This window comes from Aureimonas mangrovi (assembly GCF_014058705.1).
Taxonomy (GTDB): Bacteria; Pseudomonadota; Alphaproteobacteria; order Rhizobiales; family Rhizobiaceae; genus Aureimonas; species Aureimonas mangrovi.
The window spans coordinates 545,687-994,467 of the sequence record NZ_CP059692.1; the positions used below are offsets into that span (position 1 = coordinate 545,687).

The window sequence follows — 448,781 nt, forward strand, 5'->3', positions numbered from 1 at the left end:
CGCACGCCTGGCAGAAGCTGTTCTTCTTCGGGGTCTATTTCATTGTCATCGCGACGCCGATCGCGCTCGCGATAATCCTCGCCGCCGAGCGCTTCACGGCCCTGCTGCGCCGGAAGCCGAAGATCATGCGCGCGATCGACTGGATCTTCGCCTCGGTCTTCTCGGGCTTTGCGCTCCACATTCTGCTGGCGCGCGCCTGATGGCGCTCTCCTGGCAGTTCTGGGCTCTGCTGGCGGCCGCTTTCGCGGCCCTGACAGCAATCTTCGGCAAGATCGGTGTGGCCGGGCTCCAGTCCGACTACGCGACCTTCCTGCGGACCATCGTCATCCTCGTCATGACGGCGGCGATCGTCACCTTCGGCGGACACTGGCGCTCTCCGGCCGAGGTGCCGGGCCGCGCGCTCGTCTTCCTCATCTTGTCTGGGCTGGCGACCGGCGCCTCGTGGCTGTGTTACTTCCGCGCGCTGCAGATCGGGCAGGCGTCGCAGGTCGCGCCGGTCGACAAGCTGTCGGTCGTTCTGGTCGCGCTCTTCGGCGGCGCCTTCCTGGGCGAGCGGCTGTCATTCCAGAACTGGACCGGTGTCGCCCTCATCGCGGCGGGAACGATCCTTGTTGCCTGGCGCTGAACGGCTCAGGCGTAGGCGTAGGGGCCGCCTTTCGCGAGCGCAGCCTTGTATGCCGGGCGCGCATGGATACGCGCCAGAAAATCCTTGAGCGCGGGGCGGTGGGAGTAGTCGAGCCGTGAAGCGCCGGCCTCCACCGGGAAGCTCATCATCACGTCGGCGGCGGTAAACTCCCCGCCGGCAAACCAGCCGCCCTTCGAAAGCGCGGCCTCCCAATGGTCCATGTGGCGCTGGGTTTCCGGCTCGATCAGCACGGAATCGACCTTGGCCATGGCGGCCGAGAGGATCGGTCTCGCAAAGAAGGGCGCGCGCTTGGGAATCTGCGACAGAACGAGCCGCAGGAAGAGCGGCGGCATCGCCGAGCCTTCCGCGTAGTGCAGGAAGTGCTGATAGTCCCAGTAGGCCGGGCTGCCGGGCTCCGGCAACAGGCGCCCGCGCGCATGCGTCTCCAGAACATAGGCGACGATCGCGCCGGTCTCGGCAATGGTGAGATCGCCCTCGGTCAGGATGGGGGATTTGCCGAGCGGGTGGACGGCCTTCAGCTCGGGCGGCGCCTGCAGGCTCTTCAGGCGCTCGTAGCGCTTGACCTCGTAGGGCAGGCCGAGCTCCTCGAGGAGCCAGAGCACGCGCTGCGAGCGCGAATTGTTGAGGTGATGAACGGTGATCATCAGCCTGATCTGGCTCCTCGCCCGATCAAGGCAAGGCTACCGGACCGAGGCTACTTCCCGGCAGCCGCGCGCAACGCTTCGACCATGCGGTCCTGCCAGCCCGGCCCCTCGGTCTGGAACCACTCGACGATGTCGCTGTCGACGCGCAGGGTCACGCTTTCCTTCACGCCCGGGACGGCCGTGGCCTCGCGCATGCGCTCGGCGGGCTTGGCGGTCGCGGACCGGAAGGCGGCCTCGGCCGCGTCCCGCGGGTTGCTCGGGCGTCTTGCCATCATCGTCGCTCCTTCTTCTGCCGTCAGCGCTCGACCGGCTGCCAGTCGAAGGCGAGTTCCTCGCGGAACGCGAAGCGCTTCAAATGATCGGCGACCACATCCTGCATCTGCCTGAGCGAGGTCTCGTCCGGCGTTGCCACCTCGGCGGTCAGGGCGTTCTCGTCGGCGAAGAACTCCGCCGCCCGACCTTCGCCGAAGGGTACCGCGCCGTGCTGCGGATCGAAAGTGACGTCGAACCTGTGCGACCAGTGCTTGCAGAGCTGCTGAAGGTAGCGGCTGGCGCTGGCCGTGGGAACGACGGCGCGGGAAGTGGGCATTCCGGTATGTCCTCGATGCGGCGCGAAGTTCTCGCGTCGACGCTCGATATAGTTCGCCGCGGCGACGCTGTCAGTACGGGCCCGCGATCTGCCTGTAGAAGCGCGGCCGCACGGCTGCCGTCGAATTGTGGCTGACCTGCGGGACGCCTGCGACATCGATGAGCGCCTGCTGGGTGATGGTCGTTTCGGTCAGGAGAACGGAGTCGCCGTTCGCGATCCTCGGCAGGATGTCCATCGGCAGCGCCCGTCCGGCAAACCCAGGCCCCGCGGTTCGCGGATAGGTCCAGTCCACACGATAGCTGCCGCCGTCCATGGTCAGGCTGGAGACCCGCATCTCCAGAGGTTGGATGCCCTCGCCGACGAGACGGCTGAGATTGGTCTTGATGCGCCGGTCGAGATAGCTGCTCGACAGCGTCTCCTGGCGGGACATCAGGTCGCTGACCGTCGCCGTCGCGCGGTCGAGCGCGAGTCCGGTGCGGTAGAACTGGAAGAAGGAGATGCAGCCGAAGAGGATCAGGATCAACAGCGGCGCGATGAACGCGAACTCGATCGCGGCAACACCGCGCGTGTCGCTTGTAAAGCGCGCTTTCCGAACTGGCTTCTTGCGGTTGGACATTACTCCGGCTCGTTCACGAAGGCGGCTTTGGAGACGATGCCGTAGGCGCCGGTGGAATCGTCCGGCAGGGCGGCGGCGAGGCCGATCCACGGCGTGATCGGTTTGACGGAGGTGCAGACGCGCACGAACATGAAGTCGGCACGTGCGCCGGAATTGAAGGCGGGGGCGCTGCCGCGGTGCCGGCAGGGAGCGCGATCGTTCGGGACGAGGGCGCTGTCGTCCTTCATGACGATGAGTTCCACCACGGTCGAGGCGCGGCAATCGCCTAGGACCATCGCCTCCTCGCAGATGCGCGCTTTCACGGCATCGGCCGTGATGAGGTCCCTGTTTCCGATCCGCAGCTCGCGAACCACCTTGTTGACGGCCGCGTCCTGCAGGATCGCGCGCGTCATCAGCCATCCGCCCTCGAAGGCGGAGAAGACCAGCGCGAAGAAGATCGGCGCGACGATGGCGAATTCGAGCGCGGCTGCGCCGGATGCGTTTCTACGGAAGCGGGCTATCGGGGTGAGGAAGGTTCGCATCGCTCAGCCGATCAGCTTGATCTGCTGGATCGCGGAGGCAATCGACTTGAATGCATCGCTGATGTTGAGGGAATTGACGCGGAAGAAGTGCGACGGGCTCGTGGCGCACTTGGTCATCTGGCTGGCGGCGTTGTTGTTGACCTCGAACCCGATCGTGAAGATCGTCACACCCTTGTTTTTGGCTGCGTCGCAGAGCTGTTGCGTCAGCGCTACCGCCCGGCCCGCGTTGAAGACGTCCCTATTGCGATTGCCGTCGCTGTAATACTGAATCGCACCCTCTTCCTTCGGCTTGCGCTGGCTGCTGATCTCGCCGTCGGTCATCAGCACGATGAATTTTCTCGTATCCCGATCCTCGAAGCGGGCCGGGCGGTTGGCAAATTTCGGGTCGAGACCCAGCGCGTTGGCCATGGGCGGGTACCGGGAGGCCTGTGCGATCATCGGCTGGATGGCCGGGTCGAGGAGCAGCAGGCCGTATTTCATCGCGATCGGCGTGCCCGTGCCGTCGTAGAGCTTGTAGTTGTCGATGCGGGTCTTCAGCGCGTCGCGCCGGTTCGACATCAGCGAGATCGACGTCACATCCGTATCGCGCCCCTCGTTGGGAACGTAATCGGGCTGATTGCTGGCCATCGCCTCGTGCGGGTCGTCCGGGCACCACCAGGGTTGCGTGATCGTGCGCTCCTGCGTGTTCAGCTTCGTATGATGGTTGGCCTGGGTGAAGTGCTGGGTCTGATGCCGCTGCGAGAAGTCCGGGACGCTGAGTGTGAAGTCGCTTTCCAGGAACTCGAAGCAGGAGGACCGGCTATGCGTTCGGCGGCCGCCCATGAGGGCATCGAAGATCACCGGGCCGACACTGACCTGTCCTGCATAAGGGATCACATTGACGGTCGTATATTCCCGGGACTCGTCGTTCAGGACGACGTCCAGAAAGCCGTTCGCCGCCGGGCGCAGGGCGTCGATGCGCATCCTGCCGATGCCGGCGAACGAGTTCGACGAGCCCCAGCGCATCGAGCCGGAGACGTCGAGAAGCAAAGAGATTTCGATATTGGACCGCTCTTCTTGCGCCTTCGACCGGGCATTCGCTGCAATCGAGTCGATGCCGATCAGCGAGAGGAAGACGGTGTCGATCGAGCTTTCCAGCGTCGCCTCGACAGTGCGCGAATTGGTGTAGCGTTCTTCAGTGAACTGCAACTGATAGCTGCCCTCGGGCGCGACCGTCCGCAGGTAGCTTTCGATCGTTTCGCGCGTCGGTTGAGTTTGAGCGAGCGAAGCGGCGGCGAGGACACCGCGATCGAGACCGTCCTGCAATTTGGAGCGCATACGCTCATGCGCGATGAGGTCGATCGCGCCGCCCGAGATAACGATCATTGGCATCAAGAGCACTGCGGTCATCACGGGAATGCTCGCCTTGCGATTTTCGATGAAGCGCCTGATCAGACCAGCGGCCATTATCTCAACCCCGTAAACCCCGAGGCCGACTAAACCATGCAGAGTCTAAACAAACTGCACGCTATGGTTGATTAACGCTGCGTTATCTTCGCTTATCAATTTTACTCGTCGCGGGGACGAGGTTCCGCGTTCCTGCGCCAGCCGCCCGCGCTGCGCCCTGCGATCGTCCAGTAGACGAGGAAGAAGGCGAGCCCGCCGACGGTCATTGCGGTCTCGATGGAGCCGGGCGCGCCGTCGCCATACCAGTGACGCGTGAGGGCAAGGCCCGCGACGATACCGGTGATGATATGGACGATGACGGAGGAGATGGCGAAGATTTCCGTCACCACCATGAAGATCGCCCAGGGAACGAGCGCGACCGTGCCGATCTGGGCGGCCTGCGCCATGAAGCCGATGAAGAGCTGGATGATTGCCACGGGATCGTCGCGCATGACCGGTGCCAGATCGAGGAACGGCCACAGAAGCGCGATCGACGCCGCAAAGCACCCCGCCACGAAGGCGAGCGGGATGACGAACAGGAAGCGCAGGACGGCGATCACGCGGCGTGTGCGCTCACAGCGCGACGGCCGCTTCGAGCGCCAGCCGGTCGCCCTTCTTCATACGCTCTGATTCCGACTTCAGCTGTCCGCAGGCCGCGAAGATGTCGCGCCCGCGCGGCGTGCGGATCGGCGAGGCGTAGCCCGCCTCGTTCACGAGGTCGGCGAAGCGCTCGATCTGGTCCCAGTCCGAGCACTCGTACTCGGTGCCCGGCCACGGGTTGAACGGGATCAGATTGATCTTGGCCGGGATGCCCTTGAGCAGCCGGACCAGTTCGCGCGCGTCGGCGAGACTGTCGTTGACGCCCTTCAGCATCACGTATTCGAAGGTGATGCGGCGCGCGTTCGACAGGCCCGGATAGGCCCGGCAGGCGGCCATCAGCTCCTCGATCGGGTACTTCTTGTTGATCGGCACTAGGACGTCGCGCAATTCGTCGCGCACGGCGTGGAGCGAGATGGCAAGCATGACGCCCATCTCCTCGCCGGTCTTGCCGATCATCGGAACGACGCCGGAGGTGGAGAGGGTGATGCGGCGCTTGGAGAGCGAGATGCCGTCGCCGTCGCTCGCCACGGCAAGCGCACGCTTGACGTTGTCGTAATTGTAGAGCGGCTCGCCCATGCCCATCATCACGACGTTGGAGACGAGGCGCCCCTCGGAAGGGACGATGGCACCGGCCGGCGTGTCGGCGGCCGGGAGATCGCCGAGGCGCTCGCGTGCCGTCAGGATCTGACCGACGATTTCGGATGGCTCGAGATTGCGCACAAGGCGCTGTGTGCCGGTGTGGCAGAAGGTGCAGGTCAGCGTGCAGCCGACCTGGGAGGAGACGCAGAGCGTGCCGCGTCCTTCCTCGGGGATGTAGACCGTCTCGATCTCGACGGGGCGGCCGGCGCCTCGCGCTGGGAAGCGGAAGAGCCACTTTCGCGTGCCGTCGACGGAAATCTGCTCCTCGACGATCTCCGGCCGCGCGATCTCGAAATTCTCCGCCAGCGCGCCGCGCAGATCGCGCGAGACATTGGCCATCTGCGAGAAGTCGGAAACACCGCGCACATAGAGCCAGTGCCAGAGCTGGGCCGCGCGCATGCGCTGCTGCTTGAGGGGCACCCCGATCGAGCCGAGGGCCTCGCCCAGTTCCTCGCGAGACAGGCCGAGGAGCGAGCGCGGCGCGGCGGGCGCGGACGGGCGTGCGTCGGCGGCAAGGCGCGAGGCGGCGTTGGCGAGATCGAGGGTGGCGCTCATCGGTTCATCCGCCGGCGCGGGCACGCCGGTCCTTCACAGCGGATCGTTCTGAAGATCGTCGAAGGCGATGAAATGCGCCTTTCGGCGCGAAATCGCAAGGCATGCGCCGAAAATCCGCGCCGGCGGGCCGCCGGCGCGGTCACGTCAAGGGTCAGCTCAGCTGCAACTGCCGATCGAGTTGACGGCCGCCGTGATGCCGGCGAGCGAGTAGGTATAGCTCGTGTTGGTGCCGCGCGCCGAAACGGCGCTGACGGTCATCGTGCGCCCGGCACGCATGGCCGATACGAGAGCGGGTTCCTGAGAAGCGTCCTCGACCCAGGCCGATTCACCGCGCGTAAACATAGTGAAGGCGCGCCCGTCGACATTGACGGTCACCTGGCTTCCCTCGCGCAAGGGGTAGCCCATGACCACCTGCGGCTCGAAAGCGCTGGTACCGGGCTTCTGGGAGACGAGGAAGAAGATGTCGCCGTGGTTGACGCTGGAGGGCTGCATGGCGGTGGGCGTGGAGAGGGCGTAGCACACGCGGTTGCCGTCCGCCTGATAGGAGTAGGTGCCCCAATCGTTGAACTGGTTGATACGGTTGGGCGTCTGCGCCAGGCTCGCTGCGGTCGACAGGACGAGTGCGACGCCCGCGGCGGTCAGGGCTTTCATTAAGGACATGGGGCTCCCCGCTTCTCAATCTGGTGAAGAGTCGCGTTCGCTCGCCCATAGTGGGGCAAGTGCAACTGCGCCGAAGATAATTCGAAAGCCCTTTATGCGGCGTAAACACGAAGGGCGCGCCGGGCGTCTGCCGTCGAGGCAAGGCGGTGGCGGGGTCGAGGAACGCGTCGAAAAAGGCGAGAATTTGTCGTCGTCATGAAAGAGGGGAGGCGAAGCGTCAGTCTTCCTTAGCGTCTTCGTTAAGGGCGTGTCGCGCCTTCTCGTAGTGCTCCGGGCGGATGTCGCGCTGGACGGCGGTGAAGGCGGCGAGAAGCACGGCCGCGTCATCCGTGAAGCCGAGCCCCATCACGAAATCGGGAATGACGTCGAACGGCAGCACGAAGTAGGCGAGGGCCGCCAGAAGGACGCCCCGCGTGGCGGCCGGCGTCTTCCTGTCGATCGCACAATAGTAGGAGGCGACGACGTCCTGCGAGAAGGGGATGAAACGCGCGGCGCGCTTCATCGTCTTGAAGAAGGAGCGCCTGACCCGTTTCTCCTGTCCGTCGCGCTCCGCCTCGCTCGCCGGGCGCAGAATCTCGCCGATATGCTCGCGCTGCAGTTCCAAGGTCTGACGGCCTCCGCCCGATTTCATTGTCATCGCGGAGAGATAGGCATCGGGCGGGGCGAGGGGAAGCCCGCGCCGCCCGAGCGTCGGGTGAGCCGGCTAACGGTGGAACGGGGCGTGGGCCGCCATCACCTCGTGCCGGGCCGCCCCTGTGCGGGGCGCCTCCACGAGTTCGAAGGCTTCCTCCATCAGGTACGGACCGCCGCCGACGGAATCGCGCGAGGAGAAGAGGCAGAAGCGGGTGACGGTGAAGGGCTGCGTGGCGAAGCCGCCGCGGGAGGAGAGGTAATGCGCCACCTCCTCGGCCTTGGCGCTGCGCAGACGGGCCAGCGTGACGTGCGGCACGAACTTGCGGGCATCCGGCGCCAGGCCGACGCGGCGCAGCGCCCGATCGACATCGCCCTGAAGCGCGTCGAGTTCGGGCGAGGGTGTGACCCCGGCATAGATCGAATGCGGCTTCTTGGAGCCGAAGGCGCCGAGACCGCGAAGGGCGATGCGAAAGGCGGGCCGCTGGATCCGGTCGAGCGCGGCGACGGCCTCGTCGGCCGTGCGGGCGTCGATATCGCCGAGAAAGCGGAGCGTGAGGTGGAAATTCTCCGGGTCGATCCAGCGCGCGCCCGGCAGGCCGCCGCGCAGGAGTGAGAGGGACAATGCGGAGTCGCGGGCGATCTCGATGGCGGTGAACAGGCGTGGCATGGCAGGCCCTTTCGCGGCATATGGAACTTCGCGCGAATCAGAGAATCCCACCGCATCGGCCCGACTGCAAGGCTGCATGGCTGCAATGCACAAGCGGCGATGGTGCGCCGCCGTGTGGAGGCTTATCTGACAGGAGGCGAGGGAGGCGCCGGTCGACACCAGACGAGCCCTCTTCATGACTCGCTTCGCCCAACCCGCAGAATTCCAGATCGCCGAGCCGGTGGCCCTGCCGTCCGGCCGCTGCGAAGGAATGCGGCGCCTGCGCACTTCGGACACCGCAGCTTTTCGCGATCATCTCCTGCGCCTGGACGCGCGAGGGCGCAGGCTGCGCTTCGGCTCGCCGGTCAACGACGCCTTCATCGAACGTTATGCCGCCGACGCGCTGACGGACGAGGGCTGCATCATCGGCCTTTTCAGCGACGGCATCCTGCGTGGGGCGGCCGAGCTCTGCGGGCTGGGACGCGACGGTGCAAAGGCCGAAGCGGCCTTCTCGCTCGAGGCCGATCTGCGCGGGCGGGGGCTCGGCAGCAGGCTCTTCGAGGAAATCCTCGCCGAGGCGCGCCGGGCTGGCATCCGTTCGCTCGCGGTGCACTTCCTTCGCGAGAACGTCGCGATGCGCAAGATCGTCGCCCGCCATTCGCCGAAGCTCGAGATCGAGGGCGCGGAAGTGACGGCGACGATCAGGCTCGACATGGCCGACCGCCTGGCACCGCTGCGCCCCCTCGGTTCTCCCGCGCCCGTCAGCCTTCCCGAGCCTGCCTGAGCGCCTCCAGGCGCTCGATCAGGAACGGGGCGAAGCGCTCCACGATCACGTCGATACCGTCCGCATTCGGATGCATGCCGTCTTCGAGGTTGAGCGAGGCGTCCGCCGCGACGCCGTCGAGGAAGAACGGGTAGAGCGCCACTCCGTGCCGTTCGGCGACCGCCTCGTAGACAGGGTTGAAGTCGCGCGCGTAGTCGCCGCCCATGTTCGGCGGCGCGATCATCCCTGCCAGCACAACTTCCGTATCGCCGCGCGCGGAGAGCCGCGTCAGGATCTCGTCGAGATTGCGCTCGGTCACCTGCGCCGATACGCCGCGTAGCGCATCGTTGGCGCCGAGTTCCACGATCACGAGGTCGGCGCTTTCGGGTACCGACCAGTCGAGCCGGGCGAGCCCGGCCGAGGTCGTGTCGCCGGACACGCCCGCGTTCACCACATCGACGTCGTAGCCGCGCTCGCTCAAGGCGACCTGCAGCTTCTCGGGAAAGCTCTCGCCCGGCGCGAGACCGTAGCCGGCGACGAGGCTGTCGCCGAAGGCGACGACCTGCAGCCGCTCCTGCGCATGGGCCTGCACGGCGAGTGTGCCCGTCACGAAGGCGAGAACGAGGGCGGAGGGCAGTTGGAAGCGCGGCATCACGGGTCCATATGTCGGCGTGCTGCGGCGCGAAATGCGCCGCGCTCTTTGGATCACGGCGGGCGAGAGCGCCCTTCGTGCATGAACATAGGAAGGCCAGCCGCTTGGAAGAACCTGCGATCCGGTTACGAAAGGTTCATCTGACGCTTGGCGAGGGGCGCAGCGCCGTCCATGTCCTGAAAGGGATCGACCTCACCGTGGCGCGGGGCGAATCCGTCGGCATCGTCGGGCCGTCCGGTTCGGGCAAGTCGACGCTGCTGATGGTTCTCGCCGGGCTCGAGCGGGCCGACGAAGGGCTCGTCGAGATCGCGGGGCAGTCCCTCGGGGGACTGAGCGAGGATCGGCTCGCCGCCTTCCGGGGCCGCCATGTCGGCATCGTCTTCCAGTCCTTCCACCTCATTCCGAACATGACGGCGCTCGAGAACGTCGCGGTGCCGCTGGAACTCGCCGGCCACTCCGACGCCTTCGGCCGGGCGCGCGAGGAACTCGCCGCTGTCGGTCTTGCGCAGCGCGTCGAGCATTATCCCGGCTCGCTCTCGGGCGGCGAGCAGCAACGCGTGGCGCTCGCCCGCGCGCTGGCGCCCGAACCGGCGATCCTCATCGCCGACGAGCCGACCGGCAATCTCGACGCCGAGACCGGCCGGGTCATCGCGGACCTTCTCTTCTCCGAGAGCGAGCGGCGGGCGATGACGCTCGTGCTCGTCACGCACGATTCCGGGCTCGCCGCCCGCTGCTCGCGCGAGGTCGCGGTGCGCTCCGGCGAGATCCGTTCGGAACCGCAGGCCGCGCCCGCTCCGCACCTCGTCGCGGGAGCGGCGCAGTGACGGCGGACGATGGGCGCCCGGCGGGCAACCTGACGCTCGCCTGGCGCTTTGCGCTGCGCGAGATGCGCGGCGGCCTGAAGGGCTTCTACATCTTCCTCGCCTGCATCACGCTGGGCGTCGCCTCGATCGCCGCCGTCAACTCGGTGTCGCAAATGATGACGGAGGGCATCGCGCAGGAAGGTCGGGCGATCCTGGGCGGCGATCTACGCTTCGGCCTGACGCAACGGCTCGCGAGCGAGGAGGAGCGCGCCTGGCTGGCGGAGCAGGGCGCGGTCTCGCAAAGCGCCGCGCTCCGCTCGATGGCGCGCCTGCCCGATGCCAGCGACCAGGCGCTGACCGAGGTGAAGGCCGTCGATGGCGCCTATCCGCTGGTCGGCAGCGTCGAGACCGAGCCGTCCCTGCCGCTGGCGGAACTCCTGGCCGAGCGGGACGGGCGCTACGGCGCGGTGGCGGCGGCAGAGCTCTTCGCGCGGCTGAATCTCGACGTCGGCGATATCGTGCGCGTCGGGGACGCCGACATCGAGCTGCGCGCCGTCCTGACGCGCGAGCCGGACCTTCTGTCCGATGGCTTCGTCTTCGCGCCGCGCCTGATGATGTCGCTGGACGGGCTGACGGCGACCGATCTCGTGCAGCCCGGAAGCCTCGTCGGCCACATCTACAAGGTGGCGCTCTCCGACGCCGACGCCGACCCTGCGCAGGTGATCGAAGCCGCTACCGAGCGCTTTCCCGATGCCGGCTGGTCGACGCGCACGGCCGACCGAGCAGCCCCCGCCCTTCAGCGCAATATCGAGCGCTTTTCGCAGTTCCTGACGCTCGTCGGCCTCACCGCGCTGATCGTCGGCGGCGTCGGCGTCGCCAATGCCGTCAACGCCTATCTCGATGCCAAGCGGCCCGTGATCGCGACCTTCAAGTCGCTCGGTGCCGGCGGCAATTTCGTCGTGGCGATCTACCTCATCCAGATCCTGATCCTGGCGGGCGTCGGCATCGCGGCCGGGCTTGTCCTCGGCGCGGTCGCGCCGTTCCTCACGGCCGGCTTCCTCGAAAGCGTCATCCCGGTCGCGGCGAATGCCTCGATCTACCCGATGGCGCTCCTCGTCGCTGCGCTGTTCGGGCTCCTGACCGCGCTCGCCTTTGCACTTCTGCCGCTCGGGCGCACGCGCGACGTGGCCGCGACGGCGCTCTTCCGGCAGGGCGGCAGCGCCGCGCGCCAGCGCATTCGCTGGACCTATGCCGGCATGGCGGCCGTTCTCGCGCTCCTCGTCGCCGGGCTGGCGCTGTTCATCGCGAGCGACCGCTTCGTCGCCTGGGTCTTCCTCGCGGCCACAGCCTGCGCCTTCGTGATCCTGCGCGCTGTCGCCTTCGCCGTCCAGAAGATCGCCGCGCGGGCTCCGCGCGTGCGCTCGACGCCGCTGCGCCTCGCCATCGGCAACATCCATCGCCCCGGCGCGCTCACGGCCTCCGTGGTCCTCTCGCTCGGGCTGGGGCTCACGCTTCTCGTCACCCTAGCCACGATCGACAACGACCTTCGGCGGGAGATCGGCACGTCGATCGCGGCGCGCGCACCGAACTTCTTCTTCGTCGACATCCAGAATGCCGAGATCGAACCCTTCGCTGAGCGCATCGCGGAGCTTTCGCCCGGCAGCGAGTTGCAGTCCGTGCCGATGCTGCGCGGGCGCATCACGGCACTGAACGGCACGGACGTGCGCGAACTCGAGGTGCCGCCGGAAGGCGCCTGGGTGCTGCGCGGCGATCGCGGCATCACCTACGATGCGTCGGTGCCGGCCAACTCCACCGTGACCGAGGGAGAATGGTGGCCGGCCGACTATGCCGGCGAGCCGCTCGTTTCCTTCGCCGCGCAGGAGGCGGGCGAACTCGGCCTTTCGGTCGGCGACACGGTCACGGTCAACGTCCTTGGACGATCAATCACCGCGCGGATCGCCAATCTGCGCTCGGTCGAGTGGGAGTCCATGTCGATCAACTTCGTGATGGTGTTCTCGCCGAACACCTTTGCCGGCGCGCCGCATGCCTGGCTCGCGACCCTGCAGATGGGCACGGACGACTTCGAGGCGGAACGCGCCGTCCTGACCGGCATCACGCAGGACTTTCCGTCCGTGACGAGCGTGCGCGTTCGCGAGGCGCTGGACGCGGTGAACGATCTCGTCGCCCAGCTCGCGCTCGCCATCCGCGCGGCGGCGGCGGTGGCTGTCGTGGCCTCGGTGCTCGTCCTGTCGGGGGCGCTTGCGGCCGGCAACCGGGGACGCATCCACGACGCGGTCGTCCTGAAGACGCTTGGGGCCACGCGTTCGACGCTGATCCGGGCCTACGCGACGGAATATGCGCTTCTCGGCGCGGCGACGGCGGTCTTCGCCATCGCCGCCGGAGCGCTCGCGGCCTGGTTCGTCGTCTCGCGCATCATGCAGCTGCCCTACCATTTCGATCCGATGGTGGCGCTGACGACGCTCGTCGTCTCGCTCGTGCTGACGATCGGCTTCGGGCTCGCCGGCACCTGGCGCATCCTCGGGCAGAAGGCTGCTCCCGTGCTGCGGGAGTTGTAGTTCTGCAGCCGCGCACCAGATTAACCGGTGCGGACGCAGAATAACGGAAATTTAATTGCGGGCTCCGTGAATCCTCGCATGTGCTCGCCTTCGCCTCTTGTGTCGGAAGCCAAGCTTTCGCATATTTCACCTCAGGCATGCTGGGCGTCCCGCCAGCGGCGCCTCGGCGCGCTCGTCAGTGAATGCGGTGCCGACACCGGACGGGACACGCAGAAAGGGAACCATAACTATGGCTGACTATCGCAATTACGGGGCTGGTGTCCCGAGTGCCGGTAGCCGCGCGGATGCGAGCATCGACCAGGGGCTGCGCAGCTACATGCTGTCGGTCTACAACTACATGGCCGCCGGCCTCGCCATCACCGGCGTCGCGGCCTACGGCCTGTTCATGCTGGCGACCTCGACCACGCCGGTCGACGGTGGCGCTCAGGTCCGTCCGGACCTGTGGCTGACGCCGCTCGGCATCACGGTCTTCACCTCGCCGCTTCGCTGGGTACTGATGCTGGCACCGCTGGCTCTGGTGTTCTTCCTCTCATTCCGCGTCCATAAGATGAGCCTTGGGGCGGCGCAGGCGACCTTCTGGAGCTATGCGGCCCTCGTCGGTCTCTCGCTCTCGACGATCTTCCTTGTCTTCACGCAGGAATCCATCGTTCAGGTCTTCTTCGTGACGGCCGCGTCCTTCGGCGCCCTGTCGCTCTTCGGTTACACGACCAAGCGCGACATCTCCGGCTGGGGCTCGTTCCTGTTCATGGGCCTGATCGGCATCATCCTCGCGATGATCGTCAACATCTTCCTGCAATCGTCCGCGCTCGGCTTTGCCGTCTCGGCGATCGGCGTCCTCGTCTTCGCAGGCCTCACGGCCTACGACACGCAGCGCATCAAGGAGATGTACTACGAGGGCGACGGTGCTCTGGTGATGGGCCGCAAGGCGCTGATGGGCGCGTTGTCGCTCTACCTGAACTTCATCAACATGTTCATGTTCCTGCTGCAGCTCTTCGGCAATCGCGAGTAGTTTGCAGCGTAGCGACCTCGGACTGGGCGGCTTTCGGGCCGCCCTTTTTGTATCCGCGCGGCCGCGAACGCCTCGCAAATGCATTGTGAGCGGGCGGAGCGACCGTTAAGGACGGGGGGCATTCCGACAGGACATCCCGATGAGCGCCATCGCCCTTCGCCCCGCCGCCGCCAGCGACATTCCCGCCATCCAGACGATCTATTCGCACGCTGTCCTCAACGGCACCGCGACCTTCGAGCTGACGCCGCCGGACGAAGCGGAGATGATCGCCCGGTTCGAAACGCTGACGCGGCAATCCTATCCCTACGTCGTCGCCTGCGATGGGGATGGTTCAATCCTCGGCTATGCCTATGCCGGCCCGTTCCGGGCGCGCCCGGCCTATCGCTGGGCGGTGGAGGACTCGATCTACATCGCCCCTCAAGCGCAGGGGCGCGGTGTCGGCGGGCTCCTCGTCGCGCGACTCCTCGAGCTGTGCGAAGCAGCGGGCTTCCGCCAGATGATCGCGGTGATTGGCGGCTCGGACCACATGCCATCCATCCGTCTCCACGAGCGCTTCGGCTTCCGCGAGATCGGCATCTTTCAGGCTTCCGGCTTCAAGTTCGGCCGCTGGATCGACACCCTTCTGATGCAGAAGCCTCTCGGCGAGGGCAACACCACGCTCCCCGACGAGAAAACCTACCCCGGAACGCTCCTCTGAACCGCGGCCCTCGCGCGCAAGCGGCGGGCGCCTATTCCACGATCTCGACGAAAAGCCCGAGCCCAAAGCCCCATGGACTTCGCAACCTTCATCTCGATCGCCGGCATCATCGTGCTGCTCGTCCTCTCCGCGCTCTTTTCGGGCAGCGAGACGGCCTTCACGGCCGCCAGCAACGCCTTCATTTCGCGCCGCGCCAAGGAGGGCAGCACCAACGCCAAACGCCTCGCGCGGCTGCGGGACGATAAGGATCGCTTCATCGCGGCAATCCTCGTCGGCAACAATTTCGTCAACACCACCGCGACGGCGCTGGCCTCGGGCCTTCTGATCGGCTGGTTCGGTGAGCAGGGCGTCGTCTACGCCTCGCTCGTGATGACCGTCGTCCTCGTTATTTTCGCCGAGGTCCTGCCCAAGACCTACGCGATCCAGCGCGCCGACGAGACCGCGCTGCGCGCCGCCCCGATCCTGACGCTGACGATGCGCCTCGTCGGGCCGATCGGCGCGGCGGTGAACTGGCTCCTGCGCATCATCTTCCGCCTCTTCGGTATCCAGCCCGCGACCGCGAGGGCCGGCCAGACGGAGGAGGAGCTGCAGGGCCTCATCGATATCTACGGCACCGACGAGATCGCCGAGGCGCGCGCCGTCGCCATCGAGGAGCGCCAGATGCTGCGCGGCGTCCTCGCCCTCGACGACATGACGCTCGACGAAGTGATGACACAGCGCAGCCGCATTATCGGCCTGCCCGAGAACGGGAGCCCGCGCGAGCTTCTGTCGATCCTGTCGAAGTCCCGTCATTCGCGCATGCCGATCTGGGCGGGTGGCGACGAGGTGGCGGGCATCGTCGACGCGCGTGCGGCGCTTCGCGCGCTGGAGGCCGCAGACTGGGACAGCGAGCGCATCGACCTCAAGGCGAGCGCGATGGAGGTCGTCTATGTGCCCGAGACGCGTTCGCTCCGCGAACAGCTCCATTCCTTCCGTTTGACGCCGAACAAGATGGCGCTCGTCGTTGATGAATACGGCGCGTTGACAGGCCTCGTGACGCTCGACGACATCCTCGAGGTCGTCGTGGGGCAGATCGCGGAGCGCGGCGAGCAGATCATCGGCGATCCGGACGACAGCGGCGTCGTCGTGGTGCGTGGCGATACGCGCCTGCGCGAGATCAACCGTGCGCTCGGATGGGACCTTCCGCAGGAGGAAACCTCCACGATCGGCGGCCTCGCTGTGCGACGCGAAAAGGGGCTGCCGGCGGTCGGCGGCCGGATCGAGATCGGCGATTACGTCCTGACGATCCTCGAGCGCCACGGACTGCGCATCGACAGCATCGAAATTCGTCGAACCCGCCCGCGCGAAGACGCCGAGGCCTGACATCGCGCAAGCAGGGTCCTTCGCATCCGGCCTCCCTGGCCGGAACGGATCGATTCCGATCCGTCAGTCGCTGACGAGTTTCAGGCTCTTGTCGAAGACGCGCAGCACCTGCGCGAGTTCATGCCCGCGCTTGAGGATCATGCCGCCGGCCGCGACGACAGAATAGGCGCCCTGCCGGCGAGCGAGGCGCGGCTCCTTCTCGATGCGGAAGAGCGGCATCTCGGAAGATCGGCGGAAGATCGAGAACACCGCACGGTCCTTCAAGGTGTCGATCGCGTAGTCCCGCCATTCGCCGGCGGCGACCATGCGGCCATAGACCTTCAGGATTTCGGAGAGTTCACGCCGGTCGAAGGAGACGATCGGCTGAGCGGTGGAGCGGCGGATCTCAGCCAGATCGATGGGCTGCGAGGCTGCGGGATTGGTGTCGAAGCTCAAGGTGATCCGTGACCTTCCTCTCGGGGGCGCCCCAGCGTGCGCGCAAGCGCTTATGGTGTCACCCTTCGAGCAACTTTGCAAAGCGCGCTCGCATGCCTATGGGGCAAGATCCAGCATGGCGGCGGCGCGGATCGGGCCGGGCACGCCCTTGGCCGTCATCTCCTGCAGGAACACGGCGCAGCCCGTCGGCGCTCCGTCCGGGTCGGCCAACATGGAGACGGGCATGTCGATCTCCATCGACTTGCCCGTCACCTTGCCGACGACGCGCCAGTCGCGCACCGAATGGTGGTTCACGAGCGTGCGCCCCTCGTTCTCCCCTCGCGAAACCTGCGTCTGCGTCTCGCGGCGATAGGTGACGAGGACAAGCACCGTCTCCCGGTCCGCGCTCGGGCGCGCGGCCGGCGCAAGGGCGCTGATGCGCACCGTGGGGCCGTCCTGGGAAAGCGTGATCTCGCCGGCGCCGGGCTCGCTGCGAAGGTCTTCGGCGTCGATCGCGGCGGCGACGTCGCCGGACTTGGCACCCTCCACCTCGCTGCTGCCGTTCACGACGAGTTGCGGCGTGTAGACCGTTCGATGGCCGAAGGTCTTGCCGTAGGCCTTCTGCCGGTCGGTGTTCTGGCGGCTCGCGAGCGCGTCCTTCCAGCCGATATAGTCCCAGTAGTCCACATGGTAGGAGAGGGCCAGAACGTCGCCGCTCGCGGCGTAGCGCGACAGGATCTCGTCGGCCGGGGGGCAGGACGAGCAGCCCTGGCTGGTGAAGAGCTCGAGGACTCCGCGCACGGGGCGGCCGTCCGCCTCCTGCGCCATGACCGGTCGCGGCGAGGGGCCGAACGAAAGAAGTGCGACCGTGGCGAACGCGGTCGCAAGAGCGTTTGCCGCGCGCCGCGAAGACGGGGCGGTTGTGGAAAGCCTCGATGTCATGGGTTCAGCGTAGAGACGCGCCCCCTGCACGACCAGTCAAATGAGGGTGACAGGCCGGGCGATTTCGCGCCCGGCCCGGAGCATCCACTCGAAGACCGCTTCCGGTCCCGGAACGTCAGATGCGGGTGTTCGACGTGCCTGTGAGGCTCGTCAGGCGGCGAGCTTGCGCAGCACGTAGTGCAGGATGCCGCCGTTCTTGTAGTATTCGAGCTCGTCCAGCGTATCGATGCGGCACAGGAGCTCGACGCTCTGCTTGGAGCCGTCGGCGCTCTCGATCACCGCGGTCATCGTCTGGCGCGGCTTGACCTCGGTCAGGCCCTCGATCGTCACCTTCTCGTCGCCCTTCAGGCCGAGCGACTTCCAGCTCGTCCCTTCCTTGGCGAAGACGAAGGGCACCACGCCCATGCCGACGAGGTTGGAGCGGTGGATGCGCTCGAAGCTCTCCGCGATCACGGCGCGAACGCCGAGGAGCACGGTGCCCTTGGCCGCCCAGTCGCGCGAGGACCCGGTGCCGTACTCCTTGCCCGCGAAGATGACCAGCGGGACCTCTTCCTGCTGGTACTTCATCGCCGCGTCGTAGATCGGCATCTGCTCGCCCGACGGGTAGTGCTTCGTCATCCCGCCTTCGACGCCGTCCAGCATCTGGTTCTTGATGCGGATGTTGGCGAAGGTGCCGCGCATCATGACCTGGTGGTTGCCGCGACGCGCACCGTAGGAGTTGAAGTCCACCGGGCGCACCTGATGCGAGACGAGGTACTCGCCCGCCGGGCCGTTCGCCTTGATCGAGCCGGCCGGGGAGATGTGGTCGGTTGTGATGGAATCGAGGAAGAGGCCGAGGATACGGGCTTCCTTGATGTCCTCGACGGGCTCCGGCTCCATGCCCATGCCCTCGAAATAGGGCGGGTTCTGCACATAGGTCGAGCGGTCGTCCCAGTCGTAGGTGAGGCCGCCGGAGACGTCGATCTTGCGCCAGTGCTCGTCACCGCGGAAGACGTCGGCGTAGCGGCTCTCGAACAGGTCGCGCGTGACCGTCTTGCGGACAATCTCGGAGACTTCCTGCGTCGTCGGCCAGATGTCCTTCAGGAAGACGTCGTTGCCGTTCTGGTCCTTGCCGAGCGCATCCTTCGTGATGTCCACGAAGAGCGAGCCGGCGATGGCGTAGGCGACGACGAGCGGCGGCGAGGCGAGGTAGTTCGCCCGCACGTCGGGGTTCACGCGACCCTCGAAGTTGCGGTTGCCCGACAGCACCGAGCAGGCGACGAGGTCGTTCTCGTTGATCGCCTCGGAGATCGGCTCGGCGAGCGGGCCGGAATTGCCGATGCAGGTCGTGCAGCCGTAGCCGACGAGGTTGAAGCCCATTGCATCCAGATCCTTCTGGAGGTCGGCCTTCTCGAGATATTCCGTCACCACCTGCGATCCCGGCGCGAGCGAGGTCTTCACCCAGGGCTTGGGCTTCAGGCCGAGCGCGGCAGCCTTGCGGGCGACGAGGCCGGCGGCGACGAGGACGTTCGGGTTCGACGTGTTGGTGCAGGAGGTGATCGCGGCGATCACGACGTCGCCGTCGGCAAGGCCGTGCTCGGCGCCCTGCACATCATAGCGGGCCGGGGCCTCGCCCTGCTCCTGGCCTGCGCCTTCGCCCATGTAGCGCGCGTCGTCCTCGGACTTGGCGACGGCGCCCTGCTTGCGGCCGCCCGCGATCTCGGCCAGCGCCCGTTTGAACTCGGAAGCAGCGTCGGTCAGCGCGACGCGGTCCTGCGGGCGCTTGGGCCCGGCGAGCGAGGGAACGACCGTCGAGATGTCGAGGAAGAGCGTGTCGGTGAAGACCGGGTCCTCGGACGTGTCGTCGCGGTACATGCCCTGCGCCCTGGCGTAGGCCTCGACCAGCGCGATGCGGTGCTTGTCGCGGCCGGTCGCTTCCAGATAGGCGATCGTGTCCTTATCGATCGGGAAGAAGCCGCAGGTCGCGCCGTATTCGGGTGCCATGTTGGCGATGGTCGCCTGATCCTCGAGGGTCAGGTTCGACAGGCCGGGGCCGTAGAACTCGACGAACTTGCCGACGACGCCCTTCTTGCGCAGCATCTGCGTGACGGTGAGGACGAGGTCCGTCGCGGTCGTGCCCTCGGGCAGCTTACCCTCCATGCGGAAGCCGATGACCTCGGGGATGAGCATGGAGATCGGCTGGCCGAGCATGACCGCCTCGGCCTCGATGCCGCCGACACCCCAGCCCAGCACCGACAGGCCGTTGACCATCGTCGTGTGCGAATCGGTGCCGACCAGCGTGTCCGGATAGGCGACGGTCTCGCCGTTCTCCTCGCGCGTCCAGACGGTCTGGGCGAGGTATTCCAGGTTCACCTGGTGGCAGATGCCGGTGCCGGGAGGCACGACGCGGAAGTTCTGGAAGGCTTCCTGGCCCCAGCGCAGGAAGGTGTAGCGCTCGCCGTTGCGGTCGTACTCGACCTTCACGTTCTTGTCGAAGGCGTCGGGCTGGCCGAAATAGTCCACCATCACAGAGTGGTCGATGACGAGGTCGACGGGCACCAGCGGGTTGACCTTCTTCGGGTCGGCGCCGAGGGCCTCCGAAGCGTCGCGCATGGCGGCGAGGTCGACGACGGCGGGAACGCCGGTGAAGTCCTGCATCAGGACGCGCGCGGGGCGGTAGGCGATCTCGTGGCCGGCCTTGCCCTTGTCGTCGAGCCACTTCACGGCGGCGCGGATGTCATCGCGCAGGACAGTGCGGCCGTCCTCGTTGCGCAGCAGGTTCTCCAGGAGGACCTTCATCGAGAAGGGCAGGCGCGAGGCGCCGGCGAGGCCGTTCTTCTCGGCTTCCTTCAGGTCGTAATAGACGTAGCTCTTGCCGTCGACCTCGAGGGTGCGGCGGCTGTTGAAGCTGTCCGGATGATTGTTGGGGGTCTGGGACACGGGGCTCTCGTTCCTTCTCGAACCAAAGTGATGTCCGAAAGGCGAACGCCCCCCGCGCCGGGCGTGGCGCGAAGAAAAAATGCGGGTACGACCATTTCCGCCCGTCCGCCTCGAAGCCGGCTGACGCTGGCTACATGAGATCGGCGCTATGACTCCACGCCGGTCGCTGGAGTGGTTGGCCGCCTTATAGGCAAGTTTGTAATCCCTATAAAGGGGCCTTCGCGCACAATCGCGATCTTCTCTTCCCGTCCGTTCCAGCGCCGCGCAAGCACGGCTTGCGTTTCCCCCTTCGGCCCGACAAGAGAGACGCCATGCGCGCGATCACTCTCACCCTGTCCGGGCTGGTGGCGGGCCGGGGCGGGGAGGCGACCTCGGCCCCGGTCGACCTCGTCCTGCACGAGGGCGCGGCGCTGATCGTGACGGGCGCGAACGGAGCCGGCAAGTCGACGCTCCTTCGCACCATCGCCGGGCTCATCCCGCCGCTCGCCGGCCGCACGAGCGTCGAAGGGGCGCTTGCGCCGGACGGCGAGCCGGCGCGGCATCCTCGCGAGATCGCCCATCTCCTCGGCCACCGAAACGCGCTGCGCGCCGACTCGCGGCTCGGCGCCGAACTTGCCTTCTGGCACGGCTTCCTCGGCGGTGCCCGTGAGGAGCGGATAGACGCCGTCGAGGCGGCGCTTCGAGCCGTCGGGCTCGGCGGGCTGTCTTCGCTCGACGTCGGGCATCTGTCGGCCGGCCAGCAGCGCCGCGCCGCGCTGGCACGTCTCCTCGTCTTGCATCGGCCGCTCTGGCTGCTCGACGAGCCGACCGCCGCGCTGGACACGGCGGGGCAGGCGCTCTTCGCCCGGCTCGCGAGCGCGCACCTGTCGGCGGGCGGTCTCGTCGTCGCGGCCACGCACCAGCCGCTCGGGCTGGACGGCCTCAGCCTGCATCTCGGCGCACCGGCGCGCCAAGCCGCATGATCGCGCTGATCCGGCGCGATGTGGCGGCGCATCTGTCCGGGGCCGGCGGCGCGGCGACGGGCCTCGTCTTCTTCCTGGCGGTGGTCGCGACCATGCCCTTCGCGCTCGGGCCGGATCTCGCTCTCCTCTCGCGCCTCGGCCCCGCGATCCTGTGGATCGGCGCGCTCCTGTCGACGCTCCTCGCCCTCGACCGGCTGTTCCAGGCCGATCGCGAGGACGGCTCGCTCGATATTCTCGTCTGCGGTCCCGTGCCGCTCGTCCTCGTCGTCGCGGCCAAATGCGCCGCGCTGTGGCTCGCCTGCGTCCTGCCGCTCGTTGTGGCTAGCCCGCTCTTCGGTCTGTTCCTCGGGCTCGGCCCGGAGGCGATGGCTCGCGTCTTGGTCACGCTCCTCGCCGGCACGCCCGCGCTCGTCTTCATCGGCGCTGTGGGCGCAGCTGTGAGCGTGTCGCTGCCGCGCGGCGGCCTCCTCGTCTCGGTGCTCGTCCTGCCGCTCGCGATCCCGGTCCTCATCTTCGGCATCAGCGCGGTGGAGGCGGCCGGGCGCGGCCTGCCCTTCGCGCCGCCCTTCCTGATCCTCGCCGCGCTCAGCCTCCTCTTCGCCGTGGTCGGCCCGCTTGCCGCGGCCGCCGCGCTTCGCCACACCGACTGACGAGAGCCATCATGACCTTGCCCGAGGGCTACACGATCAACGACGAGACGCCCGCCATCGACGACTTCCGGCGCCTGCGCAAGGAGACGGGACTCAGCGAGAAGACGCAGGAAGCCGCCGAGCGCGGCCTGCCGAACACCTGGGCCGGCGTGGTGGTGCGCCACGAGGGCCACGCGATCGGCATGGGCCGCGTCATCGGTGACGGCGGCTGCCATTTCCAGGTCGTCGATATGGCGGTGGACCGCGCGCATCAGGGCAGGGGGCTCGGCAAGGCGATCTTCGCGCGGCTCGTCGCGGCGCTGGAGGAGCGAGCGCCCGACAGCGCCTATGTCAGCCTCATCGCCGACGGGGACGCGAAGCATCTCTACGCGCAGTTCGGCTTCGACCCGGTGATGCCCGCCTCGATCGGCATGGCGCGGTGGATCGGCGGGCGGCCGCCCAAATCGGCGTGATTTGCCGCGCCCTTCGGAAGGTTCTAAGGAACGCTTCATGAGCGACATCGCCGCCAGCCGCTGGAGCGTCTCCGCGCTCGCCAACCCGACCCGCTTCATGGGCCTGTCGGCGCGCGTGCAGCCCTTTGTCTATGCGGCCGCTGCCTTGCTCCTCGGCGCCGGTCTCTGGCTCGGCCTCACAGCGCCGGACGACTACCAGCAGGGCGCGACGGTCAAGATCATGTTCGTCCACGTGCCCTTCGCGTGGCTCTCGATGATGGTCTGGACGATCATGAGCATCTCGGCGCTCGGCGTCCTCGTCTGGCGTCATCCGCTGGCCGAAGTCGCGATCAAGGCCGCAGCGCCGCTCGGCGCGACCTTCACCGCGCTCGCCCTTCTCACCGGCTCCATCTGGGGCCGGCCGATGTGGGGCACGTGGTGGGTGTGGGATGCGCGGCTGACGAGCGTCTTCGTCCTCTTCCTCATGTATCTCGGGCTGATCGCGCTGACTCGCGCCTTCGACGAACCGGGCCGCGCCGGGCGCCCGTCGGCGATCCTCGTCCTCGTCGGCTTCATCAACATCCCGATCATCCGCTTCTCGGTCGATTGGTGGAACACGCTGCACCAGCCGGCGAGCGTCATCCGCGCCGACGGCCCGGCGATGGCAGCCGTCTATCTCTGGCCGCTGCTCCTGTGCGCCCTCGGCTTCTCGCTCCTGTTCTTCGCCCTGCACCTGACGGCGATGCGCACCGAGATCGTGCGCCGGCGCATTCACGCGCTGTCGCGCCGCACGGCGCGCACCAGCGAGGCCGGCTGATGGGCGGCGCCTATTTCGGCTTCGTCGCCTCGGCCTACGCGATCCCGGCCCTCGCGCTCATGGCGCTCGGCGCCTGGACCTTCCTCGACGCGCGCGCCGCGCGCCGCGACCTGAAGCGGCTGGAGGAAAGCGGCGCGGCGCGGCGGCGGGGCGGCGAGCGATGAGCGCGCAGGAAGCGATTCCGCGCCGCAGGCGGGGTTGGCTCGTGGCGCTGCCGCTCCTCGTCTTCGGGGCGCTCGCCGCGATCTTCCTGACGCAGCTTCTCTCAGGGCGCGACCCGCAGACGCTGCCCTCCGTGCTCGTCGGGCGGGCGGCGCCCGCCACCAGCTTGCCGGCGCTCGAAGGCCTCGCAGATGACGCCGGCGCCGTTCCCGGCCTCGATCTGCCGGCTGGCGGCACGGGCGAGCCGACGCTCGTCAACGTCTTCGCCTCCTGGTGTGGGCCGTGCCGCGTCGAGCATCCGATGCTGATGGCGCTGGCGGACCACGAAGGGCTGGCACTGACCGGGATCAACTACAAGGACCGGCCGGCGCAGGCGCTTTCCTTTCTCGACGAACTCGGCAACCCGTTCGACGCGGTCGGCGTCGACCCATCCGGCACGTCCACGATCGACTGGGGCGTCTACGGCGTGCCGGAGACCTTCCTCGTCTCGGGTGACGGCACGATCCTGTGGAAGCAGACAGGGCCGCTCACGCCGCAGGCGATCGAGACCGGCCTCCTGCCGGCACTGCGCGCCGCGGGGCAGTAGTCACAGACAGAAGGTGAAGATCGCGTCGCCCCAGATGGCGGCGCCTTGCGCGTCCCAGGCCCATAGGCCGAGGGCGATCGCGAGGATCGCGCCAGCGTGCATGAGGATCGAGGTTCTGCGTGTGACGCTCATCGCCCGCCCTCCATCGCGATCCGGGCGACGGGCGCATCGCGGATCGGCCAGTTGAGGATGCCCGCCGCCACCGCGAAGACGATCGAGGCCGTCCAGGCCCAATCGTAGGAGCCGGTGATCTCGTAGGCAAGGCCCGCGGCCCAGGCCCCGAAGAAGGCGCCGACTTGGTGGAACAGAAAGACGATCCCGAACAGCATCGACAGATAACGCACGCCGAAGATCTGGCCGACGAGCCCGCTCGTCAAAGGCACGGTGCCGAGCCAGAGGAAGCCCATCGCGCAGGCGAAGAGCGTTGCCGAAAGCGGCGTGAACGGCATCGACAGGAACAGCCCCATCACCACGGCGCGGCCGAGATAGATGCCGGCGAGGACGTATTTCTTGCGCAGCTTGTCCGCCGAAAGTCCGAAGACGTATGAGCCGAAGATGTTGAAGAGGCCGACGAGCGCGAGCGCGCGCGCACCGATCGCCGGATCCAGACCCTTGTCCGTCAGGAAGGCGGGGAAGTGCGTGGCGATGAAGGCGATGTGGAAGCCGCAGACGAAGAAGCCGGCGTTGAGAAGCCAGAATCCCGAATGGCCGCCCGCCTCGCGCAGCGCCTCGCCGAAGCGCTGTTCGGAGGCTGCGCCGGACGCCGCCTTGGGGCGCCCGGATATCCCGATCGCGAGCGCGGCCATCGTGGCCGCGAGAACGGCGAAGATCATGAACGTGCCGCGCCAGCCGAATCCGTCGATCAGCCATTGCGCGACGGGCACCAGCAGGAACTGGCCGAAGGAGCCGCCGGCCGTGACGATGCCGGTGGCAAGGCCGCGCTTTTCCGCCGGCACCGCACGCGCCGCCGCGCCGATGACGACGACGAAGGTGACGCCCGTCATCGCAAGGCCGATGAGGAAGCCGAGCGTGACGTTGAGCCCGAGCGCCGAGGCACTGTTCGCTGCCAGCACGAGGCCCCCCGCATAGAGGAGCGCGCCGACCGCGCCGACGCGGCCCGCGCCATGCTTGTCGGCCAGGGCGCCAATGAAGGGCTGGGCGAGACCGAGAACGAGGTTCTGCACCGCGATGGCGAGGCCGAAGGCCTCGCGCCCGACGCCGATCTCGAGTTCGATCGGGCGCATGAACAGGCCGAAGGACTGGCGCATCCCCATCGCGATCGTCACGATCGTCGCCGCGCAGACGAGGACGATCCACGGGTTGCGGGCCGCAAGGCTCGAAGAACGGGTCATGCGCGCAGATCCTCCATCCGCTCGAGCAGCGCGACGAGGCGCTGCCCTTCCTCGCCCAACAGATCGTCGATCCGGCCCTGCGCCTCGCGCCAGAACGGCATTGCGTCCGCGATGGCGTTGCGGCCCGCGTCGGTCAGCGCCACGCGCCGCTCGCGCTGGTCGCGGCCCGGCTCGTGCGCCACGAGGCCACGCGCCTCCAGCGGGCGCAGCGTGCGGCTGAGCGAGGAGCGCTCATGCGCCGTCACCTCCGCCAGCGCGCTGATCGAGGACGGCCCGAGCCGCGAGAGCGTGCGCAGGAGCGAGAACTGCGCGGTCGTCAGGCCACTCGGCGCGAGCGCGCTGTCATAGACGCCGGTCAGGATGCGCAGGGAGCGCCGGACGCGGGAGCAGGTGCAGGGACGGTCCATGTTTGGTGCATATACACGCACCTCCGTCGCCGTCAATGTGCGGGGCGGCGGCGAGGCCGCCCCGGCGCTTCGGTCAGGCGGTGGCCTGGGCCTCCTCGGCCGTGCGGCGGATTTCGGCGACGAGGTCCGGCTCGAGGCCGAGGCGCGAGGCGAGGAAGTCGAGATAGGCGCGCTCGGCCGGATGGTCGGCGTCCACCGCCAGGATCGAGGCGAGATAGATCTCGACGGCGACCTCGGGGCTCGTCGCAGCCGCGACCAACTCGTCGATCGACTTCGGCCGGCGCATCTCGTCCATAAGGAGGCCCTTCTCCTCGGAATCGAGCTGGAGGTCGTCGACCTTGCCGAAGATCGCCTCCTCCTCCTCGCGATCGATATAGCCGTCGGCCTTGGCCGCGGCGATCATCGCCGAGAGAAGCAGGCGCGCGCGCGCATCGGCCTCGCTTTCGGCCGGCAGGAAGCGCGTGCCCTCGGCCGAGGGCACCTCTTCGGAGACCGGGCGCGGGAGCTGGCCCTGCGCGTTGACGCCCTGCGGCGAGTGTCCGCCGACGGGTCCGCCCTGTCCCTGCTGCGCCTGATAGTTCTGCCAGGCCTTGTAGCCGAGGCCGGCCACCAGTGCGAGGCCGCCGACCTTCAGCGCCGTGCCCCCGAGCTTCTTGGCGCCCTTGCCCTTCAGGAGATAGCCGGCGAGGCCGCCGGCCAGAGCGCTCGCGCCCGCCGTGCCCACGCCGCCGCGCCCCAGGGAGCCCGCGATGTCGGAGAGACCGCCCGAGAAGCTTCCGCCGCCCTGGCTGCCGCGCGCGCCCGAGCCGCCGAGCGCGCCGCCGATGATCTTGTCGAGCCCGCCGGGCAGCGAGCCGCCGCTGGCCCCTGTGCTGCCGGGTCGGCCCTTCCCGGAGCCGAGGAACTGGTCGAGAAGTCGCTGCGCGTCGATCATGAGGGCCTCACGGTTGTTTCGTCGTGGAAGGCCAAGTGGGAAGGCAATTGCGGCGCGGCAAGGCGTGGGATCGCTATTCCGGCAGGGCGTGCCGCTTCAGGAGCGGGATCTGGAACATCATGAAGCCGATGGTCAGCGGCATCGTCGCCCAGACCTTGAAGGCTACCCAGAAGTCGGTCGAGGTCGTGCGCCAGACCACCTCGTTGAGGACAGCGAGGAGGATGAAGAACAGGCCCCAGCGCAGGGTCAGCTTCGACCAGCCTTCCCGGTCGAGCTTGAAGGCCTGATCGAAGACGTAGCCGAGAAGCGGCTTGCCCATGGCGAGGCCGCCGAGAAGGATCGCCGCGAAGAGCGCGTTGACGATCGTGGGCTTCATCTTGATGAAGAGCTCGTCCTGCAGCCAGAGCGTCAGCGCGCCCATCGCCAGAACGAAGACGCCCGAGACGATCGGCATCACCGGCAGGGTGCGGGTCAGCGCATAGGAGACGGCGAGTGCGGCCACCGTCGCGACCATGAACAGGCCCGTCGCCACGAAGAGCGGACCGCCAAGGGTCCCGAGCGCCGGAAAGCTTTCAACGATCCACTCGGCGCGTGAATTGGCGAAGAAGAAGACCGCCAGCGGCCCGAGCTCCAGCGCGAGCTTCAGGAGCGGGTTCATCTCCGGCTTGCCCGGGGCGTTCGGCGCCTGTTCGACGATGCGCTCGCTCATGGGGGTGTTCCTTGGGGTCTGGCGATTCCGCTCGCGGGCATATGGGAGGCGATGGCGCCGATTTTCAGGCCGCGCCGATCCTCAGACGGTTCCGGGCGCAGCCGCCCCGCGCAGGAAGAGGGCGGGGTCGACGCCCGGATAGGTGCCCGGCACGAGCACGTCCTTGCCGACATTCAGGATGTCGCGGTGGCCGCACAGCGCCATCGTGACGTCGAGTTCCTTGCGGATGATCTCGATCGCCTTCTCGACGCCCGCCTGCCCGCCGGCGCCGAGGCCGTAGAGGAAGGCGCGGCCGATGAAGACGCCCTTCGCGCCGAGGGCGACGGCCTTCAGGACGTCCTGCCCGGAGCGCACGCCGCCATCCATCAGCACCTCGATGCGATCGCCCACCGCCTCGACGATAGCCGGCAGCGCGGCGATCGAGGAGAGGGCGCCGTCGAGCTGCCGGCCGCCGTGGTTGGAGACGATGAGCGCATCGGCGCCGCTGTCGGCTGCCCTCACGGCGTCTTCCGCGTCCATGACGCCCTTGAGGATCAGCTTGCCGCCCCAGTAGTCCTTGATCTCCTTCACGTCGTCCCACGACAGAGCGGGGTCGAACTGCTCGGCCGTCCAGGCCGAGAGGGAGGACATGTCCGATACGCCCTTGGCGTGGCCGGCGATGTTGCGGAACGTGCGCCGCTCGGTCTTCGACATCGCGAGGCACCAATGCGGCTTGGTGGCGAGGTTCAGGATGTTGGCGAGCGTCGGCTTGGGGGGCGTCGTCAGGCCGTTGACGATGTCCTTGTGGCGCTGGCCGAGGATCTGGAGGTCGAGCGTCAGCACGAGCGCCGAGCAGCCGGCGGCGCGCGCGCGGTCCATCAGCGAGCGGGCGAACTCCCGGTCCTTCATGACGTAGAGCTGAAACCAGAACGGCTTCGTGGTGTTCTCGGCGACGTCCTCGATGGAGCAAACGCTCATCGTGGAGAGCGTGAAAGGGATGCCGGCCTTCTCGGCAGCCTTCGCGGCGAGGATCTCGCCATCGGCGTGCTGCATGCCGGTGAGGCCGGTCGGGGCGAGCGCCACCGGCATCGCGACCTGTTCGCCGATCATGGTCGAGGCGAGCGAGCGGTTGCGCATGTCCACCGCGACGCGCTGGCGCAGGCGGATCGCGGCGAAGTCGGTCTCGTTGGCGCGATAGGTGGTTTCGGTCCACGAACCCGAGTCGGCGTAGTCGTAGAACATGCGCGGCACGCGGCGCTTGGCCTTGATGCGCAGATCCTCGATCGTCGTCACCGGTCTCGGCATGGCGTTCTCCCTCTTACGTGTTTCGCGCACTTGCGAGCCGCGAGGCCCTCGCGTCAAGCCGCGCGGCCGGCGATGGCGTCGGCGAAGTCCTTCGCCCTGAAGGGCTCAAGATCGTCGATGCCTTCGCCGACGCCCACGAAGAACACCGGCAGCTTGTGCCGGGCGGCGATGGCGACGAGGATGCCGCCGCGCGCCGTGCCGTCGAGCTTGGTCATCACGAGGCCGTTGACGCCCGCCACGTTGCGGAAGATCTCGACCTGTTGGAGCGCGTTCTGGCCGGTGGTGGCGTCGAGCGTCTGCAGGACGGTGTGCGGCGCGTCCGGAGTGCGCTTCTGCAGAACCCGCACGATCTTCTCCAGCTCGGCCATCAGCTCGGCCTTGTTCTGAAGCCGCCCGGCGGTGTCGATGATCAGGACGTCCGAGCCGTTGGCGACCGCTTCGTCATAGGCCTCGAAGGCGAGGCCCGCCGCATCCGCGCCGATCTGCTTGGCGACGACCGCCGAGTTCGTGCGCTCGCCCCAGATCTTCAGCTGCTCGACGGCGGCGGCGCGGAAGGTGTCGCCGGCGGCCAGCGTCACCTTCATGCCGCCGCGCGTCAGCTTGGCGGCGAGCTTGCCGATGGTCGTCGTCTTACCGGTGCCGTTGACCCCGACGACGAGGATGACGTGCGGCTTCACCGACAGGTCGAGCTCCAGCGGCATGGCGACGGGGGCGAGCGCCTTCTCCACCTCTTCGGCGAGGATCGTGCGCACCTCCGCGCCGGTGATCTCCCTGCCGAAACGGCCCTCGGACAGGCGGTCGGTGATCTTCGTCGCGGTCTCGACGCCGAGATCGGACTGGATCAGCACGTCCTCGAAATCCTGCAGCGTCTCCTCGTCGAGGCGGCGCTTGGTGAAGAGCGATGTGATCTGGCCGGACAACTGGCCCGAGGAGCGCGACAGGCCCTCGCGCAGGCGCTGGAACCAGGGCGTCTGAACGGCCGGGGCTGCAGGCGCGGCCGGCGCCGCCTCGCGCAGGCGCCAGCCCTCGGCCGGCGGCGGCGCGGGCACGGGCGCAATGCCGGGCGCGGCGGCAAGTGGCGTTTCCTCCATGTCGAGGCGATCGGGCGAACCGGCCTGTGGGTCCGCTTCCGGCTCGCCCTCCTCTTCGGGCTCCAGCGGTGCATCGAGCCAGGCGAACTCGTCGCGCCCGCTCTCCTCGTCGTCGGCATGCGTATGGGGCTCGCCAGCGGCGGCCGCCGGGGCGATCGCGCCGCCGTCTTCCTCGATCAGCGCCTCCTGCGCCTCGTCCAGGGCGAGGGGCTGCTCTTCCCCCACGGTCTCGGTCGCGGCTGCGTCCTCGTCGAGGAAGGAAAAATCAGCCTTCGGTTCCTCCGCGGGATCGGCCGGCTCGTCGAGCCAGTCGAATCCGGGCGAGGCGCCGGTCGGCAAGGCCTCGGACGCGACCTCGTCGTCCGTCTCGGGTGGCAGCGGCTCGTCGAGGAAGCTCGTTCCGGAGACAGTTTCCGGCTCTGGATCGCTCAGGATTTCAGAGTTTTTTTTTCCGTCGTCGCTCCGAGGGGAGCGGAAGCGGGCAGCGGCTCGATGCCACCTTCGTCCGGCGCATTCGGGTCCGCGCCGGCTTCGGTGTCCGTGTCGGTCGAGGCCGCCGCCGGGTGGTGAGCGTCGTTGTCCGGCGAGGCCGGCGTCTTCGCGCCGATGTCGGGCGCCGCGACGAGGTTCTCCTTCTCGGCGCGCCGATCGGCCTCCGGCGCCTGCCCGAAGGAGAAGATGCGACGGAAGAAGCCTTGTTGCTCGGCCATGGGGCGTTTCGTCCTCTCGGGTCTTCCGTTGTCGGTCAGGCGGCAGCGGCCTGGATCGGCGCGCCGACGAGGCGCGTCTCGTCCACGCCGGTGATGATAGCGTCCACAACCTCGCCGGGGAGGCCGAAGTTGAGTTTCACGAAGGTGAAATCTTCCGCGCGGCCGAGGCCCTCGCGCTCGACGAGCACACGCTGGCGCGTGCCGAGGCGGCTCTTCAGATGCGCCCGGACGGCATGATCCCCGGCAGTGCGCAGACGCGCGGCGCGCGCCTTTGCCACAGCCCGGTCCACCTGCGGCATGCGGGCGGCGGGCGTGCCCTCGCGTGGGCTGAAGGGAAAGACGTGGAGATGCGTTAGCCCGCATTCTGCAACGAGCTTCAACGTGTTGTCGAACATCGCCTCCGTTTCGGTCGGGAAGCCGGCGATGAGATCGGCGCCGTAGACGATGTCGGGCCGGGCGCGCCGCATATCCTCGCAGAAGCGGATGGAATCGTCCCGGCTGTGCCGGCGCTTCATGCGCTTCAGGATCATGTCGTCGCCGGCCTGCAAGGACAGGTGCAGATGCGGCATCACGCGGCGCTCGGACGCGACCGCCTCGACCAGTGCCTCGTCCGCTTCCACGGAGTCGATCGAGGAGAGGCGCAGGCGTTCGAGGTCGGGCACGTGGCGCAGGATCGACTGCACGAGGATGCCGAGCTTCGGCGCGCCCGGCAGGTCGGCGCCCCAGCTCGTCATGTCGACGCCCGACAGCACCACCTCGCGGTAGCCGTTGGAGACGAGGCGCCTGATCTGGTCCACCGCCGCGCCCATCGGCACGGAGCGCGAATTGCCCCGCCCGTAGGGGATGATGCAGAAGGTGCAGCGATGGTCGCAGCCGTTCTGGATCTGCACGATCGCCCGCGCGCGTCCTTCGATGGCGTCGACCATGTGGCCGGCCGTCTCGGTCACGCTCATAATGTCGTTGACGAGAATTTTTTCCTGCGCCGAAACGCCGAAATCAGGCAGGGCGCGATAGCTCGCGGCCTTCAGCTTGTCCTCGTTGCCGAGAACGGCGTCGACCTCGGCCATGTCGGCGAAGCTCGCCCCGTCGGTCTGCGCGGCGCAGCCGGTGACGACGATGCGCGCGTCTGGGTTCTCGCGCCGCGCGCGGCGCACGGCCTGGCGCGCCTGTCGCACGGCCTCGGCGGTGACGGCGCAGGAGTTGATGAGGATCGCCTTGCGGCCGTCCTCTCCGAGCCCCGCCGCGCCGGCCTCGCGCTTCATCACCTCGGCCTCGTAGGTGTTGAGGCGGCAACCGAAGGAGACGACTTCGACGCCGCTCATGCCGCGACCTCGTCGCGCGCGAAATCGCCGGTGACGGCGTCGAGCGTGCCGGACCATTCCCATTCGGCCGGGCCGGTCATCACGACATGGTCGTCGTCGCGCCATTCGATCAGGAGATCGCCGCCCGGCACCGTGACGGTCACGATGCGGCTTGTGCGTCCGGTACGCGCCCCGGAAACGGCGGCGGCGCAGGCGGCCGAGCCGCAGGCGCGTGTCAGCCCGACGCCGCGCTCCCAGGTGCGGATCGTCATCGTCTCGGGGCTCGTCACCTCGGCGATCGTGATGTTGGCGCGCTCGGGAAACAGCGGATGGTTCTCGAGCACCGGGCCGAAGCGGTCGAGCGCGTAGGACCAGACGTCCGCTTCCACCCAGAAGATCGCGTGCGGATTGCCCATCGACGCGACGGAGGGCGAATGCAGCACCGGCGCATCGATCGGACCGATCTGCAGTTCGATGGCGCGCGTGTCCGCGAATTCCTCTGACAGAGGAATTTTGTCCCACGTGAAACACGGTACACCCATGTCGACAGCGATCAGCCCGTCTTCGCGTTCGCGCGCGTCAAGGATGCCGGCGCGCGTCTGGAAGACGAACTCGCGGCGCCCCGTCTCGGCGGACAGCGTCTGCACCACGCAGCGCGTGCCGTTGCCACAGGCGCCGGCTTCCGATCCGTCGGCATTGATGATGCGCACATAGGCATCGGTGCCGCTGGTGACCGGATCGTGGATCGCCATGATCTGGTCGAAATGCGTCTCGGCGCGGGCGGCGAGCGCCCGTGCAGCTTCAGGCGTGATGCGGTCGGCGCGCGCGCGCATGTCGGCGACGAGAATCTCGTTGCCGAGCCCGTTCATCCTCGCGAAGGGAACCGGTGCGCTCATGGGCGCCTATATGGCAAACCCTTGGCCAAGACGCCAGCCGAGCGGCTATCCGGCGTCAAACAGCTTCTTGAGGCCGTGCGGCTGTGAGCGGTGGAACTGCGGAGGCGCCGTGATCGAGGCGCGGAGCTCGGCCGCCGCGTGCCAGGGCCAGCGCGGATCGTAGAGCATGGCGCGCGCGAGCGCGATCGCGTCCGCCTGGCCGTTTACGAGGATGCCTTCGGCCTGCGATGGCTCCGTGATGAGCCCGACCGCGATGACCGGGATCGAGACGGCGTCTTTCACTTTCCTTGCGAAATCGACCTGATAGCCGGGGCCGAGCGCGATCTGCTGGCCCGTGGAAACGCCACCCGAGGAGACGTGGATCGCCGCGCAACCGCGCTTTTCCAGCTCGCGCGAAAGCGCGACGGTCCCCTCGACGTCCCAGCCGCCGTCCACCCAGTCAGAAGCCGAAAGGCGGATCCAGACGGGCTTGTCGGCCGGAAAGGCCTCGCGCACCGCCTCGAACACCTCCAGCGGGAAGCGCATGCGGTTTTCGAGGCTTCCGCCGTACCTGTCGGTCCGCTTGTTGGCGAGCGGCGAGAGGAACTGGTGCAGGAGATAGCCGTGGGCGCCATGCACCTCGATGCCGGCAAGGCCGAGCCTGTCGGCGCGCCGGGCGGCCTCGGCGAAGTCGCGCCTGATCTTGTCGAGCCCGGCCTCATCGAGTTCGAGCGGCGCATTGTCGGCGTTGTTGTGGGGCACAGGCGAAGGCGCCACGGTCTGCCAGCCCTTCGGATCGCCCGGGGCGATCTGCGCCCCACCGTCCCAGGGGCGCGCGGTGGAGGCCTTGCGCCCGGCATGGGCGAGCTGGATCGCGACCGGCATGTCCGAATGCAGGCGGATCGAGGCGAGGGTGCGGGCGAAGGCCGCCTCCGTCTCGTCGTTCCACAGGCCGGCATCGGCATAGGTGATCCGCGCTTCGGGCGAGACGCCCGTCGCTTCGACGATGAGGAGCCCCGCGCCGGACTGCGAGAGCGTGCCCAGATGCATCAGGTGCCACTCGGTCAGCGCTCCGTCTCGCGCCGAATACTGGCACATCGGCGCGATGACGATACGGTTCTTCAGCGTCAGCTCGCCGATCGAGAGCGGCTGGAACAGATGGCTCATGAATGCCTCGGAAACTTGTGTCGTTGAGCTTCAATGTCGGCGCGGGGCGTGGCGGTTCAAGGTCTTGGCGGCGCGCTCAACTCTCCCAGTCGGTGCCGATCGGATCGCGCTGAAGTTTGCGGCCGCCTTCCTCGATCTCGCGAGCCTCCTGCCGGTCGTCCCGGTCGGCCTCGTCCGGCATCTCGACCTCGCCCTCCTCGTATTTTCCGAGCGCGAGCTTGAAATACATCGGGAAGTGATCCGACCCGGCGAAGTGCAGGCGCGCCATCTCCACGAGCTGGAAGCGGCGGTCGTGGAAGAGATGGTCGAGCGGCCAGCGCATGAAGGGATAGCGCGCATCGAACGTGTTGTAGAAGCCGCGCCCGACGCGCGGATCGAGAAGTCGCGAGAGGCGCTGGAACATGCGCGTCGTCGCCGACCAGGCGACGTCGTTGAGGTCGCCGATGACGAGGCAGGGCATCCTGTCCTTCTCGACGAGACGGGCCACCACCACGAGTTCGGCGTCGCGCCCCAGGGAATCGACGGCCGGCACGGGCGGCTCGGGATGCACGCAATAGAGCCGGAATGGCCGCCCGTCCTTCAGCTTCACCGTGGCGATGATGGACGGAATCTCGTCCATGACGAGGTATTTGACTTCCGGGTCGACAAGCTCGAGCCGCGAGAACAGGATCATGCCGTAGGCGTTGGCGAGCGGGTGGGAGACAACGTGCGGATAGTTCTCCCGCAAAGGCTCCAGCGCCTCGACCCAGCGCTGGTCCGTCTCCATGAAGAGGGCGATGTCGGGGTCGCAGTCGCGGGTCGTCGCCAGCGCCTTGGCGAAGTCACGGTTCGATTCCTTGACGTTGAAGGAAAGGATCGAGACGGTTTCCGGTCCATTCGGATCGCCCTCCCAGTTTGCCGACTGCTTGCGCCGCAGCGGCGTGAACTGCACGATCGCGAAGCCCTGTGCGACGATCGAGGAGATCAGCACCACGACCAGTATCGAATCGAGCGGCCCGTCCGGGAAGGCGAAGAGCACGGCCACGAGCAGGACGACTGCCAGGACGCAGATCTGCAGGCGCGGAAACGAAAAGACCCGCACGGCGCCGTGCGGGACATGGATGAAGGACACAACGGTCGCGAGCCCGACGAGTGCTGTCAGGACAAGAATGACGATCGAGCTGACGGCCAAGATATGCGTTTCCTATTCCCCGAGCGGACGGGGAAGAGGCGCCCTGTCCCGCTGAACACAATGCGTCTCACGCTATCGCGATCCGTCGCTGCCATGAAAACGCCGCGATGTGAAACGCGCAAGACTGTCCTGGGCGGCCATTCGCGGCCTTCTTGACTTTTTCGGCCCCGTGCGGTTGAAGTCCCGCACACATCCGCGACCCATGTCCGCGATCCGCCGACCGTGCCCCTCGACGAGAGCCGCACGGAGGCCACCCTCCGCCAGCGAGTTTCGCCCGCGGAGGCGTTCGGCTTTTGGCGGTGAGCGGCTCGCATCGGACGCGGTTCGTCACCATTCTGACGGGTTCTGGCCCGAACCCGCCGAGTGGAAAGGTATCGCCGATGTTCGCATCTCTCCAGGACCGCCTCGGGTCCATCCTGAACGGCCTCACCGGCCGCGGCGCGCTGTCGGAGGCTGACGTCTCGGCCGCGCTGCGAGAGGTGCGCCGCGCGCTTCTGGAAGCCGACGTCGCGCTGGAGGTCGTGCGCTCCTTCACCGACCGGGTGCGCCAGAAGGCGGTCGGCGCGGAGATCCTGAAGTCGATCAAGCCGGGCCAGCAGGTCGTCAAGATCGTCCATGACGAGCTGGTCGAGACGCTCGGCTCCGAGGGCGTGGCGATCGACCTCAACGCGCCGGCGCCGGTCACCATCATGATGGTCGGCCTTCAGGGCTCCGGTAAGACCACCACGACCGGCAAGATTGCCAAGCGCTTCACCGAGAAGCAGAAGAAGCGGGTCCTGATGGCCTCGCTCGACACTCGCCGCCCGGCCGCGCAGGAGCAGCTTCGCGTCCTTGGCGAGCAGACGGGCGTTTCGACGCTGCCGATCATCGCCGGGCAGGGCCCGGTCGAGATCGCGCAGCGCGCTTCGCAGGCCGCCAGGCTCGGCGGCTACGACATCCTCATCCTCGACACGGCCGGCCGAACGCATATCGACGAGCCGCTGATGGTCGAGATGGCCGAGATCAAGGCCCGCTCCACCCCGCACGAAATCCTGCTCGTCGCCGATGCGCTGACCGGTCAGGACGCGGTGAATCTGGCCCGCTCCTTCGATGAGCGCGTCGGCATCACCGGCATCGTCCTCACCCGCGTCGACGGTGACGGTCGCGGCGGCGCCGCGCTGTCCATGCGCGCCGTCACCGGCAAACCGATCAAGCTGATCGGCGTCGGGGAGAAGATGGACGCGCTCGAGGATTTCCATCCCTCGCGCATCGCCGACCGCATCCTCGGCATGGGCGACATCGTCTCGCTCGTGGAGCGCGCCGCTGAGAACATCGACGCCGAGCGCGCGGCGGCGATGGCCAAGAAGATGCAGTCGGGGAAGTTCGACCTGAACGACCTCGCCGACCAGATCGGCCAGATGCAGAAGATGGGCGGGCTCGGCGGCCTGATGGGCATGATGCCGGGCGTCGCCAAGATGAAGGACCAGCTCGCCGGAGCCGGTCTCGACGACAAGCTGCTCAAGCGCCAGCTCGCCATCATCTCCTCGATGACGGCCTACGAGCGCGCCAACCCCGACGCGCTGAAGCATTCGCGCAAGAAGCGCATCGCGAGCGGTTCGGGCACTTCCTCGGCCGACATCAACAAGCTTCTGAAGATGCACCGCCAGATGGCGGACATGATGAAGTCGATGGGCGGCAAGGGCGGCAAAGGCGCCGGCATCATGGGCAAGCTCATGGGCGGGCTCGGCGCCAAGATGGGGATGCCCGGCGGCGGTCTGCCCGGCGGCATGCCCGACCTGTCCAAAATGGATCCCAAGCAGCTCGAGGCGATGGCCAAGGCCATGCAGGGCGGCGCGGGCGGGGGCGGGCTGCCGCCGCTGCCCCCCGGCTTCGGAGCCGGCGGCGGTCTGCCGGGGCTCCCGGGCGGAGGCTTCCCGGGCCTTCCCGGCAAGAAGAGATAAGGCGCCGCGAGGCGCTTTCGAACCACAGACAGAACCCGAACAGCGAAGACCCGCCGCAAGGCGGCCGAACAACCAAGGAAGAACGACAATGTCCCTGAAGATCCGCCTGGCGCGCGCCGGCTCCAAGAAGCGCCCCTACTACCACATCGTCATCGCCGACGCCCGCTCGCCGCGTGACGGCCGCTTCATCGAGCAGGTCGGCTCGTGGAACCCGATGCTGCCGAAGGACGCCGAGCGCGTGACGCTCAAGGACGAGCGCATCAAGCATTGGCTCGGCGAGGGCGCCCAGCCGACCGACCGCGTGCTGCGTTTCCTCGACAAGGCCGGCATCGCCAACCGCGCGGAGCGCTCCAACCCGACGAAGGCGCTTCCCGGTAAGAAGGCGCAGGAGCGCGAGGCCGAGCGCAAGCAGCGCGAGGAGGACGCCAAGGAGGCGGCTGCTGCCGCCGCTGCCCAGGCGGAAGCTCCGGCCGCCGCCGAGGGCGAGGAAGCTTCGGCCTGACGCTGCGGCAGATCGCATAATCGACTTCGAGAGCGGCGCCTTCAGGCGCCGTTCGTCTTTTACAGACTATAGTCTCGATGATTCGAATCGAGGGGCGAGACGGCCGTATGTCGAAACCGCATGCCGCAACCCAGGTCCTTGCGAAGGCGGAGACGGACCTGTTCGAACTCGCACCGATCGCGCTGTGGCTGGAGGACTATTCCGACATCCGTGCGCTCTTCGACGAATGGCGCGCGGCGGGCGTCACCGACCTTCGCGCCCATCTGGCCGCCGACGCCTCGCGCGTTCACGCCTGTTCGAGGGCGATCCGCATCCTAGCGGTCAATTCCCGCACGCTCGAACTCTACGAGGCCGAGGACGAGGCGCAGCTGAGGGCCAATCTCGACCGCGTCTTCGCTGGCGAGATGCAGCAGACGCATGTCGAGGAACTGGTCCAGCTCTGGAGCGGGGCGACGGGCTTCACCAGCCACGCCGTCAACCACACGCTGACCGGCCGGCGGCTCGACATCCAGCTCAAGGCGCGAATCCTGCCGGGCCATGAGGGCGACTGGGCCCGCGTCCTTCTTTCCACCGAGGACGTCAGCGAGCGCGAGGAGGCCCGCCGGCGCCTCGCGCGCTCTGACGCCTATGCGCGCGGCCTGTTCGAGCATTCGCCGATCTCGCTCTGGGTCGAGGATTTCTCGGCGATCAAGCGGCTGATCGAGGAGGTGCGCTCGCGCGGCGTCGAGGACTTCCGCACCTTCACCGACGTCCATCCCGACTTCGTTGCCCGCTGCATGAGCGAAATCCGCGTCATCGACGTCAACCGCCATACGCTGGACCTGTTCGCGGCACCGTCCAAGGCCGTGCTCCTGTCGCGGCTCGGCGAGGTTTTCCGCGACGGGATGGAGACCCATTTCCGCGAGCAACTCATCGACTTGTGGAATGGCAAGCTCTTCCAGAGCCGCGAGGTGATGAACTACACGCTGAACGGCGACGAGCTGCATGTCCACATGCAGTTCTCCGTGCTGCCGGGCAACGAGCACGACTGGTCCCTCGTGCAGGTGGCCCTCACCGACATCACGGCCCGCAAGAAGGCCGAGGCCTATCTTGAATATCTCGGCAAGCATGACGTCCTGACCAAGATCTACAACCGCTCCTTCCATGCCGACGAGCTGAACCGGCTGGAGCGCAAGGGGCCGTGGCCGGTGACGGTGATCATCGCCGACCTCAACGGGCTGAAGGAGGTGAACGACGGCCTCGGCCACGCGGCGGGCGACGCGCTCTTGCGCCGGGCCGGCGAGGTCCTCAGCGAAGCGGTATCCAAGCCTTCCCACGCGGCGCGCATCGGTGGCGACGAATTCGCCATCCTGATGCCGGCCAGCACGGAGGCCGACGGCGCGCTGCTCATCGAGGAGATCGAGAAGCTCGTCGCGGTCAACAATTCCTTCTATCCCGGCACGCCGCTCGTCTTCTCGCTGGGCGCGGCGACGGCCGAGCGCGGCGAGCGGCTGGAGGACACGGTGAAGGTTGCGGATGCGCGCATGTACGAGGCCAAGCGGCGCTACTATGCCGAGGAAGCACCCGAGCGGCGGCGCAGCTTCGGCGTGCCGCAGGCTTGACCGCACGCCCGGCCTGCGGCCAGAAGCAGCGGTTCCGATTTCTGCGACCCGAGATCCGCCTTGGCTGACAGCGCCCCGACCAACCCCGTCCTCCTCGCCACGATCGGCGGCGCCCACGGCATCCGCGGCGAGGTGCGCGTGCGCTCCTTCACCGAGGACCCGGAGGAGATCGGGGCCTACGGGCCTCTCTTCGACGGCAAGGGCCGGCGCTTCACCGTCAAGAGCGCCCGCGCCCAGAAGAACGTCGTCGTGGTGCGGTTCGCCGAAGTGGGCGACCGCAACGCCGCCGAGGCGCTGAACGGCACCGAACTCTTCGTCGACCGCTCCGTGCTGCCGGCCGAGGGCGAGGACGAGTTCTATCTTTCCGACCTCGTCGGGCTCGTGGCCCGCACCACCGGCGGCGCGGTGATCGGCGAGATCGTCGCCTTCCACGATTTCGGCGCCGGTGACATCCTCGAGATCGCGCCCGAGGGCGGCGCGAGCACGATGATTCCGTTCACCAAGGAAGCGGTGCCGGAGATCGACCTCGACCTCGGCTTCATCCTGGTCGAGCCGGTCGCGGCTGGGCTGGAGGGCGCGGTCGAAGTCCGGGAAGGCGACGGAGAGGGAGAAGACGCATGATCGTCGTCGCGGGCTATCTGAGGTTTTCGCCCGAGACGCTGGATTCCCTGCGTCCGCTTGCCCGCGAGACGGTGGAGATGACGCGCGCCGAAGCGGGCTGCATCGTCTACGCCTTCAGCGAGGACATGGCCGAGCCGGGGCTCCTGCGCATCTACGAGGAATGGCAAAGCGCCGCGCATCTCGACGCGCACGGGCAGACGCCGCACATCGCGGCCTGGCGCGCCGCGCTCGCCGAGGTCGAGATCATCGATCGCGAGCTGAAGCGCGTTGCCGTCGACGGCTTCTCGCCCTTCGCCTGATGCCGTTCCGCGCTTCCCTCGTGACGCTCTACCCGGAGATGTTTCCCGGACCTCTCGGCGTCTCGCTCGCCGGCAAGGCGCTGGCGCGGGGCGACTGGTCTCTCGACACGACCCACATCCGCGAGTTCGGCGAGGGCAGGCATCGCATGGTGGACGACACGCCGTCCGGCGGTTCGGCCGGCATGGTGCTGCGCGCCGACGTCCTGGCGCGCGCCATCGACGCGGCGTCCCCCGAGGGCGACACGCGACCGCGGCTCCTGATGAGCCCGCGCGGGCGCCCGCTCGATCAGCGCCTCGTGCGCGAACTGGCGGCCGGCGAGGGCGCCGTGATCGTCTGCGGGCGCTTCGAGGGCGTCGACGAGCGGGTGATCGAGGGGCGCGGGCTGACCGAGGTCTCGATCGGCGACTATGTGCTCTCCGGCGGCGAGATGGCGGCGCTGGTGCTTCTCGACGCGGTGGTGCGGCTCCTGCCTGGCGTGATGGGCAACGCCGCCTCCGGCGAGACGGAGAGCTTCGAGGGCGGGCTCCTGGAACACCCGCACTACACGCGGCCCGCCGTTTGGGAGGGACGCGAGATCCCGGCGGTTCTCTCCTCCGGCGATCATGGCGCGGTGGAGCGCTGGCGCCGCGATCAGGCCGAGCGGCTCACCGCCGAGCGCCGTCCCGATCTTCTGCGCCGCCGCTGACGGATTTTCTGCGCGGCGTCCAGATCGAGACGAGGCGCCTTTCGCGCGGCATGCGCACCTTCTCGCGCAGCCATGTGAGGAGGCCGGCGAAAATGATGATCGCGATGCCCACGAAGGACAGGGCGTCCACCGGCTGGTCGAAGACGAAATAGGTGAAGGCGACGGCCCACAGCATCTGCGAGTATTGCGGCGGGGCGACCTGGCTCGCTTTGGCGCGGCCGGCGGCGATCATCAGCGTGGCCTGCGCGACGGCAGCCAGAAGGCCGTAGGACAGGAGCCACATGACCTGCCGCCCGTCCGGCATGGTGAAGGTCGGCGCCATCAGCGCGCCGTTGATGAGAAACGGGCCGACGAGCCCGGCGCCGAAGAGCGAGATGCGCTTCTCGCGCGTGCCGAGATACCGGTAGATCACCACGGAGACGGCGGCGGCGAGCCCGGCGAAGATCGCCGCGACATGGCCGATGTCGAGGACGCGGAAGCCGGGCCGCAGGACGACGAGGACGCCGACGAAGCCGAGGACGACGGCCGCCCAGCGCCAGGGACCGACCTCCTCCTTCAGGAACACCACCGACAGGATGGTGACGAAGAGCGGCATCAGGAAGATCAGCGCGAAGGCTTCGGGCATGGGCAGGCGCGTGAAGGCGACGACGCTTGTCAGCATGCCGACCGTCATCATGACGCCGCGGGTGATCCAGAGCGGCCAGCTCACGGTGGAAAAGATGTCGGAAAGCTTCTCGCCGCGCGCGGCGACGACCGGCAGGAGCAGGAAGCCGAGGAGCGAGCCGGTGAAGGCGACCTGCGCGGAGGGGATCGTGCCGTAGAGCAGCTTGATCGAGGCGTCCGACATCGCGAACAGGCCGTAGGCGACGAAGGCGAGGAAGACGCCGTTGGTCATGGTTGGAGCCTTTCGGGCTGATCCGGAACCGCTCTGCGTCCCGTCCATCCGGTTTGCGGCCGTCGGTTGCCCGCGAGCGTCGGCTTGCTCGGCCGTAGTCCCGCTGCAATCATCGCAACCCTCATCGCGGATCGGCCTGAACGGCTCCCGTCGCCGCTGGATGTTTCGGACGATGACTGCCCGAAGCCCCCGCCGCCCGCAAGCTGCCGGATCGCATGGCGGCCCTGCGCCCGCCGCCAGGCTGCAGCCGGGATCGGCGGACGGGTCTACATACTGATAAAATAGTAGGCCGAGAGCAGAAGCCCGATGACGACGACGAGGGCGCGCACATAGGCCTGTGGCACGCGCTTGGCGATCCACACGCCGCCGTAGCCGCCGAGCGCGACGCCAGGCATCGCCGAAAGGGCGTAGGTCCAGGCCACGATGCCGCCGGAGACGAAGACGAGGATGGCCACGAGCGAGATGACGTTGGAGAGGAGGTTCTTGATCGAGTTCAGCCTGTGGTACTCGCCGCGGACGGTCAGCCCGAGGGTGGCGAGCATGATGATGCCCATGCCCGCCTGGAAGAAGCCGCCGTAGATCGCGGTGAAGAACTGGACGACCGGGCTCTTCCAGTCCGCCCCGGAGGAGGGCGTGGCGTCCTGCGGTCGGGGGGCGGGCTTCAGATAGGGGCCCGCGGCAAAGACCGCCGTGGCCGCCAGCAGGAGCCACGGGACGAGAACTCTGAACTGCGCGTTGTCGAGCGACACGAGAATGAAGGCGCCGGCAGCGGCGCCGAACATCGAGACGAGCGCGAGGACGAGGGCGCTGCGCCAGATCTTCTTCAGATCGCTCCAGTAGGCGAGCGTCGAGGTGACGTAGCCGGGGAACTGCGATACCGCCGAACTCGCCGAGGCCGAGATCGGCGGCAGGCCGGCCAGCGTGTAGGCCCCGAAGGTGAGGAAAGTGCCTCCGCCCGCGATGGCGTTGATCGCACCCGCCAAAAGGCCGGCAACGAACAGAAATGCGATCGTCAATACATCCATCGACAGGCTCGGCTCCCTCGGGCGAAGCGTGCGAGCCGCCCTCTCCACCGCGGGATTATCGCGCGCCCGCCATGCGGGCAACCTCGGGCGGCGGCGATTTCGACCGAGAGGCGGCCGCTCTCGACAAATGCCGACGGCGCGTGTAAGAGCGCGCGTCCCTCCTCGACAAAAACTTGACCGTCCCCGAACGGCCATGACCGGCAGAGCCGGCATGAAACCAAGATTGAGGCCAGTGCCATGAACATCATCGCAGAGCTCGAAGCCGCCGAAGCGCAGCGCATCGAATCCATCCGCACCATCCCGACCTTTTCGCCCGGCGACACGCTGCGCGTGAACGTGCGCGTCACCGAAGGCACGCGCACCCGCGTCCAGGCCTATGAGGGCGTATGCATCGCGCGCTCGGGCGGTGGGCTCCAGGAGAACTTCACGGTCCGCAAAATCTCCTACGGCGAGGGTGTGGAGCGCGTCTTCCCGATGTACTCGCCGATGGTCGAGAGCGTCGAGATCGTGCGTCGCGGCCGGGTGCGCCGCGCCAAGCTCTATTACCTGCGCGATCGTCGCGGCAAGTCGGCCCGTATCGTCGAGGCCACCAACGCCCGCGCCCGCAAGCTGAACGACGATGCGCGCGTCGTCGCCGCCGAGGAGCGCGCCAAGGCGCAGGCCGAGAAGCAGGCCGCCAAGGAAGCCAAGGACGCCGCCGAGTAAGCTCGGCCGGACGTTCGGCGCTGGGTCTTTCGCCCGCGCCTGCGAAGTTCCTGATGGCGGCCCGGCGGGCCGCCATTTTCGTTTGCCGGGTTCATGCGGCGGCCATGCGATGACAGGGAACGACACGACGATCCGCGCCCTGTGCGCTAACGACCTCGCGGCCTGTCGCCGGCTGCGCGTCGACATCTGCCCGTTGAGGCCGGGCGAGCAGGGTGCTAGTTTGGAACGATGATGATCTGCGCGCGCTCTTCCATGCGGCTGCCGACGACGCTGGGCTTCTCCCCGCTCGACGATCGCTTCCGCATGCCGGGCCGGTTCTTCTACCGGCGCCTGACGGCCCCCGGCCTCTGAAGCGCATTGCCGGCCGCGAGCCGGCCTTCTCGCCTTCTGCAGACAATCAATGAGGCTATGCCGCAGCGCCGGATGCGCGCGCAACGCCTCGGGAGAAACGACAGATGACCGCTGCACCCCGCACCCTCTATGACAAGATCTGGGACGACCACCTCATCGGCACCGTCGACGGCGGCGCCGGTCTTCTCTACGTGGACCGCCATCTCGTCCACGAGGTGACGAGCCCGCAGGCGTTCGAGGGCCTGCGCATGGCCGGGCGGCGTGTGCGCAGCCCCGAGCGTACGCTCGCCGTCGTCGATCACAACGTAACGACCGCCGACCGCAGCCAGGGCATCAAGGACGAGGAAAGCCGCATTCAGGTCGAGGCGCTGGCCAGGAACGCGGCCGAGTTCGGCGTCGAGTACTATAACGAGCTCGACCGCCGGCAGGGAATCGTCCACATCATCGGGCCCGAGCAGGGCTTCACGCTGCCGGGCATGACGATCGTGTGCGGGGATTCGCACACCTCGACACACGGCGCCTTCGGCGCGCTCGCCCACGGCATCGGCACATCGGAAGTCGAGCATGTGCTGGCCACGCAGACGCTGATCCAGCAGAAGGCGAAGAACATGCTGGTGCGCGTCGACGGGCAGTTGCCCGAGGGCGTAACGTCGAAGGACATCATCCTTGCCATTATCGGCAAGATCGGCACGGCCGGCGGCACGGGCCACGTCATCGAATATGCCGGCGAGGCGATCCGCGCCCTTTCCATGGAAGGGCGGATGACGATCTGCAACATGTCGATCGAGGGCGGGGCCCGCGCGGGCCTCATCGCGCCGGACGAAACGACCTTCCGCTATATCGAGGGCCGCCCGCGCGCGCCGAAGGGTGCGGCCTTCGAGGCGGCGGTCTCCTACTGGAAGACGCTGCACTCGGACGAGGGCGCCCATTACGACAAGGTCGTCGTGCTGGACGCCGCCAATCTGCCGCCGATCGTCTCGTGGGGCTCGTCGCCCGAGGATGTCGTCTCGATCGAGGGCGTCGTTCCAGATCCGGCCGAGATCGCCGATGAGGCCAAGCGCGCCTCCAAGAAGCGCGCGCTCGAATATATGGGCCTGACGCCCGGGACGAAGATGACCGACATCCCGGTCGACCGTATCTTCATCGGCTCCTGCACCAACGGGCGCATCGAGGATCTGCGTGAAGTCGCCAAGGTGGTCGAGGGTCGCAAGGTGGCGGACGGCGTCTCGGCAATGATCGTGCCGGGGTCGGGGCTCGTGAAGGCTCAGGCCGAGGAAGAGGGACTGGACGCGATCTTCCGGGCCGCCGGCTTCGACTGGCGCGAGCCAGGCTGCTCCATGTGCCTTGGCATGAACGAGGATCGCCTGAAGCCGCACGAGCGATGCGCCTCGACCTCGAACCGCAATTTCGAGGGCCGGCAGGGCTTCAAGGGCCGCACGCATCTCGTCTCGCCGGCGATGGCGGCGGCCGCGGCCATCGCGGGCCGTTTCGTCGACATTCGCGACTGGCGGTAACGCCGGCGCGCGAAAGCCGCTCAGGCGACGGCGAGCTTGGGAGCCGGACGACGAAGCCCGCCCGGATGGCCGATGCCGACGAGGTCCGGCAACACGATCTCCGAATCGGACGAGCACCAGCAGACCTGATCGCGGCCGCTGCTTTTGGCGAGGTAGAGAAGGCGGTCCGCCCTGAGGCTCGCCATCTCGAAGGTCTCGATGGGGCCGATGTCGGTCAGGCCGAAGCTGGCCGTGATGCGCGCGTCGGCCATCGTGCCGGGCCAGGCCATCGCGGCAAAGGAAGTGCGCAGCGCCTCGGCCGTCTGACGCGCCTCGCGCAGGCTCGTGCCGGCGAGGAAGACGGTGAATTCCTCGCCGCCGATGCGCCCGACGCAGCCGCGCTGCCGTGTGACGCTGAGAAGAAGCGTCGCCATCGCGCAGATCACGGCGTCACCGGCGGCATGGCCATAGTCGTCGTTCACCGTCTTGAAATGGTCGAGATCGACGGCCAGCACACAGCTCGGGATACCTTTCGGGCTGGCGGACTGCAGCCTCGCCACCTCCTCCTCGAAGCCGCGCCGGTTCAGCGCGCCGCTCAGTGCGTCGGTGGAGGCGGCGTGGCGCAACGCCTCTATCATGTCGCGACCGATCGCCATCAGTAGGACGATGGCGAAAAGGACGCCAGCCGTCGCGCCGCTCGCCTGAAGGGCGAAGCCCCAGACGGAATAGGCCCAACCCTCGATCGTGAGCGTCGGATCTGGGTAGAGAATGAGCGCGGCGGACTGCGCGACCAGAATGAGGGCGAACAGGATCGTCAGCCAGAAGAGTGTCTGGTCGGGCAGGTGCCGCAAGCGGCGCTTCATCGAGCGGGCGGCCGCAAGGAGAAGAAGCGCAACGCCGGTCTGCACCGCGACGAGTTCGGCTTCGATATGGCCGAAGCCTGCGACGGCGATCGTCGCGATCGTCAGGCTGCCCGCAATGACGCACAGGATGAAACCGCGATGGGCGGGCGTGCCCGAGCGATGGCCGGAGCCCATGCAGAAGGCAGCGAAGGCGCCGAGGAACAGCGCGTCCTCGAAGAGCGGCTTGAGAGCCGCCTGGGGTCCGGTGGGCAGGATCGTGATGCCGAAGGCTACCGCCGCGAGACCGAAGGCCGCGGCCCACCAGTAGGAGCCGACCCCTTGTGTGCGAAGCAGCGCGAAGGCGCCCGAGAATGTCGCCAGCGCGAGAGGCACCACCCAGGCGAACGTCTCGGCGCTCATAATCTCCGTCCTCGTCGGCGGCTTCGGCCGCCCGTTGCACCTAAGGAGCTTGTGCGGTTTTCCGCGGCGCTCTGCCCATACGTAATAATTCTTGCATTCGATATCTCTTTTCCCGGTTAATTCAACCAGGAGGAGTGTCGAGGCTGGTGTTTCTGGAGCTTCCAACCGCTTGACCGGCGCCGCCCTTGCAGGTCATCTGCCCCGCATGGAACCGATCGTGCCGGAAATCGACATCTCGCAGCTGCGCCTTAAGGACGCGCGCGAACTGGCGCCGCTCATCGCTGCCTACAATCAGGCCCTCTTTCGCGGGGCTCCCGGCGCGCCGGACACCTTCTACGCCGAGCAACTCCTCCAGGACCGCACCGGCGAGATCCTCGGTGCGCGGCTCGACGGGCGCCTCGTCGGCTTCCTCGTCTTCTACGATCTGCCGGACCCGTTCACGGGAATGCGTTCGGGGCTGGCCGACCACATCTACGTGGACCATCCGCAGCGCCGGAAGGGCATCGCCAAGGCAATGGTGGACGTCCTCGCCGATCAGGCCGACGCACGCGGCTGGTCGCGCCTCGTCCTGCAAGCTCCGCGATCGGCCGATTCGGGCCGCCATCTGTACGAGCGCGTGGCCGAGCCCGCCGAATGGCTGAGCTACGTGATCCCCTTCGTGGAGCGCCGGCGCTAATCGATTTTTGCCGCGTGCGGGCGCCACAAACGATGCCAGCCTCGATTGCGTGGCCGCGAACGGTGTTTTAGAAGCGCTCCAGCCGTCCCGGCCGCTCGACCGACGCGCGGCCCGCCGTCTCGCGTGGACAGGAGACCGAAGTGTCCGACATCAAATCCGCCCGCCCGCTATCGCCGCACCTGTCGATCTATCGATGGGCTCCGACGATGATGATGTCGGTGGCTCATCGTCTGACCGGCATGGCGCTCTACGGCGGCACTGTGCTCTTCGTGTGGTGGCTGGTCGCGCTTGCGAGCGGACCGGAGGCCTTCTCCTGGGCCTCGGGCTTCTTCGGCTCGATCTTCGGGCGGGTGATCCTGTTCGTTTATTCCTTCGTGCTGCTGCACCACATGACCGGTGGCGTGCGCCATCTCATCTGGGACACCGGTACCGGCCTGCAGAAGACGACGGCGACGCGGATCGCGACTGTCACGCCGTTGATTTCGCTGGGGCTGACCGCCCTTCTCTGGATCGCGGTCTGGATCGTTTGAGGAGTTTCACATGAGCACCAGTCGGTCCAAGATGATCACACCGCTCGCACGCGTGCGCGGCTACGGTTCGGCCAAGAGCGGCACCGAGCATTTCTGGGTGAAGCGCGTCACCGCGATCTCCAACCTGTTCCTCGTCCTGTTCTTCCTCGGCTTTGTCGTGTCGATGCACGCCGAGAGCTACGAGACGGTTCGTGAGGCGTTCCGCAACCCTTTGATCGCGCTCGTGATCGGGCTGCTTCCGGTCTCCTTCTCGATCCACATGCGGCTGGGAATGCAGACGGCGATCGAGGACTATTTCCAGGGCGGAACGCGCATCGTCCTGCTTCTTCTCAACACCTTTTTCGCGGTCTTGATCGCCGGCGCAAGCCTGTTCGCGGTCGTCCGCCTCACTCTCGGAGCCTGATCCCATGGCCACCAACGGCGCCACCAACGGAACGGCCCAGCCGCATCGCACAGCCCCGGGCCAGAACGGCAAGGCCTACGAGTTCATCGACCACACCTTCGACGTGGTGGTCGTGGGGGCCGGCGGCGCGGGGCTTCGAGCGACCCTCGGTGCTGCGCAGGCCGGCCTTCGAACCGCCTGCATCACCAAGGTCTTCCCGACGCGCTCGCACACCGTCGCGGCGCAGGGCGGTGTCGCCGCTTCGCTCGGCAACATGGGCGAGGACAACTGGCGCTGGCACATGTACGACACCGTGAAGGGGTCGGACTGGCTGGGCGATCAGGACGCCATCGAGTATCTGGTGCGCGAGGCCCCGGCCGCCGTCTACGAGCTCGAACATTTCGGTGTGCCCTTCTCGCGCACCACCGAGGGCAAGATCTACCAGCGCCCCTTCGGCGGCATGACCACCGATTTCGGCAACGGACCGCCGGCCCAGCGCACCTGCGCGGCCGCCGACCGCACCGGCCATGCGATCCTGCACACTCTCTACGGCCAGTCGCTGCGCTATTCGTCGGAATTCTTCATCGAGTATTTCGCGATCGACCTCATCATGGATGAGGAGGGCGCATGCCGCGGCGTCGTCGCCCTGTGCATGGACGACGGCTCGATCCACCGCTTCCGCGCCAAGAAGACGATCCTGGCCACCGGCGGCTACGGCCGTGCCTACTTCTCCGCTACCTCGGCGCACACCTGCACGGGCGATGGCAACGCCATGGTGCTGCGCGCCGGCCTGCCGTTGCAGGACATGGAGTTCGTGCAGTTCCACCCGACCGGAATCTACGGCTCGGGCTGCCTGATCACCGAGGGCGCGCGCGGCGAGGGCGGCTATCTCACGAACTCGGAAGGCGAGCGCTTCATGGAGCGCTACGCGCCTTCGGCCAAGGACCTCGCCTCGCGCGACGTCGTCTCTCGCTCGATGACGATGGAAATCCGCGACGGGCGCGGCGTCGGCAAGGACGGCGACCACATCTTCCTGCATCTCGACCATCTCGACCCTAAGATTCTGCACGAGCGCCTGCCGGGCATCTCCGAGAGCGCGAAGATCTTCGCGGGCGTGGACGTGACCAAGGAGCCGATCCCGGTCATTCCGACCGTCCACTACAACATGGGCGGTATCCCGACGAACTATCACGGCGAGGTTCTGACCAAGAAGGCCGGCGACCCTGACGCGATCGTGCCGGGCCTGATGGCTGTCGGCGAGGCGGCCTGCGTCTCGGTCCACGGTGCCAACCGCCTCGGCTCGAACTCGCTGATCGATCTTGTCGTCTTCGGCCGCGCCGCCGCTCTGCGCTGCGCCGAAACGGTCTCGGCCTCCGAGGACCAGGCACCGCTGCCGGCGGGCGCGGGCGACAATTCGCTGTCGCGTCTCGACCGCTTCCGCAACGCCAAGGGCGGCACGCCGACGGCGCAGCTTCGCGACCGGATGCAGCGCACGATGCAGTCGAACTGCGCCGTGTTCCGCACGGGCGAGGTGCTGGAAGAGGGCCACACCAAGATCCACGAAGTCTGGAACGCCTCGGACGACGTGTCGGTCACGGACCGCTCGCTGATCTGGAACACGGACCTCATCGAGACGATGGAGTACGACAACCTCATCAGCCAGGCGGTTGTCACGATGGACTCGGCGCTCGCCCGTCAGGAATCGCGCGGCGCGCATGCCCGCGAGGACTTCCCCGACCGCGACGACAAGACCTGGATGAAGCACACGCTTTCGTTCTGCGACACGCACGCCAAGACCGTGCGCCTCGACGACCGGCCGGTGCACACCTACACGCTGTCGAACCAGATCGAGTATATCGAGCCGAAGAAACGGGTGTATTGATCGGAGAGCCTTCCGGCCGCATGCTTGCCGGCAGACGCGGAGAGCCGGAATGGCAACCATTTGCCACAACAGCAGAACGAGGGGGTCGATGTTCGCGATCGTCTTCGATTTGGGCACCAATAGCGAGGTGTATGGCGGGCCGACGTGGAACAACGCCTGCACTCAGGATCGCGATTTCCTGCGCAAGCGCGGCTTCGACCGCCAGCAGGACGGCACCAGTGTCGGGGTCGAGACGGTCGACGCCGTCTCCCGCGTCCTGACGATTCAGGATCCGACGGCCGAGTTCGACCGGTTCGCGCCCTCCGCGCGCGACATCCGCATGCTCAGGATCGAGGACAACACCGACCTCATGCCTGCGGTCGAGCGGATAGCCAAACGTCGTTCGAACTGACTGGCGGTATGCGAAAACCTCGGGCGCTCAACCCTTGAGTGATACTGTGCCGAAGCGTCGTGGCCTCTTGCGTAGGCTGCGCGGTGCCCGCTTCGCGCTGAAGCGGCGGTTGCGCCTGACGGACCGGCCGACGCTCGTCGCCTATACAGGGTTCGTCGAGAACGGGCGCGTGCGCGTGAAGGGCCGTGTCCTCGAGGACGAGGGCGTGTTCGACGCACCGCACTCAAATTCGGCGCTGCGCAATCTCTGGCTGACGTTCAAGCGCTACGAGACTGACGAAATCGCCGGCGCACGGGTCTCTTGGCGCGCGGCCGGGCGCGAGGGCGCCGTCACGAGCGGTGAGGACGGCTACTTCCAGATCGAGATCGACAATCTCGCGCTCGACCCGAACGAGGCGCCCTGGCTGCCCGTGGAACTGACGCTCGAAACGGCGCGCCACTACGACTTCAAGCCGAAGCGTGCGCGCAGCCGCGTGCGCATCCTGTCGCCGCAGGCACGGTTCGGCGTCATTTCCGACATCGACGACACGATCATCCATACCGGCGCCTTCAAGATGCTGCGGCACTGGCGCATCGTCACCGCCAACTCGCCCGAGGCACGCGCCGCCTTTCCGGGCGTCTCGCATTTCTACCGCGCGCTCTGCGCCGGTGCGGCGGGGCCGGAGACGAACCCGGTCTTCTACGTCTCTTCCTCGCCCTGGAACCTCTTCGACATCTTCCAGCGCTTCATGGCGCAGAAGGAGATCCCAGACGGGCCGATGCTCCTGCGCAACCTGTCCGAGGATGCGATGGGATGGCTCATGCGGCGCCATCACGGGCACAAGGATCGGATGATCGACCGCCTGATGGCGGCCTATCCCGAGCTCTCCTTTGTGTTGATCGGCGATTCGGGGCAGAAGGACGCGAGCATCTATGCGGGCGCCGTGCGCCGGCATCCCGGCCGTATCCTCGCCGTCCATATCCACGACGTTCGCCCGAGCGAAGCGCGCGGCGAGGTCGAGGACGAGGTGGAGCGCATCCGTGCGCTCGGCGTGCCGGCGACGCTCTCGCGCACGCTGGCGCGCGCCGCCGAGCTGGCCGAGACGCTGGACCTTGCCGCCGCCGGAACGCGCGAGGCGGTGGTCGCCGAAATCGCCGCCGAGCGCGACAAGGCCGAGCGCTTCGGCCGCTTCCCCGTGATCGTGCAGCCGTGAGGCCCGGGCCGGCGTCAATACGAGCCAAATCGTTTGAAGCCGGCGTGTGGCGAAACGCGATGTTGCACCGCCCGCTCTTTCGTTTTAGGCCCATTCCAAAGAAGTCCGTCGGCGTCTGGCCGATCCCTGTCCCGGAACGAGAACCATGGTCGAACTTGCCCTGCCCAAGAACTCGCGTCTCACCGAGGGCAAGGTCTGGCCGAAGCCCGAGGGCGCCAAGAACGTCCGCGAGTTCGGCATCTACCGCTGGTCGCCGGACGACGGGCAGAACCCCCGCGTCGACACCTATTACGTCGATCTCGACGATTGCGGGCCGATGGTTCTCGACGCGCTGCTGTGGATCAAGAACAAGGTCGATCCGACGCTGACGCTGCGCCGTTCCTGCCGCGAAGGCATCTGCGGCTCCTGCGCGATGAACATCGACGGCGCCAACACGCTCGCCTGCACCAAGGGCATGGACGAGGTGTCGGGCGCGGTGAAGGTCTATCCGCTGCCGCACATGCCCGTCATCAAGGATCTCGTCCCCGATCTGACGGTGCCTTATGCGCAGCTGACCTCGATCCAGCCCTGGCTTAAGACGGAGACCCCCACGCCCCAGAAGGAGTGGAAGCAGAGCCACGACGACCGCGAAAAGCTGGACGGCCTCTACGAGTGCATCCTGTGCTTCTGCTGCCAGACCTCGTGCCCTTCCTACTGGTGGAACGGCGACCGCTATCTCGGCCCGGCCGTGCTCCTGCAGGCCTATCGCTGGCTGATCGATTCGCGCGACGAGGCGACGGGCGAGCGCCTCGACAATCTCGAGGACCCGTTCCGGCTCTATCGCTGCCACACGATCATGAACTGCACGCAGGCCTGCCCGAAGGGACTGAACCCGGCGAAGGCGATCGCCGAGATCAAGAAGATGATGGTCGAACGCCGCGTCTGACACGCGACGCCGGCGCAAGCGTTCATTTTTCGGCGAGCGGAGCTTCGCCCCTCCTGCCTGCCTTGTTCCGGGCCCAAACCGGGACCATCCTCGCAGCCTTCCATCCTTCGTTCGGGAGAACGGACATGCGGCAGGCCATTCTCGCAGCACTAACCGTGGCAGCGCTCGGCGCGCTCGCGGTCAGCCCCTCGCAGGCCGCTCAGAAGATGGCGGTCTTCGCCGGCGGCTGCTTCTGGTCGATGGAAAAGGCGTTCGACGAGGTGCCCGGCGTCACGCAGACCATTTCCGGCTTCTCCGGAGGCTCCGTTCCCGACCCGACCTATCGCGACGTCGTGCGCGGCGGCACCGGCCATGTCGAGGCGGTGCAGGTGACCTACGACGACCAGCGCGTGAGCTACGACCAGCTCCTCTCGGCCTACTGGCATGCGATCGACCCGACAGACCCGTCCGGCCAGTTCTGCGACAAGGGCCCGCAATACGAGACGGTGATCTTCGCGGGCGATGCCGCCGAGCAGGCGAGCGCGCAGAGCTCGAGGCAGGCGGTGGCCGCGGAGCTCGGCAAGCCTGTCGCGACGCGGATCGAGGCGAGCGCGCCCTTCTATGCGGCCGAGGCCGAACACCAGAACTTCCATGTGACGAATGCCGCCCATTACCAGCGCTACGTGACCGGCTGCGGGCGCGAAGGCGCGCTCGCCCGCGTCTGGGGCGCCCGCGCTGCGGCCAAGACGCCAGCGCTGGCCGGCTGATCATGCCAAGAAGCGGGCTGTTCTTCGTCGCGCTAATGGCGCTTGTCGCGGTGTTCGTGGCGTCTCCGCACTCTCATGCGGCCGACCAGTGGGTGGTGCGCCAGAGCGCGCAATCGGTCGAGGAGACCGTAGACCGGCTGGAAGACGCCATCCGGCGCTCGGGTTCTGAGGTCCTGGCCGTCTTCGACCAGCAGGCTGCCGCGCGCGACGTCGATTTCCCGATGGAGGCGACGACGGTCGTCCTCTTCGCCCAGCCCCGCACCGTTTCGCCGCTGATCGCGGCCGATCGCCGTGCCGCCATCGACATGCCGCAGCGCATCCTCGTGTGGGAGGAGGGCGGCGTGACCTATGCCGGCTATGTCGATCCGATGACGCTGACGACGCGATACGACATCGAGCGCAATCGCCCTGAAATCGCCTCGCTGCGCTCCGCGCTCGATTCGCTGCTGGAGGCGGCCATCAACCGGCAGGAACAGCGCTCGGCCGTCTCGCACTGACGCCGCTTCGGTTTCTCACGGAACCGCGAGCGCATTCCTTTGTTTTCTCGGTGCGAGAGACGCCGGCAAGAACCGGCGACTGAGCCGACACCAGCCGAAGGACTTCGAGACATGGCCAAGAAGGGCGCCGCCCCCGCGATCCATCCGACCAAGAACGAAATGAACGAGAACCTGCGCCGCTCGATGATCGAGCTCCTGCAGAAGCATCTCGCCTCCGCGATCGACCTCAGCTACGCGGCCAAGCAGGCGCACTGGAACGTCAAGGGCGCGAACTTCTATCAGGTTCACCTGCTCTTCGACCAACTCCACGATGAAGCCGAGGAGTATGTGGACACCATCGCGGAGCGGCTGACGGCGCTGGGCGGGCAGGCGCGCGGCACCGTGCAGGCGGCAAGCGAGGGTTCGATCCTGGAGCCGTACCCACTCGATATGGTCGATTCGATGGATCACCTGAAGCGGCTCGCGGACAATTACGCGACCTGGAGCGCCGCCCTGCGCGAAGCGATCAAGGAAAGTGACGAGAGCGGCGACGACCTGACGGCCGACCTCTTCACCGCTCTCGGGCGCGGCGTCGAAAAGTCGCTCTACTTCCTGGAGAGCCATTTCCAGCGGGCTTGAGACAGGCGAGAGCGTATAAAGAAAAAAGGCGCCTTCCGGCGCCTTTTTTGCTGTCCTGCGAAACGGCTCAGTCGATGGTCTGGCCGGTCTTCTTCCAGTCGGCCACGAAGCTTTCCAGACCCTTGTCCGTCAGCGGGTGCTTGATCAGCGTCTTCAGCGTGGCCGGCGGCACGGTCGAGACGTCGGCGCCGAGCAGGGCGGCCTCGCGCACGTGGTTGGCGGTGCGGATCGAGGCGGCGAGGATCTCGGTCTCGAAGTCGTAATTGTCGTAGATGCGCCGGATGTCGGCGATCAGCTCCATGCCGTTGATGTTGGTGTCATCCAGGCGGCCGATGAAGGGCGAGATGTAGGTGGCGCCGGCCTTGGCTGCGAGCAGTGCCTGGTTGGCCGAGAAGCAGAGCGTCACGTTGGTCTTGAAGCCTTCGCCCGTCAGATGCTTGCAGGCCTTCAGGCCGTCGAGCGTCAGCGGCAGCTTGATGACGACGTTCTGCGCGATAGCGGCGAGAATCTTGCCCTCGCGCAGCATGCCGTCGAAGTCGGTCGCGGCGACCTCGGCCGAGACCGGGCCTTCGGTGACGTCGCAGATGTCCTTGATGATCTCCTTGATCGGCCGGTTGGCCTTCAGGACAAGCGAGGGATTGGTGGTGACGCCGTCGATCAGGCCCGCGTCCTGCAGTTCCTTGATCTCGGCGATGTCGGCGGTGTCGACGAAGAATTTCATGGCACTCTCCTGAAACTGGTGCGGTTGCCGGCTCCCGTCGGCTCCACGAAGGGTGAAGGCGGGTGGATTTGCCCGCTTCGCTCGGGCAGGGCATAGCACCGCTTGGTGCGAGGCTCCACATCAAGCTTGCACCCAAGCGACATGGCCGTCGTCTCGTCATATAGGATTCGTTCTTCCACCTTGCCCGCCCGCAACCTCAGGAAATCCGACAAGACCACGCCGACGGAAGGGCTTTTCGAGCCCGAGGCGCAAGCGCGGGCGCGCGTCGTGCCCGTCATGGTGCCGCTGCCGGCGCCGCGCGCCTATTCCTATGCGGTGCCGGAGGGAATCGAGGTCCGCCCCGGTTCCATTGTCGCCGTGCCGCTCGGGCCGCGGCTCGTGCCGGGCGTTGTGTGGGACGGAGAGGGCGAGGCGGTCAATCCGGCGCGCCTGCGAGAAATCGCCCACGCGTTCGAGTGCCCGCCGCTCCCTGAAAGCTCCCGTCGCTTCGTCGACTGGGTCGCGGCCTACACGATCTCGCCACCCGGCCTCGTCGCGCGCATGACGCTTCGAACGCCCGTCGCCTTCGACCCGGAGCCGATGATCGACGCCCTGCGATTCTCCGGCGAGGCACCGCCGCGCATGACCGATGCGCGCTCGCGCGTCCTGGCGCTGGCGCAGGATGGGCAGGCCTGGACGAAGGCGGGCCTTGCGCATGCGGCCGGCGTCACGCCATCGGTGATCGACGGGCTGACCAAGGCGGGCGTCTTCGAGCCCGTGCGCCTGCCGCCGCCACCCGTCGTGCCCGAGCCCGACATCGGATACACCCGCGCCGAGCTTTCGGCCGGGCAACGCGAGGCGGCCGACCGGCTCGTCTGCGCGGTGGAGGCGGGCGGCTTCTCGACGACGCTTCTGGAGGGCGTGACGGGCTCGGGCAAGACGGAGGTCTATTTCGAGGCCGTGGCAAAGGCGCTCGAGAAGGGCCGGCAGGTGCTGATCCTCCTGCCCGAGATCGCGCTGACGCAGAGCTTCATCGACCGCTTCCATGCCCGTTTCGGCGCCGAGCCCGCACAATGGCATTCCGACGCGCCGCCGCGCTCGCGCGAGAAGGTCTGGCGCCAAGTGATCGAGGGCCGCGTGCGGGTCGTCGCGGGGGCGCGCTCGGCGCTGTTCCTCCCCTTCACGGATCTCGGCCTCATCGTCGTCGACGAGGAGCACGACCCCGCCTACAAGCAGGAGGAGCGCACCTTCTACCATGCGCGCGACATGGCTGTGGTGCGCGCGCATCTGGAGGGCTGCCCGGCGATCCTCGCCTCGGCGACGCCCTCGGTGGAAAGCCGCGTCAACGCGCAGCGCGGGCGCTACGCGCATGTGAAGCTCGGCGAGCGCTTCGAGGCGGCGGCGCTGCCGGACCTTCACCTCGTCGACATGCGCCGTCATCCGCCCGAACGAGGCCGCTTCGTCTCGCCCGTCCTTTCGACGGCGATCGCCGAGACGCTGGCGCGCGGCGAGCAGGCGCTTCTCTTCCTCAACCGGCGCGGCTACGCGCCGCTGACGCTCTGCCGGGCCTGCGGCCATCGCTTCCAGTGCCCGCAATGCTCGACATGGCTTGTGGACCACCGGCTGCGCGGCCAGCTCCAGTGCCATCACTGCGGCCATGCCGAGCGCCGGCCCGACGCCTGCCCGCACTGCGGCACGCTCGATCATCTCGTGCCGTGCGGGCCGGGCGTGGAACGCATCGCAGAGGAGATGCTGGCGACCTTCCCGCAGGCGCGCACGATCCTCCTCTCCTCCGACCTGCCGGGCGGGGCGCGGCGGTTGCGGCGCGAGCTCGATGCGGTTGCGGACGGCGAGGCCGACATCGTCATCGGCACGCAGCTCGTCGCCAAGGGGCATCACTTCCCGCTGATGACGCTCGTCGGCGCGGTGGATGCCGATCTCGGGCTCGCCAACGGCGATCCGCGCGCGGCCGAGCGCACCTTCCAGCTTCTTCATCAGGTGACGGGCCGGGCCGGGCGTTCCGGCCTGAAGAGCCGCGGCCTCATCCAGACCTTCCAGCCCGAGCATCCGGTGATGCAGGCGATCGCGAGCGGCGACGCCGCACTGTTCTACGAACGCGAGATCGCCGAGCGCGAGCGGGCGGGCCTGCCGCCCTTCGGACGCCTCGCGGCCGTGATCGTCTCGGCGAGCGACCGGCGCGCCGCCGAGGCGCATGGCCGCGAAATGCGCAACGCCGCGCCTTCCGGGTTCGACGTGGAGGTGCTGGGGCCGGCCGAGGCGCCGCTCTCGCTGCTGCGCGGACGCTACCGCTTCCGGCTGCTCTGCCAGGGGCCGCGCTCGGCCCGCCTGCAGGACTTCCTGCGAGCGTGGACAGAGGTCGCGCCGAAGATCCGCGGCTCGGTGCAGGTGCAGATCGACGTCGACCCGCAGAGTTTTCTCTAGAGCGACCTTGTCTCTACGCATCAGGCTCTCCGAAAACCGGAACTGGTTTTCGAGCCGATGCTGTCGGCACACGTCGCAGGCTTCGCGAAGGGAAGGGGGCGTAAGCCTCGACCTCAGACACACGGAGCGCCGCCGAGCGATGCAATTCTCCCTGCCATTGTATGCGGCCGACTGGCTGCCCTTCGTCGCGGCGGCGCTGACGACGCTTTTCGGCCTCGCCGCGCTTCTGGCGCCGCGCGTGGTGTTGATGGCGCTGCACCTCGACACCGCGCCGGCGCACCCCGAGGCGGTGGCCGAGATTCGTGGCACGCTCGCCGGCTTCTGGCTCGGAACGGGCATTGTCGCGCTTCTCTTCTACGATCAGCCCTTCCTGCAGATGACGCTCGGCGCCGCGTGGCTCTTCACGGGCTTCGGGCGCCTGATGTCGATTCTCTTCGATGCCGGCGCGACCGTCGCCAACTGGGCGCTTCTGGCGCTGAACGCCGTTCTGGCGGCCCTGTGCCTCGCGCCCGTCCTCGGATTCGTCCCCTTCGGCTGAACCGTCTCGCCGCCGCATGGGCGGGATGGGTGGAAATCAGCCCGCAAACCGCGTCATAGCGCGGTTGTCGGGCTCGGATCGCTATGCTAGACGACCCCCCATCGGCAGCGCGGGCGCCCGAATGCGGCGCGCCCATGCCATGTTTCAGGGATCGGTTTCGAAAGGCCGGCGTGCTCCGCAGGGGGGCTGCACCGGGTTCGAACGTCAAGCGAGAGAGAAGCGGTCGTCCGTGGCAAAGTCATCCTCTCCGGTATCCGGAGTCGCAGAACGCTACGCCCAGTCCCTGTTCGAACTTGCGCGCGACGAAGGCTCGCTCGACACGGTTGAATCGGAACTCCAGCGCTTCCGCGCCCTGATCGACGAGAGCGACGATTTCCGCCGGCTGGTGACGAGCCCCGTCTTCACCGCCGTCGAGCAGGAGCGTGCGGTCTCCGCCGTCGTCGATGCGGTGAAGCCCTCGCAGCTTACCGGCAATTTCCTGCGCGTCGTCGCCGGCAACCGCCGCCTCTTCGCGCTGCCGCAGATCATCTCCGAATTCGGCCGGCTGGCCGCCGCGCATCGCGGCGAGGTCGAGGCCGAGGTCGTCAGCGCCCATGCGCTGACCGACGAGCAGCGCGCCGAGCTCTCGGCCGCGCTCGGCACCTATTGCGGCAAGACAGTCACCATGCGCGAGAGCGTTGACCCCGCCCTTCTCGGCGGCCTCGTGGTCCGCATCGGATCGCGCCAGGTCGACACGTCGCTGCGCACCAAGCTCAATTCGCTCAAGCTCGCTCTGAAAGAGGTCGGCTGATGGACATCCGCGCCGCGGAAATCTCCGCAATCCTGAAAGACCAGATCAAGAACTTCGGCTCGGACGCGGAAGTCTCCGAAGTCGGCACGGTCCTCTCCGTCGGTGACGGTATCGCCCGCGTCTATGGGCTCGACCAGTGCCAGGCCGGCGAGATGGTCGAATTCCCGGGCGGCGTGCGCGGCATGGCGTTGAACCTCGAATCCGACAATGTCGGCGTCGTCATCTTCGGCTCTGACCGTGAGATCAAGGAAGGCGACACCGTGCGCCGCACCGGCGCCATCGTGGACGTTCCCGTCGGCAAGGGCCTGCTCGGCCGCGTCGTCGACGGTCTCGGCAATCCGATCGACGGCAAAGGCCCGATCGAGGGCGGCGAGCGCCGCCGCGTCGACGTCAAGGCGCCCGGCATCATCCCGCGCAAGTCGGTTCACGAGCCGATGTCAACGGGCCTCAAGGCCATCGACGCGCTGATCCCGATCGGCCGCGGCCAGCGCGAACTCGTCATCGGCGATCGCCAGACCGGCAAGACCGCGATCCTTCTCGACACCTTCCTGAACCAGAAGCCCGCGCATGACGCCGGCGCCTCCGAGAAGGACAAGCTCTACTGCATCTACGTCGCCGTCGGCCAGAAGCGCTCGACCGTCGCGCAGTTCGTCCGCACGCTCGAGGAGCGCGGCGCGCTGCAGTACTCGATCGTCATCGCGGCCACGGCCTCGGACCCGGCGCCGATGCAGTACATCGCGCCCTTCACCGGCTGCGCGATGGGCGAGTTCTTCCGCGACAACGGCATGCACGCCGTGATCGCCTATGACGACCTTTCCAAGCAGGCGGTCTCCTACCGCCAGATGTCGCTGCTGCTGCGCCGCCCGCCCGGCCGCGAGGCCTATCCGGGCGACGTCTTCTACCTGCACTCCCGCCTTCTGGAGCGCGCCGCCAAGCTCAACGACGAGATGGGCTCGGGCTCGCTGACGGCGCTGCCGGTCATCGAGACGCAGGCCAACGACGTGTCGGCCTACATCCCGACCAACGTGATCTCGATCACCGACGGTCAGATCTTCCTCGAGACCAACCTGTTCTACCAGGGCATCCGCCCGGCGGTGAACGTCGGTCTCTCGGTGTCGCGCGTCGGCTCGGCTGCGCAGGTCAAGGCGATGAAGCAGGTCGCCGGCTCGATCAAGGGCGAGCTCGCGCAGTATCGCGAGATGGCGGCCTTCGCGCAGTTCGGCTCGGATCTCGACGCCGCCACGCAGCGCCTCCTGAACCGCGGCGCGCGCCTGACCGAGCTTCTGAAGCAGCCGCAGTTCTCGCCGCTGAAGACCGAGGAGCAGGTGGCGGTGATCTTCGCGGGCACGCAGGGTTACCTCGACAAGCTGAAGGTCTCCGAGGTCGGTCCGTTCGAGCAGGGTCTCCTGACCTCGCTGCGTTCGGAGCACAAGGAGATCCTCGACACGATCGCCACGGAGAAGCAGCTCTCGGACGAGACCCGGAGCAAGCTGAAGGCGGCGATCGACAAGTTCGCCAAGTCCTTCTCCTGATCGACCGCGCCGGCCTCTAAGACGGAGACGAGACGACCGACATGGCTTCGCTCAAGGATCTGCGAAACCGCATCGCTTCGGTGAAGGCGACGCAGAAGATCACCAAGGCCATGCAGATGGTCGCGGCGGCCAAGCTGCGCCGCGCCCAGGATGCGGCCGAGGCTGCGCGCCCCTATTCGGAGCGCATGGCCTCGGTGATGGCCAACATCGCCAGCGCGATGGATGCCGGAGAGGCGCCCGCGCTGATGACCGGCACGGGCGAGGACAAGACGCATCTTCTGATCGTCTTCACGGCCGATCGCGGGCTGTGCGGCGGCTTCAACGCGCAGATCGCGCGCCTGGCCCGCGAGCACATCCGACGCCTCGAGGCCGACGGCAAGACGGTGAAGATCATCACCGTCGGCAAGAAGGGCTACGATCTCCTGCGCCGCGATCACGGTGGCAAGGTCATCGAGCGGATGGACTTCCGTGACACCAAGACGGTGGGCTTTGCGAATGCCGAGGACGTCGCCGACAAGGTGATGGACCTCTTCGCGGCGGGCGAGTTCGACGTGGCGACGATCTTCTACTCGGAGTTCGTCAACGTCATCACCCAGAAGCCGACGGCCCAGCAGGTGGTCCCGGCCGTCGTCGAGGCCGAGGGCGACGTACCCGAGGCGACCGTCGGCGGTGCGCTCTACGAGTACGAGCCGGAGCCCGAGGCGATCCTCGCGGATCTTCTGCCGCGTTCGATCAAGATCCAGATGTTCCGCGCGCTTCTCGAGAACGCGGCTTCCGAGCAGGGCGCCCGCATGAGCGCGATGGACAACGCCACGCGCAATGCCGGGGACATGATCAACCGCCTGTCGATCTCCTACAACCGGCAGCGCCAGGCGCAGATCACGACCGAGCTCGTCGAGATCATCTCGGGCGCCGAGGCGCTCTGACGAAAAGGGCGGCCGGCTCGCCGGTCGCAGGGCATGCTAGAGGGCGACGGAGGCTTGAGGCCGGACCGGCGCCGCGAAAGACGGTTCTAAAGGAGGCCTTCGATGGCTGACACCATGGTACCCACCGGCACTGGCCGCGTCGCACAGGTCATCGGCGCCGTCGTCGACGTCGAGTTCGACGGCGCGCTTCCGGCGATCCTGAACGCGCTGGAAACCGACAACAACGGTATCCGCCTCGTTCTCGAGGTCGCCCAGCACCTCGGCGAGAACACCGTGCGCACCATCGCGATGGACCTCACCGAAGGCCTCGTTCGCGGCCAGCCGGTGAAGGACACCGGCGCCCCGATCCAGGTGCCCGTCGGCGACGCCACGCTCGGCCGCATCATGAACGTCATCGGCGAGCCGATCGACGAGGTCGGCCCGATCGCCTCCGACACGGTGCGCGGCATCCACCAGCCGGCCCCGCCCTATATCGAGCAGAACCCCGAGAGCCAGATCCTCGTGACGGGCATCAAGGTCATCGACCTGCTCGCGCCCTATGCGCGCGGCGGCAAGGTCGGTCTGTTCGGCGGCGCGGGCGTCGGCAAGACGGTTCTGATCCAGGAGCTGATCAACAACGTCGCCAAGGCCCACGGCGGCTACTCGGTCTTCGCCGGCGTCGGCGAGCGCACCCGCGAAGGCAACGATCTCTACCACGAGATGATCGAATCGGGCGTGAACAAGGACCCGCACGAGAACGGCGGCTCGACCGCCGGCTCGAAGGCCGCGCTGGTCTACGGCCAGATGAACGAGCCCCCGGGTGCGCGCGCCCGCGTCGCGCTCACGGGCCTGACCATCGCCGAGAACTTCCGCGACCAGGGCCAGGACGTCCTGTTCTTCGTGGACAACATCTTCCGCTTCACGCAGGCGGGCGCCGAGGTGTCGGCGCTTCTCGGCCGCATCCCCTCGGCGGTGGGTTACCAGCCGACGCTGGCGACCGACATGGGCGCCATGCAGGAGCGCATCACCACCACGACCAAGGGCTCGATCACCTCTGTGCAGGCCATCTACGTGCCCGCCGACGATCTGACCGACCCGGCGCCGGCCACGTCCTTCGCCCACCTCGATGCGCGCACGGTTCTCAACCGCGCCATCTCCGAGAAGGGCATCTACCCGGCCGTCGATCCTCTGGACTCGACGTCGCGCATGCTTTCGCCGCTGATCGTCGGCGAGGAGCACTACAACGTCGCCAACGCGGTGCAGCAGATCCTCCAGCGCTACAAGTCGCTGCAGGACATCATCGCGATCCTAGGCATGGACGAGCTGTCTGAAGAGGACAAGCTGACGGTGGCGCGCGCCCGTAAGGTCGAGCGCTTCCTCTCGCAGCCCTTCTTCGTCGCCGAGGTGTTCACCGGCTCGCCGGGCCAGCTCGTGCCGCTTGAGGACACGATCCGCTCCTTCAAGGGCCTCGTCGAGGGCGAGTACGACCATCTGCCGGAAGCGGCGTTCTACATGGTGGGCTCGATCGACATGGCCGTCGAGAAGGCCCAGAAGATGGCCGCCGAGGCGGCCTGATCCGATGGAGCGCGGCGACCTTCGCATCGAGGACGCCGTCAACGAGGCCTGTCCGTGGTCGGGAAAACCGATCATGGCGGACGCTCTCACCACCTACAAGGGCGCGGTCGTCGGGTTCTGCAACCCCGGCTGCCGCGACAAGTTCGACACCGCGGCCCGCCATTTCGAGGCCGCTCTGACCAGGCAGGCGACCCGTGGCTGACAGCTTCAAGTTCGAACTCGTTTCCCCCGAGCGGCTGCTTCTGTCGGAGCAGGTGAGCGCCGTCATCGCGCCGGGCACCGAAGGCTACATGACCGTCATGGCGAATCACGCGCCGCTGATGGCGACGCTGAAGCCGGGCGTGGTGCAGGCGACGCTGGCAAGCGGGGGCGAGCGCCGCATCTTCATCCAGGGTGGCTTCGCCGACATCAATCCGGAAGGCTTCACGTTACTTGCCGAGCACGCGATCTTCGTCGAAGACCTCGACGCGGCCGATCTCGACCAGCAGATCCAGAACGCGCGCGAGGACGTCACGGACGCGGAAACAGACGCGGTGAAGATGCGCTCCGAGAAGCGCCTCGCCGATCTTCTCAACGCTCGCGAGGCGCTGAACGCCTGACCCGTTGGGCACAGGCGGAAACGACGAAGGCCGGCGATTGCCGGCCTTTTTATTTGGTGCAACGCGCGAGGATCGCCTGCCGGGCGTCAGGCGCGTTCCAGATACCGAAACCCCGCGATGACCTGCTCGTAGACCGCGCGTTTGAAAGGCACGACGAGGTCGAGCACCTCGTCCATCGTCTTCCAGCCCCATTCCTCGAACTCGGCCGTGTGGCCGCCGGGCGGCGGTGCGATGCGGATTTCGCTCTCCGGCCCGGTCAGGCGGAAAGCGAACCACTTCTGCGTCTGGCCCTTGAAGCGACCTTTCAGAGCGACCCCGACGAGTTCGGGCGGAAGATCGTAGTCGATCCAGCCGTCGCTCTCGGCCAAAAGCTCGACCGATTCGATGCCAGTTTCCTCGTAGAGCTCGCGCTTGGCGGCAGGCAGGGGCTCTTCACCCTCGTCTATCCCGCCCTGCGGCATCTGCCAGAGCTTCACCGCGCCATCCATCTCACCCTTCGGCTCGACGACGCGCTTGCCCACCCAGACCTTGCCAGACTCGTTCAGCACCATGATGCCGACGCAGGGGCGATAGGGGAGGTTGTTGAAATCGATCGGATCAGTCATCGGGCGCTCCAGCGGGGATGCCGTGACCTATGGCCTCGACGCCGTGAAGGCAATGTGTCAGCGCAGCTCGGGATCGTAAGCAAGGGCGGAGACCGGCACGATCTCGACGCCGCGGCCCTGCGCCTCGCTCACCCACTCGGCGATCGCCGAGACGGATGTGTCGAAGGCGCTCGCGACGCCGATCGCCGAGCCCTGCGCGCGCGCCGAGCGTTCGAGGATGTCGAGCTCCGTGCGGATCGCCTCGCGGTCGCGCACGGCGTCCAGCAGGCGTTCGGCGCGCGCGAAGGGCACGCTGCCGGCCATCGCGGCATCGCGCGCGGCCGAACGGGGCGAAGAGCCGTCGTCGAGATACAGAAGGCCGCGCCGGCCGACATCGGCCAGCACAGCGTCCATCGCTGCGGGCTCGGACGAAAGACGTGCGCCCATGAAGTTCATGACGCCGACATAGTTGGTCATGCGTGCCATTGCGCGGTGAAGGTCCGACAGGTCTCCTGCGGCGGCCGCCTCCGTCGTCAGCGTGTTCGCGCCGGGGGAGACGTTCGGGTAGCCGAAGGGCTCCATCGGCGCTTGGAGGACGAGCTCGTGGCCATGCTGGCGGGCCTCGCGCATCCAGCGGTCGAGGCTGTTGCCGGAGGCGGCGAAGCCGAGTGTCACAGCGGGTGGCAGCGCGCGCAAGGCCGCCTGCGTGCCGGTCTGCGAGATGCCGAGGCCGCCGACGACAAGCGCGATGCGCGTGCCGGAGCCGGAGCCCGGCGCACCGGCGTAAACGTCGAGCGGACGACGACCGTCCGCCGCGCGACGCGGAAGGTCTCCGAAGGACGAAGCCTCGATCAGGGCGGCGTCGGGAATATGGGCCATGCGCGCGGGCTGGCGCAACGAACCCGGCTCCACGACGCGGATCGAGCCGGTGTAGCTCTGATCGACCGCGAAGGGCGAGGCCTCCACGATGCTGACGCCCCCGTCGCCATTCATGCGGGTAATCGTCGGGCCGGAATCGCGTCGCGCTTCCATCGCCGTCGCCAGCGGGTCACTTTGTGGCAGCGCGGGGAGCGGCTGGCTGAAATGGGAGACGCGCTGAAAGTCGGGCTCGCGCAGCGCCGTCGCCAGCGAGCCGCCGAAAACAGCCAGCGCCAGCATCGCGACGACGGCCGGGCCTTTCCACGTGCGAGGGACTCGCGGCGTCTCGCGCCGTCCCATGCCAAGAGGCGCACCGAGATCATGCAACGGCGCGGTCTGCCGGCTGTCGCGCGAAAGGGCGTCGGTGGCGAGGGGAGAGGGCATGGACACTCCGCATGGCGCCGGATCGCCGCTCGGGCGGCCTTGATGTGCGGCTCGTGCGCATCCGGCCAGCGACCCTAGTCTTCGGGTCTGGTCCGAGCCTGACACGGCTGGGCTCGTGCCGGGCGGGTCGGACCGGAAACGAGAAAGGCCCGGAGGGGTGTCCGGGCCTTTCTCGATGTACTCTCAGATCAGTTGGCGACCGAGGCTTCCTGCTGCGGCGGGAAGGCGGCGTGCGTTTCCTGGCCGTTGAGGAGGCGGAAGGCGTACTGGAGCTGGAGATCGTCGGCCATCTCGGGCGGCACGTAATCGAGCGAGCCGGAGCCCTCCTCGTTCTCCTCGGCACCGGTGATGTGCCCACGCAGGGAAGACTCGCCGCGGCGCGCGTCGAGGTCTTCCTGCGTGATGCCCATCTGCTCCATGATCTCGGGCGGCAAGGGCTGCTCGACGACGATGTCCGGATTGATGCCGCGTCCCTGAATGGAGCTGCCGGACGGCGTGTAGTAGAGCGCCGTCGTCAGCCGCAGCGCGCCGTTCTGGCCGAGCGGAATGATCGTCTGAACGGAGCCCTTGCCGAAGGACCGCGAGCCGACGACCGTCGCGCGCTTCTGATCCTGCAGGGCGCCGGCGACGATCTCGGAAGCCGAGGCCGAGCCGCCGTTGACGAGGACGACCAGGGGTTTGCCGTCGATCTCGTCGCCCGAGCGGGCGTTGTAGCGACGCGTCTCTTCGGCGTTGCGGCCGCGGGTGGAGACGATCTCGCCGCTCTCGAGGAAGGCATCGGTGACGCTGACGGCTTCGTCCAGGAGGCCGCCGGGGTTGCGGCGCATGTCGAGGACGTAGCCCTTCAGGTTGTCGCCCGCCTGCTCCTTGATGTCTGCGATCGCGTCTTCCAGGCCGACGGTGGTCTGCTCGTTGAAGCGCAGGAGCTTGATGTAGCCGATGTCGGCTTCCAGCGAATGGCGCACGGACGGCACACGGATTTCCGCGCGCTCGATGGTCAGGCGCACCGGTTGGGCCGCGCCCTCGCGGATGATGGTGAGGTCGACGGAGGTGCCGATGTCGCCCTTCATCCGGTCCACCGCCTCGGAGAGCGTCAGGCCCCGCACCTGCTCGCCGTTGATCTCGCCGATGAGATCGTTGGCGAGGACGCCGGCCTTGTCGGCCGGAGTGCCCTCGAAGGGGGAGATGACCTTGACCAGCTCGTTCTCCATCGTGACCTCGATGCCGAGGCCGCCGAACTGGCCGCGCGTCTCGGTCCGCATGTCGGCCGTCTGCTCGGCGTTCATGTAGGAGGAGTGCGGGTCGAGTGAGGTCAGCATGCCGTTGATCGCGGTTTCGATCAGCTTCTGATCGTCCGGCTCGTCCACGTACTGCGAGCGGACGCGCTCGAAGACGTCACCGAAGATGGCGAGCTGGCGATAGGTGTCCGATCCTGCGGCGTTCGCGACGCCGGAATGCGGCCCGACAAAGGCGGTCATCGCCGTCGCGCCCAGAAGCGCGCCCGCGAAGAGTACCGAGAGCTTACGAATCATTCCCCGTCCTTCCCGAAGGTCCATCCGCCCACCAGGGGGCGGGATCGACCGGTTTGCCGTCCTTGCGGAATTCCACGTAGAGCGAAGGCTCCGTTCCCGGAAGGTCCTGCGCGCCAGCGCTTGCCAGTCTTCTGGAACCCATCACGGCGACGGGTTCCCCCGCCAGCACGAACTGTCCCACATCGACGTCGATCTCGCGCATGCCCGCCAATACGATATGATAGCCATCGCCCGCGTTCAGGATCAAGAGCTGCCCGTAGGAACGAAACGGACCCGAATAGAGAATCCGTCCGTCCGCCGGCGCCGTGACGATGTCGCCCGCGCGGGACTGGAAGGTGGTGCCCTCGGTCCTGCGGCCGAAACCGTCGTCGTCGCCGAAGGCGCGCCTGACCGCCCCGACCACGGGACGAGTGAGAGTCCCCTTCATTGTCGAAAATGGGGCCGAGACGTCGAGCTGGGCCATGTCACGGCGAAGTGACGCTATATCGTACTGGGGACGTTCCGGTTCGGGAGGCTCCAGAGCCGCCAGCCGGCTCGCCTCCGCCTCGGCCGCAGCCTGCGCTTCGGCTTCCAGCGCCGCCGCCGCGCGCTCGCGTGCTTCCTCGAGCGCGGCGAGCCGTCGGGCCTCGGCTTCCGCGGCCTGACGCGCCGCGAGTTCGCGCGCCTGCTCCTCGGCAGCCTGCGCCTGTGCAAGATCGGTCTCCAGCGCGCCGATGAGATCCTGCAGCGAGTTCGCCTCGCCCGCGAGTTCGGCCGCCCTTCGGTTCATCGCCGCCAGCGCCTCGCGGCTGTCGGCCTCCAGCCGCTCCTTCTCGGCAAACAGGCGCTGGAGACGCGCTTCCTCCTCACGCTGGCGCGCGAGACCATCCGCGAAGGCGAGCTTGCGTGTCTCGATGCCTTCGCGAAGCTGCGCGAGTTCGGCAAGGTCGAGCGCCAGCGCGTCCGCCTCCTCGCGGATGCGCGGCACGACGGAGCCGAGGAGGATCGCGCTGCGCACCGAGCCGAGCGCGTCGTCCGGATGGACGAGGATCGCGGGGGCGGGCTTGCGCCCCATGCGCTGGAGCGCCCCAAGAACCTGGGAGAGCGTGCCGCGCCGGCGGCGCAGCGATTCCTGCACCTCGCCCTCGCGGGTGGCGAGTTCGTCGAGTTCGCTCTCGACGGCGGCCAGCTCCGTGCTCGCGTTCTTCTGCGCCTCGGCCGCCTCGATCATCGCCTCGCGGATGGCGTCGCGGTCCTGCGCAATTGCGGCGATCTCGGCGTCGAGCCGCTCGGCCGTCTCCTGCGTGAGGGTGATCCTGGAGCCGAGCTCCAGAAGCTCGTCGCGGGTCTTCTCGCGCGCGGCGGCGATGCGCTCGGCCTCGCCGATGATGTCGGCGAGCGCGAGAGGCGCATCGCCGCTCGGCTCGCCGGTCTCGGCATGCGCGACGGGGAGCGGGGTGCAGAAAAGCGCGGCGGCGAAGGACAGGGCGCGCGCGATCGCGCAGCCAGAGCGTTGCGCGTCCCTCTGGACGCACGAGGGCCGCTCTCGCCCGTCGAACCTACGCATCAGGCTGTCCGAAAACCGAAAACGGCTTTCGGGCCGATGCTGTCGCACCGTTCCGTCCTATCCCGGTCCGTCTCACCCGCCCTCGTCCCATGCCGACCGCTTCATCCGCCATCCTGAATGCGCGGGGATTAAGTTTCGATCAACCAATTGCGCCCGACAATTGGTCGTGAAGCCTGCGCCGGCCTTGGCAGAGCATGCCGGACGGATGAGACGCCGATGAGGCGAGACGGTCAGGCCCGGTGGTAGGGGTGCCCGGAGAGGATCGTGGCCGCGCGGTAGAGCTGTTCGGCGACGAGGATGCGAGCGAGCTGGTGTGGCCAGGTCATGCGGCCGAGGGCGAGCACCATCGCCGCACCGGATTTCAGTTCGGAGGAGAGGCCATCCGGCCCGCCGATCACGAAAACCAGATCGCGCAGACCCTCGTCACGAAACGTGCCGAGCCTTTCGGCGAACGGTTCCGAGCCGAGCGTCTTGCCGTCCTCGTCGAGAAGGGCGAGTGCGGCCTTTTCCGGCAGAGCCGCCAGAAGGCGAGCGGCCTCGTCCCGCTTGCGCTCGTCGGCGCTCGCGGCGCGCGATTCGGGAAGCTCGACGACACCCGCGAAATCGAGGCCGATGGACGGCCCCGCGCGTGAAAGACGGTCGAGGTAACGGTCCACCAGTTCACGCTCCGGCCCGCTCTTCATGCGGCCGACGGCCGCAAGCGTCAGGCGCACGGGCTTTCGCCCGCGCCGCGTGTCATGTCGGAGCGGCGCATCCGTCTCAGTGGACGGTCGCGTCGCTCTTGGAGGCCACGGTCTCCGCCACGGTCCACATCTTCTCGATATTGTAGAAGGCGCGGACTTCCGGGCGGAAGATGTGGACGATGAGATCGCCGGTGTCGATCAGCACCCAGTCGCCGCTCTGCAGCCCCTCGACCTTGGCGGAGCCGAAGCCGGCTTCCTTGAGGTCTCGCAGGAGATGATCGGCGACGGCGCTGACATGACGGTGCGAGCGGCCACAGGCGATGACCATGTGGTCGGCCAGGGCGGACTTGCCGGCGAGGTCGATGGAGACGATGTCCTCAGCCTTCGAATCGTCGAGACTGGAGAGCACACGGTCGAGCGCGTCTTGCACGGCGCGGTCATCGCCGGCGGGCGCGTCTGAAGGCATGTCGAAGACGGCCTTCGGTTCTGGCGCAGGTCTCAGAGGTGGCGTTCCTTCTTCAGGGCTGGTGCCAAAGTGGCGAACACTTTCGCCACATCAGTAAATGTGACAGCGGCACATGGCGTTTTCAAGTCGCTGCACGCAGCGCGGTGGACGAGAGCGAGGAGCGCGGACCGTGCAGGTAGACCCAGGACGGGGCCGCGCGCGAGGGGAGGGAGGCGGCCAGAGCCTCGGGAAGGCGGGCGCGCCGAAAGCGCTGCGCCAACGGCGCGTAGAGCGGTGAGAGCGTCGCGTCGGGCCGGTCGACGACCGCGATCGGCACGGTGGTCGCGATGCGCTCCCAATAGCGCCAGTGATGGAAACCGGCCAGACTGTCAGCCCCCATCACCCAGACGAAGGCGACGTCAGGGTTGCGCGCGCGCAACAGGGCTAGGGTGTCGGCCGTGTAGGCGCTGCGCAGACGCGCCTCGAAGCCGGTTACGACGATCCGCCGGTCCTGCGACAGGGCGCGCGAGGCGGCGATGCGCTCGGCCAGAGGCCGAAGCTGGCCCCGATCCTTCAACGGATTGCCGGGCGTCACCATCCACCAGACACGGTCGAGCCCGAGGCGACGGAGCGCGGTCTCGGCGACGAGGAGGTGGCCCCCATGCGGCGGATTGAAGGAGCCACCGAAGAGGCCGATGCGCATGCCCGCCTCGCAGGGTGGAATGCGCAGATCGCTCGTGAGAAGGTCCAACGTCACGGGCGCGTCTGGCCGGTCCCGCGAACGCGGTAGTTGAAGCTCGTGAGTTGCTCGACGCCCACCGGACCACGCGCGTGCATCTTGCCGGTGGCAATGCCGATCTCGCCGCCGAAGCCGAACTCGCCGCCGTCGGCGAACTGCGTCGAGGCGTTGTGAAGGAGGATCGCCGAATCGATGCCTGACAGGAAACGCTCGGCCGTCGCCGCATCGTCGGTGACGATCGCCTCGGTGTGGGCGGAGGAGAAGCGCTCGATATGGGCGATCGCGCCCTCGACGCCGTCGACCAGCGCGACGGAGATGATCGCATCGAGATACTCGGTGGAGAAATCCTCCTCGCTCGCGGGCAACGCGGCGGGGAAGAGCGCGCGGACCTCCCCGGTGCCGCGGATCTCGCAGCCGGCAGCGGCCAATGCTTCCAGCACCGGGACGAGGTGGGTGCCGGCGTCGGCGCGGTCGACGAGCAGCGTCTCCGCCGAGCCGCAGATGCCGGTGCGGCGCATCTTGGCGTTGACGGCGATGTCCTTTGCCATCTCGAGATCGGCCGCGCGGTCGATATACAGGTGGCATAGCCCCTCGAGATGAGCGAAGACCGGCACGCGTGCTTCCGTCTGCACACGCGCGACGAGGCTCTTTCCGCCGCGCGGCACGATGACGTCCACCGTTCCGCCGAGCCCTTTGAGCATCTCGCCGACCGCCGCGCGGTCCGGCGTCGGCACGAGCTGGATCGCATCCTCGGGCAGGCCCGCCTCCCGCAGCCCCGCCTGCAGCGCGGCGTGGATGGCGCGCGAGGAAGCGAGCGAATCCGAACCGCCGCGCAGGATCACCGCGTTGCCGGCCTTGAGGCAGAGGGCACCGGCATCGGCCGTCACGTTGGGGCGGCTTTCATAGATGACGCCGATCACGCCAAGCGGCGTGCGCACGCGGGAAATCTCCAGCCCGTTCGGCCGCGTCCAGCGCTCTGTGACGGCGCCGACGGGATCGGCCAGGTCGGCCACGTCACGCAGCGCCTGCGCGATGGCGGCGATGCGGTCCTCGGTCAGCGTCAAACGGTCGACGAAGGCGGCGGCCATGCCGGCCTCATGCGCGCGGGCAAGATCCTGCGCATTCGCGGCGAGGATGTCGGCCTTCGCTGCTTCCACGGCCTTCGCCATCGCGGAGAGGGCTGCGTCCTTCGTCTGCGTCGGTGCCGTCGCCAGCACCCGAGCGGCCGCCTTGGCGCGGCGCCCGAGCTCCGCCATCAGAGCCTCGACGATCAGCGCCGCCCCGTTGCCGTCAGGCATGATGCAGATCCTCCTGCGATCCGACGGGCAGGGCGGTGACGAGATCGTCGCGGTGGATCATCGCCGCGCGGGGCGCATGGCCGAGCGCGGCCTCGATCGCATCGGTGCGCAGGCCCGCGATGCGACGAGCTTCGTCGCAATCATAGGCGACGAGCCCGCGAGCCACCTCGATGCCGGCCTCGTCCAGCACCAAGATGGTGTCGCCGCGCGAAAATTCGCCCTCGATCGCTTTCACCCCGGCGGGCAGGAGCGAGCGGCCCTCGTTCAGCGCGCGCACCGCGCCGGCATCGATGGTAAGGCGCCCGGCCGCGTTGAGATGGCCGGCGATCCAGCGCTTGCGCGCGGTCACCGGATTGGCGACAGGAGAGAAGAGGGTGGCGCGCTCGCCGCGCTCGACGGCGGCAAGCGGGTTCAGCCGGTCGCCGGCGGTGATGATCATCGCCGCGCCGGCGGCGGTGGCGATCCTGCCCGCGTCGATCTTGGTCTTCATGCCGCCTCGCGAGGTGAGCGAGGCCGCGCCACCCGCCATCGCCTCGATCTCCGGCGTGATCGCCGCGACGTGCGGGATGTGCGCGGCCGACGGATCGCTGGCCGGCGGCGCGGTGTAGAGTCCGTCGATGTCCGACAGGAGGACGAGGAGGTCGGCCGACATCATGGTCGCGACGCGCGCGGCGAGGCGATCGTTGTCGCCGTAGCGGATTTCCGACGTCGCGACCGTGTCGTTCTCGTTGATGACCGGGACGGCGCCGAGCGACAGAAGCGTGCCGACCGTGGCGCGGGCGTTGAGATAGCGCCGCCGCTCCTCGGTGTCGCCGAGCGTCAGCAGGATCTGCCCCGTCTCGATGCCGTGGCGTCCCAGCGTCTCGGAATAGGCGCGCGCGAGCGCGATCTGGCCGACGGCGGCCGCCGCCTGGCTTTCCTCCAACCGCAGTGGACGAGAGGGAAGGCCGAGGACCGTGCGGCCAAGCGCGATAGCCCCGGACGAGACCAGCATGATTTCGCGCCCCTCGGCGCGCAGCCGCGCAACGTCAGCCCCGAGCGAGGTCAGCCATTCGCGCCGCAGGCCGCTTTCACGGTCGACCAGCAGCGCGGAGCCGATCTTGACGACGATCCGCCGATGCCCGGCGAGAAGGTTCACCGGCGCCAGTCCTTTTCGCTCAGGCTGGCGCCGAAGCGCTTCTCGTCATCCTCAGCCTGCGCCTCGTTCTCGGCGGGGGTCGCCATGCGGTCGATCTCCCGCTTCAGGCGGCGCAGCGCCTCCGGGATGCCCTGGCGCGAAACGGCCGAGAGCGGGATCGGCGAATGGCCGACTTCCGCGGTGAGCGCGGTCATTTTCTCGGCCAGCGTGTCCGGGTCGAGGACGTCGGTCTGCGACAGGGCGACGACCTCGGGCTTGGCGGCAAGGCTCTCGTCATAGAGCGCAAGTTCGCGGCGCACGGTACGGTAGGCGTAGGCAACGTCCTCCTCCACCGCCGAGACGAGATGCAAGAGAACGCGTGTGCGCTCGACATGGCCGAGGAACCGGTCGCCGATGCCCACGCCCTCGTGCGCGCCCTCGATGAGACCGGGGATGTCGGCGATGATGAACTCCGAGCCGTCCACCGTCGCGACGCCGAGATTGGGGTGGAGCGTGGTGAAGGGATAGTCCGCGATCTTCGGCCGGGCGGCCGTGACGGAGGCGAGGAAGGTCGACTTACCGGCGTTCGGCAGGCCGACGAGGCCGGCGTCGGCGATCAGCTTGAGCTGAAGCCAGATCGTCAGTTCCTCTCCTTCGAGGCCGGGATTGGCGCGGCGCGGCGCCTGGTTCACGCTCGTCTTGAAATAGGCGTTGCCGAAGCCGCCATTGCCGCCGGCGGCCACACGCTCGACCTGGCCGACCTGCGTCAGGTCGAACAGAAGCGTCTCGCCGTCCTCGGCGAAGACCTGCGTGCCGACGGGCACCTTGAGCGTCACGTCCGCGCCTTTGCCGCCCGTGCGGTTGCGGCCCATGCCGTGCATGCCGGTCTTGGCGCGGTAATGCTGCTGGTAACGATAGTCGATCAGCGTGTTGAGGCCCGATACGGCCTCGACGAACACGTCGCCGCCCCGTCCGCCATCGCCGCCGTCCGGCCCGCCGAACTCGATGAACTTCTCGCGGCGGAACGACACCGAGCCGGCTCCGCCGTCGCCCGAGCGAACGTAGACCTTGGCCTTGTCGAGAAACTTCATTGTCCTGGCTCTTTTCGTCTCGCGGCGTTCTTAGCGGTCGCCGCGCGCAGTGGAAAGGGTGGCGGGGTCTTTGGCGAAGACGACCCGCGACGTGGCGAGCGGCAGGCCGAACTTCGACACCACCACATGGTTGCGTACGGTTCCGCCCGCCTGACCACGCAGATGGTGGCGGAAGCGGAAGGTGCGCGCGCCGCCGCCAGGCGCGTGCCCCTCATAATCAAGGACCACGCCCGAGGTGCTCGAGGCACCGGACACGGGCACGGCTGGGGCGAGCGCCCCATCCGACATCTCGGTCTCGACCGTTCCCGAGACCGCGCCCGACGGGGACACCGCAAGCTCCCAGACCTGCAGCCGCTCTCCGTCGGCGAAGGCGAAGCGCTCCTCCAGTCTCAGGCTGTCTCCCTCCACCGTGCCCTCAAAGCGCGCGGTGAACGGCTCCTCGAACATGGCGAGGGTGAGGATCGACCCTTCGATGACGCTCCGCCCGGCGAAGAAGGCGGCGAGGTCGAACGCCTCGCCGTCCTGCGAAGGCTGGCGCGCCTGCCAGAAGAGCGCCGCCGCGAACGCGAAGACAGCCGCGACGGCGAGGAGGGCGAGTTGTTTCACCGCCCGCCCCATTCCTTGAGCGACTGCCAGCAGCGCCGGTCCATCCGGTACGTCTCGCTCGCCACGCGACCGACCGTGCGCGACACGTCCATTCCAGTGCCGGCATAATGGAAGCCGCACTTCTGGATGATGCGTCGCGAGGCGGCGTTGACGACGCGGCACCGCACCTCGATGCATTGGGCGCTGAGCGCTCCGAAGGCTTTGTCGATGGCGGCCTGCGCCGCCTCCGTCGCGTAGCCCTCGCCCCAGAACGGGCGGCCGAGCCAGTAGCCGAGTTCGAAGCTTGTCACCGCCCTTTCACGCGGCTGGAGCCCGACGACGCCGATGAAGGTGCCCCGCTCGCGGAGCGTGACCGCGAAGGCCCGCTCCTCCCCGAGGCCGGCAATGAAGGCGTCGGCATCCTCCAGCCGGTAGGGATGGGGTATGCGGGCGGTCATCTCGGCGATGTGCCGGTCGTTCGCCAAGGTGGCGATGGCCTGCGCATCGGTCTGGCGCACCGGCCGCAGCAGCAGCCTGCGCGTGAGAAGACACTCTTCGTCCTCGATCGTCTCTTCGCTCATCGATTTTCCCTCCAGGAACGCGAAAAGGGGAGATGGCGGCCCATCTCCCCTTCTTTCCGCTTCCCTGGCCCGATGAGGGTCTCAGGTGAGCGCCGGGTCGGTGGGACGCCGGCGCTCGAACTGCACCTGCGTCATTCGGCGGCTTCGGCTTTCGGCATCACGGCGACGTAGGTTCGCCCCTGCGACTTGCGCTGGAACGCGACGGTGCCGTCGGTGAGGGCGAACAGCGTGTGATCACGGCCGATGCCGACACCCGCGCCCGGATGCCAGCGCGTGCCGCGCTGACGAACGAGGATGTTGCCGGCGATGACGTTCTCGCCACCGAACTTCTTCACGCCGAGGCGCTTGGACTCGGAATCGCGACCGTTGCGGGAAGAGCCGCCTGCTTTCTTGTGTGCCATCGTTCAGTCTCCTGATCGTCTCCGGCGGCCGGGCTCGAAGGCCTCGCGGCGCGCCGCTTTCGTTTCAAATCTCGTTGCGCAAGGGCCGCGTCGGCGGCCTCTCTACGTCTTACGCCTCGTCGGCGCCCTCTGCCTTCTTCTTGGTGGCGCGGGGCTTCTTCGCAGCCGCCTCGGTCGCGGTCTCGTTCGTCTCGGCGTCTGCCTTTTTGGTCGCACGCTTCGGCTTCTCGGCCTTGGGTGCCTCGTCCGTCGCGCTCTCGGTCACAGCCGGGGTTTCGGCGGCGGCGGCCTTCTGCTCCTTCTTCGAAGGCTTCTGGCCCTCGGTCAGGATCTCCGAGATGCGGATCAGGGTCAGGTCCTGGCGATGGCCGCGCGTGCGCTTGGAGTTCTGGCGGCGGCGCTTCTTGAACGAGATGACCTTCGGGCCACGGACCTGATCGACGATCTCGGCGACGACGGACGCGCCGGACACGAAGGGCGCACCGATGGAGGTGCCGACCATCAGGACTTCGGCGAAGGAGACAGTGTCCCCAGCCTCGCCCGCCACCCGTTCGATGGTGAATTCGTCGTTGGCGGCGACGCGGTACTGCTTGCCACCCGTCTTGATGACTGCGAACATGAGAATCTGCCTTTGCGATGCCGGCTCTGGCGGACGAGCCACCGGGCGGCCTTTTTGTGGTTCTTGGATGACGCCCTTCGGGCACCGCGCGTTGCATAGCCGCATCGGCCTGTGCGGTCAAGGCTGAGCGGTGGCGCGGCATCGGCGACGGGGCAAGCTTTCTCCCATGCCCCTTGCCTTGGTGCCTCGCTCGATCCGCCCCGAAAGCTTCGCTCGACGATCCGTTCCGAGGACCATGCGATGGCCTCGCGCGCCTTTCGTCGGGACGATGGGCGGGGCCTTCTCCACCGCCCTTATCCTCAGCCGATTTCCGGTGCTGCTTGCGGCAGCGGCGTCTGGCCTACCGAGCCGGTTCGCAGTTGTGCACCCCGGCCGGTGCGGCTTGGCAAGCGCATATCTCCTCTTGCGAAATGCCGTCCGGCTTTGATATGGGAGCGCTCGCGTCTCAGGGCGCCATGACCACGGGGGCTTCGGCCCCTTGCTTTTTCGGGCAGCGTGATGCTTCCCGCCTCGGACGGAGAGGTGGCAGAGTGGTTGAATGCACCGCACTCGAAATGCGGCATGCCTGCAAGGGCATCGGGGGTTCAAATCCCTCCCTCTCCGCCAGCACAAGCCATTGATTTCGAACGAGAATCTGAGCGATTCCGGCTCATTTTCTAAGCCCGCTGGTTGCCTATCCCTAACAGCTGCTACGTTCAAAGCCACAACCGAGGCACAGCGGCAGCGAAATTTGTCTGGCGAACACGCTGACGAAAGTCCGATTGAACCGCTAACGCCGGCTGTGGTGCAGCGCAGGCGCTCCGTAGCCGTGGTTGATACAGCTGGCGCTGGGGAGTTCACGTCCATCTTCGCGAACGTAAGGGGCGCGGCCAGTCCGGATGTGTTCGTTCAGAAAGGATAGGCTCGAGCACCCAGCGTATAAGAAAGACGGCGTGCTGCCACGTGCAGTTCGGTGACCGTCGCTGGCACGGATGCTGCTGTCAGAGCATGCTGGGGTGCCACGATCCCAAAAGCAGCTACCAGACATTCACGATAACCGAAGATTGGCACTGCACAAGCTGCCAGGCCCGGAACGGTTTCGCCTCGCGCTTCGGCCCACCCCCGCCCCCGGACCATTTCGAGTTCACCATGCCATTGGCAAGGATCGGTGATCGTCTTCGGTGTAAGCCGCCGGAGTTCCAATTGTGCTGCTGGAGTGGCGCTTTCGTTCGGAGAAAACGCGACCAGCGCTTTCCCGGACGCAGTCGCGTGCAGCGCTAATGGCACGCCCACACGCCATTGCGTGTCCTCGAAGTGACGTCCTTCGAACGCGAGAATATGGCGACAAACGCTCCCGTCTCTCACGCTTATGAATACTGAATGTCCTGTGGACTCCGAACATCCGCGCATGATGGGCAGGGCTGCTCTGGTGATGGGACTTTCTGCAACAAACCGGATGCCGATAGAGAAGCTCTCGATCCCCACGGAATACCGTCTCGTTCTCGGATCTTGCGCGAGATAGCCCGTGTCACGAAGCGCGGAGAGGATGCGGGATGCATGACTTTTCGTAAGCCCTGCCGCTTGCGCCACGTCCATCACACCGAGAGGGGTGCTTGCATCCTTGAAAAGGCTCAGGATCCGTAGGCCGGCTTGGATCGACTTCATAAGACATCCTGCGGAAATGCGTAATCAACTGGCAAGTCACGCATCAATTCCGACCATAATGAGTAAAGTATAAGCAACGTCAAGAAAACATCTCCAAAGCCGCTTGACGGCGGCGCACGCAGCCGCAACGCTCCATCAAAGCAACAGTGTTTCCTATTTCGCAACTCGTCAATGCCGAGACGATCGTCAGTTTCGCCTCTTCAGCAGATTGGTTCACCCGCGTTGTTCGCTCCAGTCGATAATCTGCTGGAGCTTTTCCATGGACATAAGGAACTCCCCAGATGCCAAAGAGCTTAGCCAGTTTCTCAGCGGCACTTCTCGTCTTCGGCGCAGGCGCGGCTGGAGCGCAAGATCTCGAGCCTGTGGCGTTCCAGACGGATTGGATCCCGTCCGGCGAGCATGCGGCCTATTACGGAGCCTGGGAGAAGGGAATCTTCGCTGAGCATGGCCTCGACGTGACGATCACGCGCGGCTACGGCTCAGGCGATACCGTTATCAAGCTGGCATCGGGAAGCTTCGACTTCGGCGTCGCCGACGTGGGCGCTGTTCTGACGGGCCGTGCGCGTCAGGACGTTCCCGTCAAGGTCGTCTCGACCCTCTACTCCCACTCGCCTCATTCCCTCTTTGTCCTCGAAAGTTCCGGGATCACCGGCTTCTCGGACCTGGACGGCAAGCGTATCGGCATCACCCCGGGTAACAGCCACCGCGTCTACTTCCCCCATATCGCAGAGCAGTCGGGGACCGACGCTTCTTCGATCAACTGGGTCAACATGGATGGTGGTGCGATGGCCACTCAGCTGATCGCGGGCAATATCGATGCGGCCCCGTTCTATTCCATCCATCATTACTACCAGAACAAGGCCGCCGAGAGCGCTGGCGAGTCGATCGTGGTCTTGCCCTTCGTCGAGGCTGGGTTCGAGATCTACGCGGCCTCTCTGATTACGTCCGATCGAACGATCGAGGAGCGTCCCGAACTCGTCTCTCGGTTCGTTGCCGCTGTTCACGAGGCGTTCGAATGGGCGCGGGACAATCCTGAGGAGGCCTGCGAACTTCACGTCCAGCGGGTGCCCGAAGTGGCGATGGACGATTGCATGGGGTCGCTGAGTGCGACGTTGGAATTCGTGTTCAACGACCATTCGCGCGAGGCCGGTCTGGGCACTGTCGACGCCGAGCGTCTCGCTACGACCTGGCAGGCCGTTGCAGAAGCGGAAGGTCTGGATCTCGATTGGGATCCCACCCAAGCCTTCGACACGTCTTTCCTGCCGTCAGAGTAGGATGAGCGGGATGATCTCGATCAATGGCGTCTCGAAGAGTTTCGAGACGCGAAATGGTTCATCCGTGATCGCGTTGGACAACATCCAGCTGGACGTGGATCTCAACAAGTTCGTCTGTCTGGTCGGGCCGTCCGGCTGCGGAAAGTCGACCCTTCTGAGGCTTGTCGCAGGGCTCGTGCCGCCGACGCGGGGAAGCGTGTCCATCGAGGGCTCCACGGTCGAGTCGCCGCGCGCCGAAACCGGGATCGTGTTTCAATCTCCTACTCTGCTGCCGTGGGCGACGATCCTCGAGAACGTTCTCTTTCCGTCGCGGATGATGAACATCTGCACGGAACAGTCGGTCGAGCGTGCGCGCGAGCTCCTTACTTTGGTCGGCCTTGCCGATTTCGTGGATCGCTATCCGCGTGAACTGTCCGGGGGCATGCAGCAACGCGCGGGCATCTGCAGGGCGCTTGTCCACGATCCTCAGATCCTGCTGATGGACGAGCCGTTCGGTGCACTCGACGCACTGACGCGCGAAGAGCTCACCATCGAACTGCTCAGGATCTGGTCCGAGGCGCCTAAGACCATCCTGTTCGTCACACATTCCATTTCCGAGGCGGTCCTTCTGGCCGACCAGGTCGTGGTGATGTCGCCGCGTCCTGGTCGTATCGCCGAGGTGATCGACGTCGACCTTCCGCGTCCCCGAACCTTCAGCATGGAGTCCCGCGATGAGTTCCAAAAGTGCACCCAGCGCATCCGGGCTCTCATATTCGGAGACCGAGCCCAGGCCGCGTAGGTTGAAGAAGCTTCCCAGTTGGGCACAGGAGGCGCTGACGCCCCTGATCGTCATGGTTGCTCTCGTTGCCGTATGGGAGGCGAGCGTTCACCTGTTCGCCATTCCGGGCTACCTTTTCCCCGCACCCAGTGCGATCTGGGAGGCCTTGCAGGCCAACGCAGCGAACGTGGCCGGCCATACCCTGGCGACGGGTCGAACCATAACGTTTGGCTTCATCGCCTCGATCGTGGTCAGCCTGCCGCTTGCCGTTGCCATAACCTCGTCGCGAACGATGGCAAACGCCATCTATCCCTTTCTGGTGCTGACGCAGTCGATTCCGAAGGTCGCATTGGCCCCGATCCTGGTCGTGCTGATGGGCGCGAACGAGATGCCGCGCGTCGTGATCACGTTCCTTGTCGCCTTCTTTCCGTTGGTTCTCGCGATCGCGGCGGGGCTTCAATCGGTGCCGGTCGAACTGATCGAACTAGGGCGGGCCTGCCGCGCCAACCGATGGAAGGAGCTGGTGCGTATCCGTCTTCCCTACGCGGTGCCGTTCATCTTCTCGGGCTTGAAGGCAGCCATCACGCTGTCCGTGGTGGGCGCGGTGGTGGCCGAGTTCGTCAACGCCGATCGCGGCCTTGGCTATCTGATCGTCACCTCCACGGCGTTCTTCCAGGTGTCGTTGGCTTGGGCCGCCCTGATCGTCCTCTCGGTTCTCGGCATTGCCCTGTTTCAGATCGTCGCTCTGGTCGAGCGGCTGGCATTTCCATGGGCGAGCGATGCGGCTCGCTGAGCATATCGATAAGGCACGAATGACATGACGACTTCGACGGTTATTCGCGGTGGACTGGTCCTCGACGTGGATCGCGGCACCGCCGACGCACGCGATATCCTTGTCCTGGGGGATTCGATCCTGGCCATTGGGGCGCCCGGAATGGACGCGCCGGACGATGCGCAGATCATCAACGCCTCGCGGCGCCTGCTGCATCCCGGTCTGGTCAACGCCCATACGCATGGTCATGGGGTTCTCGCCAAGGGGATGGGTGATCTCTGGACGCTTGAACTCCTGCTTAATGCCGGACCTTGGATCGGTGGCGGCCGGCTTCTGGAGGACAAATACCTTTCGACCTTTGTCGGGGCCGTCGAGATGCTGATGAAGGGCTGCACGGCGGCCTACGACCTGACCGCAGAGTTTCCACTACCGACAGTGGACGGTCTGCACGCCTGCGCTTCGGCCTATGCCGACGCCGGAATGCGTGCCGTGGTCGCCCCTATGGTGGCGGAGTATTCGTTCTACGAAGCCATTCCGGGCCTCATGGAGGCGATCCCGGAGAATCTACGCGGCGAGGTTGAGCGCTTCCGGCTGGCCCCTCGCGAAGCGTGCCTTTCGGTCATGCGTGATGCCGTCCAGCGATGGCCGTTGGATCACGAGATCGTTCGCCCGGCGATCGCTCCGACCATTCCGCATCATTGCTCCGACGAATTTATGCTCGGCTGCGCCCGGATAGCCCGCGAGCATGGGCTTGGGTTGCACAGCCATGTTCAGGAATCGAAGGTGCAGGTCATAACTGGGATGCGGCGCTACGGGCGCACGCAGACGGCGCATCTCGACTCCCTCGGTCTGCTTGGGCCCGACTTCACGGTGGCGCACGGCGTGTGGCTGGACGACGAAGACATGCGTATCCTCGCCGGACACGGAGCATCCGTTGCGCACAACCCGAGCAGCAACATGCGCCTGGGCAGCGGCCTTGCGGACGTGCGCACGATGATGGACCTCGGCGTGAACGTCGGCGTCGGCACAGATGGAGCGAATTGCTCGGACAACCTGAACATGTTTGAGGGGATGCGTCTTGCCTCGCTCGTTTCAAAGAGCCGCTCACCGGACACGTCCGTTTGGCTGACGACCCGTGAGGTCGCCAGAGCTGCGACGGCTGGAAGTGCGCGAGCCCTTGGTATGGAAAAGATCGGACGGATTGCCGACGGCTACAAGGCCGATATCGTCTTCCTCGATCTCGATCATCCGAACTGGATGCCCGTCAACGACCCCGTCAACCAGCTTGTCCATACCGAAGACGGAACGGCCGTTCATTCGGTGATGGTCGGCGGGACGATGCGCGTCGAGAACAGGCAGCCTGTCGGGATCGATCTGTGCCGGCTGGCGCAGAAGGTCGAGGCTGCGCGAGAGCGGCTCGAAGGCGCAACTGAAGATGCTAAGATGCTCAGCCTCAAACTGGCAGACGTCGTTAATCAGCACTGCCCCGGCCTGGCCAGGCAGCCCTACCACATCCACCGCTACGGCGCGTGTCCTGATCATGCACGCCTATGAACCATGAGCCGATTGGGGTGGTTTGACTTCAATCCAACTCGATCATCGTCGCTTCGAACACCTCGAGCGACTTTGCACCGCTGACCATGCCCTCCATGGATCGCGGCTGCTCAACCGTGCCCTTCAGCCAGCATTCGGACTTGCGCTTCACGAAAGTGAAGGCGACGCATCTGTCGTTGGCGACACAGGCGAGGCGACATTGCTGCGGCGTGGTCGCGCCACCGTAAGAGCGGTTTGACAGGTCGCCGCCGGGAATGTCGATGTCCTCGAAGATTCCGGCTTTCGGATCGATGATACCCATCGTGACCGAACGAGGGTCCGGATCGCTGGCGCGCAGCAGTTCGCCGGAGATCGCGACGAGATTGCCGTCCGCGGTGCCTCGCCGCGATTTCAGGAAGCAGTTCGGGCCGCGTGCCACGCGCTCGTCCGTGTTGAACGTGAAGGCCTTACACTGGTCGCCAGCCGTCAGGCACTCGACCGCGCAGGCCGGTGCGTTGGCGACGCGCCTTGACGCGATGTCCTCACCGAAGAAGTCCAGTCCGCTGTAGAGCGCCATCCGGTTCGGCCGGCGTGCGTAATCCTCGATCGCTGACAGTCGTGAGACCGACGCGTCGCCGAGGCTGGGGCTCGCGCGGTTGGGAGTGTCCGGCACGATCTCCGCAGCTTCAATCGCGCTCTTCACCTCCTCGCTATCGGCCGGCTCGACCGACGCGACGGGCGTCGACGGGGTTGTTTCGCCGCGCCTACGATTGATGCCGTAACGCTCGATCTCGGCCGCCGTGAAAACATACATGTCTTCGGGCGGGGTCCGGAACATGATCGTCAGAACCTCGATCGGCGTGTCGAAGTGGTTCAGGACATCGAGGATGTCGGAGATCGAAAGCTGGGCGCTGACAAGGTCGCCGGAGCCGGACGAGATCTGATGAACTCCGAGCTCTCCGTCAGCTTGGCGCTCGGCACCAGCGAGGAAGATCAGCGAGCACGCCGAGTAACAGCTGGAGCCGGTCGGGATCAAGGTCGAGAGGTTCCGCGAATGGATGTCGTCCGCGATCAGCAGTCCCATCGCGACCAAGCCGCCGTCGCTGTTCAACACGACTAGTTCGGCATCGGGTGCCGCCGTGAGCGCGCGGCGGAAGTTCAGCGCATCACCGCCACCGATGTAGCCATCCAGGCGAATGACGTTCGGCTGGCCATCGTCGATTCGAGAACGGGCCAAATGTTTGGGTTTCGGCGCTGACGGGGCGCTCGTGACCGCGACCAGCATGACGACAAAACAAAACAGGAGACGCACGCCGACGCACGCGAAACCCTCGGTGTTTACACATCGCCACTGATTATAGACAAGTCGAGGTTGCAATACGAGGGAGAGCCAGATCACACCGCATCTGGTTGATGCTCGCTGCAATGTCGATCGGCGTTGGCTACTCCAACGCTGCGGCGACAGCGTCGAAGAAGACCAGCGGATCGATCGGCTCTTTGCCGGTCGGCTTCGGCTGCGCGCCGAAGGTAACTATCACGACGTTCTTCGCCGGGTTGATGTAGATGTTCTGCCCTTGGATCCCGATTGCGGCATAGGCTCCATCGGCGATGGCTGGCTCGGTCCAGCCCGTCCACCACATGTAGCCGTATTCAAGCTCGGTGCCATCCTTCAGCGTCGTCGGCCCGGCGGCCTCCTGGGTCCAACCCTCGGGGAGAATCGATGCTCCGTCAATCTCGCCGTCTTTCAGAAAGAAGAGACCGAAGCGCCCATAGTCCCGCAACGTGGCACTGATGCCGCTTCCGCCGATCTCGACGCCATCGGGCGAATCCAGCCACCAGCTGGCGTCCGCTTCCATCCCATAGGGAACCCAGATCTTTTCGGAAAGATACTCCGCCAGCGGCTTGCCGACGGCGCCGCGCACGATCTCGCCGAGGACCTGTGTTTCGCCGGTGCTGTAGTTGTTGACCGTGCCCGGTTCGGCTGCACGAGGCAGTCCAGCCATGATCTCCATCGCCGATCCCGGACGCTGGGCGATCTGCGCATCGAGGAGCGCTCGTCGATCCGAAGACGGGTCGGTGTAGGTCTCGTTCCACTGGACGCCGGATGACATCATCAGCACATCTTTGACCGTCACGCCGTCGTATGCGCTGCCTTCCAACGCCTCGACGTAGTCGGTGACCGGAGCATCCAGCCCGTCGATAAGACCCTCTTTGATTGCGACCGCGGCAAGGGTCGACGTGATTGACTTCGCCACCGACATCGACATCCATCGGGTTTCCGGCGTGTTGCCGCGCTGGTAGGTCTCGTAGGCGATCTCGCCGTCCTTCAAGACGAGAAGGGCGGTGATGTTGTCGAGAGCCATGAAGTCGTAGAGGTCGTAGGTCTCACCATCGACGTCGAATTCGACACTGCCCAGCGATTGTTCTGCCATCGGCAGTTCACGCGGGTCATCGCCTGCCGCAATGGCGCGGGTCGGAAAGAGACGATCGATGTTCCGGAAGGTCGAGACCGCTTCGTCGGGAAGGAGCGTGCCGTTGTAGACCTGCTCGACCGTGCCGATCGTTTCCTCAGCGTGCAAGTAAGTGCTCTCTTGCGCCGAAGCTGCGATGGTCGGGGCGAAGAGCAGCATAGCGCCGATCTGGGCAATCTCGCGAACATGTAGAGACTGCGTTGCCTTGCGTTTGCAGTGCATTTGACCCTCATCCATCACATGATGCCCGTGGCCACTCTCCGCGAGAGATGGTGCAGGTGCAAGCGGTGTCGTCACTTGACTGGCGTAGCTCGAGAACGCCCGGATAAACCTTGGCGCTCCTCCCAGGGCGTCCTACGCGATCGTCAGGAACCACTGGAGATTGCAGTGGCGACGATCGGAAAGCTCAGGGGACGCTGGCAAGCGCAGGTGCGCCGCCGGGGGATGAACCCGAGAGCCAAGTCCTTCGACACGAAAACCGAAGCCGAACGCTGGGCGCGCGCCCGGGAAACGCAGGTTGATCGGTTCGGTGCTGCGCCAGACACGGCGATCCTCGAAAGTACTACGCTTCACGATCTCCTCGAGCGTTACCAGCGCGAGGTCACCCCAACGAAGCGTGGCAGAGAACAGGAGCATCAACGCATCGACGTGCTTCTCCGGCATGACGTCGGACACCGGACGCTGATCGGTCTGGCAGCGTAAGACTTTGCTGCCTACCGTGACGAGCGTCTCCAAACGGTCAGGCCCGCGACGGCACTTCGAGAGATCGCGATCCTATCGCACGTTCTCGAAGTTGCGATCCGGGATCGGAGCTTTCATCGATACTATGATGCACTCGGCACGCCGGTCGAGTACGAGGCTTAAAATCCACGACGGAGTAGTAAGGCGAGTACCGGCGCACCGATGAGCGCAGAGACGATTCCAGCCGGCAATTCGTAGGGAGCGAAAAGACTTCGCCCGGCGAGATCCGCGAGAATCCCGAGCACTGCGCCAGTTATGGCGGCCGCAGGCAAAAGCAGACCGTGCCGAGGGGCCCCCATCAGCCTTGCGGCGTGGGGCGCAAGAAGGCCGACGAAGCCGATCGCCCCGGCGGCGGCGACAGCGATCGCAGTCGCCAGGGCCGCAGCGGCCACTGCCGCAAGGCGCGCGCGCGAAACCGGCAGGCCTAGAGAGTGCGCGCTGTCTTCCCCGAAGAGGAGGAGGTCGAGCCTCGCGTGGAGTGCCGCCCCGGCGAACGCTGCGGCGAGGAGCCAGATCAGAAGCGCGACTGCCGCTGGCATGGTGCGGCCATGAGTGGAGCCTGCAAGCCAAGAGAGCGCCTGCGCCATCTGAAGGTCCGCCTTCAGCACCAGCACAGTGCCCAGCGCGCCGAAGCCGGCAGCCATCGCCAGACCACCGAGGACAAGCCGCTGTGCGTCGCGCTCCACCTTCAGGGTGAGCAGAAGCGCGACGACGAGAAGCGAGCCAAGCAGCGTCACGAGAAGAAAGAGGAGCGAGCCCGGCACGACGCCCGCCAGCAGCGCGAAAAGGCTAAAAAGCGCCGCTCCCTGCGTAAGGCCCAGCGTTTCGGGGCCGGCCAGCGGGTTGCGTGTCGCGGCTTGGAGAAGGGTTCCAGCAAGCGCTAGAAGCGCTCCGGCGCCTGCCGCCGCGAGGACGCGCGGAAGGCGCAGCCCGGCAAGAAGCCCGAATTCCGCCCATGAGCCTGCCACGCCGTCGCCAAAGGCGAGGCCCGCAAGCGCTACGAGAAGAAGAATGCCCACAAGTGCCGGAAGAAGGCGCCGGGCGGACCAGCGCCATGACGAAATCCCCGTGCGCTCCGGTGCAGCCTGATTGTTCGCGCGCATTCGCAACACCACGACGATCATGGCGGGCGCGCCAAGGCAGGCGACAACGGCTCCGGTTGCGACGCGGGGGCCGAGATTGAGCGCCAGTATATCCGCCAGCACCAGGAAAAGTGCTCCGCCCAGCGCCGAAAGAGGGATCACGTGGATATGGCGTGCGCCGGCGAGGGCTCGCGCGACATGCGGTGCGGCAAGACCCGCGAATCCGATCGGCCCGGCGAGCGAGACCGCCGCTCCCGACAGGAGGATAGCCGCAGCGAGGCTGGCAAAGGCGGCCGCGCGGGTGAGGCCAAGCGAACGCGCCGTTTCCTCGCCCAGCATCATCAGGTCGAGCTGGGGGATGAGAGCCAAGGCGATGAGTAGGCCCGCGGCGATGGCTGGCGCGGTGAGCAAAAGCTTCGTCCAGCCCGTCTGGTCGAGTAGCCCGGCGGTCCACAGGACGAGGCCCGACGCTCGATCGTCCGCGAACAGGATGATGGCCGAGGAGAGCGCGCCGAGCGCCAGGGAGACCGCGACGCCTGCGAGGGCGATGCGCATGGGGGAGGCGCGCGGCCCGCCCGCCGCCAGAAGGCACAGGAGGCAGCCGCACACACCCCCCGGCACCGTCAGGGCGAGGCTCGGCACCGCCAACGGGAAGAGAAGCGTCCCGGCGACCAGCGCGAGCTGCGCGCCGCTCGTGACCGCGACGATGTCGGGTGCGGCGAGCGGGTTGCGCAGGACGGTCTGCATCAGCGCCCCCGCTACGCCGAGCGCAGCGCCCACGAGGATCGCAGCGCAAAGGCGCGGCAGGCGCAACGTTTCCAGCACCGCCTGTTCGATGCCCGGCGGGCGCGCGAAGGCGGCGACGAGGTCGGAAGCGTCGAGGAGATCGGTGCCGGCGAGGAGGGCGATCGGAGCAAACCCCGCAAGCGCCAGAAGGCCGAGGAGAAATAGCGTCACCGGTCCGGGCGCGGTCGCGCGCCGCCCCTGCCTCGGCCCCGACGTCACGCGAGAGGCTCCGTCGCCTCGCCGCCCCGCCAGTCCACCACGCAGAAGGGCCTCCCGTGGACCGGGTGCGGCACGATGTCGAGTTTGCAGCCGAAGGCCTGGCCGAGCCTCTGCGCACTCAGCGTATCGCGGGGATCGCCGCTGGCGAGGATACGTCCGCGCTCCATAAGCACCACCGCGTCGGCGAAGTCCATCACCTGATTCAGGTCGTGCAGCACCGTGACGATGGTCAGCCCGTCTCTGCGGTTGAGGCGGCGAAGCAGCGCCAGAAGCTCGGCTTGATGGCGCAGATCCAGAAAACTCGTCGGCTCGTCGAGAAAGAGGATGCGTGGCTCCTGCGCCAGCGCCATGGCGATGAAGGCGCGCTGGCGCTCACCGCCCGAGAGCGCCTCCACGGGCCGCGCGGCCAGCGCCTCGAGGTCCATGGCCTGCATCGCCCGGGTTACGGCCGCGCGGTCGCCATCGCTGCGACGCGAAAGCCAGCGCCGGTGCGGGAAGCGCCCTTGCTCCACGAGCTCGTGCACCAGGAGGCCGGCCGGGGTCAGCGGGTTCTGCCCCACCACAGCGATCTGGCGGGCGAGATCGCGCGCGGAAATCTCGCCCAGCGCAAGTGTCCCGAGGCGCACTTCGCCTTCGAAGCCGCTTTCGAGCCCGCAAAGGCAGCGCAGCAGGGTCGATTTGCCCGAGCCGTTGGCGCCGCAGAAGGCGGTGATGCGGCCGGGCGCAATCTCGATCGAAACGCCGCTCAGCGCCTCCACCGGGCCGAAGCGCATGCGCAGGTCGCGCGCCAGAAGCGCCGGAGAACTCACGAGAACGCCTCGCGAAGCACAGCGCGCAGGGCGGAAACGCTCCGATAACCCACGCGGGCAGCGATCTCCTCCAACCGTCCGCCCTCGGCCTTCAGACGCAGGACATGGGCGACGCGCAGGCGTCGCCGCCATTCGGCGAAGCTCATGCCCGTCTCCGTGCGGAAATGGCGGGTCATGGTGCGGCGGCTCATGCCGATCCGGTTCGCCCAGCCGTCGATGTCGAGGTCGATGGCAGGATCGGCGGAGATTTCGCGGCACAGGAGCTGAAGTCGGCGGTCGGCCGGCTCAGGAAGCGCAAAGGCGCCTTCGCGAGCACGTGCGATCTCGCTGAGGATCAGAGCGGCGAGATGAGCGCCGCGTCCGCCCTCGTCGTATTCCACCGGCTCGTCCAGAAGCGCCGCTATCGCGGCCGAGAGCAGCGGGGAACAGTTGACCACGCGCGCCGGTTCCCAAGCGAGTTCGGGCCTGGTCTCGGGTTCGATGTAGACGGAACTGAAGCGTACCGGACCGTGAGCCTTGACCGCGTGCGGCCGGTCGGGTGCGATGAGAAGCCCGTATCCCGCCGGGATGATGAAGGACGCGCTCAGGATGCGCGCGGTCAGGAAGCCGTCCTCGCATTTCAGAAACTGGCCGCGACGGTGGCTGTGCCAGCCGAAATCCATGGTTTGCTCATAGTCCCGGGTCATGACCGCGACGGGACGAGGAACGGTTTGAAGATCGAGCGCTTGCAGCCGCACGGCGCCAGGCTGCGCGGTCGCGGCGGCCTCCGGTTTCGTCCAGCCGTTGTTTTGCGCTTCGGCGCCTGAGGAGTTGTGTTGCATCATCGCGTTTGCTCCGGCTCCTTGGGCACCCACTCCGACGATGTCAAAGCGCGCAACTGGCCCATTGTGCGGCTTTTCGCGGTCTTGTCGCCGAACGGGCCTGTTATCGGCCCGAACCCGCCCTTCTTTGACCTGACAAAGTTGACCTGAAAAGTCTAGTTATCGCGCGGATTTCGAGCCCGGCTTCAGGTTTGGGCTGATGCGGCAGAGGGGCTGGAACATGGCGGGACGCGCAAACTACGAATGCCGGCATCGTGCGCCGGTGCAAACCACCGCAACCGCGCGGGTCGCATACGCGGCTTCCGCTGCTTGCGGCGCGCTGCTCATCGGCGTTTCGGGTGCCTTTGCCCAGACGAGCCAGTCCGTCGTGGTTCTCGATCCGGTCGTGATCGCGGTGGGAGCCGAGAGTGGTGAAGGGGGTGTCGGCGCAGAAGGACCCCGCTCGAACCCTGATGGCTACCTAGCACGTACCAGCGCCTCGGCCACGAAGACCTCGACGCCGATTTCCGAGACGCCTCAGTCGATCTCGGTGATCACGCGCGACTCGATGGACGACCGGGCGGTGCAGAGCGTCGCCGACAGCATGCTCTACACTACCGGTGTCAATGCCCAGCGCTACGGCAACGATCCGCGCTCCGACTATTTCACCGTTCGCGGCTTTCCCGCCGATCTCTATCTCGACGGGCTTCGCGTGCCCCAGATCGCCAACCAGACGGGCGGCTATGCGGGCTTTCGCATCGAGCCGTTCTTCCTGAACCGGGTGGAAGTGCTGCGCGGGCCGAACTCGGCGCTTTTCGGCCAGACCAATGTCGGCGGCGTGGTCAATATGATCTCGAAGGACCCGCAGGCGACGGCGGGCGGCGAAGTCTACACACGCTTCGGCACCAACAGCCAGAAGGAGGTGGGCTTCGACGTCACCGGCCCGCTGAACGAAGACAAGACGCTGACCTATCGCCTGATGGGCGTATGGCGCGACGCTGACACCGACATCTATCTGGGTAAGAACGACCGCTTCGCGATCAGTCCATCCATATCCTACAAGCCGGACGCGGATACGAGCTTCACGCTCTACGGCGCCTTCATGCGCGACGACCTCGGCCAGGTGGGAGCGATCGTTCCGGCGCTCGGCAGCGTCTATCCCAACAGTCTGGGCCTCACCATTCCCCGGGACTTCTCGGACGGCGATCCGCACAATGCCACCTATGAGAAAGACACGGGCTATGTCGGCTATCGGTTCGAACACCGGTTCGAAAACGAGATAACGGTCCGCCAGAACTTCCGATACTCGCATCTCGACGTCGCCTATGACAACCTGTTCACGCGCGGCATCCTCCCCGACGAGCGCACGATCACGCGCATGAACTACAGGGCCCATCCCACCCTGGACGCGCTGGCGCTCGACACCAACGCCGAGTATCGCTTCCACACCGGCGCCGTAGCCCACACGCTGCTCGCCGGCGTCGACCTGCAGTGGCAAAAACTTGACAACAGCACCGGCTCGACGACGGGCTTCCGGCAGGACCTCTTCGATCCCCGGTACGACAGCCCGATCGCTCCCCAGCCGGCCACGAACCGGCTCCAGCAGGTGCAGCGCCAGACCGGCGTCTATCTTCAGGACCAGATCGAATGGGGCCGCCTGCGCGTGACGGCGGGCATCCGCCAGGATTTCGCGGAGATCGAGTCGGATTCGACCGCGCTGACCAGCGGTGTCACGACCTCCTACACACAGGACCCGAACGAGTTCACCGGCCGCATCGGCGCTGCCTACGTGTTCGACAACGGCATCACGCCCTATGCCCTTTACTCCACCTCCTTCCAGCCTGTGCTGACGCTGGCCGACGTGCCGCTCAAGCCGACCACCGGCGAACTGATCGAGGCCGGCTTGAAGTTCGCGCCACTTGAGCTGCCCTACTCGCTGACCGTTTCGGCTTTCGAGGCCACGCAGCAGAACGTCGTCAATCGCACGGCCGGCGTCTATTACCAGACCGATGAGGTGCGGGTGCGCGGCGTCGAAGTGGAGGCTACCGCGCGGCTCTTCGAACGGCTGGACGTGATCGCCGGACTGACGTTCCAGGAACCGGAGATCACCCGCAGCCGGACGGCGGGACGCGAGGGCAACATGCCCTATACCGTTCCCAAGCAGCAGCAGTCGATCTTCCTCTCCTACGACGTGCCCCTGCCCGAGGCCGTGCCCGGCGAGCTGAAGATCGGCGGCGGCGTTCGCAGGATCGGCGAGACGGCAGGCGACGACGCGAATACGTTCTTTGTTCCCTCCTACACGCTGGCCGACGCCTTCGCGCGCTACGAGATCAACAATCTCAGCCTTCAGGTGAACGCCACCAATCTCGGCGACGAGGACTATGTCGCCGGCTGCAACATCTCCACGCAGTGCTATTACGGTCCCGGCCGCTCGGTGATCGCGACAGCCAGCGTCAAGTGGTGATCAGCCTCACCCGACGAACGATGATCGCCGGGGCGCTGGGCGCCCTGGCTTCCCAGCGGCCCGCTTTGTCCCAAGACAGGCCCGCTCCCCGCGTTGCGGCACTGGAATGGTCTTCGGCCGAGATCGCGTTCCTTCTTGGCGTGCCGCCGCTCGGTCTTGCCGAGCGGCAGGGCTACGAACAATGGGTCGGCATCGGCGCGAGTGAACTCCGCGAGGCCGTCGATCTCGGGCGCCGGCAGCAGCCCAGCCTCGAAGCGCTCCTGCGCCTTCGTCCGGAAACGATCCTGGCCAGCACGCACCGCCACAGCGCGATCGAGGGACAATTATCAGCCATCGCGCCGACACATCTCGTGCCGGACCAGCCCGCCGATTTCGACTTCTTCGGTGCCGTTCTGGACGCCACCGGCTTCGTCGGCAGCGTGCTCGGCCGGGAGCGCGAGGCGGAGCACCTCCTCGGCAATTTCCACCTCCGTCTGGAGCAATTGCGTGAAAGGGCACAGGCAGGCGGCCTTGCGGGACTGCGGGTGGTGCTCGCCCAGCCGCTGTCCGGCGTTGCCCGTCTTCGCATCTTCACAGCCAATTCCGCGGTGATTCAGGCGCTGGCGCGCATCGGCCTTGAGCCGGCCATGGCCGGCACGACCGAGCCGTTCGGGTTCACGACGATGGGACTGGAAGACCTCGCAGGTCTCTCTCCGGAAACGCGCTTTCTTCTTATGGACGAGCGAGAACCCGCCGAACTTGCCGCCAGCGCGGTATGGCCTCTCCTGCCCGTGGTCGCTGCCGGAGGCGTCGTCCCCATCGGAGCGCGACTATGGCCCTTCGGCGCAACCGGTTCCCTGATCGAGATCGCAGAGGCGGTGCTGGTTAGCCTTTCTGAATGACATTCGGACTGGAGCTTCGAGTTCGTGAAGCGAACCTGCCCCGCCCTCTCATCCGCGGCCCGTGGACTTGCCCCGGGAAAGAGGAGCCTTTCAAGGGCAAGCCGCAGCGTCGGTTCGGCAAATTCGAGGCAGACCGTTCGCCAGTTCAGTTGCTTGGCGTACGAAGCGGGGGACCAGTCGAGGCCCTCAGTTCAAGAGTGCAGGGGAAGCGCTGACGTTCGAGACGCGGGTCGGCTTCTCCCCCGATCTGGTCGAGCAGCATGCGAGTCCCGCCCTGGCCGAGTTCGAAGCGCGGCTGGCGGCGACCGTTCCGGACAGGATGATCGCTCCTTCCACCCGGCCCGACAGCATGAGATCGACGAGGTTGCGGCGTCGATCGTCGTCAAGATCCAAATTGCCGAGGATCAACGTGTATCCGCGTTCCGCGAAGACGTCGTCGAGCCCACGCAAGACCTCCGAGACGAGTTCTGTCGGCCGGGGTCGTGAAGCCTTTCGTCCGTGCATTTATCGCTGATAGGACGGCCTTCGCGCGCGTAGGTCACATTCGGCGGCATCAAGGCGGGAGACCCTAATCGTACGATCTGCGGTGCGGCGGAAGCGTTGGTGAGATCTCCGCCTGGGGAAGGTACGTTTCGATCTCCCGCAAGATGGCCAAAAGGCGACGCTTGTCCTCGTCCGGGACGTTCACCAGCATCTCGCCGTAAGCTTCCCGAGCGGCGGCGCGAACCTCGGGCATGAACGCTTCTCCCCTCTCGGTCAACCTGACCAGCTTCTGCCGCCGATCGCTTGGGTTCTCCCGTCGCTGCAACAGCTCCATACGCACAAGGCGATCCACCAGCCGGCTGGTGGCGTTGTGACTGAGGTCCACCATCTCCGCGATCTCGGAGATCGTCCGCGCTCCTTCGTTTCCGACGACGAAGATCGCCACGAGCTGGCTGAACGTCATCTCCAGCCCGTGCAGCTTGCCGGCGAGGCGCGGGAACTGGCGTTCCAAGGCCGGACGATGAATGCGCTCTAGCGCGAGAGCCAATTCAGCCTGCAGGTCGCCGCCTCCCATGATGCCTCCTTGCGCAATGTGCGCACATGCACATAATGCAACCTAGTATGTTTTTGCCATCTATGCCTAAGGGCTGCGCATCTCTCAAGGCCTTGGGACGCCAACAAATGGGGTAATGGAGGCGTGTTTCGCCTCCAGAACTGCCGAACCGCCCCTTCACCACCAGCCGGAACGATCATGATCTCCAAGTTTCTGAACGCGACGACACTGGTCTTCCTGGCGATTGTCGCACTCGTCGTCTTCTGGATCGGGAGCGGCATGTTCGGGCGCGAACCGGAAACGCCGCCGCAGCGTGCCGAACGGGCGCTGCCGAGCGTCGCGGCGAGCGCCAGCCAGGCGAGCGAGGTCACCACCGAGCTGACACTCTACGGCGACGTTGAGCCGACGCAGATCGCGACGGTACGGGCTCGGGTCGAGGGTGTCGTCGAGGAGGTCGTCTCGCAAGGTACCGTCGTGGCCGCCGGAGACGTTCTGGCTCGGCTCTCCACCGACGACCGCCAGGCGCGTGCGGCGCGTGCCCAGGCGCAGCTCACTACCGCAGAGCAGGCAGCCGCGAACGCTCGACAGCTGTTCGAGCGCGGCGTCGGCCCGGAGACCAACGTGCAGACGACCATGGCCGAACTGGAGGCGGCGCGGGCGGAGTTGCGGGCGATCGAGCTCGAGATCGCCAACACGCAAGTGGTCGCGCCCATCGCAGGTGTGGTGAACAGGGTGATCGCCGACCTCGGTGCCTACGTCTCGCCCGGTGGCGAGGTTCTGGAGATCGTCGACAACGATCCGCTCCTGGCGGTCATCACCGTCCAGCAGGGCGACATCGCCCGCGTGCGCAGCGGCATGCCAGCGCGTGTCTCGTTTATCGGCGGTGACACGCGGGACGGGCGCGTGTCCTTCGTCTCGCCGATCGCCGAGGCGGCGACCCGAACGTTCCGGGTCGAGGTCGAGGTCGCCAACCCCGACGAGAGCCTTCCGTCGGGGATCAGCGCCGAGGTGGTAATCCCGATCGAGACGGTCTCGGCCCATTACATCTCGCCGGCGCTCGCGCGGCTCGACACCGAAGGACTAATGGGGGTCTACGTCGTCGACGACGCCGATCGCATCCAGTTCGCTCCGATGGAGATCGTCAACGCGGACGCGGGCGGCATCTGGATCACCGGCATCGAGGATGGCGCGCGTCTGGTGACGATCAGCCAGGGCGGGTTGCAGCCCGGCGAGGTCGTCGCGGTCCGCGAAACGCCCGCGGAGTACCTTCGGGGTGAAGCAGGCCTCGACGCGTCCGCGCCGGTGGACGCTGCCTCATCGGGCGGCAACGGCGACGAAGAGGCGCGCTAATGCTCGCGATCATCGCTGCCGCCTTCACCCGCGCGCGCACCGTCTGCCTGACGCTCGCGCTGATCATGATCGCCGGAACGCTCGCCTACGTCACGATCCCGAAAGAGGCGAACCCGGAAGTCGAGATCCCCTTCTTCATCGTCACCGTCACCTATTCGGGCGTTTCGGCGGAGGACTCGGCGCGCCTGATGGTCCAGCCGCTGGAGCGCCGTCTCCAGTCGATCCAGGGCCTTCGCGAGATGACCGCGCAGGCGAGCGACGGCTTTGCCTCGATCATCCTGGAGTTCGAACCCGGCATCGACAACCGGGGCGCGCTCCTCGACATCAACGACGAGGTCGATCAGGCGATCCCCGACCTGCCGGACGGTGCCGATCAGCCCGTGGTAACCGAAGTCGACCTGTCGGCCTTCCCGATCATCACTGTGGCTCTTTCGGGAGCGGTGCCCGAGCGCGACCTCATCTCGATCGGTCGCCAGCTGCGCGACGACATCGAGGCCGTCTCGGGCGTCCTCGAGGTCGATATCTCGGGCGAGCGCGCCGATCTGATGGAGATCATCATCGATCCGCTCGCGCTGCAGTCCTACGGGCTCTCCTACGCGCAGATCCAGCGAGCGGTGCAGAACAACAACCAGCTGATCGCTGCGGGCGCCTTCGACACAGGCCGCGGACGGATCGGCGTATCCGTGCCAGGGACCATCGAGGGGATCGCGGACGTTCTCGCCATCCCGGTCCAGACGGTGGAGGGCACGGTGATCCGTGTCCAGGACGTGGCGGAGGTTCGACAAACCTTCGAGGATCCGCTGTCCTTCGCGCGCATCGACGGCGAGGCGACCATCGGCCTCGACGTGCGCCGGGCGACCGGTGCCAACGTGATCCAGACGATCGCAGCGGTGCAGCAGGTGGTGGAGACCGCGAGAAGCGGCTGGCCGGAGGCGATCACCGTGGCCTATCTCCAGAACCAGGCGGACGACATCACGACGCTGCTCGGCGATCTGGAGAACAACGTCATCGCTGCCGTGCTCCTCGTTATGCTGACGACGCTGATCGGCCTCGGCATCCGCCCATCCCTGCTCGTCGCGCTCTCGATCCCCGGATCGTTCCTCGGCGGCATCCTCGTCATTTGGGCGATCGGCTTCACGCTCAACATCGTCGTCCTGTTCGGCCTGATCCTCGTGGTCGGGCTTCTGATCGACGGCACCATGGTGGTGGTGGAGCTCGCCGAGCGCTACCGCTCCGACGGCCTCGACCGGCGCGAGGCGTTCCTGCGCGCTGCCCAGCGCATGTGCTGGCCGGTCATTTCGGCGACGGCGACCACCATCCTCGTCTTCGTGCCCCTCCTGTTCTGGCCCGGCATCGCCGGCCAGTTCATGCTCTTCCTGCCGGCCACCGTGATCGTCACGCTGATCGTCTCGCTTGCTATGGCGCTGATCTTCGTGCCGGTGATCGGCTCTGTAACCGCCGGAGGCACGCCGACCCCCCCGGTCGAGGGGGGACAGCGCCCACGTGCCTACGACAAGGTCCTCGACACGACGATCGCCCGTCCCGGCCTTGCGCTCGGGATCAGCGTCCTCGCCCTTCTCCTCGCCTTCTTCTTTGCGCTGAGCAACAATCCCGGCGTGGAGTTCTTCCCCTCCACCGAGCCCGAGCGTGCCCAGATCCAGATCGGCGCCGAAGGAAACCTCTCGGTCGCGGAGGCGGACCGGCTGGTCTCGCTGGTCGAGAACGCGGTGATCGGCACTGCGGGCGTCGAGCGCGTCTATGCGCGGACGATCGGCTCGGTGGATGACCGGCTGCGCCAGAGCCTTCCACCGGATACGGTCGGAACGCTGCAGGTGGATTTTCTCGACTGGCGCCAGCGGGAACCGGCGTCCGAGATCGTCGCCGAGTTGCGCGAACGGGCGAATGCCGTTCCCGGCGTGAGCGTCCAGATCGAAGAGCAGTCCGGCGGCCCTGGCAGCGGGCGTCCGGTCGATATCCAAATATCGGCCGAGGATCGCGCGGCGTTGCCCGGGGCTGTCGCGCAACTGCGCCAGCTGATGACCGAGCAAGGGAGTTTCGTCGACGTCGCCAGCGACGTACCGCAGCCCCAGCCGGAGGCGCGGATCATCGTCGATCGCGAACAGGCTGCCCGTTACGGTGTCGACATGGCCTCGGTCGGCGCGGCGGTGCAGCTCCTGACCAACGGCGTCGTGCTCGGTAATTTCCTTCCGAGCTTCGCCGACGAGGAGGTCGACATCGTGCTGCGCTACCCGGTGGACGAGCGCAACTTCGCTCAGCTGGCGAACCTGCGTATTCAGGCCGACGGCGGACTGATCCCGATGACGAACTTCGTTCGTCTGGAGGCCGGCCCGGCCACCGCCGTGATCAACCGGGTGGATTCGCAGAACGTCCAGTCGGTAACCGCCAACGTCGCGCCCGGCACGACGGTCGCCGCCGAACTGGCAACGCTCGGCGCGACGATCGATGAGACGGATTTCGGTGACGGAGTCGCCGTGACGTTCGGCGGCGAGCTCGCCGATCAGGAGGAGGCCGGAACCTTCCTCGTGATCGCGTTCCTGCTCGCCGTGTTCCTGATGTTCCTGGTTTTCGTCACGCAGTTCGACTCCTTCTATCAGAGCCTCGTCGTCGTCTCAGCGATCCTGTTCTCGATCGGCGGGGTGCTCGTCTCCTTGACGCTGCGCGGGGATCCCTTCGCGATCGTGATGACCGGCATCGCTATGATCGCGGCCGCCGGCATCGTGATCAACAACAACATCGTCCTGATCGACGCCTTCAACGAGCATCGGGCCAGCGGCTTGTCGCCGAACGAGGCTGCGCGTCTTGCAGGCACGGAACGGTTCCGGCCGGTTCTCCTGACGGCCGCAACGACCGTGACCGGCCTCCTGCCGATGGTGCTCGGGCTGACCGTCGACTTCATCAACCGGGACGCCTTCTTCGGGGCGCCATCCGGGCAGTATTGGATACAGCTCTCCACAGGCATCGTCGGCGGCCTCGTATTCTCGACCGTCATCACGATGTTGCTGACCCCGACGCTGCTCGCCTGGGACGGGCGCCGCCGCGAGAGCAAGGGAAAGCGCGAAGCAGGAGAGCGGCCTTCGTTGAAGCTTGAGTATGGCTTGATGCAAGGATGCCTTTCACGAGCGAGGAATCGATGAGAAACCTCGGTCGCGTTCCCGAAACGCCCTGTTCGAACCCGTTCGGGCTGGCGTCGTCCACCTCGCCAGAGCGATGCAGGTAAGGGCAAGTCCTTGTGTGGGGTTCTGGCCATCAGAGGGACTTGCCAAGACGCCGCGAGCATCCCGGTGGAAGAGGCCAGGATAATGATCGGGTGCGGAGGTCGTGCGACCTCCGCACTTCGTTCAGGTGTCAGGCGTGGTCGTACCTGCGCACCGGACCGGCTCAGAATTGCTGGCTGGTCGGCCGCAGCACGACGGCGTTCACGTCAACATTCGCCGGTTGCTCGATCGCGAAAGCGATCGCGCGTGCGATCGACGACGCAGGAATTGCCTGCTTGTAGAAGTCGAGCACCGTCTCCGTGGCGGTGCCGGATGTGCCGAGCTTCAGATCGCTTTCGACGGCGCCGGGTTCGATTGAGGTCACGCGTACCTTGTCGCCGACTTCCTGACGCAGGCCTTCCGAGATCGCACTCACCGCGAACTTGGTGCCAGAGTAGACGGTGCCACCCGGGGCAAAGACCTTGATGCCGGCCACTGAGCTGAGGTTGATGATGTGCCCGCTCTCCTGCGCCAGGAAGCGCGGGAGCGCGGCGGCGATGCCGTAGAGAACACCTTTCAGGTTCACGTCGATCATCTGATCCCATTCCTCGGTGTTCACCTCGGACATGGGGCGGATCGGCATCAGACCGGCATTGTTGATCAGGACGTCGAGGCGGCCGAAATCGGCCACGACGCTGGCTACGACCGCTTCAACCTGGCGCTTGTCGGTGACGTCCAGCGCATAGGCCTTGGCCGTGCCACCAGCTGCGGCGATTTCCGCCACGACATCGTCCAGCCGGTCCTTGCGGCGGGCCGCGACCGCGACCTTGGCGCCACGCGCGGCGAGCAGCCGTGCGGTCTCTGCGCCGAGACCCGTGCTGCCGCCCGTTATCAGGATGACCTTGTTTTCGATGCCTTCGTTCATGTTCATCTCCATTCGTTGAAATGACTGAGCCGCGGGTTCCACAACCTCGGTCTGACAGGTCCGATCTTCGTGGGCGCCACCGCCGACCACGGGCGGCGGCAGCTCACGTTGAGGGATTGCTGTTCAGGCGAACTGCGGCCGCGTTTGCTTCAGAGCGGCCACGAGCGCTTCGGCGGCCTCAGCCGAGGACGCCGGGTTCTGGCCAGTGATGAGCTGGCCATCGACTACGGTGTGAACTCCCCAGTCCTTGACCTTCGAGAAGACCGCCCCGAGGCTGATCAGTTCGTCCTCGACCAGGAACGGCACGACCTTGGCCAGGCCAACGGCCTCTTCTTCCGTGTTGGTGAAGCCGGTGACGTAGCGACCCTGGACGAACGGTGTGCCGTCGGGATTGGTCACCCGATGCAGAACGCCCGGAGCGTGGCAGACGAGCGCGATCTTCTTGCCGGCTGCTATGAAGGACTCGATGAGTCGGATCGAATTCTGGTCTTCCGCCAGGTCCCACATCGGCCCGTGGCCGCCAGGATAAAAGACCGTGTCAAAATCCTTCTGATCGACGCTGTCGAGGCGCACGGTCGCGGCAAGCTGAGCATTGGCCTCGGCGTCGGCCTCGAAGCGACGGGTGGTGTCTGTCTGGAAATTAGGCTCGTTGCTCTTGGGGTCGAGCGGCGGCTTGCCGCCCTTTGGCGAAGCAAGCGTGATCTCGGCCCCGGCATCCTTGAACACATAATAGGGGGCCGCAAGCTCCTCCAGCCAGAAGCCGGTTTTCTTGCCGGTATCGCCGAGCTCGTCGTGGGAGGTCAGCACCATGAGAACTTTCATCGTCGTATCCTTTGTCATGTCGCGGTTCTTAACGGCCGCGGCTGAGTTGGGCCGATTGGGATCCGCCGCGTCAGCCTTTCGATGAGAGGAAGATGGGACCGACTGAGATATTTAAGAAATTTACTTTTTCGATTTTAGATATTCATGAGGGGCTAGCTCTCGAGGCGGATAGCCTGATGAAGGAATCCTCCAACCGCCATTCGTCATGCGCGTCCTGGCCATGGCGGGTTGCGTCGACACCTCAACCGCATCTCGATGTCGGGCAAGGGCAGCTCGAGCCTGTCCTCGGGGTTGCCAAAGGCAAGCCGGCGGCAACGACTACGGTCGAGACCTTCTCCACGACGCTGAAGGCCGGGTTCGTCTGGCGCACCGTCATCCAGTGCCGCGCCGACGCGACCACCTCGATCGGCCACTACATCGACGGATTCTCTAACCCGTCCGGCGACAGTCGGCGCACGATTTCAGAAGCCCCTTCAGTTCGAAAGCACGCCGGTAACCCGAAGACGCTCTCTACAAATACAAATGCGGGGCAGTCCGATCGCAAGGACGTCAGAATGATGGAATGTCCGGCGAGACCGTGCGCCGTCTCAAAGCGGTCTCGAAGATGACCTTCACAGTAGGAGCGAGCGAGAGCTACGTGTCTGCCGCATCATAGGTCCGTCGCGCAGACTTCACAGCGTCTCGCCGATACAAAGCCCATTGAGCTAGCGTTATGGACGCAGGCAGCAGCCTCGGATTTCGTACGGGATCCAAATCGTATCGGTGGATCGTGGTCCCAACCGCACGCCGATGAGTGAAGGGGGCGGGATGCCAGGATGGTTAAGGCTGCTCGTCCCTTTTGCTTGCAAGCACCCTTGAGTGGGCGCGCGATTGCTGAAAAGTGCCGCCGACGCAGCTACGGCCGTCGCACCGTTGAGGTACAGCGGGGCCGAAGGTGACGTCCGTACGGTTGCTAATGCCGAAGCGGGCCTTCCTTCAGGGCGAGCAGGACGGTCAGGGCGGCAAGGTAGGAGGTGATGCCGGTGCCGACGTCGAGCGTCGGATTAACCTCGACGAGATCCAGGCCCTTCACGTCGAGACGCGATCCAATCGCCCGGAGGAGTTCGCGCATCATCTGGAAGGTCAGCCCATCGGGCTCCGCCGATACGCAACCGGGCACCAGCGGCATGTCGTAGGCATCGATGTCGATGCTGAGATAGCACGGCGCACCGGCCGGAATATGGTCGAGCGCATCCGCGAGCGGGCGCGCGCGCAGCATGTCCATCGTAACGATGCGGCTGCCCGCATCGCGCGCCTGCCTCAGGTCCGCCGGGTTGGTGCGCAGGCTGCGGATGCCGATCTGGGTGAGGCTGGCGACCTGCGGCAGCTCGTGGATCTGCCGGAACCCCTGGCCGTTGCCGTAGCGAAATTCGTCGTCATACGTGCCGTAGTCGATATGCGCGTCGAGCTGGACGACGTGGATGGGCTCACTGAAGCCGCGCACCACCGGAAAGCTCGTCGCATGATCGCCGCCGAGCACGATCGGCATCGCGCCGCGCGCGCGAACAGTCTCGACGGTCCGGGTGAGATTGGCGAAAGTGCGCGCCGCGCTCGACGGCACGACGTCGGCATCGCCTAAATCCACCAGCGCCCCGGAGGGGACGAGGTCGCCGAGATGGGTGGCGCCGGTCTCGACGTCGACGATGCCGCGGTGGCCGAAGCGCAGCGAATGCTCTCGGATGGAGCGGGGCGCAAAGCGCGAGCCCGGCGCGAAGGGCGAGCCCTCGTCGAAGGGCACCCCGATCACGGCGAAGCGCGCATCGAGCGCTTCGGGGTCGCTGCAATAATCGGCGCGGCAGAAGGTCGGGATCCCGACGAAGCCCCGGTTCAGGCGGCCTTCCGCCCCTCGCATGGATGTACGCATCGCTTGTCTCCGCCTTTTGCGGCTTCAGTGCTGGATCGAGCCAATCAGCGCGGCGAGGCGCTGTGAACGCGGCGCGCTCAGGAGTTCGGCCGGGGGGCCTTCCTCTGCGATCTCCCCGTGGTCCATGAAGATCAGCCGCGTCCCGAAGGCTTTCACGAAACCGAGTTCGTGTGTGACGCAGACCATCGTCATGCCGGCAGCGACGAGCTTCTGCAGCGCGTTCAGCACCTCGCCGACGAGTTCGGGGTCGAGGGCGGAGGTCGGCTCGTCGAGCAACATCAGCTTCGGCTCCATTGCCAGGGCACGGGCGATCGAGACACGCTGCTGCTGGCCGCCGGAAAGCTGCGAGGGATAGGAGCCCTTCTTGTCGGCAAGGCCGAGGTCGTCGAGCAGCGAAGCCGCGCGCTCGTTCGCCTCGTTCCAGCTTCGCTTCAGGACGCGAACCTGGGGGAGGGCAACGTTCTCGATAGCCGTTTTGTTGGTCCAAAGGTGGAACTGCTGAAAGACGAAGCCGATCTCGGCCCGCAGCGGCGCGAGCTCGCGGCCCGATTGCTGGCGCCAGCGATCGCCGCTTACCGGCACGCGACCGATGAAATGGCCCGCGATCTCGACGCTGCCGCTGTCGAAAGCCTCCAGGCCGTTGATGCAGCGAAGCAGCGTGCTCTTGCCGCAGCCGCTGCGGCCGATGACGCCGAGCACCTCGCCCGCCTTCACCTCGAGATCGACGTTCTTGAGGATGTGGGCCTGCCCGTAGGACTTGTTCAGACCGCTGATCTTGAGTAGCGCGCTCATTTCAGCCTGTGATCCAGCGAGAGATACTGCCGCGCGACACCGCTGCGGCCGACAGCTGCGCTTTCGGCGACGCCCACGCGACGCTCGACGAGCACGAACAGCCGCGAGAGGATGGCGGTGAAGGCCCAGTAGAGGCCGGCGGCCATGAAGAAGACCTCGAACGGCGCAAAGGTCATGCCCTGCACGATGAGGCCCTGATAGGTCAGCTCGGCGACCGTGATGGTGCTGAGGATAGAGGATTCCTTGACCGTCATCGTCGTGGTGCCGGCCATCGGCGGCAGCGCGAACTTCCACATCTGCGGAATGATGACGTCGCGCAGGATCTGCGGATAGGTGAAGCCGACGGCGCGCGCCGCCTCTACCTGTCCGCGCGGGATCGACGCGATCGCGCCACGCAGGATCTCGGCGTAGTAGGCCGAGGCGAAGAGCGAGAGCGCGATCGTCCCGGCCACGCGCTCGGGCATGCGAATACCGGCGAAGGGAAGACCGTAGAAGAACAGGAAGACGAGGATGATGAAGGGGACGTTGCGCAGCACCTCGACATAGACGGTCGAGCCTGCGCGCAGGACCGCGTAGGGCGCGGTGCGCGCCAGCGCCATCGGAAAGGCGATGACGAAGCCGAGGACGGCGGCGCTGAGCGAGATCGTGATCGTCAGCCAGAGCCCTTGCAGGAAGTAGGGCCAGTAATTTGCAATGACGGCGAGGTCGAGCATGGGTCCAGCCTCCTCAGACGCCGCGCCGAAGGGCAAAACGGCGCTCCAGGGCCGCACCGCACTGGCTGATGACGAGGCTGAGGATCAGGAAGATCGAGCCGGCCGCGACGAGCGTCTCGAAGGGGCGGAAGCTGGTGGAGCCGATCTGCTGGGCCGTGCGCAGGAGTTCCACGACGGTGATCACGGACAGGAGCGCGGTGCCCTTCACCACGATCGTGCATTCGTTGATGATGGCGGGCAGCGAGCGCATGTAGAGCTGGGGCAGGATGATCTTCGTCCAGATGGCACGCGGCTTGAGGCCGACCGAGGCCGCGGCCTCGATCTGCCCGGCCGGAATGCTCGCGAGGGCCCCGCGAAAGATTTCCGTCATGAAGGCCGCGTTGTTCAGCGTGATGGCGAGGACGCCGGCGGTGACCGGGCCGAGACGGATGCCGAGCGCGGGAAGAGCGTAATAGGCGAGGAAGATCTGGATCAGCAGCGGCGTACCGCGGATGAAGCTGATGTAGATCGCGATCAGCCGGTTGACGATGCCGATCTTCAGCGCACGCACGATCGTCAGCACGGTGCCCAGCGTCAGCGACAGGACGATGGTGATCGCCGAGACCTGGAGGGTGACGAGGGCAGCACGAAAGAGCGCGGGATAGGTCCCGATGAGGAATTCGAAGCTGAAGGTCATCGTGTCCGATCCCGCGCTGTCGTGAGCCTAGAGGGCGCCTTCGGGCAGATAGTTCTCGTCCGGCGTCTCCATCGCGAAGCCGAACCATTTCTCCTGCAGTTCGGTCAGCTTGCCGCTCGACTTCAGATCGGCAAGGACGCCATTGACAAAGTCGCGCAGGTCGTCGTCGGCCGGGCGCACGACCCAGGCGAGATAGCTCGGCGTGTCGCTGACAGGACCCAGCAGCTCGAAGATGCCGGGCCGCTGCTTCATCAGGACGGACAGGGCCGGTCCGCTTTGGACGACGGCGTCGATCTGGCCGTTGGCCAGCGCGACGTAGGTTTCCGGGTAGGAGGTGAAGAGCTTGATGTCGGCCAGGCCGTCCTTGCCTTCACTCTTCAGCCGCTCGTCGAAGGCGCGCACGACCGGCTCGCTCGCCGAGGCGATCTGGGTGCCCACGATCTTCCCGTCGAGATCCTCGACCGACGTCACCTCCTCGGCGTCGCCGACGCGGATCATGGCGGTCTGGTAGGATGCCGCGATCGGGCGGGTATAGGCGTAACGCGCCGCGCGCTCGGCGTTGATGCCGACCGAGGTGGCGACGAGGTCGAACTGTTCGGCGAGAAGCCCCGGCAGGATGCCCTGGAACGGCAGGTCGAGCTGCTCCAGCGTCACCTCGCGGCCGACTTCCTGCGACAATGCCGACATGACCTCGGTCAGGATGTCCTTGCCGTAGCCGACGATCTGCCCGTTCTCGACGAATTCGAACGGAGGATAGGAGGCTTCCGTCGCCACCGTGAACCGGCCCGTCTCGCGGATCTTGTCCATCATGGGCCCGGCGGCGACCTGGCTGGTCCCAAGCGCGATCAGCGCGACGGCACCGATCGATCTCATGAAAGCGAACGTCATGCTGCAGTCTCCGTCTGGAGGGGAGGGATCAGTCGAAATAGCCGGCGCGCACCGATGCGCCGATGAGGTTGTAGATGAGGCGCCCGGCCGCGATCACGGTCTGGCGGTTGTGATCGCGATCCGGGGCGATCTCGACGACGTCCATGCCGACGACGCGGCCCTTCTTGACGAGGCCGTGGATCAGCTTGTGCATCTGCGGGTAGAGCAGGCCGCCGAAGGCCGGGCCGAGGACCGCCGGCATCACCGAGGGATCGAGCCCGTCCGCGTCCACCGTGACGTAGTAGTGGCCCCCGTCGGGAATGCGATCGAGCACGGCCTGCATGCCGATTTCGTGGACCTCCCAGGCGGTGATGAGGTTGGCGCCGTAGGCGCGGGCCGCCTCGTATTCCTCGGTGCGCGCGCTGCCCGATGCGCGTAGGCCGATCTGGTAGATGTCGCCGAAATGGGGCATCTCGGACGCCCGGCGGATGGGGCTGGAAAGGCCCTCGTGCTCGCCGTTGATCTCCTCGCGCCAGTCGAGATGCGCGTCGATCTGGATGAGGGTGATGTTTTCGCCCAGCTCCTCGAGCGCCTTAAAGATCGGGATCGGGGTGGAGTGGTCGCCGCCGAGCACGATCGGCATGGCGCCGGCGCGCACGATCTTGCGCACGGCCTCCTCGGCATTGCGCTGGTGGACGCGCGGATCGGCGGGGTTGCCGGCGACATTGCCGCAATCGACCATGCGGATCGGCTTCCCGTCCATCAGCGTCCCGCCAACGTCGAAGTCGAAGTGATCAAGGCCGCGGGTGATGCGGTCGCTCGCGCGGCGGATGGCGTCCGGGCCCTTCGACTGTTCGCTCGACACGGCGAACTGGTCGTAGGCCGCGCCGTACGGGATGCCAAGAACGGCGATGTCGGCCTTCAGAGCGTCGAGATCAGTGCACAGTTCCGAGAAGAGCAGGGTCTGGTGGGTGACGACGGCAGGGGTGGTCAGCACGTTATGCATCCTTGGAAATGATGGTCCGCACGCGACCGGTGTCGGCTCGGACATGACGCGAGGATGAAAGCGACCCAGGGAGATGACAAGAGCGCCGATCATGGGGGCCGGCGGCGCCGACGGCGGAAGGTGCGGGGCCTTTCCTCGCCTTTTGATCCGGAAAGTAAAGGGATATCAGCGGCCGAGGTGTGAATTGGACGCCCGGTCGGCTTGCGTGATCATGCTCTTGAGACGATTCATTGGCCTGTAAAACTTGAGTGCCTTTCATGTTGCGTGATGCCGCGATAGGCGCTCTCTGCTGCCGGGAAGGGCAATGGTATGCGCATCGAGGATGCCTTGGGCTTCGACCTGGCTTCGCTGGAGATTTTCGTGATCGTCTGCGAGACGCGGAGCATGGCGGAAGCCGCACGCAAACTCGGCGTGACCGAATCGGCTGTCTCGCACTCCATCCGCGCCATGGAACGCAAGCTCGGCGTCTCGCTGTTCGACAGGAGCTTCCGCCCCATCAAGCCGACCATCATGGGGTTGCAACTCTTCGAGCGGGGCCGGCGGCTGCTCGTGGAGGCGAGCGCCATCACACACGATCTGCGCTCCGTCGGTCATGTCGCGCATGCCGAGCTTCGCGTGGGTGTCATCGAGACGATGAGCACCTGGTTTTCGGCCAAGCTCATCCAGAATCTGGCCGCGAGCGCGACGAGCTGGCATCTGACGATCGCCAGCAATGACGAACTCTGGCGGCGCTTCGAGGAGCGCGAACTCGACATCATCGTCGTGATCGACGACGAGGGCCTGCGGGGCGACGTGGAGCAGAGCCTGCTGCTCACGGAAACCGCGGTCCTCGTGACGCCCGCCTCGATGGACGAGCGGTCCATCGAGGAGCTGGCCGCGAACGAACCGCTGATCGGCGCGCACGCCAATTCCGGCTTCGGACGGCTGACAGCTCGCTACCTGCACCGCCTGCGGGTCGGCCGCCAAGTGACGAGCAGCATGGATACGCTGGAAGGCGTGCTAATCATGGTCTCTCTCGGCTTCGGCTGGGCGATTCTGCCGTCGCTGCTGATGCTTCGCGACGCTCGTGAACGCCATCTCGTGCGCGTGCGCCCGCTCCCCGCACCCGGGCTCCGGCGCAGGATCAACCTCGTCATGCGGCATCGCGAGATCGGCCAGCTTTCCGATGTCATCCGCCGTCAGGCCTTGCGGATCATCGCCGCTCAGATCGAGGAGACGGCGCGGCTGATGCCTTCGCTGGCCGACGTTCTCGACATCACGCTCGACAGGCGGCATTGAGCGAGACCGCATCCGCTTCACGACGGTCCAAAAGCCTGATCTGGGCCGATACCGGAATGGCAGCCTTAAGATGAACGGAGCGAAAGGCGGCCCTCGGGTTCATCCGGCGGAGTGCTTTACCTGGAAGATCACGTGCGCAGCGCTCCCTGCACCCTTGCCTTCTCGGCCTTCCGTCATTTATAGGCCACGCATTCATCCTGGACCCGGTGCAATTCCGGGTGGCTCTTCCGGCCGCCGATCCGCCGGACAATCAAGAAAAGCCTCGACCGTCGCCCATCGGCTCGCCCTCGCGCGCCGGTCCTCGGCTCCATGTGTTCTTGATGCGCTTCATTCACACCATTCGACAGAACTGGTTCTCCAACCTTCCCTCCGACGTCCTCGCCGGCATCGTCGTCGCGCTCGCCCTCATCCCTGAGGCGATCGGCTTCTCGATCATCGCCGGCGTCGATCCACGTGTCGGGCTCTACGCCTCCGTGGTGATCGCGATGGTCATTTCCTTCGCCGGCGGGCGTCCGGCGATGATCTCGGCCGCCACGGCGGCCACAGCCGTCCTGTTCGGCACGCTCGTGCGCGAGCACGGGCTGCAGTATCTCCTGGCCGCCACCATCCTTGCCGGCATCATCCAGATCCTCGCAGGTTGGCTGCGGGTCGGGCTCCTGATGCGCTTCGTTTCGCGCTCTGTGATGACCGGCTTCGTCAACGCGCTCGCCATCCTCATCTTCATGGCGCAGCTTCCCGAACTCATCGGCGTGACGGCGCAGACCTATGTGATGGTCGCGGCGGGGCTGGCGATCATTTACCTCGTTCCGCGCCTGACGACGATGGTTCCTTCGCCGCTGATATGCATTCTGATCCTGACAGGCATCGCGCTCGCTTCCGGCATGGATGTACGAACGGTTTCTGACCTCGGGGAACTGCCGAACGCCCTGCCGATGCTGCTCCTGCCGGATGTGCCCTTCAATCTCGAGACGCTCTGGATCATCCTGCCGACCTCGATCGCCGTCGGGGCCGTGGGGCTCTTGGAGAGCCTTTTGACGGCCTCGATCGTCGACGACATGACCGACACGCGCAGCGACAAGAACCGCGAGAGCGTCGGGCAGGGCATCGCCAACATCGCCAGTGGCTTCTTCGGCGGTATGGCGGGCTGCGCGATGATCGGCCAGTCGGTCATAAACGTCAGGTCGGGCGGGCGAACGCGGCTGTCGACCTTCGTGGCCGGCGCATTCCTCCTGTTCCTGCTTCTGGCCTTGGGCGAGTGGGTCGGCCTGATCCCGATGCCGGCGCTCGTCGCCATCATGGTGATGGTCTCGATCAGCACGTTCAACTGGCGCTCGCTCGGCGAACTGCGCCACCACCCGCGCCGCTCCAGCGTGGTGATGCTGGCGACCGTCGCGACCGTCGTCGGCACGCACAATCTGGCCCTTGGCGTCGGCGTCGGCGTGCTCCTGTCCGGCATCTTCTTCGCCTGGAAGGTGTCGCAGATCCTGCGCGTGTCCTCGACGCTTTCAACGGACGCATCCGCGCGGCATTACCGGATCGAGGGACAGGTCTTCTTCGCTTCGGCAGAAGCGCTGCTCGATGCGTTCGATTTCGCCGAGCCTCTGGAGCGGGTGCGGATCGATCTTCGCGAGGCCCATATCTGGGACCTGACCGGCGTCGCGACGATCGACAAGATCGTCGTGAAGTTCCGCCAGGCGGGCGCCGCCGTCGAGGTCGAGGGGCTGAACGAGGCGAGCGCGACCATCATGGACAAGTTCGCCGTCCACGATCAGCCGGACGCCATGGACAAAGTGCTCGGCCATTGAGGGCCGGAAGCGGAGGACCAGCTTACTGCGCGATGGGATGGAAAGCTGCCATTCCGCGATCGGGCCGGTTCCAGACGCTGCGGATCGGGACCGAAGATGCTGAGAGTTGCCGTTCCGCCCGGCTTCGTACGGCTCGGGTCGTGCACACAATCGCGGGCAGCTTCGGTGCTCGTGTCGAGGGAAGACATTTTGCCAGCGCTTGAGAGCCGCTTAAACAGCAAGAGCGGCTCTGGTGCAGCGCCCGTACTCTTCATGTTACATGTGGTTCATGTCGAACGCATTGAGGCTCGCGAAGGGAACGTTCGGACGTGTCGCCCTACTCGACATGGATCGTCCCCTCGTGCGCCATGCGCATCCGCATTGCCATGTCCTCCTTAAGGTCGAGGGGGCCGACACGCAGTTCTCAGTCAAGGATCGCATAGTCCCGTTGACGGACGAGAGTGCGGTGCTGATCAATGCCTGGGAGCCGCACGCCTACGCGCATTTCAACGGCCAGCCGGCCACGATCATCCTCGCGCTCTATATCGAGCCGAAATGGCTGGGCGAGTTCCGTCCGAACTGGCGGGCCAGCGGCGCGCCGGACTTCTTCACGCAGACGGTGGGGGCGACGAGCCCAAGGACCCGTGCGCTGACGCGCGAGCTCGCCGAGGCGATGGTGCATGATCCGGGCGATGCCCGCGCGCACGAGCGTCTGCTGGCCGAACTGATGATCGCGGTGGTCGAGCGCTTTGCGGCATGGCGCGAGCAGCCTGCCTCGCTGCGCCTCGCTGCATCCACAGCCGTCGACCATCGCATCCGAAAGGCCGTCGCGACCATCCGCGCCGACCCCGGCGCCATCTCCGAGATGGATGGGCTCGCCGCGGCCGTCGGACTGTCGCGCGCGCATTTCTTCCGCCTGTTCGAGGCCTCGCTGAACGTCAGCCCGCGCGTCTACCTCAACGTCGTGCGGCTGGAACACGCCGTGCAGGCCGTGGCGGATGGTCGACAGTCCTTCGGCGCGCTCTCGCAAAGTCTCGGCTTCTCTGCCCCCTCGCACTTTTCGCGTTTTTTCCACGACCACGCCGGCTCCTCGCCGATGGCGTTCCGCACGGTCGCGGCGCTCGGAACATCCGATTATGAGACGCCTCGGTAAGTCGCGCGACGCCTGGGGATCGCGGCCGGCGGCCGTCTCCTCCTAAGCCTGTCGAAATGCCTGGAGGGGCATTCGGGAGGCTCAAGGATGATCAATCCGCCCGTCGATCGGTGGATCGGCCAGTCGGTGCCGCGCGTCGAGGACGCCGCGCTCCTAACGGGGCGCGCTTCGTTCATCGACGATCTGCCGACGCGCGCCGGAACGCTCGAGGCCGCGATCGTGCGCTCGCCGCATGGTCACGCCGCGATCCGTTCGATTGACATCGCCGAGGCGGCGAACGTCGAGGGCGTCGTGGCGATCCTGACCGGCGCGGTCATCCAACGCCTGACCCGCTCGATGACGGTGGGCGTGAAGGCCGACGTTGAATGCTGGCCGATCGCGACGGATCGTGTGCGCTATGTCGGCGAACCGGTGGCGATCATCGTCGCCGAGAACCGCTACGTTGCGGAGGACGCGGCCGAGCGCGTTGCGGTGGATTACGAGATCCTCCCCGCCGTTGTGGACCCGAAGGCAGCGCTCGACGTCGACGCGCCGGTGCTGCATCCCGCGCTCGGCTCCAACCTCATCAACGAGCGGCTCTTTTCCTACGGCGACCCTGACGCGGCCTTTCGCGAAGCACCGCACACGATCGCCATCGAAACGGCCTATCCGCGGAATTCCTGCACGCCGATCGAGACCTACGGCGTCGTCGCCGGCTACGATCCGGGCGAGGACGCCTACGACATCTGCGCCAACTTCCAGGGGCCGTTCTCGATCCACGCCGTCGTCGCGCTCGCCCTGAAGGTACCAGGAAATCGCGTGCGCCTGCGCACGCCGCCATCGTCCGGCGGCAGCTATGGCGTCAAGCAGGGGATCTTCCCCTACATGATCCTGATGGGCGTGGCCGCGCGCGTGTGCGGCCGGCCGGTAAAATGGATCGAAGATCGGCTGGAACATCTGTCGGCGTCTGTGTCGGCGACCAATCGCGTGACGCGGCTGGAGGCTGCGGTCGAGGCGGACGGCCGGATCACGGCGCTGTCCTGGGACCAGATCGAGGATTGCGGCGCGCATCTGCGGGCGCCCGAACCGGCGACGCTCTACCGAATGCACGGCAACATGACCGGCGCCTATGCGATCCGCAACGTCGCTATCCGCAACCGCGTGGTCCTGACGAACAAGACCCCGACCGGCCTTAATCGCGGCTTCGGTGGCCCGCAGGTCTACTATCCGCTCGAACGGCTGATGCAGCGCATCGCCCGGCAACTCGAGCTCGATCCGCTCGAGGTCGTGCGGCGCAATCTCGTGCCGGCGGACGCGTTCCCCTATCGCACCGCGATGGGTGCGCTACTCGATTCGGGAGACTACGAGGCGGCGCTCGATCGCGCGGTCGAGAAAGGCGGATTCGCGGAACTGCTTGCGCGCCGAGACGCGATGCGGGCCGAGGGGCGGCTCTACGGCATCGGTCTTGCGGCCGCCGTCGAGCCCAGCGTCTCGAACATGGGCTACATCACGACTGTTCTGACGCCGCAGCAGCGCGAGAAGGCCGGCCCGAAGAACGGCGCGCAGGCAACAGCCACGATCGCGATCGATCCGCTCGGCTCGGTCTCCGTGAAAGTCGCCTCCGTACCGCAGGGCCAGGGGCACCGCACTGTGCTGTCTCAGGTGGTGGCCGACGAACTGGGGCTGGCCCCGTCCGTGATTGCGGTTGTCGCCGACGTCGATACCAGCCGCGATGCGTGGTCGATCGCCTCCGGCAACTATTCCAGCCGCTTCGCGCCGGCGGTGGCGGGTGCGGCGAAGCTGGCGGCCGGCCGTATTCGCGCCAAGCTGGAGACGATCGCGGCCAGCCAGCTCAACACCACGCCGGACGACGTGGAACTCGCCTCGGGTCGAGCGCGCTCGAAGGCCAACCCGGACAATTCGCTCTCCTTCGCCCGCGTCGCGGCCGCCGCCCACTGGGCGCCTGGGACACTGCCCGACGCGGCCGACCAGACGATCCGCGAAACGGTGTTCTGGACGCCGGAGGAACTGACCGCACCGAACGCCGACGACGAGGTCAATTCCTCGCTCTGCCACGGTTTCATCTTCGACTTCTGCGGCGTCGAGATTGATCGTCAGACCGGCGAACCCCGGATCGACCGCTACGTCACCATGCATGATTGCGGCCGTATCCTCCACCCGGCGATGGTGGACGGACAGGTGCGTGGCGGCTTCGCCCATGCGCTCGGCGCGGCGTTCTTCGAGGAATACGCCTACGGCGCCGACGGCAGCTTCCAGTCCGGGACACTCGCCGACTACCTGATCCCGACGGTGATGGAGGTGCCGGATCTGACGATCCTGCATCACGAGACGCCGTCGCCCTTCACACCGCTTGGCGCCAAGGGAGTGGGCGAGGGCAATTGCATGTCGACGCCCGTCTGCATCGCCAACGCGGTTGCCGATGCCCTCGGCGTCGATGACGTGTCGCTTCCGCTCAGCCCGTCGAGGATCTCCGCGTTCCTGGCAGATGACGAGCCGCCGGCACGAAACCCGAAGCGCAGAGGGGAGGCGAGCGCGTCCGCCGGCCAGCGCAAGCTGACCGGCGAGGGGGCGGCGGACGTCGCGGCTCCGCGAGAGGACGTCTGGCGGATGCTTCTCGACCCCGCGACGCTAAACGCGATCATCCCCGGCTCGCACGGCGTGCGGAAGCTGTCCGAGACGCATTTTGCCGCCGACGTGACGCTGGGCGTCGGCCCGGTGAAGGGGCGCTACAAGGCCGATATCGAGCTTTTCGATCTCGATGAGCCCAACGCCGTGACGCTGCGCGGCAAGACCACCGGCGCGCTCGGCTTCGGCGGCGGTGAAGGGCGCATCACGCTCACCGAGACGGCACCCGGTCAAACGCGCATCGCCTACACCTACGAGGCCGGCATCGGCGGCAAGGTGGCCTCGGTAGGCGGTCGGCTGCTCGACGGCGCCGCGCGTGTCGTCATCGGCCAGTTCTTCAAGGCTCTCGCGAACCACGCCGGTGGCGGTAAGCCGGGCGTCGTGGCGCGCCTCAAGGCCCTCTTCGGGAGGCGCGCATGAAGCCCGCGCCGTTCGACTATGTGCGCGCTCATTCTCTCGCCGAGGCGCTCGATGCCCTGCACGAGGCCGGCGAGGAGGCGCGGATCATCGCGGGGGGGCAGTCCCTCGTGCCGATGCTGAACATGCGCCTCGCGCGGCCTTCGGTGCTGGTCGACGTCATGGGCATTGATGCGCTCGCTCGGATCGAGGAGAGCAAAGGCAAGATCGTGGTCGGTGCCGGCGTGCGCCAAATCGGCCTTGAGCGCTGGGCGCCGTTGGCGCAGACGCTGCCGCTCGTGGCCGCCATGCTGCCCTGGGTCGGGCATGCGCAGACCCGTTCACGCGGGACGATCTGCGGCTCGCTCGCTCATGCCGACCCGAGCGCTGAAATGCCGCTCGCCCTTCTGGCGCTTGAGGGCGAGGTGCGGCTGCGCACGAAGAGGAAGCAGCGTGTCGTTCCAGCCGCGGAGTTCTTCCTCGGGATGATGGCAACCGCCGTCGCGCAGGGCGAGATGATCGAGGCGATCGCCTTCCCGGCCCACTCCGGGAAGGGTGTGGCTTTCCGCGAAGTCGCGCGTCGACACGGCGATTTCGCGATCGTCGCCTGCGCCGCCATCGCGCGGCCGGACGGTGGGGTCCGGCTCGCCGTTGGCGGCGTCGCCGACACGCCCCAGGCGAAGGCGCTGCCGGCTCCTGCCGACCCCGCCTTCGACGATGAGCTCAACGAATTCGCCTGGTCGCTGAACGCCCGCGACGATCTACATGCCAGCGCCCGCTATCGGCGCGACCTTGTCCGCACGCTTGGCCGCAGCACAGCCGAGGAGGCCGTGTCATGCCCAAGCTGAGCCGTGATGCCAAGCATGAGATCGCCTTCACGCTCAACGGCCGCGTGGTTCGCGCGCGTGGCGAGGCGCGCACGCTGCTGACCGATCTCATCCGCCACGAACTTGGCGCGACCGGCACCCATGTCGGCTGCGAACACGGCGTGTGCGGCGCCTGCACCGTGGAGATCGACGGCGAGCCGGTGCGCGCCTGCCTGACGCTCGCCGCGCAGGTCGAGGGTGCCGAAATCCGGACCGTCGAGGGGCTGGAACCTTCGCCAGGCGAGCTTTCGCCGCTTCAGGCCGCGTTTCGCGAGCATTTCGCCCTGCAATGCGGCTTCTGCACCGCCGGCATCCTGATCAGTCTCGACAATCTTTTCCGGCGCAGGCCCAACGCCTCCGAGCAGGAGATCCGCGAGCAGTTGTCCGGCCATCTCTGCCGCTGCACGGGCTACGCGCCGATCATTCGGGCGGCGCTCGCCGCCCAGGCCACTATCAGGGAGGAGGAGCCCGCCGATGCTTGATCTCGGAACCAGTTTCATCGCCAGCGTAGAGCGCGACCCTAAAGCGCTCGCGATCTGCGAAGGCGATCTGGAGCTCAGCTACGAAGCGTGGTTTGCGAGGATCTCCGCGCTCGTGGCAGGCCTCGACCATCTTGGCCTCAAACCCGGCGACCACGTCCTCACGGTCCTTCAGAACAGTTGGGAGAACGCCTCCCTTCACTGGGCCTGCCAGTTGGCGGGACTGATCGTGACGCCGCTCAACTGGCGCGCCAAGGCCGACGAAATCGACTACTCCATCGAGGACGCGGAGGCGCGCGCGCTCGTCTACGAGGACGCGACCGCCGAAGCAGTCGGACAATCGGAGAAGGCCCGGCATCTCCTGCGCCTGAAGGTCGGCGAAGCTGACGGCGATGTCGCCTCGCTCGACACGATGATGGAGGCATCGGCCCCCGATGCCACCCCCCGCGCCCGGGCGGATGACTGGTCGCTGATGCTCTACACGTCCGGGACGACGTCGAGGCCGAAGGGTGTGCCGCGCCGACACCGTGCCGAGAGGGCGGCGGCCATCGCCCATGTTGCGCAGAACCTCTACCGCCGCGGCGAGTGCACACTCGGCGTCATGCCGCTCTATCACACGATGGGCGTCCGGTCGCTGCTGGCGAGTTCCGTGATCGGGGGTGCCTTCGTGTGCCTGCGGCGTTTCGATGTCGCGGACGCGCTCTCGGTGATCGAGCGGCGCGGTGTCACCAACCTCTATCTCGTGCCGACGCTCTATCACGACATCGTCCACCACCCGACCTTTTCAAAGGCGCGCGTCGCGTCCGTCACAAAGATCGGTTACGCCGGCGCACCCATGACGGACGGGCTGACCAAGAAGCTCGTCGCCGCCTTCGAGCCGGAACTGTTCGTGAACCACTACGGCTCGTCGGAGGTCTACACCTTCACGATCGACCAGAACGCGGCGGCCAAGCCGGGCTCTGCCGGGCGCGCCGGCATCAACCAGCGCGTCCGGGTCGTGCCGCTCGGCGCGGCGAGCGCGGGCGAGCGCGCCAAACCGGGCGAGGAGGGCGAGATCATCGCTTCCCTGGTCGGCGACGAGAGCTTCGAGGGCTACTGGAAGCGCCCCGGGGCCACCGCGAAGGCGCTGCGCGACGGCTGGTACTTCACCGGGGATACCGGCTTTGTCGATGAGGCGGGCGATCTCTTCGTCACCGGCCGGGCCGACGACATGATCATCACCGGCGGCGAGAACGTATCTCCGGTCGAGGTTGAGAGCTGCCTCTCACTCCACCCGAAGGTCGACGAGGTCGCCGTCGTCGGGCTTCCTGACGAGCGCTGGGGCAAGGTCGTGACCGCATTCGTCCGGCGCTCTGGCCAGGTGCAAGAGGCCGAGCTCGACGCTCACTGCAAGCGATCCGGCCTCGCCAATTTCCGCCGCCCACGCGCCTACGTCTTTGTCGAGGCGATCCCGAAATCCCCGGTCGGCAAGCTCCTGCGGCGCATGCTCGTCGCCGGTGAATACACGCCCGAGGTGAGCGCCGCAGAACGGCGCGATCCCGAACTCTTGTAATGACAAGCAAGGACGACATTCACGCCATGAGCGAAGCATACACTTTCTCCGACCCCCGCCTCACCGAACTCGACGGCTTCAAGGTCACGATCGCGCCAGAGAAGGAACGGTGCGACATCGTTCTCGACCGGGCGCCTCTCAACGTCATCTCCATGGCTCAGCGCGACCAGCTCCGCCTGGTCTTCGAGGCGCTGGACGAGGACGAGCGCGTGCGCATCATCGTCCTGTCTGGCACCGGCGAGCACTTCTCCTCGGGCGGCAACATCCGCGGCTTCATGGAGGCGAGCCCGGAGCACGTCTCCAAGCTTGCCTGGAACATCGCCGCGCCTGCGCGCTGCTCCAAGCCGGTCATCGCCGCCAATCGCGGGTACACCTTCGGCGTCGGCTTCGAGATCTCGCTGGCCTGCGACTTCCGCATCGTTTCGGAGACCTGCCGCTACGCCCTGCCGGAGCAGAAGCTCGGCCAGATCCCGGGCTCGGGCGGCTCGGCGCGGCTGCAGAAGATCGTCGGCGTCACGCGGACCAAGGACATCGTCATGCGCTCCAAGCGCATTCCCGGCCGCACGGCCTTCGAGTGGGGCATCGCCACCGAATGCGTCGCCGACGGCGAACTCGAAGCGACCGTGGACGCCCTCGTCGACGAATTGCGCGCCTTCTCGCCGCTCGCCCAGCGCACCGCCAAGAAGATGCTCAACGACACCGACGACGCCTTCCTGACCACCGCGATCGAGATCGAGGGCCTGAACTACAGCCGTCTGCGCCAATCCGAGGACTTCAAGGAGGGCGTCGAGGCCTTCCACGACAAGCGCAAGGCGAACTTCGTCGGCCGCTGACGGCCAATTCGTGCAACGGGCGCCGTTGGCCGGAGAGGAGGGCGGGCGGCCGTCCCACCAGGGAGGATTAAACGTGGAAACTGCGAGACGACAGATCATCGAGCCGGGTCCGGGCATTGCATCGGGCCTGCGGGACCTTCCCGGAAACCTAAACCTGAAGACTGGCAGTGCCGGCCTCGTCGCCGCGATCTTCGGCTGTTCGGGACCGGCGCTGATAGTGATCGGCGCCGCGGATGCCGGCAATCTCACAGACGGGCAGACTGTGGCGTGGCTGCTCGCCATCTACGGCCTTGGCGGACTGATCAGTTTCGTGCTGGCCCTTCACTACAAGATGCCGGTCACGGGAGCCTATTCGATACCCGGGGCGGCGCTCATCGCCGGATCGCTCGCCACGTTCCCGTTCAGCGAGGCCGTGGGCGCCTTCATCATGGCCGGCGTCATCGTGCTTTTCCTTGGCGTGACCGGCCTCATCGGCAAGGTCATGCGCTGGCTGCCGATGCCGATCGTCATGGCGATGATCGCCGGCGCGTTGATCCGCTTCGGCATCGGCGCCGTGACGGCGGTCTCCGCGCTGCCGATCGTGGTCGGCGCCTCGGTGGTCGCGTTCTTCGTGTCGATGCGCTTCGTGAAGGCCGTGCCGCCGGTGCTGAGCGCCCTGGTGGTCGGGCTGATCGCCGCCGCCCTCACCGGCTCCTTCGGCACCAGCGAGGCGGGGATCAGCTTCGTGCTGCCCGAGCTGACAGTGCCGACTTTCACGCTCGACGCCTTCTTCGCGATCGCCGTGCCGCTTGCGATACTGGTGGTCGGGGCCGAGAACGCCCAGGCGACCGGCGTGCTGCTGGCGGAGAAGTATGCTCCGCCTGTCAACGCGATGACGGTGATCTCGGGCGTCGGCGGTATCTTGGCGGGCTTCCTCGGCGGGCACAACGCCAACATCGCCGGCCCGATGACGGCAATCTGCTCGTCCGACCAGGCCGGTGAGAAGCGTGAGGGGCGCTATGCCGCCACGGTCGTCAACGGCGTGCTCTTCGCCGGCTTCGGTATCTTCGCCGGGGTGGTGGTGCCGCTGATCCTGATGCTGCCCGCGCCGCTGATCGGCGCCATTGCCGGGCTTGCCATGATCAACGTCCTGATCATGGCGTTCCAGGCGGCTTTCACGAAGGCCGACGGGTATCAGATCGGTGCTTTCGTGGCTCTCGTGGTCTCGATGTCCAACATCACGATCCTCGGCATCAGCGCGCCGTTCTGGGCACTCTTGTTCGGTGCCATCGTCTCGATGCTCGTCGAAAAGCCGGTGGAGATCGGTCGACGTTCACCAGCCGCAGGCTAGAAGCCTTGCTTCGGGCGAGATGTGCTCTTGGGCGAGGACTTCGTCGGGATGGCACCTTTCCGTGCATGATCTGCACGGAAGCTGCCTGATCGGTTCCACACCGAACTGACGACGTGTTGCAGCTGCAGAGGCCCTGGCCGAACGTCGTTTTTTCTGCCGTCCGGCCGGAACGACCGGTCGTCTTATTTGAGGACTTGCAGGAAGAAGGGCCCGTCGATCTGGAGATCGACGGGCCCTTCCTTGCTACGAAACGACGAAACCTGCGTCGACGGGATCGTTGCGGTTGATCGTCCAGCGCGCGGTGCCCAGGATGCCAGCGGTGCCCTTCACGGTCGGACGGATCGCCTTGAAGCTGCCGAGGGTCGTTTCGCCGACGATGCAGCCCTCGAAGGTGCCGCTGCCGAGAAGGCCCTCGGATCGGATCGGCTGGTTGACGCCGACCTTACCACGCGCTTCGAACATGGCGAGCATCGCGCTCGTGCCCGTACCGCCCGGCGAACGGTCGAGCTGGCCGGCGCTGAAGACGTGGACGTTCTTGTAGAACGCGCCCTCGATCGTCGGCTCGTGCCAGAAGGTCATGAAGTTCAGATTGTTGATGTGCTTCTCGGTCGGATGCTGGATCACCAGCTTCTCGCGAAGCTGCTCGCGCGCGATCAGGCCCATGCGGGAAAGCTCGCTGCCGTTCTCTGGCTTGACCACGAGGCCCGAGCCGCGCAGGTCTATGATGCCGAAATAATTGCCACCCCAGACGAGGTCCGCCTTTAGCTTTCCGTAGGTCGGCAGCTCGATCTCGACGTCCTGCGCGGCGACGTAGGCCGGCACGTTCTCGAAGCGCGTCCAGAGCACTGTGTCGCCCTCATTGGCCACTTCGGCCACGACCAGACCGGCCGTCGTCTCAAATCGGATGGTCGTGCGGCCGTTCTCGCCCCGCGGCACGAAGCCGTGGGCCACCATCGCCATGGCCACCGCGATCGTGCCGTGCCCGCACATGTGTGAATACTCGGCGCCGTCGATATAGATGAGCCCGGCGTCGTATTCACGGCTCGAAGGAGGCGTCAGGAACACCCCGAACATGTCGGGATGCCCTCGCGGCTCGCGCATCAGCGCCTTGCGAAGCCAGTCGTAGTTCGCCTCGAGGAAGGCGCGCTTTTCCAGGATCGAGGAGCCGGCGGGATAGGGGATGCCGCTGTGGATGATACACAGGGGCTCGCCCTCGGTATGGGTATAGATGACGTCGAACGCGTCCTGGATGCGCATCTTTCTCTCCTGGAGATGGGGCACTTGCTGGGGGGTCAGTCGTCGTCGGGCAGGAAATCGAGACCGACGGTCAGATCGATGACGACGATCGCGACGGCCGCAGCGAGGATGGTCGCAGCGGAAACGGCGGCGATCGACGGGTCGACCGAGTACTGGACGTAGTTGAAGAGCTGGACCGGGATCGTGTTAAGGGCCGCGGTCGTGTTGAAGATCGACAGCTCGACGTTGATGAAAGAGGTGATGAAGGCGAAGATCGCACCGGAGACGATGCCTGTGCGGATCTGCGGCAGCGTGACAAGGAAGAAGGTCTGGAACGGCCCGGCGCCAAGGTCGCGCGATGCCTCCTCCAGCGCCAACTGATCCTTGTCCAGCATGGGCAGCACCGTGCGCAGCACGAAGGGCGTCACGATCACGACGTGGCCGACGAGAAGCGCTGCGAAGTTGCGCGTCAATCCGATCGCTCCGCCGAACTGCAGGAGTGCTGCGCCGAGCACGAGATGCGGCAGCACGAGCGGGGAGAGAAGCAGCGACGCGAAGGCGGCCTTGCCGCGGAACTCGTTGCGCGCGATCGCAAGCGCCGCCGGAATGGCGAGGATCACGGCCAACGCCGTTGCGCAGAGTGCCAGCGCCGTGCTCGTCAGGAACGAGGCCACGTAGGTCGGGTCGGAGATCACGACCTCGTACCAGCGCAGGGTCAGGCCCTGCGGCGGGAAGGCCAGGAATTCGCTCGTCGTCAGCGACGCACCGACGATCACCACCAGCGGCAGCAGCAGATAGGCTAGGGCGAGAAACGCGTGGCAACGCAGGAGGGCTCGCACGATCATCTCAGCGGGCTCCCCGGTTGGACACGAGCGAGGAGAGCCCGATCATCGCCAGCGTGAAGGCGAGGAGCGTGATCGCGAGCGCGCCACCATAGTGGAAATCGAACACCGTCGAATATTGCTGGAAGACGAGGACCGCGAGCACCGTCACCCGACCGCCCGAAAGAAGGGCCGGTGTCACATAGGCGCTGACCGCGAGGGCGAAGACGATGATCGCACCCGAGACGACGCCCGGCACGCTGAGCGGAAAGGTGACGTGCCAGAAGGTGGAGGCCGGGCTCGCGCCGAGATCGGCAGACGCGTGCTCGACCGAGCGATCGACCTTGGCCAACGCGTTGCCGACGGTGAGAACGACGAAGGGCAGTAGGATGTAGACGAGGCCGATGAGGATGCCCGTCTCTGTCCCGAGGAAGCGCATCGGTCGTTCAATAAGCCCCACCGATTCAAGGGTCTCGTTGACGAGGCCGTTGCGGCCGAGAAGCACCATCCAGCCGAAGGAGCGCACGATATTGGAGGTGAAGAGCGGCAGGATCAAAAGGATAACGCAGATCCGGCGCCATGATCGCCAGCGCACAATGCGCACGAGGTACCAGGCGAGCGGATAGCCGATGACGACGCAGATCAGCGTCGTCAGGATACCCAGCCGGAAGGTCACCGCCATGACCGACCAGTGGTACTCGTCGAAGAGAATGCGCGCGTAGCTCGCGAAGGTCAGGCCCGCGCCGTCCGCGCTCGTCACGCTGGCGGCGAAGACGGTTGCGAGCGGCACGAGGAAGAAGGCGCAGGAGAAGGCGAGCGGGAGGGCGATGAGCCCGATCAGCGCCGTCCGCGAAGCGGTCATGATCGTTCGTCCCGAATGAGGTGGACATCCTTGCGCTCGAAGGAGACGGTCACGGGCTGGCCGGCCGAAAACTCCTCCACCAGCCCGATGCGGCGGGCGAGAAGGGTGTGGCCGTCCGCCACGATGTGGATGTCCGTGGCACCGCCTATGGTGGTCACCGCTTCGATCCGGCCCGGAAGGCGAACGAGGTCGGGCGTATCAGCGCCGTCCGTCCCGACCTCGACGCGAAGGTGCTCGGGGCGCAGCACTGCGAGCGTTCCGTGTTCAGCGTCCGACGGCAGAATCTGCAAGCCGGCGGCTTCACCCTCTTGCGCGCGAACGAGGTTGGCCTCGCCGATGAATTCGGCGACGAAGCGCGTGGCCGGGCGGCGGTAGATTTCCGAGCCCGTGCCGAGCTGCTCGACGCGCCCCTTGTTCATCACGGCGATGCGGTCCGACATCGCCATCGCCTCTTCCTGGTCGTGCGTGACGAAGACGAAGGCGACGCCGAGCTTCTCCTGCAACTGCTTCAGCTCGATCTGCATGCGCTTCCGCAATTGCAGGTCGAGCGCGCTCAGCGGCTCGTCGAGAAGCAGGAGCTTCGGCCGATTTACGATCGCGCGGGCAAGCGCTACGCGCTGCTGCTGGCCGCCCGACATCTGGCGCGGGTAGCGCCCACCGAATTCGGCGAGCCCGACCAATTCGAGCGCCTCGGCAGCACGTTTCGCGGCTTCCCCCTTCTCGACACCGGCGCGGCGCGGGCCGTAGGCGACGTTTTCGGCCACCGTCAAGTGCGGAAAGAGAGCGTAATTCTGGAAGACCGTGTTCAGCGGCCTGCGATGCGGGGGAAGCCCAGTGAGATCTTTTCCCTCGATCGAAATGGTGCCCTGGTCGACGCTCAAGAAGCCGGCGATCAGGCGGAGCAGCGTCGTTTTCCCACAGCCGCTCGGGCCGAGGAGGGAAACGAACTCGCCCGGCTGGATGTCGAGCGAGATGCCGCCCACCGCCTGGTGCTTTCCGAACGTCTTGGAGACGCGGTCGATCGAGAGAAGAGCCATCTGATTCCCGTCAGCGCGCGATTTCGCGGTTCCAGGTCTCGGTCAGTTCGGCTCGCCGTGCATTGACCTCGTTCCAGTCGAAGAACATCAGGTCCTCGACCGAGCCGTTCTGCCCCCAGGGCAGCTTGCGGCTTACTTCAGGATCGAGCTCGACCTCTGAAACGGCAGGTCCGAGATAGAGCGTCTCGGCAAGGCAAGCGGCCGCTTCCGCGCTCATCGCCATGTCAAGGAACTGTGCAGCACCTTCCGGGTTCGGTCCGCCCTCAACGATGTGCAGCCGCGCATCGGTCGCCCAGACACCCTCGCTCGGGACCGTGAAGCCAATCGGCAGGCCGCTGTCGATCAGTGCCCAGGCGCCGACGTTGAAGTGGGCGCCGATGACAACTTCGCCGCTCTGGAAAGCGTTGTTCGCTGCGCCCGAGGATTCGAAATACGACGCGACGTCGAGCTCTTTCAGCCGCTCGAAGGTCTGCGTGAAATCGTCTGGCGTGCCGCCCATCATCTGATTGAGGAAGAAGATGAAGGGGATGCCGGCCGAGTTGTTCGGCGAGGGAATCGTCACCGCACCCGCGTAATCTTCGTCCCAGAGCGCTTCCCAGGACGTCGGCGCCTCGCCGATCTCTTCGGTGTTGTAGGTCAGGCCGAGCGAGTAATAGCCGCCGCCGATGGCGAACACCTTGTTGCCGTTCCGGTAGGCTGCGTCATCGGTGAGGTTGGCTCCGTTCGGCAGCGCGTCGAGATCGATTGCGGCAAGGACACCGGCTTCCTCGGCCAGCTCGCTGATGCCGCCGTCCATATAGGCGACGTCGAGCGTCGGCGCCGAGGCCTGCTGCTGGAGCTTCGCGAGGGTCGTTGTAGAGGTGCCGATGTCGGCAACGACCTGGATGCCGGTCGCCTCGGTAAAGGGGGTCGCCACGCACGCCTGGAAGGCGTCGCCCCAGTTGCCACCGTACCACGCGACGGTGATCGACTGCGGCTGTGCGCTGGCCGTGGGCGCGGCCACGAGCAACGCGCTCGCCGACGCGCAGAGAAGAACTGTCAGATGTTTCATCGTAGTCTCCTTTTGCTCGCTCTTTAAGCAAGCCTCGCAAGCTGGCGCTTGCACGGCTTGAAGCCTGTTGTCAGGATGTTGAATAATTCCGACAAAGTTCGTGACACGTTCGAAGTCGCTGGAGGTGCCTTGGCTGTGCAGCAATCGACAACCGGAGTGCCACTCCGTGTTGGCTTTCTTCTTGGTGACAAGTTCACGTTGGCCGCTTTCGGAGGGTTGATCGACGCGCTGCGGCTGGCTGCGGACGACGGTGGCCATAGCCGGCAGATCCACGCATCGTGGCGCATCATGACGCCGGGAGCGCAGTCATGCACCGCCAGCTGCGGACTGAAAGTCGAGGGCGGCGATTTTCTCGATCCGAAGATGTTCGACTACATCGCAGTATGCGGCGGGAACGACTATCTCGGCGACCGCCCGGCGCCAGCGACCGACGCATATCTGCGCCACGCCCATGCGGGCGGCGTCCGGCTTCTCGGCATCTGCACCGGAAGTTTCGATATCGCCCGCGCGGGGCTCGCCGAGGGGCGCACGGTCTGCGTCCACTGGAATGTGCAGGACGCGTTCGAGAAGCGGTTTCCGGGGGTGCAGACGTCGGTCGACCGCCTCTTCATCGACGAGGGAGACCTCATCACCTGCGCGGGATCAACGGCTGCGATCGACCTCGGTCTCTATCTCGTCTCGCGACATTGCGGGCGCGATCGTGCGCAACAGGCCGTGCGGCACATGATGCTGACGGGCATCCGCGCGCCTTCTCTCCCGCAGGCGAACTTCCGCGAGGACCTGGGCGAGGTGAGCGATCCGCGCGTGCGCAAGGCCGTTCATTTCCTGGAACAGCAGCTCGACCACCCGCCGACGCTGCCGGCGCTGGCGCGCTATGTCGGTGTCAGCGCACGCCAGCTGGAACGCGCCTTCAAGACCGAGCTCGGCGTTTCGCCCATGCGCTTCCACCGCACTATGCGGCTGAACTACGGACGCTGGATGATCGACAACAAACTGGAGAGCATTACGCAGATCGCCCTCGATTGCGGCTTTGCCGACACGGCCCACTTCTCGCGCGAGTTCCGGGCGCATTTCGGCCTATCCCCAAGCCGCTACCGGCAAACCCTCTGAGCCCGTGCGGCCGGCGAACTCGAACTTCCGTGGCCATAGCGCAGCAGCCTGGACGGCGGGTCCACGGCGCCCGTGTTCGGCCGTTCGGCGGCCGCCCTTGGAGGCGTTCGCTGTGGTCAGCCGAAGACAGCTGCAGCGTGAAGCAGATCGGTATATTCTCTCACGCTCGCGATCTTCCGATCCCGCACCGTGAACAGCAGATGGTAGTCGTTCGCGTAGACCGCTCCTGCCTTTGTGATCGCATGGGAGCGCGCTTCGGCGGCGACCTGATTTCCTTCCGCGATCATCGCGGTCGGATCCATCGAGAGCGTGCCGTCCAACCGGCCATAGAGATCGAGCCAGACATCGGCCATTTCGGCCTTGGTCCAACTCCGGGCACCGGGATAGAGATCGGGCCGACCGTTAACCCACCATGTGGCATCATCGGTCATCATGTCGAGCACCGCGCCGATGTCGCCGGATCTGAAAAGCTCCAGGAAGTCGATGACGACGAGCTTGCCGGCATTGAGGTCCCCGATATCCCCTGACCTGAGCGGCGCTGAGCCTTCCGATCGGGCCGGTTCGCCCGAGCGGTCCAGACATGGGCGGGGTTCGACGTCCGGTACAGCGAAGACATCGCGGATGTTCATCAGGTCCGTATATTCGCGCACGGAGGCGATCTCTGCGCCGCGGACCGTGTAGAGCATGTGATATCTGTTGTCGTACGCCCGGCCGGCTATCGTGGTGGCTCGGGCGTGCAGTTCCGCAGCGACCTTGTCGCCTTCGGCCACCATGCCCACGACGTCCATCCTCATGCCGTCCTGCAACGACGCGTGAACGTCGCGCAGAATCTTGCCGAACTCCCGGTTCGACCTGGTGCCGGTAACAGGGAACAGATCGGGCTTGCCGAGCACCCACCAGGTGGCATCATCCGCAAGCAAGCTCAGCGCGGCATCGATGTCGGAACCCGTCAAATGGCTGTTGAAATGCGCAACCAGGCGCTTGTTGTCGCCGAGACCCATCATCTCACCCTTGCGTGGTTTCAAGCAGGCAGCCGGGAGTCGGGCCGCAGCGATCTCATTATCTCGCGACCTCGGTTGGGCGCCTCAGGCAAGCTTCACGATCAGCTTGCCGTCATGGCTGCCATCGAACAGCCGAAGGAAGGTTTCCGGTGTCTTTTCGAACCCTTCGACGAACTCTTCAGTATATTTGATCCTGCCCTCCGCCACCCAGGGCGCCGCTTCTTCGAGGAACTCGGGATAGCTTGCGAGATGGTCGAGAAGGTTGAAGCCCCTGATCTCGATGAGCCTGTAGAGGAACAGGTTGAGCAGGCGCGGCAGACGGTCACCCCGGTCCGAAAAGCCGGTATCGCTATACCCTGCGATCGTGCCGCCGATGAGAATGCGGGCCTGTTTGTTGAAGGACTCCATCAGAGCCTCGAACATATAGTCGCCGACGTTGTCATAGAGGCCGTCGATCCCGCCCGGCAGGGCCCGCTGGAGCTGTTCCTCGAAGTCGGAGGCCTTGTAATCGACGGCCTCGTCGAGCCCGAGATCGTCTTTCAGAAAGGCGACCTTCTTCGCGCCACCCGCAATGCCAACGACGCGGTATCCACGCATCTTCGCGATCTGCGCGGCCATCGACCCGACTGAGCCCGCCGCCGCAGTGACCACCACGGTCCCTCCCGGCCTGGTGTCGGCGATCAAGCGCATTCCGTTCCAGGCTGTCAGGCCGGTATGCCCCAGCACGCCGAGGGCGGTGGAAACAGGAGCCGCCGTTGGATCGAGCTTGCGCAGGTCCGACCCGTCAGACACGCCATACTCGCGCCAGCCCGACCACGTCTGGACATGATCGCCGATCGCGAAGTCGGCGTTGTTGCTGTGCTCGATCACGGCCACGGTCGGACCAGGCATCACGGCGCCGACGTCGATCGGGGGCAGTTCCGAAGAACCGTTGCCCATGAGATTGCGCTGGTATGGATCGACGGACAGGAGAGTGTTGCGGAACAACACTTCACCCTTCTGCAATGTCGGAAGAGACGCCTCCTCCAGCCTGAAATCACTTGCCCTCGCTTTGCCTTCAGGACGGCCCGCGAGCACGAATTGGCGGTTCATCGTTTTTGTCACGTCATTTCCTTTTCAAACTCCAGAGGGCATCGCACGCGCCAAACGACGCTTGCCGAACCACCGGCCTGAACCTACTTTTCTGTATCGATCGACAGATAAATAGCTACGGCGCCTGTCGGGCCAAGTCAATGGATTGTGTATCGATCAATGCAAAATAAATCCGAGGCGACTGGATTACAGGATCGGGCAGCGTCTCCTGACGCCGGAGCGCAAGGTCCGGCGACGGACGGCGCCAGGGCGGTCAGGGCTCGCGGCCGTCCCCGCGCTTTCGACCGGGAGGCAGCCCTGGACCGTGCGACCCGCCTCTTCTGGGAGAAGGGCTATGAGGCCACTTCCATCTCTGACCTGTGCAAGACGATGAGAATCGGCTCGCCTAGCCTCTATGCCGCATTCGGCTCCAAGGAAGCGCTCTATGCCGAGACGCTGAAACACTACTCGACCAGCTGGAGCCATCTAGTCTGGGAAAGGTTCATGTCGGCTCCCACCGCGCGCGACGCGGCGGCGGCGCTGCTCTTGGATTCGGCCGCTGCGCTGACCGGGGAAGCAGCCGAAATTCCACGCGGATGCATGATGACACTTTCGGCTGTCGGCAATGAGGGACATGAGGAACTGGGAACTCTCGTCCGCTCGGGACGCGCCGCGACAGTCCAGCGAATCCACGAGCGGATCGAGCGCGCAGTTGTGGAGGGAGAGGTGCCGGCATCGCTGGACATCCGTGCCCTCGCTCGCTTCGTTCAGACGGTTCAGAATGGCATGTCGATCCTGGCGCGGGATGGCGCAGGGCGCGAGGAGTTGGAGGCGGTCGCCGGTATCGCAATGCTGGGCTGGGACGCCCGCGTCGGGACAACCGACTGAGCGATCGTTGGCAAGGCTCGAGGCCGCCATGAGACCTATGACGAACGACCCGCACGCCCGTACGGGACGGGCCGGAGGTATCAGCCCTCGGCCTCGGTTGCATGGGCATGTCCGAGCTCTGTGGCCAGACTGATCACCAAGCGTCGATCGCCTCGACCGTTCTGCGCGAAGTCGAATGCCGGCGGCGGAACACGCTCCGCCGCCGGAACATACTGGCCACATTTGCAACCCATGTTTACAATATACACCCATAAGTAGCGAATCGGTCAGGATGACGGCGCGTTTATGGATCGGCGACTTTCGATCATCACCCCTTTCTTCAACGAGGGGAGGGGCGTCGAAATCTTTTCGCGCGAGATCGACCGCATCGTCGACGATCTGGCAGGATACGACGTCGAGATCGTGTGGATCGACGATGGGAGCACCGACGACACGCTCTCGCATCTTCTGGCGATATCGGCGGGAAAGCCTCGGCACACCGTAGTCGAACTCTCGACGAATTTCGGAAAGGAAGCCGCCCTGACGGCGGGGCTCGACGTGGCGAGCGGAGACGCCGTCATTCCGATCGACGCCGATCTGCAGGACCCGCCCGATCTCATTCCAGCGATGGTGGCCGCCTGGGAGGCGGGAGCCGAGGTCGTGCTCGCAAAGCGCTCGTCACGCGCGAGCGACAGCGCCGTGAAGCGCAAGACCGCCCAGTGGTTCTACCGCGTCCACAACCAGCTTTCCCGCACCAAAATTCCGGAGAATGTCGGAGACTTCCGGCTGATGGACCGCACCGTCGTGGACGCCGTGAAGCGGCTGCCCGAGCGCCAGCGTTTCATGAAGGGGCTGTTCGCCTGGGTGGGATACCGGACGGTGACGATCGAGTATGTCCGCCCGCCGCGCCACGCGGGCAAGACGAAATTCTCGGGCTGGAAGCTCTGGAACCTCGCGCTGGAAGGGCTGACGGGGTTCAGCACAGCACCGCTGCGCGTGTGGACCTATATCGGTCTTCTGGGCGCCGCCGTCGCCATGTGCTTTGCGCTGTACATCCTCGTACGCACGCTGCTCTTCGGGATCGACACGCCGGGCTACGCCTCGCTGCTTATCGCCATCGTGCTCTTCGGATCCCTGCAACTCGTCAGCATCGGGATCATCGGTGAGTATGTCGGCCGCATCTACACCGAGACCAAACAGCGACCGAACTATCTGGTCCGGCGCATCCATCGAGGGGCTGCATGAAGCCCGATGCCTATCGGGAGATCGGGGCTGCGGTGGTGTGGGGCCGGCGTCGCAGTTGTGCTGCGGATCGCGCTTCGCCTGCGGGATCGGAACCCGCCCGCTCGTCGCCCAGCGCCATGCATGAGCCCTCGCTTCCGAGTTTGCGGACGCGCGTCCTGCGGTTCCTGACTTCGGGCGTGTTGGCGACCCTCGTTCATATCGCCGTCGCGAGCGCGATGGCGGTGAGCGGTTTCAACGCAACGGCCAGCAATTCGGCAGCCTTCGTCTGCGCGAACGTCGTGTCCTATCTCGCCAACTGCCTGTGGACATTCGAAGCCACCGTCTCGGCGCGCAATGCAGTGCGGTTCGCGTGCATCTCGCTGGGCCTGTTCACGGTGATCCTCGGCGTGTCGCTCGCGGTCGACGCGTTCGGGCTGCATCCCTTCGTCGCGATCGCGCTCATCTCAGTGCTGGTCCCCGCGCTGTCTTTCGCCGCCCACAATCTCTGGACCTTTCGATGAGCCACGCCATGCCGGCAGTATCGAAGGGCGAGCGATCTCCCGTTGCTCGAGCATCGGTCATCCTGATGGGCTGGGCCGCCTTCATGATCGTCACGGGGGGATTGATCCTTCAGCCGAGCAATATCGGGTGGATGGAGACGGGCGATGGCCGGCAGCATCTTCTGGGCTGGCTGTTCTACAGCAGATCCGAGTGGGCGTTTCCGCTCGGGCTGAACCCGGCCTACGGGCTGGATGTATCGAGCGCCCTGATCTACTCGGACTCACTGCCGATCCTGGCGATCCCGCTTAAGGCGCTGGGCACGCTCTTCCCGGATGGCGGCCAGTATTTCGGCATCTGGGTTCTCGCGTGCTTCGTCCTCCAAGCCTGTTTCGCGTACAAAATCGCTGGCTTCATCACCGCTGATCCGATCCTTCGCGTTCTGATCGCCGGTTTCGCGGCTTTCGCTCCGCCAATGGTCTGGCGCCTTCACGGGCATATCAGCCTCGTCTCGCACTTCCTGATCCTTGCCGGATTCTATCTGTTCCTGTGTTCGCTGACGGCGCGCCGGCCGCTCGCCTTCGCGGTGCTCCTGGCGGCCGCGGCGGCGATCCACTCCTATCTATTCGTCATGGTCGCGGCGATCTGGGCGGCCAGCCTTCTGCAAAGCCTGTGGGACAAACGCGTATCGTTCGGTGCTGCGGCCATCGAAGTCGCCCTCGCGATCGGGCTGGTTGTGATCGTCTGCTGGCAAGTCGGCTATTTCAGCGTCGATGGGGGGCTGCAGGGCGGCGGTTACGGCTTGTACCGTGCGAACCTCCTGACGTTGATCGACCCTGACGGATGGAGCTACGTCCTCAAAGACATCCTGGGGCGGCCCGGAGACTATGAGGGCTTCAACTATCTCGGGCTCGGCATCCTCCTTCTCCTCGCCGTCTCCATTCCCTTTGCCGGCAGAGCCGCTCGGTCCATCGCACACGGCTTGCGGCGCTACCCGCTGCCTTCACTGATCCTGCTCGCGCTCGCGCTTTTCGCGGTGACGAACGACATCGGTCTCGCTTCGATGACGATCGCGTTTCCCATTCCGGCGCAGATCGACCATCTGGCGAACATCTTCCGGGCGTCGGGGCGGATGCTCTGGCCGGCCTTCTACGTCATCACGCTTGCGGTCCTCGCCCTCGCTGTCACCTCATTCCCGCGACGGACAGGCATCGCAGTGGTCGCGGCGGCCTTGCTCGTGCAGATCGTAGACACCAGCGCCGGATGGTCCTTCCGCACGCGACTGACGGCCGAGCCCAGGGGGACGTGGGAGACACCCATGACCGATCCGTTCTGGGCCGAGGCTGCGACGGTCTATCGAAACGCGCGCTATGTGATGCCTCGAAACCAGGCGCCGCAATGGGACGTGATTGCCGACTACGCGGCACGGAACGGTCTGGGGTCGGGAGCCTTCTACCTCGGCCGAGTCGATCCTCATGCGCAGGAAGCGGCTGAGCACCGCCTGCTCCACGCTTTGATGACCGGCCGATACGAAAGCGCCTCACTCTATTTTCTTGAAGACGGCTACGCGCCGCTCGCCGCGGCGACTCTGCGGGAGGGAGACCTCCTCAGCGAGGTCGACGGCTTCTTCGTTGTCGCGCCGGGCTGGGGCCATTGCGGAACCTGCGTGCAACGGCCGCTGCCCTGGGCGCCTGAATGGTTGCCGGTCCCCGTCGGGCTGTCGGCGAACATGCTCGAGAGCGCGAATGAGGGCTTCCTGCTTTACGGGTGGGGACCCATCGAGGGGCATGGTGCGTGGTCCCTCGGCGATCGCGCCTTGCTCCACTTCGCCGATCCGCTACCGCGCGAATTCCGGATCGAATTCACCGCGCGCGCTTTCGGTCCCAACGCGGGAGAGCCCTTCGAGATGGTCGTTGCGGGGGTCTCTCAGACCTTCCTGCTCGACACGGAACCCACTCACGTCGCGCTGCGCTTCGAAGTGCCCACCGACACGGCAACCATCGAGATCAGGATTCCACGACCGACCTCTCCACGCGATCTGGGGATCAACATCGACGGCCGTGAACTCGGACTCGGCATCATCGACTTCACGATCTCGCCCTGACGGCACTGCTTCAGCCTATGACCCGTCGCGTGGTCGTTGGCCGCTCTGCGCGTCCGAAGCGATCATGGTGACTGCGGCCGCCGACAGCCGCTCGGCCATCTCCTCCGGAGTGGTGCTCTCCGCTGTGCGCAGCCAGCGCACCATCAGCCACATCGCCCCGCCGGCCATCAGTGCCATGAGGTCGTCGCGCTCGGCCGTGCTGCTGCGCGCCGCCATCTCGAAGGCGTCCGGCAGGAAGCGGCTGGCAAGAAAGGCGACCACCTCCTCGAAGAAGACGGCATTTCCCGCGCCGTCGAGCACGCGCAGATAGAAGACACGTTCCTTCTGCAGGTGGCGAATGACCGGCAGGGCCTGCTTGCGCACATGCTCGAAGAGCGCGGCCTGCGTCATCTCGAAGTCGGCCGAAAAGGGCTCGGGCTTGGGGAAGGCGGTGTCGAGGCGTTTGAGGGCGAGGCGCCGCGCGGCGTCGGCGATATCCTGGAAATGCTGGTAGAAGGTCGGCCGCGTCACGCCCGCCGCCTGCACGAAGGCGGTGATGGTGATCTCGTCGAGCGGACGTGTCTGGAGAAGGTGCAGAAGCGCACTCTCCAGCGCCTGCAGGCTCCGCCTGTAGCGCGGGTCGTCGCTTCGCGAGACGGTGGCAACGGAACTCGTCAGAACCTTCTCCCTTGTCATTCTAATTTACGTTTGTAACTTAATGGCAATCATTGAACGCCGTCAAACGGCTCTGCCACGAGCGTCCCGTCATGTCCGAACACCATGTCGTTCCGCAACCCGCTGTAAAGCCGATCATCGGCAATCTGGCGGAAATCGATGCCGAAGCACCGGTCCAGAGCATTATGGAGCTGGCGAAGCGCTACGGCCCCTATTTCAAGCTGAAGATTTTCGACCGCACCATCTTCATCGCCAGCTCGCAGGAGCTGGTGGATGAGTTGTGCGACGAGACACGGTTTTCGAAGCGCTCGCATCCGCCGCTGGAGGAGCTGCGCGCGCTGGCCAAGGACGCGCTCTTCACCGCTTATGACGAGGAGCCCAACTGGGGCAAGGCCCATCGAATCCTGATGCCAGCCTTCGGGCCGATCGGCGTGCGCGCGATGTTCGACAAGATGCTCGACATCGCCGACCAGATGTTCGTGCGGTGGGAGCGGTTCGGTCCCGAGGCGGTGATCGACGTTCCCGACAACATGACGCGGCTGACGCTCGACACGATCGCGCTGTGCGCCTTCGACTACCGCTTCAACAGCTTTTACCAGGACGAGATGCACCCCTTCGTGGGGGCGATGGTGGGCGCGCTTCAGGAGGCGGGCGCTCGCGCGCGCCGGCCGAAGCTCGTCAACAGCCTGATGCTGCCGAGCGCCAGGCGTTTCGAGGCCGACAACCGGCTGATGCGCGAGGTCGCTGAAGACCTGATCGCCAGGCGGCGGGCCGATCCGTCAGGCGCCGCGAAGGACGATCTTCTGAGCCGCATGCTACACGGCGTCGACCCGCAGACGGGCGAGACGCTGAGCGACGAGAACATCGGCTTTCAGATGATCACCTTCCTGATCGCCGGGCACGAGACGACGAGCGGCCTTCTGTCCTTTGCGATCCATCTCCTGTTGCAGAACCCCGAAAAGCTCACCGAAACCCGTAGGGTCGTCGATGCGGTGCTGGGCGAGGAGATGCCGCGGGTCGAGCATCTGGCGGAGCTGCGCTATGTCGAGCAGGTGCTGATGGAGACCCTGAGGCTCTGGCCGACGGCCCCCGCTTTCGCCGTGAAGCCGCGCCAGAAGACGCTTCTGGGCGGGCGCTACCCGTTGACCCCGGACGACACGGTCCTCATCCTCCAGCCGATGCTGCACCGCGATCCGAGGGTGTGGGACGATCCGGAAGCCTTTCGGCCCGAGCGCTTCGCCCCAGAAAACGCCGAAAAGCTGCCGCCCAATGCGTGGAAGCCCTTCGGCAACGGCGCGCGGGCCTGCATCGGCCGGCCCTTCGCCATGCAGGAGGCGCAGCTCGTCCTGTCGATGATGCTTCAGCGCTTCGACTTCGTGCTCGACGATCCTTCCTATCGGCTGAAGGTCCACGAAACGCTGACGCTGAAGCCCGAGGGCCTGCGCATCCGTGTTCGCGCGCGCCACGCATCGGCCGTTCTGGTGCGCGGTGCGCCGGCAGATCGCCAGCCGCAGCCCCTGCGGCGGGCCGCCGTCCCCGAGACGAAGCTTTCCGAGGACGCGCCGCGCCTTCTCGTCCTCTACGGCTCGAACACCGGCTCCGCCGAAGCCTTCGCCCAGCGGATCGCGGCGGACGCGGCCGTCCACGGCTTCGCCGCCGGTGTCTCGACGATGGACGAGCATGCCGGCAGCCTGCCGACGAGTGGCGCTATCGTTGTCGTCACGGCGTCCTACGAGGGCCGGCCGCCGGACAATGCGCGCCAGTTCGTCGCTGAGATCGAGGCTTTGGAGGAGGGCGCGCTGCCGGACCTTCGCTTCGCCGTCTTCGGTTGCGGCAACCGGCAATGGGCGCGGACCTATCAGGCGATCCCCAAACGCGTCGACGCTGCCCTCGAAAAAGCAGGCGCGATGCGGATCGGCAAGCGGGGCGAAGCGGATTCGGGCGGCGACTTCTTCGGCGCTTTCGACGAATGGTACGCCGCCTTCTGGCCACAGATGGCGGAAGCCTTCGGGCTCGAGGCGGCCGAGCCGCAGCCCACCGCGTCGTTGAAGGTCTCCTTCGTGCGCGGCGGGCGCGAGAGCGCGCTGCGGCTCGGCGACCTGAAGCAGGGGGTCGTCGAGGAGAACCGCGAACTTTGCGAGACGAGCGCGCCGAACATCCGGTCCAAGCGCCATATCGAGTTCCGCTTGCCGGACGGAATGCGCTATCGCGCCGGCGATTATCTGGCGGTTCTGGCGCGTAACCCGGTGGAAAGTGTCGAGCGCGTCCTCCGACGCTTCGGCCTCGCCCCCGACACGCAGATCGTGATCGAGGCCACACCGGGCTCGACGGCGCTGCCGACCGGCCGTCCCGTCGCCTGCGGCGATCTTCTGGCAAGCTATGTCGAGCTGGCACAGCCGGCGACGAAGGCACAGGTCGCCATGCTGGCCTCCGCGACACGCTGCCCGCCGGACCGGGAGAAGCTCGATCGTCTGGCCGGAGCCGACCATGAGCGCGAGGTGCTGGAGAAGCGCGTCAGCCTGATCGACCTCCTCGACCGCTTCCATGCGTGCGAACTGGACTTCTCGGCCTATCTGTCGATGCTGCCGTTGATGAAGGCGCGGCAATATTCCATCTCCTCCTCGCCCCTGTGGAAGCCGGACCATGTGACGCTGACAGTGGCCGTGGTCGATGCGCCGGCGCTCGCCAGCTCGGGCCGCTTCCAGGGCGTCGCGTCGAGTTATCTCGCCGCGCTCGCGCCCGGAGATCGAGTGGCGATCGCGGTGCGCCCGTCCGACGCACGCTTTCATCCGCCGGGAGAGCCGTCGGTCCCGCTGATCCTGATCTGCGCGGGTTCTGGCATCGCGCCGTTTCGCGGGTTCCTGCAGGAGCGTGCCGCGCAGAAGGCGAGCGGGCGCAAGGTGGGGCCGGCGCTCCTGTTCTTCGGCACCAGCCACCCCGAGGTCGACTATCTTTATCGAGACGAACTGGCCGCATGGGCTCGCGACGGCGTCGTCACGGTATTTCCGGCCTTTTCCGAAGAGCCGGAGGGCGAGATCCGCTTCGTGCAGCACCGCGTCTGGGCCGAGCGCGAGAGTGTCGCGGCGCTCTTCCGGCAGGGGGCGACGGTGTTCGTGTGCGGCGACGGGCGCCATATGGCGCCGGCTGTCCGCCAGACGCTCGTCCACATCTTTCGGGAGGCAACGGGCGCCGGCGAGGCCGAAGCGGAGCTATGGGCCGATACGATCGAACGCGAACACGGCCGTTATGTCGCCGATGTCTTCGCATAGGCCGCCGGGAGTGACGACATCCATGACACCATCCCCCGCCAGGCGCGCCGCGATCGGCGCCGTGCTCGCCCTCTCCCTAGCCCTCGGGGGCTGCCTGGCGCGCCCGCAGCCGGGCGTCCTCCAGTCGATGGGCGAGACGGTGGAGGGCGCCGAGGTCGTGAAGATCCTGGCGATGACGACCCGCGGTCGCGCGGCGCCGGACGCCAACGTCTTCACGACCGAGCGGGTATCCAGCCCCAACCTGTCCGCGTTCACGATCTCCGTGCCGCCGACCCACGAGCCCGGCAGGATCGAGTGGCCCGAGCGGAGCATCGATCCGGCAACGACCTTCGCGACTCTAGATCAGGGCATCCTGACGACGCGCGGCTTCTACGAGGCTGCGGCCAACCCGGAAAACGGGGGCCGCGACGTGACCGTCTTCGTCCATGGCTACAACACGAGCTTCGTGGAGGCACTCTACCGCTTAGCGCAGATGCGCGCCGACACCGGAGAGGACGGATCCGCCGTTCTGTTCGCCTGGCCCTCCGAGGAGGCGATCGCCGGTTACATGGCTGACCGCGAGGCCGTGACCTACTCGCGAGATGCTCTCGCGCAGATGCTCGCCGAATTCGCGCGCGATCGGCGGATCGGCTCGATCAACCTCGTCGCGCATTCGATGGGCGGCTGGTTGACGATGGAGGCGCTGCGCCAGCTTCGCCTGACGGGGCAGGGCGATGTTCTGGATCGCCTGTCGGTCGTCCTCGCGGCGCCCGATATCGACGTCGACGTCTTCGAATCGCAGCTTCGCGTGCTCGGGCCGATGGACCCGCCGCTGACGGTCCTCGTCTCGACGGACGACCGCGCACTTCTCGTCTCCAACCGTCTCGGCGGCGCGCGTGATCGCGTCGGCGCGCTCGACATCAACGATGTGCGGGTTCAGGAGCTGGCGGCGCGCGACAATGTCGCGATCGTCGACATCTCTTCGGTGCAGTCGGCGGACGGGCTCAACCACAGCCGCTTCGCCCAACTCGCAGCGCTCTATCCTCAGGGAAGCGAGGGCGAGGACGAGGATGCCGGCTTCCAGATCAGGCAGGCGGGCGCCTTCGTCTTCAACGCGGCCGGCCGCACGATCGCAAGCCCCTTCGATCTGATCGGGCAGATTCTCGATCCGCAGCAGTAGCGCGCTGTTTCGTCAGCGCGCCGCCTTGGCCGCGTCGAAGGCCGCTACCGCGAGCCTGGCTTTTTCGCGAACCGCTTGCGCGCTGTCGCCGGGGCGGTAGAGGCTGGAGCCGAGACCGAAGGTCTCGATGCCGCTCGCCATATAGGCCGAGAAATCCTTTTCCGAGATGCCGCCCACCGCGCCGATCGTCGTGCCAGTGGGCAAGATGGCGCGGATTGCGGCGATGCCGCCGGCACCGAGAACGCTGGCCGGAAAGAACTTCAGCGCCGAGGCGCCCGCCGCGAGCGCCGCCAGAGCCTCGCTCGGCGTCAGGACGCCTGGCATCGCGATGAGGCCGCGCTCGGCGGCGCGCCTGATCACCGCCGCGTCCACATTCGGCGTCACCATGAGGCGCGCGCCGGTGTCGGCCAGCTTGTCCACCGCCTCGGGCGTCAACACGGTGCCTGCGCCGATCAGCGTCGCCTCGCCGTGCCGGCGCGCCATGCGCTCGATCGATACGAAAGGGTCCGGGGAGTTCAGCGGCACCTCGATCGCCTCGAAGCCCTCCTCGACGAGGGCATCGGCGACGGCTTCGGCATCTGCCGGGCCAAGGCCGCGCAGGATGGCGACGAGCGGCCGGCGAAGCTGCGGCCATGCAGGACAGGCGGTCATCGGGCGTTCTCCTCAGCGCTCGGCCAGAGCCGGCGCGCCATTGCATGAAGGGCGGTGCGTGTCGTCTCCTCGGCATCGACCGTATCGACGTCGAAGCCCGCTTCGGCAAGGGCGCTGCGATAAAGCGCCCCGAGGCGGCCGGATGAGACGAGGAGCAGCTTCCGGCTCTCTGCGGCAAGACGACGGCGCGCGGCGCCGATCTCGGCGCCGATGAGAAGACCGGAGAGGCGTGTGGCGCCGGCGGCGGGGTCGGCAAGCGACAGGAGCGGGCCGGCGCGCAGCGCAAAGAGCTTCGTCGTCAGCACATCCGGCTCGGCCAGCGCCTCGCGAACGGCGGCAAGAAAGGTCGTCTCGTCTCCCTCTTCGCCGGCGTCCATCACGTGCCGCAGGATCGAATGGCGGCTGAGGAGATCGAAGATCTCGCCCGTCATGAAGGTCGCGAAATCGGCGATCGCACCCTCTTCGATCCGCACCCATTTGCTGTGCGTGCCGGGCAGGCAGACCAGCGTGTCGCCTTGAACGCCGAGGCCCGCGATCTGTGTTTCCTCGCCGCGCATCACGTCGGGCGCATCCGCATCGATCTGTGCGACGCCGGGCAGGATGCGCACGTCGCCCAGAGAGGTCTCGACCCGCACCGCGTGCGCTGCGAGTTCATCGAGCGGCGCAGGGACGGGCCGATAGGGCGCTTCCATCCAGCCCTGCCGCGCGCCGGCCATGCCGCAGATGATGACCGGTGTGCCGGCCGGTGCGCCGATCTTGTCCAGATGTTCGGCCAGCGTCGTCTCGAAGCCGCGTTCGCGCACGCGCTCCATGCCCTCCGTGCCGCGGCTTTGCGCGATGACAGCGCCGCCGGCATCGAGGAGCCACAGGCGGAAGCTCGTCGTCCCCCAATCCACAGCGGCGCAGAACGCGTTCCGCCTCACGCTTTCGTCGGACGTCATTCGGCTTTCTCCCTGGCGAGCCGGGGTGGCCGCGCCTTGACGCGCGGCGTGATCTCGCTCACCAGCCGCCGCGGGACACATCCCTAACGACAGGAGACTGCAATGACCATCCAGCGCTTCAAGATCGGCAAGCGAATGAGCCAGGCCGTGCGCGCGGGCGACACGATCTATCTCGCCGGCCAGGTCGCCGACGACGCGAAAGGCTCGCTCGAGGCGCAGACGCGGGAGGTCCTTGCCAAGATCGATGCGTTGCTGGCCGAGGCCGGTGCCGACAAGTCCGCACTCGTCGCCGTCAACGTCTTCCTGCCCAACATCGCCGATTTCGACGCGATGAACGTGATCTATGACGCCTGGGTCGACACGGCGAACCCGCCGGCCCGCGCTTGCATCGAGGCTCGCCTCGCCGATCCGGACCTGCGCGTCGAGATGACGGCCGTCGCCGTTCTGTAAATATGCAGCCGACTGCCCACCATGTGGGCAGTCGGCTGCATTGCACGGCATTCCATCTACTTTTGACCGTATGATCAAAAATCGTCGTTGACGCCCGCCGGCGATCCTGCCCAGTCTTGTCTGGAATGGTTCGAAGGAGGCGCATGGCGCATGGACGAGCATTCCCCCGCCGCCCCCGATATCGCCGTCGGGCGTCTCGAGCCGACCGTTCTGGCGGACAATTTTTTCGACCTGCACCCGCCGCTCGATCGGCACGAGGCTCTGGTCGAGGCGGATCGCTGCTATTTCTGTTTCGACGCGCCCTGCATGCAGGCCTGCCCGACGTCGATCGACATCCCGCTCTTCATCCGGCAGATCCAGGCCGGCAATCGTGCCGGCGCCGGCCGCACCATCCTCGAGGACAACATTCTTGGCGGCATGTGCGCGCGCGTCTGCCCGGTCGAGACGCTGTGCGAGGAGGCGTGCGTTCGCGAAAAGGCCGAGGGCAAGCCGGTAAAGATCGGCCTCCTCCAGCGCCACGCGACCGATGCCGTCCTGGCGAGCAAAACGCATCCCTTCGTAAGGGCGACGTCCACCGGGCGGCGCGTGGCTGTGGTCGGCGCCGGCCCCGCCGGCCTTTCCTGCGCCCATCGCCTCGCCATGCTCGGGCACGAGGTTGTCCTGTTCGATGCACGGCCGAAGCCCGGCGGCCTCAACGAGTATGGGATCGCCGCCTACAAAGCGACGGACGGCTTCGCACAGGCCGAAGTCGATTTCGTTCTGTCCATCGGCGGCGTCACGCTGGAGACGGGGCGGCGGCTCGGCGAAAACCTCGATCTCGGCGAACTTCGTGGCTCGTTCGACGCGGTCTTCCTCGGCATCGGGCTTGCCGGCGTCAACGCGCTCGGCGCCGAAGGCGAGGAGGCCTCCGGCAGCCACGATGCCGTCGCGTGGATTTCCGATCTGCGTCAGGCGGACGACCTGTCGAGCCTTCCGGTCGGGCGGCGCGTCGTCGTCATCGGCGGGGGCATGACGGCGGTCGATGCGGCGGTGCAGGCGAAGGCGCTTGGCGCCGAGGAGGTGACGCTCGCCTATCGACGGGGGCGCGAGGCGATGAACGCCTCGCGCTACGAGCAGGAACTCGCGGCCTCGCGCGGGGTCCACATCCGTTGCCATCTGCGCCCGGTGCGGCTTTTGACGGCGGACGGACGCGTGCGCGGTGTCGAGATGGAGCGTACGCGCGAGGAGGGCGGGCGCCTCGTCGGCACCGGCGCGTTCGTGACGCTGGCGGCCGATCAGGTCTTCAAGGCGATCGGCCAGTCTTTCGATGGCGCCGGCCTCGACGAAGGGGCCACGCGCGTCGCCATCGAGGGCGGCCGCATCCGCGTCGACGCGGATCGCCGCACCAGCCTCGATGGCGTCTGGGCCGGCGGTGACTGCGCGCTTGGCGGCGAGGACCTCACCGTCGTCGCCGTGGAGGACGGCAAGCGCGCCGCGCTGAGCATCCATGCCGAGTTGACCGCCAGGCGGGACGAGGGCGCGAGCCTTTTCGAGCGCGTCGGGGAGGTGCTGTCCGACCTTTCCCATCTCGTGCGGCCTTAAGGGAGAACGCGATCATGGCCGACCTTGCGACGAACTTCATCGGCATCCGCTCCCCCAACCCGTTCTGGCTCGCCTCGGCGCCTCCGACGGACAAGGAATACAACGTCCAGAGGGCCTTCGAGGCCGGCTGGGGCGGGGTCGTTTGGAAGACGCTCGGGCAGGCGGGACCGCCCGTCGTCAACGTCAACGGGCCACGCTACGGCGCGATCCACGGGCCGGATCGCCGCCTCCTCGGCCTCAACAACATCGAGCTGATCACCGACCGCGATCTTGAGATCAATCTGGAAGAGATCGCGCGGGTCAAGCGCAACTGGCCGGATCGCGCCGTCGTCGTCTCGCTGATGGTGCCCTGCGAGGAGGAGGAATGGCGCTCCATCCTGTCGCGCGCCGCCGAGACCGGCTGCGACGGCGTGGAACTCAATTTCGGCTGTCCGCACGGGATGAGCGAGCGGGGCATGGGCTCGGCCGTCGGGCAGGTGCCCGAATACATCGAGATGGTCGCGCGCTGGTGCAAGCAGCATGCGAGCCTGCCCGTCATCGTCAAGCTGACGCCCAACATCACCGACATCCGCTATCCGGCGCGCGCCGCGAGGGCCGGCGGGGCGGACGCGGTGTCCCTCATCAACACCGTCTCCTCGATCGTGTCGGTCGATCTCGACAGCTTCGCACCAACGCCCACCATCGACGGCAAGGGCTCGCACGGCGGCTATTGCGGGCCGGCAGTGAAGCCCATCGCGCTCAACATGGTGGCCGAGATCGCGCGCGACGGGCAGACGCGCGGCATGCCGATCTCGGGCATCGGCGGCATCACCACATGGCGGGACGCGGCCGAGTTCATAGCGCTCGGCTGCGGCAACGTGCAGGTCTGCACCGCCGCCATGACCTACGGCTTCAAGGTCGTGCGCGAGATGACCTCCGGCCTGTCGCAGTGGATGGACGAGAAGGGCTACGCCTCGATCGAGGACTTTCGCGGCCGCGCGGTGCCCAACGTCACCGACTGGCAGTATCTGAACCTGTCCTACGTCACCAAGGCGCGGATCGACCAGGACAAGTGCATCGAGTGCGGGCGCTGCCACATCGCCTGCGAGGACACCTCGCATCAGGCGATCACGTCCGAGGTCGACGGCAAGCGCCGCTTCGAGGTGATCGACGCCGAATGCGTCGGCTGCAATCTTTGCGTCAACGTCTGCCCGGTGGAAGACTGCATCACGATGGAGCGGATCGAGGGCGTCGACCCGCGCACCGGTCAGGTGATCCCGGACGGCTACAGCAACTGGACGGCCCATGCGAACAACCCGATGCGCCGCGAGGCGATGCAGTTCGCGCCCGAGCCCGCCGAGTGAGCTCAGCGCGGGCGCACACCGCCGAGAACGATCGCGATGACAGCCTCCGCCGCTTCCTCGGCAAAGTCGCGCGCGTCGGCGCGGGGGCCGAGGATCGCGCGCACCTGAACCTCGAAGTCGGCGTAGTGCTGGGTCATCGCCCAGATCATGAAGACGAGATGGACCGGATCGACACGCGCGAGCTTGCCATTCTCCATCCACCGCGACAGGACGGCGGCCTTCTCCTCGACGAGCGTCTTCAGGCGCGTTTTCAGGAAGCCGCCGACGACGGGCGCGCCATGCAGGATCTCGTTGGCGAAGAGGCGCGAGGCCTCCGGCTTCCGTGCCGAAAGCCGCATCTTGGCGCGGATGTAGCGGGTGAGTTCTGCCACCGGATCGCCGGCGGGATCGAGCGCCTCCAGGGGCGCGAGCCAAGCCTCAAGCGTGCGCTCCAGAACGGCGGCGTAGATGTCCTGCTTGCGCCGGAAATAATAGAGAAGGTTCGGCTTCGACATGCTGGCGGCCCGCGCGATCTCGTCCAGCGTCGCGCCCTTGAAGCCATGGGCCGAGAAGACCGGCAGCGCCGCTTCCAGGATCAGCTCGCGGTTGGCCGCCTGGATGCGGGTGGGCGTGCGCGCCGCCGCCTCGTCCTCGTCCCTGCCCAAGAGCGACATTCCGGCCTGCCTTCGAAACTTGCACGGCAGCAGCCCTGCCTCACGATAGGGCAGTTGCGCTTGACCGGTTTCCGGCGACCTTCTAGCCTCCTTTGCGGCCGGGTCGTCAACAAGGCTTCGTCCAAGCTGCGTGACCCGGACGAACGCCATGATCCATCGAGCCTGCCTGCCCGCCTGTCGCTCATACGCGGCACGGGTGATCGCATGCGCCTGAACGACAGGATTTTCGTCCGATGAGCCTTGCCTCCAATCTCCAGACGAATGGCGAGCGGCTCTGGGACGCGCTGATGGCGATGGCCAAGGTCGGCCCCGGCATCGCCGGCGGCAACAATCGGCAGACGCTGACGGACGCGGACGGCGAGGGTCGCCGGCTCCTCCAGAGCTGGGCGGAGGGCGCCGGCATGACGATGTCGCTCGACACGATGGGCAACATGTTCTTCCGCCGGGAGGGTGCCGAGCCGGATCTGCCGCCCGTCTACATGGGCTCCCATCTCGACACCCAGCCGACAGGCGGCAAGTTCGACGGGGTCCTCGGGGTCCTCGGCGCACTGGAAGTAGCGCGCACCCTGAACGATCTCGACATCCGCACGCGCCACCCGATCGTCGTCGTCAACTGGACCAACGAGGAGGGCGCGCGCTTCGCCCCGGCCATGCTCGCCTCGGGCGTCTTCGCGGGGCTGCACGAGGAGGGCTGGGCCAAGGACCGCGTGGACGCCGCCGGCAAGCGCTTCGGAGACGAGTTGAAGCGCATCGGCTGGGAAGGCGAGGAGCCTGTCGGCCAGGATCGCCCGATCCACGCGATGTTCGAGCTGCATATCGAGCAGGGGCCGATCCTGGAGGACGAGGGGATCGACGTCGGCGTCGTCACCCACGGGCAGGGGCTCTACTGGCTGGAAATCACGCTCACCGGCCGCGACACCCACACCGGCTCCACGCCGATGGGCAAGCGCCGCAACGCAGGGCTCGGCATGGCGCGCGTCACCGAGCACGTCCATGTCGTGGCGATGAGCCACCAGCCGCACGCCGTCGGCGCCATCGGCCATGTCGAAGTGTTCCCGAACTCGCGCAACGTGGTGCCGGGGAAAGTTGTCTTCACGGTGGACATCCGCTCGCCCGACCAGGCCGTCCTGGATGACATGCGCCAGCGCATCGAGGCGGGCGTCTCCGAGATCGCCGAAGACCTCGGCCTCGAGGCCGCGATCGAGATCGTCGGCCATTTCGACCCCGTCGCTTTCGACGAGGCCTGCGTCGGCACGGTGCGCTCGGCCGCCGAGAGGCTCGGCTACAGTCACCGCGACATCGTCTCGGGCGCGGGTCACGACGCCTGCTGGATCAACCGCATTGCGCCGACCGCCATGATCTTCTGCCCCTGCGTCGAGGGCCTTTCGCACAACGAGGCGGAGGAGATCACGCGCGAATGGGCAAAGGCCGGGACCGACGTTCTTCTCAACGCCGTCGTCGAGACGGCGGGCGTCGTGGAGTGATGGCATGACCTTCGAAACCGCGGCGAGTTTCGCCGCCATCGCCGCGCTTCTGGTGATGTCGCCGGGCCCGAACGGCGTTCTCGTCGCGCGCACCGTGCCGGGTTCGGGAAAGGTGGCGGGTTTTGCCAACATCGCCGGCTTCGTCACGGCCTTCTACGTGCATTGCACGCTCGCCGTCTTCGGCCTGTCGATCATCCTCGTCCAGTCGGCCAACGCCTTCCTCGCAGTCAAGCTCGCCGGGGCGCTGTATCTGTGCTGGATCGGCGTGAAGGCCCTGCGAGAGGCAATGACCTCCCGACGGCTCGCGGCGCTCGACAAGGCGGCGCCCGCGCGCCCGCGCAATCTGCGCGTCGCCTATGTCGAAGGGCTTTTGACGAACGTCTTCAACCCGAAGGTCGCGCTGTTCTATCTGGCCGCTTTTCCGCAGTTCATCGGCGCCGAGACGAGCCCCATCGCGGCCGGCTACGCGCTGGCGACGCTGCACGCGTCCATCAACATCGCCTGGTTCACGCTGGTCATCGTTCTCGTCGACCGAGCCTCGACCTTCGCACGCGGCGAGCGCTTCACGCGGCTATTGAAAGCCGTCACCGGCATCGCCTTCCTCGGCTTCGGCTGGCGGCTGGCCACCTACAGGCCTTGATTCACATCCGCAGGAGAGACCGCATGACCATCGCCATCAAGGGCGGCACCGTCGTCACCGCCGACCGGACCTATCGCGCGGACGTCCTGATCGACGGCGAGATCATCGCCGCGGTCGGTGACGATCTGTCGGGTGACGAGACGATCGACGCCTCGGGGGCCTATGTCATGCCGGGCGGGATCGACCCGCACACGCATATGGAGATGCCCTTCATGGGCACCCACTCTGCCGAGGATTTCGACACCGGCACGGCGGCCGCGCTCTCCGGCGGCACGACGATGGCGGTCGACTTCTGCCTGCCGGCGCCGGGGCAGGGGCTGATCGAGGCCCTGCAGGAGTGGCACCAGAAGGCCGGCAAGGCGCGCACGGACTATTCCTTCCACATGGCGATCACCTGGTGGGGGCAGCAGGTCTTCGACGAGATGCCGAAGGTGGTGGCCGAGGGGGTCAACTCCTTCAAGCATTTCATGGCCTACAAGGGCGCCTTGATGGTGAACGACGACGAGATGTTCGCCTCGTTCTCGCGTTGCGCCGAGATCGGCGCGCTGCCGCTCGTCCATGCCGAGAACGGAGACGTCGTCGCCACGCTTCAGCAGAAGCTGATGGCCGCCGGCAACGACGGGCCGGAGGCGCACGCCTTCTCCCGCCCGCCCGAGGTGGAAGGCGAGGCGACCAACCGCGCCATCATGATCGCCGATCAGGCCGGCGTGCCGCTCTATGTCGTCCACGTTTCCTGCGAGGAGGCGCACGAGGCCATCCGCCGGGCGCGCCAGAAGGGCATGCGCGTCTTCGGCGAGCCGCTTGTGCAGCATCTGACGCTCGACGAGAGTGAGTACGCGCACCCGGACTGGGACCATGCGGCGCGCCGCGTGATGAGCCCGCCCTTCCGCAACCGCGTGCATCAGGATTCGCTTTGGGCGGGTCTCTCCTCCGGCTCGCTGCAGGTGGTGGCGACGGATCATTGCGCCTTCACAACGGAGCAGAAGCGCGCCGGCCTCGGCGACTTCACCAAGATCCCCAACGGAACCGGCGGGCTGGAGGATCGGCTGCCGGTCCTGTGGACGCGCGGCGTGCGCACCGGCCGCCTGACGATGAACGAGTTCGTCGCGGTTACCTCCACCAACATCGCCAAGATCCTGAACATCTACCCGAGGAAGGGAGCGATCCTGCCGGGGGCCGATGCCGATCTCGTCGTCTTCGACCCGGCCGCGACGAAGACGATCCGCGCCGCGAAGCAGAAGTCGATCATCGACTACAACGTCTTCGAGGGCGTCGAGGTCACAGGCCTTCCCGCCATCACCTTCTCACGCGGGCGCATCGCCTATCGCGACGGGGAGGTGCTGGCGGAGAAGGGCGATGGCCGCTTCGTCGAACGTCCGGCCAACGCGCCCGTGAACACCGCGCTTTCGACCTGGAAGGAACTCGTCGCCCCGCGCAAAGTCGAACGCACGGGCATCCCCGCAAGCGGTGTCTGAGCTGTCTTGGCGGACGCGCAAAAGGTCGCTCTGACCAATTCAATAGACGCGTCGGGCCCGGAAGCGAACACGGCTGTCGAGCCGATGCTGCGCCTTCTCGCCGCGTGACCTGTGGCATCCGGGCAACGCTGTCCGTCAGGGGAGGACGCGCCGGGGTTTTCACGACCGCGGTGCCATTGTCGTGATCGTATGCCTACCTTAGAACCCATCCAGAGTTCAGTTCGGGTGTCCGCGGGTCGTCTTGGTCGGCGGGTGCCCGCTTGGAGGCGTCTTCATGACCGATCTGCCGGGCCGCCCATCGCGGCGTTCCTTCCTCAAGGGCTCGGCGGTCACAGCGACCCTCGCCGGCCTGTCCCTCCCCACCAAGGCGCAGCCCGCGCCCGAGCCGGTGCCGCTCGACCAGGTCGAGCGCGAATATCTGGAACCGGCGGAATGGGCCTTCGTCATGGCCGCCTGCGCGCGGCTGATCCCATCGGAAGGTGAGGGGCCCGGCGCCATCGAATGCCGCGTACCCGTCTTCATCGACCGGCAGCTCGCGGGCGATTTCGGCGCGGCGGCGGACTGGTACATGGCGGGGCCGCACAATGCGGCGGCCGACCCGCTGCTCGGCTGGCAGACGCCACTGACGCCGGCCGAGATCTACCGGCAGGCGATCCCGGTGGTCGACGGCTGGTGCCGGGACAATCACGGGGCGGTCTTCGCCGAACTCGACGCGCAGACGCAGGACAGCGTCCTCACCGCGCTCGAAGGCGGCGATCTGCCGCTCGCGCCCGAAATCCGCGGCTTCTTCACGCTCATCTGGCAGAACACGCGCGAGGGCTATTTCGCGGACCCGATGTACGGCGGGAACCACGGCATGCAGGCCTGGGTCTATATCGGCTTTCCAGGTGCGCGCGGCTCGTATCTCGAGTGGGTCAACAAGCACAACGTGGAGTACCCGCTCGGACCCGTCTCGATCTCCGGCGAGAGGGCCTGAGCGATGGCGAGAACGGCCGAACGCAAGGACGTCGTCATCATCGGGCTCGGCTGGACCGGCTCGATCCTGGGTATGGAACTGGCGAACGAGGGTCTCGAGATCCTCGCGCTGGAGCGGGGCGAGGACCGCAACACGGTGCCGGACTTCAAGTATCCGGAGGTCATCGACGAGCTGAAATACGCGATCCGCATGGGTTTCATGCAGAAGCCACGCAATTCCACGCTGACCATCCGGCGTTCGCTTGAGGAAACCGCGCTGCCCTACCGCCAGCTCGGCTCCTTCCTGCCGGGCAATGGCGTCGGTGGAGCGGGCATCCATTGGAACGGCCTCAACTGGCGCCCGATGGAAAACGAGTTCCGGCTGCGTTCCTATGTCGAGGAGCGTTTTGGGGCGCAGATCATCCCCGAGGACATGACGATCCAGGACTGGGGCGTCACGTATGACGAACTCGAGACCCATATGGATCGGTTCGAGTATGTCGCGGGAATCTCGGGGCAGGCCGGCAACATCAACGGCCGCATCATCGAAGGTGGCAACCCGTTCGAGGCGCCGCGGGCGCGCGACTTTCCGATGCCGCCGCTGCCCAACACCTACGATTCGACGCTGTTCCGCGAGGCGGCGAGCGCGATGGGCTACCACCCGTTCACGCGGCCCGCGGCCAACGCCTCGCAGGCCTATACGAACGAATACGGGATGAGCCTCGGGCCGTGCAACTACTGCGGCTTCTGCGAGCGCTTCGGCTGTCTGAACTATTCCAAGTCCTCGCCGCAGGTGTGCATTCTCGACGCGCTGAAGCGCAAGCCGAACTTCCAGTACCGCACGCACTGCGACGTTCTGCGCATCGAGAAGGCGACGGACGGGCTGACCTCCACGGGCGTGACTTATTTCGACGAGATGGCGAACGAGGAGGTCTTCCAGCCGGCCGATCTCGTGATCGTGGCGGCCTATTCTCTCCACAACGTGCATCTCCTGCTGCTTTCGCAGATCGGCACGCCCTACGACCCGGTAACGGGCACCGGCGTCGTCGGCAAGAACTACTCATATCAGATGAACGGCGGCACGACGCTGTTCTTCCGCGACCGCTTCTTCAACCCCTTCATCGGCACCGGCTCGAACGGCGTGTCGATCGACGATTTCGCCATCAGCCAGATCGATTTCGCGCGAGAGGGCTTCATCGGCGGCAGCTACATCTCGTCGGGCACGGCCAACGGACGTCCGATCGCCGGCTTCGCCATGCCATCCGACACGCCGAAATGGGGCGCGGGCTGGAAGCAGGGCATCGGCGACTGGTACGGCCACTCGATGTCGATCGGCGCGCACGGGTCGAACATGTCCTATCGCGACGTCTATCTCGATCTCGACCCGACCTACACGGACCGATACGGGCGCGCATTGATGCGCATGACGTTCAACTGGAAGCCGAACGACATCCGCATGACGCAGTTCATGAAAAGCCGCATCGAGGAGATCGCCACCTCGATGTCACCGGACCTCATGCAGTCTTCCTACAAATCGGACGGCGCGCAGTACGACGTGCGGCCCTACCAGACGACGCACAATGTGGGCGGGGCGATCATGGGGGCGGACCGCAACACGTCCGTGCTGAACCGCTATCTGCAGAGCTGGGACATGCACAACGTCTTCGTGATGGGCGCGTCGGCCTTCCCCCAGAACACGCAGTACAATCCGACAGGGGCCGTCGGGGGGCTCGCCTACTGGGCCGCCGACGCCATCCGCCGGGACTATCTGCCCAACCCGCGTCCGCTGGTCTGAGGATCACGAGCCATGAAGACCGCTCTTCGCATCCTCGCCGCCCTCGTCGTGATCGGCGTCGTGGCGCTCGCCGCCATCATCCTCGTGCCGCCACAGCTCACCCCACCGCAGGAAGAGCTCGCCGCGGACTGGGCGCCCGAGCCCGGCCAGGGCCAGTACGCCTCGCGAATGGCAGATTGCGCGGCCTGCCATACCGCCGAGGGCGGTGCGCCCTATGCCGGCGGGCGCGAGATCCACAGCCCGATGGGCACGATCTACTCCTCCAACATCACGCCGAGCGAGACGGCGGGCATCGGCGGCTGGACGCTCGAGGATTTCCGGGCCTCGCTCGTCGACGGCATCGGCAAGGGTGGCGTCCACCTGTACCCGGCCATGCCCTACGAGAACTATCGCAAGCTGTCCGAAGAGGACATCCGCGCGATGTACGCCTACTTCATGGAGGAGGTGCAGGCGGTGGACGAGCCGGTCGAGGAAACCGCGCTGTCCTTCCCCTTCGACCAGCGCTGGGGCATCCGGCTGTGGAACTGGGTGGCACTCGATGAGCCGGGCTTCCAGCCCAACATGGCCGATCCCGTCCTGGCGCGCGGCGAGTATCTCGTCGAGGGCCCGGGCCACTGCGCGGCCTGCCACAGCCCCCGCAACCTCATCATGGCGCAGGACGGCACCGAGACGACCGATGCAAGCTATCTCACCGGTGGCGAGATCGACGGGTGGTCCGCTCCGGACCTTCGCGGGCCGGACAGCGCGCCGCAATCCTGGTCGGCGGAAGACCTGCGCCAGTACCTGATGACCGGTCGCAACAGCCGTTCGGCGGTGGCGGGCGAGATGAGCCTCGTGGTCGAGCACTCGCTCCAGTATCTGACAGCCGAGGACGCCGAGGCGATGGTCGCCTATCTGCGCGAGATCGGCACCGAGGGGCCGGCGCCCGCCGAACCGGCGGAGGTCGCCGACGATCAGGCCGGCGGGACCGTGGTTCGGCTCGACGCGGCAACGGAGGGGACCGCGGCGATGCTGACCGAGGCGAGCCCCGACATGGACCTCGGCGCCCGGCTTTATCTCGACAACTGCAACGCCTGCCATTTCACCGACGGGCGCGGCGCGCCGCAGGTGTTCCCGCAGCTCGACGGCAATTCGCTCGTCACCGCGCCGCAGACGGCGGGTCTGATCGACGTCATCCTGCATGGCGCCAAACTGCCGAGCACCGCCGAGCGCCCGCAGGAGCTCGAAATGCCGGGCTTCGGCCATCGCCTTTCGGACGACGAGGTCGCCGCGCTGGCAACCTTCCTGCGCAGCGCATGGTCGAACGAGGCCGGTGCCGTTTCGGCGGCAGACGTCGCGGCGGAACGCGGTGACCCGGCGCCGGCGCAATAGCGCCAACTAGCGGGCACGGGCGGGCGGTGCGGCTTCGCTTTTTGCGAAGTCCGCATCGCCATACGCCAACTTCCCGGCGGGTGCGCGCGTATCCTCGAAGAGCACGGCTGCCCTCGCCTGGGACGGCCTGTCCGCTATCCAACCGAGGAGAAATCGATGGCACACCGCATCCGCCTTGTCGGGCTCGTCGCCGCCCTTTCCGCGTCGACCGTAACCGCCTTCGCCGCCGAACCGGCATCGTGTCAGGCCCCGCGCTTCTCGGATGTCGGCTGGACGGACATCACCGCGACCACTGCCGCGGCCTCGCTCGTGCTGGAGGAACTTGGCTATCAGCCGGACACCTCCGTCCTGTCGGTTGCCGTCACCTTCCAGGCTCTGCAACAGGGCGACATCGACATCTTCCTCGGCAACTGGATGCCCCTCCAGGAGCCGATCCAGACACCGCTGGTCGAGAGCGGTGCAATCGACGTCGTGGCCACCAATCTGGAAGGCGCGCTGATCGGCTTTGCGGTGCCCGCCGCGACTTACGAAGCGGGTCTTCGCACCTATGCCGACATCGCGAATTTCCGTGACGAACTCGGCGGGCAGATCTACGGCATCGAGGCCGGCTCCAGCGCCAACGAGACGATCTCCGGCATGATCGAGAACGACACCTTCGGGCTCGGCGACTTCACGCTGGTGGAATCCAGCGAGCAGGCGATGCTCTCGCAGGTGGAAAGCTCCATCCGCCGCGACGAGCCGATCGTCTTCTTCGGCTGGCGCCCGCATCCGATGAACGTGCGTCTCGACATGCGCTATCTGGAAGAGGGCAACGACGCCTTCGGCCCAGACGACGGTGCCGCGACCGTGCTAACCAACACACGCGCCGGCTATGCCGAGGAGTGCCCCAACGTCGGCAGGCTCCTGGAGAACATGGCCTTCACCGTCGAGGATGAGGACCTTCTGATGAGCTATATCCTCGATGAGGACATGGAGCCGTCGGCGGCCGCCGAGCGCTGGCTGAAGGACAATCCCGAGACGGTGGACGCCTGGCTCGAGGGCGTGACCACCTTTGAGGGCGAGCCGGGCGCCGCCGCCGTGCGCACCGGCCTCGATCTCTAAGGGCTCTGCCGCCGGGCGGCGGTCGGCGCCATGCCGTACTGCCGCCTGAAGGCCCGTGACAGCGAAGCGATCGAGGTGAAGCCGGTGCGCACGGCCGTGTCCGCCATCGACATGCGCGTGTCGACGACGAGCCGGCGCGCCGCCTTCAGCCGCAGCGAGAGATAATAAGCTCCCGGCGAGGCCTGCACGCTCTGGCGGAACAGCGTTTCCAGCGTGCGCGTCGAGACGCCGACGCGCGAGGCGATCGCGCCGACGGGCAGGGGGCGGTCGATGTGCTGCTCCATCAGCCGGATCGCGTGCCCGACGCGCGGCTCGGTCCGCCCGATCCGGCCGACCGAGACGAAAGGCTGCTCGTCCGTCGCGTTCTTCACCTGCTCGTAGATGTAGACGCTCGCGACATCCATCGCCGTCGAATAGCCCTGCCGTGTGCGGATCAGCGCGAGCATCAGATCGAGCGCGGGCATCGCGCCGCCCGTCGTGAAGACCGGCCCGTCGATGACCCAGCGGTCGCGCTGCACCTCGACCTGCGGGAAGCGCGCGGCGAACTCCTCCAGATCCTCCCAGTGCGTCGTCGCGCGCCGCCCGTCGAGAAGGCCGGCGAGCGCCAGCACCCAGGCGCCCGCCTCGATGCCGCCGGTCATCCCGGCGTTCCGCGCGCCGGCGTGGATGGCATGGAGCACGCCCGGCGTGCAGTGGTGAAAGACATTGAAGGCGCTGATGACGATGAGGATGTCGCAGCGCTCCTTCGGCGCGAAGCGTCCCTCGACGGGGATCGGCAGGCCACAAGTCGTCTTCGGATGCGTGCCGTCGAGCGAGACGAGCTTCCAGCGATAGAGTTTGCGCGCCGCCGTGCGGTTCGCCGCGCGCATGGGGTCGAGCGTCGCGGCGAGCGACATCAAAGATGCGTCCGGCAGGAGCAGGATGGTGATGTCCAGCGTGTCGTCCGAGCTCTCGAACAGCATCGGTGTTTTCGCTCTCCGAAAGGTTGGCTTCGCAAAACGACAAATCTCGATCGGCCCTCCCCGTCAAGATGCTCCTCGAAACGCATCCCAGACGGAGCCGACAATGCCGCTTCAGCCGAGCCGAGACGTCTTCATCACCTGCGCCGTCACAGGCGCGGGCGACACCACGAGCCGCTCCGACAAGGTGCCCGTGACGCCGCAGGAGATCGCCGAGGCCTCCATCGCCGCCGCCAGGGCTGGCGCGGCCATTGCGCATATCCATGTGCGTGATCCCGAGACCGGCAAGGGCTCGCGCGACCTTGCGCTCTATCGCGAGACTGTGGACCGCATCCGGGATTCGGGCGTCGACATGGTGCTGAACCTCACCGCCGGCATGGGCGGGGACCTTGTCCTCGGCTCGGCCGAGGCGCCGTTCCCGGTCGACCCGGCCGGCACCGACATGGTGGGCGCGAGCGAGCGCCTCGAGCATGTCCGCGAGCTTCTGCCCGAGATCTGCACCCTCGACTGCGGTACGATGAACTTCGGCGAGGGCGACTATGTGATGACCAACACGCCGGCCATGCTCAAGGAGATGGCGCGGCAGATCCAGGGCTTGGGCGTGCGCCCCGAGATCGAGATCTTCGACACCGGCCATCTGCTTCTGGCCAAATGGCTGAAGGACCAGGGCGTCATCGACGATCCGGTGATGGTGCAGCTCTGCATGGGCATTCCCTGGGGGGCGCCGGACGACATCGGCACCTTGAAGGCCATCGTCGACAATCTGCCGGCGGACTGGACCTTCTCGGCCTTCTCGATCGGCCGCAACCAGCTTCCCTATGCGGCGCTGGCGATGCTGGCCGGCGGCAACATCCGCGTCGGGCTTGAGGACAATCTCTGGCTCGGAAAGGGTGTTCTCGCCACCAACGACGCGCTGGTCGAGCGCGCTGTCCAGATCACGCAAGGCACCGGCGCGCGGATTCTCGGCCCGGCCGAGGTGCGCGAGAAGCTGAAGCTGACGAAGCGGTGGTGAGCGCCATGACCTTTCCAATCAGCAAGGCGGCCTGCGTCGGTGTCGGCGTCATCGGCGCGGGCTGGGTCGCCCGGCTCGTCCTCAGCGGCGTCGATGTCGCGATCTTCGACCCTTCCCCTCAGGCAAAGCGCATCGTCGAGGAGGTGCTGGCGAACGCGGCCCGCGCCTATGAGGGGCTGTATCGCGCCAGGCTCCCCGAGCGCGGCACACTCCGGTTTGCGACCTCCATCGCGGATGCGGTCGAAGATGCGGACTTCGTGCAGGAGAGCGTGCCCGAGCGGCTGGACTTCAAGCGCCAGGTCCTCGCCGAGATCAACGCTTCGGCGAAGCCGGATGCGATCATCGGCTCGTCCACCTCCGGGCTTCTGCCGAGCGACCTGCAGGAGGGGATGAGCCATCCCGAACGCCTCGTCGTCGCGCACCCGTTCAACCCGGTCTACCTCCTGCCGCTGGTCGAGATCGTCGGCGGCAAGGCGACGAGCCCGGAGGCGGTGGACAGGGCCAGGGCGCTCTACGCGGCGCTCGGCATGAAGCCCGTCGTGATCTCCCGCGAGATCGAGGCCTTCGTCGGCGATCGTCTGCTCGAAGCCCTGTGGCGCGAGGCGCTGTGGCTGGTGAAGGACGACGTCGCGAGCGTCGAGGAGATCGACGACGTCATCCGCTACTCCTTCGGCCTTCGCTGGGCGCAGATGGGGCTCTTCCAGACCTACCGCATCGCCGGCGGCGAGGCCGGGATGCGCCATTTCCTCGGCCAGTTCGGCCCGGCGCTGAAATGGCCGTGGACGAAGCTGATGGACGTGCCCGATCTCGACGAAGCGCTTGTCGAAAAGATCGCCACCCAGTCCGACGAGCAGGCGGCCGGCCTGTCCGTGCGAGATCTGGAGCGCATCCGCGACGACAATCTCGTGGCGATGATCCGTGCGCTGTCCGAACAGCAGGGCGGCGAGGGCTGGGGTGCGGGCGCTCTCCGCAACGCGGCCGATGCCGATCTCGCCGCGCGTGCGGGCGGCGCTACGGCCGCACCACTGAGACTCCACTCCGGCACGGTGCCGGCGGAGTGGATCGACTATAACGGCCACATGACCGAGCACCGCTATCTTCAGGTGTTCGGCGAGACGACGGACGCGCTCCTCGCCCATATCGGCGTCGACGAGGCCTATCTTGCGGGCGGCCACAGCTTCTACACAGTCGAGACGCATCTCATGCATCTCGGCGAGATGAGAAAGGGCGCCGCCTTCGAGGCGACGACGCAGATTCTCAGCTGCGACGGCAAGCGCCTGCACGTCTTCCACATCCTGACGAATGCGGACGGGCGTGAGGTGGCGAGCGCCGAGCAGATGCTCCTGCATGTCGACACCAGGGCCGGCCGTGCCGTTCCCGCCGAGGGAACCGTCGCCGCAAGGGTGGCCGAGCTGGCCGAGGCGCATCGCCCGATGGCCTGGCCGGCTGCCGCGCGCCGCCATGTCGGCCAGCGCCGGAGCTGAGCTGCATCATCACCACCGAAGACTGGAGAGGAATCCTTCGATGAGACAAGCCCGTATCGCCATGCCCGCCCTGGCGGCTTCGCTGATCACGTTCGCGGCGACCGGAGCACTCGCCCAAGATGCGCTGGACCCGGCGACGATCGACCTGCAGGAGGAGTTCGATCCCATCGGCTCAGAGGTCCATTCGCTGGAGCGTGACGGGCGCACCTCCTACTACATCGACGAGGGCACGGGAGAGCGTGCCGTCGTCTTCATCGGCGGCATGGGCACCAGCCTCGAGGCCTTCCAGCTCACCGAGTTCGCCCGCACGTCGCGCGAGGCGCTGGGCCTGCGCTTCGTCTCGGTGGAGCGCAACGGCTTCGGCGAATCCGAGTTCGACCCCGAGCTCGGCTATTCCGACTACAACGCCGAAGTGCTGGCCGTCCTGGACGAGCTCGGCATCGAGGATTTCTCGATCCTCGCCATTTCGGGGGGCGGCGCCTATGCCGCGCAACTGGCGGCGGAGGTGCCGGAGCGCGTCACGGGGCTCCATGCCGCCGCTGCCGTCTCCTCGACGCTCGAGAGCCGCTCCGAGCCGGAATGCTCGATGTCGATGGAGGAGCGCAACGAGGACAATCTGCGCTGGACGCGAGCTCCGAAGGACTGGTGGGGCGTTCCGGGCTCGCCCGTCCTCGCCGTGCCGGGCTGGCAGACGCGCGCCTATGCGGACGCAACGCGCTCCTTCTATGTCGGCGGCCACATGGGCGACCCGGCCGCGCTCAGCCACGAGCAGGCGCTGCCCTGCGCCGACGACGCGGTCGTCGACCTGTCCGATGCGCCGTTCCCGACCTTCCTCTACTGGGGCGAGGAGGACAGTTCCGTTCCGGTTCCGGTGATGGAAGAGTGGCAGGCAGCCGTACCGAACGTCGAGAAGGCGACGGTGTATCCTGGGGAGGGCCACACCGTGCAGTACCGGCACTGGGACCAGATCCTCGTCGATCTGGCCGGCCTGTCCGACAACACGGTGATCTGCCGCGACGGCGAGACGGTGCTGGTGCCGAACGAGGAAGCGGGCGACGCGCCGCTCGGCCTCTGCGCCTGGCACTGAGAAGAAAAGGGCGGGCGCTGCAAGAGCGCCCGCTTTATTCGAAATCAGGCGGCCTTGAGGCCGGCGATCGCGGTGAGGGCCTCGTTCGTCGCCCTCTCACGCTGTTCGGGGCCAACTGCGATGCCCTCGGCGACGACGACCTCGGGCTCGGCGATGCCGATGAAGGCGAGGACCGAGCGCATGTAGGTTTCCGCATGTTCGAAAGAAGCGGAGGGCGTGCCTTCGCCGTAGAAGCCGCCGCGGGCGACCGTCAGGATCACGCGCTTGTCGCCGGCCAGCCCCTCGGGGCCGCTCTCGGTGTAGCGGAAGGTCTTGCCGGCTACGAGGATGCGGTCGATCCACGTCTTGAGCTGGCTCGGGATGGTGAAGTTGTAAAGCGCCACGCCGATGACGACGATGTCGGCGGCCAGAAATTCCTCAAGAACCCGTCCGCCGAGTGCCAGATCCTCCTGCATCGCCTGATCGTGCTGCGTCTGCGCGCTCTGGCCGGCGAGGTAGCTGCCGGTGAGATGGCCGATCGGGTCGGCCGCGAGATCGCGATAGGTGACTTCGAGGCCGGGGATCTCGGCGCGCAGGCGTTCGACGGTCGCCTTCGAGAGCGCGCGGCTGACCGAGTTGCCGCCGAGAATGCTGGAATCGATGTGCAGGAGCTTCATTGGGGGAGCCTTTGCGGAAGCGGTATGGATTTGTTACCGAGGCTCATTAGATGACTGCTTACGGCCATCGCAAGGAGGCACATTCATGGAACCCAGTCACACGGATGTGACCCCTGACAGCCTGCATTCGGCGAGCCATTGCCAGCTGGTCAGCGTTGTTCTCGCGCGCATCGGCGACAAATGGTCGGTGCTCGTGGTGATGTTTCTGGCCGACGGGCCGAAGCGCTTCAACGAACTGAAACGTGCCATCGGCAGCGTTTCACAGCGTATGCTGACGCTGACGCTGCGCGGACTGGAGCGCGACGGTCTCGTCTCGCGCACCGTCACCCCGACCATCCCCCCGCGCGTCGACTACGAACTTACCGAGCTTGGCCATTCGCTGCGCGGGCCGGTGCAGGCGCTTGGCGGCTGGGCGTTCGAGAACCACCAGCGCATCTGGGATGCACGCAGCGCCTTCGACGCCCGCAAGGAAGCGTCCTAGGAAAGGTTTCGTGCGGCGAAAACCTCCAGCGCCTCGGCGCCGAGGATTTCGCGTGGGCTCATGGCGATGTCGATACGCCGATGGTGCCCGAGCGCGTCGTGGAGCGTGCGCAGATGCGCCTCTTCTTCCACCACACGCGCGGACCAGAAGTCGCCTTCGCTCGTTGGCGCGCGCTTGTTGACGACGAGCCCGCCGAGCGCAACCTGTAGCGTCTCCAGCTTGCGTGCCAGGTCGATCGTTTCCAGCACCGGCAGCCGTTCGGCGGCCAGCACGACGACGAAGGCACAGGCCTCGCGGTCCATCAGGATCGCACGCAGGGCGGTGAAGCGCTGCTGCCGGCGGAGAAGGACGGCGCGCATCTCGTGGTCGCGATCGGGCTCGCCGCCCATCACCTTGGCGCCGGGGCCATCGGCAGGCGCGGCCCGGAACTGGCCGAGCGCGCTTTCGAAACGCTGTGCGCGCCGGCGGTGGTCGAGCAGCCCCTGCGTCCAGCCAGCCATCAGCTCCGGCAACTCCAGGAGCCTTGTCGTGTGGCCGGTGGGCGCGGTGTCGAAGATGACGACGTCGTGGGTCGAAAGGCCCTCTTCGACGGTGATCGCGATCTTCTCCAGCATCGCCGCCTCGACCATGCCCGGCGCCTCGCGCGCCGCCTCCAGATGCCGACGCACCTCGCCGTGCAGGCGCTCGGGCATCAGCTTGCGCAGCGAGCGCTCGACAGCTTTCAGGTGTTCATCGACGGTGGAGGCCGGGTCGAGTTCGACGCCGTCCACGCCAGCTGCGAGACGAACCGGGCTCGGGCCGACATCGCGCTGCCACAGGTGGCCGAGATTGTGGGCCGGATCGGTGGAGACGACGAGGACCCGCCGGCCTGCCGCGCCAAGACCCGCGGCAGTCGCCGAAGCGAGCGTCGTCTTGCCCACGCCGCCCTTGCCGCCAAAGAACAGGACACGGCGCCGGCCCAGTTCGCTCAGCAGCATCGAAATCCGTCGAGGGGCGAGCGCTCGATCCCCATGCGGCGGTGCCAGTCGTGGAAGTCCTCGTAGAGCGTCGGCAGGAGTTCCAGGGTGTAGAAGGTCGCGGGGTTCGGCACGCCGAGGCTTTCGGAGAAGATGAGCAGCATGAAGAGGTCCTCCTCCTCCTGCTTCGCCTTGGCGAAGGCCCGGCGATACGGCGCGGCGTAGAACTCGCCGAGCCTGTCCGACACGGCGGCGAACAGCGCCGCCGTGCGCCCGGCGAGAGGGGGCTTCTGCGCCAAGTCTATTCGGCGGCCTGTGTGGCGATCGCCTCGCGCTCGCGGCGCATGGCCATGAACGCCTCGAACGCGACGATAAGCGCAGCCGCCAGCACCACGAGGTTCAGCGTCACGAGCAGCCAGTCGCCGTTGCCGATGAAGCTCCCGAGCTGGATGAACAGCGCGATGATCGACATGACAAGCAGGAAGACCAGCGGCACGGCGACGTAGATCACCGGGCGGCGCAGGCGCATCAGCATCACGGTGATGACGCAGAGCGTCAGACCCGCGAGGAGCTGGTTGGTCGTGCCGAAGAGCGGCCAGATCAGCATGCCGCCGGCACCGCCGGTGCCCGCGCCGAAGGCGAGCGCGAGGCAGCAGGCGAGCGCGACGAAGGTGGCGATCGTGCCGTTCTTCAGCGCGCCGATGCCGGTGATCTCGCCGACCTCCTGCACCACGTAGCGCTGCAGGCGGAGGCCGGTGTCCATCGTGGTGCCCGCGAAGAGCGCAGCCATCACCGTCAGGATCGTTGCCGAGATGCCGACGCCGAGGCCGAGGCCGGCGGAGACGATGTTGGCGCCGCCTTCCACGAAGGCGTTCACGCCGCCCGCCGAGAACTGCGAGTAGATGCCCTGCCAGTCCTCCAGCGAGGCGAAGCCCGCCGTGGCGCAGATGATGGCGGCCACCGCCAGCATGCCTTCGCCGACCGCGCCGAAATAGCCCACGAAGCGCTCGTCGGTCTCCTTGTCCACCTGCTTCGAGGAAGTGCCGGACGCCACCAGCCCGTGGAAGCCGGAGACCGCGCCGCAGGCGATGGTGACGAAGAGGAGCGGGATGAAGCTGGGAGTGCCCGCCGGCACGTCGCTGTTGAACATCGGGGCGACGATGTTCGGCCCGGCGATGAAGGTCGCGCCGTAGAGGAGCAGCAGCCCGACGAAGAGCTGAAGGCCGTTGATGTAGTCACGCGGCTGGAGCAGCACCCAGACAGGCAGGATCGAGGCGATGCCGGCATAGATGAAGAGGTATAGGATCCACTGCGTCGTCGGCGCCATGCCGAGGAAGCTCTCCGGCAGGACGATCGGCACGGCCTGGCCGACGAAGACCAGCGCATAGAGAACAATCACGCCGATCACGGAAGGCCAGAGGAGGCCGACCTTGTGGCGGTAGATGAGCTGGCCGATCACCAGCGCGACGCCGATCGCGCCCCAGATCGGGATCACGGCCGTCGGGAAGTTGACGAGCAGGCCTGCGATGACCACCGCGAAGACCGCGTTGACCATCAGGAGGAGGAGGAAGATCACCATCATGAAGATGTTGCGAGCGCGAGGCCCGAGGACGTTGGCCGTCAGCGCGCCGATCGAAAGACCTCGGTTGCGCGCACTGGCCCACAGGGCGCCGAAATCGTGGACGCCTGCGAAGAAGATCGTGCCGAGGACGACCCAGACGAAAGCCGGGCCCCAGCCCCAGATCACCGCGATGGCCGGGCCGACGATGGGCGCGGCGCCCGCGACCGAGGTGAAATGGTGCCCCCACAGGACGAACTTGTCGGTCGGGACGTAGTCGACGCCGTCGCGCATCGTGTGCGCGGGTGTCTTGAAGTTCGGGTCCAGTGCGTAGATCCGCTCGGCAATGAAGCGCGAGTAGAAATAGTAGCCGGCCGCGAAAGCTGCCAGTGCGATGATGATCAGGATCGTCGCGTTCAAGATGAAGTCCTCCCAGACCCGCCGCCTCAGGGCGCCTAAACCGTCCTACGGTCGGAGAAAGCCGTCGTCAACACGCATGCGTTGCGTGCGCCGCAACCTTCCCGCGTTCGCCCGCCGTTTCACCACACGACCGCGTGTTGGTACTCATACGCCGCGGCGGTTGCCCCAGATCAGAACGTGAAGCTGCGGGAGAACGCGCGCGGCGAACCAGCGGTCGGCGACCACCTTGTCGACCAGCCAGCGCATGCGGTCCATCACGCCGTCGATGTCGATCGCGGCGTCGTCAACCTGCGGCGGTGGCGGGGTGTGGTTGCCGGGCTGGAGATAGAGCTGAACGTCGGGGTGGCGCTCGTGCGTCGCGCGCGCGAAGGCATAGTCCGCCTCGTCGAAGACGACGATCTTGAGGATGGTTCGCGGCCTCTCTCCGGCCGCGGCGCGGCATGCCGCAAGCGCATCCCAGTCGATACGCATCCCGGAGGAGGGCGGCTTGGGGCTGAGAACGAGCGTGTCGAGGGCCGAAAACCAGTCCTTCGCGAGCGACCCTTGCGTCTCCAGCGCGAAGCGGTATCCCGCCGCCTTGCCAAGCTCGATCAGGGGCCCGAGCGGTTGGATCGCCGGATTTCCGCCGGAGAGAGAGACGGTCAGCGGCCGGCTCCCGGAGAGCTCGACCACCCGCGCCCAGACGGCCTCGGCACTCATCGGCACCCATTGCACACGGTAAGCCGGATCGACCGCGTGCATCGTATCGCACCAGGCGCAACGATAGTCGCAGCCGCCCGAGCGCACGAAAACCGTCGGCTCGCCGATCAGGACGCCTTCGCCCTGGATCGTCGGCCCGAAGATTTCGCTGACCCGGATAACGCCCGCACTCAAGGCCGGTACTCGGCCCAGGTCTTCGGCGTTTCCGAAACACGCACGGCCTGTGTTTCCGGCAGGCGCTCGCGGCACCATTCGTAGAAGTGCCGCGCCAACGTCTCCGCCGTCGTCGCGTCGTGGCCGAGAACATCGTTGAGATGGCGATGGTCGAAGGTGTCGTCGATGTAGCTCTTCAGGACCGAAAGGTCGCGATAGTCGCGCACGAAGCCGTGGGCGTTCAGTTCGGCGGCCGCCAACTCGACCACCACGATGTAATTGTGTCCGTGCAGCCGTGCGCAGGGGTGGTCGTCCGGCAGCGACGGCAGCCGGTGCGAGGCCGAGAAGTGGAACTCCTTGGTGATGCGAAACATCAGGCGCCGCGCCCCGCCACCGCCTGCCGCCAGAACCCGGCGTCCTCGTAGCGCGTCGGGTCGGGCACGCCGGCAAGATCGAACGCCTCCTGGCGTTCCACGCAGGTGCCGCATCGCCCGCAATGCGTCTCGCCGCCCTTGTAGCAGGACCACGTCGCCTCGAAGGGCGTGCCGGCGCCTGCGCCCGCCGTCACGATGTCCGCCTTCGTCCGCTCCACGAAGGGCGCGAGGAGCTTCACGTCGGCATAGCCGTCGAGCGCCTGCGCCTGCATGGCGCGAAAGGCGTCGATGAAGCCCGGCCGGCAGTCCGGGTAGATGAAGTGATCGCCCCCATGCACGGCGAGCGCGACGGCGTCGAGCTTCTGCGCGGCGGCGAGTCCGAAGGCGATGGTGAGCATGATGGCATTGCGGTTCGGGACGACGGTGATCTTCATCGTCTCCTCGGCGTAATGCCCCTCGGGGACCTCGCCACCGTCCGTCAGCGCCGAGCCGGAGAGCCCCGCGCCGATCGCGGTGATGTCGAGAACATGGTGCGGCACGCCGAGCCGCTTCGCGCAGGCGGCCGCGAAGTCGATCTCCCTGCGGTGCCGCTGGCCATAGTCGAAGGTGACGAGCCCCGCGAGATTTCCCTCCCGCGCAACGACATGGGCGAGCGAAACGGAATCGAGGCCGCCCGAACAGACGACGAGGGTGCGCATGGCTATGTCCTTGTTTTGACCGGGTAGGCTGCGACCGGAGATTTCTCTGGCCCCGCCCTAACCCAAGCTGCGCGGTAGCGCAAACGACGTGCTTCGCCCGGCGTGCGGGATGTGGCAGAACGGGTTCCATGCGCATGCTTCTGGTGGAGGACAACGAGGATCTGGGCGATGCCGTGAACCGGCATCTGCGCAATGCCGGCCATTCCGTCGAATGGGTGCGGACAGGCGAACTCGCGCTCGAAAGCGCGGCGATGGAGCGCTTCGACGCCATCATCCTCGATCTGACGCTGCCCGGCCGGGACGGGCTGTCCGTCATCTCGCAGCTTCGGCGCGAGAAGTCGGCGATCCCAATCCTCGTCGTGACCGCGCGCTCGGAGATCGACGACAGGGTGAGCCTCCTCGACCAGGGCGCGGACGACTATCTCGTCAAGCCGTTCGATCTTCGCGAGATGGAGGCGCGGCTGCGCGCGCTTCTGCGCCGGCGCTCGGGCGAGACGACGAGCGTGGTGAAGGCCGGCGCGCTGACGCTGGACGTCGCCGGTCATTCGGTGCGCGTGCGCGGCGAGCCGGTCGATCTCGGCCGGCGCGAGTTCCGGCTGCTGGAGATATTCCTCGCCCGCCGCGAAACGGTCGTGCCGAAGGAGCGGTTGATGGGCCAGCTCTTCTCCTATGACGAGGCGGTCTCCACCAACGCGCTGGAGCTCTACGTCTCGCGCCTGCGCCGCAAGCTAGAGGGTTCTGGCGTCGAGATCGTCACGGTGCGGGGCATCGGCTACGTCGCGCGGGTGCACGGCGATGCGGCCTGACGGCGTCTCGATCCGCCGCAGGGTCCTGACGCTGGCCACCGCGCTCCTGCTTATGGCCGCGCTCGTCCTCGTCATCTTCATCCGCGACTATGCCGAACGCTCCTCCGACCGCGCCTTCGACAGGCTGCTGGCGGCCTCCGCCCTCACCATCGCCGGTGCCGTCCAGGTGCAGGGCGGCGACGTGACGGTGGAACTGCCGCTCGCCTCCTTCGACATGTTCACCGGCGGAGATCGCATCTTCTACGTCGTCGAGGCGCCGGACGGCGGCCTGGTGACGGGCTACGACGATCTTTCGGGAACGCTCGCGCCGGCGGACGACGACGACCCCGTCTTCGCCGATATCGATTATCGCGGCGAGGCGTTGCGCGTGGCGACCGTCGGCCGCCTCGTGGCCGCCGACGAGGGTGCGGGATGGGTGACGATCCGCGTGGCCGAGACGCAGAACGAGCGCTATGCGCTGTCGGCCGAGATCATGGAGAACGCGCTGGTGCCGGTCGCGCTTCTCACGGTCCTGTCTCTCGTCATCGTCTGGTTCGGCGTCGGACGCGCCTTCCGTCCGCTGAATGCGCTGGAGCGTCATCTGCGCGCCCGCGAGCCGGACAATCTCGCGCCCGTCGATATCGCAGTGCCGATCGAGGTCCGCCAGCTCGTCGCCGCGCTGAACGGCTTCATGGCCCGGCTCCTGTCCTCGCGCGCGCGGCTCGAAGCGCTGGTGGCCGAGGCTGCGCACGAGGTCCGCACCCCGCTCGCCTCGCTCCGCGCGCAGGCGGAAGTGGCGCGCGGGGAGCGCGACCCGGATGCGCTGCGTCGTCAGGTGGAACGCATCCACCAAGGGGCGGTGCAGGCCAGCCAGCTCGTCAGCCAGCTCCTGATGGACGCGACCATCTCCCACCGCCTTGAAACGCGGGAGCGTGCCGAGACGCGGCTGGGCGCGCTGATGCGGGAGGTCACGGGCCGGCTCGACCCCGATTTCGGCGACCGCGTGGACACCTGTATCACCGAAGAGGCGGCCGGTCTGGTGCTGGCGGGCGATCGCGTGGGCCTGCGGGAGATGCTGCGCAACCTCGTCGACAACGCCCTCCTTTATTCGCAGGGGCCCGTTCTGATCGAGGTCAAGAAAGACGGCGAAGGGCGCGTCGCCATCGCTGTGATGGATCGCGGGCCGGGCATCGCCGACGACGAGAAGCCGCTCGTCGTGCAGCGCTTCAAGCGCGGGGCGAGCGGCGCGGGCAAGAGCGGCTCCGGCCTCGGCCTGTCGATCGTCGCGCGCGTCGCGGAAGGGCAGGGCGGGCGGCTGGATCTGGAAGACCGGCCGGGCGGCGGCCTCGTTGCCCGCGTCGTCCTGCCCGTCGGCGGTGCCGTGAAAGCTCCACGCCCGCTCATCGGGCTGACGCTGGCGCTCCTCTGTCTCGCCTCCCTCGCGTTCGGGATGCCGGCACAGGCGGCATCGACCTTCTACCCGGCCCGCGGCGGCGCGGAGAGCGAACGCCTGAACATCGCCGGCACCACGGACACACCGCTCTTCACGCTGCTCGTCGAGGCGTTTCAGGAAAGCCGGCCGGGGCTTGCGGTGGATTATTTCGAGATCGAGACGCTGCCGCTTTACGAGAACTTTCTCGCCGGCACCCTGCCGCTGATGCCCGATATCCTGATGAGTTCGGCGTCGGACCTGCAGGTGAAGCTCGCCAATGACGGCCATGCCATCACGCATCATCCGCCGGAACAGGAGGCCCTCCCCGAATGGGCGCAGTGGCGCTCGGAGGTGTTCGGCTTCTCCTTCGAGCCGGCCGTCTTCGTCTACAACCGCGACGAAATCTCCGAGGATGAGGTGCCGCGCACGCATCTCGCCTTCGCCGAACTGCTAGAAGCGAACCCGGCGCGCTTCATCGGGCGTGTGGCGACCTATGACATCGAAACGAGCGGCGTCGGCTACCTCCTCGCCGCGCAGGACCAGACGATCTCCTCCTCCTTCTGGCGTCTCGCCAGCGCCTTCGGCCGGGCGCGTGTGCGCCTGTCGGGATCGAGTCCGGACATCCTGTCCCGCATCGAGAGCGGCAACTTGATCCTGGCCTACAACGTCCTCGGCTCCTACGCGCTCGCCCGTCAGGCGGCGGGGGCCGACATCGGCATCGTGGTGCCGGACGACTACGTCCTCGTCCTGACACGCTCCATGCTGATCCCGAAGGGCGCGGGTCGTCCCGACCTCGCAGGCGCCTTCCTCGACTTCACGGTCTCCCCGCAGGGGCAGGCGATCCTCGCGGGCCAGGCGGCGCTCGGCGCGGTGGTGCCTGGCTCGGTCGGCACGTTCACCGCCGAGGCGATCACGGCGCGCGGGCGCGGTGCGGTGCAGCCGATCGCGCTCGAGCCTTCGCTCCTCGTCGCGCTCGATCGCCTCCGACGCGCCCGCTTCCTCGACACCTGGCGCGGCATCGTTCAGCCGCGCTGAGCTCGTCCATGCGAAGATGACAGGTTTTCGACAGGTCGGGCGGGATAGGAATCGAGCATCGGCCGATCCGTGGGAGAGATGGAGCGGACGCCGAGCGGGAGAGAGAGCGGGGGCTGGGCCCTCGCGCCGTCGTGCGGCCTTTCCTCGGCCCTGTTGCATCTTCTCTCCCGAGCGCGGTCGCGATCGAACGCCACACATGAAGCGGACACCGCTTCCGGGAGGATTTTCATGACCAGAATGCTGCTCGCCGCCATAATCGCGGCCGGCCTCGCGTCCACGAGCGCCCTCGCGCAGACCGCAAGCTACGAGATCATGGCGCCGGCCTCGCCGGGCGGCGGCTGGGACCAGACGGCCCGCGCAATGCAGACCGTGATGCAGGACGCCGGAGTCGCGGGCGACGTGCAGGTCGTCAACGTGCCGGGCGCCGGCGGCACGATCGGCCTCGCCCAGTTCGTGCAGGGCAAGGCGGGTGATCCGTCGGCCCTCATCGTCGGCGGCTACGTCATGGTCGGCGCGATCCTTACCAACAATTCGCCGGTGTCCCTAGAAGACGTCACGCCCATCGCGCGCCTGACCGGCGAGGCCGAGGCTATCGTCGTGCCCGCTGCATCGCCCTACCAGACCATCGACGACCTCGCCGCCGCCATGCGCGAGAACCCGGGCGCGGTCGCGATCGCCGGCGGCTCGGCCGGCGGTGCCGACCACATCGCCGCCGGCCTCTTCGCCGAGGCGGTGGGCGCCGACCCGACGCAGATCAACTACATCGCCTTCTCCGGCGGCGGCGAGGCTCTCGCCGCGATCCTCGGCAACCAGGTCGCCGCCGGCATCTCCGGCTATGGCGAGTTCGAGAGCCAGATCGAGGCCGGCACGATGCGCCTTCTCGCCGTCACGACGGACGAGCGCATCGAGGGCGTCGATGCGCCGACCCTGCAGGAAGCGGGCTACGACGTGAGCCTGGAGAACTGGCGCATGGTCGCCGCCGCGCCCGGCATCACCGACGAGCAGGCTGCGCAGATCACTGCCGACATCGAGGCTATGGTGCAGTCGGACGAGTGGCAGGAGACGCTCGAGCGTAACAACTGGGTCGACACGTTCCTGGCCGGTGACGAGTTCCGCGCCGAACTTCAGCAGAACATCGAGGACACGCGCGAGATCCTGACGACGATCGGACTGGTCTCGCAGTGAGTGACCTGACGCCCCAAAGCGCCGGCAGGCGCCGCCCCGACAGGGCGGCGCTTGTCATCGGCGTCGCGCTCCTTGCCCTCGGCTGCCTCGTCGGCTGGGACGCCCATCGCCTGACCGGCGGCTCCTACGCGCGGATCGGGCCGACGGCCTTTCCCTATGCCATCGCCGTCGGTCTCCTGGCGCTCGGCGTCTGGACTATTGTCGAGGCGATGCGCGGCAAGTTTCCGGAGCGCGAGAAGGACGAGATCGCGCCGATCATCTGGATCATCGGCGGTCTGGCCGCCCAGCTTCTGCTGCTCAATGTCGCTGGCTTCTCCATCGGCACCGGCCTTCTGTTCGCGGCCACCGCGCGCGCTTTCGGCTATCGCGCTTTGTGGAAGTCGATCCCGATCGGCATCGTTCTCTCGCTCGCCATCTGGCTCGTCTTCTCGCAGCTCCTGCGACTGCGCCTTCCCGCCGGTCCGCTCGAGCGCCTGTTCCTTTAAGCGGGGGTCGCACGCGTGGACACACTCGCACTTCTCGGCCAGGGCCTCCTGACGGCCTCGCAGCCCATCTACCTCTTCTACGCCCTGCTCGGCGTCACGCTCGGCACGGCCGTCGGCGTCCTGCCGGGCATCGGCCCCGCGCTGACGGTCGCGCTGCTCCTGCCGGTCACCTACCAGCTCGACGCCACCGGCTCGCTCATCATGTTCGCTGGCATCTACTACGGCGGCATGTACGGCGGGTCGACGACCTCGATCCTCCTCAATACGCCCGGCGAGAGCGCCTCGATCATCACCGCGCTCGAGGGCAACGCCATGGCGCGCAAGGGCCGCGGCGGGCCGGCGCTCGCCACGGCCGCGATCGGCTCCTTCATCGCCGGCCTCATCGCGACGCTCGCGCTGGCGTTCCTCGCCCCGCTCATCGTCTCCTTCGCGCTGTCCTTCGGGCCGGCCGAATATTTCGCGCTGATGGTGCTCGCCTTCGTGACCGTCTCGGCGGCTTTCGGCGATTCGGCGCTGCGGGGCCTGACCGCCCTCGCGCTCGGCCTGACGCTCGGGCTCATCGGCATCGACCTTCAGACAGGTCAGGCACGCCTCGCCTTCGGCGTACCGAACCTTCTCGACGGCATCGAGGTGACGACGCTCGCGGTCGCACTCTTCGCCATCGGCGAGGCGCTCGTCGTCGCGGGTGCCGGCACCCGCGTTCCGGCCACGATCGAGGCCGTGAGGGGCTCCGTCTGGATGACGAGGGAAGACTGGAAGCGTTCGTGGAAGCCATGGCTTCGCGGCACGGCGATCGGCTTCCCGATCGGGGCGATGCCCGCGGGCGGCGCCGAGATCGGCACGTTCCTGTCCTACACCACCGAGAAGAGCCTGACGAAGCACCCCGAGGAGTTCGGCAAGGGCGCGATCGAGGGCGTCGCCGGGCCGGAGGCTGCCAACAACGCCTCGGCCGCCGGCACGCTCGTGCCGCTCCTGACGCTCGGCCTGCCGACGTCGGCCACGGCCGCGATCATGCTGGCGGCGTTCCAGCAGTTCGGCCTCCAGCCGGGGCCGCTGCTCTTCGTCACCTCGCCGCAGCTCGTCTGGGGCCTCGTCGCCTCGCTCCTGATCGCCAATCTGATGCTGGTGATCCTGAACCTGCCGCTCATCGGGCTCTGGGTGAAGCTCCTGACGATCCCGCGCCACTGGCTCTATGCGGGCATCCTGGTCTTCGCCACGCTCGGCTGCATCGGGGCGAACCCGTCCTCGGTCGAGCTCGGCATGCTGCTCGCCTTCGGCATCCTCGGCTACTTCCTGCGCCGCTTCGGCTATCCGATCGCGCCGGTGGTGGTGGGCCTGATCCTCGGGCCGATGGCCGAGCAGCAGCTTCGCCGCGCGCTCGCGATCAGCCAGGGCGACCCGGCCGTGCTCGTCACCTCGCCCTTGGCGCTGACGCTCTTCGGCCTCGCCATCCTGGCGCTGGTCGTGCCGATGATCCTGCGTGCGCGCGGTCGCGGCAAGGTGCTGGCCCAACTCGCAGCCGACGAGGACTGATCGCGGCGGATTGGCGATCGCGACGGGCCCGGACGGAGACGCCCGGGCCTTTTGCGTTCGGGCGGCGCATTCGCCGCAGTCTTCGCGCTTGCCGCTTGTTCCGCCGCCCATAGTTGCGCGCACTCGCGAGACAGGCACGGGATGACCATGACGATCGAGGCGCAGCGCATCCGGCTTCTGAACGACGCCGAGCCGAACGAAAAAGGGCGCTACGTCCTGTATCTGATGCAGCAGGCGAACCGCGCCCGCTTCAATCCCGCGCTGGAGCTGGCGGTGGAAGAGGGCAACCGCCTCGGCCTGCCGGTCGTCGCCTGCTTCGGCCTCCTCGACGGCTCGAACGGCTTTCCCGAAGCGAAGGCGCGGCACTACGCCTTCCTCCTGCAGGGCCTGTCGGATGCCGCGACGGGGCTGGAGAAGCGCGGCATCGGCTTCGTCATGCGCAAGTGCTCGCCGGCGGAGATCGCCATCGATCTGGCGCAGGACGCCGCGATCCTCGTCCTCGACCGTGGCTATCTCTCGATCCAGAAGCGCTGGTACGGCGAGATCTCGAAGGGCGTGAAGACCCGCATCGTGCAGGTGGAAGGCGACGTGGTGGTGCCGCTCGATGTGGCTTCGGACAAGCACGAATACGCCGCGCGAACGCTCCGCCCGAAAATCCGCAGGCATCTCGACGAGTTCCTGAACGGGCTCGGCGAGCGCGAGGTGAAGCATCCGGCGAGAGCGCTGAAGCTGAAGAGCGAGATCGACATCTCGGATCCTGACAAGGTGCTTGACGGCATGACGCTCGACCGTTCGGTGCCGCCGGTCTCGCGCTTCACAGGCGGGGAGAGCGAGGCGCGACGCCGTCTCAAGCGCTACCTCGCCGGCCCTTTCGCGCACTACGGAGAGGAACGCGGCAAGCCGGAGGCGGGCGCGGCCTCGCATATGAGCCCGTATCTGCATTTCGGTCAGATCTCGCCCGTCGAGATCGCGCTCGCCGTACGCCGGGCCGGGGAGGCCTCGGCCGAGGACAAGGACGCCTATATCGAGGAGCTCGTCGTGCGCCGCGAGCTCGCGATGAACCATGTCCACCACACCGAGCATTACGATCGGTTCGCCAGCGCCGTTCCGGACTGGGCGCAGAAGACGCTCGCCGAGCACAAGGCAGACAAGCGCGAGCATCGATATTCCGAGAAGCAGCTCGCGGATGGCGATACGCACGACCACTACTGGAACGTGGCGATGGCCGAGATGCGAGAGACGGGCTACATGCACAACCATCTGCGCATGTACTGGGCCAAGAAGATCCTGGAATGGTCGCCCAGCGCCGAGGAGGGCTTCAAGCGGACGCTCGCCCTCAACAACCGCTACTTCCTCGACGGTCGCGACGCCAATTCGTTCACCAACGTCGCCTGGGTCTACGGCTTGCATGACCGGCCCTGGCAGCGCAGGCCGATCTTCGGCACAGTGCGCTACCAGAGCGAGAATTCGCTGCGCAAGATCGACGCCGAGGCCTATGAGCGCGACGTCGACAAGCTCGTGAAGGCGGAAAGGCGCAGGAAGGGCTGAGCAGCGATCAGCGCGCGGCGGTGGGGATGGCTCCCCGCGGCACCGGCGCATCCCCGTCGTTCGTCTTGCGCGTCACGCTCGGCAACGCAAGGCGTGAGCTCGCCGGCTGCGGCCGTTGGGCGGCCTGCCTCCTTTCGGCGGTCGGAGCGGCTGCTGCAGCGGGGGCCGCCGAGGCGATCGCCTCCGCCTCTATCCAGCCGGTGAAGATTCCGGCTTCCACGCGCCGCCAGTTTCCCTTGCGTTCGCTGATGCGCAGCGGCACGCCGGCCTCCAGCGTCACCCAGACAGGTGCGTCCGCTTCCGGGGCCCGGCGCATCGGGGCGCGCCGCGCGGTGGTCGGGGCCCCGGTCCGATTCGTGGCCGCCTGTCGTGCCGGCCGTTGCTCGGGCCGCACCGGCGTCATCGCGGCGGTGCGTACGGGAGCCTCGCGCGTCGCGGTCGACGCCGGAGCAACGGGTGCCGGCGGCCGCGGCGCGGCGCGGCTCGCCTCCGTCTGGCGCGGAGCGGAGGGTGCCGGCCGCTCGGCGGCCGCCCGCTGTGGCTCGGGCTGGCGCGCGGCCTGCCGCGCCGGCTCGGGCGCGCTCCAGGGCAGTGCCGCCGTCAGCATCGGCGCATGCCTGTCCACGAAGTCGCGGTTGGCGTCGTAGGCGATCCAGCCGACCGCCGCCGCCCCGAGCACCCACCAGACGAAGGAAACCGGCTGGCGGGTCGCCTTGCGACGCGCAGGGGCTTTGCGGGCGGGCGCGTTGCGGCGCGGCTTTCGCTGGCTCATCAGGGTCCGACCTTCCGTGTCGCGGGCGCGTTCCTCGCCCCACGTCTAGCGGCAGAAGGTGGACATCCGCTGAACGCGTCAGCGCGAGCGCGTCGGCATCTTCAGGATGTGCGGGTAGAGCTCGCGACGGAACACGACTTCCAGCCGCTTCAGTTCGCCGATGACGTCGTCATGGTCGTCGACGCGAATGTCCCAGAGCGGATACTCCTCGCCGTCCACGATGTAGACCGTCGCGGACCGCTCCCCGTGCCGGTCTCCACCGGCCGCGACCCCGGCCGCGATCGCGGCGATCATGCGGTGGACGAGTTCGGCCTCGCGGTTCTCCTCGAAGGCACCTGCCATCGCCTCCAGCACCTGCCGCCCCGCCAGCCGGTTGCCCTGCACGGTGAAGCTCGGTCCCTGCACGGAGCCGGCGTAAGGCAGGCAGTTTTCCCCGGTGAAGGCTGCCGAGCGGCCCTCCTTGTCCACCGCCGCGATCTGGCGCTCCTGCCTCTGGTCATCGTCTTCGAGAACCGTGTCGACCGCGCCCTGCGCCGAGACGCTGAGCGAGAGGAGCTGGCAGCCGTAGATGCCGAGATAGGGGTTGATCAGCGCCTGCGTGGCGAAGGCGCCGTAGCGTGGAAAGGCGTGGGTGAGAAGCTTGCCGACGGCGGGCATCTCGGTTGCGGCGGCAACGCCGAACTGGCGTGTCCGCGCACAGCGCGCGACGATGGATAGGGTCATCGGGTTCCTTTCGACGGCCGGCGTTGGCGATCGGGGATGGGCGGCCGAAGATAGGCGGACCGCACCGCTCGGCAACGCGCTCTTGTGTCCGCCTCGCCTCGACCGCGACGCCTCATGCGCAATATCCTGCGGCACGACGCCGTTCGATTCGCCGCCGTCTTCCGGCGGCTCAAGCCAAGGATCACCGCACGTGCCCGCAAGCCGCATCGTCTACGTCCTGAACGGGCCGAACCTCAATCTCCTCGGCCAGCGCCAGCCGCAGATCTACGGTCACGAGACGCTGGCCGACGTCGAGGCGTCGTGCCGCAGGGTCGGCGTGGAACTGTCCCTGGAGATCGCCTTCCACCAGTCGAACGCCGAACACGAGATCATCGGCTGGATCCACGAGGCACGCACCCGCGCCGGCGGCATCGTCATCAACCCTGCGGCCTACAGCCACACATCGGTGGCGATCCTCGACGCATTGTCGGCCTGCGAGTTCCCGGTGATGGAGGTCCACATCTCCAACATCCACCGGCGCGAGGCCTTCCGCCACCACTCCTACGTCTCGGCGGTCGCAGCCGGGGTCATCGCCGGCTTCGGCACCGAGGGATACGGATACGCCCTGCGCAGGCTCGCGATGCTGATCGACGCGGCCTGACGGCTCGAAAGCCTCCGCGTCAAGGGTTCTCCACAACCCCACTGGACAAGTCCGTGTGAATGGCGCTCCATGAGCGTGGGGGAGGATGCCGGGAGGCGTCTTCCGTGGAGGAACTTTTGACAATGCAGATGCGTGCCCGGGTTCCGCTCGTGCGCCTGATCGCCGTTCCCTCGTGGGACGCGCGGCGGCCGCGCCTGTCCTTTTCACCTCGTTCGCGAGGCGCCCGCTGATGTCCGGCGCCGTGCAGCAGCGCTCGCGCCGCGACGTCATCGCCGGGGCGGTCTTCATCGCCATCGCCGCCGGCTTCGCCATCGAGGGCCTCAACTATCCGCTCGGCACGCCGTTGCGGATGGGGCCGGGCTTCATGCCCGTCTTTCTCGCAGGCATCCTCGCCGTCCTCGGAGCGGTGACGCTGGTGATCGGTCTGCGACGCTCCGAAATGGTCACGCCTTCTCCCGTTGCGTGGCGGGGCATGGCACTCATCGTCGCAACGCTGATCATCTTCGGCGCCTTCGCCCGCCAGCTCGGCCTGGTGCCGTCTGTGTTCGTCGCCGCCTTCCTGACGTCCCTGGCCTCGCGCAACAACACCATCGTCTCTGCGCTGCTGATCGCCGTGGCGATGTCGGCCCTGTGCTGGCTGATCTTCGAGGTCGGGCTCGGCGTCACGCTGCCGACCTTCGGCACGCTGTTCCGGTTCTGAGGGCGCAGCCATGGATCTTCTCGCCAATCTGGCGCTCGGCTTCGAGACCGCGCTCACCCCCATCAACATCTTCTGGTGCTTCATCGGCGTGCTTCTCGGCACGCTGGTGGGCGTTCTTCCGGGCATCGGGCCGACGGCGACCATCGCCATGCTCCTGCCGATCACCTTCACCTTCTCGCCCGTCACCGCGCTCATCATGCTGTCCGGCATCTACTACGGCGCGCAGTACGGCGGCTCGACGACGGCGATCCTGATCAACCTGCCGGGCGAGAGTTCGTCGGCGGTGACGGCAATCGACGGCTACCAGATGGCCAAGAAGGGCAGGGCGGGGCCGGCTCTCGCCACGGCCGCACTCGGCTCGTTCTTCGCCGGCTCGGTCGCGACGCTGCTTCTGGCCGTCGCCGCGCCGCCGCTCGCGGCCGTCGCCCTCAATTTCGGCGCGCCGGAATATTTCGCGCTCATCGTCCTCGGCCTTCTCGTCTCGATCTCGCTCGCCCACGGCTCGGTGATCAAGGCGCTGGGCATGATCGTTCTCGGGCTTCTGCTCGGCACGGTCGGGCAGGACATCTACACCGGCACGCCACGCTTCGCCTTCGGCCAGCTCGAGCTCTATCAGGGCATCAACTTCGTCTCGGTCGCGGTCGGCGTCTTCGGCGTCGCCGAAATCTTCCGCAACCTGGAGGATGAGCGCTCGCGAGACGTGATGGTCAAAAAGGTCGAAAACCTCTGGCTGACGAAGGACGACTTCAAGCGGATCGCCATGCCGGTCCTGCGCGGCACCGGGCTCGGCTCGATCCTCGGCGTCCTGCCGGGCGGCGGCCACGTCCTGTCCTCCTTCGCCTCCTATTCGATGGAAAAGAACCTGTCGAAGAACAAGGGCGAGTTCGGCCACGGCGCCATCGAGGGCGTGGCGGGGCCGGAGAGCGCCAACAACGCAGCGGCGCAGACCTCCTTCATCCCGCTTCTGACGCTCGGCATCCCGGCCCACCCGGTGATGGCGCTCATCGTGGGCGCCTTCATCCTGCAGGGCATCACGCCGGGGCCGAACGTCATCAACACGCAGCCGGCGCTGTTCTGGGGCATCATCGCCTCGATGTGGATCGGCAATATCCTGCTGGTGCTCCTGAACCTGCCGCTGATCGGGCTGTGGGTGAAGATGCTCTCGATCCCCTATCGCGTGCTCTTCCCGGCGATCGTCATCTTCGCCTCGATCGGCTGCTACTCGATCAACAACAACCCGTTCGACGTCTACGCGATCGCGGTCTTCGGCATCCTCGGCTACGTGCTTATCCGCATGGGCTGCGAGCCGGCACCGCTCCTTCTCGGCTTCGTCCTCGGCCCGCTTCTGGAGGAGCATCTGCGCCGCGCCATGATCATTTCGCGCGGCGATCCTCTGGTGTTCTTCCAGCGGCCGATCTCGGCGACGCTGCTGGCCATCGGCCTTGCCGCCGTGGTGGTCGCGCTCCTGCCCTCGATCCGCAAGAAGCGCGACGAGGTCTTCGTCGAGGAAGACTGATCGATCCGGCCTGCGGCGGCGACGTCCGCCGCAGGTCTTTTCGCGCGAAACCTCTGCGGCCCCTGCGGGTTGCAGCCTCATGGGCACGGAGATCGAACGCAAATATCTCGTCACCGCGGACGGCTGGCGCGCGAGCGCCGACGAGGGCGTCGCCATCCGGCAGTTCTATCTCGCGGCCCGGCCTGGCTTTTCCGCGCGTATCCGCATCCTCGAGGCGCGGGGGGCGACCCTCACCATCAAGACCGGCGGCGGCCTGTGCCGCGGCGAATACGAATACCCGATCCCGCTGGAGGACGCGCGCGAACTCGAAGCCGCGCGCATCGGTTCGGTCGTCGCCAAGCGCCGCCACCGCGTGCCTCTCGGCGCGCTGACGCTCGAGGTCGACGTCTTCGACGGCCCGCACGCCCCGCTCGTCCTCGGCGAAATCGAATTGCCGTCCGTCGAGGCGCGCCCGGCGCTTCCCATCTTTCTCGGCCGCGAGGTCACGGACGACACCCGCTACACCAACGCCGCGCTCGCCGTGGCGGGGCGCGCGCCGGAGCAGCCGTAAGGAGAACCGTTTTGCCCTATCGCCTCGATCCAGCCCGTCCTCTCCGCAAGGCGGTACGCAAAGCCGCGAACGACCAGATCGACAAGGCGATCGCCGAGCTGACGGCGCCGGACGCCGATCGAAACGAGGCTGTTCATGACGCGCGCAAGCGCCTGAAGAAGCTGCGCGGCCTTCTGCGGGTGGTGAAGCCGTCGGCGCCGGACATCTTCGAGCAAGAGAACGCCCACTATCGGGACCTTGCCCGTACCCTGTCCGACCTGCGCGACCGCACCGCACTGATCGAGGCGCTGGATGGTCTGCGTGCGCGATACGCCGACGAGGCCGAGGAGCGCAGCTTCACCCCCCTGCGCGACGCACTGGTTGCACGGCGCGGCGCGGTCGCCGCCCAAGAGGATTTGACTGAGGAGGCTCTCGCGCCGACCGTCAGGGTTCTTCGGGAGGGAAGGGCAGCGCTCGGCGACCTGTCGCTTCCGGGGCATGGGCGCAAGACGCTTCGCGCCGGGCTTGCAGCCAATATCGCAAAGGCGCGCTCGGCGATGGTGCGGGCGAAACGCTCCGGCGAAGCGGACGATTTCCACGAGTTGCGCAAGCGAATGAAGTATCTGGCGATGCACCTCAAGCTTCTGAACCGGGACTGGCCGGAGGGCATCGGTCCGCTGCGCCGCATGGCCGACCGCATCGCCGACGACCTCGGACGCGATCACGACTATGCCGTTCTTCGCGCGGAGATGGATGCGCCGGGCCCCGCAATGGCGAAGGTCGAAAATCTGAGCGGCATTGTCGGTCTTCTCGAGCGCCATAGTATCGAGCTCCGCAGGCGCTCGCTCCATCTCGCCGAGCGGCTCCTGTGCGAGCGCCCGGCCGATTTCGCTCGCAGGTTGACGCAGTTGCACGCTCTCGCTGCGACGCGGGACTGACCCACCCCTGACTTCGCGCCGCACGCTCCTATCTCGCACTGCCGAAAGCCCGGGAAGGGCGCGAGAATGAAAGAGACGACAAATGATGTTCGCCAATCACGTGGTCATCGTGACCGGCGCGGGTTCCGGGATGGGCGCGGCCACCGCCCGGCGGTTTCATGAGGAGGGCGCCGACGTCGTGTTTCTCGGCCGACGCAAGGAGAAGCTGCAGGAAGCCGCGGAGGGGCTCGACCCCGATCGCGTCCTCATCCAGGGCGCCGACGTCTCGGTGCCGTCGGAGGTCGAGGACGCCGTTACCGCCACGATCGAGCGGTTCGGCAAGCTCGACACACTCGTCAACAACGCCGGAACCGCCACGAGCGGGCCATTCCTCCAGACCAGCCTCGAGGACTGGCACAAGGTCATGGCGACCAATGTCGAAGGCCTACTGCATGCCACACGCGCGGCGCTCCCCCACTTGCTCAAGGTAGGGGGTTCGATCGTCAACGTCTCCTCGGTGTCGGGCATCGGCGGCGACTGGAACATGAGCGCCTACACCGCCTCGAAGGGCGCGGTGACGAACCTCACGCGCTCGCTGGCACTGGAGCTCGGCGGACAGGGCGTGCGCGTCAATGCGGTGAATCCTTCGCTGACCCGCTCCGAGATGACGGAGAGCATCCTCGACGACGCCGACAAGATGGCGAAATTCGCCGAGCGCATTCCCCTCGGCCGGCCGGCCGAACCCGAGGAGATCGCCGACGTCATCCTCTTTCTGGCGAGCCGTGCCGCGCGCTTCGTCAACGGCGTCAACCTGCCGGTCGATGGGGGCCTGTCGGCGTCCAACGGACAGCCGCCCCAGTAAGCACCGATCGTCCTGACCGTCCGCGCTCAGGCGAGGACGGTCAGGACGATGTTCATCGCCAGCGCCGCGAAGAAGCCGATGGGTGCCGCGCGGAACAGGAGGCGCGGGAAGAGTGAGCGCCGCATCTCCTCGTCGGGCGCCGAACCCAGGATCAGGCTTCCGCCCGACGAGAAGGGCGAGATCGACGTCGCCTGCGCGCCCACCACGATCGCGATGAACAGGATCGCCGGGTTGAGCGACAGCGTGTCGGCGAGCGAGGGCACCAGCGGGAACAGCGCCGGCGTCACCACGCCGAGCGTCGAGGAGAAGAGCGACATGATCGCCGCGATCACGCCGAGCACCACCGGCACGAGCGCGGCGGGAATGCTGGTTCCCATCCAGGCCGCGAGCGCGTCGATCGTGCCGGCCGCGACCGCCAGCGAGACGAGCATGCCAACGCCGCAGATCATGATGAGGGTCGACCAGGGCACGGCGGCGAAGGCCTTGCGCTCGTCGCCGAGCTTCATCAGCAGCGCGATCACCGAGAAGACGCTGGCGATGAGGCCGATGTCGATCTTGCCGTTGACGAAGGCGACCGTCTCGTTGCCGGGCAGCGCGAGCTGGGCAAGCGGCGGCGCGAGGACGACGGCCATCATCACGAGCGTCAGCCAGAGCGTCTTGCGCTGGATCGGCGAGAAGGGGCCCGGCCGCTCTGCCTCGATCGCGTTGAGCGCGTTGCCCGAGCGCCGGCCGATCAGCGTGAGGATCGTCAGGACGACGACCGGCACGACGAAGGTCGCCGCGAAGATGCCGAGCGCGTTCAGGAAGGCCTCGCCCTCCGGCACGCCCGCCGTGGTCATCAGGCCGCGGAAGATGATGCCGCTCTGGCTGGAGGCGAAGTTCGCGCCGGCCAGCGCGCCGTAATTGACGGCTAGGCCGCCGGTGATGAGCCCGAGACCCGTGCGCTGGCAAAGGATCAGCGTGATCGGCGCCATGAAGGCGAGGACGGTGTAGTAGCCCGCGCCCATCGCTGCGATCGCCGTCGCGGTGAGGAAGATCGCGAAGGGCAGGAGCGCGGGCACGCGCCGGCAGCGGTAGAGCAGGTGCTCCGCCAGCTTCTCCAGCGTGCCGTTGGTCATGGCGAAGCTGTAGAACAGGCAGACCGAGAAGATCACGAAGAACAGCCTGAGCGGCCACATCGCGATGACCGCGCTGGTGCTCAGATCCATCGCGAAACAACCGATGAGATAGGCGAAGGCGATCGCGAACAGACCGATATTGATCCGCGTGAAATAGCCGAGGGCGATCGCGAGCGCGATCGAGGAAACGACGATGATGCTCATGGAACGGCCCTTGCGGCCGGCCGGGCTGGCGTCAGGACGCTGCGAGGCCGAAAATATTGGAGGAGTTGATCGACAGAATTCGGGTGCGAAGCCCTTCGTCGGGGATGACGGCGTTCAGCCAGGCGAGCTGGCCCGGAAAGTCGTTCGCGGCTTCATGCTGCGTGTGCGGCCAGTCGCTGCCCCAGACCATGCGCTCGTCGCTGCCGGCGGCGATGCGCAGATTGTCGAAGGCGGCCTGCGCCTCGTTGACGTCGAGCCTGGCGCGGTAGGGCGCCGACAGCTTCACCCAGAGCCGCTCGTGGCCGAGAAGGGCGAGGAAGTCTCTGTGCGCCGGCTTGTCGGGGTCGATCGGCCCGCCCGGCAGGCCGAAATGATCGACCATCACCCGCGCGCCGCTGTCGAGAAGCACCGGCAGGACCTGTGCGAGATCGTCCATCGAGCGCTGGATCTCGATCTGCCAGTTCCGCTTCGCCGCGCGCTCGAAAAGCGCCCGCCAGCGCGTCTCGAAGCAGATGTCCGTCGGCCGGCCGACGAGGTTGAGGCGCAGCCCGACGACCCCGGCCTCCTGCAACGCGTCGAGGTCGCTGTCGCCGACCTCAGGCTCCACCACGGCGATCGCGCGCAGCCGGTCCGGGTGAAGGCGCAGCGCCGAGAGGATGAAGCTGTTGTCGGTGCCGAGAAAGCTCGGCTGCACGAGGACGCCGTGCGAGAAGCCGAAGCGGTCGAGCCGCTCGATGTAGTCCTCGATCGTCGCGTCGTAGTCGGGCGCGTACCGGCGCCCTGCCGCCATCGGCAGGTCGCGCCTGAAGACATGTGCGTGGCCGTCGATCGGTGCGTTCGGATACGGGCTTTCTGCCATGCGTCGTTCGTTTCCTGGTTGGGGGAGCCCGGTCACGGGATCGCGCGCATGCGCCGGCGGCGCGGCGGCGGCGAAGCCCTCGGGGGTTCGCCGGCTATCCGATCCGGCTTCGGTATCGAAAGCGGGTGGCGTCGCCATAGGCGACGCGCCATTCGACGACGGCGCCGTCGACGGCACGCGCCGTGCGCTCGATGACGGCGAGCGGCGCGCCCTCCTCGACGCCGAGGCGGCGCGCATTGTGCGCGTCGGCCGGCTCGAAGCTCACATCATCGGTCGCGCTGGAGACGAGGACGCCGAAACGGTCGAGGTAGAACGGGTAGAGGAGCGGGCCGATCTCGGCCTCCGCGATGGTCTCGATCCCGGGGAAGCGCGCCTGCGGCACCCAGATCTCTTCAGCGAGGACGACATCGGCGCCCACCGAGCGGATGCGCTCGATGCGCACGGCGTCGTCCGTTCCCAGAACCGCCGCGACGGCTGCGGGAGGGGCCGCACGCGACCGCAGCACGAGACGGCTCGTCGGAATGGTGCGCTCGCCGCGCGTCTCGACCGCGAAGAAGCGGAAAAGCGAGACGTCGAAGGCCGGCGAGCGCAGGAAGGTGCCCGAGCCCCGCCGCCGCTCCAGAAGCCCTTCGTCCACGAGTTGCTGCATGGCCCTGCGCACGGTGCCGACGGACAGGCCGGTTTCGCCGGCGAGCTGGTTTTCGGAAGGGAACGCCGCGCCGGGCCGGAATTCGCCGGCCGCGATGCGTGCGGCCAGCCGGTCACGAAGCTGGGCATAGGCCGGCAGCCGTTGGTCGATTTCATCTGCACGCGTCGAAGACATCATTCCTCCCCGAATGAGGCCTTCGATCTACCCGCTCGCAAAACATTGGTCAATTGGTTCTATATAGAACTGGCTTTGCAAGGGGCTCGTGTATTCGCTGTCGTTTGCGCCGGGGTCGTCCGCGGCGTCGTCGGTTAGGCGAGGGAAGCTGCTGCTTCTCCGCTCACGAGGGCGGCTGGCGCGGCGAACAGGCGGCGGCATCGGGAAAAGGATCGCGCCCGGTGCTTCCGTTCCGGCTCACTGCCCGTTCCCGTTCCCGTTCCCGCGCCAGCGCAACGCCTCGATCAGCGCGCGCAGCGCCGGCGGCGTCTGTCGCCGGCTCGAATGATAGAGATGGTAGCCGGGATAGGGCGCGCACCATTCGTCCAGCGCCTGCACCAGCCGCCCGCTCGCCAGATCGTCCGCGACGTCGTGCTCGAGAATATAACCGAGCCCGGCGCCCGCCCGGACGGCTGCGAGTGCGAGCGGCACGTCGTTGACGACCAGCGGCCCGCTGACTCGCACCTTGATCTCCCGCCCGTCCCGCTCGAACTCCCAGGACAGAGGCGGGCGGTCGGCCGCGCCCCGGTAGTTGATGCACACGTGGCGTTCCAGCTCGGCCGGCGTCTGCGGCGGCGGATGGCGGGAAAAATACTCCGGCGTCCCCACCACGACCGTCCGCAGGTCCGGCCCCACGCGCACGGCGATCATGTCCCTGGCGACGGACTCGACATGGCGGATGCCGGCGTCGAAACCGTCGGCGACGATGTCGCTCATCCGGTTCTCGATCTCCACCTCGACCCGAACGCCAGGGTTGGCCATGAGGAAGGCCGGGAGCCTCGGCTCCAGCACCATCTGCGCGGCATAGGCAAAGGTCGTCAGCCGCACCGTGCCGGAGGCCGAGGCGCGCCAGCTCGACAGCGCGCCCAGCCCGTCCTCGATCTGCGCCAGCGCCGGTGCGACGGATGCCAGAAGGGCCGCGCCGGCTTCCGTCGGTGCCACGCTTCGCGTCGTGCGCGCCAGAAGCCGCACGTCGAGCCGTGTCTCGAGCGCTCGCATGGCATGGCTCAGCGCCGACGGGGAGATGCCCAGGAGCCGCGATGCCCGCGTGAAGCTTCGCTCGCGCGCGATCGTCGCGAACATCATAAGTTCGTTGAGTTCACTGCGCTGCATTCATGTATCGTGCTCACAAGTCCATGCGGCGGGCAACGGCTAATCCGCGCGCGCCGCGGTCCCTAGCTTCGGCGTCCGGCCGGCACCTCGCCGGTCCGACAAGGGATCACGGACATGAACCTGACCAATTACCGTACACTCGGCCGTTCCGGCCTCGTCGTCAGCCCGCTGGCGCTCGGCGCAATGACCTTCGGCGCGGAGCGCTGGGGATCTGGAGAGGTCGGATCGCGTGCCGTATTCGACGCCTACACCGCAGCCGGCGGCAACTTCATCGATACGGCAGACGTCTATGGCGGGGGACGCAGCGAGGAGATGCTGGGTGCCTTCCTCGCCGAAAGCGGGCTTCGGGACAGGCTGGTCGTCGCCACCAAGTCCGGCTTCTCGCGCGTGCAGGGAACGCCGCTTGCCGGCGGCAACGGCGCCCGCAACATCCGCGCCGGGCTCGACGGTTCGCTGAAGCGCCTGCGCACGGACTATATCGACATGTACTGGATGCATGTCTGGGACCGCGTGACCCCGGCAGAGGAAGTGCTGGAAGCACTCGTCGGCGCGGTGCGGGCCGGCAAGATCCTGCATTACGGCTTCTCGAACACGCCTGCATGGTATGTCGCAAAGGTTGCAACGCTCGCGGGCGCCCACGGGCTGCCGGCGCCCATCGGTTTGCAATATCAGTATTCGCTGCTGGATCGCGGCGTCGAACTCGACCTCGTGCCGGCGGCTGCGGAGTTCGAACTCGGCATCGTCCCGTGGAGCCCGCTGGGCGGAGGCCTTCTCACCGGCAAGTACGGGCGCGAGATTATCGCGCAGGCGAACCGGCCGGGCGAGGTGCCCGACAAGGCGGGCGTGTCGGAAGAGGGCGCAGAGAGCGACGGCCGCCTGAACGGCGACAACCCCTTCGGCGGAATGCTCTTCACCGAACGCAATTTCGATGTTGTGGACGTCGTGCGCGCCATCTCCGAGGAGACCGGCGCGACGATGGCGCAGGTGGCGCTCGCCTGGGCCGTCTCGCGCCCCGGCGTCGCTTCCGTCCTGATCGGCGCGAGCCGCGCCGCGCAGATCGAGGCCAATGTCGCGGCGCTCGATCTCGTCCTTTCGCCGGACCAGCTCGAACGCCTGGAGGCGGTGAGCACGCCGCCCTCTCTCAACCCCTACTTCATCTTCCAGCTTCCACCGCAGATGATCTTCGGCGGGCAGTCGGTCTCGGGCTGGCGCGGCTGCGCCCGCTGACGTCGGGCAGGGGCGGGCGCGATCGGCGCCCGCCTCGTCTCCGACCCTCTTGCCAAGACGCCGCGGGCTCTGATCTTTCCCCCGACATGGTTCGCACGTCACCGTCCTCGCAGCATTCCCGCCCCGCCACGCACGGGCTCGCGCGCGTGATCTCCAAGCGCGGCCATGCCTCGCGCAGTCAGGCGGAGGCGATGGTGCGCGAAGGCCGCGTGGCGGTGGACGGCCGAATCGTGACGGACCCGGAGGCGCGCACCGCCGCGGGCGCTGCGATCACCGTCGATGGTTCACCGGTCGAGGCAGCGGCGAAGATCCATCTCATGCTCAACAAGCCGCGTGGCCTCGTCACCACGCGAAACGACCCGGAAGGCCGCAGGACCGTCTATTCCTGCCTCGAAGGCCTCGAGCTGCCGCATGTCGCCCCGGTCGGCCGGCTGGACATGGCCTCCGAAGGCCTTCTCCTCTTCACCAACGACACGGTCTGGGCGAATGCCGTCCTCGACGGTCCGGGCGCGCCTCTGAAGACCTATCACGTCAAGATCGATCGGCCGCCGGACGACGCCCTCGTCGCGGCCCTTCAGCGCGGCGTTAAGGACGCGGGCGAGCATCTGGCCGCGCGTTCCGTGCGCTCGCTGCGCGAGGGTGTGCGCAACGCCTGGCTGGAGATCGTTCTCGACGAGGGCCGCAACCGGCATATCCGGCGCCTTCTCGCCGCCTTCGGGATCGAGACGCTGCGCCTCGTGCGCGTGGCGATCGGCCCGCTCGAGCTCGGGACGCTCGCCAAAGGCGCTGTGCGCCCCCTGACCGCCGAGGAGATTGCGGCTCTGGCCGGGAACACTTTTCCGCCACAAGGCCGATAAGCGCAAATTCCGGCTTCGAACTTCTCTGTCGGAAGGCCTAGCTGAAGCTCGAGCGCGGGCTGCGATCGTTCCCCCGCGCGCAGCACCTTCGAAGGAGAAGCGGCATGAGCCGTTCGATCCCCGCGCCCGCCCCAATGGCGCCCATCATCCAGACGCCCGCGCTTCTGTCGGGTCTCGCGCTCGCGGCCGGCGCCGTCGCCCTCGGTCTCGCTTACGGCCCGCAACAGGCCGCGCTCCTCGTTCTCGGCGGGGCGCTCGGCCTCGTCCTCTATCACGCCGCCTTCGGCTTCACCTCCGCCTGGCGCGTCTTCATCCTGGAAGGGCGCGGACGGGGCCTGCGCGCGCAGATGGTGATGCTCGCCATCGCCGTCCTCCTTTTCTTTCCCGCCCTCTCTTCAGGCACGCTGTTCGGCGAGGAAGTGCGCGGCAATGTCTCGCCGCTCTCGGTCAGCGTCATCGTCGGCGCCTTCCTCTTCGGCATCGGCATGCAGACGGGCGGCGGCTGCGCTTCCGGCACGCTCTTCACCGCCGGCGGCGGCAATGCGCGCATGGTGGTGACGCTGTTCTTCTTCATTGTCGGCTCGGTGCTCGCCACCATCAACTTCGACTGGTGGACATCGCTGCCGGCCTTCCAGCCCGTCACGCTCGTCTCCCTCGGCGCGCCGGCCGGCATCGCCGTCTCGCTGGCGCTGTTTGCCGCCATCGCCGCGCTCACGATCGTCGTGGAGAAGCGCCGCAACGGCGCGCTGGAGCGCGAGGCGCCTTCGCCGAACCACGGCTTCCGGCGGTTCGCGCGCGGTCCCTGGCCGCTGATCGCCGGCGCCGTCGCGCTCGCCATCCTCAACTTCGTCACGCTCTGGCTCGCGGGCCGGCCCTGGGGCATCACCTCGGCGTTCGCGCTGTGGGGCGCCAAGGGCGCCGAGCTCATCGGCGTCGATCCCACCGCCTGGGCCTACTGGCAGACGCCCGGCAACGCCGCCGCACTCGCCGGCTCGGTCTTTACCGACGTCACCTCCGTGATGAACTTCGGCATCATTGGCGGCGCGATGCTGGCGGCCGCGCTCGCCGGCAAGTTCGCGCCCTCCCTGAAGATCCCGCCGCGCCAGCTCGCGGCCTCGATCATCGGCGGCCTGCTTCTGGGCTACGGCGCGCGCATCGCCTATGGCTGCAACATCGGCGCCTATTTCTCCGGCATCGCGTCGGGCTCGCTGCACGGCTGGCTCTGGCTCGTCGCGGCCTTTGCCGGCAACGCGGTGGGCGTGCGCCTGCGCCCGTTCTTCTTCGGCGAGGGCTTTCGCGGCTCGGCCGGCGCGGGAAGCGCCTGATCGCGCTTCCCGTTTGAAGCGCAAACGAATATAGGCGGGCGATGAGCACCTTGCCCGCCCAGACGCCGCTGTCCCGCATCCGCAACTTCTCGATCGTCGCCCATATCGACCACGGGAAGTCGACTCTCGCCGACCGCCTGATCCAGCTCACCGGCGGGCTGGACGCGCGCGAGATGGCGGGCAAGGAGCAGGTGCTCGACTCGATGGACATCGAGAAGGAGCGCGGCATCACCATCAAGGCGCAGACCGTGCGCCTGCACTACACGGCCAAGGACGGCGAGGCCTACGTCCTCAACCTGATCGACACGCCCGGCCACGTCGATTTCGCCTACGAGGTCTCGCGCTCGCTGTCGGCCTGCGAAGGCGCCCTGCTCGTCGTGGACGCCGCGCAAGGGGTCGAGGCGCAGACGCTCGCCAACGTCTATCTTGCGCTCGACAACGACCTCGAGATCGTGCCCGTCCTCAACAAGATCGACCTGCCCGCCGCCGAGCCGGACAAGGTGAAGGAGCAGATCGAGGAGGTCATCGGCCTCGACGCTTCCGACGCGGTGATGATCTCCGCCAAGTCCGGCCTCGGCATCGAGGACGTGCTGGAAGCCATCGTCACGCGCCTGCCCGCGCCGAAGGAGGGCGACCGTTCCGCCCCCCTGAAGGCGATGCTCGTCGATTCGTGGTACGACGCGTATCTCGGCGTCATCGTTCTCGTGCGCATCATCGACGGCGAGCTGAAGAAGGGCCAGACCATCCGCATGATGGGCGCCGATGCGCGCTATCCGGTGGATCGTGTCGGCGTCTTCACGCCCAAGATGGTGACGGTGGACGCCCTCGGCCCCGGCGAGCTCGGCTTCATCACCGCCTCGATCAAGGAAGTGGCCGATACGCGCGTCGGCGACACCATCACCGAGGAGAAGCGCCAGACGGCGACGATGCTGCCCGGCTTCAAGCCCGCGCAGCCGGTCGTGTTCTGCGGCCTCTTCCCGGTGGATGCGGCCGATTTCGACGACTTACGCGCCGCGATGGGCAAGCTGCGCCTCAACGACGCGAGCTTCTCGTTCGAGATGGAGAGCTCGGCCGCGCTCGGCTTCGGCTTCCGCTGCGGCTTCCTCGGCCTCCTGCATCTGGAGATCATCCAGGAGCGCCTGTCGCGCGAGTTCGACCTCGACCTCATCGCGACGGCCCCTTCCGTCGTCTACGATCTGAAGCTGCGCGACGGCACCACGATCCAGCTCCACAACCCGGCCGACATGCCGGACGTGATGAAGATCGAGGCGATCCACGAACCGTGGATCAAGGCGACGATCCTGACGCCGGACGATTATCTCGGCAACATCCTGACGCTCTGCCAGGAACGGCGCGGAATCCAGACCGACCTGTCCTATGTCGGCAAGCGCGCGATGGTCACCTACGAGCTGCCGCTGAACGAAGTGGTGTTCGACTTCTACGACCGGCTGAAGTCGATCTCGAAGGGCTACGCCTCCTTCGACTACCAGCTCATCGAGTATCGCGAGGGCGATCTCGTGAAGATGTCGATCCTCGTCAACGCCGAGCCGGTGGACGCTCTGTCGATGCTGGTCCACCGCAACCAGGCCGAGAAGCGCGGCCGGCAGATGTGCGAGAAGCTGAAGGAGCTGATCCCGAACCATCTGTTCAAGATCCCGATCCAGGCGGCGATCGGCGGCAAGGTCATCGCGCGCGAGACCATCTCGGCCCTGCGCAAGGACGTGACGGCCAAGTGCTACGGCGGCGACGCCTCGCGCAAGCGCAAGCTCCTCGACAAGCAGAAGGAGGGCAAGAAGCGCATGCGCCAGTTCGGCAAGGTGGAGATCCCGCAGGAAGCGTTCATCGCCGCGCTGAAGATGGATAGCTAGCGTTTCCGAGGCGTCCGAAAGACGCTCGGAACGCGAAGAACCGGCGAGTCTTCGCGAGCGCGGCTATGCCGGGGAGCTGCCGGAGGCAGCGGGCCGCCGGCAGGGCTCGTCGCAACGTCCAGGAAAAGTGGGAACCGGTTTTCCGTCCGGACTTGCTACACTGTAGACTCTACGGGCGCAACGACCGCAGCATCTAATTAAAATGCTGAAGTTAGTCTCCAATTGCCTAATTACGAATTTTAATGTTCATGCTTTGGACTAATTTCGAAACGTACGCCGACCCCGGCGGCAATACCGATATATTTCCGTCCGGAGAGATGTAGATAAACCTCTCATCTTCAGCCTTACGGAGGATTTTCTTAAAATATGTCCTATTTTTGTACATCGTCCACTCCCATAACATGTCAGTTTCCACTGGGCTTGGAGACGATGTTAGAAGGATCAAAACTTGGTCGTGGAGTGACAAGCCTGGGTCCAAAACACGCTTGACGTCGCCCATCTGCCAAACCAAAGGCACCTCGCGGTCTGCCAAGACGTCAACCAAAGCTTGAGCATCTTCGGTCCCGAGTGCGTGGAGCACCCGGACCAACTCAGCCATAATCCAGTTGCACATCCCAACAACGGCCGTGGCGTCCATATGATTGGGGTCGACATCTCCACCAACATGACCCACTCCGCGGTTATTTCGAACCTCATACAGCGCGGGCAACATTCGCGGGATCAGTATCTGGAAACTGCGAGGAACCTGCGTTTGGGTTTCCAATTGTCGACAAGCATTTAAAAAATTGCTGGGCTTCGATGGCGCATTTGGGTACACGCCCGAGGCATAACCTTGAAGAATCGTGTAGACGATCTCGCAGAACCGTCCACCGCTTAGCTCGGAAGGTCCCCAACGACGCTCTGCGTAGTTTTGAATAATGGACCGGTATTCATCTACAAGCGGCGTTCTCAAGCCTGGAGGAAGCGGCGCAAAAGCGGATGATGAGGGAATCATTAGTAACCAAGATCCGCCAAGCCATCTGGTGTTATAAAGAATCCATCTTCATTCTTCTCGCAAAATCCCCTTGCTACAAGCTTATTAAGGCAATCTGCCGGATTGCTTAATTTCTTTTGGTGGTTTGCTGAAAGAGCCTTCGTCACTGCGCCTGTATTTAACGGCGTAGCTCCCTTTTGACGTAGCCAGTCAGCAGTCGCTAGAAATCTTTTTACTTGGTTTGAGTCACCGCCCTTCGCGCGGATATGTGTTGCCAAGGAGGCCGTGAACTCAGCGCTTCCCGCTGGAGCACCTTGCTCTCGCGCTGGCTCGTCTTGAATGACCATGGGAGGACTGAGCTGCCCGAGCGCCGGCGCAGCATCAATAACCCTTTCAAGCTGTGCGGAGAGCCAAGTTTCGGTTCCCTCACCTGAAAAACTTAAACTCCCGAATGCAAATTCGATTCTTGCCATAGTCATTTCAGCGATTCCTCGAGCTTTACGACACCACCAGTCATTGCACTAATTCCAGAGCAGGGCCCGTGATACGTGCAGACAATATGATCTTATCCCCGCCCTTTAGCTCTTCTCCCATACTCCTGTGACCACCAGCCCTGACGGGCGCGAATGATCACCGGGATCGTTCGGGGCTGGCGGGCGGGTCCGGTCGTGGGGCGCCTTCCGGAGGCGGCGCACGGTCGGGCGGGACGAGTCGATGCCGGCGCCGAGAGAAAAGGCGGCGCCGGGAGCCACCCGAGGAACCCCCGTAGCCTGTTTGGGCCGGACCAATTTCGGGGCACGCCCTTGAGGCCGGACAAGCCATCCGGTCGAAGGCATCGGCAGCCGCCGCGTGGCAGCGGACGGTCAAGACCCGCAGCACCCGTGTGGAGCGCCGGAGGCGAGCCGCACTACTACACACCCCATCGGAGGCGAGCCTCCGGTGCTCCACCCGCCCGTCTGATCGGGCGTCCGCAATGTCTTCCAGCTTCGCCCGAGAGCGAAGCCGCTTCCGCGCGCCATCCTCTCCGCTCCGTCATCTTGACCCCGGCCCGAGGATCCATTCCGCGCCGTCGGCGCCGCCGCTTCCGCTACGGAAAGGGTGCGGCATGGATCCCCGCCTTGCGGCCGATGACGACGAGAAGGGAACGTCGGCGGACCTGGCCTTTCCAACCCGCAAGCGCCGAGCTATACGGGCCGCCCTTCCCGATAACGGACCGCATGCCGCGCCCGCGCCGGCGCCTTGCGTTCGATGAGAGGCGCGCCATGCCCGGAACGCTCCACGCCGGCCTCGACTTCGGCACCACCAATTCCACGATCGCGCTCTGCGCGCCGGGCGGCGCGCCGCGCCTCCTACCCGTGGAGGGCGAGCACCTGACGATCCCCTCCGCGCTGTTCTTTTCGCTCGAGGACGGCGGCACCTATGTGGGGCGCAAGGCCGTCTTCGAATATGTCGACGGCGCGGAAGGGCGCTTCATGCGGGCGCTGAAGAGCGTCCTCGGCTCCTCGCTGATGAAGGAAACGACGGCCGTCGGGCGCCAGCGCATGACCTTCCAGGAGCTCATCGGCCGCTTTCTGCAGCATCTGCGCGAGCGCCTGGAAGCGGCGGGGGAGGGGCCGGAGGCGGTCGTCCTCGGGCGGCCCGTGCGCTTCGTCGACGAGGACGACGCGGCCGATGCGCGCGCCGAGGGCGAGCTTGCCGAGGCCGCGCGCGCCACCGGCTTCCGCCACATCGAATTCCAGTACGAGCCGGTGGCCGCCGCGCTCTACTACGAGCGGCAGGTCACGGCGGAGAAGCTGGCGCTCGTCGTCGACATCGGCGGCGGCACCTCGGACTTCTCGGTTGTGCGGCTGTCGCCGGAGCGGGCCCGCACACTCGACCGGCGCTCGGACATCCTGAGCTTCACGGGCGTGCATGTCGGCGGCACGGATTTCGACCGGCTCCTCAACATCGCGTCCATGCAGCCGCTCTTCGGCCTCGGCTCGATGACGGCGGACGGCAAGCGCGCCATGCCCGTCTGGTATTTCAACGACATGGCGACGTGGCATCGCGTCAACACGCTCTATACGCCGAAGATCGCGCGGGACATCGCGGGGCTGAAGAAGGAAGCGGCCGAGCCGGAGAAGCTCGCGCGCTACGAGCATCTCCTCGCGCACCGCTCGGGCCACCGCCTCGCCGGCGCGGTCGAGACCGCCAAGATCGCGCTGACGGACGAGAGCGAAACCGAGATCCGCCTCGCCGAGCCGGGCCTCTCGCTCGCGGCACCCGTCACGCGGGCCGAGTTCGAGGCGGCCACAGTCGAACTCGTCGCTCGCATTGGCGGAGCGATCGAGGCAGCGCTCGCGCAGGCGGGCGTCCCGGCCGATGCGATCGAGACGGTGATCCTCACCGGCGGCGGCGCGCAGGTGCCCGCCGTGCGCCTCGCCGCCACCGCGCGTTTTCCGGGCGCCGAGATCGCGCAGTCCGATGCCTTCGGCTCGGTCGGGCTCGGCCTCGGCATCGATGCGGCACGCCGCTTTGCCTGATCGGCCGAGCGTCGCTACAAGGGCCTTCCAACAACACGGAGAGGAAGCCCGATGCCCCTGACGATCGAGACCGCCCGCACCATCGTTGCCGCCAGCCTGAAGAAGGGCGGCGAGCTCGGCCTCAAGCCGCTCACCGTCGCCGTCCTCGATGCCGGCGGCGCGCTTGTCGCGCTGGAGCGTCAGGACGGTGCCTCGCGCATGCGCCCCGAGATCGCCATCGGCAAGGCCAACGGCGCGGTCGCGCTCGGCATGGGATCGCGTGCGATCTTCGCGCGGGCCGAGCAGCAGCCCTTCTTCATCCAGTCGATGAACGCGCTGGCCGGCGGCTCGCTGGTGCCGGTGCCGGGCGGTGTCCTCATCCGCGAGGGCGGCACGATCGTCGGCGCCGTCGGCATCACCGGCGACACGTCCGACAACGACGAGGCGGCCGCCGTCGCGGGCATCGAGGCGGCGGGCTTCATGGCCGACGCGGGCTGAACTCCGAAGCCTGAAACCACAAAAAAGGGCGCCTCGCGGCGCCCTTTTTCACGTCTGGCGGTGTGCCTCAGACCGGATCGGGCGAGGTGGCGTAGAGCGCGGTGGACTTCGCGCTCGTCAGGATCTGGTAGCGCTCGAACTGGGCGAGCACGTCCGCGATGACGTCCTCCTTGGTGAAATCCATCACCTCGTAGCCGCGGCTGCCGTCCGAAAAGACGGTGCGCGCCGTCCAGACATGCGCGCGCCTCGCGTCCGGCCGCGTGGCCTCCGCCACCGAGAAGGTCAGCGAGAGATGGGAGACCGGCACGACGCCGTAGACGAAGTTGCGCGTGTCCTCGCTCGGCACGGTCAGCGTCGACCCACCGTCCTCCCCCGGCTCCACCTGTGCGGTGACGCCGCGCTTCTCCATCTCGCTCGCCACGTCGGTCAGCGCCGGGCGCACCGTGCGCTCGATGAAGGCGCGCACCTCCGCCTCGCTCGCCTCGTGAAGGATGGCGCTGAGGCGCGACTGCCACGTCATCGCGCGCCGCGCGATCGCCGGCTGCGCCTGGCGATGCTCCGTGAGGCGCGCAACGTCCGCACGCATGCCGCGCAGGAGGCCGAAGGCAAGAAGCAGGAGGATGACGGTGAAGGGCAGCGCCGAGATCAGCGTCATCGTCTGCAGGGCCGTGAGGCCGCCCGCCAGAAGCAGGAGAGCCGCCGTCGCGCCCTCCAGCCCGCACCAGTAGATGCGCTGCCAGATCGGCGTCTCGGAGGTGCCGCCCGAGGCGATGGTGTCCACGACCATGGAGCCCGAATCCGACGAGGTGATGAAGAAGACGGCGACAAGGATGATCGCCAGCGTCGAGGTGACCGCCGACCACGGCAGATATTCCAGGAACTGGAAGAGAGAGACGGAGATGTCGTTGCCGACGGCGGTCGCGATCGCGCCTTGCGCCACGCCCATGTCGAGCGAGATCGCCGTGTTGCCGAACACCGTCATCCAGAAGAACGTGAAGGCGGACGGCACGAAGAGAACGCCGACCACGAACTCGCGCACCGTACGGCCGCGCGAGATGCGCGCGATGAACATGCCGACGAAGGGCGACCAGGAAATCCACCAGGCCCAGTAGAACAGGGTCCAGTCGCTCACCCAGTCGCGCGGCTCGTAGGCGTAAAGGGTGAAGGTCCGCTCCAGGATCGAGTCGAGGTAGGTCCCGACATTCTGAACGAACGCGCGGAAGAGGAACTCCGTCGGCCCTACCACGAGCACGAACAGCATCAGGAGGATGGCGACGATGAGGTTGGCTTCCGACAGGCGGCGGATGCCGACGTCAAGGCCCGAGACCACCGAGATCGTGGCGAGCACGGTGATCACCGCGATGAGGCCGACCTGCACGATGGCCGTCTGCGGCAGGCCGGTGAGATAGTTCAGGCCGGCGTTGATCTGAAGAACGCCGAGCCCGAGCGAGGTCGCGATGCCGAACACCGTGCCGCAGATGGCGAAGATGTCGACGGCATGGCCGATGGGGCCGCGGATGCGATCCTGGATCAGCGGGTAGAGACCCGAACGGATCGTCAGCGGCAGGTTGTAGCGGAAGCAGAAATAGGCGAGCGACAGGCCGACGACGGCGTAGATTGCCCACGCGTGCACGCCCCAGTGGAAGAAGGTCAGCGACATCGCCTGACGTGCCGCCTCGTAGGTTCCGGGCTCGGCCTCTGGCGGCACCGAATAGTGCAGGATCGGTTCGGCGGCCGCATAGAACATCAGTCCGATGCCCATGCCGGCGGCGAAGAGCATCGCCAGCCAGGAGAGGTAGCTGAAGTCGGGCTCGGCATCGTCGGGCCCGAGCTTCAGCCGTCCGAAGCGGCTCATCGCGAGGAACAGGACGACGAAGAGGAAGATGCCGACGGACAGGAGGTAGAACCAGCCGAAGGCGTCCAGCACGAAAGTCTGTCCGGCCGAGAAGAGATTGCCGGCGGCCTCCGGGAGGGCAACGCCAATGAGGACGAAGAAGAGGATGATGATGCTGGCGCCGAGGAACACCGGCTTGTTGATGGTCGAGGTCATGAAGCTCTGCTGGTTCGAGGTTCGTGCGAAAACGCACGCCTGCGCGGCGCCGGGTATGCGCCACGAAAACGCCCTATTTTCTGAAAGCTAGAGCGCCTTTCTGAACGGCAACCCCTCCCGGTCGAGGAGCTGCTCTTCCTCAATCTTGTGGTGCGGGTGGCACAGTGTTCTCGCCCGCCGTCGGGAGACCGAGCTTGTTCTCGCGCCACCAGATGTAGAGCCCGCTGGCGATCAGGAGGACCGTGCCCGCGACCATCGCTGGATGAAGCGGGTCGCCGAGGACGGCGACGCTGAGGATGCCAGCGAAGAGGACCTGGCTGTAGAGGAAGGGCGACAGCAACGAGGCCGGAGCGATCGCGAAAGCCCGCACCAGGATCGAATGGCCGAAAGCGCCGAACGCACCCATCAGCGCCATCAGAAGAAACGCGTTCCAGGTCGGGGTCTGCCAGAAGGGGATGATGACGACCGAAAGGATCACCGCGCCCACGGCCGTCGTGTTGAACTGGGTGGAGGCCGCGTCATCGACGCCCGCCAGACGCCGCGTCAGAAGAAGGTACACAGCGTTGCTGAGGGCTGCGCAAAGCGCGAGGAGAAGCGCCGGATCAAGCGAGCCCGAACCTGGCCGCACGATCAGGAGAACGCCTGCGAAGCCGATGAGGATGGCGCTGATCCGGTGGATGCCGATCTTCTCCTTGAGGAAGATCACCGACAGGATCGTCACGAGGATCGGCGCGAAGAAGGCGACGGCGGTCGCATCCGCAAGCGGCACGCGCGAGATGGCCGAATACATGAAGCCCGTCGTGACGAGGAGGCTGAGCCCGCGGGCGACCTGGAGGAACGGCTGGCGCGTTTTCAGGAAGCGCGTACCAGTGGTGCGGGCGAGGACGGCGGTGACGATCAGCGTGTGAAAGACGTATCTCCCCCAGATGACGGTCAGCACCGGCACGAGGGTGGTCGTGTATTTTCCCGTCGCGTCCATGGAGGCGAACAGGAGGCCGGCAAAGACCGTGGTGGCGATGCCGGCGATCAGGTTGGTTTTCATGCGCTCCGCCGTTGGCGATCCCGCCTCCCGCCGGTGTCATAAGCCATCATGACGATCGGTGCCACCTATTGCGGCGCCGGCATTTTTTAAACGATGACGGCGAGCGCGCCGGGCGCGCCGAGCGCCAGCCCCTGTTTCCAGTTCGCCGGGTTTGATCCCTGCGGGGCGAAGCTCTGGAACGGCGCCCATCTTGCGCCTTCGTTGTCCTCAAGCGTGAGGACATCCGCCCCGGCGGAGCGCGCGAGAACGATGCCGCCGGCGACGTCCCAGATGTTCGGGCGGGCAAAGCGCGCACCGGCCAGAAGCCCTGCCGCGACGAAGGCGCACTCGATCGCCGAGGAGCCGGTCTGGCGCCCCTCGTGCGCGGCCGTGCCGGCCGGCACAATCTGCGGCAGGCCGACGAGGCGACGGCGCACCTGCGCGCGATCCACGGCATTGATCGCCTCTTCGTCGAAATAGAGCGGGCCACCATCACGCGAATGATAGACGCCGTGCCGAAGGGCGTGGCTCGTCGAGCACCAGACGGCACCGACCACCGGCACCCCATCCCGGATGACACCGATGGACGCCGCGAAAAGCGGAAAGCCGTTGACGAAATTCGCGGTGCCGTCGACTGGGTCGATCACCCAGGTGTAAGGGGACGTTCCGGTCGTCTCCTCCACCTCCTCGCCGATGATGCCGTGATCGGGGAAGCGATCGGCGAGGCGGGCACGCAGCAACACCTCGACCGCCTGATCGACCTCGGAGACCGGATCCTTGAAGACGGCCTCCTCGCCTTTTGCCAACGTCTTGTAGCGCACGGCAAGCGTGCGGCCGAGCGAGGAGACGATCTGCGCACCCGCAAGCTGCGCGAGTTCGAAGGCAAGCGCCTCGATCGAGGCAAGTTCGTCGGCGCTTCCACTCATAGCTTCACCTCGCGGATCTCGACGGAGGAGGCCAGCGCCTCGATGTCGCGCAGCTTGCCCGTCCCGCGTCCGTGCCGTGTGACGTTGAGCGCGCCGGCGGCGGTCGCGAGGCGCAGCGCTCCGCCATAGTCGAGCCCCTGCGAGAGCGCGACCGCGAGGGCCGCCGTCATGGAATCGCCGGCGCCCGTCGGGTCGTTGGCTGCCATCTGCGGCCCGATTGCTTCGACGAGCTTGCCATCCATCAGCGCGAGGCAGCCGGCGCCGGCGCGCGAAACGACGATGTTTTCGGCCTTGTCGCGGAGCGAGTGCAGCGCCCGGGAAAGGGACGCGATGTCGTCGCCCTCCGCAAGGCCAGCCTCGTGCAGTTCCTCGTGGCTGACCTTGAGGAGCGTCAAACCCTCGTCCACCGCGTCCAGAACCGTGCCCGCGATATCGGCGACGACGATGACATCGTTGGCGCGCAGATCCTTGACCAGACGCGGATACAGATCGGCCGGCAGCACCTCGTTGTCCGGCGTGCCGGTGATGACGGCCGTGCCGCAGCGTATGGCCTCGGTCAGCGTCGCATTATGCAGGTCGTCGATCTCGTGCCGGTCGAGCGTCGGCGGCGCGACATTGGCGATCTCGTGCCGCTCGCCGCCGCGCCGATCGTTGATGTAGCCGCCATTGGCGCCCTTCACGGGAACGGGCCGCAGGCCGAGCCCCTCGGCACGTGCCAAGGCCTCGATGACGTGATGCTGCTCACCGCCGAAGGGACCGACCAGCATCGACCGATGCCCCAGTCCGACGATCATGCGCGCGACCCAGACGCCCTGTCCGCCGGCATGGAAGTACACCTCGTCACCCTTGTCGGTAAGGGATTCGATGGTGATGGTGAAGAGCGGCCAGGGCGCGAAGACGCAGATTTCGTGCTCGTTCTGGAGGGTCGGCTCGTCGGATCGGGGCATGACTTCATTCGGCTGTGACAGGGAACGGTAAAGCGTCCCTGCGGCCAAAAGGTTGCCCGCGCTTTCGCCCTCAGTGCCGGCGCATGCGCTCCGCGGTCGCCTCGCAGGCCTCGACGTGCTTCTGGAGCGCGTCCGTCGACAGGATCGGCGCGATGGAGCGGATGTTGCGGCCCTTGAGTTCGGGCAGCGCCTGCAACTCCTGCAGGCGTTCGAGAAGTTCGGCTCTGCTCATGGAAACGGTCTCCCTGTTGCGAGCTGTCTGATGCGTGATGCGCCCGGCGATCGCCGGACGCCCGGGGCCGCGTTCGCGACCGGGCAGAAACCGCTGGCCGATCAGTGCGCCGGCGCGGCCTCCTTGGAGAGCGCGAGGCCGGGCAGTTCGATGTCGACCTCGAGCATCGAGATCTGATCGCGCTTGTCCATCGTCACCTTCACCTTCTCGCGGTCGATGGAAACGTGCTTTGCGATCACGGCGAGGATTTCCTCCCGCAGCGTGGCGACGAGGTCGGACTGGCCGATCGTCGCGCGCTCGTGGGCGAGGAGCACCTGAAGCCGCTCGCGCGCCGCCGGTGCGGAGGAGGGCGGGCGCCGCTGGAAGAAGCCGAGAAGGTTCATGCGGCCCTCCTTCCGAAGAGCTTGCCGAAGAGGCCGCCCTTGCGCTCGCTCGGCACACTCATCGGGATCGTCTCCCCCGACAGGCGGCGCGCTGCGTCGATATAGGCGCGGGCCGGCGCGCTGGTCGCATCGCTCAGCGTCACGGGCGCGCCGAGATTGGAGGCCTTCAGGACGTCCGCGCTCTCGGGGATGATGCCCAGAAGCGGGATCGAGAGAATCTCGAGAACGTCCTCGACCTTGAGCATGTCGCCGCGCTCGGCGCGCAGCGCGTCGTAGCGGGTCAGGAGAAGGTGCTTCTCGATGCGCTCGCCACGCTCGGCGAGTTCGGTCTTGGAATCCAGAAGGCCGATGATGCGATCGGAATCGCGCACCGAGGAGACTTCCGGATTGGTGACGACGACGGCCGTGTCGGCGTGGCGCATGGCGAGCGTCGCGCCGCGCTCGATGCCGGCGGGGCTGTCGCAGATCACCCAGTCGAAGCGCTCGCGCAGCTCGTCCATGACGCGCGCGACGCCCTCTGCGGTGAGGTTGTCCTTGTCGCGCGTCTGCGAGGCCGGCAGCAGCGAAAGCGTGTCGCAGCGCTTGTCGCGGATCAGCGCCTGGGCGAGCTTCGCGTCCCCCTGGACGACGTTGATCAGGTCGTAGACCACGCGCCGCTCGGCGCCCATGACGAGATCGAGATTGCGCAGGCCGACGTCAAAATCGACCACCACCACGTTCTGTCCGCTCTGCGCGAGTGCCGCGCCCAGCGCCGCCGTGGACGTGGTCTTGCCCACGCCTCCCTTGCCCGACGTCACCACCAGAACTCTAGCCATCGCGGCCACCCCTTTTCTCTTTCAGTATTCTCGAGCCGACGCGCGTCAGAGCGCGGCGGCCATCAGCGCATCGCCTTCGAGCCAGGCCTGGATCGGCTTGCCCACAAGATGCGCCTCCATGTCCTCGGCGGTCTTGTAGAGGCCGTCGATGGCGATGAGTTCGGCTTCCAGCTTGCGGCAGAAGATGCGCGCCTGCGGCTTGCCGGCGGAGCCAGCGAGAGCCCGGCCGCGCAAGGTGCCGTAGACGTGGATCGAGCCGCCGGCGATGATCTCGGCGCCAGAGGCGACCGAGCCGAGCACGGTGACGTCGCCCTCCGGAAAGACGATCGACTGGCCGGAGCGCACCGGCTCCTCGATGATCAGCGAATGAGCCTGCGAAACGCTCGCGGCCGAGGGCATCGCGGCTGCGACCTTGGCGCCCGCCTTTTCGACTGCCGGCTTTTCACCCGGCGCGGGATCCTCGGGCACCTCGATATCGGCAGCCGCGCGCCCGCCGCGCATCTCCGGCGGCATGTCGGGGCCGAGAATGGAGGGCACCGCGCCCTCGATGCCCATGATGCGCACGTTGCGCTTCTCGAGCTCGGCAACGAGGCCGGCGAGATCGTCGCGCGTCAGCTTGAGGCCCTGCACGTCGAGGACGATCGGCCGGTTGAGGAAGAAGCCGGTCGATCGGCGCGCCAGATCGTCGAGCTCCACCAGCCAGTCGGCGAAGGGCATCTCGGGCGACAGGACGAGGGCGAGGAAGGAGCGTCCGCGCAGGCGGACGGCTTTCTTGGACGGCAAGGTTTCGGTCATCTTCGTTAAGGTTTGGTTTCCGGGGCGATGGTGCCACCCCATCCTTAACGGGAGCTTAAGCCTTTTTGCTGGTCCGCATTCCCGGGGCCGAATGCCCCGGGATGTCGCGCTTTCGACCTCAGACGATGGTGACGGTCAGTCCGGGCAGCCCGGCGACGCTCGCCTCCAGCCTATCCCCGCGCTCGACCGGGCCGACGCCGTGCGGCGTGCCGGTGAGGATGACGTCACCGGCCTTCAGCTCGAACAGCGTGGAAAGATTCGCGATGATTTCCGGCAGACGCCAGATGAGAAGATCGACATCCGAGGACTGGCGCGTCTCACCGTTGACCTTCAGCTCGATCGCGCCCTTCTCCACATGGCCGACCTCCTCCGCCGTCGCGATCTCGCCGCAGGGGAAGGAATGGTCGAAGGCCTTGGCGATCTCCCACGGCTTGCCGGTGCGCGACTGCAGGTCCCGGCGCGTCATGTCGAGGCCGACGGCATAGCCGAAGACGTGGCCGAGTGCGTTCTCGGGCGCGATGTCCGTGCCGCCGGACTTCAACGCGACGACCAGTTCCACTTCGTGCTGGAAGTCCTTCGTCTGGCTCGGATAGGGCACCTCGCCGCCATCCAGCACCAGAGCGTCGGCCGGCTTCTGGAAGAAGATCGGCGGGTTGCGCTCGTCGTTGCCCATCTCCCGGATGTGCTCGACATAGTTGCGGCCGACGCAGTAGACGCGGCGCAGGGGAAAGGTCGCAGAGGTGCCGCGAACCGGGATGGCGGCGACGGGCGGCGGCGAAACGACGTACTGGCTCAAGGGATGCTCCTCCGGCTTTCGGGAGGTTCCTTCAACCATGTCGATGCTGGGGGTACAAAGGAAAAGCGCTCGCGCCTTCCTGTCGCTGCAACGCAAATTTTTGCCGCGCGAATCGTCGGCAAGTGCGGCTGGATCGGCTATGCCCCGAAAGTGAGCCAACCCTCCCCAAGCTGGAGCCCGCCGTGCCGCAAGAACAGTTCACGCTCGCCCTGTCCTGCGCCAACCGTCCCGGCATCGTCGCTGCCGTCTCTCGCCATCTCTACGACAACGGTGCCGACATCCGCGAGGCGCACCAGTTCGACGACGGCGAGACGGGCCGCTTCTTCATGCGCGTGCGCTTCGCCATCGTCGAGGCGGTGGTGACGATCGAGAGCCTCGAGGCAGGCTTCCGCACCATCGCCGAGCGCTTCCACATGGACTGGCGCATCCGCTCCACACAGGACACGCCGCGCGTTCTGATCTTCGTCTCCAAGTTCGATCATTGCCTCGCCGATCTCCTCTACCGCTGGCGCATCGGCGAGCTGCGCATGGAGATTGCGGCGGTGATCTCCAACCATCCCCGCGAGACCTTCGCGCATCACGATCTCGACGGCGTCGCCTTCCATCACCTGCCGATCACCAGGGACACGAAGGTCGAGCAGGAGGCCAGGATCCTCTCGATCGTGGAGGAGACGGACGCCGACCTCATCGTGCTGGCCCGCTACATGCAGATCCTGTCGGACGAACTGTCGGCCAGGCTGGAAGGGCGCTGCATCAACATCCACCACTCGTTCCTGCCCGGCTTCAAGGGCGCCAAGCCCTATCACCAGGCGCACAAGCGCGGCGTGAAGCTGATCGGCGCGACGGCACACTACGTCACCGCCGACCTCGACGAGGGACCGATCATCGAGCAGGACGTGGAGCGCATCTCCCACCACGACACCCCGGACGATCTCGTGCGAAAGGGTCGCGATATCGAACGCCGCGTGCTATCGCGCGCCATCGCCTGGCATCTCGACAACCGCGTGCTGCTCAACGGCGACAAGACGGTGGTCTTCCGGGACTGAGGAAGCCCGGCGGCCGATACACCCATGTCGCGGCGGGAGGAGCCGCGCGGCAAGGACGAGAACATGAGCGCTCGCATCATCGACGGCAAGGCGATCGCCGCGGACCTTCGCGGCAAGGTTGCCGAGGACGCGGCAGCCTTCCTCCAGCAGACCGGACGCAAGGCGGGCCTCGCGGTGGTCCTCGTTGGCAACGACCCCGCGAGCGAGGTCTATGTGGGCTCGAAGGTTCGCATGACGCGCGAAACCGGGATGGGGAGCTTCGAGCACCGTCTGCCGGCGGAGACGAGCGAAGCCGACCTTCTGGCGCTGGTGGCGCGCCTGAACGCCGACCCGGCCGTGGACGGCATCCTCGTGCAGCTTCCGCTGCCGCGTCATATCGATTCGGGCTTCGTCATCCTCGCCATTGATCCGGCCAAGGACGTCGACGGCCTGCATCCGGAGAACGCCGGTCGCCTGATGGCCGGTCTGCCGGGCCTCGTGCCCTGCACCCCGCTCGGCTCGATGCTGCTGGTCGAGAGCGTCATGCCGGACATCTCGGGCGCCAACGCCGTCGTCCTCGGACGCTCGGTCCTCGTCGGCAAGCCGGTGGCGCAGCTTCTGCTCGCGGCGAATGCCACGGTGACGATGGCGCATTCGAAGACCGCGGACCTTCCCGCCCTGTGCCGCACGGCCGACATTCTCGTGGCTGCCGTCGGGCGCCCGCAGATGGTGAAGGGCGACTGGATCAAGCCGGGCGCGACGGTGATCGACGTCGGCATCAATCGGCTTGCACCCGCCGAGGGCGCGGCGAAGGGGCGGCTCGTCGGGGATGTCGCCTATGACGAGGCGCTGGAGATCGCCGGCGCCATCACGCCGGTGCCTGGCGGCGTCGGTCCGATGACCATCGCCTGCCTGTTGAAGAACACGCTGACGGCGGCGCGCCGCCGCGCCGGCCTCTAAAGGTTCTCGTACAGCCGCGCGAGGGCGATCAGATCGGCCTCGCCGCGCGGCCTGCCGATGATCTGCACGCCACAGGAGAGGCCGTCGTGGAAGCCGGCGGGCATCGCCAGCACCGGGCAGGACGACAGCGTTCCGGGAACGACCACCTCCATCCAGCGATGGTAGCTGTCCATCGCGCGGCCCGCGATCTCGCGCGGCCAGTGCCACTCCACCGGGAACGGCATCAACTGCGCTGTCGGAAGCGCCAGGAAATCCGCCTCGTCGAACAGCCGCATCACCTCCGCGAACCAGGCGTTCCGCGTCGCTGTGGCCTCGCGCAGATCCTCGATGCCGAGCGCAAGGCCGTTTTCGATTTCCCAGCGCATCTCCGGCTTCATCGTTTCGGCACGCGGATCGTCGAGCAGCATCGCGAATCGCGAGGCGAGCGCGTGCTGGCGCAGCACGACGAAGGCGCGCCACGGCTTTTCGAAGTCGAAGCCGCTATCGATCGGGCGAACCTCGAGGCCGGCCCCGCCCAGCTTCTCGAGCGCGCCGAACGCCGTTTCGAGAACGCCACCCTCCATCGGCAAGTGGCCTGAAAGATCGCCGAGCCAGCCGATGCGGTTGCCTCCGGGCCGCTCCGCGAACTCGGCGAAGGGTCGGTCGGGTCTCGGCAGGGACAGAGGCGAGCGCGGATCGGGACCGGCCAGGACATCGAGAAGGAGAGCGAGGTCGGCCGCGCTTCGCGCCATCGGCCCGTCGGTCGACAGGGTCGAGGCGAAGATGTCGGCGTCCGACAGGCTCGGCACGCGTCCCGCGCTCGGGCGAAGGCCGAAGACATTGTTCCAGCCGGCCGGGTTGCGCAGCGAGCCGCCCATGTCGCTTCCGTCTGCGATGGGAAGCATGCGCAGCGCGAGCGCCACGGCCGCGCCGCCGCTGGAGCCGCCGGCCGAGCGGGACGGATCGAAGGCGTTGCCGGTCGCCCCGTGCACCGGGTTGAAGGTGTGGGAGCCGAGGCCGAACTCGGGCGTGTTGGTCTTGCCGATGATGATGGCGCCCGCCGCACGAATGCGCGCCGCCGCGATCCCGTCCGCATCGGGCACGAAATCGGAAAAGAGCGGCGAACCGAAGGTCGTGCGCAGGCCCGCCGTCGCCATCAGGTCCTTCACCGCGATCGGCAGGCCGTGAAGGGCGCCGAGCTGCTCTCCGCTGGCCACGCGCGCATCGGCGCGGTCGGCCTCCGCCAGAATCTCCTCGCGCGGGCGCAGAGAGACGATGGCGTTGTAGCGCGGGTTGAGCAGTTCAATGCGGTCGAGGAACGCCGACACGACGGCGCGAGAGGTGAGTTCGCCCGAAGCGATGCGCGCGGCAAGGACATGGGCATCGCTGGCGCAGATCGCGTCTGGCTCCGGAACATCCCTCGGCATGGCGAGGCGGCCGGGCGAAGCATAGGGCGCACCGGGCGCCATCGGGTCGTCGAGCGGCATTCCCCACCTCCTTTGCGCGCTTTCACCGTTACGTCGCACGCCGCGTGCAGCCTGTCGACCGCGCAAGGACCACGCTTCTCTTGAGCTTTGAAGCCCCGGTGTATAGCGAGGAAGCGATCCGGGCAGGGCGAGCGATGGAGAGCCGCACATGAAGATCACGGTTTTCGGCACCGGCTATGTCGGCCTCGTTCAGGGCGCTGTGCTGGCAGGTGCCGGCCACGAGGTCCTGTGCATCGACAACGATCCGAAGAAGATCGAAGGCCTCAAGCGCGGCGTGGTGCCCATCCACGAGCCCGGTCTCGAGGCACTCGTCACTCAGTGCGTCGCCGAGGGCCTTCTGCATTTCAGCACCGACGCGCAGGCAGGCGTCGCGTTCTCGCAGGTGCAGATGATCGCGGTCGGCACGCCGCCCGACGAGGACGGATCAGCCGATCTTCGTCACGTGCTGGCGGTGGCGCGCACGATCGCGACGCACATGGCAGAACCGAAGGTCTTCGTGGTCAAGAGCACGGTGCCCGTCGGCACGTCGGCGCGGGTGACCGAGGCGGCCGAGGCCGTTCTCTCCGAACGCGGCCGCTCGTCGCTGGCGGTCGCCGTGGTTTCCAACCCCGAATTTCTGAAGGAAGGCGCGGCGGTCGCCGACTGCACGCGGCCGGACCGCATCATCGTCGGCTGCGAGGACGACGCGGCTCTGGAAATCCTTCGAGAACTCTACGCGCCGTTCAACCGCAACCACGAGAAGATGATCGTGATGGACGTGCGCAGCGCCGAACTCACGAAATACGCCGCCAACTGCATGCTGGCGACGCGCATCTCCTTCATGAACGAGATCGCCAACCTCGCCGAGATCGTCGGCGCCGACATCGAGCAGGTGCGGCGGGGCATCGGCTCGGACCCGCGCATCGGCTACCATTTCATCTATCCCGGCATCGGTTATGGCGGCTCGTGCTTTCCAAAGGATATCGCCGCGCTGATCCGCACGGCGGAGGGCGTCGAGTACGAGCCCTTCGTCCTCAAGGCCGTCCACCAGCGCAACGAGGCGCAGAAGTCGGTGTTGTTCGACAAGGTCGCGGCCTATTTCGGCGGCGATCTCGCCGGTCGGCGCATCGCACTCTGGGGCCTCGCCTTCAAGCCGGACACCGAGGACATGCGCGAGGCGTCGTCGCGCGTCCTGATGGAAGCGCTCTGGGCAGCGGGCGCGAGCGTGCAGGCCTACGACCCGGTGGCGATGGAGGAGTGCCAGCGCATCTACGGCGAGCGCGCCGACCTCACCCTGTGCGGTACGAAGGAGGCGGCCCTGAAAGGGGCCGACGCGCTCCTTATCGCGACCGAGTGGAAGATGTTCCGCGCCCCCGCCTTCGAGACGATCGCCGCGGGCCTGACGAACCCGGTGATCTTCGACGGGCGCAATCTGTACGAACCGGCGATCGTCGCGCGGCACGGCCTGGAATATCACTCGATCGGTCGCCGTCCCGCGCACGCCGAGGCAGGGCGCCGGGAGAAGCTCAGCATCGTGCGTTGAGAGGGCGGGCCGGCGCCGTATGCGATCGCCGGGGGAAGGCTCAGGCCGGTGCGCGCAGGCTGGCGCGCAGGCCCGGCCCCTCATACGCGATCTCGGAGGAGAGGCTGGCGGCCATCGCCCGGATCAGCTTGGTGCCGAGGCCAGTGCCCTGCGGCTTGCCGTCCGCCGGGAGGCCCGGCCCGTCGTCCTCGACGCGCAGGAGGAAATGATCCTCCCCGTCGCGCGCGAGGCGCACCCGCACCTCGCCGCCCACTGCGCCGTAGGCGTATTTGCAGGCGTTGGAGACGAGCTCCGTGACGATGACCCCGACGGAGACGGCCTTGTCGGTCTTCAGGCGCAGAGGCTCGGCGTCCAGCTTCAGGCGGCAGGGCGCGGCTTCGCTTGACCAGGTCTCCTCCAACTCGCCCACGAGCGCCGTGAGATAGTCGACCATGTCGACGGTCTCGACGTCGTTGGAGGTGTAGAGCTCCCGGTGGACCCGCGCGATGGCCGCGATGCGGCGCTGCGTGTCCTTCAGCGCCTCGCGCGAGACCTCGTCCGACAGGGCGCTCGCCTGCATGTGGACGAAAGCGGAGACCATCTGCAGCGAGTTCGAGACGCGATGATTGACTTCCTTCAGGAGGGTCTCCAGCCGCTCGTTGCTGGCGCGCAGCCGGGTCTCGGCGTCCTCCTTGTCGCGCATGAGGCGCACGCGCTCGAGCGTCTGCATGAAGGCGGTGGCCAGAAGGTCGAAGAAGTCCTCTCCGACCGACTTCACCACGTAGTCCGCCGCGCCGGCCTTGAGCGCGGCGACGGCCACGCGGCTCTCCTCCGAGCCGGTGACGTAGACGACGGGAGGCGTATCGGGGAGAGCCTGCAGTTCGACAAGCGTCTCCAGGCCGTCCTTGCCGGGCATGTAATGGTCGATGGCGACGAGATCGAAGCGCTCGCGCCGGGCCAGCGCTATGCCCTCTGCGCCGCCCGCTGCGGAAACCACATCGAAGCCGCGCCTGCGCAGCGTGCGCTCGGCGAGAAGCCTCAACCCTTCGTCGTCGTCGATATAGAGGATGCGCGCTGAGGCGGTCGCCGAGGTCAGCTCTCGACCTCCGGAATCTGGATCACGGTCAGGAAGAGGCCGAGCTGGCGGATCGCCTGCGCGAAGCTCTCGTAGTTCACCGGCTTGGTGATGTAGACGTTGGCGCCCAGATCGTAGCAGCGCTCGATCTCGACCTTGTCGTCCGTCGTGGTGAGGACGACGACCGGCGTACGCCGCAGCGGGCTGCCCTCCGCCTTCATCTTCATCAGGATGTCCGTGCCGCTCATGTCCGGCAGGTTCAGGTCCAGAAGGACCAACGCCGGGCCGTTGCGCGCCGGGCCCGAGGGATCGTCGAACATGAAGGCGAGGGCCGAGGTGCCGTCGGTGAAATGACGGATCTCGTTGCTGACGCCGGCGCGGCGGATGTTCTTCTCGATGAGGCGCGCGTGGCCCTCATCGTCTTCGATCATCACGATATTGACGGGGTGTTGGGGAGTGGTCACGTCCGGTCGCTTTCCTGGCCCGCGTCGTAGGTCTGAGGGATTGAGAGACGGAAGGTCGCGCCTTCGTCAAGCGCCGAATCGCAACTGATCGTCCCGCCGAGACGGTAGGCGAGCGCGCGCACATGCGCCAGCCCGATCCCCTCGCCGGGTTGATCCTGGGTGCCAGAGCGGCGGAACAGGTCGAACACGCGCTCGTGATCCTTCGGATCGATACCACGGCCGTTGTCCTGGATTTCGAAGATCATGCGCGGGCCGGACCTGCGGGCGCGCACGCGGATCTGCCCCGGGCGGCCGGGCTTGAGATACTTTACCGCGTTCTCGACGAGGTTGGAGAAGATCTGCTCGATGGCCACGCGGTCGGAGACGATCTTCGGCAGGCTGCCCTCCACGGTGATCTCGGCCCCCACCTCGTTCAGCCGATGCTGGAGCGTGTCGGTGATGCCGGCCAGCATCGCGTCCATGTCGAGCGGCTCGGGCGTGATGACGCGCCGTCCCTCGCGCGAAAGCCGCAGGATGGCGTTGATCAGCCGGTCCATCTTCTGGGTGGAGGAGCGGATGAAGCCGATCGCCTCCGGCAGGTCCTCCTTCGCCGCGTAGCGTGCCTCGGGCGTCACGAGGTCCGGCGCTTCGGTCTCGGCCTTGTCGATCAGCGCCGACAGTTCGCCCGTCGCCGCCTCGAGTTCGGCGGTGAAGCCCATCACGTTGACAAGCGGCGAACGAAGGTCGTGGCTGACGATGTAGGCGAAGCGCTGGATTTCGTCGTTGGCGCGCTGAAGGTCGGCGGTGCGCACGGCGACGGCGCCCTCGAGCATCTCGTTGAGCCCCGCGAGCGTGGTGCGCGAGCGCTCGAGAGCGGCGAGGTTGCGGCGGATGACGTAGATCGTGCCGGCGGCCATGACCAGAAGCAGGATGCCCGCAACGCCGAGGATGATGTAGGCGAGCGCCAGCGTCCGCTCACGCTCGATCACACGCTCGGCCAGAAGCCCCTGCTCACGCTCGACCATCTCGGAGATCACGCTGCGGATTTCCATGATGATCGCGACGCTGTTGTCCCCGTTAAAGAGGGTGCGCGGATCGAGTTGTGGGTCGGCGCGCAGCCGCTCCAGCGTCGTGCGGGCATTTGCGTTGTGCGCCTCGTCGAGCGCGCGCAATCGATCCAGAGCTGCTCTTTGCGAGGGATTGTCGGCGGTCAGCGCACCCAGCGCCTCGAGGATGGTCGCCTTGCGCTGGATCAACCTGTCGATGATGCCGGCATAGCTCTCGTCACTCGACAGGAGAAAGCCGCGCCGCGCCGTCGCCACGCGCTCGGCGGCGGTCTCGAACTCGCCCAGCGCCTTCTCGACCTCGTAGGTGTGGGCAACCAGATTGCCGCGCTGCTGCGTCTCGAGAAGCGCGACCGCGCCGGCAATCCCCACAACGACGAGAGCGGCGAAGCCGAAGACGATAGCGCCGACGACGGATCGGCCGAACGGCTTTGCGGAAGGCTTGATCAAGGCTGCGATTGACCCGTTGAACGCGAAACCCTGCCATAGCGGCCGCGCGGTGTGCGCGCCAGCCCTCTCGTCACCTTCGCGCGAAGTGGAGCACGGGCGGGGCAGGTGACTTGACGGCACCCATGCTTTGCGGGTGAGTGGGCGCCGGGCGGAGCGCCAAGGGAGAGACGACGGAAGACGATGCTGCAGGGCCTCTACGACTGGACCTTGAAGATGTCCCAGCATCGAAATGCCGAGCGCTCGCTGGCGGCGATGTGCTTTGCGGAAAGCTCCTTCCTGCCGGCCATGCCGGAGGTGATGCTCCTGCCGATGATCCTGGCGGATCGCACGCGCGCCTGGCGCCTCGCATTCGTCTGCACGCTCTGGTCCGTGCTCGGTGGCATCCTCGGCTACTTCATCGGTGTCTTCCTGTTCGAGAGCGTCGGCGAGCCGCTGCTCGCCTTCTACCGGATGACCGGCAGCTTCGAACGCATCGCCGAGGACTACAACGATCTCGGCTGGCTCATGGTGCTGATCGGCGGCGGCATCACGCCGGTGCCCTACAAGGTCATCACCATCCTGTCGGGCGTCACGCGGCTCGACTTCGCGGTCTTCGTCGGCATGAGCGTCGTCGCGCGATCGATCCGCTTCTACATCCCTTGCGCGCTCCTGTATTATTTCGGCCCGCAGGCGAAGGTCTTCCTGGAGAAGCGCATGTCGCTCGTCTTCTGGAGCTCGCTGGCGCTGATCGTCGGCGGCACGCTCCTTGCCGGATACATTCTGTAGAGGCTCCCGTTGACATGGGCGCGCGCCGCGATCATCTTCCCGCCCATCCGAGGGGTGCGCCCTATACGCGCTGAGATGGCGACATCGCCGAACCCTTGAACCTGATCCGGGTCATGCCGGCGTAGGGACGGGACATTGGTCGAAGTCGCATCTTCAAGCCGGGGCGGCTTTGCGCGCCCCCCATCCGCGAGTTGCCGCAGGAGCGGGGCTGCTCGCGCCGGGCTGAACTTTCTCGCCGGCTTCGCCACGATCCTCGCCATCTGGCAGTTCAGTATCTGGCTGATCGCGCCGCCGCATTTCATCCTGCCAGCGCCTGCCGCAGTCATCGAGGTGTTCGCGCAGCGCTCCGACTTCCTCCTGCGGCACGGGCTCGTCACGCTCGCCGAGATCGGCCTCGGCCTCCTCTTCGGCTCGCTTGCGGGCATCCTCGTCGCGTTGTCGGTCGCCTCGATCCCCGGTGTGCGCCAACTCGTCTGGCCAGCGGTGCTGGTGATCCAGGCGCTGCCGGTCTTCGCAGTGGCGCCGATCCTCGTCCTGTGGTTCGGCTTCGGCATGGCCTCGAAGGTGGTGATGGCCGCGCTCATCATCTTCTTCCCGGTTGCCTCCGCTTTCGCGGACGGCCTGCGCCGCACCGAGAGCGATGTCCTGGAATCGGCCGCGCTGCTCGGCGCCGGTCGCTGGCAGACGCTCGCACTTATCCGCATTCCCCTGGCGCTGCCGGGCCTCGTCTCGGGCCTTCGCGTCGCTGCCCCTCTTGCCCCGCTCGGCGCCGTGATCGGCGAATGGGTGGGCGCCTCGGCCGGGCTCGGCTTCATCATGCTGCAGGCGAATGCCCGCATGCAGACCGACATCCTCTTCGCCGTTCTCGTCATTCTTGCCGCGCTGACGCTGGCGCTGCGCTTTGCCGTGGACGAACTCGCCGCGATCCTCGTGCCCTGGGCGCGCGAGGCCGAATGACCGCAAGGACCTCGATCATGTCGCTGAACCGCCTCCTCCTCGTCGCCGGCGCGCTCGCCGGCCTCGTCGCCGCGCCCGCGCGTGCGCAGGAGCCGGCCGCTCCCGAGCCGGCCTCGCTGACGGTGCTCCTGGAATGGTTCGTGAACCCCGACCACGCGCCGCTCGTGATCGCCGAGGAACTCGGCTATTTCGAAGAGGCTGGGCTCGACGTCTCGCTGATCGCGCCGTCCGACCCGTCTGCGCCGCCGCGCCTCCTGGCGGCGGGCCAGGCCGACATGGCGATCCATTACCAGACGACGCTCTATCTCGATCACGCTGCCGGGCTGCCGCTGAAGCGCTTCGGCACGCTGGTGGAGACGCCGCTCAACATGATCATGGTGCGCGCAGACGGGCCGGTCGAGACGCTGGCGGACCTGCGCGGCAAACGCATCGGCTATTCCGTCTCGGGCTTCGAGGAGGTGATGGTGAGCACCATGCTCGCCTCGCAGGGGCTGGAGCCCGACGACATCGAGTTCATCAACGTCAATTTCGCGCTCTCGACCTCGCTCCTGTCGGGACAGGTGGATGCGGTGGCCGGCGCCTACCGCAATTTCGAGATGACGCAGATCCGCCTCGCGGGAGGGGAGGGGCGCGGCTTCTTTCCTGAAGAGAACGGCGTGCCGCCCTATGACGAACTGATCTACGTGACGCGCGACGACCTCATCAACGATCCCCGCCTGCCGCGCTTCCTCGACGCGGTGGAGAAGGCGACGCTTTATCTGACCAACCATCCGCAGGAGGCGTGGGAAGCCTACGCTAGCGCCTATCCGGATCTCGACGACGAGCTGAACCGGCAGGCCTTCACCGACACGCTGCCGCGCCTCGCCAAGCGACCGGGCGCGCTGGACACGCGCCGCTACGAGCGCTTCGGCCAGTTCCTCGAGGACGCGGGGCTTCTCGACACGGCGCCGGCGGTCGGGGAGATCGCGGTGGAGCTGCGATGATCGATCTTCCGATCCGGGCCGGCGCGCTCCTGACGGCCTTGCGCGAGAGACGTCCGCGCGTCCACTGCCTGACGAACTCGGTTGTGCAGAAGTTCACGGCCGACGGGCTCTCCGCGCTCGGCGCGGTGCCCTCGATGACGCAGAGCCTCGACGAGGTGGCCGACTTCGCTGTGAGCGCCGATGCGCTTCTCGTCAATCTCGGCACGCTTGATCCCGCGCGCCGCGACGCGATCGACATCGCGCTCGACGCCTTCGAGGCGACGAGCCGGCCCTGGACGCTCGATCCGGTCCATTGCGACCTCTCGCCGCTTCGCCTCTCTTACGCGCAGGCCCTTCTGGCGCGCGGCCCGGCCGTGGTGCGCGGCAATGCCGCCGAGATGGCGGTGATCGGCACGGCGCCGGCCGGCACGGTGGCGGTGCGCACCGGCGCGATCGACGCGCTGCGCGTCGGCGGGCGCGGCGTCGATGTCGAGAACGGTCACGCGATGATGGCGCGCGTCACTGGAACGGGATGCCTCGCCGGCGCGCTCGTCGCGAGCTTTCTCGCCGTCGGACGGGACCGTCTGGAAGCGTCAGCTTCCGCGCTCCTGTTCCTCGGGGTCTGCGCCGAGGTCGCCGCCGAGGAGACGAAGGGGGCCGGCTCCTTCGCGGCAGCTCTCCTCGACGCCATCCATCTTGTCGGCCCCGCCGACCTCGAGGAACGGGGGAGGGCACGCGATGCCTGACGTCGACTATCGGCTGAACGCCATCGTGGATGCCGGCTCGCTGCCGGGCGCCGATCTCGCCGCGCTGGCGCGGGCGGCGGCCAGGGGCGGGGCAACGCTGATCCAGTATCGAGACAAGGAGGGCTCGACGCGCGCGATGGTGGAGACGGCGCGCTCGATCCGCGTGGCGCTCGCCGGCACCGGCGTGCCCTTCGTCGTCAACGACCGCGTGGACGTCGCGCTCGCGGCCGGTGCGGACGGGGTGCATCTCGGCCGCGACGACATGGAGGCGGCGAGCGCGCGCAGCCTCCTCGGGCGTGGCGGGATCATCGGCGCGACGGTGAAGAACGAAGAGGAGGCGCGCGTGGCTTGCGGCGCGCCGATCGACTACGCGTGCATCGGCGGGGTCTTCCAGACGCTGTCGAAGGACAACCCGGACCCGCCGGTCGGGCTCGACGGGCTCCGTGCGCTGCGCCGGCTGATCCGCGCGACGCGGCCGATGCTGCCCGTCGGTGCCATCGCGGGCGTCGATCTTTCACGCATCCGCCCCGTGATCGAAGCGGGCGCGGACGGCGTGGCGGCGATCTCGGCGATCTTCCGCTCCGGCAACCCGGAGGCGGCGGCCGCGGCCTTCCGCGACGCGGTGGACGGTGCCCTGAAATCGAGGTCGAACACATGACGACCCCCATCGCACTGACCATTGCCGGCTCGGACTCGGGCGGCGGCGCCGGCATCCAGGCCGACATCAAAACCTTCTCGGCCCTTGGCGTCTTCGGCGCGAGCGTCCTTACGGCCATCACCGCGCAGAACACGCATGGCGTCACCGATGTCGAGGTGCTCTCGCCGAAGATCGTTGGCGCGCAGATCGACGCCGTGATGAACGATCTTGCGGTCGGCGCTATCAAGATCGGCATGGCGGCGAGCGCGCCGGTGATCGAGACGATTGCTGGGCGTCTCACCTCCGTCCGCCAGCCGGTCGTCCTCGACCCGGTGATGGTGGCGACGGCCGGTGACCGCCTGCTCGCCGAGGACGCCGTCGCGGCCCTTCGGGAGGGCCTCGTGCCGCTCGCCGCGCTGGTGACGCCGAACCTGCCCGAGGCGGCGCTCCTCTCCGGCCTGCCGATGGCGCAGGACGAGACGGCGATGGCACGGCAGGCCGAGGCGATGATGAAGGCCGGAGCGCGTGCCGTCCTCGTCAAGGGCGGGCATCTGACGGGCGCGGAAAGCGTCGACCTCCTGTTCGACGGAGAGACGATGCACAGGCTTTCGGCACAGCGCGTCGCCACCCGCCATGACCATGGCACCGGCTGCACGCTTTCGGCCGCCATCGCGGCGCAACTCGCCAAGGGCGATACGCTGCAGGACGCCGTCTCGGCGGCGAAGGATTATCTCACGCGCGCGCTCGCCCATGCCGACGAACTGACGATCGGCTCCGGGCGCGGCCCGGTCCACCACTTTCACCGCTGGTGGCCGGTCGGGCAGGGATGAGCGAGGCGGTCGCGAAAAGACAGGGAGCGGCGCGGCATTGGGCCGATGCGCTTGAAGCGGCGTTCTCGGTGGCCGCGGGCGTCGTCCTTGCGCTGCTTCTCGCCGTCGTCGCGGCCGCGACCGGCGCGCGCTATCTCGGCGGCGCCTCGCTCTACGGCGCCGACGAACTGGCGCTCTGGCTGCATGTCGCGCTGGTCTTCGGCGCGTTGCCGCTCGTCTCGGCCGGCGCGTTGGCGATGCGCCTCGACCTTCTGCCGTCCGTCGTGGGCGAGAGCGGCCGGCGCCTTCTCGCGATCGTCTCGGAAGGCATCGTCGTCCAGGCCTGTCTCGTCCTCCTGTTCGGTGCGGTGGGCGTCATGGGGGCGATCGGCGGCGTGTCTCCCGTCCTCGGCGTGCCGGAAAGCTGGCGGTTCGCGCCCGTCGTCCTCGGGGCGAGCGGAGCGCTGGTCCTGATGCTCCTGCGTTCAGCCGGCGAGGGCCGGCTGGTGGACGGGCTCGCCGCGCTCGCCATCGGCATCGCGCTCCACGCCTTCGCGAGTTTCGGCGTGGCCGGGATGCTGGCGCATCCGAGCGTCGCGGCGGGCGGCTTCGCCTTCGCAGCCCTCCTCGCCGGCGCGCCGCTGCCGCATGCCGTCGTCGCCGGTGCCTCGCTTGCGATCCCCTTCGGCGCGATGCTGCCGGAGAGCGCGATCGTGCAGAACGCCGTCTCGGGCATCGGCCGCTTCCTTCTCCTCGCGATCCCGTTCTTCCTTCTCGCTGGCAGCCTGATGACGGCAGGTGGGCTCGCAGAACGACTGGTGGCACTGGCGCGCAGCTTCGTCGGCCACTGGCGCGGCGGCATGGCGCAGACCGTCCTCGGCACCAACCTCCTCTTCTCCGGACTGTCCGGATCGTCGATCGCCGACGCGGCCTTCGGCGCCAAGGTCCTGGCGCCGGGCCTCGTGAAGAGCGGCTATGCGCCGGAGCGCGCCGGGGCGATCGTGGCCGCGACCGCGATCCTGCCGAACATCGTGCCGCCCTCGATCGCCTTCCTGATCCTGGCCGTGGCGACCAACCTTTCGGTCGGCGCGCTGTTCGCCGGCGGGCTCGCGGCGGGCCTCTTCCTCGCGATCGTCCTGGGCGTGACGCTGCACCTCGTCTCGCGCGGGGTGCCGGGTCTCGATCGCGCAGGGCCCGGCGCCCGACGCGCCGCCTTCATGCGGGCGCTGCCGGTGCTGGGACTGGCGATCGTCATCGTCCTCGGCATCCGCTTCGGCTTCGTGACGACGACGGAGGCCGCTGCTCTCGCTGCCCTCTACGCGCTCGTCGTCGCCTTCGCGCTGAAGCACGGCGGCGTGCGGGACATTACTGCGACCTTCGCGCAGGCGGGACGGGAGGCGGCGTCCGTCGGGCTTCTGATCGGGGCGGCCGCGCCGCTGACCTTCCTCCTCGCGGTGGACGACCTGCCGGGGCTCGTCGCCTCCGCGCTCAGCGGGATCGGCGGACCGCTCACGGTCCTGCTCGGGGCGAACCTGATGCTCCTCGCCGCCGGGATGGTTCTGGACATCGGCGCCGCGATCCTCCTCATGGCCCCGCTCCTCATGCCCGTCGCGGTGGCGGCGGGCATCGATCCCGTCGCCTTCGGCGTGATCCTCGTCGTCAATCTGATGATCGGCGGGCTGACGCCGCCCGTCGGCATACTCGTCTACGTCTCGGCACGGCTTTCGGGCGTCTCGCCGGCGCGCGTCTTCGTCTCCGCACTGCCGCTCATCGCGGCGCTTATCATCGCGCTGGCCGCGCTCTCGCTGGCGGTGGCCATCGCCGCATCGTGACAACAAGGGAGAACTCGACATGACGATCACCCGCAGAACCTTCTCGGCGTTCGCCATCGGTGCGCTCGCCGCACCGGCGATCATCCGCCCGGCCCGCGCCGCGCCGCAGCCGGTCACCGTCGCCTCGCTTCTCGGCGAGGACAAGCCGGAGACGCTGATCTGGCGGCGCATCGGCGAGATCGTCGAGGAACGGCTGCCCGGCCGCTTCGCCTTCCGCGTCGCCGCCAACGCCGTCCTCGGCGGCGAGCGCGAGGTGGCCGAGGGTGTGCGCCTCGGCTCGGTCCAGGCGAGCCTTTCCACCGTGTCGGCGCTTTCCTCCTGGGTGCCGGAGGCGCAACTCCTCGATTTGCCCTTCCTGTTCGACGGCGCGGAGCACCTCGCCCGCGTGACGCAAGGCGAGACGGGCACCGAGCTTCGCGAACGCCTCGCCGCACAGGACTTCGTCGCGCCCGCCTTCATTAATTACGGCGCACGCCATCTCTTGACGAAGACCCCGGTGACGCGCCCGGAGGAGCTTCGCGGCCTGCGCATCCGCGTCATTCAGAGCCCGCTGCACACGCAGCTCTGGAGCGGCTACGGCGCGCAGCCGACCGCGATCCCGATCCCGGAGACCTACAACGCGCTCTCGACCGGCGTCGTCGACGCGATGGACCTGACGAAGAGCGCCTATGCCGGCTTCCGCCTCTACGAGGTGGTGCCCTGCCTGACCGAGACCGCCCACATCTGGGCGTCGGGCGTCGTCTACTATTCCGCGGCCTTCTGGAGCGGCCTGACGGCGGAGGAACAGGATGTTCTGGAAGAGGCCTCGGCGGAAGGCGCACGCTTCTTCGACGAGGCGATCGTCGCCGACGAGGCGCGCTCGATGGAACAGGCCGCCGGCGGCGGCGCACAGGTTTTCGAGCCCGAGGAACGGGACGCCTGGGTCGCGGGGGCGCGACCCGTCTGGGAGGCGCTCGCGGACACGGTCGGAGGCATGGAGAGCATCGAGGCGGTGAGGGCGCAGGCGTAAGGGCTTCTCTGCGCGAGGGACGCGGGCGCGCATCTTGTGATATGGAGGCGATCCAGCCGCCGCAGACCGGAGCCCGCACCGTCCCTTGCCGATGACCGAACGACATGAAACCACCCCATCCGGCGCGGCCCTCGTCGATGCGCAGAGCCACGCGGAAGGCTTCCAGAAGGCGCGCGACGCGCGCCGCACGGAGCTGGTGGAAGACTATCTGGAACTGATCGCCGACATCACCGACACGGACGGCGAGGCCCGGCAGGTCGATATCGCGCGCCGTCTCGGCGTCGCTCAGCCGACCGTCGCCAAGATGCTCAAGCGGCTGGCCGAAGAAGGGCTGATCACGCAACGGCCCTATCGCGGCGTGTTCCTCACCGACGAGGGGCGGGCGCTGGCGGAGGCCGCGCGCCGTCGCCACCAACTCGTGGAGGCCTTCCTGAAGGCGCTCGGCGTCGACGAGGCCGTGGCCCGTCACGATGCCGAGGGCATCGAGCATCATGTCAGCGACGAGACGCTGGCGGCCTTCGAGCGCTTCCTGACTGACAAGGGCTGAACCGTCCGGCGAGGTTTTCGCGCCTCGCCGAAGATCCAGGCTTGACAGCGAGGGCGTGCGCCGCAAAATATAGCAAAAGCTAATTTTATGAGATCAGCCTCCAACCTAACGGCTCTGCTATGTCTCGTCTTCGCGCCTGCCTCCTCGCGTCCCTCGTCTTCATCGCCCCATGGAGGGCTGAAGCACAGGAGGCGCCTCTGAACGCGGTGGCGACGGTCGGCATGGTCGGCGACGTCGTGTGGGCAGTCGGCGGCGATTGCGTCGAAGTCACGACGCTGATGGGGCCGGGCGTCGACCCGCATCTCTATCGCGCCAGCGCAAGGGATGTCGGCACGCTCGGTGACGCGGACATCGTCTTCTACTCGGGCTATTTCCTCGAAGGGCAGCTTGCCGACGTCCTGGAGCGGCTGGCGAGCGTGCGCCCGACGCATGCCGTCTCGGAGGAATCGATCCCTCGCGACGAACTGATCACCGAGGATGGGCCCTACGGCGTCGATCCGCACCTCTGGATGGATGCCGCGCTGTGGTCTCGCCTCGCGCCGACCATCGCCGAGGCGATCGCCGCCGAGCGTCCGGACTGCGCCGATGGCGCACGGGCGGCCGCAGAAGCCTATGTCGCCGAACTCGAAGCTCTCGACGGATGGGTGCGCGAGGCAATCGCCACCATTCCGGCAGAGCATCGCGTGCTCGTCACCGCGCATGACGCCTTCGGCTATTACAGCCGGGCCTACGGCATCGACATCGCCGGCATCCAGGGCATCAGCACGCAGGCCGAGGCGAGTGTCGCCGACATCCGCGCGACGGCCCGGCGCGTCGCCGAACTCGGGGTGCCCGCCATCTTCGTGGAATCGACCATCAACCCACGCACGGTGCAGGCGGTGGTGGACGCAGCGGCGCAGGCCGGCCAGAGCGTGCGGATCGGCGGCGAGCTCTTCTCCGATGCGATGGGGACGGCCGGCACGGCCGACGGCACCTATATCGGCATGATCCACGCCAATACGGTGACGATCGTGGACGCGCTCGGCGGCACCGTGCCGCCGTTGCCGGAGGGTCTTTCCGGCTGGGCGACGCAGTGGAGCATCGTGGACGGGGAGGCCGCGCGATGAGCGAGACGCCGCACCGCCCTGAACTCGCGCTCCACGTCGAGGACCTCACCGTCAGCTACCAGGCGCGCCCGGTTCTGTGGGACATCGACCTCGATGTTCCGCCGGGCGTGATGGCGGCGATTGTTGGCCCCAACGGGGCGGGCAAGTCGACGCTCATCAAGTCCGTCCTCGGTCTCGTGACGCCGACCGCCGGACATGTCCGCCTCTACGGGCGGCCCTACCGCATGCAGCGCAAGCGCGTCGGCTACGTGCCGCAGCGATCGAGCGTCGACTGGGACTTTCCGACCGACGCTCTCGACGTCGTCACGATGGGTCTTTACGGCCATCTCGGCTGGCTGCTCCGGCCGGGCCGGGCCGAGCGCGAGAAGGCGATGGAGGCGCTGGCTCTCGTCGGCATGCAGGATTTCGCGGGGCGGCAGATCAGCCAGCTTTCCGGCGGGCAGCAGCAGCGCGTCTTTCTCGCGCGCGCGCTGGTTCAGGATGCCGACGTCTATTTCCTCGACGAACCGATGGCCGGCGTCGATGCGACCACCGAGCGCGCCATCGTCGATATCCTCCACAAGCTGCGGGACGCGGGCAAGACGCTGATCGTGGTCCATCACGACCTGCAGACCGTGCGTTCCTATTTCGACTGGCTGGTGCTCCTGAACGTGCGGGTGATCGCGCAGGGGCCGGTGCGTGAGGTCTACACGGCGGACAATCTTCGCAGGGCGTATGGCGGGCAAATCGCTCTGCTGGAAGCGCCGACCGGTGAAGGCATCGCCCCCGATGCTTGAGCTCCTGAGCGACTACACGGTGCGCAACGTCGCGCTGGGCGCGGCGTTTCTCGGCACGATCAGCGGAGTGCTCGGAACCTTCGCGGTGCTGCGTCGCCAGAGCCTTCTGGGAGACGCACTTTCGCACGCGGCGCTTCCCGGCATCTGCATCGGCTTCATCCTGGCGGGCGGGCGCTCCTTTGGCGCGACGCTTCTCGGCGCGCTCGCGAGCGGCGCCTTGGCCGCGCTCGCGGTCCTCGTCCTGACGCGCGGTTCGCGCCTGAAGACCGACGCGGCGCTCGGCATCACGCTCAGCGTCTTCTTCGCGGCCGGCGTCGTGCTGCTCACCCATATCCAAGCCGGCGGAAATGCCTCGCAAGGGGGGCTGGAATCCTTCCTCTTCGGGCAGGCCGCCGCGATCCTGCGCTCGGACCTTTGGATCATGGGCGGCGTGACGCTCGGCGCGCTCGCGCTCGTCGCCGCGCTCTGGAAGGAATTCAAGCTCGTCACCTTCGATCCGGTCTTCGCGGCGACGCTCGGCCTGCCGGTGGTGGCGCTGGAGGTCGCGCTGACGGTGATGATCGCGCTCGCCGTCGTCGTCGGGCTCCAGATGGTGGGCGTCATCCTGATGGCGGCGATGGTGATCGCGCCGGCCGCCGCCGCCCGGCAATGGAGCCGCTCGCTCGGCGGGATGGTGATTTCGGCGGCGCTGGTCGGCATTGCGTCGGGCGTCTTCGGCGCCGTCCTCAGCGCCACCGGACGCGGCCTTGCGACGGGCCCGCTGATCGTTCTCGCGGCCTCGACCATCGTCCTCGCCGCCATCATGCTCGCGCCCGGTCGAGGCATCGTCTGGAGCTTCCTGCGCCAGCGCGCCCAGAGCCGGCAACTGCGCGGGCGGCAGGTCCTGACGACGCTGTATCGCCTTGCCGCCAGCCATGACGACCCCGCCTATCCGGCTGAGGAGGGGACGGTGAATTCCTATCACGGGCTGGCGACGCGGCGCGTTCTCTCCGGACTTGCGCGGCGCGGGCTCGTCAGGGCCGTCGTCCATGCCCCGGAGGTGACACCGCACTGGGAGCTGACGCCGGCGGGCCTTGCCGAGGCGCGGCGCGCCATCGCCGAATTCGAGGGGGATCGCGCGTGATGGGCACCGGCTTACTCGACGACCCGACCTTCGCCATCGTCGCCACGGGCGCGCTCGTCGGCATCGCCGCCTCCATGCTCGGGACGTTCCTCGTGCTGCGCGGCAATTCCATGCTCTCGGACGCGATCAGCCATTCGATCGTCTTCGGCATCGTCGTCGTCTGGCTGCTGACCGGCGCTCAGGCCGGTCCCGTGCAGATCGTCGGCGCGGCGGCGACGGGCCTCCTGACGGTGTTCCTGACCGAGGCCCTGGCCCGCACGCAGCGCGTGAAGGACGACGCGGCGATCGGCCTCGTGTTTCCGGTGCTGTTCTCGATCGGCGTCATCCTGATCGCGATCTACGCGCGCAACATTCACATCGACGAGCACACCGTGCTGCTCGGTGAGATCGGCTTCGTCTGGCTCGATACGGTGGAGCTTTTCGGGGCGCGGGTGCCGCAGGCTCTCCTGACCATCGGGGCGATGGCGGCGATCAACGTCCTCTTCGTGACGCTCCTCTACAAGGAGCTGAAGCTCTCGACCTTCGATCCCGCGCTTGCCAAGGCGCTCGGGCTGATGCCGGGGCTCCTGTCCTACGCGCTGCTCGGCCTGACGAGCGCGACGGCGGTTGCCGCCTTCGATGCGGTGGGTGCCGTCCTCTTCATCGCCTTCGTGATCGTGCCGCCGTCCGCCGCTTACCTGTTGACCGACCGGCTCTGGCTGATGCTCGTCATCGGCTCCGCCATCTCCGTCGCGTCGAGCGTTTCGGGCTACGTCCTCGCGCTATGGCTGGATGTCTCGATCGGCGGAATGATGGCGCTGATGACCGGCGCGTTCCTTGTCGCGGCCTTCCTGTTCGGGCCGCGCTACGGGGTCTTCGCACGGCGTGCCGCACGGCACGAGCGGCGGCTGGCGAACGAGGCGCAGGCGCTGGCCGTCCATCTCTTCAACCACGAAGGTGGCCCGCGGGAGCGGCAGGAGAACGCGGTCGGGGCGCTTGGCGCTCACCTGCACTGGGACGGCGCTAAGGCCGAGCGCGTGCTCCTGCGCGGGCTCGACCGGGGGCTCGTGGTCCGCGACGGCGAACTTCTCCGCCTGACCGAAAAGGGCCGGGCCGTCGCCCGCGAGGTCCTCGAGCCCTGGCATCGCCCGGCGCTCTAGCGGGCGGCGAGACGCTCGATGGTGCGCGCCTCGATCAGCGCGCGCTCCAGAAGGCTGTCCACTTCGATATACTCCTCGACCGTGTGGGCCTTGCCGCCGACCGGGCCGACGCCGCACACGACCGGCGCGCCTGCCGCCGAGATGAAGCCTGAATCGGCGCAGCCGCCGGTGAACTCGGCCTCGATCGACAGGCCGGTATCGCGTGCCGTCTCCAGATAGGCGGCGACGAGCGCCCGGCTTCCCGCCGAATCCTGCAGCGGCAGGAATTCGCTTTTGAGCTCGTAGGTCGCGCGCGTGCCGGGCAGATGGGGGCGGCGCATGATGTCCTCGATGGCGGCGAGGATCGTCCCGCGCTGCTCGACCGTGACGTAGCGCGTGTCGATGTCGCCGCTCGCGCGGGGCGCGACCGTGTTGGCCGACTGGCCGCCCGAGACGAGGCCGACATTGACGGTGATGCCTTCGTCCGGCCGGCTGAGCGCATGAAGGTCGAGGACGATGCGGGCCAGAGCCTCGATCGCGCTCGCGCCGTCCGTGATGTTCGCGCCCGAATGCGCGGCCTTGCCGAACGTGTCGAAGCGGAAGAACAGACCACCCTTGCGCTGGCCGACGATGTTGCCGCTGGCCCGGCCGGGCTCTGCGTTGAAGACGGCGCGTGCCTTGCGGGCGGCCGCCTCGATATGCGGGCGCGAGAATCGCGAGCCGACCTCCTCGTCGCCCGTGAACAGCGCGGCGACGGGCAGTTCGGGCCGCAGGCGCGCGAAGGCGGCGAGGACGAAGGCGTGCATGACGAGCCCCGCCTTCATGTCGGCGACGCCCGGCCCGTAGGCCCGCGTGCCGTCGATTCTGAAGGGGCGCCTTGCCGCTTCTCCCGCCGGGAACACCGTGTCGCGGTGGCCCGTGAGGAGGAAGACGCCGTCTCCCTGGCTGCCGATATGCTGGATGTCGCCGGCCTCCGGCGCGCGCGTATAGGAGACGGGGATGCCGTGCCCGGCGAAGAAGGCCGCGAAGCGGGCCCCCACCGCATCCACGCCGCTTTTGTCGTGCGAGCCGGAATCGATGTTCACGAGATCGGCGAGGAGGGTCTTCATCTCGCCCTGCCGGCTCTCCAGCCAGGACGTCACCGATCCGTTTTCCATCGCCGTCATCGTGTTTCCTTCCAGCTATCGTTTTCCCCTTGTCCCCCAAGGCTGGGCAAAAGGGCAACGGATTTCGCGGTCCGGGCTTTGAAACCGGCGCGCAGGGCTTATGGTGACGCGCGCCGCCTCGCGGCCGCTGGATTTTGATTTTCGCATCCGCCTTTGCGAAGACAGTCGCCTGTCTTCGGGCCGATGCCGTAGGGAGCCTCCACCGCCCATGCACGACTTCTTCCAGCCCGGCCGCGCGCCCGTCCTCGCTCCCGAGGCGATGGTGGCGACCTCGCATCCGCTGGCGAGCGCTGCGGGTCTTTCGATCCTGCGGGGCGGCGGCAACGCGGTGGACGCGGCGATCGGCGCCTGCGCCACGCTTTGCGTCGTCGAGGCGCATATGACGGGGATCGGCGGCGACTGCTTCGCCCTCTACGCGCCGGCGGGCGGTGAGATCATCGCGCTCAACGGCAGCGGGCGAGCGCCGGCGGCCGCGAGCATCGATGCGCTCTACGGCGCTGGGCTCGGCGAGACGATCCCGCGCGCCAGCCCTCACGCCGTCACCGTGCCGGGCGCGATCGCGGCCTGGGCGAAGCTCCACCGCGATCACGGCAAGCTGCCCTTCGAGCGCCTGTTCCGCGATGCGATCTCCTACGCCGAGAACGGCTATCCGGTGGCCGCGCGCGTCGCGCAGGACTGGGCAGCCGAGCGCGACGCGGTTTCGGCTTCGCCGGCGGCTGCAGCCGTGTTCCTCAAAAGCGACGGGACGATGCCGGCCTTCGGCGAGCGCCATCGCCAGCCGCTGCTGGGCGCGCGCCTGCGCGAGATCGCGCGCGAGGGAGCGGGCGCCTTCTATACCGGCCAGACGGCCGAGCGCATGGTCGCGTTCCTGCGCAGCCTCGGCGGCCTCCACACGCTCGACGATTTCGCCGATGCGGTGGACGGCGCGACCTACGAGACGCCGATCCGGCTCGCCTATCGCGGCTACGACGTCTACGAGTGTCCGCCGAACGGCCAGGGCGTCGCGGCACTGATGATCCTCAACACGCTCTCGGCTTTCGATCTCGGCCCTGACACCTGTCCAGCCGACCGCGCGCATCTGCACGCCGAGGCGACCAAGCTGGCCTACCATCACCGCGACGTCCTGATCGGCGATCCGCGCTTCACCGCGGACGAAGTGGAACGGCTTCTGTCCGATGAAGCGCGCCATACGCTCGCTGCGCGCGTCGACATGCTCCGCGCGGCGAAGCCGCGACTGTGGACCGAGCCCGAGCACAAGGACACGATCTATCTCTGTGTCGTGGACGGCGAGGGCAACGCCATCTCCTTCATCAACTCGATCTTCAACCCGTTCGGGTCGACGCTGATGGCGCCGGACACCGGCATCCTGCTGCACAATCGCGGCGCCTCGTTCCGGCTGGCCGAAGGGCACCCCAACGCCATCGCTGGCGGCAAGCGGCCGATGCACACGATCATTCCCGGCATGCTGGCCAAGGACGGGCAGACGATCTCGCCCTTCGGCGTGATGGGCGGCCACTATCAGGCGGCGGGCCATGCGGCGTTCCTCTCCGGCGTCATCGATCGCGGGCAGGACGTGCAAGGCGCGCTCGACGCGCCGCGCTCCTTCGCCTTCGGCGGCGTCCTCGAGGTGGAGCCGACGCTCGGCGAGGTGACGATCGCAGACCTTGCGGCGCGCGGTCACAAGATCGCACCCCGGCCCTCGCCGCTCGGCGGCGGCCAGGCCATCTGGATCGACCGCGAGAACGGCGTTCTGGCCGGCGGCTCTGACCAGCGCAAGGACGGCTGCGCGATCGGCTTCTAGGCGATTTGCCGCGCGGTGCGAATGTCGGGAGAGGGGCAGGCTCACGTGACGGACGATCCGGTTCTGGCCCGCAAGGTGCCAACTCTTCTCGATGTTGCGCGCCACGCCGGCGTCTCGCGGGCGACGGCGTCTCTCGTCCTGCGCGGCAGCGGCGCGATCTCGGCCGGCACGCGCGAGCGGGTCGAGGCCTCGATGGCCGCGCTCGGCTACGTCTACAACCGCGGGGCGGCGCGGCTTCGCGCCTCGCGCAGCCACACGATCGGCGTGCTTCTACCGAACCTCACCAACCCGTTCTTCGCCACGCTGCTGGCGGGGGTGGAGGACCGGGTGGAGTCGGCGCATCTGTCGGTCTTCCTCGCCAACTGCAACGAGGATGTGAGCCGTCAGGCGCTCTTCGTCACGCGGATGCGCGAACATGGCGTCGACGGGCTCATTGTGTGCCCGGCGGCCGGCACCGCGCCGGGGCTGGTCGAGGATCTGGAACGCCAGGGCATGCCGCTGGTGCAGCTCCTGCGCGAGGTGCCCGGCACGCGGAGCGACTATGCCGGTGTCGATTTCGCGGCTCTCGCGCGTGACGCGACGCGCCTGCTCGCCGCGCTCGGCCACCGTCGCATCGCCTTCGTGTCCGGCATTCTCGACCATTCCGCTCATGCGGACCGTCTGGCTGGATTTCGGGCAGCCATGGCAGAGGCCGACCTTGAAGACGATCTGATTCTGCATCTGCCGCTCTCGCATGCCGATGGGCGCTCGCTGGCCCCCGTTCTGATGCGCCGTGAGAACCCGCCGAGCGCCATCCTGTGCTTCAACGACGTCGTCGCGCTCGGCCTGCACCGCGGTCTCGTCGACCTTGGCGTGCGGATCGGGGTCGACGTCTCGCTGGTGGGTATCGACAACACCGCCGAATGCGATCTCGTCGTGCCGGGTCTTGCTTCGCACGCGACCCAGCCCTTCCGCGTCGGAGGGCACGCCGCGGAGCTTCTCCTGCGCCGCCTACACGATCCCCGCGCGGCGATCGAAAGGCGTATCGAGCCGAGCTACTTCGTCGCGCGCCCGTCCTGCGGACCGGCACCCGACGTGGCTTGACGTCAGGAAGAACATCGCGGTAGATCGATCTAACAGTCTCTTTCGGAGGTTGGCGGCCTGGAGGGGCGGCGTTCGACGGGGCATAGTGCCGGCCCGACGTCGGAGGAGGAGGAAGGCGTGTACCAGTTTAATTTCGCGCCGGTCTTCGCGAATTTCGACCACCTTCTTCAGGGCGCGTGGGTGACGGTGCAGCTCTCGTTCGGCGCGATGCTGCTCGGGCTCGTCGTCGCTGTCCTGTGCGCGGCTGGCAAGACGGCCGGTCCGGCGCCGCTGCGCTGGTTGATCGACGCCTATGTCGAGTTGATCCGAAACACGCCCTTTCTCATCCAGATCTTCTTCATCTACTTCGCGCTGCCCGTCTTTGGCCTGCGAATGACGCCGAACGTCGCCGCCCTCGTCGCGCTCGTCGTCAATGTCGGGGCCTATGCCACGGAGATCATCCGCGCGGGCATCGAATCCATCGCAAAGGGGCAGGTGGAGGCGGGTTTCGCGCTCGGCCTCAAGCGTCACCAGATCTTCCGCTACATCATCATGAAGCCGGCGCTGCGCACCGTCTATCCGGCGCTGACGAGCCAGTTCATCTTCCTGATGCTGACATCGAGCGTCGTCTCGGCGATCTCGGCCAACGATCTGGCGGCGGCGGGCAACGACATCCAGTCGCGCACCTTCGCGGCCTTCGAGGTCTATCTCGTCATTACCGCGATGTATCTCCTCTTGTCGCTCGGCTTCTCGGCGCTGTTCAGCCTGATCCAGCGCCTCGCTTTCAACTACCCGCTGAGCCGATAGGAGCGCTGCCATGATCCGCCCCTTCGGCCCCAACGAGGTCCTGTTCATCCTCACCGCCATCCAGTGGACACTGGCGCTCTCGGCGATCGCCTTCGCGGGCGGCGCGGTGGGCGGGCTCCTGACGGCGCTCGCGCGCGTTTCGGCGAACCGCATCCTGTCGGGTCTCGCGCTCGGCTTCATCCGGGTGTTCCAGGGCACGCCGCTCCTGATGCAGCTCTTCCTCGTGTTCTTCGGGCTGAACATCTTCGGCTATGGCGTGAACCCGTGGGTGGCGGCGTCGCTGGCGCTGACGCTGCATGCCTCGGCCTTCCTCGGCGAAATCTGGCGCGGCTGCATCCAGGCGGTGCCGCAAGGCCAGTCGGAAGCCGCGCACGCGCTCGGTCTGTCCTATTTCGACCGGATGAAGTCGATCGTCCTGCCGCAGGCGGCCCGCATCGCCGTCGCGCCCACCGTCGGCTTCCTGGTGCAGCTCATCAAGGGCACCTCGCTCGCGTCGATCATCGGCTTCGTGGAACTGACGCGCGCCGGGCAGATCGTGAACAACGCCACTTTCGATCCGTTCAAGGTGTTCGGGCTGGTGGCGCTTCTCTACTTCGTCCTGTGCTGGCCGCTCTCGATCCTGGCCGGCCGCATGGAACGACGCTTCGCCGCCGCCTCGCAACGCTGAACGCCCGGCCGCACCGGCCAACAACCCCCGGGAGGAATTGCATGACCGTTCTTTCGAAGACATTCGGCTTCGTCGCCGGCGCCGCGATGATCGTGGCCGCCATGACGCCGGCAAGCGCGCAGACGGTGGAGGAGATCCAGTCGCGCGGCACCATCAATGTCGGCATGCTCGTCGACTTCCCGCCCTTCGGCATCCTCGACCTCAACGGCCAGCCGGACGGCTACGACGCCGACGTCGCGAAGCTTCTCGCCGAAGACCTCGGCGTCGAGCTGAACATCGTTCCCGTGACCGGCCCGAACCGCATCCCCTATCTCCAGTCCGGCCAGGTCGACGTTCTCGTCGCCTCGCTCGGGATCACGCCCGAGCGCGCCGAGCAGGTCGATTTCTCGCAGCCTTATGCCGGCATCGAGATCTTCGTCTACGGCGACCAGAGCCTCGCGATCACCGACGCCGCCGGACTTGCGGGCCAGAGCATCGGCGTGGCGCGCGCGTCCACCCAGGACGGCGCGATCACCGCTGTGGCCCCTGCCGACGCCAACATCCAGCGCTTCGACGACGATGCGAGCGCGGTGCAGGCGCTGCTCTCCGGCCAAGTGCCGCTGATGGGCGCCTCCAACGTCGTCATCGCCCAGATCGAGGGAGCCGCGCCCGGCCGCTTCGACACCAAGTTCGCGCTCAGCCAGCAGAGCCAGGGCATCGCGGTGCGCAAGGGCTCCGACGCCTTCCTCGCCGAGATCAACGACTTCCTGAACCGCGTGAAGGAAGACGGACAGCTCAACGAGATCCACGAGAAGTGGCTGCAGTCGCCGCTGCCGGACTTCCTGGCCGAGACGCAGCAGTAAGACGACGAGAAGGGGGAGCCCGACCCATGAGCGATCCGAAGCAGGCCGCGATGTCGGACTCCCCGGCCGTCCTGATGGAAGGCGTCGACAAGTATTACGGCGACTTCCATGCCCTGAAATCCATCGACCTGACGGTGCGCCGGGGCGAGAAGATCGTCCTGTGCGGGCCGTCCGGTTCCGGTAAGTCGACGCTGATCCGCTGCATCAACCAGCTGGAGCCCGTGCAGAAGGGCAGGATCGTGGTCGACGGCATCGAGCTGACGGCGGGACCGAAAGAGGTCGACGCCGTGCGGCGCGACGTCGGCATGGTGTTCCAGCAGTTCAACCTCTTCCCGCACATGACAGTGCTGGAGAACTGCACGCTGGCGCCGATGAAGGTGCGCGGGGTCTCGAAGGCGCAGGCGCAGGAAACCGCGCGCAAATATCTTGCCCGCGTTCGCATTCCCGAGCAGGCCGACAAGTATCCCGCCCAGCTTTCCGGCGGTCAGCAGCAGCGCGTCGCGATCGCCCGCGCTCTGTGCATGAACCCCAAGATCATGCTCTTCGACGAGCCGACCTCGGCGCTCGACCCCGAGATGGTCAAGGAGGTTCTCGACACCATGATCGACCTCGCCAACGAGGGCATGACCATGATGTGCGTGACCCACGAGATGGGCTTCGCGCGCAAGGTCGCCGACCGTGTGATCTTCATGGACAAGGGTGAGATCGTCGAGGTGAACGATCCGGTGAACTTCTTCGACAATCCGCGCGAGGAGCGCACGCGCGCTTTCCTCGGGCAGATCACCCACTGACGCTGGGCTCGCCCGCAAGACATCGAGATACGACAATGATCGTTCGGCAGGCCTTTTTCCGGGGCCGCATCCATGCCGGCCGCGAGGCCGACTTCCGCCGCTTCGTCGAGGAGCGGCTGACGCCGCTCTGGTGCGAATTCCCCAATGTGCGCGACGTGCGCGTGCAGTTCGAGCTCGAGCGCGATGCGGGCGTCGACCCCGTGCCGCTCAGCCTCTCGATGGTGTTCGACGACCGTGCGGCGGTGGACGTCGCGCTCGCGGCACCGGTGCGTTTCGAGAGCCGAGCCGTGACGGGCGAGCTTCTGACGATGTTCGACGGGCGCGTGGAGCACCACGTCTTCGAACTTCTCTAGACCAGCTTCACGAGCGCCGGCAGGGCCAGCGACAGCCCGGAGAGCGCCAGCAGCAGGAAGACGAGACGGCGCATGGTGCGCGGCGACAGCGAAGGCGGCCACCGCCTCGCGAACCATGTCGCCCCCGCGACCGAGGGCAGGGCGAGCGCCGCCAGCCAGAGCACGCTCGAGGACAGATTGCCCGATGTCGTGACGACGCCGACGCGGAACACCGAGTTGACGGCGAAGATGGCGACCAGCGTCTCGCGGATGCGCTGGATGGGAAAGGGCTGGCGGTACATGTGATAGACGAGCGGCGGCCCGGACGTCGCGAAGAGGCCGCTCAGGATACCGCCGGCCACGCCCGCCAGCACGAAAGACCCGTCGCCGGAGCGCTGCGCCAGAGCCGCTCCGGGCAGGACGAGCTGAACGGCGGCGAAGAGGATGACCGCGCCGAGCGCGATGCGCAGGAGATCGAGGTTGTCCGCCGCGAGCCATTCGAGAAGGGCGTAGCTCGCGATCAGCGTCGGCAGCGAGGAGGCCAGAACCAGCCACAGCTCGCGATTGAAGGCGGAACGCCAGTTGCGCCACAGGATCTGCGCCGCGTTCACGAGGACGAGGAGCGAGACGACGACGGCCGCGTCCGGCAGCGGCACCGCGCCGCTGAGGCCGACGCCGCCCATCACAATCAGCCCGAAGGCGAAGCCCGTGACGGTCTGCACATAGGCGCCGAAGGCGATCAACCCTAGAAAAGCGAGGAGAAGGGGCAGGCTCATGAAGCGGGCTCGTCGGAGCGATCTGGCGGGGTGGCCCGCCTCCTACCGCGACGGTGACCTTCCGCCGCGAGTGCCACTGCGAAGGGTGAGGCGCAAGCGGCGTTGGGCATGATGCGATGCGAAAAAGCTTGGAATGCCCGCCGCGCGGCCTTGATGAGGGGTGGGCGAAGGATATTTCCTGCGCTGACGAGCATGTGGGCGATTGGAGCGGGGCGTATGCACGCACACGGTATGAGCAAGACGACGGCGGTCGTCGGGGTGATCTTCGCGATCCTCGGCCTTCTGATCGGTGGCGGCGGCATCTGGCTGACGAGCGTCGGTGGCTCCCCTTACTACATCGTGGCCGGCATCGCCTTCATCGGCACGGGCGCGCTGCTCATCCAGCGCCGCCCGGCAGCGCTCGCCCTTTACGCTCTCTTCGTCGTCGGGACGCTCATCTGGGCGCTGTGGGAAGTGGGCTTCGACTGGTGGCCCCTCGCCGCGCGTGGCGGTCTGATCATCGTTCTCGGCGCGCTTCTGCTTCTGCCATTCATCACCCGCCGGCTCGGCGTCGCCTCGGTCGCGGATGCGATGGACCATCGCCGCGTCCACCCGACCGCGACGAGCGGGACAGGCCTTGCTCTGACCGTCTCACTGCTTCTGGCCGTAGCCGTCGCGGCGGTGAGCTGGTTCACCGATCTTCACCGCATCGAGGGCGAGGTGCGTAGCGCCGGCGGCGCCGCGCCGAACGAGCGCGGCGTGCCGGAGGGCGAGTGGCACGCCTATGGCCGCACCTCGGACGCGCAGCGCTATGCGCCGCTGACGCAGATCACGCCCGACAACGTCTCCGGTCTCGAAGTCGCCTGGGAGTACAACACCGGCGACATCTCGCGCCCCGGCGACCCGGAGGAGACGACCTTCCAGGCGACGCCCCTCAAGATCGGCGACCGTCTGTATCTCTGCACGCCGCACCAGAGCGTCATCGCGCTCGATGCGGTGAGCGGCAAGGAGATCTGGCGCTATGATCCGCAGATCCGCGGCGAGCTGGCATTGCAGCACCTGACCTGCCGCGGCCTCTCCTACCAGGCGCCGGGCATCGAGCGCACGACGCAGCCCGTTGCGCTGGCGGATGCTGCGGCCGCCGCCGCCCCGGCTGAGGCTCCGGCCGCGCCGCCCGCACCGGCTGCCACGCCTGAAGGACAGCCTGCGGCTGCCCCAACTACGCCGGCTCCCGAAGCTGCGCCGGCACCGGCTGCCGAGGCCGAGCCCACCACCGTCCAGCCTGCCGGCTCGATGATGACGCAGGGTATGGCGGAAGCGAGCGGTGAGGGAGCCACACCCTCTACCTTCTCGGAGGAAGAGACGGCAGAGGGGACCCAGCCCCCACAAGAAGGCATCGTGCAGGCCGGCCGTGATCAGAGCGCTTCCTTCACCGCGCTCTCGGCTGCCGATCAGGCCACCGGCACGCCGGAGCAGCCGGTCGCGAACCTGCCGCAGGCCGCGCAGAGCGCCCAGCGCACGACGCCGAGCTGCACCAACGGCAAGCTCTTCATGCCGACGGCCGACGGCCGGCTGATCGCGCTCAACCCGGATGACGGTTCGGTCTGCGCCGATTTCGGCGGTGGCGACGGGCAGATCGACCTCTGGGCCAACATGCCCTACGTCAACGTGGGCTCCTACTACTCGACCTCGCCCGTGGTGGTAACGGCAAATCTCGTGATCGTCGGCGGTACGGTTCTCGACAATGTATCGACGACGGAGCCTTCGGGCGTTATCCGAGCCTTCGACGTCGACACCGGCGCGCTTGTATGGAACTGGGATTCGGGTAACCCGGACGATACGGCGCCGCTTGCTCCGGGGCAGACCTACACGCCGAACTCGCCCAACTCCTGGTCGATCTCTTCCGCGGACGAGGACCTCGGTCTTGTCTATGTGCCTCTCGGCAACCAGCCGCCGGACCAGTGGGGCGGCAATCGCTCGGAGAATGTGGAGCGTTTCTCCTCTTCGGTCGTGGCTCTGAACCTTGCCGACGGCACGGTCAACTGGAACTTCCAGACCGTTCATCATGACCTCTGGGACTACGACGTCCCTTCGCAGCCGACGCTGGTGGACCTTACGATTGGGGGCGAAAGTGTTCCAGCGCTGGTCCAGCCGACCAAGCAGGGCGAAATCTACGTCCTCGACCGTCGTACCGGGGAGCCGATCCTCCCGGTCACGGAAACACCAGCGCCGCAGGGCGCCGCACGCGGCGACTTTACCGCGCCGACGCAGCCGGTTTCGGCGCTCTCCTTCGACCCGCCCGCCCTTCGCGAGAAGGACATGTGGGGCGCGACGCTGATCGATCAGCTCGCCTGCCGCATCGCCTTCCATTCCTACTATTATGAGGGTCGCTTCACGCCGCCTTCCGAGATGGGCTCTCTCATCTATCCGGGCAATTTCGGCGTCTTCAACTGGGGCTCGGTGGCCGTCGATCCGGTGCGTCAGATCGCCTTCACGACGCCGGCGTATCTTGCCTTCACGTCGAAGCTCATCCCGCGCGACAACGAGACCGACCTCGTCGTCAACGACCAGCCGCCGCAGGGCGCGCTGCCGGCCCTGAACGAGAATTTCGGTGCGCCCTACGCTGCGGAGATGGGTCCCTTCACGTCCGTCCTGGGCCTGCCTTGCCAGTCGCCGCCCTGGGGCTATGTCGCGGCGGCCGACCTGACGACGGGCGAGATCGTGTGGATGCACAAGAACGGCACGGTGCGCGATGCCTCGCCTCTGCCTCTGCCCTTCCGAATGGGGGTGCCGAGCCTTGGCGGGCCGCTGATGACCGAGAGCGGCGTCGCCTTCCTCTCGGGCACGATCGACTACTACGTGCGCGCCTACGACGTGACGACCGGGGAGGAGATCTGGCGCGATCGCCTGCCGGCCGGCGGACAGGCGACGCCAATGAGCTACACCGGTGCTGACGGCCGCCAGTACGTGGTGGTGGTGGCCGGCGGCCATGGCTCGCTCGGCACCAAGCGTGGCGATTCGGTCATCGCCTACGCCCTGCCACAGTAACGGCGCCTTCGACGATCGAACGAAAGAGCCGGCGGGGCGACCCGCCGGCCTTTTTTGTGTGAGCCGAGAGGGTTCTGATCAGACCGTCAGGTGCCGACGCACGTCCTCGCGGTCGAGATCCGCGCCCACGCCCTCGAAGACGATACGCCCACGGTCCATCACATAGACCCGGTCCGCGAGCTCGCGGCAGAAGTCGAGATACTGCTCGACAAGGAGGATCGCGAGCCCGGCCTCGTCTCGAAGATAGCGTATGGCGCGGCCGATATCCTTGATGATCGAGGGCTGGATGCCCTCGGTCGGCTCGTCGAGGACGAGGAGTTGCGGGCGCGTGACGAGGGCGCGGCCGATGGCGAGCTGCTGCTGCTGGCCACCGGACAGATCGCCGCCACGCCGCCCGAGCATGGTCTTGAGCACCGGGAACAGCTCGAAGACATGGTCCGGCACGGTGCGTTCCGCGCGGCGTACGGGCGCGAACCCCGTCTGCAGGTTTTCCTTCACAGTCAGGAGCGGGAAGATTTCGCGGCCCTGCGGCACGAAACCGATGCCGGCGCGCGCGCGCCGGTAGGGCGCGGCGCCCTTGAGGTCGACGCCGTCTAGACTGATGGTGCCGCCGCGCACCGCCTGTTGTCCGACGATGGCGCGCATCAGCGAGGTCTTGCCGACGCCGTTGCGACCGAGGACACAGGTTATCTCCCCTTTCGCCGCGCCGATGGAGATGCCGCGCAGGGCCTGCGCGGCGCCGTAATAGAGATCGACGTCCTTGACGGTCAGCATGGTTCAGCGTCCCAGATAGACTTCGATGACGCGCGGGTTCGCGGAGACCTGATCGAGCGGGCCCTCGGCGAGGACATGGCCCTCGTGCAGGCACGTGACCTTCACGCCCAGTTCGCGCACGAAGTGCATATCGTGCTCGACGACGATGACCGAATGGTCGCGCGCGATGTCCTTCAGGAGCCGCGCTGTTTCCTCCGTCTCGGCGTCCGTCATACCCGCCACCGGCTCGTCCACGAGCAGGAGTTCGGGGTCCTGTGCCAGCAGCATGCCGATCTCCAGCCACTGCTTCTGGCCGTGCGAGAGCCCGGCGGCCGGCGCGTCGCGGCGATCGGCAAGGCGGGTCAGTTCGAGAATGTCGCCGATGCGGGCGCGTTCTTCGGCACGTCCCTTGTGGAAGAGCGCCGGGAAAACGCCGCGCGATCCGGCGAGCGCGAGCTTCAGATTGTCGCGCACGGTGTGGTTCTCGAAGACGGTCGGCTTCTGGAACTTGCGACCGATGCCCATCGTGGCGATCTCGGCCTCGTCGTGGCGCGTCAGGTCGATGTCTCCCCGGAAGAACACCTCGCCCGCGTCGGGCCGAGTCTTGCCGGTGACAATGTCCATCATCGTTGTCTTGCCGGCGCCGTTCGGGCCGATGATCGCGCGCATCTCACCCCTGGCGACGACGAGCGATAGATCGTTGATCGCCTTGAAACCGTCGAAGGCCTTCGAGACGCCGTTCAGATAGAGCAGCGTATCGCCGCGCCGGCCGCTGCTGCCGGCGGAGACTTCGCTCTCGCGCTTCTGCGCCATCTGCGCGGCGTAGGGGGCAGGCGAGACGGGCGGTTCGGTGCTGGTGGTATCCATGATGCTCACTCCGCCGGCTTCGATGCGAGGTCTTCGCCCGCACCCTTCTCGTCCCGCGCGGTCCTGCGCCGTTCGGTGAGGGCCGACCAGCCATGCTCGACGGTGCCGACGAGGCCGCGCGGCAGGAACAGCGTGACGGCGACGAAGAGGCCGCCGAGCGCGAAGAGCCAGAGGCCGGGCGCAAAGCCGGTGAGCCAGGATTTCGCGGCGTTGACGAGGACGGCGCCGACGGCCGCACCCCAGAGCGTGCCGCGCCCCCCAACGGCGACCCAGATCACCGCCTCGATGGAATTGGCGGGGGCGAACTCGCCGGGGTTGATGATACCGGTCTGCGGCACGTAGAGCGCGCCCGCGACCCCCGCCATCATGGCCGACAGCGTGAAGACGAAGAGCTTGAAGCGCTCGACCCTGTAGCCGAGGAAGCGTGCGCGGCTCTCGGCGTCTCGGATCGCGACGAGGACGAGGCCGAGCTTGGACGTGACGACCGCGCGGGCGACGAGATAGCCGGTCGCCAGCGCCAGCGCGGTGATCGAGAAGAGCGCGACGCGCGTCTCGCGGGCCCTGAGGTCGAAGCCGAGGACATCGCGGAAGTCGGTCAGGCCGTTGTTGCCGCCGAAGCCCATCTCGTTGCGGAAGAAGGCGAGCATCAGCGCGAAGGTCATCGCCTGCGTGATGATCGACAGGTACACGCCGGTCACGCGCGAGCGGAACGCGAACCAGCCGAAGACGAAGGCGAGCGCGCCGGGCACCAGCATGGTCATCAGCGCGGCGAACCAAAAGTTCCCGAAGCCCCACCAGTACCAGGGCAGTTCCGACCAGTTCAGGAAGACCATGAAGTCCGGCAGGTTCGGATTGCCGTAGACGCCGCGCGGCCCGATCTCGCGCATCATGTGCATGCCGATGGCGTAGCCGCCGAGCGCGAAGAACGCCCCGTGGCCGAGCGAGAGGATGCCGCAATATCCCCAGACGAGATCGAGCGCGAGCGCCAGCAGCGCGAAGGCGAGCCACCGGCCTAGAAGCACGACCCAGGTCGTGGGCACGTAGAGGGCGTCGCCGGGCGAGAGGAATGCGTTCGACAGCGGCATGAAGATCGCTGCCAGAACCAGGATCGCGACGAAGGCGCGGCCGCCCCAGTTGCCGAGAAGACGGGTCGTGATCATGCCTCCACCGCGCGTCCCTTCTGCGCGAACAGGCCGCGTGGCCGCTTCTGGATGAACAGGATAACAAGGACGAGGACGAGGATCTTCGCCAGCACCGCACCCGCATAGGGCTCGAGGAACTTGTTGACGACGCCAAGGCTCATCGCGGCCGTCAGCGTGCCCCAGAGCGAGCCGACGCCGCCGAAGACGACCACGAGGAAACTGTCGATGATGTAGCTCTGGCCGAGATTGGGCGAGACGTTGTCGATCTGTGAGAGCGCGACGCCGGCAAGGCCCGCGATGCCCGAACCGAGGCCGAAGGTCATGGCGTCCACCCACGGTGTGCGGATGCCCATCGCCGCGGCCATTCGGCGGTTCTGCGTCGCAGCGCGCATCTGCAGCCCGAAGGACGTCCAGCGCATCACGGCCATCAGGCCGAGGAGGACGGCGAGCGAGAAGAAGATGATGACGAGGCGGTTGAGCGTGAGTTGCGCGCCGAGGACGTCGATCGTGCCGGACATCCAGGACGGCGAGGAAACCTCGCGGTTGGAGGCGCCGAACCAGGAGCGCGTCGCCTGCTGCAGGATCAGCGAGACGCCCCAGGTGGCGAGCAGCGTCTCCAACGGGCGGCCGTAGAGCCAGCGGATGATGCCGCGCTCGATGGCGACGCCGATGGCGCCGGCGACGAGGAAGGCGGCGGGCAGGGCGAAGAGCAGCGAGTAGTCGAAGAGACCGGGGGCGTGGGCGCGCATGAGCCCCTGCACGACGAAGGTCGTGTAGGCGCCGATCATCACCATCTCGCCATGCGCCATGTTGATGACGCCCATGACGCCGAAGGTCACGGCGAGGCCGATGGCAGCCAGAAGCAACACCGAGCCGAGCGACAGGCCGTAGAAGACGTTCTGCGCCCAGTCGATCAGGGTGAGGCGGCTCTGGATGGCGCTGACGCCGGCGCTCGCCGCCTCGGCGAGTTCGCCTTCGCCCTCGGCATAGGGGGCGAGCAGGACCAGCGCATCGCGGTCGCCGCGCGCGGCCACGATCCGTGCCGCTTCGACCTTTTCCGCCTCTGGACGGTCGGAGTTCAGTACAGCGGCGGCTCGGGCCTGCCGCATCAGATTGGCCACGGAGAGCACGGTCTCGGCTTCGATCGCGGCGTCCAGCGCCTCGATGGCCTCGGCATCACGGGCCGAGAAGATGGCCTGTGCCGCGTTCATGCGCTGGCGGATGCTCGGGCTCTGGAGGGTGAGCGAGCCCATCGCGGCGGTGACGGCGCGGCGCAGGCGGTTGTTGACGCGGATGGCGTCGACGTCGCCGCGCGCAGCTTCGCCCGCGTCCTCGCCGGTGAGGGCGTCGGTCAGCGCGTAGGTCCGCCCGTCGCGTTCGCCGACGAAGACGCGGCCGTCGGATGTGCGCGTGACGAGATCGCCGTCGGCAAGCGCGCGCAGGACGGGCGCGGCGGCCGGGTCGCCCGTCGCCGCGAGTGCCTGCACGGCGCGCTCCGTCGCGTCGAAGCCGCTGCCCGCGCCGAGCGCGTCGATGAGCGGGCGCAGGTCGCTCTGCGCGGCGGCAGGCCCGGCCAGCATCAGGAGGAGGACCATGCCTCTAAGGAAAGCGATCATCGAAGGACCCCGGATCGGGCGGTGTGCGAGGTGGCGCGATGCGCCGTCTCGGTTTTCGTCTCGTTTGGCGCCGGCATCCCGGGCACGCTCGGGTGCCGCGAGCGCTCGACCTCTCCACGTCATCCCCGGCCTTGCGGCCGAGGATGACGCTGAGAGTTGACTGGAAGCGGGGGACTCGAGCGCCCGCTAACCCGCCTCAGTTGGCGGCTTCCTCGGCAGGAGCCTCTTCGGCCGCCTCGGCGCCCTGGCCGCCGCATTGGCCGGTGACGACGTTGAAGTTGCCGCAGGAGAGAGGTGCGCGCCAATCCGCGATCAGGTCACGCGAGCCTTCGAGGTAGGGCGACCACTCCTGAGCGACGACCGTGCCGGGCGTCTCCCAGACCGTCTCGAACTGGCCGTCGTCCTGGATCTCGCCGATCAGCACGGGCTTGGTGATGTGGTGGTTCGGCATCATCGCCGAGAAGCCACCGGTCAGGTTCGGCACGGAGACGCCGATCATCGCGTCGATCACCGCATCGGTGTCGGTGGTGCCGGCCTTCTCGACTGCCTTAACCCACATGTTGAAGCCGATGTAGTGGGCCTCCATCGGGTCGTTGGTCACGCGATCCTCGTCACCGATGAAGGCATGCCACTTGTCGATGAAGTCGAGGTTCTCGTCGGTGTCGACGCTCATGAAGTAGTTCCAGGCGGCGAGGTGCCCGACCAGAGGGCCCGTGTCGATGCCGGCCAGTTCCTCCTCGCCGACCGAGAAGGCGATGACCGGGATGTCCTCGGCGGAGACCCCCTGGTTGGCGAGTTCGCGGTAGAAGGGCACGTTGGCGTCGCCGTTGATCGTGGAGACCACGGCCGTGCGCTTGCCGGACGAGCCGAAGGTCTGGATCTCAGAGACGATCGACTGCCAGTCGGAATGGCCGAACGGCGTGTAGTTGATGAGGATGTCCTCTTCCGCGACGCCGAGCTCTTCCTTGAGGTAGGTCTCGAGGATGCGGTTGGTGGTGCGCGGGTAGACGTAGTCGGTGCCGGCCAGAACCCAGCGCTCGACGCCTTCTTCCTCGGCGAGATAGTCCACCGCCGGGATCGCCTGCTGGTTGGGAGCGGCGCCGGTGTAGAAGATGTTGCGCGAGGATTCCTCGCCCTCGTACTGCACGGGGTAGAAGAGGATGCCGTTCAGCTCCTCGAAGACCGGCAGAACGGACTTGCGCGACACGCTCGTCCAGGCGCCGAAGACGGCGTCCACCTGATCCTCGGCCAGAAGCTGGCGCGCCTGCTCGGCAAAGCGCGGCCAGTCGGAAGCCGGATCGACGACGACGGCCTCGAGAGGCCGGCCGAGGAGGCCGCCCTTCTCGTTCTGGTCGGCGATGAGCATCTCCATGACGTCCTTCAGCGTCGTCTCGGAGATCGCCATCGTGCCCGAGAGCGAATGGAGGATGCCGACCTTGATCGGCTCGCCGGAGGGCGCGTCCTGCGCGAGCGCCGCGCCCGACAGCATCGTGGCGGCGAAGAGCCCGCCGACGAGGCCCGCTGTGGTGAAGAGTTTCATGTGCCTGTTCCCCTGCGTTCGAAAAACCTCGCGCCGGCGTTCCCCGCGTCGCGTAAGGTCAATCTCGACGCTGCGGTGCGTAATGCACATACGTCGAATGACGTAGGCGAGGGTCCTTGCCCGCCGTCGCGCAACGCGCTGCAATCGCGGGACGACCATCGAAAGCCAAGGGAGACCATGTCCGGACGCCAGCGCATCCTGCCCGTGCGGCGCGACTACAACCGCTGGGTCGCCAACGAGACGCTGGAGGACTACGCACTGCGCTTCACCGCGCGGCGCGCCCGGCGCTGGTCTGCGCAATGGGTCTCGCAGACAGCGATCGGGGCGATCTCGTTCCTGGCGCTGGAGGCGGTGGGCGGCGCGATCACGCTGATGTTCGGCTTCACCAACGCGGTGGCGGCGATCCTCGTCGTTTCGGTGGTGCTCTTCCTCACCGGCCTGCCGATCAGCCGCTACGCCGCGCGTTACGGCGTCGACATCGACCTTCTGACGCGCGGCGCAAGCTTCGGCTATATCGGCTCGACGATCACCTCGCTGATTTATGCGAGCTTCACCTTCATCCTCTTCGCCATCGAGGCGGCGATCATGACGGCCGCGCTGAACCTTGCCTTCTCGGTGCCGCTCTGGCTCGGCTACGTGATCTCGGCCTTCGCCATCATCCCGCTTGTCACGCACGGGGTAACCTGGATCTCGCGGTTCCAGCTCGCCACGCAGCCGCTCTGGATCGGGCTCAACGTCCTGCCGCTCGGCTTCATCCTCTGGCACGACCCCGGCTCGGTCGCAGAGTGGACGAGCTTCGCGGGGCTGGAGAACCCGCAGGCGGCGGGCTTCGACCTCCTGAAGTTCGGCGCCGCCGCCTCCGTCATCCTCGCTTTGATGCCGCAGATCGGCGAGCAGGTGGACATCCTGCGCTTCCTGCCGGCGCAGGAGGGCAAGCCGAGCCGCAACTGGCGCCTCGCCATGCTCGCGGCCGGTCCCGGCTGGATCGTTCTCGGCGCGCCGAAGATCCTGCTCGGCTCGTTCCTCGCGGTGCTGGCGCTGCGGCACGGCGTGCCGGTGGAAAGCGCGGCGGACCCGGCGCATATGTACGACCTTGCCTTCGGCTTCGTCTTCTCCTCGCCCGCCGTCGCGACCTATCTGATGGCGCTGTTCGTCGTCGTCAGCCAGCTCAAGATCAACGTGATGAACGCCTATGCGGGGTCGCTCGCCTGGTCGAACTTCTTCTCGCGGCTGACGCACTCGCATCCCGGCCGCGTCGTCTGGCTGATCTTCAACGTGGCGATCGCGCTTCTCTTGATGGAGCTTGGCATCTACGGCGCGCTGGAGGCGACCTTCGGCCTCTTCGCCAATTTCGCGGTGGCGTGGCTCGGGGCCATCGTCGCCGATCTCGTCATCAACAAGCGGCTCGGCCTCTCGCCGCCCGGCATCGAGTTCAAGCGCGCCCATCTCTACGACGTGAACCCGGTCGGCGTCGGCGCGATGGGGCTCGCCAGCCTCCTGTCGCTGACCGCCTTCGCCGGCGCCTTCGGCCCGGTCGCGCAGGCGCTTTCGCCCTTCGTCGCGCTCGGCACGGCGCTTGTCGTCTCGCCGCTGATCGCCTGGAGAACGGGCGGGCGCTACTACCTCGCGCGCAAGCCCCGCGCGCACTGGCACAAGCTCGCCGAAATACGCTGCATCATCTGCGAACTGCCCTTCGAGCCGGAGGACATGGCGCACTGCCCGGCCTATTCGGGGCCGATCTGTTCGCTCTGCTGCTCTCTCGACGCGCGCTGCCACGATCTTTGCAAGCCGCATGCGCGATTTTCCGCGCAGGCAGCGGATGCGATGGAGGCTGTGCTGCCGGCGCGCGTCGCCCGTCACGCCCGCTCGGGCGTCGGCGCCTTTCTCGGCGTCTTCGCGTTGCTGACGGGCGTCGTCGCGCTGGTTCTCTCGCTGATCTACTACCGCACGGTGATCGTGAACCCGGAGGCGACGGGGACGGTCGCGACGGCGCTCTGGGCGGCGTTCTTCATCCTCGTGATCGTCACGGGCATCGCCTCCTGGTTCTTCATCCTCGCTCAGCAGAGCCGGCGCGTCGCGCAGGAGGAGACGCAGCGCCAGACGACGATGCTGTTGCGTGAGATCGCCTCGCATCGGCGCACCGACGCCGCGCTCCAGAAGGCCAAGGAGGCCGCGGAAGCCGCGAGCAACGCCAAGAGCCGTTATGTCGTCGGCATGAGCCACGAACTTCGCACGCCGCTGAACACCGTGCTCGGCTATGCGCAGCTTCTGGAGCGCGACGAGAGCGTGCCAGCCAACCGGCGCGGCGGGCTGAAAGTCATCCGCTCCTCCGCCGAACATCTCTCGGGTCTCATCGACGGGCTCCTCGACATCTCCAAGATCGAGACCGGCCGCCTGCAACTCCGCCGCGCGGTCCTTTCGCTGCCGGACTTCCTCGACAGCCTCGAAGCCATGTTCGCGGTGCAGGCGAGCGCCAAGGGGCTCGAGTTCATCGTCGCGCGCTCGCCGGCGCTGCCGGCGCTGGTGCGCACCGACGAGAACCGGCTGCGGCAGATCCTCATCAACATCCTGTCGAACGCCATCAAATATACCGAAGCCGGCTCGGTGCGGCTCGACATCGCCTATCGCAACCAGGTCGCGACCTTCACCGTGACGGACACCGGGCCAGGCATCGCGGAGGGCGAACTCGCGCGCATCTTCGATCCGTTCGAGCGCGGATCGGCCGCGCTCGGCAAGACGCCGGGGCTCGGCCTCGGCCTGACGATCACGCGGCTTCTGGCCAACCTGATGGGCGGCGATGTGCACGCGTCCTCCACGGCGGGCGAGGGATCACGGTTCGACGTGCGGCTGATGCTCTCGAGCGTTTCCCGGCATGAGGCGGCGAAGGAGACTGTGAAACCGGAAGCGCCGGTATCCGCTCCGAAGGGCTATCACGGGCCGCGCCGCACCGTCCTCATCGTCGACGACGAGGAGGCGCACCGCGACCTGATGCAGGAAATCCTGCGCCCTCTCGGCTTCATCGTCCTTACCGCGCCGGACGGGGCGACGGCGCTGGAGGTCGTCAGCGAGGTGCGCCCGGACCTCTTCCTCCTCGACGTGCAGATGCCGGGCATGGACGGCTGGTCGCTGGCAGCACGCCTGCGCGAACGCGGCCACGCCGGCGCGATTCTCATGCTTTCGGCGACGGTTGCCGAGACGGGCGGCGCAACCGGCGAGAATGGCGAAGAGATGGTGCAGGGGTCGATCGCCAAGCCCATCCAGATCGCCCAGCTCCTGTCGCGGATCGCGGACCATCTCGGCCTCGAATGGACCGAGGAGGCAGAGGCTCCGGTCGAGCCACAGGTGTCGAACGGCCCCATCCTGCCGCCGTCTCCCGGTCACGTCGCCGAGCTTCTGCAATTTGCGCGGATCGGCTATAGGAAGGGGATCGAGCGCAAGCTCGCCGAACTCGATGCGGAACCCGGCCTTTCGCCCTTCGTGGCGCGGGCGCGCGCCCTTGCCGAACGCTTCGACATGCAGGCCTTGAGCGAACTCCTGGAGGCGACCCGACTTGAATGACCGCGCGACGAGCACAGGCCCTCTCCCGGCGGGGGGCCAGGACATCGTGCTCGTTGTGGACGATTCGCCGGACGCCTTGCGGATGCTGACCGACGCCATCGAGATGACCGGCGCGACGGTTCTCGTCGCGCTCGGCGGCGCGCAAGCGCTGGAGATCGCCGGGCGCCTGACGCCCGATATCGTCCTGATGGACGCCGTGATGCCCGGGATGGACGGCTTCGAGGCGACGCGCCGCTTCAAGGCGGATCCGGCGCTACGCCACGTCCCCGTGATTTTCATGACGGGTCTCAGCGAGACGGGCCACGTCGTGCAGGGGCTGGAAACCGGCGCCGTCGACTATTTGATGAAGCCCATCGTGCCGGACGAGCTGATCGCGCGCATCCGCGTCCATCTGGCCAATGCCCGCGAAACCGCGAGCGCGCGCGAGGCGCTGGATACGGCCGGGCGTTTCCTGTTGGCCGCCGATGGCGACGGCCGCATCCTGTGGGCGACGCCGCAGGCCCGGCGCCTCCTCGCCGCCGTCTTGGGAGACGCCGGAGCCAGCCTTCCGGGCGACCTGTGCGCGGCGCTCCGCACCGACGCGGCCGGCGGCTTCCGCCCGCTCCCGCCTGCAACCGGCTATGCCGGCCCGCCCGCCCATCTCTCGTTCCTCGGCACGATGGGTGAGGCAGAGCATCTCTTCCGTGTCAGCCTCGACGAGGCAGTCGACCGGGAGGGGGCGTTGCAGAGGCGCTTCGGCCTCACCCAGCGCGAAGGCGAGGTCTCGCTGTGGCTGGCGCGCGGCAAGGCCAACCGCGACATCGCCGACATCCTCGATCTGAGCCCGCGCACGGTGAACAAGCATCTGCAGACGATCTTCGCCAAGCTGGGCGTCGAGAACCGCGCCTCGGCCGCCGTCCTCGTCCTCAAGACGCTGGCTGACGACTGACACTTAACGACGAAAGCATGCTCATGACCGATGCCCCCGAAGGCGGACAGCGCCTTTCCTTCGACGATCTCGCAGCACGGCTCGCCGCGATCCTGGAGCGCCACGGCTGCTCGCCGAAGGTCGCGCGGCTGATCGGCGGGAACTGCGCGGCGGCCGAGCGTGACGGCGCGCATTCGCACGGCCTCTTCCGCATGAAGGGCTATGTGGCAACGCTGAAGGCTGGTTCGTGGGTCGACGGGAAGGCCGAGCCTGTGGTCGAGGATGCCGGGCCCGCCTTCGTGCGGGTCGACGCGATGAACGGCTTCACCGTGCCGGCGCTGGCCGCAGCGCGTGAACTGGCGATGGAGAAGGTGCGCGAGAACGGCGTCGCGGTCCTCGCCATCCGCAACTCGCACCATCTGGGCGCGCTCTCGCTCGACGTCGAGCCCTTCGCGGAAGAGGGGCTGGTGGCGCTTTCCTTCATCAACTCGATGAAATCCGTCGCGCCCTTCGGCGGGCACAGCGCGGTGTTCGGCACCAACCCCATCGCCTTCGCGAGCCCGCGCGCCGGCGGCCTGCCGCTGGTCTTCGACATGGCGACCTCGGTGATGGCGCATGGCGACGTGCAACTCGCCGCACGCGAGGGCCGCACGCTGCCTGAGGGCGTCGGCGTCGACCGGGACGGGCGCGCGACCACGGATCCGGCCGCGATCGTCGACGGTGGCGCGCTCCTGCCCTTCGGCGGCCACAAGGGCGCGGCGCTGGCGCTGATGGTCGAGATCCTGTGCGCCGCGCTCGTCGGGGGCAAGCTCTCGGCGGAGGTCGATCTGTCGCAAAGCGGCGGAGCGACGACGCCCCATACCGGCCAGTCCTTCATCCTGATCGACCCCGATCGCGGACGCGGCACGCTGCCGGGCTTCGCGTCCCGCGTGGAGACCCTGCTCCAGCTCGTCGCAGAAGCAGGACAGGAGCGCTTGCCGGGAGACCGTCGCCACGCGGCGCGCGAGACAAGCCTGCGCGAGGGCATCTTCGTGCCCGCCGCGACGCTCAAGCTTCTTGGCGAACTCGCCGCCTGAGGTTCGTCAGGCGGCGGGGCGCTTCCTCATCATCGCGGCGCGCTTGCATACCGCCACCACCTCGTCGTGCTGGTTGAGACAGGTGTGCTCGAACTCGACGATGCCGACGTCAGGACGCGAACGGCTTTCGCGAAGGCCGAGAACGCGCGTCTCGGCCCGCAGCGTGTCACCGTGGAAGACGGGCTTGGGAAAGCGCACGTCGCTCATGCCGAGATTGCCGACGGTGGTGCCGAGCGTCGTATCCTGAACCGAGAGACCGACCATGATCGCCAGCGTCATCATCGAGTTGAAAAGGCGCTGGCCCCATTCCGTGCCCTGCGCGAAATGCGCGTCTATATGGAGCGGCTGCGGGTTCATCGTCATCAGGCTGAACAGGGTGTTGTCCGCCTCGCTGACCGTGCGCGTCAGCTCGTGCCGGAAATGCCGGCCTAGCGTGAAATCCTCGAAATACAGGCCTGCCATCTCGCTTCTCCTCCCACCGCCGAGGCGGCTTCCTGTGCAAACCGCAGGGTTCTAACTTTGACTTGCCGCACATGTGAACTAGTTGTTCGAACCGAAGGGCGAGCCTCACGTTCGCACTTCGGTTGAAAGGGTGGCCGGTCCGCAAGATCATCAGATTGCCGCCATTCCTGCGAGTAGAATCGCTCGCCCGAATGAAAGGATCGCGGCAATGAAGCGTCTGGATGTCTTGGACGGCATGCGAGGATATTTCCTCGTCTTCATGATGCTCAACCATCTGAGCTTCGCAGGCGGATATCTCCTCGTTAAAATCAACCATGGTGAACTTGGCTATGTCCAGGACGCGCAGGGCTTCGTGTTCCTGTCCGGCCTCCTGATCGGCATGGTCTATGCCGGCCACATGGCCAAGCGGGGCTACGAGGCGGGCTCGGTGAAGGTGCGCAAGCGCGCGCTCGAACTCTATCGCTGGGCGATGTTCTGTGTTCTGGCCATCATAGCGCTGGGTTTCGTCCTGCCGCGCTCGGGCGTGTTCTGGGAGCCGTGGCTCTGGCGCCTTGGCGACGACCCGGCCCTCCTGTTCGGCGCGGCGGCAACTCTCCTGTATCAGCCGACCTACATGGACATCCTGCCGCAGTACATCGTCTATCTCCTCGTTTCGCCGCCGCTCATCTGGCTCTGCGTCACCGGGCGCTGGCGCATGGTGGCACTGGGATCGGCGCTTCTGTGGATGGCCGTGCAGTTCGGTCTGCACCTGCCGCTGCGCGACGCCATCCATGCGGGCATGCAAGCGCTTCACCCCGACCTTGCCCTGCGCGCGCATTTCAATGTCCTCGCTTGGCAGGCCATCTTCATGAGCGGGCTCGTCATCGGCGCGCTGACGGCGACGAAGGAGATCGACTGGGACGAGGCGATGAGCCCGAAGCGACCGGAATTCGCGGTCGCCGCGCTCGCCATCGTCCTGTTCTTCATGGCTTGGCGCGTCGCCTTCACCTGGGGTCTCGTCCCAGAGATCATGGCGCAGCGTTTCGGCACGCTCGACATCCGCGGCGAATTCAGCCTCGTCTACCTCCTGAACTTCGCAGCGCTCGGCTATCTCGTCGCGTGGACGCTGATCGCCGGGCCGAGGAGCGAGAGCGCGGTTGTGCGGAAGATCGCGGCCGTCCCGCGCGCGATCTTCACGCTGCCCTTCCTGCGCCTCATCGGCCGGCATTCGCTGCAGGTCTATGTCTGGCACGTCATCGCCATCTACGTCCTGAAGGCGGTGGACTACCATCATGGGCCGTTCAGCGAGACGAACAAGACGCTCATCGCGCTCGCCGCGATCGCCAGTCTCGCCGTTCCAGCGCTCTGGAGGGAGTGGCGGGCTTCGGTCGCCAAGAAGGATACGGTCGGCGCAAAAGCGGCCTGAGCGGTCAAAGGCCGCGCATGATGTCGAGATAAGGGTTGGCGTGCTGGGTTTCGGCGTGGGCCTGCGGCTCGATCGTCGCCATGAGGAGCGCGGGCTCGGTTTCGCTGGCCCGCGCGAGTTCGCACCCGTTCGGCGCGGTGATCACCGACAGGCCCTGATAGGCGAACTGCCCGTCCCGCCCGCAATGGTCGGCGTAGGCCAGGAACACGCCGTTCTCGAAGGCGCGCGTCGGCACCAGCGAACGGGCGATGAATGCAGCGCCCGCGCTTTGCGGAAGGGCAGTCGGGACAAGGACGAGATCAGCGCCGGCCAACGCCAGTTCGCGCACGAGTTCGGGAAACTCAACGTCGAAGCAGACGAGCAGTCCGAGGGTGACGCCGCGCCACGCGACAGCCGGAGCGGGGGAGTCGCCGGCTGCGAACAGTCCGTGTTCGTATGCGCCATAGAGGCGCCGCTTGGCGTAGACGAGCGGTGCTTTACCCGGCCGGAAGAGAACCGCGGCGTTGGTCAAGGAGCCGTTCGCAGCGTGTACCGCCATACCGGCGACGATCGCGACGTCGTGCTTTTCCACAAGGCGCTGGAGGGGCGAGGCGGGAAGGTCCTCTTGTGCCGGCGCTGCGCACGCGATCGCTTCGGCGGCGCCATAGCCTTCGACGGCAAGCTCGGGGAAGAGCACGAGGTCGGCGCCAGCCTCAGCGGCTTCGGCGATGCGCCCGGCGATGTCAGCCGCGCGCGCCTCGCCACCGAGCGCGGCGTCCATCTGGACGATGGCGAGCCTCACTTGCGCTCGCCCGCGCCCCATGCGCCGAGCAGCTTCGGCAGGTCGCCGAGCCAGGCGACGAGCGAGAAGACGAGCGCGGCGACGGCGACGAAGAGGATTGTCACGCTCGCCATGGTCGGCGTGTAGCCGTAGCGCAGCGAGTTGAAGATCTTGATCGGGATCGTCTCCAGCGTGAAGCCGACCGTCATGTAGGCGACGATGTATTCGTTCAGGGACAGGACGAAGGCGAAGGCGAAACCCGAGACCATGTAGGGCAGGATCATCGGCAGCACGATCGTCGTGAAGACCCGTCCTTCGCTCGCGCCCATCGTGCGCGCGGCCTCCACCATCTCGCGCTCGATCGTGGCGAAACCCAGCACCAGCGTCACGAGCGGCAGCGAGGTGAAGAAGATCGCGTGGGAGATCACCACGGTAAAATGCTGGCCGTAGAAGCCGGCGGCCGCCCAGAAGGACAAGGCGCCGAGCGCCGTGATGACGGGCGGCAGCACGAAGGGCGAGACGCCGAGAAGCTGCACCAACCGTCCGAAGGCCGTCACCCGGCGCCACAGTGCGTAGGCGATGGGCAGCGCGATCATCAGCGAGAGGAGCGCGGCCAGCGCCGCGACGGTGACGGAAGCCGTCAGCGCCGCCCGCCACGATGCGTCGGTGAAGATCTGCGCGTACCAGTCGAGTGAGAAGCCCTGCGGTGGAAAGGTCAGCGAGCGCTGCTCGTTGATAGAGACACCTGCGATGACGACGAGAGGGCCGGCGAGGAAGATCGCGACCAGCGTAAAGAGCAGGCGGTCGAAGAGGCGGCCGGTCATTGCGGCACCCGGTTGCGACCGATGGCGGCCGTGAGCGTGACGAGGAGGACGCTGGCGATGACAAGGAAAACGGCCATCGCAGCCGCGAACGGCATGTTGGACTGGTAGATCGCCTGATCCGTGATCAGCACCGACAGCGTCCAGTGCTGTGGGCGGCCGAGGAGTTGCGGCAGGAGATAGGCGCCGAGCGCGAAGACGAAGACCACGATGAAGGTGGCGACGAGCGCCGGGCGCAGCGCCGGCAGCACCACGCTTAGGAAGGCCTTCCAGGGCGGGGCGCCGAGCGTGCGGCTGGCTTCGGCGAGAGAAGGATCGAGACGCGAGAAGGCCGGGTAGAGGACGAGCACTGCATAGGGCAAGGCCTGGTAGACCATGCCGAGGAGGACGGCGGCAAAGCTCGGCGTGAACGACATCGGCGCTTCGACGAGGCCGAGCGCGAACAGGATGTTGCCGATGCCGGCGGTGCGCGACAGGAGCGTCGACCACGCGAAGCCGATGATGACCTCCGACAGCGACAGGACGCACAGGAGCGCGATCAGCCAGGGCACCTGCGCTTTGCGGGACAGGCGCGTCAGCGCGCGCGTGAAGGGCACGCCGACGACGACGCAGATCGCGGAGACGAGCGCCGAGAGGCCGAGCGAGAAGAGGAGCACCCGGCCGAAGAACAGGCTCCAGAAGCGGGCGTAGTTATCGAGCGTGAACGCAGGCTGGTAGAAGCCGCCCTGCACCCGCTCGAAGAAGGACACGGCGATCATCGTGCCGAAGGGCACGACGAAGAACGCGAAGAGCATCGCCGCGGGAAACAGGATCGGCCACTGGCTCGCCCAGAAGCCACGCGAGGGGGCGGCCGCGCTCACGCCGCGCCGTCCGCGAAGACGGTGACGGAGGCAGGGTCGACGGCGAGCGAGACGGTGTCGCCGACGGCGGGGCGCGTGCCGGCCGGGGCGAGCGCGACGATGCGCGTTCCGTCGGCGTCGCAATGGATCTCGACGCTGGAGCCGACATCGCGCACGAAGGCGACCGTGGCTGCGATCGGCGTCTCTCCGGCCGGACGCACGGTCACGTCCTCCGGCCGCACGGAAGCGCGCGTTCCGGCAACGCCCGGCAGCGCCATGCCGAGAAGCGTGCCGTTCTCGACAGGGATGAGGTTCGTCTGGCCGATGAAGTCGGCGACGAAGGCGTTGGCGGGGCGGCGGTAGATTTCCACAGGCGCTGCGACCTGCTGGATGCGGCCGGCTTTCATGATGACGATGCGGTCTGCCATCGTCATCGCCTCGCGCTGGTCGTGCGTGACGACGACGGTGGTGATGCCGAGGCGCTGCTGGAGCTGGCGCAGTTCCACCTGCATCGCCTCGCGCAGCTTGGCGTCGAGCGCCGAGAGGGGCTCGTCGAGGAGGAAGAGCTTCGGCGAGACGGCGAGGGCGCGGGCGATCGCGACGCGCTGGCGCTGGCCGCCGGAAAGCTGGGTGATCGCGCGCGCGCCGACGCCCGGAAGCTGCACGAGGTCGAGGAGTTCCTCGACCCGGGCCGCGCGGGCCTTCCTCTCGATGCCGCGAATGGCGAGCGGATAGGCGATGTTGTCGCCGACCGACAGATGCGGGAAGAGCGCGAGCGACTGGAACACCATGCCGATCTCGCGCCGATGCACGGGCTGGCCCGTGATGTCCGCACCGTCGAAGAGGATGCGCCCCTCGCTTGGCTCGTCGAGCCCCGCGATCATGCGCAGGAGCGTGGTCTTGCCGCAGCCGGACGGGCCGAGAAGGCAGACGAAGGAGCCCGGCTCGACGTCGAGGTCGACCGCATCGACGGCCGCGACTTCGCCGAAGCGCTTGGTCAGGGAGGAGAGGGTCAGTCCGCTCATCGAGTCTCGTCGGCTTTGGAATGGGGACGGCCCCGCCCGGAGGCGAGGCCGACAGAGGATGGTGGGCCTGTCAGCCGACGATCAGTTCCGTCCACTTCTGGTTCAGGAAGTCCGCCTTGTCGACGTATAGATCGTAGCGCGGCACCACCGGATCGATGTCGGAGGAGACGGCGGCGAATTCCTCGTCGGTCAGGTCGAGCAGCGAGCGCTCGATCGTCGGTGCCGTGCCGATCTGGCGCGACATCAGCGCCTGGATCTCGGGCTGCGAGGTGAAGTTCATGAACTCGTGCGCCTCGTCGGACTTCTCGGAGGCCCGCGAGATCGCCCAGCAGCCCGAATCCGAGATGCCCCCCTCCGTCGGGAAGGTGGAGCGCACTGGGAAGCCGTCCGCCGCCGCAAGGCCCGTCACGTCGTGATAGTACTGGCCCATCGGGATCTCGCCCGACTTCAGCGCCTGCTCGAATTGCGCCTCGTCGCGGTACCAGAGCTGGACGTTCGGCTTCACCTCGGCGAGCTTGTCCATCACCTCGAGGATGCCCTCGTCGGTGTCGAGCTTGTCGGTGCCGCCGAAGAAGGTCTTGGCCGTGACCTCGAGGAGGAACGAGTTGGAGACGAGGGCGAGGAGCCCCAGTCGGTTGGCGTTCGCCGGGTCCCACAGCGCCTGCCAGGAGGTCGGCGCGTCGGCATAGGTGTCCGTGTTGGTGACGAGGGTGATGTACCAGGCGACGGCGCCGACGCCCGCCACTCGCTCGTCCGGATAGCGCACCACGAAGGGGGGCAGGAGGCTGTCGAAGCCCTCGATGCGTGAGGAATCGATCGGTGCCCAGAGCTCGGTGGTCAGGCCCTTGCGCATGGCGACCTGGCTCATCATCGACACGTCGGCCGGGGCGACGTTGGCGCGTGCAGCCTGCTCGAGCTGGACGAGCCAGGCCTCACCCGTGGGCTCGGCGATGGACTCGACTGAAATGCCCGTCGCTTCGGTAAAGGTAGGGAAGATGTGCTGGTCGAAGCTGTCCTTGAAGTAGCCGCCATAGACGCCGACCTTCAGCGAGCGATCCTGCGCGCGCAGGATGCCCGGCATGGAAAGCCCGGCCACCGTAGCCGCGGAACCGGCGAGGATCTGCCGGCGATTGAGACGAAACGATCCGGTCATGAAGTGTCTCCGTTGGTTCCCGGTCAGGAGTTTTGCCCGCGTGCGGGGGTGAAGGGAAGAAGGCTGAGGATTTCGAACAGCATCTGCGCGCCGGCCTGAGCTGTGTTGGTGGTCGCATCGTATTGCGGGGCGACCTCGACGACGTCGCCGCCGACGATGTCGAGGCCCTTCAGACCGCGCACCAGCGCCTGCGCCTCGCGCGTGGAAAGCCCGCCGATCTCCGGCGTGCCGGTGCCGGGCGCAAAGGCCGGATCGAGACTATCGACGTCGAAGGAGAGGTAGGTGGGCCCGTCGCCGACGATCTCGCGCGCCTTCGCGATCACCGCATCGAGCCCCATGCCCTCGATCTCCTCGGCGTGGATGACGGTCATGCCGCTCGCATAGGAGAACTCCCACAGGAATTCCGAGGCGCCGCGAATGCCGATCTGGATCGTGCGCCTGGGGTCGAGGACGCCTTCCAGAACCGCGTGCCGGAAGGGGCCGCCGTGGTGAAAGCGGCAATTGTCGAAGGGGCCGGACGTGTCGCAATGGGCATCGATATGGATCATGCCGACGGGGCGCTCGGCGCCCACGGCCCGCAGGATCGGCAGGGTGATCGAATGATCGCCGCCAACGGAAAGCGGCGTGACGCCCGCCTTCACGATCTTGGCGAGCGTTGCCTCGATATCGTCATGCGAGGTCTCGAGCTCGAAGCGCGAACGGAACGGCACGTCGCCGACGTCGGCGACCTTCAGCTCGCGCCCAGGCATGGTACGCAGGACGTGGTTGTAGGGACCGATGCGCTCGATGGCTCGCAGCGCGCGCGGCCCGAAGCGGCAGCCGTTGCGATTGGTGATGCCGAGATCCATAGGCACGCCGATCATCGCGACGTCGAGCCCTGAAAGGTCCGGCGCGGACCAGTCGACCGCGCGATAGGGGGCGTCCAGCAGCGTCGGCAGGCCCGCATAGGGCGCGACGCGCGTGCCCTTCTCGTCGATCGTCATCGCCGCCATCGAGGCGAAATGTGGATCGTGGATGCGGCCCTCGTTCTCGCCCGTGAAGCGGGCGCGCAGCGCGTCGAGGTCGGTTATGTCGGTCATGGTCTGTCCGTTGTTCAGAAGAAGTCGTGGCTGAGCGCGAGGCGCTCGGCGAAATAGGCGATGGCGGCCGCATCGACATTGGCGAACGCGATCCGCAGATGCGTCTCCTGGCCCGCGCCGAAGAAGGAGCCGGGAAGGATGAGGAGACCGAGCCGCGCCGCTAAGGCCTCGGCCACCTTGATCGAGGGGATGCCGGCGAAGGGATGGGCGACATAGGCGAAATACGCGCCGACGCTGTCGACGCGCCAGTTCGGCAGGGCAGCCATCGCCTCGCAGAAGGTCACGGCGCGGGCCACGATCTCGGCCCGTCGCTCGGCACGCCAGCCGGCCGTCTCGACGATGGAGGGCGCGAGCGCGGCCTGGCTGGGGCGCGAGGGACAAATCTGCATGCAGTCGAGAATCTTGCCTGCCGCCTCCATCACGGAGCGCCCGGCGGCCATGGCGCCGAGCCGGTGGCCCGGAATGGCGTAGGCCTTGGAGAAGGAATAGAGCGCGACGAGGTTCTCGCGCCAGTCGCCGCGCGAGAACAGCGCATGCGGAACGCTGCGCGCGGGCAGGAAGTCGCGATAGGTTTCGTCGAGGATGAGATGGATGCCGCGCCGCCGGCACAGCGCATGGAAGGCCCCGATCGTGTCCGGCGGATAGATCGCGCCTGTCGGGTTGTTCGGCGACACAAGGACGATGGCACGCGTGCGCCCGTCGATCAGCGCCTCAGCCGCCGATACGTCCGGGACGAACCCGTCCTCGGCGCGCGTGGGCAGCGGGCGGGGCTCGATGCCGAGCATCTCCAGCGTCATCTGATGGTTGAAGTACCAGGGCGTGGGAAGGAGCACCGAGGTGCCGGGAGCGGCGACGGCCATGGCGGCGACGAAGAAGGCCTGGTTGCAGCCGGCGGTGATGGCGGTGTCGCCAGGCGCGACATGCGCGCCGTAGAGCGCGGAGACATGCGTGGCGTAGGCCGCCCGCAGCGCCTCGTCGCCATAGATGTCGCCATAGCGACTGGCGGCGGGCATCACGCCTGCCTCGGCGAAGCGCTTCAGGAAGGTCTCCGGTGGCTGGTGGCCAGGCACGGCCTGACTCATGTCCACCGCCGGCCCGTGGCGTCCATCATAGGCGCGCAACCACCCTTGCGCCTGCGGGATGGGCGGCACGGAAACACGCCCGACGAGCGGATTGACGCCCGTTCCAGTGCCGGAAAAAGGAAGTGCCGTCTTGTTCACCATATGCCTCGGCTGCCGCTCCTGAGGGCAAAATGATGCGGGGTGGACCTGGCGTTGAATAGCGCGGTATCAATCTTCACCTTGAACTTGGTCCAGGTATGATGCGGTTCCATGCGTGTTTCGGGAAGTGACCTGCGGCTTTTGAAGGTGTTCGAGAGCGTCGTGCGCAATAACGGCTTCGCCGCCGCCGAACACGAGCTGAACATCGGCCAGTCGACCATCTCGAACCACATGACGGCACTGGAGGAGCGCCTCGGCTTCGTGCTGTGCCAGCGCGGTCGCGGCGGCTTCCGTCTGACGGAGAAGGGGCGCGCGGTCTATGAGGCTTCGCGCCAGCTCGGCAAGGCGCTGGACGACTTCTCCTCCGATGTCGCCTCCGTGCGCGGCGAGCTGAAGGGCGAACTGCGCATCGGCATGCTCGACGCAGTCGCCGACGATCCGAACAACCGCCTGTCGGACGCGATCGCCGCCTACGGCCGCATTGCGCCCGAGGTGAAAATCGCGCTGATCCAGGAGCGCCCGCTCGACCTGCAGCAGAAGGTGGCGGACGGGCAGTATCACTGCGCCATCGGCTCCTTTCAGAAGCGGATCGACGGCCTCGATCACGAATGGCTCTACGACGAATGGCACTGCTGCTATTGCGGGCAGGGCCATCCGCTCTTCGACGCGCCAGGGGGCGAGATCACGCTCGAGGCGCTTGAGGCGGCGGCTTTCGTGCATCGCGGCTACTGGCGTGACGAGGACGCGTTTCGCCATGTCGCCTGGCGTGTGGCCGCCACTGTCTTCCAGATCGAGCCGCAGCTCCTGCTGATCCGATCGGGCCGCTTTATCGGCTACCTGCCCCGTCATTACGCCGTGCGCGGCGAAGCGGCGGGAGAGTTGCGCGCGCTGATGCCCGAACTTCTTTCCCATTCCTGCCCGTTCGATCTCGTCATGCCCACTCGAGGCCGGCGATCCGACATCGCCGTGACCTTCGCGGACTGCGTTCGCGAGGCGTGGCGAACGCCGACTGGCGCTTCAGCGAGCACGATGACCGCGACCGGGCAGGCACCTGCGCGGGCTTTGGGCAAAGGCGTCGGCGAAGCCGCTTGACGCCCTCGTGGCCCTTACGTCACAATTGTTTTGTTTAGACATATACGGGTGACGAGCATGGGTTTCCTTCTGAAAGCAGGCTGCGTGACCGGCCTTCTCCTGGCGGGCGTGGCCTCCGCCGGGGCGCAGACCACCAGCGTTAATCTCGGCCTGTCGGGCTGGACAGGTTTTGCGCCCCTGACGCTCGCCAAGGAAGCGGGCATCTTCGAGCGGAACGGCCTCGATGTGACGCTGTCGAAGATCCCGCAGGCGAGCCGCCACCTCGCAATGGCGTCGGGCGACATCCAGTGCGCGGCGACCACCGTCGAGACCTGGATCGCCTGGAACGCCAACGGCGTGGCGTCCACGCAGATCTTCCAGATGGACAAGAGCTACGGTGCCGACGGCATCGCCGTGCGGGGCGATGTGAACAGCTTCGAGGATCTGCGCGGCAAGACGATCGCGGCCTCGGCGCCGGGCACGTCACCCTACTTCTTCCTCGCCTGGATGCTGCACGAGAACGGCATGACCATGCGCGACGTCTCGGTCGTGAACATGGAGCCCGGCCCCGCCGCGCAGGCCTTCGTTGCCGGGCAGAACGATGCCGCGATGACGTACGAGCCCTATCTCTCGACGGTGCGCGACGCGCCCGATTCCGGCAAGATCCTCGCCACGACGCTCGATTATCCGGCGGTGATGGACACGGTGGGCTGCACGCCGGCGTTCCTGGAAGAGAACCCGGACACTGCGCGCGCGCTGGCGACGAGCTATTTCGAAGCGCTGGAGATGATCGAGGCGGAGCCCGAGCGCTCCTACGAGATCATGGGCGCGGACGTGAACCAGACGGGCGAGCAGTTCGCCGCCTCCGCCTCGCACCTGCGCTGGCAGGACAGGGCCGCGAACGAGACCTTCTTTTCGGGCGAGTGGCGGGAGTTCTCTGATGCCGCGGCCGACCTCCTTCTCGAGATCGGCGTGATCCGCGAGAAGCCCGAGATCGAAGGCCTCGCCGATCCGAGCTTCATCCAGTAAGGACGCCGCGAGAGGCCTCCAACATGGCTCCGGCGTTTCGCCGGGGTCCGCCGACGAGACAAGCAGACGATGATCCGACCATTTCAGCCGGTGGGCGCGGGCACCCGCGTCCTTCTCGGCATTTCCTTCTTCGTCGCCTTCGTGGCGCTGTGGTCGATCGCCACCTTCGGCGGCTTCGTCTCGCGCACCTTCCTCGCCGACCCGCTGACGATGCTCGGCGACGGCTGGTATCTCCTGTCGCAGCGCGGCTTTCTGTACGATATCGGCATGACGGTGTGGCGTGTGGTCGGCGGCTTCGCGATCGCCGCGGTGTTCGCGGTGCCGATCGGCATCGCGATGGGCACCTACAAGCCGGTGGAGGCGCTTCTGGAGCCCTTCGTCTCGTTCGCCCGCTACCTGCCGGCTTCCGCCTTCGTACCGCTCCTCATCCTGTGGGCCGGCATCGGCGAGACGCAGAAGCTCCTCGTCATCTTCATCGGCGCCTTCTTCCAGATCGTGCTGATGGTGGCGGGGGCGGTGGGCTCGACGCGGCAGGATCTCGTGGAGGCCGCCTACACGCTCGGTGCCCGGGATCGGGGCATTGTCGCGCGCGTCCTGATGCCTGCCAACGCGCCGGACATCGCCGAAATCCTGCGTCTCGTCCTTGGATGGGCGTGGACCTACGTCATCGTCGCCGAACTCATCGGCGCCTCGTCCGGCATCGGCTACATGATCATTAATTCGCAGGCGCTGATGGCGACGGGACAGATCATCTTCGGCATCATCGTGATCGGTCTCATCGGCCTCGTCTCCGATTTCCTGTTCAAGTCTCTCAACCGCTGGCTCTTCGCCTGGAGGTTTGCATGAGCACGCTCCTCATCGAGGGCGTCGGGCGGATCTTTCCGGGCGTGAAGGGCGGAGCGCCGGTCACGGCCCTGCAGCCGACGGACCTGACCGTTCCCGAGAATGACTTCGTCACGATCCTCGGTCCCTCAGGCTGCGGAAAGTCGACGCTCTTGCGCATCATCGCCGGGCTCGACAAGCCGACGAGCGGGCGCGTGACGCTCGACGGGGCCGCAATCGAGGGGCCGGGCCCGGACCGCGGCATGGTCTTCCAGTCCTACACGCTGTTTCCGTGGCTGACGGTGGAGGACAACATCGCCTTCGGACTGCGCGAGAAGAAGATGGCGGAGGTCGAGAAGCGCGAGATCGTCGCCTTCTATGTGGATCAGGTCGGCCTCAAGGGTTTCGAGAAGCACTGGCCCAAGCAGCTTTCCGGGGGCATGCAGCAGCGCACCGCAATCGCCCGTGCGCTCGCCAACGACCCGAAGATACTGCTCCTCGACGAGCCCTTCGGCGCGCTCGACAACCAGACGCGCGGGCTGATGCAGGAGCTCCTCCTCGGCATCTGGGAGCGCGAGCACAAGATGGTGCTGTTCGTCACGCACGACATCGAGGAGGCGATCTTCGTTGGCTCGCGCGTCGTCACGATGTCGGCGCGGCCTGGGCGCATCAAGTCGATCCTGCCGGTCGACCTGCCGCATCCGCGAGACTACAAGATGAAGTCGAGCCCCGAGTTCAGCGAAATGCGTGCGCGCCTCACCGAGGAGATCCGAGCCGAGGCCATCCGCGCCGACCGCGGGCACTGAAGTCTCGCCGACCGGGGCTCGAAAGCGCCCGGCCGGCAGTTCGTCAGGCCGTTTCGCGCAGGCGGGCGACGACCTTGATCTCGAAGTCGAAGCCCGACAGCCATGTGGTGCCGATCGCCGTCCAGGCCGGATGCGGAGGTGTCGTGGCCATCACGCGGTCACGCACCTTCAGCACGGTCTCGAACTGGTTGGGCGCGTCGGTGTGGAAGGTCGTCACGTCGATGATGTCGTCGAAGGTAAGCCCGGCGGCGGCCAGCGTCGCCTTGAGATTGAGAAGGGCGAGTTCGACCTGCTTCTCGAAATCGGGCTCGGGCGATCCGTCCGGCAGACTGCCGACCTGGCCGGAGACGAAGAGGAAGCCGTTCGAGCGGATGGCGGCGGAATAGCCGTGCTCTTCGTAGAGAGCGTGGCGGCCTTCGGGAAAGACTGCATCACGTTGCGTCATGGTGATCACTCCTGTTGGAACGGGTGCGCTATGTTTATATACGCTCCGTATGTCACACCATATCGAAACATACGAGACGTATGTCAATAGGCATACGCCTCGTATTTGAACGACTGCGAGCGAGAACGATGGCCAGACGACGCACGGAGATGGTGGAGGAGACGCGCGCAAAGCTTATTGCGGCGGCGCGCCGCGCCTTCGCGGCGAAGGGCTATGCGGGTGCTTCGATGGACGATCTGACAGCCGAGGCCGGTCTGACGCGCGGCGCCCTCTACCACAATTTCGGAGACAAGAAGGGGCTGCTCTGGGCCGTGATCGAGGAGATCGACGGCGAGATGGTGGAACGCATGGCCAAGGCGCGCAGCGAGGCGAAGTCGCTTTGGGACGGGCTGATGGACGAGGTGTCGGCCTATGTCGAGATGTCGCTCGAACCCGAAATCCAACGGATCGTGCATCTCGACGGGCCCGCGGTCCTCGGCGACCCATCGCAATGGCCGACGCAGATGGCGTGCCTGCGCACCACGCAGGAGACGGTTGAGGCCCTGATCGCGGAAGGCACGGTCGCGCCCGTGGACGCGGAAGCCGTCGCAAGGCTCCTCAACGGCGCGGCGCTGAACGCTGCGCTCTGGATCGCCGCCTCCGACGATCCGCCGGCCGTGACCGCCCGCGCGAGCGAGGCCGTGCGACGACTGGCAAGCGGCCTTCTGGCGCGTCCCTAGAGCTCGGTGCGCAGGCGGCGCATCTGCGGATCCACCATGCGCACATAGGTGATCGGCCGGGCGTGCAGCCAGGCTGCCGATGCCGGCTACGAGATCGCGCTCGACTGTGCCCGCGAGAAGGGGCCGAACCTGCCCGCCATCCTCTAGCCTCGGCGACGCGGCGGGCGTAGAGCGGGGGCGAAGGAGACCATCGATGGACGCCATAGCCTCTCGCCCGTTGCCCGCCGGTTTCATCGACGGGCTGCTCGACATCGTCGGGCCGGAAGGCCTGCGCCAGGGCGAGGCGGTCGGGCTCCTGCATCCAGGCCAGCACGCGGGCAACCTCTCGGCAGGTCTCGTCGTCTCGCCAGCCTCCACGGACGAGACCGCGCGGATCGTGCGCCTCTGCCTGGAGCACGGCGTCGCGATCGTCTCGCATGGCGGGCGCACCGGGCTCGTCGGCGGTGGCATTTCGGCGGGCGGCCAGATCGTCCTGTCCACACAGCGTATGAACCGCATCCTGCGGCTCGACCCGGTCGAGCGCGTGGCGGTGGTGGAGGCGGGCATCACGCTTCAGGCTTTGCAGGACGCGGCGGCGGCGCACGGGCTGGAGCCCGGCATCGACATTCCCGCGCGCGGCTCGGCGACGATCGGCGGCATGATCTCGACCAATGCCGGTGGGCTCATGGCCTTCCGCTACGGGGTGATGCGCCATCAGGTCTTCGGCATGGAGGCGGTGATGGCGGACGGCACGGTGCTGTCGGACCTGACGCGCGTGGTGAAGACCTCGGCCGGCTACGACATCAAGCACCTCATGATCGGCGCCGAGGGCACGCTCGGCGTCGTCACGGCCGCGTCGATCAAGCTCTATCCGAAGCCCAAGGCGAGCGCGACGGCTCTCCTCTCGATGCCGGATGTCGCGACGCTTCTCGACACGATCCGCCTCGCGCTCACCCCACAGGCGGGCGAGTTGCGCGCCGCCGAGGCGATGTGGAACGCCTATATCCGTTTCACGGCAGCCGAGCATGACTGGTCGGACCCGTCGGTGCCGCTCGACGCGCCGCTCTACCTCCTCCTGCAACTCGGCGGGCGTGACGAAGGCGAGTTGACGGGCGCTCTGGAAGCCCTGTTCGAGGCCGTGGCCGAGCGCCATCCCGAGACGACCGGCCTCATCGCCAGCTCCGGTCGGCAGGAGGCCGAGTTGTGGCGGCTGCGCGAGGACACCGAGAGCGTCTTCCGCCATTTCCCGGGCTCGCCGGCCTTCGACGTGTCGCTGCCGCAGTCCGAGATCGCGGCCTATGTCGAGCGGGTCGAGGCCGAGCTGAAGGCGATCGACCCGGCGCTCGTCGCGCTGATCTTCGGGCATCTGGCGGACGGCAACATCCACCTTCTCCTCAATTGCGAGACCGCGCCGGAGCCAGCGCGCATCGCGCAGATCGAGGACGTCCTGTTCCGCACGCTGAAGGCGTCGGGCGGCTGCTTCTCGGCCGAACACGGCATCGGTTCGAAGCGCATCGATCCGCTCTACTCGACGGGTGATCCGGGCAAGCTTGCGGTGATGCGCACGATCAAGACGACGCTGGACCCGAAGAACCTCTTCAACCCCGGCAAGGTGCTTCGGCTTTCGTAGATCAATCGCGCCAGGGCAGGGTGCCCGCCGGCAGGCGCGGGCGCAGGGCGTCAACGAAGAGCGCGAGCACGAGGACGAAGAGGATCGACAGGACGGAGAGCGCCGCCGCGCCCGTCGAGTTGCCCTCGTATTGCAGCGAGAAGATCATCACGCCCACCGTCTCGACGCCGCTCGACCACAGGAGCGCCGAGACGGTCAGCTCGTTGAACGCTGTCATAAAGACGAGGAGCCCGCCCGCCACGGCCGCCGGTGCGGCTGCCGGCGCGACGATGAGGGTGAGGCGCCGCCACAGGCCCGCGCCGAGCATCCGCCCTGCCTCGTCGAGCGCGGGCTCCACCGCTTCCAGCGCCGCGCCCGTGGGGCGCAGAACGATCGGGAGGAAGCGCGCGGCGTAGGCGATGAGGAGGATCGTCGCCGTGCCGTAGATCGAGACGCCGACGAGCGGCAGTGGTCGCAGGAAGACGAGGATCATCGCCAGCGCGAAGACCGTGCCCGGCATTACGAAGGGCATGTCGGCGATGCCCGAAAGGACTCGGGCAGGCGTGCTCTTCCGCATCGCCGAGAGATAGGCGAAGGGCACGGCGACGAGCGTCGCGATCCCGGCGGCGGCCAGCGAGAGCCAGAAGGAGTTTCCGAAGGCGCGCCGCACGGTCGCGCTGCCGAAGACGGCGGATGCGTAATTGACAAGCGTCGCGGTCTCGGCCGAGAGCCGCACGCCGACGGCGGGCGTCAGCGAGGCGGTGACGAGCGCCGCCATCGGCGCGATCGCGATGAGGACGACGCAGATCCACACCAGTGCCGAGGCGCCGGCGTTCGCCCATCCGGCCTCGGCCATCGGATTCAGCCGCGCACCGGCCGCGACGGGCACGGAGAGCCTTCGCAGGAGCAGCGCGCGCACGAGAAGGGCGGCGCCCGCGAGCGCCATCAGGATCAGCGCCAGGGCCGCGACCTGGCCCATCATCGAGACGCCGAAACCATTGAGCCGCTGGTAGATCAGCGTCGTCAGCATCGGGAAGCGGCCGGGAATGCCGAGAAGCGCGGGCACGCCGAAATTGCCGACCGCCGCCGCGAAGGCGAGGATCGAGCCGGCGAGGATCGCGGGCGCGGCCAGCGGCAGGACGATGCGCGCAAGGATGCGTCCGCGCCGTGCGCCGGCGACGCGCGCCGCCTCGACGAGGTCCTGCGGCAGGAAGGCGAGGCTGGCGCGAACCGCAAGGAAGACGAAGGGCATGTGCTCTATGCCCATCAGGAGCGCGATGCCCCAGCCCGAATAGAGCGGATTGGGCCCTCGCGCGGGGGCGAGACCCAGCGACGACAGGAGCGGCGTCACCGCGCCGATCAGTTCGATCCAGGCGAGCGCCATGATCTGCGAGGGAATGAGGAGAGGCGACAGGACGAGGAAGGTCGCGGCGACGCGCCAGCGCACTCGCGCGAGCGTCAGACACAAGGCGAGCGCCGTGCCGAGCGCGGCCGAGATCGCGACCGAGCCGACCGATGCAGTGACGGTGTTGGAGAAGGCGCGGCGCACCGCGCGGCTCGACCAGCTCTCGCGCAGGACACCGAGGAAAGCACCGTCTCCGCCGGGCGCAAGGGCCTCCACGACGAGGCGCAGGAGCGGCAGTGCCGAGAGAAGACCGACATAGAGGACGAGCAGGACGAGAAGAAGCCGCTCCCCGCGCAGAAGCGGGAAGCGGCGCGTCGTCGCCGGCACGGCAGTTCGCCGCGCGGCCAGCGTGATGTCAGCCACCGAAGAGGTCGGAGAACTGCGTCTTGATCTCCTGATCGTCGGCCAGAAGCGCTTCGGCATCGGTCGGCAGGATGTTCAGGTCGGCGACCGCAGGATAGCCTTCCGGCGGCGAGACGCTGTCGAGCACCGGGAAGTAGCCCTGCTCGACCGACTGCTGCTGCGCGGCCTCGCCGAGCTGCCAGTCGACGAAGGCCTTGGCGGCCTCCTCGTTGGCCGAGCCCGCGAGGATCGCGACCGGCTGCGTGACGACCGAGACGCCCTCGGACGGGAACACGAAGTCGATCGGCGAGCCGGCCTTCCTGGCGTTCAGCGGCATGTACTCGACGATGATGCCGTAGGCCTTCTCGCCGCGCGCGACCGCTTCCAGCACCGTGCCGTTGCCCTGACCGGCGACGGCGCCGCCATCGGCCAGTTGCTCGTAATAATCCCAGCCGAATTCGGGCTGCTGCGTCATGGTGCCGACATGGATGACGGCCGCGCCCGAATAGAGCGGGCTCGGCATGATGGTGCCGGACGCGGCTTCGGGATCCGTGAGGTCCGCCCAGGAGGTCGGCGGCGTCTGGACGAGATCGGTGTTGTAGGCGATGCCCGTCGTGATCAGCTTGGTGCCGAAGAAGGTGCGGTCCGGATCGACCAGCGCCTCGGGAATGCCGTCGACCGGCGCGTCCTCGTAGGCGAGGAGGCGGTCCTCGTTCTTGAGCTGCGTCATGGCGACGGTGTCGGCGATGAGCAGCACGTCGGCCTGCGGCGCGCCAGCGGCGAACTCGGCCTGGAGCTTGGTCATCAACTCGGTCGTGCCCGAGCGGAACACCTCGACGGTGATGTCCGGGTGGTCGCGGTTGAAAGCCTCCACGACGGCGGTCATCTGGTCGGTCGGCTGCGAGGTGTAGACGGTGATCGTGCTCGCTTCCTGGGCGCCTGCGATGCCACTGACGGCGGTCGCGGCGAAAAGGGCGAGGGCAAGCGGGTTGAGGCTGCGCATGGAAGGGGCGTGCTCCGGTGGATGGCCTTTCGAGGCGTCGCGAACCTGGCGAGACGAGGGACCGCCACCGCTTCGGATACGTACGCATCGGGGTGTTCGAGAACCGTTCTCCGGCCTCGCCGCGATGCTCTAGGCCGCCTGCGCGACGTTTACATGACGCTGCGTATCCGCCAGAACCCAGCCGCTCGCAATGGAAATCCACACGCTTTCCCCGGGGCTCGCCGGCTTGGTGCTGCGAACCTTCACCTCGGCCGGCCCGCCGTCGCCGTCGATCGAGACGGTGAGGAGATGGTCGCCGTTCTCGAAGCGCGCATCGATGACGCGGGCGGGGATCGCCCCCGGTGCGTCGCCTGCGGATACGATCGCAAGATCACGGGTTCGCAGGCATAGAAGCGCTGGGCCCACGGGAGCTTCGCCCGGCAGGGTCAGACTGCGGCCGTTCAGATCCAGGCGGCACGAGCCGTCCGCCTCCCGGCCCGTGACGGTGACGGGAACGGTGCGCCCGCCGGCGATGAACCGGGCGACCATCGCAGAGGCGGGACGGTGGAATAGTGTGCTCGGCGAGGCGACCTGCTGTAGCCGGCCTGCGTCCATCACCGCGACGTGGTCGGCGAGCGCCATTGCCTCGCTCTGGTCATGCGTGACGAAGACGAAGGTGGTCTTCGCTTCGCGGTGGATGCGGCGGAACTCGGCCTGCATCTGTTCGCGCAGATGCGCGTCGAGATTGGCGAGCGGTTCGTCCAGCAGGATCACCGCCGGACCGACCGCGAGGCTGCGGGCGAGGGCGACGCGCTGGCGCTGGCCGCCGGAGAGCTCATGCGGACGGCGGGCGGCATGGGCGGCGAGGCCGACGAGTTCCAGCGCCTCCATCGCGCGGCGACGGCGCTCGGCGCTGGCCATGCGGCGCACCTTCAGGCCGAACTCCACGTTCGAGAGAACGCTCATGTGCGGCCACAGCGCGTAGGACTGGAAGACCATGCCGACGCCGCGATCCTCCGGCTCGACGAAGAGACCGGGCGCGGCGACACGCGCGCCGCCGATGAATATCTCGCCCGCATCCGGTCGCTCGAGCCCCGCGATCAGCCGCAGCGCCGTCGTCTTGCCGCAGCCGGACGGGCCGAGGAGCGCGAGGAACGCACCCGAGGGGATCTTGAGCGAAAGATCGTCGACCGCTACCGCGCCCGAGCGGAAGCTGCGCGTGACGCCGGAGAGCTCGATGTCGGCCATGACGTGGTCCGGGACGGTTTCGAGGAAGATCAACCGCCTAGAGCGTCATTGTTGCGTTTCGATGACATTTTCCGGGGCCTCACAGACCGTGGAGCGGGTGAGGAAACGGCGTTCGCGCCCATTGTCGAGCGAGAACATGCCGCCGCGCCCCGGCACGACGTCGAGAATGAGGTCGGTGTGCTTCCAGGCCTCGTATTGCGCACCGCCGATATAGACGGGCGTGCCGTCGGAAAGCGTCCCCAACAGCACGTCGCCCTCGCCGATGCGGAACTCGCCGCGCGGGTAGCACATCGGCGAAGAACCGTCGCAGCAGCCGCCCGACTGATGGAACAGGACCGGGCCGTGGTCGGCCACGATCTCGGCGAGGAACGCCATCGCCTCCGGCGTGGCCGTGACCTTATCCATGACGATGCTCCCAGACGAATGACCAGCGCGGCGGCGAACCGCCGCGCCAGCACTGGCTCAGAAGAAGCCGAGGGCGTTCGGCGAGTAGCTGACCAGCATGTTCTTGGTCTGCTGGTAATGGTCGAGCATCATCTTGTGCGTCTCGCGCCCGATGCCGCTCTGCTTGTAGCCGCCAAAGGCCGCATGCGCGGGATAGGCGTGGTAGCAGTTGGTCCAGACGCGCCCGGCCTGGATGGCGCGTCCGAAGCGGTAGGCGCGGGTGCCGTCCCGCGTCCAGATGCCCGAGCCGAGGCCGTAGAGCGTGTCGTTGGCGATCGACAGCGCATCGGCGTCGTCCTTGAACGTCGTCACCGAGACGACCGGCCCGAAGATCTCCTCCTGGAAGACGCGCATCTTGTTGTGGCCGGCGAAGATCGTCGGCTCGATGTAGAAGCCGTCGGCCAGCTCACCGTCGAGCCTGGCGCGCTGGCCGCCGGTCAGCACTTCTGCGCCCTCCTGCCGGCCGATGTCGAGATAGGAGAGGATCTTCTCCATCTGCTCGGTGGAGGCCTGCGCCCCGATCATCGTCGACGGGTCGAGCGGGTGGCCCTGCTTGATCGCCTTCACACGGGCGACCGCCTTTTCCATGAAGCGGTCGTAGATCGATTCATGGACCAGCGCCCGGCTCGGGCAGGTGCAGACCTCGCCCTGGTTGAGGGCGAACATCGCAAAGCCTTCGAGAGCCTTGTCGAAGAAGGCGTCGTCCTCGGCCATCACGTCGGCGAAGAAGATGTTCGGGCTCTTGCCGCCGAGCTCCAGCGTCACCGGGATGAGGTTCTCCGAGGCGTACTGCATGATCAGCCGCCCGGTCGTCGTCTCGCCGGTGAAGGCGATCTTGGCGATGCGTTTGGACTGGGCGAGCGGCTTGCCGGCCTCGAGGCCGAAGCCCTGCAAGATGTTCAGAACACCCGGCGGCAGGATGTCGGCGGCGAGCTCCGCGAAGACCATGATCGAGAGCGGCGTCTGTTCGGCGGGCTTGAGCACCACGCAGTTGCCGGCGGCGAGCGCCGGCGCGAGCTTCCACACCGCCATAAGAAGCGGGAAGTTCCACGGGATGATCTGACCGACGACGCCCAGCGGTTCGTGGAAGTGATAGGCGACCGTGTCTTCGTCGATCTGCGAGATCGAGCCTTCCTGCGCGCGCAGGCACCCGGCGAAATAGCGGAAGTGATCGACCGCGAGCGGCAGGTCGGCGTTGGTCGTCTCGCGGATCGGCTTGCCGTTGTCGAGCGTCTCCACCATCGCCAGGAGATCGAGGTTCTCCTCAATGCAGTCGGCGAGGCGGTTGAGCATCAGAGCGCGCTCGGCCGGCGCTGTCTTGCCCCACTTTTCACGCGCGGCATGCGCGGCGTCGAGGGCCTTCTCGACGTCCGCCGCCGAAGATCGGGCGACATGGCAAAGCGTCTTGCCCGTGACCGGGCTCGGATTGTCGAAATAGCGCCCGTCGACCGGGGCGACCCACTGGCCGCCGATGAAATTGTCGTAGCGCTCGCGGATCAGGACCTTCTCGGAAACCTGGTCGATCGCCTGCTGGTACATGATGTTCCTCCCAAACGCGGTTTCGAAAACATTTCCTCCAGCGCCCATCACCCGCGTTAATTGCGGCGATCGCGTGGCAAAATTCGGACCTTTTCGCACCTGTGCAGCGCTTGGGGCGTCCTCCTCCCGCTAGGGTCGATCCGGACCGGCGTCGACCGGGAACAGGAGCCAGGAGGCGTTGAGCTTTCAGCGGTGGATGACGAGATTGTTGATTCATTGCGCGAAGACGCAATGCTACGGGGCCGAGCGGTATGAAACCCGCAATCTGAACGAGGGGGTGGACGTGTACTCGAGCGACCATCTTCCGGGAACCTTGCTGCTGAGCAGCGAGCAGCAGGGATGGCGTTCCCTGTCGCTTCGACGATATCGCGAGCCGGCCTCGATCCCCGACCTCGAACTGCCACCGTCCGAAAATGCGGTCATCGTCCTCATCCGCAGTGGCTCCTGCCGGATCGAGAGCTTTTCAGCAGGGCGATGGCGCCGGGCGACTTATCGGCCGGGCGATATCGGGATGACGCCGCCGGGACAATCCTCCCGACTGCGATGGCAGGCCGATGAGGGCCACGAGACGCTGCAACTCCAGCTACCGGCGCGCATGATCCAGGCAGCTCTCCAGAGCCGCCATGACGGCCGCCCCGTGGCGTTTCCGAACCGGTTAATCGTGGAGGACGACGGTATCGGCGCCGTCATGACGGCTCTGGAGAGCGGGCTCGCGGAAGGCGCAGACGACCTTTACGCCGGATCGGCGGGGCATTGGCTTACGTCCCACATCCTTTTCCGGCATGGGGGTGCCTCGCCTCTTTCCGGATCGAGCCGCGAGGGTGAACGCGCCCTGCGCAGTGTCGACGAGTATATGCATGCTCATCTCGGCGAACCGGTCACGCTGGACGATCTCGCGGCCGTCGCGGGCTGCGGCACGTTCCAGCTCATCCGCATCGCCAAGCGCGTCTGGAACGAGACGCCGCTGCGCAGGATGACGCGCCTTCGATTGGAGCATGCTCGAGCCCTGCTCGAGCAGACAGCGTTCTCGATCATCTCCATTGCCCTGGAATGCGGTTATTCGAACCCCACGCATTTCACCGTGGCGTTCCGCCGGGCTTACGGAATTTCCCCGACACGCTATCGGCAAGAGCGCAGAGCCGAGCGTCGCGCAATCTCGCGATGATCGGCCGCAATCTCGCGAGCGACGCGCTTCTTTGGATCGCCTCTAATCGGATGAAGGCGTTCAACGCCGCCAGAGGCCGACCAAGGAAGCTCCCATGGATCGAACGAAGACCTGCGCAGCGCATCCGCCGCGCGCGCTAGAACTCAACCGTCGCGAACTGATGCTCGGCACGGCGTCGGCAGCGGCGGCCGGTAGCCTGCCGTCGACCGTCCATGCGCAGGGTTCATCGGCGCAGTCCGAGCTCGCCCATTTCACGGCGGACCTGACGACGCGGGTCAACGGGATCAGCCATACGGTCGAGATCGACACGCGCACCTCGGCCCTTGACCTTCTGCGAGAGGTTTTCGGCCTGACAGGCTCGAAGAAGGGGTGCGACCACGGGCAGTGTGGAGCCTGCACGATCCATCTCGACGGACGGCGTGTCGCCTCATGCCTCACACCCGCCGTCCAACTGCACCAGCGCTCTGTCACGACGATCGAGGGCATTGCCGAAGATGGCGGGCCTCTCCATCCGATGCAGCAGGCTTTCATCGATCATGATGCCCTGCAGTGCGGCTACTGCACACCAGGGCAGATCATGGCCGCGATCGCGTGCGTGAACGAAGGCAACGCGTCGTCAGCGGAGCGCATCCGCGAATACATGAGCGGCAATATCTGCCGCTGCGGCGCTTATGCCGGCATCGTTGCGGCTATTCAGCAGGCCGCTCCTGTGATGCAGGAGGGCTGAGGCATGCGGCCCTTCGCCTATTCCCGAGCCTCCTCCAGCGAGGATGCCGTTCGCCGCCTCGCGATGTCCGACGGCGCGAAGCTGATGGCCGGCGGCACCACGCTCTACGATCTGATGAAGATCGGGGCCGAGGCTCCGTCTTCCGTCATCGACATCAACGCCCTTCACGACCTCTCCTTCATCGAGGCGGACCGGGACAAAGGCCTGCGTCTCGGCGCACTCGCACGGATGAGTGACGTCGCCGCCGAGCCGGCGATCGTGGAGGGATATCCCGCCATTTCGCAGTCGCTCTGGCTCGCCGCCTCACAGCAGCTTCGCAACATGGCCAGTCTGGGCGGCAATCTTCTGCAGCGTACGCGCTGCGCCTATTTCCGCACCGGCGCACCCTATGCCTGCAACAAGCGCGAACCGGGAACCGGTTGCTCGGCGGTCGGAGGAATCGACCGAGGTCACGCCCTGTTCGGTGCAAGCCAGAACTGCAGTGCGGTCTATCCCGGCGACTTCGCGATCGCGCTCGTCGCCTTCGATGCTCAGCTCGACGTCCTGGGGCCGAATGGCAATCGCACGCTCCCCGTCGAGGGACTGTACCGCGACCCTGGCGGGACGCCGGAGCAGGATACAACCATCGCCGCGGACGAGATCATCACCGCTATCCGCGTTCCCGTGACGCCGTTCTCCCGGCGCTCGACCTACCTCAAGATCCGCGACCGTGCCTCCTACGCCTTCGCGCTCGTCTCGGCAGCAGTCGCCCTCGACCTGGAGGACGGGATCGTGCGTCAGGCGCGGATCGCCCTTGGAGGCGTCGCGACACGTCCCTGGCGCGCCCGCTCGGCGGAGGCCGCCCTGGTCGGCCGCCACCTCGATCGCCAGACCGCTCTCGATGCGGGTGGAATCGCGTTCGCCGATGCTCGCCCGGGCGAGCACAACGGTTTCAAGATCGAACTGGGGCGCCAGACGGTCGCCGACGCTCTAATGACTGCCGCCGAGAGGATCTGATCGATGGCCGATACCCGCTTCGCCTCCATCGCCCGCGTGGACTCCGACGAAAAGGTTCGCGGCCGCTCCATTTACGGCACCGATCGCGTACTGCCTCACATGGTTCATGCCGCGTTGGCGACGGCGCCGATCACCAGGGGAACGATCCGCTCGATCGCTTCCGAGCGAGCCCTCGCGATGCCCGGCGTGCGGCTCGTGATGACGCACGAGGATATCGACGTCGTCGAGCCGGCCGGCTTCCTCCTTTCTGGCCAGGGATACGCGTTCCAGAGCGTACAGCCGTTGACCTCGAACGAGGTCGTTCATCGCGGGCAACCGGTCGCGGTCGTCGTCGCCGATACGCTCGAAACGGCGTTGGAGGGCGCCAAGGCGCTGGAGATCGACTATGAAGAGGCGCCCTTCCAGCCGCTCCTCGGCGCAGCTTCCCCTGACGATATCGTCGCGCAGCAGGGGTCCCCTTTGCCCGAGGCGTTCGCCGACAAGATCGCCGGCGATGCGGACGCGGCGATCGAAGGTGCGCCGGTGCGCATCGATGCGACCTTCGAATTCCACGCACAGCACCAGAACCCGATGGAGCTGATCTCCACAGTGGCGCAGTGGCGCGGCGACCGGCTGATCGTCCACGAAGGCACGCAGAACGCGGGGGCCATCCGCTTCGGCCTGGCGCGGATGTTCGGCATCGACGCGGATCTGATCGAGATCATCTCGCCTCATGCCGGCGGCGGGTTCGGTCAGAAGAACTCGATGCAGGCTCAGACATTCCTCGCCGCCTTCGCGGCCCGGCGCCTCGGCCGCCCGGTGAAGCTCGCTCTAACGCGAGAGCAGACCTTCCACACCGCAAGTTTCAGGCCGGCGGCGCACCATCGCGTAGCGCTCGGCGCGACGCGCGAAGGGCAGATCGTCGGCGCCGTCCACGAGGTCGACCAGCAGACCTCCCGGCACGACTTCTTTCCCAGTTCCTCGACGGAGATCACGGCCAGGCTGCACGGCATCGCCAACTTCCGCGGCAGCGAACGCATGGTGCGGACCGACACGCAGACCCCGGGCTACATGCGCGCTCCCTTCGAGCATGGCGGCACCTTCGCCTTCGAAACCGCGATCGACGAACTGGCCTGCGAACTGGAGATCGACCCCGTCGCCCTGCGGCTCGCCAACGACGCCTCGCAGGATCCGTTGACCGGCCGCCCGTTCTCCTCGCGCTTCCTCGCCGAATGCCTGACCATCGGCGCAGAGCGTTTCGGCTGGGCCGGGCGTCCGATGAGGGCAGGATCGATGACGGCCGAGAATGGCGATCTGATCGGCTGGGGCGTCGCCTGCGGCGCCTACAAAGCCTCGACGGCACCGGCGGCCGCCACGATCGAGGCGCATGCCGACGGACGCGTTCGCGTCAACGTCACGGGCCACGAGATGGGTCAGGGCCTTCGCACCGTAATCGCGAACCTCGTCGCCCGGCGCCTGAGGGCCGACGCCTCGCGCGTCGAACTCGTGCTCGGAAACACGCGGGGCGTTCCTCAGCACCTGACTGCGGGATCATGGGGCACGGCGACGGCAGTTCCGGCGGTCGAGGCCGCCGCGGACGCCCTTCTGGAGCAGTTGATCGACGCGGTGCCGGATGCCGGGCAATTGCCGATCGACGAAGTGCTGCGGCAGGCGGGGCTTGCAGAACTCTCCTCGCAGGCAAGGCACAAGGCGCCCGGCCAGCCTGATGCGGTCTATGAGCGCCTCGCGACCGGCCTGCCGGCAGCGATGGGGCCGGCCTATCCGGAATTCGTCGGCATGAGCTACATCGCGCACTTCGTGGAGGTGCGGATCGAAGGCAGCACGCGAAGGGTGCGGGTCCCGCGCGTTGTCAGCGTTGCAGACTGCGGACGGGTGGTCAGCCCGGTGACGGCCGCGAGCCAGGTGCGCGGCGGTGTCGTCGGCGGCATCGGCGCAACGCTGATGGAGATCAGCGAGATCGACCCGCGCCACGGTGGCTTCCTGAACGCCGACCTCGCCGAATACGTCGTTCCAGTGAACGCCGACATCGGTGAGATCGAGGTCCATTTCGTCGACGAACCAGATCCGCTTCTGAACGCAACGGGAGCGAAGGGGCTCGGGGAGGTGGCCATGACAGGCGTCGGCGCCGCCCTTGCGAACGCCATCCACCACGCGACGGGCCGCCGGCACCGCAACCTGCCGATTCGCCTCGACCAGATGTGGTCTGCCCCTTGAACGGCTGGATCCTTCTTCAGGGTAGAACCATAGTTCGGGATGGACACGTTCAATGGGGGAGGGTCAGCACTCCCTGTCCGCCAAGGTAGGAGACGGGCAGGCGGTCGGTACGTACGCGTTTCCATATCTTCACGTCTTGACAGAGCTTCGGCCGCGGATGACTTATCCGCCCGATCCAGGTGCCGGGGGAGACCTCGGGTAAAAGGGAATCCGGTCAGGGCTCTTGCCTCACTCCGGAACTGCCCCCGCAACTGTAGGCGGAGAGCCTGCCCGAAACGCCACCGCCTCAGATGAGGTTGGGAAGGCCGGGTGAGGCGACGACCCGCAAGTCAGGAAACCTGCCTGGATCGATCACCTGTTCCGGCCGCGGGCGGCGTGTCGGGAGCGGCTCTTCCGCCAGGGTGACATCGCTGCTTCGCGGGTTGGCCCGTGAAGCGATGTTTTGTTGCACGGCCCCCGAAGGGCCGACCTGAAGGCATGTCACGATGACGACCGAACAGACGCCCCGCCGCCGCGCTCCGCACCGCGCCGACCATGTCGGCTCTCTTCTTCGGCCGAGCGAAGTGCGCGAACTGCGCGACGCCGGTATCTTCGACGAACGCCTGCGTCAGGCCGAGGATGAAGCGGTCGGCGAACTGGTTCGGTTACAGAAGGATGCGGGCCTGCGCGTCTTCACCGACGGCGAAGTGCGCCGGCAGTTCTGGCACTACGACTTCATGGGGATGCTCAACGGCCTCGACATGAAAGCCTCGACGCGGTCGCTGCCGTTCCAGACCGAACACAAGACGCCGCCGGTCGAGGCGCACCTGACCGGACCGCTCGACTTCCCCGCCGACCACCCGATGATCGAGCACTTCACCTTCCTGAAGGGTCTGGTCAAGCCGGAAGACGGCATCGCCAAGATTTCGATCCCCGGTCCGTCGGCCTGTCATTTTCGCATGGAAGCCGAGAACATCGAGTACGCTCCCTATCGCGACGACGAGGTCCTCTTCGCCGACATCGCCGAGACGTACAGGAAGGCGGTTCAGGCCTTCTACGACGCCGGCTGCCGCTACCTGCAGCTCGACGACATCTTCTTCGCCTATCTCGGCGACGAGAAGCAGCGCGAGCAGCGCCGCGCCCGCGGGCAGGATCCCGACAAGCTGATCGAGCGCTACGCCTGGATGCTCGAGGAGGCGATCAAGGACCGTCCCGCAGACCTCGTGGTCGGCATGCACATGTGCCGCGGCAACTTCCGCTCCTCGCACGTCGCCGAAGGCGGCTACGACGCGGCGGCCGATGCGATCTTCAACCACACGTCGGTCGACGTCTACTTCATGGAGTACGACACGGAGCGCGCCGGCGGGCTGGAGCCCCTCAGGCTCCTGCCGAAGGGCGACAAGCGGGTCATGGCGGGCTTCATCACCACCAAGACCGGCGAGCTGGAGAGCATGGACTGGCTGCGCTCCAAGTTCGAAGAGGCGTCGCGCTACGTCGACATGGACCAGCTCGGCATCGCGCCGCAGTGCGGCTTCGCATCCACCGAGCATGGCAATGCCATCACCGAGGATGAGGAACGCCGCAAGCTGGAACTCGTGGTGAAGACGGCGGAGGCGATCTAGGGCGAGAACTGATCCGCTTCGACCGCCTGTCCCTGTCTCTCATCCAAGGAACGTCCCGATGAAGAACCTCAAGCGCGTCGTCCTCGCCGCAGCGCTCCTGGTCGTCGCTCCCGCCTCGGCCGAAACGCTGAAGCTCGCTCATTTCGTCGCGCCGACTCACACGTTGACCGAAGCCATCGTCACGCCGTTGACCGAGGGCATCGCGCCGTCGGGCCTGGTGATCGAAACTTATCCGGCGGGAAAGCTCGGTGCCGGTCCTGCCGACCAGTATGTCCGGGTCGTGCAGGGCGTCGCCGATATCGTCTGGGGCCTGCCGGGCTACACCTCCTCGCAGTTTCCGCTCGCCATGCTGACCGAACTGCCGGGCGCGCAGCCCGACGGAATGACCGGCGCCGATTTCCTCTGGAACGGCTACGACGCGGGGCTTCTGGAGCGGGAGTTTCCGCGAACCGAGCCACTGGCGCTGTGGACCGCCGAGCCCGCGGTCCTTATTCTGCGCGACCACGAAGTTCGCGAGCCGCAGGATCTGCGCGGCCTGAAGATCCGGGTTTCCTCCTCAATCACAGGCGAGATCGTGCAGGCGCTCGGGGCGATCCCGGTTCAGATGGCGGCCACCGACGTCTACAACGCGATGCAGACCGGCCTCGTCGATGGCGTCATCACCGGCTCTTCGGCGATCTCGGATTTTCGCTTCGACGAGGTTCTGTCGCACGTCACGCTCGGTATCCCGCTCGGCAACCAGTCCTTTTACGTCGTCGCCAATGCGGCGCGTGTCGGGAGCCTGCCGGACAGCGAGCGTGAAGCTCTTCGTGCGGCGAGCGGACGCGAGCTCTCGCGTCATGCCGAAGCGGCCTGGAACGCCAAGGGTGAGAGCGCCATCGCGGCGCTTCGCGAACGCGATCAGGGGATCGTCACCGAACTGACCCCCGACGAGATGTCCGCCTTTGAGGCGATTCTCCTGCCTCTCACGCAGGAGAAGGTTGCCGAACTCGGGGCTGAAGAGGCCTTCGCCACCATGCGGGGCGGGCAGTGAACACAAGCCTCGTTGAGCGCGGCATCGACGCGCTCGCCCGGTTCTGCGCGCGCCTTGCCGGTGCGGTACTCCTCGGCGTCACTGCCATGCTGCTTGCCGACGTCGCCGGCCGGTTCTTCGGCCACCCGCTTTTCGGCGCGCAGGACGTGGCGGAGATGTCGATGGTGATCATCACCTTCGGTGTCGTCGCGCTCCTCGACAGGCGCGGCGATCAGATCCGCGTTGATCTCTTCGGTCCGGTCATGTCGGCGCGGTTCCGGCGCGTGGTGGATCGCCTGTCCTCGCTTCTCGCCGCTGTCATCTGGCTGACCCTCGCCTGGACGCAGGTGGATGCGGCGGAGCTTTCGAGTCTTCTGTCGCTCTCCACCAACATCCTCGGCATCCCGCGCGCGCCGTTCGAATATGCACTGGCCGCCTTTGCCGCCACCGCCGGCGTCAGCGCGCTGGCGAGCGCTTTCCTGCCGTGCAGGAGCCAGCCTCATGCCTGAGACGCTCGCCGGCCTCCTCGGCATCTTCGCGCTTCTCGCCCTGATTCTTCTTCGCGTGCCGGTGGCGTTCGCCATGTTCGCGATCGGGTTCGTCGGCATCACGGCGCTGTCGGGCGTGAATGCCGCCCTGGCGCTTCTAGCTTCGGAGTCGTTTGCGCTCGCCGCTCGCTACGAACTCATCGTCATCCCGCTCTTTATTCTGATGGGCAATCTGGCGACGCGCTCAGGAATGAGCCGCGAGCTCTATGCCGCCGCATACGTCCTCGTCGGGCGCCTGCGCGGCGGGCTCGCCATGGCGACGCTTCTCGGCTGCGGCGCCTTCGCCGCCCTCTGCGGTTCCTCGATCGCCTCCGCGCTGACGATGGGCAAGGTCTCGCTCGGCGAAATGGAACGATACCGCTATTCGCCGCGCCTCGCGACGGCGACCGTGGCGGCGGGCGGTACGCTCGGCATCCTGATCCCGCCCTCCACCGGCTTCGTGATCTACGCGATCCTGACCGAGCAATCGATCGGACGCCTTTTCCTTGCGGGGCTCCTGCCGGGTCTCCTGCTTCTAGCCCTCTTCATGCTGACTGTAGCGCTTCTCTGCCGGCTGAACCCGGACGCCGGGCCGGCGGGCGAGCGGCCCACGCGGGGGTTGGGCCGGCGTGCGATTGCCGGCGCCGTTCCGGGCCTCGGCGTGATCGTAGCCACGATCGGCGGGCTCTACGCCGGCCTCTTCTCCCCGGTCGAAGCGGCGGCCGTGGGCTCGGGGCTCCTCGCGATCCTTGGCCTCGTGCGCCGTGAAATCCGCTTGAAAGACCTGTGGGACGCGGGCCGGGACTCGGCGATGACATCGGCGACGGTCATGCTGATCCTGATCGCCGCCCATCTCGTCAATCCGTTCCTGGCGCTCAGCCACATTCCGCAATGGGTTGGCGAGGCGTTGACCGGCAGCGGTCTCTCGCCCTATGCGGTCCTGGCGCTGATCATCCTGGCTTATCTCCTGCTCGGCATGTTCATGGACGGCTTCGCCATGCTCGTGCTGACGCTGCCGATTTTCTTCCCGGTCGTGATGGCGCTCGGCTTCGATCCGATCTGGTTCGGCGTCATCGTCATGATCGTCCTGGAGATCGGTCTTCTGTCGCCGCCGGTCGGCATGAACGTCTTCATCGTCCATTCCATTGCGCGGCACGTTCCGCAGTCGCAGATCTACCGCGGCGTCCTGCCGTTCTGGGCGGCGATGATCGTGGCGCTCGCGATCCTCGTCGCGATCCCGCAGATCGCCACGACCTTGCCCGACTGGGTCATGGGCGTTTCCAGCCGCTGAGAAGGGGGGAAGCGAACCAGTTGCCCTTCTCGTAGTCGGCATCGATGAGGGGTACGGCGTGCTTTTCGGCAAAGCGCACATTCTCGTCCTTTCGCAGAAGTTACTCCCGCGCAGGATGGATGTTCGGCTTGTAGAAGAAGAACGTGTAGTCGATGCCGGAGGCCGACTAATCTAGGAACTGGACAATCGCGTTTGCTATTCCAGCTGTACCTACAGCGTTTGGATGCCTGTCAGGCTGGCGGAGGGAGCGGGATTCGAACCTGCGATACCTAAAAGCGCTGAACGATCAGATGTTTGGCCGACCATACAATTTCAACAGTGTTCTAGTCGGAACATTCGCTGGAACAAGTGGTCGCTGTCAACGGCGTCCAAGAACTATCCAAAGGACATGGTTGCGCTACCACGGCTTCGACCTTGGGCTCGGCGGCACGCAATTCGTGCGCGGCGTTTCGTTTTCCTTTGGCGACCGGATGACACGACGAACGAGCTGCGCTTCTCGCCGGCAATCGACCCGCGGTTCAGCTATCGCGGTGAAGACGTCGTTCAGGCGCTGGAACGCATCTGCGGCGAGGTCGGCTATCCGAAGGCCATCCGGGTCGACCAGGGATCGGAGTTCATCTCCCGCGACCTTGATCTCTGGGCCTATCAGAAAGACGTCGTTCTCGACTTCTCGCGCCCGGGGAAGCCGACGGATACGGATGTTGTTGGAAAGCGTTTTACGCCGGCGCTGGTCGATTCTTCGATGGCTTTCCCGCAGCGGGTCGGGTTCGCCATCTGGATGTGAAGTCGGCATAGGTCCTCTCGGCTGCTTCGACGGGCGCCCGCTCAGCGGCCCGCTTCTCCGGGATGTTGTAGTTGTAGGCTGCCCCGCGCTTGGCGTGCTCGGCTGGTCGCCCGGCCTTCAGCTCGATGCTTCGGAACTTGCGCGCCAGAAGGGCCGGTCGCACCCAGATGTAGTCTTCGTTCTTCGTCAGCATGTGCCAGATGATCATCGCCAGCTTGCGGGCCGTCGCAACGGCCGCGATCGGCTTGCCCCGTTTGGCTGCGATGCGCTGAAAGAAGGCGCGCAAGGGTCCGGGCGAGCGCGCTGCCGCCCATGCCGCTTCGACCAGCATGCCACGCGCCTGGCCTCGACCCTGCTTGGTGATCCGCCCGTGATAGGCCGGCCCTTCGCCGGACTGCCGGGTGCTCGGGTTCAGGCCGAAGTAGCCGACAAGCTTCGTGGATCGGCAAAGCGCCGGATATCGCCGATGGCCGCTGCAACGCCGGACGCAACCGTCATGTCGATCCGTGTCTGCAGATCGGCCTGATCGCCGCGCCGGGACTCATAGGTGTAGAGCGAGCGACCGACCTTTCCCGCGCCGATCGCGAGTGGCGTCGACCCTCTAGAGAAAGGTCGCCGGCGGGTTTTTTTAGTATGTGTGTAAATCCCCCGTAGCGCGAAATCGTCTGCTGTAATTCTAAGCGTTAAGGCCACCAACATGCCTAAACCGGCAGCGCTGCCTCATTCTGTTTCTGTGGGGTCTGGGCGTAAGATATTGAAAACAATAGTATAAAAATAAATTTTGACGGCCTAACTTGTTTTTATACGAACAAAATGGCTAGCATCCAGCTGCTACTGAGGACCGAGACTCTCAAGTAACTCCCGGTGGCCTCGCCTAGCGATAAGCGCCCAGCGCATCGGAGGAATTTGCGGATGTATGATAAGTTCGTCGCCCAGAAGCTGATTGATCTCTGGCTTACCGAAGATATCGGCTGCTTCGATCTAACAGCCCAGCTCATGGTCGACGCGAAGGCGCAGGCGACGTTCTACATGAATGCGCGCGAGGAGATGACACTCGCCGGCGTCGAGGTCGCTGCGCAGGTTTTCCGCAGTTACGATCCCAGCTGCAAGGTCGAGCTGCGCTGCAATGACGGTGACGTCGTTGAAAAGGGCACCGTCCTGATGGTCATCTCCGGGCCAGGGCAGTCGCTGCTGACGGCCGAACGCACCGCCCTCAACATCGCCCAGCGTCTGTCCGGCATCGCCACCGAGACAGCGAAGTACGTTAAGGCGATCGAGCACACCAAGGCTCGTCTTCTAGACACGCGCAAGACGACGCCGGGCCTGCGCATGCTGGAGAAGCACGCGGCCGTCTGCGGCGGGGCGTTGAACCACCGGCTTGGGCTCGACAGCGGCGTGATGCTCAAAGACAACCATATCGCCGTATGCGGCAGCATCGAGGCCGCCGTGAAGCGCGCCCGCAGGCATCTTCCTGCGCTGACCAAGATCGAGGTCGAGGCCGACCGGATCGAGCAGGTTCGCGAGGCGCTCGACGCCGGTGCTGACGTCATCATGCTCGACAACATGGAGAACGAGGCGATGGTCGAGGCTGTGCGTCTCGTCAATGGCAGAGCCCTCGTCGAGGCATCGGGGGGCATCCGCCTCGACACCATCGCCGGAAAGGCGGAAACGGGCGTCGATTTCGTTTCCACCAGCCGCCCGTTCCAGTCCGCTCCGGCCGTCGATATCGGCCTCGACGACGAGGCATGAGGTCCTGAGGCGGGGGTCGGACATGCAGGTGGGAACGCTCTTCTACATCGTTGGCCCGAGCGGCGTCGGCAAGGACACGCTGATCTCGGGCGCGATGGCGATGCTCGCCGGGACGGGGCGCTACGTTCAGACGAAGCGCGTCATCACACGCCCCGCGGCCATTGGCGAGGATCACGAGCCTGCCTCCACCGCGGCTTTCGACGCTATGTGCGCGGACGGAGCGTTCCTCCACCATTGGGGAGCCCACGAGCTGCGATACGGCTTGCGGCGTACGCTGCTTGAAGATCTGGCGGCAGGTCGCAACGTCCTTGCCAACGGATCGCGGCGCGCGCTCCCCGACCTTGCCGGAACGGTCGATCGTCTCGTTGTCGTGGAAATCACCGCCTCCCCGGCGCTCCTAGCCGAGCGGCTGGCCCGGCGCGGACGGGAGAGCGCGGACGAGATCGCCGCCCGCATCGCACGCGAGGTTCCGCCCTTGCCGAGGACCGGAGATCTCGTGCGCATCGTCAATGACGGCGGCGTAGACGAGGCGGTCGCGGCGCTGGTCGCAGCACTGGAACGCATGGCGTCACGGCTCGTCCTCAAGCGGATGCCCGTCACCTCCGCAAGGCGGCACACGGCATTCCTAGCCGAAGACTGCACCGCCGTGAACGCCTCCGCCTATGCCGGCTCCGGCCGGATCGAAATCCGCTCGACGGCACGGCCCGCGGTTCCGGCCGACCTCATGCTGATCGAGCCGGGGAATGGGCTGGACGGCGACGAGGTCGGGTTGAGCCGCGAAGCCTTCGAAAAGCTCGGGCTGCCGGAAGGCGCGCTGGTCTCGATTGATCGCACGCCTTCACCCTCCAGCCGCGCGTTGCTGCGCCGCAAGATCGGGGGCGGCGCGCTCGACACGGAGGAGTATGCGACGCTCTTTCGCGAGATCGTCGAGCAGCGCTACCCCGAAGGCGAAACAGCCGCCTTCCTCGTCAAGGCCATCCAGTCCCTCGATGATGAGGAGACGATCGCCGTCGCGAAGGCTCGCTGCGGGTTCTCGCCACGTATCGACTGGGGCGTGCCGATCGTCGTCGACAAGCACTCGCTCGGCGGCGTTCCAGGCAGCCGCATCACGCCCATCATCGTGCCGATCGTAGCCGCGGCAGGCCTGCTGATGCCCAAGACCTCCTCGCGCGCAATCACCTCCGCCTCCGGCACCGCAGACACGATGGAGGCTCTGTGTCGCATCGATCTGGATGGCGGGCAGATCCGCGAGGTCGTTCGAAAGACGGGTGGCTGCATCGCCTGGAACGGAAAGCTCAACCATTCCATCCTCGATGATGTGGTAAACGCCGTCACGCGGCCGCTCGGTCTCGACAGCAACCAGTGGTCGGTCGCGTCGATCCTCTCGAAGAAGTGGTCTGCCGGCGCCACTCATGTCGTCATCGACCTGCCGTTCGGACCGAGGGCCAAGCTGAAGAGCCAAACCGAGGCCGAGAAGCTCGGTCGCCTCTTCGAGGTTGTCGGCGCCGGGCTCGGCCTGATCGTGAAGGCGTTTGCGACCGATGGCTCGAAAGTCATCGGGCGGGGCCTCGGCCCCTCGCTCGAACTTCGCGACGTCCTCGCAGTGCTCGACAATGCGCCGCAGGCCTCGCGCGCGCTGCGCGATAAGGCGCTCTTCTACGCGGCGAACATCCTGCATTTCGCGGGCCATGCCCCGACGCTCGACGCCGCGCGCGAGGCTGCGGAGGACATTCTCCTCTCTGGTGAGGCGCGGCACAGGCTCGATGCGATCGCCGCCGCGCAGGGCAATGTATCACAGGTCGCGCCGGCACGCCTCTCACGCTCCGTTGGCGCGCATGCGGCCGGAACGATTGGCGGCATCGACGGCTGGCATCTGGGCGGCATCGCGCGACGGGCTGGCGCCCCACACGACAAGTCGGCCGGCGTCGATGTGCTCGTTGAGCCGGGCCGCCAGGTCGAGGCGGGCCAACCGCTTTACACGATCTACGCCTCGGACATCGCCTCTCTCGAGGAGGCCGCCGCCGAAGCTTCCCGCGAACCGGGCGTTGCGATCGCTATGGCGCAAGAAGACGCGCTGCAGTGGACGATCGCCGGCCAAGGGGCCCTCTAACCGCACTCAGCGAACCCTTCAACGAGCTTGCCCACCACGAGAGACTTTCCCCTCGAACGACCTCCCCACCAACCGAAAAGGAACGACGTCACATGAAGACATATGCCAGGAAGCCCGCTCTCCTCTTGTCGGCCGTCGTCGCGGCAGGCCTCGCGGGAACGGAGGCCAAGGCCGAGAACTACACGCTGTGCGGCGCGAGCCCTGGCGGCCTGTGGGGCCTTCTGGGCGTGGGCCTCGATGCAGCCGTCAAGCAGACGGACCCGTCCTCGTCCGTGACCTACCAGACTTCCAGCGGCGGCTTCGCCAACATCGTTCAGATGAGCCAGGGCGCTTGCGACATGGCCATCGTCCACATGGGCGAGGCGGTGATCGCCAACAACGGAGATGAGCCGTTCCCGGTGCCGATGGATGATTTCGCACTTGTCGCCGTCCTCTACAACTGGGCGCCGATGCAGTGGCTGATGAACGAGCAGTTCGCCGAACAGCACGGAATTGTCTCGATCGCGGACATGGTCGGCAAGCCCGTCGACCTCGTCGTCAACCGCCGCGGCATCCTGCCGAGCATCCTCGCCGAAGTCGCTCTCGAGCAGGCCGGTCTCACCTTCGACGATCTGTCGAGTGCTGGCGGCTCGGTTCAGTATCAGGGCTCGCAGACGGCCGAAGAGCTGATGAAGGACGGACGTGGCGACGTGTGGACCAACGCCATGTTCATTGGCACCGGTTCGATCGGCTCCATCGCCGAGAGCGTCGACCTGCGCCTCCTCTCCGTGCCCGAGGATGTGGTCGCCTACATGGCGGAGAACTATGGTTCGCTGCCTTCGGTGATCCCGGCGGGAAGCTACGAATGGCAAGACGCCGACGTGCCAACTTTCAGCGCTCAGGCCGCCTTGATCGTGCCTAAGTCGATGGACTCCGCCGAGGTCGAGGCGCTTACCCGTTCGCTGGTCGAAAACATCGACCAGCTCACCCAGGTCCACAGCTCGATGCAGGCGCTTACGCCGGAGATCATGCAGTCGGGCAAGAGCGTCGCCTATCACGAGGGCGCGCTCGCAGCTTACGCGAACTGAAGCTTCTGACGGCAAGCAGGGTCCGCTTCTAGGCTGGCCCTGCGAACTCCCGCATTCCCGCGAAAGGCGTTTGCCATGATGGCCTTCTTCAACAGCATGTTCGCGGTCGGCGGTCGCCGGGACCTTACCGATCCCGTGGCGACCATCGTCAAGGTCTACGCAGCTGCTGTCGCGCTGTGGGTGCTGTGGGAAACCACTTATGCGCGGGTCGACGCTCTTTCAGCAACGGCCGTCTTCCTGGCGGCGATGCTGCCGCCGTCCTTCCTCCTCATCCGAGGCAGCGAAGGCGCGCCGCGCTCGCGGGTCCCTTGGTACGACTGGGCGCTGGTGGCGATCGGGCTCGCGACCGCTGTCTACTTCGTGGCGAACATCGACGTCATCGCCACGCGGATCAGCCTTTTCCTTCCGCTGACGAGCGTCCAGACCATCGCGGCGGCGTCGATCATCTTCCTCACGCTCGAGATCACGCGGCGAACGGTTGGCCTGTTCCTGCTTCTGATCGTGCTGGCGTTCACGGCCTACAACCTGTTCGGCCATCTCATCCCCGGGCCGCTCGGCCATGGCTACATCAGCGTCAACCACTTCCTCGATATCAACGTCTTCACCGGTGACGGTGTCTTCGGCGTGCCGGTGCGTGTCGCAGCCACCTACGTGTTCCTCTTCGTGATGTTCGGGACCTTCCTCGAAGCGGCGGGTGGCGGCGAGTTCTTCTTCCGTGTCGCTGCCGCGCTTACCGGTCGTTCGCCGGGCGGCCCGGCCAAGGTCGCCGTCGTCTCATCAGCTTTGTTCGGCACGATGTCCGGAAGCCCGACCGCCGATGTCGTCGTCACGGGGTCCGTCACGATCCCGATGATGAAGCGCCTAAAATACAACCCGACGCTCGCTGCCGCCGTCGAAGTGGCCGCCTCCACCGGCGGAAGCATCCTGCCGCCCGTCATGGGCTCGGCTGCCTTCATCATGGCCGAGTACACTGGCATCAGTTATGTCACGATCGTCTTCGCAGCCATCATCCCCGCCATCCTCTATTACGCATGCATCATGCTGCAGGTGCATTTGCGCGCCGAGCGGCTGCAACTCGCTGGTCTCGGCCGAGATGAAGTGCCCGCCGTCGCACGCACCCTTCGCGAGGGCTGGATCTACGTCGTCCCGCTCACCGTGCTGGTCGTCGTTCTAATGCAGGGCTACTCGCCCACCTTCGCGGCCGTCCTCGCCATAGCCTCGATCATCGTCGCATCATGGCTTCGGCCGGGTTACAGGCTCGGCCCGCAACGCATATTCGAAGCGCTTTCGACGACGACCGTTCGCATGCTCGGCGTGACCGGCGCCTGCGCCGCGGCGGGCCTCGTGATCGGCGGCATCACGATGACTGGCCTCGCCATGAAGTTCAGCTACATCACGTTCCTCTTTGCGGGCGACAGCATGATGCTGGGGCTCCTCCTCGGCGCAATGGTGACGATCCTGCTTGGGCTGGGCATGCCGACGCCGAGCGCCTACGTGCTCGCTGCTGTGCTCATCGGCCCGACGCTGGTCAACACCTTTGGCATTCCGACGCTCAACGCGCATCTGTTCCTGATGTATTTCGCGGTCCTGTCCGCGATGACGCCGCCAGTCGCCGTGGCCGCCTATGCGGCGGCGGCGATCTCCGGCGGCAACCCGATCAAGATCGCGTTGAGCGCCTGCAAGCTTTCGATCGCCGCGTTCGTCATGCCCTTCGCGTTCGTCTACGCGCCCAGCATCCTGGAGCCCGCGTTCGAGCTGGAGACGCTTATCCAGATCGCCACCGTCTGCCTTGGAACGTTCTTCGTCGCAGTCGGAGCGGAGGGGTACCTGCGCAAGCCGCTGCTGGCGCCGGTTCGCGTGGCCGTCTTTGGCGGAGGTCTGCTGATGTTTACGCCGAGCTACGCATTCGCGACCGTTGGCTTTCTGTTCGCCGCTGTCCCTCTCGTGGTCGTGTCTCGCGGCGTGAAGGCGGGGCGGAGCGCACCTACCGCTTAGCGGCGGCAGGACGGAATTCTCTTTTTTACGAATGAAGGACAGGTCCTATGCACCCCATCCGGATTGGACAGATCGTTCCGAGTTCCAACGTGACGATGGAGACCGAAATTCCCGCTCTGCTGCGCCTGCGCGAGACCATCTCGCCGGAGCGCTTCACTTTCCATTCCTCGCGCATGCGCATGAAGAAGGTGACGGCCGAGGAACTGGCCGCGATGGACCGCGACAGCGACCGCTGCGCGCTGGAGCTCAGTGACGCCAGGGTCGACGTGATGGGCTACGCATGCCTCGTCGCGATCATGTCGATGGGGCACGGCTATCACGCGCGTTCGGCCGAGCGGCTGCACCAGGTGACGGTCGACAACGGCAATCCGGCGCCCGTCGTCTCCTCGGCCGGCGCGCTGTGCGAGGGCATCAAGGCGATCGGCGCCAGGCGCGTGGCGGTCGTCGCGCCCTACATGAAGCCGCTGACGCAGATGGTCGTCGACTATATCGGCAACGAGGGCATCGAGGTCGTCCACTGGCGCGCGCTCGAGATCCCAGACAATCTCGCCGTCGCCGCTCACGATCCAGCCAATCTGCCCGGCATCGTCGACGGGATCGAGACGGCTGACGTCGACGCGGTCGTGCTGTCGGCGTGCGTGCAGATGCCCTCGCTCGCTGCCGTTCCCCTTGTCGAGGCGCGCACCCGCAAGCCCGTCCTGACCGCCGCGATCGCGACGACGTGGTCGATGCTGCGCGCGCTGGATCTGCCGACCCGCGTTCCGGGCGGCGGCACGCTCCTTTCGGGCGCCTACTGATGGCGCGCGGCTACAACGTCCGCGCCAACGGCATCCGCCAGCACCTGATCCATTATCCGGGGCAGGGGCCGGCGATGCTTCTGGTGCCGGGGATCACCTCGCCTGCGGTGACCTGGGGCTTCATCGCCGAGCGTCTTGCCGAGCGCTTCGATGTACATGTGCTCGACGTGCGCGGCCGCGGTCTCACCCAAGCAGGCGATCTCGACTATTCGCTGGATGCGATGGCCGCCGACGCAGTGGCGGTCGCGCAGGCCGCCGGTCTCGGCAAGCCGATCGTTCTCGGCCATTCGATGGGCGCGCGCATCGCCATCCGTGCGGCGCGCGGCGCGCCGGACGCCTTTGCCGGGCTCGTGCTTGTCGATCCGCCGGTGAGCGGGCCGGGCCGGCGCCAATATCCCTCGAACTGGCCGTGGTACGAGGATTCGATCCTGCTCGCGCAGAAAGGTTGCTCGGCCGAGGACATGAAGGCCTTCTGCCCGACCTGGACCGAGGACCAGCGCGCCCTGCGCGCCGAGTGGCTCCACACCTGCCAGCTGGATGCCATCGACACCGCCTTTCGTGGCTTCCACACCGACGACGTTCATCAAGACCTGCCGCATCTCTCGCTGCCCATGCGCCTCGTGGTCGCCGGTGGCGCGCCGGTGATCGGCGAGGAGGACGTCGCCGAGATCCGCGAACGCGCGCCTGCGATCGAGGTGCGCGTGGTGGAGGGTGCCGGCCACATGATCCCTTGGGACGACCTCGAGGGCTTCCTCGCGGCCGTCCTCGATTTCAAAGCCACCTGAGCGCAGCACAAGAGAAGGACCGACTGTCATGGATCAAGCCAGCTTCACCGAGATCTGCCTGCATCAGCTCAAGATGTCGGGCGTCCACGAGGGCGAGAAGCTCGTGATTCTCACGCAGGGCAGCGACCGGATGGACTATGCGGATGCCTTCATGGCAGCGGGCCAGCGTCTCGGCGCCAGGATGTACCACATGCGTCTGCCCGCGCCGCCCATCGTCGGCGCCTGGGCCGTCGGCCAGACGGGCCTTGCCGCCATGCCCGAGGCCGTCGAGGCGCTGAAGAACTGCGACATGCTGATCGACTGCGTGTTCCTGCTGTTCAGCCCCGAGCAGTTCGCCATCCAGGCCGCCGGCACGCGCATCCTGACGGCCGTCGAGCCGCCAGAGCTTCTGGCGCGTATGCTGCCCTCCAAGGAACTGCGCGAGAAGGTCGAGATCGGCGCCGAATACCTTGCGAAGGCCAAGGTGATGCGCATCACCTCGCCGCACGGTACCGATGTGACCTACAAGCTCAACACCTACGAGACCGTAGCCGAATACGCCTGCACCGACCAGCCGGGCCGCTGGGATCACTGGCCCTCGGGCTTCGTCTTCACCGGCGGCGACGACGATGGCGTCGACGGTCAGATCGTCGTGGCGCAGGGCGACATCCTCCTGCCGCAGAACATGTATGTCCGCGATCCGATCACCTACACGATCGAGAAGGGCTGGGTGGTCGACATCCGCGGCGGGCTCGATGCCGAGCTGGTCAAATCCTACATGGCCGGCTTCAACGATCCTCGCGGCATGGGCATGAGCCATATCGGCTGGGGGATGAATCCGGCTGCCAAGTGGCACGGCATGGTGCCGGGCGAGTTCCCGGGCGGCATGGGGATGGAGCCGCGTTCCTTCTACGGCAATGTCATGTTCTCCACCGGCCCGAACAACGAGCTGGGCGGCCCGAACGACACCGCCTGCCATCTCGACATCCCGATGCGTGGCTGCTCGCTCTTCCTGGACGACGAGCCGATCGTGATCGACGGCGACCTCGTCGTGAAAGAGATGCAGATGGCGCGCGCTTGACGATGGCGAATCCGGCGGTCGGCTCGGCCGACCGCCTCTCAACGGAGCGGGGAAAGAAAGATGTCTCAGGCGGTCGTCTACGATCGGGCAGGTTTCGGCGCCAACGTGCCGCGCGGATCGCGCCCGGCCGTCCTGGTCGTCGATTTCAGCTACGGCTTCACGGACACGCAGTATCCAACGGCGGCCGAGATGGGTGCCGAGATCGAGGCGACGAGACGACTGACCGACTTTGCACGGCGGGCGGGGATGCCGGTCGTCTACACGACGATCGCCTACCGGCCCGCCGAGCGTGACAGCCTGCCCTGGCTGAAAAAGGCGAAGGGCATGGCGGCGCTGATGGTCGGAACCCGCCTCATCGAGATCGATGCGCGCGCCGGCATGCAGGACGAGGACGCGCTGATCGTCAAACACGGCGCATCCGCGTTCCACGGAACCAACCTTGCCGCGCTCCTGACGGGGGCCAAGGTCGATACGCTCGTCGTTACGGGTGCGACGACCTCTGGTTGCGTGCGCGCCAGCGTGGTGGACGCGGTTCAGTGCGGTTTCAACGTTTTGGTTCCTGCCGATTGCTGCGCCGACCGCGCGTCGGCGCCGCACGAGGCGAACCTCTACGACATGCAGCAGAAATACGCCGACGTGACCGACAGCGCCGATGTCCTCGCATGGCTTGGCCAGGTCGCGGGGGCGCGCGAGGCGGCGCGGGCCTGACGCCCGCCCAACCGACATCCGGGCCGGCCGCAAGACCGTCCGCAGCATGACGAAGACGCCGCCGGCGGCACATCCGCCGGCGACCGGAGACGTGCATTCCGAAATGACCCTCTCACCCCCGCGCGGAAGGACCCGCCATGTCTCGAAAAACCAGTCTCGTTCTAATGGCATTCCTAATCATCGCCTGTTACGCGGTGCCCTACCTCTTTCTGGGCGGCGTGACCGGCTTTGCGGGAGCGTTCCTGTTCTGGACGCTCGCGGGCCTCGCTGTCATCGCGCTCAATGCGGTCGCCACCGCCGGCTTCGTGCGGGGGAACGGTCGATGAACACGAACCTCATCATCATCGGCATCGTCGTCTATATCGCAATCTCGCTTCTCGTGGCCTTCCTGTCGCGGGCCGGCCAGTCCACCACCATGTCGGACTATTTCCTCGGCGACCGCACGATGGGCGGCGTCGTCTCGGCGCTCAGCTACTCGGCCACCACCTATTCGGCCTTCATGATGGTGGGCCTTGCCGGCCTCACCTATCGCGGGGGCGTCGGCGCCCTCGGCTTCGAGATCATCTATTTCGCCGGCGTCTCGCTGGTGGCGATCTTCGGCCCGCGCTTCTGGGCTGTGGGCAAGAAATACGGCTTCGTCACGCCCTCCGAAATGCTGGGCTTTCGCTACGGCAACAAGTGGGTGGCCGTCTCCGCGGCCGTGGCGAGCTGCGTGTTCCTCATTCCCTACTCGGCCGTGCAGCTGGCGGGCGTCGGCTATCTCCTGTCGGGCATGAGCGGCGGGGCGATCTCCTTCGCGCTCGGCATCGTCGTTGCGACGGTCCTCGCGATCGCCTTCTCCTACATCGCCGGCATCCGCTCGGTGATGTGGACGGACAGCGTCCAGGCGCTCCTGATGATTGTGGCGAGCGTGGCCGTCGTCGGGTTCGTCGTCTACGAACTCGGCGGCTTCTCGGGGCTCTTCGCCGCCGTGGAGGAAGCCGATGCGCGCATGCTGAGCGTGCCCGGTCCGGGGCTGTTCAGCTTCACCACTTTCCTCGGCCTGACGATCCCCTGGTTCTTCTTCGCCATCTCCAACCCGCAGGTGAGCCAGCGTCTCTTCATGCCCGCCTCGCTTGGCGCGCTGCGCAGCATGCTGATGATCTTCCTCGCCTTCGGTTTCGTCTACACGCTGGTGTCGGTGATCTGGGGCTTCTCGGCCTTCGTCGCCTTCCCCGACCTTGAGAACCCGGATCTCGCGACCTCGACGCTCCTGTCGTCCGAATATGTCCCGCCGCTCCTCGGCATCATCGTGATGATCGGCATCCTCGCGGCGGCCGTCTCGACGATCGACTCGATCCTCCTGACGCTCGCCTCGATGGTGGCGCGCGACGTCTACGGCAATCTGGCAAAGCGCGACGACGCCCGCGAGCTGAAGATCGGCAAGTTCGTCATCCCGGTGATTTCGTTGCTCGCGCTCGGCTTCGCCGCTCTCCAGCTCAACCTGATCGCCGTCCTCTCCGTTGCGGCATCGGCGGGGCTGGTCGTGATGGTGCCGGCCATCATCGGCGCGTTCTTCTGGGAGCGCGGAACGGCGGCCGGCGCGCTGGCGAGCATCGTCGGCGGCAGCATCTTCGTGATGGCCATGTACATGACGGGCAACTCGCTCTTCGGCCTGAACGCCGGCATCCTCGGCTTCCCGGTCTCGGCGCTACTGTTCGTCGCGGGCAGCCTCGTGACGAAGCCCTCCACCGACGCGGCGCGTGCCTTCATGGGCGAGGCGAACGCCGTCCTCGAGAAGGACGAGGGGCACACGGCGCCCGTTGCGCCGGCCGCAGGTTGAGCGAAGAGCTCGACGACGATCGCGACGGTCCGCATCCGGTGGGTGCGGACCGAGGCCCTATCTCCGGCTAGCCACCTGAATGAGAGCGACACGGTTATGCTCTTCGCCGCAAAACTCCACTCATGTCAGCTTGGCCAGAAGTTTGAGGAAGACTTGCCGCTCACGCGCGTTCAACGGTTCGAGGGTCGCCTCGGTGATCTCCTTGACGACGGGAATGGTCGCCTGCACCAGCGCGCGCCCCTTCTCGGTCGAGCGCAGGACGTAGCGCCGACGGTCGACCTTGTCGCGCTCGGTGGTCAGGAGGCCCTGGCTTTCAAGCCGCGACACCACGCCCTTCGTCGTTGCGGCATCCATCGCGACAAGGCGGCCGAGCGAGTTCTGCGAAATCGGGCCGGGCTCGCTGTAGAGACGGAAGAGCGTCGAGAACTGCGTGGCGGTCAGCGTTGCTCCCGCCGCGCGCGAGAACAGGGTCATGTGACGCTGATAGGCCTTGCGCAGGAGGAAGCCGACCTGCTCGTCGAGAACATAGTCGGATGGCTTCACCTGATCGCCCATCGAATGCTCCGATACCTATCCCGCGTCGTATCGGCCCCCGGGCGCAATCGCCCGCTACCGGGAAGCGCCGCCTGGGGCCGGGTCCAATCGCTTATAAGCCGAGCCCTGGGGAGACAAGCCGTTAGTATGCATCCGACTGAACGAGCGTGGTCGCGATGAGGCGGGAGACGCAAAGGTCTGTGAGGTTCTGCCTGAACGGCAAGGAGCGCACTGAAACCGTCGATGTCGAGCGTTCGCTTCTCGACGTCCTGCGCGCCGACTTCGCTATCAAGGGCCCGAAATACGGCTGCGGCCTCGCCCAGTGCGGAAGCTGCACGGTGCTGGTCGACGGCGCGCCGGCCAGAAGCTGTGTCCTGCGCGCGGCCAAGGCCGACGGCAGCGAGATCGTCACGCTCGAAGGGCTCGCGGATGACGAGCGAGGCGTGCTCCACCCGGTGCAGCAGGGCTTCATCGACGCGCAGGGCGCGCAGTGCGGTTATTGCCTCAACGGAATGATTATGACGACGGTGGCGCTTTTGCGCGCCAATCCCGCTCCGAGCGACACAGAAATCCGCAGCGCCCTGCGCCACAATCTCTGCCGCTGCGGCACGCATCAGGAAATCCTTGAATCAGTGCGGCGGGCCGCAAGCCTCACGGCGGCTCGTCAGGCAGGCGGAGTCGCCACATGACGACGACCCCGCGCTCCGGCTCCATTTCAGTCTATCGCGAGACGCCCGCGCGCCGCGATACGCTCCTTACATTCGAGGCGAGCGGCATCGTCACCGCCTTCAACGGCCACGTGGATCTGGGCACCGGCATCCAGACGGCGCTGGCGCAGATCGCCGCCGAGGAACTGGACCTTCCCGTCGACCGGGTCCGCTTGGTGCTGGGCGACACGGCTCGCACGCCGGATCAGGGACCGACCATCGCCTCCGAGACGATCCAGATCGCCGCCGTGCCGCTGAGGCTGGCGGCCGCGCAACTGCGGGCCGAACTGGCAACCCGCGCCTCGCTGCGGCTGAACGCGCCGGTGGAGGAGATCGCCCTGCGGGACGGGCGCGTCGGCCATGCCGGTACCGAACTGGACTATGCCGACCTTCTCGACGACGAGGCGGCTTTCCTCGCGCTCGACCTTCAGGCGGTGGTGAAGGACCCTCGCGCCTATTCGATCGTCGGGCGCAGCGTCCCGCGCGTCGACCTGCCCGCCAAGGTGACGGGCACCCATCGATATATCCACGACGTGGACGTGGCCGACATGGTGCACGGCCACGTCATCCGGCCGCCTTATGAGGGCCGCGACAGCGGCGAATTCATCGGCCGCAGTCTCATCGGCTACGATCTGGCGGCCGTCGAGGCGATGGACGGCTTCATCGCGGTGGTGCGCGAGGGCGATTTCCTCGGCGTCGTCGCGCAGCGCGCCGACCAGGCGCAACGCATTGCCGAGGCGCTGCCGGTCGACTGGCATCTGCCGCCCGACTTGCCGGACCTGACGAACCTTGCCGAGGCGATCCGCGCGCAGCCCTCGACGCCGCGCCGGCTCGATGAAACGGGCGATTTTTCGGCCGGCATCGCGCAGTGCGACAAGCGCTTCGTGCGCACTTATCTCTGGCCGTACCAGCTCCACGGCTCCATCGGTCCTTCCTGCGCGATCGCGCACTGGCAGGGCGAGAGCGCCATCGTCTGGTCGGGCAGCCAGAACCCGCACATGCTGCGCGGCGACCTCGCCACTCTCTGCGGCCTCAAGCCCGAGCGCATCGAAGTGCGCCGCTATCAGGCGGCGGGCTGCTACGGTCGCAACTGCGCCGACGACGTCTGTGGCGATGCCTTGATCCTGTCGCGCGCCGTTGGGCGCCCCGTGCGCGTGCAACTGACAAGGGCGCAGGAGCATCTGTGGGAGCCGCGCGGAGCGGCGCAGGTGATGGACGTCGAGGGCGGGCTGAAGGACGGCCGCTTCCACGCCTACAGCCTCGACACCTGGTATCCGTCCAATCGCGGACCGAACCTGTCGCTTCTTCTCACCGGGCGCATCACGCCCGAGCCGCGCCCGACCGACATGGGCGACCGCACGATCATCCCGCCCTATCGCATCGCCCACAAGGCGATCACCGTGCACGACATGGCGCCGATCGTGCGCGCCTCCTGGATGCGCGGCGTCTCGGCCCTGCCCAACACCTTCGCGCATGAGAGCTTCGTCGACGAGCTGGCAGCGGAGGCGGGCGAGGATCCCGTCATCTTCCGCCTGCGCCATATCGACGACGAGAACACAGCCGATCTCATCCGTCAGACGGCCGAGAAAGGCGGATGGGAGGAGCGCACCGGGCCGCGCCGTCGGCGCGACGGGCGCATGGCCTACGGGCAGGGTTTCGCCTTCGCCACCTATGTCCACGGCACGTTTCCGGGCACGGCCGCAGCCGCCGCTGCCTGGGTCTGCGACGTCACGGTCGATCTCGACAGCGGCGAAGTGAACCTGACGCGCGTCTTCGTCGGCCAGGACCAGGGCCTCGTCATCAATCCGGACGGCGTGCGGCACCAGATCCACGGCAACGTCAACCAGACGGCGAGCCGCGTTTTGACCGAGAAGGTCACGTTCGACGAGATCACCCGCACCGGCTCTCCGCAGAGCTGGGCGAGCTATCCGATCCAGACCTTCCCGGAGACGCCGCATATCGAGACCATGCTGGTGGAGCGGCCGGGAGACGCAGCGCTCGGCGTCGGCGAGAGCGCGGCCGTGCCGTCCGCCGCCGCAATCGCCAACGCCATCTTCGATGCCACCGGCATTCGCCTGCGCGAGGTGCCATTCACGCCCGAAAGCCTGCGCCGCGCGCTGCAGGAAGAGAAGGGGCCGACCGCCGTTTCCGGTGCGCATGCGGGCTCGGCTGCGGCGAAGACGAAAGGCTGGCGCGAGCGGATGGGCTCCAGGGGGCTGGCGGCCGCCGCCGCACTGTGCGGCACGCTCACCGTCGCGGCGGTCGGTCTGCCGATCCACCGTTCGATCCCGCCGACGCCGGCACCGGGCGCCTCGAGCTTCTCGCCCGAACTTCTTGAGCGCGGCCGGCAGGTCTTCGCCACGGGCAATTGCGCGGACTGCCACACCGCGCCGGGCGGGGCTGCCAATGCGGGCGGGCTGCCGGTCGAGACGCCCTTCGGCACGATCTACACGACCAACATCACCCCGGACCCCGAAACGGGCCTCGGCCGCTGGAGCTTCACCGCCTTCGAGCGCGCCATGCGCCAGGGTATCAGCCGCGACGGGACGAACCTCTATCCGGCCTTCCCCTACACCTCCTTCGCCCGGATGGAGGGCGAAGACCTCTTCGCGCTCTACGCCTATCTCCAGACGCTCGAGCCGGTTCGCCAGGAGGCGCAGCCGTCGCAACTCGTCTTCCCGGCCAATCTGCGGCCCGTGAACGCGCTGTGGAACATGATGTTTCATGACGCGACGCCGCTTGAGCCGGAGCCCGCGAAGGGCGAGGCGTGGAACCAGGGCCGTATCCTCGTCGAGACGACGGGCCATTGCAGCGCCTGCCACACGCCGCGCAACGCGCTGGGCGCTGAGAAGGGCGGCGAGGCGGCCCTGTCCGGCGCGACAGTGAAGGGATGGTACGCCCCGCCGATCGCCGGGGAGGGCGCGTCCACCTTCGGCTGGAGCGAGGAACGCTACTTCGAGTATCTGCGCACCGGTTTTGCGGACGGCCTCGGCGCGGCGTCCGGGCCGATGGCCGACGTCGTGGACAATCTCCAGGCTCTGCCCGACGCCGACATCGCGGCGATGGCGACCTATCTCGCCTCGCTGACTCCACAGGTGCCGGCGGGAGCCGACCCCGTCCCCGAGCCGGCTCGGGCATATAACGTCTCGGCGCCCGATGCGACGCACCGCTTGTTCGAGACCGCTTGCGCCGTCTGCCACGAGCCTGTCGTCACAGATCTCGCGACGGCCGCGCGCATCCCGCTGTCGCGTTCGCCCGCCATTCGCGCAGCATCGCCCGAGCCTGTGCGTACCGCGATCCGCGAAGGCATCCGCGCGCCGCTCTCGCTTTCGACGCGCGATATGCCGGCCTTCGCGTTGGAGCTGACGGAGCGCCAGATCGACGACCTCGCGGATTATGTGCGGGCTCGATATGGCGCCTCGCGGTGACATGAACCTCATGGCGACGCGCTTTACAGTGCGGACAAAATTGTTAGTATACACATGAAATTAGGAAAGGCTCAGGCTTTGGAAAACGTTGATCGGGTGGATATTGCGGTCATTGGCGCCGGGCTCGGCGGTGCGGCCGCCATGGCGCTTCTGGACGACGCCGGGTTCGAGGCGCATGTGTTCGAGCAGGCGCCCGAGTTCACGCGGCTGGGCGCGGGCATCCATGTCGGGCCGAACGTGATGAAGATCTTCCGCCAGATCGGGCTGGAGGATCGCCTAAGCGGCATCGGCTCGCATCCCGACTTCTGGTTCTCGCGCGACGGCACGACCGGCGACTACATGTCGAAGATCCGCCTCGGCGACTACGCGCTGAAGGAATACGGCGCACCCTACATCACCATCCATCGCGGCGACATGCATGCGATCCAGGTCGAGGCGCTGCCGTCCGAGCGCGTGCATTTCGGCCATCGGCTGCAGGAGATCGAGGAGCGCGAGGACCATGTGCTCTTGACCTTCGAGAACGGCCGCAAGGTCGCCGCAGGTCTCGTGGTTGGCGCAGACGGCATCAACTCGGTCATCCGCGAGAAGCTTCTCGGCGTCGAGCGGCCGACCTTCTCCGGCTGGGTCGGGCATCGCGCGCTCGTCAATGTCGATCGCCTGCGCGCCTCGGGCCTCGAATTCGAGGCCTGCGTTAAATGGTGGTGGGAAGCTTCACGCCACATTATGGCCTACGCCACTAAGGGCGACGGCTCGGAATACTACTACGTGACCGGCGTGCCGGTGGACGGCTGGGAGCACGAATCGGCCTTCGTAGACTCTTCGCGCGAGGAGATGGAAGCGATCTTCAATTCCTCGCACCCGATCGTGCAGGCTCTCATCGACGCGACGGATCACGTCACCAAATGGCCGTTCCTCAACCGCGACCCACTCAATCTGTGGAGCCAGGGGCGCCTTTGCCTTCTCGGTGATGCCTGCCACCCGATGCGCCCGCACATGGCGCAGGGCGCGTGCATGGCGATCGAGGATGCGGCGGTGCTGGCGCGCTGCCTATCCGAAACCGGGCTTTCGGACTACACGCCTGCCTTCAAGCTCTATGAGGCGACGCGGCGCGAGCGCGCCACAAAGGTACAGACGATCTCCAACGCTAACACGTGGCTGAAGGAGCCCGAGGACCCGGCTTGGGTCTACGCCTACGACCCGACGAGCGCCGCGCTTGGGTGATTAAATGCGCAATAAGTAACTGGGCTTGCTTCGGAGCCGACGACCCGCCGACACCACGTCCCGTAAGTTTTGAGTATGCGTCAAGCAGACCAAGCTATCTGATTGGCCGAAACAGGCAGCAATAGCTTCGCCCATCCTTGCCACCAACTGGCAGGGTATCGCCTCGAAAGCTACCGTCAGAGCGATCGTCTCCCAGCCTCGCCCTGCCGCAGCACAACCGGCTTGCAGATGCCGAATATCTGATATCGCGTAGTCGGCGGCGCTGGTTCTGCTAGCGTCATCGTGTTGTCGCATGAAGTTCTGGTCCGCTTCCTTTTTAGGGAAGCACCGGTCGAGCCTCGCTCGCTCGGCCGTGGGTAGAATTGTGCCCGGAAAAAAGGGGTAACGGATGAGACACTACGCCATTTCTGTCGCTGTCGTGCTTGGAGCAGCCGCTCCGGCAGCCTCGCAAGACCTGACCGTGACTGCCTTCGGCGGCATCTGGGAGGAGTCGTTGCGAAAGTGCACGATCGAACCTTTCCAGGCAGCGACCGGGAAACAGGTTGCAGTCCAGCTCGGCGGATCGGCCCAATGGTTAAATCAGATTTCGGCGACGCCCTCCAACCCGCCGATCGACGTTCTCCTGATATCAAGCGATGCGGCCTTCGACGCCGTGGAGCGCGGCTTGGTGGAACATCTGACAACCGAACAGGTGCCGGCGCTCGACCAGATCCTGCCTCGCTTTCGCGAACTGACGGGTGATAACGGCGCAGTGCACAATTACGGCACGATGGGGGTCCTTTATAACAAGGACGTCATTGATGAGCCGCCCGCAAGCTGGAACGAGCTCATCGACGGGACGATCGAGGGTCGATGGACGTTGGCGATCCCCGGCGTCAACAACGGCATCAGCGCGATGCTGACGACCGTCTGGTACTGGTCGACGCAGCTCGGTGGCGACATCGACAATGTCGATCCGGCTTTCGAGAAACTGGCCGAAATGCGCGATAGCGGCAATCTGGTCGTCTGGAACAGTTCCAGCGACGTCATCCCGATGATGGGCAGTGGCGAGGCGGACATCGCGGTCTACTGGGACGGTCGTGCCTGGGCCTTTATTCGCGATGGGAACGACGAGTTCGACTTCTACGGCCCCGAGCCCGGCATGGTGCCCGCACTGACGTGGGTCCAGAAGGTGAAGAACGGGCGCGAACTCGGCTACGAGTTCATCGACTTCATGCTGCAGGAGGAGCAGCAATCGTGCTTCGCGGCCAACATTCTCTACGGCGTCGGCAACGAGAATGCCACGGTGCCGGGCGACCTCCAGGCCTACATGCCTGACCATGAGGGCCTGGTGTTCCCACCCTTCGAGGATGCCGCCGCCAATTTGGCGTCGTGGGTCGAGCGCTGGAACCGCGAGGTCGATTGACCGGTTCGGGGCGGCTTTGCCGCCCCATCTCTTCTTCCAACAATTCGGAACTGACGATGGGATATCGGGTCGGCGTCGACATCGGTGGCTCTTTCACCGACTTTGCTGTGTTTCATGAGGAAACCGGCAAGATTTCCAGCATGAAGACCTTCTCCCGACCGGATGAGCCCGGCGCCGAGGTCATAGAGGGCATTCGTCTGCTCGGCGAGCGTTACGGCATCCAACCGGCGGACATCACATACTTCACCCATGGGACCACCGTGGGCATCAATACGGTGATCCAGCGTCGGGGCCTCAAGCTCGCGCTCTTCACGACGCGCAATTTCGAGGACGTCCTCGAACTGGCGCGGCTGAAGGGACCCGACATGTATAGCCTTCTGTCGAAGCGCCCGGCGCCGCTCGTGCGCCGTTCGATGGTGTTCGGCATCGTTGGCCGGCTGAACGCGGATGGCAGCGAACGCGAACCGCTCGACGACGCTTCGATCGTCGCAGCCGTGGAGGCGGCTCGTGCCAAGGGCGCCGAGGGCATCGTCGTGTCCCTACTGCATGCCTATCGCAATCCGGCCCACGAACTTGCCGTACGCGAGCGCATCGAGGCTCTGTGGCCAGGGGTTTTCGTCAACTGCTCCAGCCAGACGTGGCCGATCATCCGCGAGTACGAACGCACCATCACCTCGGTGATCGGCGGGTATGTGCAGCCTCGCGTGGCGCACTATCTCGGTTCGCTGCAGGCCGCTCTGAAACGGGCGGGCGTTGATTGCGAGCCGCGGCTGACGAAGTCGAACGGCGGCGTGATGTCGGCTGAGCAAGGCAAACGCGACTGCGTGCAGATGATCCTCTCGGGCACCGCCTCGGGCGTCATCGGCGCCGCACATCTGGCCAAGACATGCGGAATCGCCAACGCGCTCAGCCTCGACATCGGCGGCACCAGTGCGGACATCTCAGTGATCAGCGATGGCGAACCACGCTACGGCACCGGCGAACTGATCGGCGACTTCAACATCCACATTCCGTCCGTCTCCGTGTCCTCAGTCGGCGAGGGCGGTGGCTCGATCGCTTGGGTCGATGATCTGGGCGTCCTGAAGGTCGGGCCGGAAAGCGCCGGCTCGCGCCCGGGCCCCGCCTGCTACGGACGCGGCGGCGATAGGCCGACGATCACCGACGCCATGGCGGCGACGGGCCTTCTTGGCCACGCCCCGCTCGGCTACAGCGCCGTCGATGTCGACGTCGAGGCCTCGCGCAGGGCGATCGCCAAGCTGTCGGACCGTCTGGGCGAGAGCGTGGAGGAGACGGCTGAAGCCATCCTGAATGTTGCTATCTCCGGCATGTACACCGAAGTCAGCGCGCTGATCTCGAAATACGGTATCGACATCAGCGAGTTCTCGATCCTCGCTTTCGGGGGCGCAGGCCCAATGCTCGGCTGCCATCTAGCGCAGGAGCTCGGCGTAAAAGAAACCGTCATTCCGCTGACGCCGGGCGTTCTCTCGGCGCTCGGAGGTCTCATCGCGGACCTTAAGAGCGACTTCCTCTCGACGGTCTATTTGGACCTCCAGGACGACGACGGTCCGCTGATTGCGAACGAATATGCGAGGCTGAAGGGAGCGGCGGAGGAATGGCTCCTCGATGAACAGGGTTTTGCCGGACAGGCAGCCGTCACCGTGAGCGCTGACATGCGCTACAAGGGCCAGTCCTACGAACTTGACGTCCCTGTCGATCTCGACGCTGCGTTGGCCGGTGACGTTGCGGCATTCTCGACGGCGTTTCATGCCGAACACGAGCGGATGTACGGACACAAGAACACCGCGGCGCCCCTTCAGTTGATCTCGTTGAAGCTCGTCATCACGGCGGCGGGCGAAAAGCCGTCGTTCGAAGAGCAGGACGTCGTGGACGCGCATGCAGAGCCGGCAAACCGGGTGCAGGTCTTCATGGGCGGCGTTTGGCGCGAGGCGTCCCTGTTCCATCGCGCAGCGCTGGCGCCAGGTCACCACTTCCAGGGTCCGGCGATCGTCGCGCAGGACGACACAACCACGGTCATCCCGGCGCAATATGTCTGTCGGGTCGATCGAAACGGCAATCTGCGTGTCGCAAGGGAGCTCGCATCATGATCAGCAAATCCCGGCTGCAGATTTTGGCGAACTACTGTGCCGCCGCGGCCGAGGCGATGGGCTTCACCATGATGCGCACGGCCTACTCGACATTCGTCAAGGAAACGGAGGACTTCTCCTGCCAGTTGATGACGCCGCAGGGGCTCACCTTCGCCTCACCGGTGACGACGGGCGCGACCTGGTATACCGGGCTCGACTACGGACCGGTGATCGCGATGATCGACGATTACCGCCCCGGCGACGTCTACGCGGTGAACGACCCCTACAGCGGCTTCGTGGCCACCCATACGCCGGACGTCCATGTCTGGATGCCGGTGTTCCGTGACGGTCGTCTCGTCTGCTTCGTCGGCAACCACGTGCACAACACAGATATGGGCGGGGCGGTGCCGGCCTCGCTTTCGCGGACGCTGACCGAGGTCCAGCAGGAGGGGATCCGCTTCCCGCCCATCCGCATCATGCGTGACGGCGTCCTCGACGAACGTTTGGTCGAGATGATCGAGCTGAACGTGCGCTCTCCCGTGCAAAACCGCGGCGATCTCGGCGCTCAGTTGGCCTGCCTTTCCACCGGAGAGCGCAAGGTGCAGGAGATCATCGATCGCTTCGGCATCGACGATTTCATGGCCGGCAGCCAGCAGCTGCTGGACTATGCGGAATCGCAGGCCCGGCAGATCGTTCAGTCGATCCCCGACGGGCGGTACGAATTCTCTGAGTTCGCCGATGAAGACAGCGTCGACGGCGTTCCCTGTCGGATCAACATCGCCATGACCATCTCGGGCTCGGATGTCGATCTCGACTTCACCGGGAGCGATCCCCAGGTCGTCTCGTCGCTGAACATGCCTACCGGCGGAAATGTCAGGCATTCGCTGATCACGGTGGGTTTGATCTACAGCCTCCATACGCTGCGGCCCGACGCTCTCCTGAACGCAGGTACGGTGCGGATCCTGACGGGTACACTGCCACTCGGCACGATCGTCAACCCGGTGTCACCGGCCGCCGTCGGCATGCGAAGCCTGACGAGCGCCGTGACGCAGGCAGCGTTCTTCGGCCTTTTCTCGCAAGCCGCCCCAGACCGTCTGCCGGCTTGCCCCGCGGGAGGCTCGAGCCTTCTGAACGTTCGTGCCGTCGCCAGCGACGGCCGCCGCATCATCGCCTCGATCGGCCCTGTGGGCGGAGGCGCCGGCGGCGGTCCCGGTGCCGATGGCCAAGAGGGCTGCGGTGCGAACTCGGCTTTCCTGAAGAACACGCCGGTCGAGATCAACGAGGCCGAGGTGCCGATCGACATCATCCGCTACGGACTCGTCCCGGATACGGGGGGAGCAGGGCGCTGGCGGGGTGGCAACGCAGCGGTGATGGAGTTCCGCATGCGCACGCCGGAAGCCATGGTTACCGCCCGCAACCGCAACCGCGCCACGCTGGCGGCATGGGGCGTCCTTGGTGGAAAGGCAGGCGCGAACGCCCGCTTTACCCGAAATCCGGGAAGCGACACCGCGTTGGAACTTGGCAACACGGACATCGTCCCGTGCGAGCCCGGCGACGTGATCCGCAGCCAGGGGCCTGCGGGGGGCGGTTATGGACATCCCTTCGACCGTCCGGTGAGTGAGGTGCTAGAGGACGTCGAAAGCGGCTTCGTCTCCGCCGAGAAGGCGCGAACCGCGTACGGCGTCGCCATCCGCGAAGGACGGATCGACGAAACCGAAACCGCCGCGTTGCGAGCCGATCGAGCAAAAATTGGCGGCCACTTCGATTACGGACCGAACCGTACGGCTTTCGAGGCATGCTGGACCCGTGAGAATTATGTCGCGATGACGCGGATCATGGAAGCCGTTCCGATCAACTGGCGCCATTTCGTGAAGCATCGTCTGTTCAAGGCGGTGAGCGAGGACGCGACGACTTCGACACCGCAGTCGATCCTCCGTGCCTACGGCGAACTGCAAGAGCGCTTCGTCGACCTCCCCGTCATCGATGACCGTCAGTCCGATAAGCGAGACGCAGCATGAGCACCGCTACCGCACCGCACCGCGCGAGCCGCACGGCCGCGGAGGGCCGGCCACTTCTCTTCTCGCCCTACCGCCTGGCGGGCGTGACGTTCCCCAATCGGCTCGTCGTCGCACCGATGCAGATGTATGTCGCCGACCAGGACGGCAAGCTGAACGACTGGCACTTCCAGCATCTCGCCCGCTTCGCGACAGGCGGCTTCGGCACGGTGATGACCGAAGCACTGATGGTGGAGGCGCGCGGTCGCAACACCTACGGGGACTGCGGCATCTGGGAGGACGGACATGTCGCTCCCCTAAGGCGGCTCGTCGACTTCCTGCACGGTCAGGGGACGCTCGCAGCGGCTCAGTTGCACCATGCCGGACCGAAGGCGTCCCGTCAGAGACCTTGGGAGGGCCGCGGTCCGCTTGGCGCGGTCGAGAGTGCACGTGGCGAGGCCGCCTGGCAGCCCATTGCCGCCTCCTCGGGCAAGACGCTCGATAATTGGCACGAGCCTCGTGCCGCCACGCTTGAGGATATCCGCGAGATCGTCGCTGCCTATGGTCAAGGCGCGAGGCGTGCCGACGAGGCCGGGTTCGACGTTCTCGACATTCACGCGGCCCACGGCTACCTCATTCACTCCTTCCTTTCGCCTGTGAACAACGATCGGACCGACGCCTACGGCGACTCCTTGGAAGGGCGAATGCGACTGGCGCTGGAGATCGCCGAGGAGTTGCGGCGCTTCTGGCCGAAGGACAAGCCGCTAATCTTCCGGATTTCCTGCGTCGACTGGCGGCCCGATCTCGACGAGCGTAAGGACGGATGGTCCCTTGAGGACTCTATCGTGCTCGCCAAGGCGTTGAAGGCGCGGGGCGTCGACATGATCGACTGCTCGTCAGGCGGCATTCGCTCCGCCAGCTCGGGCACGGATTTCCTGCTCAAGCGTCAGCCGCTTCGCAAGGGACATCAGACGCCTTACGCCGAACGGATTCGCCGTGAGGCGGATATTGCGACCATGGCGGTCGGCGTGATCGTCGATGGGCCGCAGGCGGAGGCGATCCTTCAGGCCCGCAAATCGGATCTCATCGCCATCGGGCGCGAAGCGCTCGTTGATCCCCATTGGGCTTTGAATGCCGCCCGTGCGCTCGGGATCGACGATCCCTGGTCGATGTGGCCGCCGTCCTACGGGTGGTGGCTGAAGATGCGCGAAGAGATCGGCATCGCTGACTGAACACTACCAAATTCTTGAAGCTGCCGCGGGGAGCCGCGCAATGACGCCATCGATCCTTTCGTCCGACTACGTTGCAAGACCGTACTGGTGGGACGCCTACACGCCGGACACCGGCCGCGCGGACGAGCTTCCCGCTACAGTCGACGTGCTCGTCGTGGGCGGCGGCTATGCCGGTGTCTGCTGCGCCGCAGAGATCGCCGAGGACGGACGTGACGTCGTGGTGCTCGATGCAGCCGAGCTGGGTGGCGGCGCCTCGAGCCGTTCGGGTGGACAGGTGACGGGCGGGGTTAATGTCCAGAAGAAGGCTGCACAGGCCTCCTCCGGCGACCCGACGCCGGAGGGGCGCCAGTTGTTGGAGGACCGGCTTGGCGATGCCTCGCGGGCCTTCCAGTGGCTGCGCAACGTCATCGCGGAGGAGGCGATCGACTGTGAGCTGAAGATGAATGGGCGACTGACCGCCCTGTGGGCGCCGGAGCACTTCGCTGGGTGGCAGTCGCGCTTGCCGCAACTCAATGCACTGACCGACTCCGATGCCGTGATGCTGACGCGCGAGCAACTGAGAGAGGAACTCGGAACGTCGATCTACCAGGGCGCCGCGTTCATCCGCCATGCGGGGCACCTCAACCCGGCCGCGCTTTACGGCGGTCTTCTGCGGCGCGCACTCGAGCGCGGTGTGCGCTGCTGGGGCGGGATCAAGGTTCAGGGCGTCGAGCCCGTCAACGGCAGCTTCCTGGTCCATACGACGCGCGGTGATATTCGGTGCGGCGAACTCGTCCTGGCGACCAACGGCTCGGTCGGCGAACTCGACGCCCCATTGTCCCGGAGTGTGGTCCCGGTCTCCAGCCACATGATCGCGACGGAGCCGCTGCCGGAGGATCTCCTGCGCTCGGTCATCCGTCACGACCGCGCTGTCTCCGAAACGCGCCGTGTGGTCAATCACTATCGGCTCTCTGGCGACGGTCGCCGGCTGGTTTTCGGGGGACGAGCACGCTTCGTCCCGACACGTCCCGATACGACAGCGCGCCTGCTGCATCGATTGATGACACGCCGCTATCCACAGCTCACCGAGGCAAAGATCACCCATAGCTGGGGCGGGAACGTCTCGATGACGCTCGACTTCATGCCGCATATCGGCGGGCGGGACGGCGTCTATTTCGTGTTCGGCTGCAACGGCAGCGGCGTTGCGATGATGTCTTGGCTGGGCAGCCGACTTGGGGTGAAAATTCGCGAGCGGCGCGCGGATCCCGTCTGCGCCTACGATTCGCGCCCTCTGCCGCGCCACGCGCTTTATCGCGGCAATCCATGGTTCATGTTCGCGCTCGGCAGTTACTACCAGCTGCTCGACGCGATTGATTATCGCCGATCCACCCGGACAATGGGTACGTGATGACGAAGACCGCCTCGCTCAAGCTCGACAACATCAGCAAGACATACGGCGCAATCGTCGCGCTGCAGCCCATGCAGTTGCAGGTGGAGCCGGGAGAACTGATCGCGTTGCTCGGCCCCTCCGGCTGCGGCAAGACCACGACGCTTCGTATCGTCGCCGGCTTCGAGCCCCCGGATCGAGGACGTGTTCTCATCGGAGATCGTGACGTGACCGCTTTGTCGCCGAACATGCGCGATATCGGTCTGATGTTTCAGAACTACGCGTTGTTTCCGCATATGAGCGTGGCGGAGAATGTCGGCTTCGGGTTGAAGATGCGCAAGGTGGCGAAGGCGGAGGCTCAAAGCCGTGTCAGCGCAGCGCTCGACATGGTGCGTATGGGCGCCTTCGCAGAACGCTCCATCGGACAGCTTTCGGGCGGTCAACAACAGCGCATCGCACTGGCTCGCTCCCTTGTGGTGAACCCGTCCGTCCTTCTTCTCGATGAGCCGCTGGGGGCGCTCGATCGCAAGCTTCGCGAGGAGATGCAGTTCGAGCTCCGTCAGCTCCAGCGCCGCTTCGGCATCACGTCGATCCTGGTCACCCATGATCAGGAAGAAGCCCTGACCATGAGCGACCGCGTCGCGGTGATGAACGCCGGTGCGATCATGCAGATCGGAGAGCCCAAAGCGATCTACGACCGGCCGAGTTCGGTCTTCGTGTCGGAGTTCCTCGGAACCAGCAATCTCTTCGCCGGCGAAATCCGCGGCGGTACCTTCCGGTCGAGCGAAAGCGCTAAGCTGGCTGTATCGTGCGACGAGCCCGACGGACCCGCGATCCTGGTCTTTCGGCCGGAGCGCCTTCTCATCAAGCCACAGGGGAAGGGAAAGCTCGAGGCCCGGGTCCGCGACGTCGTGTTTCGCGGCAGCCAGTACACCTACGAACTCGATGCCGGGCAGCGCGACCGCCCTATCATCGTCTACAGCCAGCACGCCCATCCGATCGATGCAGACGGGGTCGTCGGTATCGACTGGACGCAGGCTCCTGTCGTCCTGCGCGAGACTTTGCCGTGAGTGCGGCGGAGCCCGTTCGCGTCGAGCCCCACCGCGCCCTGCGGCGCTTCCGTGTCGCGCGTCTCTGGTGGATCGCTCCGGCAGCCGTCTTCCTCGTGCTGTTCTTCATCGCCCCGCTGGTCGCCAACATCTGGCGCAGCATCGGCGGCAGCGCACCGGGCCGCGCCAGCCAACGAGGGGTCCTGGAGAACTACACGGTCCTCGTCACCGACCCGTTCTATTTCGGGGTGCTTCAGGAGACGATCGTCGTCGCAGTCGTCGTGACGCTGGCCTGCATCGCGCTCGGTTATCCGCTTGCCTACTTCATGGTGCGCAAGGCCGGGCGCTGGAAGGGGCTTATCCTGTTCTGCCTGATCGCACCGCTGCTGACCTCGGTCGTGATGCGGGCCTTTGGCTGGCGGGTGATCTTCGCCAATCGAGGTTTCCTGAACACGTTGCTCGTCGATGGAGGTCTGCTGGAACGTCCGATCAACCTCGCCAACCATCCGGTGTCCGTCTATGTGGCGCTGATCCACATCCTTCTTCCGTTCATGGTGTTGTCGATCTCCTCCGTCCTGCAAGCCATCCCGCGTTCGCTCGAGGAAGCGGCGCGCGCGCTGGGTGCGAGTAAGATCAAGGCCTTCTGGCACGTCACGCTTCCGCTGAGCATAGAAGGCGTGATCACGGGATCGATCCTCGTCTTCGTGCTGACGAACGGCAATTTTGTCGCTGCCCTTCTGCTCGGAAACAATTCGGTTCGAACGCTGCCCTTGATGATCTACCAGCAGTTCAACCTGACGCAGGACACTTCCTTCGCGGGCGCCATGGGCAATGTTCTGCTCGTCATCGCCCTCATCGGCCTGTGGGCACAGTCTCGGTTCGGCAAGGGAAGGGGCATCTGATGGCGCAGCGCAGTTCAGGACGCCGCGAATGGAGCAGCCTCGCGCTCGGCGCATATTCCGTGGTGCTTTTGGCCATCGTGATGTTGCCGATCGTGCTTGTGGTCGTGGTCTCCTTCTCGGAAGGCAGTTTCATCCGCTTCCCCGTCGAAAGCTGGTCGCTGCGCTGGTATGTGCGCGCCATCGAATACGGCCCCTTCATGCACTCCTTGTGGATCAGCGTGCAGCTCGCGGTGGCCGCGACGGCCGCAGGATGCTTGATCGGCGTCCCCGCCGCGCTCGCCTTGGCCCGCAGCCGTTCAGGCTTCGCAACGGCGGTCGCCGCCTTCCTGCTCGCTCCGATCTCGATTCCCGCGATCGTCCTCGGCTTCACCCTCTTGTACTATCTCTCCGCCCTCGGCATCGGCGTCTCATTTCTCGGACTTTGGGTGGCACACACCGTCGTCGCCGTCCCCTACGTCGCCCGCACGGTGATCGCGGTGTATCGCTCGGTTCCGGAGAATCTCGAGGAGGCCGCGTCCATCCTGGGGGCCTCCCGATGGGCCACCCTCCGCTACGTGACCTTGCCGGTGATCCGTCCCGGCATCTTCGCCGGTTCGATGTTCGCGGCACTGATCTCCTTCGACAATCTTTCCCTGTCCTATTTTTTCGGATCGACGTCCGCGACAACACTCCCGGTCGTCATGTTGAGCTACATGGAGAACCAGTTCGACCCCGCGATCGCGGCGATCAGCGCGATCCAGATGGCGATCGCTGTGGCGGTCCTCCTCGTCCTCGAACGTCTCTACGGCCTCGACACGCTGGTGGCCGCCAAATAGCCTGACTACGAGGACTGTTAGGGAAGGTCTCGCCGACGCAGCCGGCGATCCGCCGTGTTCGCATCGGCTCGATCGGTTCGTGATGAGGACGACGAGATTGGTCACTGCCGCGATCCTCAACGAGCGGAATCTCAGCTATCTGATCAGGATCGCGGAGTGTGGCAGCTTCTCGCGTGCCGCCATCCTCCTCGGCGTGACGCAATCGGTCCTCAGCCGGCGCATTCGCGATCTCGAGAACGAGGCCGGGACAACGATCTTCCACCGCAACGGCCGCGGACTTGTTATCACTCGCGACGGGGAAATGATCGTCGAACTCGCACGCAAGGTACTCGACGATGTCGACAGACTGCGGCTTTCTATCGAGACAGGTCGCGAAGCACAGCCCGATAAGTTGATCATCGGGTTGATCCCCTCGCTTGCGGCCAGCGCGACTGTGCCGTTGGTCCGCCGTCTTTCCAAACTGCTACCCGACACGAAGCTGCATATTCAGGAAGGCTCGTCCGGGAGTTTGGTCGAGTGGCTCCATGACGCACGGCTGGACGTCGCATGCCTCGACGACGGCCCCATGCTCAAGCGGTTCAATCCCGTCCGGATCACGGGCAACCCACTTTACCTGACCTGTCACCGCGACGACATCACTTTGCCGCCGGAAACGCCGATCCGCGATCTGCCGCGATACCGTCTGGTGCTGGCGGCCAAAGAGCACATCACCCGCAGGCAGATCGAGCAGGTTGCGCAGTCCCGCAACATTAAACTCGACGTCGCCTACGAGTCTGCGAGCCTGTGGTCGGTGATGAAGATCACGGACAGCGGCCTTGCTATGAGCATCCTGCCCTATCTCGCGACGTCCGAACCGGGCTGGCAGAGGAGCAGGCTCGTGGAACCGGAGATCGTCCGATCGCTCTGTATCGCAACCCCGCTGAAAACACAGAACTCGATCCCCATTCAACGTATCGTCAGTACGATCAAAGACGAGGTCCAGGCACTTTATCGAGAGATGCAACGTGAACTCCTGAGCTAGCAGCTCCCAAGCGTTTCCGTGAGCCTTCGCTACCGAGCTCAATCGAGGGTCATCAACGATCATAATCTGGTAGCTTTTGAAAATGAGCCAAAATAAACCTGTAGGATGCTGATCTAAAGCATCATGGTCCAAGCCATCACGAGACGGCAGCTATTTCTCGCGTTCGTTCGAAAGCCGCCGTTCCGCTTTCGGCCCGTCTTCGCCTGTCCTCGGATCCGTCAGTCGCACATTCACCTTTACGTTTTAAGTATGCATCAAGAGAACCGGCTTCAAAGTTCGCATCACGACCGAATTTCGCGCATGACACAGTCATACTCGGTCAACGCATTGTAGGCATCCTGGGGATCGCGCGCCTCGCGTATGCGCGTTGCAACCTCCGGGGACCGAAGCTGACGGGCGAACTTCGCCATCAGCGTCAGGTTGGACGCCGGATCGCTCGGCGGCAGGATCAGCAGGCAGACGATGTCGACGGGCGCTTCGTCGATCGCATGGAATTCGACTGGCCGATCGAGCCGAACCAAGATGCCAAACGGTGATGGGATGTCGAGCGTCGCGTGCGGCATTGCGATGCCGCCACCCATGCCGGTCGAGCCGAGTGCCTCGCGCCGTTCCAACGCCGTGAGAACGTCGCCTTCCGTAAGTCCCGGCAGGTGTGCGCACCGCTCGGAAAGCCAGCGCAACAGCTTCTCCTTGGTCCATTTGGAACCGTCAAGGATCACGTTCTCCGGTGAGATGACGTCGGAGATCTTCATGCAGTCACTCGCTTGTTTCAGTATCGGTCGGGGTGGCCGTCGCGCTCCTACTCGGTTTCGCGCAGTCGGTAGCCCACTCCCGTCTCGGTGGTGATGTATCGCGGGTCTTCCGGGGACTGTTCGATCTTCTGCCTCAGCTGCCGCACGTAGACGCGCAGGTACTGGACGTCGGTCGAGCCGCCCCAAACCTCGTCGAGAAGATGCTTATGAGTGATCGCCTTGCCCGCGTGCTGCACCATGACACGCAGGATGTCGTATTCCTTGGGAGACAGTTTCACCTCGGCCCCGGCGAGGGTGACGATGCGCTTGACGAGATCGACGCGCAGGTCCCCCGTCTGGAAAACCGGCCGCTCGCCCTGACGCTGGAGCCTGTGGCGCATGGCGACGCGGATACGCGCGACGAGCTCCTTCGTGCCGAAAGGCTTCGTCACGTAGTCGTCGGCACCCAGCTCCAGCGCGGCCACGATCCCCGTCTCGTCGGTTCGGCTGGACAGCACGATGACCGGCAGCGCCACGCCATTCTCACGCCAGCGCATCAGGAGATCCTGCCCCTTCATGTCGGGCAGGCCGAGATCGAGAAGAACGACGTCCGGCTTGTCGGACGCCGCCTTGGCAATTGCGTCCTTGCCGTTCGGCGCTTCCACGAGCGCAAAACCCTCCGCCGTCAGCCCGACGCGCAGAAGCCTGCGGATGGCCGGCTCGTCGTCGACGACCAGAACCTTGACGACCGAATTCGTCATGCCTCGTCCTTTTTGATGTTCACCGCATCAGAGATGCGCAGGCGGACGGTGAACACCGCGCCGCGGCGATCGTGCCGGTTCGCGGCTGTGATCGTGCCGCCCATCGCCTCCACGAAACCGCGGCAGATCGACAGGCCGAGCCCCGTTCCGGCCTGCACGTGGTCCTTCTTGCGGACCCGGTGGAAGCTGTCGAAGATCAGTTCCAGTTCGCCCTCCGGCACGCCCGGCCCCTCGTCGAGCACCTGCAGGACGACCATGCCGGCATCGCGCATGGCGCGCACGGTCACGGTGGTGCCGGGCGGGGCGTATTTGGAGGCGTTGTCGAAGAGGTTGAACAGGACCTGCTCGAACAGCACAGGATCCATCGTCACCATCGGCAGGTCGGCCGGGATCGAGACGCGCGTTTCGTGGCGCGACAGGATCTTGGCCGCACGTCTGAGCGCCGCCGCAACGGCGTCGTCGAGATAATGCGCCGCGAGCGCGGGGCGCGTCGCGCCCGATTCCAGCCGCGTCATGTCGAGAAGGTTGGCGATGAAGCGATTGAGCCGTTCGGATTCGTCGATCACGGTGGAGAGAAGCTCCTCGCGGTCCGTGGGCGAGATGTCGTCGGGATAGTCCTTCAGCGTCCCGGCCGCGCCGAGGATGCCCGCGAGCGGCGTCTTCAGATCGTGTGAGATCGAGGTGAGGAGCGCGGCCCGCAGCTTGTCCGCTTCGGCAGCGCGCTTGGCCTCGTCGACGTCGTCGACGAGCTGGATGCGCTCGATGGCGATCGCGGCCTGGTCGGCCAGCGCATTGAACAGACGCTGCTGCTCGGGTGTCAGGAGCGGGCCTTCCTTATCGTTGTCGAGGCCGACGACGCCGACGGGCGTCTGGCCGGTGATCAGCGGGATGTAGAGGCGGCGAGCGCCCGGCAGCGTATCGGCGCCGCGTCCGGCGGGGCGGTTGTGCTGCCATGCCCACTGCGCAGCCGCGATATCGGCATCGACCAAAGTATCGTCCGGCGGATAGCCGGCCCGCACAGCTACTGTATCGCCCTCCGGCAGAAGGAGCACCGTACGCACGTTCAGCATCGACGATATCTGGTAGGCGGTCGCCCACAGCACGTCGTCCAGCGTGGCGGCGCCGGCGAGCTTTTTGGAAAACAGATAAAGATCCTCGGTCGTCCTTGCCCGCCGCCGGGCGGCAGTTGCCTGGCGGTGGACGCGCGCGGTGAGGTTGCTGGTGATGACGGCGGCGCAAAGAAAGAAGAAGAAGGCGACCACGGCCTCGGGGTCGTGGATCGTGAAGGTGTAGGTCGGATCGAGAAAGAAGAAGTTGAAGGTCAGCGCCCCGACGAGCGAGGCGAAGAGCGCCGGCCAGAGCCCCGCCGTTGCGGCCGAGGCGAGGACCGCCATCAGGAAGGCCAGCGCGATGTTGCGCACGTCGAGCGTGCGCGACAGAAGCGTGCCGAAGACGAAGGCGGTCGCGACATAAGCGATCGACAGGAGATAGGGGCGAGGCCGGAACTTGCGGGGCCGAGCGAGCGTCAGGGCTCTGGACGGCATGGACGCGGACTCGCGTCCCGAGATGACGTGGACGGAGATGTCTCCGGCGTGGCGGATCAGATCCTGCGAGACCGAACCGCGGAAGAACTGGTGCCAGCGCGGCTCGGAGGATCGACCGACGATGATGTGGCTGACATTGTTCTCGCCCGCGTAGCGCAGGATCTCGCGGGCGACGTGATGGCCGGGTAGCGTGACCGCCTCGCCACCGAGCTGGCCGACGAGGCGCAGGGTCGCGGCGATCCGGTCCTTCTGCGCATCCGACAGGGTCGTCGAGCGTGGGATCTCAATATGGACAGCGGTCCAGGAGCCGCGCAGCCTGTCGGCCTGGCGCTTGGCATAGCGCACCAGCGAGGGACTACGGGGATCGTCGTCGACGCAGACCAGCACCCGCTCGCCCGCGGCCCAGGGCCCCTCGATGGCGTTAGCCTGCATGTGGCGCAGGAGCTGTTCGTCGACGCGCTGGGCCGTGCGCCTGAGCGCGAGCTCGCGCAGCGCCGTCAGGTTGCCCGGCGAGAAGTAGTTCTGCACGGCGCTCTTCGCGACATGCGGCAGGTAGACCTTACCCTCGTGAAGGCGCTTGATGAGATCGTCCGGCGTGATGTCGATGATCTCGATGTCGTCGGCGCGGTCGATGACGCTGTCGGGCACCGTCTCGCGCACCTGCACGCGGGTGATCTGCGCGACGACGTCGTTGAGGCTCTCGATGTGCTGGACGTTCAGCGTCGTGTAGACGTCGATGCCCGCCTCGAGGATCTCGAGGACGTCGAGATAGCGCTTGGGGTGGCGGCTGCCGGGCGCGTTGGTGTGGGCGAGTTCATCGACGAGGACGAGCGCCGGGCGGCGCGCGAGGACGGCGTCGATGTCCATCTCGTCGAGCGTGCGGCCCTTGTAGGCGACGCTCGCGCGCTCGATCACTTCAAAGCCCTCGATCAGCGCCTGCGTCTCGGCGCGGCCGTGGGTCTCGACGACGCCGATGACGACATCGACGCCGTCGCCGAGGCGGGCGCGCCCGCTCATCAGCATCTCGTAGGTCTTGCCGACGCCCGGCGCGGCGCCGAGGAAGATCTTGAAGCGGCCGCGCGTCTCCCGGTGCGCCGCTTCGAGAAGGGCGTCCGGTGACGGGCGCTTTTCGCCGTCTCGTTGATCGTCCGCCATCATGATCGTTCCTTTGGTACGGCGGACCGTATTCTGTCCGCCGTACCCTCCGTCTTACGATCGATCGAGCGCGATGTTGAGTTCGAGCACATTGACGATCCGGTCCGGGCCGAGGAAGCCACCGGGCGCCACGGCGTAACCGCGCACGAGCGTCCGCAAGGCGTCGGGCGCAATGCCCCGCGCTTCTGCCACCCGGTCGATCTGGTAGAGTGCGGCAGCCTCGGAGATGTGCGGATCGAGACCGGCGCCCGAGGCGGCAGCAAGGTCCGCCGGCAGCGGGTTCTCCGCCGTCGCGCCGTAGCGCTCCACCATCTCCTGCCCGCGCGCCGCGACGTCCGGGCTTGTCGGCGACTTGTTGCTGCCGCCGGCACCGGCGCCGTTGTAATCGACGGCCGAAGGGCGCGGCCAGAAGTAGCGCGGCTCGGTGAACGCCTGCGCGATCTGCCGGCTGCCGACCACCGTGCCGTCATCGGTGACGATCAGGGAACCGTTGGCCTTGTCCGGCGCGATCGTCTGGGAGATCGCCCAGACGGCGGTGGCATAAAGGCCGACGCAGACCGCCATGGTGGCGGCGGTGACGCGCAGGCTGGCGAGAAGGGACTGCATCATGTCCGTCTTTCCTCAGTTCATCTCGATGACGTGCTCGGCGATCGGGCCGAGGGTCGCTGCAGGGAAGAAGGTGAGCGCGCCGACGATGACGACCGTCGCACCGAGCATGGTGGCGAAAGTGCCGCCCTCGACGCTGAGCGTGCCGGTGGACTCCGAGGCGCGGCGCTTGGAGGCGAGCGAGCCGACGATGGCGAGCGGCAGGATGATCGGGATGAAGCGAGCAAAGAGCATCACGAGGCCTGTGGCGATGTTCCACGGGCCTGTGTTGTCGCCGAGACCCTCGAAGCCCGAACCGTTGTTGGCGGCCGCCGAGGAGAATTCGTAGAGAATCTCCGAGAAGCCGTGCGGCCCTGCATTGTTCAAAGTGTCGGCGCCCCAGGGCGTCGCAGCGAAGAGAGCCGTGCCGCCGAGGATGAAGAAGCCGTGCGCCAGAAGCGCGACGAGCGCGAGCTTGACCTCCTTCGCCTCCACCCGCCAGCCGAGATATTCCGGCGTGCGACCGATCATCATGCCGGCGACGAAGACGCCGAGGATGATGTAGAGGAACATGTTGATCATGCCGACGCCGACGCCGCCGAAGCTCTCGTTCAGCCACATGCCGATCATCGGCATCAGGCCGGTGAGCGGGTTGAGGCTGTCGTGCATGGCGCCGACCGAGCCGTTGGAGGTGGCCGTCGTCAGCACCGACCAGAGCGGGCCGCCCGTCGGGCCGAAGCGCATCTCCTTGCCCTCGAGATTGCCCACATCCTGCGTGATGGGCAGGCCCGTGAAGGCCTGCGTGGGCGCCGCCTCGAAATAAACCGCGCCGACAACCTTGAGCGCGACGAAGGTCAGCATCACCGCGAAGAGCACCGCTCCGTGCTTCATCCGCTCGACGATGCGCGCGAACATCCACACGCAGGCCATTGGGATCAGCAGGATTGCGACCATCGAAAGCATGTTCGTCCAGAAGGTCGGGTTCTCGAGCGGGTGGGTCGAGTTCGGGCCGAAGAAGCCGCCGCCATTCGTGCCGAGTTGCTTGATCGCCACGAAGGCCGCGACGGGGCCTCGCGCGATCGCCTGCTGCGCGCCCTCCAGCGTCGTGGCGATGGCCGAACCGTCGAAGGTCATCGGCACGCCGCCGAGCGCCAGAAGAATGGCGAAGACGAAGGCGAGCGGCAGGAGCACGAGGAAGGCGGCACGCTGAAGATCGACGAAGAAGTTGCCGAAGCTTCGCCCCGCAAGGCCGCGAGCCAGCGCCGCGAGCGCCGCGATGCCGGTCGCGGCCGAAACGAACTGCAACCACATCAGACCGCCGAGCTGCGAGAGATAGGAGAGCGAGACCTCGCCCGAATAGTGCTGCAGGTTGGTGTTGGTGACGAACGAGGCCGCCGTGTTGAAGATCAGCGAACCCTCCAGCGCCTCCTTCGAGTCCGGGTTCAGCGGCAGATGCTGCTGCAGTGCCAGGATCGCGAAGACGAGCGTGAACATCACCACGTTGAAGGCCAGCATGGAGAGCATGTAGCTCTTCCAGTCCTGCTGACGCTCCGAGGCGGCGCCACCGACAAGCTGGAAGATGCCGTGCCGGCCCTGCGTCGCCCCTGCGGGGTCCAGGGCCCATTTCATGTAGCGGCCGAGCGGCCAGGAGAGAAGCGCCGTGCCGCCGACGATCAGCAGCACGAACAGGAAGGGTTGGGTGGTCATCGATGTGGCTCCGTCGCTCGAATGTCAGGCGCGGTCGGTCGACAGGGTCAGGGCATAGAGAACGCCGAAGACGCCGAGGCCGAGCAGAAGATAGAGGATCGTCATGGGGATCAGTCCTTCGTTCAGGCGAGGCCGAGGGCTGTGATGGCGAGGTCGATCGCCTTGATGCCGATGAAGGGCACGACGAGGCCGCCGAGGCCGTAGATAAGGAGGTTGCGGCGCAGGAGCGCGTCGGCCCCGATCGCCTTGTAGGCGACGCCCTTCAGGGAGAGCGGGATCAGCGCGACGATGATCAGCGCGTTAAAGATGATGGCCGAGAGGATCGCGCTTTGGGGCGTTGCAAGCCCCATAACGTTGATCGCCTCGAGCTGCGGATAAAGCGCGATGAACATCGCCGGCACGATCGCGAAGTACTTCGCGACGTCGTTGGCGATGGAGAACGTCGTCAGGGCGCCGCGCGTCATCAGGAGCTGCTTGCCGATGCCCACCACCTCGATGAGCTTGGTGGGATCCGAGTCGAGGTCCACCATGTTGCCGGCTTCGCGCGCGGCCACCGTGCCGGTGTTCATCGCAACGCCGACATCGGCCTGCGCCAGCGCCGGCGCGTCGTTGGTGCCGTCGCCGCACATGGCGACGAGCTTTCCCTTGGCCTGCTCCTCGCGGATCAATGCCAGCTTGTTCTCGGGCGTGGCTTCCGCGAGGAAGTCGTCGACGCCTGCTTCTGCCGCGATCGCGGCGGCCGTCATCGGATTGTCGCCGGTGATCATCACCGTGCGGATGCCCATGCGGCGCAGCTCCGCGAAGCGCTCGCGGATGCCGCCCTTCACGATGTCCTTCAGATAGACGACGCCGAGAAGCCTGCCGTCGCGAACGACCGCCAGAGGCGTGCCGCCCTTCTGCGCCACGTCGTCGGCGATCGCCTTCAGATTGCGCACGGTCTCGGTGGTCGCCGCGGCCGATCCCGTGGCGACCTGCGCCAGCTCGACATGCTTGAGCACGGCTTCCACCGCACCCTTGCGGATCGAGGAGCCGTCCACGTCGACCCCGCTCATGCGGCTCTGCGCCGTGAACGGCACGAAAGTGGCGTTCATCGAGCCCATGTCGCGGGCGCGGATGCCGTACTTCTCCTTGGCGAGAACGACGATCGAGCGCCCCTCGGGCGTCTCGTCGGCGAGCGAGGCAAGCTGAGCGGCGTCGGCGAGATCCTTCTCGCTGATGCCCTTCACCGGCAGGAACTCCGTTGCCTGGCGGTTGCCGAGCGTGATTGTGCCGGTCTTGTCGAGGAGCAGCGTGTCGACGTCGCCGGCGGCCTCGACCGCGCGGCCGGACATGGCAAGCACGTTAAAGCGCACGAGCCGGTCCATGCCGGCGATGCCGATGGCCGAGACGAGCGCGCCGATCGTCGTCGGGATCAGCGTCACGAACAGCGCGACAAGAACGATGACGGGGATCGAGCCGCCGGCATACGCTGCGAAGGCCGGGATCGTCGCCGTCGCCATCACGAAGATCAGCGTCAGGCCGGCGAGAAGGACGTTCAACGCCACCTCGTTCGGCGTTTTCTGACGCTCGGCGCCTTCCACCAGCGCGATCATCCGGTCGATGAAGGTGGAGCCGGCGGCCGCCGTGATCCTCACCTTGATCCAGTCCGACAGAACCTGCGTGCCGCCGGTCACGGCCGAACGGTCGCCGCCCGACTCGCGGATGACCGGGGCGGATTCACCGGTGATCGCCGCCTCGTTGACCGAGGCGATGCCCTCGATGATCTCGCCGTCGGACGGGATGATCTCGCCCGCCTCGACGAGAACGACGTCGTCGACCTTGAGGCTGGTGCCGGGCACCTCCCTGATGCTGTCCGAGCGCCCGTTCACCAGGAGCTTGGCCTTGGTCTCGGTGCGCGAGCGCCGAAGCGTCGCCGCCTGCGCCTTGCCGCGACCTTCCGCAACGGCTTCGGCGAAGTTCGCAAAGAGGATCGTGAACCAGAGCCACAGGACGATCTGGAGCGAGAAGCCGAGATCGGGCGCACCCGTCGCGAGGTCGCGCAGGAAGAGGATCGTGGTCAGCGCCGAGACGACGGCGACCACGAACATGACCGGGTTCCTGGCAAGCGTGCGCGGGTCGAGCTTGCGGACCGCGCCGCCGAGCGCGGGAACGAGAATGCGGGCATCGAAGATGCTCGGCGAGCGTGACGAGCTCATGGTAGCTCCAGATGTCGAGGGATGGGTGCGTCGGACCGCGTCAGGCAAGGCTCAATAGCCTGGCTGCGGAGCGGACGATGAGGACGATGGCGAGGGCGGCCAAAGCCATGCCGACCAAGATGTCCGACGAACGGATCGGTCGTCGTAGGTGCCAGCGCTGGCGAAAGGTCTCGCGCAGGCCATAATGGTCGTTGCGCTTGCGTTCGTCGGCCATGCCAGCGCTCTAAAAGCGCTCGGGACGCAGGAGGGCGATGACGAGATAGCCCGCGACGAACAGCGTCACGAGCGTGCCGAGAACGAGATCGATGGTCATTGGCCTTGGCTCTTCCTACGGGAAGCGGCGCGGATGCCGCATGTGTGGGAAACCAAGGATGAGCCCGGACCGCATAGGAGTTCGAGAGAGGGCGGTCGGCAATGTTATAAAGATCTTATAGGAATTCCGCCGGTTCCGGTCAGCCGCCGACGAGCACGAGAAAAACGACCAACCCCATCAGGCAGACCCCGCGTCTCAGGAGTTGCCCAGAGTGGCCCGTGCCAGCCGCCGCTGCCCTTCATCGAACCAGGCTCCACCAGGTTGGAAGGAGCGCGACCACCGCGGCGCCGAGGACCATGACGGACAGGACCGCGATCTCCACCAGGAAGCTCTTGAGCGGTGGAAGCCGCTTCTCGGAAACGTCCGGTTCGCCGACTTTCGTGGGCGCCCTCAAGACACTCGTTCCGGTGTCGGCTGCGCGGAAAACCGCACGCCGGGAAGCCGAAACTCCACCGCGCGCACCTTGCCAGCCTGGGGCCCAGGAGATTGTGCGGGTTCGATAGCGACCCGCCTCGCACGCGCTTCACGGCGGATGAAGCGTCGAGCTTCCTCTTCACTTGTAAAAAGGCCACCGCAACTGTTGCCGGGGCCCTCGACGCACCAGACGCACTTCTGTGATTGCCAGAGCCTGAAGCCGGTCGCCGGTAACGGGACTTCGAGCAGCGCGCTCATCGGACAGCCTCCCGTGAAACCGCGTCTCTCAGAGACCGAGCGTCCTTCAAGGCATCGTTCAACCGAGCCCTGACCTGCGAACCCGCACGCACGAGTGGAAGCCGCACGGTGGGATCCAGACCGATCTGTGGGTACATGGCGAGCTTCAAGGCAGGCACTCCTTCCTCCTCGACGACATTCATCAGCGGCAGAAGATGTCTGTGAATATGCCGGGCGCCGTCGAAATCGCCGCGCTCGCAAGCCGACCACAGGGCCAGAACTTCGGTAGGAAAGACGTTGGCGACCGCGCTGAACAAGCCATGGGCACCAAACGCGGCGCTCGCGATCGCATTCGGCTCATGCGCCGTCAGAAACGCTCGAGAAGAGTGCGCGGCCGAGAGACATTCGATGTGCAACGGGTTTGCCGAATGATCGATGACGCCTGCAACGCCATCGACGAGCATCAGCTTCGCCATCTCCTGGATCGATGGGCTGAGTGCCGTTCGCGCGTCGAACTCGAGGATCAGCGGCAGGCTGGTTGCGCGAGTAACGCGGCGCACATGTCCGAGGAGTCCTTCCGTGCTCGGCCGCGAGTAATAGGGAACGACCATGATGAGAGCGTCGGCGCCTGCAACCTGCGCGTCCAGCGCGTAGGCGCTTCGCGACATTCTCGCGCGCGCTGCCGATCTCGACGCGGTGTTAGCCGCGGACGAAAAGGCCGGCATGGCCGTGCTGGAGGTATTCGAAGCCGGCCCTTGGGGACAGCGATATCCCGCGGTCGCGCAAAGGCGGCGACGCAACTGGGCCAACGTCGTGCCCTTCTCCGCTTACCCTGAAGCGTACGGCGGAGAAGGGCACGACGAATGCGATCGAGGCGCTGAATTCGCAGCTGCGCCGCGCCGTGCGGACCCGAGGCCACTTCCCCAATGACGATGCTCCGATGAAGCTGCTACATCTCGTTCTCAATCAGGCGGCCGCGGAATGGAAACGCCCGCCTCGCGAGTGGGGCGAGGCCAAGACGCAGTTCGCAGTCGTCTTCGGCGAGCGCTTCTTCCTCTGATGACGAACCGGCCTCACGCATAGAATTCCTTACAGTCCCACGCTGACCGGGTCAGACGCGGGATCGTTGGCTATAGAGCGTAGAGGCAATCATCCAATGGCAGCAGCGTATGCCTGCGAAAGGCGACCACCATGGCTTCCTCAGCCTTGCTGATGGTCCTCGAACGCGGCTCCATCGGCGCGGTCTTCAACTTCGGCCGTCGACTCAAGACACTCGGTGGACTGACGCCCTGCGAATACATCACCAGGATCTGGATTCTCAGAGCCAGGCCGCTTCATCGTCAATCCGATCCACCAGATGCCGGGACCAAACACCTGGACTAGGTCACTTTATGCTGCCGCCGACTGTCGAGGGCGACATCACAATTCTTCGCGGATTATGCCGCGTACGAGAATCTTCACCCAATCACGGCCGCGATAAAAGCCTTGGTCCTATCCTCTTGAGGGTTGATCAAGACTGCGTCGGTCGCGCCCTGCTCGACGATTGTCCCGCGATCCATGAAGACTACGCGATCCGCGACCTCTCGCGCGAAACCGAGTTCATGCGTGACGACGACCATCGTCATTCCCGAATGTGCTAGTTCGCGCATGACAGCGAGGACCTCGCCGACCAGTTCGGGATCCAGGGCAGACGTAGGCTCATCGAACAGCATGATCGTCGGGTTCATCGCCAATGCGCGCGCGATCGCAACGCGTTGCTGCTGCCCCCCGGACAGCTGCGAGGGGTAGTTCGCAGCTTTTTCCAAGAGGCCCACACGGTCGAGCAAAGCACGCGCGGTCGCGCGCGCCTTCTTCACCGGTTGTTTCAACACCTGAATCGGCCCTTCGGTGATGTTCTCGAGCGCCGTCATGTGCGGAAATAGGTTGAACCGTTGGAACACCATTGCGCTCTTGAGACGCTGCCGGACGGCTTGCCGCTCTGTTAGCGCAAAAAGCTTTTGCCCTTCCTGTCGGTAGCCAACGATCTCGTCGTCGAGCCAGATCGTCCCATCGTCGATGTCGTGCAGGTTGTTGATGCATCGCAGCAAGGTCGTCTTGCCCGAGCCTGATCCGCCGATCAGACAGACGACTTCCCCTTTATGGACGTCGAGGGACACACCATCGAGAGCCACGTATCCATCGAAGCGCTTAGTGACGGAACGGATACGTAACAACGGATTTCGTTCAACGGTTGATAATTCGCTCCGGTAACTCATCGCCGCTCGCTCCCTTTTGCGAAATGCCTCTCGAGCGGAATCTGTATGAGAGTAAGAACGGAGACGACTGCGAGATACCATGCCCCTGCGACCAGCAAAAGCTCAACCACGCGTGCATTTGAGTAGTAGATGGAGCTAGCGTTATACATGACTTCGGAAAACTGAATCACGCTGGCAAGCGAAGTGGTCTTAACGAGAAGGATGAATTCGTTTCCGAGGGGAGGAATGACAACCCGCATTGCTTGTGGCAGCACAATCCGGCGCAGGGCACGCAGTCGTGTCATCCCGATCGTTTTGGCAGCTTCGTACTGGCCTGTATCGACGGAAAGCATGCCTGCTCGCATAACCTCCGAGGTGTAGGCGCCCTGGTTGAGGGCAAGACCCAGCAGCGCTGCGGTGAACGGCGTCATGAACTCGATCATCGGCATCGACCACACGCCGGGAATGCCGATGACTGGAAAGACCAGCGCCAGATTGTACCAAAGCATCAACTGCAACAGCACCGGCGTACCACGAAACAACCAGATGTAGGCGAAAGCGACCGATTGCAGAACCGGGTTGTCGGAGCTTCGCATGATCGCCGTGATGGTGCCGAGAGCGATGCCAATCGCCATCGCCAGCACAGCAAGGATAACGGTGTTGGCGACACCATTGAGAATGGAAGAAACGGTAAGGAAGCGGCGGAAAACCTGCCAATCGATCTGTCCGGTCGCGAAGGCGTAGGCGATCATCCCGAGGACTGAGAGGATGGCAGCAGCCGATATCCAGCGCCCGTATCTCGGGCGCCGGATGATCTGATAGTCTGACAATCGGTACAGCCTCTCCGGCGCACACGATGCGGCGCCGGAGAGTGAGTGCTGCGAAGCCATCAGCCGCGCGGCTCGCTGTTGATCATTGCCGCCTCGACGGCGTGGGAGTTGAGGTCCCACTTTTCGAGAATGGCGCCGTAGGTCCCGTCGTCGATAAGCTCCTGCAGCGTGTCGGCGAAGGCGTCGCGGAACTCGGAATCCTGCTTGCGGAAAGCCGCGCCGTAATAGGCATCTACGAGCGGCTCGCCGATCAGGCGATAAAGATCGCCTTCCTGAGAGTTGACGAATGCCATCGTCTCACCGCCGATGACGCCGGCGACTGCACGTCCCTGCCGGACCTGAAGGCGCACTTCAGGGGAGCTTTCGCCACCGAGGACGGTGATGGGCTCCAGCCCCGCAGCGACGCAGTTGGCATCGCTCCACTGTTCGGTGAGCGCCGGATAGCTTGTTGAGCGCACGGTGCTGATGGTCTGGCCGCACAGCTCGATCGGATCCTGAATCTCGCTGCCGGTCAAAACGTAGAATTGCGCGCCGGCGCGAAGGTAGTTGACGAAGTCCATCGTCTCCCGGCGCTCTTCGTTATCGATCATACCGGACAGGATGAAATCTGTGCGCCCGGTGGTCAGCGCGGGAATGAGCTGGTTAAACAGCCCGTCAGTGCGTACGACCTCTAGGCCAAGCCGGTCCGCGACGGCGTCGACGAGCTCGACGTCCAGCCCTTCGAACTCACCAGTTTCCGTGTTGACGTATTCCATCGGAGGGAAGGTCGCGTTGATTGCAAGCGTGAAATTACCGCGATCCCGGATCGCCTGCGGCAGCTCACCGGCGATTGCCGACACGGGAGACAGGACCAGTCCGGCCAGTAAGATGCTCTTGAGACCTGCAGATTTCATCATGGCTTCCTTTGTTGAAATGCGGGTGAAATCGTTGGGCGCGGGCGGGACCGCAGCCAGTGATCGTGCCTAGTTTGCTCTGCGGAAAGGAGCGCCTTGCTCGGCGGCGTGATCGTCGAAAATCGCCTTCGCCTGCATCGGTGACACGAAGCGAGCGCCGCTCTCGCGGACATGTTCAAGAATGCCCTGCAGCCGAGTCTCAAACTCTTCACGTCCCATCGTATAGGTATGACAAACCATTGAGACGATCTGGAGCGCGTCTGCCGTCGCAGCGCGTTCCGCCACCGCATCCCAAACCAACTTCATCGCCGTCAGGTTGGAGAATTCGTTGATGATGTAATTCTCGCCCACCACGAAAGGGCGAGACTGCCCAGGGGCCTTTGCATCCCAGGCCCAGGGAATCTCGAACAGTGCGCCATTATCGGCGTGCCCGGAATGGCGCGCTGGCTGCTCCGGGTCCATGTAATAAGCCGAGAGAGGCGCACCGTTCCAGTTTGCCGCCTTCTGCGGCCAGACGATGCCGGGCGCGCAGGACAGCTCGATCGAAATTCCTACGTCCTTAAGTATGGCGCCAATCTCGGGCGTGAAACCGTGATAGCCACCTCGGTAGGCGTGGAGCGGAAGCCCGGCGGACGTCATCGCCTCGACGCAGTCTTGGATGACGCCGCGCATGTGGTCGGTGTGATAGTAGGTCGTGCTGTCAGGCGCCGTTCCGGGCCCAGGCCCATAAAGGTCTTCTTCGGGATGGAGGACTAGATCCGCGCCGTCTTCGACAACGTCGCGCCAGAAGCCGATGAAGGGCTCTTCGTAGAACCGCCGGCGATACATGGGCCCGGTCAGGACCGTCCATGCCGCAGCGCCGCCCGTATGCGCCGCGAGAATCTCTTGCATCCGACGGTACTTGGCAAGAATGACGGCGTCGTCCTGGAACTCGGAAACCGGGTCAGGATCGCTGTCCACGTTCACGACTAGGTAAAGCGGTCGATCCATGTGGCTACATTCCCCAGAATTTTCGAGTTTTGGCTAGCTTTTAATCACCGCCTTCTGGCGACTAAAGATATTGCATTACGGCTGAAGATGGTCAAGCGACTTTCTCATAAGGAATATAGCTTGAACAAAAATTCAGCCGGGCTTCAGGCTGGGCGCTTGAAGTTCGGGCCGCCCGCCTGGGGGAGGGGCTTTAGGATTTGGCCGCCGCGATCTTTCGCTTGGCCAGCCCCGCCATGAAGTACATCATGACATAGACGATCACGCGGTAGGTCACCGCCGATCCGGGGGGGATGCAGATGAAGGACAGCCCGTCACATCCGCGAAGCCCGACCTCGTGGCCGAGCCGTATGGCCTCGTAGTCGGACATTCCGATCGGTTCAGCGAGTTCCCCGAGGATATCTCCCTCGGCCGGACCGGCGCCTCCCATCACATCCATGTCAAAATGGGCATAGACCGCATCGGTGCCGTCGAAGGCCCGGTCGAGCGCCTTGACGGTACCTTCGATGCCGAGCTCGGTCCGCAGGCGCCACATCGGTATGAAGTCGGCACCCGCCCCGACGAACCGCCTGATCGTCGCCGGATCCTCCAGCATCCCGCGCTCGCCGATCTCCACGAGGTTTGCCATCGAGAAGTTCGAGCAGTCGCGATAGAGCTTGTCCTTCCAGTTCGTCGACCCTGCGACATGGTCGCTCATGGTCGCCCAGTCGTAGGGCCACGCGTCCCAGTGAGTGTCGAGGCTGACCATGCCTACCTTCCCGCTGACGGACTCAGCGATGGGCCGCCCGACTGCGTAGGAGCCGCAAGGCGAGTTCTGGCCGATGACGATCGGTACGGCTCCCGCCTTCAGCGCCGCCCTGACCTTGACCATCGTGGCTTCCTCAGCCTCGAGGATTTTCTCCACTCGTCCGTCATAACTGGTGGCCAGCGGGATATCGGCATCGCCAAAATCGACGACGTTGAGATGTTCGAAAACGTCGAGATCGAAGTCTTGGATGTAGCCCGAGCGATAGCGAATGGATTGCTGGCGTACCCGGCGCGTGGCCGAGATCCATTCCGCCTTATCGACGCCGCTGTATTTCTGCCCCCAACCGGCAACGAAAGGCGCGCCGATGATCACGACGTCAGCGCCTTGGATGTCTTCTTCGGTCAAAGCGTGTCGAACGCCGAGAAAGGTCGGCATGTCTTCTTCGATGCGCGGAAAGTGCGTCGTGCGCCAGACCTTGCCTCGAAAAGTCTCTTCCCAGCTTGGATAATGCGGCATTCGATCGTCCTTGTTAAGTTTATCAGCTGTGTTGCGAAGCGCCGAACATGTCGGCGACCTTGGCGGCTTGGGCATGTCCGGCGTCAATAAGTGCATGGACGTGCCGTTGCCGAGCATCCCCTGCGGCGTCCCTGAGTGCTGCAGTCACACAGGCAGGCAATGGCTGGAGTGTGTGTCCGTCTTCCAGCGCCAGCGCGCGTCCCGGGGTCGACCACCGGGTCCAGTAATCCCCGAACCGCAGCGAGAGATCCGGGCCGGACATGGCCATGAGGACCGTCCTCTCCGCAGGTTCGAGCCGCGAGAACGCGGCCGCGTTCATCACGAAATACAGGGGCGAGAGATAGAAGACGTCGCTGTGATGGTGGCGGAAGACATCAATCGTCCGCGAATAGGCGAGGACGTCCCACGCCATGACGGCACCGTCGATGGCGCCGCTTCTCGCCGCATCGCCGATCGCGGGCGGCAGAAGGTGAATTGGCTGCGCCCCGAGGGCCGCGAGCGTTTCGGCCATGGCACCCGCCGGCGAGCGAATTCGCTTGCCCGCGAAGTCGGAAACGCGTTCGATCGGAGCATCGCGCATGTGCAGCAGCCCACCACTGTCGGCGTGAAGCGCCAAGACCTTGAGCGGCTCGAATTCCGCGGCCAAGTAGGCATCATGCGCGGCTAGAAGCCGCTCGCCGGCTTGGTGCGGGCCATCCACAAGGAATGGCAGGTTCATCAGCTGAGTCAGCGGGAAGCGCCCCGGCGGAAGATTGGCGGGGGAATGCGCCACGTCCACCGCACCAGACATCACCTGATCGAACTGGTTCTCCAGAAGGCCGAGTGGCGAGCCCTCTCCGTGGATCTCGAACGACAGGCTCGGACAGGCGGTGGTCAGGCGCTCGGCCCAAGGCAGGATGAAATCGCGGTGAGTGCCGTGATCGGAGGGCATGTAGTGGCTGACAATCAGGCGGGTCATCGCTCGGGCCGTGCTGCAAGCGCGAAGACCGTGTCTGCCAAGACCTGCGCACCCTGCACGACGGCCTCGGGATCGCAGAATTCATTCTCGTTGTGGCTGATACCGTCACGGCACGGGACGAAGATCATTCCCGAAGGGCACAACGCCGCGACGTGGGCGGCGTCGTGGATCGCGCCGGACACCATTCTGCGCCAGCTGAACCCGCGCTTCGCTGCCGAGGCCGCGATCGCTTCGGTGATCTCTTTGTCGAACGGGACGGGCGTTTGGTAGATCAGGCGCTCGGCCCGCGCGTTCGTCAGGGCTGCCTCGACCCTCGCCATGGCGTCTTCGAGGACGATGCGGTCGGGGTGGCGCACGTCCAGTGTGAAGCTGGCGGACGAAGCTATGGTGTTGATAGACCCCGGCGCGAGCTCGAACCGGCCGATCGTATATCGCAATCCGTGCAGATCGCGGAGTGTCTGATCGATTGCGTCCATGAGCGTGCGAGCCGACGAGAGCGCGTCGGCGCGTCGCTCCATCGGCACAGCCCCGGCATGACCTGCGACGCCGTCGACGCTCACCCGATATTGCGCGAGACCTTGGACGTCGGTCACCACTCCGATCGCAACCCCCTGATCCTCCAGGATCGGTCCCTGTTCGATGTGGAGTTCCACATAGGCGGCATAGGCGCCGCAGAGAGGACGTGGCGCAAGCGTGATGTCCGATGCGGCAAAGCTGGCGAGGGACTTGGCCAGAGCTTCTCCCACGGCCATGCCATCAGCGGCCTTGACCGCCAAGGCGTCATCAAGCTGCAGATGACCCGCGTGAACAGCCGAGCCCATGGTGGTCGGGTTGAAGCGCGCACCTTCCTCGTTACACCAGATCGCCACTTCGACCGGCGTCGCAACCGATCCCGGATGCTTGGCGAGAACCTCGATGCATTCGAGTGCGGCGATCACGCCGAGTACGCCGTCGAAATTGCCGCCGACAGGCTGACTATCGAGATGCGAGCCCACGAGGACGGGGCGTTGCGACGTCGCTCCCGGCGGTGTCCACCGCATGAAAAGATTGCCGATCGGGTCGACGAAGCTCTCGCAGCCGATGGACTCGGCGCATTTCAGGCACCTGATGCGCGCGTGTGTCTCCTCTTCTGAGAGCGCGAGGCGGCACACCCCGCCATTATCCAGCGCACCGATCTTGGCAATCTCGGCAAGGCGTCCGAGGGTACGGTCTCGATCGACCGCTCGATCATGATTGAGCATGTGTGGCCGTATACCTGTCGTCTTGCGGAGCTCTTGCGTGATCAACCCGGTGAACCTGACGGCATCGGCCCAGTGGCGAATGGCAGGAAGTCCCGGCGCGGTGTCCATCGCTCGGTATCGATCAGCGACCGACAGTGGTCCGCTATCTGCGACAGGGTCGCGAACCAGACACCGCCCCTGGTCTGCATGTGCTCGATCAACTCAATCATCATTTCGGCACGAGCGAGCCGCCCCGTCAGGAACGGGTGCCAGACGGTGACGAACATCCCTCCGTGGCGCCACGCCGCGTCGAATTCGGACTTATACATTTCGAGCGCGGATCCCGGCGTCGCGATCGGCAGCATGTAGCCAAAGTCGGGCAGGCAGGCGAATTGCGTCCAGTCATCGAGCGTGATGTCCGTCGGCAACTCGACCATCGTCCGTTCGTCGTCGCCTACGAGATACGGAACGTCGTCGCCGAAGAGGGACGAGTCGTAGAGGAAGCCCTCGTCGAGCAGATGCGCCACTGTATGCCGCGAGTGCTGGAAGGCCGGCGCCCGATAGCCCGTAGGGCGCGCTCCGGTGAGCGCCCGTATCGACTCGATCCCGGCCTGCAGGCTTTCCAGCTCGGCGCTCGACGTCTGCGTGTTCGGCCGCGCGTGGGCGTAGCCGTGGTGTGCGATCTCGTGCCCTTCGGCGAGGATCTTCTCGACAGTGTCCGGATAGGTGTCGACGCACCAGCCGGGCACGAAGAAAGTCTGGCGTAGCCCCTGCTCACGAAAGATATTGAGAAGGCGAGGGATTGCCGCGACCGGCTCGTAGCGAAGCTGTGCCGCAAGAGCCACTTGGTCGGGTGCGGTGTCGGGAAAACGCCGATAGACGAGCGTTTCTCCATCCATGTCGAACGACAAGCACACAGCGCATCGCGCACCGTCCGGCCATGTGGGAGGATTTTCGATAAGCTTCGAAACCATGATCAAGGCATCTCGGTGAATCTGGGCGATTGAAGTTCGGTCGCGACAAATGGTAGTGACATTGAGAACCGCTGGATGCCTATTTGTCAACCAGCTGTACCTACAATAAAGGGCCTGGAGAGGCGGGGTGGTCATACGTGCAGAACACCGTTAGCGGACCGAATCAGCGCATCCACATCGGCGGCCGCCTGCGACATGCTCGTAAGGTAATGGGCCTGAGCATGCAGCAGGTGGCGACACAGGTGGAGTGTTCGGAGAGTTTCATCTCGAAACTTGAGCGCGATAAGGTCCAGCCGTCGCTTTCCCTGCTTCATCGCCTCGTCGGCGTGTTGGGGATCAACGTTTCGCATCTGTTCGACGCGGCCGACGTTGGCGACGATCCCGTCTATGTCGTTCGTGTCGAAAACAGACCTCGTATACAGACGGCCGTCCGGCCGAATACAAGCGGTGTCATTCTAGAGCAGGTCGCGCCTCTCGGGCCGCAGTCTTTGCTGCAGGTCAACATACACGTCGTCGCGCCCGAGGGTGGCGGGCACGAAGCCATTAGTCACTCGGGTGAAGAAATGGGACTGGTGCTCGACGGCGCGATCGATTTGCAAGTCGGCGAACGGACCTACCATCTCAAGGCAGGCGACTCATTCGCCTTCGCCTCCGAGTTACCGCATGCCTACAACAACCCAGGCAGGGAAACGGCCAGGGTGCTTTGGGTCAACACGCCACCAACCTTTTAACTGGGCGAAAGAGATTTTTGCTGCGAGGTCGGCGATTCTGCCTCGACGGAAAATCCGAGATCTTTTGAAGAGGTATTACTGGTCGCGAAGCGACGTAATTCGTCGGATGAGAGAGGAACTGCTTAACCGCTTATGGTCGTGACATACGCATCACGAACGAGCGCAATTATAGGCCCGCAGCGGCCGTGCCACGAGAAGTCGTTACGCCGGATGGAGGGCGCGTAGATCCCTGCACAGCGACCGGTAGCTGAGCGGACGTCGCCGGCTGACTTCTTTACTTGGTTGGGAGCACTCGATAGACCTGCATGCCGGAGCATCTGAAGGTGGCGGCAATCGTCGCGACCGATACGCCCTCAGATTGCATCGCGCGGATGCGCTCCTTGTCGAAGCGTGGCTTGCCACCCTAGCAGTTGCCGGCGTCGGTAGCAAGGCGTGACGGGTAGTGACCGAACCGCTCCCAGGTCCGCGCGATCATTCGCTTGGCCACTGCCACCTTGGCCTGGACGTCGATGACGTCGGTGGAGTTGAGCTTCCGGTCGATCCGGATGGCGATGCATTCCCGGGTGAACTCGTCGATCACGTTCAGCATGCGGGACTTGAGTCCGTTGTAGGTGCGATCCCCGACGAAGTCATAGGACGAGACATGGTTGGGATGTTCCGCCCGAAGCCGGATGCAGGAGCCGTTGTTCAGCCAGAGCCAGCCTCTCTTCGGCTGCCGGGCCAGGACCTTCAGCCCTTCCTGGCGCCAGATGCGCTCGACGCGTTTGACGTTCGCCGACCAGCCAGCGGTCCCAACATGGCCACGATCCGGCGATAGCCATAGTGGACTTGCCATGAAATGCGCCTCTTTCCTTCAGAAGAGCTCTCCACTTTCCCGGGCAAGTCCAAATACACCAGCGAGCAGTTCCAGCGCCTGATGGAGGGGGTGATCGCCGGCCTGGAGCCCAACTCCATCGTCGTCAATTTCGGAACGTCGTTGCCCGAATCCACCAAGCGGATCGCAGCTGCCGTGGAAGGCCCCGGCTCGCGCTACATGGATGCCCCGCTGGGGCGCACGCCCTCCAATGCGCTGGAGGGAAAGCTCAACATAATGGCGGCCGGCTCGCCTGACGATTTCGCGCGCCTTGAGCCGGTGTTCCGGGATTTCGGTTAGAACGTACTCCATGTCGGACCGCTCGGGGGCAGGGCACACGCTGAAGCTCATTAACGACCTATTCGCAGCCCTTTTCGCCCGCAAACGCTGAGCTCTTCTACGGGTCGTTCCGCGAGGTTCGTACATCGACACCTGTGCCCGGGCGCCCGCTCCAGTTCGCGCACCGGGCTGCATGCGGCGGGTTTCAGCAGGAGTTCGACCCTGGCCGCAGGTCGAGCCTGCCCATGCGGGCAGCCTCGACCTGCGCCGTGCCGGTGGCGTACCGGCATCAGCGTTGCATTCCTGCACCAAGATCGAATTTAAACGACATGTTTCAGCGGACCGCAAGCGTCCGCCCGCAGACTCTTCCCGATCGCGGTATAAAGGAGTCGATCGGGTCAGAATGGGTATCGGCTCCGAGCGGGCTGCAGGGGGCGCAGCGAATGCTTGCCAGAAGAACGCGCGGGCGCGCGATTTCGATGAACACCGCACTGTCGTCCCTGCTGGCGGCCTGCGTCTTCTTGTCGGGATGCATGACGGGCGCGCAGCCCATCTCGACCTCCCGCACGCGCACCGTCATGCTGGAGGACACCTACATCGCCCCGCCCGTTGGCGGGCCGCAGATCCTGGAGGTGACCGAGCGGCGCTACCCCAACGCCACGGAGCAGACGATCCTTCTCGGCAACCGCTCCCGGGTTCCAGGCAGCAACTTCATCGAAGTGCGCTTCTTCGGGCCGGTGGGTAACAGCGGAACGGGGCGCACGCCGCTCCCCAACCGCCCGCTGTCCAACACGAACCTGATCGCGGAAATGCGCGAGGTTCTGCCGAGCGTGCCGATGCGCCAGAGTGCGCTCTACGTGCAGAACCGCTACGGGCCCTTCGGCTATGCCGCCGGGCGTGCCGCCGGGGGTGATACCTGCGTCTACGCCTGGCAGCGGATCGCCGGTGTCGACCACTCGACCTTGCTGATGCGCGACAAGGGGACGATCGAAATCCGCTTCCGCCTGTGCGACAGCGAAGTCGACGAGGAGCGGCTTCTCTACACGATGTACGGCTTCACCATCCGGGCGTTCTTCAGCGATCTTCTCTGGAACCCGTATGGCGCGCCCAACGCGGTGGACGAGCAGCTGGGAAGCACCGGCGCGCCCGTTATGCCGACAGGGGCGCGCGGCTTCGAGAACACCGCGCCGGTGGCCGCACCCGTGCGCCGGGCCGCGCCCGCCCGCGCCCCCGCAGCGCCGGAGCCGGCACCCACCGAAGCACCGCCCTTGCCGGCGCCGGTCGGACCGCTGGTTCCCCCACCGCCGCTCGCCGCCGCCGTCGTCGATAGCCCCGCAGCTGCTACGATCGAGGTTCCGAGCCCGCCCGCCTGCGAGGGAACGCAGACATGCTGAGGGCTCTCGCCTTTCTGGGCTGGGCCAGTGCGGCCATCGTCGCGCTCTTCGTGATCACGCTGCCGATCAGCGTGCAGTCCCAGCTCATCGCCGTGACGCTGGTCCTGTCGGTCATGGTGGTGCTGAAGGTCTTCAACCTCGGCGGCACGTGGCGGCTCATCGCTCTGGCGCTCGGAACCGCCGTGGTGCTGCGCTACGTCTACTGGCGCACCACCGGCACGCTGCCGCCCGTCAGCCAGCTGCACAACTTCATTCCCGGCTTCCTCCTGTATCTCGCCGAAATGTACTCGGTGTTCATGCTGGGGCTCAGCCTCTTCGTCGTCGCCGATCCCCTGCCGCCGCGCCCCTCGCGTGGTAACGAGCGCACCGACCTCTTCCCGTCGGTCGACGTGTTCGTGCCGACCTACAACGAGGAACCGGCGCTTCTCGCCAACACCATCGCGGCCGCGCTGGCCATGGACTACCCGTCCGACCGCCTGAAGGTGTGGCTGCTGGACGACGGCGGCACGATGCAGAAGCGCAATTCGGAACATGCCGGCGAGGCGCAGGCCGCCGAGCGGCGCCGGCGCGACCTGATGGCGCTGTGCGAGGAACTGGGCGCGACCTACCTGACGCGCGAGCGCAACGAACACGCCAAGGCCGGCAATCTCAACAACGGACTCCTGCACTCCACCGGCGATCTCGTCGCGGTGTTCGACGCAGACCACGCGCCGGCGCGCGACTTCCTGCTCGAGACGGTGGGGTATTTCCACGAGGATCCGCGGCTCTTCCTGGTACAGACGCCGCATTTCTTCCTCAACCCCGATCCGCTGGAGCGCAACCTCCAGACCTTTGAGCGCATGCCCTCCGAGAACGAGATGTTCTACGGCGTCATCCAGCGCGGGCTCGACAAGTGGAATGCGGCCTTCTTCTGCGGGTCGGCTGCCGTCCTGCGCCGCACGGCGCTGAACGAGGCGAACGGATTCTCCGGTCTTTCGATCACCGAGGACTGCGAGACCGCGCTGGAGCTGCATTCGCGCGGGTGGAACTCGATTTATGTGGATCGTCCGCTGATCGCCGGGCTGCAGCCTGCGACCTTCGCGTCCTTCATCGGCCAGCGTTCGCGCTGGGCGCAGGGCATGATGCAGATCCTGCGCTTCCGGTTCCCGCTGCTTAAGGGCGGGCTCTCGCTGCCGCAGCGGCTCTGCTACATGTCCTCGACGCTGTTCTGGCTTTTTCCGTTTCCGCGCGTGGTCTTTCTGATCGCGCCGCTTTTCTACCTCTTCTTCGACCTGCAGATCTTCACCGCCTCAGGCGGCGAGTTCCTGGCCTATACGCTCACCTACATGGCTGTGAACCTGATGATGCAGAACTACATGTACGGCTACTATCGTTGGCCGTGGATCTCGGAACTCTACGAATACGTGCAGACAGTGCATCTGCTGCCGGCGGTGGTTTCGGTGATGCTCAACCCGCGCAAGCCGACCTTTAAGGTGACGGCCAAGGACGAGTCGATCCTACAGTCGCGCCTATCCGAAATCAGCCTGCCGTTCTTCCTGATTTTCGCCGTTCTTCTGGTGGGTGTCGGCGTCACCGCGTATCGGGTCTACGCCGAACCGTATCGCGCCGATCTGACGCTGATGGTCGGGCTGTGGAACTTCATGAACCTGCTTCTGGCCGGCTGCGCGCTGGGCGTCGTCTCCGAGCGCGGCACGCCGAGCCAGTTCCGCCGGGTGAAGGTGGCACGGCGCGGCGAACTCCGGATCGGCGATGCTAGCCTGCCCGCCACCATCGAGGACGTTTCGGTGGGCGGCGCACGCGTGCGCGTCTTCGGCAAGTTGCCGTCGGCCACCGGGAAGGGCATGCTGTGCGAGCTTCGTTTCCGCCCGCACGCCTCGACCGCCATGGGCATGCTGCCGGTTTACTTGCGCAACATCCGCGAGGAGAGCGACGGGGCGACGCTGGGCCTCAACTTCGCGACGCCCAGCATTCAGGACAATCGTCTGGTGGCCGATCTCGTCTTCGCCGATTCCGCGCAGTGGAGCGCATTCCAGCAGAGGCGTCGGCGCAATCCGGGCGTTCTGGGCGGCACCGTCTGGTTCGTCTACCTCTGCGTCTTCCAGACGTATCGCGGTTTCTACTATCTGGCGAAGGGCTCGACCAAGCGCTCGCGACCGATCGTGCCCTCGCCCTTCGGCGAAGCGACGGGAGGCCAATCGTGAAGCGTTCGGTGATCCTGGCGCTGACCGCGCTGCTTTCGGCAGGTTCCGCTTCGGTCTGGGCCCAGCCGGCACCCTTCGATATGACGCCGGAGGAAGACGCCGAGCCCGCGGCACCCCAGCCGTCGCAGTCCCCCTCGACCGGACCGGCCGAGACTGCGCCCGAACCGCAGAATGACGACCCGCAGGGCGGCCAGGCCGATTCCGGCCCCGTGGAGGATCCGGGCGAGCCGACCGTGGTGCGAGGCGGGAGCGAGGCCCCGATCGATCCCGTAACGCGCCGCTACGTGGTGCCCGGAAACGCCCTGACGCTTTCGGGGGAAGTGGCCGAACGCCGCTGGTCGGTCTACCTCACGCCCGAGCAGGCGTCATCGGCCGCGACGCTTCAGTTCGGCTACCAGAACTCCATCCTGGCCGCGCCCGAAACCTCGCGCCTGTCGGTCGTGCTGAACGGCACCGTGCTGGCCGAACTTCCCCCGGCCTCGCCGGATGCGGTCGCCGATGTCGTGCTGGACGTGCCCGCAGGGCTCCTTCGCGAGGGCGCCAACGTCCTCTCCTTTGCCTCCCGGCTGCGCCACCGCACCGACTGCACGGTCGAATCCACCTACGATCTATGGGTCGAGATCGACCCCGAGCGCACCTTCCTCGACTTCGGTGACGAAGACGCGATGACACTGCGGCGGCTCGACGATCTTCGCGCGGTGGGGCTGGCGTCGGACGGCGCCACCAGGCTCCAGATCGTCGTGCCGGGAGGGTCGCTGACCCAGGCGGCCGGCCCTCTCGTGCGCCTCTCGCAGGGTTTGGCCCTTCTGGCTGGCATGCCCAATCAGTCCGTCACCATCAACGAGGGCGATTTGCCGCCGCGCGGAGCGGGCAGGCTCACCGTGCTGGCCGGGCCGGAGAGCGCTCTTTCGTCACTGCTCGAGAACGCGGAACAGACTCGACCCGACGGCTCGGCTTCTCCCGGTTTCGTGCAATTGCCCGACGGGCGGACCGCTCTGCTGGTGAGCGGCCAGGACTGGCGGGAAGTCGGCGAGGCGGTGGAGCGCGTGGTGGCACCCACCGACCGGCCGATCAGCGTCGAACGCACCGAACTTTCCACGCCCAACTGGCGCACGCCCGATACGCCGCTGGTGGTGGGCGAAAGCACGCTGCGCCTCAGCGATCTGGGTGTTGCCACGCAGGAATTCTCCGGCCGCCGCTTCCGCACGGAGTTCACGGTCGGCGTGCCGGCGGACTTCTACGCCGAGTCCTACGGCGAAGCCTCGTTCATCCTCGACGCCGCCTACAGCCCCGCCGTTCTACCCGGCAGCCATATCGACATCTACGTGAACGGCAACATCGCCACCACGGTGCCCATCGGCTCGAACGAGGGCGCGGTGCTTCGCAACAACCCGGTCGGGCTGACGCTGCGCCACTTCCGGCCGGGCGTGAACACTCTGGCCATCGAGGCAATCCTCGACACGCAGGCAGACGAGGCCTGCCTGCCCGGCACCACCTCGGACGACACCAATCGCTTCGCCCTGTTCGACAGCTCGCGTCTGGTGATGCCGAACTTCGCGCGGATCAGCCAGCGCCCCAACCTAGCCGCCACGGCCGGGACGGGCTATCCCTACAATCGCTCGCCCGATCCGGTGCCGCTCATCCTTGGCGAAATCTCGCCGTCGGCCCTGAGCGCGGCGAGCACCTTCCTCTCACGCCTCGCCCTGGTCGCCGGCCGTCCAATCACCGTGGAAACGGGGGTCAGCGCCGTGAACGCGGCTGCGCATGACGCCTTGTTCGTGGGCGCCGCATCGCGGCTGCCGGCTGGCGTCCTCAACGAGATCGGGGTTTCCGAAACGCTCCGTTCGGGCTGGGAGCTCGACCAGAACGCGCCGCAGACCAGCGGCACGCAGGCGTCCATGGAGGGATGGAGCGATCGCGTCGGCAGCAGGTGGCAGCAGCCGCTTCTGGCCGTCGACGCCTGGCTGGAGGAACGGTTCGACCTGTCCACCGAGATGCTTTCCCTGCGCCGGCGTGCCGAGGGCAACTATGTTCCGCCGGCACAGACCTCGCTTCTGGTGGCGCAGGGCAGCGACCCGACCGACGAGCGGGTCTGGACGGTGCTGACCGCGCCCGATGCCGAAGCGCTCGCACAGGGTGTCGATACGCTCACCCGGCAGGAGAACTGGAGCGAGCTGACCGGAGGTGTAACGCTCTATCAGGCCGGCGAGAACGCCTTCTTCCAGGTTCCCGCGCAGGTGACGTCGCTGGCGCCGACTCAGCCGACCTCGCTGCGCAACCTGCGGCTGGTGACGGCCAACTGGCTCTCCGAGAACGTCCTGTTCTACGCACTGCTGCTGGCGCTGGTCTCGCTGGTCCTCGGCATCATGACGACCCTCTTCACCTCCGTTCTAGGACGCCGCCAATGAGGAGCCGCTTTGTTGCCTGCCTGCTGGCCGCCTGCATTGTCATGATCAGTGCCCCCCGGCCCGCCGTGGCGTCGATCGAGGCGGACGACTGGGCGGCCTACAAGGCGCGCTTCCTCACGGATGCAGGCCGGATCGTCGACGACGGCAACAATGGCATCAGTCACAGCGAAGGGCAGGGCTACGGGCTCTGGCTCGCCTATCTGGCGGGGGACCGTGCCGGCTTCGATCAGATCTGGAGCTTCACGCGTACCGAACTGATGCTGCGCGACGACGGTCTGGCGATGTGGAAATGGGATCCAGCCGCCGATCCGCACGTCACTGACCCCAACAACGCCACCGACGGCGACATCCTTATCGCCTACGCTCTGGCGCAGGCCGGTGAGGCCTGGCAGCGCGACGATCTGAGCGAGGCGGCGCGAGCCATCGCGCAGGCTCTCACCTCGACGCTCATCGAAAGGGGCGGACGGCGCCTCATCCTGCCTGGCAAGGCCGGATACGGTGTTGAGGACCGGCCCGATGGGCCGGTGGTCAACCTCTCCTACTGGATCTTCGAGGCATTCGACCGGCTGGCAGCTCTCGAGCCGGAGGCCGGCTGGGACCGGGTGTCGCAGGATGGGGTGGATCTTCTCGATCAATCGCTGTTCTCGGACCGCCAGCTGCCGCCGGACTGGCTGTCCGTGCGCAGCCGGCCCCGTCCCGCGGAGGGCCTTCCATCCGAATTTGGTTACAACGCCCTTCGCATCCCCCTCTATCTGATCCGCGCGGGCAACCGGGACGAGGCGCTGCTGCGCACCCTGCGCGACGGCATGAGTGATGCCGACGGCAATCTCGTTCTGGCGAGCCCGCCCGGCGGGGTGGTGAACGAAACGCTGAGCGACCCGGGCTACCGCATCCTGCCTGCGTTGATCGACTGCGTGCTGGACGAAACGCCGGTGCCAAAGGCGCTGCGCAGCTTCGAGCCAACGCTCTACTACCCATCCACCCTCCATCTCCTCTCGCTCTCGTTTCTGGCGGAGAACCGGCCGGAGTGCATGCCGTGAGACGAACCACTATTCTCGCCCTCGCCACCGCTCTCACGCTGATTGAGGGCCTTTCTATCCATTCCGGCATCGTGTGGGCCCAGACGGGCTCTGGCGACGTGGCCGGCGCGCCGGATGCATCTGCCGGAGCCGACGGTGGCACGCAGACCCCGGCGTTCGACGCGTCCGGCTCGAGCGGGGCGAGCGCCGCTCCAGCGGCAGGGGGAGGGGCACCCTTCATTGCGCCGCCGGACCCGGCGCGGCCTGCGACCGCGGTGGACGAAACGGCGTTGCGCTACTTCGCCCAGCAGGGCGATACCCGCCGCCTGCAAACCGAGATTGCGCGGCTGCAGGCGCTCTATCCGGACTGGACTCCGCCTGAAAACCCGCTGGCGGTGCCTCAGGCCGGCGATCCCGAGCTCGACCTGATGTGGTCGACCTACGCGCGGGGCGAATTCGCCCAGGTGCGCGAACTCATCGCCGCCCGGCAGGAGCGCGATCCCGATTGGACCGTGCCGACCGATCTTCTCGAGCGGCTCGGGGTGGCGGAGGCGCGACTGCGTCTGGTGAACGCCTCGAACCTGCAGCAATACGAAACGGTCATTCGGGTCGCGGCGCGGACGCCCAGCCTGCTCACCTGTTCGGAGGTCGACATCTTGTGGCGTCTGGCTCGGGCCTTCGCCGAGACCGAGCGGCCGGAGCGCGCGCAGGACGCCTATGGCTACGTGCTGTCCAACTGCGACGACGAGGGCGAGCGGCTGGCGACCATCCAGATGGCGCAGCGCGATCTCGACCGCGGCCGGCTCGACCAACTGCTGGCGCTGGAGCGTACGAATGCGGACGGAACAGGCGAGTTTGCCTCCCTTCGCTTCGACCTGGCAAAAGAGGCGCTGGCCGCTGCCGGCGCCGAGGAGACGGGCGCCTCGGTGTCCGTTTCGCCGCAGGATCTCGATCGCGTCCGCGAAGCGGCGGAAGCCGAGGGTGCCGCATCCGATGCGCAGCTTCTTGGCTGGTACTATCTGCGACGCAACCAGCCGCAGGATGCCGAAACCTGGTTCCGCCGCGCGCAGCTGGTGGAGCCTTCCTCGTCCTCGGCCCAGGGGCTGGCGCTTGCGTTGATCGCTCTTTCCGAGCCTGCGCAGGCCGAAGCCGTGGCGCGCCCCTATGCGCAGGATACCGAAGGCGGCCAGGCCGTATACGTGGCGGCCAGTGCCAACCTCCTGGCCGTCGACCCGCCCGTCTTCGTGGACCCGGCGACCCTGGGTGCGATGGCCAGCGCCGTGGCCGCGCAGCGCGACGCCAACGCCGCGCAACAGTTCGGTTGGTACTCGTACTCGCTGAACCAGTTCGAGACGGCCGCGCAGTGGTTCCAGACATCGCTGGCCTGGGACCCGAGTGTCGAACCGGCCGCTTTCGGGCTGGCCCTAACGCGCCAGCGCCTCGGCCAGACGGATGCCGTGAGCGCGATCCAGGTCCAGTGGGCCGGACGCTCGCCGCGCATCGCCGCGGTCGGCCGGCCCGGCTCCGTGCCGGTGGACGGTCGCCCGCCTCTGGCCGCCCCCGCGCCCAACGCCTACGCCGTCAGCGCGCCGACCTCCGCGCCGACTCCACCACTGGGCACCGCATCGGCGGCCGCGACGACCCAGGCGCCTTCCACGACCACGACGCTGGTCCAGGCCCCGCTGGCCTATTCGCCGGCCCTTTCCCCGGCTTCCCCGATGGTTGCGCCCGCCGCGCCGCCGGCGGCTGCCCCACAGGCACCCGTACAGGTCGTGCGGCAGATCCCGATGAGCAATGGCACCGCGGCCGCATCGCAGCCCGCCCTCCAGCCCGCCGCGCAGCCGGCCCCGGCACAAACGCCGCCGCCGATGACCGTAGTCACCATTCGCCCGACCCGCCCCGCCGCGGATCCGGCGCCCGCTCGGGCCGCGCCCGCCCAAACGGCCGGCTCCACGGCGGGCTGCCGCAGTTCGGTCGATCCGCGAACCTTCTCGCCGGAAGGTGCCTTGGACCGGGGTTGGTGTCTGATGCAGATCGACCGGCCGCTGGAAGCCGCTCCCGCCTTCGAGGTGGCGCTGCTGTCGCGTTCGGCGCAGACCCGGCAGGACGCAGCGTATGGACAGAGCCTCGCCTATCTGCGCGCCGGCCTGTCGGACAGGGCCGCGGTCAGCGCTAGCAAGGCGCCGCAGAGCCGCGACCGGCAGCTCGAGCTCGAGACTGCGATCCTCACCGATCAGGCAACCAGCGCTTGGGAATCCAATCGGCCGCGCGAGACGCTTCTTGCCCTCGAGCAGCGCTCGGCCATTGCGGCAGATCGGCTCGATCTGATGGTGCTGCAGGGCTACGCCTATCTCGAACTGCGCCGCTATGCGGATGCGGAAAAGGTGTTCTCGGCCCTGTCGCGGGCCGGCAGCCGGGAAGGCGCCCGGGGCCTGAACGCCGTGCGCGCGGCGCGCGGCGAGTTTCTTTCGGGCGGCTAGTCTAGCACAGCAATGGTCCTCGCCGGCTCCATTCCGTTAACTAGCGCTCGTGGACAAAGGGTATCCATAGTTTGAGTGCTGCGATAGCGACGAAGCCGAGGTAGGACCCCTTGGTCTTGTCGTACCGGGTCGCGACGCGCCTCCAGTTCTTGAGCTTGTTGAAGAGTGACCCGCGCCTGGTTTGCTGGAGGCTCCAACTCTTGAGAGAATGGAGCCATGACGAAGAAGGTACCGCCGTTTGGTCCCAAGGTGCGCGCTCGCGCGGTTCGGATGGTTTCGGATCATGTCGAGGAGCACGGTTCTCAGTGGGCGGCGATCCAGTCGATCTCGTCGAAGATCGGCTGCTCGGGCGAGATGCTGCGCAACTGGGGCCGCCAGACCGAGCGCGACGAGGGCTTGCGGCCTGGTCCGACGAGCGAGGAACGCGAGCGGACTTCGTTCTCGATGCGTTGGAGGAGGTCCTTCATCAGCGACGGCCCTTCGCCGGCAGTGGGCTCGTCTGTCATTCGGACCGAGGATCGCAATATGTCAGCATTCGATAGACCGAGCGCTTGGCCGAGGCCGGTATCGAGCCCTCCGTCGGCAGCGTCGGAGACAGTTACGACAACGCTCTCGCCGAGACCGGTCTCTTCGAGACCGAGGTCATCCACCGACGCGGGCCATGGCGCTCCTTCGAGGCCGTCGAGTTCGCCACCCTCGAATGGGTCGACTGGTTCACCAACCGCCGCCTGCTTGAGCCCATCGGAAACATCCCGCCCGCAGAGGCCAAAGCAGCATCACTACACCACGCTTGAGGCTATGCCGATCGCAGCGTAGGACTCAAACCAACCAGCCTCCGGCAAACCCGACGCGGTTCGCTGCCCCAAAATGAATAGATCCTGACCATTGAGCAGAATGCTACGTCGCGGGAGACTGGTCTTCGGAAATGACACCCATATCCCGTCGATACATGTGAGCCCAAATCCTACCGCTTTGTCCGTGATTTGTACTGTCGGCTCTGCCGCGTCGCGCTTTCTTCCTTTACGGCCTCGCGCCGCCGCTTCTGGCGGGTGGAGAGAAGGCGCCGTTCCGCTGCGATAGCATCCCGCCACGAGACGCGTCCAATCGGCGATAAATCTAAGCCCTGGGGCAGGGGAACCGTGGCGATGGTCGGCACCAGCTCGGGTTCGATCTCCGCCCAGTCATAGGTCTCGTGCTCGTCCATTGCGGCGTGACCCGACTGGAGCCGGACGGCTTGGGGAACGAAGGCTCGATAATGGACGATACCGCGCGTGCGAAGGGCGTGGAATGTCTCCCCAAAGGCTCTTCCGCGGGCGCCGGAGCGCTTGAGAAGCGCGTTCATGCGTTTTGAAAGGGCAGCCGGTGGGTCCTTAGTCTCCAACGCCTCGGCGAACAGAAACCTCCGCTCGTTCATGAGGTCCAGGAGGCCCATCTGGATCAGCTTCTCATGCAAGACGAAAGGCGTGAAGCTTTCATCGGTCTTGATCGGCGTGCGATGCTCACGATCAGGGAGCACGACGGTTTCAGTCGGTCTGACGAGATAGTGGTCGCCCACCTTCTCGATCCAGTCACTGTTCAGATAGGTGAGGAGGCCAATGCGCCGGGCCGTCAGTAGTGCAAGTGTTGGCATGACGACCGCCGCCAGCGCGCCCTCGTCGTAACCGAGTTCGACTGCGCGGTTCAGAATCGCGAACGGGATCGGGCGCGTTCTCGATGGTCGGTTCTTGCCGGGCTTCTCGATCCTGACTGCATCACAAGGATTTCGGCATCCCAGCGTGCGGCATTCTCGTATGAAAATGCTTCGCACCGGCGCGAGATAGGAGGCGACCGTTCCGGACGACAGCGTTTTCTTCGGTGATGCACCGTTTCCTTGAACTCGGCCGTCAACGACCACCAGATCCGCAAACGAAAAGCGCGTCGGCAGGGTCCGAAGCAACGAGACGTAAGCCATTATGTCGGCCGGCTCGTAAGCGCGGACCTCCCGATCGCCCGCCACCTTGCGAAAGAAAGACAGCATCTGCTCGTAGCGGCGCACGTCCTTAGCCGACATGGATTTGCGGCTGGCAAGTTCTTTAATGTAGCGCTCGCAGGCGACCGAGAAGAGAACGCCGGCGGGAGGCTTTAGCCGCGCCGAGGCAACGTCCACGAAGTTCTCGACGCCATCGACGACGCCACCGTCACGTCCAAGGTTTTGCAGCATAGAACGCACTGCCTCGCGAGCCGGCTCGTGAAGGTGGTGCGCGACGGTAGGCTGAAAACGCGCGGCGGCCTCGAAAGCCTTCAGCTGATCAAGCGTCGACGCCAGAAGAAGGTGCGTCGGCGTCTTTCCTGGCCGCCCCGCCTTGAGACGTTCGAGCGCCTCGGTCGTCGCCGCTAGAACCTCATCGACCACCGCGCGCTTCTCTGCGGTAAGGCTCGCGTAGATCGAGCCGTCCCCCCCAGCTCTCGGTTCGTTCTCCGCATCCAACATGCCTTGCAGCCTCTCCAAACCGAGTGCGAAGATCGACCGACACCTGGCCGCTGCTGCCTCACTCATCCCCCGCGCTTCGCGGCACGTCATCGGTCCAAAGCTCGCCCTCACGAAAGGTCTGCTGAGTTGCGGATCCGAATCGTCAGAGAGGATACCACGTAGGCTGGATGGCAAACGCAGGGTGAACCGCCATCCCTGTCCAACTCGCGTCATGTGTGGGATCTGGGAGCGCCTGCGACTGGGAACATTCGTTGGAACAGGGTACATGAACTCGATCCTTTGATACTGAGGATCGGCCAGAAATCTGAATTAAATCAGCAACTTCGCAGAGTTGCCAAGAACTAGCAAGCCATGGCGGGCCGAAGCCGATGAAACAGAGAACTACGTCTACGCTATAGCCCTCCCTGCCCCTCTGAAATAGGATGGAGGTCATGATCGGCGACTGTGACCTCTTCGTATCCGGCTTTTACTAAGACGACAGCCTCACCTACCAAGGGCCGAAGGGCAAGCGGACCCTAACTGAGAAATTCATATAGTGTAAACTCCGCTAGGAGATCAGCGGCCTTAGCGGCATCGTCGTCATCAGGTCTTCTACAATGGAGCGTTCGAACGGATCGAGGTCGGAGTCGGGATCCTGAGCCGCCAGGAACAGAAGATCGACTGCCTCGCTGAGCGTCGTTGGACCATCTCCTGCATATTTCAGCCGTTTGGTGGTTTCCGGGGGCACTCCGTATTCGTCGAGTGCGAAAAGACTGGAGTTCATGAAAAGGCTCGCGGCCCTGGATGCGAATGTCGAATAGTCGCCAACCGTCTCCCGTCCGTTCCGCGTCAGAACCTCGGCCTGGATGTTACTGATCGCAAGCAGGCTTCGGGGGAATGTGTAGGAGACGTAGCGCCGCATAAATTTGAGGGCCTGTTCGACTGATTCGCTCACAGATTGGAAGAAGGCACGGTTTGCGACCCTGTGGTCTATGTAGGACCTGAACGTCTTCGCAAGCCGCAATCGATCCAGTTCGGCCTTCAACCCCATTCCGGACGTGATGCCGTAGCGACTCAGGGCATAACCATCGAAATGATCGTGGATCATCTCGCACACCTTCAGCAGCTGGAAGGGCTTAGGCATGCCCGACCACACGAGGGCGTCCTCCAAATTGAGTAGGTCGCGGACGATATGCGTGTAAACGGCATACTGTCGGTCGAGGGGAACATGCCGATTCAATCGAAGGGTCTCCATCGAAAGAGGGCTTTCACTTTCGATGTCCAGGATGCGCTGTCTTGAGATCGGCGCGAGATCCTCGCCATCCAGCTCCAGCAGTAATGCGGCTGGTGTGTTCTCGTTCTGCCGGCCGACACCGATCTCCACGGATATCGTCTCATCCGGCGGTGCGGCTTCGAGGACGAAGACCTTGCCGATGAAATACTTGCGCATGCGGCCGGCTCGGCCTGCGATGTTGCGGAAGGTGAAGGCGTCGAAGCCTGTGTTCTCGACTCGCCGATCGTATATGATGACATTCTCCGCGACCGTGTTGATGCCCTCGATGAGAGTGGTCGTGCAGATGATGATCTTGATCTCGCCGGAGTCGAAGGCGCGAATGATGTATTGTTGGATCGCCCGTGGCACGTTGCCATGGTGTATCCCGATTCCATGCTCCAGCGCTTTCGTGAGGATCCATTCCTCTGGATACTCGCGTCGTAGCCATTCGACTGCGGCGCGCGTGGATGCGGCCTTTCCGAAATCGCCATGCTCAAGCAGGTACTCCGCCAAGGATGTCGCGCGTGGAGGGGACTGGCAATAGACTAGCGTGGGGGAGGTGAGTTGGCCGCATAGCTCGGCGAGCTTTTCCTTGCGCGCATCCCCTTTCTCGGGGAGGTCGAACTGAACGATGTCGAGTGCCACCGTCGAGAATTCCGAGGGGACGAACACCGGATTGTAACGCGCTGCGATGCCCGCCACTCCGCTGACATGTGGCCCTATTAGGTAGAATTTCGCACCTTGACCGGCGAGGCGCGCGAAGACCAGATTGAGGTCGACGGAACGCTCAGGCTCCTTCTCGTCGATCTCCAGCTTGTAGAATTCGTCGATGACGAAGAACTCTACCTTGTCCAGATCCTTGCGCGCGAGTGCCCTTTCCTGCGTGAGGACGAATATGACCGGTCTGCTGAAGTCAGTCTGCTGCGTCGGGTGTGTTACGACTTCATGCGTCTGGGCGAAGCGACGCCCCAGCCGGCGTCGGGTCTCATCGATCAGGGCGATGGTGGGGACGATTATGGCCATTACATTGTAGAGGCCGGAAGCGATGACCGCGTCCACCACCATGCTCTTGCCCACGCTGGTCGTGGCGCTCAGCACCACGTTTCTGCCGGCGACGAGATCGCGGTAGATCTGCAATTGCAGCGTGTGGAAAAAGTAGTCTTCTTCGTCCGGAAGCGGCGCCCGGTGCGCTTCCATGAGGTAGTGATCGTCCAACGACTGGGCATTGGCCGGATCGGCATAGGGTATCAGGCCAACGGAACGGATCAGACCGTCCAGCAGAGGGTGGAAGTCGTCCCGCAACAAGTCCTTTGCGGCAAGCATGCGGATCACAAGTTCCCGCGCGGCCGGTTGGGTGGCGACGTCGTTGGCGAGCGCGCTGATGGTTTGAAGCGCGTCGAAGGCCATTTCCGGAGGAAGTGTCCGCGAGGATAGTGCCGATCTTATCTCCTCCTCGGTCACCGATTAGCCTTTAGGGTCGTTTCAAACAGACCGGAAAGCGTGTCTACGCATTCGACGGGTATCAGGAAGATGTGGATTTTGAAGTCACGCAGATCGGTGTCCAGTTCGGTCTGAATGGCAGCGGACACCTCGTTGGCCTCCTGTCTGAGGCCGTCGAGATAGTCGTGCGTGAATCCTTCCGCGAGCACGTCACTGTCATACGCGATGAGCAGTGGAATGTGCAGAACGGACAGCAGGTCATCTATCTTGCCGTTGGCGGCCATCGAACGGCCAAGGTTGTGCTCGCTGAGGTGAGCCGGATGCCGTAGCTGTAGGATTATCTTTCGCTCGCGCCGTAGGATCTCGCGGTCAAGGCCAGACCTGAGTGCTTCTGCCACCGCCGCGGGCATACTCTCGCGATCCGTTACGGTCGTCAGTCGGCTCTGGCCAAGCCAGAGCTGATCGCCGGCATCATCCAGCACCACGTGGGCGCTGCCGAAAACGAGGCGACCGCCGTTCATATGGAAGATCTTGCAGGCGATTGGTTCCGAACGGTGATGGTGCCTCAACAGCGCGTGCAGCATGAGCTCGGCAAGCAGTTCCCTCGCATGTAAGCCGCCATGCGCTTCGCAAGCCTCAACTGCGCGTGTCAGCAGGCTTCGTGCGTTGAGTTGGTCTAGGTTGGCGAGGACCGTAGGCGGGAGCACAACTTCGGGAATCCAGTCGAGCAGGTGGTCGACGAGTTCGCGGCATCTCCATTCGCCGCCGTCGAATTCCACATCCCAGCCGGAAACCGTTCGATTGTCCGATGTGCCGGCCCCGCGGTGGAATTCGGAGAAGAACTCCTCAGACCGGACCCGGTAGACCTTAATGGTTCGTCGGGTCTCCGCGGCGAACAATGCGATTTGGTTCCTCCACCATCCGGTGGCGGTGGCGCGGGAGATGCACTTCTTCTCAGGAGCGTGAACTCGCGAGGCGTCACCGGCGTCGATGACCATTCCAAGCAGGTCGGCGTAGCTGGTCTCTATTTCGGTGACGTGGGGCCTCTCTCCATGATTGCCGGCGAGTTTGAGCAGTCGCAGCCGGTTATGACCTGCGAGCTTCTCCATATCGGGTTCGACCTGCCAGAACAGTTGCTTCGCCCAGTCAGCGAGCGTTCGTCCCTTCGCCGACTTGAACTTGGGAAACTTCTTCTCGAATGGGACGGTTGCTGCCGCCATGAGGGACGCGCAGGTGGATCGCTCGCCCCTCGGGATCTTGAAATGGACCAGAGGGGATCTGGGTTCGCGGACGGTGACGAGGCGGAAGCTGGGAACGGCGTCATGAGCATCGCAGGCGAGTGAACGCTCGGCGATTGACGTACCTTCCCTATTGTCGGTGCGCTGCAGAAGCTCCTGCATGCTCCATTTGGAGTCACCGTCGGTCGTCTTGACCTGCACATATTCATGGGCTTCCACCGTGTCCACCATCCGTCGGATAGTAACATCGTCCGCTGTCTCGCATTCTATCTGCACGATCGTCGGCTCGACCAGCATGTCGATAATGAAGCTGGCTGCGACGTGGTCCTGGAACTTCTGCCCCCGCCTTCCCGCGACACCGCCCGCGTCCGAAGCTGTTTCGGGATCTATAAGGCTGATGAGCGGCATGGCGGTCTTGGTTCTGCCTTGTGACGTTTCGCAATGCATCAACCTGCCGGTCCTTTGAGTTAGACGTCAAGAAGGCTATGCATTCGGACGGTTTATTCGGCGAGGGTAAGACGCGAATGGCAAAAAAACCTGTAAGCCTCAATAATGGAAGGTCTTGGCCGTCCCGTGGAGCGGCAATTGACTACTTCCGTGAACTGCGCGACCGCTATCCGGTTGGTGCTACCGTGTCGGATCCGGCAGATCATGATGACTTGATGGCGCTGCTCCTGCGTTACGAAATGTGCGGCCTTGACGGTCCAAGCAAGATCGGGGTGGGAGTGGACCGGTTCGAGACCCGGTTGAACATCACCAACGGGGGTAGAAATGTGGGCTTCTGGGTTGTCCGGCTGGACGGTAGCGAAACGGACTTCAGCTTCATCCGGGCAGTGAACGAAGCCCCCAAGGGCGTCCTTGATCAGCTCGTCGATGCCTGTCGAGCAGTCGTTCAGGCTGAGTTGCAGAGCGCGCGCATCGCATATTTCGCGATGCACGCGGATCGATCCGGAAGCGTTGTCTGCGCAGTCTCCGGCGACCGCATTTCCGAGCGCGATTGCGGACTGGAATATGTCGGGCGAGGATTTTCTGAACTGGTCGGCGATTTCGCTGTCGCGCAAGGGTGGCAAGACGGCATCCCGGAAGGCGTTCTGAGCGCACCAGCCGACGCACAGACGACGACGTCGTTTGCAAGCCCATCGTATGCGGCTGCGTTTCGTGAGTTTCACCGAACCACTGCCCGTGTCCGCGTCGTCTCCAAGAAGACCGTTAGGCAGCGGCACAACGGGCTGCAAACCGGGGAGGAGGCGAAGTATCTCGAACTTTAACGCAGTTGTGCCCGCCCTGATCCGAATAGATCATCCGCATCGCAGAGTAGCGTCACGTGCAATCTCTGTGTGGACTTTTGTGTTAATACGTGGACGCGGTCACGGCGATCGCTGCGCCCATCCAGCGAAGGATCAGGCCTGCTGCTCCGCGTTCTCGGCGCGCCATCCGTCAAACGTCTCGCGCGCGACGTTCGTCAGCATTCCGGCGAAAGAATCCGGGTTGGCAGCGTAAAGTGCATGCCGCATCTCGGTGAAAGCGTTGAACTTCTCGCCGCGCCCGCTGGCGAGGAACCATGCCTTGTATTGGCGCACGACGCCGATCGTCGATCGCATGTAAAAATTGAACTTTCCGCGGCTGATGCCGGGCTGCCGCTCGACGATGTCCGCTGTAAAACCGTCGATTTTCTTAGCCTCGAACTCGACCCCCGGGAAGAAGTGGCGCGCGATGCGCAAAAGCCGGAACGCGTCCAGCGGCGCGTATTGCCCCCGCTCGATGTCGACGCCGGCTGCTGGATCGGGCGCAGCATCGCCGGCCGCGATCTGCACTGCCTCCACCTCGATCTCGGCTTCGGGTTCCGGCTCGGCTTCGGCCTTCTCGATCTGAAGTTCGGTCTCCACGCGAACCTGGCGGAACTCGCGGTCGGCGAGCTCGAACAGCGCTGCCAGAGTATTGATGCGCCGCTTCAACGCGGCGGGGATCGACTTCTTGTATTTGATCTTGTGGTCGAGCGTGCTCCACGAATCCTGGACGACCGTGCGGATCTGCAGCTCAAAACGGTATGGGGCGAACTGCACATAGTCAGGCATCGCCGCACGGACCGGGTCGAGGCAAAGGTCGAGATGCAGCCCTTTGTAGCCGAACGCGTTCTCGGTGCCTTCGATCTCGGCGGTCTTGTCGGTCACGTCGATCACATCGAAGTGATCGCGGACGAGCTGGCCCAGCGGCTCGATCTCGTCTTCGTATAGGCAGACGAGGCGCAGCCCGACCAAGTCCGTGATGTGGTCCTTGATCTCATACGGCGTGGCGTTCTCCTCGAGCTCGCCCTGATACTTCCGCATGAACTTCTTGATCGATTCCTCGCGGTCTTTGATGCGGCCGCTCGCCGCCGCGACGTCCAGCCCGGCGTGCGCGATGATCGAGTCGAGCAAGTCGAGGAACTTGTCCTTCGCCTGATCGAGGCGCTGGGCATTGTCATTGTAGTATTCACGGAAAATGGCCTTCTCGGCCTCGAAGTCTAGTGATGGCATGCGGATCTCCCCTGCCGCATCAGGGCCTGCGGCCCAATTGGACGCAAGCGGTTTCTTCTTCCGGAACACAAATAGAAGGACGAATCCTCACCGTGTTTTGCCGGAAGAGGGAAGCTATCGGACGGTTCATCAGTGCAGCCTAACATGATGGCGTTATCCGATTTCCGCCTTCTGGACCGTTGGCAAAGCTTGAAAGACCAATTCGGGGCGCCTTCTCGGCCAGCTCGCGGCGCTGAGCTGGCCGCGTCACTTTTTTCCCAGAGCCTCTCGAAGCAGATCGGCCTCATGCTGAGATCCGCGAACATGCGCTTCAGTCGCCTGTTCTCGTCCTCCAGCGCTTTCATCTGGCTCATCATGGACGCATCCATGCCGCCATACTTCGCTCGCCATTTGTAAAACGTCGCGCTGCTGATCCCATGTTCACGGCACAGCTCCGGCACGGGCATCCCGCCCTCCGCCTGACGCAGCACGCCCATGATATGGGCTTCGGTGAAACGGCTCTTCTTCATCGGAATCTCCTCGTCCATCCTGCCGAGAAAATTCTACCTTCGCATCCCCTTAACGGTGGGGGGGATTACCATAGCCCTCTAATTTGGGGAAAGAGCGAGCAACGATGAGGTGCTTTTCTGCCCCTCTGCTTCTTGGCGCTGACGTGGAGAAAGTGGCCATTCGTGAGCGGCCCCACTTCGACTGCAACGTGCCCATTTCGGTCATCCCGCCCGCCGAGACTAATTCTGTAAGCCGCTACTCGTTCAAGGATCCGCGATTGATGAGGATGGCGGATAATCTCTTCCCAAACATGCCGGATGCCATAGGCGCGGCCATGAAACACCTTCGGTATGGTCCTAAACAGTCAGAGGATGCTCGGCTTCGCGACGTCACGGCGCGCCATCTCCGATGCCATTAGATAAAGAAATTGAAGCGGCTGACCGGTCACGAAATCCCGCACGCGAGGTCCGAAAGCGCCCTGCAGCAGAGCGTCGAAATGGTGCGGGCGATACCTTGTTATCGAGCCTAAATAGAAGGTGACGGCGTACATCGAGAGAAGTTGTGGGAGACGGTGAGGCAATTCGGCGGGCGGACACAGATAAAGGTAGTATCGCCTATAAGGTGGAATGGACGACACGGTAGTCCAGATGTTGGGGCGCACTGTCCCCACGACATGGTGAATATGGTCGGCCGGGTAGTTGTTGGGACAGGGCTGGGGCGCGGTCTGCTCAAGGCAAATCTGGCCTGGCACATCCGACTGCACCTCCCGGAAGGCAGCTCCGAGGCCTGATTCTGCGAGCAAGCGAGCATGGCTAACATTGAGCCGGGATAGGTCATCTGCTTGGAGATAGATGCGCAGCCAGAGCGTATGCGCCGCCGCGTCGTGCCAGAATTGCAGTTCGTGGATGGCGATGAACCGCTCAACCTTGCCGGACGCCTGCGCCCACAAACGGTGCCCCGGTAGGATTTGAGGAAGCAGAGCAGGCAGGTCGTAATTTGCTTGCCCTAGCAAGTGCGCGCCGGTGAGCACGCCATATAATTCGTCGAAGTTCTGAGCGCGGGCGGCGGTGGTCTGGTCGGCCACAAGGTAGGCGTCCACGAGTTCACGGCGGCTTGCCCGCAGGCGTTCCTTAAGTCCATGCTGAGCCTGATCGAACGTTGAGCGCGCGCCACGAGTGAGGCAAAACGTCTTCAACAGGTTCATGTAGCTGTAGTATAGCGCGAGGGGTTGCGCAGCCTCTGTCCCGCGTTCCGTTCCCATCACATAGAAGTCCTCAGCCTGTTCCAACGTCGCCAAGGCCTCGTCACGCCGCGAGCGCGGCTGCGGACATTCTTTTTCCACGGTCTGGCGCATGATCGCCCACGGATCGAGTGCGAAAAGACGGCTTTGAATGCCCCTGTGCAGCCGCCCCGCCCGTGACGGCCAAAAGGAGAACTCGATCTGCCGACCCTTCACTAGGTCGGCCGTCAGCAGGTTGCCGTCGAGGTGTCGAGCGTCATTCGGGCATCCCCCACCAGCTTCCGCGTTGCGTGGACGGAACGCCATTTCGAGAACGGCCAGCTTTCCACGACCGAACGATGGACGGCCATCCTCACCATCGTCATCCAGCCGCCGCGCGACGCCGAACGCCTGCGCGCCAATCCGCTGGGAATCTACGTCAATGCAATTTCATGGTCGCGGGAGATGAGCCAATGAGGACGATCACCCGCACCCCGACAATCGCGGCCGTGCTGCTTTCGGCGACGATGCTGGCCGGCTGCGCCACCAATCGCACCCAGCAATGGAGCTACGACGCCAGCGTGCCGCCGCTGCCGACCGTGCATGCGGCGGCAACCGACAACACGCCCCGGCCGCTGCATGTGCCGCCGGCATGGACCGTGGCGCGCGGCGGCACCGCCGCAGGCACGCCGACCGGCCGCGTCGAGAACGCCAATGCCGCCGCCCGCGTCGAGCCGCGCCGGGAAGGCTACTACAACGCCATCCAGATTTATCCGTGGTCGGAAGGCGCGCTCTATCAGGTCTATGCCGCAGTCGGGCAGATCACCACCATTGCGCTGGAGCCGGGCGAAAGCCTGACAGGCGCGGGGCCGATCGCGGCCGGCGACACCGCCCGCTGGATCATCGGCGACACCGAGAGCGGCAGCGGTGCAAACCGCCGTGTCCATATCCTCGTGAAGCCGACGCGGCCGGACATTTCCACCAACCTTGTCGTCACCACCGACCGGCGCACCTACATGATCGAGCTGCGCGCGCGGGACTCGCTCTACATGCCGGCCGTGGCCTGGGCCTATCCCGCACCGCCTGCCGGGCAACGCCAGAGCGTTCCGGCCGCGCCCGTCATTCCGGCCGAGGCCGCGCGGAACTATCGCTACGGCCTGACCGGCGACAGTCCGCCATGGCGGCCGGTTTCCGTCTTCGACGATGGCAGGCGCGTCTATGTCGTCTTCCCGGCCGGGATCGTGCAGGGCGAGATGCCGCCAATTTTCGTGCTTGGATCGAACGGCGAGCCGCAGATCGTCAATTCCCGCATCCATCAGAATGTCCTGATCGTGGATCGTCTGTTCGGCGCGGCCGAGCTACGCCTTGGCAGCAGCAACCGCCAGCAGGTCGTCAGGATTGTCCGCGCCAACCCGACGCAGGCCGCCGCCGCGCAGCCCGCCAGCGCGACCGGAGACACCCCGTCATGACCGACAACACCATCACCGATACCGCCGCGCCCATGCGCCTGCGCGCCGAGCCGCCCCGCGTCACCCGCCTGTCCCGCAAGATGCTGGCAGGCGTCGGAGCCGTCGCGCTTCTCGGCATCGGCGGCGCACTGATCTATGCGCTCCAGACCCGCGATGCCGGGCCGGGCGGCGAAGAACTCTATTCGACCGAAAACCGGCCCACGGCGGACGGCCTGTCCGGCCTGCCGCGCGACTATACCGGACCTGTCTTAGGGCCGGCGCTGCCGGGCGATCTTGGCCGCCCGATCCTCGACGCGCAGAACCGGGGAGAGCCGGTCGCGCCCCCCGTCATGGCGACGCCCGCCGTCGATCCCGAAGAAGAACGCCGCAGGGCCGAGGAAGAGGCCGCGCGCTTGAGCAACGTATTCTTCCAGTCAGGCCCGCGCACGGGAGCGCCGGCAGGGACGGCCATGCCCGGCCTCGCGGGGCTTGGCCTCGGCGGGCAGCCCGTGACACAGGATCGCCACGGCGCGTTTCTCAATGGACCCGTGGACCGGCAGACGGTCGCCCCGGATCGCGTCGCGCCGCCGGCTTCGCCCTACATCCTTCAGGCCGGGGCCGTGATCCCGGCCGCGCTCATCACCGGCATCCGTTCCGATCTGCCCGGCCAGATCACCGCGCAGGTGACGGAGAACGTCTATGACAGCCCGACCGGCTCGCTGCTTCTGATCCCGCAGGGGACGAGGATCATCGGCCAATACGATGATGGTGTGACCTTCGGCCAGCGCCGCGTGCTCTTGGTGTGGAACCGCCTGATCCTGCCGGGCGGCCGTTCCATCGTTCTGGAGCGCCTGCCGGGCGCGGACGCCAGCGGCTATGCCGGGCTTGAGGATGGTGTTGACTACCACTGGTGGGATCTGATGAAGGCCGCAGGGCTGTCCACGCTGCTCGCAGTCGGAACCGAGCTGGCGACCAGCGAGGAGGACCGCCTGATCCGCGCCATCCGCGACGGGGCACAGGATACCGTCAATCAGGCGGGCCAGCAGATCGTCCAGCGCCAGTTGCAGGTCGCCCCGACGCTTACCATTCGGCCGGGTTTCCCGGTCAGGATCATCGTTACCCGCGACCTTGTGTTCGAGCCGGCAGGAGGTTGACCATGACCAAGCTGAAACTCGGCCCGCTGCCCGACGACAAGCCTGTCAAGGTAACGGTGGAGTTGCCCGCGCCGCTTCACCGCGACCTGGTCGCCTATGCCGAGGTGCTCGCCCGTGAGACGGGCCAGCCTGCCGCCGATCCCATAAGGCTGATCGCGCCCATGCTGGAGCGATTCATCGCCACGGATCGAGGGTTCGCCAAGGCACGGCGGGAGCGAGGAAACTCAATTTCCGGATAGCAGAACTGACAAAATAGTCGGTCTCCACGGAAACGAACGGCAAGCTTGCTTGGGGCCTTTCCTGTTAAGCAGTCGGAACCGTGCCGCCGTCTATGACGAGCTCTGTGCCCGTCACTGAACCTGCGCGTGGGGAGGCGACGAAAGCGACCAGATCGGCAACCTCGGCCGGCTTTGCCGGGCGGCCGAGCGGGATGCCGCCGAGCGAGTCCATGATGATCTGCTTACCGCCTTCATAGTCAGTGCTCGCCTGTTCGGCCAAGCGCTCGGCCATCGCTACCGCCGCCTCGGTCTCCACCCAGCCGGGAGAAACCCGCACCACACGAACCCCCTTCGGCGCGACTTCCTTCGACAAGCTCTTGCTGTAGGTGGAAAGGGCGGCTTTCGCGGCCGCATAGGCGGTCGTGGATTCCGGGAGCGGAAGGCGGTTCTGAATCGAGGTGACATGCACGATGACGCCCGAACCCCGCGCGATCATATCAGGCAACAGCGCACGGTCGAGGCGCACGGCCGGCATGAGGTTCCAGTTCAACTCCCTCGACCATTCCGCATCGTCCAGCGCGGCAAACCCGCCGCCCGGTGCGGCCGAACCACCGACCACATGCACGATCACGTCCACGCCGCCGAGACGGTCGAGCACGCGGGCTGCCACCGTCGCGCAGCCTTCGGCAGTCGTAATGTCGGCTGCGATGTAGTGAACATCATCCTTCGAACCGTCCGGCACGCTGCGCGCGGTCGTCACTACGCGCGCACCAGCCTCGTGCAGCGCATCGACCACAGCCGCACCGATGCCCTTCGTCCCGCCCGTGACCAAGGCGCGCGCGCCTGTCAAACCAAGATCGAAGCTCATGGCGTGATCTCCAGCCGCACGATCTGGTTGCCTTCCACCACGAACGCATGGCGGAGATCGACCGGACTGCCGGGAAAATCCCCGGCAACATGCGCTATCACCACGGTAGAGCCGTCTTCCTCGCTCACTGCGAAAGGATCGGTCGTGTAGCTGAATTTCGCGGAAGATTCCGCCTTCCATCGGCGGATTGCGTTGCGGCCAGCATAAGTCTGGCGCTCATCGATGACGATGGCGTTTTCGGTGAAGCAAAGGGCGACGGCATCGCCGCCGTTCTGATCGGCGGCAAAATAGGCCGCGACCGGCCCCGGCAGGGTGATCGGCATGGCATTCTCCTGATGTGTTGTTTCCTGACTTAAATCGCCCTAACCTGCACAGATGACAAGAACAGACGAAAAAGTAAGGCACTCACCTAAAAGTAAGCCTGTTGAGCACACGCGTGAGACGGCGGCCGAAGGCGTCGAAAACGTGCTGAAACTGCTCGAAGGCCGGTGGAAGCTGATTATCCTGTTCCACCTGTTCGGCGGCAATGTCATGCGGTTTTCGGACCTTGAACGGGCGATTCCGGCCGTATCGCAAAAGATGCTGATCCAGCAGCTTCGCCAGATGGAAGGCGACGGTATCGTGCGCCGCATCGTTCATCATCAGGTGCCGCCCAAGGTCGAATACTGTCTAACGGAATGGGGGCAGGCGCTTTGCCCGGCGCTCGATGCGCTCTTGTCCTGGGCCGCGCTGAGGGAAGAAATGACGAGATCTTCGTCATGACTTCGCGCCTTGTGCATTGAGGGGTGCCGCCAGCACATAGGCGCAAACGCGGCACGCTACAGGCCGCCGACTGCCCTCCATGGTTCGCTTAATTCCGGGGCGTATAGCGCCCCGGAATCCACCACAACCAAGGAGGATTCCATGTGCGCAGAGCGCCGCCGCGCCCGCAAAGGGCGACCGCGACACCCGGTCCCCGTAACACTTCCTGACGATCTGTTCGACTATGCCGACGAACCCACGCCAGACGGCCGGGAACGCCGCAGGTCGCCGCTTCGCATCGTCGATGTTGAGACGCTGCCGGTCTTCGACGACTGGCCCGAGAAGGTGCCGATCACCGAGGAAGAACTGCAAATCTTTGAGCGGTATTTCGGCGACGTTCTGGACCGGCTGTTCGGCCCCATCGACGCCGATTCTGACAGTCAGGGCTTGCAGGAGTTAACATCAGATGGCAACATTAAGCCATGAGCGAGGATCGTGCCCCGAGCCTCGACACGCTTCTGGGCCTCGACGGACAGGTGCTCGTTATCGACCCCGAGGGCGGCCATTGGGTGAAGTTCGTTGTCACCCGCGTTCCGGCATCGCCGGAGAAGCCGCACGGCCTCGATTACTCGCTCACGCTTCACGGGCCTTCGGGCGAACGGCTAGTCGGTTTCGATAACGCCCATCCGGTTGGCCGAGGCAGGAGGGGCGAGCCGATGGACCATCGGCACCGCCTCCAGACCGTGAAGCCCTACGCCTACGAGGACGCGGCCACGCTACTGGCCGACTTCTGGCAGGCGGTGGACGCGGTGATGAAGGAGCGAGGCGTAACATGACCACATTGAAAGTCGGGATTGCCGACTATGAAGAAATGAAGGCCCGCACCATGCGGGTCGCCAACGGCGAGGAAAAACCTGCGCCCGACGATCCCAAGGTATGGTTCACGTCAACGGAATCCTTTGCGCAAATTCTTTCCAGCGGGAATCGCGAGTTGCTGCGCGTCATCGACGAGCAGTCGCCCGGCTCGCTGGAGGAACTGTCGCGGATCACGGGGCGGACCAAGCCGAGCCTATCCCGAACACTCAAGACGATGGCGAACTATGGCCTGATCCGGATGGAGCCCGGCGAGGGCCGGAGGCTCATGCCGAAGGTGTTGCATGATCGCGTGGCGCTGGAGTTGCCGCTGATCGAGCGCCGGGCCGCGAAAGGAGACGCGCTATGAATATGCAAAGTCCTCATGTCGCCTTGCGCGCCGCGCTGTACCTGCGCGTGTCAACGACGCGGCAGGCCGAGCATAACGTGTCGATCCCCGACCAGCGCAAGCAGGGCGAAGCCTACTGCGCCTCGCGTGGCTACCAACTTGTCGAAACCTTCGTGGAAGCCGGAGCATCTGCGACCAACGACCGCCGCCCCGAGTTCCAACGGATGATTGAGGCCGGCACCAGCAGGCCCGCGCCGTTCGACGTGGTGGTGGTTCACAGCTTCTCGCGCTTCTTCCGCGATCACTTCGAGCTGGAGTTCAACGTCAGGAAGCTCGCCAAGAACGGCGTTAAGCTCGTGTCCATCACGCAGGAGATGGGCGACGATCCCATGCACGTCATGATGCGGCAGATCATGGCGCTGTTCGACGAATACCAGTCCAAGGAGAACGGCAAGCACGTCTTGCGGGCCTTGAAGGAGAACGCCCGGCAAGGCTTCTGGAACGGCTCGTTGCCGCCCATCGGCTACCGCGTTGTCGATGCCGAGCAGCGCGGCGCAAAGATGAAGAAGAAGCTGGAGATCGACCCGCTCCATGCTGACACCGTGCGGCTGATCTTCCGTCTTGCATCTGAAGGTGACGGCACTTCCGGCCCTATGGGCGTCAAAAACATCGTCAACTATCTGAACAAGCACCGCATGTTTACCCGCAACGGCGGGCGTTGGGGCATCGGCCAGCTTCACCGTGTGATGACCCGCCGCACCTATATCGGCGAGCATCGCTTCAATCGCCGCTCCAACAAGGGCGTAGTGAAGCCCGAGGATGAAATCGTCACCGTCGCGGTGCCGCCGCTGATCGACCTTGAGATATTCGAGGCCGTGCAGAATCGCTTGAAGGTCAACAACCCGAAGGTGACGCCGCCGCGCGTGGTCAGCGGCCCGAACCTGCTGACCGGCATTTGCCATTGCGGCAATTGTGGAGGTGCGATGACGCTGCGCACCGGCAAGAACGGCCGCTATCGCTACTATGCCTGCTCGATCCGGGCGCGGCAGGGCGAAACCGGCTGCAAGGGCCGCGCAATCCCCATGGATAAGCTCGACCGCATCGTGGTCAGCCATATCGAGGAAAGGCTACTCGACCCCGAGCGGATCGAAGATGTGCTCGCCTCGCTTCTGGATCGCCGGCAGGAGGGCGTCGAGCGGCGCAGCCAGCATATCGCCGAGTTGAACCATCGCGCGGCCGAGGCCGACAACCGCCTCAAGAGACTTTACGACGCCATTGAAGCCGGTTCGCTCGACCCGGCCGAATCCTCCCTTGGCGAGCGCATCGCCGGCCTCACGGCGCTTCGGGATCAGGCGCGGGCCGATGCCACTCGGATCGAAGCCATGCTCGCAAGCTCAACTCACCAGCGCCTCACAGGGGCAGCCGTGCGGGAACTGGCGAGCGAAGCACGCACGCGACTCCGGCTTGGAAAGGGCGGCTATCGGCGGGAACACGTCCGGGCCTTCGCCCAGCACGTTGAGGTCGCGGATGACGCGATCTACATCAAAGGAAGCAAAAACGTCCTGTTGAGGACGCTGGTAGCCGCTAAGGGAGGGAAATCGGCGGGAATCGGCGTTCCCAGTTTTATACCGGAGTGGCGGAGGGAGCGGGATTCGAACCCGCGATACGGTTTCCCGTATACACACTTTCCAGGCGTGCGCCTTCAACCACTCGGCCACCCCTCCGTCCGCTTGCCGCACAGGCAAGGGCGCGCCGCCAGCGCTGTGGCCGGCGGGACGGCCGTGGGCTTATGACAGATCGAAGGCAGGTTCAAGCGGCAAGTCGCCGATCCGGGAGAAGTCACCGCATACATGCCGGCTCGCTTGCGTCGCGGACGGCTCGGCCCCATTTTCCGATCGGCGCCGCGATCTCGGCGGACGACGCGTTCGCACGCTTCGTCATTCGGTCAGCGGAGCGAGTTGATAGGCGCGCGGCGCGCCATGCAGAGGATGTCCATGATCGCCTTTCTCTTCCGGCTCGTCGGCTGCCTCCTTCTCGCCTCGGGCACAGTCTTCGCCATCGGTGATATCGCGCGTTCGCTCTCGGCAGAGACGATCCGGCTGACGAGTGTCGCCGAGGGAGCAGCGCTTCTGGCCGGCTCGGGGCTGGTCGACATCGCCGGCTGGACGAGCGCGCCGCCGCCGCTCGGCACCGTGTGGCAGACCGTCTCTCAATGGCCGGCCGCACCGTCGCTCGCTGTCCTGGCGATCCTGTTCCTCCTCGCCGGGCGCCGGCGGCCGGAGCCCGAATTCTACCGCTGAACCCAGACACGCCGAACACAAAGGGAGTTCTTCCATGTCGCTGTTCGATCTTCTCACACGCAAGACCCAGATGGTTTCAGCGCAGGACGCGCTGCCGGGCCGCCAGACCCCGATTCCGACCGCGGCGATCCACTTCGTCAACGGCACGCCGCTGCAAGGTCCGTTCCCCGAAGGCAGCCGCACGGCGCTCTTCGGCGCAGGCTGCTTCTGGGGCGTGGAGCGCAAGTTCTGGCAGGCGCCCGGCGTGCTCTCCACCGCCGTCGGCTATGCAGGCGGTCACACACCGAACCCGACCTACGAGGAAGTCTGCTCGGGGCGCACCGGCCACAACGAGGTGGTGCTCGTGGTGTACGACCCCGAGGTCGTCTCCTATGACGGGCTCCTGAAGCTGTTCTTCGAGAGCCACGACCCGACGCAGGGGATGCGCCAGGGCAACGATGTCGGCACGCAGTATCGCTCGGGCATCTATGTGGACGGGCCGGACGAGCGCGCGGCGGCCGAGGCCGCGCTCGCAACCTACCAGAAGGCGCTTGAGGCGGCGGGCCACGGCGGCAGGATCACGACCGAGATCGTCGATGCGCCGACCTTCTACTACGCCGAGGACTATCACCAGCAGTATCTCGCCAAGGTGCCGAACGGCTATTGCGGCGTCGGCGGCACGGGCGTCTCCTGCCCGATCGGGACGGGCGTCGCCGCCTGACGCAGGAGGTTCGGGCGACGATGCATCGCGTTTTGCATCGCCGCCCGCGCCGTGCCAGTGTCGGATCACGATCAACGACGGATCTCAGAACCGACATGAAGACCATCCTCGCAGGGTTGATGACCGCAACGCTTCTTTCGGCCGGCAGCGCGCTCGCCGCCGAGATCAACCCGGCCGTCGTCTACGATTTCGGCGGAAAGTTCGACAAGAGCTTCAACGAGGCGGCCTATGTCGGCGCCGAGCGCTACCAGGAAGAGACGGGCACCGGGTACCGCGACTTCGAGATCCAGTCCGACGCGCAGCGCGAGCAGGCGCTGCGCCGTTTCGCGCGCGACGGTCACTCGCCGATCATCGCAGTCGGTTTCGCCCAGGCCGCGGCCGTGGAGGCCGTTGCGCCGGAATTCCCGGACCTGCAGTTCGCAATCGTAGACGCGGTGGTGGAACTGCCCAACGTGCGTTCGATCCTCTTCAAGGAGGAGGAGGGCTCCTACCTCGTCGGGCTTCTCGCGGCCATGAAGTCGGAGACGGGCACCGTCGGCTTCGTCGGCGGCATGGACGTGCCGCTCATCCGAAAGTTCGCTTGCGGCTATGCCGGCGGCGTGAAGGCAGCCAATGCCGACGCGACCGTGATCCAGAACATGACGGGTACGACGGGCGCGGCCTGGAACGACCCGGTGCGCGGCGGTGAGTTGACGCGCTCGCAGATCGACCAGGGCGCCGACGTTGTCTTCCACGCGGCGGGCGCGACGGGTATCGGCGTGCTGCAAGCGGCCGCGGATGCCGGCAGGTTCGGCATCGGCGTCGATTCCAACCAGAACGCTCTGCATCCCGGCCACGTCCTGACCTCGATGGTCAAGCGCGTGGACAACGCCGTGTTCGCGGCCTTCGAGGATGCCGCCAATGACCGCTGGACGGCCGGCACCGTGGTTCTCGGGCTGGCCGAGGAGGGCGTCGACTACGCGGTTGACGAGAACAACGAAAGCCTCCTCACGGAGGAGATGCGCGCGGCGGCCGAACAGGCCAAGGCCGACATCATCGCCGGAACCGTGGAAGTCCACGACTATTACACCGACAGTGCCTGCCCGTACTGAGCGCGGCGGTCCGGCATCGGAGGAGGGGAGGCGCGAGCCCCCCTTCGTCGTTTCAGTAGTGCGGTGGCTTCGTGATCTCCGGGCGCGGAGTCGCGACGTCCTCAAGCGCGAGAAAGCGCTCGGCGAGTTCGCGCAGCGTCTTCTCCAGGCGGTCGATCACCTGCCCCTGCCGGCGAACCTCGTCGGACAATTCCTCGATGGCCACGCCCTGATGGGCGATCGCGGCTTCAAGTTCGACGATCCGCCCTTCCGCATCCGCACCGCTCACGAGGCATAGCTCCCCATCTGCACGGCCATTCGGGTGGCCCGAAGGCGCGGGGCGGCGCGATCTCTTCGCGTTGACGACATGAAATGGCCTCGTATTGGCTTTGGGTGGAGCGTTGACAGGGGCGGCCGCCTCGCGCAAGTCCCGCGCACGCCCACCTCGGCGTGTTCCGCGGCGCTGGCCAACCGGCCGGCCCGCACATAGTCTGGCGGAAACGGATCCCGGGGGCGACTTCATGGCGGCAGCGATCGAGCTCATCGGCATCGACAAGAGCTTCGGGGCCGTTCGCGCCAACCGTGACATCAACCTGACCGTCGAGAAGGGCACGATCCACGGGATCGTCGGAGAGAACGGCGCCGGCAAGTCCACGCTGATGTCGATCCTCTACGGCTTCTACCAGGCCGATGCCGGGGAAATCCGCGTCGACGGCCAGGCGGCCTCGATCACCGATCCGAACGCGGCCATCGCGGCGGGCATCGGCATGGTCCACCAGCACTTCATGCTGGTCGAGAACTTCACCGTCCTCGAGAACATCATGCTCGGTGCCGAACAGTCCGGCCTTCTGCGCCCGGGCATCCGCCGCGCGCGGGCCGAACTCCTGCGCCTGCAGAGGGAGCACGGGCTCGACATCGACCCCGACGCGGTGGTGGGCGAGCTTCCCGTCGGCCTGCAGCAGCGCGTCGAAATCCTCAAGGCGCTCTATCGCGGCGCCGATATCCTCATCCTCGACGAGCCGACGGGTGTGTTGACGCCGGCCGAGGCCGACCAGCTCTTCGGCGTCTTGAAGGCCCTGCGGGACGAGGGCAAGACGATCGTCCTCATCACGCACAAGCTGCGCGAGATCATGGCCGTGACGGACGCCGTCTCGGTGATGCGGCGCGGCGAGATCGCGGCGACGCGCAGGACGGCCGAGACGCATGTCGGGGAACTCGCCGAACTCATGGTCGGCCGCCGCGTGCTCCTGCGTGTCGAGAAGGGTGCGGCGCAGCCGGGCGAGGTGCGCCTGTCCGTCCGGGACCTGACGGTGCGGGATGCGCGCGGCGTGACGATGGCGCAGGGCGTCTCATTCGACGTTCGGGCTGGCGAGGTCGTCGGCATCGCGGGCGTGGCCGGCAACGGCCAGTCGGAGGTGCTGGAGGCGCTGTCCGGCATCCGGCGGGCGTCCGGCGGCGCGGTGACGCTGAACGGCAAGGTGCTCGACCCGACGACGGAGCGAGACCCTTCGCTGCTTCGCCGGATGGGTCTCGCGCATGTGCCGGAGGACCGGCACCACATGGGTCTCGTCCTACCCTTCACGGAGTGCGAGAACGCCATTCTCGGCTATCACCGCGATCCGGCTTTCAGGCGCGGACCCTTTCTCGACATCGACGCCATGCGCCGCGAGGCCGCGTCCAAGATCGAAGCCTACGACATCCGTCCGCCGTCCTGCGACCTGAAGACCGCCAATTTCTCGGGCGGTAACCAGCAGAAGATCGTGCTCGCGCGCGAGATGGAGCGAGACCCCGACGTGCTTCTCATCGGCCAGCCGACACGCGGAGTCGACGTCGGCGCGATCGAGTTCATCCACCGGCGCATCGTGAAAATGCGCGAGGCGGGCAAGGCGGTGCTCCTCGTCTCCGTCGAGCTCGACGAGATCCGCGCCCTGTCGGACCGCATCCTCGTGATGTTCGACGGGCGCATTGTCGGCGAATGCGGACCGGACGCCACGGAGGCCGAACTCGGCCTGATGATGGCCGGCGCAGGCGGCGGGGCACCGGCCCACGCTCGTCATGGCGCGCCGCAGGGAGCGCAGGCATGAGCCGCCCCTATACGCAACTGCCGGGCTGGGTCGACCACGGCGTCATCCCGCTCGTCAACGTCGTCTTCGCGTTCCTCGTCGCCGGCCTCGTGGTGCTCGCCGTCGGCGAGAGCCCGGTCGAGGCCGCGCGCCTGATGCTGCGCGGCGCCTTCGGCTACGGCGAGGGCATCGGCTTCACGCTCTACTACACGACGAACTTCATCTTCACCGGGCTCGCCGTCGCCGTGGCGTTCCATGGCGGGCTGTTCAACATCGGCGGGGAGGGGCAGGCCTATCTCGGGGGGCTCGGCGTCGCCTTCGTCGCGCTCAATCTCGACGGCACCTTCCCGTGGTGGATCAACCTGCCGCTGGCGGTGATGGCGTCTGCCACCTTCGGCGCTCTCTGGGCCTTCATACCGGCGATCCTGCAAGCCAAGCGCGGCTCGCACATCGTCATCACCACGATCATGTTCAACTTCATCGCCTCGGCGCTGATGGTCTACCTGATCGTCAATCATCTGCGCCCGGTGCAGGCCATGCAGCCGGAATCGCGCCGCTTCGCCGAGGGCGCACAACTGCCGCATCTCGGGCCGATCTTCGAGCGCATGGGCGTCGATCTCGGCGGCTCTCCGCTCAACGTCACCTTCCTCGTCGCGCTGGCGGCCGCGTTCGTCGTCTGGCTTCTGATCTGGCGCACGCGCCTCGGCTACGAGATCCGCACCCTCGGCCACAGCCAGAGCGCGGCGCGCTACGCCGGCATGGATCGCGTCAAGCTGACGGTGATCATCATGCTGATCTCCGGCGGGCTCGCCGGCATGATGGCGCTGAACCCGGTGATGGGCGACCAGTATCGCCTGCAGATCGACTTTCCCGCCGGTGCCGGTTTCGTCGGCATCGCTGTCGCACTGATGGGTCGGGGCCACCCGGCCGGCATCGTGCCGGCGGCGCTTCTCTTCGGCGTCCTCTACCAGGGCGGGGCGGAGCTCGCCTTCGACATGCCGACGATCTCGCGCGACATGATCGTCATCATCCAGGGCCTCGTGATCCTCTTTGCGGGCGCGATGGAGAACATGTTCCGGCCCGGCATCGGCACGGCCTTCCAGGCGGTTCGGTTCCGCTCTCCGCGGGCGACGAGTGGCGCGGGGGACAAGGCCTGATGGACGCGGCGCTCTTCCTCAACCTTCTCGATTCCACCATCCGCCTGTCGACGCCGCTCCTCTTCGCGGCGCTCGCCGGCCTCTACTCCGAGCGCTCGGGGGTCTTCGACATCTCGCTCGAAGGCAAGATGCTGATCGGTGCCTTCGCCGCCGCCTCGGCTGCCGCCGTGACGGGCTCGGCCCTCTACGGGCTTCTCGCGGGCGTGTGCGCGGCGACGGTCTTCGCGCTCGTCCACGGCCTTGCCTCCATCACCTATCGTGGCAACCAGATCGTCTCGGGCGTCGCCATCAACTTCATCGCGGCGGGGCTGACAATCATCCTCGGCGGCGCCTGGTTCGAGCAGGGCGGGCGCACGCCACCGCTGTCGGGCACGCAGCGCTTCTCCGACGTGACGCTGCCCTTCGCGGACGCGGTTTCCAGTGTGCCGGTGATTGGTCCGCTCTACTCGCAGGTGATCTCGGGCCAGAGCGTCCTTGTCTACATCGCCTTCGCCATGGTGCCGATCTCGTGGTGGGTGCTGTTCCGCACGCGCTTCGGCCTCCGGCTGCGCGCCGTCGGCGAGAACCCGGCGGCAGTCGATACGGCCGGCATCTCCGTGCCTTGGCTGCGTTACCGCGCCGTCATCGTCTGCGGCATCCTGACGGGCTTTGCCGGCACCTATATCGGCATCGTGCAGGCGGCGGGCTTCAACCGCGACATGACGGCCGGCAAGGGCTTCATCGCGCTCGCGGCGCTTATCTTCGCCAAGTGGAAGCCGGTGCCGGTGATGTTCGCCTGCCTCCTCTTCGGCTTCCTCGACGCCTTCGCCATCCGTGCGCAGAACATTGCGCTGCCGCTCGTCGGCCAGGTTCCGCCGCAGGCGATCCAGGCGCTGCCCTACGTACTGACGGTGGTGCTCCTTGCCGGCTTCATCGGCAAGGCGATCCCGCCGAAGGCCGGCGGTGTCCCCTATGTGAAAGAACGCTGAAACCCGATGTCCGACGACCTCTTCAACCTCGCGCGCCGGGCGATGGCGAAATGCCACGCGCCCTATTCGAACTTTCCGGTCGGTGCGGCGATCCGCACCCATGACGGAAGGCTCTACTCGGGTTGCAACATCGAGGTGGTCAGCTTCCCGGAAGGCTGGTGCGCGGAGACGACCGCCATCGGCCACATGGTGATGGACGGCGGCGGGCGGATCGCCGAGGTGGCGGTGGTCGCCTCGAAGATGCGGGCCTGCACGCCCTGCGGCGGCTGCCGCCAGCGGCTCGCCGAGTTCGGCACGCCCGAAACGCTCGTCCACCTCTGCGACGCATCGGACGGCGTGATCGAGACGGTGACGCTCGGCGATCTCCTACCCAAGGCCTTCCCGAAGGACGCCGTGTCGTGAGAGAGGCCGCAGACCTCGTGCGTGCGCGTCTCGGCGCGCTGTCGCCGCGCATCGCGCTCGTCGCCGGCTCGGGCCTCGGGTCGCTGGTGGGCGAAGTGGAGGGCGCGGTGCGCATCCCCTACGCCGACATCCCCCGCTTTCCGGTCAGCGCCGTCTCGGGCCATGCGGGAGAGCTCGTCGCGGGCATGCTCGCCGGCGTGCCGGTGATCGTCCTCTCCGGCCGTGTCCATTACTACGAGGCGGGCGATGCGGCCGCGATGCGCCCGGCGCTGGAGATGCTGCGCGATCTCGGCGTCGACATCCTCGCACTGACCAATGCGGCCGGCTCGGTCAACCCGGGCATCGCGCCGGGCGAGGTGATGCTGATCGAGGATCACATCAACTTCTCCGGGTTGAACCCCCTCATCGGCGAACGCTCCGAAGCGCGCTTCACCGGCATGACCACCGCCTACGACCCGGACCTGCGGGCGGCGATGGTGCGCGGGGCGCAAGAGGCCGGCGTGCCGATGCACGAGGGCGTCTACATGTGGTTTTCCGGCCCGTCCTTCGAGACGCCGGCCGAGGTGCGCATGGCGCGGCGTCTCGGCGCCGACGCGGTCGGCATGTCCACGGTGCCCGAGACGATCCTGGCGCGTTTCCTCGGCCTTCGCGTCGTCGCGGCGTCCGTCGTGACGAATTTCGGAGCCGGAATGACCGGTGAAGAGTTGTCTCATGACGAGACCAAGGAAATCGCGCCGCAGGGCGGCGCCAAGCTGGCCCGCATTCTCAAGGCAGCGCTGCCGGAGTTCATCTGATATGACCGACACCAATCCAGCCGAAGAGGCGCGCGCGCTGATCGCCTGCCTCGACCTCACCGACCTCAACGACGGGTCGAGTGAGGCCGATGTCGACGCGCTGATCGAGCGGGCGCAGACGCCGCACGGTAACGTCGCGGCGATCTGCATCTGGCCGCGCTTCGTCGCGCACGCCAAGGCCAGGCTTCCCGCCGGCATGAAGCTCGCGACCGTCGTCAACTTCCCCGATGGCGGCGAGGACATCGAGGCCGTGATCGCGGAAGCCAAGCAGGCCATCGCGGACGGGACCGACGAGATCGACTACGTCATCGCCTATCGCCGCATCGACGGCGATCCCGGCTACGCTGCCCGTCAGGTCGAGAAGCTCCGCGAGGCGATCGGTGGTGTGACGTTGAAAGCGATCCTGGAGACGGGCGAGTTGCACGACCCGGCGCTCATCGAAGTGGCGGCCGTCTCCGCGCTGCATGGCGGGGCGGACTTCCTGAAGACCTCGACCGGCAGGACCCAAACCAGTGCCACGCTGCCGGCCGCGCGCATCCTCCTGCGCTCGATCCTGCAGGATGAGAGCGGCCGCGCGCTCGGCTTCAAGCCGTCCGGAGGCATCCGAAGCTTCGAGGATGCGCGGGCCTATCGCGATCTCGCCGACGAGGTGATGGGCAAGGGCTGGGCGACGCCCGAGACCTTCCGCATCGGCGCCTCCGGCGTCCTCGCCGATCTTCTCGCCGTGGCGGATGGAAAACGTGCGCCGGGCGAGCGCCCGGCCGGCACCGGGAGCGCCTACTGATGGCGATGCTTCCGCAGGAATTCATCCGAGCCAAGCGCGACGGCAAGCCGCTTGACCCGGCCGAGATCGCTGCCTTCATCGGGGGCTTCGAGGGCGAGCGCGTGACGGAAGGCCAGGTCGCGGCTTTCGCGATGGCCGTCTTCTTCAACGGCCTTGCCCGTGACGAGACGGTGGCGTTGACGCTCGCCATGCGCGATTCCGGCGACGTTCTCGACTGGTCCGGTATCGGCCGGCCGATCGTCGACAAGCATTCCACCGGCGGCGTCGGCGACAACGTCTCGCTGATGCTCGCGCCGATCGTCGCGGCCTGCGGGGGCGCGGTGCCGATGATCTCCGGGCGTGGCCTCGGGCACACCGGCGGCACGCTCGACAAGATGGAATCGATCCCCGGCTATTCGGTCACGCCGGACAACGCGCTGTTCCGCAAGGTGACGGACGAGATCGGCTGCGCGATCATCGGCCAGACGGGGCGCCTCGCGCCCGCCGACAAGCGCTTCTACGGCATCCGGGACGTGACGGCGACGGTGGAGTCCATCCCGCTCATCACCGCCTCGATCCTGTCGAAGAAGCTCGCCGCCGGCCTTCAGGGCCTGGTCCTCGACGTCAAGTCCGGCTCGGGCGCCTTCATGGGTACGGAAGCCGAGGCGCGGGCGCTCGCCGAAAGCCTCGTCGCGGTCGCCAACGGCGCGGGTCTGAAGACCACCGCGCTTCTCACCGGCATGGACGAGGCGCTGGCGAGCGACGCCGGCAACGCGGTTGAGGTGCGCAACGCGGTTCGCTTCCTCACCGGCGAGCATCGCGATCCGCGGCTGCAGGCCGTCACACTGACGCTCGCGGGCGAGATGCTGGCGCTGGTCGGCCTTGCCGAAAGCCGAGAAGAAGGGCTCGCCAAGGCGACCACTGCCCTCTCGGACGGGCGCGCGGCCGAGATCTTCGGGCGCATGGTGCATGCGCTGGGCGGTCCGTCGGATTTCGTGGAGAAGATGGACGCACACCTGCCGAAGGCCGAACTGGTGCGCGACATCGTGGCCGACGAGGGTGGGGTCATCGCCGCAGTCGACACGCGCGCGCTCGGCCTTGCGGTCGTCGCGCTCGGCGGCGGGCGCACCCGGCCGCAGGACCCGGTCGACCATGCGGTCGGGTTGACGCGCATCGCCGGTCTGGGCACCGAACTGTCGAAGGGCGATGTCATCTGCTCGGTCCATGCGCGCAGCGACGCGGATTTCGAGAAGGCCGAGGCCTTCGTGCGCGGTGCCTACCGCTTCGGCGCGGCCCCGACCGAACGCCCGGCGGTGATCGCGCGCTTCGAGGCCTGATCGCGCCGTTCCGCCTCGCCGCCGGCCTCGATGATACGTGCCGGCGGCTCCGCGGGTGTCTCGGGCGGCAGCGGGCGCTCTCCCCGGCCGGTCGGCGGCGGAAAGGCAAGCGCGGCGACGGCCGCACTGAGCGCGAGGATGATGAATTTCGACACCGGACGGCACCTCTTCAGGAAGAGAGGCTGCCGCCTTTGTCTTTCGGATCGGTGAAGATCGCTGCTTCGGGCGGACGCTACTTCGTGCCGTACATGCGGTCGCCGGCATCGCCGAGGCCGGGCACGATGTAGCCCTTCTCGTTCAGCTTCTCGTCGATCGAGGCGGTGAACACTGGCACGTCCGGGTGCGCCGCGCGGAAGCGCTCAATACCCTCCGGGGCGGCAAGAAGGCACAGGAAGCGGATGTTCTTCGCGCCGCGCTCCTTCAGCTTGTCCATTGCCGCAATGGCGGAATTGGCCGTCGCGAGCATCGGGTCGACCGCGATGACGAGGCGGTTGGCGAGGTCTTCGGGCGCCTTGAAGTAGTACTCCACCGCTTCCAGCGTTTCGTGGTCGCGATACATGCCGATATGGGCGACGCGGGCCGCCGGCACGAGGTCCAGCATGCCCTCGAGGAGGCCGTTGCCGGCCCGCAGGATGGAGGCGAAGACGAGTTTCTTGCCCTCCAGGATCGGGGCGTCCACCTCCATGATCGGCGTCTCGATGCGCATGGTGGTGAGTTGCAGGTCGCGCGTCACCTCGTAGCATAGCAGCGTCGAGATCTCGCGCAGGAGGCGCCGGAAGCTCGCTGTCGAGGTCTCCTTGCGGCGCATCAGCGTGAGCTTGTGCTGCACCAGCGGGTGATCGACGACGGTGACACCGTTCATGCGCGCATTCTCCATTTCAGGCGGAACCTGTCTATTCGCTGGCGCCCGGCGCGCCAAGGTGCAGAGCGGCAGGTCGATCTGCCGGCATCGGTCCGCCCGCGGTGCAAGGGGGCCGGCTTCCGCGAGCCTGTCAGATGAAGCTCTTGCCGTGCGGGCCGGGGGGCAGGCCGAGATGGGCGGCCGCGCTCTCGCCGATATCGGCGAAACTCCCGCGGTCTCCGATCGGGCGTGGGGCGAGGCCGGGCCCGAAGGCGAGGACGGGAACGCGTTCGCGCGTGTGATCGCTGCCGCGCCATGTCGGATCGCAGCCGTGGTCGGCGGTGATGATTGCAAGGTCCGCGTCGCGCAATTTGGCGAAGAGTTCCGGCAGACGCGCGTCGAAGGCTTCCAGCGCGGCCGCATAGCCGGCGACGTCCCGCCGGTGTCCGAACTCGGAATCGAAGTCGATGAAGTTGGCAAAGACGAGGTCGCCGTCCTCGGCATCGTCGAGTGCGCCGAGCATGGCGTCGAACAGCGCCATGTTGCCGGCCGCCTTGCGCACCTCGGATATCCCGCGATGGGCGAAGATGTCGCCGATCTTGCCGATCGCTATGACACGGCTGCCGCGCTCTACCAGACGATCGAGCACCGTCGGTTCGGGCGGCGGTACGGCATAGTCGCGCCGGTTCGCGGTGCGTTTGAAGGTTTCGGTCGTCTCGCCGACGAAGGGGCGCGCGATGACGCGGCCGATGTTGAGGGGATCGACGAGGCGACGCGCCACGAGGCACAGTTCATACAGCCGCTCGAGCCCGAAATGCGTTTCGTGTGCGGCGATCTGCAACACGCTGTCGGCCGAGGTGTAGAGGATCGGCTTGCCACCCGCGATGTGCTCCTCGCCGAACTCGGCGATCACCTGCGTGCCCGATCCGTGGCGGTTGGCGAGGGTGCCCGGCAGGTCGCCGGCGTCCAGAAGCTCGGCGATCAGCTCCGGCGGAAAGGTTTCTTCGCCTTCCGGGAAATAGCCCCAGTCGAAGGTGACGGGCACGCCCGCGATCTCCCAGTGGCCGGACGGTGTGTCCTTGCCCTTCGAGGTTTCAGCGGCGGTGCCCCACAGTCCATGCGGCTCGGGGCCTTTTAGGCCGCCCGCGCGGGCAAGGCCGAGGGCGTCGAGATGCGGCACGTCGAGCGGCCCGCTACGCAGGCCCTCGCGATCGGCCTTTCCTTCGCTTGCGGCCGCGCGGATGTGACCATGCGTGTCGGAGCCTTCGTCGCCGTAGGCGGCGGCGTCAGGCGCGCGGCCGACACCGAAGGAATCAAGCACCATCAGGATCGCGCGGGCCATTGCGGCACTCCCCGGGAAAACGGCGTTAGTGCCACGCGGCCAGGGGTGCCTGCAATGGCGGCGCTACTGGGCGGCGTTGCGGGCCAGACTTTCGCGGACCCCGAACTGGCCGGCCGCTGCTCCGAACGCGCTATCGCTGTCGCCGATCGTGACCGTCGGCTCGCAATGGGGTGAGCAGGAGTAGGTCGAGCGTTGCGCCTGACGATAAACGCGCACCGAAGCCGTCTCGACGCTACCGACCGAGACGGCTTCGTCGATCACCGCATCGCCCTGCGCGTCCAGCACCACGAGATTGGTCACGCCGTAGGAGCGCCCGGTGAGAACGAGCGTATGTGCATCATGGACCGTTACATCGACGATGGAGGGGTTGCCGACGATGATCGTCTCCGCTGCACGATCGATCTTCAGGACCTTTGCATGATCGATCGAGACGGAAAGCGCCGCATCCTGCGCGAACGCTGGGTTGGCCTGCACGGACGCCGTGAGGAGAAGGGCGGCGAGGGCGGTGCGGATCATCGCGCGATGTGCCTTCCTGATTGAATGAAACGGCGCCACATTAGATCGGAAGCAATTAAGCAGCATTTAACGAAAAGACTTCCGTCTTGCTTAACCGTACTTCGGCCTGTTGCGATTTTATCTTCTATAAAGGATATCCTTTAAGCGTTTTCGAAGGGCGGTTCCCTAAAGTCAGGCCATCCGAACGACAGGATTGGTCGTCGGGAGTTGATTTACAAACCGGACTGTAAGGAGTTCCCAATGTCCAAGCTTTTCGCTCGCTTCCGTAAGAACGAGAAGGGCGCCACCGCCATCGAATACGGCCTCATCGCCGCTCTGATCTCCGTCGGCATCATCGGTGCCGCCGTTACGATCGGCGACGAGATCGCCGGTGCGTTCGGCGACGTTCGCGACGGCATCCAAGAGGGCCGCGCCGAGTAAGCATATACGTGGCGTAGCACGGTCCGGTGGGCGTGAGTTTGCTTGCAGCAGCTCGCGCCTTCCGGTGCTCAATCAAAGCGGCTCATGTAGTTGCGAGAAAAGGGGGATGATTCCCATGTCACGCCGAAGCCTATCGGATGTGTCCTCTGTCCGCCCTTCGTCTCGCAGCTTTATGCATGGCGGGTTTGCGCCATGTCGTTTTGCCAGGGATCGCTCTGGCGCGACCGCCATCGAATACGGCCTCATTTGCGCCCTTATAAGCGGAGCGATCGTCTTGGTCGCAGTGTCGCTAGGGGACAATCTCGACTTTCGCTACGGGGAAGTCGTGAACGCGCTGACCCAGTAGACCCGGCTCTCACATGCTTATCGCGCTCGCCTTCATCCTCCTTATGTTCTGGGCGATGGCGTCCGACATCGCTTCGATGACCATTTCCAACCGTCTTTGTCTCGCGCTGGCGGCCGTCTTTCCGTTCGCGGCACTCGCCTACGGTCTTTCCTCGACCGAGATCGGCGTCCATGCGCTGACCGGCGCGCTCGCGCTCGCGCTCACCTTCGCGCTGTTCTCGCTGAACTGGATGGGTGGTGGCGACGCCAAGCTGATCGCCGCGACCGCGCTATGGTTCGGGCCGACGCAGGATCTCTCGAACTACCTCCTCTTCGCCTCGCTGATCGGCGGCGCGCTGACGCTGTTCATCCTTGTGGCACGCGCCGTGCGCCAGCCGACGACCGGCCTCGTCTTCCTCGACCGCCTGCTGACGCCTTCCGTCGGCATCCCTTACGGCGTCGCCCTTGGTTCGGCGGCGATCGCGGTTTTCCTGACGGGCAGGTGGGGGCAGTCGCTCGGCCTTTGAAGCTTGTGGCAATCCTGCGTCGACTAAAAGGCGACGTTCAAAGGTGTAGGGCTTCGTTAACCATACATTGAGGGTTTGCGCTCCATAACCGGCATCGTCGGATTGACGTATGGTCAGGTGGAGCGAGAAGCACGATGAGCCTAGCGCGCGTGGCGGTCTTCGGGGTCGCAATACTCGCAGCGGCCGGCGCCGGTTTCGTCGCCCTCCAGATGACCGCTCCGTCGCCCGAGCCGGTGCTTCTCGCCGACGCACCGTCCGAGCCGGCCATCCGTCTGACCGAGGTGCTCGTCACCGCAAAGGACGTGCCGATGGGCGCGCCGGTTGATGCGGTGCTCGCCTGGCAGAACTGGCCTGCGGACGGGGTGGGCGACACGCTCATCCGCCGCGAGGCGCGGCCCGACGCAATCGCCGAGCTCCAGGGCTCCGTGGCGCGCCAGAGCTTCTTTGCCGGCGAACCGGTGCGCGAGGCAAAGCTCGTCAAGTCCGACCGCGGCTTCATGTCCGCGATCCTGCCGAGCGGCAAGCGCGCCATTGCCATCCAGATCGCGGCCGATACATCGGCGGGCGGCTTCATCCTGCCCAACGACCATGTCGACGTCATCATGTCACGGCAGCTGGAGAGCGGTCGCGTCGATACCGAGACGGTCCTGCGTAACCTGCGGGTCCTCGCGATCGACCAGACCGTCGAGGACAAGGACGGCGAGCGCGTCGTGGTCGGCTCAACCGCCACCATCGAGGTCGACCCCAGTCAGGCCGAGGCTTTGACCGCGGCCCAGCGGATGGCCGACCGTCTGGTCCTCTCTCTGCGCTCGCTCAGCGATTCCGTGCCCGGCTCGCCCGGCTATGCCGCTTTCCTGCTGGAGCAGGAAAGCCCGCAGAATGCTCGCATCCGCCTCGTCCGCTACGGGCAGGCGAGCGACATCACAACCCGCAACTGACGGACGATCACGATGCGGCTCCGCCACTCCCTTCCGATCGCCCGTCTTATGCTCGCAGGCCTCGCCGCTGCGGTCGTCGCGCCGACCGCGCCCGGCTTCGCGCAGGAAAGCGTCGTGCAGATCACGCGCCCCCAGCAGACGGTCTCGCTCGGGCTCGACAAGTCCAAGGTCATCGACCTGCCCCGCGATGCGCACGACATCCTCGTCGCCAATCCGGCGGTCGCCGACGCGGTAACGCGCACGGCGCGGCGCATCTACATCTTCGGGAAGCGGGTCGGGCAGACGAACATCTTCGTCTTCGATGCGGAAGGCCGTGAGGTCGCCGTCCTCGATCTTCGCATCGAGCGCGACATTTCGGGCCTCGAATCGACGATCCGCCGCTTCCTGCCGAACTCGCAGGTGCGCGCCGAGATGCTGAACGACAACGTCGTGCTGACCGGCACGGTGCTGACCTCGCAGGATGCCGCACAGGCCGTCCAGCTGGCGCAGATCTATGTGACGGGCGGCGAGGCGACGACGAGCCAGTACATCCAGTCCGTGTCCGGGCCCTCGAGCACCGCAGGTGGCGGCGGTGTCTCGCAGCTCGGCGAGCAGCGTCAGCGCTCGCAGATCGTGAACCTCCTGCAGATCCAGGGCGAGGACCAGGTCACGCTGAAGGTGACCGTCGCCGAAGTCCAGCGCTCCGTCGTCAAGCAACTGGGCATTGACGGGGTCGGCGTCGGCTCGATCGATGGCGTCAGCTTCTCGGCGGCCTCCGACAATCCATTCGGCCTCGGCAACGCGATCTCCAGCACGGGCGCGGCGCTCTCTAACGGAGGCTCAAGCGGCAACGGCATTTCAGCGCAGTTGCGAGCCCTTGAACAGGCCGGCGTGATGCGCACGTTGGCCGAGCCGAGCCTGACCGCGATCTCGGGTGAAAGCGCGACCTTCAAGGTCGGCGGCGAGTTCACCGTGCCGCGCGGGCGCACTGTGACGCCCGATCGTCGGACCAACATCCGCAACGACCAAGGGCAGATCGTCGATACCGAGATCGAGGAAGGCACGGTCAACGTTCGGACGGAGCAGATCGACTACGGCATCGGCCTCGACTTCACCCCGGTCGTCCTCTCGCCCGGTCGCATCTCCCTGAAGGTTCGGACCGCTGTCTCCGAGCCAACCTTTGAAACCCCGTTCAACGCGAGCGGCGGCGCCGGCGTGAACTCGCTTTCGATCATTGGCATCCGTCGGCGCCTCGCAGACACCACCGTCGAGCTTCCTTCCGGAGGCTCCATCGTCATCGCGGGCCTCGTGCGCGACGAGGTGCGGCAGGTCATTTCCGGCTACCCGGGGCTCTCCAAGCTGCCGATTCTCGGCACGCTGTTCAGGAGCCGGGACTTCCAGCGCTACGAGACCGAACTCGTCGTCATCGTCACGCCCTATCTCGTGCGTCCAGTCGCGCGGCAGGATCTCGCGCGCCCTGATGATGGCCTCGCCTTCACCTCGGACGGCTCGGCCAACTTCCTCGGCCGCATCAACCGCGTCTATGGCGCGATGGAAACCTCCCTTCCTCCCGGCCGCTACAACGGCATCGTCGGATACATCTACAAATGACCCGGCTTCTCCTCCCGCTTCTCGCGCTCGGGCTTCTTTCGGGCTGCGCCAACGTCCACAACGTCGAGGTCGGGGCGGTGCCGGACGACTACCGCACCCGGCATCCGATCGTGGTGGGCGAAGGCGAGCGCACGCTCGACATCCCGGTGACGGCCTCCGATACCAAGCTGAACCACGGCGCACGCTCCCGGGTGGTGTCCTTCGCCTCGAGTTTCCGCCAGTCGAATGGGGCGGCGATGCGGGTGATGGTGCCCACCGGCGGCTTCAATGACGCGGCGAGTCGGCTGGCGGCGACGGACGTCGTCTCCACGCTGCGGGCCGAGGGCGTGCCACACGACCGCATCCTCGTCACGCCCTATCCGGCATCGGACGTCTCGGGCCCGGTGCCGATCAAGCTCGCCTACTCCACGCTCCAGGCGAGTGTCGCTCCGTGCGGGCGCTGGCCGGAAGACCTCGGCAACACGCACGACAACAGGAACTACTTCAATTTCGGCTGCGCCTCGCAGTCCAATCTCGCGGCGCAGATCGCGGACCCGCGCGACCTCCTGTCGCCACGCGGCATGAGCGAGATCGACGCCGAGCGCCGAACCACCGCGATCGAGCGCTATCGCGCCGGGCAGAACCCGTCGACACCGCCGAGAGGCAGCGAGGTGAACTACCAATGGTAGCGGTGACGTCCTCCCATCTGGCGGGCGCCGACCTGCGCGACGAGGGCCTCGGCCACGAGGAGAGAACCCTCGCCGTGCTGCGCCCCGTGCCGCGCATCTCCGTCCAGGCCTTCTGCGAGAGCGAAGAGGTGCGCGCGGCCATCGAGCAGGCCGGGCAGGACCGGCGCATGGCCAAGGCGCATGTCCGCGTGCAGCAGGGGGGCATCCGTGCCGCGCTCGAGCACTATGCCGGCGCGCCGACGCCGAACCTGATGATCCTGGAATCGCGGCTGGAGGCCACCGCCCTCCTGGCCGAGCTCGAGACGCTGTCCGAGGTCTGCGATCCGGGTTCGAAGGTCATCATCGTCGGGCATCACAACGACATTTTCCTGTACCGCGAGCTGACGCGCCGGGGCATCTCCGAATATCTCGTCGCGCCGGTGCTCCTGTCCGACATCATCTCGATCATCTCCCAGATCTTCGTCGCACCGGACGCCGAACCCCTCGGGCGCACGCTGGCATTCGTCGGCGCCAAGGGTGGCGTCGGCTCATCCACGATCGCCCACAACGTCGCCTGGTCGATCGCGCGCCAGCTCTCCAGCGAGGTGTTGCTCGCCGATCTCGACTTGCCCTTCGGCACGGCCAACATCAATCTCGACCAGGACCCGGCTCAGGGCATCGCCGAGGCGCTTTTCTCGGCCGACCGCATGGACGACGCGCTGCTCGACAGGCTGCTCGCCAAATGCGCCGAACGCCTTTCGCTTCTCGCCGCCCCCTCGATCCTCGACCGCACCTACGACTTCCAGAGCGATGCCTTCGCAACGCTCATCGAGGCCGCGCAGCGCTCCACGCCTTTCGTGGTGCTGGACGTGCCGCACGGCTGGAACGACTGGACGCGCTCGGTTCTCACGCAGGCGGACGAGATCGTCATCACGGCGAGCTGCGATCTCGCCAATCTGCGCAACGCGAAGAACCTCGTCGACACGCTGCGCAAGAGCCGCCCGAACGACCGTCCGCCGCGCCTGATCCTCAACCAGATCGGCGTGCCCAAGCGCCCGGAGATCGCGCCGGACGAATTCCTCGACCCGCTCGGGCTGAGCGCGCTCGCCACGATCGGCTTCGAGCCGCAGCTCTTCGGAACGGCCGCCAACAACGGACGCATGCTGTCGGAGACCGACGCCAAGCATCCCGTGAACGAGACCGTCTCCGGGATCGCCCGCGCGCTGACCGGCCGCGGCAACGAGAAGCGCGCAAAACGGACGGGCCGAGCGAGCCTCCTCGACCTCATCCGCCGGAAGTAACCGGCCCGGCGCTGCGTCCCTTCTCGGGGCGGCCGCCGCGAAGCCCTGACGAAAGTAGCGATCGATGTTCGGAAAGCGCGGACAGGAGCCCGTCGTCGCAGCGCCAGCCCCCCGGCCGCAGGCGCCCGTTTCCGCGCCCGCGGCCCAGAGCGGGCCTCAGAGCGCGCCAAAACCGGCTGCGGCACCGACGCCGGTGCCGGTGCCTGCGCGCGAGGCGTCCGCTGCGCCGCAGCCGGCCGCTGCTCCCGCGAATGCCCGGCCCGACAGCTATTACGAGACGAAGACACGTGTCTTCGCCGCCCTGATCGACACGATCGACCTCTCCCAGCTCGCCCGCCTCGACACCGAGGCCGCGAAGGAGGAGATCCGCGACATCGTCAACGACATCGTGGCGATCAAGAACTTCGCCATGACGATCGCGGAGCAGGAGGATCTGCTCTCCGACATCTGCAACGACGTCCTCGGCTACGGCCCGCTCGAGCCGCTTCTGGCGCGCGACGACATCGCCGACATCATGATCAACGGCTCGCGGCAGTCCTTCATCGAGGTCAACGGCAAGGTTCAGGAGGCGGGTATCCGCTTCCGCGACAACCAGCAGCTCCTCAACATCTGCCAGCGCATCGTGTCCCAGGTCGGCCGGCGCGTGGACGAGACCTCGCCGATCTGCGATGCGCGCCTGCCCGACGGCTCGCGCGTCAACGTCATCGCGCCGCCGCTCGCCATCGACGGGGCCGTCCTCACCATCCGCAAGTTCAAGAAGGACAAGCTGACCCTCGACCAGCTCGTCAAATACGGGACGATCACGCCCGAGGGCGCGGCGATCCTCCAGATCATCGGCCGCGTCCGCTGCAACGTCGTCATTTCCGGCGGCACGGGCTCGGGCAAGACGACGCTCCTGAACTGCCTGACGCGCTACATCGACGCCGACGAGCGCATCATCACCTGCGAGGACTCGGCCGAACTCCAGCTCCAGCAGCCTCACGTCGTGCGCCTCGAGACGCGCCCGCCCAACATCGAGGGCGAGGGCGAGATCACCATGCGCGATCTCGTCAAGAACTGCCTGCGCATGCGCCCCGAGCGCATCATCGTCGGCGAGGTGCGCGGCCCCGAGGTGTTCGATCTCCTGCAGGCGATGAACACCGGCCACGACGGCTCGATGGGCACGATCCACTCCAACTCGCCGCGCGAGTGCCTGAACCGCATCGAATCCATGATCGCGATGGGCGGCTTCTCGCTGCCCGCGCGCACCGTGCGCGAGATCATCGTCGGCTCGGTGGACGTCATCGTGCAGGCCGCGCGCCTTCGCGACGGGTCGCGCCGCATCACCCACATCACCGAGGTTCTCGGGATGGAGGGCGACGTCATCATCACGCAGGACCTGTTCGTCTACGACATCATGGGCGAGGACGCGCGCGGCAACCTCGTCGGCCGCCATCGCTCCACCGGCATCGGACGCCCGGCTTTCTGGGACAAGGCGCGCTACTTCAACGAGGAGCAGCGCCTCGCCGCCGCCCTCGACGCCTCGGCCGCCCGCGAAGAGGAACTCGGCCTGTCATGATGACCGCCATCCTCTTCGCGCTCCTGGCGGGCCTTTCGGTCGGCGCACTCCTCTATGCGCTTTTCCAACCTCGCATCGCGATGGAGAAGAACGCCAAGTCTCGCCTCACGCAGATGAAAGGCGCGGAGACGGACGCCGTCTCCAAGCGCGCCGCGCGCGATCGGGTCGCCGAAGTCGCCAAGCGCCGGCGCAACCTCCAGGCTTCGCTGAAGGCCGTCGACGACAAGCAGAAGGCCCATTCCAAGGCGACGAACAAGGCCTCGATCGAGAAGCAGATCGCACAGGCCGGACTGGCGCTGTCGATGACCGGCTTCGTGCTTCTCAGCATCGGCGCCGGCCTCCTGTCGTTTCTGCTCGCAGTCCTGTTCGGGCTTTCGCTTCTCGTTGCGCTGGGGGCGGGCATCGTGGGCGGCTACGGTCTTCCGCGCCTGATCCTGTCGCGCCTGCGCAAGCGCCGGCAGCTCGCCTTCATCGAGGAATTCGCGAACGCGGTGGACCTCATCGTGCGCGGCATCAAGTCCGGCCTGCCGCTGAACGACACGATGCGCATGATCGCCTCCGAGGCCAAGGAGCCCGTGCGCTCCGAGTTCAAGCGCGTGGTCGAGGCGCAGCAGATGGGCCTTTCGACGGCCGAGGCGGTGGACCGGCTCTACCAGAACATGCCTTTGTCGGAGACGAATTTCTTCTCCATCGTCATTTCGATCCAGGCGCAGGCCGGCGGCAATCTGTCCGAGGCACTCGGCAATCTCAGCCGCGTCCTGCGCGAGCGCAAGAAGATGAAGATGAAGATCCAGGCGATGTCGATGGAGGCTAAGGCTTCCGGCGGCATCATCGGCGCGCTTCCGGTGGTGGTGGCCGTCCTCGTCTGGCTGACGACGCCGGACTACATCGCCGTCCTTTTCACTTCGCTCACCGGACAGATGATCCTCGCGGCCTCCGCGTTCTGGATGGCCGTGGGCGTCTTCGTGATGAAGCGCATGATCGCCTTCGATTTCTGACGGGAAGGAACTGCGAATGGATTTCCTTTCCTCGTTCGGCGTCTCGCCGCAGGCTGTCGTCGGCGTCCTCGTGGCGGTGGCCGTGTTCACGACGCTCGTCTCCGTCGCGATGCCGATCATCGTGGGCAACCCGTTGAAGAGCCGAATGAAGGCGGTCGCGCTCGAGCGCGAACAGGTGCGCGCCCGCGAGCGAGCGCGCCTCAATGCGGAGAAGGAGACGCGAGGCGCGTCGCTTCGTCAGCGCGAGGAAGGCTTCGCCGCCAAGGTCGTCGCCGTGCTCGACCTCAAGAAGGCGCTGGCCGACGAGAAGACGATCCAGAACCTGCGTGTCGCGGGCCTTCGCTCGAAGCGCGCGCTGACGATGTTTCTCTTCGCGCGCGTCGTGCTCTCGCTCGCCTTCCTCGTCCTCGGCGCGCTCTACATCTTCGGTCTCGGCCTCTTGGCGGAAAGTCCGTTCATGCTGCGCCTCGCCGTCTGTGTCGGCGTCGGCTATGCGGGCTTCTACGCGCCGATCATCTACGTCTCGAACCTCAAGTCCAAGCGCATCCTGTCCATCACGCGCGCCTGGCCGGACGCGCTGGACCTGCTCCTCATCTGCGTGGAATCGGGCAACTCCATCGAGGCGGCCTTTCGGCGCGTGGCCGACGAGATCGGTATCCAGTCCGTCCCGCTGGCCGAGGAGCTGGTACTCCTTACCGCCGAACTCTCCTACCTGCCCGAACGCCGGCAGGCCTACGAGAACTTGACCCAGCGCACGGGCCTGGAGGCGGTTCGTTCGGTTTGCATGGCGCTGATCCAGGCCGAGCGCTACGGCACGCCGCTCGGCACCGCGCTTCGCACGCTCTCCCAGGAGAACCGCGACGCGCGCATGAACCTTGCCGAGAAGAAGGCGGCCGCCCTGCCGCCCAAGCTGACGGTGCCGATGATCGTCTTCTTCCTGCCTGTGCTCTTCGCCGTGATCATCGGCCCGGCGATCATCCAGACCGTCGGCATGCCCTGATCGACTTCCGCGTGCATGAAAAGAGAAGGGCCCGGCAGCGATGCCGGGCCCTTTCTCCGTTCGGTGCCGGGATGGGTCGTCAGGCGCGGTTCTCGCTTTCGAGCTCCGACCAGGTGTTGCGCTGGGAAAGGAGCGTGCGCAGGAAGGCGACGTTCGCCGACGCTTCCTCGGCCGAAAGCTCTCCGGCGGCGATACGCTCAGCCTCGTCGAAGCGGCCCTGCAAGCCGACGACGAGCGCGAGGTTCTGGCGCACGCGGCTGTCCGCGCCGAACTGGCCGACGGCGCTCTTGAGGTAGCGCTCCGCCGACGGCAGGTCGTTGGCCAGAAGATGGGACATGCCGAGGTTGGACAGGACGGACGGCTCGTTCGGCTGGATCTCGAGCGCCCGCTGGAACAGCGCGCGCGCCGGCCCCGGCTGGCCGAGCTGATCGAGGATCGCGCCCTCGGTCGAGAGAAGCCGCCAGTCCGGATAGTCCGGCGTCTGCGCGCGGCGCACCGTTTCCAGCGCCCTCGGCAGGTCGCCCGCCGCCGCCAGCGCCTTGCCATAGGCGGCGAGCACGTCGCGATCCTCGGGGTGGGCGATCGCCATCTGCTGCATCACGGCCAGCGACTGGTCGTTGCGCCCGGTCATCTGGAGCGAGGACGCGTAGGCGAGGCCTGTCGCCTTGTTCTGCGGGTCTGCCTGGTAGGAGGCGCCGTAGGTGCGCGCGACATTGCCGAGCTCGGCCGCGTTCATCGCAGCGATCGCCTGCGGCGCGGTGGTCGGGGCCGTCGAGATCGATCCGGTGTGCATCGGCGAGGTTCGGGTGCAGCCCGAAAGCGCCGCCAGAGCTGCGAGGCCGAAAATTGCGGCTGTTCCGGGCGAGCCGAAGCGCGCGCGTCGCGTCAGGGTCTGGCGTCTCGTCATGGGGCGCTCCGGTGGAGGGGACAGGCAGGGAAGAAGGGACCGTTGGTACGGACAATATTTCGTTAACCCTAACGGTGCGTTAAGAGGCTGGGCGCGCGAACCGTGCGGCCGCGAGCCCGAATCCAGCCTGTCGAATTTCCGCAAGGAGCCCCCTCATGACCGATCGCCTCCTGACCGAACGACCGAGCGACGCGCTCGCCGTCACGCCTGTGTTCACCGGCGAGACCTCGACGCTGGACGGCGCGGCGGCAGCCTGGGCGAAGGCGCACGGCTTCACCGGATCGGCCGGCGCGGTCTTGCTTCTGCCGGGCGAAGACGGGACGCCCGCCGGTGCGCTTCTCGGCCTCGGCGCGCGGCGCGAGGCGCTGCCGGCGCGCTCGATGCTCGCGGGTGCGTTGGCCGGCGTCCTGCCGGAGGGCGACTGGGTGCTGGAGGCCGGCGAAGCGCTCGATCCGGACCTTACCGCGCTCGCCTTCCTCAACGGCGGCTATCGCTTCGAGCGCTATCGCGCCGCCCCAGGCGTGAACGCTGCCGGACGTCTCTTCGTCGCGGGCGCCGATGCGGGCCGTGCCGCCGAGGCCGCGCGCGCCACGACGCTGGTGCGCGATCTCGTCAACACGCCGACGAGCGATCTCGGCCCCGCCGGCATCGAGGCCGCGATCCGCGCTCTCGGCGCGGAGTTCGGGGCGCAGGTCTCCGCCACGATCGGCGACGATCTGCTCGGTGCCAATCTGCCGATGATCCACGCGGTCGGCCGCGCGAGCGCCGAGGCGCCACGTCTCGTCGATCTGACCTGGGGCGAGGAGGCCGCGCCGCGCGTGACGCTCGTCGGCAAGGGCGTCGCCTTCGACACGGGCGGCCTCGATATCAAGCCCGCCTCGGGCATGCTCCTGATGAAGAAGGACATGGGCGGCGCCGCCAACGTTCTCGGCCTGGCGCGCCTCGTCATGGCGCATCGCCTGCCCGTGCGCCTGCGCGTCCTCGTCCCGGCCGTGGAGAACGCCATCTCCGGCAACGCCTTCCGGCCGGGAGACGTGCTTCACAGCCGCAAGGGCAAGACGGTGGAGATCGGCAACACCGACGCCGAAGGACGCCTGATCCTCGCCGACGCGTTGGCGCTCGGCGACGAGGAGGCGCCGCAGATCCTGATCGACATGGCGACGCTCACGGGCGCGGCGCGCGTCGCACTCGGGCCGGACCTGCCGCCCTTCTACACTGATGACGAGACGTTCGCGTCGGCGCTTGCCGACGCCGCGCGTGCCCAGCACGATCCGCTGTGGCGCATGCCGCTCTGGGCGCCCTACAAGGCGAACCTCGCCTCGAAGATCGCCGACACCAACAATGTGACGACGGACGGTATGGCCGGTTCGGTGACGGCGGCGCTCTTCCTGCAGGGCTTCGTGGAGAAGGCCGCGAGCTGGACGCATCTCGACGTGTATGGCTGGCGTCCGAAGGCCGGGCCGACCGGCCCGGTCGGCGGCGAGGCGCAGGGCATCCGCGCGCTCTTCTCCGTGATGGCGTCACGCTACGGCGGGTAAAGGCATCCTGCCGCACCGCCTTGCCGTCGCCTTCGCTCGGGCATAAGCTCCGAACCGGTTCCGAAACGAGAGCGCGACGGCAGCTCCATGGGTATCGAGATGCGGCCCGCGCAGGCCCTGCGGCTCCTGCACCAGAACGCTCTTCGCCAAGCGCGCGAGGCCGAGCAGGACCTGACCGTGCGCCAGACGGCGATCCTGCTCACCGTCTATCTCGAGCCGCCACCCCATACGGTGCGGGGGCTCGCCGGGCGGCTCAACGTCACGAAACCCGTCGTTACGCGCGCGCTCGACACGATGGGCCGGCTGGAGCTCGTGGAGCGCCGCCGCGATCCGGCCGATCTTCGCAACGTCCTCGTGCGGCGCACGGTGAAGGGCAGCCTCTTCGTCTCGCGCATGGCCGACAGGCTCGTCGCGGAAGCTGCCCTCCTGCCGCGCTGACTGCGCCGATCGAAAGTCCGGATCACTGCAACCCATGAATCTCGACCCGCGCCTCAACGCCTTTCGCTCGGACCTTGCCGATTCGCGCCTGAAGGGTCGCGTCGAGGCCGCGCGCTTCGTCGATGGTCGTGCGATGACCGTTCGCGTCCCGCTCGCCGATCTTCGCCGCCGCCCGGCGGCCGACGCGCCGCTGGAGACGCAGGCGCTTTGCGGCGAACGCGTCACGGTCTTCGAGGACGAAGGCGAGGGGTGGGCATGGGTTCAGCTGGCCGGCGACGGTTATGTCGGTTGGATGGAGAGCGAGGCTCTTGCCGCTGCGCCGCAGACGTCGCCGCGGTGGCGCGTCGACGCGCCGCGCACGCTCGTCTTCCCCGGACCGGACATCAAGCTGCCGCCGCTGCACGCTCTGCCGATGGGCGCGCTCATCGCCGAGCGCGGGACGACGCGGGACCACAACGCGTCCTACGTCCTCGTCGAACCTTTCGGCGCCGTCGTCGCGCAGCATCTCGTGCCAGCAGGCGATGTTGCGGAAGACTTCGTCGCCGTGGCCGCGCGGCTCCTCGGGGCGCCATACCTATGGGGCGGCAAGTCGGCGCTCGGCATCGACTGTTCGGGCCTCGTGCAGCTCTCGCTGGCGCAGGCCGGTATCGACGCCCCGCGCGATGCCGACATGCAGGAACGTTGGGCCGCGCCGCTCGATCCCGCGGCCCGCCGCCGGCGCGGGGACCTCGTCTTCTGGAAGGGGCATGTCGGCATCATGGCCGACGAGACGCAGCTCCTTCACGCCAACGCCCATCACATGATGACGGCGATCGAGCCGTTGGCCGATGCGCTCGCGCGATACGAGGCCAAGGACTCGCCGGTCACCTCCATCGCCCGCCCCATGTCACTCGACGCTTGACCTTCCTCCTGCTGGAAGGCCCACTTCATAGGCTTCCTCAATGTGGAGCATCGACATGAAGCTTTTCCTCGCGGCCGCCGCTCTCGTCGTCGCCGCCGCCCCGGCGCTGGCGCAGGAGATCGATCATTCGACGATGGACCATTCGGCGACGGGCAGTGCCCAGTCCGGCGAGGCCAGCCCGTCAACACAGGCCTTCGAGGCGGCGAACGCGAAGATGCACGAGGACATGGCGGTCGAGCTCACGGGCGATGCCGATGTCGATTTCGTGCGCTCGATGATCCCGCATCACCAGGGGGCGATCGACATGGCGAAGATCGTTCTTCAGTACGGTGACGACCCGGAACTGGCCGCACTTGCCGAGGAGATCGTCTCTGCGCAGGAGACCGAGATCGCCCAGATGCGCGACTGGCTGGCCCGCAACGGCCACGCCGACTGAACGCAGCGGGGCGGGGCGGCGGGGCGGCGAAGGCCACCCCTTCAGTCGATCAGTAGCCCGCCTGCCGATCCACGACGTTCTCCAGCGGCTCGCCGCGCTCATGCGCCGCGATCTGCCTCGCAATGAGCGGTGCGAGGGCCGCGGGATCGGACGAGGCGGCGGCGTGCGGCGTCACGAACACCTGAGGATGGCGCCATAGCGCACTGTCGCGCGGAAGCGGTTCGCGCTCGAACACGTCGAGTGAGGCTTCCATCAGTCGCCCGTCATTGAGCGCGCGAAGGATTGCCGAATCGAGCTGAAGGCCGCCGCGCCCCGCGTTGATGAGCACCGGGCGTCCGAGCGGCGTCTCGGTCTTCAGGCGCGACAGGAAATCGTCGTCGATGAGGCCGCGCGTCTGCGGCGTCAGCGGCAGGAGCACGACAAGGATGTCGCTCACCGCGAGGCATTCGGCGAGGCCCTCTGCGCCGTGAAAGGTCGTGATGCCCTCGATCCGGCGCTCGGTGCGGCTCCAGCCGGCGACCTTGAAGCCGATCGTGCGCAGCTTGGCGGCCGCGTCGCGCCCCAGTTCGCCGAGGCCGAGGATGCCGACCGTCACATCGCCGGCCGCCGGCTGGCGATGCTCGTTCCAGAGCCCCGCCGCCTGCTGTGCACGATAGGTCGAGCCCTTGCGGAAATGGTCGAGCACGCGCCAGACGACGTATTCGCTCATGCGGCTCGTGAGGTCCTCGGCGACGACGCGCACGATCGGCGCATCCGGCACGGTTCGGTCCGCGAGGATATGGTCGACGCCGGCGCCGAGCGAGAAGATGGCGGAAAGGTTCGGCAGTTCCGAGAGCACACCGGGCGGTTGCTTCCACACGACGGCGTACCGGATGGCGGGGTCGTCGGCGCGCTCGGGGCGCAGCACGATCTCTGTCTCGGGAAGATGTTCCTTCAGCGCCCGCATCCAGCGCGTCGGTTCGAAGCCTGTTACCGAAAGAAGTATCGTCACGTCCTGCCCTTCGTCATGCTCGAAGCCTTGCGGCTTCCTCCCTCCCTCTTCTGGCAAACCATTGCAGGCTTGCGAAGAGGAAACCGTTCTCGATGCGGCCCGCGTCGCACGCCTCGATCAGCGCGTCGACGCCGTAGGAAAGCGGCACGATCTCCTCGTGCTCCTCCGCAAGGCCTGCGCGGGCATCGAGATGGGACGCATCGACGAGGGCAAGGAAGACAAAGATGCGCTCGTCCGTCACGCCCGGCGTCGTCAGGACAGAAAAGGCCTGGTTGGCGGCGCGTGCGGTGAGGCCGGTTTCCTCCGTGAGCTCCCGCAAGGCGGCTTCCCGCGGGCTCTCGCCCTCGTCGATGAGGCCCGCCGGCAGCTCCAACGGCGCAGCGTTCCTCGTCGAAAGCGCCGCGCCGATACGGAACTGGCGGATCGTCACGATCGCATTGAGCGCCGGATCGTAGGGGATGACCACGGCGGCGTCCCTTGCGCGGGTGATCTCGCGCTTCACAGTCAGCGGTGCATCGCCCACCAGTGATGCGTGGCGCACCGTCAGCCGGTCCATCGCGCGGAAGCCGTCCGCGAGCCGCTCGCTGTCAAGGATCTCGAAGCCGAGCGGCGCATCGCCCGGCAAGGCGCCGTCGCTCACGATGCCACCGCGCCGTCCTGAGCGGCCTCGATGTCGAAGGCCGCCGCCATCAACGCCCTGGTGTAGTCCGTCTTCGGTGCGGAAAAGATTTGCTCCGCCGGGCCGCGCTCCACCACCTCACCGGCCCGCATCACGATCACTTCGTTGGCGAGCGCGCGCACCACCTTCAGATCGTGGCTGATGAAGAGATAGGCGAGGTCGTGCTTCTTCTGCAGGTCGCGCAGGAGATCCACCACCTGCGCCTGCACGCTCATGTCGAGCGCCGAGGTCGGCTCGTCCAGCATCACGAAGCGCGGGTTCAGCACCATCGCGCGGGCGATGGCGATCCGCTGGCGCTGGCCGCCCGAGAATTCGTGCGGGTAGCGGAAGCGCGTCTCGGGGTCGAGCCCGACCTCGCGCAGCGCGTCCACGACACGCGCGTCGCGCTCGCCCGCCGAGAGCTTCGGCTGATGAACGAGGAGCCCTTCGGCAACGATGTCGGCGACCGGCATGCGCGGCGAGAGAGAGCCGTAGGGATCCTGGAAAACGATCTGCACGCGGTCACGGTAGGGACGCATCGCCTTGAACGAGCGATCGTCGATGCGTGCGCCTTCGAATGCGATCTCGCCCTTGGAGGAGATCATGCGCGTGAGCGCGAGGCCGAGCGTCGTCTTGCCCGAGCCCGATTCCCCGACGACGCCCACCGTCTGGCCGGCGCGCACGGTGATGTCGACGCCGTCGACCGCCTTCACATGGTCGGTCACGCGGCGCAGGAAGCCGGTGCGCACCGGGAACCAGATGCGCACGTCACGCCCTTCCATGACGGGCGCGGCGGTGGGGTCGGCCTTCGGCGGCCGGCCCTTGGGCTCGGCGGCGAGAAGATGTTTCGTGTAGGCGTGCTGCGGGTTCGCGAAGATCTCGGCCGTCGGCCCGGTCTCCACGATCTCGCCCTTGAACATCACGCAGACGCGGTCGGCGATCTTGCGCACGATGCCGAGGTCGTGGGTGATGAAGAGAAGCCCCATCTGCCGTTCGATCTGCAGCGTCTTCAAAAGCGCTAGGATCTGCGCCTGCACCGTCACGTCGAGAGCAGTCGTCGGCTCATCGGCAATCAGGAGTTTGGGTTCGTTTGCGAGCGCCATCGCGATCATCACGCGCTGGCGCTGCCCGCCGGAGAGCTGGTGCGGGAAGGAGCCGAGACGCTTTTCCGGTTCGCGTATGCCGACCTGGTGTAGGAGTTCCAGTGTGCGCTCGCGCGCCTTGCGCTTGCCGACGCCGCGATGGACCTCGAGCACCTCGCCGATCTGGCGCTCGATCGTGTGAAGCGGGTTGAGCGAACTCATCGGCTCCTGGAAGATCATCGAGATCTCGTTGCCGCGAACGCCGCGCAGCGCCTTGTCGTCAGCCTTCATCAGGTCGATCCCGCCGATGCGGATCTCGCCGCTCGGATGGCTGGCGGCCGGGTAGGGCAGGAGCTTCAGCACGGAGAGCGCCGTCACGCTCTTGCCCGAGCCGGACTCGCCGACGAGCGCCACTGTCTCGCCCTTGGCGATGTCGAAGGAGACGCGCTTCACCGCCTCGCTCGTGCGCCCGCCCTGGTGGAAAGACACGGAAAGGTCGCGAACCGAAAGGAGCGGCGTTGCGCTCGGCATTTCGCTCATGCGGGCTGCCCGATCATCGAATGGCTGTGCTTGTGAGTGTGCGCCGCGCGTCCGGCGGCCGGCGATGACGAGACGGGCGTGCCGCAGGCGGGCTCTGCATGGCCTTCGTGGTCGTGGCCCTCGTGACCGTGTGCGTGGTCCGCCTCGTCGGCGCAGACACCGCGCTCCACCTCCACCGTCGTATGCGCGACGGCGAACTCCTCGCGCAGGACGGCCTTGATGGCACGGATCGTCTCGATCTCGTCGGCCCCCTCCGCGACCCGCGCGTGCAGCGTCGCGGCGCGCCTCTTCGGCGTCAGCGTCCAGACGTGGAAATGGTGGATGTCCTCCAGCCCCGGCACCTTCGACGAGAGCGCCGGGCGCACGGCCTCCGCGTCGATGCCTTCGGGTGCGCCCTCCAGCAGGATGTGGCCGGAATCGCGCACCAGCCGCCAGGCGTTACCCAGGATGATGAGGCAGACGAGCACCGAGAGGATCGGATCGATCGGCATCCACCCGGTCGCCATGATGATGAGCGAGGCGGCGATCGCCGCGACGGACCCCAGCAAATCCCCCATCACGTGAAGGAGGGCGCCGCGCAGGTTCAGGTCTTCCTTGTCGCCGCCGTGGAGGATGAGAAAGGCGATGATGTTGACGAGCAGCCCGCCGATCGCGATCGCCAGCATCGGTCCGGCCAGCACCTCTACGGGCTGGGCAAGGCGCCTCGCCGCCTCGATCATGATGACGGCGGCGATGAAGAAGAGGACGAGGCCGTTGCCGAAGGCGACAAGGATCGGAAGGCGGGCGAGTCCGAAGGTGTTCCGCGCGTTCGCCGGCCGCGTCGAGAGCGTGATCGCGAGATAGGCGAGGGCGAGCCCAGCGAAATCGACCAGCATGTGGCCGGCATCGGCCAGAAGGGCGAGCGAGCCGGAAATCAGTCCGCCGGCGGCTTCGGCCAGCATGAACGTGCCGGTGAGCGCCGCCGCAATGCCGATCTTGCGCCTGCTGCCGCCCGAATGATCGTGCGAATGGCCGTGATGGGAGTGGTCGTGGCTCATCTCGTTCACCGGAAGCTCTTTCTCGGGTCGAACGCGTCGCGCACGGCCTCGCCCACGAAGACGAGCAGCGACAGCATCAATGACAATACCACGAAGCCGGAGATGCCGAGCCAGGGCGCCTGAAGATTGTTGCGGCCCTGCGCCAGGAGCTCGCCCAGCGAGGGGGAGCCGGGCGGCAGGCCGAAGCCGAGGAAGTCGAGCGAAGTCAGCGTGGTGATCGAGCCGTTGAGGATGAAGGGGAGGAAGGTCAGCGTCGCCACCATCGCGTTCGGCAGAAGGTGGCGCGTGATGATGGTGAAGTCGTTCACGCCCAAGGCGCGCGCCGCGTTGACATATTCGAAGTTGCGCGCGCGCAAGAACTCGGCGCGCACGACGCCGACGAACGCCACCCAGGAGAACAGCAGCATGATGCCGAGAAGGATCCAGAAGCCCGGCGGCAGGATCGCGGCGACGATGAGCAGGAGATACAGGACCGGGATCGATGACCAGATTTCGATGAAACGCTGGAAGGTGAGGTCCACCCAGCCGCCGAAATAGCCCTGTACCGCGCCGGCCGCGACTCCGATCACGGCCGAGGCCGCGGTGAGCACCAGCCCGAACAGGACCGAGATGCGGAAACCGTAGATCAGCCTCGCGAGGACGTCCCGCGCCTGGTCGTCGGTGCCCAGCCAGTTCATGTTGCCGAAGGAGCAGTTCGGATCGTTCGCGCCGTCGGGGTAGCGCGCGCAGCGCTCCTCGCGGTCCAGCATCCAGGATGGCGGGGAGGGCGCCGGGGAGGGAATCTCGTTGTTCACCGAGCGGTAGGAATAGCGGATCGGCGGCCAGATCGCCCAGCCGTTCGCCTCGATCTCCTCCTGCACGAAGGGGTCGCGATAGTTCGTCACCGGCAGGAAGCCGCCGAAGACCTCTTCCGGGTAGTCGACGAAGGTCGGGTAATAATATTCGCCCTGATACTGGACGAGGATCGGCCGGTCGTTGGCCACGAACTCGGCGAACAGCGTGACGACGAAGAGCGCGAGGAAAATCCAGAGCGCCCAGTAGCCGCGTCGGTTCGCCTTGAAATTCTGCCAGCGTCGCTGATTGAGCGGCGACAGGCGCGAGCGCCGCGTGCGCATTGCCGGCGCCATCTGCGCGATGCCGCTGGTCTGCTCGGTGGCCGTGGATGCCGCGTCGAGCGCGCCGGGCTTTACAGGCTCGCCCGGATTGTCTGCCGGCTGCGGATCGGGCCGCTGGCCTTCCCTGACCTCGTTCATGCTCGCAGCTCCCGCCGCATCGGCCGGACGCAAAACCGCTTCGCACTTCTGCTGGCGATGCCCATCGTCAGACCTCCCGCCGCTCGAAGTCGATGCGCGGATCGATCCAGGTGTAGGTGAGGTCGGAGATGAGGGTCGTCACGAGGCCGATCAGAGAGAAGATGTAGAGCGTTGCGAAGACCACGGGGTAGTCGCGGCGGTAGATGCTCTCGAAGCCGAGAAGGCCCAGCCCGTCGAGCGAGAAGATTGTCTCGATGAGGAGCGAGCCGGTGAAGAAGGCCGAGATGAAGGCGCCGGGAAAGCCCGCCACGATGATGAGCATCGCGTTTCGGAAGACATGGCCGTAGAGGACGCGGTTCTCGGTCAGCCCCTTGGCGCGGGCCGTCGTCACGTACTGCTTGCGGATCTCGTCGAGGAAGGAGTTCTTGGTCAGAAGCGTCGTCGTCGCGAAGGCCGAGAGCGCCAGTGCGATCAGCGGCAGCGTCAGGTGCCAGAAATAGTCCACGATGCGCTCGGGCCAGGAAAGCTGCGCCCAGTTGTCCGAGGTGAGGCCTCGCAGCGGGAACCAGTCCAGGAAGGAGCCGCCCGCGAACAGGACGATCAGGAGCACCGCGAAGAGGAAGCCGGGGATCGCGTAGGCGACGATGATGACCGCGCTCGTCCAGGTGTCGAAGCTCGATCCTTCCTTCAGCGCCTTGCGGATGCCGAGCGGAATGGAAATACCATAGGAAAGGAGCGTGATCCAAAGGCCCAGCGAGATCGAGACAGGCAGCTTCTCGATGATGAGGTCGATCACCGAGATGGAGCGGAAATAGCTCTCGCCGAAGTCAAAGCGGAGGAAATCCCATACCATCGTGGCGAAGCGTTCGAGCGGCGGCTTGTCGAAGCCGAACTGCGCCTCGAGCTGGGCGATGAAGGCGGGGTCCAACCCTTGCGCGCCGCGATAGCCCGAATTCTCGCCGCCGGCCGACTGGAAGTCGGCGCCCGCACCGCCAAGCCTGTCGCCGGCCGTTCCCTGAAGCTGCGCGATCACCTGTTCCACCGGGCCCCCGGGGGCGAACTGGATGAGGATGAAGGAAATCGCGAGGATGCCGAACAGGGTGGGCACCATCAGGAGAAGTCGTCTGAGGATATAGGCGCCCATCTAAGGCCTTCGTTCCTTCCGGTCGGCTTTCGTCGGCTATGTTAGCCGCGCCCGATGGCGCGGGCCTTGTCCTCGTCGAACCACCACAGCGCTTCGGGAGGCGCGTCGTAGGGTGGTTCGGTCTCGGGATAGCCGAACATGTTCCAGTGCGCGACGAACTTCGCGCCGGCGGTGATGTTGGGCACCCAGTCGAGCCGGGCGCGAAGCACGCGGTCGAGGCAGCGCATGCGCGTGACCAGTTCCTCACGGCTCCTCGCGTCGTCGACCAGCCGGATCAGCGCATCGACACCCTCGTCGGCCATGCCGGGGTAGTTGTAGGCCCCGGGCCTGTCGGCCGAGCTCGATCCGAAGAAAATCGCAAGGCTCTCGCGCGTCGGCGTGTTGCCGAGCGAGAAGGCGGCGAGGATCATGTCGAAATCGTAGTTGGTCTGGCGAAGCTGATACTGGGCCGCATCGACGACACGGATCGATGCGTCGATGCCGAGCAGCCGCATCGTCTCGATCATGCGCGAGTAGACGCGCACCTGCTCAGGGTCGCTCGCCAGATACTCCAGCCTGAACGTTTCGCCCGCCTCGTTGACGAGCCCGCCCCCGCCGCGCGTCCAGCCGGCCTGCGCGAGAAGCTCGGAAGCCTGCCGCAGGATCGTGCGGTCCCGGCCCGAACCGTCGGTGACCGGCTGCACCCAGACCTCGCCGAAGGCTTCCTCGGGAAGGGCCTCGCGCAGCGGCTCCATCACCGCGAGTTCCTCAGGCGATGGCGCGCCCTCGGCCTTGAAGTCCGAGTTCTCGAAGGGCGAGTCCGAATGCTGCCGAAGGCCGTACATCAGGTTGGCGTTCGTCCACTCGAAGTCGAAGCACATGTTCAGGGCGCGGCGCACGCGCACGTCCTGGAACTGCGCGCGGCGTTGGTTGAATGCCCAGCACTGGAAGCGCGGGCGCCGGCCCTGCGGCATCTCGCGCCTCAGGACGCGTCCGTCACGCGTAGCGGGAAAATCGTATTCCGTCGCCCAGGCCTGCGTGGTGAACTCCTCGCGGTACGTCGTCACGCCAGCCTTGAAGGCCTGCAGTTCGGCGTTGCGGTCTCGGAAGAACTCCACCCGCAGCGTCTGGAAATGGCCGAGCCCGCGCGCGAAGGGCATCTCGGCGCCCCAATAGTCCTCGCGCCGCTCGTATTCGATGAAGCGCCCGGCCTCGTAGCGGCCGACGCGCCAAGCGCCCGAACCGGGGATCTCGTCCATGCCGGTTCGGGCGAACTCGCGGCCCTCGAAGAAGCTTTCGGGCAGGATCGGCAGGATCAGGGCCGCCAGCACCATCGGCACGGTCTGGGTGCCCGAGAAGCGAATCTCCACCTGCCGCTCGTCGATCGCGGTCACCTCCTCAACCTCGGCGATGAGGTAGGAGAGGCTCGGGTGCCCCTCCGCCTTGATGGTTCGGTAGGTGAAGGCGACGTCCTGCGGGCGCACCGGATCGCCGTTCGAAAAACGTGCTTGCGGACGCAGTGCGAAGGTGAAGCGGTTGCCGCCGGCAGACATGGTCAACGTCTCGGCCAGCGCGCAGTAGAGCGAGTCCGGCTCATCGAGGGAACTCGTCATCAGGGATTCGTACAGCCCTTCGATCCGCGGCGGTGCGTTACCCTGCAGGACGAAGGTGTTGAGCGTGTCGAAGGTGAGCGGAGACTGATTGAAGGCCCAGTTCGGAACGGTCAGCGTGAGGCGTCCGCCTTTCGGAGCGTCGAGATCCGCATAGTCGAAATGAGGGTAATCGGCCGGGTATTTCAAATCGCCGAAGGCCGAAATGCCGTGCAGCGGCGTGTCGGCCGGCACCTGCGCCAAAGACAGGCGTGGCACGGCGGCGCTCGCCGCTGCCCCCATCACGAGTTGCCCGAAATGGCGGCGGGTCAGGCGGAGGAGGTCGCTCCTCATTGGCCGCCGGCCGCCGCGTCCTCGCCGCCGGGTACGGCGTTCTCTGTCGGCGGCGTCGCGCCTTCCGGCAGGCCCTCGGGTTCGGGCGCCGCCTCCGCCGGCGCGTCGGCGCGGATCCACCAGGAGAACGGGTCGATGCCGTTATAGGCCGGCCCGTTCTCGGGCATGCCGAACTTGTCCCAATAGGCCAGCCAGATCGCGCCGTTGGTGAATTGCGGCACCACGTAGTTGTTCCAAAGGAGTGTGCGGTCGAGCGCGCGCGTGGCGGCGACGAGGGCCTCGCGGTCCGGCGCGTAGATGATCTTCTCGATCAGCGCGTCGACGGCCGCGTTGCGAACGCCCGGCGAGTTGCGGCTGCCGTTCTGGCTCGCCGCGGCGCTCGACCAGAAGTCGCGCTGCTCGTTGCCGGGCGAGAGCGACTGGGCGAAGCTGTCGGTGACGATGTCGAACTCGAAGGAATCCGTCAGCGCCAGGTACTGGGAGGGATCGACGACGCGGATCGTCGCGTCGATGCCGAGACGCCGCAGCGAGGCGGCGAAAGGCTCCATCACGCGCGAGGCGTTCTGGTCGGAAGTCATGAACTCCACGGTGAAGGGCTGGCCCGCCGCGTTGACGAGTTGCGAGCCGCGTCGCTCCCAGCCTGCCGCCTGCAGGAGCTCGAAGGCTTCGCGCAGATAGGTGCGTTCGGCGCTTGGCTGCGAATAGTCCGGCAGCGTGTATTCCTGCGTGAAGAGCTCGGGCGGCAGATCATCGCGAAGCGGCTCCAGCAGCGCCAATTCGTCGCCTTCCGGCAGCCCCGTCGCGGCAAGTTCGGAATTGTCGAAGTAGCTGTCGATCCGCTGGTACAGATCGTAGAACAACGTGCGGTTCATCTCCTGAAAGTTGTAGGCGAGCACGAAGGCCCTGCGCACTCGCGGATCGGAGAACTTCTCGCGCCGCGAGTTGATCACATAGGCCTGCATCGGCCAGACGGCGTCCGATTCGAGCTCGGCCTTCTTCACGCGGCCTTCGGTGAAGGCCGGAAAATTGTAGCCCTCGGCCCAAAGCTGCGCGCGGTTCTCGATGCGATAGTCCTGATAGCCGCCGCGTTTGAAAGCCTCCCACGCGGCGTTCTGGTCGCGGAAATAGGTAAAGTTGATCCGGTCGAAATTGTAGCGGCCGCGCTGCGGCGCCTTGTCGGCCGCCCAGTAGTCCGGCACGCGCTCCCAGGTGATCGTCGAGCCGGGGTTGAAGCTGGCGACGCGATAGGGGCCGGAGCCAACGGGCACCTCCAGCGTCGGCTCCTCGATATCGCGGCCCTCCGCTTCCCAGTAGTGCCGGGGAAGCACCACGAGGTCGCCCATGATGTTGGGCAGTTCGCGGTTGCCGGTCTGGTCGAAGCGGAAGGTGACCTCGCGCTCGCCTGTTTCCTCCACGCTCGTCACGTTGTGGTAGTAGTTGGCGTAGAGCGGATAGAGCCGCGTGACGGTCTCGAAGCTCCAGATCACGTCGTTGACGGTGATCGGCTCGCCGTCCTGGAAGCGCGCGTCCGGATCGAGCCGGAACGACACCGACGAATAGTCGGACGGATAGCGCACGGCTTCGGCGATGAGCGCATGGCTGACACCCGGTTCGTCCGGCGCCTGCGCCATCAGCGTGTCATAGGCGATGCCGCCGCCGAAAGCGGCGAAGCCCGCCGCCGGCGTTCCCCGGATGATGAAGGGGTTGAAACTGTCGTAGGTGCCGGGCGCCGAGGAGTTCCAGGTGCCGCCCTTCGGCGCGTCCGGGTTCACATAGTCGTAATGGGTGAAGTCGTCAGCGTATCGGGAGGGCTCGATCAGACCGGACGACGTATGCCACTCGCCCATTGCCGCTTCGCTCGCGGGCGCTGCGCCCGTATCACCGGATTCGGTGGGCGCGCTGGCTGCGGGAGCCGACGGCGCATCCTGCGCGGCGGCCGGCAGGGCGAAGCCGCAGGCGAGGGCGAGGTTGAGGGCGAGAACGCGCCCGGCTCGCGAAGGTCCTGTCAAATCGATCTCCTGAAATGCCGCATCGCAATGGCCAGCAACACCGAGCTTTGTGGCCTTCGTTCGACTGGCCAAGCCGCATGACCGAGTTTTAATGGTCGCCCGGCCCATGTCTACCGCTCGCATCGGCGATCGCGCAGTGGTGCATAGCAAAAAGGCCCGGCATCGCTGCCGGGCCTTCTCCAATCTTTCGGTGCCCGATTACTGGGCCGGGACGATCGTCGTGCCCTGCGGCTGGCTCTCGCCGCTTTCCTGAGCGGGCGCGGCGCCTTCGGCCGGCGCATCCGCCGGAGCCGGGGGTTCCTCGGCGGGAGCTGTGCCCTCGGCCGGAGCAGCTTCGCTCGGCTGGGCAGCGTCCGCATCCGTGGCTTCGCCCGTGGTGGGAGCAGCTTCCGAGGCGGGGGCCGCGCCCGTACCGGGGTCCGTCGTGGCCGGAGCCTGCGGCTGGTCGCCGGCCGGGGCGCCCGCGTCCGTCGTCGTCCCGCTGTCCGTCTCTCCCTCGGCCGGAGCTGCCGCTTCCTCTGCCGGCGGCTCGGGCAGCGGGGCCGGATCGTTGGAGAGCGTGCGCAGATAGGCGATCAGGTTTGCGCGGTCCGAATCGTTGGAAATGCCGGCGAAGCCCATCGCAGTGCCGGAGATGTACTGGCGCGGATTGCGCAGGAAGTGGTCGAGATGGTCGTAGTCCCAGACCACCGAGCCGCCCTCGGCGAACTCGGTCATCGCCGCGGAATAGGAGAAGCCGGGATCGTGCGCGATCTCGCGGTTGACGACGTCCCACAGATGCGGGCCGACGCCGGCCGGCGCGCCGTCCTCGTTGGAATGGCAGGACTGGCAGCGGCGGAAGACGGTGGAGCCGGCCTCGGCGTCCGCGGTCTGCAGGAGCGTGGCGATCGGCACGGCGGCGACTTCCGGGGCCGCTCCGCCGGCGCTCTCTTCCTGCGCCTCGATGGCGTAGCCGAACTGCTCGGGCACTTCGGAATGAAAAATGCTCTCGGCCAGGAGGCTGCCCCCGAACAGCACGAAGACGGTGCCAAGCAGGGCGCCGAAGATCTTGTTGGCCTCGAATGAATCCATGGAAGGAGCGGCTCCCCATCGGCCGGCGCTCAAAGGCCGACAAACGCTTGGCAAAAATCGCGCGGAAGCTAGGGGTTTTGCCCTTTCAAGGCAACACCTATAAGCCCCGCATCGGTGGCCTCCGGTTGCCGCGAAGCGGTCCCTCGACCGCAACCGCGCCCCCCGGCGGTTTGGAATTGTTCTTGGCATCGCCGGGCGCTCGGATCAAGCGCGCGCCATGCGATGTCGTCGGTAAACTGCAGCGGGCACCCAGCCCGCGGAACGGCAAATATGCACACGCTCGTCCTGATCCCGGCCCGCATGGCCTCCACGCGTCTCCCCGGAAAGCCACTGGCGGAGATCGCCGGCCGTCCGATGATCCTCCACGTTGCCGAACGGGCGCGCGAGGCGGGCATCGGCCGTGTGGCGGTGGCGACCGATTCGCCTGAGATCCTCGCCATCGTCGAGGCGGCAGGCTTCGAGGCGGTGTTGACCTCGGCCGACCATCCATCGGGCTCCGACCGCATCTTCGAGGCCCTGAAGGCGCTCGATCCGGCGGGCGAGATCCGTTTCGTCGTGAATTTGCAGGGCGATCTGCCGACGATCGAGCCCGCGGCGATCCGTGCGGTGGCGCAGGCTCTGGAGGCCGAGCCCGCGTGCGACATCGCGACGCTTGCCGTGCCGATCTCGCGGCAGGCCGAGCGGGACGATCCCGCCGTGGTCAAACTTGTCGGCTCACCGATCGCGCCGGAGCGCCTGCGCGCACTCTATTTCACCCGCGCCACGGCGCCCTCGGGCGACGGGCCGCTCTACCACCATATCGGCATCTACGCCTATCGTCGCGAGGCGCTCGAGCGGTTCGTCGCCCTCACGCCCTCACAGCTCGAGCGCCGTGAAAGCCTCGAGCAGCTTCGCGCGCTGGAGGCGGGGATGCGCATCGACGCGGCGATCGTCGATACCGTGCCGCTCGGCGTCGACACGATGGCGCAGCTCGAGGAGGCGCGGCGACGCCTGTCGCCGCTGAAGGGGCCGACCGGCCGGATCTCCTTCCAGGGCGAGTTCGGCGCCAATTCAGACACCGCCTGCCGCAACGCCTACCCGCAGATGCAGCCGCTACCGTGCGCGACCTTCGAGGACGCCTTCGCCGCGCTGACCAAGGGCGAAGCCGACCTTGCGATGATCCCGATCGAAAACACACTGGCGGGGCGCGTGGCGGACGTCCACCATCTGCTGCCGCCGAGCGGGCTGCGCATCGTCGCAGAATACTTCCTGCCGATCCGTTTCCAGCTCATGGGAAAGCGCGGCGTCGAACTGTCCGAAATCCGCGAGGTCCACAGCCACATCCACGCGCTCGGCCAGTGCCGCGGCATCATCCGCGCCAATGGCTGGAAGCCCGTGGTGGCGGGCGACACCGCAGGGGCGGCGCGCATGGTCTCGGAACTGCCGGGCCGCGACGCAGCCGCGCTCGCGCCGCGTCTGGCCGCCGAACTCTACGGTCTCGACATCCTCGCTGAGAACGTCGAAGACGCCGAACACAACACGACGCGCTTCGTCGTCCTGTCGCGAGCCGGGGAGGACGATCGGGAACTCTGGGCGTCCGCCGGCAACGGCCTGACCGTCACCACTTTCGTCTTTGAGGTCCGCAACATCCCGGCCGCGCTCTACAAGGCGCTCGGCGGTTTCGCCACAAACGGCGTCAACATGACCAAACTCGAAAGTTACCAGCTCGGCGGGCAGTTCACCGCCACGCAGTTCTACGCAGATGTGGAAGGGCACCCCGATGATACGGGGCTTGCCAACGCGCTGGAGGAACTCGCCTTCTTCACCAAGCGCCTGACGATCCTCGGCGTCTATCCGGCCGCCCCCGAACGCCCCTGAGGACGGGCTCCAAACGCAAAAAGGCCTCGCGATCGCGGGGCCTTTTTCGTCTTTGCGTCCTGGTCCGGCGACCGAAGCCGCCGGGAGAAAATCAGCGGCGGCCCGAACGGACGGCGCGGCCGATGTCGCCACGCATCACGCCGATGTCGGCGAGCATGCGGTCGTCCATCTCGCGCAGCGCCATAACGCTCTGCGAGTAGGCGCGATAGTTGCGGAGGTGGGAGGCGAGGCGGGAAATCATTGTCTTTGTCCAGCGGTGAAGGTCGTTTCGATGCGCCTCATATACGCGCGACCGCTGCACCATAGGAGGGCATAGTTTGCACGTCTGTTGTGCAATCTGTGCATGGATGTGGCAGGCGCGCGTTCACAACCGCTTAACTGTCTACACCTCCATGAACGGCCGTCCGTGAAATTGAGCGGTCGGCGTGACTTCACATCCTCGCGTTCCAGATGGCGCTCTCGAGTGTCCGCCCGGCGCTGAGATAGCTGGAGAGAGCGCGCATGCCCAATATCCAACGGCTTCTCCTCGCTTTGCTCGCGGTCTGCCTTGCTGGCGTCGCGGCCTCTGCGCAGGAAGGTGAGCCGGAAGTGTTTCCGGCCCCCTGGATCAATCGAGGGCTCGAGCCGGCTGGCGAACTCGATCGCTCGACGCCTCGGGCAACGCTGGAAGGCTTCTTCGAAAGCGCCGAGGCCGGCGACTACGAGCGCGCCGCCCACTTCCTCAATCTCGGTCGTCTGTCCGACGAGGAGCAGCGCGAGCGCGGGCCGGTGCTCGCCAACCAGCTTCAGGAAGTTCTCACCCGGAAAGTCTGGCTCGACTGGAACACCTTTCCGGACAGGCCCGACGCGCTTGACGCCTTCGCATCGGCGGATGCCGCCAATGTCGGTGTCCCCCGCCGCTCCCTGCGCATCGGCGTGGTTGATGCCCGAGAGCGGCCGGTGGAACTGCGCGTCAACCGCTATCAGGTGGAAGACGAGGAACCGGTCTGGCTGATCTCGGACAGGACGGTTGCCTACGCACCAGCGCTCTACGAGCTCTACGGGCCGGGCCGGCTGGAAGAGATGCTGCCGCAATCGCTGCGCGCCGAAGCGTTCTGGGCGCTGCCCTACTGGCAGATCATCGCCATTCCGGTGATCTCCGCGCTCGCTGCGTTTGTCGGTTTCGTCGTTCACCGCGCGGTGGAAGGCGTGGGCAAAGCGTTGCGCGGCCGTCTCACGCGGTGGCCGGGCCTGCGCTGGCTGCCGCAGATCGTCTGCCATTCGGCGATGCCCGTCGCGTTGTTTGCCGGCGCCTCGCTGATCGCACTATGCAACGCTCAGTTCCTCACCTTCTCGGGGCCGGCCAATTCGGCCCTCACGGCGCTGATCACCATCGTCCTCGTCATCGCAGGAGCGCTCGTCGTCCTGCGGGTGATCGGCACCATACTCGATATCGTCACGTCCAATTTCGTCGCTTCAATCGACGAGGACGAGAACAGCGAGTCTCGCGAACTCTACACCAACATATCCGTTGCCCGGCGCATCGTCATCCTCGTCGCCTTCCTGATCGGGGCTGCGGTCGTCGTCTTTCAGCTCAACCTGTCGCAGACGCTCGGCATCTCGCTTCTCGCCTCGGCCGGCGTCGTCTCGCTGATCTTCGGCTTTGCTGCGCAAGCCGTCCTCGGCAACATCCTCGCCAGCCTCCAGATCGCCATCGCCAAGCCGATCCGCATCGGTGACACGGTCGTCTACGAGGGCGAGTGGGGCTACGTGGAAGAGATAAACTATACGTACGTCCTTATCCGCATCTGGGACAAAAGGCGGCTCGTCGTGCCGGTGCTGCACTTCGTCAGCGCGCCCTTCGAGAACTGGTCGATACGCAACACGGCCATGACGAAGCCCATAATCCTTCGTCTCGATCCAACGGCTGACATCGAGCGCCTCCGTGAGGTCTTTCGTCAGATGGTGGAGGGAGACGAGGACTGGGATCGCGTGGGCGAGCCGCAGGTCTACGTGACAGGGCAGGACGAGAACGCCGTCACGGTCCGCTTCACGGCCTCCGCCCGCAACCCGACCATCGGGTGGGAGCTCGAATGCCGCCTGCGCGAGAAGCTCCTCGCCTTCCTGCGCGACGAGGAGGGTGGACGATGGCTGGCGCGCGAGCGCGAGCAGAAGCTCGATCCGGAAGGGCGGCCGGCCTTGAGGGCGCCGTCCGAGCCGGAAGCGGCACCGGCCGGCTGACGAGGCTCAGCCACCGCAGGTCTGTCGGATGAGCGTGTTGGCGATCGCGTAGTCCGGCGGCATGAAGAGACCGTCGGCATGGCTGCGCGAGAGCATCGCGCGCATCTCGTCCGGCTCGAACCAGCGGCAGTCCTCCAGCTCCGAATCCTGAACGGAAATGTCGGTGGTCAGCGCCTCGCCGACGCAGCCGATCATCAGCGAGCCGGGAAATGGCCAAGGCTGCGAGGCGACATAGGCGACGGCGCCGACCGAGATGCCGCTCTCTTCTTGCGTCTCCCGACGCACGGCATCCTCCAGCGTCTCGCCGGGCTCGAGGAAGCCGGCCAGACACGACCACATGCCCGGCGCGAAATGATGCTGGCGTCCGAGAAGCCCACGGCCCTGGCCATCTCGCACGAGCATGATGACGACGGGATCTGTGCGCGGGAAGTGGTGCGTTCCGCATTCGAGGCAGCGGCGCCGGTAACCGGCGTGTTCGGGCGTCGTACGACCGCCGCAAACGCCGCAGAAGCGCGTGCGGTGATGCCAGTTCAGAAAATGCAGCGCCTGGGCGAGCTGCCCCTCAATGTCCGGCGAGAGAAGGCCGCGCATTCCAAGGGTGCGCAGATCCAGAAGGCTGCCCTCTTCGGGCGCGAAGCCGCCCGGCAGCGCGGCTGCAAAGCGTGGCTCGTGCGAGCCCGGCGTCCAGCCGAGCAGCGTCGCCTCGGTCTCGTTTACGCCCAAGCGGCGCGCCTCATCCAGCGTGAAGGCCGGCTCGGGAGCTTCCTCGGCGCCCCGGGCGAGAAAGCGTCCCTCGCCGGAGAGGTAGAAGCGCGCCGCCGGATGGCCGAGCGCCTTCGCGAGCGTGTCGCCGTCGCGTTCCTCAGCAAGTCGGATCAGCGTGTTGGCCGTAAAGCCGAGAGCCCGGCTCACGAAGCCGCTCCCATCGCGCCGCGCAGACGCGCCGTCATGGCCTGCAAGTCTCGAGCATCATAAGGCTCGGCCTTGCCGTGTCCCCAAACCGGGCCCGGCCAGCCGGCGTCGCCCTCGCTGCGCGCAACCACATGGACGTGAAGTTGGCGCACGATGTTGCCGAGGGCGCCGACATTGATCTTCTGGGCCCCGGTGATCCGCTTCAGGACCTGCGCCACGCGCATCGTGTCGTCGTTGAGAGCGGCTTGTGCGGCGGCCGGCAGGTCGAACAGCTCCTCCAGTCCGCCCTGTGCGGGGACGAGGATCAGCCAGGGCCAGCGCCGATCGTTCATCAGGCGCAGTTCGCTCGAGGGCATTCGCGCGACGGGCAGCGTGTCGGCGGCAAGTCGCGGGTCGAGCGTGAAGGTCTGCATGGGCGATCCTGATGTGGGGCTTTGTGTTGGCGCGGGTTGCATTTAGCACGCGACCGGACGATATGTACGGCCGGGAGGTTGGTGGTGGACGAGCCACTCGCCAACCGGGTCAGGTCCGGAAGGAAGCAGCCCCAACGAGTTCCGGCACGGGTCACCGTGCCAGCCTCCCACCCTTCTTGCATCACCGCGTTTCCCGGCCGCCTCAGTAGAGGCTGGCCTGGGCGATGATCGCACCCGTCTCCTGCAACTCCTCGATGAGTTCGAAGGCGGGGATGGCGAGCAGGAAGACGAGCCCGTCGGCAAGCGTGGTGTAGACGCGCGACAGGGGCACGCTCACGGCCTGCGCGTCGCGGAAGCGGCCGAAGGCCGGCCAGAAGCGCGGCACCCTGGCAATATAGTCCGTGTAGGTCGCGCCGAACTTCTCCGCGAGGAAGGCTTCCTCCTTGCGGATCACCATGTGGAAGGCGGCGACGGCGCCGCCGAAGAAGACGAGCGCCAGGATGATGCTGCCGGTCTGGGCGCCCACGCCGGCGGCGGCGATCGAGGAGAAGACGTAGAGCGGGTTGCGGCTGATCGAGTAGGGACCGATGTCGACGATCTCAGCCGCCTTGCGCCCGCCGATATAGAAGGTGCACCAGATCCGGCCGAGGATGCCGGCGAGGATCAGCGCGAGGCCGATCGATTCGACCGCCTCGTGCCCGGTGTAGTTCCAGGCCGACTGAACCGTGACGAGGGCGGCGAAGGCGGCGACGATCATCGCGGCCAGGATATGCCGGCGGCGACGCTGGTACTGGGTCAAGGCCATGGAAGGGTCGATCTCTGCGAAGGCGTGACGTCCTCCCTTCATCGCGCCCGATTTGTGGCGGCACGATGCCCCACTCGGCGCTTTGGGTTCGGTGTCACGCGGCGATTGCATCTTCGCCAAAGGTCTTTAGGTTCGCGCCGACTTCAGGAGAACGCCTGCCTTGACCGGCGGGCGATGATGGCGCGGCGGCACCCATGACGAGCGAGCGGGACGAAAGCACAGGCACGGCGGGGCAGGGTCCCTACCGCGTGCTCGCCCGCAAGTATCGACCGCAGAGCTTCGCCGACCTCATCGGCCAGGAGCCGATGGTGAGGACGCTTACCAACGCCTTCGATGCGGGGCGGATCGCGCAAGCCTGGATGCTGACGGGCGTGCGCGGTGTGGGCAAGACGACGACCGCCCGCATCCTCGCCCGCGCCCTGAACTACGAGACCGAAACGGTGGATCGCCCGACGATCCACATGGAGGCCGAAGGCGTCCATGACCGCGCCATCATGGAAGGGCGCCACGTCGACGTCGTGGAGATGGACGCCGCATCGCACACCGGCATCGACGACATCCGCGAGATCATCGCGCAGGTCCGCTACAGGCCCGTCTCGGCGCGCTATAAGGTCTACATCATCGACGAGGTCCACATGCTGTCGACGCAGGCCTTCAACGGCCTGCTGAAGACGCTGGAGGAGCCGCCCGAGCATGTGAAGTTCGTGTTCGCGACGACCGAGATCCGCAAGGTGCCGATCACGGTGCTGTCGCGCTGCCAGCGCTTCGACCTGAGGCGCGTGCCCTCCGCGGAGATGATGGCCCATCTGTCGAAGGTGCTCGATGCCGAGAGCGTCGAGGTGGAAGAGGAGGCGCTGCGCATCCTCGCCCGCGCCTCCGAGGGCTCGGTGCGTGACGCGCTCTCGCTGACCGATCAGGCGATCGCGCATGGCGCGGGGCTCGTCACGGCCGGCGAGGTGCGCGACATGCTCGGTCTTGCGGATCGCGTGCGCGTCATCGACCTGTTCGAGACTCTGATGCGGGGCAATGCGAGCGCTGCCATCGCCGAACTGCGCGAGCAGTATGCCAGCGGCGCCGATCCGGTCGTCGTCCTCACCGACCTTGCCGACTTCACCCATCTCGTCACCTCGCTGCGCTTCGTACCCGAATCCGGCGACGATGCGTCGCTTTCACCGGCCGAGGCCGAGCGCGGACGGCGCTTCGCCACCGAACTCTCCGTGCGCACGCTTTCCCAGGTCTGGCAGATGCTGCTGAAGGCGATCGAGGAGGCGCGCCTTGCCGCCTCGCCGCGGCAGGCGGCCGAGATGGCCCTGATCCGCATCGCGCATGCTGCCGATCTACCCGATCCCGAGGATCTGATGCGCATGCTGGCGGGCGGCGAGGCACCGGCCTTGCCGGCCGCAGCACCCTCGGCTTCCGCCACCCCGGTGCCGTCCTTACCCGCGGCGCCGCGTGGGGCCGCAGCGTCCGCGCCTTCGTCGCTCGTGTCGTCTTCACCCCCTTCCGCTCCGGCGCCCGCCTCGTCCGCCGGCTCCGCACCGTCCACCAGCTATCCCTCGCTGCCGCAGGGCGGCGGGCCGACGGCCAGCCTCTCGCGCCTCGGCTCCGGCGGCGGGCCGAACCTTGCCCTGATGATGCGTGCCGCCCCGCCCAGCGTCGCACCGCGCGTGGAAGCGCAGCAGGTCGAGGAGAGCGACCTGCCGACCTCGCTCGCCGGCCTCGAGGCGCTGGCCAACGAGAAGCGTGATTCGCTGATGCGCGCTCGTATCCGCCGCTATCTGCGCCTGGCTTCCATCGAGCCGGGCCGTATCGAGGCCGCGCTCGCGGACGGTGCCCCCGCGACCTTTGCCAACGACCTCTCGCGCAAGCTACATGACTGGACGGGCCGGCGCTACGTCGTCTCGCTCGTCTCGCAGGGCGGCGGCGAGACGCTGGAGGAACGGGACGCGCGCCGGCGCGCTGAGCGCATCGCGGATGCTGCGTCCCATCCGGACATCGCGGCGATCCTCGCTGCCGTGCCGGGCGCCGAAATCCGCGAGGTGCGCATGCGCGGCGAGAGCGACGAGCCGGACGAGCCCGTGATGCCAGAACCGCCGGCGCTCGCCGACGAGGTGGACCTGCCGGAGCGCTTCGACATGGCCGAGGACGACGAAGCACCGTTCGGTCAGGCCGGCGAGGAAGAGCCCGCCGACGAGATCTTCGACCCCATTGACCCCACCGACGACGAGGACGACGACCGATGAAAGACCTGATGGGCATGATGAAGCAGGCCAAGGCCATGCAGGAGAAGATGCAGGGACTGCAGGCCGAGATCGCCGAGATCACCGCCGAGGGCCAGTCGGGCGGCGGGGTCGTCACCGTCACCTTGAAGGGGCAGGGCGAGCTGGTGTCGCTTTCGATCGATCCCTCGCTCCTCAAGGCCGAGGAGAAGGATATCGTCGAGGATCTCGTCGTCGCTGCCCATGCCGACGCCAAGAAGAAGCTCGACACGACGATCGCCGAGAAGACGCAGGAACTCACTGCCGGCTTGCAGCTTCCCGGCGGCATGAAGCTGCCCTTCTAGCCGCGGCGCGCGAAGACATCATCCATGGCCAAGTCCATCGCCGGGCCCGAGATCGAGCGCCTGATCCAGCTTCTCGCGAAGCTTCCGGGGCTCGGGCCCCGCTCGGCGCGACGTGCCGCGCTCCATCTCGTCAAGCGTCGCGAGCAACTTCTCGCCCCGCTCGCGGGGGCGATGGCCGAGGCGAACGAGACCGTGCGCACCTGCTCGAACTGCGGCAATGTCGATACGCGCGATCCTTGCACGATCTGCGCGGACCCGATGCGCGACCACTCCACGGTGATCGTCGTGGAGGACGTCTCTGACCTTTGGGCGCTGGAGCGCGCGAAGGCCTTGAACGCTGCCTACCATGTGCTCGGCGGCGTCCTATCGCCGCTGGAGGGTGTCGGGCCGGACGAGTTGACCATCGCGCGGCTCGTGGAGCGAGTGGCGGAGGGCGGCGTCAAGGAAGTGGTGATCGCGGTCAACGCCACCGTCGAGGGCCAGACGACGGCGCATTACCTCATCGACCAGCTCGAAGGCTTCGAGGTCTCCATCACGCGCCTCGCGCACGGCGTTCCGGTGGGCGGCGAACTCGACTATCTCGACGAAGGCACACTCTCGGCGGCCATGCGCTCGCGCACGAAGTTCTGACGCTCGGCGCCGGGCGGTGCTGGCCGCGAGGCTACCTGCTCAGACGGTCGAACCATCGCTTGAGGTCGGCCGCCACATCGCTGTCGCGCGGATGCTCGCCCGCCCGCACGCGGCTGCGCAAGGCCGCCGGCGAGTAGCCGAATTCGCGCGCAAAGGCGCGCCGGAACGTGCGCTCCTCTACGAAGCCCTGAGCAAGGCCGATGTCGCGGATCGACGTGCGATCGCCGTTTGTCGAGACGATCTGGCGGTGTGCCGCGCGCAGCCTCAGCCTGCGGATCATCGCCGCCACGTCGCCCTGCGCGCCGAGCGTGCGATAGAGCGAGGAGCGCGACAGGGCGAACTCGTCCGCAATCATGCTCCAGCCGAGGTCGGGGTCGGACAAGTTGTCGAGAATGAAGCGCCGCACATGCCGCTGCAATTCCTTCGGCTCGTCCAACCGCGGGCGTGCTGTGCGCTTGTCGATGCAGTTCGCGAGCAAGGTCAGGGTCGTGTCCTCGCACTGAGCCGAGACACGCGTTGGCAGAGGGTCGGCCAGCTCGGTCAAGGCGAGAAGATGAGCACGCAAGATCACGGCCTGCATCGAGTGCGGTGCGAACACCAGCGCGTCGAGGTGCGGCCGCCATTTCGTTTTCCGCTCGAAGAGTTCGAGAGGCACAGCGAGCCCGAACCATTCGGCATCGGCGATCGTAAGGTCCAGCGTGCTCGATCGGCGAACCAGCGAGATCCCGCCAACGGGGAGCTCGAAATTTCGGCCGGCCGCCGTTCCGGCAAGGCTGCCGCGCAGGAGGAGATTGACGAAGACGTTGTCGGCTCCGAGGAGTTCGTCGCGCGTCAACCTGAAGGTTGAAGATGCGATGCGCATCGCGAGCAGATCGCCGATCGGACGCGTGGAAAGCGAGCCGGTGAAGGCTGGTGCTTGGTCGGGCACGATCGAAACGTTGCCCGCCTCGCTCATGATCTCGGTCCAGCGGGCGACACGTTCGGTGCCGTCTTCCTTCTCGTTCCCGACCACGACCGTCTTAGTCTGCTGCAAACCCACGACCCCGCCCGGACAATCGATCTCATTCTGATCGGCCAGTCTGCAGGGGAGTCCGGAGCAATGCAAAGGCGTTGACAAAAACGTGGCCGTTTTATGTCAATTTAGAGGTGGCTCGTGGAGGGGAGTTTTGCCTATCAATGGAAACGTATCAACTGGTTGGTCATTTAAGAGAAATGCGCAATGCCTACGCTCAAGACACCCACGGCCAGCGTTCTGGTTCTGCTCCCTCGGGCGAACATGATCTCCAGACCTTGATCGACAACATGGCAATCGAACTCTCGGCTGCGGTCGAGATGTCGGCGAGCGCGAAGGGCGGACCGCTCTCGCTCGAGATGGCGGATACGCTCGAGGACTTCGCCAACGTCGTCTACGACCATGTGGAGGCCATTCGGCAGGACCAGCTGCGTCGTCGCGACTGAGGGCTGCTTATCTTCCCATATATCGCGGGACAAAGGGCGGGCAATTGTACTGCCGCGCGGCGGTCGCGGGCCTCCGCGGTTCGAGAAAATACGTAGGTTTGAGTGCCGCGTTATGTCTTGCCGTCGATCAGGACCACCTGCTGCCATCGGCTCGGCAGCTTGTCCGCGCGGTGGATGCAACCCGCCCAGCAGCAGGGCCGCTTCTTCCCTTCGGCGAGTTCCTCGAGCGTGCGCCCGATGCGGCGTTGGCGCGTTGCTGGCTTCTTGGCATCCTCGACCCAGCAGATGAACTCGTTTCGGCCAAGGGGCGTCAGGCCCTCCCATTGCGCCAAGGCCTGCGGGTCCGAGCGAATCGCCGCCTGGAGGTCATCACCTGCCTTGTGGACGGTCCCGTGCGAAAAGCTGCTCATGGATATGACCATAGAGCATTTCGGCTGCGCGTGGTCGCGCGAAGCGTCAAAACTATCCCAGCCCGCCTCTCGTGGCTTATGAGGCGAGGCGCGGGGCTCGCGTCGGCTCCTCTCATTTCAAGCTCGGCCCTCGTGCCAGGCGCGCCAAAGCGCGACGAGCGCGCGGCCGGCGTCTCAAGCCGGCAGTGGATAGACGCCGGGCCCGACCGGCAGGTTGAGGAAGTAGAACACCGCCAGCAGAACCTGCCAGACGAGGAAGAACGACACCGCGTAGGGCAGCATCAGCGCAATCAGCGTCCCAAGGCCCGCTTTCGGCAGATAGCGCCGCAGAAAGCCAAGCGCGACGAAGATATAGGGGTTCGTCGGCGCCAGGATGTTGAAGGCGGAATCGGCCACGCGGTAGGGCAGTTGGATGAAGCCCGGATCGTAGCCGAGTTGCATCAGGAGCGGAACGAAGACGGGCGACTCCAGCGCCCATTTCGCCGAGCCGGAGGTGATGAAGAATTCCAGGATCGCGCTCAGGCACGAATAGGCGACGAGAAGCGCGAAGCCCGTGAACTCGATCGCCACCAGCGCGTCAGCGCCGCTGATCGCGAGCCAGGTCCCAAGGCCCGACCAGTTGAAATAGGCGATGAACTGGGCCGCCGCGAAGACGAGCACGATATAGGGCGCGAGTTCCACGATCGATTCCGTCATCTTCGCAACCACGTCCTTGCCGGAGCGGATGACGCCGACCGAGATGCCGTAGGTGAGACCGACCGTGATGAAGAAGGCGAAGATGATCGGCACGATGTTGGACAGGAAGGGCGAGGGAACGAGCCCGCCATCCTCGTTGCGCAAGACTGAGCCGGGCCAGGCGACGAAGACCACCAGGAGTGCGAGGAAGACCAGCGTCGCGATCCCGACATTGCGCAGGCCGCGCCCGGCCTCAGCCGGCTCCTCGATCGTCTCGATGTCGCCTTCGGCCTGAACGCCTTTCATGCGGGGTGCGATGATGCGGTCCGTGATGACGGCGCCGACGAGCGTCAACACGAAGACCGAGACGATGTTGAAGTACCAGTTGGCGACCGGCGTCACCAACGCCTCCGGATCTATGATGCGCGCCGCCTCGGTGGAGATGCCGGAGAGGAGGACATCGGTGCCGGAGATCATGAGATTGGCGGTAAAGCCTGCGCCGGCGCAGGCAAAGCCCGCCACGAAGCCCGTTACCGGATGGCGGCCGATCTCCTTGAAGACGAGAGCGGCGAGCGGCGGCAGGAGGATCATCGCCGCGTCGGAGGCGAGGTTCATGTTGATGCCGACGAAGCAGGTGATGATCGTGGCGAGTTTCGCGGGCGCGGCCAGCATAAGGCGCCGGACGAGAACGCCGAGAAACCCGACGCGCTCTGCAAGGCCGATGCCAAGCATGATCGTCAGGACGAGGCCGAGCGGAGCGAAGCCGACGAAATTATCGATGAGGGAATCGAGGATGTAGAGGACGCCTTCGGGCGACAGGAGGCTGCGCACCGGCATCGCCTCGCCGGTGCCCGGGTGATCCACGCTGGCGCCGAAGGCGGCCGCGATTGCCGACAGGACGATGACGATCAGCGCCAGCGCGACGAAGATGATGAAGGGGTCTGGCAATTTGTTGCCAAACCGCTCGACGGCGCCGAGGAAGCGATCCATTCGGGTGGGGTTCTCGGGATCGCCCCCCAGCGTCTGGTCGTCTGGCGTCATCGTCTGTCCCCTCGCATGCGCGCCGCCTGCACGCTTCCGATCAGGCGGCCATGATGGCGATCGGCGGTTCGGTGCCGTCCGGAATGGGGCTCTCGTAGCCCTGCTCGCCGACACGGCGGGCAAGGTCCGCTCTTGCGCGTTCGATCAGCGACGGGTCGAGAAGGGCGGCAACGGCGGTCGCGGCCATCACCTTGGCCGCGTGCGCCATACCCTTCTTGGCGGCGGGCGCCTTGCCTTGCGCGACCATCTGCCAGGAGTGCAGCGGCGTGCCGATCGCGGCCGTCGCGCCGTAGATCTGGACGAGCGGCACGACCCAGGAGACATCGGCCACATCCGTCGAGCCGAGGATCGAAGGTTTCGTGCCGCCCGCCGTGGGCAGGAAGTCGCAGAGCGGGCGCTCGTCTGGCGTTGCCACGCCGAAGCGGGCATAGGCGTCTGCCTTGTCCTCATCGGACAGCGTCGCGCGGATTTCTTCGGCGAAGCGGCGGTCGGCCTCGTCGAATTCGGCGGGGCCGAGGCGGGCGAGCTCGGCCTGCATCGCTTCAATGAGCGGCGTGTTGGCGACGAGATCCGAGACGGCGCTGATGACCATCGGCTCGACGCGTGTCTCGGTCATCAGCGCGGCGCCCTCGGCCACCTTCTTCACGCGCTCCAGAAGCACGCTCATGGCTCTCAGCGTCGGCGCACGCACCGAGTAGCGTACCTTCGCGAAAGCCTGCACGACATTGGGCGCAATGCCGCCCGAGTCGATCACGGCGTAGTGGACGCGTGCGTCGCTGGGCATGTGCTCGCGGAGATAGTTGACGCCGACGCTCATCAGTTCGACCGCGTCGAGCGCCGAGCGACCGAGATGGGGCGCTGCGGCGGCATGGGAGGCGCGACCGTGAAAGTCGAAATCGATGCGCGTGTTGGCGAGCGATCCACCGCCCATCACGTCGGTCAGGGACTCCGGATGCCAGGAGATGGCGATGTCGACGTCGTCGAAGAGCCCGGCCTTCACCATGAAGGCCTTGGCGCCGCCGCCTTCTTCGGCCGGGCAGCCGTAATAGCGTACACGCCCTGGCGTTCCCGTCTGGGCCAGCCAGTCCTTGATCGCGCTCGCCGCCAGAAGCGCGCCGGCGCCGAGAAGGTTGTGGCCGCACCCATGCCCGTTGCCGCCCGCCTCGACCGGCCGATGCTCGGCTATGCCGTCTTCTTGGCTGAGGCCGGGCAGGGCGTCGAACTCGCCGAGGATGGCGATGACCGGACCACCTTCGCCGGCCTCGCCGATCACCGAGGTCGGAATGCCGGCGACGCCTTGCGTCACGCGGAAACCGAGTTCATCGAGCGCCTCACGATGCAGCTTGACCGAACGATGCTCACCATAGCAGGTCTCGGGAACGGCCCACACCGCATCCGCGAGGGCCGCCATGCGGGGCGCGTTGGCGTCGACATGGTTCCAGATGGCCGGCGCGTTCTTCATGCTTTCGTGTGCCTGCATTATTTATGCTCTCCCTTAGTCTGTGCCCAAACGGGCGGCATTGGCAACTATGGCGGGCGCTCTCGTGTCTTTCGCATGTGCCGACACAGGCTCGACACAAGGCTGACGACTACAATGGCGACAGGCCACAGCCTCGTGTAACGGATGAACCCATGCGCACCGTCCTCGCCCTTCTCGTCGCCTTTCTGGCCTTCTCGCCGGCCTTCGCGCAAGGCGGCGTGACGGCCGGGTTTCCGCCCTTCCTGGAGAACGAGATATGGCCGGTGGCGCGCGCGCAGGGCGTCTCGCGTGCCACCTTCGACGCCGCGCTGGGCCGCGTATCGCCCAATCTCAAGCTGCCCGATCTCGTCCTGCCGGGCCAGAGCGCACCGGTGGCGGAGAACCAGCATCAGGCCGAATTTCAGAGCCCGGCCGCCTATTTCTCCGAGAGCTCGATAAACGGCCTCGTCTCGCGCGGTCGCTCGCTGCTTCAACAGCACGCGGCGGTGATATCTCGGATCGAGCAACGCTATGGCGTGCCGGGGCCGATCATCGTCGCCGTCTGGGGGCGGGAATCGGCCTTCGGGTCCGCCTCCATTCCGCACGACGCATTCGAAGTGCTGGCGACGAAGGCTTATCTCGCGCGGCGCAAGGAGATGTTCACCGCCGAACTGATCGCGGCGCTGCGCATCGTGGAAGAAGGGCATCTCAGGCCCGCGCAGATGAAGTCGTCATGGGCCGGTGCGCTCGGCCAGCCGCAGTTCATGCCGACCAAGTTTCTTGAACTGGCGGTCGATTTCGACGGCGACGGGCGCAAGGACATCTGGAATTCGGTGCCCGATACGCTGGCCTCGATCGCCAACTATCTGCGCCAGTCCGGCTGGGTGCCCGGGCGCGACTGGGGCTTTGAAGCGAATGTGCCCGACAGCGTCTCCTGCACGCTGGAGGGGCCGGATCGCGGGCGCCCGATTTCTGATTTCGTGCGCGCTGGTGTGACACGCGTCTCAGGCCGTCCGTTCCCGGCGAACGAGGCGAACGCCACGGGCCACCTGATGATGCCGGCGGGGCGCTACGGCCCGGCCTTCATCGCCACGCCGAACTTCTACGTCATCAAGGCCTACAACAATTCGGACCTCTACGCGCTGTTCATCGGCCATGTGGCCGACCGTATGCGCGGCTCGGGCAGCTTCCAGGGCGGCTGGGTGCGCGTCGACGGACTGACGCGCGGCGACGTTGCACGGATGCAGGAGCGGCTGGTGGCGCAGGGCCACGACGTCGGCGGTGTCGACGGGCTGCCGGGTTTCAGGACACGTCGCTCCATCGGACTGTTCGAAGAGCGCGCCGGTATGGCCGCGGGCTGCTGGCCGACGCGCGAACTGAAGGGCCGGATGGGCTAGGGGTCGATGTCGTCCGAACAGACCGTCCTCAAGCGCTCCATCCTTGCCACGATCCTCGTCGGGTCGATCGGCATCGGTTTCGGCGTCCTGTCGGGTTCGCTGTCCATCGTCTTCGACGGCGTCTTCTCCGCCGTCGACGCCTCGATGACGGCGCTTGCCCTCTTCGTCTCGCGCCTCATCGCGCGCCCGACCAGCCATCGCTTCCAGATGGGCTTCTGGCACATCGAGCCGATGGTTCTGGCGGTGAACGGCTCGCTGCTGATCGCGCTGTCATTCTACGCCTTCGTCAACGCCGTCTCCGGGCTGTTCTCCGGAGGGCGCGAACTCGAGTTCGGCTGGGCGATCGTCTACGCCGCCGTTGTCGCGGCGATCTGTCTTGCGATGTTCCTGACCGGACGACGCGCCAACCGATCCATCGGATCGGAACTCGTTGCGCTGGACGTGAAGGGCTGGGCCATGTCCGGCCTCATCACGGCGGCTCTTCTCGTCGCCTTTGCCTTGGCCGCGCTCCTCGCCGGCACGCCCTACGAATGGATGATGCCCTACGTCGACCCCGCGGTGCTGGCGATCCTGACGCTCGTCATCATTCCGGTTCCCGTGCGCACGGTGTGGGAAGCCATCGGTGACATCTTCCTCGTCGCGCCAAGCGCGCTGGACGAGGAGGCGCGCGCCGCCGCCGCCGCCGCGGCCGAGCGCCACGGCTTCGCAGGCTTCCGGACCTATGTCGCCAAAGTGGGGCGGTCACGGTTGATCGAGGTTCATTTCCTCGTTCCGGCGGACTTCCCCATCGTGTCCGTCGAAACGCTCGATGCCATCCGTGCCGAAGTCGCTGCGGGTATTGGCGGGCGGCCGGAGGATCGCTGGTTGACGATCGCCTTCACAGGCGATCCGCGCTGGGCGGAATGATCAGCCGCGCTCGCCCAAGCAGATGATCGGCAGGATCGAGTCCTGCACCTTGGCGGTGGCATCCGGCACGCTTTCGAACGTGGCATCGGTCGGCGCCGGCGTGTAGGACACGCCTTGGTCGTCCAGGAACCGCGCGGCGGCGTCCGTGCGGATCGCGAAATTGATCGTCTGCGGGATGTCCCCCGTGAGGTCGGCAACAGCCACCGCGTCTAGCTTGGCGGTGACGATGCCGACGACGCGCCCGGCCAAATCCACAACGGGGCCGCCCGAGTTGCCGGGCTGCACGGCGGCGGAAATCTGCAGGTAGTTCGGATCGTTCATCAGTCCGAGCAGCGACGAGACGTTGCCCCGCGTGACGTTCAGGCTGTCGGCGAGAATCGAGCGCAGCGGATAGCCCAGCGCGAGGATGTCCTCTCCGAGCCGCGGCGTGTCCTCCACCAGCGGCAGCGGCGCCCCGAGATCCCCTTCGAGGCGCAGAAGCGCGAGGTCGTTGTCGGCGTCGATGACGACTTCGCTCGCCGCGCCCACCTGTCCGACAAGGACCGTGGCGCAGGCATTGACGACGTGGGCGTTTGTCAAAACCCATTCGCCTGCAACGACGAAGCCCGTGCCCGAGGCGTCGAAGGCAGGGGAGCCGTCGTCGCGCACGTCAGCCGGCGCGGTGCGCGCCACGAGCGTGTTGGGGCTGGCGAAAGCCTGCGCGTAACGATCATCGCGCGAGATGGAGGCCAGCGCGCCGTTCGGGTCCTGCGCCGGGGCATGGAAGGGCTCGAAGGAGCCGGCTGCGACCGCGATGTAAGGTGCAAGCTCGTCACCGCGTTCCGGGGCGTAGGCGACGGAGAACCCCCGGAGGTCCGTGCCCTCGCCGTCGAAACGGATGAAATAGTCTCGCCCATCCTCGCGGCCGCGGATGACGAAGTGATCGCCGATGAAATCGGCCTGACGTACTGTCTTCGACGCGGTCTCGGTACGCAGGATGTCGAACACCTCGCGAAGGTCATAGCCTTCGTTGGCGAAACGCACGGTCTCGATCTCGATCGAGGCATCAGAGGCGCGCCACATCGTCCCGACCTCGGTACGCCCAACGCGCTGGACCAGCGTCGACGGCAGACCGAAGCGCACACCCGTCTCGCCGTCGCTCTCCCAGATGAAGCCGACCGCATCGACTGCGGTATCGCTCGCCGCGAGGAGCGCCTGAAGGAAAGGCTCGGTCATCACGCCGTCGGACGGAAGGCCGTTGCGTGCCTGGAAGTCGCGGATCGCGCGCAGCGTCTGCGGCCCGATATGTCCGTCGAACGAACCGGCATAGTCGCCAGCCCACGCGAGGCGCATCTGGAGACCCTGACGGAATTCCCGATCGGTGTTGTCGTTGTAGGCGGCGGCGAGGTCGGCGATGGCGGGCGCGGCCGAAACCGAGACGGCCGCGCCATTCAAGCCAGCAAAAAGCACGGATGCCGCAAGAACTGCCTTCAGCGTCTGCCGCATGTCCCTCATCCCCGTCCACCAGAATGGTCGCAGAAGGAACGCAAGGAATCAGATTTTGATCCCGGCATCTTAACCAAATGTCAAGCGCCTAGCGTATCGGCGCTAATTTTTTACGAAGGTGAGCGCGAAAATGCTAGGAGATCAGCGTTTTCCCCTGTCTCATCACACTCTCGCGAGGACGCATCCGTGTCGGCTTCACCGAGATCGACGGAGGCAATGCGCTCGCCGCGCCGGACGATCTTTTCCGTCGAGATCAGGATCTGGTCGATGTCGCGTCCCGTCTGGCCGAAATGCGTGCGCAGCGCGCCGACCCGGGCGTCGAGCCGCTGCATGTCGTCTGCCAGTAGCGCGACCTCCTTCTGGATCCGTCCGGCCTCGCGGCGCATGCGTTGATCCTTCAACAGCGCCTGCACGACCTGGATCGACAGCATGAGAAGGGCGGGTGAAACGATGACGACACGCGCCCGATGCGCCTTCTGGACGACGTCCTCGAAGCGCTCGTTGAGTTCGGCGAATATCGATTCGGACGGTACGAAGAGGAAGGCGGTGTCCTGCGTCTCACCCGGCAGAAGGTACTTCTCCGCGACGGCGCGCACATGCACGTCCATGTCGCGGCGCAAGCGCTGAGCGGCCGAGGCGCGCGCCGGCTCGTCCTCAGCCTCGCGAAGGGCACTCCAAGCCTCCAGCGGAAACTTGGCGTCGATGGCGAGCGAGGGAGCGCCGTTCGGCATGACGATCAGGCAATCCGGCCGCTTGCCGTTGGAAAGCGTCGCCTGGAAGGAGTACGCCCCGTGAGGCAGGGCGTCCATCACGATCGCCTCCATCCGCCCTTGCCCGAAGGCGCCACGCGCCTGCTTGTTGGCTAGGATGTCCTGCAGGCGCACGACCTCTCCGGCCAGATTGCGGATTTCGCCCTGCGCGCGGTCGATCACGGCGAGGCGTTCCGACAGGCGCGTCAGCGTCTCGCCCGTCTCGCGCGCGGCCTGGCCGAGCGACTGGTTGACCCGCGAGCCGACCCCATCGAGCCGTTCGGCGAGAACGCGCGTCATCTCCGCCTGCCTCCCGCCGAAGATCTCGGCCATGGTCTGCATGCGGCCGGAAAGTTCGCTCTGCCCGCGCAGCACTGCCTCGACCCGTTCCTCGGCGGCTTCGGCCCGCTGCTCGGCATCGCGGCGCGCTGCCCCTGCCCGCAGGACCAGGATGACGGCGAGAAGCGCGATCGCGGCAAGCATTGTCACACCGAGCGTGACGTCGAAACCGAGAAGCGGGAACAGAACACGGTCGAGAAGGCTGGCGTCCATATCGCTTCCTACCGCGAACAGCGGCGGCAATCCAGATCAAATCGTGAACAAACGTCGGTCGATTGACGCCGTGGGCGCGCCGGACTACCTGAGCGCCATGACGATCAAGCCTCTCATCATCCTGCCCGATCCGCTGCTGCGACAGGTCTCGGCGCCCGTGGAACGCGTGGACGACGCCGTGCGCCGCCTTGCGGACGACATGCTCGAGACGATGTACGACGCGCCGGGCATCGGGCTCGCCGCGATCCAGATCGGCGAGCCGATCCGCATGCTCGTCATCGACGTGTCTAAGGAAGACGAGGAGAAGACCCCGCTCACCTTCGTGAACCCAGAGATTGTCGAGCGTTCCGATGCGCTGTCGGTCTACGAGGAGGGGTGCCTTTCGATTCCGGACTATTATGCCGAGGTGGAGCGGCCGGAGAAGGTGCGGGTGACCTACGTCGATCTGGCGGGCGCAGCGCGCGAGATCGAGGCAGACGGGTTGCTGGCAACCTGTCTGCAGCACGAGATCGACCATCTGAACGGCACGCTTTTCATCGACCACATCTCCAAATTGAAGCGCGACATGGTGGTGAAGAAGTTCACCAAGGCCGCCCGCAACAAGGCCGTCGCCTGACGGCGCCGGCAAGGGGCCCGAGCGTATGAGCCTTCGCATCGTCTTCATGGGAACGCCGGCCTTCTCCGTGCCGACGCTTTCGGCCCTTGCCGACGCCGGCCATGAGGTCGCAGCCGTCTACTCGCAGCCGCCGCGCCCGGCCGGGCGACGCGGGCTCGCACCGACGCCCTCGCCGGTGGCGGTCGAGGCCGAACGCCTCGGAGCGGAAGTCCGCACGCCCGTCTCTTTGAAGAGCGCCGAAGAACAGGCGGCCTTCGCGGCGCTGAAGTCCGACATCGCGATCGTCGTCGCCTACGGGCTGCTCCTGCCGCAAGCTGTGCTCGACGCGCCGCGTCACGGCGCGCTGAACGGCCACGCCTCCCTGCTGCCGCGCTGGCGCGGCGCCGCGCCGATCCAGCGGGCGATTGAGGCGCGCGACGTGGCGACGGGCGTGATGGTAATGCGCATGGAGGCCGGGCTCGACACCGGCCCGGTGGCGCTGACGATGGAAACGACGATCGGGCCGCAGGACACGGCCGGGGACCTGCACGAGCGCCTGTCCGCGCTCTGTGCCCAAGGCGTGGTGGAGGCGCTGGCACGTCTCGAAGCCGGAACGCTCGCCTTCGAGGCCCAGGACGCGATCGCTGCGCGCACCGGGCGCGAGACGGTCTATGCGCGCAAGATCGACAAAGGCGAGACGGCGGTGGACTTCACGCTGCCGGCGGCGGACGTCGCCGCGCGCATCAACGCCTTCTCGCCCTTTCCCGGCGCCTGGACCATGATCGACTTTGGCGCAGGCCCGGAGCGCGTGAAGCTCCTGCGCGCACTGCCCATCGCCGGTGACGGCGCGCCCGGCCGCCTTCTCGACGAAGGTCTGACGATCGCCTGTGCCGACGGCGCCGTGCAGATTCGCGAGGCCCAGCGGGCGGGTGGCAAGGCGATGGCGGCGGACATCCTGCTTCGCGGGGCATCGCCTGTCGCCGGCAGCTTTGCCGGCGCGCGCTGATGGCGCGCTTCAAGCTCACCGTCGAATATGACGGCGCGCCCTTCTGCGGCTGGCAGCGGCAGGACAACGGCTTCTCGGTGCAGGCGGCACTGGAAGCCGTCCTGAAGGAGTTCTCCGGCGAGGATGTCACGGTGTTCGGCGCGGGGCGCACGGATGCGGGCGTCCATGCGACGGGGCAGGTCTGCCACGTGGACCTCTCCCGCGAGTGGCCGGGGGACACGGTGCGCGATGCCCTGAACGCACGCCTGCGCGAGGCGGGCGGCGTCATCGTCATCTCCGCCGAGCGGGTGGCGGACGGGTTCGACGCGCGCTTTTCGGCGCGGCGGCGGCACTATCTCTACCGCATCCTCAACCGCCGCCCGCCGCCAAGCCTCCTCAAGGGGCAAGTGTGGTGGGTGTGGAAGCCGCTCGATGTGGCGGCGATGGACGAGGCTGCCAAGCGGCTTCTCGGCACGCACGACTTCACGACCTTCCGCTCCACGCACTGCCAGGCCAAGAACCCGGTGCGCACGCTCGACAGGCTCGATGTCGTCGCCGGGCCGGGGCAGGAAGTGCATATCCACGCCAGCGCGCAGTCCTTCCTGCACAATCAGATCCGTTCGCTGGCCGGATCGCTCAAGCTCGTCGGCGAGCACCGCTGGAGTGCGGACGACCTCGTCTCGGCGCTGCAGGCGCGCGACCGCAAGCGCTGCGGGCCCGTCGCTCCGCCGGACGGGCTGTATCTGACCGAGGTCGACTATACGAGCGGGATGCCCGTGAGGTCCGCCACCGCCACATAGGCGAGGAACGAGCAGAAAACGGTCAGCGCCACGATGCCGGTCGAGACCGTGTGATCGAGGTCCGTCGCCGCCGCAACGAGCCGCACGGTCAGGACCACGGAGCCCAGCATCAGGACGAGACCGAGAACGCTTCCCCCTTCGCCGCGCCCGGCGATAAGGAGCAGGATCCAGACTGGCGCGAGACACCAGGCGATCAGCGCGCTGCCCCAGTTGAGCGTGACGATCAGCGGTACGATGCGGCGTGAGAAGCCGAGTGGATGCGCGGCGAGCGCGAGGACGAGGAGCGGGAAGAGCCAGGCGGTGAGGTCAGCGAAGGCGTGGGCGCCGTAGAGCGCGACGGTGCCCACGTCGGCGGCGGGAACGGTGCGTTCCACCTGCTCGTATTCGATCCAGGCAAGGGCCATCGGCGGCAGCGCAACGGGGATGGCGCCAAAGGAATTCCAGAAACCGTCGGCCGTCAGGTCGAAACGCTTCAGCCCGTCGCGCTTGCCGGCCATGAGCCGGGCGGCGCCCGAGAAGTAGCGCAGTATGTCCGCCAGGGACGGAATGAAATCAGGCGTAGGCGGCGAACCAGCGGGTGATGAAGGCCTCATAGACCACCGTCAGCGTTTCGAGATCGGCAAGCGACACTCTCTCATTGGCCATATGCATGGTCTGTCCGACAAGCCCGAATTCGACCACAGGACAGTGATCCTTGATGAACCGGGCGTCGGACGTGCCGCCCGAGGTCGACAATTCCGGGCGTTTGCCCGTGACGTCCTCGATCGCCTGCGACAGTGCGTCCGTTAGCGGACCCTGCATCGTCAGGAAGACGTCGGAGGAGGGCGAGCGCCACGCGAACGCCGCATCGAAGCCGCCGGGCTGCGACGCTATGGCCCGGGCGACGCGCTCTTCCAGTTCGGCTCGAAGGCGGGACGCGTCCCAACGGTCGTTGAAGCGGACATTGAAGGCGAGCGTGCAGCGCGCCGGGATCACGTTGGTGGCGGCGTTGCCGGTGTCGACGGACGTGACCTCCAGGTTGGAAGGCTGGAAATCGGCCGAGCCTGCGTCCAGAGGCTCGTCCTGCAGCGCCGCTAGGACGGGGCCAAGCACCCGCATCGGGTTCAGCGCGCGCTGAGGGTAGGCGACGTGACCCTGCCGCCCAGTCACCGTGACGACGCCGGAGAGCGAGCCGCGGCGGCCGATCTTGACCATGTCGCCGATTGTCTCCGGGTTCGTCGGCTCGCCCACCACGCAGGCATCGTAGCGCTCGCCGCGCGCGGCCGCGAAGTCGAGGAGCCGCACCGTGCCGTTGATCGCGGGGCCCTCCTCGTCTCCGGTGATGAGGAGCGAGACGCGGCCCGCCGGCAACTTGCCCGCAGCGTGGAGCCTGGCGAGGGCGGCGACGAAACAGGCAATGCCGCCCTTCATGTCCACCGCGCCGCGTCCGTAGATCTCGTTGCGCTCTTCCGCGCCCGAGAAAGGCGGATGGCGCCAGTCCGCCTCGTCGCCAGGAGGCACGACATCCGTGTGGCCGGCGAAGACGAGATGCGGACCGGCCTCGCCGCGCCGGGCGAGAAGGTTCTCGACGTCGGGCGTGCCGGGCGCCGAGAAGACCGGGCGCTCGATCGAGAAGCCGAGCGGGGCGAGCATCTCAGCGAGCGCGGACAGGGCCCCGCCTTCCGCAGGTGTCACCGACGGACAGCGGATCAGGGTCTTCAGATTGGCGGCGGGATCGATGGGGAGAGCGGTCATGGCGCTTCCTTAGAAGCTGGCATGCCGGGCGCCAAGCCCGCTGCGATTGATGCCGATTCGCAACAGCGGCTGAAAGTTGTTAACCATACGGCAGGGGTGCGCGAAGCTTTGCCTTGTTTCGGCCCCCATGAGCCCGAAAAAGCAGGGCAGGGGCAATGGCTCGGGGGCCAACACATGCTGTCAGTCGCGGTCGGATCGCTGAAGGCGCTCGTTCTTTCGAATGGGCGGTGGCGTCCTCTCGTTGCGGCAGCACTCGTTTCCCCGCTTCTCCTGACGGCCTGCGTCTCCGGTGAAGGCGGCATGGTCGGCCTTGCCGAGGTGGGCTCGACACCGCGCACCGAGGACGCGGCGGCAGCCGAAACGTCCGAGGATGCCCTGCCCGGCGTCGAGAACGCCAGCGCCGAGGCGAGCGAGGCAGCCGCGAGCGTGACGGCGCTGGCTCCGGTTCGCGAGAACGGCACCATCTCCGGTTCGGCGGCGATCGACCGCATGATTACGGCCGCAGCCGACGAGAACGGGGTGCCGCGCGAACTCGCCTTCGCCGTGGTGCATGTGGAAAGCCGCTACAATCCGCGCGCCAAGGGCGCCGGTGTCTACGGTCTGTCGCAGATCAAGCCGGCGACGGCCCGCTCGATGGGCTTCAGCGGCTCGACCGAGGCGCTCTACGACCCAGAGACGAATTTGCGCTACGGCATGCGCTACCTGAAGGGCGCTTGGGAGCGTGGCGGCGGCGATGTCTGCCAGGCCTCGATGAAATACAAGGGCGGACACCGCGCGACGACCATGACGCGCTCGGCCCAGACCTACTGCTCCAACGTGAAGCGCCACATGGCCGCGATCACCGGGCGGCCGATGCCGGCGGCGAGCGAGGCCGTGCAGGTCGCCTCTGCCCCGGCCGAAGTGGCCTCGACGGTCGCGGCCGCAATCGCGCCGTCGGCCCGGCCGGCAAGCCCGGCTGCGCAGGCCATCGAGGCGAACAACACAGTCGCGGCGGCCGCACCCGCTCCTGTCGAGGCAAAGACAGCGCTGGCTGCGGCGGTGCCGGAAACGCCGGCCGCCGAGACGCCGGTCGCGGCAGCGGCCGAGCCCGAGAAGGTGACGGGCGGGCGCGTGGCGCATGTGCCTGTGGCTGCTTCGGCCCCGGTCGCGACGGCCGCCTTCGCGGCACCGGACAGCGCACGCTTCGGCGACTAGTCTTGAACTGATATCCCGAGGAGCCGTCAGAGCTCGCCGGGCATCCGCCCGCCAGCGAAGAACGACGACAGATTGTCGAGCATCCGGTCCTGCTGGGCTTCCTGCGCGAGCCGCGTGTTGGCCGCGACATGCGGGGTGAGCACTACGTTGTCCAGCGCGCGCAGTCGCATCGGCACGTCCGGCTCGGTCTCGAACACGTCGAGCGCCGCGCCAGCGATCGCCTGCGCCTCCAGCGCATCGCACAGCGCCTCGGTATCGACCGCGATCCCGCGCGAGATGTTGACGAGCGTGCCGCTCGGGCCGAGGGCACGCAGGATGTCCGCATTCACCGCGTGACGGTTCTCGGCGCTGGCGCGCACGGCAACGAGAAGGACATCGCACCATTCGGCAAGTGCCGCGAGCCCGTCGAAATAGGCGTAGGGCACGTCGGCGACGCGGTTGCGGTTGTGATAGCCGATCTCGCATCCGAAGGCCTCGAGGCGCGGTGCCGCGAGCCGTCCGACCGAGCCGAGCCCGTAGATGCCGACGCGCCGCCCGTAGAGCCCGGGGACCATCGGCATGCGCTCGACGGAATTGCCCTGCCAGCGGCCCTCGCGCACGAAACGGTCGCCGGAGGCAAGTTGTCGCGTGGAGGCGAGGATCGAGCCGACAGCGAACTCGGCGACGCTGATGGCGTTGGCAGCGCCCGCATTGGCAATGCGGATGCCCTTCGAGCGCGCGTGCGCACCGTCGACGCCCTCGTGGCCGGTGCCGTAGAGTGCGATCATCTCCAGCGCGGGCAGCGCGTCGATGAAGGCGGCGTCGGTGCGCATCGTGCCCATGGTGAGAAGCGCGACGGCGCGCTCCGCCCCGGCGGGAAGGTCTTCGACGCGCGAGGCGGGCAGGGGGCCGAGCACCTCGTAGGATGCCTCGAGCTTCTCGACGATGCGGCGCGGCAGCTTCGGCACCATCAGGACGACGGGACGCGCGGTCATGCCGTCAGTTCCGCAGGAGGTCGTTGATCGAGGTCTTGGAGCGGGTGCGCTCGTCGACGCGCTTGACGATGACCGCGCAGTAGAGGGCGGGACCCGGCTCGCCGTTGCCCATCGCCTTGCCGGGCAGCGAGCCCGCGACGACGACGGAGTAGGGCGGCACCTCGCCATAGGTGACCCGGCCGGTCTCGCGGTCCACGATCTTGGTCGACTGGCCGAGGAAGACACCCATGCCAAGGACCGATCCCTCGCGCACAATGCAGCCCTCGACGACCTCGGAGCGCGCGCCGATGAAGCAATTGTCCTCGATGATGGTCGGGCCGGCCTGCAGCGGCTCCAGGACGCCGCCGATGCCCACGCCGCCGGACAGGTGGACGTTTGCCCCGATCTGCGCGCAGGAGCCGACCGTCGCCCAGGTGTCGACCATCGTGCCCTCGCCGACATGGGCGCCGAGATTGACGAAGGAGGGCATGAGGATCGCGCCCTTGCCGATGAAGGCCGAACGGCGGACGATCGCGCCCGGTACCGCGCGGAAGCCTTCGGCGCGGAAGCGGTTCTCGCCCCAGCCGTCGAACTTGGAGGGCACCTTGTCCCACCACGGCGCGCCGCCGGGGCCGCCCGCGATCATCTCCATGTCGTTGAGGCGGAAGGACAGGAGGACGGCCTTCTTCAGCCACTGGTTGACGGTCCAGTTGCCGTCCGCGCCCCGCTCGGCGACGCGTCGCTCGCCGCTGTCTAGGAGCGCGAGCGCAGCCTCGACCGCATCGCGCACCGCGCCGGTGGTGGTGGCCGAGATCGTGTCGCGCGCCTCGAAGGCTTCGTCGATCGTCGTCTCGAGGCTGGCGTGGTCGGTCATCGGCTTGAATGTCCCCGGTGGATTGTGGCTCGGCCGGGATTAGGCGAGGCGCCGCGAAGGGTCAATGCGAAGGGGAACCGTGCAGGGAGCGCTCCCGTTCGCCTGTGAAGTTTCATCGAGAAGGAAGATCGCGATGTCAGGCCTGAACCCCGACCCGGAAATGATGCGTGAGCAGCAGGACAAGGACACGTCGGAGACCATCGAGCGCGACGAGACGCATGCCCGCAAAGGGCGAGAAGATGCGGACAAGGCGAGCGGGGTGGACCGTCACGCGGCCGACGACCACGCGATCGCCGATCCGGCGAAGGGCCAGGACGACGTCCTCGCCGAAAACCGCGCCCATGTCGGGCCAGGCGACGGCGCCCTGCATCGTGGAAGCAGGGGGCCGCTCGTGCGGCCGGATCGCTCGACGCTCGGGCGTTGAGCGAAGGGCAAGCGACGATCAGGCGCTGCGGACGCGCTGCAGAAAGTGGGCTAGGTCGTCGGTGACGAAGTCGATATGTCCGCCGTCGCGTCCTTCGTGCTCCCATGCATCTCCAACCACCGTCTCGAAATTCTGCGGCACGACGAGGACGGTGCGCATGCCGAGGCGCTTGGGTACTTCGAGATTGCGGGCGAGATCCTCGAACATCACGGCGTTGGCCGTGTCGATCCGGTGCAGCCCCATGAACTTGTCATAGGTCTCGGCGGCTGGCTTTGGCACGAGGCCGGCGGCGACGATGTCGAAGATGTCCTCGAAATGATCCTCGATGCCGAGTGCGCGCGCCGTGCGCTCGGCATGGCCGCGATCACCGTTGGTGAAGATGAACTTGCGGCCCGGCAGCGCCGCGATCTCGGCACCGAGCGCAGGATTAGGTTCGATCGCCGAATAATCGATGTCGTGGACGTAGTTCAGAAAGGCGTCGGGGTCGATACGATGCAGCGTCATCAGTCCGCGCAGCGTCGTGCCGTGGTTGCGATAGTAGTCCTTCTGCACGCGCCGCGCTTCGGCCGGATCGAGCGTCAACAGGTCGGCCACGTACTCCGTCATACGCGCATCGATCTGCGCGAAGAGGTTGGTCCGGCGTGGATAAAGGGTGTTGTCGAGGTCGAACACCCAGTCGCGCACACCGTCGAAATCCTGCCGTTTGGCTTCGGGGGTGCGCTGGATGGTTTCGGTCTCGGTCATGGTCTCTCGGGCTGAAGTTCAGTTGAGGTGTCGCCGCGAATGCCGCTGGAAGACCTATATAGGGTGGGCCGGGCCCGAACTCACGGCACGATCAGCGTTCCCGCTCCGTGTTCGGTCAACAGTTCGAGCAGGACCGCGTGAAGCGTCTTGCCGTTGAGGATGACGACGCCGGCAACGCCGCGTGCGATCGCTTCGATGCAGGTCTCTACTTTCGGGATCATGCCGCCGGAGATCGTGCCGTCCGCGATGAGGGCACGAGCCTGAGCCACGGAAAGCTCCTTGATGAGCTCGCCGCTGCGATCGAGGACACCGGGAACGTCAGTAAGGAACAGAAGCCGCTCCGCACCCAGCGCGCCGGCGATGGCGCCGGCGAAAGTGTCGGCGTTAATGTTGTAGGTCGCCCCGTCGCGCCCCGGCGCCACCGGCGCGATGACCGGGATCATTTCGGAGCGGGCGAGAAGGTCGAGGAGCGTGCGGTCCACCTCAACGGGCTCGCCGACGAAGCCGAGGTCGAGCACGCGCTCGATGTTCGAATCCGGGTCGCGGTACGTCTTCTTGGCCTTCTCGGCGAAGACCATGTTGCCGTCCTTGCCGCAAAGGCCGATGGCCCATTCCCCCTCCGCGTTGATGAGCGCGACGATCTCCTTGTTGATGGAGCCGGCTAGGACCATCTCGACGATCTCGACCGTTTTCTCGTCGGTGACGCGCAGGCCTCCCTCGAAGCGGCTTTCGATGCCCATCTTCTTCAGCATCGCGCCGATCTGCGGCCCGCCGCCATGCACGACGATCGGGTTGATGCCGGACTGCTTGAGAAGGGCGATGTCGCGCGCGAAGGCGCGGCCGAGCTCGGGCTGGCCCATTGCGTGACCCCCGTATTTCACAACCACGCTCTTGTTCTCGTAGGCCTGCATGAAGGGCAGGGCCTCGGCGAGGAGGCTCGCACGCTTTTCGTTGTTGTCGACAGCAGCGCTCATCTCGGCCCCTCTCCGCTGGCTTTCCTGGGGCCCTCTTAGAACATCGCACACCGGGAATGAAGCGGTGCTAGGCGTTAACCACCTTGTGATCGTCTCCATCGCATTCGACGCGAATTTTACGCTTATGGGTTGTCATTCTTTCGGCGAAGTTGCTGGAATGGTCTTCGAGGCGAGGGCTCGGTGAAGCGTGGGGCGACCAGTGCGCAAGAGAGCAACCGGAGCGGCCGTCACCGCCCTATGCGCAGCCGTCCTTGCCGCCTCCGCGGAGAGGGCGCTCGCCGGCGCCTGGACGCTGAAGGCCGGGGAGGGGCAGGCCATCGCGACGGTCGTCTCGGCATCGGCGGAGCGACGCTTCGACGGTTCGCGCGAACGGGTCGAGGCACCGCATTTCAGCAGCGAGAACGCTGACATCCTGCTCGAATACGGCGCGACCGACGTCGTGACGCTGCGCGCCAAGGGCGCCTACGGGGGCTGGCGTGTCGAAGACGGCGCGTCGGGTGAAGGCTTCGGTGTGCAGGAGTTCGGCGCGCGGGTCCGGGTGCTTGAGCGAGGACCCTATGTGGGCTCGGTGGAGGCGTCGCTGCGTGTGGCGGAGGCGCATGGAGACGTGACGGCCGGCTACGAGGTGCGGCTTCTCGCCGGTGCTTCCGCGGCAGTGCTGGGTCTCCCGTCTTTCGGCGATCTCCAGCTCGGCTACCGCTATGGCCCGTCTGGCCTTGCGTCCGAGGTCGTCGCGGACGTCACCCTCGGCATCCGGCCGTTCGAGCGCACGATGTTTCTTTTCCAGACTTTTTCGACGATGGCCGCAGAGACGGGCAGGAACGGCCTGCCGCTACACGATCGTCACCGCCTGCGCGCCAGCGTGGTCTTCGACGTGACGCGCGCCATTTCGGTGCAGGCCGGTGCGGAGACGACGCTGGCCGGCTCGAACGTGGCCGCCGACAGCGGTTTTCTCGGCTCGCTCTGGTTCCGCTTCTGAACGGCATGCGGCCAGAAGCGATACATCCTGTTCACCAAGCCGTGCTTTGCATGGCGAGAACAACTGTAAAGCGTTCGGTGACCCTTGGTTGCGTGCAGATTGCAGGTAATGCGGACCGGAGGCGATTCTTTGTGCGTGCCTCTCTTGTCATCGCGTTCGAATGCGTGTTCATTCCCGCGATCCGGTTACGTTGGCGTCAGTCGAAAGTCTTGTCGTCCGCGCCGGGCCCCCTGAGAACTCTTGAGGATGGAATGACAATGCGGATTGCTACGCTGATGGCCGCGACTGCACTCGCGGCGGGCCTCGTGACGAGCGCGAGCGCGGAAACGGTCCGCTGGGCGCGTTCCCAGGACGCCACGACGCTCGATCCCCATTCCCAGAACCTCGGCACCAACCACAACTTCCTGCACCACATCTACGAGACGCTGGTCGACCGCGACAACGATGGCGCGCTGCAGCCGCGCCTGGCGACCGAGTGGAACCTGAAGGAAGGCGACGACACCGTCTGGGTCTTCACGCTGCGCGAAGGCGTGACCTTCCATGATGGCGCGCCTTTCACGGCCGACGACGTTGTCTTTTCCATCGAGCGCGCCAAGATGGAGGGCTCCAACATGCGCCAGCTCCACGCCGACGTGGAGAGCGTGACGGCGGTGGACGACTACACCGTCGAGTTCCAGATGACCGGTCCTTCGCCGATCTACCCGAACAACCTGACGAACACCTTCATGATGGACCGCGAGTGGTCCGAGGCGAACGATGTCGTCGAGCCGCAGGACTTCGCAGCCGGCGAGGACAACTACGCGGTGCGCAACACCAACGGCACCGGCCCTTACGAGCTGACCTCGCGCGACCCAGACGTGCGCTCGGTGATGACCTACTACGAGGGCCACTGGGGCGAGGCACCGGACGTCACCGAGATCCAGTATTCCGTGATCTCCGAGAACGCCACGCGCGTCGCCGCGCTCCTGTCGGGCGAGGTGGACTTCGTCCAGGACGTGCCGGTGCAGGACATCCAGCGCCTGTCGACGCAGGGCGGCGTGAAGGTCGAGACCGGTCCCGAGAACCGGTCGATCTTCTTCGCCTACCGCTTCGGCGAGGAGCCGCTGCGCTCGTCGAACGTCACCGACTCCAACCCCTTCAATAGCCCGCAGGTCCGCGAGGCAATGCATCTGGCGGTCGATCGCGAGGCCATCAGGCAGGTCGTCATGCGCGGCCAGTCGGACCCCGCTGGCGTCATCGTGCCGCCCTTCGTCAACGGCTGGACCGAAGAACTGAACGCCTTCCCCGCCCCGGACGTCGAGCGCGCTCGTGAACTGATGGCGGAGGCCGGCTACGAGGACGGCTTCTCCGTCACGCTCGACACGCCGAACAACCGCTACGTCAACGATGAGGCGATCGCGCAGGCCGTTGCCGGCATGCTCTCGCAGATCGGCATCAACGTCACGCTGGCCTCGCGGCCGGTGGCGCAGCACTCGCCGCTCGTCCAGAATAACGAGACGGACTTCTACCTCTTCGGCTGGGGCGTTCCGACCTTCGATTCGGCCTACAACTTCAACGATCTCGTCCACACCAAGGACGGCGACTACGGCGCCTATAACGGCGGCCTCTATTCCAACCCCGAACTCGACGCGATGATCGAAGGCCTCGGCACGGAGATCGACGAGACCGTCCGCGACCAGGCGATCGCCGACATCTGGGCGACGGTGCAGGAGGACCGTGTCTTCCTGCCGATCCACAACCAGGTGCTCGCCTACGCCATGAACGAGAACCTGACGCTCCCCGTGCAGCCGGAGAACCAGCCGCGCATGTACGAGATGCAAGTCGCCGAGTAACGGCGCGAAAGACAGACCGGCCCGCCCCGCGAGAGACCTTGCGGGGCGGGCCGCTTTTTTAGCGGATGGTGACGCCGGTCCCGCCGCCGTACGGAGACTTTCCCGCCATGCTGGCCTTCATCCTGAGACGCCTGGCTCAGTCGATCGTGGTGATGCTCGTCGTCGCCCTGATCTCCTTCATGCTCTTCCGCTTCGTCGGAGACCCGCTCGTCTCGATGGTCGGCCAGGACACGCGGCTCGACGAGATCGCCGCCCTGCGCGAGCGCCTCGGCCTGAACGACCCCTTCTACATCCAGTTCTTCAACTTCGTCGTGAACGCCCTGCAGGGCGAGTTCGGCATCTCCTACCGCCTGCAGCAGCCGGTGATGGACCTCATCGTCTCGCGCGCGCCGGCAACGCTGGAACTTGCCTTCACCTCCGCGCTGATCGCGCTGTTCATGGGTCTTGCGCTCGGTGTCTACACCGCGATCCGCCCGAACGGCGTCGTCTCGCGCTTCTTGATGACGGCTTCGCTCGTCGGCGTCTCGTTGCCCACTTTCCTGATCGGCATCGCGCTCATCTACGTCTTCGCGGTCGAGCTCGGCTGGCTGCCCTCCTATGGGCGCGGCCAGACCGTCAATCTCGGCGGCTGGCAGACGGGCTTCCTGACTGAAAGCGGCCTGCGCTCGCTCGTCCTACCGGCGATCACGCTGTCCCTCTACCAGATGACGCTGATCATGCGCCTCGTGCGCGCCGAGATGCTGGAGGTCCTGCGCTCGGACTACATCAAGTTCGCCCGAGCGCGTGGCGTGCCGCAGCGGCGCATCAATTTCGGCCACGCGCTGAAGAACACGATGGTGCCCGTCATCACGATCACCGGCCTCCAGCTGGGCTCGATCATCGCATTTGCCGTCGTCACCGAAACGGTCTTCCAGTGGCCCGGCGTCGGGCTCCTCTTCATCCAGTCGGTCCAGGTCGTCGACGTGCCCGTGATGGCCGCCTACCTGATGCTGATCGCCTTCGTCTTCGTCGTCATCAACCTCGTGGTGGACCTTCTCTACCACGTGGTCGATCCGCGCCTGCGCGTCTCGACCGGCACGGCGAAATAAGGACCTTTCCCATGAGCGACACCGCCAAGCCCGTACCGACACCGCCGCAGCGCTCGGTCTTCTTCCGCGCCTGGGATTCGGATCTCGGCTATTCCTTCCGCAAGTCCCCGGTCACGATCTGTGCGGCACTCGTCGTGCTCGTCCTCGTCGGGTCGGCGCTGCTCGCGCCGTGGATCGCTCCGACGAACCCTTTCGACGGACGCGGCATCAACCTGATGAACGGCTTCACGCCGCCGATGACGGCGAACCAGTTCACCGGTGAAACCTTCCTGATGGGCACCGACAACCAGGGCCGCGACATCTTCTCCGCCATCCTCTACGGCAGCCGGGTCTCGCTCTTCGTCGGCTTCTCGGCGGTGGCCTTCTCGCTGATCCTGGGCGTCTCGCTCGGGCTTCTGGCCGGCTATGTCGGCGGGCGCACCGATTCCATCATCATGCGCATCGCCGACGTGCAGCTTTCTTTCCCGGTGATCCTGATCGCGCTCCTGATCTTCGGCATCGCGCGCGGCTTCCTGCCGCCGCAGTACCGCGAGACGATGGCGGTCTATGTCCTGATCGTCGCCATCGGCCTCTCGGACTGGGTGCAGTACGCGCGCACCGTGCGCGGCGCGACGCTGGTGCAGAAGAACAAGGAATACGTGCAGGCCGCGCAGCTCATCGGGCGCAAGCCCTTCGCGATCATGTTCCGCCACGTCCTGCCGAACGTCACCGAGCCGATCCTCGTGATCGCCACCATCTCGCTGGCGCTCGCGATCATCTCGGAATCAACTCTCTCCTTCCTCGGCGTCGGCGTGCCGCCGACCCAGCCCTCGCTTGGCACGCTGATCCGCATCGGCCAGGGCTTCCTGTTCTCCGGCGAATGGTGGATTCTCCTGTTCCCCTCCCTGACGCTCCTTGCGCTCGCGCTCTCCATCAACCTCCTGGGCGACTGGCTGCGCGAGGCGCTGAACCCGAGGCTGGCGAAATGAGCGCGGTCCTCGAAGTCGCGGCCGCCAAGGTCGCCAAGGCGACGCCGGTCATTTCGCTGAAGGATCTCGTCGTGGAATTCCCCACGCGGCGCGGAACCCTGCGCGCCATCGACAAGGTGTCGTTCGACGTGGCGCCGGGCGAGATCCTCGGCGTCGTCGGCGAATCCGGCGCCGGCAAGTCGATCACCGGCTCGGCGATCATCGGCCTTATCGACCCCCCGGGGCGCGTCGCGGGCGGCGAAATCCTGCTCAAGGGCGAGCGGATCGACAATCTGCCCGAGGAAGAGATGCGGCGCCTGCGTGGCAAGCGCATCGGCATGGTCTTCCAGGATCCGCTGACGAGCCTCAACCCGCTCTACACGGTGGGCGAGCAGCTCATCGAGACGATCCGCACGCATCTTCCGGTTTCAGCCGCCGATGCGCGAAAGCGCGCCATCGACCTTCTGGCTGATGTCGGCATTCCGGCGCCCGCCCAGCGGGTGGACTCGTATCCGCACCAGTTCTCGGGCGGCATGCGCCAGCGCGTCGTCATCGCGCTCGCTTTGTGCGCCGAGCCCGAGTTCATCGTGGCCGACGAGCCGACGACCGCGCTCGACGTCTCGCTGCAGGCGCAGATCATCGCGGTGTTCAAGAAGGTCTGCGCCGAGCGCGGCACCTCGGCCATCCTCATCACGCACGACATGGGCGTGATCGCCGAGGCCGCCGACCGCGTTGCCGTCCTGTATGCCGGGCGCATCGCCGAGGTCGGACCGGTGAAGGACATGCTTCAGCATCCGCTGCACCCCTACACCTCCGGCCTGATGGGCTCGATCCCCTCGATCGCGGGCACCGACGAGCGGCTGCGCCAGATCACCGGGGCCATGCCGCGCCTCAACCGCATCCCGAACGGCTGCGCCTTCCATCCGCGCTGCGAGCGCGAAATGCCGATGTGTTCAGCCAAGCGGCCCGGCCTCAACCATGTCGGCGCGACGGACGTCGCCTGCTTCCTCCATGGAGACGCCACGGCATGAGCGCGCTTCTGAAGATCGACCATCTCTCGCGCGAGTTCGACGTCTCGGCGCCCCTTCTCAACCGCATCATCGAGCGCAAGCCCAAGCAGAGCGTGAAGGCCGTCGACGACGTCACGCTCCAGATCGAAAAGGGCAAGACCTTCGCGCTCGTGGGCGAATCGGGATCGGGCAAGTCGACCATCGCACGCATGGTCGTCGGGCTGATCGAGCCGACGAAGGGCGCAGTGGAGTTCGACACCGTCGACATCTGGGACAAGGGCAATGCCCGCAAGCTCGGCGAACTGCGCCGCCGCTTCCAGATGATCTTCCAGGACCCCTACGCCTCGCTGAACCCTCGCTGGCGCGTGCGCGACATCATCGCCGAGCCTCTGAAGACCTACGGCATCGCCACGACCAAGGCCGAGATCGACAAGGAGGTCGGCCGGCTTCTCGAGGTCGTGAAGCTCTCGCCCGAGGACGGGATCAAGTATCCGCACCAGTTCTCGGGTGGCCAGCGCCAGCGCATCTGCATCGCGCGCGCGCTCGCCAACCGGCCGGAGTTCATCGTCTGCGACGAGCCGACCTCGGCCCTCGACGTCTCGGTCCAGGCGCAGATCCTCAACCTGATGAAGGACCTGCAGGACGAGTTCGGCCTGACCTACCTGTTCATCTCCCACAATCTCGCGGTGGTGAACTACATGGCCGACGAGGTGGGCGTCCTCTATCTCGGCCGCCTGTGCGAGATCGCGCCGCCGAAGGTGCTGTTCGAGCGCGCGCGCCATCCCTACACGCGCTCGCTCCTCGACTCCGTGCCGGACATGGAGATGACCGGCCGCGAGCGCTCGCCGGTGAAGGGCGAGATCCCGAACCCGATCTCACCGCCGTCCGGCTGCTTCTTCCACCCCCGTTGCCCCCACGCCAACGACCGCTGCCGGCGCGAGGCGCCGCTGATGAAACCGCAGGACGGCGTCATCGTCGCGTGCCACGGCGTGGAAGAGGGCCGCATCTGACGTTGCACGATTGACACGCGTGCTTCCCCGCGCCCATCCTCGCCTCATTCCGAGGGGTGCGCCGCTTTCGCAAAGGAAGGCGGCGCTGAGACGGCGGTCGCCGAACCCTTGAACCTGATCCGGGTCATGCCGGCGTAGGAACGGGAACCGGCGGACCGCGTACGGGACGCCTCGCCTCATCCCTCGTCGGCCGCCCGTGGCGATGAAGGGAGACGCAGATGAACGAGCGATTCACGGAAGCACTGCGGCAGGCCGCAAGCGAGGACTGGCAGGCGACGATCGGCCATCGCTTCGTGGACGAGCTTCTTGCCGGGACGATCGACGATGCGGTCATGGCGCGGTATCTCGTGCAGGATCACCGCTTCCTTGATGCCTTCCTGATGCTCCTCGGCGCCGCACAGGCAAGCGCGGACAATTTCACGGCCCGGCTGCGCCTCGCACGCTTCGGGGGGATGATCGCGGGCGAGGAGAACACTTATTTCGAGCGCTCCTTCGAAGCGCTCGGCGTCGACAATGGGACGCGGGAGGCCACACCGGATACGGAGCCGACCGCCGGCTTCAAGGCGATCATGCGCGAGGCCGCCACCATGCGCTCCTACGCCGGCGCGCTGAGCGTCCTGTGCGTTGCGGAGTGGTCCTATCTCGAATGGGCAATGCGCGCCGACGCCCGGCGTCCCGACAACTTCGTCCACGACGAATGGATCACGCTGCACGACAACCCGGCCTTTCGTGATTTCGTGGTCTTCCTGCGTGCGGAGCTGGATCGCGTCGGACCGCACGAGGACGCGGTGTGCCGCGATCTTTTCACGCGTGCCGTCCGTCTCGAAAGGGCTTTCTTCGACGCCGCCTACGAGATTTGACACGCGGTCTTTAACGCGCGGCTATACGGCGCGGAAACGATCGACTTTCAGGTGCGCACCGTGGTGATCGCCCCCCAACATCGCCCTACCGGAGAGCCGCGAGCGTTGCGAAATGTGCACTTCACCGTCCCGTGAAATGCAACTTGTGTCATGATCCCATCGCGCGTTTAAGGTGGTTGCGGTCACGGGGGTGCGCGCAATGGCGGTCGAAGGCGGCGGTGGATACGATCTGGCGCAGGTGGTTGCGCTACTCGGAGCGGGCGTCATCGCGGTGCCGATCTTCAAGCGGCTCGGCCTCGGCCCTGTCCTCGGCTACTTCACGGCGGGTTTGGTCGTCGGGCCCTTCGGCCTGGCGCTATTTGAGGACCCCGAGCGCATCCTGCACTTCGCCGAATTCGGCGTGATCATGCTCCTCTTCATCATCGGGCTCGAGATGGAGCCTGCGCGTCTGTGGGCGCTTCGTCGCCAGATCTTCGGGCTGGGGCTCGCGCAGGTCGCCCTGTGCGGCACGCTCCTGACGCTCGCGGGCACTTTCGCGGGCCTGCCGCTGTCTGTCGCCTTCGTGGCCGGGCTCGGTTTCGTGCTCTCCTCCACAGCCGTCGTGATGCAGATGCTGGAGGAGCGCGGCGAGACCGCCACGCCCGCCGGCCAGCGGGCAGTCTCCATCCTGCTACTGGAAGACCTCGCCATCGTGCCGCTTCTGGCGGTCGTTGCCTTCATCGGGCCGCGTGGCGGGGAGGAGGCCACGCCGCTCTGGCAGGAAATGGGGATCGCCTTCGTCGCGCTCGCCGTCCTCGTCCTCGTGGGACGCTACCTCCTCAATCCGATGTTCGCGGTGCTGGCGCGCGCAAAGGCTCGAGAGGTGATGACCGCGGCGGCTCTGCTCGTCGTCCTCGGCGCGGCGCTCCTCATGGACGAGGGCGGCCTTTCGATGGCGATGGGCGCGTTCCTCGCCGGCGTGTTCCTGTCCGAATCCACCTTCAAGAACCAGCTCGAGGCCGATATCGACCCGTTCCGCGGCATCCTCCTCGGCCTCTTCTTCCTCGCCGTCGGCATGTCGCTAGATCTTTCGGTGATCGCGCGCGAATGGGCGATGATCGCCGTTGCGGTCGTCGGCTTCATCCTGGTGAAGTCCATCGGCATCTACGTCGTCGCGCGTCTTCTCGGTTCGACGCGTCGCGAAGCGATCGTGCGCGTCAGCCTCTTCGCACAGGGCGGCGAGTTCGCCTTCGTCCTGTATTCGGCTGCGGTGGCCAACGGCATCTTCGATGGTGAGACCAACGCCATCTTCACCGCCACCGTCATCATCTCGATGGCTTTGACCCCGATCACCGCCATCATCATGCGCCATGTCATGCCGGACGAACCGATCTCGTTCGAAGGCATCGACAGGGCCGATGGCTTGCACGGCCGTGTTCTGATGATCGGCTTCGGACGCTTCTCGCAAGCCGCCAGCCAGTCGATCCTCGCACGCGGGATCGAGATTTCGATCATCGAGAGCGACGTCGACATGATCCGGGCAGCCACCGATTTCGGCTTCAAGGTCTATTTCGGGGAGGGGGCTCGGCTCGACACGCTGCGCGCTTCGGGTGCCGGCACGGCCGAGGCGGTGCTGGTCTGCGTTGACGATCCGGCCGCCTCGACACGGATCGTCAAGCTTCTCAAAACCGAGTTTCCGCACGTGACGGTCTTCGCCAGAGCGCATGACCGCGGACACGCGCTCGATCTCGTGAAGGCCGGTGCGGACTATCAGATCCGCGAGACGTTCGAATCGGCCATGGTCTTCGGCGCCGAGGTGCTGCGCCATTTCGACACCGAAGAGGAGACGATCGCCGACATCCTCGAAGATGTGCGCAAGCGCGATGCGGAGCGCTTCGATCTGCAACTTGCTGGCGGCCTCTATGCAGGGCGCGACCTGATGCACGGCAACGCGCCCGTCCCCGCGCCGTTGATCAGGCCGCGCAAGCCGGGCGTGCTGGTCGACGAGAAGGGCAACGAGAGCACCATGCCCGCCGCGTCATAGCCTCACAGGACGAGGATTGCCCGCAAATCGTTGACGTTGGTGAGCGTCGGCCCTGTCTTGACGAGGTCACCGAGCGCGTCGAACAGCGTGTAGCTGTCGTGGGCGGCGAGTGTGCGGCCCGGATCGAAACCCGCCGCGCGGGCACGCGCCAGAGTGTCGGGCGAGACGATCGCCCCCGCCGCGTCCTCGGTGCCGTCGATGCCGTCCGTATCGCCAGCCAGCGCGTGGATTTCCGCTGTGCCGTCCAGGGCGATGGCCAGCGAAAGCAGGAACTCTGTGTTTCGCCCGCCCCGTCCGGGCGTTTCCTGCCCGATCGAGACCGTCGTCTCGCCGCCCGACAGGATCACCGCGGGAGCGGCGCAGGGGTGGCCATGATTTCGCACCGAGCGTGCGATCCCGGCCATCAGCGTGCCGGCGTCGCGCGCTTCGCCTTCCAGCGCATCGCCCAGGATGATCGGCGTGATCCCCTGCTCGCGCGCGAAACCGGCCGCCGCCTCCAGCGCCATCTGCGGGGTGGCGATCATGCGGTAATCCGCCTCGAACGGGGGGAGGGAGGGCGGCGCTGCGCGAAGCAGCTCCGCCGCCTTCGGTGGCACTGCGGATCCCAGACGATCGGCGAGGACGGAGAGGTCGGCCGAGGCTTGCGGGTCGTCGACCGTCGGTCCGGAGGCGATGGCGCGGGGGTCGTCTCCCGGCACGTCGGAAATCGCAAGCGTCACGAGGCGCGCGGGTGCGGCGGCCCGAGCCAGGCGTCCGCCCTTGATGCCGGAAAGTCGGCGACGCACGCGGTTCATCTCGTTGATGCCGGCGCCGCTCTTGAGGAGAAGGCGGTTGACCGTCTTCTTGTCCTCGAGCGTCAGCCCTTCGGCCGGAAGCGCCATCAGCGACGAGCCGCCGCCGGAAATCAACGCGAGCACCAGATCGTCAGACGTCAGCCCCGCCACCGCAGCGAGGATGCGACGGGCGGCGCGCTCGCTGTTCTCGTCGGGCACCGGGTGGGCGGCTTCGATCACCTCGATCCGGCGCGTCGGTACCGCATGGCCGTAGCGCGTGACGACGACGCCATCGAGAGCGACATCCGGCCAGGCCGCCTCGAGCGCGGCAGCCATCAGCGCCGCAGACTTGCCGGCGCCGACGACGACGCAGCGGCCCGTGGGCTTCTCCGGCAAGTGCCGCGCGAGGACGTGCCTCGGGTCGGCGCTCGCGATGGCCTGGGCAAACAGCTCTTCAAGGAACTGCCGAGCCTGCCTCTCCTTCATGCCGTTTTCCCTCCCCAGGTCGTTGCACCGGCGCCGTGATGCCATGCCTAGGTGGGTTGGTAAACGCGAAAAGGCGCCCCGCGAAAGCCTCGCGGAACGCCTGATCGTGGTCGACCCTCTCTCGAAACGGTGAAGCTGACATGCAGCTCCGGCGCACGATCAGGTGAGGCCGAGGAAGCTCAGAATGGCGACGATGACGACGATGACGCCAATGATGTAGAAGATGTTCAAAGGTCTCACTCCTGTTCCTGACGGGAACGTGAACGCGTCGGCAGCCCAATCGTTCCGGCCCCGACAGGTTCTTGTCACCATCGGCCCTTCAGGAGCGTTGAGCTTTTGCCAGGCTCTTGCGCGCGCGCGGCGTCGACATGCGGATCACCCCGTAGATGCCGAGGCCAATGCTCGCCACCGTAACGATGGCGACGAGGCCGACGAAGTGCGCCTCGCTGTCCAGGCCCATCTCGCCGGCGCCCCGCGCGGCCACGTAGCCCGGTGCGAGGATCAGAGGAGCCCAGACGAAGGCCGATGCGATATTGGCGACCTGGAAGCGCAAGTGATCCATCCGGATGATTCCGGCAACCAGCGGGACGGTCGAGCGGACGGGGCCGAAGAAGCGGCCGAGGAAGACGGCGAGGACGCCGTATTTACGGAAGAACAGGCGCGCGCGCGCCACGCCCTGTCGATGATTGCGCATGAAGCGCGTCTGCACGAGGCCGGGCCCGAAATAGGCGCCGACATAATAGGACACGGCGTCGCCAAGGATTGCCCCGACGATGGTGGCGATGAGGATCGGCGCCGGATCAAGCACTCCGGCTCCGATCAGGCCGCCGATCAGAAGCATGACGGCCGTGGCCGGAATCAGGAGGCCGATCACGGCCAGCGATTCCCCGAAGGCGATGAGGCCGACGATCGGGATCGCCCAGGCCTGATGCGTTTCGATCAGCGCGCTGATCCAGTCCACCCACACATCCATTCCGAGTATCCTCATGTCGCCCCGCGCCGGGACCCTACGCGGCAAGCGTTAAGATCAGAATGTCGGCGAGGGCGTGGCGGAAACGCTTGCGCGGGGCGAACATCTCGCGATACGCCGCAGGCGGCGGAACGGCGCGGACCGGCCCGCGGGGGAGCGCCCGGCCTTTGCGTTGGAACCTGAAAGCCACCGGATCGACGGCCGGCATCGTGCTGATGCTCGTCGGCATCGCCCTGTTCGCGGCCAACGACGCGATGGGCAAGTGGCTGGTGGCGACCTATGCCGTCGGTCAGATCATGCTGATCCGTTCGCTCGCCGCACTGGCCGTCCTCGCCCCCTTCATCCGGCGCGAGGGCCGTTCGATCCTCACCCCGCCGCGTGCTGGCCTGCATCTCCTGCGCGCCTTCGGGGGCGCGGCCGAGAGCGCGCTTTTTTACGCGGCGCTCTTCTACCTGCCGCTCGCGCAGGTCATGACCTTCTATCTGGCTTCGCCGATCTACGTTGTCGCCCTGTCGGCGCTGTTCCTAGGCGAGCGTGTCGGCTGGCGGCGGTGGCTTGCAGTCTTGGTCGGCTTCGCGGGCGTCGTGGTGGCCCTCGGGCCGAGCCTTTCGGTCGCCTCGATCGGCGCGGCGATCGCCATCGTCGGCAGCTTCGCCTTCGCGATTCTGATCGTGCTCACCCGGCGCCTTTCGGATGCGGGCGGCACGACGCTGATCGCGTGGCAGATGACGGCGAGCGCGATCATCGGCCTCGTCCTCGCGCCCTTCGCGTGGACACCGCCGAGCGCGACCGGCCTTCTCGCGCTCTGCCTTCTGGGCCTTGTCGCCATGGCCGCCCATGTCTGCGTGAACCGCTCGCTCGCGGTCGCGGAAGCCTCGGTCGTGGTGCCCTTCCAGTACACGCTCATCATCTGGGCGATTGTCTACGGCGTCCTGATCTTCGGCGACGAGCCGAGCGCGGCGCTTTTTGTCGGCGCTGGGCTGATCGTAGCCTCCGGGCTCTTCATCCTCATGCGCGAGCGCAAGAAAGGGCTGCCGCCGACCGCCCTCGCGGTGCCCGACGCGATCGCCGAGGGCGAGCCGAGGAGTTGAGGACGCGCGTCGACCTGTGTCATTCGCGCCCTAGCTATCGCGCTGGATACTGCAACGCAGCACCGCGAGACCAAATGGGCCCGCGAGCATAAAACAAGGATCGACCATGTTCCGCTTCTTCGCCTCCACCATCGGCGTCATCTTCGTCATCGGCCTCATCGTCGTGATCGGCCTCCTGATGCTGATCTTCTGAGGCTCAAAGGGGCGCTTGACCCCCTCGCGGCGAGTTCATAGCGTCGGTCGAACGAGGCGCCCTGGATGGGGCTGCCATCACCGGAAGACCGAGCGCCATGAACGAGCATTCGCGGATCGCCACCAACAATCTCGACGCCTTCTGGATGCCGTTCACGGCGAACCGGCAGTTCAAGAAGGATCCGCGGCTCTTCGTGCGGGCGCGCGACATGCATTACGAGACCGCGGACGGACGCCGCGTTCTTGACGGAACCGCCGGGCTGTGGTGCGTCAACGCGGGGCATTGCCGCCCGCTCATCACCGAGGCGATCGCCACGCAGGCGGGCGAACTCGATTACGCTCCCGCCTTCCAGATGGGCCATCCGAAGGCTTTCGAGCTCGCCGCCCGGCTGACCGCAATGGCGCCCGCTGGCTTAGACCATGTGTTCTTCACCAATTCGGGGTCCGAGTCGGTTGAGACTGCTCTGAAGATCGCGCTCGCCTACCACCGCGCGCGGGGCGATGGCTCGCGTTTCCGGCTGATCGGGCGCGAGCGTGGATATCACGGCGTCAATTTCGGCGGCGTGTCGGTCGGGGGCATCGTCGGCAACCGCAAGATGTTCGGCACGCTCCTGACCGGCGTCGATCATCTGCGTCACACACACGACCCGGCGCGCAACGCTTTCACGCGCGGCGAACCCGAACACGGCGTCGATCTCGCCGAGGATCTGGCGCGCCTCGTCCAGCTTCACGACCCTTCCACCATCGCCGCGGTTATCGTCGAGCCGGTCTCGGGGTCAACCGGCGTGCTGCCGCCGCCCAAGGGGTATCTCAAGCGCCTTCGCGAAGTCTGCGACCAGCACGGCATCCTTCTGATCTTCGATGAGGTGATCACCGGCTTCGGGCGGATGGGCGAGGCCTTCGCCGCCGATTACTTCGGCGTGACGCCGGACATCATGACGACCGCCAAGGGCCTCACCAACGGCGTGATCCCCATGGGGGCGGTCTTCGTCAAAGGCGATATCCACGACGCGTTCATGACGGGGGGCGAGAACCTCATCGAGTTCGCCCACGGCTACACCTATTCGGGCAACCCGATCGCGGCGGCCGCTGGCCTCGCCACCCTCGACACCTATGCCGAGGAGGGGCTGTTCGAGCGCGCCAAGGCGCTGGAGCCGGTCTGGGCGGACGCGCTGCATTCGCTGCACGGTGAAGCGCACGTCATCGACATCCGCACCATCGGCATGATCGGGGCGGTCGAACTGGAGCCCATCGCGGGGCAGCCCACGAAGCGCGCCTTCGCAGCCTTCCTCGACGCGTATGAGCGTGGTCTCCTCATCCGCACGACGGGCGACATCATCGCGCTTTCGCCGCCGCTCATCATCTCGCAGGACCAAGTCAGCGAGATCGCCGCCACGCTGCGCAGCGTGCTGCGCGCCCTGGATTGAACGCTGCGGAAGCGGCTGCCGCGTGAATCGGAAAGCAAGCAATCTTATACGTTTACATCGTCATTCAATCGTCATCGATCTGTCATGTGTCCTTCGCGCGTGATCGCTAGGAGAGGCGTGTCCCCGGCGGCCGGCGAGCGGCTCCGAGGTATCAAATCAACCGTCTCGAAGGAGATGTTCCTCGTGTTGAACAAGAAGATCGCCGGCCTCGCGCTCGGCACGGCCGTCCTCGCCATCTCGCCGGCGAGCGCTCAGAACGCCGAGCCCGTGCAGATCGCCGGCTCCTCGACCGTTCTGCCCTACACGCAGATCGTTGCCGAGGCCTTCGGCGAAGCCTATCCTGATTTCCCGACCCCGGTGGTCGAGTCGGGCGGTACGGGCGGCGGCTTCACCCAGTTCTGCCAGGGCGTCGGCTCCTCGACGATCGACATCGCGAACGCCTCGCGCCCGATCTCGGACAACGAGAAGGCTGCCTGCGCCGCTGCCGGCGTGACGGACATCCAGGAAGTGCGCTTCGGCTACGACGGCATCGTCTTCGCCTCGGACGCCTCGCGCGATGACTTCGCGCTGACGCCCGAAATCGTCTTCAACGCGCTGGCCGCCCAGGTCGTCGTCGACGGCGAGGTTGTCGAAAACCCGTACACCAACTGGTCCGAGATCGACTCCTCTCTCCCCGACCAGCCGATCGCGGCCTTCATCCCGGCCGAGAACCACGGCACCCGCGAAGTCTTCGAGGACAACCTCCTCTCGGCCGGCTGCGAATCCTCGGGCGCGCTGGAAGCCTTCGTCGCTTCCGGCATGGACGAAGACGCGGCTGAGGACGCCTGCATCCAGGTTCGCGGCGGCAACTACACGACCGACATCTCGGGCGACTACTCCGAGACGCTGGCTCGCATCCAGGCCAACCCGGACGGCGTCGGCGTGTTCGGCCTCGCCTTCTACGAGCAGAACCAGGACCGCCTGAAGGTCGCCACCATCGACGGCATCACGCCTTCGGTCGAGTCGATCTCCACGGGTGAGTACCCGGTTTCGCGCCCGCTCTTCTTCTACGTCAAGTCGGCTCATATCGGCGTGATCCCCGGCCTGTCCGAGTTCGTCGAGTTCTTCCTTGACGACCAGATGATCGGCCCGGACGGCCCGCTCGCCCAGTACGGTCTCGTCCCGGCGCCGGACGCCGAGCGCGACGAGTACCGCGCGAACTTCGAGGCCGGCACCACGCTGGACCTCTAATCATCTCGCCTGCAAGGGCAGGTGACGGAAACGAAGGGCGCATCGCTGCAAAGCGATGCGCCCTTCGCCGTTCTGGGTGCGGCTCGTCGCATCGTTTGCGAGCATTCGCCGGATGGCTCCATGGCGCGATGCCCATAATGGTCGCCCCGTTCGACGGCTTTGGAGAGCTTTCGACACGGCATGCCGCACCGTTCTGCGCGTCGATGGTCGCAAGGCCACCGGCGAGAAGCTGGCGGCGCCGTTCGGGCGTCCGGCGAAGATCGAGGCTTATATCGACGACGTCTGAGGAGATATCGCCGTCTGTCGAAGGGCGAGGCTGGCCCGGCCCGCGCCGGTGTCGATGACGAGACGCATAGCCGTCGCGGCCTTCTCGCCGTCGCCGGCGGCCACCGCCTGCACGATACGCAGATGGTTGCGGGCCAGCTCCTCCATTTCCTCCCGCGTGCGGGCGGGGGAGGAAAGCTTGAAGGAAAGCGCGAGCGCGGCCTCGATCACGCCGCCGGCCGAGACCATGAATGGGTTGCGCGAAGCGCGCGCCAGCTCCTGATGGAACTCCAGATCGACCCGCGCAACGCTTTCGGGCGTGTGCGACAGGTCGTTCATGCGCCCGGCGATCTCGTAGAGGCGCAGGACGTCTCTCTCGCTCGCGTGGCGGGCTGCAAGAGATGCGGCCGCCGGCTCCAGGGCCAAGCGGATCTCGGCGAGGTGCTGGATGAAGGCCTCGTCGACGCCGGCCTCGATCCGCCATGAGAGGACATCCGCGTCGAAGAGGTTCCAGGACGCGCTGCCGAGAACGCGGGTGCCGACCTTCGCCTTCGGCTCGACGAGCCGCTTGGCGGCCAGCGTCTTCATCGCCTCGCGAAGCACCGTTCGCGAGACGCCGAAGCGCGAAATGAGCTCACCGTCGCCCGGCAGGATGGACCCGGCGGGCAGCGTGCCGTCCACGATCGCGCGGCCGAGCTGGCCCACCACCATCGCGTGGCTGGTGCGCAGCTGCCCGCCTTCCATCGTCGTTTCCAGAAGGCCCGCCAGCGACCTGCTCCCATAATCGGCCGTAACGCGACTGCGGCCTCGGTCCAGTCATATCGTATGATTGTTCTGCGTAATAGTCTTGGTAGTTTGGCAAAAGTGATCAAAGTTGGCCTTGACGCCGTGGTCGCGATTTCAATAAGTCATACTTTTAGAAGCGCGCTATCGGGAGGATGGATGCGGCTTATTCAGTACAGGCAGGGCGATAGGCCCGCCGTCGCGGTTCTTGAAGATGGCGCAATGGGCGAACGTCTCGCGGCCGCTTCGCTTTACGATTTGGCGTGGGACGCGATATCGCGCGGCGTCTTGCTCACCGAAGCGGTGCTGGCATCGCGCACCGGTGAGCCGGTCGACGCGCGGGAACTCGTCCGCGAAGGCCTGCTGGCGCTCCCCGTCACTCATGCCGACCCGGCGCATTGCCTCGTCACCGGTACGGGCCTCACCCATCTCGGCTCGGCCGCCGGCCGCGACGCCATGCACCGCAAGGCGCTGGAGGACGAGGCTGCGACCGACTCGATGAAGATGTTTCGCATGGGGTTGGAGGGCGGCAAGCCTGCTGCCGGATCGGTCGGCGTGCAGCCCGAATGGTTCTACAAGGGCGATGGCTCCACCCTGCGGGCCAGCGGTGAGGCGCTGGCCTCGCCCGGTTTTGCGCAGGACGGGGGTGAGGAGCCGGAGATCGCCGGCGTTTATCTCGTCGGCCCGGACGGGACGCCGTTCCGTCTCGGCTTCTGCCTCGCCAACGAGTTCTCGGACCACGTCACCGAGAAGGGCAACTATCTCTGGCTCGCCCACTCCAAGCTGCGCAACGCCGCGCTCGGACCCGAGCTTTTCGTCGGAGAGCTGCCCGATCATGTCGAGGGAGTTTCTCGCATCCGGCGCGGCGGGCAGACGGTGTTCGAAAAGCCCTTCCTTTCGGGCGAGGCGAACATGAGTCACTCGATCGCCAATCTCGAGCACCACCATTTCAAATACGATCTCTTCCGCCGGCCGGGCGATCTGCATATCCATTTCTTCGGCACGGCGACGCTTTCCTTCTCGGACGGCTTTGCGGCCAAGGAGGGCGACGTCTTTGAGATCGAAGCCGCACCCTTTTTGCTTCCGCTGACCAACGCGCTGCGCCTCGAGGCCGAGCGAGGCCTGCAAATGGTGAGGGCACTGTGAGCGCCGCGATCCGTCTCGCCATCGTCGGCCTCGGCAAGATCGCGCGCGACCAGCATCTGCCGGCGATCGCGGCAACGGATGGCGTGGAACTCGCCGCGATCGCCAGCCGCAACGCCGCGCTCGACGGTGTGCCGTCCTTCGCGACGATCGAGGAGCTTCTGGCCGCGGACGTCTCCGTAGATGCCGTCGCGCTCTGCACGCCGCCGCAAGGGCGCTTCGAGCAGGCACATGCCGCTCTGCACGCCGGCCTGCATGTGTTTCTGGAAAAGCCGCCGGGCGCGACGCTGGCCGAAATCCTGATCCTTGAAAAGCTGGCGCGTCTGAAAGGCGTGACGCTTTTCGCGAGCTGGCACTCCCGCTTCGCGCCCTGCGTCGGCGCCGCTCGCACCTTGCTGGCGGACAATCCGCCCTCGCATGTCCGCGTGACGTGGAAGGAGGACGTTCGGCACTGGCACCCCGGCCAGCAGTGGATCTGGGAGCCGGGCGGCCTCGGCGTCTTCGATCCGGGCATCAACGCGCTGTCGATCCTCACCGCCATCGTACCGCAGGCCCTGCGCCTCGATCGCAGCGACCTGTCCTTTCCGGCCAACCGCGCGGCGCCGATCGCGGCCTCTCTCGGCTTTTCAGGTGAAGCCGTCACCGTGGAGGCCGAATTCGACTGGCGCCAGACCGGCCCGCAGATCTGGGACATCGAAGCGCAGACAAGGGCGGGCACGCTTCTGCTTTCCGAGGGCGGGGCGCGGCTGACGCTCGACGGCGACGAGATCGCGGCCGGCGAGGACGCCGAGTATCGCGGGCTCTACGCGCGGTTCGTGGAACTGGTGCGCGGCGGCCAGCGCGACGTCGACGTCGAGCCGCTGGTGCATGTGGCGGACGCGTTCATGCTCGGCCGTCGCCACGCGGTCGAAGCCTTCGAGGACGAGGTAGCATGAGCGGCGCCCGCGAGACCTTCGGCGCAATGGCCGACGGCACGCCGGTGGAGCGCCTGCGTCTTCGTGGGGCGAAGGGCTTCGAGGTCTCGGTCATCACCTATGGCGCGGCGATCCAGTCGATCCTGGCGCCCGACGCGAAGGGCGACCTCGCCGACGTCGTGCTCGGCTTCGACGATCTGGACGGATACGTCCACGGGCGCGGCCATCTTGGCGGGACGATCGGGCGCTTCGCCAACCGTATCGCTGGCGGCAGGTTCTCGATCGACGGGCGCGATTTTACGATCCCGCACAATAACGGCCCCAACACATTGCATGGCGGCGCGAAGGGGTTCGATCACCGGCTTTTCAAGGTGGAGGAGGCCGATGAGCGCCGTGCCGTCCTGTCCCGCATTAGCACGGACGGGGAGGAAGGCTTTCCCGGAGAGCTGCGTCTCACCGTCTCCTACGAGGTGGAGGGAACCGCGCTGACGATCGAGATGACGGCGACCAGCGACGCGCCGACGATCGTGAACCTCACCAACCACGCCTATTTCAATCTGTCCGGCGCTGGAACGGCGCTCGATCATGAGTTGTCAGTAGCGGCACAGGCGATCCTCCCCGTGGCGCCCGACGGCATCCCGACCGGCGAGCCGATGGATGTGGCCGAGACGCCATTCGACTTCCGGGAGGCCCGGCCGATCGCCGCGCGGCTTCGCGAGGGGCATCCGCAGATCATGGCGATGCGCGGCTACGACCACAATTACTGCCTCGACGGCGGCCGTACGACCGAGCCGCGCGACGTTGCGCGCCTGTTCGACCCGGCGAGCGGACGGGCGATGACCCTTCAGACCACCGAGCCCGGCCTGCAGGTCTATTCGGGCAATTCGCTCGACGGGGCCGCGCTCGGGCGGGGAGGGCATGCGATCCGACAGGGCGACGGCCTGTGCCTCGAAGCGCAGAACTTCCCGGACGCGCCGAACCGGCCGGACTTTCCGAACGCGATCCTGCGGCCGGGCGAGACCTATCGGCATGTCATCCGCCTGATCTTTTCGACCGGAAGACCGCAATGACCCAGCACCCATCCTTTCCCGACACCCTCGCAAAGGCTCCGGCGCTGCGCTCGCGCGCCTGGTTCGACAATCCCGGCAACCCGGACATGACCGCGCTCTATCTCGAGCGCTACATGAATTTCGGTCTCAGCCAGGAGGAGTTGCAGTCGGACCGGCCGATCATCGGCATCGCACAGACGGGCTCGGATCTCTCTCCCTGCAACCGCCACCATCTCGAACTCGCAAAGCGCGTGCGCGAGGGGATCCGCGAGGCGGGCGGCATCGCCATCGAGTTCCCGGTCCATCCGATCCAGGAAACGGGCAAGCGCCCCACCGCGGGGCTCGACCGCAACCTCGCCTATCTCGGCCTAGTCGAGGTGCTTTACGGCTATCCGCTCGACGGCGTGGTGCTGACGATCGGCTGTGACAAGACCACGCCCGCCTGCCTCATGGCGGCGGCGACGGTGAACATTCCTGCCATCGCGCTCTCGGTCGGGCCGATGCTCAACGGCTGGTTCCGGGGCGAGCGAACGGGCTCGGGCACGATCGTTTGGAAGGCCCGTGAGCTGATGGCCAAGGGCGAGATCGACTATGCGGGCTTCGTCAAGCTCGTGGCCTCGTCCGCGCCCTCGACCGGCTATTGCAACACGATGGGCACGGCGACGACGATGAACTCGCTCGCCGAGGCGCTGGGGATGCAGCTTCCAGGCTCGGCCGCCATCCCCGCGCCGCACCGCGACAGGCAGGAGATCGCCTATCTGACGGGCAAGCGCATCGTCGACATGGTGGCCGAGGACCTGAAGCCCACCGACGTGATGACGCGCGAGAGCTTCATCAACGCCATCCGCGTCAATTCGGCGATCGGCGGCTCGACCAACGCGCCCATCCACCTGAACGCGCTCGCCCGGCATCTGGGCGTGGAACTGTCGATCGACGATTGGCAGACTTTCGGGCTGGACGTCCCGCTCCTCGTCAATCTGCAGCCGGCGGGTGAATATCTCGGCGAGGATTATCACCACGCCGGCGGCGTGCCGGCGGTGATCGCCCAGCTCATGAACGAGGGTCTGATCCATGAGGATGCGATGACCGTGAACGGGCGCACGATCGGCGAGAACTGCCGGGGCGTCGCGATCGAGGATGAGAAGGTCATCCGCCCCTTCGCGCGGCCGCTCAAGGAGCATGCGGGCTTCCTCGTCCTGAAGGGCAACCTCTTCTCCTCCGCGATCATGAAGACGAGCGTCATTTCCCCCGGATTTCGCGAGCGCTATCTCTCCAACCCGGAAGACCCCGAGGCCTTCGAGGGCCGCGCGGTCGTGTTCGACGGGCCGGAGGATTATCATGCGCGCATCGACGACCCGGCGCTCGCGATCGACGAGCACACCGTCCTCTTCATGCGCGGCGCGGGCCCCGTCGGCTATCCGGGCGCGGCTGAGGTCGTGAACATGCGCGCGCCCACCTACCTCCTGGAAAAAGGCGTCGCTTCACTCGCCTGCATCGGCGACGGGCGCCAGTCGGGCACTTCGGGCTCGCCCTCAATCCTCAACGCCTCGCCGGAGGCGGCGGTCGGCGGCGGGCTGGCGCTCCTGAAGACGGGCGACCGCGTGCGCATTGACCTCGGCCGCGGCACCGCGGACATCCTGATCGGCGACGAGGAACTGACGCGCCGCCGCGAAGCGCTGGCCAAGGCCGGCGGCTATCCGTTCCCGGAGCACCAGACGCCCTGGCAGGAAATCCAGCGCGCGCTCGTCGGCCAGCTCGAGACCGGTGCGGTGCTCGAGAGCGCCGTCGCCTATCAGCGCCTGGCCCAGACGCGCGGCATCCCGCGCGACAACCATTGAGCGGCACGATGGAAGACGCCCCTTACGAAATCCTCTCTCCCCATGCCTGCCATCTCGGTGAGGGGCCGGCCTATGAGGGCGCGACAGACACCGCCTGGTGGTTCGACATTCTCGAAAAGACGATGTTCGAGGCGAAGGTGGCGAGCCGCGTGGTGAAGAAGCATCTTCTGCCGACCATGGCCTCGGAAGTCGCCGCGATCGACGAGGAGCGCCAGCTCGTCGCGACGGCGGACGGGCTTTATGTGCGAGAGCGCGCCTCCGGCCGGCTGGAGCTTCTGCGCAAGCTGGAGGAAGACAACGACGTCACGCGGTCCAATGACGGGCGCGTCCATCCGTGCGGGGCGCTCTGGATCGGGACGATGGGCCGCAACGCGGAGACGAGCGCGGGCTCGATCTACTGGTTCTTCCGGGGCGAGCTGCGCAAACTCTGGGGCAATATCACCATTCCCAACGCCATCGCGTTCTCGCCGAAGGGCGATGTCGGCTATTTCGTCGACACGCGCGAAGGGCTCCTGAAGCGCGTGACGCTCGATCCGGCGAGTGGGCTGCCGACGGGGGAGCCGACGACGCTCTACGATCATCGCCGCGAGGACGGCGGCATGGACGGCGCGGTGGTGGACGCCGAAGGGCTGATCTGGAACGCGCGCTGGGGCGCCGGCTGCCTCGACGTCTACACGCCGGAAGGCGAGCGTGTGCGCACCGTGCGCGTGCCGGCCAGCCGCCCGACCTGCCCGATCTTTGTCGGCCCCGCCTTCGACCGGCTTCTTGTCACCACGGCCTCCGAAGGCATGGACGAGGACGCGAAGGCGGCCGACCCGCTGCACGGCCAGACCTTCATCTTCAACGTGAAGGCGCGCGGTCTCGCCGAGCCTCGCGTCAAACCTTTCGCCTCGTGAAAGCGGGGCGCGACACCTGAAACCAAAGGGCCGCGGGAATGGCGGCCATCTCGGGAGGAACGACAATGCGACTGACAGGACTTCTCGCCGCCACGGCGGCCCTCGGCACCATCTTCACGGCGCTGCCGGCCCTCGCGCAGACGGTCGGCATCGCCATGCCGACGCAGACCTCGGCGCGCTGGATCGCCGACGGCGACAACATGGTCAGGGTGCTGGAGGAACGCGGCTACTCGACCAACCTGCAATATGCGCAGGACGACATCCCCAACCAGGTCGCGCAGATCGAGAACATGGTCGCAGGCGGCGTCGACGTTCTCATCATCGCCTCGATCGACGGTACCACGCTCTCCGACGTTCTCGGGCAGGCGGCGGAACAGGGTATCCGCGTCGTCGCCTACGACCGGCTGATCCGCAATTCGCCGAACGTCGACTATTACGCGACCTTCGACAATTCCGAGGTGGGCGTGCAGCAGGGCCAGTCGATCATCGACGCGCTCGATCTCGAGAACCAGGCCGGCCCCTTCAACATCGAGCTCTTCGGCGGCTCGCCCGACGACAACAACGCCTTCTTCTTCTACGACGGGGCGATGAGCGTGCTGCAGCCCTATATCGACGAGGGCAAGCTGGTGGTGCGTTCCGGCCAGACCGGGATGGACACGGTCTCGACGCTGCGCTGGGACCCGGCGACCGCGCAGGCGCGCATGGACAACATCCTGTCGGCCTATTACGGCGACGCGCGCCTCGATGCGGTGCTCTCGCCGTATGACGGGCTGTCGATCGGCATCATCTCCTCGCTGCGCGGTGTCGGTTACGGCTCGGGCGACATGCCGATGCCGGTGATCTCCGGACAGGACGCCGAGGTGCAGTCGGTCAAGGCGATCATCTCAGGCGAGCAGACCTCGACGATCTTCAAGGACACACGCGAACTCGCCCGCGTCACGGCCGACATGGTGGACGCGATGCTGCAGGATCGCGAGGTGCCGGTGAACGACACAGAGACCTACGAGAACGGCGAGAAGGTGGTGCCGTCCTACCTCCTCGAGCCGGTCGTCGTGACCAGGGACAATTGGGAAGAGGTGCTGGTGGGCAGCGGCTACTACACCGCCGAGCAGCTTCAGTAGCAGGCAAAACAGGCGGCCCCGCGCGGGCCGCCCTCTCGCGGGGAGGCGAGGCGCGCGATGCGGCCCATTCTGGAAATGCGTGGAATCTCCAAATCCTTCGGCCCGGTCAAGGCGCTGCAGGGCGTGACGCTCGACGTCCTGCCCGCCGAAATCCACGCGATCTGCGGCGAGAACGGCGCCGGCAAATCGACGCTGATGAAGGTGCTTTCGGGCGTCTACCCGCACGGCTCCTACGAGGGCGAGATCGTCTACGAGGGCGAGGAGCGCTCCTTCTCGACCATCAAGGATTCCGAGGCGCTCGGCATCATCATCATCCACCAGGAGCTGGCGCTGATACCGTTGATGTCGATTGCCGAGAACATCTTCCTCGGCAACGCGCCGAACCGCTTCGGCGTGATCGACCGGGACGCCGTCCATCGCCGTTCCAAGGAGCTTCTGGCCAAGGTCGGCCTCGCCGACAATCCGGACACGCTGGTCACGCATCTGGGTGTCGGCAAGCAGCAACTCGTGGAGATCGCCAAGGCGCTGTCGAAGAAGGTGCGGCTGCTGATCCTCGACGAGCCGACGGCCGCGCTCAACGAGCGCGATTCCGACGCCCTGCTCGATCTCCTGACGGAGTTTCGCCGGCAGGGCATCGCGTCGATCCTGATCTCCCACAAGCTCAACGAAATCGCCAAGGTGGCGGACCGCGTGACGGTGCTGCGCGACGGGCGCACCGTCGGTACGCTGGACGCGTCGGGCGACGCCGTGCCCGAGGACGAGATCATCCGCCGTATGGTCGATCGTGACTTGGACGAGCGCTACCCGGCGCGCCCCGAACCGAAGATCGGCGAGACCGTCCTGTCGGTGCGGGACTGGAGCGTCCACCATCCCGATCATCCGGACCGGCAGGTCATCAAGGGCATAGACTTCGACGTCAGGCGCGGCGAGATCGTCGGTATCGCCGGGCTGATGGGCACGGGGCGCACCGAATTCGCGATGAGCCTCTTCGGCCGGTCCTGGGGCACGAAGATCGCCGGCAAGGTCTTCGTCAGCGGGCGGGAGGTAGACGTCTCCACCGTGCCGCGCGCGGTGCGGGCGGGGCTCGCCTATGTGACGGAGGACCGCAAGCATTACGGCCTCGTCCTCGGGCAGGACATCCGCAAGAACATCACGCTCGCCAATCTTCGCGGCGTCTCGCGCGCGGGGGTCGTCGACGAGGTGAAGGAGGTGGCCGTCGCGGGCGAGTATCGCACGCGCATGCGCATCCGCTCCTCGAGCGTCTACCAGGAGACGGGCAATCTCTCAGGCGGCAACCAGCAGAAGGTCGTCCTGTCGAAATGGCTCTTCTCGGAGCCGGAGGTGCTGATCCTCGACGAGCCGACGCGCGGCATCGACGTCGGCGCCAAATACGAGATCTACACCATCATCAACGATCTCGCCGACGCCGGAAAGGGCGTCGTCGTGATCTCATCGGAGATGCCGGAGCTGATCGGCATCTGCGACCGCATCTGCGTAATGAACGAGGGCCGCTTCGTCGGCGAGTTCGCGCGCGCCGAGGCGAGCCAGGAAAAGATCATGCAGTCCATCATGCGATCGGCCGGGAGGGCACGATGAGCCAGAACACCACGGCGGCGAGCGGGCGGCCCTCGGCCGCGGGCTTCCTGAAGAACAATCTGCGCGAATACGGGATGCTGCTCTCCCTCGTCGCGATCATGGCGTTCTTCGCCTACATGACGGGCGGAGCGAGCCTTCGCCCACTCAACCTCACCAACCTCATCTTGCAGAACTCCTACATCGTCGTCATGGCGCTCGGGATGCTGATGGTGATCGTCTCGGGCCATATCGACCTGTCGGTCGGCTCGGTGGCCGGCTTCATCGGCGCACTTTCCGGCATCATGATCGTGCAATGGGGGCTCGACCCCATGCTGGCGGCGCTTTTATGCCTCGTCGCCGGCGGCTGCGTGGGCGCCGCGCAGGGCTACTGGATCGCCTATTTCAAGGTGCCGTCGTTCATCGTAACGCTGGCCGGCATGCTGGTCTTCCGCGGACTGACGCTGGCGCTTCTGGGCGGCCAGCGGATCGGCCCGTTCCCGCCATCCTTCCAGTCCCTGTCCTCCGGCTTCATCCCGGACCCGTTCGCGGGGGAGGGGCTGCGGCTTCTCTCGGTGATCATCGGCGTCGGCATCGCCTGCGCGATCGTGGCCGCCAACATGCGCAACCGCCAGAGGCGTGTCGCCCACGGCATCGAGGACGAGCCGTCCGGCTTCTTCCTGGTCAAGAACATCGCGATCCTGGCGGCGATCTCCTGGGTTTCGTGGCAGATCTCGTCCTATCGCGGGCTGCCCAACGTTTTGATGATCATGCTGGTTCTGATCGCGCTCTACGCCTTCGCCACGACCCGCACGACGATCGGCAGGCAGGTCTACGCGGTGGGCGGCAACGAGCGTGCGGCCAAGCTGTCGGGCGTCATGACCGAGCGCTTGACCTTCTTCACCTTCGTCAACATGGGCGTGCTCGCCGCGCTCGCTGGCCTGATCTTCACCGCGCGACTGAACACGGCGACCCCGCAGGCGGGCGTCGGTTTCGAGCTGGACGTGATCGCGGCCTGCTTCATCGGCGGGGCCAGCGCCTATGGTGGCGTCGGCCGCGTGACGGGCGCCGTGATCGGCGCGATGATCATGGGCGTGATGAACAACGGCATGTCGATCCTGGGCATCGGCATCGATTGGCAGCAGGTCATCAAAGGCCTCGTGCTGCTCGGCGCCGTGTGCATCGACGTCTACAACCAGAGGCGCTGAGAAGGACCCGGCGGGCCAGCTGCCGCGCGACTTCAGTCAGCGCGTGGCGCGACCTTCAGCCCCGTCCAGTACGCGGCGAAGGCCCACATGTCGGCGATCTCCTCAATCGACTTGTCCAACGGCTTGCCGGCCCCGTGGCCTGACCGGACGTCCACACGCAGGAGGCGGGGCTTTTCGCCGAGATCGGCGGCCTGCAGCGCCGCGACATACTTGAAGCTGTGCGCGGGCACCACGCGGTCGTCGGTGTCTGCCGTGGTCGCCAGCACAGCCGGATAGGCGCGCCCTTCCGCGATGGTGTGGTACGGCGAGTAGGCGAGGATCGTCTCGAAATCCTCTTTCTTCGCCGGATCGCCGAAGTCTCCCATCCACAGCATGCCGCCCGTGAAGCGGTTGAAGCGCAGCATGTCCATGACGCCGACGCCGGGGATGGCGGCGGCGAAAAGGTCCGGGCGCTGGTTCGTCACCGCCCCGACGAGCAGCCCGCCGTTGGATTCGCCCTGGATGGCGAGCCCGTCCGCCGGGGTGATGCCCTCGGCGATCAGGAACTCTCCGGCCGCGATGAAATCGTCGAATGCGTTCTTCCGGTTCTTCAGGCGGCCGCCGTCGTGCCAGGCCTTGCCGTATTCCGACCCGCCGCGGATGTTGGCGACGGCGAAGACGCCGCCCTGTTCCACCCAAGCGATCTGGTGCGGAGCATAATAGGGCACCATGCTGATCCCGAAGCCGCCATAGCCGTAGAGGATGGTCGGGGCAGGACCGGTGACATCGCCGCGGCGCAGAATGAAGATCGGCACGCGCGTGCCGTCCTTGGAAGCGTAGAAGCGCTGCTCGAGAACGATCTCGTCGAGATCGACCGGAACGTCCGGCTTGGCCCACACCGTCCTCGCGCCGCTCGAGACGTCGTAGCGATAGATGGTGGTGGGCGCATCGCTGCTGGTGAAGACGAAAAAGGCCTCATCGTCGTCCATCGCGCCCCGAAAGCCGCCAGCGGTGCCGATGCCCGGGAGTTCGATCGTGCCCAGCGGCGTGCCATCGAGCGCGAAGCGCCGGACCTGCGACTTGGCGTCCTTCATGTAGGTCGTGATCAACTCGCCGCCGATAAGGGCGGCCGCGTTCAGGACCGCCTCGTCCTCCGGCACGATCTCCTCGAAGCGAGTGTCCGGGCGGTCGAGATCGACGGCCAGAACGCGCCCGCGCTCGCCGCCTTCGTCCGTCGTCAAGAACAGGAGCGAGCCGACATTGCCGACCATCGACCAGCTGTGATCGAGCCTTTCCACCAGCACGCGCGGTGTCCAGTCCTCGCTCGTCAGATCGATGACGGAGAGCGCGTTGCCGCCGGCCCCGGGCGTGGAGGTGATGGCGGCGTAGCGCCCGTCTTCGGTCACGTCGATGACGTTGACGAGGTGGGGCATGTCGGGCGTTGCGTGCACGAGCCGGTCTTTCGTCTGCGGTGTGCCGAGCCTGTGGAAGTAGATCGCATGCCCGCTCACCGGGGCATCGAAGGCGCCGGCCTCCTCGCGGCCGGGAAAGCGCGAGTAGAAGAAGCCGGAGCCGTCCACGGCCCAGTCGATCTGGCTGAAGCGCACCTGCGAGACCGAATCGTCGAGGATCGCACCGCTGTCGATCTCCAGAACGCGGATGGTGCGCCAGTCGGTGCCGCCGTCCTGCGTGGCGTAGGCGAGACGGGCGCCGTCAGCCGAGGGCGCCCATTCGGCCAGCGCGTCCGCACCGTCTTGAGACCAGCCGTTCGGATCGATCAGCATGCGGTCCTCACCATCCGGGCCCTCGCGCATGACCAACACCGGCTGGTTGGCGAGCCCGGCGTGACGCGTGAAGAAATAGCGGTTGCCGCGCTTGTAAGGCGCAGTCAGGCGGTCATGGTCGAGCAGCGCCGTCAGGCGTTGGCGGAAAATCTCGCGGCCGGGGAGCTTCGAAAGATGCTCCTGCGCGAATTCGGCCTGCGCCTCGACCCAGGCCTTGACCTCGGCATCCTTGCGCGCATCCGCCTCCAGCCAGCGATAGGGATCGGCGATGCTGTGGCCGAAATGGTCCTCGACGATATCGACGCGCCTGGTCTTCGGATAAGTCATGGGAAGCTCCTTGTCGCGGGGGAGACATGGGTGCCACTCGGTGCCTTTTTGATGGCACTTTGTGACCGGCGCGACCTCGACGAGCTGAGTGGCTTCGATCGGCAGCCGTCCGGCGGGGTGGATCAGCCTTGCCGAAGGGATGCCGAACCCTTTTGCCGGGTTAGAGACGATTAGGACAGTTGACGATGCAGAGCACTTTCGCAGACAGCTTCCAAGACATCCGAGACGCGGTTCGCGCGCTCTGCGCGGAATATCCGGCCGAGTATCACCGCAGGATCGACGAGGCGCGCGGCTACCCCGAAGAGTTCGTCGACGCGCTGACGAAGGCCGGCTGGATGGCCGCTCTGATCCCCGAGGAATACGGCGGCTCCGGTCTCGGGCTCACCGAGGCGTCGGTGATCATGGAGGAGATCAACCGGGCGGGCGGCAATTCGGGCGCGTGCCACGGCCAGATGTACAACATGAACACGCTGGTGCGGCACGGCTCGGAAGAGCAGCGCCGGACGTACCTGCCGCGTATCGCGGCTGGCGAGCTTCGCCTGCAGTCGATGGGCGTGACCGAGCCGACGGCCGGAACCGATACCACCAAGATCAAGACGACGGCGGTGAGGAAGGGCGACCGTTACGTCATCAACGGCCAGAAGGTCTGGATTTCGCGCATCCAGCACTCGGACCTGATGATCCTCCTCGCCCGCACGACGCCGCTCGATCAGGTGAAGAAGAAATCCGAGGGCCTGTCGATCTTCATCGTCGATCTGAAGGACGCGATCGGCAACGGCATGACCGTCAAGCCGATCCTCAACATGGTCAACCACGAGACCAACGAGCTGTTCTTCGACAACCTGGAGATTCCGGCCGAGAATCTCATCGGCGAGGAAGGGCAGGGCTTCAAGTACATCCTGACCGGCCTCAACGCCGAGCGCACGCTGATCGCGGCCGAGTGCATCGGCGACGGCTACTGGTTCATCGACAAGGTGTCGGCCTACACCAGGGAGCGCGTCGTCTTCGGCCGGCCGATCGGCCAGAACCAGGGCGTGCAGTTCCCGATCGCCGAAAGCTTCATCGAGGTCGAGGCGGCCAATCTCATGCGCTTCGAGGCCTGCCGCCTCTACGACGCGGGCGAGCCCTGCGGGGCGCAGGCCAACATGGCGAAGTATCTGGCCGCGAAGGCGTCCTGGGAGGCGGCCAATGCCTGCATCCAGTTCCATGGCGGCTTCGGCTTCGCGGCCGAATACGACGTGGAGCGCAAGTTCCGCGAGACGCGCCTCTATCAGGTCGCGCCGATCTCGACGAACCTCATCCTCTCCTATGTCGCCGAGCACATGCTCGGCCTGCCGCGCTCCTTCTGATGGCGGGGCGGCTTCCCCTCGAGGGCGTGACGGTCGTCTCGGTCGAGCAGGCCGTGGCGGCGCCCTTCTGCTCGGCCCGTCTTGCCGATGCCGGCGCGCGCGTTCTCAAGATCGAGCGGCCGGAGGGCGACTTCGCGCGCGGCTACGACGATGTCGTCGCGGGCGGCCAGTCCAGCTACTTCGTCTGGCTGAACAGGGGCAAGGAATCGGTCGCCCTCGACCTCGCCTCGCCGGACGGCAAGGAGGCCTTCGGGGTGCTTCTGGCAGGCGCAGACGTCCTGATCCAGAACCTGAAGCCCGGCGCGCTCGGGCGCCTCGGCTTTGCTCAGGAGGAGCTTCGGCAGCGTTTCCCGCGGCTCGTCGTCTGCTCGATCTCTGGTTATGGCGAGACCGGCCCCTACGCCGAGCGCAAGGCCTACGATCTCCTGATCCAGGCCGAATCTGGCCTGTCCTCCGTCACGGGCGGGCCGGACGAGCCAGCGCGCGTCGGCATCTCCGTCGTCGACATCGCAACGGGCGCGACCGCGCACTCTGCGATCCTCGAAGCCCTGATCGCGCGCTCGGTGACGGGCGAGGGTGCCGACATCCGCATCTCGATGTTCGATGTCATGGCGGACTGGCTCGCCGTCCCGCTGCTGCATCAGGAGGGCGGCCGGCCGCCCAAGCGCGTCGGCATGGCCCATCCCTCGATCGCGCCTTACGGCGTCTTCCGTCTGGGCGACGGAACGGACGTCCTGATCTCGATCCAGAGCGACCGGGAGTGGAAGAAGTTCGCGGCCGAGGTTCTGAAGGACGACACGCTGGCCGGTGACGAGCGTTTCGCGACCAACGTCGCGCGGGTGCGCAACCGCCCGCTGACGGATGCTACGGTGGCGGCGGCCTTCGCTGCGATGACGCAGGACGAGGCGCGCGAGGCGCTGACGCGCGCCGATGTCGCCTTCGCGGCGGTGAACGACATGGCGGCGCTCTCGGCGCATCCGCATCTGCGCCGGATCACCGTCGATACGCCCGCCGGGCCGGTGGACCTGCCGGCGCCCGCACCGATCTTCGTCGATGCGCCCCGCGCCTACGGGCCGGTGCCCGCCATCGGGCAACGAGCAAGGACGTAAGACATGAAAAAAGCCGGCGCACGAGGCGCCGGCTCCGATCCTTCGAGCAGGGTGTCGACCGATTACTCGGCCGTCCACTCCGCGACGGTGTCGGGGTTCGCGTCCACCCAGGCGCGCGCCGTCTCGGCCGGATCGGCGCCTTCCTCATTCTCCAGCATGATCGCCTCCTCGTCGGGCAGCGTCAGCCTGAAGTTGGAGATGATCCGGTAGACGTCTGGCATGTCCTCCTGAAGCCCGGCGCGCACGACGTTGTGGACCGTCTCTTCCTCGCCGAGCGAGACCTGCGGATCCTCGAGATATTTCAGGTCGAAGCGCGAGAACATCCAGTGCGGCGTCCAGGCGGTAACGACGATCGGCTCCTCGCGCGAGATCGCGTCCTGGAGCGCGGCGGTCATCGTCGCGTCGGTGCCCTCGACCAGCGTCACGTCGAGGTCGTAGTCCTCGATCGCGCGTTCGGAGGCCGCCATCAGGCCGGCACCCGGATCGATGCCGATGACCTGGCCGTTCACGACGCTCGGGTCGGCCGCGATGTCCTCGATCGAGGAGATGTCCATGTATTCGGGAACGGCCCAGCCGAGGCGCGCGCCCTCGATGTTCGGCTCCAAGACCTCGAGCTGGTCCTGCAGTTCCTCGTAGTAGGCCGCGTGCGTGACCGGCAGCCAGCCGGCGACGTGCGCGTCGGCCTCGCCGGTGGCGACGGCTTGCCACATGGCCGCGCCCGGCAGCGGCGTCATGTTGACGGTGTAGCCCTCGTCTTCCAGTACGGCGGCGAGGATGTTGGTCGCCACCACGGTGTCGGACCATTCGACATAGGCAAGGTTCACTGTTCCCGACCCTTGTGCCTGCGCGCTGCCCGCGAGGGCGGCGGAGGCGAGGAGGGCGGCTGCGATCGCATGTTTCATCGAAGGGCTCCTTTGGTGATGTGGGTGTGATCCTGAATTCTCAGCGCCCGGCAAAGGGCGGATGAAGACGGTGATGGTGATTGTTCGGCGCGCCGCGAATGTCTCGTCCGTGCGCCATGAGATGGGCCCTATGGGTACGAACCCTCTCCACACGTGTCAATTTCGGGCCGGTTTCCGCCGCCATTTCTCCTTAAAGGTCCTTAGCGATGCGCAGTCCGTCGTAGATCGCCGCGTGCGTGTTGCGTGCCGCCACGGCGTCCCCGATGCGGAAGAGCTGGAAAGCGCCGTCCTCGTTTCGAACGACCTCCTGTGGCGCGCCGGAGATGAAGGCCCCGTGCGAAAGCTCGCCGCCGTTCGAGGAGAGCGGCTTCAGCTCGAAATAGAGATCGTCCAGCGGCCGCGTGCCGTGGTTGACGACCACCTGATCGACCAGGCGCTCGCGCTCCATGTCGGCATAGTCGCTGCCGATACGGGCGCGCAGGAGATTGCCCGACCGCTCGACGGCCTTCAGGCGCCATGTGACGGTGAAGGTGACGTCGTGGCGCTGGAGCGAGCGCATGTAGGGCACGAGGTTCATGCCCATCACTTCGGGCGCGAAGCTGCGGTCGGGGGTCATGATCTCGACCTTCGCGCCGCCTTGCGCCAGAACTTCGGCCGCCTGCAGGCCGGCGTGATCGCCCGCATCGTCGA

General features: G+C 66.5%; 422 protein-coding genes, 2 tRNA genes, 1 other RNA gene, 13 pseudogenes, 3 riboswitches and 1 other annotated feature (2 of these 442 running past the window's edge). Of the genes and pseudogenes, 247 read left to right on the plus strand and 191 right to left on the minus strand.

What is annotated here, in order from left to right:
* Both H1343_RS02505 and H1343_RS02510 read left to right on the plus strand, forming a co-directional pair.
* Positions 1 to 200: the 3' portion of a LysE family translocator gene (locus H1343_RS02505; protein WP_185984402.1), read on the plus strand. Its footprint begins 442 nt before the window's first position; the window shows 200 of its 642 coding nt (coding positions 443–642); the start codon falls outside the window, past its left edge; it ends in the stop codon at positions 198 to 200.
* Positions 200 to 625, plus strand: coding sequence for an EamA family transporter (locus H1343_RS02510; RefSeq protein WP_185984403.1), 426 nt, complete (start codon positions 200 to 202; stop codon positions 623 to 625). Before H1343_RS02505 ends, H1343_RS02510 begins: the two co-directional genes overlap by 1 nt.
* Positions 626 to 630: 5 nt before the next feature.
* Here the strand turns inward: H1343_RS02510 and H1343_RS02515 are convergent, their stop codons facing one another.
* The 11 genes from H1343_RS02515 to thpR form a co-directional block, all read right to left on the minus strand.
* On the minus strand, positions 631 to 1,290 hold the full coding sequence (locus tag H1343_RS02515; protein ID WP_185984404.1) for a glutathione S-transferase family protein: 660 nt from the start codon (positions 1,288 to 1,290) through the stop codon (positions 631 to 633).
* Between the two features lie 50 nt (positions 1,291 to 1,340).
* Entirely contained in the window at positions 1,341 to 1,562 is a 222-nt protein-coding gene (locus tag H1343_RS02520) for a BrnA antitoxin family protein (RefSeq protein WP_185985434.1), read from the minus strand.
* Positions 1,563 to 1,585: 23 nt separating this feature from the next.
* Entirely contained in the window at positions 1,586 to 1,879 is a 294-nt protein-coding gene (locus H1343_RS02525; RefSeq protein WP_185984405.1) for a DUF2218 domain-containing protein, read from the minus strand.
* A gap of 70 nt (positions 1,880 to 1,949) precedes the next feature.
* The gene (locus tag H1343_RS02530; protein WP_185984406.1) at positions 1,950 to 2,495 is read right to left on the minus strand and encodes a TadE/TadG family type IV pilus assembly protein; all 546 of its coding nucleotides are present in this window, start codon (positions 2,493 to 2,495) and stop codon (positions 1,950 to 1,952) included.
* Positions 2,495 to 3,016 carry a TadE/TadG family type IV pilus assembly protein gene (locus tag H1343_RS02535; protein ID WP_185984407.1) on the minus strand — a complete coding sequence of 174 codons (522 nt, stop codon included), beginning with the start codon at positions 3,014 to 3,016 and terminating at the stop codon, positions 2,495 to 2,497. Before H1343_RS02535 ends, H1343_RS02530 begins: the two co-directional genes overlap by 1 nt.
* Positions 3,017 to 3,019: 3 nt before the next feature.
* Complete coding sequence (locus H1343_RS02540; protein ID WP_185984408.1) at positions 3,020 to 4,462, minus strand: TadE/TadG family type IV pilus assembly protein; 1,443 nt, start codon at positions 4,460 to 4,462, stop codon at positions 3,020 to 3,022.
* 101 nt (positions 4,463 to 4,563) lie between these two features.
* A complete protein-coding gene (locus H1343_RS02545) occupies positions 4,564 to 5,001 on the minus strand; it encodes a hypothetical protein (protein WP_185984409.1) in 438 nt (145 codons plus the stop codon).
* 13 nt (positions 5,002 to 5,014) lie between these two features.
* Positions 5,015 to 6,235 carry a dual-specificity RNA methyltransferase RlmN gene (gene rlmN / locus H1343_RS02550; RefSeq protein ID WP_185984410.1) on the minus strand — a complete coding sequence of 407 codons (1,221 nt, stop codon included), beginning with the start codon at positions 6,233 to 6,235 and terminating at the stop codon, positions 5,015 to 5,017.
* Between the two features lie 156 nt (positions 6,236 to 6,391).
* Positions 6,392 to 6,895 carry an invasion associated locus B family protein gene (locus H1343_RS02555; protein WP_185984411.1) on the minus strand — a complete coding sequence of 168 codons (504 nt, stop codon included), beginning with the start codon at positions 6,893 to 6,895 and terminating at the stop codon, positions 6,392 to 6,394.
* Positions 6,896 to 7,112: 217 nt separating this feature from the next.
* Complete coding sequence (locus tag H1343_RS02560) at positions 7,113 to 7,499, minus strand: YkvA family protein (protein WP_425484623.1); 387 nt, start codon at positions 7,497 to 7,499, stop codon at positions 7,113 to 7,115.
* A 99-nt stretch (positions 7,500 to 7,598) separates the two neighbouring features.
* Positions 7,599 to 8,195: an RNA 2',3'-cyclic phosphodiesterase gene (gene thpR / locus H1343_RS02565; protein WP_185984413.1), complete on the minus strand. Its 597-nt coding sequence runs from the start codon at positions 8,193 to 8,195 to the stop codon at positions 7,599 to 7,601.
* A gap of 175 nt (positions 8,196 to 8,370) precedes the next feature.
* Between thpR and H1343_RS02570 the strand changes: the two genes are divergently transcribed.
* Positions 8,371 to 8,958 (plus strand): GNAT family N-acetyltransferase, encoded by a 588-nt coding sequence (locus H1343_RS02570; protein WP_185984414.1) that lies wholly within the window; start codon positions 8,371 to 8,373, stop codon positions 8,956 to 8,958.
* Here H1343_RS02570 and H1343_RS02575 read toward each other — a convergent pair.
* Positions 8,936 to 9,589 (minus strand): arylesterase, encoded by a 654-nt coding sequence (locus H1343_RS02575; protein ID WP_185984415.1) that lies wholly within the window; start codon positions 9,587 to 9,589, stop codon positions 8,936 to 8,938. The genes H1343_RS02570 and H1343_RS02575 overlap by 23 nt on opposite strands.
* A gap of 104 nt (positions 9,590 to 9,693) precedes the next feature.
* Between H1343_RS02575 and H1343_RS02580 the strand changes: the two genes are divergently transcribed.
* The 5 genes from H1343_RS02580 (at position 9,694) to H1343_RS02600 (ending at position 16,036) form a co-directional block, all read left to right on the plus strand.
* The gene (locus H1343_RS02580) at positions 9,694 to 10,413 is read left to right on the plus strand and encodes an ABC transporter ATP-binding protein (RefSeq protein WP_185984416.1); all 720 of its coding nucleotides are present in this window, start codon (positions 9,694 to 9,696) and stop codon (positions 10,411 to 10,413) included.
* 62 nt (positions 10,414 to 10,475) lie between these two features.
* The gene (locus H1343_RS02585) at positions 10,476 to 12,968 is read left to right on the plus strand and encodes an ABC transporter permease (RefSeq protein ID WP_185985435.1); all 2,493 of its coding nucleotides are present in this window, start codon (positions 10,476 to 10,478) and stop codon (positions 12,966 to 12,968) included.
* 229 nt (positions 12,969 to 13,197) lie between these two features.
* On the plus strand, positions 13,198 to 13,977 hold the full coding sequence (locus tag H1343_RS02590; RefSeq protein WP_185984417.1) for a Bax inhibitor-1/YccA family protein: 780 nt from the start codon (positions 13,198 to 13,200) through the stop codon (positions 13,975 to 13,977).
* 139 nt (positions 13,978 to 14,116) lie between these two features.
* A complete protein-coding gene (locus H1343_RS02595; RefSeq protein ID WP_185984418.1) occupies positions 14,117 to 14,674 on the plus strand; it encodes a GNAT family N-acetyltransferase in 558 nt (185 codons plus the stop codon).
* 72 nt (positions 14,675 to 14,746) lie between these two features.
* Entirely contained in the window at positions 14,747 to 16,036 is a 1,290-nt protein-coding gene (locus tag H1343_RS02600) for an HlyC/CorC family transporter (protein WP_185984419.1), read from the plus strand.
* 63 nt (positions 16,037 to 16,099) lie between these two features.
* Here H1343_RS02600 and H1343_RS02605 read toward each other — a convergent pair whose 3' ends face one another.
* The 3 genes from H1343_RS02605 to acnA all read right to left on the minus strand — a co-directional run bounded on the left by H1343_RS02605 (position 16,100) and on the right by acnA (position 20,311).
* Positions 16,100 to 16,435, minus strand: coding sequence for a DUF2794 domain-containing protein (locus tag H1343_RS02605; RefSeq protein WP_246333510.1), 336 nt, complete (start codon positions 16,433 to 16,435; stop codon positions 16,100 to 16,102).
* A 132-nt stretch (positions 16,436 to 16,567) separates the two neighbouring features.
* On the minus strand, positions 16,568 to 17,251 hold the full coding sequence (locus tag H1343_RS02610) for a DUF1223 domain-containing protein (protein WP_210270064.1): 684 nt from the start codon (positions 17,249 to 17,251) through the stop codon (positions 16,568 to 16,570).
* 291 nt (positions 17,252 to 17,542) lie between these two features.
* Entirely contained in the window at positions 17,543 to 20,311 is a 2,769-nt protein-coding gene (gene acnA, locus H1343_RS02615) for an aconitate hydratase AcnA (RefSeq protein ID WP_185984421.1), read from the minus strand.
* 320 nt (positions 20,312 to 20,631) lie between these two features.
* Here acnA and ccmA point away from each other — a divergent pair, with 320 nt between their 5' ends.
* Genes ccmA through H1343_RS02645 form a run of 6 tightly spaced genes read left to right on the plus strand, consistent with a single transcriptional unit; the run spans position 20,632 to position 23,919 of the window.
* Positions 20,632 to 21,273, plus strand: a complete 642-nt coding sequence (ccmA, locus tag H1343_RS02620; protein ID WP_425484648.1) for a heme ABC exporter ATP-binding protein CcmA — start codon at positions 20,632 to 20,634, stop codon at positions 21,271 to 21,273.
* The gene (gene ccmB, locus H1343_RS02625; RefSeq protein ID WP_185984423.1) at positions 21,270 to 21,923 is read left to right on the plus strand and encodes a heme exporter protein CcmB; all 654 of its coding nucleotides are present in this window, start codon (positions 21,270 to 21,272) and stop codon (positions 21,921 to 21,923) included. The genes ccmA and ccmB overlap by 4 nt, the downstream gene beginning before the upstream one ends.
* 11 nt (positions 21,924 to 21,934) lie before the next feature.
* Complete coding sequence (locus H1343_RS02630; RefSeq protein ID WP_185984424.1) at positions 21,935 to 22,375, plus strand: GNAT family N-acetyltransferase; 441 nt, start codon at positions 21,935 to 21,937, stop codon at positions 22,373 to 22,375.
* A gap of 37 nt (positions 22,376 to 22,412) precedes the next feature.
* Positions 22,413 to 23,171, plus strand: coding sequence for a heme ABC transporter permease (locus H1343_RS02635; RefSeq protein WP_185984425.1), 759 nt, complete (start codon positions 22,413 to 22,415; stop codon positions 23,169 to 23,171).
* On the plus strand, positions 23,171 to 23,335 hold the full coding sequence (gene ccmD, locus H1343_RS02640) for a heme exporter protein CcmD (RefSeq protein WP_185984426.1): 165 nt from the start codon (positions 23,171 to 23,173) through the stop codon (positions 23,333 to 23,335). The genes H1343_RS02635 and ccmD overlap by 1 nt, the downstream gene beginning before the upstream one ends.
* Positions 23,332 to 23,919: a DsbE family thiol:disulfide interchange protein gene (locus H1343_RS02645; protein ID WP_185984427.1), complete on the plus strand. Its 588-nt coding sequence runs from the start codon at positions 23,332 to 23,334 to the stop codon at positions 23,917 to 23,919. The genes ccmD and H1343_RS02645 overlap by 4 nt, the downstream gene beginning before the upstream one ends.
* Here the strand turns inward: H1343_RS02645 and H1343_RS17065 are convergent, their stop codons facing one another.
* The 12 genes from H1343_RS17065 to H1343_RS02700 form a co-directional block, all read right to left on the minus strand.
* The gene (locus H1343_RS17065) at positions 23,920 to 24,051 is read right to left on the minus strand and encodes a hypothetical protein (protein ID WP_281374685.1); all 132 of its coding nucleotides are present in this window, start codon (positions 24,049 to 24,051) and stop codon (positions 23,920 to 23,922) included. It lies immediately after the preceding gene.
* Positions 24,048 to 25,271 (minus strand): MFS transporter, encoded by a 1,224-nt coding sequence (locus H1343_RS02650; RefSeq protein WP_185984428.1) that lies wholly within the window; start codon positions 25,269 to 25,271, stop codon positions 24,048 to 24,050. Before H1343_RS02650 ends, H1343_RS17065 begins: the two co-directional genes overlap by 4 nt.
* Positions 25,268 to 25,678 (minus strand): MarR family winged helix-turn-helix transcriptional regulator, encoded by a 411-nt coding sequence (locus tag H1343_RS02655; protein WP_185984429.1) that lies wholly within the window; start codon positions 25,676 to 25,678, stop codon positions 25,268 to 25,270. The genes H1343_RS02650 and H1343_RS02655 overlap by 4 nt, the downstream gene beginning before the upstream one ends.
* 73 nt (positions 25,679 to 25,751) lie before the next feature.
* Complete coding sequence (locus tag H1343_RS02660; RefSeq protein ID WP_185984430.1) at positions 25,752 to 26,612, minus strand: tellurite resistance TerB family protein; 861 nt, start codon at positions 26,610 to 26,612, stop codon at positions 25,752 to 25,754.
* A 73-nt stretch (positions 26,613 to 26,685) separates the two neighbouring features.
* Positions 26,686 to 27,321: a septation protein A gene (locus tag H1343_RS02665; RefSeq protein WP_185984431.1), complete on the minus strand. Its 636-nt coding sequence runs from the start codon at positions 27,319 to 27,321 to the stop codon at positions 26,686 to 26,688.
* Between the two features lie 81 nt (positions 27,322 to 27,402).
* Positions 27,403 to 28,605, minus strand: coding sequence for an alpha-hydroxy acid oxidase (locus tag H1343_RS02670; protein ID WP_185984432.1), 1,203 nt, complete (start codon positions 28,603 to 28,605; stop codon positions 27,403 to 27,405).
* 53 nt (positions 28,606 to 28,658) lie between these two features.
* On the minus strand, positions 28,659 to 30,035 hold the full coding sequence (ftsY, locus tag H1343_RS02675; protein ID WP_246333250.1) for a signal recognition particle-docking protein FtsY: 1,377 nt from the start codon (positions 30,033 to 30,035) through the stop codon (positions 28,659 to 28,661).
* 89 nt (positions 30,036 to 30,124) lie between these two features.
* Positions 30,125 to 30,406, minus strand: a complete 282-nt coding sequence (locus H1343_RS02680) for a hypothetical protein (protein WP_185985739.1) — start codon at positions 30,404 to 30,406, stop codon at positions 30,125 to 30,127.
* Positions 30,407 to 30,441: 35 nt separating this feature from the next.
* Positions 30,442 to 31,728, minus strand: a complete 1,287-nt coding sequence (gene mtaB / locus H1343_RS02685) for a tRNA (N(6)-L-threonylcarbamoyladenosine(37)-C(2))-methylthiotransferase MtaB (protein ID WP_246333258.1) — start codon at positions 31,726 to 31,728, stop codon at positions 30,442 to 30,444.
* Entirely contained in the window at positions 31,725 to 32,603 is an 879-nt protein-coding gene (dapF, locus tag H1343_RS02690; protein ID WP_185984434.1) for a diaminopimelate epimerase, read from the minus strand. Before dapF ends, mtaB begins: the two co-directional genes overlap by 4 nt.
* A 45-nt stretch (positions 32,604 to 32,648) precedes the next feature.
* Positions 32,649 to 33,749, minus strand: a complete 1,101-nt coding sequence (locus H1343_RS02695; protein ID WP_185984435.1) for an NADH:flavin oxidoreductase/NADH oxidase — start codon at positions 33,747 to 33,749, stop codon at positions 32,649 to 32,651.
* Between the two features lie 76 nt (positions 33,750 to 33,825).
* Positions 33,826 to 34,920, minus strand: coding sequence for an endonuclease/exonuclease/phosphatase family protein (locus H1343_RS02700; RefSeq protein ID WP_185984436.1), 1,095 nt, complete (start codon positions 34,918 to 34,920; stop codon positions 33,826 to 33,828).
* Between the two features lie 380 nt (positions 34,921 to 35,300).
* Between H1343_RS02700 and ffh the strand changes: the two genes are divergently transcribed.
* The 6 genes from ffh (at position 35,301) to trmD (ending at position 40,569) form a co-directional block, all read left to right on the plus strand.
* On the plus strand, positions 35,301 to 36,860 hold the full coding sequence (ffh, locus tag H1343_RS02705) for a signal recognition particle protein (RefSeq protein WP_185984437.1): 1,560 nt from the start codon (positions 35,301 to 35,303) through the stop codon (positions 36,858 to 36,860).
* A gap of 88 nt (positions 36,861 to 36,948) precedes the next feature.
* On the plus strand, positions 36,949 to 37,362 hold the full coding sequence (rpsP, locus tag H1343_RS02710; RefSeq protein ID WP_185984438.1) for a 30S ribosomal protein S16: 414 nt from the start codon (positions 36,949 to 36,951) through the stop codon (positions 37,360 to 37,362).
* A 107-nt stretch (positions 37,363 to 37,469) separates the two neighbouring features.
* Entirely contained in the window at positions 37,470 to 38,963 is a 1,494-nt protein-coding gene (locus tag H1343_RS02715) for a sensor domain-containing diguanylate cyclase (RefSeq protein WP_185984439.1), read from the plus strand.
* 60 nt (positions 38,964 to 39,023) lie between these two features.
* Complete coding sequence (rimM, locus tag H1343_RS02720; RefSeq protein WP_185984440.1) at positions 39,024 to 39,584, plus strand: ribosome maturation factor RimM; 561 nt, start codon at positions 39,024 to 39,026, stop codon at positions 39,582 to 39,584.
* The gene (locus H1343_RS02725) at positions 39,581 to 39,883 is read left to right on the plus strand and encodes a putative quinol monooxygenase (RefSeq protein ID WP_185984441.1); all 303 of its coding nucleotides are present in this window, start codon (positions 39,581 to 39,583) and stop codon (positions 39,881 to 39,883) included. The genes rimM and H1343_RS02725 overlap by 4 nt, the downstream gene beginning before the upstream one ends.
* On the plus strand, positions 39,883 to 40,569 hold the full coding sequence (gene trmD, locus H1343_RS02730) for a tRNA (guanosine(37)-N1)-methyltransferase TrmD (RefSeq protein WP_185984442.1): 687 nt from the start codon (positions 39,883 to 39,885) through the stop codon (positions 40,567 to 40,569). Before H1343_RS02725 ends, trmD begins: the two co-directional genes overlap by 1 nt.
* Here trmD and H1343_RS02735 read toward each other — a convergent pair.
* Positions 40,529 to 41,464 (minus strand): DMT family transporter, encoded by a 936-nt coding sequence (locus H1343_RS02735; protein ID WP_185984443.1) that lies wholly within the window; start codon positions 41,462 to 41,464, stop codon positions 40,529 to 40,531. The two genes, trmD and H1343_RS02735, sit on opposite strands and share 41 nt — an antisense overlap.
* Positions 41,465 to 41,730: 266 nt before the next feature.
* The gene (locus H1343_RS02740; protein WP_185984444.1) at positions 41,731 to 42,489 is read right to left on the minus strand and encodes a sulfite exporter TauE/SafE family protein; all 759 of its coding nucleotides are present in this window, start codon (positions 42,487 to 42,489) and stop codon (positions 41,731 to 41,733) included.
* Between the two features lie 237 nt (positions 42,490 to 42,726).
* On the opposite strand from H1343_RS02740, the gene rplS reads away from it, so the two are divergent.
* From rplS to leuC, 3 genes are all read left to right on the plus strand, one after another.
* Entirely contained in the window at positions 42,727 to 43,194 is a 468-nt protein-coding gene (gene rplS, locus H1343_RS02745; protein ID WP_185984445.1) for a 50S ribosomal protein L19, read from the plus strand.
* 228 nt (positions 43,195 to 43,422) lie between these two features.
* On the plus strand, positions 43,423 to 43,545 hold the full coding sequence (locus tag H1343_RS17070; RefSeq protein WP_281374686.1) for a hypothetical protein: 123 nt from the start codon (positions 43,423 to 43,425) through the stop codon (positions 43,543 to 43,545).
* A gap of 104 nt (positions 43,546 to 43,649) precedes the next feature.
* A complete protein-coding gene (gene leuC, locus H1343_RS02750; protein ID WP_185984446.1) occupies positions 43,650 to 45,059 on the plus strand; it encodes a 3-isopropylmalate dehydratase large subunit in 1,410 nt (469 codons plus the stop codon).
* A 20-nt stretch (positions 45,060 to 45,079) separates the two neighbouring features.
* Here the strand turns inward: leuC and H1343_RS02755 are convergent, their stop codons facing one another.
* On the minus strand, positions 45,080 to 46,300 hold the full coding sequence (locus tag H1343_RS02755; RefSeq protein ID WP_185984447.1) for a GGDEF domain-containing protein: 1,221 nt from the start codon (positions 46,298 to 46,300) through the stop codon (positions 45,080 to 45,082).
* 205 nt (positions 46,301 to 46,505) lie between these two features.
* Here H1343_RS02755 and H1343_RS02760 point away from each other — a divergent pair, with 205 nt between their 5' ends.
* The 10 genes from H1343_RS02760 (at position 46,506) to dps (ending at position 54,139) form a co-directional block, all read left to right on the plus strand.
* Positions 46,506 to 46,976 carry a GNAT family N-acetyltransferase gene (locus H1343_RS02760; RefSeq protein ID WP_185985438.1) on the plus strand — a complete coding sequence of 157 codons (471 nt, stop codon included), beginning with the start codon at positions 46,506 to 46,508 and terminating at the stop codon, positions 46,974 to 46,976.
* 140 nt (positions 46,977 to 47,116) lie between these two features.
* A complete protein-coding gene (gene sdhC, locus H1343_RS02765; RefSeq protein WP_185984448.1) occupies positions 47,117 to 47,506 on the plus strand; it encodes a succinate dehydrogenase, cytochrome b556 subunit in 390 nt (129 codons plus the stop codon).
* Between the two features lie 10 nt (positions 47,507 to 47,516).
* A complete protein-coding gene (gene sdhD / locus H1343_RS02770; RefSeq protein ID WP_185984449.1) occupies positions 47,517 to 47,909 on the plus strand; it encodes a succinate dehydrogenase, hydrophobic membrane anchor protein in 393 nt (130 codons plus the stop codon).
* A 4-nt stretch (positions 47,910 to 47,913) separates the two neighbouring features.
* Positions 47,914 to 49,770 carry a succinate dehydrogenase flavoprotein subunit gene (gene sdhA, locus H1343_RS02775; RefSeq protein WP_185984450.1) on the plus strand — a complete coding sequence of 619 codons (1,857 nt, stop codon included), beginning with the start codon at positions 47,914 to 47,916 and terminating at the stop codon, positions 49,768 to 49,770.
* Positions 49,771 to 49,858: 88 nt separating this feature from the next.
* Complete coding sequence (locus H1343_RS02780) at positions 49,859 to 50,161, plus strand: virulence factor (RefSeq protein ID WP_210270065.1); 303 nt, start codon at positions 49,859 to 49,861, stop codon at positions 50,159 to 50,161.
* Positions 50,162 to 50,228: 67 nt separating this feature from the next.
* Positions 50,229 to 51,353: an App1 family protein phosphatidate phosphatase gene (locus H1343_RS02785; protein WP_210270066.1), complete on the plus strand. Its 1,125-nt coding sequence runs from the start codon at positions 50,229 to 50,231 to the stop codon at positions 51,351 to 51,353.
* A gap of 145 nt (positions 51,354 to 51,498) precedes the next feature.
* A complete protein-coding gene (locus H1343_RS02790) occupies positions 51,499 to 52,278 on the plus strand; it encodes a succinate dehydrogenase iron-sulfur subunit (protein WP_185984453.1) in 780 nt (259 codons plus the stop codon).
* Positions 52,279 to 52,403: 125 nt separating this feature from the next.
* The gene (msrA, locus tag H1343_RS02795) at positions 52,404 to 53,024 is read left to right on the plus strand and encodes a peptide-methionine (S)-S-oxide reductase MsrA (RefSeq protein ID WP_185984454.1); all 621 of its coding nucleotides are present in this window, start codon (positions 52,404 to 52,406) and stop codon (positions 53,022 to 53,024) included.
* A 2-nt stretch (positions 53,025 to 53,026) separates the two neighbouring features.
* Positions 53,027 to 53,521, plus strand: a complete 495-nt coding sequence (locus tag H1343_RS02800; RefSeq protein WP_185984455.1) for a DUF302 domain-containing protein — start codon at positions 53,027 to 53,029, stop codon at positions 53,519 to 53,521.
* 111 nt (positions 53,522 to 53,632) lie between these two features.
* Positions 53,633 to 54,139 (plus strand): DNA starvation/stationary phase protection protein Dps, encoded by a 507-nt coding sequence (gene dps, locus H1343_RS02805; RefSeq protein WP_185984456.1) that lies wholly within the window; start codon positions 53,633 to 53,635, stop codon positions 54,137 to 54,139.
* A gap of 67 nt (positions 54,140 to 54,206) precedes the next feature.
* Here dps and fsa read toward each other — a convergent pair whose 3' ends face one another.
* A complete protein-coding gene (gene fsa / locus H1343_RS02810) occupies positions 54,207 to 54,860 on the minus strand; it encodes a fructose-6-phosphate aldolase (RefSeq protein ID WP_185984457.1) in 654 nt (217 codons plus the stop codon).
* 180 nt (positions 54,861 to 55,040) lie between these two features.
* On the opposite strand from fsa, the gene H1343_RS02815 reads away from it, so the two are divergent.
* The 8 genes from H1343_RS02815 (at position 55,041) to H1343_RS02850 (ending at position 63,220) form a co-directional block, all read left to right on the plus strand.
* On the plus strand, positions 55,041 to 57,281 hold the full coding sequence (locus H1343_RS02815) for a primosomal protein N' (protein ID WP_281374687.1): 2,241 nt from the start codon (positions 55,041 to 55,043) through the stop codon (positions 57,279 to 57,281).
* 139 nt (positions 57,282 to 57,420) lie between these two features.
* Complete coding sequence (locus H1343_RS02820; protein WP_185984459.1) at positions 57,421 to 57,819, plus strand: AGROH133_08824 family phage infection protein; 399 nt, start codon at positions 57,421 to 57,423, stop codon at positions 57,817 to 57,819.
* 229 nt (positions 57,820 to 58,048) lie between these two features.
* Entirely contained in the window at positions 58,049 to 58,609 is a 561-nt protein-coding gene (locus H1343_RS02825; protein WP_185984460.1) for a F0F1 ATP synthase subunit delta, read from the plus strand.
* Entirely contained in the window at positions 58,609 to 60,141 is a 1,533-nt protein-coding gene (atpA, locus tag H1343_RS02830; RefSeq protein ID WP_185984461.1) for a F0F1 ATP synthase subunit alpha, read from the plus strand. Before H1343_RS02825 ends, atpA begins: the two co-directional genes overlap by 1 nt.
* 41 nt (positions 60,142 to 60,182) lie before the next feature.
* On the plus strand, positions 60,183 to 61,067 hold the full coding sequence (locus H1343_RS02835) for a F0F1 ATP synthase subunit gamma (RefSeq protein ID WP_185984462.1): 885 nt from the start codon (positions 60,183 to 60,185) through the stop codon (positions 61,065 to 61,067).
* Between the two features lie 102 nt (positions 61,068 to 61,169).
* Positions 61,170 to 62,621: a F0F1 ATP synthase subunit beta gene (gene atpD / locus H1343_RS02840; RefSeq protein ID WP_246333260.1), complete on the plus strand. Its 1,452-nt coding sequence runs from the start codon at positions 61,170 to 61,172 to the stop codon at positions 62,619 to 62,621.
* A gap of 4 nt (positions 62,622 to 62,625) precedes the next feature.
* Entirely contained in the window at positions 62,626 to 62,823 is a 198-nt protein-coding gene (locus tag H1343_RS02845; protein WP_185984463.1) for an eL24 family ribosomal protein, read from the plus strand.
* On the plus strand, positions 62,816 to 63,220 hold the full coding sequence (locus tag H1343_RS02850) for a F0F1 ATP synthase subunit epsilon (RefSeq protein ID WP_185984464.1): 405 nt from the start codon (positions 62,816 to 62,818) through the stop codon (positions 63,218 to 63,220). The genes H1343_RS02845 and H1343_RS02850 overlap by 8 nt, the downstream gene beginning before the upstream one ends.
* 86 nt (positions 63,221 to 63,306) lie before the next feature.
* On the opposite strand, the gene H1343_RS02855 is transcribed toward H1343_RS02850, so the two are convergent.
* The 14 genes from H1343_RS02855 to rplU all read right to left on the minus strand — a co-directional run bounded on the left by H1343_RS02855 (position 63,307) and on the right by rplU (position 75,743).
* Positions 63,307 to 63,825, minus strand: coding sequence for an RNA pyrophosphohydrolase (locus tag H1343_RS02855; RefSeq protein ID WP_185984465.1), 519 nt, complete (start codon positions 63,823 to 63,825; stop codon positions 63,307 to 63,309).
* A 57-nt stretch (positions 63,826 to 63,882) separates the two neighbouring features.
* Positions 63,883 to 65,106: a divergent polysaccharide deacetylase family protein gene (locus H1343_RS02860; protein ID WP_246333262.1), complete on the minus strand. Its 1,224-nt coding sequence runs from the start codon at positions 65,104 to 65,106 to the stop codon at positions 63,883 to 63,885.
* Between the two features lie 188 nt (positions 65,107 to 65,294).
* Complete coding sequence (locus H1343_RS02865; RefSeq protein ID WP_185984466.1) at positions 65,295 to 66,638, minus strand: S41 family peptidase; 1,344 nt, start codon at positions 66,636 to 66,638, stop codon at positions 65,295 to 65,297.
* A complete protein-coding gene (locus tag H1343_RS02870; RefSeq protein ID WP_185984467.1) occupies positions 66,628 to 68,184 on the minus strand; it encodes a murein hydrolase activator EnvC family protein in 1,557 nt (518 codons plus the stop codon). Before H1343_RS02870 ends, H1343_RS02865 begins: the two co-directional genes overlap by 11 nt.
* A 230-nt stretch (positions 68,185 to 68,414) precedes the next feature.
* Positions 68,415 to 68,897 (minus strand): 23S rRNA (pseudouridine(1915)-N(3))-methyltransferase RlmH, encoded by a 483-nt coding sequence (gene rlmH / locus H1343_RS02875; protein WP_185984468.1) that lies wholly within the window; start codon positions 68,895 to 68,897, stop codon positions 68,415 to 68,417.
* A gap of 46 nt (positions 68,898 to 68,943) precedes the next feature.
* Positions 68,944 to 69,333 carry a ribosome silencing factor gene (rsfS, locus tag H1343_RS02880; protein ID WP_185984469.1) on the minus strand — a complete coding sequence of 130 codons (390 nt, stop codon included), beginning with the start codon at positions 69,331 to 69,333 and terminating at the stop codon, positions 68,944 to 68,946.
* Positions 69,334 to 69,454: 121 nt separating this feature from the next.
* Positions 69,455 to 70,015: a nicotinate-nucleotide adenylyltransferase gene (locus H1343_RS02885; protein ID WP_246333519.1), complete on the minus strand. Its 561-nt coding sequence runs from the start codon at positions 70,013 to 70,015 to the stop codon at positions 69,455 to 69,457.
* Positions 70,016 to 70,065: 50 nt separating this feature from the next.
* Positions 70,066 to 71,349: a glutamate-5-semialdehyde dehydrogenase gene (locus tag H1343_RS02890; RefSeq protein WP_185984470.1), complete on the minus strand. Its 1,284-nt coding sequence runs from the start codon at positions 71,347 to 71,349 to the stop codon at positions 70,066 to 70,068.
* On the minus strand, positions 71,342 to 72,487 hold the full coding sequence (gene proB / locus H1343_RS02895) for a glutamate 5-kinase (protein WP_185984471.1): 1,146 nt from the start codon (positions 72,485 to 72,487) through the stop codon (positions 71,342 to 71,344). Before proB ends, H1343_RS02890 begins: the two co-directional genes overlap by 8 nt.
* A complete protein-coding gene (gene obgE / locus H1343_RS02900; RefSeq protein WP_185984472.1) occupies positions 72,484 to 73,557 on the minus strand; it encodes a GTPase ObgE in 1,074 nt (357 codons plus the stop codon). Before obgE ends, proB begins: the two co-directional genes overlap by 4 nt.
* Positions 73,558 to 73,587: 30 nt before the next feature.
* On the minus strand, positions 73,588 to 74,163 hold the full coding sequence (locus H1343_RS02905) for a DUF3833 family protein (protein ID WP_185984473.1): 576 nt from the start codon (positions 74,161 to 74,163) through the stop codon (positions 73,588 to 73,590).
* On the minus strand, positions 74,160 to 74,723 hold the full coding sequence (locus H1343_RS02910) for a GNAT family N-acetyltransferase (RefSeq protein WP_185984474.1): 564 nt from the start codon (positions 74,721 to 74,723) through the stop codon (positions 74,160 to 74,162). Before H1343_RS02910 ends, H1343_RS02905 begins: the two co-directional genes overlap by 4 nt.
* 131 nt (positions 74,724 to 74,854) lie before the next feature.
* Positions 74,855 to 75,124, minus strand: coding sequence for a 50S ribosomal protein L27 (rpmA, locus tag H1343_RS02915; RefSeq protein ID WP_185984475.1), 270 nt, complete (start codon positions 75,122 to 75,124; stop codon positions 74,855 to 74,857).
* A gap of 109 nt (positions 75,125 to 75,233) precedes the next feature.
* The gene (rplU, locus tag H1343_RS02920) at positions 75,234 to 75,743 is read right to left on the minus strand and encodes a 50S ribosomal protein L21 (protein ID WP_185984476.1); all 510 of its coding nucleotides are present in this window, start codon (positions 75,741 to 75,743) and stop codon (positions 75,234 to 75,236) included.
* A gap of 516 nt (positions 75,744 to 76,259) precedes the next feature.
* On the opposite strand from rplU, the gene H1343_RS02925 reads away from it, so the two are divergent.
* Positions 76,260 to 76,349 (plus strand) — tRNA-Ser (locus H1343_RS02925).
* Between the two features lie 282 nt (positions 76,350 to 76,631).
* On the opposite strand, the gene H1343_RS02930 is transcribed toward H1343_RS02925, so the two are convergent.
* On the minus strand, positions 76,632 to 77,387 hold the full coding sequence (locus H1343_RS02930; protein WP_185984477.1) for an IclR family transcriptional regulator: 756 nt from the start codon (positions 77,385 to 77,387) through the stop codon (positions 76,632 to 76,634).
* A gap of 281 nt (positions 77,388 to 77,668) precedes the next feature.
* Between H1343_RS02930 and H1343_RS02935 the strand changes: the two genes are divergently transcribed.
* From H1343_RS02935 to H1343_RS02950, 4 genes are read left to right on the plus strand one after another with little or no spacing between them, the layout of a single operon-like run.
* Positions 77,669 to 78,661 carry an ABC transporter substrate-binding protein gene (locus tag H1343_RS02935; protein WP_185984478.1) on the plus strand — a complete coding sequence of 331 codons (993 nt, stop codon included), beginning with the start codon at positions 77,669 to 77,671 and terminating at the stop codon, positions 78,659 to 78,661.
* Positions 78,662 to 78,671: 10 nt separating this feature from the next.
* Complete coding sequence (locus tag H1343_RS02940) at positions 78,672 to 79,439, plus strand: ABC transporter ATP-binding protein (protein WP_185984479.1); 768 nt, start codon at positions 78,672 to 78,674, stop codon at positions 79,437 to 79,439.
* Between the two features lies 1 nt (position 79,440).
* Positions 79,441 to 80,211, plus strand: a complete 771-nt coding sequence (locus tag H1343_RS02945) for an ABC transporter permease (protein WP_210270067.1) — start codon at positions 79,441 to 79,443, stop codon at positions 80,209 to 80,211.
* A 24-nt stretch (positions 80,212 to 80,235) separates the two neighbouring features.
* Positions 80,236 to 81,744, plus strand: a complete 1,509-nt coding sequence (locus H1343_RS02950; RefSeq protein ID WP_185984480.1) for an amidohydrolase family protein — start codon at positions 80,236 to 80,238, stop codon at positions 81,742 to 81,744.
* 28 nt (positions 81,745 to 81,772) lie between these two features.
* Here the strand turns inward: H1343_RS02950 and H1343_RS02955 are convergent, their stop codons facing one another.
* Both H1343_RS02955 and H1343_RS02960 read right to left on the minus strand, forming a co-directional pair.
* The gene (locus H1343_RS02955; RefSeq protein WP_246333264.1) at positions 81,773 to 83,122 is read right to left on the minus strand and encodes a PAN domain-containing protein; all 1,350 of its coding nucleotides are present in this window, start codon (positions 83,120 to 83,122) and stop codon (positions 81,773 to 81,775) included.
* Positions 83,123 to 83,165: 43 nt separating this feature from the next.
* Positions 83,166 to 84,431, minus strand: a complete 1,266-nt coding sequence (locus tag H1343_RS02960) for a serine hydrolase domain-containing protein (RefSeq protein ID WP_246333266.1) — start codon at positions 84,429 to 84,431, stop codon at positions 83,166 to 83,168.
* A 150-nt stretch (positions 84,432 to 84,581) separates the two neighbouring features.
* Between H1343_RS02960 and H1343_RS16930 the strand changes: the two are divergent.
* A pseudogene (locus H1343_RS16930) lies at positions 84,582 to 85,001 on the plus strand (site-specific integrase); the annotation flags it as partial.
* Positions 85,002 to 85,054: 53 nt separating this feature from the next.
* Here the strand turns inward: H1343_RS16930 and H1343_RS02970 are convergent.
* Genes H1343_RS02970 through H1343_RS02980 form a run of 3 tightly spaced genes read right to left on the minus strand, consistent with a single transcriptional unit; the run spans position 85,055 to position 88,655 of the window.
* Complete coding sequence (locus H1343_RS02970) at positions 85,055 to 87,022, minus strand: iron ABC transporter permease (RefSeq protein WP_185984482.1); 1,968 nt, start codon at positions 87,020 to 87,022, stop codon at positions 85,055 to 85,057.
* A complete protein-coding gene (locus H1343_RS02975; protein ID WP_246333268.1) occupies positions 87,019 to 87,831 on the minus strand; it encodes an ABC transporter ATP-binding protein in 813 nt (270 codons plus the stop codon). Before H1343_RS02975 ends, H1343_RS02970 begins: the two co-directional genes overlap by 4 nt.
* Complete coding sequence (locus tag H1343_RS02980) at positions 87,828 to 88,655, minus strand: AraC family transcriptional regulator (RefSeq protein ID WP_246333270.1); 828 nt, start codon at positions 88,653 to 88,655, stop codon at positions 87,828 to 87,830. Before H1343_RS02980 ends, H1343_RS02975 begins: the two co-directional genes overlap by 4 nt.
* 217 nt (positions 88,656 to 88,872) lie before the next feature.
* Here H1343_RS02980 and H1343_RS02985 point away from each other — a divergent pair, with 217 nt between their 5' ends.
* Together H1343_RS02985 and H1343_RS02990 are read left to right on the plus strand one after the other, a co-directional pair.
* Positions 88,873 to 91,095: a TonB-dependent siderophore receptor gene (locus H1343_RS02985; RefSeq protein WP_185984483.1), complete on the plus strand. Its 2,223-nt coding sequence runs from the start codon at positions 88,873 to 88,875 to the stop codon at positions 91,093 to 91,095.
* A gap of 65 nt (positions 91,096 to 91,160) precedes the next feature.
* Complete coding sequence (locus H1343_RS02990) at positions 91,161 to 91,976, plus strand: ABC transporter substrate-binding protein (RefSeq protein WP_210270068.1); 816 nt, start codon at positions 91,161 to 91,163, stop codon at positions 91,974 to 91,976.
* Positions 91,977 to 92,544: 568 nt separating this feature from the next.
* Here the strand turns inward: H1343_RS02990 and H1343_RS02995 are convergent.
* Positions 92,545 to 93,033, minus strand: coding sequence for a MarR family winged helix-turn-helix transcriptional regulator (locus H1343_RS02995; protein ID WP_185984485.1), 489 nt, complete (start codon positions 93,031 to 93,033; stop codon positions 92,545 to 92,547).
* Between the two features lie 177 nt (positions 93,034 to 93,210).
* Between H1343_RS02995 and H1343_RS03000 the strand changes: the two genes are divergently transcribed.
* Positions 93,211 to 94,362 (plus strand): efflux RND transporter periplasmic adaptor subunit, encoded by a 1,152-nt coding sequence (locus H1343_RS03000; RefSeq protein WP_185984486.1) that lies wholly within the window; start codon positions 93,211 to 93,213, stop codon positions 94,360 to 94,362.
* On the plus strand, positions 94,362 to 97,517 hold the full coding sequence (locus H1343_RS03005) for an efflux RND transporter permease subunit (protein ID WP_185984487.1): 3,156 nt from the start codon (positions 94,362 to 94,364) through the stop codon (positions 97,515 to 97,517). Before H1343_RS03000 ends, H1343_RS03005 begins: the two co-directional genes overlap by 1 nt.
* A gap of 244 nt (positions 97,518 to 97,761) precedes the next feature.
* On the opposite strand, the gene H1343_RS03010 is transcribed toward H1343_RS03005, so the two are convergent.
* Positions 97,762 to 98,502 carry an SDR family oxidoreductase gene (locus H1343_RS03010; RefSeq protein ID WP_185984488.1) on the minus strand — a complete coding sequence of 247 codons (741 nt, stop codon included), beginning with the start codon at positions 98,500 to 98,502 and terminating at the stop codon, positions 97,762 to 97,764.
* Positions 98,503 to 98,625: 123 nt separating this feature from the next.
* On the minus strand, positions 98,626 to 99,324 hold the full coding sequence (locus H1343_RS03015; RefSeq protein ID WP_185984489.1) for a type 1 glutamine amidotransferase domain-containing protein: 699 nt from the start codon (positions 99,322 to 99,324) through the stop codon (positions 98,626 to 98,628).
* Positions 99,325 to 99,416: 92 nt separating this feature from the next.
* On the opposite strand from H1343_RS03015, the gene H1343_RS17175 reads away from it, so the two are divergent.
* Positions 99,417 to 99,932, plus strand: coding sequence for a hypothetical protein (locus H1343_RS17175; RefSeq protein WP_185984490.1), 516 nt, complete (start codon positions 99,417 to 99,419; stop codon positions 99,930 to 99,932).
* Positions 99,933 to 100,276: 344 nt separating this feature from the next.
* On the opposite strand, the gene H1343_RS03025 is transcribed toward H1343_RS17175, so the two are convergent.
* Genes H1343_RS03025 through H1343_RS03050 form a run of 6 tightly spaced genes read right to left on the minus strand, consistent with a single transcriptional unit; the run spans position 100,277 to position 105,281 of the window.
* Positions 100,277 to 101,227, minus strand: coding sequence for an arginase family protein (locus H1343_RS03025; protein ID WP_185984491.1), 951 nt, complete (start codon positions 101,225 to 101,227; stop codon positions 100,277 to 100,279).
* A 24-nt stretch (positions 101,228 to 101,251) separates the two neighbouring features.
* Positions 101,252 to 102,019, minus strand: a complete 768-nt coding sequence (locus H1343_RS03030) for an amino acid ABC transporter ATP-binding protein (protein ID WP_185984492.1) — start codon at positions 102,017 to 102,019, stop codon at positions 101,252 to 101,254.
* Positions 102,016 to 102,732 (minus strand): amino acid ABC transporter permease, encoded by a 717-nt coding sequence (locus H1343_RS03035; RefSeq protein WP_185984493.1) that lies wholly within the window; start codon positions 102,730 to 102,732, stop codon positions 102,016 to 102,018. The genes H1343_RS03030 and H1343_RS03035 overlap by 4 nt, the downstream gene beginning before the upstream one ends.
* Before the next feature lie 13 nt (positions 102,733 to 102,745).
* Positions 102,746 to 103,408 carry an amino acid ABC transporter permease gene (locus H1343_RS03040; RefSeq protein WP_185984494.1) on the minus strand — a complete coding sequence of 221 codons (663 nt, stop codon included), beginning with the start codon at positions 103,406 to 103,408 and terminating at the stop codon, positions 102,746 to 102,748.
* 27 nt (positions 103,409 to 103,435) lie between these two features.
* On the minus strand, positions 103,436 to 104,296 hold the full coding sequence (locus tag H1343_RS03045; protein WP_246333272.1) for a transporter substrate-binding domain-containing protein: 861 nt from the start codon (positions 104,294 to 104,296) through the stop codon (positions 103,436 to 103,438).
* A gap of 28 nt (positions 104,297 to 104,324) precedes the next feature.
* The gene (locus H1343_RS03050) at positions 104,325 to 105,281 is read right to left on the minus strand and encodes an agmatinase (RefSeq protein ID WP_185984495.1); all 957 of its coding nucleotides are present in this window, start codon (positions 105,279 to 105,281) and stop codon (positions 104,325 to 104,327) included.
* A gap of 309 nt (positions 105,282 to 105,590) precedes the next feature.
* Between H1343_RS03050 and H1343_RS03055 the strand changes: the two genes are divergently transcribed.
* From H1343_RS03055 to H1343_RS03095, 9 genes are all read left to right on the plus strand, one after another.
* On the plus strand, positions 105,591 to 106,559 hold the full coding sequence (locus tag H1343_RS03055) for a LysR family transcriptional regulator (protein ID WP_185984496.1): 969 nt from the start codon (positions 105,591 to 105,593) through the stop codon (positions 106,557 to 106,559).
* A 196-nt stretch (positions 106,560 to 106,755) separates the two neighbouring features.
* Positions 106,756 to 106,811, plus strand: a sequence feature (sul1 is cis-regulatory element that is thought to sense ions involved in sulfur or methionine metabolism; They are found in Alphaproteobacteria).
* A 68-nt stretch (positions 106,812 to 106,879) separates the two neighbouring features.
* On the plus strand, positions 106,880 to 108,364 hold the full coding sequence (locus H1343_RS03060) for a SulP family inorganic anion transporter (protein ID WP_185984497.1): 1,485 nt from the start codon (positions 106,880 to 106,882) through the stop codon (positions 108,362 to 108,364).
* Between the two features lie 268 nt (positions 108,365 to 108,632).
* A complete protein-coding gene (locus tag H1343_RS03065) occupies positions 108,633 to 109,496 on the plus strand; it encodes a helix-turn-helix domain-containing protein (protein WP_185985448.1) in 864 nt (287 codons plus the stop codon).
* A gap of 87 nt (positions 109,497 to 109,583) precedes the next feature.
* Positions 109,584 to 112,541 carry a xanthine dehydrogenase family protein molybdopterin-binding subunit gene (locus H1343_RS03070; protein ID WP_185984498.1) on the plus strand — a complete coding sequence of 986 codons (2,958 nt, stop codon included), beginning with the start codon at positions 109,584 to 109,586 and terminating at the stop codon, positions 112,539 to 112,541.
* Positions 112,538 to 113,365 (plus strand): FAD binding domain-containing protein, encoded by an 828-nt coding sequence (locus H1343_RS03075; RefSeq protein ID WP_185984499.1) that lies wholly within the window; start codon positions 112,538 to 112,540, stop codon positions 113,363 to 113,365. The genes H1343_RS03070 and H1343_RS03075 overlap by 4 nt, the downstream gene beginning before the upstream one ends.
* Complete coding sequence (locus H1343_RS03080; RefSeq protein WP_185984500.1) at positions 113,353 to 113,865, plus strand: (2Fe-2S)-binding protein; 513 nt, start codon at positions 113,353 to 113,355, stop codon at positions 113,863 to 113,865. Before H1343_RS03075 ends, H1343_RS03080 begins: the two co-directional genes overlap by 13 nt.
* Positions 113,858 to 115,414 (plus strand): AMP-binding protein, encoded by a 1,557-nt coding sequence (locus H1343_RS03085; RefSeq protein ID WP_185984501.1) that lies wholly within the window; start codon positions 113,858 to 113,860, stop codon positions 115,412 to 115,414. Before H1343_RS03080 ends, H1343_RS03085 begins: the two co-directional genes overlap by 8 nt.
* Before the next feature lie 26 nt (positions 115,415 to 115,440).
* A complete protein-coding gene (locus H1343_RS03090; RefSeq protein WP_185984502.1) occupies positions 115,441 to 116,247 on the plus strand; it encodes an enoyl-CoA hydratase/isomerase family protein in 807 nt (268 codons plus the stop codon).
* Between the two features lie 25 nt (positions 116,248 to 116,272).
* Complete coding sequence (locus tag H1343_RS03095; RefSeq protein WP_246333274.1) at positions 116,273 to 117,577, plus strand: benzoate/H(+) symporter BenE family transporter; 1,305 nt, start codon at positions 116,273 to 116,275, stop codon at positions 117,575 to 117,577.
* 243 nt (positions 117,578 to 117,820) lie between these two features.
* Here H1343_RS03095 and H1343_RS03100 read toward each other — a convergent pair whose 3' ends face one another.
* The 5 genes from H1343_RS03100 to H1343_RS03120 are packed head-to-tail and all read right to left on the minus strand — an operon-like array spanning position 117,821 to position 122,842.
* Entirely contained in the window at positions 117,821 to 118,834 is a 1,014-nt protein-coding gene (locus tag H1343_RS03100) for a proline racemase family protein (RefSeq protein WP_185984503.1), read from the minus strand.
* Between the two features lie 35 nt (positions 118,835 to 118,869).
* The gene (locus tag H1343_RS03105; RefSeq protein WP_185984504.1) at positions 118,870 to 119,658 is read right to left on the minus strand and encodes an ABC transporter permease; all 789 of its coding nucleotides are present in this window, start codon (positions 119,656 to 119,658) and stop codon (positions 118,870 to 118,872) included.
* 1 nt (position 119,659) lies between these two features.
* A complete protein-coding gene (locus H1343_RS03110) occupies positions 119,660 to 120,496 on the minus strand; it encodes an ABC transporter permease (protein ID WP_185984505.1) in 837 nt (278 codons plus the stop codon).
* Positions 120,493 to 121,533, minus strand: a complete 1,041-nt coding sequence (locus H1343_RS03115; RefSeq protein WP_185984506.1) for an ABC transporter ATP-binding protein — start codon at positions 121,531 to 121,533, stop codon at positions 120,493 to 120,495. The genes H1343_RS03110 and H1343_RS03115 overlap by 4 nt, the downstream gene beginning before the upstream one ends.
* A gap of 10 nt (positions 121,534 to 121,543) precedes the next feature.
* On the minus strand, positions 121,544 to 122,842 hold the full coding sequence (locus H1343_RS03120; protein ID WP_246333276.1) for an ABC transporter substrate-binding protein: 1,299 nt from the start codon (positions 122,840 to 122,842) through the stop codon (positions 121,544 to 121,546).
* Between H1343_RS03120 and H1343_RS03125 the strand changes: the two genes are divergently transcribed.
* Complete coding sequence (locus H1343_RS03125) at positions 122,741 to 123,694, plus strand: GlxA family transcriptional regulator (protein WP_246333278.1); 954 nt, start codon at positions 122,741 to 122,743, stop codon at positions 123,692 to 123,694. The two genes, H1343_RS03120 and H1343_RS03125, sit on opposite strands and share 102 nt — an antisense overlap.
* A gap of 116 nt (positions 123,695 to 123,810) precedes the next feature.
* Here the strand turns inward: H1343_RS03125 and H1343_RS03130 are convergent, their stop codons facing one another.
* Both H1343_RS03130 and H1343_RS03135 read right to left on the minus strand, forming a co-directional pair.
* Positions 123,811 to 124,719 (minus strand): nuclear transport factor 2 family protein, encoded by a 909-nt coding sequence (locus H1343_RS03130; RefSeq protein ID WP_185984509.1) that lies wholly within the window; start codon positions 124,717 to 124,719, stop codon positions 123,811 to 123,813.
* A gap of 60 nt (positions 124,720 to 124,779) precedes the next feature.
* On the minus strand, positions 124,780 to 125,799 hold the full coding sequence (locus H1343_RS03135; protein ID WP_185984510.1) for an NADP-dependent oxidoreductase: 1,020 nt from the start codon (positions 125,797 to 125,799) through the stop codon (positions 124,780 to 124,782).
* A gap of 147 nt (positions 125,800 to 125,946) precedes the next feature.
* On the opposite strand from H1343_RS03135, the gene H1343_RS03140 reads away from it, so the two are divergent.
* From H1343_RS03140 to H1343_RS03155, 4 genes are all read left to right on the plus strand, one after another.
* A complete protein-coding gene (locus H1343_RS03140; protein ID WP_185984511.1) occupies positions 125,947 to 126,654 on the plus strand; it encodes a TetR/AcrR family transcriptional regulator in 708 nt (235 codons plus the stop codon).
* Between the two features lie 285 nt (positions 126,655 to 126,939).
* Complete coding sequence (locus H1343_RS03145) at positions 126,940 to 127,878, plus strand: glycosyltransferase family 2 protein (RefSeq protein ID WP_185984512.1); 939 nt, start codon at positions 126,940 to 126,942, stop codon at positions 127,876 to 127,878.
* Entirely contained in the window at positions 127,875 to 128,378 is a 504-nt protein-coding gene (locus H1343_RS03150; protein WP_185984513.1) for a GtrA family protein, read from the plus strand. The genes H1343_RS03145 and H1343_RS03150 overlap by 4 nt, the downstream gene beginning before the upstream one ends.
* Complete coding sequence (locus H1343_RS03155) at positions 128,375 to 130,459, plus strand: DUF6311 domain-containing protein (RefSeq protein ID WP_185984514.1); 2,085 nt, start codon at positions 128,375 to 128,377, stop codon at positions 130,457 to 130,459. Before H1343_RS03150 ends, H1343_RS03155 begins: the two co-directional genes overlap by 4 nt.
* 15 nt (positions 130,460 to 130,474) lie before the next feature.
* On the opposite strand, the gene H1343_RS03160 is transcribed toward H1343_RS03155, so the two are convergent.
* Positions 130,475 to 131,134, minus strand: coding sequence for a TetR-like C-terminal domain-containing protein (locus tag H1343_RS03160; RefSeq protein WP_185984515.1), 660 nt, complete (start codon positions 131,132 to 131,134; stop codon positions 130,475 to 130,477).
* 71 nt (positions 131,135 to 131,205) lie between these two features.
* On the opposite strand from H1343_RS03160, the gene H1343_RS03165 reads away from it, so the two are divergent.
* Together H1343_RS03165 and H1343_RS03170 are read left to right on the plus strand one after the other, a co-directional pair.
* Positions 131,206 to 134,382, plus strand: a complete 3,177-nt coding sequence (locus H1343_RS03165; RefSeq protein ID WP_185984516.1) for a bifunctional cytochrome P450/NADPH--P450 reductase — start codon at positions 131,206 to 131,208, stop codon at positions 134,380 to 134,382.
* Between the two features lie 22 nt (positions 134,383 to 134,404).
* Complete coding sequence (locus H1343_RS03170; protein ID WP_246333280.1) at positions 134,405 to 135,541, plus strand: alpha/beta hydrolase; 1,137 nt, start codon at positions 134,405 to 134,407, stop codon at positions 135,539 to 135,541.
* 12 nt (positions 135,542 to 135,553) lie between these two features.
* On the opposite strand, the gene H1343_RS03175 is transcribed toward H1343_RS03170, so the two are convergent.
* Positions 135,554 to 136,192 (minus strand): 2-dehydro-3-deoxy-6-phosphogalactonate aldolase, encoded by a 639-nt coding sequence (locus H1343_RS03175; protein ID WP_185984518.1) that lies wholly within the window; start codon positions 136,190 to 136,192, stop codon positions 135,554 to 135,556.
* Complete coding sequence (locus tag H1343_RS03180) at positions 136,189 to 137,133, minus strand: 2-dehydro-3-deoxygalactonokinase (RefSeq protein WP_185984519.1); 945 nt, start codon at positions 137,131 to 137,133, stop codon at positions 136,189 to 136,191. The genes H1343_RS03175 and H1343_RS03180 overlap by 4 nt, the downstream gene beginning before the upstream one ends.
* Before the next feature lie 102 nt (positions 137,134 to 137,235).
* Between H1343_RS03180 and H1343_RS03185 the strand changes: the two genes are divergently transcribed.
* From H1343_RS03185 to preA, 3 genes are all read left to right on the plus strand, one after another.
* Positions 137,236 to 137,583 (plus strand): RidA family protein, encoded by a 348-nt coding sequence (locus tag H1343_RS03185; RefSeq protein WP_185984520.1) that lies wholly within the window; start codon positions 137,236 to 137,238, stop codon positions 137,581 to 137,583.
* Positions 137,584 to 137,733: 150 nt separating this feature from the next.
* The gene (locus H1343_RS03190) at positions 137,734 to 139,164 is read left to right on the plus strand and encodes an NAD(P)-dependent oxidoreductase (protein ID WP_185985450.1); all 1,431 of its coding nucleotides are present in this window, start codon (positions 137,734 to 137,736) and stop codon (positions 139,162 to 139,164) included.
* Between the two features lie 14 nt (positions 139,165 to 139,178).
* On the plus strand, positions 139,179 to 140,507 hold the full coding sequence (gene preA, locus H1343_RS03195) for an NAD-dependent dihydropyrimidine dehydrogenase subunit PreA (RefSeq protein WP_185984521.1): 1,329 nt from the start codon (positions 139,179 to 139,181) through the stop codon (positions 140,505 to 140,507).
* A 2-nt stretch (positions 140,508 to 140,509) separates the two neighbouring features.
* On the opposite strand, the gene H1343_RS03200 is transcribed toward preA, so the two are convergent.
* Positions 140,510 to 141,160, minus strand: coding sequence for a TetR family transcriptional regulator C-terminal domain-containing protein (locus H1343_RS03200; protein WP_185984522.1), 651 nt, complete (start codon positions 141,158 to 141,160; stop codon positions 140,510 to 140,512).
* Between the two features lie 233 nt (positions 141,161 to 141,393).
* On the opposite strand from H1343_RS03200, the gene H1343_RS03205 reads away from it, so the two are divergent.
* The 7 genes from H1343_RS03205 to choX all read left to right on the plus strand — a co-directional run bounded on the left by H1343_RS03205 (position 141,394) and on the right by choX (position 149,980).
* Entirely contained in the window at positions 141,394 to 142,644 is a 1,251-nt protein-coding gene (locus tag H1343_RS03205; protein ID WP_185984523.1) for a Zn-dependent hydrolase, read from the plus strand.
* 4 nt (positions 142,645 to 142,648) lie between these two features.
* On the plus strand, positions 142,649 to 143,284 hold the full coding sequence (locus tag H1343_RS03210; protein ID WP_185984524.1) for a LysE family translocator: 636 nt from the start codon (positions 142,649 to 142,651) through the stop codon (positions 143,282 to 143,284).
* A 23-nt stretch (positions 143,285 to 143,307) separates the two neighbouring features.
* Positions 143,308 to 144,759 carry a dihydropyrimidinase gene (hydA, locus tag H1343_RS03215; RefSeq protein ID WP_185984525.1) on the plus strand — a complete coding sequence of 484 codons (1,452 nt, stop codon included), beginning with the start codon at positions 143,308 to 143,310 and terminating at the stop codon, positions 144,757 to 144,759.
* 274 nt (positions 144,760 to 145,033) lie between these two features.
* Positions 145,034 to 145,735 carry a gluconate 2-dehydrogenase subunit 3 family protein gene (locus H1343_RS03220; protein ID WP_185984526.1) on the plus strand — a complete coding sequence of 234 codons (702 nt, stop codon included), beginning with the start codon at positions 145,034 to 145,036 and terminating at the stop codon, positions 145,733 to 145,735.
* 3 nt (positions 145,736 to 145,738) lie between these two features.
* On the plus strand, positions 145,739 to 147,508 hold the full coding sequence (locus H1343_RS03225) for a GMC family oxidoreductase (protein WP_185984527.1): 1,770 nt from the start codon (positions 145,739 to 145,741) through the stop codon (positions 147,506 to 147,508).
* Positions 147,509 to 147,520: 12 nt separating this feature from the next.
* Positions 147,521 to 148,879, plus strand: coding sequence for a cytochrome c (locus H1343_RS03230; protein ID WP_185984528.1), 1,359 nt, complete (start codon positions 147,521 to 147,523; stop codon positions 148,877 to 148,879).
* A 156-nt stretch (positions 148,880 to 149,035) separates the two neighbouring features.
* Positions 149,036 to 149,980, plus strand: a complete 945-nt coding sequence (gene choX / locus H1343_RS03235; protein WP_185984529.1) for a choline ABC transporter substrate-binding protein — start codon at positions 149,036 to 149,038, stop codon at positions 149,978 to 149,980.
* Here choX and H1343_RS03240 read toward each other — a convergent pair.
* Complete coding sequence (locus H1343_RS03240) at positions 149,977 to 150,942, minus strand: GlxA family transcriptional regulator (protein ID WP_185984530.1); 966 nt, start codon at positions 150,940 to 150,942, stop codon at positions 149,977 to 149,979. The two genes, choX and H1343_RS03240, sit on opposite strands and share 4 nt — an antisense overlap.
* Before the next feature lie 103 nt (positions 150,943 to 151,045).
* Between H1343_RS03240 and H1343_RS03245 the strand changes: the two genes are divergently transcribed.
* From H1343_RS03245 to H1343_RS03255, 3 genes are read left to right on the plus strand one after another with little or no spacing between them, the layout of a single operon-like run.
* Positions 151,046 to 151,951: a beta-keto acid cleavage family enzyme gene (locus tag H1343_RS03245; protein ID WP_185984531.1), complete on the plus strand. Its 906-nt coding sequence runs from the start codon at positions 151,046 to 151,048 to the stop codon at positions 151,949 to 151,951.
* A gap of 5 nt (positions 151,952 to 151,956) precedes the next feature.
* A complete protein-coding gene (locus tag H1343_RS03250; protein WP_185985451.1) occupies positions 151,957 to 153,435 on the plus strand; it encodes a carnitine 3-dehydrogenase in 1,479 nt (492 codons plus the stop codon).
* Between the two features lie 40 nt (positions 153,436 to 153,475).
* Positions 153,476 to 154,522: an alpha/beta fold hydrolase gene (locus H1343_RS03255; RefSeq protein ID WP_185984532.1), complete on the plus strand. Its 1,047-nt coding sequence runs from the start codon at positions 153,476 to 153,478 to the stop codon at positions 154,520 to 154,522.
* A 44-nt stretch (positions 154,523 to 154,566) separates the two neighbouring features.
* Here H1343_RS03255 and H1343_RS03260 read toward each other — a convergent pair whose 3' ends face one another.
* Positions 154,567 to 155,178 (minus strand): FMN-dependent NADH-azoreductase, encoded by a 612-nt coding sequence (locus H1343_RS03260; RefSeq protein WP_185984533.1) that lies wholly within the window; start codon positions 155,176 to 155,178, stop codon positions 154,567 to 154,569.
* Positions 155,179 to 155,263: 85 nt separating this feature from the next.
* Between H1343_RS03260 and H1343_RS03265 the strand changes: the two genes are divergently transcribed.
* Positions 155,264 to 155,659, plus strand: a complete 396-nt coding sequence (locus tag H1343_RS03265) for a winged helix-turn-helix transcriptional regulator (RefSeq protein WP_185984534.1) — start codon at positions 155,264 to 155,266, stop codon at positions 155,657 to 155,659.
* On the opposite strand, the gene H1343_RS03270 is transcribed toward H1343_RS03265, so the two are convergent.
* The 6 genes from H1343_RS03270 to queC form a co-directional block, all read right to left on the minus strand.
* Positions 155,656 to 156,636, minus strand: a complete 981-nt coding sequence (locus H1343_RS03270; RefSeq protein WP_185984535.1) for an ArsA family ATPase — start codon at positions 156,634 to 156,636, stop codon at positions 155,656 to 155,658. The genes H1343_RS03265 and H1343_RS03270 overlap by 4 nt on opposite strands.
* Complete coding sequence (locus tag H1343_RS03275; RefSeq protein WP_210270069.1) at positions 156,627 to 156,914, minus strand: cory-CC-star protein; 288 nt, start codon at positions 156,912 to 156,914, stop codon at positions 156,627 to 156,629. Before H1343_RS03275 ends, H1343_RS03270 begins: the two co-directional genes overlap by 10 nt.
* A gap of 2 nt (positions 156,915 to 156,916) precedes the next feature.
* On the minus strand, positions 156,917 to 158,593 hold the full coding sequence (locus H1343_RS03280; protein ID WP_185984536.1) for a carbon starvation CstA family protein: 1,677 nt from the start codon (positions 158,591 to 158,593) through the stop codon (positions 156,917 to 156,919).
* 144 nt (positions 158,594 to 158,737) lie between these two features.
* Positions 158,738 to 159,544, minus strand: coding sequence for a 7-carboxy-7-deazaguanine synthase QueE (gene queE / locus H1343_RS03285; protein WP_185984537.1), 807 nt, complete (start codon positions 159,542 to 159,544; stop codon positions 158,738 to 158,740).
* Entirely contained in the window at positions 159,463 to 159,819 is a 357-nt protein-coding gene (gene queD / locus H1343_RS03290; RefSeq protein ID WP_185984538.1) for a 6-carboxytetrahydropterin synthase QueD, read from the minus strand. Before queD ends, queE begins: the two co-directional genes overlap by 82 nt.
* Positions 159,819 to 160,517 carry a 7-cyano-7-deazaguanine synthase QueC gene (gene queC, locus H1343_RS03295; RefSeq protein WP_185984539.1) on the minus strand — a complete coding sequence of 233 codons (699 nt, stop codon included), beginning with the start codon at positions 160,515 to 160,517 and terminating at the stop codon, positions 159,819 to 159,821. The genes queD and queC overlap by 1 nt, the downstream gene beginning before the upstream one ends.
* Before the next feature lie 128 nt (positions 160,518 to 160,645).
* Between queC and H1343_RS03300 the strand changes: the two genes are divergently transcribed.
* The 6 genes from H1343_RS03300 to H1343_RS03325 all read left to right on the plus strand — a co-directional run bounded on the left by H1343_RS03300 (position 160,646) and on the right by H1343_RS03325 (position 168,520).
* Complete coding sequence (locus H1343_RS03300) at positions 160,646 to 161,323, plus strand: response regulator transcription factor (RefSeq protein ID WP_185984540.1); 678 nt, start codon at positions 160,646 to 160,648, stop codon at positions 161,321 to 161,323.
* Positions 161,313 to 163,769, plus strand: a complete 2,457-nt coding sequence (locus tag H1343_RS03305; RefSeq protein ID WP_185984541.1) for a sensor histidine kinase — start codon at positions 161,313 to 161,315, stop codon at positions 163,767 to 163,769. Before H1343_RS03300 ends, H1343_RS03305 begins: the two co-directional genes overlap by 11 nt.
* Before the next feature lie 228 nt (positions 163,770 to 163,997).
* On the plus strand, positions 163,998 to 164,954 hold the full coding sequence (locus tag H1343_RS03310) for a Bug family tripartite tricarboxylate transporter substrate binding protein (protein WP_185984542.1): 957 nt from the start codon (positions 163,998 to 164,000) through the stop codon (positions 164,952 to 164,954).
* Positions 164,951 to 165,439 carry a tripartite tricarboxylate transporter TctB family protein gene (locus H1343_RS03315; protein ID WP_185984543.1) on the plus strand — a complete coding sequence of 163 codons (489 nt, stop codon included), beginning with the start codon at positions 164,951 to 164,953 and terminating at the stop codon, positions 165,437 to 165,439. Before H1343_RS03310 ends, H1343_RS03315 begins: the two co-directional genes overlap by 4 nt.
* A gap of 15 nt (positions 165,440 to 165,454) precedes the next feature.
* On the plus strand, positions 165,455 to 166,972 hold the full coding sequence (locus tag H1343_RS03320; RefSeq protein ID WP_185984544.1) for a tripartite tricarboxylate transporter permease: 1,518 nt from the start codon (positions 165,455 to 165,457) through the stop codon (positions 166,970 to 166,972).
* A gap of 147 nt (positions 166,973 to 167,119) precedes the next feature.
* A complete protein-coding gene (locus H1343_RS03325) occupies positions 167,120 to 168,520 on the plus strand; it encodes a deoxyribodipyrimidine photo-lyase (protein WP_185985453.1) in 1,401 nt (466 codons plus the stop codon).
* Between the two features lie 7 nt (positions 168,521 to 168,527).
* On the opposite strand, the gene H1343_RS03330 is transcribed toward H1343_RS03325, so the two are convergent.
* Both H1343_RS03330 and H1343_RS03335 read right to left on the minus strand, forming a co-directional pair.
* Positions 168,528 to 169,292 carry an SH3 domain-containing protein gene (locus H1343_RS03330; RefSeq protein ID WP_185984545.1) on the minus strand — a complete coding sequence of 255 codons (765 nt, stop codon included), beginning with the start codon at positions 169,290 to 169,292 and terminating at the stop codon, positions 168,528 to 168,530.
* Between the two features lie 78 nt (positions 169,293 to 169,370).
* The gene (locus H1343_RS03335; RefSeq protein ID WP_185984546.1) at positions 169,371 to 170,015 is read right to left on the minus strand and encodes a DUF1028 domain-containing protein; all 645 of its coding nucleotides are present in this window, start codon (positions 170,013 to 170,015) and stop codon (positions 169,371 to 169,373) included.
* Between the two features lie 190 nt (positions 170,016 to 170,205).
* Here H1343_RS03335 and aroQ point away from each other — a divergent pair, with 190 nt between their 5' ends.
* From aroQ to budC, 6 genes are all read left to right on the plus strand, one after another.
* A complete protein-coding gene (gene aroQ / locus H1343_RS03340) occupies positions 170,206 to 170,655 on the plus strand; it encodes a type II 3-dehydroquinate dehydratase (RefSeq protein ID WP_246333289.1) in 450 nt (149 codons plus the stop codon).
* A gap of 229 nt (positions 170,656 to 170,884) precedes the next feature.
* Complete coding sequence (locus H1343_RS03345; protein ID WP_185984548.1) at positions 170,885 to 171,355, plus strand: tripartite tricarboxylate transporter TctB family protein; 471 nt, start codon at positions 170,885 to 170,887, stop codon at positions 171,353 to 171,355.
* 10 nt (positions 171,356 to 171,365) lie between these two features.
* The gene (locus tag H1343_RS03350) at positions 171,366 to 172,871 is read left to right on the plus strand and encodes a tripartite tricarboxylate transporter permease (RefSeq protein WP_185984549.1); all 1,506 of its coding nucleotides are present in this window, start codon (positions 171,366 to 171,368) and stop codon (positions 172,869 to 172,871) included.
* Between the two features lie 79 nt (positions 172,872 to 172,950).
* The gene (locus H1343_RS03355) at positions 172,951 to 173,421 is read left to right on the plus strand and encodes a CYTH domain-containing protein (RefSeq protein ID WP_185984550.1); all 471 of its coding nucleotides are present in this window, start codon (positions 172,951 to 172,953) and stop codon (positions 173,419 to 173,421) included.
* 11 nt (positions 173,422 to 173,432) lie between these two features.
* Complete coding sequence (locus tag H1343_RS03360) at positions 173,433 to 174,338, plus strand: CHAD domain-containing protein (RefSeq protein ID WP_185984551.1); 906 nt, start codon at positions 173,433 to 173,435, stop codon at positions 174,336 to 174,338.
* 82 nt (positions 174,339 to 174,420) lie between these two features.
* Entirely contained in the window at positions 174,421 to 175,179 is a 759-nt protein-coding gene (budC, locus tag H1343_RS03365; protein ID WP_185984552.1) for a meso-2,3-butanediol dehydrogenase, read from the plus strand.
* A 26-nt stretch (positions 175,180 to 175,205) separates the two neighbouring features.
* On the opposite strand, the gene H1343_RS03370 is transcribed toward budC, so the two are convergent.
* The 4 genes from H1343_RS03370 to H1343_RS03385 form a co-directional block, all read right to left on the minus strand.
* Positions 175,206 to 176,501 (minus strand): SLC13 family permease, encoded by a 1,296-nt coding sequence (locus tag H1343_RS03370; RefSeq protein WP_185984553.1) that lies wholly within the window; start codon positions 176,499 to 176,501, stop codon positions 175,206 to 175,208.
* A 31-nt stretch (positions 176,502 to 176,532) separates the two neighbouring features.
* Positions 176,533 to 177,360, minus strand: a complete 828-nt coding sequence (locus H1343_RS03375) for an amidohydrolase family protein (protein ID WP_185984554.1) — start codon at positions 177,358 to 177,360, stop codon at positions 176,533 to 176,535.
* Positions 177,361 to 177,454: 94 nt separating this feature from the next.
* The gene (locus tag H1343_RS03380; protein ID WP_185984555.1) at positions 177,455 to 178,183 is read right to left on the minus strand and encodes a GntR family transcriptional regulator; all 729 of its coding nucleotides are present in this window, start codon (positions 178,181 to 178,183) and stop codon (positions 177,455 to 177,457) included.
* Positions 178,184 to 178,420: 237 nt separating this feature from the next.
* Complete coding sequence (locus H1343_RS03385) at positions 178,421 to 179,335, minus strand: LysR family transcriptional regulator (RefSeq protein ID WP_185984556.1); 915 nt, start codon at positions 179,333 to 179,335, stop codon at positions 178,421 to 178,423.
* A gap of 114 nt (positions 179,336 to 179,449) precedes the next feature.
* On the opposite strand from H1343_RS03385, the gene H1343_RS03390 reads away from it, so the two are divergent.
* From H1343_RS03390 to lepA, 4 genes are all read left to right on the plus strand, one after another.
* A complete protein-coding gene (locus tag H1343_RS03390; protein ID WP_185984557.1) occupies positions 179,450 to 180,562 on the plus strand; it encodes an aldo/keto reductase in 1,113 nt (370 codons plus the stop codon).
* Between the two features lie 86 nt (positions 180,563 to 180,648).
* Positions 180,649 to 181,419, plus strand: a complete 771-nt coding sequence (locus H1343_RS03395; RefSeq protein ID WP_185984558.1) for a pseudouridine synthase — start codon at positions 180,649 to 180,651, stop codon at positions 181,417 to 181,419.
* Between the two features lie 104 nt (positions 181,420 to 181,523).
* Complete coding sequence (locus H1343_RS03400) at positions 181,524 to 182,744, plus strand: YeeE/YedE family protein (RefSeq protein ID WP_210270070.1); 1,221 nt, start codon at positions 181,524 to 181,526, stop codon at positions 182,742 to 182,744.
* 41 nt (positions 182,745 to 182,785) lie between these two features.
* Complete coding sequence (gene lepA / locus H1343_RS03405) at positions 182,786 to 184,612, plus strand: translation elongation factor 4 (protein ID WP_185984559.1); 1,827 nt, start codon at positions 182,786 to 182,788, stop codon at positions 184,610 to 184,612.
* Positions 184,613 to 184,838: 226 nt separating this feature from the next.
* Here lepA and H1343_RS03410 read toward each other — a convergent pair whose 3' ends face one another.
* Together H1343_RS03410 and H1343_RS03415 are read right to left on the minus strand one after the other, a co-directional pair.
* Positions 184,839 to 185,606: a hypothetical protein gene (locus tag H1343_RS03410; RefSeq protein ID WP_185984560.1), complete on the minus strand. Its 768-nt coding sequence runs from the start codon at positions 185,604 to 185,606 to the stop codon at positions 184,839 to 184,841.
* Positions 185,606 to 186,058, minus strand: a complete 453-nt coding sequence (locus tag H1343_RS03415) for a hypothetical protein (protein WP_185984561.1) — start codon at positions 186,056 to 186,058, stop codon at positions 185,606 to 185,608. The genes H1343_RS03410 and H1343_RS03415 overlap by 1 nt, the downstream gene beginning before the upstream one ends.
* A gap of 789 nt (positions 186,059 to 186,847) precedes the next feature.
* On the opposite strand from H1343_RS03415, the gene H1343_RS03420 reads away from it, so the two are divergent.
* Complete coding sequence (locus H1343_RS03420) at positions 186,848 to 188,107, plus strand: Hsp70 family protein (protein ID WP_185984562.1); 1,260 nt, start codon at positions 186,848 to 186,850, stop codon at positions 188,105 to 188,107.
* A 51-nt stretch (positions 188,108 to 188,158) separates the two neighbouring features.
* The gene (locus H1343_RS03425) at positions 188,159 to 188,584 is read left to right on the plus strand and encodes a GlcG/HbpS family heme-binding protein (RefSeq protein WP_185984563.1); all 426 of its coding nucleotides are present in this window, start codon (positions 188,159 to 188,161) and stop codon (positions 188,582 to 188,584) included.
* Between the two features lie 67 nt (positions 188,585 to 188,651).
* Here H1343_RS03425 and H1343_RS03430 read toward each other — a convergent pair whose 3' ends face one another.
* The 9 genes from H1343_RS03430 to H1343_RS03470 all read right to left on the minus strand — a co-directional run bounded on the left by H1343_RS03430 (position 188,652) and on the right by H1343_RS03470 (position 196,549).
* Positions 188,652 to 190,634 (minus strand): BCCT family transporter, encoded by a 1,983-nt coding sequence (locus tag H1343_RS03430; protein WP_185984564.1) that lies wholly within the window; start codon positions 190,632 to 190,634, stop codon positions 188,652 to 188,654.
* Positions 190,635 to 190,773: 139 nt separating this feature from the next.
* Complete coding sequence (locus H1343_RS03435; RefSeq protein WP_185984565.1) at positions 190,774 to 191,676, minus strand: DMT family transporter; 903 nt, start codon at positions 191,674 to 191,676, stop codon at positions 190,774 to 190,776.
* Between the two features lie 86 nt (positions 191,677 to 191,762).
* Positions 191,763 to 192,581, minus strand: a complete 819-nt coding sequence (locus H1343_RS03440) for an inositol monophosphatase family protein (protein WP_185984566.1) — start codon at positions 192,579 to 192,581, stop codon at positions 191,763 to 191,765.
* On the minus strand, positions 192,578 to 193,528 hold the full coding sequence (locus H1343_RS03445) for a 1-phosphofructokinase family hexose kinase (protein ID WP_185984567.1): 951 nt from the start codon (positions 193,526 to 193,528) through the stop codon (positions 192,578 to 192,580). The genes H1343_RS03440 and H1343_RS03445 overlap by 4 nt, the downstream gene beginning before the upstream one ends.
* 70 nt (positions 193,529 to 193,598) lie before the next feature.
* The gene (locus tag H1343_RS03450; protein WP_185984568.1) at positions 193,599 to 193,760 is read right to left on the minus strand and encodes a hypothetical protein; all 162 of its coding nucleotides are present in this window, start codon (positions 193,758 to 193,760) and stop codon (positions 193,599 to 193,601) included.
* A 101-nt stretch (positions 193,761 to 193,861) separates the two neighbouring features.
* Complete coding sequence (gene minE / locus H1343_RS03455; RefSeq protein ID WP_185984569.1) at positions 193,862 to 194,143, minus strand: cell division topological specificity factor MinE; 282 nt, start codon at positions 194,141 to 194,143, stop codon at positions 193,862 to 193,864.
* A complete protein-coding gene (gene minD, locus H1343_RS03460; protein WP_185984570.1) occupies positions 194,140 to 194,958 on the minus strand; it encodes a septum site-determining protein MinD in 819 nt (272 codons plus the stop codon). The genes minE and minD overlap by 4 nt, the downstream gene beginning before the upstream one ends.
* Before the next feature lie 45 nt (positions 194,959 to 195,003).
* Complete coding sequence (minC, locus tag H1343_RS03465; protein WP_185984571.1) at positions 195,004 to 195,753, minus strand: septum site-determining protein MinC; 750 nt, start codon at positions 195,751 to 195,753, stop codon at positions 195,004 to 195,006.
* A 118-nt stretch (positions 195,754 to 195,871) separates the two neighbouring features.
* Positions 195,872 to 196,549: a fumarylacetoacetate hydrolase family protein gene (locus H1343_RS03470; protein WP_185984572.1), complete on the minus strand. Its 678-nt coding sequence runs from the start codon at positions 196,547 to 196,549 to the stop codon at positions 195,872 to 195,874.
* A gap of 182 nt (positions 196,550 to 196,731) precedes the next feature.
* Here H1343_RS03470 and purU point away from each other — a divergent pair, with 182 nt between their 5' ends.
* The gene (gene purU, locus H1343_RS03475; protein ID WP_185984573.1) at positions 196,732 to 197,595 is read left to right on the plus strand and encodes a formyltetrahydrofolate deformylase; all 864 of its coding nucleotides are present in this window, start codon (positions 196,732 to 196,734) and stop codon (positions 197,593 to 197,595) included.
* Positions 197,596 to 197,658: 63 nt separating this feature from the next.
* A complete protein-coding gene (folD, locus tag H1343_RS03480) occupies positions 197,659 to 198,534 on the plus strand; it encodes a bifunctional methylenetetrahydrofolate dehydrogenase/methenyltetrahydrofolate cyclohydrolase FolD (protein ID WP_185984574.1) in 876 nt (291 codons plus the stop codon).
* Here folD and H1343_RS03485 read toward each other — a convergent pair.
* On the minus strand, positions 198,531 to 200,000 hold the full coding sequence (locus H1343_RS03485) for an amidase (protein ID WP_246333298.1): 1,470 nt from the start codon (positions 199,998 to 200,000) through the stop codon (positions 198,531 to 198,533). The genes folD and H1343_RS03485 overlap by 4 nt on opposite strands.
* A gap of 148 nt (positions 200,001 to 200,148) precedes the next feature.
* On the opposite strand from H1343_RS03485, the gene H1343_RS03490 reads away from it, so the two are divergent.
* Complete coding sequence (locus tag H1343_RS03490) at positions 200,149 to 201,522, plus strand: UDP-glucose dehydrogenase family protein (RefSeq protein ID WP_185984575.1); 1,374 nt, start codon at positions 200,149 to 200,151, stop codon at positions 201,520 to 201,522.
* A gap of 40 nt (positions 201,523 to 201,562) precedes the next feature.
* Here H1343_RS03490 and H1343_RS03495 read toward each other — a convergent pair whose 3' ends face one another.
* From H1343_RS03495 to H1343_RS03505, 3 genes are read right to left on the minus strand one after another with little or no spacing between them, the layout of a single operon-like run.
* Positions 201,563 to 202,543 (minus strand): sensor histidine kinase, encoded by a 981-nt coding sequence (locus H1343_RS03495; RefSeq protein WP_425484625.1) that lies wholly within the window; start codon positions 202,541 to 202,543, stop codon positions 201,563 to 201,565.
* A gap of 50 nt (positions 202,544 to 202,593) precedes the next feature.
* Positions 202,594 to 203,007, minus strand: coding sequence for a response regulator (locus H1343_RS03500; protein WP_185985457.1), 414 nt, complete (start codon positions 203,005 to 203,007; stop codon positions 202,594 to 202,596).
* Positions 203,008 to 203,036: 29 nt separating this feature from the next.
* Positions 203,037 to 204,533 carry a sensor histidine kinase gene (locus H1343_RS03505; protein WP_210270071.1) on the minus strand — a complete coding sequence of 499 codons (1,497 nt, stop codon included), beginning with the start codon at positions 204,531 to 204,533 and terminating at the stop codon, positions 203,037 to 203,039.
* Between the two features lie 180 nt (positions 204,534 to 204,713).
* Between H1343_RS03505 and H1343_RS03510 the strand changes: the two genes are divergently transcribed.
* The 13 genes from H1343_RS03510 to H1343_RS03570 all read left to right on the plus strand — a co-directional run bounded on the left by H1343_RS03510 (position 204,714) and on the right by H1343_RS03570 (position 216,941).
* Positions 204,714 to 205,298, plus strand: a complete 585-nt coding sequence (locus H1343_RS03510; protein ID WP_185984577.1) for a YqaA family protein — start codon at positions 204,714 to 204,716, stop codon at positions 205,296 to 205,298.
* Positions 205,299 to 205,338: 40 nt separating this feature from the next.
* A riboswitch (TPP riboswitch) is annotated at positions 205,339 to 205,443 on the plus strand.
* A 77-nt stretch (positions 205,444 to 205,520) separates the two neighbouring features.
* Positions 205,521 to 206,255, plus strand: coding sequence for an ABC transporter permease (locus tag H1343_RS03515; protein ID WP_185985458.1), 735 nt, complete (start codon positions 205,521 to 205,523; stop codon positions 206,253 to 206,255).
* 17 nt (positions 206,256 to 206,272) lie between these two features.
* Positions 206,273 to 207,238 carry an ABC transporter substrate-binding protein gene (locus H1343_RS03520; protein WP_185984578.1) on the plus strand — a complete coding sequence of 322 codons (966 nt, stop codon included), beginning with the start codon at positions 206,273 to 206,275 and terminating at the stop codon, positions 207,236 to 207,238.
* Positions 207,235 to 207,963 (plus strand): hydroxyethylthiazole kinase, encoded by a 729-nt coding sequence (locus H1343_RS03525; protein ID WP_185984579.1) that lies wholly within the window; start codon positions 207,235 to 207,237, stop codon positions 207,961 to 207,963. The genes H1343_RS03520 and H1343_RS03525 overlap by 4 nt, the downstream gene beginning before the upstream one ends.
* Entirely contained in the window at positions 207,956 to 208,621 is a 666-nt protein-coding gene (thiE, locus tag H1343_RS03530; protein WP_185984580.1) for a thiamine phosphate synthase, read from the plus strand. The genes H1343_RS03525 and thiE overlap by 8 nt, the downstream gene beginning before the upstream one ends.
* Complete coding sequence (thiD, locus tag H1343_RS03535; RefSeq protein WP_185984581.1) at positions 208,618 to 209,430, plus strand: bifunctional hydroxymethylpyrimidine kinase/phosphomethylpyrimidine kinase; 813 nt, start codon at positions 208,618 to 208,620, stop codon at positions 209,428 to 209,430. Before thiE ends, thiD begins: the two co-directional genes overlap by 4 nt.
* Complete coding sequence (locus H1343_RS03540) at positions 209,427 to 211,241, plus strand: TRAP transporter large permease (RefSeq protein WP_185984582.1); 1,815 nt, start codon at positions 209,427 to 209,429, stop codon at positions 211,239 to 211,241. Before thiD ends, H1343_RS03540 begins: the two co-directional genes overlap by 4 nt.
* Positions 211,242 to 211,260: 19 nt before the next feature.
* Positions 211,261 to 212,250 carry a TRAP transporter substrate-binding protein gene (locus H1343_RS03545; RefSeq protein WP_185984583.1) on the plus strand — a complete coding sequence of 330 codons (990 nt, stop codon included), beginning with the start codon at positions 211,261 to 211,263 and terminating at the stop codon, positions 212,248 to 212,250.
* A gap of 91 nt (positions 212,251 to 212,341) precedes the next feature.
* Positions 212,342 to 212,797, plus strand: a complete 456-nt coding sequence (mntR, locus tag H1343_RS03550; protein ID WP_185984584.1) for a manganese-binding transcriptional regulator MntR — start codon at positions 212,342 to 212,344, stop codon at positions 212,795 to 212,797.
* A 119-nt stretch (positions 212,798 to 212,916) separates the two neighbouring features.
* Positions 212,917 to 213,903 (plus strand): metal ABC transporter solute-binding protein, Zn/Mn family, encoded by a 987-nt coding sequence (locus H1343_RS03555; RefSeq protein WP_185984585.1) that lies wholly within the window; start codon positions 212,917 to 212,919, stop codon positions 213,901 to 213,903.
* The gene (locus H1343_RS03560) at positions 213,900 to 214,679 is read left to right on the plus strand and encodes a metal ABC transporter ATP-binding protein (protein WP_185984586.1); all 780 of its coding nucleotides are present in this window, start codon (positions 213,900 to 213,902) and stop codon (positions 214,677 to 214,679) included. Before H1343_RS03555 ends, H1343_RS03560 begins: the two co-directional genes overlap by 4 nt.
* Positions 214,672 to 215,802: a metal ABC transporter permease gene (locus H1343_RS03565; protein ID WP_185984587.1), complete on the plus strand. Its 1,131-nt coding sequence runs from the start codon at positions 214,672 to 214,674 to the stop codon at positions 215,800 to 215,802. Before H1343_RS03560 ends, H1343_RS03565 begins: the two co-directional genes overlap by 8 nt.
* Positions 215,802 to 216,941: a metal ABC transporter permease gene (locus H1343_RS03570; RefSeq protein WP_185984588.1), complete on the plus strand. Its 1,140-nt coding sequence runs from the start codon at positions 215,802 to 215,804 to the stop codon at positions 216,939 to 216,941. The genes H1343_RS03565 and H1343_RS03570 overlap by 1 nt, the downstream gene beginning before the upstream one ends.
* Here the strand turns inward: H1343_RS03570 and H1343_RS03575 are convergent.
* Positions 216,938 to 218,077 carry a M20 family metallopeptidase gene (locus tag H1343_RS03575; RefSeq protein ID WP_425484649.1) on the minus strand — a complete coding sequence of 380 codons (1,140 nt, stop codon included), beginning with the start codon at positions 218,075 to 218,077 and terminating at the stop codon, positions 216,938 to 216,940. The genes H1343_RS03570 and H1343_RS03575 overlap by 4 nt on opposite strands.
* Positions 218,078 to 218,294: 217 nt before the next feature.
* Between H1343_RS03575 and H1343_RS03580 the strand changes: the two genes are divergently transcribed.
* The 7 genes from H1343_RS03580 (at position 218,295) to H1343_RS03610 (ending at position 224,409) form a co-directional block, all read left to right on the plus strand.
* Entirely contained in the window at positions 218,295 to 219,887 is a 1,593-nt protein-coding gene (locus H1343_RS03580) for a gamma-glutamyltransferase family protein (protein ID WP_185984590.1), read from the plus strand.
* A gap of 45 nt (positions 219,888 to 219,932) precedes the next feature.
* Positions 219,933 to 220,970: a LacI family DNA-binding transcriptional regulator gene (locus H1343_RS03585; RefSeq protein ID WP_210270072.1), complete on the plus strand. Its 1,038-nt coding sequence runs from the start codon at positions 219,933 to 219,935 to the stop codon at positions 220,968 to 220,970.
* 117 nt (positions 220,971 to 221,087) lie between these two features.
* Positions 221,088 to 221,756: an amino acid ABC transporter permease gene (locus tag H1343_RS03590; RefSeq protein WP_185984592.1), complete on the plus strand. Its 669-nt coding sequence runs from the start codon at positions 221,088 to 221,090 to the stop codon at positions 221,754 to 221,756.
* A 10-nt stretch (positions 221,757 to 221,766) separates the two neighbouring features.
* The gene (locus H1343_RS03595; RefSeq protein ID WP_185984593.1) at positions 221,767 to 222,423 is read left to right on the plus strand and encodes an amino acid ABC transporter permease; all 657 of its coding nucleotides are present in this window, start codon (positions 221,767 to 221,769) and stop codon (positions 222,421 to 222,423) included.
* A gap of 86 nt (positions 222,424 to 222,509) precedes the next feature.
* The gene (locus H1343_RS03600; RefSeq protein ID WP_425484650.1) at positions 222,510 to 223,265 is read left to right on the plus strand and encodes a transporter substrate-binding domain-containing protein; all 756 of its coding nucleotides are present in this window, start codon (positions 222,510 to 222,512) and stop codon (positions 223,263 to 223,265) included.
* A 50-nt stretch (positions 223,266 to 223,315) separates the two neighbouring features.
* A complete protein-coding gene (locus tag H1343_RS03605) occupies positions 223,316 to 224,056 on the plus strand; it encodes an amino acid ABC transporter ATP-binding protein (protein WP_185985459.1) in 741 nt (246 codons plus the stop codon).
* A 35-nt stretch (positions 224,057 to 224,091) separates the two neighbouring features.
* The gene (locus tag H1343_RS03610) at positions 224,092 to 224,409 is read left to right on the plus strand and encodes a hypothetical protein (protein WP_185984595.1); all 318 of its coding nucleotides are present in this window, start codon (positions 224,092 to 224,094) and stop codon (positions 224,407 to 224,409) included.
* Here H1343_RS03610 and H1343_RS03615 read toward each other — a convergent pair.
* Entirely contained in the window at positions 224,406 to 225,164 is a 759-nt protein-coding gene (locus H1343_RS03615; protein ID WP_185984596.1) for a sulfite exporter TauE/SafE family protein, read from the minus strand. The genes H1343_RS03610 and H1343_RS03615 overlap by 4 nt on opposite strands.
* Positions 225,165 to 225,395: 231 nt before the next feature.
* Between H1343_RS03615 and H1343_RS03620 the strand changes: the two genes are divergently transcribed.
* Positions 225,396 to 228,191 (plus strand): outer membrane protein assembly factor BamB family protein, encoded by a 2,796-nt coding sequence (locus tag H1343_RS03620; RefSeq protein ID WP_185984597.1) that lies wholly within the window; start codon positions 225,396 to 225,398, stop codon positions 228,189 to 228,191.
* A gap of 78 nt (positions 228,192 to 228,269) precedes the next feature.
* Here the strand turns inward: H1343_RS03620 and urtE are convergent, their stop codons facing one another.
* From urtE to urtA, 5 genes are all read right to left on the minus strand, one after another.
* Positions 228,270 to 228,965 carry an urea ABC transporter ATP-binding subunit UrtE gene (urtE, locus tag H1343_RS03625; protein WP_185984598.1) on the minus strand — a complete coding sequence of 232 codons (696 nt, stop codon included), beginning with the start codon at positions 228,963 to 228,965 and terminating at the stop codon, positions 228,270 to 228,272.
* A 3-nt stretch (positions 228,966 to 228,968) separates the two neighbouring features.
* Positions 228,969 to 229,757 (minus strand): urea ABC transporter ATP-binding protein UrtD, encoded by a 789-nt coding sequence (gene urtD / locus H1343_RS03630; RefSeq protein ID WP_185985460.1) that lies wholly within the window; start codon positions 229,755 to 229,757, stop codon positions 228,969 to 228,971.
* 59 nt (positions 229,758 to 229,816) lie between these two features.
* Positions 229,817 to 230,971, minus strand: a complete 1,155-nt coding sequence (urtC, locus tag H1343_RS03635) for an urea ABC transporter permease subunit UrtC (protein WP_185984599.1) — start codon at positions 230,969 to 230,971, stop codon at positions 229,817 to 229,819.
* Positions 230,968 to 232,569, minus strand: coding sequence for an urea ABC transporter permease subunit UrtB (urtB, locus tag H1343_RS03640; protein WP_185984600.1), 1,602 nt, complete (start codon positions 232,567 to 232,569; stop codon positions 230,968 to 230,970). The genes urtC and urtB overlap by 4 nt, the downstream gene beginning before the upstream one ends.
* Before the next feature lie 196 nt (positions 232,570 to 232,765).
* Positions 232,766 to 234,109 (minus strand): urea ABC transporter substrate-binding protein, encoded by a 1,344-nt coding sequence (gene urtA, locus H1343_RS03645; RefSeq protein WP_425484626.1) that lies wholly within the window; start codon positions 234,107 to 234,109, stop codon positions 232,766 to 232,768.
* Between the two features lie 177 nt (positions 234,110 to 234,286).
* Here urtA and H1343_RS03650 point away from each other — a divergent pair, with 177 nt between their 5' ends.
* From H1343_RS03650 to H1343_RS03660, 3 genes are read left to right on the plus strand one after another with little or no spacing between them, the layout of a single operon-like run.
* Positions 234,287 to 237,667 carry a hybrid sensor histidine kinase/response regulator gene (locus H1343_RS03650; protein ID WP_185984601.1) on the plus strand — a complete coding sequence of 1,127 codons (3,381 nt, stop codon included), beginning with the start codon at positions 234,287 to 234,289 and terminating at the stop codon, positions 237,665 to 237,667.
* Positions 237,660 to 238,595, plus strand: a complete 936-nt coding sequence (locus tag H1343_RS03655; protein ID WP_281374710.1) for a response regulator — start codon at positions 237,660 to 237,662, stop codon at positions 238,593 to 238,595. The genes H1343_RS03650 and H1343_RS03655 overlap by 8 nt, the downstream gene beginning before the upstream one ends.
* A gap of 23 nt (positions 238,596 to 238,618) precedes the next feature.
* Complete coding sequence (locus H1343_RS03660) at positions 238,619 to 239,650, plus strand: Ldh family oxidoreductase (protein ID WP_185985463.1); 1,032 nt, start codon at positions 238,619 to 238,621, stop codon at positions 239,648 to 239,650.
* A gap of 6 nt (positions 239,651 to 239,656) precedes the next feature.
* Here the strand turns inward: H1343_RS03660 and H1343_RS03665 are convergent, their stop codons facing one another.
* Complete coding sequence (locus tag H1343_RS03665) at positions 239,657 to 240,112, minus strand: MaoC family dehydratase (protein WP_185984602.1); 456 nt, start codon at positions 240,110 to 240,112, stop codon at positions 239,657 to 239,659.
* Between the two features lie 208 nt (positions 240,113 to 240,320).
* Between H1343_RS03665 and H1343_RS03670 the strand changes: the two genes are divergently transcribed.
* Positions 240,321 to 241,517, plus strand: coding sequence for an OpgC family protein (locus H1343_RS03670; protein WP_185984603.1), 1,197 nt, complete (start codon positions 240,321 to 240,323; stop codon positions 241,515 to 241,517).
* Positions 241,518 to 241,521: 4 nt separating this feature from the next.
* On the opposite strand, the gene H1343_RS03675 is transcribed toward H1343_RS03670, so the two are convergent.
* The 7 genes from H1343_RS03675 to H1343_RS03705 all read right to left on the minus strand — a co-directional run bounded on the left by H1343_RS03675 (position 241,522) and on the right by H1343_RS03705 (position 248,414).
* The gene (locus H1343_RS03675; RefSeq protein WP_185984604.1) at positions 241,522 to 242,298 is read right to left on the minus strand and encodes a nitrilase-related carbon-nitrogen hydrolase; all 777 of its coding nucleotides are present in this window, start codon (positions 242,296 to 242,298) and stop codon (positions 241,522 to 241,524) included.
* Positions 242,295 to 243,101, minus strand: a complete 807-nt coding sequence (locus tag H1343_RS03680; protein WP_185984605.1) for an ABC transporter permease — start codon at positions 243,099 to 243,101, stop codon at positions 242,295 to 242,297. Before H1343_RS03680 ends, H1343_RS03675 begins: the two co-directional genes overlap by 4 nt.
* Positions 243,098 to 243,892 carry an ABC transporter permease gene (locus tag H1343_RS03685; protein WP_185985464.1) on the minus strand — a complete coding sequence of 265 codons (795 nt, stop codon included), beginning with the start codon at positions 243,890 to 243,892 and terminating at the stop codon, positions 243,098 to 243,100. Before H1343_RS03685 ends, H1343_RS03680 begins: the two co-directional genes overlap by 4 nt.
* A gap of 62 nt (positions 243,893 to 243,954) precedes the next feature.
* Entirely contained in the window at positions 243,955 to 244,962 is a 1,008-nt protein-coding gene (locus H1343_RS03690; protein WP_185984606.1) for an ABC transporter ATP-binding protein, read from the minus strand.
* A 70-nt stretch (positions 244,963 to 245,032) separates the two neighbouring features.
* Positions 245,033 to 246,115, minus strand: a complete 1,083-nt coding sequence (locus tag H1343_RS03695) for an ABC transporter substrate-binding protein (protein ID WP_185984607.1) — start codon at positions 246,113 to 246,115, stop codon at positions 245,033 to 245,035.
* A gap of 23 nt (positions 246,116 to 246,138) precedes the next feature.
* On the minus strand, positions 246,139 to 247,194 hold the full coding sequence (speB, locus tag H1343_RS03700) for an agmatinase (RefSeq protein ID WP_185984608.1): 1,056 nt from the start codon (positions 247,192 to 247,194) through the stop codon (positions 246,139 to 246,141).
* 14 nt (positions 247,195 to 247,208) lie between these two features.
* A complete protein-coding gene (locus H1343_RS03705) occupies positions 247,209 to 248,414 on the minus strand; it encodes an aminotransferase (protein ID WP_246333300.1) in 1,206 nt (401 codons plus the stop codon).
* A 111-nt stretch (positions 248,415 to 248,525) separates the two neighbouring features.
* Here H1343_RS03705 and H1343_RS03710 point away from each other — a divergent pair, with 111 nt between their 5' ends.
* From H1343_RS03710 to H1343_RS03725, 4 genes are all read left to right on the plus strand, one after another.
* Positions 248,526 to 249,506 carry a LysR family transcriptional regulator gene (locus H1343_RS03710; RefSeq protein WP_185984610.1) on the plus strand — a complete coding sequence of 327 codons (981 nt, stop codon included), beginning with the start codon at positions 248,526 to 248,528 and terminating at the stop codon, positions 249,504 to 249,506.
* 57 nt (positions 249,507 to 249,563) lie between these two features.
* Entirely contained in the window at positions 249,564 to 250,514 is a 951-nt protein-coding gene (locus tag H1343_RS03715; RefSeq protein WP_185984611.1) for an ABC transporter substrate-binding protein, read from the plus strand.
* Between the two features lie 69 nt (positions 250,515 to 250,583).
* The gene (locus H1343_RS03720) at positions 250,584 to 251,360 is read left to right on the plus strand and encodes an ABC transporter permease (RefSeq protein ID WP_425484627.1); all 777 of its coding nucleotides are present in this window, start codon (positions 250,584 to 250,586) and stop codon (positions 251,358 to 251,360) included.
* Positions 251,357 to 252,142 (plus strand): ABC transporter ATP-binding protein, encoded by a 786-nt coding sequence (locus tag H1343_RS03725; RefSeq protein WP_185984612.1) that lies wholly within the window; start codon positions 251,357 to 251,359, stop codon positions 252,140 to 252,142. The genes H1343_RS03720 and H1343_RS03725 overlap by 4 nt, the downstream gene beginning before the upstream one ends.
* A 43-nt stretch (positions 252,143 to 252,185) precedes the next feature.
* Here H1343_RS03725 and H1343_RS03730 read toward each other — a convergent pair whose 3' ends face one another.
* Positions 252,186 to 252,587, minus strand: a complete 402-nt coding sequence (locus tag H1343_RS03730; RefSeq protein WP_185984613.1) for a RidA family protein — start codon at positions 252,585 to 252,587, stop codon at positions 252,186 to 252,188.
* Positions 252,588 to 252,715: 128 nt separating this feature from the next.
* Between H1343_RS03730 and H1343_RS03735 the strand changes: the two genes are divergently transcribed.
* On the plus strand, positions 252,716 to 253,306 hold the full coding sequence (locus H1343_RS03735) for a TetR/AcrR family transcriptional regulator (RefSeq protein ID WP_185984614.1): 591 nt from the start codon (positions 252,716 to 252,718) through the stop codon (positions 253,304 to 253,306).
* A 193-nt stretch (positions 253,307 to 253,499) separates the two neighbouring features.
* Complete coding sequence (locus tag H1343_RS03740) at positions 253,500 to 254,915, plus strand: FAD-binding oxidoreductase (RefSeq protein WP_185984615.1); 1,416 nt, start codon at positions 253,500 to 253,502, stop codon at positions 254,913 to 254,915.
* Position 254,916: 1 nt separating this feature from the next.
* Here the strand turns inward: H1343_RS03740 and H1343_RS03745 are convergent, their stop codons facing one another.
* The 5 genes from H1343_RS03745 to adh form a co-directional block, all read right to left on the minus strand.
* Complete coding sequence (locus tag H1343_RS03745; RefSeq protein ID WP_210270073.1) at positions 254,917 to 256,662, minus strand: ABC transporter permease; 1,746 nt, start codon at positions 256,660 to 256,662, stop codon at positions 254,917 to 254,919.
* Positions 256,655 to 257,644 (minus strand): ABC transporter substrate-binding protein, encoded by a 990-nt coding sequence (locus H1343_RS03750; RefSeq protein WP_185984617.1) that lies wholly within the window; start codon positions 257,642 to 257,644, stop codon positions 256,655 to 256,657. The genes H1343_RS03745 and H1343_RS03750 overlap by 8 nt, the downstream gene beginning before the upstream one ends.
* A gap of 129 nt (positions 257,645 to 257,773) precedes the next feature.
* Positions 257,774 to 258,871 carry an ABC transporter ATP-binding protein gene (locus tag H1343_RS03755; RefSeq protein WP_185984618.1) on the minus strand — a complete coding sequence of 366 codons (1,098 nt, stop codon included), beginning with the start codon at positions 258,869 to 258,871 and terminating at the stop codon, positions 257,774 to 257,776.
* Positions 258,872 to 258,916: 45 nt separating this feature from the next.
* Complete coding sequence (locus H1343_RS03760; RefSeq protein ID WP_185984619.1) at positions 258,917 to 259,276, minus strand: DUF779 domain-containing protein; 360 nt, start codon at positions 259,274 to 259,276, stop codon at positions 258,917 to 258,919.
* Positions 259,277 to 259,333: 57 nt separating this feature from the next.
* The gene (adh, locus tag H1343_RS03765) at positions 259,334 to 260,854 is read right to left on the minus strand and encodes an aldehyde dehydrogenase (RefSeq protein ID WP_185984620.1); all 1,521 of its coding nucleotides are present in this window, start codon (positions 260,852 to 260,854) and stop codon (positions 259,334 to 259,336) included.
* 313 nt (positions 260,855 to 261,167) lie between these two features.
* On the opposite strand from adh, the gene H1343_RS03770 reads away from it, so the two are divergent.
* From H1343_RS03770 to H1343_RS03810, 9 genes and pseudogenes are all read left to right on the plus strand, one after another.
* Positions 261,168 to 262,019: a helix-turn-helix domain-containing protein gene (locus H1343_RS03770; RefSeq protein ID WP_210270074.1), complete on the plus strand. Its 852-nt coding sequence runs from the start codon at positions 261,168 to 261,170 to the stop codon at positions 262,017 to 262,019.
* Between the two features lie 94 nt (positions 262,020 to 262,113).
* The gene (locus H1343_RS03775) at positions 262,114 to 262,746 is read left to right on the plus strand and encodes a (2Fe-2S)-binding protein (protein WP_246333304.1); all 633 of its coding nucleotides are present in this window, start codon (positions 262,114 to 262,116) and stop codon (positions 262,744 to 262,746) included.
* A gap of 3 nt (positions 262,747 to 262,749) precedes the next feature.
* A complete protein-coding gene (locus H1343_RS03780) occupies positions 262,750 to 263,742 on the plus strand; it encodes an FAD binding domain-containing protein (RefSeq protein ID WP_185984622.1) in 993 nt (330 codons plus the stop codon).
* A 3-nt stretch (positions 263,743 to 263,745) separates the two neighbouring features.
* Entirely contained in the window at positions 263,746 to 265,956 is a 2,211-nt protein-coding gene (locus H1343_RS03785; protein ID WP_185984623.1) for a xanthine dehydrogenase family protein molybdopterin-binding subunit, read from the plus strand.
* Positions 265,957 to 266,116: 160 nt separating this feature from the next.
* Positions 266,117 to 266,316: riboswitch (cobalamin riboswitch) on the plus strand.
* 125 nt (positions 266,317 to 266,441) lie between these two features.
* The gene (locus tag H1343_RS03790) at positions 266,442 to 267,557 is read left to right on the plus strand and encodes a 5-methyltetrahydropteroyltriglutamate--homocysteine S-methyltransferase (protein WP_185984624.1); all 1,116 of its coding nucleotides are present in this window, start codon (positions 266,442 to 266,444) and stop codon (positions 267,555 to 267,557) included.
* Positions 267,558 to 267,615: 58 nt separating this feature from the next.
* Positions 267,616 to 268,590 (plus strand): TRAP transporter substrate-binding protein, encoded by a 975-nt coding sequence (locus H1343_RS03795; protein ID WP_185984625.1) that lies wholly within the window; start codon positions 267,616 to 267,618, stop codon positions 268,588 to 268,590.
* Positions 268,587 to 269,078 carry a TRAP transporter small permease gene (locus H1343_RS03800; RefSeq protein ID WP_210270075.1) on the plus strand — a complete coding sequence of 164 codons (492 nt, stop codon included), beginning with the start codon at positions 268,587 to 268,589 and terminating at the stop codon, positions 269,076 to 269,078. Before H1343_RS03795 ends, H1343_RS03800 begins: the two co-directional genes overlap by 4 nt.
* The gene (locus tag H1343_RS03805) at positions 269,071 to 270,387 is read left to right on the plus strand and encodes a TRAP transporter large permease (protein ID WP_185984626.1); all 1,317 of its coding nucleotides are present in this window, start codon (positions 269,071 to 269,073) and stop codon (positions 270,385 to 270,387) included. Before H1343_RS03800 ends, H1343_RS03805 begins: the two co-directional genes overlap by 8 nt.
* A gap of 490 nt (positions 270,388 to 270,877) precedes the next feature.
* A pseudogene (locus H1343_RS03810) lies at positions 270,878 to 271,081 on the plus strand (DDE-type integrase/transposase/recombinase); the annotation flags it as partial.
* Positions 271,082 to 271,103: 22 nt separating this feature from the next.
* On the opposite strand, the pseudogene H1343_RS03815 reads toward H1343_RS03810, so the two are convergent.
* Positions 271,104 to 271,675, minus strand: a pseudogene (locus H1343_RS03815) (transposase); the annotation flags it as partial.
* A gap of 408 nt (positions 271,676 to 272,083) precedes the next feature.
* Here H1343_RS03815 and nadC point away from each other — a divergent pair.
* The 10 genes from nadC (at position 272,084) to H1343_RS03865 (ending at position 283,264) form a co-directional block, all read left to right on the plus strand.
* The gene (gene nadC / locus H1343_RS03820) at positions 272,084 to 272,920 is read left to right on the plus strand and encodes a carboxylating nicotinate-nucleotide diphosphorylase (RefSeq protein WP_185984627.1); all 837 of its coding nucleotides are present in this window, start codon (positions 272,084 to 272,086) and stop codon (positions 272,918 to 272,920) included.
* A 22-nt stretch (positions 272,921 to 272,942) separates the two neighbouring features.
* Positions 272,943 to 275,030 (plus strand): phosphonate metabolism protein/1,5-bisphosphokinase (PRPP-forming) PhnN, encoded by a 2,088-nt coding sequence (gene phnN / locus H1343_RS03825; RefSeq protein ID WP_185984628.1) that lies wholly within the window; start codon positions 272,943 to 272,945, stop codon positions 275,028 to 275,030.
* A 92-nt stretch (positions 275,031 to 275,122) separates the two neighbouring features.
* On the plus strand, positions 275,123 to 276,097 hold the full coding sequence (locus tag H1343_RS03830) for a TAXI family TRAP transporter solute-binding subunit (protein ID WP_185984629.1): 975 nt from the start codon (positions 275,123 to 275,125) through the stop codon (positions 276,095 to 276,097).
* Positions 276,098 to 276,172: 75 nt separating this feature from the next.
* Positions 276,173 to 278,092 (plus strand): TRAP transporter permease, encoded by a 1,920-nt coding sequence (locus H1343_RS03835; protein WP_185984630.1) that lies wholly within the window; start codon positions 276,173 to 276,175, stop codon positions 278,090 to 278,092.
* Between the two features lie 47 nt (positions 278,093 to 278,139).
* Complete coding sequence (locus H1343_RS03840) at positions 278,140 to 278,889, plus strand: maleate cis-trans isomerase family protein (protein ID WP_484463078.1); 750 nt, start codon at positions 278,140 to 278,142, stop codon at positions 278,887 to 278,889.
* Positions 278,889 to 279,674: an alpha/beta fold hydrolase gene (locus H1343_RS03845; RefSeq protein ID WP_185984631.1), complete on the plus strand. Its 786-nt coding sequence runs from the start codon at positions 278,889 to 278,891 to the stop codon at positions 279,672 to 279,674. The genes H1343_RS03840 and H1343_RS03845 overlap by 1 nt, the downstream gene beginning before the upstream one ends.
* A gap of 28 nt (positions 279,675 to 279,702) precedes the next feature.
* Complete coding sequence (locus tag H1343_RS03850) at positions 279,703 to 280,734, plus strand: 2,5-dihydroxypyridine 5,6-dioxygenase NicX family protein (RefSeq protein ID WP_185984632.1); 1,032 nt, start codon at positions 279,703 to 279,705, stop codon at positions 280,732 to 280,734.
* A gap of 60 nt (positions 280,735 to 280,794) precedes the next feature.
* A complete protein-coding gene (locus H1343_RS03855; RefSeq protein ID WP_185984633.1) occupies positions 280,795 to 281,442 on the plus strand; it encodes an isochorismatase family protein in 648 nt (215 codons plus the stop codon).
* Positions 281,443 to 281,579: 137 nt separating this feature from the next.
* Positions 281,580 to 281,768: a hypothetical protein gene (locus H1343_RS03860; protein ID WP_210270076.1), complete on the plus strand. Its 189-nt coding sequence runs from the start codon at positions 281,580 to 281,582 to the stop codon at positions 281,766 to 281,768.
* Positions 281,765 to 283,264: a sodium:solute symporter family protein gene (locus H1343_RS03865; protein WP_185984635.1), complete on the plus strand. Its 1,500-nt coding sequence runs from the start codon at positions 281,765 to 281,767 to the stop codon at positions 283,262 to 283,264. Before H1343_RS03860 ends, H1343_RS03865 begins: the two co-directional genes overlap by 4 nt.
* A 120-nt stretch (positions 283,265 to 283,384) precedes the next feature.
* Here H1343_RS03865 and H1343_RS03870 read toward each other — a convergent pair whose 3' ends face one another.
* Positions 283,385 to 283,819: a MarR family winged helix-turn-helix transcriptional regulator gene (locus tag H1343_RS03870; protein ID WP_185984636.1), complete on the minus strand. Its 435-nt coding sequence runs from the start codon at positions 283,817 to 283,819 to the stop codon at positions 283,385 to 283,387.
* 155 nt (positions 283,820 to 283,974) lie between these two features.
* On the opposite strand from H1343_RS03870, the gene H1343_RS03875 reads away from it, so the two are divergent.
* The 12 genes from H1343_RS03875 to H1343_RS03930 all read left to right on the plus strand — a co-directional run bounded on the left by H1343_RS03875 (position 283,975) and on the right by H1343_RS03930 (position 301,022).
* Positions 283,975 to 284,487 (plus strand): (2Fe-2S)-binding protein, encoded by a 513-nt coding sequence (locus H1343_RS03875; protein ID WP_185984637.1) that lies wholly within the window; start codon positions 283,975 to 283,977, stop codon positions 284,485 to 284,487.
* Complete coding sequence (locus H1343_RS03880; RefSeq protein WP_185984638.1) at positions 284,484 to 287,933, plus strand: molybdopterin cofactor-binding domain-containing protein; 3,450 nt, start codon at positions 284,484 to 284,486, stop codon at positions 287,931 to 287,933. The genes H1343_RS03875 and H1343_RS03880 overlap by 4 nt, the downstream gene beginning before the upstream one ends.
* Before the next feature lie 54 nt (positions 287,934 to 287,987).
* Complete coding sequence (locus H1343_RS03885; RefSeq protein ID WP_185984639.1) at positions 287,988 to 289,154, plus strand: FAD-dependent monooxygenase; 1,167 nt, start codon at positions 287,988 to 287,990, stop codon at positions 289,152 to 289,154.
* Positions 289,155 to 289,542: 388 nt separating this feature from the next.
* Positions 289,543 to 290,559, plus strand: coding sequence for an extracellular solute-binding protein (locus H1343_RS03890; protein WP_185984640.1), 1,017 nt, complete (start codon positions 289,543 to 289,545; stop codon positions 290,557 to 290,559).
* Positions 290,560 to 290,615: 56 nt separating this feature from the next.
* Positions 290,616 to 292,664, plus strand: coding sequence for a hydantoinase/oxoprolinase family protein (locus tag H1343_RS03895; RefSeq protein ID WP_185984641.1), 2,049 nt, complete (start codon positions 290,616 to 290,618; stop codon positions 292,662 to 292,664).
* Positions 292,661 to 294,661 (plus strand): hydantoinase B/oxoprolinase family protein, encoded by a 2,001-nt coding sequence (locus H1343_RS03900; RefSeq protein ID WP_185985469.1) that lies wholly within the window; start codon positions 292,661 to 292,663, stop codon positions 294,659 to 294,661. Before H1343_RS03895 ends, H1343_RS03900 begins: the two co-directional genes overlap by 4 nt.
* A complete protein-coding gene (locus H1343_RS03905; RefSeq protein WP_185984642.1) occupies positions 294,658 to 295,869 on the plus strand; it encodes an NADH:flavin oxidoreductase/NADH oxidase in 1,212 nt (403 codons plus the stop codon). Before H1343_RS03900 ends, H1343_RS03905 begins: the two co-directional genes overlap by 4 nt.
* Positions 295,870 to 295,909: 40 nt before the next feature.
* Positions 295,910 to 297,256: an NAD(P)/FAD-dependent oxidoreductase gene (locus H1343_RS03910; protein ID WP_185984643.1), complete on the plus strand. Its 1,347-nt coding sequence runs from the start codon at positions 295,910 to 295,912 to the stop codon at positions 297,254 to 297,256.
* Positions 297,256 to 298,305, plus strand: coding sequence for an ABC transporter ATP-binding protein (locus H1343_RS03915; RefSeq protein ID WP_185984644.1), 1,050 nt, complete (start codon positions 297,256 to 297,258; stop codon positions 298,303 to 298,305). Before H1343_RS03910 ends, H1343_RS03915 begins: the two co-directional genes overlap by 1 nt.
* Positions 298,302 to 299,186: an ABC transporter permease gene (locus tag H1343_RS03920; protein WP_185984645.1), complete on the plus strand. Its 885-nt coding sequence runs from the start codon at positions 298,302 to 298,304 to the stop codon at positions 299,184 to 299,186. The genes H1343_RS03915 and H1343_RS03920 overlap by 4 nt, the downstream gene beginning before the upstream one ends.
* Complete coding sequence (locus H1343_RS03925; protein ID WP_185984646.1) at positions 299,186 to 300,001, plus strand: ABC transporter permease; 816 nt, start codon at positions 299,186 to 299,188, stop codon at positions 299,999 to 300,001. The genes H1343_RS03920 and H1343_RS03925 overlap by 1 nt, the downstream gene beginning before the upstream one ends.
* Before the next feature lie 97 nt (positions 300,002 to 300,098).
* On the plus strand, positions 300,099 to 301,022 hold the full coding sequence (locus H1343_RS03930; RefSeq protein ID WP_185984647.1) for a LysR family transcriptional regulator: 924 nt from the start codon (positions 300,099 to 300,101) through the stop codon (positions 301,020 to 301,022).
* 281 nt (positions 301,023 to 301,303) lie between these two features.
* Here the strand turns inward: H1343_RS03930 and H1343_RS03935 are convergent, their stop codons facing one another.
* The 10 genes from H1343_RS03935 to H1343_RS03980 form a co-directional block, all read right to left on the minus strand.
* Positions 301,304 to 301,774, minus strand: coding sequence for a PTS sugar transporter subunit IIA (locus tag H1343_RS03935; RefSeq protein ID WP_185984648.1), 471 nt, complete (start codon positions 301,772 to 301,774; stop codon positions 301,304 to 301,306).
* A gap of 47 nt (positions 301,775 to 301,821) precedes the next feature.
* Positions 301,822 to 302,514, minus strand: coding sequence for a response regulator transcription factor (locus H1343_RS03940; RefSeq protein ID WP_185984649.1), 693 nt, complete (start codon positions 302,512 to 302,514; stop codon positions 301,822 to 301,824).
* Positions 302,511 to 305,213: a sensor histidine kinase gene (locus tag H1343_RS03945; protein ID WP_185984650.1), complete on the minus strand. Its 2,703-nt coding sequence runs from the start codon at positions 305,211 to 305,213 to the stop codon at positions 302,511 to 302,513. The genes H1343_RS03940 and H1343_RS03945 overlap by 4 nt, the downstream gene beginning before the upstream one ends.
* Positions 305,214 to 305,267: 54 nt before the next feature.
* Positions 305,268 to 305,822 (minus strand): potassium-transporting ATPase subunit C, encoded by a 555-nt coding sequence (locus H1343_RS03950; protein ID WP_246333309.1) that lies wholly within the window; start codon positions 305,820 to 305,822, stop codon positions 305,268 to 305,270.
* Between the two features lie 12 nt (positions 305,823 to 305,834).
* Positions 305,835 to 307,505, minus strand: a complete 1,671-nt coding sequence (gene kdpA, locus H1343_RS03955) for a potassium-transporting ATPase subunit KdpA (RefSeq protein WP_185984651.1) — start codon at positions 307,503 to 307,505, stop codon at positions 305,835 to 305,837.
* 122 nt (positions 307,506 to 307,627) lie between these two features.
* A complete protein-coding gene (kdpB, locus tag H1343_RS03960; RefSeq protein WP_185984652.1) occupies positions 307,628 to 309,700 on the minus strand; it encodes a potassium-transporting ATPase subunit KdpB in 2,073 nt (690 codons plus the stop codon).
* 40 nt (positions 309,701 to 309,740) lie between these two features.
* Positions 309,741 to 309,914 (minus strand): hypothetical protein, encoded by a 174-nt coding sequence (locus tag H1343_RS03965; RefSeq protein WP_185984653.1) that lies wholly within the window; start codon positions 309,912 to 309,914, stop codon positions 309,741 to 309,743.
* 9 nt (positions 309,915 to 309,923) lie between these two features.
* Positions 309,924 to 310,013, minus strand: a complete 90-nt coding sequence (gene kdpF, locus H1343_RS03970; RefSeq protein ID WP_185984654.1) for a K(+)-transporting ATPase subunit F — start codon at positions 310,011 to 310,013, stop codon at positions 309,924 to 309,926.
* A 238-nt stretch (positions 310,014 to 310,251) separates the two neighbouring features.
* Positions 310,252 to 310,407, minus strand: a complete 156-nt coding sequence (locus H1343_RS03975) for a hypothetical protein (protein ID WP_185984655.1) — start codon at positions 310,405 to 310,407, stop codon at positions 310,252 to 310,254.
* Positions 310,408 to 310,681: 274 nt separating this feature from the next.
* On the minus strand, positions 310,682 to 311,332 hold the full coding sequence (locus H1343_RS03980) for a dihydrodipicolinate synthase family protein (protein ID WP_185984656.1): 651 nt from the start codon (positions 311,330 to 311,332) through the stop codon (positions 310,682 to 310,684).
* Between the two features lie 34 nt (positions 311,333 to 311,366).
* On the opposite strand from H1343_RS03980, the pseudogene H1343_RS03985 reads away from it, so the two are divergent.
* A pseudogene (locus H1343_RS03985) lies at positions 311,367 to 311,724 on the plus strand (transposase); the annotation flags it as partial.
* A 73-nt stretch (positions 311,725 to 311,797) separates the two neighbouring features.
* Here H1343_RS03985 and H1343_RS03990 read toward each other — a convergent pair.
* Positions 311,798 to 311,914, minus strand: a pseudogene (locus H1343_RS03990) (IS481 family transposase); the annotation flags it as partial.
* Here H1343_RS03990 and H1343_RS17180 point away from each other — a divergent pair.
* Positions 311,910 to 312,039, plus strand: a pseudogene (locus tag H1343_RS17180) (IS481 family transposase); the annotation flags it as partial. The pseudogenes H1343_RS03990 and H1343_RS17180 sit on opposite strands and share 5 nt — an antisense overlap.
* 82 nt (positions 312,040 to 312,121) lie before the next feature.
* On the opposite strand, the gene H1343_RS04000 reads toward H1343_RS17180, so the two are convergent.
* The 8 genes from H1343_RS04000 to H1343_RS04035 all read right to left on the minus strand — a co-directional run bounded on the left by H1343_RS04000 (position 312,122) and on the right by H1343_RS04035 (position 320,159).
* Positions 312,122 to 312,919: an amino acid ABC transporter ATP-binding protein gene (locus tag H1343_RS04000; RefSeq protein ID WP_185984657.1), complete on the minus strand. Its 798-nt coding sequence runs from the start codon at positions 312,917 to 312,919 to the stop codon at positions 312,122 to 312,124.
* On the minus strand, positions 312,916 to 313,788 hold the full coding sequence (locus H1343_RS04005) for an amino acid ABC transporter permease (protein WP_185984658.1): 873 nt from the start codon (positions 313,786 to 313,788) through the stop codon (positions 312,916 to 312,918). Before H1343_RS04005 ends, H1343_RS04000 begins: the two co-directional genes overlap by 4 nt.
* On the minus strand, positions 313,788 to 314,624 hold the full coding sequence (locus tag H1343_RS04010) for an ABC transporter substrate-binding protein (RefSeq protein WP_210270077.1): 837 nt from the start codon (positions 314,622 to 314,624) through the stop codon (positions 313,788 to 313,790). The genes H1343_RS04005 and H1343_RS04010 overlap by 1 nt, the downstream gene beginning before the upstream one ends.
* A 66-nt stretch (positions 314,625 to 314,690) precedes the next feature.
* Positions 314,691 to 315,611, minus strand: a complete 921-nt coding sequence (locus tag H1343_RS04015; protein ID WP_185984660.1) for a polysaccharide deacetylase family protein — start codon at positions 315,609 to 315,611, stop codon at positions 314,691 to 314,693.
* Positions 315,612 to 315,801: 190 nt separating this feature from the next.
* Positions 315,802 to 316,989, minus strand: a complete 1,188-nt coding sequence (locus H1343_RS04020) for an arginase family protein (RefSeq protein ID WP_210270078.1) — start codon at positions 316,987 to 316,989, stop codon at positions 315,802 to 315,804.
* A complete protein-coding gene (locus H1343_RS04025) occupies positions 316,895 to 317,830 on the minus strand; it encodes a type 2 periplasmic-binding domain-containing protein (protein WP_185984661.1) in 936 nt (311 codons plus the stop codon). The genes H1343_RS04020 and H1343_RS04025 overlap by 95 nt, the downstream gene beginning before the upstream one ends.
* On the minus strand, positions 317,827 to 319,179 hold the full coding sequence (locus H1343_RS04030) for a M20 family metallo-hydrolase (RefSeq protein ID WP_185984662.1): 1,353 nt from the start codon (positions 319,177 to 319,179) through the stop codon (positions 317,827 to 317,829). The genes H1343_RS04025 and H1343_RS04030 overlap by 4 nt, the downstream gene beginning before the upstream one ends.
* A complete protein-coding gene (locus tag H1343_RS04035; protein WP_246333310.1) occupies positions 319,113 to 320,159 on the minus strand; it encodes a polysaccharide deacetylase family protein in 1,047 nt (348 codons plus the stop codon). The genes H1343_RS04030 and H1343_RS04035 overlap by 67 nt, the downstream gene beginning before the upstream one ends.
* A 2-nt stretch (positions 320,160 to 320,161) precedes the next feature.
* Between H1343_RS04035 and H1343_RS04040 the strand changes: the two genes are divergently transcribed.
* Positions 320,162 to 320,755, plus strand: a complete 594-nt coding sequence (locus tag H1343_RS04040) for a cupin domain-containing protein (RefSeq protein ID WP_185984663.1) — start codon at positions 320,162 to 320,164, stop codon at positions 320,753 to 320,755.
* Between the two features lie 274 nt (positions 320,756 to 321,029).
* Here the strand turns inward: H1343_RS04040 and H1343_RS04045 are convergent, their stop codons facing one another.
* Positions 321,030 to 321,119: a helix-turn-helix domain-containing protein gene (locus tag H1343_RS04045; RefSeq protein ID WP_246333312.1), complete on the minus strand. Its 90-nt coding sequence runs from the start codon at positions 321,117 to 321,119 to the stop codon at positions 321,030 to 321,032.
* Between the two features lie 114 nt (positions 321,120 to 321,233).
* Positions 321,234 to 321,577: pseudogene (locus H1343_RS04050) on the minus strand (IS3 family transposase); the annotation flags it as partial.
* A 16-nt stretch (positions 321,578 to 321,593) separates the two neighbouring features.
* Here H1343_RS04050 and H1343_RS04055 point away from each other — a divergent pair.
* From H1343_RS04055 to H1343_RS04080, 6 genes are all read left to right on the plus strand, one after another.
* Entirely contained in the window at positions 321,594 to 321,908 is a 315-nt protein-coding gene (locus tag H1343_RS04055; RefSeq protein ID WP_210270079.1) for an NAD(P)-binding domain-containing protein, read from the plus strand.
* Between the two features lie 458 nt (positions 321,909 to 322,366).
* Positions 322,367 to 323,281 (plus strand): cellulose biosynthesis protein BcsN, encoded by a 915-nt coding sequence (gene bcsN / locus H1343_RS04060; protein WP_185984665.1) that lies wholly within the window; start codon positions 322,367 to 322,369, stop codon positions 323,279 to 323,281.
* Complete coding sequence (bcsA, locus tag H1343_RS04065; protein WP_185984666.1) at positions 323,275 to 325,482, plus strand: UDP-forming cellulose synthase catalytic subunit; 2,208 nt, start codon at positions 323,275 to 323,277, stop codon at positions 325,480 to 325,482. The genes bcsN and bcsA overlap by 7 nt, the downstream gene beginning before the upstream one ends.
* The gene (locus tag H1343_RS04070; protein WP_185984667.1) at positions 325,479 to 327,890 is read left to right on the plus strand and encodes a cellulose biosynthesis cyclic di-GMP-binding regulatory protein BcsB; all 2,412 of its coding nucleotides are present in this window, start codon (positions 325,479 to 325,481) and stop codon (positions 327,888 to 327,890) included. Before bcsA ends, H1343_RS04070 begins: the two co-directional genes overlap by 4 nt.
* Positions 327,887 to 328,930, plus strand: coding sequence for a family 8 glycosyl hydrolase (locus H1343_RS04075; protein ID WP_185984668.1), 1,044 nt, complete (start codon positions 327,887 to 327,889; stop codon positions 328,928 to 328,930). Before H1343_RS04070 ends, H1343_RS04075 begins: the two co-directional genes overlap by 4 nt.
* A 269-nt stretch (positions 328,931 to 329,199) precedes the next feature.
* Positions 329,200 to 331,389 carry a cellulose synthase gene (locus H1343_RS04080; protein ID WP_185984669.1) on the plus strand — a complete coding sequence of 730 codons (2,190 nt, stop codon included), beginning with the start codon at positions 329,200 to 329,202 and terminating at the stop codon, positions 331,387 to 331,389.
* A gap of 40 nt (positions 331,390 to 331,429) precedes the next feature.
* Here the strand turns inward: H1343_RS04080 and H1343_RS16950 are convergent.
* Together H1343_RS16950 and H1343_RS04085 are read right to left on the minus strand one after the other, a co-directional pair.
* Positions 331,430 to 331,552 (minus strand): annotated as a pseudogene (locus tag H1343_RS16950) (IS5 family transposase); the annotation flags it as partial.
* 139 nt (positions 331,553 to 331,691) lie between these two features.
* On the minus strand, positions 331,692 to 331,856 hold the full coding sequence (locus tag H1343_RS04085) for a hypothetical protein (RefSeq protein WP_210270123.1): 165 nt from the start codon (positions 331,854 to 331,856) through the stop codon (positions 331,692 to 331,694).
* On the opposite strand from H1343_RS04085, the pseudogene H1343_RS04090 reads away from it, so the two are divergent.
* Positions 331,815 to 332,205 (plus strand): annotated as a pseudogene (locus H1343_RS04090) (transposase domain-containing protein); the annotation flags it as partial. The gene H1343_RS04085 and the pseudogene H1343_RS04090 overlap by 42 nt on opposite strands.
* Before the next feature lie 148 nt (positions 332,206 to 332,353).
* On the opposite strand, the gene H1343_RS04095 reads toward H1343_RS04090, so the two are convergent.
* From H1343_RS04095 to H1343_RS04105, 3 genes are all read right to left on the minus strand, one after another.
* The gene (locus H1343_RS04095; RefSeq protein ID WP_185984670.1) at positions 332,354 to 333,925 is read right to left on the minus strand and encodes a site-specific integrase; all 1,572 of its coding nucleotides are present in this window, start codon (positions 333,923 to 333,925) and stop codon (positions 332,354 to 332,356) included.
* A gap of 481 nt (positions 333,926 to 334,406) precedes the next feature.
* Positions 334,407 to 336,572 (minus strand): DEAD/DEAH box helicase, encoded by a 2,166-nt coding sequence (locus H1343_RS04100; RefSeq protein WP_185984671.1) that lies wholly within the window; start codon positions 336,570 to 336,572, stop codon positions 334,407 to 334,409.
* Entirely contained in the window at positions 336,569 to 338,197 is a 1,629-nt protein-coding gene (locus tag H1343_RS04105) for a HamA C-terminal domain-containing protein (protein WP_185984672.1), read from the minus strand. Before H1343_RS04105 ends, H1343_RS04100 begins: the two co-directional genes overlap by 4 nt.
* 116 nt (positions 338,198 to 338,313) lie before the next feature.
* Between H1343_RS04105 and H1343_RS04110 the strand changes: the two genes are divergently transcribed.
* Positions 338,314 to 339,057, plus strand: a complete 744-nt coding sequence (locus H1343_RS04110; RefSeq protein WP_185984673.1) for a DCL family protein — start codon at positions 338,314 to 338,316, stop codon at positions 339,055 to 339,057.
* A 132-nt stretch (positions 339,058 to 339,189) separates the two neighbouring features.
* On the opposite strand, the gene H1343_RS04115 is transcribed toward H1343_RS04110, so the two are convergent.
* From H1343_RS04115 to H1343_RS04125, 3 genes and pseudogenes are all read right to left on the minus strand, one after another.
* Positions 339,190 to 340,374, minus strand: a complete 1,185-nt coding sequence (locus H1343_RS04115; RefSeq protein ID WP_246333314.1) for a GTP pyrophosphokinase — start codon at positions 340,372 to 340,374, stop codon at positions 339,190 to 339,192.
* A 139-nt stretch (positions 340,375 to 340,513) separates the two neighbouring features.
* Positions 340,514 to 340,814, minus strand: a pseudogene (locus H1343_RS04120) (transposase); the annotation flags it as partial.
* 344 nt (positions 340,815 to 341,158) lie between these two features.
* On the minus strand, positions 341,159 to 342,148 hold the full coding sequence (locus H1343_RS04125) for a YaaC family protein (RefSeq protein WP_185984674.1): 990 nt from the start codon (positions 342,146 to 342,148) through the stop codon (positions 341,159 to 341,161).
* Between the two features lie 105 nt (positions 342,149 to 342,253).
* Here H1343_RS04125 and H1343_RS04130 point away from each other — a divergent pair.
* The 4 genes and pseudogenes from H1343_RS04130 to H1343_RS04145 form a co-directional block, all read left to right on the plus strand.
* A pseudogene (locus H1343_RS04130) lies at positions 342,254 to 342,490 on the plus strand (VirB8/TrbF family protein); the annotation flags it as partial.
* Positions 342,487 to 343,482: a P-type conjugative transfer protein TrbG gene (trbG, locus tag H1343_RS04135; RefSeq protein WP_185984675.1), complete on the plus strand. Its 996-nt coding sequence runs from the start codon at positions 342,487 to 342,489 to the stop codon at positions 343,480 to 343,482. The pseudogene H1343_RS04130 and the gene trbG, both read left to right, overlap by 4 nt.
* A complete protein-coding gene (locus H1343_RS04140; protein ID WP_185984676.1) occupies positions 343,479 to 344,615 on the plus strand; it encodes a TraB/TrbI/VirB10 family type IV secretion system protein in 1,137 nt (378 codons plus the stop codon). Before trbG ends, H1343_RS04140 begins: the two co-directional genes overlap by 4 nt.
* Before the next feature lie 2 nt (positions 344,616 to 344,617).
* Positions 344,618 to 344,854: a DUF2274 domain-containing protein gene (locus tag H1343_RS04145; protein ID WP_185984677.1), complete on the plus strand. Its 237-nt coding sequence runs from the start codon at positions 344,618 to 344,620 to the stop codon at positions 344,852 to 344,854.
* A 64-nt stretch (positions 344,855 to 344,918) separates the two neighbouring features.
* Here H1343_RS04145 and H1343_RS04150 read toward each other — a convergent pair whose 3' ends face one another.
* Together H1343_RS04150 and H1343_RS04155 are read right to left on the minus strand one after the other, a co-directional pair.
* Positions 344,919 to 345,701: an SDR family oxidoreductase gene (locus H1343_RS04150; protein WP_185984678.1), complete on the minus strand. Its 783-nt coding sequence runs from the start codon at positions 345,699 to 345,701 to the stop codon at positions 344,919 to 344,921.
* Positions 345,698 to 346,024 carry a nuclear transport factor 2-like protein gene (locus H1343_RS04155; RefSeq protein ID WP_185984679.1) on the minus strand — a complete coding sequence of 109 codons (327 nt, stop codon included), beginning with the start codon at positions 346,022 to 346,024 and terminating at the stop codon, positions 345,698 to 345,700. Before H1343_RS04155 ends, H1343_RS04150 begins: the two co-directional genes overlap by 4 nt.
* A gap of 52 nt (positions 346,025 to 346,076) precedes the next feature.
* Between H1343_RS04155 and H1343_RS04160 the strand changes: the two genes are divergently transcribed.
* The 5 genes and pseudogenes from H1343_RS04160 to H1343_RS17135 all read left to right on the plus strand — a co-directional run.
* Positions 346,077 to 346,463 (plus strand): winged helix-turn-helix transcriptional regulator, encoded by a 387-nt coding sequence (locus H1343_RS04160; protein ID WP_185984680.1) that lies wholly within the window; start codon positions 346,077 to 346,079, stop codon positions 346,461 to 346,463.
* Positions 346,464 to 346,604: 141 nt separating this feature from the next.
* Entirely contained in the window at positions 346,605 to 346,928 is a 324-nt protein-coding gene (locus H1343_RS04165; RefSeq protein ID WP_185984681.1) for a hypothetical protein, read from the plus strand.
* On the plus strand, positions 346,925 to 347,278 hold the full coding sequence (locus H1343_RS04170; RefSeq protein WP_185984682.1) for a toxin-antitoxin system TumE family protein: 354 nt from the start codon (positions 346,925 to 346,927) through the stop codon (positions 347,276 to 347,278). The genes H1343_RS04165 and H1343_RS04170 overlap by 4 nt, the downstream gene beginning before the upstream one ends.
* Complete coding sequence (locus H1343_RS04175; protein ID WP_185984683.1) at positions 347,275 to 347,664, plus strand: HVO_A0114 family putative DNA-binding protein; 390 nt, start codon at positions 347,275 to 347,277, stop codon at positions 347,662 to 347,664. Before H1343_RS04170 ends, H1343_RS04175 begins: the two co-directional genes overlap by 4 nt.
* Before the next feature lie 2 nt (positions 347,665 to 347,666).
* Positions 347,667 to 348,701: pseudogene (locus H1343_RS17135) on the plus strand (recombinase family protein); the annotation flags it as partial.
* Between the two features lie 576 nt (positions 348,702 to 349,277).
* On the opposite strand, the gene H1343_RS04185 reads toward H1343_RS17135, so the two are convergent.
* A tRNA-Ser gene (locus tag H1343_RS04185) sits at positions 349,278 to 349,367 on the minus strand.
* A 270-nt stretch (positions 349,368 to 349,637) separates the two neighbouring features.
* Here H1343_RS04185 and H1343_RS04190 point away from each other — a divergent pair.
* The 3 genes from H1343_RS04190 to H1343_RS04200 all read left to right on the plus strand — a co-directional run bounded on the left by H1343_RS04190 (position 349,638) and on the right by H1343_RS04200 (position 351,734).
* Positions 349,638 to 349,943, plus strand: a complete 306-nt coding sequence (locus H1343_RS04190; protein WP_185984684.1) for a hypothetical protein — start codon at positions 349,638 to 349,640, stop codon at positions 349,941 to 349,943.
* A gap of 34 nt (positions 349,944 to 349,977) precedes the next feature.
* Positions 349,978 to 350,643: a peptide-methionine (S)-S-oxide reductase MsrA gene (gene msrA, locus H1343_RS04195; RefSeq protein WP_185984685.1), complete on the plus strand. Its 666-nt coding sequence runs from the start codon at positions 349,978 to 349,980 to the stop codon at positions 350,641 to 350,643.
* A 95-nt stretch (positions 350,644 to 350,738) separates the two neighbouring features.
* Positions 350,739 to 351,734, plus strand: coding sequence for a BMP family lipoprotein (locus tag H1343_RS04200; protein WP_185984686.1), 996 nt, complete (start codon positions 350,739 to 350,741; stop codon positions 351,732 to 351,734).
* A gap of 52 nt (positions 351,735 to 351,786) precedes the next feature.
* Here H1343_RS04200 and H1343_RS04205 read toward each other — a convergent pair whose 3' ends face one another.
* Positions 351,787 to 352,002 carry a SlyX family protein gene (locus H1343_RS04205; protein ID WP_185984687.1) on the minus strand — a complete coding sequence of 72 codons (216 nt, stop codon included), beginning with the start codon at positions 352,000 to 352,002 and terminating at the stop codon, positions 351,787 to 351,789.
* Positions 352,003 to 352,234: 232 nt separating this feature from the next.
* Between H1343_RS04205 and H1343_RS04210 the strand changes: the two genes are divergently transcribed.
* Genes H1343_RS04210 through deoA form a run of 7 tightly spaced genes read left to right on the plus strand, consistent with a single transcriptional unit; the run spans position 352,235 to position 359,197 of the window.
* Positions 352,235 to 353,797, plus strand: coding sequence for an ABC transporter ATP-binding protein (locus H1343_RS04210; protein WP_185984688.1), 1,563 nt, complete (start codon positions 352,235 to 352,237; stop codon positions 353,795 to 353,797).
* On the plus strand, positions 353,794 to 354,933 hold the full coding sequence (locus tag H1343_RS04215) for an ABC transporter permease (RefSeq protein WP_185984689.1): 1,140 nt from the start codon (positions 353,794 to 353,796) through the stop codon (positions 354,931 to 354,933). Before H1343_RS04210 ends, H1343_RS04215 begins: the two co-directional genes overlap by 4 nt.
* Complete coding sequence (locus tag H1343_RS04220) at positions 354,933 to 355,901, plus strand: ABC transporter permease (protein WP_185984690.1); 969 nt, start codon at positions 354,933 to 354,935, stop codon at positions 355,899 to 355,901. Before H1343_RS04215 ends, H1343_RS04220 begins: the two co-directional genes overlap by 1 nt.
* 6 nt (positions 355,902 to 355,907) lie before the next feature.
* Complete coding sequence (locus H1343_RS04225; RefSeq protein ID WP_185984691.1) at positions 355,908 to 356,303, plus strand: cytidine deaminase; 396 nt, start codon at positions 355,908 to 355,910, stop codon at positions 356,301 to 356,303.
* A complete protein-coding gene (locus tag H1343_RS04230) occupies positions 356,300 to 357,097 on the plus strand; it encodes a purine-nucleoside phosphorylase (protein WP_185984692.1) in 798 nt (265 codons plus the stop codon). Before H1343_RS04225 ends, H1343_RS04230 begins: the two co-directional genes overlap by 4 nt.
* 1 nt (position 357,098) lies before the next feature.
* On the plus strand, positions 357,099 to 357,881 hold the full coding sequence (deoC, locus tag H1343_RS04235) for a deoxyribose-phosphate aldolase (RefSeq protein WP_185984693.1): 783 nt from the start codon (positions 357,099 to 357,101) through the stop codon (positions 357,879 to 357,881).
* A gap of 5 nt (positions 357,882 to 357,886) precedes the next feature.
* Complete coding sequence (gene deoA / locus H1343_RS04240; protein ID WP_185985475.1) at positions 357,887 to 359,197, plus strand: thymidine phosphorylase; 1,311 nt, start codon at positions 357,887 to 357,889, stop codon at positions 359,195 to 359,197.
* A 232-nt stretch (positions 359,198 to 359,429) separates the two neighbouring features.
* On the opposite strand, the gene upp is transcribed toward deoA, so the two are convergent.
* The 3 genes from upp to H1343_RS04255 form a co-directional block, all read right to left on the minus strand.
* Positions 359,430 to 360,059 (minus strand): uracil phosphoribosyltransferase, encoded by a 630-nt coding sequence (gene upp / locus H1343_RS04245; protein WP_185984694.1) that lies wholly within the window; start codon positions 360,057 to 360,059, stop codon positions 359,430 to 359,432.
* A 130-nt stretch (positions 360,060 to 360,189) separates the two neighbouring features.
* A complete protein-coding gene (locus H1343_RS04250; RefSeq protein ID WP_185984695.1) occupies positions 360,190 to 361,380 on the minus strand; it encodes a phosphopentomutase in 1,191 nt (396 codons plus the stop codon).
* Positions 361,381 to 361,443: 63 nt separating this feature from the next.
* Positions 361,444 to 361,896 (minus strand): pilus assembly protein N-terminal domain-containing protein, encoded by a 453-nt coding sequence (locus H1343_RS04255; RefSeq protein ID WP_185984696.1) that lies wholly within the window; start codon positions 361,894 to 361,896, stop codon positions 361,444 to 361,446.
* A 240-nt stretch (positions 361,897 to 362,136) separates the two neighbouring features.
* Between H1343_RS04255 and H1343_RS04260 the strand changes: the two genes are divergently transcribed.
* The 10 genes from H1343_RS04260 (at position 362,137) to H1343_RS04305 (ending at position 371,199) form a co-directional block, all read left to right on the plus strand.
* Positions 362,137 to 362,316, plus strand: coding sequence for a Flp family type IVb pilin (locus H1343_RS04260; RefSeq protein ID WP_185984697.1), 180 nt, complete (start codon positions 362,137 to 362,139; stop codon positions 362,314 to 362,316).
* Between the two features lie 172 nt (positions 362,317 to 362,488).
* A complete protein-coding gene (locus tag H1343_RS04265) occupies positions 362,489 to 362,662 on the plus strand; it encodes a Flp family type IVb pilin (RefSeq protein ID WP_185985476.1) in 174 nt (57 codons plus the stop codon).
* Between the two features lie 13 nt (positions 362,663 to 362,675).
* Positions 362,676 to 363,167 carry an A24 family peptidase gene (locus H1343_RS04270; RefSeq protein ID WP_185984698.1) on the plus strand — a complete coding sequence of 164 codons (492 nt, stop codon included), beginning with the start codon at positions 362,676 to 362,678 and terminating at the stop codon, positions 363,165 to 363,167.
* Positions 363,168 to 363,301: 134 nt separating this feature from the next.
* On the plus strand, positions 363,302 to 364,105 hold the full coding sequence (cpaB, locus tag H1343_RS04275) for a Flp pilus assembly protein CpaB (protein WP_185984699.1): 804 nt from the start codon (positions 363,302 to 363,304) through the stop codon (positions 364,103 to 364,105).
* Between the two features lie 12 nt (positions 364,106 to 364,117).
* Positions 364,118 to 365,695 carry a type II and III secretion system protein family protein gene (locus tag H1343_RS04280; RefSeq protein WP_185984700.1) on the plus strand — a complete coding sequence of 526 codons (1,578 nt, stop codon included), beginning with the start codon at positions 364,118 to 364,120 and terminating at the stop codon, positions 365,693 to 365,695.
* Positions 365,692 to 366,363, plus strand: a complete 672-nt coding sequence (locus H1343_RS04285) for a CpaD family pilus assembly protein (RefSeq protein ID WP_185984701.1) — start codon at positions 365,692 to 365,694, stop codon at positions 366,361 to 366,363. Before H1343_RS04280 ends, H1343_RS04285 begins: the two co-directional genes overlap by 4 nt.
* A complete protein-coding gene (locus tag H1343_RS04290) occupies positions 366,357 to 367,643 on the plus strand; it encodes a CpaE/TadZ family protein (RefSeq protein ID WP_185984702.1) in 1,287 nt (428 codons plus the stop codon). Before H1343_RS04285 ends, H1343_RS04290 begins: the two co-directional genes overlap by 7 nt.
* A gap of 64 nt (positions 367,644 to 367,707) precedes the next feature.
* Entirely contained in the window at positions 367,708 to 369,201 is a 1,494-nt protein-coding gene (locus tag H1343_RS04295) for a TadA family conjugal transfer-associated ATPase (RefSeq protein WP_185984703.1), read from the plus strand.
* Positions 369,201 to 370,199 carry a type II secretion system F family protein gene (locus tag H1343_RS04300; protein WP_425484651.1) on the plus strand — a complete coding sequence of 333 codons (999 nt, stop codon included), beginning with the start codon at positions 369,201 to 369,203 and terminating at the stop codon, positions 370,197 to 370,199. Before H1343_RS04295 ends, H1343_RS04300 begins: the two co-directional genes overlap by 1 nt.
* Before the next feature lie 16 nt (positions 370,200 to 370,215).
* On the plus strand, positions 370,216 to 371,199 hold the full coding sequence (locus tag H1343_RS04305; protein WP_185984705.1) for a type II secretion system F family protein: 984 nt from the start codon (positions 370,216 to 370,218) through the stop codon (positions 371,197 to 371,199).
* A 79-nt stretch (positions 371,200 to 371,278) separates the two neighbouring features.
* On the opposite strand, the gene H1343_RS04310 is transcribed toward H1343_RS04305, so the two are convergent.
* Positions 371,279 to 372,106: a tetratricopeptide repeat protein gene (locus H1343_RS04310; RefSeq protein ID WP_185984706.1), complete on the minus strand. Its 828-nt coding sequence runs from the start codon at positions 372,104 to 372,106 to the stop codon at positions 371,279 to 371,281.
* Positions 372,107 to 372,261: 155 nt separating this feature from the next.
* Between H1343_RS04310 and H1343_RS04315 the strand changes: the two genes are divergently transcribed.
* From H1343_RS04315 to copM, 4 genes are all read left to right on the plus strand, one after another.
* Positions 372,262 to 373,644, plus strand: coding sequence for a leucyl aminopeptidase family protein (locus H1343_RS04315; RefSeq protein ID WP_185984707.1), 1,383 nt, complete (start codon positions 372,262 to 372,264; stop codon positions 373,642 to 373,644).
* A gap of 87 nt (positions 373,645 to 373,731) precedes the next feature.
* Positions 373,732 to 374,082 (plus strand): MarR family winged helix-turn-helix transcriptional regulator, encoded by a 351-nt coding sequence (locus H1343_RS04320; protein ID WP_185984708.1) that lies wholly within the window; start codon positions 373,732 to 373,734, stop codon positions 374,080 to 374,082.
* A gap of 34 nt (positions 374,083 to 374,116) precedes the next feature.
* The gene (locus H1343_RS04325) at positions 374,117 to 374,983 is read left to right on the plus strand and encodes a C40 family peptidase (protein ID WP_185984709.1); all 867 of its coding nucleotides are present in this window, start codon (positions 374,117 to 374,119) and stop codon (positions 374,981 to 374,983) included.
* Positions 374,984 to 375,038: 55 nt separating this feature from the next.
* A complete protein-coding gene (gene copM / locus H1343_RS04330; protein WP_246333316.1) occupies positions 375,039 to 375,419 on the plus strand; it encodes a CopM family metallochaperone in 381 nt (126 codons plus the stop codon).
* 49 nt (positions 375,420 to 375,468) lie between these two features.
* Here copM and H1343_RS04335 read toward each other — a convergent pair whose 3' ends face one another.
* From H1343_RS04335 to H1343_RS04375, 9 genes are all read right to left on the minus strand, one after another.
* Positions 375,469 to 376,365, minus strand: coding sequence for a 2-hydroxyacid dehydrogenase (locus tag H1343_RS04335; protein ID WP_185985477.1), 897 nt, complete (start codon positions 376,363 to 376,365; stop codon positions 375,469 to 375,471).
* Positions 376,366 to 376,423: 58 nt separating this feature from the next.
* Positions 376,424 to 377,050 (minus strand): NUDIX domain-containing protein, encoded by a 627-nt coding sequence (locus H1343_RS04340; protein ID WP_281374728.1) that lies wholly within the window; start codon positions 377,048 to 377,050, stop codon positions 376,424 to 376,426.
* Complete coding sequence (locus tag H1343_RS04345) at positions 377,047 to 378,690, minus strand: ABC transporter ATP-binding protein (RefSeq protein ID WP_425484628.1); 1,644 nt, start codon at positions 378,688 to 378,690, stop codon at positions 377,047 to 377,049. The genes H1343_RS04340 and H1343_RS04345 overlap by 4 nt, the downstream gene beginning before the upstream one ends.
* A complete protein-coding gene (locus H1343_RS04350) occupies positions 378,687 to 379,727 on the minus strand; it encodes a cation diffusion facilitator family transporter (RefSeq protein WP_185985480.1) in 1,041 nt (346 codons plus the stop codon). Before H1343_RS04350 ends, H1343_RS04345 begins: the two co-directional genes overlap by 4 nt.
* A 5-nt stretch (positions 379,728 to 379,732) precedes the next feature.
* Complete coding sequence (locus H1343_RS04355; RefSeq protein WP_185985481.1) at positions 379,733 to 380,854, minus strand: ABC transporter permease; 1,122 nt, start codon at positions 380,852 to 380,854, stop codon at positions 379,733 to 379,735.
* Between the two features lie 193 nt (positions 380,855 to 381,047).
* The gene (locus H1343_RS04360) at positions 381,048 to 382,124 is read right to left on the minus strand and encodes a microcin C ABC transporter permease YejB (protein ID WP_185984711.1); all 1,077 of its coding nucleotides are present in this window, start codon (positions 382,122 to 382,124) and stop codon (positions 381,048 to 381,050) included.
* Positions 382,125 to 382,165: 41 nt separating this feature from the next.
* Positions 382,166 to 384,046, minus strand: coding sequence for an extracellular solute-binding protein (locus H1343_RS04365; RefSeq protein ID WP_185984712.1), 1,881 nt, complete (start codon positions 384,044 to 384,046; stop codon positions 382,166 to 382,168).
* Complete coding sequence (locus H1343_RS04370; protein WP_246333318.1) at positions 384,043 to 386,055, minus strand: extracellular solute-binding protein; 2,013 nt, start codon at positions 386,053 to 386,055, stop codon at positions 384,043 to 384,045. Before H1343_RS04370 ends, H1343_RS04365 begins: the two co-directional genes overlap by 4 nt.
* Before the next feature lie 198 nt (positions 386,056 to 386,253).
* Entirely contained in the window at positions 386,254 to 387,126 is an 873-nt protein-coding gene (locus tag H1343_RS04375; RefSeq protein WP_185984714.1) for a c-type cytochrome, read from the minus strand.
* Positions 387,127 to 387,426: 300 nt separating this feature from the next.
* Here H1343_RS04375 and H1343_RS16955 point away from each other — a divergent pair.
* Positions 387,427 to 388,062, plus strand: a pseudogene (locus H1343_RS16955) (3-deoxy-manno-octulosonate cytidylyltransferase); the annotation flags it as partial.
* Positions 388,063 to 388,125: 63 nt separating this feature from the next.
* Positions 388,126 to 388,983: a prephenate dehydratase gene (locus tag H1343_RS16960; RefSeq protein WP_246333539.1), complete on the plus strand. Its 858-nt coding sequence runs from the start codon at positions 388,126 to 388,128 to the stop codon at positions 388,981 to 388,983.
* A gap of 91 nt (positions 388,984 to 389,074) precedes the next feature.
* Here H1343_RS16960 and H1343_RS04385 read toward each other — a convergent pair whose 3' ends face one another.
* The gene (locus tag H1343_RS04385; protein WP_185984716.1) at positions 389,075 to 389,224 is read right to left on the minus strand and encodes a DUF1127 domain-containing protein; all 150 of its coding nucleotides are present in this window, start codon (positions 389,222 to 389,224) and stop codon (positions 389,075 to 389,077) included.
* Between the two features lie 260 nt (positions 389,225 to 389,484).
* Between H1343_RS04385 and H1343_RS04390 the strand changes: the two genes are divergently transcribed.
* Entirely contained in the window at positions 389,485 to 391,203 is a 1,719-nt protein-coding gene (locus H1343_RS04390; RefSeq protein ID WP_185984717.1) for a mechanosensitive ion channel family protein, read from the plus strand.
* A 6-nt stretch (positions 391,204 to 391,209) separates the two neighbouring features.
* On the opposite strand, the gene nudC is transcribed toward H1343_RS04390, so the two are convergent.
* Together nudC and H1343_RS04400 are read right to left on the minus strand one after the other, a co-directional pair.
* Positions 391,210 to 392,115, minus strand: a complete 906-nt coding sequence (gene nudC, locus H1343_RS04395; protein ID WP_185984718.1) for an NAD(+) diphosphatase — start codon at positions 392,113 to 392,115, stop codon at positions 391,210 to 391,212.
* Entirely contained in the window at positions 392,112 to 392,528 is a 417-nt protein-coding gene (locus tag H1343_RS04400) for an HIT family protein (protein WP_185984719.1), read from the minus strand. Before H1343_RS04400 ends, nudC begins: the two co-directional genes overlap by 4 nt.
* 73 nt (positions 392,529 to 392,601) lie before the next feature.
* Here H1343_RS04400 and ffs point away from each other — a divergent pair.
* Positions 392,602 to 392,699, plus strand: an RNA gene (gene ffs, locus H1343_RS04405) — signal recognition particle sRNA small type.
* A gap of 31 nt (positions 392,700 to 392,730) precedes the next feature.
* On the opposite strand, the gene H1343_RS04410 is transcribed toward ffs, so the two are convergent.
* Positions 392,731 to 393,333 (minus strand): methyltransferase family protein, encoded by a 603-nt coding sequence (locus H1343_RS04410; RefSeq protein WP_185984720.1) that lies wholly within the window; start codon positions 393,331 to 393,333, stop codon positions 392,731 to 392,733.
* Between the two features lie 194 nt (positions 393,334 to 393,527).
* Here H1343_RS04410 and H1343_RS04415 point away from each other — a divergent pair, with 194 nt between their 5' ends.
* From H1343_RS04415 to recR, 3 genes are read left to right on the plus strand one after another with little or no spacing between them, the layout of a single operon-like run.
* On the plus strand, positions 393,528 to 395,576 hold the full coding sequence (locus H1343_RS04415; protein ID WP_185984721.1) for a DNA polymerase III subunit gamma/tau: 2,049 nt from the start codon (positions 393,528 to 393,530) through the stop codon (positions 395,574 to 395,576).
* Positions 395,573 to 395,896: a YbaB/EbfC family nucleoid-associated protein gene (locus H1343_RS04420; protein WP_185984722.1), complete on the plus strand. Its 324-nt coding sequence runs from the start codon at positions 395,573 to 395,575 to the stop codon at positions 395,894 to 395,896. The genes H1343_RS04415 and H1343_RS04420 overlap by 4 nt, the downstream gene beginning before the upstream one ends.
* 24 nt (positions 395,897 to 395,920) lie before the next feature.
* Positions 395,921 to 396,526 carry a recombination mediator RecR gene (recR, locus tag H1343_RS04425; RefSeq protein ID WP_185984723.1) on the plus strand — a complete coding sequence of 202 codons (606 nt, stop codon included), beginning with the start codon at positions 395,921 to 395,923 and terminating at the stop codon, positions 396,524 to 396,526.
* A 31-nt stretch (positions 396,527 to 396,557) separates the two neighbouring features.
* Here the strand turns inward: recR and H1343_RS04430 are convergent, their stop codons facing one another.
* A complete protein-coding gene (locus tag H1343_RS04430) occupies positions 396,558 to 397,559 on the minus strand; it encodes a helix-turn-helix domain-containing protein (protein ID WP_185984724.1) in 1,002 nt (333 codons plus the stop codon).
* 143 nt (positions 397,560 to 397,702) lie between these two features.
* Between H1343_RS04430 and H1343_RS04435 the strand changes: the two genes are divergently transcribed.
* A complete protein-coding gene (locus H1343_RS04435) occupies positions 397,703 to 397,984 on the plus strand; it encodes a hypothetical protein (RefSeq protein WP_185984725.1) in 282 nt (93 codons plus the stop codon).
* Between the two features lie 110 nt (positions 397,985 to 398,094).
* On the opposite strand, the gene H1343_RS04440 is transcribed toward H1343_RS04435, so the two are convergent.
* The 3 genes from H1343_RS04440 to H1343_RS04450 form a co-directional block, all read right to left on the minus strand.
* On the minus strand, positions 398,095 to 398,394 hold the full coding sequence (locus H1343_RS04440; protein WP_185984726.1) for a YdeI/OmpD-associated family protein: 300 nt from the start codon (positions 398,392 to 398,394) through the stop codon (positions 398,095 to 398,097).
* 174 nt (positions 398,395 to 398,568) lie between these two features.
* On the minus strand, positions 398,569 to 400,110 hold the full coding sequence (locus tag H1343_RS04445; protein WP_185984727.1) for an AbgT family transporter: 1,542 nt from the start codon (positions 400,108 to 400,110) through the stop codon (positions 398,569 to 398,571).
* 40 nt (positions 400,111 to 400,150) lie between these two features.
* Entirely contained in the window at positions 400,151 to 401,572 is a 1,422-nt protein-coding gene (locus H1343_RS04450) for an amidohydrolase (protein WP_185984728.1), read from the minus strand.
* 170 nt (positions 401,573 to 401,742) lie between these two features.
* Between H1343_RS04450 and H1343_RS04455 the strand changes: the two genes are divergently transcribed.
* Together H1343_RS04455 and H1343_RS04460 are read left to right on the plus strand one after the other, a co-directional pair.
* A complete protein-coding gene (locus H1343_RS04455; RefSeq protein ID WP_185984729.1) occupies positions 401,743 to 402,966 on the plus strand; it encodes a lytic murein transglycosylase in 1,224 nt (407 codons plus the stop codon).
* A 6-nt stretch (positions 402,967 to 402,972) separates the two neighbouring features.
* The gene (locus tag H1343_RS04460; RefSeq protein WP_185984730.1) at positions 402,973 to 403,872 is read left to right on the plus strand and encodes a cation diffusion facilitator family transporter; all 900 of its coding nucleotides are present in this window, start codon (positions 402,973 to 402,975) and stop codon (positions 403,870 to 403,872) included.
* On the opposite strand, the gene H1343_RS04465 is transcribed toward H1343_RS04460, so the two are convergent.
* Together H1343_RS04465 and H1343_RS04470 are read right to left on the minus strand one after the other, a co-directional pair.
* Positions 403,873 to 405,357, minus strand: a complete 1,485-nt coding sequence (locus H1343_RS04465) for a serine protease (protein ID WP_185984731.1) — start codon at positions 405,355 to 405,357, stop codon at positions 403,873 to 403,875.
* Between the two features lie 110 nt (positions 405,358 to 405,467).
* The gene (locus tag H1343_RS04470; RefSeq protein ID WP_185984732.1) at positions 405,468 to 406,658 is read right to left on the minus strand and encodes a DNA recombination protein RmuC; all 1,191 of its coding nucleotides are present in this window, start codon (positions 406,656 to 406,658) and stop codon (positions 405,468 to 405,470) included.
* A 97-nt stretch (positions 406,659 to 406,755) separates the two neighbouring features.
* On the opposite strand from H1343_RS04470, the gene def reads away from it, so the two are divergent.
* The 3 genes from def to truA are packed head-to-tail and all read left to right on the plus strand — an operon-like array spanning position 406,756 to position 409,038.
* Entirely contained in the window at positions 406,756 to 407,274 is a 519-nt protein-coding gene (gene def, locus H1343_RS04475) for a peptide deformylase (protein WP_185985482.1), read from the plus strand.
* 25 nt (positions 407,275 to 407,299) lie between these two features.
* Positions 407,300 to 408,259: a methionyl-tRNA formyltransferase gene (gene fmt, locus H1343_RS04480; protein WP_185984733.1), complete on the plus strand. Its 960-nt coding sequence runs from the start codon at positions 407,300 to 407,302 to the stop codon at positions 408,257 to 408,259.
* On the plus strand, positions 408,259 to 409,038 hold the full coding sequence (truA, locus tag H1343_RS04485; protein ID WP_185984734.1) for a tRNA pseudouridine(38-40) synthase TruA: 780 nt from the start codon (positions 408,259 to 408,261) through the stop codon (positions 409,036 to 409,038). The genes fmt and truA overlap by 1 nt, the downstream gene beginning before the upstream one ends.
* Here the strand turns inward: truA and H1343_RS04490 are convergent.
* On the minus strand, positions 408,996 to 409,535 hold the full coding sequence (locus tag H1343_RS04490) for a hypothetical protein (protein WP_246333320.1): 540 nt from the start codon (positions 409,533 to 409,535) through the stop codon (positions 408,996 to 408,998). The genes truA and H1343_RS04490 overlap by 43 nt on opposite strands.
* 55 nt (positions 409,536 to 409,590) lie before the next feature.
* Positions 409,591 to 410,772, minus strand: coding sequence for a succinyl-diaminopimelate desuccinylase (gene dapE / locus H1343_RS04495; protein WP_185984735.1), 1,182 nt, complete (start codon positions 410,770 to 410,772; stop codon positions 409,591 to 409,593).
* A gap of 174 nt (positions 410,773 to 410,946) precedes the next feature.
* On the opposite strand from dapE, the gene H1343_RS04500 reads away from it, so the two are divergent.
* Positions 410,947 to 411,966, plus strand: a complete 1,020-nt coding sequence (locus H1343_RS04500) for a lytic transglycosylase domain-containing protein (RefSeq protein WP_185984736.1) — start codon at positions 410,947 to 410,949, stop codon at positions 411,964 to 411,966.
* A gap of 26 nt (positions 411,967 to 411,992) precedes the next feature.
* Here H1343_RS04500 and H1343_RS04505 read toward each other — a convergent pair whose 3' ends face one another.
* Positions 411,993 to 412,940 (minus strand): NAD(P)-dependent oxidoreductase, encoded by a 948-nt coding sequence (locus tag H1343_RS04505; RefSeq protein ID WP_210270080.1) that lies wholly within the window; start codon positions 412,938 to 412,940, stop codon positions 411,993 to 411,995.
* Positions 412,941 to 412,944: 4 nt separating this feature from the next.
* A complete protein-coding gene (gene dapD, locus H1343_RS04510) occupies positions 412,945 to 413,793 on the minus strand; it encodes a 2,3,4,5-tetrahydropyridine-2,6-dicarboxylate N-succinyltransferase (RefSeq protein ID WP_185984737.1) in 849 nt (282 codons plus the stop codon).
* Positions 413,794 to 413,926: 133 nt separating this feature from the next.
* On the opposite strand from dapD, the gene H1343_RS04515 reads away from it, so the two are divergent.
* On the plus strand, positions 413,927 to 414,217 hold the full coding sequence (locus tag H1343_RS04515) for a hypothetical protein (protein ID WP_185984738.1): 291 nt from the start codon (positions 413,927 to 413,929) through the stop codon (positions 414,215 to 414,217).
* Positions 414,218 to 414,235: 18 nt separating this feature from the next.
* Here H1343_RS04515 and H1343_RS04520 read toward each other — a convergent pair whose 3' ends face one another.
* The gene (locus tag H1343_RS04520) at positions 414,236 to 414,961 is read right to left on the minus strand and encodes a pyrimidine 5'-nucleotidase (protein ID WP_185984739.1); all 726 of its coding nucleotides are present in this window, start codon (positions 414,959 to 414,961) and stop codon (positions 414,236 to 414,238) included.
* 80 nt (positions 414,962 to 415,041) lie between these two features.
* Positions 415,042 to 415,935, minus strand: a complete 894-nt coding sequence (gene argB, locus H1343_RS04525; protein ID WP_185984740.1) for an acetylglutamate kinase — start codon at positions 415,933 to 415,935, stop codon at positions 415,042 to 415,044.
* Positions 415,936 to 416,134: 199 nt separating this feature from the next.
* Between argB and H1343_RS04530 the strand changes: the two genes are divergently transcribed.
* The 8 genes from H1343_RS04530 (at position 416,135) to H1343_RS04565 (ending at position 425,684) form a co-directional block, all read left to right on the plus strand.
* The gene (locus tag H1343_RS04530; RefSeq protein WP_185984741.1) at positions 416,135 to 416,914 is read left to right on the plus strand and encodes a hypothetical protein; all 780 of its coding nucleotides are present in this window, start codon (positions 416,135 to 416,137) and stop codon (positions 416,912 to 416,914) included.
* A gap of 275 nt (positions 416,915 to 417,189) precedes the next feature.
* Positions 417,190 to 418,746 (plus strand): ABC transporter substrate-binding protein, encoded by a 1,557-nt coding sequence (locus tag H1343_RS04535; RefSeq protein WP_246333322.1) that lies wholly within the window; start codon positions 417,190 to 417,192, stop codon positions 418,744 to 418,746.
* A gap of 107 nt (positions 418,747 to 418,853) precedes the next feature.
* Positions 418,854 to 419,834: an ABC transporter permease gene (locus H1343_RS04540; protein WP_185984743.1), complete on the plus strand. Its 981-nt coding sequence runs from the start codon at positions 418,854 to 418,856 to the stop codon at positions 419,832 to 419,834.
* Positions 419,835 to 419,845: 11 nt separating this feature from the next.
* Positions 419,846 to 420,802 (plus strand): ABC transporter permease, encoded by a 957-nt coding sequence (locus H1343_RS04545; protein WP_185984744.1) that lies wholly within the window; start codon positions 419,846 to 419,848, stop codon positions 420,800 to 420,802.
* Positions 420,799 to 421,812 (plus strand): ABC transporter ATP-binding protein, encoded by a 1,014-nt coding sequence (locus H1343_RS04550; RefSeq protein WP_185984745.1) that lies wholly within the window; start codon positions 420,799 to 420,801, stop codon positions 421,810 to 421,812. The genes H1343_RS04545 and H1343_RS04550 overlap by 4 nt, the downstream gene beginning before the upstream one ends.
* Positions 421,809 to 422,801 carry an ABC transporter ATP-binding protein gene (locus H1343_RS04555; protein WP_185984746.1) on the plus strand — a complete coding sequence of 331 codons (993 nt, stop codon included), beginning with the start codon at positions 421,809 to 421,811 and terminating at the stop codon, positions 422,799 to 422,801. The genes H1343_RS04550 and H1343_RS04555 overlap by 4 nt, the downstream gene beginning before the upstream one ends.
* Before the next feature lie 42 nt (positions 422,802 to 422,843).
* Positions 422,844 to 422,959: riboswitch (TPP riboswitch) on the plus strand.
* A 60-nt stretch (positions 422,960 to 423,019) separates the two neighbouring features.
* Positions 423,020 to 423,661, plus strand: a complete 642-nt coding sequence (locus H1343_RS04560) for a TenA family protein (protein WP_185984747.1) — start codon at positions 423,020 to 423,022, stop codon at positions 423,659 to 423,661.
* A 199-nt stretch (positions 423,662 to 423,860) separates the two neighbouring features.
* A complete protein-coding gene (locus H1343_RS04565) occupies positions 423,861 to 425,684 on the plus strand; it encodes a monovalent cation:proton antiporter-2 (CPA2) family protein (RefSeq protein ID WP_185984748.1) in 1,824 nt (607 codons plus the stop codon).
* Between the two features lie 2 nt (positions 425,685 to 425,686).
* On the opposite strand, the gene H1343_RS04570 is transcribed toward H1343_RS04565, so the two are convergent.
* The gene (locus H1343_RS04570) at positions 425,687 to 426,943 is read right to left on the minus strand and encodes a glycerate kinase type-2 family protein (RefSeq protein ID WP_185984749.1); all 1,257 of its coding nucleotides are present in this window, start codon (positions 426,941 to 426,943) and stop codon (positions 425,687 to 425,689) included.
* Between the two features lie 319 nt (positions 426,944 to 427,262).
* The gene (locus H1343_RS04575; protein ID WP_185984750.1) at positions 427,263 to 427,916 is read right to left on the minus strand and encodes a DedA family protein; all 654 of its coding nucleotides are present in this window, start codon (positions 427,914 to 427,916) and stop codon (positions 427,263 to 427,265) included.
* A gap of 164 nt (positions 427,917 to 428,080) precedes the next feature.
* Between H1343_RS04575 and H1343_RS04580 the strand changes: the two genes are divergently transcribed.
* From H1343_RS04580 to H1343_RS04595, 5 genes are all read left to right on the plus strand, one after another.
* On the plus strand, positions 428,081 to 429,004 hold the full coding sequence (locus tag H1343_RS04580; protein WP_246333324.1) for a DMT family transporter: 924 nt from the start codon (positions 428,081 to 428,083) through the stop codon (positions 429,002 to 429,004).
* A 106-nt stretch (positions 429,005 to 429,110) separates the two neighbouring features.
* Complete coding sequence (locus H1343_RS17225; protein ID WP_484463079.1) at positions 429,111 to 429,197, plus strand: small membrane protein YohP; 87 nt, start codon at positions 429,111 to 429,113, stop codon at positions 429,195 to 429,197.
* 97 nt (positions 429,198 to 429,294) lie between these two features.
* Positions 429,295 to 430,623 carry an omega-aminotransferase AptA gene (gene aptA, locus H1343_RS04585; RefSeq protein WP_185984751.1) on the plus strand — a complete coding sequence of 443 codons (1,329 nt, stop codon included), beginning with the start codon at positions 429,295 to 429,297 and terminating at the stop codon, positions 430,621 to 430,623.
* 186 nt (positions 430,624 to 430,809) lie between these two features.
* The gene (locus H1343_RS04590; RefSeq protein ID WP_425484629.1) at positions 430,810 to 431,853 is read left to right on the plus strand and encodes a PstS family phosphate ABC transporter substrate-binding protein; all 1,044 of its coding nucleotides are present in this window, start codon (positions 430,810 to 430,812) and stop codon (positions 431,851 to 431,853) included.
* A 55-nt stretch (positions 431,854 to 431,908) separates the two neighbouring features.
* Positions 431,909 to 432,139 (plus strand): hypothetical protein, encoded by a 231-nt coding sequence (locus H1343_RS04595; protein ID WP_185984753.1) that lies wholly within the window; start codon positions 431,909 to 431,911, stop codon positions 432,137 to 432,139.
* Here H1343_RS04595 and H1343_RS04600 read toward each other — a convergent pair.
* Entirely contained in the window at positions 432,121 to 432,861 is a 741-nt protein-coding gene (locus tag H1343_RS04600) for a FadR/GntR family transcriptional regulator (protein WP_185984754.1), read from the minus strand. The genes H1343_RS04595 and H1343_RS04600 overlap by 19 nt on opposite strands.
* A 198-nt stretch (positions 432,862 to 433,059) precedes the next feature.
* Between H1343_RS04600 and araD1 the strand changes: the two genes are divergently transcribed.
* The 8 genes from araD1 (at position 433,060) to mmsB (ending at position 442,641) form a co-directional block, all read left to right on the plus strand.
* Positions 433,060 to 434,046, plus strand: coding sequence for an AraD1 family protein (gene araD1 / locus H1343_RS04605; RefSeq protein ID WP_185985486.1), 987 nt, complete (start codon positions 433,060 to 433,062; stop codon positions 434,044 to 434,046).
* Positions 434,043 to 434,978: a Gfo/Idh/MocA family protein gene (locus tag H1343_RS04610; RefSeq protein ID WP_185984755.1), complete on the plus strand. Its 936-nt coding sequence runs from the start codon at positions 434,043 to 434,045 to the stop codon at positions 434,976 to 434,978. Before araD1 ends, H1343_RS04610 begins: the two co-directional genes overlap by 4 nt.
* A complete protein-coding gene (locus H1343_RS04615) occupies positions 434,975 to 436,027 on the plus strand; it encodes an aldose epimerase family protein (protein WP_185984756.1) in 1,053 nt (350 codons plus the stop codon). Before H1343_RS04610 ends, H1343_RS04615 begins: the two co-directional genes overlap by 4 nt.
* Complete coding sequence (locus H1343_RS04620; protein ID WP_185984757.1) at positions 436,024 to 437,844, plus strand: IlvD/Edd family dehydratase; 1,821 nt, start codon at positions 436,024 to 436,026, stop codon at positions 437,842 to 437,844. The genes H1343_RS04615 and H1343_RS04620 overlap by 4 nt, the downstream gene beginning before the upstream one ends.
* 8 nt (positions 437,845 to 437,852) lie before the next feature.
* Positions 437,853 to 438,740 carry an SMP-30/gluconolactonase/LRE family protein gene (locus H1343_RS04625; RefSeq protein WP_185984758.1) on the plus strand — a complete coding sequence of 296 codons (888 nt, stop codon included), beginning with the start codon at positions 437,853 to 437,855 and terminating at the stop codon, positions 438,738 to 438,740.
* 65 nt (positions 438,741 to 438,805) lie between these two features.
* On the plus strand, positions 438,806 to 439,861 hold the full coding sequence (gene chvE / locus H1343_RS04630; protein WP_185984759.1) for a multiple monosaccharide ABC transporter substrate-binding protein: 1,056 nt from the start codon (positions 438,806 to 438,808) through the stop codon (positions 439,859 to 439,861).
* Positions 439,862 to 439,918: 57 nt separating this feature from the next.
* A complete protein-coding gene (mmsA, locus tag H1343_RS04635; protein ID WP_185984760.1) occupies positions 439,919 to 441,457 on the plus strand; it encodes a multiple monosaccharide ABC transporter ATP-binding protein in 1,539 nt (512 codons plus the stop codon).
* Complete coding sequence (mmsB, locus tag H1343_RS04640; protein WP_185984761.1) at positions 441,454 to 442,641, plus strand: multiple monosaccharide ABC transporter permease; 1,188 nt, start codon at positions 441,454 to 441,456, stop codon at positions 442,639 to 442,641. Before mmsA ends, mmsB begins: the two co-directional genes overlap by 4 nt.
* A 32-nt stretch (positions 442,642 to 442,673) precedes the next feature.
* On the opposite strand, the gene H1343_RS04645 is transcribed toward mmsB, so the two are convergent.
* A complete protein-coding gene (locus tag H1343_RS04645; RefSeq protein WP_185984762.1) occupies positions 442,674 to 444,731 on the minus strand; it encodes a prolyl oligopeptidase family serine peptidase in 2,058 nt (685 codons plus the stop codon).
* Positions 444,732 to 444,916: 185 nt separating this feature from the next.
* Between H1343_RS04645 and H1343_RS04650 the strand changes: the two genes are divergently transcribed.
* Both H1343_RS04650 and H1343_RS04655 read left to right on the plus strand, forming a co-directional pair.
* Entirely contained in the window at positions 444,917 to 446,080 is a 1,164-nt protein-coding gene (locus H1343_RS04650) for an acyl-CoA dehydrogenase family protein (protein ID WP_185984763.1), read from the plus strand.
* On the plus strand, positions 446,080 to 447,189 hold the full coding sequence (locus tag H1343_RS04655; RefSeq protein ID WP_185984764.1) for a CaiB/BaiF CoA transferase family protein: 1,110 nt from the start codon (positions 446,080 to 446,082) through the stop codon (positions 447,187 to 447,189). Before H1343_RS04650 ends, H1343_RS04655 begins: the two co-directional genes overlap by 1 nt.
* Positions 447,190 to 447,251: 62 nt before the next feature.
* On the opposite strand, the gene H1343_RS04660 is transcribed toward H1343_RS04655, so the two are convergent.
* Together H1343_RS04660 and H1343_RS04665 are read right to left on the minus strand one after the other, a co-directional pair.
* Positions 447,252 to 448,091 carry a glycine betaine ABC transporter substrate-binding protein gene (locus tag H1343_RS04660; protein WP_185984765.1) on the minus strand — a complete coding sequence of 280 codons (840 nt, stop codon included), beginning with the start codon at positions 448,089 to 448,091 and terminating at the stop codon, positions 447,252 to 447,254.
* A 190-nt stretch (positions 448,092 to 448,281) separates the two neighbouring features.
* Positions 448,282 to 448,781 carry the 3' portion of an NADH:flavin oxidoreductase gene (locus H1343_RS04665; RefSeq protein ID WP_185984766.1) on the minus strand. It continues 1,537 nt past the right edge of the window, so the window shows 500 of its 2,037 coding nt (coding positions 1,538–2,037); its start codon lies beyond the right edge, outside the window; the stop codon is at positions 448,282 to 448,284.

What these genes read in the sequence shown, in the direction of transcription:
- H1343_RS04030 (WP_185984662.1), bottom strand. Translation starts at nt 319,179, where the DNA reads ATGGACACCGCGCCGGGACTTCCTGCCATTCGCCACTGGGCCGATGCC.
- H1343_RS04210 (WP_185984688.1), top strand. Translation starts at nt 352,235, where the DNA reads ATGGCGGCAGCGATCGAGCTCATCGGCATCGACAAGAGCTTCGGGGCC.
- H1343_RS03850 (WP_185984632.1), top strand. Translation starts at nt 279,703, where the DNA reads ATGGATCAAGCCAGCTTCACCGAGATCTGCCTGCATCAGCTCAAGATG.
- H1343_RS04655 (WP_185984764.1), top strand. Translation starts at nt 446,080, where the DNA reads ATGGCGGGGCGGCTTCCCCTCGAGGGCGTGACGGTCGTCTCGGTCGAG.
- H1343_RS04565 (WP_185984748.1), top strand. Translation starts at nt 423,861, where the DNA reads ATGGCGGTCGAAGGCGGCGGTGGATACGATCTGGCGCAGGTGGTTGCG.
- minC (WP_185984571.1), bottom strand. Translation starts at nt 195,753, where the DNA reads ATGACCGAAACCTTGCCGTCCAAGAAAGCCGTCCGCCTGCGCGGACGC.
- H1343_RS03870 (WP_185984636.1), bottom strand. Translation starts at nt 283,819, where the DNA reads ATGGGCGATCAGGTGAAGCCATCCGACTATGTTCTCGACGAGCAGGTC.
- folD (WP_185984574.1), top strand. Translation starts at nt 197,659, where the DNA reads ATGAGCGCTCGCATCATCGACGGCAAGGCGATCGCCGCGGACCTTCGC.
- H1343_RS03060 (WP_185984497.1), top strand. Translation starts at nt 106,880, where the DNA reads ATGCGCTTCATTCACACCATTCGACAGAACTGGTTCTCCAACCTTCCC.
- H1343_RS02960 (WP_246333266.1), bottom strand. Translation starts at nt 84,431, where the DNA reads ATGGATGAGGGTCAAATGCACTGCAAACGCAAGGCAACGCAGTCTCTA.
- cpaB (WP_185984699.1), top strand. Translation starts at nt 363,302, where the DNA reads ATGAGCCTAGCGCGCGTGGCGGTCTTCGGGGTCGCAATACTCGCAGCG.
- H1343_RS03390 (WP_185984557.1), top strand. Translation starts at nt 179,450, where the DNA reads ATGAACCTGACCAATTACCGTACACTCGGCCGTTCCGGCCTCGTCGTC.
- H1343_RS04085 (WP_210270123.1), bottom strand. Translation starts at nt 331,856, where the DNA reads ATGAAGGACCTCCTCCAACGCATCGAGAACGAAGTCCGCTCGCGTTCC.
- H1343_RS02655 (WP_185984429.1), bottom strand. Translation starts at nt 25,678, where the DNA reads ATGGACCGTCCCTGCACCTGCTCCCGCGTCCGGCGCTCCCTGCGCATC.
- minD (WP_185984570.1), bottom strand. Translation starts at nt 194,958, where the DNA reads ATGGCTAGAGTTCTGGTGGTGACGTCGGGCAAGGGAGGCGTGGGCAAG.
- H1343_RS03375 (WP_185984554.1), bottom strand. Translation starts at nt 177,360, where the DNA reads ATGGCAGAAAGCCCGTATCCGAACGCACCGATCGACGGCCACGCACAT.
- H1343_RS04515 (WP_185984738.1), top strand. Translation starts at nt 413,927, where the DNA reads ATGTCAGGCCTGAACCCCGACCCGGAAATGATGCGTGAGCAGCAGGAC.
- H1343_RS02525 (WP_185984405.1), bottom strand. Translation starts at nt 1,879, where the DNA reads ATGCCCACTTCCCGCGCCGTCGTTCCCACGGCCAGCGCCAGCCGCTAC.
- ffh (WP_185984437.1), top strand. Translation starts at nt 35,301, where the DNA reads ATGTTCGCATCTCTCCAGGACCGCCTCGGGTCCATCCTGAACGGCCTC.
- H1343_RS02665 (WP_185984431.1), bottom strand. Translation starts at nt 27,321, where the DNA reads ATGAGCGAGCGCATCGTCGAACAGGCGCCGAACGCCCCGGGCAAGCCG.
- rplS (WP_185984445.1), top strand. Translation starts at nt 42,727, where the DNA reads ATGAACATCATCGCAGAGCTCGAAGCCGCCGAAGCGCAGCGCATCGAA.
- H1343_RS03940 (WP_185984649.1), bottom strand. Translation starts at nt 302,514, where the DNA reads ATGACGAATTCGGTCGTCAAGGTTCTGGTCGTCGACGACGAGCCGGCC.
- H1343_RS03950 (WP_246333309.1), bottom strand. Translation starts at nt 305,822, where the DNA reads ATGATGCAGTCCCTTCTCGCCAGCCTGCGCGTCACCGCCGCCACCATG.
- urtA (WP_425484626.1), bottom strand. Translation starts at nt 234,109, where the DNA reads ATGAAACTCTTCACCACAGCGGGCCTCGTCGGCGGGCTCTTCGCCGCC.
- H1343_RS04625 (WP_185984758.1), top strand. Translation starts at nt 437,853, where the DNA reads ATGGAAGACGCCCCTTACGAAATCCTCTCTCCCCATGCCTGCCATCTC.
- H1343_RS02890 (WP_185984470.1), bottom strand. Translation starts at nt 71,349, where the DNA reads ATGCCTGACGGCAACGGGGCGGCGCTGATCGTCGAGGCTCTGATGGCG.
- H1343_RS03665 (WP_185984602.1), bottom strand. Translation starts at nt 240,112, where the DNA reads ATGGCAGGCCTGTATTTCGAGGATTTCACGCTAGGCCGGCATTTCCGG.
- H1343_RS03915 (WP_185984644.1), top strand. Translation starts at nt 297,256, where the DNA reads ATGACGAAGACCGCCTCGCTCAAGCTCGACAACATCAGCAAGACATAC.
- dapE (WP_185984735.1), bottom strand. Translation starts at nt 410,772, where the DNA reads ATGACCGCTCTCCCCATCGATCCCGCCGCCAATCTGAAGACCCTGATC.
- recR (WP_185984723.1), top strand. Translation starts at nt 395,921, where the DNA reads ATGGCCAAGTCCATCGCCGGGCCCGAGATCGAGCGCCTGATCCAGCTT.
- H1343_RS03670 (WP_185984603.1), top strand. Translation starts at nt 240,321, where the DNA reads ATGAAGCGTCTGGATGTCTTGGACGGCATGCGAGGATATTTCCTCGTC.
- H1343_RS03180 (WP_185984519.1), bottom strand. Translation starts at nt 137,133, where the DNA reads ATGACGTCCGACGAAAGCGTGAGGCGGAACGCGTTCTGCGCCGCTGTG.
- H1343_RS02595 (WP_185984418.1), top strand. Translation starts at nt 14,117, where the DNA reads ATGAGCGCCATCGCCCTTCGCCCCGCCGCCGCCAGCGACATTCCCGCC.
- H1343_RS03090 (WP_185984502.1), top strand. Translation starts at nt 115,441, where the DNA reads ATGAGCGAAGCATACACTTTCTCCGACCCCCGCCTCACCGAACTCGAC.
- H1343_RS03500 (WP_185985457.1), bottom strand. Translation starts at nt 203,007, where the DNA reads ATGATCGAAGACGATGAGGGCCACGCGCGCCTCATCGAGAAGAACATC.
- H1343_RS02995 (WP_185984485.1), bottom strand. Translation starts at nt 93,033, where the DNA reads ATGGGAGGCGGCGACCTGCAGGCTGAATTGGCTCTCGCGCTAGAGCGC.
- H1343_RS02885 (WP_246333519.1), bottom strand. Translation starts at nt 70,015, where the DNA reads ATGCGCATCGGCCTCTTCGGTGGCTCCTTCAATCCGCCGCATGGGGGC.
- H1343_RS03370 (WP_185984553.1), bottom strand. Translation starts at nt 176,501, where the DNA reads ATGAGCATCATCGTCGTTTCCTCGATCGCGCTCGCGATCGCCCTCGGC.
- H1343_RS02680 (WP_185985739.1), bottom strand. Translation starts at nt 30,406, where the DNA reads ATGGCCGAGCAACAAGGCTTCTTCCGTCGCATCTTCTCCTTCGGGCAG.
- H1343_RS04375 (WP_185984714.1), bottom strand. Translation starts at nt 387,126, where the DNA reads ATGGATTCATTCGAGGCCAACAAGATCTTCGGCGCCCTGCTTGGCACC.
- H1343_RS04415 (WP_185984721.1), top strand. Translation starts at nt 393,528, where the DNA reads ATGACGAGCGAGCGGGACGAAAGCACAGGCACGGCGGGGCAGGGTCCC.
- H1343_RS03415 (WP_185984561.1), bottom strand. Translation starts at nt 186,058, where the DNA reads ATGGCAAGAATCGAATTTGCATTCGGGAGTTTAAGTTTTTCAGGTGAG.
- H1343_RS03490 (WP_185984575.1), top strand. Translation starts at nt 200,149, where the DNA reads ATGAAGATCACGGTTTTCGGCACCGGCTATGTCGGCCTCGTTCAGGGC.
- H1343_RS03860 (WP_210270076.1), top strand. Translation starts at nt 281,580, where the DNA reads ATGTCTCGAAAAACCAGTCTCGTTCTAATGGCATTCCTAATCATCGCC.
- H1343_RS03895 (WP_185984641.1), top strand. Translation starts at nt 290,616, where the DNA reads ATGGGATATCGGGTCGGCGTCGACATCGGTGGCTCTTTCACCGACTTT.
- H1343_RS03410 (WP_185984560.1), bottom strand. Translation starts at nt 185,606, where the DNA reads ATGATTCCCTCATCATCCGCTTTTGCGCCGCTTCCTCCAGGCTTGAGA.
- H1343_RS03965 (WP_185984653.1), bottom strand. Translation starts at nt 309,914, where the DNA reads ATGGCCGACGAACGCAAGCGCAACGACCATTATGGCCTGCGCGAGACC.
- H1343_RS02515 (WP_185984404.1), bottom strand. Translation starts at nt 1,290, where the DNA reads ATGATCACCGTTCATCACCTCAACAATTCGCGCTCGCAGCGCGTGCTC.
- H1343_RS03750 (WP_185984617.1), bottom strand. Translation starts at nt 257,644, where the DNA reads ATGCGCAGCCTCAACCCGCTTGCCCTCGCCCTTTTCGCCGCGACCGCC.
- mtaB (WP_246333258.1), bottom strand. Translation starts at nt 31,728, where the DNA reads ATGAGCGGCGTCGAAGTCGTCTCCTTCGGTTGCCGCCTCAACACCTAC.
- H1343_RS03030 (WP_185984492.1), bottom strand. Translation starts at nt 102,019, where the DNA reads ATGAGCGCGCTACTCAAGATCAGCGGTCTGAACAAGTCCTACGGGCAG.
- H1343_RS02555 (WP_185984411.1), bottom strand. Translation starts at nt 6,895, where the DNA reads ATGTCCTTAATGAAAGCCCTGACCGCCGCGGGCGTCGCACTCGTCCTG.
- H1343_RS04165 (WP_185984681.1), top strand. Translation starts at nt 346,605, where the DNA reads ATGTGCGCAGAGCGCCGCCGCGCCCGCAAAGGGCGACCGCGACACCCG.
- H1343_RS03980 (WP_185984656.1), bottom strand. Translation starts at nt 311,332, where the DNA reads ATGTCGCGAAGCGCCTACGCGCTGGACGCGCAGGTTGCAGGCGCCGAC.
- H1343_RS03115 (WP_185984506.1), bottom strand. Translation starts at nt 121,533, where the DNA reads ATGGCTCTTCTCTCGATCGACCGCGTCTCCAAGACGTTCGGAAAGCAC.
- H1343_RS03755 (WP_185984618.1), bottom strand. Translation starts at nt 258,871, where the DNA reads ATGGCCGACATCGAGCTCTCCGGCGTCACGCGCAGCTTCCGCTCGGGC.
- H1343_RS03000 (WP_185984486.1), top strand. Translation starts at nt 93,211, where the DNA reads ATGATCTCCAAGTTTCTGAACGCGACGACACTGGTCTTCCTGGCGATT.
- H1343_RS03905 (WP_185984642.1), top strand. Translation starts at nt 294,658, where the DNA reads ATGAGCACCGCTACCGCACCGCACCGCGCGAGCCGCACGGCCGCGGAG.
- H1343_RS03110 (WP_185984505.1), bottom strand. Translation starts at nt 120,496, where the DNA reads ATGACCGCTTCGCGGACGGCGCTGATCGGGCTCATCGCCCTCCCGCTC.
- H1343_RS17065 (WP_281374685.1), bottom strand. Translation starts at nt 24,051, where the DNA reads ATGAGCGTCACACGCAGAACCTCGATCCTCATGCACGCTGGCGCGATC.
- H1343_RS04155 (WP_185984679.1), bottom strand. Translation starts at nt 346,024, where the DNA reads ATGCCGATCACCCTGCCGGGGCCGGTCGCGGCCTATTTTGCCGCCGAT.
- H1343_RS04660 (WP_185984765.1), bottom strand. Translation starts at nt 448,091, where the DNA reads ATGAAACATGCGATCGCAGCCGCCCTCCTCGCCTCCGCCGCCCTCGCG.
- H1343_RS02940 (WP_185984479.1), top strand. Translation starts at nt 78,672, where the DNA reads ATGATCTCGATCAATGGCGTCTCGAAGAGTTTCGAGACGCGAAATGGT.
- mmsA (WP_185984760.1), top strand. Translation starts at nt 439,919, where the DNA reads ATGCGGCCCATTCTGGAAATGCGTGGAATCTCCAAATCCTTCGGCCCG.
- H1343_RS02570 (WP_185984414.1), top strand. Translation starts at nt 8,371, where the DNA reads ATGACTCGCTTCGCCCAACCCGCAGAATTCCAGATCGCCGAGCCGGTG.
- H1343_RS04010 (WP_210270077.1), bottom strand. Translation starts at nt 314,624, where the DNA reads ATGATGAAATCTGCAGGTCTCAAGAGCATCTTACTGGCCGGACTGGTC.
- H1343_RS03045 (WP_246333272.1), bottom strand. Translation starts at nt 104,296, where the DNA reads ATGACGTTCGCTTTCATGAGATCGATCGGTGCCGTCGCGCTGATCGCG.
- H1343_RS04000 (WP_185984657.1), bottom strand. Translation starts at nt 312,919, where the DNA reads ATGAGTTACCGGAGCGAATTATCAACCGTTGAACGAAATCCGTTGTTA.
- H1343_RS03740 (WP_185984615.1), top strand. Translation starts at nt 253,500, where the DNA reads ATGGACGCCATAGCCTCTCGCCCGTTGCCCGCCGGTTTCATCGACGGG.
- H1343_RS03720 (WP_425484627.1), top strand. Translation starts at nt 250,584, where the DNA reads ATGATCCGACCATTTCAGCCGGTGGGCGCGGGCACCCGCGTCCTTCTC.
- H1343_RS02740 (WP_185984444.1), bottom strand. Translation starts at nt 42,489, where the DNA reads ATGGATGTATTGACGATCGCATTTCTGTTCGTTGCCGGCCTTTTGGCG.
- mmsB (WP_185984761.1), top strand. Translation starts at nt 441,454, where the DNA reads ATGAGCCAGAACACCACGGCGGCGAGCGGGCGGCCCTCGGCCGCGGGC.
- H1343_RS03555 (WP_185984585.1), top strand. Translation starts at nt 212,917, where the DNA reads ATGTCTCGTCTTCGCGCCTGCCTCCTCGCGTCCCTCGTCTTCATCGCC.
- H1343_RS02645 (WP_185984427.1), top strand. Translation starts at nt 23,332, where the DNA reads ATGAGCGCGCAGGAAGCGATTCCGCGCCGCAGGCGGGGTTGGCTCGTG.
- H1343_RS03440 (WP_185984566.1), bottom strand. Translation starts at nt 192,581, where the DNA reads ATGAGTGGAAGCGCCGACGAACTTGCCTCGATCGAGGCGCTTGCCTTC.
- H1343_RS02540 (WP_185984408.1), bottom strand. Translation starts at nt 4,462, where the DNA reads ATGGCCGCTGGTCTGATCAGGCGCTTCATCGAAAATCGCAAGGCGAGC.
- H1343_RS03425 (WP_185984563.1), top strand. Translation starts at nt 188,159, where the DNA reads ATGCCCCTGACGATCGAGACCGCCCGCACCATCGTTGCCGCCAGCCTG.
- H1343_RS03840 (WP_484463078.1), top strand. Translation starts at nt 278,140, where the DNA reads ATGCACCCCATCCGGATTGGACAGATCGTTCCGAGTTCCAACGTGACG.
- atpA (WP_185984461.1), top strand. Translation starts at nt 58,609, where the DNA reads ATGGACATCCGCGCCGCGGAAATCTCCGCAATCCTGAAAGACCAGATC.
- H1343_RS02695 (WP_185984435.1), bottom strand. Translation starts at nt 33,749, where the DNA reads ATGAGCCATCTGTTCCAGCCGCTCTCGATCGGCGAGCTGACGCTGAAG.
- H1343_RS04160 (WP_185984680.1), top strand. Translation starts at nt 346,077, where the DNA reads ATGACAAGAACAGACGAAAAAGTAAGGCACTCACCTAAAAGTAAGCCT.
- H1343_RS03210 (WP_185984524.1), top strand. Translation starts at nt 142,649, where the DNA reads ATGACCTTCGAAACCGCGGCGAGTTTCGCCGCCATCGCCGCGCTTCTG.
- H1343_RS03175 (WP_185984518.1), bottom strand. Translation starts at nt 136,192, where the DNA reads ATGACCGCCTGTCCTGCATGGCCGCAGCTTCGCCGGCCGCTCGTCGCC.
- nadC (WP_185984627.1), top strand. Translation starts at nt 272,084, where the DNA reads ATGTATGATAAGTTCGTCGCCCAGAAGCTGATTGATCTCTGGCTTACC.
- H1343_RS04390 (WP_185984717.1), top strand. Translation starts at nt 389,485, where the DNA reads ATGCCCAATATCCAACGGCTTCTCCTCGCTTTGCTCGCGGTCTGCCTT.
- H1343_RS02630 (WP_185984424.1), top strand. Translation starts at nt 21,935, where the DNA reads ATGACCTTGCCCGAGGGCTACACGATCAACGACGAGACGCCCGCCATC.
- argB (WP_185984740.1), bottom strand. Translation starts at nt 415,935, where the DNA reads ATGAGCGCTGCTGTCGACAACAACGAAAAGCGTGCGAGCCTCCTCGCC.
- ccmB (WP_185984423.1), top strand. Translation starts at nt 21,270, where the DNA reads ATGATCGCGCTGATCCGGCGCGATGTGGCGGCGCATCTGTCCGGGGCC.
- msrA (WP_185984454.1), top strand. Translation starts at nt 52,404, where the DNA reads ATGCGGCAGGCCATTCTCGCAGCACTAACCGTGGCAGCGCTCGGCGCG.
- urtC (WP_185984599.1), bottom strand. Translation starts at nt 230,971, where the DNA reads ATGATCACGACCCGTCTTCTCGGCAACTGGGGCGGCCGCGCCTTCGTC.
- H1343_RS03025 (WP_185984491.1), bottom strand. Translation starts at nt 101,227, where the DNA reads ATGCGTACATCCATGCGAGGGGCGGAAGGCCGCCTGAACCGGGGCTTC.
- H1343_RS04355 (WP_185985481.1), bottom strand. Translation starts at nt 380,854, where the DNA reads ATGGCGCCGGCAATGCGCACGCGGCGCTCGCGCCTGTCGCCGCTCAAT.
- araD1 (WP_185985486.1), top strand. Translation starts at nt 433,060, where the DNA reads ATGCGGCTTATTCAGTACAGGCAGGGCGATAGGCCCGCCGTCGCGGTT.
- H1343_RS04200 (WP_185984686.1), top strand. Translation starts at nt 350,739, where the DNA reads ATGAAGACCATCCTCGCAGGGTTGATGACCGCAACGCTTCTTTCGGCC.
- H1343_RS03435 (WP_185984565.1), bottom strand. Translation starts at nt 191,676, where the DNA reads ATGAAAACCAACCTGATCGCCGGCATCGCCACCACGGTCTTTGCCGGC.
- H1343_RS04320 (WP_185984708.1), top strand. Translation starts at nt 373,732, where the DNA reads ATGGGTATCGAGATGCGGCCCGCGCAGGCCCTGCGGCTCCTGCACCAG.
- H1343_RS02780 (WP_210270065.1), top strand. Translation starts at nt 49,859, where the DNA reads ATGTTCGCGATCGTCTTCGATTTGGGCACCAATAGCGAGGTGTATGGC.
- H1343_RS02910 (WP_185984474.1), bottom strand. Translation starts at nt 74,723, where the DNA reads ATGAGCGAAGAGACGATCGAGGACGAAGAGTGTCTTCTCACGCGCAGG.
- H1343_RS02590 (WP_185984417.1), top strand. Translation starts at nt 13,198, where the DNA reads ATGGCTGACTATCGCAATTACGGGGCTGGTGTCCCGAGTGCCGGTAGC.
- H1343_RS03830 (WP_185984629.1), top strand. Translation starts at nt 275,123, where the DNA reads ATGAAGACATATGCCAGGAAGCCCGCTCTCCTCTTGTCGGCCGTCGTC.
- H1343_RS04615 (WP_185984756.1), top strand. Translation starts at nt 434,975, where the DNA reads ATGAGCGGCGCCCGCGAGACCTTCGGCGCAATGGCCGACGGCACGCCG.
- hydA (WP_185984525.1), top strand. Translation starts at nt 143,308, where the DNA reads ATGACCATCGCCATCAAGGGCGGCACCGTCGTCACCGCCGACCGGACC.
- H1343_RS03105 (WP_185984504.1), bottom strand. Translation starts at nt 119,658, where the DNA reads ATGATCGTGCGAGCCCTCCTGCGTTGCCACGCGTTTCTCGCCCTAGCC.
- H1343_RS03075 (WP_185984499.1), top strand. Translation starts at nt 112,538, where the DNA reads ATGAAGCCCGCGCCGTTCGACTATGTGCGCGCTCATTCTCTCGCCGAG.
- H1343_RS03790 (WP_185984624.1), top strand. Translation starts at nt 266,442, where the DNA reads ATGACGACCGAACAGACGCCCCGCCGCCGCGCTCCGCACCGCGCCGAC.
- H1343_RS03540 (WP_185984582.1), top strand. Translation starts at nt 209,427, where the DNA reads ATGAGCGAGGCGGTCGCGAAAAGACAGGGAGCGGCGCGGCATTGGGCC.
- H1343_RS04255 (WP_185984696.1), bottom strand. Translation starts at nt 361,896, where the DNA reads ATGATCCGCACCGCCCTCGCCGCCCTTCTCCTCACGGCGTCCGTGCAG.
- H1343_RS03170 (WP_246333280.1), top strand. Translation starts at nt 134,405, where the DNA reads ATGACACCATCCCCCGCCAGGCGCGCCGCGATCGGCGCCGTGCTCGCC.
- H1343_RS03885 (WP_185984639.1), top strand. Translation starts at nt 287,988, where the DNA reads ATGAAATTAGGAAAGGCTCAGGCTTTGGAAAACGTTGATCGGGTGGAT.
- H1343_RS04055 (WP_210270079.1), top strand. Translation starts at nt 321,594, where the DNA reads ATGCGCCTCTTTCCTTCAGAAGAGCTCTCCACTTTCCCGGGCAAGTCC.
- H1343_RS04540 (WP_185984743.1), top strand. Translation starts at nt 418,854, where the DNA reads ATGCTGGCCTTCATCCTGAGACGCCTGGCTCAGTCGATCGTGGTGATG.
- thpR (WP_185984413.1), bottom strand. Translation starts at nt 8,195, where the DNA reads ATGCCACGCCTGTTCACCGCCATCGAGATCGCCCGCGACTCCGCATTG.
- H1343_RS03270 (WP_185984535.1), bottom strand. Translation starts at nt 156,636, where the DNA reads ATGCTGCTGAGCGAACTGGGCCGGCGCCGTGTCCTGTTCTTTGGCGGC.
- dapD (WP_185984737.1), bottom strand. Translation starts at nt 413,793, where the DNA reads ATGACCGACCACGCCAGCCTCGAGACGACGATCGACGAAGCCTTCGAG.
- H1343_RS04260 (WP_185984697.1), top strand. Translation starts at nt 362,137, where the DNA reads ATGTCCAAGCTTTTCGCTCGCTTCCGTAAGAACGAGAAGGGCGCCACC.
- mntR (WP_185984584.1), top strand. Translation starts at nt 212,342, where the DNA reads ATGACCGAACGACATGAAACCACCCCATCCGGCGCGGCCCTCGTCGAT.
- H1343_RS03085 (WP_185984501.1), top strand. Translation starts at nt 113,858, where the DNA reads ATGCTTGATCTCGGAACCAGTTTCATCGCCAGCGTAGAGCGCGACCCT.
- H1343_RS03350 (WP_185984549.1), top strand. Translation starts at nt 171,366, where the DNA reads ATGGATCTTCTCGCCAATCTGGCGCTCGGCTTCGAGACCGCGCTCACC.
- H1343_RS03685 (WP_185985464.1), bottom strand. Translation starts at nt 243,892, where the DNA reads ATGCTCTTCGCGTTCTTCGTCGTGCCCTTCGGCACGATGATCGCCGTG.
- H1343_RS04310 (WP_185984706.1), bottom strand. Translation starts at nt 372,106, where the DNA reads ATGACGAGACGCCAGACCCTGACGCGACGCGCGCGCTTCGGCTCGCCC.
- upp (WP_185984694.1), bottom strand. Translation starts at nt 360,059, where the DNA reads ATGAACGGTGTCACCGTCGTCGATCACCCGCTGGTGCAGCACAAGCTC.
- H1343_RS04360 (WP_185984711.1), bottom strand. Translation starts at nt 382,124, where the DNA reads ATGGGCGCCTATATCCTCAGACGACTTCTCCTGATGGTGCCCACCCTG.
- H1343_RS04575 (WP_185984750.1), bottom strand. Translation starts at nt 427,916, where the DNA reads ATGGATGTGTGGGTGGACTGGATCAGCGCGCTGATCGAAACGCATCAG.
- queD (WP_185984538.1), bottom strand. Translation starts at nt 159,819, where the DNA reads ATGTTTCGCATCACCAAGGAGTTCCACTTCTCGGCCTCGCACCGGCTG.
- H1343_RS03805 (WP_185984626.1), top strand. Translation starts at nt 269,071, where the DNA reads ATGCCTGAGACGCTCGCCGGCCTCCTCGGCATCTTCGCGCTTCTCGCC.
- H1343_RS02520 (WP_185985434.1), bottom strand. Translation starts at nt 1,562, where the DNA reads ATGGCAAGACGCCCGAGCAACCCGCGGGACGCGGCCGAGGCCGCCTTC.
- H1343_RS03265 (WP_185984534.1), top strand. Translation starts at nt 155,264, where the DNA reads ATGGAACCCAGTCACACGGATGTGACCCCTGACAGCCTGCATTCGGCG.
- copM (WP_246333316.1), top strand. Translation starts at nt 375,039, where the DNA reads ATGAAGCTTTTCCTCGCGGCCGCCGCTCTCGTCGTCGCCGCCGCCCCG.
- H1343_RS03865 (WP_185984635.1), top strand. Translation starts at nt 281,765, where the DNA reads ATGAACACGAACCTCATCATCATCGGCATCGTCGTCTATATCGCAATC.
- H1343_RS03150 (WP_185984513.1), top strand. Translation starts at nt 127,875, where the DNA reads ATGAAGCCCGATGCCTATCGGGAGATCGGGGCTGCGGTGGTGTGGGGC.
- H1343_RS03780 (WP_185984622.1), top strand. Translation starts at nt 262,750, where the DNA reads ATGCGGCCCTTCGCCTATTCCCGAGCCTCCTCCAGCGAGGATGCCGTT.
- preA (WP_185984521.1), top strand. Translation starts at nt 139,179, where the DNA reads ATGGCCGACCTTGCGACGAACTTCATCGGCATCCGCTCCCCCAACCCG.
- H1343_RS04570 (WP_185984749.1), bottom strand. Translation starts at nt 426,943, where the DNA reads ATGAAGGAGAGGCAGGCTCGGCAGTTCCTTGAAGAGCTGTTTGCCCAG.
- H1343_RS03355 (WP_185984550.1), top strand. Translation starts at nt 172,951, where the DNA reads ATGGGCACGGAGATCGAACGCAAATATCTCGTCACCGCGGACGGCTGG.
- H1343_RS04220 (WP_185984690.1), top strand. Translation starts at nt 354,933, where the DNA reads ATGGACGCGGCGCTCTTCCTCAACCTTCTCGATTCCACCATCCGCCTG.
- choX (WP_185984529.1), top strand. Translation starts at nt 149,036, where the DNA reads ATGGCACACCGCATCCGCCTTGTCGGGCTCGTCGCCGCCCTTTCCGCG.
- H1343_RS03145 (WP_185984512.1), top strand. Translation starts at nt 126,940, where the DNA reads ATGGATCGGCGACTTTCGATCATCACCCCTTTCTTCAACGAGGGGAGG.
- H1343_RS04560 (WP_185984747.1), top strand. Translation starts at nt 423,020, where the DNA reads ATGAACGAGCGATTCACGGAAGCACTGCGGCAGGCCGCAAGCGAGGAC.
- H1343_RS03220 (WP_185984526.1), top strand. Translation starts at nt 145,034, where the DNA reads ATGACCGATCTGCCGGGCCGCCCATCGCGGCGTTCCTTCCTCAAGGGC.
- H1343_RS04595 (WP_185984753.1), top strand. Translation starts at nt 431,909, where the DNA reads ATGCGCCCTTCGCCGTTCTGGGTGCGGCTCGTCGCATCGTTTGCGAGC.
- H1343_RS04125 (WP_185984674.1), bottom strand. Translation starts at nt 342,148, where the DNA reads ATGCGCCAGACCGTGGAAAAAGAATGTCCGCAGCCGCGCTCGCGGCGT.
- H1343_RS03485 (WP_246333298.1), bottom strand. Translation starts at nt 200,000, where the DNA reads ATGCCGCTCGACGACCCGATGGCGCCCGGTGCGCCCTATGCTTCGCCC.
- rplU (WP_185984476.1), bottom strand. Translation starts at nt 75,743, where the DNA reads ATGTTCGCAGTCATCAAGACGGGTGGCAAGCAGTACCGCGTCGCCGCC.
- H1343_RS03510 (WP_185984577.1), top strand. Translation starts at nt 204,714, where the DNA reads ATGCTGCAGGGCCTCTACGACTGGACCTTGAAGATGTCCCAGCATCGA.
- H1343_RS04150 (WP_185984678.1), bottom strand. Translation starts at nt 345,701, where the DNA reads ATGAGCTTCGATCTTGGTTTGACAGGCGCGCGCGCCTTGGTCACGGGC.
- H1343_RS03185 (WP_185984520.1), top strand. Translation starts at nt 137,236, where the DNA reads ATGACCATCCAGCGCTTCAAGATCGGCAAGCGAATGAGCCAGGCCGTG.
- H1343_RS03015 (WP_185984489.1), bottom strand. Translation starts at nt 99,324, where the DNA reads ATGAAAGTTCTCATGGTGCTGACCTCCCACGACGAGCTCGGCGATACC.
- H1343_RS02835 (WP_185984462.1), top strand. Translation starts at nt 60,183, where the DNA reads ATGGCTTCGCTCAAGGATCTGCGAAACCGCATCGCTTCGGTGAAGGCG.
- H1343_RS04420 (WP_185984722.1), top strand. Translation starts at nt 395,573, where the DNA reads ATGAAAGACCTGATGGGCATGATGAAGCAGGCCAAGGCCATGCAGGAG.
- H1343_RS02865 (WP_185984466.1), bottom strand. Translation starts at nt 66,638, where the DNA reads ATGATTCGTAAGCTCTCGGTACTCTTCGCGGGCGCGCTTCTGGGCGCG.
- H1343_RS04295 (WP_185984703.1), top strand. Translation starts at nt 367,708, where the DNA reads ATGTTCGGAAAGCGCGGACAGGAGCCCGTCGTCGCAGCGCCAGCCCCC.
- H1343_RS03660 (WP_185985463.1), top strand. Translation starts at nt 238,619, where the DNA reads ATGACCGATGCCCCCGAAGGCGGACAGCGCCTTTCCTTCGACGATCTC.
- H1343_RS04225 (WP_185984691.1), top strand. Translation starts at nt 355,908, where the DNA reads ATGTCCGACGACCTCTTCAACCTCGCGCGCCGGGCGATGGCGAAATGC.
- lepA (WP_185984559.1), top strand. Translation starts at nt 182,786, where the DNA reads ATGAGCACCTTGCCCGCCCAGACGCCGCTGTCCCGCATCCGCAACTTC.
- H1343_RS02760 (WP_185985438.1), top strand. Translation starts at nt 46,506, where the DNA reads ATGGAACCGATCGTGCCGGAAATCGACATCTCGCAGCTGCGCCTTAAG.
- H1343_RS03380 (WP_185984555.1), bottom strand. Translation starts at nt 178,183, where the DNA reads ATGTCTTCGACGCGTGCAGATGAAATCGACCAACGGCTGCCGGCCTAT.
- H1343_RS04650 (WP_185984763.1), top strand. Translation starts at nt 444,917, where the DNA reads ATGCAGAGCACTTTCGCAGACAGCTTCCAAGACATCCGAGACGCGGTT.
- H1343_RS04385 (WP_185984716.1), bottom strand. Translation starts at nt 389,224, where the DNA reads ATGATTTCCCGCCTCGCCTCCCACCTCCGCAACTATCGCGCCTACTCG.
- H1343_RS03005 (WP_185984487.1), top strand. Translation starts at nt 94,362, where the DNA reads ATGCTCGCGATCATCGCTGCCGCCTTCACCCGCGCGCGCACCGTCTGC.
- H1343_RS03245 (WP_185984531.1), top strand. Translation starts at nt 151,046, where the DNA reads ATGCCGCTTCAGCCGAGCCGAGACGTCTTCATCACCTGCGCCGTCACA.
- H1343_RS02950 (WP_185984480.1), top strand. Translation starts at nt 80,236, where the DNA reads ATGACGACTTCGACGGTTATTCGCGGTGGACTGGTCCTCGACGTGGAT.
- H1343_RS02585 (WP_185985435.1), top strand. Translation starts at nt 10,476, where the DNA reads ATGCGCGGCGGCCTGAAGGGCTTCTACATCTTCCTCGCCTGCATCACG.
- chvE (WP_185984759.1), top strand. Translation starts at nt 438,806, where the DNA reads ATGCGACTGACAGGACTTCTCGCCGCCACGGCGGCCCTCGGCACCATC.
- H1343_RS04345 (WP_425484628.1), bottom strand. Translation starts at nt 378,690, where the DNA reads ATGAGCGAAATGCCGAGCGCAACGCCGCTCCTTTCGGTTCGCGACCTT.
- H1343_RS03330 (WP_185984545.1), bottom strand. Translation starts at nt 169,292, where the DNA reads ATGAGCCAGCGAAAGCCGCGCCGCAACGCGCCCGCCCGCAAAGCCCCT.
- H1343_RS03730 (WP_185984613.1), bottom strand. Translation starts at nt 252,587, where the DNA reads ATGACGCAACGTGATGCAGTCTTTCCCGAAGGCCGCCACGCTCTCTAC.
- H1343_RS04335 (WP_185985477.1), bottom strand. Translation starts at nt 376,365, where the DNA reads ATGCGGGCGCTGAAGGAACATCTTCCCGAGACAGAGATCGTGCTGCGC.
- H1343_RS02790 (WP_185984453.1), top strand. Translation starts at nt 51,499, where the DNA reads ATGGTCGAACTTGCCCTGCCCAAGAACTCGCGTCTCACCGAGGGCAAG.
- H1343_RS03610 (WP_185984595.1), top strand. Translation starts at nt 224,092, where the DNA reads ATGATCGTTCGGCAGGCCTTTTTCCGGGGCCGCATCCATGCCGGCCGC.
- H1343_RS03255 (WP_185984532.1), top strand. Translation starts at nt 153,476, where the DNA reads ATGAGACAAGCCCGTATCGCCATGCCCGCCCTGGCGGCTTCGCTGATC.
- H1343_RS03395 (WP_185984558.1), top strand. Translation starts at nt 180,649, where the DNA reads ATGGTTCGCACGTCACCGTCCTCGCAGCATTCCCGCCCCGCCACGCAC.
- H1343_RS03680 (WP_185984605.1), bottom strand. Translation starts at nt 243,101, where the DNA reads ATGACCGGCCGCCTCTTCGACCGCCTGCTCTTTACGCTGGTCGCGATC.
- minE (WP_185984569.1), bottom strand. Translation starts at nt 194,143, where the DNA reads ATGAACCTTCTCGGCTTCTTCCAGCGGCGCCCGCCCTCCTCCGCACCG.
- H1343_RS03695 (WP_185984607.1), bottom strand. Translation starts at nt 246,115, where the DNA reads ATGACCGGATCGTTTCGTCTCAATCGCCGGCAGATCCTCGCCGGTTCC.
- H1343_RS04170 (WP_185984682.1), top strand. Translation starts at nt 346,925, where the DNA reads ATGAGCGAGGATCGTGCCCCGAGCCTCGACACGCTTCTGGGCCTCGAC.
- H1343_RS03345 (WP_185984548.1), top strand. Translation starts at nt 170,885, where the DNA reads ATGTCCGGCGCCGTGCAGCAGCGCTCGCGCCGCGACGTCATCGCCGGG.
- H1343_RS17175 (WP_185984490.1), top strand. Translation starts at nt 99,417, where the DNA reads ATGGGACCGACTGAGATATTTAAGAAATTTACTTTTTCGATTTTAGAT.
- H1343_RS03595 (WP_185984593.1), top strand. Translation starts at nt 221,767, where the DNA reads ATGATCCGCCCCTTCGGCCCCAACGAGGTCCTGTTCATCCTCACCGCC.
- thiE (WP_185984580.1), top strand. Translation starts at nt 207,956, where the DNA reads ATGCCTGACGTCGACTATCGGCTGAACGCCATCGTGGATGCCGGCTCG.
- H1343_RS04265 (WP_185985476.1), top strand. Translation starts at nt 362,489, where the DNA reads ATGCATGGCGGGTTTGCGCCATGTCGTTTTGCCAGGGATCGCTCTGGC.
- H1343_RS04020 (WP_210270078.1), bottom strand. Translation starts at nt 316,989, where the DNA reads ATGCTCGGCAACGGCACGTCCATGCACTTATTGACGCCGGACATGCCC.
- speB (WP_185984608.1), bottom strand. Translation starts at nt 247,194, where the DNA reads ATGACCGACATAACCGACCTCGACGCGCTGCGCGCCCGCTTCACGGGC.
- H1343_RS04440 (WP_185984726.1), bottom strand. Translation starts at nt 398,394, where the DNA reads ATGAGCAGCTTTTCGCACGGGACCGTCCACAAGGCAGGTGATGACCTC.
- H1343_RS04005 (WP_185984658.1), bottom strand. Translation starts at nt 313,788, where the DNA reads ATGGCTTCGCAGCACTCACTCTCCGGCGCCGCATCGTGTGCGCCGGAG.
- urtB (WP_185984600.1), bottom strand. Translation starts at nt 232,569, where the DNA reads ATGATCGCTTTCCTTAGAGGCATGGTCCTCCTCCTGATGCTGGCCGGG.
- deoA (WP_185985475.1), top strand. Translation starts at nt 357,887, where the DNA reads ATGCTTCCGCAGGAATTCATCCGAGCCAAGCGCGACGGCAAGCCGCTT.
- adh (WP_185984620.1), bottom strand. Translation starts at nt 260,854, where the DNA reads ATGTACCAGCAGGCGATCGACCAGGTTTCCGAGAAGGTCCTGATCCGC.
- H1343_RS03205 (WP_185984523.1), top strand. Translation starts at nt 141,394, where the DNA reads ATGAGCCTTGCCTCCAATCTCCAGACGAATGGCGAGCGGCTCTGGGAC.
- H1343_RS03050 (WP_185984495.1), bottom strand. Translation starts at nt 105,281, where the DNA reads ATGCATAACGTGCTGACCACCCCTGCCGTCGTCACCCACCAGACCCTG.
- H1343_RS02600 (WP_185984419.1), top strand. Translation starts at nt 14,747, where the DNA reads ATGGACTTCGCAACCTTCATCTCGATCGCCGGCATCATCGTGCTGCTC.
- H1343_RS04035 (WP_246333310.1), bottom strand. Translation starts at nt 320,159, where the DNA reads ATGACCACCCCGCCTCTCCAGGCCCTTTATTGTAGGTACAGCTGGTTG.
- H1343_RS03160 (WP_185984515.1), bottom strand. Translation starts at nt 131,134, where the DNA reads ATGACAAGGGAGAAGGTTCTGACGAGTTCCGTTGCCACCGTCTCGCGA.
- H1343_RS03845 (WP_185984631.1), top strand. Translation starts at nt 278,889, where the DNA reads ATGGCGCGCGGCTACAACGTCCGCGCCAACGGCATCCGCCAGCACCTG.
- H1343_RS02860 (WP_246333262.1), bottom strand. Translation starts at nt 65,106, where the DNA reads ATGCCCTCTCCCCTCGCCACCGACGCCCTTTCGCGCGACAGCCGGCAG.
- H1343_RS03935 (WP_185984648.1), bottom strand. Translation starts at nt 301,774, where the DNA reads ATGAAGATCTCCGACGTCATCTCACCGGAGAACGTGATCCTTGACGGT.
- thiD (WP_185984581.1), top strand. Translation starts at nt 208,618, where the DNA reads ATGACGACCCCCATCGCACTGACCATTGCCGGCTCGGACTCGGGCGGC.
- H1343_RS04450 (WP_185984728.1), bottom strand. Translation starts at nt 401,572, where the DNA reads ATGAAGAACGCGCCGGCCATCTGGAACCATGTCGACGCCAACGCGCCC.
- rsfS (WP_185984469.1), bottom strand. Translation starts at nt 69,333, where the DNA reads ATGCCTTCAGACGCGCCCGCCGGCGATGACCGCGCCGTGCAAGACGCG.
- H1343_RS03525 (WP_185984579.1), top strand. Translation starts at nt 207,235, where the DNA reads ATGATCGATCTTCCGATCCGGGCCGGCGCGCTCCTGACGGCCTTGCGC.
- H1343_RS02535 (WP_185984407.1), bottom strand. Translation starts at nt 3,016, where the DNA reads ATGCGAACCTTCCTCACCCCGATAGCCCGCTTCCGTAGAAACGCATCC.
- msrA (WP_185984685.1), top strand. Translation starts at nt 349,978, where the DNA reads ATGTCGCTGTTCGATCTTCTCACACGCAAGACCCAGATGGTTTCAGCG.
- H1343_RS02800 (WP_185984455.1), top strand. Translation starts at nt 53,027, where the DNA reads ATGCCAAGAAGCGGGCTGTTCTTCGTCGCGCTAATGGCGCTTGTCGCG.
- H1343_RS03080 (WP_185984500.1), top strand. Translation starts at nt 113,353, where the DNA reads ATGCCCAAGCTGAGCCGTGATGCCAAGCATGAGATCGCCTTCACGCTC.
- def (WP_185985482.1), top strand. Translation starts at nt 406,756, where the DNA reads ATGACGATCAAGCCTCTCATCATCCTGCCCGATCCGCTGCTGCGACAG.
- sdhA (WP_185984450.1), top strand. Translation starts at nt 47,914, where the DNA reads ATGGCCACCAACGGCGCCACCAACGGAACGGCCCAGCCGCATCGCACA.
- kdpF (WP_185984654.1), bottom strand. Translation starts at nt 310,013, where the DNA reads ATGACCATCGATCTCGTTCTCGGCACGCTCGTGACGCTGTTCGTCGCG.
- H1343_RS03910 (WP_185984643.1), top strand. Translation starts at nt 295,910, where the DNA reads ATGACGCCATCGATCCTTTCGTCCGACTACGTTGCAAGACCGTACTGG.
- H1343_RS03875 (WP_185984637.1), top strand. Translation starts at nt 283,975, where the DNA reads ATGAGGCGGGAGACGCAAAGGTCTGTGAGGTTCTGCCTGAACGGCAAG.
- aptA (WP_185984751.1), top strand. Translation starts at nt 429,295, where the DNA reads ATGAACGAGCATTCGCGGATCGCCACCAACAATCTCGACGCCTTCTGG.
- H1343_RS03795 (WP_185984625.1), top strand. Translation starts at nt 267,616, where the DNA reads ATGAAGAACCTCAAGCGCGTCGTCCTCGCCGCAGCGCTCCTGGTCGTC.
- H1343_RS03010 (WP_185984488.1), bottom strand. Translation starts at nt 98,502, where the DNA reads ATGAACGAAGGCATCGAAAACAAGGTCATCCTGATAACGGGCGGCAGC.
- kdpA (WP_185984651.1), bottom strand. Translation starts at nt 307,505, where the DNA reads ATGACCACCCAACCCTTCCTGTTCGTGCTGCTGATCGTCGGCGGCACG.
- H1343_RS04325 (WP_185984709.1), top strand. Translation starts at nt 374,117, where the DNA reads ATGAATCTCGACCCGCGCCTCAACGCCTTTCGCTCGGACCTTGCCGAT.
- H1343_RS04075 (WP_185984668.1), top strand. Translation starts at nt 327,887, where the DNA reads ATGAGGAGCCGCTTTGTTGCCTGCCTGCTGGCCGCCTGCATTGTCATG.
- H1343_RS03420 (WP_185984562.1), top strand. Translation starts at nt 186,848, where the DNA reads ATGCCCGGAACGCTCCACGCCGGCCTCGACTTCGGCACCACCAATTCC.
- H1343_RS03065 (WP_185985448.1), top strand. Translation starts at nt 108,633, where the DNA reads ATGTCGAACGCATTGAGGCTCGCGAAGGGAACGTTCGGACGTGTCGCC.
- H1343_RS02755 (WP_185984447.1), bottom strand. Translation starts at nt 46,300, where the DNA reads ATGAGCGCCGAGACGTTCGCCTGGGTGGTGCCTCTCGCGCTGGCGACA.
- budC (WP_185984552.1), top strand. Translation starts at nt 174,421, where the DNA reads ATGATGTTCGCCAATCACGTGGTCATCGTGACCGGCGCGGGTTCCGGG.
- H1343_RS04490 (WP_246333320.1), bottom strand. Translation starts at nt 409,535, where the DNA reads ATGGCCGGCAAGCGCGACGGGCTGAAGCGTTTCGACCTGACGGCCGAC.
- H1343_RS03775 (WP_246333304.1), top strand. Translation starts at nt 262,114, where the DNA reads ATGGATCGAACGAAGACCTGCGCAGCGCATCCGCCGCGCGCGCTAGAA.
- H1343_RS03565 (WP_185984587.1), top strand. Translation starts at nt 214,672, where the DNA reads ATGCTTGAGCTCCTGAGCGACTACACGGTGCGCAACGTCGCGCTGGGC.
- H1343_RS04435 (WP_185984725.1), top strand. Translation starts at nt 397,703, where the DNA reads ATGGAAACGTATCAACTGGTTGGTCATTTAAGAGAAATGCGCAATGCC.
- H1343_RS04600 (WP_185984754.1), bottom strand. Translation starts at nt 432,861, where the DNA reads ATGGAAGGCGGGCAGCTGCGCACCAGCCACGCGATGGTGGTGGGCCAG.
- H1343_RS02935 (WP_185984478.1), top strand. Translation starts at nt 77,669, where the DNA reads ATGCCAAAGAGCTTAGCCAGTTTCTCAGCGGCACTTCTCGTCTTCGGC.
- dps (WP_185984456.1), top strand. Translation starts at nt 53,633, where the DNA reads ATGGCCAAGAAGGGCGCCGCCCCCGCGATCCATCCGACCAAGAACGAA.
- H1343_RS04175 (WP_185984683.1), top strand. Translation starts at nt 347,275, where the DNA reads ATGACCACATTGAAAGTCGGGATTGCCGACTATGAAGAAATGAAGGCC.
- H1343_RS04520 (WP_185984739.1), bottom strand. Translation starts at nt 414,961, where the DNA reads ATGACCGAGACCGAAACCATCCAGCGCACCCCCGAAGCCAAACGGCAG.
- H1343_RS04620 (WP_185984757.1), top strand. Translation starts at nt 436,024, where the DNA reads ATGACCCAGCACCCATCCTTTCCCGACACCCTCGCAAAGGCTCCGGCG.
- H1343_RS03165 (WP_185984516.1), top strand. Translation starts at nt 131,206, where the DNA reads ATGTCCGAACACCATGTCGTTCCGCAACCCGCTGTAAAGCCGATCATC.
- H1343_RS03725 (WP_185984612.1), top strand. Translation starts at nt 251,357, where the DNA reads ATGAGCACGCTCCTCATCGAGGGCGTCGGGCGGATCTTTCCGGGCGTG.
- H1343_RS03325 (WP_185985453.1), top strand. Translation starts at nt 167,120, where the DNA reads ATGACGATCGAGGCGCAGCGCATCCGGCTTCTGAACGACGCCGAGCCG.
- H1343_RS03055 (WP_185984496.1), top strand. Translation starts at nt 105,591, where the DNA reads ATGCGCATCGAGGATGCCTTGGGCTTCGACCTGGCTTCGCTGGAGATT.
- H1343_RS04190 (WP_185984684.1), top strand. Translation starts at nt 349,638, where the DNA reads ATGATCGCCTTTCTCTTCCGGCTCGTCGGCTGCCTCCTTCTCGCCTCG.
- H1343_RS03620 (WP_185984597.1), top strand. Translation starts at nt 225,396, where the DNA reads ATGAGCAAGACGACGGCGGTCGTCGGGGTGATCTTCGCGATCCTCGGC.
- H1343_RS02650 (WP_185984428.1), bottom strand. Translation starts at nt 25,271, where the DNA reads ATGACCCGTTCTTCGAGCCTTGCGGCCCGCAACCCGTGGATCGTCCTC.
- H1343_RS04465 (WP_185984731.1), bottom strand. Translation starts at nt 405,357, where the DNA reads ATGCGGCAGACGCTGAAGGCAGTTCTTGCGGCATCCGTGCTTTTTGCT.
- H1343_RS04105 (WP_185984672.1), bottom strand. Translation starts at nt 338,197, where the DNA reads ATGCCGCTCATCAGCCTTATAGATCCCGAAACAGCTTCGGACGCGGGC.
- H1343_RS03710 (WP_185984610.1), top strand. Translation starts at nt 248,526, where the DNA reads ATGCGTGTTTCGGGAAGTGACCTGCGGCTTTTGAAGGTGTTCGAGAGC.
- H1343_RS02670 (WP_185984432.1), bottom strand. Translation starts at nt 28,605, where the DNA reads ATGCCGAGACCGGTGACGACGATCGAGGATCTGCGCATCAAGGCCAAG.
- H1343_RS03560 (WP_185984586.1), top strand. Translation starts at nt 213,900, where the DNA reads ATGAGCGAGACGCCGCACCGCCCTGAACTCGCGCTCCACGTCGAGGAC.
- H1343_RS03250 (WP_185985451.1), top strand. Translation starts at nt 151,957, where the DNA reads ATGACCTTTCCAATCAGCAAGGCGGCCTGCGTCGGTGTCGGCGTCATC.
- H1343_RS04250 (WP_185984695.1), bottom strand. Translation starts at nt 361,380, where the DNA reads ATGGCCCGCGCGATCCTGATGGTGCTTGATTCCTTCGGTGTCGGCCGC.
- H1343_RS04410 (WP_185984720.1), bottom strand. Translation starts at nt 393,333, where the DNA reads ATGGCCTTGACCCAGTACCAGCGTCGCCGCCGGCATATCCTGGCCGCG.
- fmt (WP_185984733.1), top strand. Translation starts at nt 407,300, where the DNA reads ATGAGCCTTCGCATCGTCTTCATGGGAACGCCGGCCTTCTCCGTGCCG.
- H1343_RS04545 (WP_185984744.1), top strand. Translation starts at nt 419,846, where the DNA reads ATGAGCGACACCGCCAAGCCCGTACCGACACCGCCGCAGCGCTCGGTC.
- H1343_RS04025 (WP_185984661.1), bottom strand. Translation starts at nt 317,830, where the DNA reads ATGACCCGCCTGATTGTCAGCCACTACATGCCCTCCGATCACGGCACT.
- deoC (WP_185984693.1), top strand. Translation starts at nt 357,099, where the DNA reads ATGACCGACACCAATCCAGCCGAAGAGGCGCGCGCGCTGATCGCCTGC.
- H1343_RS03140 (WP_185984511.1), top strand. Translation starts at nt 125,947, where the DNA reads ATGCAAAATAAATCCGAGGCGACTGGATTACAGGATCGGGCAGCGTCT.
- H1343_RS02635 (WP_185984425.1), top strand. Translation starts at nt 22,413, where the DNA reads ATGAGCGACATCGCCGCCAGCCGCTGGAGCGTCTCCGCGCTCGCCAAC.
- H1343_RS03855 (WP_185984633.1), top strand. Translation starts at nt 280,795, where the DNA reads ATGTCTCAGGCGGTCGTCTACGATCGGGCAGGTTTCGGCGCCAACGTG.
- H1343_RS03400 (WP_210270070.1), top strand. Translation starts at nt 181,524, where the DNA reads ATGAGCCGTTCGATCCCCGCGCCCGCCCCAATGGCGCCCATCATCCAG.
- H1343_RS04445 (WP_185984727.1), bottom strand. Translation starts at nt 400,110, where the DNA reads ATGACGCCAGACGACCAGACGCTGGGGGGCGATCCCGAGAACCCCACC.
- urtE (WP_185984598.1), bottom strand. Translation starts at nt 228,965, where the DNA reads ATGCTGACCGTCAAGGACGTCGATCTCTATTACGGCGCCGCGCAGGCC.
- obgE (WP_185984472.1), bottom strand. Translation starts at nt 73,557, where the DNA reads ATGAAGTTTCTCGACAAGGCCAAGGTCTACGTTCGCTCGGGCGACGGC.
- H1343_RS03335 (WP_185984546.1), bottom strand. Translation starts at nt 170,015, where the DNA reads ATGACCCTATCCATCGTCGCGCGCTGTGCGCGGACACGCCAGTTCGGC.
- H1343_RS04455 (WP_185984729.1), top strand. Translation starts at nt 401,743, where the DNA reads ATGCGCACCGTCCTCGCCCTTCTCGTCGCCTTTCTGGCCTTCTCGCCG.
- ccmD (WP_185984426.1), top strand. Translation starts at nt 23,171, where the DNA reads ATGGGCGGCGCCTATTTCGGCTTCGTCGCCTCGGCCTACGCGATCCCG.
- H1343_RS03300 (WP_185984540.1), top strand. Translation starts at nt 160,646, where the DNA reads ATGCGCATGCTTCTGGTGGAGGACAACGAGGATCTGGGCGATGCCGTG.
- H1343_RS03430 (WP_185984564.1), bottom strand. Translation starts at nt 190,634, where the DNA reads ATGACCTCGACCATCAACAAGCCGGTGTTCCTCGGCGCCAGCATCATC.
- H1343_RS03900 (WP_185985469.1), top strand. Translation starts at nt 292,661, where the DNA reads ATGATCAGCAAATCCCGGCTGCAGATTTTGGCGAACTACTGTGCCGCC.
- H1343_RS04015 (WP_185984660.1), bottom strand. Translation starts at nt 315,611, where the DNA reads ATGGATCGACCGCTTTACCTAGTCGTGAACGTGGACAGCGATCCTGAC.
- H1343_RS03200 (WP_185984522.1), bottom strand. Translation starts at nt 141,160, where the DNA reads ATGTCGCTCTTGGGCAGGGACGAGGACGAGGCGGCGGCGCGCACGCCC.
- H1343_RS04400 (WP_185984719.1), bottom strand. Translation starts at nt 392,528, where the DNA reads ATGCAGACCTTCACGCTCGACCCGCGACTTGCCGCCGACACGCTGCCC.
- H1343_RS02985 (WP_185984483.1), top strand. Translation starts at nt 88,873, where the DNA reads ATGGCGGGACGCGCAAACTACGAATGCCGGCATCGTGCGCCGGTGCAA.
- H1343_RS17070 (WP_281374686.1), top strand. Translation starts at nt 43,423, where the DNA reads ATGATGATCTGCGCGCGCTCTTCCATGCGGCTGCCGACGACGCTGGGC.
- H1343_RS04270 (WP_185984698.1), top strand. Translation starts at nt 362,676, where the DNA reads ATGCTTATCGCGCTCGCCTTCATCCTCCTTATGTTCTGGGCGATGGCG.
- H1343_RS04350 (WP_185985480.1), bottom strand. Translation starts at nt 379,727, where the DNA reads ATGAGCCACGACCACTCCCATCACGGCCATTCGCACGATCATTCGGGC.
- H1343_RS03945 (WP_185984650.1), bottom strand. Translation starts at nt 305,213, where the DNA reads ATGGCGGACGATCAACGAGACGGCGAAAAGCGCCCGTCACCGGACGCC.
- H1343_RS04045 (WP_246333312.1), bottom strand. Translation starts at nt 321,119, where the DNA reads ATGCAATCTGAGGGCGTATCGGTCGCGACGATTGCCGCCACCTTCAGA.
- H1343_RS03570 (WP_185984588.1), top strand. Translation starts at nt 215,802, where the DNA reads ATGGGCACCGGCTTACTCGACGACCCGACCTTCGCCATCGTCGCCACG.
- H1343_RS03580 (WP_185984590.1), top strand. Translation starts at nt 218,295, where the DNA reads ATGCACGACTTCTTCCAGCCCGGCCGCGCGCCCGTCCTCGCTCCCGAG.
- queE (WP_185984537.1), bottom strand. Translation starts at nt 159,544, where the DNA reads ATGGTGCCGCGAGCGCCTGCCGGAAACACAGGCCGTGCGTGTTTCGGA.
- sdhD (WP_185984449.1), top strand. Translation starts at nt 47,517, where the DNA reads ATGAGCACCAGTCGGTCCAAGATGATCACACCGCTCGCACGCGTGCGC.
- trmD (WP_185984442.1), top strand. Translation starts at nt 39,883, where the DNA reads ATGCCGTTCCGCGCTTCCCTCGTGACGCTCTACCCGGAGATGTTTCCC.
- H1343_RS02660 (WP_185984430.1), bottom strand. Translation starts at nt 26,612, where the DNA reads ATGATCGACGCGCAGCGACTTCTCGACCAGTTCCTCGGCTCCGGGAAG.
- H1343_RS03835 (WP_185984630.1), top strand. Translation starts at nt 276,173, where the DNA reads ATGATGGCCTTCTTCAACAGCATGTTCGCGGTCGGCGGTCGCCGGGAC.
- H1343_RS03450 (WP_185984568.1), bottom strand. Translation starts at nt 193,760, where the DNA reads ATGAGCAGAGCCGAACTTCTCGAACGCCTGCAGGAGTTGCAGGCGCTG.
- H1343_RS04215 (WP_185984689.1), top strand. Translation starts at nt 353,794, where the DNA reads ATGAGCCGCCCCTATACGCAACTGCCGGGCTGGGTCGACCACGGCGTC.
- H1343_RS02845 (WP_185984463.1), top strand. Translation starts at nt 62,626, where the DNA reads ATGGAGCGCGGCGACCTTCGCATCGAGGACGCCGTCAACGAGGCCTGT.
- H1343_RS04300 (WP_425484651.1), top strand. Translation starts at nt 369,201, where the DNA reads ATGACCGCCATCCTCTTCGCGCTCCTGGCGGGCCTTTCGGTCGGCGCA.
- H1343_RS03600 (WP_425484650.1), top strand. Translation starts at nt 222,510, where the DNA reads ATGATCGTGGCCGCCATGACGCCGGCAAGCGCGCAGACGGTGGAGGAG.
- H1343_RS02575 (WP_185984415.1), bottom strand. Translation starts at nt 9,589, where the DNA reads ATGCCGCGCTTCCAACTGCCCTCCGCCCTCGTTCTCGCCTTCGTGACG.
- H1343_RS04110 (WP_185984673.1), top strand. Translation starts at nt 338,314, where the DNA reads ATGGCAAAAAAACCTGTAAGCCTCAATAATGGAAGGTCTTGGCCGTCC.
- bcsA (WP_185984666.1), top strand. Translation starts at nt 323,275, where the DNA reads ATGCTGAGGGCTCTCGCCTTTCTGGGCTGGGCCAGTGCGGCCATCGTC.
- H1343_RS03715 (WP_185984611.1), top strand. Translation starts at nt 249,564, where the DNA reads ATGGGTTTCCTTCTGAAAGCAGGCTGCGTGACCGGCCTTCTCCTGGCG.
- trbG (WP_185984675.1), top strand. Translation starts at nt 342,487, where the DNA reads ATGAGGACGATCACCCGCACCCCGACAATCGCGGCCGTGCTGCTTTCG.
- H1343_RS03260 (WP_185984533.1), bottom strand. Translation starts at nt 155,178, where the DNA reads ATGAAGCTCCTGCACATCGATTCCAGCATTCTCGGCGGCAACTCGGTC.
- H1343_RS04550 (WP_185984745.1), top strand. Translation starts at nt 420,799, where the DNA reads ATGAGCGCGGTCCTCGAAGTCGCGGCCGCCAAGGTCGCCAAGGCGACG.
- urtD (WP_185985460.1), bottom strand. Translation starts at nt 229,757, where the DNA reads ATGGCGCAGAAGCGCGAGAGCGAAGTCTCCGCCGGCAGCAGCGGCCGG.
- H1343_RS04505 (WP_210270080.1), bottom strand. Translation starts at nt 412,940, where the DNA reads ATGACCGCGCGTCCCGTCGTCCTGATGGTGCCGAAGCTGCCGCGCCGC.
- H1343_RS03575 (WP_425484649.1), bottom strand. Translation starts at nt 218,077, where the DNA reads ATGGAAAACGGATCGGTGACGTCCTGGCTGGAGAGCCGGCAGGGCGAG.
- H1343_RS03880 (WP_185984638.1), top strand. Translation starts at nt 284,484, where the DNA reads ATGACGACGACCCCGCGCTCCGGCTCCATTTCAGTCTATCGCGAGACG.
- H1343_RS04145 (WP_185984677.1), top strand. Translation starts at nt 344,618, where the DNA reads ATGACCAAGCTGAAACTCGGCCCGCTGCCCGACGACAAGCCTGTCAAG.
- H1343_RS04470 (WP_185984732.1), bottom strand. Translation starts at nt 406,658, where the DNA reads ATGGACGCCAGCCTTCTCGACCGTGTTCTGTTCCCGCTTCTCGGTTTC.
- H1343_RS03385 (WP_185984556.1), bottom strand. Translation starts at nt 179,335, where the DNA reads ATGCAGCGCAGTGAACTCAACGAACTTATGATGTTCGCGACGATCGCG.
- atpD (WP_246333260.1), top strand. Translation starts at nt 61,170, where the DNA reads ATGGCTGACACCATGGTACCCACCGGCACTGGCCGCGTCGCACAGGTC.
- H1343_RS03760 (WP_185984619.1), bottom strand. Translation starts at nt 259,276, where the DNA reads ATGGATAAGGTCACGGCCACGCCGGAGGCGATGGCGTTCCTCGCCGAG.
- H1343_RS04460 (WP_185984730.1), top strand. Translation starts at nt 402,973, where the DNA reads ATGTCGTCCGAACAGACCGTCCTCAAGCGCTCCATCCTTGCCACGATC.
- H1343_RS04645 (WP_185984762.1), bottom strand. Translation starts at nt 444,731, where the DNA reads ATGACTTATCCGAAGACCAGGCGCGTCGATATCGTCGAGGACCATTTC.
- H1343_RS04290 (WP_185984702.1), top strand. Translation starts at nt 366,357, where the DNA reads ATGGTAGCGGTGACGTCCTCCCATCTGGCGGGCGCCGACCTGCGCGAC.
- H1343_RS04500 (WP_185984736.1), top strand. Translation starts at nt 410,947, where the DNA reads ATGCTGTCAGTCGCGGTCGGATCGCTGAAGGCGCTCGTTCTTTCGAAT.
- H1343_RS03305 (WP_185984541.1), top strand. Translation starts at nt 161,313, where the DNA reads ATGCGGCCTGACGGCGTCTCGATCCGCCGCAGGGTCCTGACGCTGGCC.
- H1343_RS02930 (WP_185984477.1), bottom strand. Translation starts at nt 77,387, where the DNA reads ATGAAGTCGATCCAAGCCGGCCTACGGATCCTGAGCCTTTTCAAGGAT.
- bcsN (WP_185984665.1), top strand. Translation starts at nt 322,367, where the DNA reads ATGAACACCGCACTGTCGTCCCTGCTGGCGGCCTGCGTCTTCTTGTCG.
- H1343_RS03190 (WP_185985450.1), top strand. Translation starts at nt 137,734, where the DNA reads ATGGACGAGCATTCCCCCGCCGCCCCCGATATCGCCGTCGGGCGTCTC.
- H1343_RS04365 (WP_185984712.1), bottom strand. Translation starts at nt 384,046, where the DNA reads ATGAGGAGCGACCTCCTCCGCCTGACCCGCCGCCATTTCGGGCAACTC.
- leuC (WP_185984446.1), top strand. Translation starts at nt 43,650, where the DNA reads ATGACCGCTGCACCCCGCACCCTCTATGACAAGATCTGGGACGACCAC.
- phnN (WP_185984628.1), top strand. Translation starts at nt 272,943, where the DNA reads ATGCAGGTGGGAACGCTCTTCTACATCGTTGGCCCGAGCGGCGTCGGC.
- H1343_RS02820 (WP_185984459.1), top strand. Translation starts at nt 57,421, where the DNA reads ATGCAATTCTCCCTGCCATTGTATGCGGCCGACTGGCTGCCCTTCGTC.
- H1343_RS04305 (WP_185984705.1), top strand. Translation starts at nt 370,216, where the DNA reads ATGGATTTCCTTTCCTCGTTCGGCGTCTCGCCGCAGGCTGTCGTCGGC.
- H1343_RS02735 (WP_185984443.1), bottom strand. Translation starts at nt 41,464, where the DNA reads ATGACCAACGGCGTCTTCCTCGCCTTCGTCGCCTACGGCCTGTTCGCG.
- H1343_RS03070 (WP_185984498.1), top strand. Translation starts at nt 109,584, where the DNA reads ATGATCAATCCGCCCGTCGATCGGTGGATCGGCCAGTCGGTGCCGCGC.
- rpmA (WP_185984475.1), bottom strand. Translation starts at nt 75,124, where the DNA reads ATGGCACACAAGAAAGCAGGCGGCTCTTCCCGCAACGGTCGCGATTCC.
- H1343_RS03120 (WP_246333276.1), bottom strand. Translation starts at nt 122,842, where the DNA reads ATGGCCACCGTCGTCCGCAGCCAGCCGCAGCGCGTCGATCAACCCTCC.
- H1343_RS03035 (WP_185984493.1), bottom strand. Translation starts at nt 102,732, where the DNA reads ATGCTCGACCTCGCCGTCATTGCAAATTACTGGCCCTACTTCCTGCAA.
- H1343_RS03040 (WP_185984494.1), bottom strand. Translation starts at nt 103,408, where the DNA reads ATGACCTTCAGCTTCGAATTCCTCATCGGGACCTATCCCGCGCTCTTT.
- H1343_RS03615 (WP_185984596.1), bottom strand. Translation starts at nt 225,164, where the DNA reads ATGAGCCTGCCCCTTCTCCTCGCTTTTCTAGGGTTGATCGCCTTCGGC.
- H1343_RS04315 (WP_185984707.1), top strand. Translation starts at nt 372,262, where the DNA reads ATGACCGATCGCCTCCTGACCGAACGACCGAGCGACGCGCTCGCCGTC.
- H1343_RS03230 (WP_185984528.1), top strand. Translation starts at nt 147,521, where the DNA reads ATGAAGACCGCTCTTCGCATCCTCGCCGCCCTCGTCGTGATCGGCGTC.
- truA (WP_185984734.1), top strand. Translation starts at nt 408,259, where the DNA reads ATGGCGCGCTTCAAGCTCACCGTCGAATATGACGGCGCGCCCTTCTGC.
- H1343_RS03100 (WP_185984503.1), bottom strand. Translation starts at nt 118,834, where the DNA reads ATGCGCATCCAGGACGCGTTCGACGTCATCTATACCCATACCGAGGGC.
- H1343_RS03155 (WP_185984514.1), top strand. Translation starts at nt 128,375, where the DNA reads ATGAGCCACGCCATGCCGGCAGTATCGAAGGGCGAGCGATCTCCCGTT.
- H1343_RS04535 (WP_246333322.1), top strand. Translation starts at nt 417,190, where the DNA reads ATGGCCGCGACTGCACTCGCGGCGGGCCTCGTGACGAGCGCGAGCGCG.
- kdpB (WP_185984652.1), bottom strand. Translation starts at nt 309,700, where the DNA reads ATGAGCTCGTCACGCTCGCCGAGCATCTTCGATGCCCGCATTCTCGTT.
- H1343_RS03650 (WP_185984601.1), top strand. Translation starts at nt 234,287, where the DNA reads ATGTCCGGACGCCAGCGCATCCTGCCCGTGCGGCGCGACTACAACCGC.
- queC (WP_185984539.1), bottom strand. Translation starts at nt 160,517, where the DNA reads ATGCGCACCCTCGTCGTCTGTTCGGGCGGCCTCGATTCCGTTTCGCTC.
- H1343_RS02855 (WP_185984465.1), bottom strand. Translation starts at nt 63,825, where the DNA reads ATGACTGATCCGATCGATTTCAACAACCTCCCCTATCGCCCCTGCGTC.
- H1343_RS04140 (WP_185984676.1), top strand. Translation starts at nt 343,479, where the DNA reads ATGACCGACAACACCATCACCGATACCGCCGCGCCCATGCGCCTGCGC.
- H1343_RS03225 (WP_185984527.1), top strand. Translation starts at nt 145,739, where the DNA reads ATGGCGAGAACGGCCGAACGCAAGGACGTCGTCATCATCGGGCTCGGC.
- H1343_RS02715 (WP_185984439.1), top strand. Translation starts at nt 37,470, where the DNA reads ATGTCGAAACCGCATGCCGCAACCCAGGTCCTTGCGAAGGCGGAGACG.
- H1343_RS03605 (WP_185985459.1), top strand. Translation starts at nt 223,316, where the DNA reads ATGTCGGACTCCCCGGCCGTCCTGATGGAAGGCGTCGACAAGTATTAC.
- H1343_RS03445 (WP_185984567.1), bottom strand. Translation starts at nt 193,528, where the DNA reads ATGCCCCGATCCGACGAGCCGACCCTCCAGAACGAGCACGAAATCTGC.
- H1343_RS02725 (WP_185984441.1), top strand. Translation starts at nt 39,581, where the DNA reads ATGATCGTCGTCGCGGGCTATCTGAGGTTTTCGCCCGAGACGCTGGAT.
- fsa (WP_185984457.1), bottom strand. Translation starts at nt 54,860, where the DNA reads ATGAAATTCTTCGTCGACACCGCCGACATCGCCGAGATCAAGGAACTG.
- H1343_RS17225 (WP_484463079.1), top strand. Translation starts at nt 429,111, where the DNA reads ATGTTCCGCTTCTTCGCCTCCACCATCGGCGTCATCTTCGTCATCGGC.
- H1343_RS03520 (WP_185984578.1), top strand. Translation starts at nt 206,273, where the DNA reads ATGTCGCTGAACCGCCTCCTCCTCGTCGCCGGCGCGCTCGCCGGCCTC.
- rpsP (WP_185984438.1), top strand. Translation starts at nt 36,949, where the DNA reads ATGTCCCTGAAGATCCGCCTGGCGCGCGCCGGCTCCAAGAAGCGCCCC.
- H1343_RS02530 (WP_185984406.1), bottom strand. Translation starts at nt 2,495, where the DNA reads ATGTCCAACCGCAAGAAGCCAGTTCGGAAAGCGCGCTTTACAAGCGAC.
- H1343_RS04095 (WP_185984670.1), bottom strand. Translation starts at nt 333,925, where the DNA reads ATGAGTGAGGCAGCAGCGGCCAGGTGTCGGTCGATCTTCGCACTCGGT.
- H1343_RS02510 (WP_185984403.1), top strand. Translation starts at nt 200, where the DNA reads ATGGCGCTCTCCTGGCAGTTCTGGGCTCTGCTGGCGGCCGCTTTCGCG.
- H1343_RS02980 (WP_246333270.1), bottom strand. Translation starts at nt 88,655, where the DNA reads ATGATGCAACACAACTCCTCAGGCGCCGAAGCGCAAAACAACGGCTGG.
- H1343_RS03785 (WP_185984623.1), top strand. Translation starts at nt 263,746, where the DNA reads ATGGCCGATACCCGCTTCGCCTCCATCGCCCGCGTGGACTCCGACGAA.
- H1343_RS04555 (WP_185984746.1), top strand. Translation starts at nt 421,809, where the DNA reads ATGAGCGCGCTTCTGAAGATCGACCATCTCTCGCGCGAGTTCGACGTC.
- H1343_RS04280 (WP_185984700.1), top strand. Translation starts at nt 364,118, where the DNA reads ATGCGGCTCCGCCACTCCCTTCCGATCGCCCGTCTTATGCTCGCAGGC.
- H1343_RS04285 (WP_185984701.1), top strand. Translation starts at nt 365,692, where the DNA reads ATGACCCGGCTTCTCCTCCCGCTTCTCGCGCTCGGGCTTCTTTCGGGC.
- H1343_RS03690 (WP_185984606.1), bottom strand. Translation starts at nt 244,962, where the DNA reads ATGAGCGGACTGACCCTCTCCTCCCTGACCAAGCGCTTCGGCGAAGTC.
- H1343_RS03545 (WP_185984583.1), top strand. Translation starts at nt 211,261, where the DNA reads ATGACGATCACCCGCAGAACCTTCTCGGCGTTCGCCATCGGTGCGCTC.
- H1343_RS03735 (WP_185984614.1), top strand. Translation starts at nt 252,716, where the DNA reads ATGGCCAGACGACGCACGGAGATGGTGGAGGAGACGCGCGCAAAGCTT.
- rlmN (WP_185984410.1), bottom strand. Translation starts at nt 6,235, where the DNA reads ATGAGCGCCACCCTCGATCTCGCCAACGCCGCCTCGCGCCTTGCCGCC.
- H1343_RS03240 (WP_185984530.1), bottom strand. Translation starts at nt 150,942, where the DNA reads ATGCTGTTCGAGAGCTCGGACGACACGCTGGACATCACCATCCTGCTC.
- H1343_RS03310 (WP_185984542.1), top strand. Translation starts at nt 163,998, where the DNA reads ATGACCAGAATGCTGCTCGCCGCCATAATCGCGGCCGGCCTCGCGTCC.
- H1343_RS03890 (WP_185984640.1), top strand. Translation starts at nt 289,543, where the DNA reads ATGAGACACTACGCCATTTCTGTCGCTGTCGTGCTTGGAGCAGCCGCT.
- H1343_RS03925 (WP_185984646.1), top strand. Translation starts at nt 299,186, where the DNA reads ATGGCGCAGCGCAGTTCAGGACGCCGCGAATGGAGCAGCCTCGCGCTC.
- H1343_RS02870 (WP_185984467.1), bottom strand. Translation starts at nt 68,184, where the DNA reads ATGCGTAGGTTCGACGGGCGAGAGCGGCCCTCGTGCGTCCAGAGGGAC.
- dapF (WP_185984434.1), bottom strand. Translation starts at nt 32,603, where the DNA reads ATGAGCGCACCGGTTCCCTTCGCGAGGATGAACGGGCTCGGCAACGAG.